Consider the following 461,373-nt stretch of genomic DNA (forward strand, 5'->3'; position numbering starts at 1 on the left):
GCACTGCCAGCACTCGTCGCCGACGGCCTTGAAGTCATCGTAGGTGAGGGCCTCGGCGCCTTCGGCGACGCCGGCCTCGATGTCCCTGTCGACGCGCGCGAAGAGCTCGGGGAACGAGCCGCAATACCCGACGCACATGCGGCACTCGTGACAGATCTGGAACGTCCGCCGCAGCTCGGCCTCGAGATCGCGGGGATCGAGGTATCGCTCGTCGTTCGGCGATGTCGCCGGTGGACGGTCTGGTGCACGCCGGATGACGCTCACTGGTCGGCTCCTCTCAACATCGTCAACGTGGGATACGGCGCGAAGGGGCGGCTCGCCGCGCGGCCCGGCGCCGGACGGCCGTCGGGGCCGCGATGGCGCGCGCGCCCCGGGTCGAGTCGCCGTCGGTCCGGCGCGCCCCGGAGCGCTCGCGCACTCGCGTCGGTCGATCTCAGAAGTCGAGCGACTGCAGCGCCTTCGTGAAGCGCCCGGCGTGAGACTTCTCGGCCTTCGCGAGCGTCTCGAACCACTCCGCGATGTCGTCGAAGCCCTCGTCGCGGGCCTCCTTCGCGAAGCCCGGGTACATCGTCTCGTACTCGTGGGTCTCGCCGGCGACGGCGGCCTTCAGGTTCTTCTCCGTGCTGCCGATCGGCAAGCCGGTCGCCGGATCGCCCGCCTGCTTGAGGTAGTCGAGGTGGCCGTGCGCGTGGCCGGTCTCTCCGTCCGCCGTGTCCTTGAAGAGACCGGCGACATCGGGGCGGCCTTCGACGTCGGCGACCTTTGCGAAGTACAGGTAGCGGCGGTTGGCCTGCGACTCCCCGGCGAACGCGTCCTTCAGGTTCTGGTGCGTCTTCGTGCCCGTCAGCTGCTTGGTTGTCATGGGTTCGCTCTCCTTCGGTTGAACGGCTGGGATGGTGAGTCCCTGGTACCCGCGTAGGTCGGCTCGGCGGCGCGGCGGATCCGCTAGACACGTCCAGGGCGCCGCGCGCCTCGAGCCCCTGGAGGGCGGAGCCGACTGCTCGCCGCGCTTCGCCCGGCGTCTCGCGTCTTGCCCCGCGCGCCTTCGCCACCCCGGGCGCCCTTCGCGCAGGTAGCGCAGAGCCCCCGGTAGATCCGCTCGACGGCGCGGACCTCGAAGCCGGGCGCGGCAGCGAGAGGCGCGGGGACGATCTCGTCCGGGCGCTCGGCGGATGGGCCCACCGGCTCGCACGGCACATCGCGGACGAGCCCGCAGCGATCGCAGACCGCGTGATGATGCGCCCCCATGTTCGGGTCGAAGCGCGAGGCGCCCGGCGACAGCGACAGCGCGACGCACAGCCCCGCGGACGCCAGCGCGTCGAGCGTGTTGTAGACGGTGGCGAAGCTCATGGTCGGCAGCGCCGGCCGGAGCCGCTCGAACAGCTCCTGCGCCGTCGGATGCGTCGGGTCCGCCGCGAGCTCGCGCACGATCGCCAGGCGCTGCGGCGTCAGCTTGAGCCCCGACGCCCGCACGCACGCCAGCATGGAGGCGATCCGCGTATCGTCCTCGACCACGCTGCGCTCGAAGCCGCCCGCGCGACCCCGGACACCGCGGGGCGCGGCCCCCTTTGCCAGAGCTGTCCGCGAGGTGGCCACGGCGAGATGTGTACTTAGAAACATTCTCAGGTGCAAGTCCTAATAATTGCCGACGGGCAGCCGGAGAAATCCGCGCTCTGGTGCGGATTTTGGCGAATTTTGGCGAGCTGGACGAGCTGGACGAGCTGGACGAACCAGACGAGCCTGCCGAATCGACCCGGACGGCGCGCATGCGACGTCATGCTCCGCGTCCGCCGGGAGGTCTTGCGAGGCTAGAAGGCCTCTGCCATAGTGCGCGCCCCGCGATGCCGGCCCCCCGCCGGCTTGCATTCTGCCCGCCAACTGGGCCAGTTTTTTCCCAGCAGAGGACGCTTCGAGACATGCCGACCGACGCCATTCAGTGCAAACCGCTCGAGGTCGCCGTGGGCGACAAGGGTATCGAGCGCGCCATCAAACATCTCAAGAGGAAGATGGCCGCCGAGGGGATCCTCCGCGAGCTGAAGCGCCGCCGGCACTACATGAAGCCGTCCGTGAAGCGACGGAAGAAGGCCTCGGAGGCCGCTCGTCGCCGCCGGAAGCGGTCGAAGATGGACATGGTCGCCTAGAGCGACCGCCCTCGCGCGAGAGCAGCCGGCCAAGACGCAGAAGACGCACACGGACGCTTGATTCGAGCGTCCGGGGCGTGCTCTGCGTGTTGTCATTTTGTTCGTCCAGCGGTTGCCCCGGCAGCGTGATGCAGCCGTGGCTGAGCGGCGCGGAGGCGGTGCCCGCGCCGCGTCCAGCCTGGTGAGGTCCTCGATGCGCGCCGTGGTGCTCACGACGTCCTATCCGGTCAGCGACGAGGATCCCTCCGGCCATTTCGTGCGGTCGTCGGCGGAGGCGCTCGCGCGCAGCGGCGCCGAGGTCCACGTGATCGCCGCCGGGGGCTCGATCCTCGATCCACCTTCGCGGGACGGTCGGCTCGTCGTCCATCGGGCAGGCGGGGGCGCGCTGTTCGCGTGGCCCGGCGCCGTGGCGCGCGCGCGCGAGTCGCCGCTCCGGCTGCTCTCCTTGGCGCCGTTCGCGGCCGGCGTGCTCGAGCGGCTCCGTGAGCTCGGGCCGGTCGATCGCGCGGTGGCGCACTGGATCATCCCGTGCGCGTGGCCGCTCCTGCGCGCGCTTCCGCGCGCGCCGCTCGAGGTGCACGCGCACGGCGCCGACGTCCGGCTCCTGCTCCGCGCGCCGCGCGCCGCGCGCGCCGCGGTGGTGAGCGCGCTCCTCCGGCGCGACGCGCGCTTCGTCTTCGCGGCGCACGCGCTGCGCGACGCGCTCGCAGGCTCGCTCGATCCGGAGCAGGCTCGCGCGCTGGACCTCGCCTCGCGCGTCGAGCCCCCTGTGTTCGATCTGCCGCCGGTGGCCCGGCGCGCTGCCGCGCTCCGTCGCGAGATCGTGAAGGGCCCCGGCGAGCGCCTCGCCGTCGTCGCGTGCCGGCTGATCCCGACGAAGCGGGTCGAGCTCGCGATCGAGGCGGTGCGCTCCGCGGGACCCGGGCTGCGCCTCGTCGTCGTCGGAGACGGTCCAGAGCGCGGCGCGCTCGAGCGCCTCGCGAGCCGCGGCGGCCTCGACGCAGGGAGCTCACGCGGCGCGGGCAGCGCGGGCGTCACGACGACGAGCGAGGGCAGCGCGGCGGTGCGCTTCACGGGCACGCTCCCCCGGAGGGAAGCGCTCGCATGGATCGGCGCAGCCGACGTTCTGCTGCACCCTTCATCGCACGAGGCCGCCCCCACGGTGATCCGAGAGGCGCGCGCGCTCGGCGTGCCCGTCATCGCCTGCGACGCGGGCGACGTGGTCGCATGGGCCAGGAGCGACGGCGGGATCCTCGTCGCGGACAGCACGGCGCAGAGCCTCGCGGCCGCGCTCCGCGGCATCTGACCGCGCCGCTCGGATCGCGCGCCCGCGACGTCGCGCGGAGAGCCCCGGCGTTTTCGTCGGAGGATCCGCGCCCCGCGCCCGGCTGCATCCAGCGCCAAACGCCCCGTCTGGAGCGAGTCTGCGATCCTCGATGCGATGCCCTTGCAATTCCCAAGGCTTCGACTACGGTGCGCCCTCGCTCCGCAGCGAAACGAAGCGGCGGAGTGGCTCGGGGCGTAGCGCAGCCTGGTTAGCGCACTTGACTGGGGGTCAAGGGGTCGGTGGTTCGAATCCACTCGCCCCGACTGGTCCGGCGGAGAGGTTCTCCGGCGGACCTTTCGGCTTTGTAGGGCTTCAGCTTCTTTCGACTGTGGACGCGCCGGACAGCGACCGCGCGGCGGCATCATCGAGCTCCGGTGTCGTCCTGGTCAGCCGGCTCCCGGCGTTCGCCGCGTCATCCGGCGAGCGAGGGCGGTGAGACAGGCGTGACGGGCCGATCGGCCTCGCCGGCGAGCTCGTCCTCGATGGCGATCATGGCGGCCATCACCAGGTGCTCGGTGAAGGGGAAGCCGACCACCTGCACCCCGACGGGCAGGCCAGCGCTCTTCGCATCGACCTCGGCGGCCCGCTTCTCCAGCCGGTCGTGCGGTCGCTCGCGGCGCGCCTCCTCGGGGCGCACGCGGGTCACTGGGACGACGCCGGCCGGGAACTGCGTGAGGTTCCACAGCATCGCGGCGCTGCCCGCGAGGACGAAGTCGCGCGACGCGGCGTGCGGCAGGGCCGGCGTGGCGTACGGCGGGCAGAGCAGCAGGTCGAGCGCTTCGGCGCGCATCGCCGACGCGATCGCGGCGCGCGCCTCGCGCAGGGCGTGCGTGGTGCGCCAGAACTCCGAGACCGACTTCGGCCCGGTGACCTCGAGGAGACGCTGGAGCCGCCGCTCGCCCGCGAGGCCAGCGACGCGCGCGGCGGCGCGGCGCGCGAGCGGCGGGAGCGAGGCCATCGTGCGGAGCGCGCGGAGCGAGACGTCGATGGCCGTCCCCGCGCGGCCGTCCTCGCCGGCGTCGAGGAGCGACAGCGCCGTCGCGCCGCCGTCCGCCGAGAGCGCCGCGAAATACGCATAGACCGCGTCGGGGATCCCGGGCGGCGTGAACGGCACGACCGTCGCGCCCCGCGCGCGCAGGGCCGACGCCGCCTTCGCGACGGCGCGGGCGACGGCGGTCGAGGGAGGCACCAGCCCGTCGTCGCAGTAGAACCCGACGCGCAGGCGCGCCACCTCGACGCTCGCCGGCTCGACGATCGGGAGCGGCGGCACGCGCACGTCGAGCTCCGCCATCGACGCGGGATCGAGCTCGGACATGACGAGCGCGACGTCGCGGGCGCTCCTGGCCATCGGCCCGATCTGCGCGCGGATCGCCTCCTGTCCGAGGAGCGCCGTGTTGCTCCCCTGGTTGGTCCAGCGATCGAGCGTGGGCTTGAGGCCGACGATGCCGCAGCAGTGCGCGGGGACGCGGATGCTGCCGCCGATGTCCGTGCCGATCCCGAGCGGCGACATCCCCGCCGCGATGGCGGCCGCCTCGCCGCCGGACGAGCCGCCCGGGCTGTGATCGAGGCTCCACGGGTTCGCCGTCTGCCCGAAGAGCGGGTTGCGCGCCTCGTTGTACAGGAGCAGCTGCGAGACGTTCGTGCGCCCGAGGATCACGGCCCCCGCGCGCCGGAGCAGCGCGGTCACCGTCGCGTCGCTGGTCGCCCGATGCCCCCTGCGGGACGCGACGCCGAGCGTGGAGGCCATGCCGGCCATGTCGAGCGACTCCTTCACGGTGATCGGGAGCCCGTGGAGCGGGCCGCGGACGTCCCCGCGACGGCGCTCCTCGTCGAGGCCGCGGGCGGCCGCGAGCGCCTCGTCGCGGAGCACCTGGGTGAAGGCGCGGAGCCGCGGCTCGAGCGCGTCGATGCGCGCCAGGTGCGCCCGCGTGAGCTCCTCGGAGCTGATCTCGCGCGCCGCCAGGAGCGCGGCGAGCGCGGTCGCTGAAAGATGGGTCGGATCGGTCGATGCGCTCACGGCGATTCGACGAGTATCACAGGTCCGCGCGCGCCAAGGATTGCTAGGCTCCGCTGCCGCGCGCCCATCGCGCGGAGAGCGCCGAAGCCATGCAGCCGCTGCCGATCGATCCGATCCTCCCCGATCTCTGCGCCGCCCTGCGCGCGCGCCCGAGCGTGGTGCTCGAGGCCCCGCCCGGGGCGGGCAAGACGACGCGCGTGCCGCGCGCGCTGCTCGACGCGGGCTTCGCGGAGCGCGGCGAGATCCTGGTGCTCGAGCCGCGGCGGCTCGCGGCGCGCCTGTCCGCGCGGCGTGTGGCCGAAGAGCTCGGCGAGCGCGTGGGCGAGACCGTGGGCTACACGATGCGCTTCGAGGAGGCGTCCAGCCAGGCCACGCGCGTCCGCTTCGTGACCGAGGGCGTGCTGACGCGGCGGCTCCTCGTCGATCGCGAGCTCCGGGGCGTGAGCGTTGTGGTGCTCGACGAGTTCCACGAGCGGCACCTCGCCGGCGACGTCGCGCTCGCGCTGCTCCGGCGCCTGCAGCGCGGCGCGCGGCCCGATCTCCGCCTCGTGGTGATGTCCGCGACGCTCGACGCCGGGCCGATCGCGGCGTTCCTCGGCGGGCCGGAGGCGCAGCCCGCTCCGGCGGCCGAGGCCGGACGCGGCCACGACACCACAGCGGCGGGAGCCTCGGTGGCGCCGACCCTGCGCGCCGAGGGGCGGATGTTCGACGTCGCGATCGAGTACCTGCCGAGCGCCCGGGTGAGCGCGTCGACCCACGCCGCGGGCGACCGCCGCGCCCCGGCGCACTGGGGCGACAGGACGCTCGAGAGCCTGGTCGCGTCGTCGGTGCGGCAGCTCATCGAGGAGGGGCTCGACGGTGACGTGCTGGTGTTCCTGCCCGGCTCCGCGGAGATCAGGCGGGCGATGGACGCGTGCGCACCCATCGCGAAGAGCGAGGATCTGCTGCTCCTGCCGCTCCACGGCTCGCTGTCCGCGGCGGAGCAGGACCGCGCGGTGCGCCCCGCGGATCGGCGAAAGATCATCCTCTCGACCAACGTGGCCGAGACCTCCGTGACCATCGACGGCGTCGTCGCGGTCGTCGACAGCGGCCTCGCGCGCGTGGCCGCGCACGCGCCGTGGTCGGGGTTGCCGACGCTCCGCGTCGCGCCCATCGCCCGCGCCTCCGCGGCGCAGCGCGCGGGGCGCGCCGGGCGGACGCGGCCCGGCCGCTGCCTCCGGCTCTACACGCGCGGGGATCTCGCCTCGCGGCCGGAGCACGAGGCGCCCGAGATCCGCCGGCTCGACCTCGCGGAGACGGTGCTCGAGCTCTGCGCCGCCGGGGTCACGGATCTCGAGGCGTTCGGGTGGCTGGAGGCGCCGCCCGCCGCCGGGCTCGCCGCGGCCGAGGCGCTGCTCGTGCGGCTCGGCGCGCTCGACGAGGGGCGGCGCGTGACGCCGACCGGACGGCGGATGCTGCGCTTCCCGGCGCACCCGCGCCAGGCGCGGATGATCGTCGAGGCCGAGCGGCGCGGCGTCGCCGGCGACGGGTGCACCCTCGCGGCGCTCGTCGCGGAGCGCGACCTCGGCGCGCCGTCGGGCGGGCGGGAGCCCCATGGTCGGAGGAGCGACGCGCGGCACAGCTCCGACCTGCTCGCCGCGCTCCAGGCCTTCGAGGAGGCGGATCGCGCGCGGTTCGCGGCGGACCGCCTGCGGTGGCTGGGCGTGGACCCGGCGCGCGCGCTCACCGTGGAGCGGACGCGCAAGCAGCTCTCGCGGCTCGCCGATCACCGCAGCGCCGCGCCGCCGGAGACCGTCGAGGCGCGCGAGGTCGCCCAGCGCATCGCGATCCTCTCCGGATACCCCGACCGGGTCGGGCGCCTCCGACGGCCGACCAGCGCGACGGGTCGGACCGGACGGGAGGTCGTGCTCGCCGCCGGCGGGACGGCCGCGCTCTCCGAGGCGAGCGTCATCGACGACGTCGATCTCGTGGTCGCGGTCGACATCGAGGAGCGCAGCGAGGGGCGCTCGGCGCGCACGGTCGTCCGGGCGGCGAGCGAGATCGAGGCCGACTGGCTGCTCGACCTCTTCACGGACGCGATCCGGGACACGACGGAGGCGACGTGGAACGCCGCCGCGGAGCGCGTCGAGGTCGTTCGCCGGCTGTCGTACGACGCCCTCGTGCTCGACGAGGCGCGGCCGGCCGCGGGCGCGGGCGGTCCGCTGTCGGAAGCGGCGGCGCGGGAGCTCGCGGCGCAGGCGAGGGCGAAGGGGTGGCGGGCGTTCGTGAAGGGCGACGCCCTCGATGGCTGGCTCCTGCGGGTCGCGTTCGTGCGCGCGCACTGCCCCGACGCAGCGTTACCGGACGTGGGCGAGGACGCGGTGCTCGCCACGCTCGAGGCGCTCTGCGACGGGCGCAGGAGCTTCGCCGAGCTCCGCGACGCCGATCTCTCGAGCGCCGTGCAGGCCTCGCTGGGCCCCGCGAAGGCGCGAGCGCTCGCCGAGCTCGCCCCCGAGTCGATCGTCCTGCCCGGCGGCCGGCGGGCGCGCCTCGAGTACACGGCGGGCGCGGCGCCGTCGCTCGCGTCCCGGCTGCAGGACTTCTTCGGCATGGCGGAGGGGCCGCGCGTCGCCGGTGGCCGGGTGCCTGTCGTGCTGCACCTGTGCGCGCCGAACCAGCGCCCCGTGCAGGTCACGACCGATCTGTCGGGGTTCTGGGCGCGCCACTATCCCGCCATCGCGAAGGAGCTCCGCCGCCGCTACCCGAAGCACGCGTGGCCGGACGACCCCGCCCACGCCGCGCCGCCCTCGCGCGCGCCGCTCCGCAAGGCTTGAGTCAGCGCACGAGCGCGACGCTCCGCGCCGTCTCGGCGACCGTGCGGAGGAGCATGCGCACGATCCCCTCGCCGAGGGGCAGCGTGAACGCGACGTCGCTCTCGCGCTGCGCGACCTGCATCGGAGGGACCGAGCCGTAGCCGAAGCCCCACGAGGAGAGCAGGGTCGCGATCCTGGCGATCTGCTCGAGGTTGCGGAGCGCGACGGCGCCGTTCGCCGCGCTCTGCGGGTCCGTGTACGTGAGGGCGCCGGCGAAGTTGACCCCGGGCGGCTGGAAGTTGCCGATGACGCGCACGTACTGGAGCCCCGCGAGGAAGGGGAACTGCCCCGCCGCGGACGCGACCGCCGCCTGGCTCGAGAGATCGCCGGCCACGGCGAACGACGCGCCCTTGGTCCCGAGCAGCTCGACCATCCACGAAGGCACGGAGCGCGTCAGCTTGCCGGAGCGGAGCCGATCGAGGGCCCGCCGCATCCCGGTCTCGTTGCCGGTGAGGATCGTGTGCGGCGTGAGCACGACGAAGCCGACGTTGCCGGCCGTGAAGAGATCGTTGTCCGCGTAGCGCGTCTTCACGAGCGGCGCGCCGATCACGGTGATCGACCTGGCGTCGGCGGAGCGGCGGATCGCGTCGACGTCGAAGTTTCCCTGCATCACGGCGCAGAAATCCGCGCCCTGCATGGCATAGAGACCGCCGTAGACCTTCACGATGTCGCGCGACGGGACGAAGTTCGACTCGGGGCCCAGCGGGAGCAGGCTCGTGACGATCTGGTTGACCTCGCCTCCCAGGCCGGACGTGAACATGGCCGCCGCGTCGAGGTACCCGAGCATCACCGCGCCGCTCGGAAGGACCGCCAGCGGGTCGCGATCGATCGCCGTCGCGTCGATCTTCTCTCCGCCGACCAGCGCGAGGCTGTCGTCGGCGCCGCCGCAGCCGCCGAGCGTCTGGAGGGCGAGCGCCGCGATCGCGATCGCGCCCGCCGCGCGGCGCAGGGCGGCAGCGCCTCGGGAATGGAACAGCGTCCGCACCATCGCGCTCGTCATCAAGCTCGCTCGTGCGGGGGGTCGGGGCGCTCCAGCGGGAAGGAGCCGATGATCTTCAGCATCTTCGTCTCTCGCTTCACGCCCTCGAGCGCCGCGACGAGCGCCCGATCGGTCGTGTGTCCGCTGACCTCCACGTAGAACACGTAGTCCCAGCCCTCGCCGGGGACGGGGCGGGAGTGGACCCGCCGGAGGTTGCAGCTGCGCTCCTTGAAGTGCTGGAGGATGTCGTGGAGCGCGCCGGGCCGATCGTGGACGCTGAAGAGGACCGCCGTGGCGTCGTGGCCCGAGCGCGGCGACGGGAGCCGGGACAGCACCGCGTAGCGGATCCGGAGCTCCCCCTCGTCGCCGACGTTCTCGCGGGCGACCCTGAGCTCCTGCCCGCCCGCGAAGCCGCGGGGGACGATGGCGGCGCTGCCCTCGTTCTCCGCCGCGAGATCCCAGGCGGCCTGCGGGCCCCGCACGTCGAGCACCAGCGCGCGCGGGTGCTGGAGCTCGAGGTAGTTCACGCAGGCCACGTGGTCCTGGGGCGAGGAGTACACCCGCTCGACGTCGGCGAGGCTGCCCGTCCGGTTCACGAGGTCGAGCGCTTGCACCAGCTGGCGCTCGCCGACCACCTTGAGATCGGCGCCGCCGATCGCCTGGATCGTCGGGAAGATCGGCCCTTCCTTGAGCGACTCGTACGGGACCACCGCGAAGTCAGCGCGCGAGCGCGCGACCTCCTCGATGGCGGCGAGGGGGCTGTCGGCGCGGACGAACTCGCCTCCGAGCCCGAAGTGATCGTGCGCCGCGGTCCAGCCATAGTCGCCCTCGGCCCCCAGGTACGCCACCCGGGGCGCGACCTCGAACGCGCGCGAGGCCGCGTCGATGGCGACGAAGATCGGCCGCACCGCGCGCTGCGGGAACGGCGGCGTCACGGCGCGCTCGAGCGCCTGCATGTGGGCGGCGTCGGCCGTGGGGGCGAACCGGGCCGTGCCCGTCCTCAGCTTGGCAAGCTCGTGCGCGATGCGAGCCCGCCGCTCGATGCTGCGAAGGATTTCTTGATCCAGCTCCGTGAGCTGCCGGCGGAGCTCCTCAAGTCGCTTTCTCTCATCCATCCAGGGCACCCTAGCACCGCGCCCGGCGCCGGTGGGCACGACGCACTGCCGGCGCACCACGACGGCGCCACTGCGCGCTGCGCCGCGCTGGCCACAACCCCGTCGCTGCTCGCCGAGCTGGCGTCAGGCCGCCGCGGAGGAGGAGGCGGGCGACGCGCTGGAGTCGCTCTTGGTGCTGCCGCTCGCCGGCGAGGCGCTGCTCGACCCGGAGTCCGAGCTCGCCCCTTCCGACCCTGAGGAGCTGCCCGACCCGCCGTCCGACTTCGCGGGCGGCTTGTTCGACCCCGAGGCGTAGAGGTCGGAGTACCAGCCGCTGCCCTTGAGGATGAAGCCCGTGCCGCGCGAGATCTGCCGCCGGGCTGTCGCGTTGAGGCACGACGGGCACTCGGTGAGCGCGGCCTCCTTGATGGACTGCTCGGCCTCCCATTCATGCGCGCAAGATGTGCAGGCGTACTCGTAAGTGGGCATGACGTTTCTACTCCTCGGAACAACCGGAGGAGTATGGCCACGTTAGCCACCTGTCAAGGCGGCTGCCAAAGCACCCCTTGCGCTTCGGACATCGCTGCACCAGCGGGATGCGCAAGACCTGGTCCTCGGTGCGCGTGAGGAGCCAGGATTCCGCTCTTGCCGCGCGGCGCCAGCCCACGTAGACCCCGAGACGCCAGTTGTGACGGTACGTGGCGTGCTGTGACGATACGTTTAAGCCCGCCCGGCCGGTCCCGGGGACGTCATGCGCATTCGTAAGCTCGAGATCAGCGGGTTCAAATCGTTCGTCGACCGGACGGTGGTCCATTTCGACACGGACGTGGTGGGCATCGTCGGTCCCAACGGCTGCGGCAAGTCGAACATCGTCGACGCCATCCGGTGGGCGATCGGGGAGCAGAGCGCGAAGCACCTGCGCGGCAAGTCGATGTCGGACGTCATCTTCAACGGCTCCGAGACCCGCGCCCAGCACGGGATGGCCGAGGTGACGCTCACCTTCGACAACAGCGAGCCGACGGCGGCGTCGCAGCTGCCGCTGGAGTACCGCGACTACGCGGAGATCGCGGTGACGCGCCGGCTCTTCCGCGACGGGACGAGCGAGTACCTCATCAACAAGACCCAGGTCCGGCTCAAGGACGTGACCGACCTCTTCCTCGGCACCGGCGTCGGCACGAAGGCCTACTCCATCGTCGAGCAGGGAAAGATCGGGCTCATCGTCTCGGCGCGCCCCGAGGACCGGCGGATGCTCATCGAGGAGGCCGCCGGCATCACGAAGTACAAGGCCAGGAAGAAGCAGGCCGAGCAGAAGATGGACCAGACGCGGCAGAACCTGCTCCGCGTGGGGGACATCGTCTCCGAGATCCAGCGGAACCTCGCGTCCCTGAAGCGCCAGGCGGCCAAGGCCGAGCGGTACGTCAACTACCGCAAGGAGCTGGAGGACCTCGTGCTCCACGAGGCGTCGCACAAGCTCCTCGAGATCACGGTGCTCACGCAGCACGAGTCGCTCGGCAGGGCCGCGCACGCGGAGCGCGAACAGGCATCGCGCACGGCGCTCTCGGCGCGCGAGGCAGAGATCGAGGTCACCCGGCTCGAGGCCCTCGCCTGCGAGGAGCGGGCCGAGCGCGCGCAGAACGAGGCGTTCGCGGCCGACAACCAGGTGCGCACCCACGAGGCGGAGATCGCGCGGGCGCGCGACCGCCTGCGGCACCTCGAGGAGCGGCTCGTCACCGCGGCCAAGGAGCAGGGAGAGCTCGAGAAGACGGTCGAGGAGCTCACCACCGAGAAGGCGCAGCTCGAGGCGCAGCTCGCCGGCGTCGACGAGGAAGAGGCGCGGGAGAGCGAGCTCGCGCTCGAGCAGCACGAGCGGCTCGAGGAGCTGCGCCACGGAGAGCGGACCGCGGAGCACGAGGTCGCCGCCCTGCGCCGGCGGGCCGCCGAGGCCACCGCGGCGGTCGCGGCCGCCGAGGCGTCGCTCGCCGGCTTCGATCGGCGCATGGCGGAGATGAGCCAGCGGCGGGCGAAGCTCGAGGACGAGCTCGGGCGGCTGATGTACGAGTCGGAGGAGCTCGAGCGGCGGCGCTCGTCGCTGACGCGCAACGTGGCGGAGCTCGCGGACGGGAAGCGGATCTCGGCGGAGGAGCGGTCGCGGCTCGACGTCGAGATGAAGGCGCTGCGCGAGCAGGCGGTCTCGAGCGACCGCGCCGTGGAGCACGCCAAGAACGAGCTCGGGCAGCGGCGCAACCGGCTCCGCGCGCTCGAGGAGCTGCACGCGCGGCTGGAGGGCGTCGGCGCCGGGGTGAAGAACCTCCTCAAGACCAAGGACCCGGCGCTGCTCGGGCTCGTGGCCGACCGGATCGAGGCGCCGGCCGAGCTGACCGCGGCCTTCGCGGGGCTGCTCGGGGACCGGCTGCAGTGCGCCGTCGTGAGCGACGTCGAGCGCGGGATCGCGCTGCTCGCGGATCTGTCGAAGAACAACCGCGGGCGGGCGAGCGTGATCGCGGCGCGGCCCTCGTTCGTGGCCGGCGCGGCGCGGCGGCCGCCGCGCGGGGAGGGCGTGCTCGGGCCGCTCGTGGACCGGCTCGTCTTCGCCCCCGAGGACGAGGCGCTGGCGCGCGCGCTCGTGGGGGACGCGGTGGTCGTCGCCTCCGCCGAGGTCGCGGCGCGGCTCGCGGCGGAGGGCGCGGGGTGCACGCTCGTGACGCTCGACGGCACCGTCCTCCGCGAGGACGGCGTGGTGAGCGGCGGCTCGGGCGACGCGGTCGCGGCCGGCATGATCGAGCAGAAGCGGGAGATGCGCGCGCTGCACGAGTTCGTCGCGACCAAGTCGGAGGAGGTGACGGCCCTGCTCGACGCGCAGCAGAAGCTCCGCCTGCGCATCACCGAGGTGGGGACGGCGCTGGAGCGGGCGCGGAGCGAGGCGCACGAGGGAGAGCTCGCGCTCGTGACGGCCGAGAAGGATCTCCGCCGCGCGGAGGAGCAGCTCGCCGCGGCGCAGAAGCGCGAGGGCGTGGTGCGCTCCGAGCTCGAGGACCTCGCCGACAACCTCGACGCCGGCGGGAGCGAGCAGCAAGCGGCGCGCGACAAGCTCGAGGCGGGGCGAGCGGCACGCGAGGCGTCGGCGGCCGGCCTCGAGCACGCCGAGCAGGTCGCGGCCGAGTGGCGCGAGCGGGTGCTCGGGCAGCAGTCGGTCGTGACCGAGCGCAAGGTGAAGCTCGCGCGCGTGCGCGAGCGCGCCGCGGCGGCGCGGGGCACGGTCGAGCGGCTCACGCGGTCGTGCAACGAGCTCCGGGGCCGGATCGCCCGGCTCGACCAGGAGCGGACGGAGAGCGCCGTGGGCGCGGGGAAGGCCGCGGCGACGATCATGATCGCGCGGGAGGCGCTGGTCCGCGCCGTCGCCGAGGCGCACGCGGCGCAGGCCGCGCTGACCGAGGCGCGGCGCTCGCTGGACGAGGCGCGGCAGGCGCACGGGGTGCGCGAGGCCGACCTGCGCGGGCTGCGCCAGGAGCTGGCCGAGGTGTCGGAGCGGCTCCGCAAGCACGAGCTCGCGCTGGAGCGGCTGCGGGTCGAGCACGACCACCTCATCGAGGGGGTGCGCGAGCGCTTCCGCGGGCTGGAGCTCGCCCGCGTGGTCGGCGACTACCACAAGCGGCCGCCCGCCGACGCCTCGCACCGCGCGCGCATCCAGGAGCTGACGGAGCTGCTCGACCGCATGGGCCCCGTCAACCTCGACGCCGTGCGCGAGCACGCCGAGGCCGAGGAGCGGTACACGTACTACTCGGGCCAGAAGGCCGATCTCGAGAAGGCGCTCGACGACCTCGAGAAGGCGATCGCCCAGATGAACCGCGAGTCGAAGCGGCTCTTCAAGACGACGTACGACGGCATCAACGCGCGCTTCAAGACGCTGTTCCCCAAGATGTTCCGCGGAGGGCAGGCGGAGCTCAGGCTGACGAACCCCGACGACATGCTGGAGACGGGGATCGAGATCCTCGCGCAGCCGCCGGGCAAGAAGCTCGGGAACATCGAGCTCATGAGCGGCGGCGAGAAGGCGCTCACCGCGGTGTCGCTCATCTTCGCGATCTTCCAGTTCAAGCCGTCGCCGTTCTGCATCCTCGACGAGGTCGACGCGCCGCTCGATGAGGCGAACGTGGCCCGCTACAACGAGGCGATCCGGAGCATGACGAGCCACTCGCAGTTCATCCTCATCACGCACATCAAGCGCACGATGCAGTCGGTCGACGTGCTCTACGGCGTGACGATGCAGGAGCCCGGCGTGTCGAAGCTCGTCAGCGTGAAGATCAACGAGACGGCGAAGCGCCCGGAGCGCGAGGCGGCGCCGGCGGCGGCGGTGGCGTGAGCGCGGACGGGGCGGCCGCGCAGCGCCTGTCGCGCGGCGCCTCGGGGCTCCGGCACCTCCGCTGGGCCCGCGAGGTGCTGGCGACGCTCGAGGCCCACGTCGAGCACAACACCGCGCTCTCCGGCGCCGATCACGAGGCGCTCCAGGGCGAGGCGAGCGCGCTCGCGGCGGCGGTGCAGGCGCTCAGCGGGGCGGTGAAGCGGTACCGGGATTTCCTCGAGCGGACGCGGGTCCGCTACCGCGGGCGCGTGCGCGTCGCGGAGTACCTGGTCCGAGAATCCAACGCGGGCGAGGCGGGCGGCACGGCGCACGCGCACCTTGGTGCGTCGCGCGCGCACCTCGAGGAGGCGCTTGTGGAGCTCACCTGGATGGAACAGGCGCAGCGCCAGCCGCTCAAGGCAGCGCTCTCGGCCGAGATCGATCGGCTGCGCGATGCGATGGCGCGGATGGATGCACACCTCGCGGGGCGGCTCTCCGGGAAGTTCGTCGAGAGCCTGTACCCACCGCTCACGGACGGCGCGACGAGGGTCGCCGACGACGGCGATCCGGACGACGACGCGACGTCCAGCCCTCGATAGCCGCGCGAAGCGGGCGAGCCGGCCGGCTGGCGCGCGGCTCGAAGGAGACCGGCGGCGCGGCGAGGCGCCTGGCAGGCGCAGCGGAACGGATCACCATGCCTGCACGCCGGGATGGAGATGCGGTAAAGGATCTTCGAAGGACCCCTGAAACGGGTCTTCGAAGGACAGCTGAGAGGACGTCGATGGGCTGCGCGGAGCCGGCCGCCATCCTGCTCCTCCGCGGGCGCGCCGCGGCGAGCGAGCGATTCGAAGCGCTGATCCGACGCCACGTGCCGGACGTCGGCGTCACCTCCGATCCCGCGCGCGCCCTGGAGCGGTGCCTGGGCGAGGCGCCGCCGGTGCTCGCCGTCGACTGGAGCGATCCCACCAGCGCCGCCGCGTTCTGCGGCCGCGTGCGGGCGCAGCCCGGCGGCGATGCGGTGTTCGTCCTCGCGATCACCGAGCGCGACGGGGACGTCGACGGCATCCTCGCGGCCGGCGCGAGCGATTTCCTGCTCGCGGGCGGCGACGGAGCGGGCCCCCGGGCGCGGCTCTCCGTCGTCCGCGAGCGCGCCGCGCGCGACGCCGCCTCGCGCCAGGCGCTCGCGCAGACGCAGGCCCGCCTCGTCGGCGCAGGCCGCATGGCGAGCGTCGGCACGCTGGCCGCCGGCGTCGCCCACGAGATCAACAACCCCCTCGCGTTCGTCATCACGAACGTCGACGCGGCCATCCGGCGCATCGGCTCGCTCGATCGCCGGAATAGCGCCGCGCGTGGCGGCCCCTGGGCGCGCTCTCACGGCGACGGCCGCGCTCCATCGAGCGAGCTCTCCGACGTGCTGAGCCTGCTGGAGGACGCGCGCGAGGGCGCCGAGCGGGTGCGGCTCATCGTGCGCGATCTCCACCGCTTCTCGCGCGCCGAGGAGGACCGCCGCGGGCTGGTCGACCCCCGGCGGGTGCTCGACTCCTGCGTCCACATGGCGATGAACGAGATCCGGCACCGCGCCCGCGTCGTCCGGAGCTTCCAGGAGGTGCCGCCCGTCCAGGCGAACGAGCCGCGGCTCGCGCAGGTCTTCCTGAACCTCATCGTGAACGCCGCGCAGGCCATCCCCGAGGGGCTCGCCGAGCAGAACGAGATCGAGCTCTCGACGCGCTGTGACGCCGAGGGGTCGGTCGTCGTCGAGGTGCGCGACACGGGCGCCGGGATCGCGCCCGAGTCGCTCGAGCGGATCTTCGAGCCGTTCTACACGAGCAAGGGAGCTGGCGAAGGGCTCGGGTTGGGGCTCGCGATCTGCCACTCCATCGTCACGGCGCTGGGGGGTCGGATCGAGGTGGACAGCCGCCCCGGCAAGGGGAGCACGTTCCGCCTCGTCCTCCCCGCCGCCGCGGCCAGCGAGGCGCACGCCTCCGCCGCGCCCGGCTCGTGCGCGTCGAGGTGGCCGCGCGAGGACGGCAGCCTCGACGCGCTCGCGCCGGAGGCGGCGCAGCGGCAGCGGGTCCTCATCATCGACGATGAGCCGCTGCTCACGCGGGCGATCGCGGGGACGCTCGAGCCACGGCACGAGACGACCGCGACCGCGAGCGCGCGCGACGCGCTCAGCCGGATCCGCGCCGGAGAGCGCTACGACGCCATCCTGTGCGACCTCATGATGCCCGATATGACGGGAATGGATTTTTACACCTCGCTCGCCGAGCACGCGCCCGAGCAGCAGCGCCGTGTCGTGTTCCTGACCGGCGGCGCCTTCACGGAGCGCAGCAAGGCGTTCCTGCAGCAGGTCAACGCCCGGCTGCTCCTGAAGCCGTTCGACGCGGCGACGCTGCTCTCGCTGGTCGACGAGGTCGTCGCCGCCCGCTGACGAGCGCGCTCGCGTCGACGAGGTCGTCGCCGCCGCCCTGACGAGCGCGCGTGCTCCCCTCACGCGCCGCCGATCGCCCCGCGCTCCGGGAGCGCGGCGTCGGCGCGCCCTCACCGGTAGTCGCGCGATTTGAGCGCGATCTCCTCGCCGCTGGGCAGCTCCAGCCGATCGAGCTCGCGCGCGAGCACGTGGACGACCTCACCCTGCCGCTCGATCCGCCCGGCGACGAGCAAGAGCGCCGCGTTCCTCGCCACGTGCTCGTACTCCGCGAAGACCTGCCGCTGGACGATGACGTTGACCACGCCGGTCTCGTCCTCGAGCGTCATGAACGTCACGCCGCTCGCGGTCGCCGGCCGCTGGCGTCCGACCACCATCCCGGCGACCCGCACGCTCTCCCCGTCGCGCGCGGCCTTGATCTCCTCGGCGGTCCGCACGCGCCCGGCCCCGCGCCGCCGCTTGAGCGCCCGCCGCACGTGCCGCATCGGGTGGTCGTGCAGCGACAGACCCACGCGCCCGTAGTCCAGCGCGAGCTGCTCCAGCGGCCTGAGCGGAGGGAGCCCGACGTCCCGGTCCTGCTCGATCGGAACGCCCTCGAACAACCCGTCCACGCGGGGGGCGCGCGCGCGCCAGAGCGCCTCTCTCCGGGCAGGCACCAGCGCGGCGAGCGCGCCCGCTTCTGCGAGCGCCTCCACCTCGTTCTTCTTGAGCTCCGTGCGCCTCACGAGATCCGGGAGGCTCGTGAACGGCGCCTCCTCGCGCGCCGCCACGATCGCCGCCGCGGCCGCCTCGCCGAGCCCCTTCACGAGCCGCATGCCGAGCCGCAGCGCCGGGCCCGCCGAGGGCTCGGCGGAAGGCTCCAGGGTCGCGTCCCACGCGCTCTGCACCACGCACACAGGCCGCACCTCGACGCCGTGCCGCTGCGCGTCCTGCACCAGCGCCGACGGGCTGTAGAACCCCATCGGCTGCGCGTTGAGCAGCGCGCAGGTGAACGCCGCCTGGTGGTGGACCTTGAGCCAGGCCGACGCGTACACGAGGAGCGCGAAGCTCGCCGCGTGCGACTCCGGGAAGCCGTACTCCCCGAAGCCCTGGATCTGCTGGTAGAGCATCTCCCCGAACTTCGCCGAGATCCCCTGCTCGGCGAAGCCCTGGATGAGCCGCCCGCGGTGCCGCTCCAGGCGCCCGTGCTTCTTCCACGCCGCCATGTCGCGGCGCAGCTGGTCGGCCTCGCCCGGCGTGTAGCCCGCGCCGACCATCGCGATCTGCATCACCTGCTCCTGGAAGAGCGGAACGCCGAGCGTGCGCTCCAGGATGGGATCCAGGCACGGGTGCGGGGACACCGGCGGCTCCTGCCCCGTCCGCCGGCGCAGGTAGGGGTGCACCATCCCGCCCTGGATGGGCCCGGGGCGCACGATCGCCACCTCGATCACCAGGTCGTAGAACTTGTTCGGCTTCAGCCGCGGGAGCATCGCCATCTGCGCGCGGCTCTCGATCTGGAACACCCCCACCGTGTCGGCCCGGCCGATCGCCTCGTAGACAGCCGGGTCCTCCGGCGGGATCTGCGCGAGCGCCGCGATCGGATCGAACGCGGCGCCTCGGCCCGCATGGAACGAGATCCCCGCGGGCGCGGGGTCCCGCGCCGTGTGGACCAAGGGACCCGTGAGCCCGGCGTACCGGTCCGAGTGGATCAAGCCGAGCGCCTTGCGGATCGCCGTCAGCATGCCGAGCGCCAGGACGTCGATCTTGAAGAAGCCGAGATCGTCGAGATCGTCCTTGTCCCACGGGATCACCGTGCGGCCCTCCATCCGCGCAGGCTCGACCGGGGCCACCTTGTGCAGCGGCTCGGACGACAGCACGAAGCCGCCCACGTGGATCGAGAGGTGGCGCGGGAAGCCCTCGAGCGCGCTCGCCATCATGACGGCTTGCCGGACGCGCACGTCATCCGGATCGAGGCCCGCCTCGCTGACCCGCTGCTCGGTGATGTCCGCCTCGTGGTGATGCACGAGGCCGCTCAGCCGATCGACCTGATCCGCCGAGAAGCCGAACGCCTTGCCCACCTCGCGGAGCGCGCTCTTGCCGCGGTAGGCGATCACCTCCGAGACCATCGCCGCCCGGTCGCGCCCGTACATCTCGTAGATCGCCTGGATCACCTCCTCCCGGCGCTCGTGCTCGAAATCGACGTCGATGTCCGGGGGCTCGTGGCGCTCCTCCGACAGGAAGCGCTCGAAGAGCAGGCTCGACCGGGCCGGGTCCACCGCCGTCACGCCGAGCACGAAGCACACCGCGCTGTTGGCCGCGCTCCCGCGGCCCTGGCAGAGGATCTGCCGCGCGCGCGCGATCTTCACGACCTGCTGCACGCTGAGGAAATAGGGCGCGACGCCGAGCTTCGCGATCAAGGCGAGCTCCTTCTCGATCTGCGCGCGCACCGGAGGCGGCGCCCCCTCCGGGTAACGGTCGCGGCAGCCCTCCTCGGTGAGGCGGCGCAGCGCCTGATCCGACGTCTCCCCCGGCATGCAGAGGGCGTCGCTCGGGAAGCTGTAGCGGAGCTCGGACAGCGAGAAGCGGCAGCGGGACGCGACCTCCACCGTGCGCGCGACCCAGGCCGGATGATCGCGGAACAGCGCCGCCATCTGCGCGCCGGACCGCACGTACGCCTCCGCGTTCGGCGCGATCCGCGTCCCCGCTTGATCGAGCGTGGTCTTGGTCCGGATGCACGCGAGCACGTCCGCGAGCGGCTTGCGCGACGGGTGATGGTAGAGCGGGCGCGCCGTCGCCACCACGCAGGGGCCATAGCGGCGCTCCGCCGCGAGGGCCGCCGCGACGCGCTCGCCGTCGCGGCGGTCGAGGTGCTTCCAGGTCGCGACGAGCGCGCGCTCGCCGAACGCGTCGCGCAGCGTGCCGAGGAGCGCGCCGGAGACGCCCGCGGGCACGAGAGGATCGAGCGGCACGATCGCGGAGAGGCCCCGCTGCGCCGCCGCGATCGCCTCCGCCGAGATGCTCGCCATCCCCTTCTCGCACTCGGCGTGCGCGATCGTGAGCAGGCGGCAGAGGTTCGCGTAACCCTCGCTGTCCTCGACCAGGAGGACCACCGACGGCCGGACCTCCGGCGCGCGCTCGGCGCCCCCGCGCGGCGCCCCCAGCGTCAGCTCGGCCCCGACGATCACCCGCTGCTCGACCTTCTTCGCCGCCGTGTGCGCGCGCACGCTGCCGTAGATCCCGTCGCGATCGCAGAGCGCGAGCCCCTCGAGGCCGAGCTCCTTGGCGCGGTGCACGAGCTCTTCGGGGTGCGAGGCGCCCTCCAAGAAAGAGAAGCAGGAGCGGCCGCAGAGCTCCACGAACGGGACCGACGCGCCGGCGCTCACTCGCACCACCCCTGCAGGAAGGCCTCGCCCGTCGCGCGGTCGACGTAGATCCACGCTTCGCCGCAGGAGCTCGCGCTCGCGCCGTCTCGAGGAGGGCGCAGCTCGCCGAGGCGCGCCGGGGCGGCCTTGCCGGACGGAGAGCCCGAGACGAGCCAGGCGCGCGCGTAGTCGCGCGACGCCGGCGTGGGCGTCCACCACTCCACCGCGTCGATCCGCATCACGAAGGAGAGCCGCTCGATCGCGTAGAGGTGCCGATCGACGGCCACGATCGCCCCGCGCCCCACCCGGCCGAGCGGGATCGGCTGCGCGAGGAGCCGCGCGGGCTCCAGCGCCGGCGCGTCCGCGCCCCCCGCCTGCTCCGCCGCGCCCCGATCCGCCGCGGCGCGCGCGCGGGCCGCGGCGGACGCGCGCGTCATGGCCGCCTCGCCAGAGGCCGGCACGAGCCGCGAGCGCGCCTCGGGGCGGTGCGCGTCGGCGATCTCCAGGATGCCCACCCGCTCCTGGCCGATCTCCGCCGAGAGCTCGGCCAGGAGCGCCGGCAGGCTGTCGGGATCGGCCGACCGGTCGCGCGACAGATCGAGCTGCACCCGGCGGGCCCGCGCGATGCGCGAGGCGATGACGTGGACCCCCACCGCGGGCGCCGCGAGCTCGATCCGCTCGAGCCTCGCCTTCAGCGGGCGGAGCAGATCGCTTGCGTCCGAGAGGGGCACCGGCATGTCGACGTGGAAGCGCAGCGAAGGGCCGCGCCCGTCGTCTTCCAGTTCCAGGAGCGCCGCGGCGGCGCCGTCGTCCTCGCGCTCGCCGAGGCGGAGCCGCGCGATCGAGCGATCGTAGGCGATCGCCACGTTGAGCCGCCCGCACGCCTCCCCGCGCGCGGCGAGCCGCGACGCGATCCGCGACGTCATGCCGCGCAGCACGAACAGGAGCGACTCGGCGCTCTCGATCGGCTCGTCGAAGAGCACCTCCTCCTCGAGCAGCCGGGGCACCTCGAACGGCAGGAGCGGCACGGGATCGCGGCCGGCGAGGAGCTCCATCACGTCGGCCGTCCGCGGCCCCAGCCGCGCCGCCACCTGCGCCCGCGGCAGGCGCGCGAGATCCTCGACGCGGAGCACGCCGAGCCGGACGAGGAAGCTCGCCACCTCGCGCTCGACCGGGAGCGCCTGCACCGGCAAGGGCCCGATCGCCTGCGCCCCCTTGCCCGGCGGCGCGATCGGGGCCTCCGCCCCTCCCCCGCCGTCCGCGTGCGCGCCGAAGCGCGCGAGCGCCTGCGCGAGCCGCGGCCCGTCGGCGATCGCGAGCCGCGCCCGGTGGCCGAGCGCCGCCACGCGCTCGCCGAGCTCGCCGAGCAGCGCCTCCTCGCCGCCGACGAGGTGCGACGCCCCGGTGATGTCGAGCCACACCGTGTCGTACGGCCCGTCGCCCCAGGGGCTCCGCGCCTCGCTCGCGGCGCGCTCGGGAGCGCGGCTCGCCCGCGCCGCGCCGGCGCGCGGGGCGCCCTGCTCGCCGAGCTGGATCGCCGCCGTCGCCCCGAGCCCGAGCGCCACCTCGGCGACCCGGCCGAGCGCCGCGTCGATCTCGGCGAACGTCACCCGGTGGATCGCGAGGTGGGCGACCAGCGCCGCCGCCTCGACGACCTTCTGCCCCGGCCTCACCCCGTACCGCCTCGCCTCGTCGTCGACCACGTCGATCACCGCCGCCGGCGCCTGCGGCTCGCGCTCGGGCCGCGGCGCGGGCGCCGCGCGGCGGTCCTCCTCGCCCCCGAGGATCACCGCGAGCGGCGCCTTCCCGCTCGGCGAGACCGGCCCGCGCTGCTTCACCAGCTCGCACGCGAGCTGCGGGAGCACGATCGCCACAATGCGCCTCACCGCCATCGCCTCTCTCCTCTCCCTCACGCCCGCGACAGCGCGGGCCGCGGCTCGCCGCCCGCCGTCCGCTCTGCCCTGTCCCCGGGCCGCTCCCCGAGCACCACCGGCGTCGGCGAGGTCACGCGCCCTCGGCGGTCCTTGGCGACGCGGACCATCAGCCGGTTCTCGGCGACCTGCTCGAGCTCCAGCCGCATCGCGACCGGCAAGGGCATCGGCCGCGCCGCCTGGCGATCGGTGAGGAGCAGGATCGTCCCGTCGCTCCCCTCGATCGCCAGGGCGAGCTTGCGCACCACGTTGACCCAGCGCGCGAGGTCCTCCTCGCGGCGCCCCGCCCCGGGCGCGCTCCGCTCCCCCTTCCCCGCGCCCTGGCCGAAGGCCCCCGGGACCCCGGCCACGTCGATCACGAGCACCGCGAACGCCCGGCTCATCGCCATCCGCACCGCGACCTTCGCGAGCACCTCCGGCGGGGGCCGCACCACGAGCAGCCGGCTCAGATCGACCTGCGCGCGCGCGACCGCCGGCGCGAAGAGCGAGCCGCTCGGGTCGACCCACGCGCACCACGCCCCCGCCGTCGCGCTCGTCCCGCGCAGCCGCGCCTCCGCTTGCGCCGACGCGCACGCGGAGAGGGCGAGCGAGGTGGAGCGCCCCAGCCCCCGCGGCGCGGCGAGCTCCACCACCCCCCCGCGCGGCAGCCCCCCTTCCGGGAGCGCGTCGTTGATTTCCCGCAGGCCGAGCGGGAGCGTCTTGGCGCGCGCTTCGAACTCGGGGAGGGTATGGCGCAGGAGGTCCCGGGCAAGCGGAGCGGCAAGAGCGGCGGACGACATACTGAACACGATAACAGTGCCCCCGCGAGGCTGCCAACTTTGCAGGACGAACAACGTCCTACCCGCGCCCGGCGCGTTCTCCTTTTGTCCTTCCAGGGCTCTGGAACGGCCTCTCCGGCAATTTCTGTGCGGATTAGGATGGCAGGACGACGGGGATGAAGCGAATGCCGTCGCGGACTCTTCAATAAGTCCGACCGGGGCAGGTCGACCTCATGGCCGGCGACGACGAGCGCTCCTGCCAGCGGCCTCGCCGCGCACGCGGCGGGCCCGACGCGTCAATGCGGCGGAGCTGCCGCTCCGGGGACGCCCCCGATGTAGCGTGAGCTCGGGCGAATGAGCCGCCCCGCGCGCCGTTGCTCGTCGATGTGCGCGCACCAGCCCGCGACCCTGCCCACCGCGAAGGTCGGCGCGAAGAGCGCGCGTGGCAGCCCGAGCGCGTCGAGCAGCACCGCCGTGTAGAACTCGACGTTCGCGCGCAGCGGGCGATCCGGGTGCCGCGCGCGGAGCGCGGACTCGGCCGCCCGCTCGACCTCACGCGCCAGCGCGAGCCGTGCGCTCCGCGCGCCGCCTGCCGTCCGCCCGAGCCGCTCGATCGCCCGCTCGAGCACCGCCGCCCGCGGATCCCTCACCCGGTAGATCCGGTGGCCCATGCCCATGATCCGCCGGCCCGCCGCGAGCTCGGCCTGGATCCAGCGCTCGGCGCAGCCCGGGGGCGGCGCGCCGCCCTCGCCCGCCTTCGCCGCGACCGCGTCCAGCATGTCGAGGACCGGCCCGGGCGCGCCGCCGTGGAGCGGCCCCTTCAGCGCGCCGATCGCCGCGACCACCGCCGAGATCGCGTCCGACCCCGTCGAGGTGACCACGCGCGCGGTGAAGGTGGACGCGTTCATGCCGTGATCCGAGACCGTCACGAGGTACGTGTCGAGCTCGCGCGCCTCGGCCTCGCTCGCCGCGGCCCCCCGCGCCATGCGCAGGTAGTCGGCCGAGAGCCGGAGCGCCGGATCGGGCGCGACCGGCGCCTCCCCCGCGCAGCGCCGCGCCCACGCCGCCGCGAACGTCGCGACCGCCCCGGCGATCGCCGCGGGCGGGACGTCGCCCGAGAGGTGCGCGACCGCGGCGCGGAGCGCATCCATCCCGTCGCCCGCCTGGAGCGCGTCCCCGAGCTGCCCGAGCAGCGCGAAGGCCCTCGTCCGCCCCTCGGCGATCGCTCGCCGGAGCGACTCCCGCTCCGCCGCCCCGGGCAGCGCGCCGCCCCAGAGCAGCCCGCACGCGTCCTCGAAGGTCACCCCGCCGCCGCCGGCGAGCGCCTCGACGTCGTGGCCCGCGAGGGTGAGCCTCCCCCGCTCTCCGTCCACCTCCGAGAGCCGCGTCTCCGCCACCACCACGCCCTCCAGGCCGCTCGCGAGCGGCGCCGCCACATCCCTCATTCCGATCACCTCCGCTGACGACATCTTGGGCACCGCACGAGGTTGATCAACCTTGATTGTACAATCAACCATGCACGGCCTCGAAGCGCGTCGAGGAAGAATCCCGGAGGAAGCCGAGGAGGGCGGTGCTAGGAGGAATGGATGTCGCCGATGTCGCCGGCGCGCGCGACGCCGGCGCCTCGTGCATCGGAAGACAGGATGGATGCAACGTTGATGGGCGCTCATGGTGGATCTACCTGACTCGGGGCAGCGCCCCTCGGCGTACGTGACCGGCGCCGAGGCGGCGGAGCTGCTCGGCGTGAAGCGGGAGACGCTCTACGCGTACGCGAGCCGGGGCGTGCTCCGGGGGGTGCCCGGCGGGCGAGGGCGCGCGCGGCTCTACCTCCGAGCGGACATCGAGCGGCTCAAGGCGCGGCACGACGCGCGCGCCGGCCACGGCCCGGTCGCCGCCGAGGCGCTCCGGTGGGGCGAGCCGGTGCTCGAGTCGGCGCTCACCGCGATCGGTCCGCGCGGGCCCGTCTACCGGGGCAAGGAGGCGGTCGCGCTGGCGCTCGACGACGTGCCCTTCGAGGCGGTCGCCGAGCTGCTCTGGACCGGCGAGCTGCCGGCGGAGGGCGCGCCGGCGGCGCGGCCAGGCCGGCTGAGCGTCCGCCCGGCCAAGCTCGCGGCGCTCCTGCCGGAGGGCGCGCCGCCGTTCGTCGCGCTCGCGCTCGTGGTGCCCGCGCTCGGCGCGCACGACGCGACCCGCCACGTGGGCGCGCCCTCGGGCGACGGGCGCATCCCCACGGGCGACGCGGAGCGCGCGCGGGCGCGGGCCCTCGTGCGCTCGCTCGCGGCGCTCGTGGGCCTCGGGCGGGACGCGCGCAGGGCGACCGACGCCCTCGAGGCCGACGGGGCGGCGCGGCGGCTGCTCATCGCCCTCGGCGCGAACCCCTCGAAGAAGGCCGAGCGCGCCGTGAACCGCGCGCTCGTGGTCTCGGCCGATCACGAGCTGAACGCCTCGACGTTCGCGGTCCGGGTGGCCGCCTCCACCGGCGCCGACCTCTACGCCTGCGTCAGCGCGGGGCTCGCCGCGCTCTCCGGCCCGAGGCACGGCGGCATGACCGACCGGGTGGAGGCCCTGGTCGCCGAGGCAGGCCGGCCCGAGCGCGCCGCCGCCGCGGTCCACGAGCGGCTGCGCCGCGGCGAGCCCATCGCCGGCGTCGGGCACAGGCTCTACCCCGAGGGCGACCCCCGCGCCCAGCTGCTGCTCGACACGGCTCGCGCGCTCGCCCCGCAGAGCGCGGCCTTGCGCACGGTGCTCGCGCTCGTCGACGCGCTGCGCGACGCCGGCCTCGATCCGCCGTCGCTCGACCTGGGCCTCGTCGCGATCGCGGCCGCGCTCGGCCTGCCGGCCGGCACGGCGGCGGCGCTCTTCGCGGTGGCGCGCGCCGCCGGGTGGATCGCCCACGCCTTCGAGCAGCGGGAAGCGGGGTACATGCTCCGGCCCCGCGCACGGTACACGGGGCCCTGAGCCCCGCGCGCACCCCTAGAAATCGACCTGCATTCCGAGCTCGACCACGCGGTTCGGCGGCAGACCGAAATACGCCGTCGCCGGCCGCGCGTTCCGCGAGATGAAGGCGAACAGCCCCTTGCGCCACCGGGACATCTTCGAGCGCCCGGTCGTCAGCAGCGTCTCCCTGCCGAGGTAGTAGCTCGTCCTCCCGAGATCGATGTCGAGCCCGTGCCGCTTGCACCCCTCGAGCACCGACGGCGCGTTCGGCGTCTGCATGAAGCCGTAACACGCCGTGACCTGGTAGATCCCCTCGCCCCGCGGGATCACGGTCGTGCGCCGCTCCGCCGGCACCTCCGGCACGTTCGTCACCTGGATCGAGAGGAGCACCACCTGCTCGTGCAGCACCTGGTTGTGCTTCACGTGGTGCAGCAGGATCGGCGGCGTGCCCTCCGGGCTCGACGCCATGAAGACCGCCGTCCCGCGCACCCGGTGCGGCTTCACGCGCTTCACGTCCTCGAGGAACATGTCGAGCGGCAAGATCGCCGACTTGATCGCCGCGGCGAGGTGCTTGCGCCCCGTCTTCCAGGTCGTCATCACCGTGAAGATCGCCGCGCCCATCACGATGGGCACCCAGCCCCCGTGGAAGAACTTGGCGCTGTTCGCCGCGAAGAACGCGAGATCGATCACCAGGAAGAGCCCGGCCAGCGGGAGCGATTTCCAGACCGGCCAGCCCCACGTCTCCCGGGTGACCACGTAATAGACCACCGTGGTGATCCCCATCGTCCCCGTGACGGCGATGCCGTAGGCAGCCGCGAGCGCGCTCGAGTTCTTGAAGGTGAGGACCAGCACGATGCACGAGATCAGGAGCCCGCTGTTCACCTCGGGGATGTAGATCTGCCCCGCCTCGTCCTTCGACGTGTGGACCACCGTGACACGCGGGAAATACCCGAGCTGCACCGCCTGCTGGGTCAGCGAGAAGGCCCCGGAGATGAGCGCCTGGGACGCGACGACCGTCGCCGCGGTGGCGATCGCCACCGTGGGGTAGAGCGCCCACGGCGGGACCAGCACATAGAACGGGTTCGCCGCCGCGGTGGGGTCCGCGAGGAGCTTGGCGCCCTGGCCGAAATAATTGATGAGCAGCCCGGGCCAGACGATCGTGTACCAGGTGTATTTGATAGGCACGCGGCCGAAATGCCCCATGTCGGCGTACAGCGCCTCGCCGCCCGTGATGCAGAGGACGACCGCGCCGAGGATCAGGAAGCCATGCAGTTGGTTCTCGGCAAAGAAGCTCACCGCGTAGGTCGGTGAGACGGCCCGGAGCACTCCGGGGCTGCGGATGAGCTCCTTGGCCCCGAGCAGCACGAGCGTGACAAACCACACGAGCGTCACCGGCCCGAAGATCGACCCGACCCCGGCCGTGCCGCGCTTCTGCACGAGGAACACGGCGAGCAGCACACCGCAGGTGATGATCGGCACGACGGCAGGGTCCAGCTTCGGAATCGCGACCTCGAGGCCCTCCACGGCGGAGAGCACCGAGATCGCAGGCGTGATCACGCCGTCGCCATAGAGGAGCGCCGCGCCGACGAGGACGAGGAGCACGAGGAGACCGCGGCCCTCGCCTTTGCGATCGCCGCTCGGGACGAGCGCGAGCAGCGCGAGGATGCCGCCCGCGCCCTCGTTGTCGGCCCGCGTGATGAACGTCACGTACTTGACGGTCACCACCATCATCAACGACCAGAACATCAGCGAGAGCACCCCGAGCACGTTCCCGGGCGTCGGAGCGACGTGGTGCGGGCTGCTGGGGCTGAAGCACTCCTTCATCGCGTAGAGCGGGCTCGTCCCGATATCGCCGTAGACGACCCCGAGCGCCGCCAGCATCAGCGGCCACATCTTCTTCGAGCTCCCCAGGTGGGCGCGCTCGGCCATCGAAGAGGGCGTGGGGCGCTCTGCGGCGGGGACCGGTCGTGGGCTCATCGTCATCGGGGGCGAATCCTACTCCATCGAGAGCGCGCCCCGCGAGGAGGCGGCGCGCGCCGGCTCAGCCGAGCGCGCGCGCCGCCACGGTGAGATCTTCGATGAAGCGGGAGAGCTCGGCTCGCCTCGCCGCTTCGTCCGGCATGCGGAGGATCGACGCGGGGTGCACGGTCGCCAGCACGCGCGGCGCGAGCGGCGAGGCGACGATCCTGCCGCGCTCACGCGTGACCCGGAACGAGCCGCCGAGCAGCGCCTGCGCCGCCGTCGCGCCGAGGCATACCACGATCGCCGGCTGCACCACCGCGATCTCCGCGGCGAGCCACGGCAGGCACGCGCGGATCTCGCGCGCGTCCGGCTTCATGTGCACGCGGCGCTTGCCGCGCGGCTCCCACTTGAAGTGCTTCACCACGTTGGTCACGTACGCCCGGCGCCGCTCGATCCCCGCCGCCTCGAGCGCGCGATCGAGCAGCTGCCCCGCTGGCCCCACGAACGGCTTGCCGGCCAGGTCCTCCTTGTCGCCTGGCTGTTCGCCGACGAGGAGCACGTCCGATCGCGCCGCGCCCTCGCCGAACACCGTCTGCGTCCCCCGCTCCCAGAGCGGACACGCCCGGCACCGCGCCGCAGCCTCACGCAGGCTCGGCAACGAAGGAGGGCTGGGGACGAGAGCCGCCGCCGTCGCCTCGCCGACGCCGCGCCCTGCTGCATTTCGTCTCGCCACGCTGGCCATGACCACCTCCGCAGCATCGCTCGTGCCAGGGCGACGCGGCGCGGTCGAACGCGCCGCGTCGCGAGAAGCGCGGCCGACGAGCGCCTTGACGGCCTCCGGCGGCCTTCCCATAGTGCCCCGGTCCTCCGACGTTGACCGACCAGTCAGAATGCCCCGCCTTGCCGATCGCCGCGCCAGGATCGAGCTGCTCCGCGCCGCCGAGGCTGCCTTCACCGAGCGCGGCTTGGCCGCCGCGAGGGTCGAGGACATCACCGAGCGCGCTGGCGTCTCGAAGGGCGCGTTCTACCTGCACTTCCAGAGCAAGGACGACTGCTTCAAGCAGATCGTCGAGACCTTCATCGCGCGCCTCGCCGACTGCGTGGAGCCGCCGCCCATCGTCTTCGAGGCCGAGCGAGCGTCGGTGAACGAGTACTTCAAGCGGGTCCTCGCCCACGACCTCGATGTGCTCGAGTTCTGCTGGCAGAACCGGGCGCTCCTCAGGATGATGCTGGCGGGAGGCGGTGGGACCCCGTACGCCTACCTGATCGACGAGTTCGCCCAGCGCGTCGCGCGGCAGGTGGAGGGCCGCGTCCGGTACGCGATCGACATCGGCCTTTACCGGTGCGATCTGGAGCCCAGCGTCATCGCCGCGCTCATCTCCGGCGCCTTCGATCGCCTGGTGCGCAAGCTCATCGACGCGCCATCCAGGCCAGACATCGCCGCCTGGGCTGCGCAGGTGCTCCAGCTCTTCACGCACGGCCTGCTCGCCCCGGAGGTGCGCGCCGTCGCTGACCTGTCGGTCATGGAAGCCCCCCCGCGCAGCGTGCGGCAGACCGCCGACCCGCCGCCTGCCTCGGCGTCGAGCAGCGAGCGCCGGCGCTCCAAGGCCAAGGCGACCTAGGCAACCTGGGTGTCGGGCTTTGCCTGAATAGAACGGCCGGAGGCTCGGCGGTGCCAGGACAGCTTACAGGGAATCCCTGACGAGCGATTCCATATCGCCCTAGCGGTCGGCCGGGCAGCAGCTGAGCTACAGCTGGCAGTCAACGGGATTTTCGGCAGGACAGTGAGGGGGTGGAGCGGGGAGCCGGAGGGAGAACCGCTCGGGCAACTCGGGAGGAGCGCAGCCTTGGGGAGCGGTCCTGCTCGTTCAATCGCGCCAGGCTGACCGTCGCGCGCTCTGGCCGGTCGCGGGCGCTCTCTGGACGGCTCTCCGCAGAAGAACGGAACTGTCGAGGGGGGCGGAATGGGCAACCAGACGGGTCGTGATAGACGGTTAATCCAGGAGCTGCTCCGGCAGACCTGCCGCTCGATCCAGTGGCGTGCGGACACCGCAAGGTCGATTGCGGACAGGATCGAGGTCGCCCTCGCCGAGCACGCGCTCCACGTCTCGACGCCGGACGTCGACCTGCGCGTCCGGCTGACCAAGGACTTTGCGCTCGCCATCGCGATACGCGTGCTGTCCTTCGGCGAAGACGCCGAGGAGTCGCTGAGCAAAGCCCTGTGTCAGGACAGGTCGCTCATGGCGGAGCTCGTGAAGGCAGAGTGGCAGCTCGTGCGCACCGCCTGCAGAACAGCCGAGCAGACCGCCGGGAGGCTGGTGCTGCTGACGGCGGTACCGGAGGCGTGAGACCGCAAGCAGGACGCGCGCCGAGAACTCGCGCCCTGGGCTCACGGCGAGAGATCCGTGAGAATCTCATGGAGCGGGGGGCTCGCCCGCCCGGCCCGGCGCCATGGCGAGCTGCACCCCGGAAGCTGCTATCAAGAAGAGCGCAGACACCGTATGACGCGACCGGGCCCACGAGGCGATACAGATGGCGCCCCAGACCAGCTACAGCATTTACGTTCGCTTCCGTGGCAGGCGGCTCGCGCTCACGAAGCACATCCGCTCGCTCGAGACGGCCCGGTCTGCGCTGCAGGCCTTGCGAGCAGAGCGGTTCCACGACGCCGATCAGGTCTTCCTCGTCAACGACGCGACGAAGCAGATCATCGACGAACGGGGGTGGGAGGACGCCGGGGGGCCCGCGGAGGATCAGCAGCTCAGCGTCAACGTCCGCCTTCCGACCGATGGCAAGCGAACGGAGCGCACGCAGGACGCGGGGAACGACGAGGCGGATCGATCGTTGCGAGGGGCGCAGGCTCCCGCACTGCTCGCGGCGCCCGAGGCGCTCGCGGCGCCCGCCGATCACTTGGCGCGAGCCGAGGGCGAGGCGCGGCACGTCTCACCGGAGAGGAGGTGGTCCGGGGTCGAGGACCTGGAGCCACCGCGCGCACGCCTGCGCCGCGCGATGGCGGCAGCCCAGGTCGCCCGGGCGCGCCATGACGCCGCGCTGGAGGCCATGACCAGGCTCCAGCCCGGCGGGAGGATGGATGAAATGACACGGATGAGGCTCAACGATTCTGCCCGAATGGTATCCGAACGATCCGCACACATCATCGAGCGGCTCGAGCAACTCCTGAAGCGCCTGGAAGGCGCACGCTGATAGGGTGAGATGACCGTGAGGCGCCGTGTCCCATGCGCGACATGGACGACGACAGCCATCGTTGACCGACCGCCCGCCGGAACCCTGGCTTAGTCCCTGTCAGGCTCTCGCCGTCGCGAGGCGCCTGAGAGGGCGCCCAACCGTTCAAGCCAACAATGCCCGAACAGAAGAAGTCACGCCGGACGCAACTCGGGGCACCGGGCCCGAGCGACGCCGCGCCCCAGGCCGGCAGGGCATCCGCGCCGGGGCGCGCGCCGGTCCCGCCCGAGGACGCCGGCGAGAGCGCCGCGGCGGGCGAGCCGCGCGTCGACGGTGAGCTGCGCTTTCCCGTCGTCTGTATCGTCGCGTCGGCCGGCGGGCGCGGCGCGATCGCGGAGCTCCTCCGGCGGTTGCCCAGCAGAGACACCAGCCTCTCTCTCGTCCTGATCTACAGCGCAGATCCAGGGGAGCTCCCCCTCCTCGAGCTCGTGGCGCAGAGCAGCCCTCTCCCTGTGGCCGAGCTCCGATCGGGGATGAAGCTCGCGCCGGGTCGCGTCCAGGCCCTGCCCCCGGAGGCGCAGGCGACGCTGGCGGGGCTCCGCGTCGACCTCGCGCCGCGGGGCGAGGGCGGCCCGGGCCCTGGCGATCTCTTCCTGCGCTCGCTCGCGGGCGAGCTGGGGTCGGGCGCGGTGGCCGTCGTGCTGTCCGGCGCCGGGAGCGACGGTGCGCTGGGGCTGAAGGACGTGAAGGCCGAGGGCGGGGTCACCTTCGCGGAGAACCCGCGCGGCGCGGAGCGGCCGGCGCTCCCGCGGAGCGCCATCGCGGCCGGAGGCGTCGACTTCGTCCTCAGCGTCGAGGAGATCGCGGCGGAGCTCGTGCGGATGGGTCGCCCCGGGCACGTGCTCGCTCCATGGCTCAGGCAGGGTACGCCCCTCGGCATGGACGCCGATCTCAGCAAGCTCCTCAGGCTGCTTCACGCCGCGGTGGGCGTCGACTTCAGCCAGTACAAGAAGAGCACCCTGAGGCGGCGCATCCAGCGGCGAATGACGCTCCATCGGCTCGCCACCCTCCAGGATTACCTGGATCATTTGAGAGCGCACCCCGGCGAGATCGAGGATCTCTACCAGGACCTCCTCATCAAGGTCACCACGTTCTTCCGCGACCCGGGCGCCTTCGCCGCGCTGAAGACCCACGTGTTCCCGGTGCTCATGCACAGCAGGCCGCAGGACTCCCCTGTTCGCATCTGGGTGCCGGGCTGCTCGACGGGCGAGGAGGTCTACTCTCTCGCCATCTCGTTGCTCGAGTTCCTCGAAGCCGACGCGACCGATCACGCCATCCAGATCTTCGGCACCGACCTGAGCGAGGCCGCAATCCAGCAGGCGCGGTCCGGGATCTACATCGAGAGCATCTCGATGGACGTCTCTCCCAGCCGGCTGCGCCGCTTCTTCGTCAGGGTGCAAGGCGGCTTTCAGGTCAACAAATCGGTCCGCGATCTGTGCATCTTCTCGCGCCACAACGCCGCGGCCGACGCGCCCCTGCTGAAGCTCGATCTCACGAGCTGCCGCAACCTGATGATCTACCTGGAGCCGAGCCTGCAGCGCCGGCTGCTGCAGACGTTCCACCAGGCCCTCAAGCCCACGGGGTTCCTGCTCCTCGGCGCGTCCGAGAGCCTCACCACGGCGCCCGATCTGTTCGGGGTCGTGGACAGGACCCACAGGATCTTCTGCAAGCGCGCCGCGTCGGAGGCGGCCCACCCGCTCGCCCTCACCGCGCCCGCTCTGCCCGGCGCGCCGGTGGTCGCGCTCGCGTCGGAGAGGCCGCGGGAGCCCGAGGGGCTCGGCATGGATGCGGTGCGCAAGGAGGCCGACGCCATCGTCATGGCGCGCTATGCCCCCGCCGGCGTGGTCGTGGACGAGGAGATGCAGATCGTCCAGTTCCGGGGCAAGACGGGGCCCTACCTCGAGCCGTCACCGGGCGACGCCAGCCTCCACCTCTTCAAGATGGCCCGAGAGGGGCTCGTCCTCGGCATCCGGGCCGCCATCGACGCGTCGATGAGCTCGGGAGCGATGGCCCGCAAGGAGCAGCTCAAGGTCAGGCAGGACGAGAAGATCCGGTACGTCGACGTCGAGGTCTGGCCGCTCAAGGTGCGGCTCCCGCAAGGGCGCTGCTTCCTCGTCACCTTCGCCGAGTCGGGCGCCGCGCGGCTGGACCGGCCGGGTAGCGACCCGGCCCCGAGCGACGCCCAGAAGGATCTGGAGATCGTCCAGCTCCGCAGGGAGCTCGTGACCACGAGGGAGTACCTCCAGTCGCTCATCGAGGAGCTCGAGGCGACGAACGAAGAGCTCCTGTGCACGAACGACGAGCTCCTCGCGAGCAACGACGAGCTGCACAGGGTGAACGACGCGCTCGAGGGCGCCCACGACGAGCTCGAGTCGGCGAACCAGGAGCTGACGACCATCAACGAGGAGCTCCGCAGCAGCACCGTCGCGCTCGGCCTCGCCAACGACGAGCTGCGCAAGCTCCTCGGCGGCATGAACATCCCGATGCTGATGGTCGACGCGGACCTACGGATCCGCCGGGTCGCCGGCGCCGCCGACAAGCTGCTCGGCCTCGCCGCCAGCGACGTGGGCAGGTCCATCCTCGAGGTGAAGTCGAGGAGCGTGGCCGACATCGCGCCGGTCGTCGCCGAGGTGCTCGGCACGATGAGCACCGTCGAACGGCACGTCGAGGACCGCGACGGGCGCTGCTATCTCATGCGGGCGCGCCCTTCCCGGACCACCGACGACGAGGTCGACGGCGCGGTGATCTGCTGGCTGGAGAGCGAGGCGCCGAGGCGCGCCGCGCGCGAGCTCGCGGGCGCGCGCGACGGCCTCTCCGCCGTCTTCGAGGTGCTGCGCCATCCGTTCCTCCTGCTCGACGGGGAGCTCCGGATCCGGGCCGTCACCCGGCGCTACTGCGAGCAGTTCATGGTCCCGCTCGGGGACATCGAGGGACGATCGCTCTCGGCCATCGATGCCGGATGGAACACCCCGCAGCTGGAGCAGCAGCTCCGGGACGTGCTCCACCGCCGCGCCGCGCTCGTCGACTTCCGCCTCGAGGCCGTGCTCGCGCACGCCGGCCGCAGGACGCTCTCGTTCTCAGCCTTCCGGCTCCAGGCCGACGAGGGCGAGCTCCCGGCCCTGCTGCTCGTCGTCGAGGACAGGACGGCGCCCGAGATCGACCCGGCCGGTCCACCCGGGCTGCGGCCAGCGCGCCGCGCGGGCCCCGGCTGACGCGCTCATCGCCGCCGTGCCCGCCAGTCCCCCGAGGCGATCCGAGGCCACCCCAGCGCCTGCCCCGCGGGCATCAGGTAGGCCTCGCAGAGCGCGCCTCCATGGAGCTCGATCGGCTCACGCCGGAAGAGGTCGGGGCAGTCCTCGTAGAGGTCGAGCGAGGGCAGCGCCTCCGGGTCCGGCTCGTACAGCTCCCCGAGGACCGCGACCGAGCCCCCGCGCACGAGCGCCGGGTAGGCGCCGAGATCGGCGAGCTCGAACGACGGGGCCGTGCGGGCGGGCCCGAGGCGCCGCGCGCGCCCGAGCAGCGCGTGCGCGCGCTCGCCGCGCATCAGCGTGCCGTAGACGAACAGGCGCGCCGTCACCGGCAGTGCTGTTCGACCGCGGCGAGCAGCTGCTCGAGGTTGATCGGCTTCTTGAGGAACTGCGCCGCGCCGAGCGAGGACACGAACTCGTCGCGGCCCGTCGCCGAGATGATCACCACCGGGATCGCGGCGAGCTCCGGATCCTTCTTCTGCTCCGCCCTGAACTGCCAGCCATCCATGATCGGCATCATGAGGTCGAGGAGGATGAGCCCGGGTCTCGGATCCGTTTTCAGCGCGCTGAGCGCCTCGCCTCCGTGCGCCGCCGACGCGACGGCGTACCCCTCCTCCTGCAGGAGCTCGGCGAGGGTCTCTCGAATATCCGGATCGTCATCGACAACGAGGATCCTCTTCAAGGGAGTGGCAGGCACGGTGCATCAACCACTATGCGAAAGCCGGACGTCACGGCGAAACAGGGAAAGGCCTGAATCCCTGCTCGGGTTCCGCTTGATGAGGCTCTTTCTGCGAGGAAGGGGGCTCATGAAGGTCTCTCTACGTCTCTCTCCGGCAATCAGCGCCGCGAGGCGCCTCGGAGCCGAGCCTGCACCCGCGTCGCCCGTGCGGCCATACAACCACGCGAGGTCGACGTTGGTTGAGCCGGCAGCTCTGGCAGGCGGGTACGGGCGTACGCATTACGGCGATCGATCGTCGGCGGTCGAGCCCGATGTTACAGCACGGTGGCGCTCCGGCGAAGCCGCTCTGTGCCCGATCTGCGGCCAGCCAGGGTGAGCGCGGCGTGGCCTGGTCGCCATCCACGTCATGAGCGGCGATCCTACCACCGGCGCCGGGGGGCGCAGCAGCCCGGCGTCCGCCGGAACGACGGCCCGAGGCGCTCGCGACGCGGGCCGGACGGGCAGCGTCGACGTTCGATATCTGTTCAGCCGCGCGAGCCGAGCGAGCCGAGCACCACCTTCGAGAGGGTGCCCAGCAGGACGTCGATGTCCACCGGCTTCGGGATGAGCGCGGCCGCATGCAGCCGCTCTGCGATCGCCTGCATCTCGTGGGGGAGGCGGGCGGAGAAGATCATGAGGGGCGAGGGCGTGCCGAGCCCCTCGATCTCGGAGACGAACCGGTCCGTCGTCATGCCCGGCATCGTCAGATCGAGGAGGACCGCGTGGAAGCGCCGCTCCGCGAGCGCATCGAGCACCGCGCGCGCGGTCGCGGTCAGCTCGACCTCGTACCCTTCCAGGGTCAGGAGCTCTTCCAGCATCGTCGCGGTGTCAACGTCGTCCTCCGCAACCAGGATCACGTGCTTGCCACACATGGCTCCCCTCGGCTTTCTTCAGTGGCGGGGGCCGCTCGCCAGGGCAGCGCGCCCTCTCTTCCCATGCTGGGGGAGGACGGGACGGGCGCTCGACGCGCTGCCCGAGCCTCCGCTGGCCAGCGGCCAGCGCAGCGCGAGCAACCTCGGTGATGCCCCCGGTGTGACGAATCGCCCGGACACACCGGAGCGCTCGCCGCGGTGCGCCACACGTACGGCCACGTCACGAAGTGCGCAGCCCGACAGTCCGCCGCTGTCTGCCGATCCGGTACGTTCCGTTCCCCCTCTCCCGCCCAGGGCAATATGAAAGCCCGACTGCGCGCCGGATGCAACTCCGGGCAGAAGGAGCAACTCCGGGCGCAAGGAACCGACCGGGGGGCGGGAAGTGAGAGCAGACAGAGAGCGCGAACGGGCTCCCCGACAGGGGAGACACCCTGGTAGACTCTCATGGATGCCTGGCGAACGCCGCGTCGCGCTACTCGCGATGGAGCCAACCATGCCGGACGGTGGGGGAGCGCCGTCCAGCCATGGAGTCCGTCGTCTCGAGGCCTCCTTGCTCGCCGATCCGGACCTCGCCGGCGTGCCGATCCACGTGATCGACGCGCAGACGAGGGATCTCGACGCGTGGGTCGCGGAGGTCGAGACCGTGGACGCGGACGTGGTCGGCCTCGCCGCGCACGTCTGGTCGTTCCCCACGTTCATCGAGGTCGCGCGCCACCTGCAGCGCAACCGGCCGGGGCGCACGATCGCCCTCTGGGGGCCCCTCGCGCGCCCCGCGATGTTCGCGCTCGCGCCCTGGCGCGACGCCACCGCTTGCATCGACGCGCTCGTGCACGGCAACGAGCTCACGTTCCGGGACATCGTCCGGCTGAGCGAGCGCTCTCCCGATGCGCTGCGCGCCGTGCCGGGGCTGCACGTGTCCACCGCCGGCGGCTGGGTCTCGACGGGCGACCCCCTCTACGTGGCGCCCGACGCGCTCCCCTCGCCGATCCGGATGAAGCTGCTCCCGACCGATCGCACCGTCCCGCTCGAGATCTGCCGCGGGGGCGGCATGAGCTGCGCGACGTGCGGCGTCTCCGCGGGCGACGCTGGCAGCGTCTTCTCCGAGGCCTACCTCGTCGAAGAGCTGAGCGCGCTCCGCGCCGCCGGCGCGCCGGGCGCGCAGATCGTCGACGCCCCGCTCAACCTGAGCGCGGAGGCGTTCCGGAACCTGGTGGCCGCGGAGAAGCAGGTCGGCTTCTTCAAGCAGGCGACGCTGACGGCATCGATCGATCCCGAGCACGTGCACGACGAGCACCTCGAGTTCCTCCGTGGCGTCGCGCGCGTGTCGCTCGACGCGCGGCTACCGCCGCTCAACAAGGAGACGGGCGACGGCACGCAGCGCCCCTTCAGGGAGTCGAAGTTCGCGAAGGTGATCGAGGAGCTCTCGACGTTCACGGACATCGAGGTGGACATCCTCCTCGGCCTCCCGGGCGACGGCCCGATCACGTTCCGGCGCACGCTCGAGCGCGCGCGCGAGCTCCCGTGCAAGGTCCGCATCTTCCACAGCCTCGTCCTTCCGGACGACCTCATGGTCCGCGCGCCCGCCTCGTTCGAGCTCCGCTTCGACCCCTTCACGCTGATGATGCGCTCCTGCCTCGGCTGGTCCGAGGACGCGCTCTCTCGCGAGCGCAGCCGCCTCATCGAGATGGCCTACCGCGAAGGCGGCGAGATCACGCCGGACATGTGGTCGTTCCCCGGGCCTCGGGAGATGCGGCGGCCCGCGATGCCGCTCGGCAGCGGCGTGGTCCCGCCGGGCGCCGAGATCCGGGTCGAAGGCGCGACGACGCTCGCGCCGGCAGGCCAGGACTTGCAGCGCGTGCTCGAGCTCGGGATCAAGGAGGCGACCTCCGGCGGGTGGACGTTCGTGGAGGCCTCGGCGCGCCCGGGCGAGATCGTCGTCATCATGAAGACGCGCGACGGCGCGCTGGTCGTCGAGATGCGCCCCGCCTCACCCACGGAGAACGCCTACAAGGTCGTGGACGGCGTCGCGTTCGGCTACCGCTCGCCGCGCGGCGTGAAGATGAGCGACGGCGCGCTCCGCCTGCTCGATCGCGTCCTCCAGCGCCTCCACGCGCCGGCGCGCACGGCGCTCGGCCTGTCGACGCAGGACGGCGGCCCCGGCTCGGCGCGCGTCCGGCGCTTCCGCGCCACGCCCTCGTGACCCCCTCGCCCCGATCGCGCAGCGCGCCGCGAGCCTCCGGCTACTCCTTGCCGAGCAGGGCGGCCGGCGCCCGCGGCGGCATCGATTCCATGGGACGGGCCCTCGAGAGGAGCTCGCTCCGGAGCTCGCTCAGGCGCGCCGGAGAGAGCTCCATGTGGTCCACGATGTAGGGGTGGACCTGTCGGCTCTTGCCCCGGATGCTCAGCGCGCCGGTCGGCTGCGCCGGGACGCAGTCGTCGAGGGTCGCGTACGTCGTCTGGCAGATGATGATCTTGGAGCCGAGCTCCTTGTTGAACTGCTCGAGGCGCGCGGCCGTGTTTACTGTATCTCCGATGCAGGTGTACTCCATGCGCTGGAGCGAGCCGATGTTGCCGGAGATGACGGTGCCGGTCGCGATCCCGACGCCCATCTGGATCTCGCCGCCGCCGAGGAGCTTCCGCTGGTTCATGCGCTCGAGCGCCCGCACCATCTCGATCGCCGCGATCACGGCGCGCTTCGGCGCGTCCTCGACGGAGAGCGGCGCGCCGAACACCGCCATCAGCCCGTCGCCGATGTACTTGTCGAGGGTGCCCCCGTAGCGGAACACGATCTCGACCATCTCCGTGAAGTACTCGTTCAGGAACGAGACCACGGCCTCCGGCTCGACCGACTCGGTGAGCGGGGTGAAGTTGCGGATGTCGGTGAACATCACCGAGACGTGCCGCCGCGTGCCTCCCAGCTTGAGCCGCCTCGGATCGGACAGGACGAAGTCGACGAGATCCTTCGATAGGTACCGGCCGAGCTCCTGCTTCTCGCGCTCGAGCCGGAGGCGGGCCATGGACTCCACCTCGGCCCGCACGACCAGGTTGCGCGACATCCGCGCGATGATGCCGGCGACGACGCCGGGGAGCGCGATGAAGAGGATCTGCTGGCACTGGTCCGCGATGTTGATGGCGTTCTGTCCGTAGACGGACACCGGGCTGATCGGGACCGCGCCGGAGCTGACCGTGACGGCGAGCACGACGGAGTTGAAGAGGGCCGACAGCCCCGCCGAGTACAGGCACGCCGCGAGGCTGTAGCGGAAGCCCGACATCAGGTTCCAGAGCACGTAGACGGTCGCGAGGTAGCTCGTGAAGTACTCGATGATCCCGGAGTGATTCCTCGCGTTCCCCAGGGCCGTGAGCGTCAGGAGCGCGAGGTCGACGAAGATGCTCACGTACTTGAGCCAGCCCGCGTAGACGCCGGGGCGCAGCCGGAAGAACGCGTAGAGCACGAGCGAGTAGGCGAGGTACCCGCCGGTCAGGATCGCGAAGATCCGGTTGGCAGCCGGCGTGTTGATCGTCCACACGTGCACGAGCGTGGCGGCGCTGAGCAGCGCGAACGCGAGCCGGATGTGGTTCACGATCTGCTCGCCGCGCATCTCCTGCGCCTCCATGATCCGCAGGATCTCGGGCGACTTCTCGATGCTCATGTGCGCCGCTCCCCTCCGCGCCGCAGCCGAGACCGCGCGGCGGCGAGCCCGCGCGCGCAGAGCGCGGTCGTCAGCGCCCTGCCCTGGTGGTGCCCCTCGCGACCGCGCTTCATGGGCACCCGGTAGAGCGGCTCCGCTGGCCAGGAGCCGTCCACGAGCTGGCGCTCGCCGAGGTAGCGCATCCCTCGCACAAGGAGCAGCGGATCGGGCCGCTCCCTCATCGCGGCCCCCTCGAGGCACGCGGCCGTGCAGAGCGGCGTCCCGGAGCCGCCGTCGAGCCGCTGCGATCGGAGCATCCGCGACAGCGTCGCGGCCTCGACCGCCGCGACCTCGTCGGCCCACCGCGCGTCCCCCGCCCTCCCCTGGTAGAGCCGCGCGAAGCGGAGGAACGCGAGGTCCGTGTACGAGGCATCGTAGAAGCAAGCGCCCTCGAAGCCGGCCTCCGAGGCGGCGTCGAGCACGCGCCGCGCGTTCGCGTCGATGAGCCGCGCGAACCGCTCCGCGTCGAACGAGAGCAGGCCCACGAGCAGGTTCAGCCGGACGGTCGCGCAGTCGTCGCCGGCCCACGCCGCGCCCGGCGTCGTCGGCCCCGCGGGCCCGCGGTAGAACCAGGTCGGAACGACGCCGTCCTCACCCACGTTGGCCAGCATGACCTCGATCCACGACTCCGCCCGCTCCTTCGCGGCGCCCGTCTCGGCGACCAGCTCGAGCACGACGCCGAGGAGGTCGGCGTCCGGCGGGACGTCACGGAACGCGCCGAAGTAGCGGAGCTCTCCCGCCGGGATCTCGTCGAGCAACGCCGCGGCGTCAACGCGGACGTCGCGCCCGCCCTCCCCGATCTCGAGCAGCGCCCTCAGGATCGTCGCCCGGACGAACCAATGCCCGACCGGCTGCTCGCTCGACCCGAGCACGCCGAAGCGCTGCACTTCCCAGGACTCGCGCCACGGCGCGGCGTCCAGGAGGAACGCGACCGCCGCCTGCAGATCCGCGCGCGCCTCGTCGGGCGGCGCCGGCTCGCCCTGCGCGCGCGGCGGCCCGAGCGGCGCGCCGGGGCCGAGGAGATCGCGGAAACACATCAGCCCCTCGAAGAAGCGGAGGCGCTCGCCGAGCGCCTCGAGGAATTCGCGCTGCGCCTCGGCGAGGCCGCGCGCGCTCGGGCTCGTTCGAGGAGAGGTGGCCACGACCTCACGGGCGGACGCGAGCGTCTCCTGCATGCGCGCGGCGAGCGCGGCGCGGTACGGGCGGGTCGCGAGCAGGCCGTGGATCTCGCCGCGGCGCACGCGGGACGCGCGCTCGCCCGAGAGCGCGCGGAGCAGCGGAGGAGCGAGCCCCGCGCCGCGCAGCCAGAGCGCGAAGAGCGGCGTGAGCGTCGGCGCTGCGAGGTCAGGCGCCCTCGGATCGAGCCAGAGGCGCACGAGCCCGTCCAGCAGCCAGATCGGCTCGGCCACGGCCTCTCCGAAGCGACGGGCGGGCGCGAGATCGTCGCCTGCGACGAGCGCGGGCGCCGTCCAGAGGGCCACGGCCTCGCGCGCGCTGGCGGCGGTGGGCGCCGCCACGGCGCCGGAGCCGTCGATCTCGATCACCGGGTTCTCGCGCCACGAAGCCTCCGCCTGGTCGGCCAGGCCCAGGAGCCACCCGTGCGCGCGCGCGTCGTCCGCGTGCTGCGCGAGGAGGCGCGCGGCGAGCGCGCCCCGCGCGAGCGCGTCAGGTGCGCCTTCGACGCCCCCGGCGGCCACCGCGGTGACCGCCACGGCGGCGTCCGCGGCTGCGTCGGGCGCGGACACCCGCCCGCAGAGCCGCAGCGCCCAGCTGGCCCACGGGACGCTGTACCCCGGCGGTGTGCCCACGCTGCGCTCGAGCGCGAGCGCTCCCCACGCCGCTTCGCCGCGCTCGAGCGCCCCCTCTGACGACAGATGCGCCGACCAGGCGCGCCCACACACAGCCCGGTCGCCCGGGTCGACCCATGGCCAGGCGGCGGTCACCCCACCAGCAGGGGACAGCGTCACATACCGACTCCGCCCTCACGCGCCGCGGCCGAGATGGCCGCATCGACCGCTTCGGGCGTCGAGGTCGCGGCATCCCGGATGCGCTGGAGCGTCTCCGCGCCGACGTCGTACCCCTCCGCCTGGATGGTGCGCTCGGGATCGGCAAGGAGCTGCTGGCGGAAGCTCGAATCCACGACGGCACGACCGATGAGCTCTGCCTCTGATTTCTTCGACGTCACGACTCCTCGCTTTCTCGCTCGGGAGGCTAGGAGACCTCCAAACGGCGAGCAAGTACAAGCAGGCGCGTGCGCGCGTCGTCGCGGGGGTGTTGCGTCCGCGCACGACACACCGGTTCACCGCGGCGCGACGGCGGGCTCGCCGGCGAGCGCGCTGAAGAACGCGAGGAATACCCGCCGCTGGATCGCGACCATGTACTGCTCGCGCTCCCTGCAGAACCGCGCAGCCTCCGGTAGCCCGAGGGCCCCCGCGGCGACCTCGGCGCGAGCCAGCTCACAACGCGCCTCCTCCAGGATGGCGTCGAAGCCGCCGCGCGCAAACAGCCGCGCGCGCAGGGCCGCCGCGCTGCGCACCTCCCGAGCGCGACGAGGCCCCCCGTCGGAGACGTCGGTCCCGCTCGGGGACACCCCATCCGCCTCGGCAAGCGCCCAGAGCCGGGAGAGCACATACGTCGTGTTGCCGAACGTACGATCCTTCTCCGCGTGCAGCAGGTCCGCGAACAGCTGATGCGCTGCGACAAGGGCGGAAACGAACTCCTCGAGGGCGGCCAGGTGCTCGGCCTGCGACAGCGCGAACAGGGCCGCCGCGGCCGGGAGCACGAGCGGGCGCGAGCGGGCGAGCACCTGCCGGAACGTGGCGCCGTCCCGCGGGCCTGCGCCGCGGTGGAGCCGCCGCTCGAGGAGCATCGCCTCGCCATACCCGAGCCAGACCTCTTCGAAGAGGCCCCAGAACGCGCTCCCGCCGGGCAGCGAGCGGGCGAGCAACGCCTGATGGCGAGCGAACAACGCCCCTGACAGGAGCACCGTCGCTCCAGGCTCACCGACCCCTTCGTCCAGCAGGTCGTCCTCGATCCGGACGTGCAGGTACCCGACCGCTGCCGCCTCGGCGAGGTCGACGGCGAGCGGCGGAAGCGCCGGCGATCCAGCGTCCAGCGCAAGCGCCGGCCCGCCGGGGCGCGTCGCGACCCAGAGCGGCAGCTCGAGCACCGGGAGCGCCGTCGGGTGCGAGAAGTACCCCTCGCCCGGCTCCCCCTCGAACAGCCTGAGGCGCGCGGCGAGCGCATCGAACAGCGCGCCGAGCTCGCGCCCCAGCCGAGCCCGGAACGACGCGAGCCGCCGCAGCACCTCGGCCTCGAGCGCCGCCTCGACGGCGCCTTGCGCGCCCTCGCCTCCCCCTGCGCGGCTGTCCTCGCTCATCCCACCTCCGGACGGCGCTGGCGGCGCCGACTCGGGCGACGCTAGCACGAGCAGCCTCGCCCGAGGGGGCGGGCGCCGCCGACTTTGCCCCGCGCGCCGCCCGTGCGACACTCAGCGACTTCACGAGATCAGAAGCCATGATCGATTCCGAGCGTTTCGCTGGGCGTCACGGGGACATCACGACCGACGCGCGCGCTGACGTCCTCGATTTCCGCGACACCCTCTATCGCCCCACGATGGTGGAAGTGCCTCCGATCATGCCCCCGGAGCGCTTCGTGGAGCACGGCGTGCCGGTGCTCGACCAGGGCAAGAACAACGGCTGCACCGGCTTCGCGGTCGCCACCGTGGCGCACTACCTGCTGCGCAGGCGCCGGGTCTCGCCGGACCGCAGCCTCGTCAGCCAGAACATGGTGTACACGATGGCGCGCCGCTACGACGAGTACCCCGGCGAGGACGACGCGAGGGGATCCAGCCTGAGGGGCGCCATGAAGGGCTGGCACAAACACGGTATCTGCTCCTACGAGCACTGGCCGTGGGACGCGAACGATCTCCACGGCACGCTCACGCCGGAGCGCGCAGTGGACGGGATGCTCCGGCCGCTCGGCCTGTATCAACGGGTGAACCACAGGGACCTCGCGGCGATGCACAGCGCCCTCGCGGAGGTCGGGATCATCGCGGCCTCCGCGCTGATCCCGTTCAACGGCTGGTATTATGGGACCCAGAGGAACGGCATCATCCCGACGGTCGACAAGTCGAACCCCTTCATCGCCCCCTGGGGAGGTCACGCGTTCGCGATCATCGGGTATGACGCGGAGGGCTTCTGGCTCCAGAACTCGTGGGGCGTCGGCTGGGGCAAGGGCGGCTTCGGTCGACTCTGTTACGACGACTGGCTCCAATACGGCTTCGACGCGTGGGTCGGGCGGCTCGGCGTCCCGATCCGCCTGAACCAGGCGCGCTCGCTCCGCCCGCTCACGTCCACCAGCCGGACGTTCGCCGGCCTGCGGCCGCACCTCATCAGCGTCGACATGCACGGCCAGCTCCAGCAGCGCGGCGCCTACGGCACGTCGTCGGAGGACGTCCGTATCATCATGGAAGAGGATTTCCTGAGCGCGACCGCGACCTGGAAGCGCCGCCGGCTCGTCCTGATCGCGGGCGGCGGGCTGCGCCGGCAGATCGACGCGATCAACCGGATGTCGCGCCTCCGGCCGAAGCTGCTCGGGCACGAGATCTACCCCATCGAGCTCCTCTGGGAGACCGACCACTACCCGCGCCTCCTCGAGATCCTCCATCGCGCCACGGAGGGGCGCCGCCACGACGGCTACGATCCCAGGGCGTTCGGGTTCATGATCGATCGGCGCGACGACGCCCTCGAGCCGCTCGTCCGCCGCATGGGCGGCAAGGCCGAGTGGGACCGCATGAAGCTGGCCGCGGGCGACGCGACGATGGACGCCGACCACGGCGGCGTCCGCGAGATGATCGGCCGCCTCGCGTCGCTGATGGACAGCGATCCGAAGATCGAGCTCCACCTGGTCGCCCATTCGAGCGGCACGTTCCTTCTCGCGCCGCTCGTCCAGCTGGTCACCTCGGAGAAGGGCAAGAAGATCGAGGGCGGCCCGATGCGAGGTCAGCTCGGGCTCGGTCTCCCCATCGAGTCGCTCTCCCTGCTCGCGCCGGCGAGCGCCATCGACGCGTTCCGCGACACGTACATGCCGCCTATCAAGAGCGGCATGGTGCGCCGGTTCGCCCTGTTCACGCTCACGGACGAGGCGGAGCTCCAGGACCACTGCGAGGTGTACGGCAGGTCGCTCCTCTACCTGGTGTCGAACGCCCTCGAGCGGCGCCCGCGGGTGCCCGGCACGAGCGGCGTCTCGCTGCTCGGCATGGAGGCGGGGCTCCTCGATCCGGAGAACGCCGACGTCCTTTCGCTGCTCACGGAGACCAAGGACGACCGGCCCGTCGTGTTCCCGAGGGCGGAGTGGATCAAGGGGCCCAACACGAGGCCCCCTCCCCATGGCTCCGAGGCGCGGCGGCATGAGGACTTCGAGAACGACATGACCACGTGGAAGTCCGTCATCGCCCGCATCCTCAACCAGCCGTTCGCCGATCACCTGCCGCCCATGTCGGCGCGGGACCCGTGGTGAACGCGCGCCCCTCACCCCTCCGGGCGGCGCCGCTCCACTGAGCTCAACCCGCGGAGGGCCGGGGCGCCGAGCCGCCCGGACGCGAGCGGCGGCGCGCTCGCGCCGCTCAGGAGGAGCGCGAACGATGCGCGGATCTCCTCGCCGAAGTTGATCCGGAAGAGGCCCATATCGGGGCGGCTGCGGATATCGCGGATCACGTCGCTGGGATCGCAGACCTGGCGCATCCCGATGAGCAGGGCGTACATCCGGATGAGGGTCGGGCCGCCATGGCCGGGAGCGAGCGACGGCATGCACCGCTCGAGCAGCACCCCGGTGCGCTCGACGTGACCCAGGAGAGAGAGCTTGAAGCGGAGCGCGGCCTCGTAGCTGACGTTCTGCTCGAGCACGCTGTGGAGGATGCCGAGCAAGCGTGTCATCGCGTCGCGCGCGGCGAGGGTCGTCGACAGGATCGAGGCGACGCTCGCCGGCGCGTCCTCGGCAGACGCCGCGGGCGCGCCGCGGCGGGCCCGCGAGGGCCGAGGGCGCGCCGCGCTCGCGTCACCGCGGGAGGCGCAGAAATGCGTCAGATGGATATCCACGTCGTGGAACCACTTCGCGAGCTCTTGATCGACGACCGCGAGAAAGAGCTCCTCTTTCGTGGTGAAGTAGAGGTAGAGCGTGCCCTTGGCGAGCCTGGTGCGCTCGGCGACCTGAGCCATGGTGACCTCGGGATAGGGGGTCTCCTGGAACAGCTGCCAGGCTGCGTCGATGATGAACCGCCGCCGCTCCTCCTTCTGCTCCTCCTTCCTCGCTCTCCGCGTCGGGCTCATAGACTCCCCGGTCTACGACGTCTCCAGAAGCGCCGCAATCCAGACTCAGCGGTCACCGCACAGCGCGAATTCGAGCCGACGGGCGCGACCAGCGCTCGCCGCGATCGCTCAGCAGAGCAGCGAAACGCATGTTGCAGCCGCGGTAACCGCGTTCATCACATTTCGCCGGACACGGTCACACCGAACCCGTGCAGACCAAGGAACATCGGGGTGATGCCCGTACGCGCCACCCGCTCGACGGTCCTTGAGAGGGCGCGCGCGACCCGCGCCGGGAGCCAGCCCGACCCCTCGGGTACACCGGGAGGCGCGGCGGCGCGCGAGACGCGCGAGACGCGCGGCGCGGGCAGCGCGAACAGGCCAGCGCCATCGTCGCGAGGCAGCGCGAAGCAGAGAGGAGGAGAGACCAGGGTCGCCACCAGGACGACCACCAATCCCCTCATGATCGTCGAACCAGCGCTCACCCGTGCACCCACATCTAACCTAGCGCTGCCACCGGCGATTGTCGTGAGCGGCAGGGCAGCAAAATAGCGCTGCCACTGTCCAACAATGGAAGGTCGACATGGAGAGTCGCCCTTTCTGCGACATCCCACCTCCGCCACGGCCGCGCCAAGTCGGGCGCTCCCTGGATCGCGCTGTTTCAGCCGGTGGCCGCCATCGCCAGGGCCTTGTGGATCACGCGGAGCGCGACGTCGGTCAGGCCGTAGGCCGGCAGCTCGGGGACGGGCACGAGGGCCACCTCGGAGGCGTCGTCTCCTGGAGAGAGCGCGCCCCCGATCGACTCGCACAGATAATCGAGGATCACATAATGATAGGGAGTCGCCACGATCTCCACGACCTCCACGAGGGGGCCGACGCGGACGTCGAGGCCCGTCTCTTCGCGGATCTCGCGGGCAACGGCGTCCGCGAGCCGCTCTCCGGGCTCCACGCGCCCGCCCGGAAGCGACCACGAGCCCTCGAGCGGAGGACGAGCGCGCTTGACGACGAGCACGCGCGGCGCGTCAGGCGCATCCGGCCGGCGATCGATGACGACGGCGCCCACCGCGACGCGCGGGGGCGAGGGGGCGCATGCCGGCGCGTCGCTCACGGGGCGGCAGCTTCCGTGCGGCCGGCCTTGCAGCGGACGTCGCCCGGCGTCGCGACCGCGAGGTCGTACTCGCCGAGCGCGAAGTCGCCGGGGATCACGACGGCCCCGTCGTACCGGCCGCGGTCGTCGGTCGACAGCGAGCCGACCGTCACGCCCTGCGGCGCCGCGGTCCCCGTCAGGATCACGTCGACGCGGACGTGCCCGCACGGCGCCCCGGCGCTGCTGACCTGTCCCTGGAGGTGGAGGGGAAAGCCGCGGCGGATGTCCTTGTCCAGCGCGGTCACGACGACGTCGGTGCTCTCCGCCGCGCGCCCGGCCGCGTCGCTCGTGGGCGTGGGCGCAGGGGGCGGCGGCGCGGCGGCGCCGCTGCTCCCGGCCCCCGGGCCAGCGGGCCCCTGCTGCGTCTGCTCGGCGCGCGTGCGGTCGGCGAGATCCTGGCCCGAGTCGCGCTGCTCCGGCCAGCTGTAGGGATCCGGCGGCGGAACATGCGGCGGGCGGCTCGGATCGACCTCCTGGTCCATGTTGAGGGCCGCTCCGCCGAGGTCGATGCGGTGCCAAAGCGAGCCATCGAAGACCTCGACCCAGGCGTGCGCCTCGTTGACGACCATCCGCGCGGGGATCCCGATGTGCAGGGCCGTGACGAGGAACGCGAAGGCGCGGTGGCGGCAGACGCCTTTTCGCGAGAGCGCGAGATCCAGGTAGATGTCGCCGTTCCCCTTGGGCGGGTCGTCCGACGGGGCGAACGACCGGAAGTACTCGACCATCTTCTGAACGACGTCGCGCGGCCGCATCGCGGACGAGATGCCGATCGCCTGGGCGACCTGCCTGAACGCCGCCTCGTGGGAGGCCTCCTGCGGCCCGCGGAAGGGCTCGAGCTTGCTCCAGCCGACGTCGGCGAACTCGCTGCCGAAGGTCGCGCGGGCGATGGCGAGCTGCACGATGAGCCGGACGCGCGCGCTCTTCGTGCCGCGCACGAACCAGTTGTCGGCGCCGTCGCGCAGGACGACGACCGGGGTATCGGGGTTCACGTGCATCCGCACGAGCCGCGTGTCCGGCCCGACCGTCGGGATCCGGACCGGCTCGTTGGGCACGAGATCGACCGCGATGTCCCCGTAGAACGCCTCGTCGCCCGCCGAGACGGCGCTGTCCGCCTTGACGGTCTTCAGGCTCCGATCGCGGACGACGAGCGAGTAGTCCGCCCTCACGGCGTCGTACGCTTGCAGCCGCTTGAACGGCGCGGTCGCGGGGGAGAACGGATCGTCGTAGCGCTCGACGTTCGGCCGGCGGGTGTCTCGATCCGGCTCGTAGGACGCGTCGGGGCCGGCGTCGGATCCTACGTTGCTGTAGACCTGCTGCTGGTTCGACGGCGGGCGCTGCGGGTCGGGCGCCGTGGCCAGGCCGCTCGGCGTCTGGATCGCCGCGGGGAGCCCGCCGTCGAGCGTCGTCGTGGCGAGCGACACGTCCTCCGCGGGATCCGGCGCGATGAACTCGTGCAGGAGCGACGCCTGCGCATCGGCGAGCCGCGACACGGCGCAGGCGAGCGCGAACACGAGCAGGCTGCGCGCCGAGCCGCCGAACCGGCGCCTGGACACGGGGACAGCCGGTGAAGCAGCAGGGCGCAGGCGTGCGGCCGGTGAGGACATCAGGGGCCTCTTATGAAACCAGAAACCCCGGTGATGTTCCACGGCGGCCGGTCCGTTGCCGTCAGCTACCTGCCCGACGGCCACCTTCGATCGCGCCGGCGTCGCCCACGGCGCCCACGTCGATCACCGGTCAGCGCCGGAACTGCGCGGCGTCGGCGTGCTGGCGCCGCGGGTGCGGGGCGGAGCGCAGCCGGTCGATCGCTTCCGTCGACTCTCCGCGCGCGGTGAGCTCGGCGGCGAGCACGTCGAGGGCGGGCTGGAAGATGTCCGTCCGCGCGAAGCGGCCAGCGCGACCCCCCGCGAGCCTCGGCAGGACGGCGACGATGCGGCGCATGCCGTCGGCGTAGCGGCGGGAGATGGCCAGCCGGTCGATGAGCGGCTCGAGGAAGTCGGCGACCGCCGCGGCGCGGTCGCGGACCCCGTCGCAGGCCTCCTTCATCGGCTCGAGGAGCAGGAGCGTCCAGAGCACCGTGTCGTCGAGCGGCCGGTCCGCGGCGGTGCGCCGGTCGACGTAGTCGAGCACGCGCCAGACGCGCTGGCCCGGGCCGTCGTCGCCGCGATCGTCGTAGAGCAGCGCCGAGACCTCCGGCAAGAGGACGTCGAGCACCCCCGTCTCCCACGCGAGGTAGATGGTGCGGCGCGCCTGGCCACCGCGCAGCAGGCGCAGGATCTCCTCCGAGAGGCGCGGGCGCGCCGCGAGCGCGAGCGCGTCCCGGCAGTAGACGACCGCATCGTAGACGTCGGGGGTGATCGCGAAGCCCAGCCGACCAGCGAACTTGAGCGCGCGCAGGATGCGGATCGGATCCTCGCGGAAGCGCGTCTCCGGATCGCCGATCGTGTGGACCACCTGGCGGCGCACGTCTTCCATGCCGCCGACCCAGTCGAGGATCTGCCGCGCCTCCACGTCGTAGAAGAGCGCGTTGATCCGGAAGTCGCGGCGGACGGCGTCCTCGTGCGCGACGCCGAACGCGTTGTCGCTCCGGATGAGCAGCTCGCTCCCGTCCTCGGAGTCCTCCTTCGGGTTGCGGCGGAAGGTCGCCACCTCGATGACCTTCCCGCCCTGAAAGAGGACGTGCACCAGGCGAAACCGCCGGCCGATGATGCGCGAGTTGCGGAACAGCTCGCGGACCTCCTCCGGCCGCGCGCTCGTGGCGACGTCGAAGTCCTTCGGGCGCCGATCGAGCAGCAGATCCCGCACACAGCCGCCTACCAGGTACGCCTGGAAGCCGTGGCGGACGAGGCGTCGCACGACTTTCTGGACGTCCGGATCGATCCGCGCCTCGTCGAAGACGACCTGGTAGCGCCGCGGGGTGGGGATGTCTTCGTCGACGAGCTCGACGCGGAACGGATCTTCGTCGAGGGCGCCTGTGTCCGTCGGCATGAGCTCGCCCTCGGGCCCAGCGCGTGGCCCGGAGGCGCTGCGGCTCTCGTACATCGGGAGTTCGGCGTCGTGAAACGCCGCTGTGCCGTTATCAGGTGATGGGGTCGCGCGACCCATAGTCAGCAACCGAAAAAGCGCCAGGCAAAGCCTGGAGGGAGTGGAGGACGACTGGCGCGCGACCCTGGGATTCCAGCGCTCGCTGGAGAACCGACCCGCGCAAACGAGGCCCGCGCCCGCGGACCTCCGAACCGCGCCGGCTCGCTCGCCGCGGCCGGTGTCGGCCTGACGAGCGGATCCGGCTGTCGCCCGGAACAAGAGATGGTAACGGCCGTCTAGCAGGGCTTCGCCGTGAGAGCAAAGCCGAGGCGCAGGGAGGCCGACGGAAGCCTCCGGAGCGAGCGGGCTTCACGGCTTGGTGCCCCAGTGCCCGACGCCGGGGGGCGGCCGCGCGCCGGCGTCGGGCGGGACGGCGGACGACGTCCCGGCGCGGGCCTCGGGCGTCGCGAGCAGCGCATCCCGCAGCTCCGCCATCGAGGCGAACCGGCCGCGGGGGTCCTTCACGAGCGCCTTGCGCACGACGGCGTCGAGCTCGCGCGAGATGAGCAGCCCCGGGTGTACCCGGTGCAGCGGCGGCGGCGGCTCGCGCCCGTGCTTCTCTGCGATGGCCGGGTACGGGCCCTGAAAGGGGACACGGCCCGCGAGCATCTCATAGAGCACGATGCCCAGGGAGTAGACGTCGGCGGCGGGCGCCGCCGGCGCGCCCTGCGCCTGCTCGGGCGCCATGTACTCCGGCGTCCCCACGACCCGGGGGAGCAGCGCGCCTTCGGCGCCCTGGCCCTGGATGCACGAGAAGCCGAAGTCGAGCAGCTTGACGATCTCGCGCCCGTCGGCCGCGTGCACGAGGAACACGTTCTCCGGCTTCACGTCGCGGTGGATCACCCCGGCGCGGTGGGCGGCGTCGACGCCCGAGGCGAGGTCGGCGGCGATCCGGACCGCGCGAGACGGGACGAGCGCTCGGGTGAACGTCAGCGTGTCGGCGAGATCGAGCCCGACGAGCAGCTCCATCGCGAAGCACGGCGCGTCGCCGGCGCGCTCGAGCGCATCGACGCAGAGGACGTTGGGATGACGGACGCGCGACGCCGCGCCGGCCTCTCGCTCGAACCGCGCGACGAGCAGCGGATCGTCGCGGAGCTCTGCCCGGAGGACCTTGACCGCGACGCGCGACGTCGCGGCCTCACGCGGCCTGCCGACGCGATCCGCGAGGTAGACGTGCCCGACCCCGCCGCTGCCGAGCAGCTGCACGACGCGGTACTTGTCGCAGAGGAGCTTGCCCACGAGCGCTTCAGCGGCGACGCGAGCGGGAGGCATGGGATCGATCGTAGCGCAGTCGCGCCTGCCGAAGGGCACGGAGGGCGCACGGACGCGACGGCGGCGCAGAAGAGCGCGCTGGCCAGCTTGCGCGCAGCCAGGAGAGGTTCGCGCCCGTACCATCGGGCGGCCGCATCGCGCGCCCCGATGCAGCGCAGCGCTCCGGCCGCGACCGCTTCCACCGACCGGGCCGGCGCCACAGGAGGACCGTGGCGCAGCGAGATGACGCGCAAAGTCATCGGTGTGCGCGCAGACCTTGTCGCGCCTGCAGCGGGCGGGGATCAAGGGTCCCGGGGCCAGACGAGCAGCACACCGCCGCCGCAGGGCCGCGCGCCGCCCAGCAGCGCGGCGCGCGCTCCTGGAGCGCGGCGAGCTGCCCGCCCTGAGCGCAGGCGCGCGTGGATCGCTTGAGCGGCGACGAGGAGGCGGCCACGCTAGGCGCCGCATGACCGACGACCGTCGATCCCCCACCCCGAGCACGCTCGACCTCGACGCCGAGCTGGCGCCTGCGGCGACGAGCTCCGCAGCGCCGAGCGCAGCGGCCGCTTCGCACCCGCCCCCGCTGCGATGGCAGAAGAACCTCGCGCTCTTCTGCCTGACGGTCGTCTCGGTGTTCGTCGCCGGCACCCTCTGGACCCCGATCACGCCGGACGACGACAGCGCGCTCTCGTTCGTGAAGGCGCTGCCGCAGACGTGGCCGTTCGCGGTGCCGTTCCTGTCGATCCTGCTGGCGCACGAGTTCGGGCACTACTTCGCGGCGCGCGCGCACGGGGTGGAGGCGTCGCTCCCCTACTTCATCCCGCTCCCGTTGGTGAGCCCGCTCGGCACGATGGGCGCGGTGATCTCGATGAAGGGCAGGATCAAGTCGCGGAACGCGCTGCTCGACATCGGCGCCTCCGGCCCGCTGGCCGGCCTCGCGGTGGCGCTCCCGGTCCTCTTCGTGGGCCTCATGTACTCGGACGTGCACGCGAGCTCCGGACCTGCGCTGCAGGAGGGGCGCAGCCTCCTGTATCTCCTGCTGAGGCGGCTCGCGGTCGGCTCGATCCCCGAGACCCATGACGTCTTCCTCGGCCCCACGGCGATGGCGGGGTGGGCCGGGCTGCTCATCACGGCGTTCAACCTCTTTCCCGTCGGCCAGCTCGACGGAGGGCACGTCGCGTACGCGTTGTTCGGCAAAGAGCAGGACCGCTACAGCCGCGCCGCGCACCTCCTGATGCTCGCGCTCTTCGTCGGCAACGTCGCCTATTTCACGCGACACTTCATCGCGGAGGGGCTGTCCGACGCGCTCATCTCGGCGGTCGCGAACGGGATGCCGTGGCTCACGTGGTTCGGCTTGGTCCACCTGATGTTGCGCGTGGGTGGGCGGGAGCACCCTCCCACGGAGGCCGGCGAGCTGTCGCCGGCGCGCAAGGTGATCGCCGTGGTGACGCTGCTCCTGTTCGTGCTGCTGCTGATGCCGACCCCGTTCGGCACCTACTGAGCGCGCGGGCGCTCAGGGCTTCGCGGCGCCGAACTTCGCCCGGAGCGCGTCGCAGACGGCGGCGGGCGCGTAGTGGCTGACGTCGCCGCCGTGGCTCGCGATCTCGCGCACGAGCGACGCGGAGACGAAGCCGTAGTGGGTGCGCGTCGGCAGGAACACGGTATCGACGCCGGGGAGCATGTCCGCGTTCGCGTGGGCGATCTGCAGCTCGTACTCGAAGTCGGTCGCCGCGCGCAGGCCGCGGACGATCACCCGCGCGCCGACGCGCTGGCAGTACTGGATGAGGAGCCCCTCGAACGAATCGATCCGCGCGTTCGTCACCTCGCTCGTGGTCTGGCGCAGCAGCTCCAGCCGCTCCGAGTACGTGAACAGCGGGTGCTTCGTCGGATGCCGGCCGACGGCGATGATCACCTCACCGAACAGCTTCGACGCCCGCTGGATCAGATCGAGGTGACCGAACGTGATCGGGTCGAAGCTCCCCGCGTAAACTGCCAACAGATCCTTGGACATGACGCTCACTGGTCCGGCGTCCGCTTGGGAGCGCCCGCGGGCGGCGCCGACTTCGGAGCGGCCGCAGGTGGAGTCGACTTCGGAGCGGCCGCGGGGGGTGCCGCGGGGGGGGTCAGCGGCGCCTGGAGCGCGGGCCCCAGGGGCGCAGTTGAGCCGGGCGCGCCAGCTGGACCGGCGCCCTCTGCTGGCGGCGCGGCGGGAGCCTGCCCTTCGTCGACGGGCGCCGGCGCGCTGCCCCGGAGCACCTTGTTCACCGCGGTGTCGTCCTCGATCCACATGAGCCGACCGCCGTCGCCGAAGGTGACACGGAAGTAGGCGAGCAGCCCCGCCCCGATCACGCCGTCCAGATCGAGCTGGAGCTGCTTCTCGACCGCCTGGAGCGGCGCCCCGTACACGCCCGGGACCTTGGGGATCTCCAGCGCGCCCAGCCGCAGCATCGGCACGACGCCCTGCTTCAGCTTCTGCTCCGGATCCTGCTCGACCCGCTTCAACCCATCGGCCTCGAAGCCGGCCTTCTTCCAGCCTTCCTTGTCGAGCGCGATCGGGAACGTCATCGACGTGTCGATGAGCAGCGGTCCCTGCACCGACTTGTCGGGGCCGAGGCTGCTCCGCAGCACCATGCCGCCGCCCTTGATGAAGACGACGTCGACGCGCGTCGCGTCGGGCGGCGCCGGCGGGGAGAAGCTGCGCACGACGAACTGCCAGCCGCTGTAGTCGATGGTCGCGTTGAGGCGGCGGAGCAGGTTCACCCCGAGCAGCGCCTTGACCGGCGCGCCGATCTGCTTCGAGACGCCCGACAGGTCCTGCGTGAGGGCGGGCACGTCGTTGATCTCGAGCTTCTTGCCGAAGCGGAGGGAGACCCAGCTCGGCTCCTTGCGCGTGCTGCTGTCGAGGACCACCTCGCCCGTGCCGGTCGACACCATCGCGAGCGCCGACTCGCCGTCGATCTCGAGCGGGACGACAAAGAACGGGGCCGCGGGGCTGACGTGCTGCATCTCGATCGCCGCGAGGAGCGCGCCCGAGACCGTGAACGGCGCGCGCCCCGCGCCGCGCCTCGCCAGCTTGGCGATCGACTTCGCCCACTCGTCGACGACGTCGGGATCGTCGAGCATCGCCTCGAGCTCGTCGGCGGCGGCGTCGAGATCGCCCTTGTACCAGAGCGCGCGCCCGCGGAGCCCTGCGGCCTCGGAGCCGGCGACGCCCTTGAGGAGGCGCAGCGCCTCGGCGTAATCGAGCCGGGCCAGCGCGATGCGCCCCGCGAGCAGCCGGGCCTCGGCGTCGGTCGGGACGATCGTCAGGGCCCTCGAGACCGCATCGCGCGCGTTCTCGACGTCGGCGGACTGGAACTCCTGTCGAGCGCGGGCGAGCCATTTCTCGGCCGCCGGCGGGCGGGCGGACTCCGGGCCGATCATGCTCGAGCACGAGGCGAGGAAGGTCGCGGTCAGGAGGCCGCCGAGGCGGACGGCGAGGGAGCTTCTCGTCGGCGAGGTTCGGTTCGAGTGGGTTCGCACGTGGATCTCAGGCCCTTTGCGGCACACCGTCCGGCCCGAGCTCTCCCGGCGAAATCGGCTCGATCGCCAGGATGCGATCGGCCCGTAGCTCGCGACGGCTGCGCGACGGGAGCAGATAGCCGAGAACCCGGGGTGGGTCGAGGTCCGTTCGCACCCCCGTTACGCACACGACGAGCTCCTCCGGCCCCCGGCGCGCCGGACGGTACCTCACGCGCACGGTGGCGCCATGCTCGGCCGCGCGCACCGCCGCTGCCACCAGCGCCGGGCGGGCGTGGCGCTCGCCGATCCGGACGTGCCACAGGTCGCGCGGCGTCCGCGGCGCGAGGACCTCCACGATCTTGCGGAACACGGCGCGCAGGGCGTGGACGTCGTCTTCGGCGCGGTGGGCGCGCTCGCGGTGCACGCCGAGCTCCCGGCAGAGGGAGGCGAGGCTGTGGCTCGGCAGGGCGAAGGCCCGGCGGGAGAGGACGAGCGTGTCGAGGTAGTGCGGGAGGCGCCTCGCCCTGCCCGCCCGCGCAAGCTCGGCCTCGAGGAACGCGACGTCCCACGCGGCCGCGTGCGCGACGAGCACCGCGCCCTCCGTGACCTGGTCGATGCGATCGCAGAGCTCGGCGAACGTGGGCGCGCCCGCGAGCTCCCGCGGATCGATGCCGTGCACGTGCGCGTTGCCGAACACGCCCGGCTCGGGCCGCACGAGCGACGTGATCGCGTCCTCGCGCGCATCCCCCCGCGTCCGCTCGGCGCAGACCTCGATCACGCGATCGCTCCCGGGGCGGAGGCCCGTCATCTCGAGGTCGAGGAACACGAGCGGCGCGCTCTCGATCGGATCATCCCATGGCGAGCCGGCGGGGGGCTCCGCGCCGGTCGCCCGCTCGGGCCCCACCCCTTCGCGCTGCTGCGTCATCCGACCTGCTTCCCCACCACGGCGGCTCGACCCAGGAGACGACCGTCCCTCGACATGGACGCGTCTTAGCGAATACGGCGCCCGATCGAAAGCGATCCGCGCGGAGCGTCCAGCGCGGGACGCCCGGCCCGTGACGTCCGGGCTCCGGCGCGCAGCCCGAGCTTCGACAGGGCGGGCGCGGGGGGTTCGAGGCGACGCCCTGACGGCGCAGGGCGCGGCGTCGCGCCCGATCCGCCGGGCGGCAACGGCAGAGATCCAGCAGAAACGCCGCCGTGCAGCGCCGGATGTTCACCGGAGCTTTCGTTGCTACACTGCCCAGCGTGCCGGACGGGGTAGCTACAGTCCCGGGGGGCTCTCCTCACGAGGAGCTCGATCTCGGCGACGGTTTTTCAGGGTTCCGCTGCGAGCGTAGGACCGAGCCGCTCGATCTCCCGGTCCTCGTGGTGAACCGCTTCTTCCAACCTGTGCAGATCACGACCGCGCGCCGCGCTTTCCTGCTGCTCTTCGGCGGGGCCGCCCTCGCCGTCGACGAAGTCGGCGATCTCCACGATTTCTCGGCGTGGCGGGGCTTGCCGGTGCGCGAGAAGGACGATGGCCTCCCCGTGGTCGGCGGCTCGCTCCGCGTGCCGCGCGTCCTCCACCTCCGCCGGTACGACCGCATGCGGCGCCCGACGATCCGGCTGACGCGGAAGAACGTGATGCTCCGCGACGCGCACCAGTGCCAGTACTGTGCGCGCCGCCCGCCCGTTCGCGATCTCAACATCGACCACGTGCTCCCCCGATCGCGCGGCGGCGAGGACACCTGGGAGAACCTCGTGACCGCGTGCCGCACGTGCAACCTCCGCAAGGGCTGGCGCACGCCGGACGAGGCCAGCATGCGGCTCATCCGCCAGCCTCTGCCGCCGCGGTGGTCGGCGACGATGCAGATCCTGATCGGCTTGCCGCATTCGTTCGACGAGTGGAGCCCCTTCCTCAGGGCCGGCTGACGGGCCCCCGTAGGTCTCCCCTCGGCGCCGAAGGCAGGCGCCGACGAGCTGATCGTTCACGGCGCCACGGTCACGCGCCCTTGCTCGTCACAGTAGGCGATCGCTCTCCACCCCTCCTCGGTGCAGAGGAAGAAGTCGATGCAGCCGGTCCAGCACGCGGTATCCGCGCAGGTCTCCGCGGCGTCCGCCGGGCAGTCCGGCTGCTGCAGGGCGGGCGAGCAGCCCGCGGCCTCGCCGCTGCGATCGAGCGTCACGACCTCGCACGCGCCGGGGCCGCCGCCCGCCCCCCCGTCCCCGGCGGGCTCACCGGCGGAATCGCAGACCGCGGCCTCCGTCCAGGCCCCCTCGAGGCAGTCGTAGAGCGCACGGCACGCGGCATCGTCGCAGGTGCCTCCCCGACCGATCGGGCACCCTCCCGGGGGGATCTGGCCGCACAGCCGCGGCTCCGCGATGGGATCGCAGCCAGCCGGCGCGAGGACGGCGACGGCGACCGCGAGGAAGCACAGCGGGATCTTCAAGACGGCCGTCGAGGAGAGCTCGGATTGCCGGCGCGAGGGGAGAAAAACGCGAGGCGCCTCGCCTCCGCTCAGCCGAACCGTTTAGTATGCGCGCCATGCGTCCCTGCGCCACTGCCAGCGCCGTGTTCACCGGAGTCCTCCTCGCCGCGGCCCTGTTCGCGGCCTGCTCGAGCGGCGCCGCGCCGCCGCCTTCGCCGCCTGACAGCGCGCCGCTCGGCGCTTCGCCGCCGCCCGCCTCGCAGCCGACGTCCCCGGGCGCCGCGGACCCGGGCGCCACGGCCGCCGGCGCCGCGGACCCGGCCGCCACCGCGCCCGCGCAGCCGGCCCTGCCTGCGAGCCGCAAGAAGGCCCCCGAGACCGTCGAGGACTGCAAGGTCATCGCCTCCGAGATCACGAACGATCCGCCGGACGGCGGGGTCGTGATGAACAACGCGACGACCTCCGCCGACGCCGGATCGAGCGATCGCCTGCAGCCGCTCGTCGACGCGATCAAGGCGAGGCGCGACGGCTTCCGCTGCTGCTTCGATCTCTACGCCCGCAAGCACCCGGGCGCGCAGGGCAGGATCACGTGGCAGCTCAAGCTGAAGCCCGACGGCACGTTCGAGGAGGCGAGCATCGTGCGCGACAAGAGCGACGTGACCGCGCCGCAGGTCGAGTCCTGCATGGAGGAGCTCGCGAAGTCGATCACCTGGGCGCGCTCGCCGAGCGGCAAGGAGACCGTGCTGACCTACCCCTTCGACTTCAAGCGACGCAACTACTAGCAGCGCGCCGCCTGCGAGGAGCACGCCAGTGTCGAGCGACGCTTCGGGGATCCTGCGCGGCTCGGGCCACCCCGGCCGCAATGCCTACGCCGAGCTGCTCCGCGACACGCGCGGCCTGAGGCGGGAGCAGCAGCAAGCGCGCGAGGCGTGGTTCGCGCGCCTCGCGGCCGACAAGAAGGACGAGACGCTCTTCGAGCTCGAGATCCTCCTGAAGGGCGTCGCCTGCTTCGCGAACCCGCGGAACCACCCGGGCGCCGGGCGGCGCCAGACGATCGTCAGCCACGATTTCCGCGAGCACCTCCAGCACGCCCGCGACGGCATGGCGCGCGTGGTCCAGCTGACGCGCACCATGCTCGGCGATCGCGATCGCGCCTTCGTCTTCCAGCGCTACCTGGAGACGGTGCTCCCGGAGGACACGGCGCGCACGCGCCTCCTCCACGCGACGATGGCGCAGGAGTCGCCGGAGTCGAGCCTCTTCGTGCTCCGGCACGGCTTCACGAACCTCATCGAGGTCGCGGGCGGGCTGCTCCGGCTGCCGAGGGTCAGCTTCAGGCTCTTCTACGCCCACCTCGCGACGGCGATGCGCGAGATCGCCCAGAGCACGTTCTTCAACCCGCTCCACGCGCTCGAGTTTCGCCCGGAGTTCGATCGCATCCCGTCGACGCAGGTGCTCGAGCTCATCCACCGCGTGCCCGGCGAGCAGGCGCACCGGCTCGTGGCGCTCACGTTCCTCGCGCTGTTCAGGATGCTCAGGTACCTCCGCCTGCTCGACGCCATCGCGCTCGATCACTCGGATCACCGCGTGGCGGGGCGCGGGTACCTCGTGCTCGCGGTCCTGCGCAGCGACGCCCGCGCGCTCTCGAACTACCTCCGGCGCCGGGCGGGCGCGCTGCTCGCGGACAGCTTCGAGCGCGATCTCCTGCGCGTGCCCGCGAGCGACATCATCGCGCGCCACGACGAGCTCGCCGCCGAGGGGCACCGCCTCCTCTCCACGAAGGCCGCGCTGAGCGGGCTCGCCGCGAACCTGCGGCTCGAGATGCGCCGCGCCTTCGAGCACGACCTCCCGCCCGCCGACGCGCTGGTGAGCGAGTCCGAGTACCGGGTCCGCCTCCGCGCCGTCTCGCACGGCCTCCGCCCCGCCCTGCAGAACGCGATCCTGTTCCTCGGCAGGTCGCTCGGCGCGAAGCTCGAGGAGGGCCGCGTCTTCGACGATCAGGCCGCGCGGCGCGCGACGAGCGATCGCCTCCGACGCGACGTGTGGATGTTCGCGCAGATCGCGCGCGCGTTCGCGAGCAAGGCGCGCCACACCGGCCCGGCGCCCGACCGCTGGACCGGCATCGCGAGCTTCGCGTTCGTGCGCGAGTTTCTCTCGTATTTCCGGGCGATGGGCTACCCGCTGCTCCGGGTGGGCGACTACCCCCACGTCGACGCGTTCGTCTCCGCGATGACGGCGCTCGAGGAGAGCGACTTGCTCGATCCGCAGCGGCTCGACGCCGCCATCCGCGAGTGCGAGGCGTTCTTCGAGTTCCTGATGAAGCTGTTCGAGCAGATCTCGAAGCGCGAGGATCTCGTCGGCGTCCCGTTCGATCGCAAGGGCGCCGCGCGCGCTCTCCGGCTCTACCTCGGCGAGCGCACCTGAGCTCCCCTCGCGGGTCGCGCCGCCGCATCCTCAGAGCGCAGCGAGGGCACGAGCGCCGCTCGTAGATCCTGGAAGCTCCCCCGCGGTCCGCCGTCGCCGAGCGGGGCGCACGCACCCCACCCGCTGCTCCGGCACCCCGGCGAACAGGCGCAGCGCGCCGATGCCGGCCACCTAGGCCGCAGGCGGCGGCGCCGCCGCGGGGACATCGTCCACCCGCGCGCGCCTCCGGCCTGGACCCGCGCGTCCGGATCCGCGGCGTCCTCACCCCCCGATGGTCTTGTAAGACGGATTATCTGATCGCAGCCGGCGGGTCGGCTCGCTGCGCCTCGTTCTGTTGAAAGACCCGAGGCGCTCCCGAGTCACCTTATTCCGACTCGTCGGACGGGCCGGTGCTCGCAGGAGCAGGAGCCGGGGTGCTCTTGCGCGCGCCGCGGGTGCTCGCGCCCTTGGCCGGCGCGCGCTTGGCGGCGGCGCGACCTCGAGGAGCAGCCGCCTTCTTCGGCGCAGCCGCCCGCTTGCCGGCGGCCTTCGCCTTGCGCTTCGGGGCGGCCTTCTTCGCGGCCGGCTTCTTGGCGGCGGCGCGCTTCGGGGTCTTCTTGGCGGCGGCGCGCTTCGGGGCGGCCTTCTTCGCTGCCTTCCGCGCCGGCTTCTTCGCGACCTTCCCGGCCTTCGCGGCGGCCGGCTTCTTGGCCGACTTCGTCACCTTCTTCGCAGGCTTCTTCGCGGTCTTCTTAGCAGCCATTGGAAATCCTCCTGCATTCGCCCCGGCACGGCACGGCGGACATCGCCGAACGTCCTCTCCGCTACAGTTTCCTTACCGAGGCAACAGATGTTGCACGACGTATATTGCCACGCATGGTGATGGTCAAGGAAAATCTTGCAGGCCCTAAACCGATGTATCCCGTGTGTTCCAGGCAAACTGGTCCGCAAGCGTTGCGAGGGTAAACGTCGGAGCAGGCCATGGTGAAGCAACCAGAGCAAACCGTACGATTGATTTTTGTTGACAGTTGACGGGATGTCTGTCTTGGCCCGTTGCGCTCCTTCCTGGCGATCGCGCGCCTGCGCGGCGCCGCAAACGGCGCCGGAGCGCTCATGGTCGCACGGAGCTCCAGCGTTGCGCAGGCTCTAGAGAGCCTTGTGCGGCGCCATTCGCCTCGCTACGGTCGCGCCGCCTGCGCGGCGCCCCTCATGGCCGAGCGCCGCGCTGCTCTAGGCTGCTCTAGGAGGAAAGGTATGTTGGTTCGTCGCTCGACGTCGTGGTTGTTGCTTGGCGCAACGCTCCTTGCGGGCTCGGGGGCGCTCGGGTGCGGCTACTCGGAGGAGGAGATGCAGGCGAAGATCCGCGAGATCGAGGGCCTGAAGACCCAGCTGAGCGCCGAGCAGGCGCAGAACAAGAAGGCCAAGAGCGAGCTCGACGAGGCGGCGGCCCGGATCGAGCAGCTCAAGTCCCAGCTCAAGGCGGCGGGCGTGGACATCTCCAACCTGAACGCGAACCTCGAGCAGCAGGCGCGCGCGCTCGAGGACTTCCGCCGCCGTGCCCAGCAGCTCGAGGACATCAAGAAGCGCTTCGAGGTGCTGCGGGACAAGCTCCAGGCCCTCACCAAGCTCGGGCTCAGCGTGACCGTCCGCAACAACCGCATGGTCATCCAGCTGCCCGGCGACGTCCTCTTCGACTCGGGACGGGAGACGCTCAAGAAGGAGGGTCAGGAGATCCTGCTCAAGGTGGCCGAGGTCATCCGCAACGACTCCGGCCTGTCGTCGCGCTCCTTCCAGGTCGCCGGGCACACGGACAACGCGCCGCTCGCCGGCGGCCGCTTCAAGGACAACTGGGGGCTCAGCGTGATGCGCGCCCGCGAGGTGCTGGCGTTCCTGCTCCAGCCCGAGGACAAGGGCGGCGGCGGCCTCAAGCCCGAGCGGTGGAGCGCCTCCGGCTACGGCGACACCGACCCGGTGAAGGCCAACGACACCCCGGAGAACAAGCAGGCCAACCGGCGCTGCGAGCTCGTGGTGCTGCCGAACGTCGAGGAGATGCTCGACCTGAAGACGCTCACCCAGTAGGGCTCGGGGCATGAGCGTCGCGGCCATCGACATCGGCACGAACTCGGTCCTCCTGCTCATCGCCGAGCGCCGCGCGGGTGAGCTCGTCGCGCTCGTCGAGCGCGCGACCATCACCCGGCTCGGCCAGGGGGTCGACGCGGCGCGCGCGCTCGCGCCCGAGGCCGTGGAGCGCACGCTCGCCTGCCTCGCCCGCTACGGAGAGGAGCTCCGGTCCCGGGGGGTCGAGCGCGTGGACGCCGTCGGGACCAGCGCGATGCGCGACGCCGCCGGCGGCGAGGCGTTCATCGCCCGCGCCCGCGAGCTCATCGGCGTCGCGCCGCGCGTGATCTCCGGGCCGGAGGAGGCGGAGCTCACGTACGCCGGCGCGCTGACGGGGCTCGACCTGCCGGCCCGCGGCCCCACGATCGTGGTCGACGTGGGCGGCGGCAGCACGGAGATCATCGTCGGCAGCGTCGGCGGCGCGGTGGAGCAGGCGGTGAGCCTCGACGTGGGGAGCGTCCGCCTGACCGAGCGCCACGTGCGCACGGACCCGCCGGCCGCCGCGGACCTCGAGGCCGTCCGCGCCGACGTCCGGGCGGCGCTGGCGACGCTTCCAGCCGTGCCCCAGCTCGCGGCGCCCACCCTGGTCGGCGTCGCGGGCACGGTGACGACCCTCGCCGCGCTCGTGCGCGACGTGGCCCCCTACGACGGCGCCCGCGTGCATGGCGCGCGGGTATCCGGGGGAGAGATCGTGGACGCCACGTCCCGCCTCGCTTCCCTGCCGCTCGCCGCGCGCAAGCAGCTGCGCGCGCTGGATCCAGCGCGCGCGGACGTCATCGTGGCGGGCAGCGTGCTCATCGAGGAGATCCTCGCGTGGGCCTCGCGGCTCGCCGGAGCTCCTGTCGATCTCGTCGCTTCGGATCGCGGCGTCCGCTGGGGGCTCGCCGAGCGCCTCAGCGCCGCCTGAGCCCCCCGGCTCGTTTGAAGGCCGGACGTAACGCCCGAGGTCGTCGCGTCCGTCACATTTTCGAGTCATCCCACCCAGGTCAGGTCCGCCACCTCTCCCGGAGAGGCCCGCTCTGCCCTAAACTAGGCGGGTGAGCCGGCGCGCACCCACGCCGATGCTTCCATCGGTACACACTGCCACCCCGCCCGACCCCGAGGAAAAACCAGAGTGATCACGCCACGATGGCCCAACCACGGGGATTTTCGTTGACGTATCTCGGCCGGCTCACTAGAGTGCGCGCGCCTGGCGCAAACCGGCCCTTTTCCAAGAGGGCCGGTCCCCCAACCTCAATCCCTTCCGCCCGCAACCGTCCGCTTCAACCGCCGCTTGTCAAGATTCCGCCGTGCACACCCGAGCACCGACCTCTCGCGGGTCATGGAGGTGCTCGCGTTCCTGCTTCTCGCACAGCGGTCTCGAGCGGCGGCTCATGGCTCTTTTCTCGGAATTTTTCTCGGAATGCGTGACGGTGTGTGTCGGTTCTGCGGGTCCAGGTTCAACCGCATGTGCAGCGTACGCCCCTCGAAGGGATTTCGGGAGGCTGACGAAAAACTAAAAGGACGGCGGGGTGGAAGGCAAAGGAGACGATATGCAGGCTCGTTCGGAGATCCAGTTCAAGGTGGGCGACAAAGCCGTCTACCCGGCCCAAGGCGTGGCCGAGGTGGTCAACATCGAGGAGAAGGACATCGCTGGCAACCGTCAGCGATTCTACGTTCTCCGCATCTTGGACACGGATCGAAAGATCATGGTTCCAGTCAGCAACGCGAGCGCGGTCGGCCTTCGCCAGGTCATCTCTGAACAGGAAATCCGGGAAATTTTCGACATCCTCCGCGAGCGTACCATCGCGTTCGACAACCAGACCTGGAACCGTCGGTACCGCGGCTTCATGGACAAGATCAAGACGGGTTCTATTTACGACGTCGCCGAGGTGCTACGCGACCTCTATCGCTTGAAGACGGACAAGCAGCTCTCGTTCGGTGAGCGCCGCATGCTCGACACCGCCCGGACGCTGATCGTGAAGGAGATCGCGATCGCCCGAGGCCAGACGGAGGAGCAGGTGAAGACCGAGATCGAGGCGATCTTTCTCGCCAACTGAGGCGTTACCTCATGGTTAGCGGCCCTGCGGCCGCTGCCGATGGAGGCCGGCACTGCCGGCCTCCGGGCTTTTGTGGGCCGAGAACGCCGTGCACCATCGATCCGGGCGCGTTCAGAGATCGCTGCCCGGTCGCCTCTGCACGGGGGGGAGCGGGGGCAGCGCCACATCGACGCGCCACCCCGCGTCCTCGTAGACGCAGGGCACCTGGACGCGCTCTCCCGGGAGCAGGCCGGCGATGTCCACGAGGGCGTGGGCGCCGGCGATCTGGGCGGTGTAGCGCTGCGGCTCGAAGCGCAAGAGGAAGCGGGACGGCGTGATCATCGCCTCGGGCGCGATCGCCTTGCCGGTCGCGGCGCTGTAGCGCTGCGCGCGCGACGCGAGGTTGTCCCGAGCGCGCCTCGACAGGAGCTCGAAGGCGGCCTTGGCGTCAGCCGGGTCGCCGTGCAGCTGGCGCAGGCGGGCGACCAGCTCCCGGACGGCGCCGTCGGGCGAGCCGCTCGGAGGCCGCCTGTTGCATCCGGCGGAGGCGAGCGCCGCGACCGAGAGCGCGATCGCCACGCCGGCCCGGACGAGGCGCGCACCCGGCCGTCGGGCGTCCTGTCGCGCGGGTTGCCGGTGCATGACCATGCGGCCCTCTCCTTAGAACGACGCGTCGCCGACGTCCACGGCGCGCGCGGCCGCCGGCCCCGGGGTGACCGTCGCCGCGGATCGCGCTCTTACCGGAGGTTGCGCGCGCCTGCGCGCACGCGCCGTCACCCCGGCGCGGCGCTGGCGAGCGCGCCCACCTGGCGGAGCGCCTCGTACAGGACGATGGACACCGCGTTGGCCAGGTTGAGGGAGCGCACGGGACCCAGCGTGGGAATGCCGAAGACGTCGTCCGGCATCCGCGCGAGGAGCTCGGGGTCGAGGCCTGCGCTCTCCTTGCCGAACACCAGCGCGTCGCCTGGCCGGAAGTCCGCGTCGAGGTAGCTCCGCGGAGCCACCGCGCTGAAGAGGCGGAGCCGAGCGTTCGGGTGATGGTGGCGAAAGTGGGCGATGTCGAGCTGCTGCTCGAGCGTGACCAGGTGCCAGTAGTCAAGCCCCGCGCGGCGGACACTCCGCTCGTCGATGCGGAACCCCAGCCTCCCGAGCAGATGCAAGGGGCTCTGCGTCGCGGCGGCGAGCCGCGCGATGTTGCCTGTGTTCTGCGGGATCTCCGGCTCCACCAGCACGATCCGGAACGGCGGATCGAGCGGCGCCGCACGGAGCCGGGGGCGACCATCGTTGAGCACGCCCTCTCTTTCCGCGACGCGCCCGCGCGCCGCAACCCCCGAGCGGAGGATCGCGCGCGCGGCCTGGCGCGCCGGCGCCGCCTCGACAGATAGCCAGCCCACGCGGTCGCGCGGAAAACGCGAACCGAACGGACGGAGGCCCCTCTGTTCGCTTGACGGCTGTACGAGCGGACACGTAGCCTCCCGCCTCGGAGACACGGAATGCGCGCATCGTGCTGGATCGCTTCGGCTATTGCCCTCGCAGGAGTGGCGTCGTCCTCGCTCGCGGCCGCCGACGCCATGGATCCGGCGCTCGCGCGGCTCGTGCGCGCCCCGGAGCCGAGCCTCGGCGGCGCCGCCGTACCCTGCCGCATCACGGGGCCGGAGGGTGGCCTCTACTACAACCCCGCTTCCCGCTATCAACGCTGCCTGACCGACGACGCTGCGTTCGCCAAGCTCATCGCGCAGTACGGCTTTGCGGTGGCGCCGTCGGCGATGCACTCGGCGCGGACCACGGGCTACGGCGGGTTCGAGATCGGCATCGAGGCCAACTACACGAAGATTGACAGCGACGCCGATTACTGGAAGCAGGGCACGCAGGGGCCGCAGGATCCGATCAGCAAGAACTTCTCCATCGAGAACCGGAGCCCGGACTCCTTCCTGCAGCACTACTCCCTCAAGGTCCGCAAGGGTTTTCCGTTCGGGTTCGAGCTCACCGGCGCCGTCGGATTCCTCGCCAACACCAGCCTCGTGAGCGCGGGCGCCGACGTGCGCTGGTCGCTGTTCGAGGGGTTCCGCCGAGGGCTCCCCGCGATCCTCCCGGAGCTCGCCGTCGGCGGCAGCGTCCGGAGCGTCACCGGGACCGAGGAGTTCCAGCTGACCGTGGCCGGCGTCGACGCAGTGATCTCGAAGCCCCTGCCGATCGCCGGCACGGTCGTGATCACCCCCTACGCCGGCTACCAGTGGCTCCGGATCTTCGGAGACTCGGGGCTCATCGATCTCACCCCGAACACCGACGCCGTGAACTTCTGCAACTTCCGCGGGGTGAACTCGCCTGCCAACCCGGTGCAGGGACAGGACGGCAAGCCGCTCCCCCACGACGGCCAGCCGGTGTGCGCGGGCGGCTCCCAGGCCGACTTCAACAACACCGTGGTGTTCGACGCCGTGCGCATGAACCGCCACCGCCTCCATTTCGGCGCGCAGCTGCGGTTCCAGATGGTCAAGCTCGGCGCGCACTTCATCACCGACGTCGTGAGCCCCGAGGACGCGAACCAGGGCGCCGCGAACGAGATCGACGGCGAGAACAAGTTCGCCGGGCTCGGGTCGCAGTGGACCCTCGGGCTCGATCTCGGCGCGATGTTCTGAGGCCCGCTGCGCCGAGGACGCTCACCACGGGCCCCCCGGCGCAGACCCGCTTCGAGCGGGCGCGGCTCGCCGCGCTCCTCAGCGCTTCGAGCTCAGATCGGGCAGCGCGTAGCCGAGCTCGGCGAGGAGCGCGCGGAATGCGCGGTCCTCGTTCCGCGCCACGGTGAGGTGCTCCATGAACTTCTTGAAGTTGCCCTGAGCCGCCGCGTCGGCGGCGCGCTCGCTGTTCTCGAGCACGAGCAGGAGGTGCGGGTGCGCCTTGGAGACGGAGCTGGGGCACTCCATCTTGCTCGCCACCCGGGCGCGCGCTTCCGCGAGCGCATGCACCACCATGACGAGCTCCTTGTCATGGGTCCGCGGCAGGAGCATGTCGCCCTCCTTGCGCGCCTCGTCGAGCAGCAGGCTCGCCCTGTCCAGGTAGCTCCCGGCCCAGGCCGGCAGCGCGACGAAGAGCGCGCAGAGCGCGAAGGTGAAAGCAAGCATCAGGTGACGGATCATCGACTGGGTCCTCGGTCGTTCACGGTTTGCTCGGAGGACCCCTCGCCGGACGGCGGGCCCCCCCTGCCCTCGGGCGCACCGCGCAGGGCCTCGGCGGCTGCCCGTCCATCGGATGCGGCGGCCGCGGGCTCCGGCGCGGCGCACGAGAGGAGCGCGGCGCGCGCGGCCGCCTGCTCCGCGAGCTTCTTCGACCGGCCCCGGCCGGTGCCGATGACCTGGCCGTCGACCTCGACGGCGACGAGAAACGCGCGGTCGTGGTCGGGCCCCTCCGTGCCCATCAGCCGGTAGCGCGGCGACGCGGCGCCGCGCGCCTGCACGCGCTCCTGCAGCTCGCTCTTCGCGTCGCGCCCGAGCATGCTGCCGCTCGCGAGCTGCGCGAGCGGGCTCGCGGCGATCTTCCGGCTCAGCGCCCGCGCGCTCTCGAAGCCGCGATCGAGGTACAGGGCCGCGACGAGCGCCTCGGTGGCGTCGGCGAGCACGTTCGTCTGGTCGCGCTCCCCGGCGACCTCCGCGCCGCGCCCGACCCGGAGCGCCGCGCCGAGCTCGATCCCTCGCGCCCACGCCGCCAGCGCGTCCGTGTTGACCAGGGCGGAGCGCATCATCGAGAGCTCCCCCTCCCTCGCCCCCGGAAAGCGCTCCATGAGGAGCTCCGTCACGCACAGGCCGAGCACGGCGTCCCCCAGGAACTCGAGGCGCTGGTTGTCCACGCGCCGGCCGCCTCGCTGCTCGTTCGAGAAGCTCGGATGCGTCAGCGCCTCCTCGAGGTGCGGCAGATCCCCCTCCAGCCCCAGATCCAGACGTTGCAGCAGCTCGCTCGGGAGCATCCCCAGCACCTTGCCCACGCGAAGCGTCAGCCCGCGCTCAAGCGGTCGGTCAGCTCGGCCAGCTCCAGGTCGAGCGCGGTCAGACCGCCAGCGTCATGCGTGGACCACGCGACCCGCACCTTGCCCCATGACAGCGCGATCTCCGGGTGATGATCGCGCCGCTCGGCCAGGAGGGCGATCCGCATCACGAAGCCAACGCCGGTGCCATAATCCGGAAACGAGTAGCTCCGCTCGATCTGCTCGCCCGCTCGCACCCAGCCCGGGTGAGCAGCGACGAACCCGGCGATCTCATCGTCCGAGAGCCGATCACGCTTGCCCATGGGACGCAACTATGGGCCAAGCCCCGCCCCGGTGGAACCCCGGAATGCGGCCCCCGCCGCGCGCCGCTCGCCGTGCGCTATCCTCCCGCCTCGATGACCGGGCTTCACGCCTGCCCCTTCTGCCGGGAGATGTTCGAGGCGAAAGAGGCGTCCACGTGCCCCGCCTGCGGCCTCCGGCTGGAGGCGCTCGCGAAGCTTCCCCCCTCGTACGACGCGCTCCAAGAAGAGCCTGACGAGCCGCGCCCGCCGCACATGGAACCGCTCCCGTGGACCTACGCCGGGCGCGGCCGGGGCGCCCTGCTCGCGCTCGCGCTCCTCGGGCTCGCGGCGTTCTTCGCGCCGTGGATCCACGAGACGGCCCCCGAGCTCCGCGACCTCAGCGGCTTCGGGCTCGCGCGACGGCTCGGCTGGATGTGGGCCCCGGCGGTCGCGTTCTTCGTGATGATCCCGCTCGCGCTGACCCGGAGGTCGATCCACAAGATGCGCGGCGCTCGCGTGGCCGTCGCTTTCCTCGCCGCGGTCGCCCTCGTCACCGTCGCGATGCGCCTGCTGTTCACGCCGGGCAGCACGCTGCTCCGTCCCGTCCGCTTCACGTGGGGCTACGGGCTCTACGCGACCGGGGCGATCGCGCTGCTCGCGCTGTTCACCGCGGCGTTCTTCGGGGGAAGGATCGACGACCTCCCCACGGGGCAGCGGCGGCGGGGCGACGAGGTGCTGCACTGACTGACCATGACCAGCGCACGGCCGGTGGCATCTCGGGTCGACAGGCCCGCCCGTGCGACGTAACCTTGATGGGAGTGGCCTTTGTCCGCTGCTCGAAGGTGCGCAATGGCCAAGCGATCTGCCGGCGTACGCCGTGAGCTCTCGCGGGACGACGAGGCGTTCGATGTCCCCGCGGCGGTGCTCTGCGCGTGCTGCGGACAGCCCGACTGCGCCGGGTGCTCCGCGGCGAGCGACGAGGGCTCGGGGGTCGTCGCGATCGTCCCGTGGGAGCGCCCGCTCGGCGGGGTCTGGTCGCGGCTCTGGGCCACATCGAGGGCGACCACGCTGGGAGCCGAGACGTTCTTCGCGACGATCCCCGACGGCGCGCTCCCCGCGGCCATGCGCTTCGCCCTGCTGGCGGAGACGCTCGCGATCCTGTCGATGATCGCCGCGCTCCTGCCCCTCGTCGCGCTGGCGGTGCCGGGCCTTGCGCTGGAGCTGGCCCGCAACCCGGCCGCGCGCGCGAGCGCCCTCCAGTGGCTCGCGATCGGCGTTCCGGCGGTCACCGTGTGGATGGTGCTCGCGCACACCTTGCACGGCGCCGCGCTCGACCTCGGGGCACGGCGCCAGGGCGCGCGGCCAGAGCGCCGGCGCGCGCTCCGCTTCGGGCTCTACGCGTGCGGCTGGGATCTCATGGCCGGCCCGCTCGGCGCGCTGGCCATGCTCATCACGGGCGGCACCAAGGGGGCCGAGCAGGTCCTCTCGGCCTCGCTCCGGGTGCCGGGCAAGGCGTCCATGGCGCTGCTCCTGGGCGTCTACGCGCTCCACCCCGACGCGGCGGAGCGCGCTCGACGCGCCGGCAGCATCGCCGCGCTCGCGCTCACCATCGCCTCCGGCTTCGCCGCCATCGCGCTCGCCATCGCCTTCAGCTGACACGCCGTTCAGCGCCCTCGGGGGTGTCGCGCTCGGCGGCGCTGCCCCCGCGGGCGTCGAGCGCCCGTCCGTGCGCGCCGGCAGCCTCAGCGCATGTCGTGACGCGGCGCGGGCGAGGGCGGAGGCGCGCCCGGACGCCGACCGCTCGCGAGGGTGCCCGGGCGCCTCTTCGGCTGCAGATCGCCCGTCGAGGTGATGTCGATGAGGTCCACGAGCTCGGGGGCGTGACCGGAGACGTCCTGCGCTCGCAGGCGATCGAGGAGCTGCTTCAGCTGCGCCTCCGCCTTGCCGTGCGCGAGGATCTGACGGATGGACGGCGCCTCCTGCTCGAGCGAGCGGCTCACGGGTCTCCTGCTCTGGCGCCGCCACAGCACGGCAAAGCCATCGCCCTCGGGCACGGGCTCGGCCACGAGCTCCGCGTCTTTCACCCCGGCGGCCGCCGAGAGGAGCCCCGGGTCGACCTTCAGCCCCGGCTCGGACGTGGTGCCATCGGACGCCACGAAGCCGAGATCGCCGCCGCGCATGCTCGTCGCCTTGTCGAGCGATCTCTCGCGCGCGATCTCCTTGAAACGCTGGGGTGACGGGTCCTTCTTCAGCTCGGCCAGGATCGCCTCGGCCTCCTCGCGCGTCGCGACGAGGATGCGCCAGAGCGCCACCATCGCCGGGGAGCTGAACCTGTCGCGGTGGGCCTCGTAATAGGCGCGGACCTCCTCGTCCGTCACCGGGGAGCTCCCCGCCGCCTCCGCCTGGATCCGCTGCAGCAGCGCGGAGCGCAGGACGCCGCGCACGCGATCCTGCACGTCGGCGCGCTCGGTGAGCTTCTGCGCGGCGGCCCCCTGGGCGAGGAGCAGCTCGCGCACGAGGACCTGGTTGACGAAGTTCTTCCGGATCTCTTCCGGGGTACGCCCGAAGGTCTGGAGCTGAAACGGCGGGACCTGCGCGAGCCTGCGCTCGACCTCCGACGCCGTGATCGCCGCGTCGCCGACGCGCGCCACCGGGGCGCCCGCGGCGGCCGCCGGCTGGGCCTCAGCGCGGAGCGACAGGCCGGTCGACGCCGCGCACACGACCGCCATGGCGGCCGCGCCGAGGGGGAGCTTCAGCGTTCTCGCGCGCATCGGAGCGGGTTATCCCCGCGCCGGCAGGCAAGGTCAAGCCGCCCCGCGGCGCGCTGCCTCTGGCGGACACGCCGCGCTCGTCCCCGCGTTCACCTCCGCGCTCGCCGCCCCGCAGCACCCCGGCCTTCCGCAGCGCGTGCGCGTCGAGCCCGACAAACCGGTACACGTCCGCAGAGAAACCGTAGGCGCGGTGGAGGTGCCTCAGGCCCTCCACGAGCTCGGCGGTCACCTCGACCGGGGGCGGCGGCGGGTACGCCTCGCGGATCGAGGCCAGCGGCTCGCCCAGCGCCAGGAGCTCCTCGACGCGCGACAGCACGTCGATCGGCTTGAGCGCGCGCTTGCCTCGCCGCGCGACGCCGTCGGCCAGCTCGGCGAGCAGGCGCCGGCGCCGGCGCTCGGTACGGCCGTCTCCGGCGCGGCCGCCGCCGCCCAGGAGAAGCTCGTTGAACCGGCGCGCGGCCCGGCGCTTCTCGACCGCGTCCGGACTCCCCCGGCGGTTCTGCGCACCGCCACCCCGCTTGGCTGGACGTGACGCTTTGGTGGACCCGGCCGTGCGGGCCGGCGAGCTCTTCGTCTTCACGATCCTCGGCAAGAGCACAGCGCGCTCGAGGAGCCGGTATTCCCCGGCACATCTTCTTGCTGTCCCGGCAGTATAGACAGCTCACCCTCCCGCTTCGAAGAAAGCGGCGGGCGCACGGCCGCGCTCGCCGCCCGCGGCGCTGGACGTCAGCGCCCGCCTGCGCACCACGCGAGGGCCGTTCCGACGGCCGCGATCAGCCAGGCCGGCCACGTCGCGCGCACGAAGCCGGCGACGTCCGACAGGGCGCCGCGCCGGGCGCGCCGCACCGCCTCGGCGTGGCCCACCCGGCGCAGCTCCTCGCGCGCGATCTGCTCGCGCTCCTCGTCGTCGAGCGGATCGCTGCCCGCCAGATGGTGCAGGTGATGTGTCACCTCGTGGTCGATCGTCTCCTCGATCTCCGCGTCGATGTCGAAGCCGGGATCCTCGCGGGCTTCCAACCGGAACGTCCTGTAGAAGATCCGGATCTCCGGAGGATGGGCGATCCCGAGCGCATCCGCGGGTGTCCCGGGCGTGTAGCAGCCGAGCAGCGGCTCGCCTCCGTCGTCGCAGGCCGGCACGCCTGCGTCGATGAAGAGATCGATGTTCCGCACGCCGCGGGCCTCGTAGATGCGCCCGGCCGCGGCGCGGACGCGCGCCTCGAAGCCGTCGAGATCCGGAAAGGCGCTCGAGGCGCTGGCCCGAGCCCTCGCCCCTGCCCTCGTCGAGCGGGGCTCCCCGAGCGCGTCCGCGTCCGCTCCGTCCACTCCAGCAGCGCGCAGCGGGGCGCGCGCGAGCTCCCGCTCGAGCGGCACGTCGAGATCGTTGCGGGCGCCGCAGCCCTGGCAGCGGTAAGCGGCGAGGAGCCGCGCCGGGTAGCGCGCCTCGTTGTAGAGGTCGACGATCGCCGCCCACGCCTCGTCGGGAGCGCCGGCGAGCGCGTCGGCGATCACCGGCGCGCGGCGCTCGCGGCCGAGCGCCGCGATCCCCATGGCCACCACCAGCGACGGCGTGACGCGCAGGACGCCGTCGCCGGGCAGGCGGAGGAGCGGCATCGCCTCCTCGACGGTGCGCTCCACGAGCCGCACGGCGCGGCAGACGGCGCGACCCACGCGCAGCGCCGGGATCGGGTGCGACACGCCGAAGTCGAACGGGCGATCGAGCTCGGGATCGTCGAGCTCGCCGTCGGTGAACGGCCCGATCTCCAGCAGGCCCGACGGAGCGACCTCGAACGGAGCGCTGCAGTTCTCGCAGGTGTAGGCGCCTGGCTCCTCGGGCACGATGCCGGCGGACGCGAGGAGCGCGCGCAGGACATGGGCGTCGGTGAGCGGGAGGCCGAGAGGATCCAGCGGCGCGCCGCGCGCGTCGGCCAGGACCGACGGGCCCGCGAGGACCTGCACGTCGAGCGCGCACCTGCCGATGGATGCGCGCTCGGCGCCGCCGCGGCCCGCGGGAGCGCCGAAGACGGACGAAGCGCGAGCGCGCGCGGCGGCGTCCGACAGGCGCGCCACGCCGCCGGAGGGGAGGTGGACCTGAGCGGGGAGCAGGCGTCGCGCGGGCGCAGGCATCGCGGCGGCCTATATAGCGGGTGGCTCGCCTCAGGGGTCGTCGGGACGCGGCGGACCGCCGGCGGCGCCCTCGTCGGTCGGAGCGAGCGATCCCCACGGTTTGCGATCCCTGTCGGCCTCGGACGGCGCGCTCGCCCCGCGGCCGACGTCGAGGCCGGCGGCGCTGGCGAGCTCGGCGGCCACCGCCGCGGAGAGCGAGCCTCCGCTGAGCGGTGACGCGCCGGCGACGGTCGAGATGGGCGACGGCTCCGAGGAAAGGCGATCTCGGCGGCGACGGGGCGCGAGCACCGGCGCGCGCTCCCCGTCGCCGGCCGGATCCGGCGCGGCCGCGCCCACGCGATGGACGGTCGCGCGCAGCTGCACGCGCCCGAGCGACAGGCTCGCCGCGCTGGCGGGCGGCACGCTCGACGAGAGCTCCGCGCCCACGGGCACGCCTGTCCCGAAATCGAGGTAGCGGGTGATCGCCAGGGCGTAGATGAGCTTGCGCACGGTCGGCTCCGGCGCGACCCCGGATCGGAGGAGCGCGGCGAGCGTGGTCGTGGAGCTCTCCAGCGCCTCGATCACCGCGCGCTCGCCCTCGCGGAAGCCGAAGCGGCCGGGCTCGAGGGCGGGGTGCAGGCGGAGGGGCACGGCCCCGATCCGCTCCAGGGTCCGCTGGAGGCGCGTCGAGCGCTCGCCGTGCTCGCGCAGCCCCGCCCAGAGGAGCGCGAGGGGATCGACCTTCGCGGGATCTCCCCCCCACTCGGCCAGCGCGTCGAGGCCGTCGAAGTAGCGGTACTTCGTCTCCGGGGGCAGATCGAACAGGCGCACCATCCGCCGCACGAACTGGACCTGGGCGAGCCAGTCGATGGTCGCGGCGTCGACGCACCCCGACAGCAGCAGCACGTCCCCCAGGAGGCCCCTTGTCGCGAGCGCCTCCGCCAGGATCTCGGCGGTGATCACCCCCTCTTCGAGCAGGATCTCCCCGAGCCGGGCGTACCCGTCGCTCGGGCGGATCTTCACGGGGTTCCCCCGGACGATCCGCAGCGTGTGCTCGGCGCCCGTGGGCTCCACCAGGATGAGCGCGCCGGTCAGCCGATGCTCGACGGCATAGACGAAAAGATGAGCGAACGGCGTCCGCTCCAGATCTCCTTCCGCCGTCGCAAGACCGTCGGGAGACATCCTGGGCCAAGCTACCATAGCGCGCGCAAGCCGGATCCCCCTTTCTCCACGCGCGGCGGCGCGGAAGCAGGGCAGGCGCCGCTGGTCCCGCTTGCGCTTCCGCTTCCGCTTCCGCGGCGCCGCGCTTCCGGCGTCGGCGCGCCCCGCCGGAGCGCGGCGCCGCGGAAGCGGCGGTTCCGCGCTACGGTGGCAGACATGCCGCGCGGACATGTGCTGGTGCTCGACGACGAGCGGGCGATCTTGACGACCCTCCAGAAGGCGCTGACGCTCGAGGGCTACACGGTCGACGTCGCTGGCGGGGTCGGGGTCGCAGAGGAGAAGCTCGCGAAGCGGAGCTACGACATCGCGCTCTTCGACGTCTCGCTGCCCGACGGTGACGGCGTGGAGCTGCTCCAGCGGATACGCGTTGCCGGCTCGGAGCTGCCCGTCGTGATGATGAGCGGCCACGCGACGGTCGACGCCGCCGTCCGCGCGACGCGGCTCGGGGCGATCGATTTCCTGGAGAAGCCGCTCTCGACCGATCGGCTGCTGCTCGTGCTCGAGAACACCCTGCGCCTCGTCCGCGCCGAGGCCGAGGCGAAGGCGCTGCGGACGCAGACCGGCCAGGTCGGCGAGCTCATCGGAGAGAGCCGGGCGATGCTCGACCTGCGCGAGCAGATCGCGCGCGCGGCGAGGGCGACCGCGACGGTCTTCGTGACGGGCGAGCGCGGCACCGGCAAGGAGCTCGTCGCGCGCGCGATCCACGGCGCGTCGAAGCGGGCGCGCGGTCCGCTCGAGAAGATGAACTGCGCCGCGGTCCCGAGCGAGCTCATCGAGAGCGAGATGTTCGGGCACGAGGCCGGCGCGTTCACGGGCGCGACGAAGCAGCGGCGGGGCAAGTTCGAGCGCGCGAGCGGCGGGACGCTGTTCCTCGACGAGGTCGGGGACATGCCGCTCGCGATGCAGGCGAAGCTGCTCAGGGTGCTGCAGGAGCGGGAGATCGAGCGGGTGGGCGGGCACGAGACGATCAAGGTCGACGTGCGCGTGGTGGCGGCGACGAACCGCGACATCGAGGCGGCGTGCCGGGAGGGGCAGTTCCGGCCGGATCTCCACGATCGGCTGAACGTGCTGCCGCTGTCGCTGCCGCCGCTCCGCGCGCGGCGCGAGGACGTGCCGCTGCTCGCGCGGCATTTCCTCGCGCTCGCGACGCAGGCGAACGATCGGCCCGGGATGGCGTTCACGGACGGCGGGATGGGCATGCTGGTCGCCTACAGCTTCCCGGGGAACGTGCGGGAGCTGCGCAACATCATCGAGCGGCTGGTGATCCTGACGCCCGACGAGACGATCGACGAGGGCGACGTGAAGGTCTGCCTCGGAGGGCCGCAGGCCACGACGAAGGGCGGGCTCTTCCGGCCGGGGGTGCCGTTCCGTGTGCTCGCGGAGGAGGCGGAGCGGGCGATCCTGGAGGAGGCGCTCGGCCATCACGGAGGGCAGATGGCCGCGACGGCCCGGGGGCTCGGGCTCGAGCGGAGCCACCTGTACAAGAAGTTCAAGGCGCTCGGGCTGCGGGGGGACAAGGGGGAGGCGGAGGACGAGTAGCCGGAGAGGGGGGCCTTCCGGGAGGCCGCGCCGAGGGGAGGGTCTGCGCGGCGGCCGCGGGTGGGCGCTCGGCCATCAGCCGAGGCGGGAGCGCGGAGCTTGCGCTGAGAACACCGCCCGGCATGTCTCCCTTCGGGCCATGCCACCTGGGACGTTTCGTCGCGCGCCACACAAGGCGCGCCTGAGACGTGGAGCCTGCTGAGACCTTATGGCACCTCGGTCGGTGCTCGTCGCGCCCACCCGCGGCCGCCGCGCAGACCCTCCCCTCGGCGCTACGGGAGTGGACGCGGAGCAAGCAGGCGCCGCATGGATCACGACCGATGCAGCGCAGCGCTCGCCGCGGATGACCGTCGCTGCACGGCGCATCCAGCGGACGCGGGTGCTCGGCCGCAGGGAACCTCGGCGCGTTGACGGGGCGTCCACCGCGCGGTCAACTGCCGCCGTGGACTTCCTGGAGCGCCTCCGCGCTTACCTCGAAAACGTCGCGCGCACGCCCGAAGGTCAGCCGCGCGCGCAGGTCGATGTCGCTGCCCACCGGAGGCACGTCCTCGCCGTCATCGATCAGCTCAGCACGGATCCGGAGCACGCACGCAAGCTCACGAGCAAGTGGCAGCAACCATGGTTTGCGTCGCTCATCGAGAAGCTCGCGGAGAGCATCGAGGGAGACATCCTCGCGCCGGATGCGTCCCGAGCTGAGATTGCCGCGACGATCGATATTGCGCTCAGCCGTCTCATCGGCGTCTCGTCGACCACAGGGTCGCTCGCCCGTGATGCGATGCTCGATCGAGTCGCTCAAAATGCCGCCTACGGGGCGGAAGTTGAAGGGGAATTTGGAGATTTTGCCGCCCGTCCGCCACGCTATGCGTTCGAAATCAGGGCGGTCCGAAAGCGCGGAGAGCGGGTCATGCTGACCCCTCTGGGTGCAACGCTCCTCGATCTCCCCGGCTCTGATGCGGTCCGATGGCTGCTCGCGGTGGAGTCCGCCCAGTCGCTAGGTCCGAACGACGATTGGCGGGTCCACCCGGAGCTCGCGCGCGAGCTGCTTCAAGCACCTGAACGCCATTTCTACGTCATGAATGACCCCGAAGAGCCGACGTTTCCATATTCCCGAAGCTCGGTCCACCGTCTCTCGGCTCTCGGGCTTGTCCGATACAGCGACCTTAAGTACGAGGAGCCGGAGTACGATTGGGGCTACAAGGTCCAGGAGCCCGCCCGTCCTCTCCTGGAAGAGATCGCCGAGCGACGCGCGACCCCCTTCGCCGTCCTGGCCGACGCCTTGCTCCGTGACGAGGCATCGCTCGCCTTGGACCGCGCGCTCCCCGATCCAGGCCTGGCGGCGCACGAGAGCGCCGCCGCTGCCAACGCCCTGCAAGCCCGCATGGTCGTGCACGAGATCCGCAACGCCCTCGTCCCCGCCGAGGTCGCCCTCGCCCGCCTCGTCCGTGATGCGGGCGAGGCCGCCGAGGTCAGCAAGCAGCGCGCGCGCGTCGAGGCGGGCATCCGCCGGGCGCTCCGCTTCGTCGACGAGATGATGAAGGTGGCCAGCCTCGGCGCCGAGCCGCCCGCCCCCTTCGATGTCGTCTCATCGCTCCGCGAGGTCGTTGCAGGCATGACGGACGAGCTGAACGGCCATCTCCGCTTCGCGCCGCCCGCGGAAGGCATCGTCCTCGTCGGCCCTCGTGCGCGCTTCGCCCTCGCCGTCCGCAACCTGCTGAGCAACGCAGGCCGTGCGGTCGCCGGCCGGGACGGCACGGTCGAGATGACGATCGCTCCGGCAGAGGACGCCGTCACCGTCCACATCGATGACAACGGGCCCGGCGTGCCCGAAGAGCAACGCCGGGCCATCTTTGCGCCCGGGGTCGCGCTCGTCTCGGGGGGGAGCGGCCAGGGCCTCGCCCTCGTGCGTCAGGTCATCGAGGACGAAATGGGCGGGGCGGCGGTCTGCTCGCAAAGTCCGCTCGGCGGCGCGCGGTTCACGATCACGGTTCCGGTGAAGAAGTCGAGGACACCATGAAAGGCGACGCGCGGATCCTCATCATCGACGACGACAAGGCGTTCCTCGAGCTCTACGACGAGGTCCTCTCCGCTGATGGCTATCAGGTCGAGACCGCGACGAGCCGCGCCCAGGCCCTCGAGCGCCTCGACACGCCGGGCTTCAGCGTCGTCCTCATCGACCAGAAGCTCCAGGGGCCCGGCGGGCCAGACACCGGGCTCGACCTCGTCGCCGAGACGGCGCGCCGCGCGCCGGGCGCCAAGGCCATCCTCGTGACCGCGTTCGCCTCCAGGGAGGCCATCGAGCGCGCCTTCCGCGAGGGTGCCTACGACTACCTGGAGAAGAGCGCCGTCTTCGAGGCGCTCCTGCGCGTCAAGGTGCGCAACGCGGTCGAGGCCGTGCGCGAGCGACGGATGGCGTCGATGGATGACGACGAGACCGAACGCTCCATCCGGAGCACCTGGGACGCGGTCCGCACCGAGCACGACAGGAACCGGAAAGGCCTGCTGCTCGAGCACCTGACCGCGCTGCTCCTCAAGACGATCCCGGGGTTCGTGCGGCTCGGCAGCCGCCTGTCGAACGAGCTGGAAGAGCTCGATCTGCTCGTCCAGAACGCCTCGCCGGACCCGTTCTGGCAGAAGGAGTCGCCGTACTTCCTGGTCGAGTGCAAGAACTGGTCGAAACACATCGGCACCAAGGAGCTGCGCGACCTCTGGGGCAAGATGGACGGGCGCTACGACCGCTGCCGGCTCGCGCTCCTCGTCGCGCCCGGAGGAATCGCCGAGACGGTGCACCAGCTCCAGCTCCAGAACGCGAAGCAGAGCAAGCTGGTCGTGCTCATCGGCCCCGGCGATCTCGATTGGCTCATCGCTGGACCGGACCGGAGCGCGATCCTGAAGGAGCTCCATCAGCGCGCCGTGAGCGCCGCGTCCTCCGGGGGCGACATGGAGAGCAGCCTCTGAGTGAGGACGTCGCGGCCGCTGGCAACGCAGGCGGCGCGCACGGAGCGAGAAGGGAGCAGACAGAGCGGACGGCGCGGGGCGAAGGGAGCCTCAGGACGGCTCAGCCGCCCTCGGGTTCCGAGGCGGCGCCGCGCTTCCTCGATCCCTTCGACGCGACATCCAGGAAGAAGCCGCCCACGTAGGCGCGCTGGCGCGGGAAGCGGGCGTCGAGCGAGCCCTTGAGGCTCGCGAGCGCGAGCGCCGCCTCGACGACGAGCCGCGTGCCCTCGCTCGCGAGCCGGGTGCGCGTGGTGTAGCCCTCGTCGCGCGCCTTCAGGAACTCCTCCTGCTTGTTCGCGCGCGCGGTGAGGTCCGCCTGGAGGGCCGCTCTTTCGTCGAACGGGGGGAGGTCGTTCATGCGCGCGACGGCGGCGAGCACGGCGGCGGGCTCGCTCGCGATCGGCGCGCCCGTGAGGTCGTCGACCCGCTGGCCGAACGCGTGCGTCGCGTCGAGGCCCGCCTTGCCGCGGAGCGCGAGCTTGGTGCGCGCGTTCGCCGTGCGCACGCCGCGGTCGAGCACCTCGTCGCCGATCTCCACGGTGGCCTGCTGGATCTCGCCCGTGCCGAGGTCGTGCTCGTCGAGCGCGAGGTAGACGGCCTTGAGCTGGGCAGCGAGCGGATCGAGCTTCGCCTGCTCGGCGGCGAAGAACGCGCGATCCTCGTCGCTGCGCTCGATGTCGGCGGCGATGGCCGCGGTGAGGGAGCCGATGGTGTGGCTGAGCGCCCGGCGCATGGTCCGGATCGAAACCGTGGGGCCTGCGAGCATGAATACCTCCCGGTAGATGTTCGCGATCATGGGAACGAGCGAGCTGATACGCTGTCAAGAGGAATCGCGGCTACGGAGGGCGTCAGGCGCCGCCAGGCGGCCGGCGGGCGAGGATCGGGACACCGAGAGCTCGCCGGAGGGCTGTCGGACGAGAATCGGGGGCCCGGAAGGGGCACCGGGCGCCGGGCGGACGGAATCAGGCGCCGCGGAGGGGGCACCGGGCGCCGGGCGGACGGAATCAGGCGCCGCGGAGGGGGCGCCGGGCGCCTGACGGGCGACATCGGAAGGCGCGGGTGCTCCACCGGCGGGCTGGCGAGAGAGAACCGCGACGGGTGTGGGCAATGCCGCTGAACGACGGGTGAAGCGTCGCCGCGGGTATGGGGAGCAACACCGGATGGCCGGCGGCGATGCCCCCGCGCCCCTCGGGCGTCTCCCAGGCTGACCGAAGCCTGCGCACGACACCACACTCGAGGGCCTCGACCGGCGGCTTGTCATCGCGCCTCACGCGACGACAAGATGCGCCATGACGACGGCGCACGTGCTGGACCGGGAGCTCGTTGCCCCCTTCGCGGGTCGGGAGGACGATCTCCTCGAGAAGGAAGAGGAGCCGTCGCCGGACGAGACGCAACCTCGGCAACCCGCCAGCTGGCCGCTTCAGATTTCCAAGGTCGAGCGCTCGATCTTCGAGCTGCACCGGAGCTGGAAGAACGGGGTGCTCCGCCTCGATCCGGACTTCCAGCGGGAGTTCGTCTGGGATTACTGGCGCAAGGTCAAGCTCGTCGAGTCCGTGCTCATGCGCCTCCCGTTGCCGGTGTTCTACCTCTCCGAGGAGAACGAGGAGAATACGCTCGTCATCGACGGCCAGCAGCGCCTCACCACGCTCTTCAGCTTTCTCGACGGAGAGTTCCGCCTGAGCGGGCTCAAGCTGCTCCCGGAGCTCAACCAGAAGCACTTCAAGGATCTCGACGGCAAGGTGCAGCGCCGGTTCGAGAACACGCCGCTCACCTGTTTCATCATCCAACCGGGCACGGATGAGCAGGTGAAGTTCCAGATCTTCGAGCGCGTGAACGAAGGGGCCGTTGCGCTCAACGCCCAGGAGATCCGCAACTGCCTCTACCGAGGACCCGGCCTCGACTTCATCAAGCACCTCGCGAACGACACATCGCCCGGTTCGTTTCGTGACGTCGCAGGCCCGGGCCGGGGCTACAGACGCATGCGGGCGGATGAGATCGTGCTCCGCGCCATCGCCCTGCTCGATCTCGGGGTCGACCACTACCCTGGCGAGCTGAAGAGCTTCCTGAACGACGAGCTCAAGCGACTGAACGCCTCGACGGGAGAAGAACGCGACGCGCTGGAGCGCAGGCTGAAGAACGCCCTCGCTCACACGAAGACTGTCTTCGAGGATCACGCTTTCTGCCGTTACAAGCCCTCGGACGGCTCGTGGACGCGGCAGCTCAACGGCCCGCTCGTCGAGGTCATCGTGGCCGGCTTCGATCGCTTCTTCCCTGCAGGGAAGCCCTTGCCGTCCAGGAAGATCAAGGCCGTTCGAGATCGCTTCCGGACGATCTCCGGCGAGGAAGCGTTCCGCGATTCGATCACCTTCGCCACGCAGTCGACGAACACGGTTCGAACGCGGTTCGACCTCTGGATGAAGGAGCTCGCTCATGTTGCGTAGCGTGCTGCTCGAGGGCTTCCGTTCGTTCGAGCAGCCGACGGCCGTGCGCTTCGCGCCGCTGACGATCCTCGCGGGGCCCAATAACGCAGGGAAGAGCTCCGTCATCCAGGCGCTGCTCGCGCTCGTTCAGTCCGAGCAGGCGTCGAGCAGCGCTTCGCTGCTGCTGAGCGGCGCCTGGTGCGATCTCGGCCGGTTCGACGAAGTGGTGAGCGCGGGCTCGCCGACCAACCAGCGCCGGTTCCGCATTGGCCTCACCGGAGCTACGCCGGAGGGTCTCGCTGTCGATGCGGTTTGGGAATTCGGACCGCGGGACGGCGAAGAGCCCACGCTCACGTCGGTCTCGCTCCTCTCGCTCACCTACGCATTCGAGCGAAGAGCGGGGCGCGTCGAGCGCCGCGTGGCGGGCTTCCAGTGGGAGAGCGACAATCCAGCCGATGGGTACCAGGGCCAAGCCGCTGGCCAGGCCGTGTTCGCCGATCCTGGCGCGTTCCTCATCTTGATCCTCGCGAAACCTGAGCAGGACGAGGTCGGGCGTGCGAGCCAATGGAATCGACCTGTGAGCGAGATCCGCCCCTCACCGCTCGACGCCTCGCGCACGCAGTACGTCGGTCCCTTCCGCTCTCCACCGCAGCCGCTCTACACGCCGCGCACCTCTCTGGCCGGCCCGCCGCTCGGCCGGCACGGAGAGCACACGGCCGAGCTCCTGTTCCGGCATCGCACGCAGCGGACCGACATCGCCGTCCCGGGGCAGCCGCACGACGACGCGGGCGCGCCGATCCTCTCGGCGGTCAACGCGTGGTGGTCCTACCTCTTCGACGGCAGCTTCGCCCTCCAGATCGATGCGCCCGCCCGCCTCGGGTTCACGCTGTCCATCGACACGCCCTCCGCCGAGCGGCTCGGGCTCGGGCAGGTCGGGCTCGGGCTCTCGCAGGCGCTGCCGATCGTCACGGCGTGCCTCGTCTCCCGCCCCGGCGATCTGCTGCTCATCGAGACGCCTGAGGCGCACCTCCATCCCGGCGCGCAGCACCGCCTGACGAGCCTGTTCATCGAGCTCGCCCGCAAGGGGCGGCAGGTCGTCGTCGAGACCCACAGCGAGCACCTCGTCACGGCGGCGCAGATCGCCGTCAAGGAGGGGCTGCCGCCGCAAGACGTCGCCCTCAGCTTCTTCAGCCAGGACGCTGGCCGGACGGTGGTGCAGGAGATCGAGCTGAACCCGCACGGACGCGCGCTGCGCTGGCCGCCCGGCTTCTTCGACCAGGCCGCCGTGGATCTCGCGGAGCTCCTGCGCTGATGCCGGTCGTGCTGCTGAACCACGACTTCGTGGAAGGGATGGCCCACCGCGCTGATCTCGGCCCTGTGGCCGTCGCGCTGCAGGACGTGCAGCGACGCCTCGGAGGCGATCCGATGCACGTGCACCCGGAGCTCGCGCGGCAGGCCACCGGCGGGGGACCGTTCGTCGTGTGGGCCAACCAGCACCGCAACGACGCCGAAGCGGATCGCCGCCCGCTCATCGCGCTGCTGCTCCGGCTGCTGAGCGGCCCGTTCGTGACCGATCTCCCGATCGAGCGGGATGTCTCCCTGCTCTCGGACGATCCCGCGCTTCCTCCCGAGCCTTCCTGGCGGCGCGAGGCGATGCGGCACCTCGCCGCGCGTACGCTCTCGCCGCCCTGCGCGGCGTCGTGGGCCCTGTCGTTCGATCCCTGTTCCGACCTCTCGCAGCCCAGGTACCGGTTCACGCAGGGCGACGCGATCGCCGAGGTCGACAACCTGAGGAGCAGCGCCGAGGCGCTCAGTCGGCTGGGCGAGCTGGCGACCCGCGGGCTCGTCGGCGCCCTCGCGGCGCTCGATGCCGCCGAACGGCAGGAGAACCGGCTCATCGTCCTCCCGCGAGCCCGCGACGCCGCGCGGAAGTGGAACCTCGACTGCCCGGAAGCCACCCTGTTCCGCGCCTTGGTCGATCTCGCGATCTACGCTGCGGCGCTCGACGAAGGGCTCTCCCGCGAGCTGGCCGCCGAGCGTTACCACAAGGCGAGCGGCGTCCCGATGTCCCGCGAGAGCGGTGAGGTTTCCCGCAGCCCCACCTGCAAGCGGCAGCGTACGTTCGTCGTCCCCGACCGGGGCGAACAGTACTTCGACATGCACGCGAAGCCCGGCGCCAGCACGCGCATCCATATCTGGACGGCCGTCGTGGAAGATCGGCACGTCGTGTACGTAGGCCATTGCGGCGAGCACCTGCTCCTACCCGGCGGCAAGCGCTGATTGCGCACGACAGCGAGCGCTCTCTGAAGCGACGATGCGCTCGTCGCGAGGATGACTCCTTCATCCCGAGGAGCTTCGTCGCCACCGCGTGGTAGGCCCAACGTGAGCGCCGGAGGGGGTCTCCGCGCGGCAGGGTGCGGGTGGGCGCGGCGAGCGCCGACCGAGGTGCCATAAGGTCCCAGCGGGCTCCACGTCTCAGGCGCGCCTTGTGTGGTGCGCGACGAAACGTCTCAGGTGGCATGGCCCGAAGGGAGACATGCCGGGTGGTGGTCCATGCGCAAGCCCCGCGCTCCCGCCTCGGCGGATGGCCGAGCGCCCACCCGCACCCTGCCGCGCGGAGACCCCCTCCGGCGCGTGCAGCCGGGATCTCCGCCCTCTCTCGCCCCGAACCCCGAGCCCGGAGCCCCGAGCCTCAATAATCCGGCAGCGCCCGCGGCGCAGGCGGCGGCACGCCCTTCATCGCCTTCTGGTACTCGAGCGCCTGCTTCGCGTAGTCGTCCCGCTTCATCTTCGCGTACGCCTTGGCAAGCTCCCCGTAGATCTCCGCCGCATCCCCCGGCTTCGACCCGGACAGGAGCGCGCTGTTCAGCTCGTAGATCGCCGACACGTGCCGCCCCGTGCGCGCCAGCGCCCGCGCATAGAGCCGGTGGATCTCCGGGTTCGCCACGTCGACGAAGATCGCGCCCTCGCCGACCTTGCGCGCCTCCTCCCACGCGCCGCGCTCCACGAGCAGCCGGAGCAGCCGCCGCCAGACACGGCGATCGTGCTGATCGAGGAGCGCGAGCCGGCGCAGCGCCGAGAGCTCGCCCGCCGCGTCCTTCTGCCGACGCGCGAGGTCGTAGAGCCCCTGGAGCGGCTCGGCCTGCGTGGGATCCAGGCGCGACGCCGCCTCGAGGTTCGCCTTCATCTTCGCCGCGTCCTTCTTCAGCTCGGCGAGATCGGCGAGCTTCATCCGCACGACGTAGCCGTCGTGACCGTCGGCGATCATCTTGCTCAAGAGCCTCGCCGCCTCGTCGGGCTTCTTCTCGGCGAAGGCCGCCCGCACCTTGAGGTAGGTCGCGTCGGGCTGCTTCGGGTCGACCCGGAGCGCCTCGGCGAGCACCGCCTCGCCCTCCTGGCGCTGCCCGTCCTCGAACAGCGCAAGCGCGAGCTCGACGAGCCGCTTCGCGTCCTTCGGGGCGCGCGCCGCCGCCTTGCGCGCCTCGTCGAGCGGCGGCGCATGCAGATCCGGGACGTACTGCTTCTCGTAGCGCTCGAGGCGGGGCTTCAGCCACGCGCGGAAGCGCCGGTCGAGCTCCTCCGCGCCGATCCCGAGCGACTCCTTCACCACCTCCTGCGTCCGCTTGCCCGCGGCCCACCGGGGCAGCATCGAGACCACCTTCGGGAAGCCGAACTCGCCCGCCATGAAGACGACGATCTGGCTCGCCGCGAAGTAAGCCATCGTCACGTCCTCGATGTTGTCGACGTGCGTGAACGCCCGGTTGAACCCGTCGACCGCAGGGATCCTCCCGCCCTTCAGGGCGGCGAACAGCGCCGGATCCTCCTCGCGGTGCCACTCGGGCCGCCGCACGATCGTCTCGTACTCGCTGAGCCCCTCGGTGAACCAGCGCGGGACGTGGTTCTTCGACATCTGGATCGCGAAGACGTGCCCGAGCTCGTGCCACAGCACGTTCCCCCAGTTGAACTCCCCCGCCGCCGGGCTCAACGCCGCGAGCGTCTGGCCGAAGCAGACGCCCTGGATGCCCACGTTGGGCAGGCCGCTCGTCCTGACGCTGAAGTTCTCCGTCGACGCGTAGAGCTCGATCGAGACCGGGACCTTCGGCGTGAAGCCGTACCGCTTCACCATCGAGCCCCAGGCCTCCTCGAGCATGCGCGGCACGTACCGCTCGAGGATCGCGCGCTCCTGCTTGTGGTAGCGGACGCGGAACGTCTGCCCCTCCACGGTCACGTACTGCGCCGCGATGTCCTTCTCGTAGAGGTTCAGCGTGTTGAAGACCCGCACGTTGAAGCGGTCCTTGTCCCACGCCTTCTGCAGCGAGAGCACGCCGCTCTTCTCGTCGCCGGCGCGGATCAGGTTCAGGCCGAGCGTTGCGTGCGCCTTCGCGTCGTCCGGATCGACCTGCGTCGCCTCCCCCATCATCTTGACGATGTCGTCGTAGCGATGCTCCCACTCCGCGAACTCGCCGACGATCTGGAAGAACCGCGAGAACTCGGGGTTCAGGCCGAGCACCTTCGCCTTGATGGCCTCGAAGCCGGCCGCGTCGTCGGCGAGGAAGCGGCCCGCCGCCTTGATCGAGAGCAGCGCGAGGTCGTTTGGGTTCACCTTGAGCCCGCGGTCGGCCGCGGCGTCCGCGGCGTCGATGTCCATGTCACGGAGCGCGAGCCCGGCGCGGACGAAGTAGGCCTCGGCGAGGTTCGGATTCACAGAGAGCGCCTGCGCGACCTCGCTGTCGGCGCCGCCGAAGTCCATCGCGCTCTCGAGCTTGATGCGCGCCATGGCGACGCGGCAAAGCGGATCCTTCGGCGCGAGCTTGAGCGCCTCCTTCACGACCTGCCCGGCGTGGCCGGGGTCGTACTTGTCGAGGAACAGCTCGGCCCGCCAGAGCAACGTCTCGACCCGCTGCTTGCCGCCGACCTTCTCGGCCGCGTTGAACGCGTCGTTCGCGTCGCGCGCGCTCCGGAGCAGGTGCGCCGCGCGCCCGACGAGCGACAGCCCCTCCGCGTCGCTCGCGGTGATCTTGTCGTCGTTGTAGTCGTCGATGATCGTCATCAGCGGCGCGCGCGCCTCGCCCCGCTTGCCCGACGCGATCAGGAGCTCGCCGAGCACGAGCCGCGCGCGGCGGGCCTCGTCCTCCCGCTCCACCTCGCGCACCGCCGCGATCGCCTCGGCCATCTTCCCGCGGCGCGCGAGCGCCTGGGCCCGGAGCGGCGCGGCGGCGATCCGCGCCTCCTTGCCGAGCGCGGCGGCGGCCTTCGCCGTCCTCGCCGCGTCGTCGTAGCGGCCCGTGAGCAGCTCGATCCGCGCCTTCGCGAGCAGCGCCGCGGCGCGCTCCTTCCCGCCCTGGAGGCCGAGGATGACCTTCTCGGCCTCCGCGTAGTCGCCCTGCGCGAGGAGCGCCTCCGCGCGCGAAAGCGAGGGGGGCGGCTCGCCGGAGGCGGGAGCGGGGGCCGCGCAGGCAGCGGCGACGAGGAGAGCGGCAAGAGAGCGGCAGATCGAGTGGCTTCGCATGTCACCCCGTGCGCAACCGTGCGCGACCGTTCGTCAATCGTGCACGACCGCACGCAAACGAACGCAAACCTACGCAATTTTACGCAAAACGAACGCAAACCTACGCCGAGACGCGGCGCCCGGTCGAGCCGGGTCAGGCCATCGTAACCGACGCCGCCGGCGCGACCGAACGGCGAAAGGCCGAGCATGCGCGAGCGCGCCAGGGCGCGCCAGGGCGCGCGCTCCCGCGATCGTGGTATGCGGGCGTCCATGGCAAGCAAGCTCGCCGGGCGGGTCGTTCTCATCACGGGCGCGTCGTCGGGGATCGGCGAGGCCCTGGCCCGGGAGGTCGCCCGGCGCGGCGGCCGGGTCGTCCTCGCGGCGCGGCGGGCCCAGCGGCTCGAGGCGCTCGCGACGGAGATCCGGCGGTCCGGCGGCGAGGCGCTCGCGACCCCGTGCGACGTCACGCGCGACGGCGACGTGGAGCGCGCCGTCGCGCAGGCGAGCGAGGCGTTCGGGCGGCTCGACATCGCCATCGCGAACGCCGGGTTCGGCGTGGCGGGGCGCGTCGAGGAGCTCGCGCTCGACGATTTCCGCCGGCAGTTCGAGACCAACGTGTTCGGCGCGCTGCGCACCGTGAAGGCCGCGCTGCCGGAGCTCAGGCGATCGCGCGGGGGCGTCGCGCTCGTCGGCAGCATCTGCGGCTACCTCGCGATGCCCGCGGTGGGCGCCTACACGATGAGCAAGTTCGCGGTGCGCGCCCTCGCCGAGACGCTGCGCGCGGAGCTCCACGCCGAGGGCGTCGCGGTCACGCACGTCGCGCCGGGGTACGTGGCGAGCGAGATCCGCCAGATCGACAACGCGGGCAACCTGCACGAGGGCACCCCGGATCCCGTGCCGGGCTGGCTCGTCATGCCGGCACAGACGGCGGCGCGACAGATCCTGGACGGCATCGCCGCGCGGCGCGCCGAGGTGATCGTCACCGCCCACGGCAAGCTCGGGGTGTCGCTCTCGAGGCACGCCCCGGGGCTCCTCCGCGCGACGGTGTCGAGGCTCCCGCGCAAGCGCCGCGTCAGCGAGCGCTGAGCCGGCGCGGCGCCGCCTACGGCGCGGCCTGCGCGAGCTCGCGCCGGACGAGCGCCTCCAGGGCGTCGATGAAGCGCGGCCGCGTGTTCACGGCCGGCGCCCGGGAGAGCCGCGCGAGGCCCGCCTCACGGGCGAGGACCTGCGCCTCCACGTCGAGATCGTAGAGGGTCTCGACGTGATCCGCGACGAAGCCGATCGGCGCGATCAGCGCCTCCCGCACGCCGCGCGCGGCGAGGCCGTCGAACGTCGACCGCAGATCCGGACCGAGCCAGGCGTCGCCGGTCATGCCCTGGCTCTGGAAGGCGACGAGCACCGGGTTCCCGCGGGCGGCGATGCGGCGCTCCACCTCGGCGGCCATCGCACGGAACTGGCGCTCGTACGGATCTCCGGCGGCGATGATCCGCTGCGGGAGGCTGTGGGCCGAGAGGATCACCGCCGCCTTCGCCCGGCCCTCCTCGGGGACGCGCGCGAGCGCCTCGTCGATCACCTCGACGAAGGCGTCGATCAGCGCCGGCTCGAGCCCCCACGCGGGCACGCACCGGACCTCCATGCCGCCGTGCTCGGCGGCCGCGTCCCGGACGACGGCGTGGTAGACGTCGACGGACTGCGGCGCGAGCGGCAGCGAGACGACGCGCCTCACGCCGCTGCGATGGAGCGCGCCGAGCACCTCGGCCGGGTACGGGTGCCAGAGGCGCCCGGCGATGGCGACCGGGAGACCGAGCCTCGCGGCGAGCGCGTCCGCCTGGGCCTGCGTGATGCGCATGAGCGGCGAGCCGCCGATCGCCTGGAAGCGGCGGCGGACCTCGTCGATCACCTCCGGCGGGGCCGGCCTGCCGCGGCGGATGTTGGTGACGAATGCGGGCAGATCGTCGAGCCGCTCGACGGTGCCGTGGCAGGTGAGGAGGACGGCGGTGGTCACGTCGCTACTCTACATCGGCGCCGCGCGGGCAGCCCTCGCCGGCGCGTGAGGGCGACGCCGCTCGCTGGCGCTGGCTCAGTCCGCGTCCCAGGCGACGACGACGCGATCGTGGCCGATGAGGCCGTTCTTCTTGCGGGCCAGGTGCTGCGCGACGACCCGATCGCCGGCCACGTAGACGCGCACCTCCGTGTACGCCAGCCCCTCGTCGGTCTCGATTCCGTCCAGGATCTCCATCGAGTCGAGCTGGCGCTCCCAGCCCGAGATCGGATCGCGGAAGAGGTCGTTCTTGAGCCGCTCCAGGATCGCGGGCCTCCCGCTGGTGACGCTGGGGTGGGCCGGCGGATCGCGGCTGCTCACCTCCTCGATCACGGCGTCTTCCGCGTAGATCTGCGAGAGGGCCTCGATGTCCTTGCCCGTCAGGGCACGGCGGATCTCTGGGAGCAGTCCACCGTTCGCCCGCTGGGCCGAGGGTCGCGTCCGCGCCGAGCCTTCCATGCCCGCTTGCATGGGACGCAGCGGCGCAGGCGTCGAGCCCGTGCCAGGGCGGCACGGTAACGGTGATGAAGCGATGAAGCGATGAAGCGATGAAGCGATGAAGCGACGAAGCGCCGCGTCCCGGCGGCGACATCGGGCCGCGACGCGGCCGTGACGGATGGGACAGACGAGCGCTGAGCCCGGTGGGCGGCCCTCCTCCACATGGCCACCAGCCGAGATCGCGTGGCTGGCGGCGAGTTGCAGCGCCCGGACGGACGTGGTGGATAAGGAAGGTTATGACGCAGCGCCGCACGGTCGTGCTCGCCGATCTCCATCTCGTGCGCCAGACGCCGCGCGACGTGACCGCCGATCTTGCCCGGTTCGTGGAGGCCCACCGGGGGGCACGCATCGTGGTCGCGGGCGATCTGTTCGATCTCTCCTCCGAGTCGCCCTGGATGCCCCGGCCGCGTGCGCTGCGCGAGGCGCTGCTCGCGCACCCGACCGCGCGGGCGGCGCTCGCCGAGCACCTCGACCGCGGCGGCGAGCTCTGGCTGGCGGGTGGCAACCACGACGCCGAGGTCGGGGCGCCCGACTTCCCCGTGGCGCTGGCGGAGGCGCTCGAGGTGACCGGCGGGCCCCGGTCGCGGATCCGCACGACGCCCTGGTTCTTCCGCGAGGGGGCGATCCATCTGGAGCACGGCCACCTGTACGATCCGGACAACGCCCCGGCTCACCCGCTCGTGGTCGGCGAGCGCAGCCTCGGCGTTCACTTCGTCGAGGAGTTCATCGCGCCGACCGGCGCGCACCGCTACCTGCAGGCGAACGATCAGACGCCGCTGAGCTTGTTCCTCTCGGCGTTCACCTGGTACGGCCCTCGCGCGCCCTACGTCATCTACCGCTACTTCCACGCGGCGATCGGCGCGATGTTGAAGAGCGGCCCGCTCTACCGCGCGGGAGGCGAAACCACGGTGGGCGCCGCGGCCATGGAGCGCTTCGCGCACGAGCTCGGGGTGCCGCGCGCGATGGCAGACGCGCTCGTCGGGCTCGGGGCCACGCCGACCCTGGAGAGCGCGGCGCGCACGTTCACGCGGCTGTACTTCGATCGCGTGATCGCGACGCTGTCGATGGGCGCCGGGATCGCGGCGCTCGGGCTCGGCGCGCGGGGGACCGGCGCCGCGGCGCTCGGGCTCGGCGCGCTGCTGATGGGCGCGAGCTGGGCGAGCGGACACAACCGCTACGCCGGCACGGTCGCCGAGCGCCTGGCCGAGAGCGCCGGCCGCGTCGCGAGGACGACCGGCGCGAAGCTGGTCGTCTTCGGCCACACGCACCGCGAGGCGCTCGGCGACGGCTACGCGAACACCGGAAGCTTCTCGTTCCCTCGCGCCGCGCCCGGCCGGCCCTACGTGGAGATCGAGGGGCCGCCCGAAGCACCGCGCGCGATGACCCGCTTCTGGCGAGCCGTGGCGTGACCCCGACCCCGAAGCCGCAAGACTGACGGTTTCCCCTTCTCCTTCTTGCCTTGCTCGAAGCGCCGCCGAGCGGCGGTCACCCGCACAGGAGACGGGCCCAGATCGGCGTTTTCGGCGCGCAAGCGCACTCCAGTGCGCTGAGCACCGAAAACGTCGAGATGGGCCCGTATCCGAAGCGGGTGCCCGCCGCTCTAGCTCCCGCTCGCGTGCGCGGTGAGCGCGCCTTCGACGAGGTCGAGCGCGAGCGGGACGTCGTCTTCCGGGATCGGCGCGCCGCCGAGCATCGCTGCCAGCAGCCGCTCCCTCGGCTCCGGCCGCAGCACGACAGGTCCGCCGCCACAGGCCCGGCAGACGAGGCCGCCGCGCGCCGGATCGGCACAGGCCGACTGCGTCGTGTCGCAGGCGCGCCCGCAACGGACGCACTGCGTGAGCTCGAGGCCCCAGCCGAAAGCGACGAGCAGGCGCAGGCCGGTCTCCGCGAGCAGCGCCTGGGGAGGGGCCGTGGACACCTCGTCGAGGCGGTCGAGCAGCTGGTTCAGCTCACGCCACGCCGCCTGCTCGGCGGTGTGCGCCGGCGCGATCTCCCGCACCCAGCGCAGCGCGCGCCCGGCCACCTCGAGGCGCCCGAGCTCCCCCGCGAGGCGCAGCCGCGGGCGCTCGATCGCCGCTTCCGTGAGCTGGGCGAGCTCCGCGCCCGGACGGATCTCCAGGGTCACGCGGAGCAGGTGCATCGGCTCGAGCGCCGGGAAGCGCTTGGTCGAGCGGCGCGCGCCGCGCGCCGTGGCAGAGATGAGCCCCCCCTGCTCGGTGAAGAGCCCGACCAGGAGGTCGGCTTCACCGAAAGGTACACGCCGGACCAGAAGCGCCCCGGTCCGGAGGCGCTCCGTCCGCGGGCGAACCGATCGAGGCATGGCAGGTACCGGCGGTTATGGCGCGAACCACGCGCGAGCGCCCGGCGAAAATTTGGCCCTCAGGACGAGAGGGAGGTACGAGCCCTCGTGAACGTGCCCTCCGACAGCTCCGGCGGCATGTCGTGGCCGCGGGGCCTGAGCACGATGCTGAGCGCCAGCGTGAAGAGGATGAGCAGCAACACGAACGCGATCGCGACCCCGAAGCGCCTGCTCTGGGTGCGGCGCGCGGGCGCCGCGATGGGCAGCGGTGTGACCAGCGCGATCCGGCGGCTCGCCGTGTATCGGGCCAACACCTCCTCCATCGGGAGCGACACCGCGCGAGCGTACGCCTTCAAGAACCCCCGGACGAAGACCTCGCCGGGCAGGTCGTCGAAATGATCTGCCTCGATTCGTTCGATGGAGATCACCGGGATGCGCGTGGCGCGGGCGACTTCCTCCACGCTCATGGCTCGGGCCTCACGCGTGCGTCTCAGGTAGCGTCCGATCGACTCCATCCCATTCCACCCATCGTCATTCGGTCGTCACTCTACTCACCCTGAGAACCGTTGCTCAACCCCCTAGCGCACCCCGCGGTACTTCTCGGAGAGCGGCGCGCCGAGGCCCTATTGCAAGGTCTGTAACTGTGCAGCGCAGCGCTGCCCCACGGGCGTCGTCGCGTTGATCTCCCGGCACCGCTCGAGATCGGCGCGGGCGTCGTCCACGAGCCCTCTCTTCTCGGCGATGCGGGCGCGCGCGTCGAACGCGTCCTGCAGCCGCGTGCACTCCGGCTGGTCGGTCTCGACCGCCCTCGTCAGCGCCTCTCGCGCCAGATCGAGCTCGCCTCGCTTCTCGTAGGCGAGGCCGAGCCGGTACTGCCCCACGCAGAAGAGCGGCTGCGCGGCGACCGCGCGGCGTAGCGCGTCGATCGCCTCGTCGTTCCTGCCCTTGAGCAGGTACGCCCAGCCCAGGTTGCCCCACGACTTCTCCGGCGAGGCATACAGGATGTCCTCGGTCAGCGGCTTGAGCACCGCGATCGCCTCGTCATAGCGCCGCTGATGCACGAGGATGACGCCCAGCGCGTTCTTCGCGTCCCGCATCTCCGGGTTCGCCTCGAGGGCCCGCCGCGCCATCTTCTCGGCGCTGTCGAAGCGGCAGTCGCTGGAGTGAGCATCACCCGCGCAGAAGCCGAGCAGGATCAAGGCGCCGAGATAGGACGCCTCGGCGTTGTCCTCGTCGTGCGAGAGCGCCTGCTCGACGTGCGCCAGCGCCTCGCGCAGGCGGCCGCGCTGGAACGAGTCGCGCGCGAGATCATATTCCGCGAGCGACCGCGCGTCGCTCGTCTGCGCCGAGGGCTGCGCGCCGCCGCACGACGCGAGCGCGACCGGCGCAACGGACATCAACGAGAACAGCGACCCCATCGACATGACAGCAGCCGCGCCGCGGATGCACCCCGCGCGGGTCGCTGCTGTCCTGTGTCGCTGCGAGGTCATGTGCGATCTTGAATCCGCTGCCGAACGATGCCGGGGCGCGGCACATTGTCAGGACGGGACTTCGCCTGCCCTGCGGGGAACCCTGAGTAAACCAGGCCGCTTGTCACGTCAACCAGCGAATCTCCACGGGAAGACGCGGCGCGTTCTCGGGATCCCGATTCGGCTTCCAGCAGGTGTCAGGTCGGCGTAGGATGATGGAGCAGGCGGTTCTTGCTCATCACTGTTCGCCCCGGATCTCGTCCTTGAGACCCAGCAGGCCGAACAGCCTCCGAAGCGCTTCGATATCGGGGATCTCGAGGCGCTCGTCAGCGATGCGCAGGTACTGGCCCTCCCGGAGCTGCTGGACGGCGCGCTTCACCGTGTCGACGTCGAGGCCGACGCGGGTGGACAGCTCCATCGGCGAGATCGCGAACGAGGCGCCGCTCGAGGCGGCGCCGCCGGTGGCGCGCGACTGCTGCGCGAGCTTGAGGAGCGCGTTCACGACCTTCGACTGCGTGTCGGTGAGCATCATGATCTCGATCTGGTCCTCCGCGTCGCGGAGCCGACCGACGAGCTGCTTGATGATGCGCATCGCGACGGCCGGGTTGCGCTCGACGAGGTTCTGCAGCGTGCCCTGATCGAGCGCGAGCGCGACCCCGCGGGAGAGCGCGATCGCCGTCGACGAGCGCGCCGCGCCGCCGAGGAGCGCGGATTCGCCGAACAGATCGCCGGGCTTCAGGACCATCAGGCTGCGCTCGGCGCCGCGGACCTTCTTGATGAGCCGGACGCGCCCTTCCTCGAGGAGGTACGCCTCGGTCCCGGGCTCGCCCTCGCGGAAGATGACGTCGCCGGCCTCGAACGGGCGGCCGAACCGGGCGCGGAGCCGCTCGGGATCGGGCCCCGGCTCGGCCGACTCCACGGGGGCCGACTCCACGGGGACGGACAGGGCGGGCTCGTCGCGCGACGCGGCGGGGACGGACGGAGAGCGAGCAGGCTCCGCTGCCGCGGCGGGCGGCGGAGCGCGCTCCGCGTCGCTGGGGCTCGAGGCCTCGCGCTCCGCGTCGGGTGCGACGCCGTCCCCTTCAGGCGAGCTGATCATCGGGGCGGAGTGTATCCCAGCTCGGCCGGCTTCGCGTCCGGCGCGCGCACATAGAGCGGCTCCAGGAGCGCCGGATCATGCAGAGCCGCCGCTGCCCCGCGCTCGCCGCCCGCGGCGGCCGCCCGGAGCCGATCGATCGCGAGGCGCCCGATCCACGTCGCGTCCGGGAAATCCAGGGCGGCGCCCCGCGCGGCGAGCGGCCGGAGCGCCTCGATCTCCTCGGCGACGGCGCCGACGACGACGATGCGGCGCCCCGCGGCGAGCTCGGCCACGACGTCGAACGCCGCGTCGCGCGGCAGGTGGCGCGGGGGGAGCGAAGGCGCCGCCGCGGGCCCGTCGAAGGCGGCCAGGAAGACCTCGCCCTTCTTGGCGTCGATCAGCGGGACCAGGAGATCGCCGGGGCTCGCCGCGCCGGCGGCGAAGGCGGCGGCGGCCATCGCCTCGAGCGAGGTGACGCCGGCGACCGGGACGTCCAGCGCCAGCGCGACCCCCTTGGCCGCCGCGACCGCCACCCGGACCCCGGTGAACGAGCCGGGCCCCACGTCGCAGCCGAGCGCCTGCACCGCCGCGGCCGGTAGGCCTGCCGCAGCGAGGACCTCGTCGACGGCTCCGAAGATGCGCTCTGCGTGCCCGTGCAGGTCGGCGTAGGTCGTCGCCGCGAGCAGCCGCGCGCCGGCCGCCGGCGCCGCGGCGAGGCCGGCGGTGGAGAGCGCGCCGCCCCGCGACGCCGCCGCCTCGGCGCGCAGGTCCACGTCCGCTGCGTCGAAGAGGGCGGCGCTGCCGCGCGGGGTCGAGGTCGAGAGGGCGAGGAGCTTCAAGGCGCGCTCGGGAACGTTGCAGCCGCGATGCTGTCTGGCAGAACCTCGGGCCAAGGGCAACGAGCTTCGGCGAGGCGCTGGGGCCGCGGCGCGTCCGACTGGACCGAAGGGGGGTGCGAGCCGATGCGCGATCAACGAGCGATGGTGCCGGCGCTCCTCGTATCGGCGATCGTCCATCTGGGCGCGTGGAGCTCGGCGCGGCTCGGGCCGGAGGTGCCCGCCAGCGATCCCGCCGAGCCAGCGGCGCAGCGCGAGCCGATCGATCTCTGGACCGGGCTCACGGCCGCGCTGCCGGGCAGCGGCGGCGCGGCGCGCCCGAGCGACGCTCGCGGCGGGCGCGACGAGGCCGGCGAGCGCGGCGAGCCGACGAGCATGCCAGCGGCGCGCTCTCCGGCCGATGCCAGCCGGCCCACGGCGCCTGCAGAGCACCCTTCGGAGGCCAGCGGCGCGCCGGCGCCGCCCGTGGCGGCCGCGCCGCGCGGCCAGGCAACGCCTCGGCCGAAGGCGACGCCCCGGCCCGCAGCGCGACGCCGGGAGCCCGCGGCGAACGGGGAAGCCGGCGCACCGGCGCGCTCCGCCGCCGCGCGGACGAGCGCCGGCGCCGGAGAGGACGGCGAGGGCGACTTCGGGGCGGCCGGCGTCAGCGCTGTGCGCAACCTCGGGCGCGCCTTCACGAGGGCCATCCCGCCCGCGTGCCAGGCGGATCCGATCTGGGCGACGCTCCCGCCCGGAAGCGCGGGGAAGGCGCGCTTCGTGATCGACATCGACGACGCCGGGCACATCGCGACGTGGCGTCCGGAGCCCGGAGGGGAAGAGCCCGCGCGACACCTGAGCAACCTGGCGAAGCGGACGCTCGCGCTGCTCGGCGGCGGGACGTTCGCGGTGGCGCGGGGCGCCGTGACGGCAGGGAAGCAGACGCTGGAGGTGAGCGCCGTCGTCCGCGTCGGCGAAGGCGCGGGAGAGACAGGCGCCCCTGCCGATCTGGCGTGGCGCTTCGAAGGGGGGCGCGGCAAGGCGTCGTTCGTCCAGCCCGGCGGTCGCCTGGTGGAGGTCGTCGTCCAGGTGGTGCGCACGGAGGCCGCGCGAGGCGCGCCTCCTGGCTGAGCGGCCAGCGGGCCGCGTGCGCCGCCTCGTCCGGCCCACGGAGCAGCTCGGCCGCGGCGCGGAGCGCTCTCCGGCGGCCGGTCCTTGCGCGCTTGCGGTCGCGCCTCGAGGCTCTACGTCCGGCCCGTGGGACGGCTCCGCGCTGCCGCATGGGCGTGTGTCGGGTTCCTCGGGACCGCGCCGCTCGCTGCCTGCGACGACCGGGCAGCCGCGCTCTCGCCCCCTCCATCGCACCGCGGCGCGGCGAGCGCGCCGTGCTCGGTCCTGCGCGCGGAGCCGCCGCCCGAGCCGCCGGCCGCCCGCGGCGCGATGACCCTGCCTGCGCTCATCGAGCAGGTGCGGCCGGCGGTGGTGACCATCACCACCCTGCGCGCGCTCTCGTTTCCAGACGGGCGCGCGGGCCCGGCGCTCCCGTTCGGGGACCGTGTGCAGCGGGTGGAGCGGGCGATCGGATCCGGGTTCGTGATCGCCGAAGAAGGGCTCGTGCTGACGAGCGATCACGTGATCGGCGACGCGTTCGGCATCGAGGTGCAGCTCTCGGACGAGCGCGCCTTCGAGGCGACCGTGGTCGGGCGGGATCCGACGCTCGACGTGGCGCTGTTGAAGCTGCTCGGAGCGGGGTCGCTGCGGGTCGCCTCCCTCGGCTCGAGCGCGCCGGTCCGGCCTGGGGACGGCGTCATCGTGATCGGGAGCCCGTTCGGGCTCGGACCGACGGTGACCCGGGGCATCATCAGCGCGACGTCGAGGCCCATGGGCACGGGGAACCTCGACGGCTTCCTCCAGACCGACGCCGCCATCAACCCGGGAAACAGCGGCGGGCCGCTCTTCGACGCCACGGGGCAGGTGATCGGCATCGCGACGGCGATCCACGCCGATGGCCGCGGCATCAGCTTCGCCCTGCCGATCGACGAGGTGCTCGAGATCCTGCCCGAGCTGCGGGAGACGGGCCGCGTGGACCGGGGGCGCATCGGGATCAGCTTCCAGGAGGTGACCTCGCAGCTCGCGCGGGTGCTCCGGCTGCCGGGGCGGATGGGCGCGCTGATCACGGAGGTCGAGCCGGAGGGCCCCGGATCGCGGCTGGGCTTCAGGCCGGGCGACGTGATCACGTCGGTCGAGGGGCGCCGCGTCGAGCACGCGCGCGAGCTCGCGCGCATGCTCCGGCGAGCCAAGCCGGGAGACGAGGTGGAGCTGATCTACAAGCGCGACGGCGTCGACCGGCGCGCGACGATGAAGCTCGATCCGTCGGCCCCCGGCGAGCCGTCGTCGAGCTGGCGCGCGCAGGAAGATCGCGCGCCGAGGGACGCCCAGCAGCCGCCGTTCGGCGTGCTGGCGAGCGACGCCCTGGGAGGAGCGCGCATCGAGTCGATCGCGCCTCGGAGCCCTGCGGCTGGCCGCCTCGAGGTGGGCGACGTGGTGCTCGACCTGAACGGCGCGCCGGTGCGGGGCGGCGCCGACCTGACCGCGCGCCTGGGGGCGGCACGCCAGGATCTCCTGTTGCGGGTACGGCGCCACGGGGCGCCCCGCTACCTCACGGTCCCGGCGCGCTGAGCGGGCGTCGCTCCAGCGACCTCGGTCCAGCGCGCCGAGCGCGGGCGACACACGCGCCGAGCGCTGGCCACACGCCCGCCGAGCGCTGGCCACACGCCCGCCGAGCGCTGGCCACACGCCCGCCGAGCGCTGGCCACACGCCCGCCGAGCGCGGGCTACATGCCCGCAATGGACGCTGCTACGTTACGCCGCATGGGAGCTTTGGCAGGCGCGAGGTGCCCGATTTGCCGCAAGTCGGCGGGGCCCAGGCCCGAGAACCCGGCCTTTCCGTTCTGCTCGCCCCAGTGCAAGCTGGTGGACCTCGGCCGCTGGCTCGACGGTGGCTACCGGGTGCCTGGCCCGCCCGTTTCATCGACAGGGGACGCCGAGGCCCTGGAATCGAAGGCACGAGCCGACGGGCTCGACGGGAACAGCCAGGAAGAGGACGAATGATCGCTCGTCGCGCGCTTTGCCTGCTCACCGTTCTCACGTCGGCCTCCATCACGTCCGCGGCCCTGGCACAGCAGGGGCAGCCGCTCCCGGGGACCTCGCCGAGCGCCGGCGCCGCGGCCGCGCAGCCGAACCCGTACGATCCATCGATGCAGGCCGGAGGCCTGGCGCCGCCCCCGCCGATGACGACGCCCGAGCCGGAGCCCGCCGCCCCCGACGGCACGGAGCAGCGCCTCGACGAGGCCAAGGAGCGGGACTCGGGGCGCGGCCTCGAGATCGTCTGGCTGAACGTCGAGGGAGGCTACGAGAACGTCGGCCTCCAGACGTTCAACATCGACGAGGACGACTTCACGGCCGGCTTCGTTTCGAGCGCGGCCAACGGGGGCGTCATCGGCGCGGGGGCCGGCGTCCGGCTCCTGTACTTCACGCTGGGCGCCCGCGGACGGGTCGGGTTCTTCAGCGACTGGCAGCTCTTCACCCTGGGCGGCGAGGTCGGCATGCACCTGCCGCTCGGGAAGCTCGATCCGCACGTCGATCTGGGCTTCGGCTACGCCGGCCTCGGCAGCGTCAAGAGCGCGGTGAGCGGCGCGGCCGACGCCATCGCGATCCGCGGCTTCTACGGAAGGGTCTCCGGTGGGCTCGACCTCTACCTGTCGCCGGTCTTCTCGATCGGCGCGAACGCGAGCTGGGAGCTCCTGGCGCTGACCAGGCCGGGGCTCTCCTCGGCCGCGATCGAAGGGATCAAGAGCGGAGCCGCCGCGCCTCAGCAAGCCAAGGCCGATCTGCTCGCGGCCGAGGGCTCCAGCGTGGGCTCGGCGCTCGCCCTGACCGCGGTCGCCGGGCTCCACTTCTAGCCGCAGCGAAGCCAGCTCCGCCGCCCCGCCCCTCGCGCCCATGAACGCCGCCGCCGCGCTCCTCTGGCTCGCCACCGTCGCAGCGCCGCTCGGAGGGCTGGCCGCGCTCCTCGTCTGGTCGCAGCGCCTCTATGGGAGGCGCCGGTTCGCGGTGGGGACGGCGCTGCTCGGCGCGCTCGCGTTCGTGCCGGCGCTGCTCATCGAGACGTTCCTCCAGCGCTGGCAAGGCCTCGACAAATCCGCCAGCGCGCTCGACGCCGTCACGCTCGTCTACATCTTCGTGGTCACGGCGCCGCTGGAGCAGGGCCTCAAGGTGGCGGCCGTCGCGCCGATCGCGCGGCTGCGCGCCGTGGAGGAGCCGTTCGATGGGCTCGTGTACGCGGCCGCCGCGGCGCTCGGGTTCGTGTCGGCCCACAACGCGGTGTACCTGTGGGGCCGGCCGCTGGAGCCGCTCGACATCGCGCGGGCCCTCCTCGCCGTGCCGGCGCACCTCTTCTTCGCCTCGCTCTGGGGCTACGCGCTGGGCCGCGAGCGCACGCGGCCGCTGGGCGGCCGTCGCTTCAACGCCGCGTGGCTCGGCGCGATGGTGCTCAACGGCGCCTACGACTACATCGTCTTTGCGTGCCGCCCGGTCGCGCTCGTCATCGCGGCGCCGGTGCTCCTCGGCGCCGGCCTCGTGACCTTCCTCGCCGCCCGCGACCTGCTCCGCCGAGGCGCGTCGCCGCACGGCTCGCAGCGCAAGGAGCGCCGCTTCCTTCCGCGCATCGCTCCGCCGTCGCTCGGAACGTTGCGTGAGGCGCTCAGGCGCACCGAGCGACCGGTGACGCTCACCTGGATCGCCTTCGGCGCGCTCGTCACGGTCGGGGTGATGACGACCGCGCTCGCGATCGCGATCGCGCTCGGCCACCGCTTCGGCGTCGACTTCGCGGCGGTGGACCGGGGCGACGCCTCGGCCGCCGCGGCGGCGCCGCTCCTCTTGCTCGTCGCAGCGGCGATCGCCGCCTTCCCCTTGGCTGGCTATCTCGTCGCCCGGGCCTCGTCGACGGGCAGCGTCCTCGAGCCGGCCGCCTCGGCGGCGCTCGCCATCCTGGGCTCTCTGGTGCTGCTCGGCCTCGCGGCCCCGGTCGCGGTCGTGTTCGCGGCCGCGCTCGCCCCCATCGCCTTCAGCCTCGCGTGCGCGGGCGCCTGGATCGGCACGACGCGCTGAGCGCGGCGCAGGCTCGCGCCCGGCGCCAGAAACCCTGCCAGCTCGCCGGGCGTCCGCGCCGTTACGCGGTCGCCGCCTTCGCCGCCGGCTGGTGCTTGGCCACCTCGTCCTGGAACCTGCGGAGCAGCTCTTGCGCTGCGGGCGACAGGTTCCGCGGCACCTCGACCTGGATGACCACCTGGAGCGCTCCGCGGCCGCGACCGTCGATCCGGGGCGCGCCCTTGCCCTTGACCGAGATCACCTCGCCGGGCTGCACGCCCGCCGGGACCTCGACGTCGACGACCGTGTCGTCCGGCAGGTCGATCTTGACCGTGCTGCCGAGCGCCGCGTCGGCGAAGGAGATGGGCGCCCGCGTGATGAGGTCGAGCCCGTCGCGCTCGAAGCGCTCGTCCGCGGCGAGATCGACGTCGACGTACAGATCGCCGGGCGGCGCGCCCTGGGCGCCCGGCATGCCCTGGCCCGGCACCCTGAGCCGCTGGCCGCCGTCGATGCCGGCCGGGAAATTGACGACGACCTTCCGCGTCTTCTCGACCGCGCCGAACCCCTTGCAGGTGGCGCAGGGCGTCTTGATGACCGACCCCTCGCCCGAGCATTCAGGGCACGTCTGGGTGAACATCACGAACCCGCGCGAGGTCGAGACCTGCCCGGCGCCGCCGCACGTACCGCACGGCTTGCGTTTCGTCCCTGGCTTCGCCCCCGAGCCGGAGCAGTCGTCGCACGCCACCGGCGTCCGCAGGACGACCTCCCGCTTGCAGCCGAGCAAGGCGTCCCGCAGCGAGAGCCGCTGCTGGACCCGGATGTCCTGGCCGCGCGCGGGCCCGCGCCGCCGGCGCTGCCCGCCGCCGAAGCCGCCGAAGAACTCCGAGAAGATGTCCTGGAAGTGGGAGAAGATGTCGCCGTCGGCCGCGCCGCCGATCCCCTCGAGGCCGGCGTGCCCGAACTGGTCGTACCGGCTGCGCTTCTCCTCATCGGAGAGGACCTGGTACGCCTCGGTGGCCTCTTTGAAGCGGGCCTCCGCCGACGCATCGCCGGGGTTCCGGTCCGGATGGTTCTTCAACGCAGCCTGACGATAGGCCTTGCGAATGTCGTCAGGCGTCGCGTCTCGCGCGAGGCCAAGAACTTCGTAGAAGTCGCGCTTTTCACTCATGAATCGTGGACCGCCGCGTCGATCCTGCCCGACAGCGGGCACAGGCGCCGGCTGACCATAAGTCGTCGTGCGCGCCTGTCAACGCGTAATACAGCGTGAACGCCCGCGGTGGCCGAGCACCGGGAGCTCTGCCGCGCGGGCTGCGGCGCTGCTACTGGCCCCGGCGCTGGAACGCGGGCGTGTCCCAGTCGGAGTCGAGCGGGGGGACGAAGCTCGCGCGGTCGCGCGGGCTGCCGCCTGCCGCCTGGACCTGCGGCGCGGGCCGGCGGGTGGTCGGATACGCGACCTCCTCGTGCCGGTGCGGCTGGCGCTGCGTCATGGGCATGGGAGGAGCGCTCGGGGCGGAGCGGCCCGACATCGGCCCGGCCGCCGCGGCCAGCGACGCTCCGATGGAGTGCGCGGTGGCGCGCGGCTGCGCGGCGCTCGCGAGCTGCTGCGGGACCTCGGCGACGAGGTGGTCGAAGCCGGTCGCGATGACCGTGACCTTGATCATCTCGCCCATGTTCTCGTCGATGGTCGCGCCGAAGATGATGTTCGCGTCCTCGTGCGCCTGCTCCTGCACGAGCGTCGCGGCCTCCTCGATCTCGCGCATCCGCATGTCGGGGCCGCCGACGATGTTGATGAGCACGCCGGTCGCGCCCTCGACGGAGATGTCGTCGAGCAGCGGCGAGCTGACGGCCATCTCGGCGGCGAGGCGAGCGCGGCCCTGCCCCTTCGCGCAGCCGGTGCCCATGAGCGCGCGGCCCATGTTCGACATCACCGTCTTCACGTCCGCGAAGTCGACGTTCACGATCCCGTTCTGCGTGATGAGATCGCTGATGCCCTTGATCGCCTGATAGAGCACCTCGTCCGCCTTGCGGAACGCCTCGACGAACGAGAGGTCCTCGTCGCCCAGCGAGAGGAGCTTCTGGTTCGGGATCGTGATGAGCGTGTCGACGTGCTCCGCGAGCATCGCGAGGCCGAGCTCGGCGCGGCGCGAGCGCTGCTTGCCCTCGAAGAAGAACGGCTTCGTCACGACGCCGACGGTGAGGCAGCCCTCCTCGCGCGCGAGCTGCGCGATGACCGGCGCGGCGCCCGTGCCCGTGCCGCCGCCCATCCCCGCGGTGACGAACACCATGTCGGCGCCCTGGATGCACTCCTTGACGCGCGTCACGTCCTCGAGCGCCGCCTTGCGGCCCTTCTCGGGATCGGCGCCCGCGCCGAGACCGCGCGTGACGCTCGCCCCGATGTGGAGCTTGGTCGGGGCGAGGCTCGATCCGAGCGCCTGGGCGTCGGTGTTGACGACGATGAACTCCACGCCCTCGAGGCCGAAGTTGATCATCGTGTTGACTGCATTGCCGCCAGAACCGCCACAACCGATGACCTTGATCCGGGCGTCGTACCCGGTGTGCTCGTCGGCAAACTCGATGGAGAAACTCATGAACTCCTCCCGGGGAAGTACAGCTAGCCGCTCGGCCCGGCGCCGACCCCTACGGAGGTCGAGCGGCGCGGAACCCTCAGTGCGCGAGGACGTCCTCGCTCCGGACGGCATTCGGAGGGGCGCCTCTTCCCCTTCGAACACCGCGCTTCAAACCCTCTTGACCTCGCGTTCAAGAGGGATCGCCAGTGCGTTATCGGACCCTCTCAAACCCAATTCTCTAACAACTTTCTCTTGCCACGTCATGCCTAGAATGCTGCTCGAAGCCAGTTCCAGAACCTCCCGCTCGACCTCTTTTCAATCGACATTTCTTCGACGACATCTCGACGCGACTCGCGCTCGCGGAGCTTCTCGCGACGGATCTCCGCGCGTCCGGCGTGGCCGGCGTCGAGCGTCACCGGCGTGAGCGCACGCGCCTGCGCGAGTGCGTTGGCGCCGTACTGAACGAGGCCCACGCCCGTCGCGTACTGCGGGCCGGCCACGAGCTGCGTGATGCCTCGCACGCCGACCGGCACGCCGAGGCGCACGGGCATCCCGAGGATCTCCTCGGCGAACTCTGTCATCCCTTCCATGAGGACGCCGCCGCCGGTGACCACCGCGCCGGCCGAGAGCTGCTCGAGCATCCCGGTGTCCTCGATCCGCTTGCGGATGACCGCGAAGATCTCCTCGACGCGCGGCTCGATGATGTCCGACAGGACGCGGCGCGCCGCCTTGCGCGGCATGTGCCCGCCGACGCCGGGGACCTCGATCTCCTCCTCGTCGCCCACCATCCGGCCCAGGGCGCAGCCGGCGTTGCGCTTCAGGCGCTCGGCCTCGCCCATCGGCGTGCGCAGCCCGGCGGCGATGTCGGCCGTCACGTTGTTGCCGCCCGCCGGGATCACGCTGGCATGCGCGATTCCGCCGTCCACGTAGAGGAGCAGGTCCGTCGTACCGCCGCCGATGTCGATGATGGCGACGCCGATCTCCTTCTCGTCCTCGGAGAGCACCGCCTCGGCGCTGGCGAGCGGCTCCAGTACCACGTCGGCCACGGTGAGGCCGCAGCGCTCCGCGCAGCGGACGACGTTCTGCACGCACGAGGTCGCGGCCGTGATCAGGTTCACCTTCACGCCGAGCCGGACGCCGCTCATCCCGACCGGGTCGCGGATGCCGTCCTGGTTGTCGACCGTGAACTCGCGCGGCAGGACGTGCAGGATCTGACGATCGGCGTCGACAGGGATGGCCCGCGCGCCCTCGAGGACGCGCTCGACGTCCAGCCGCGTGACCTCGCCGCCCGAGACCGCGGCGACGCCGTCGGACTGCTGGCAGCGGATGTGGCTGCCCGCGACGCCGGCATACACGGTGCGGATCTCGACGCCCGCCATCGTCTGGGCGGCCTCGATCGCCTCGGAGATCGAGCGCACCGTCCAGTCGATGTTGCTCACCACGCCCTTCCGCAGGCCGCGGCACGGGACGTTGCCCACCCCGAGGATGGTGATCCCATCAGCGTCGATCTCGCCAACGACCGCCGAGACCTTGGTCGTCCCGATGTCGAGTCCGACGACGATCTCAGTAGTCTCCATCCGGCTCTTCATTGCGTGCACCACCTCATGCGGGGACGAGCCCCATGCGCGTGTAAGGCGGGCACGACGCTGCCATGAGCCAGCAGCACCGGCCAAGTTTTGCTCGGCGATCGCCGGCGCGGAGCGCGGGCCCGGCGGCGCTCATCTCATCCTCACCACGACGCGCTCGGGGTGCGCGTCGTTGTCGAGGAAGATGACCGACGCGTTCGCCTTTCGCTGGGCGAGCTCGGTGAGCACCCGCGACGCCTGGGCGGCCTTGTCCCGGTAGGGCGGCTGCCCGAGGTGGAGCGAGATCGCCTCCTTTCCGATGGTGACGACGATCGACCCGTCCCGCTCGACGTGGAGCTCCTGGATCGGATAGCGGCGCGCGACGCCGGCGCGCTCCATGTCCTCGACCACGTCGAGCAGGCGCCGGACCGCGATGACGACGCCGGGGCGATCCCGCGCCACCTGTTCGCCGGTGATCCCGGTGACGATCGGGAGGTCGACGGGGTCGTCGCCGGCGAGCTCCTTGAAGAGCTCGCCGTCGCGCGTCGCGAGGTAGAGATCGCCGCCGATCGCGACCAGGGCCTGCGCCTCCCGCTCGACGATGTCGACGTGGATCGTCGCGGGGAGCCTGCGCGTGACCGTCGCCTTCTCGATCCAGGGGTCGGTGGCGATCGAGGCGCCGGCGAGCTCGAGATCGAGCGTGAAGATGTTCTTGCCCACCTCGATGCCGCCGGAGCTGGCCACCTGCTCGGCGGTCCGGCGCTGGACGCCGTCGACGAGCACCGTGCGCACGGCGAAGCGAGGGCTCGACACGATGTAGCGGCGCGCGCCCCACGCGACGGCGGTCGAGGCGACGAGCACGACGGCGGCGCCCGCGAGCAGCTGCAGGGCGCGGAGGTGGCGCGCGATCGGCCGCCGAGGGCGCGCCGCCGGGGGCGCGCCGTCCTTCGCCGACGGGCGCGGCGGGCGCACGGAGACGCTCGTCGCGGGCGGGGCCGGCGACTCGTGCGACGGCGGGGTCGACGCCCGCACGCGCTCGTTCTTCGGCGGCACCGCCGCCACGGGCTCGGGCTTCGAGGCGCGCGAGGCCGTCCGGACCGGCGGGGCCGCGGGCACCGACGGCAGCGAGCGGCGGCGGTTCGGCGGGGGCGCGCTGGGACGCTCGGTCACGAGCTGCCCTCCTGCGGCGGCGACTTCGCCTCGAGCCGCGCCTTGAGCCCCCGCACGCACGCGTTCACGTCGCCCGCGCCGAGCGCGATGACCACGTCGCCGGGCCGGGCGATCTTCTCGAGGGCCTCCGGGAGGTCGGCCTTGTCGGCGATGAAGCGCGCGTCGTGGTGGCCGTGCTCCCGGATCGACTGGACGAGGCGCTCCGCGGTCACGCCGGGGATCGGCGGCTCGCCCGCGGCGTAGATGTCCGTGACGAGCAGGACGTCGGCCTGGTTGAAGGCGCGCGTGAACTCGTCGAAGAGATCGCGCGTGCGGGTGTGCCGGTGCGGCTGGAAGGCCACGACGACGCGGTGATCCTCGCCGGGGAACGCCCGCCGGGCCGCGTCGATGGTGGCGCGGATCTCGGCCGGGTGGTGGCCGTAGTCGTCGATCATCGTGACGCCGCCGATCGACCCGACGACGGAGAAGCGGCGAGCGACGCCGCCGAACGTGGCCAGCGCCTGCTTGGTGACGTCGAGCGGCACCTCGAGCTCGTCCGCGACCGCGATGGTGGCGAGGCAGTTGAGGACGTTGTGCGCGCCCGGCATCTTCACCGTGAAGCCGCCGAGCGGCTCCCCCCGGCGGTACGCGTTGAAGCTCGTCTCGAGGCCGCGGAACTGGATGCCGCGCGCCGAGTAGTCCGACTGCGGCGAGACGCCGTACGTGACGTGGCGGCGCGGGATGCGCGGGAGCAGATCCTGGACGTGCGGGTGGTCGAGGCAGAGCACGGCGAGCCCGTAGAACGGGACGCGCGCGGCGAACTCGACGAAGGCGTCCTTGATGCGCTCGTGCGTGCCGTAGTGATCGAGGTGCTCGGGGTCGATGTTGGTGACCACCGCGATCGTCGGGGTGAGCCGCAGGAACGATCCGTCGCTCTCGTCGGCCTCGGCGACGAGCAGGTCACCGGCGCCGAGCCGCGCGTTCGTGCCGAGCGCCGCCATCTTGCCGCCGACGACGACGGTGGGATCGAGGCCGGCGGCGCGCAGGACCGTGGCGACGAGGGAGGTCGTGGTGGTCTTGCCGTGCGAGCCCGCGATCGCGACGCCGTACTTCACGCGCATCAGCTCGGCGAGCATCTCCGCGCGCCCGATCACCGGGGTGCCGAGCGCGCGCGCCTCGGTGAGCTCGGGGTTCTCGGGGCGGATGGCGCTCGAGTACACGACGACATCGACGCCGCGGACGTTCTCGGCGCGGTGGCCGATGTCGATCCGGACGCCGAGCGACGTGAGCCGCCGCGTCGTCGAGCTCTCCTTGAGATCCGAGCCGGAGACCTCGAACTCGAGCGAGCGCAAAATCTCGGCGAGGCCGCTCATCCCGACGCCCCCGATGCCGACGAAATGGACGTGGCGAACGCGACCGCGGAACATCAACCTGCCTCCTCCCAGCCGAGGCCAGCGCCGAGCGGCGCGGCGTGGTTCGTCACGGCGCCGCGCTGCGCCTCGCCAGCGCGCGCCGCGCGGCCGCCGAGGGTGGGAAAGCGCAGCGCGCGGTGGCGCGGAGCCCGCGCGAGCTCGAGCAGGTCGGCGGCGACGCGCGCCGCGGCGTCCCGCGTGGCGAAGGCCGCCGCCGCGTCCGCCATGCGGGCCCGGAGCGCCGGCGCGGCCGCGAGCCGGGCGATCTCGTCGGCGAGGCGCAGCTCGGTGGCGTCGCCCTGGGCGATCGCCACCGCGGCGGAGGCCCGCTCAAGGGATTGCGCGTTCCTCAGCTGGTGGTCGTCGGCCGCGAACGGGTACGGAATCAGGATTGAAGGGCGCCCGACAGCGCAGAGCTCGGCGAGCGTCGACGCGCCCGCGCGGGCGATCACGACGTCAGCCGCGGCGAGCGCCTCCGCCACGTCGTCGATGAACGGGACGACGCGCGCGCGCCCTGGCAAGCCGAGCTCGGCGTAGAGCGACCGGACCGCGGCCTCGCGATCCCTGCCCGTCTGGTGCACCACCTCGAGGTCGACGCCGCGCTCGCGGCCTCGCGCGATCGCGCGAGGGACGACGTCGTTCAGCGCGAGCGCGCCCTGGCTGCCGCCGAGGACCAGCAGGCGGAGCGCGCCCTCGCGCGGCGCGTACGGGGCGCGGGCGAAGGCGCGCCGGAGGGGGACGCCGAAGAGGCGCACGGTGCTCGGGCGCAGCGCGCGCGCCGTCTCCGGGAAGGCGACGTACGCGCGATCGACGATCGGCGCGAGCAGCCGGTTCGACAGCCCGAGGACGCTGTTCGGCTCCAGGATCGCGACCGGAACGCCGAGCGAGCGGGCCGCGAGCGAGACCGGTCCGCCGGCGTACCCGCCGAGCGAGAGCGCCACGCGGGCGTCGAGCCGCTCGACGAGCCGCCTCGCCTCCGGGAGGACGCTGCCCGCGCGGGCAGCGCCGCGCACGAAGCCCGAGAGGCCGCCCCCGCGGAGCGGCAGGACGTGGAGCAGCTCGAGGTTGTCGCCGCGCTCGCCCATCACGCGCACCTCGATGCCGCGCGCGGTGCCGACGTACACGACGCGCGCTTCTTCGTCGCGCGCCGCGGCGCGGATGGCGTCGCCCACGGCGATCATCGGGAAGACGTGGCCGCCGGTGCCGCCTCCGGCGATGAGCACGGTCACCATGCGCCGCCCTCCTCGGCCGACGCGGCGACCACGGCCGACGCGCTCGGCGCGTGCGGGACGGGTGAAGCGCCCGCCTCGCCGCGCCTCTCGGGGGCCACGACGGTCCGCGATCGGCTGATGCTGAGCAGGATGCCCGCGGCCGCGGCGTTCACGAGCAACGAGGAGCCGCCATAGCTGAGGAACGGCAGCGTGAGCCCCTTCGTGGGGAGGATCGCCATCGCGACGGCGAGGTTCGTCATCGCCTGCACCCCGAAGAGCGTCGCGATGCCGAACGCCATGAAGCTGCCGTAGTCGTCGGCCGCCTCGAGGGCGATCTTCACGCCCCGCGAGACGATGACGAGGTAGGCCGCGCACAGGCCGACGATGCCGACGAAGCCGAGCTCTTCGCCGACGATCGCGGACACGAAATCGGTGTGCGCCTCCGGCAGGTAGAGCACCTGCAGCCCTCGCCCGAGGCCGAGGCCGAAGAGCCCGCCCGAGCCGAAGCTCATGACCGACTGGAACGGCTGGTAGGCGAGGTCCGCGCGGTTGTTGTCCATGTCGATCCACGCGAGGTAGCGCGCGTAGCGGTACCCGCTGAAGCGAACGAGCGCGGCGCCGGCGAGCGCCAGCAGCATGGAGAACGCGGCGATGTACGGGACGCGCGCGCCCGCCACGAACAGCAGCGTGAAGGTCAGGAAGAGCAGCACGACCGCGCTGCCGAAGTCGGGCTGCTTGAGGCAGAGGAGCATCAAGAGCCCGACGACGAGGAGGTGCGGGAGGAAGCCGACCGAGAACGACTTGATGCGCTCGGCCTTCTTCGACAGCGAGTAGGCGAGCCAGAGGACGATCCCGAGCTTCGCCACCTCGGCCGGCTGCACGTGGACAGGGCCGAGCGAGATCCAGCGGTAGGCGTTGCCGGCCTTGTGGCCGAGCCCCGCCACGCAGGCGACGAGCATCCCGGTGACGGTGATGAGCACCGGGTACGTGAGGACCTTGAGCCGGCGGTGATCGATGCGGCTCGTGATCCACATCGTGGCGATCGAGAGGACCGCGTAGACCGCCTGACGCTTGAGGAAGAACTGCGCGTCCTTGTAGCGGACCGTCGCCTCGACGGCGCTGGCGCTGTAGACCATCACCACGCCGAAGCCGATGAGCGCCGTGACGACGGCCGCGAGGAGGGCGTCGACCGGCCCCGACGGGCTCGATCGCACCTTCCAGAAGGCCTCGGCGGCCGCCGCGATCCCGCCCGGCGCCGCCTTCTCCTGGTCGGGGGGACCGACGTGCCGGTTCTTGGGCGCGTCGGCGCGCGCGCCGAACGCGTTGCTCCACGACGTCACGACGCCACCTCCCCAGCGGCCCCGCCGCGAGCTCTCTGGAGCTCGCGGACCGCGCGGACGAAGGTGTCGCCGCGGTCCTTGTAGTCGCGGAACATATCGAAGCTGGAGCACGCGGGGCTGAGCAGCACCGCGTCGCCCGGCCGAGCGAGGGAGCGCGCGGCGAGGACCGCCTCCGCCATCGAGCCCGCCCGCGCGATCGGCAGGACGCCGGCGGCCGCGGCGGCGATGCGGTCCGCGGCCTCGCCGAGGACGACGAGGGCGCGCCCCCGCTCGCGCAGCGCGGACACGAGCGGGGCGTAGTCGCCGAGCTTGTCGCGCCCGCCCGCGATCAGGACGGCCTTCGCCTCGAGCAGGCCGGAGAGCGCGGCGACGGAGGCGCCGACGTTGGTCCCCTTCGAGTCGTCGTAATACCGGACCCCGTCGACGTCCGCGACGAGCGCGGTCCGGTGCGCGAGCCCCTCGAAGCTGGAGAGCGCGTCGCCTATCGCCGCCGCGGGGGCGCCGAGCGCGGCGGCGAGCGCGACGGAGGCGCAGGCGTTCGCGAGGTTGTGCGCGCCCGCGAGCCGCACGCGAGCCAGCGGGTAGCGGGCGCCGGCGGCGCGATCGACGATCGCGTCCCCCGCGGCGCTCACGTCCGCGCGGGCGTCGCGCGCGCTGAACGTCACGACGCGGGCGCGCCCGCGCGCCGCCTGGCGGGCGACGAGCTCGTCGCCGAAGGGGACGACCGCGACGTCGTCGGGCGTCATGCGCTCGAACGGGTTGCCCTTCGCGTCGGCGTACGCCGCGAAGCTCGCGTAGCGGTCGAGGTGATCGTCCGTGATGTTCAGCAGCGCGTGGGCGCGCGCGTGCAGCGTCGGCACGCGCTCCGCCTGGAAGCTCGAGATCTCGAGGACGAGGACGTCCCACGTCTCGTCGACGACCTCGGCGAGGGGGGTCCCGAAGTTGCCGCCGACGAACGTGCGGAGGCCGGCTCGCTCGAGCATCGCGCCCGTGAGCGCCGTCGTCGTGCTCTTTCCGTTGGTCCCGCCGACGAGCACGACGGGCGCCGACGCGAAGCGCGACGCGAGCTCGAGCTCGCCGATGACCTCGCGCCCGGAGCGAGCGACGGCGTCGAGCGCAGGAAACGACGGCACGCCCGGCGAGACGACCACGAGGTCGGCGCCGTCGAACAGCGCCGGATCGTGCCCTCCCGGCGCGAGGACGACGCCCTCGCCCTCAAGGGCCGCCGCCGCGGCGGAGAGCCGCTCGCGCGGCGCGCCGTCGTTCGCGATCACGCGCGCGCCGCGCGCGTTCAGCAGGCGCGCCGCCGCGACGCCGCTCCGGCCGAGACCCACGACGATCACTGTTCGCCCGCGGACGTCCATCATGCCCTCACCGCAGCTTCATCGACGCCAGGGACACCAGCGCCAGGAGGATGGAGATGATCCAGAAGCGGACGATGATCTTGGGCTCCGCCCACCCCTTCTTCTCGTAGTGGTGGTGGATCGGCGCCATCAAGAAGACGCGCTTGCCGGTGAGCTTGAACGAGAGGACCTGCGTGATGACGCTGACCGTCTCGATGAAGAAGATCCCCCCGAGGATGATCGACAGGAGCTCGTTCTTGGTGAAGACGGCGAGCATCCCGAGCCCGCCTCCGAGGGCGAGCGACCCGACGTCCCCCATGAAGACCTGGGCGGGGTACGTGTTGTACCAGAGGAACCCGATCCCAGCGCCGATGACCGAGCCGCAGTACACCGACAGCTCGCCGGCCGACGCGATCGCCGGGATGTCGAGGTAGGCCGCGAGCGAGAAGCTCGCGATGGAGGCGCCGACGATGTACGCGAGGATGAGGTAGGTCCCCGCGTTGATGATCACCGGGCCGATCGCGAGGCCGTCGAGGCCGTCGGTGAGGTTCACGGCGTTCGACGTGGCGACCACGACGAAGACGGCGAACGGGATGTAGACGTAGAGCGGCAGCTCGATCGGGTACTTCGAGAACGCGACGAACGGGATCGCGAGCCGCGTCCTGATCTCCGCCCAGTCCGGCGGGAGCTTGGACGCGAGCAGGAACGTGTAGGCCACGGCCGCGCCGCCGATCAGCACCTGGCCGATGAGCTTGTAGCGCCCGGGCAGGCCCCCGCTGCTCCGCCGCTTGATCTTGAGGAAGTCGTCCAGGTAGCCGATGACGCCGTAGCCCGCGGTGACGGCCGTCGTCGCGAGGACGAAGGGGTTCCTGAGGTCGGCCCACAGCACGGTGGGGAGCAGCAGGGAGAGCAGGATGAGCGCGCCGCCCATCGTCGGCGTGCCCGCCTTGATCTTGTGCGTCTCCGGCCCCTCGGCGCGGACCACCTGCCCGATCTGCTTGCGCCGGAGCTCGCGGATGAACCACGGCGCGAGCACGAACGTCAGCACCATGGCGGTGATCGTCGCCATGATCGTGCGGAACGGGATGTAGCGGAGGACGTTGAGCCAGCTCAGCCAGCCGTAGTGGAACTTGAGCGGGTAGAAGAGCTCGTAGATCAACCCGCACCTCCGTGGGGCGGCCGCTCGCCGAGGGCGCGCGCGCGGCGCGCGGCGAGCGCGCGCCGCGCCTCGTCGCGATCGTCGAACGGCAGCGTGACGCCGCCGATGATCTGGTACGGCTCGTGGCCCTTGCCGGCGATGAGGACCACGTCCGCCGGCTCGGCGTCGAGCACCGCGCGCTCGATCGCGCGCGCCCGATCGAGCTCGACGACGACGCGCGCGCGCCCGGCGACGAGCCCCGGCAGGATGGCGTCGGCGATCGCGCGCGGGTCCTCGCTCCGCGGGTTGTCGTTGGTGACGATGGCGACGTCGGCGGCGCGGCCGACCGCCTCGCCCATCTGCGGCCGCTTCAGCGGATCGCGGTCGCCGCCGCACCCGAAGACGCAGAGGACGCGCCCGCCGCCGAGGGCACGCACGCTCGCGAGCACGCGGGCCAGCGCGTCCGGCGTGTGCGCGTAGTCGACGAGCACGATCACATCGTCGGCGCCGGGGGTGTCGCAGCGCTCCAGGCGGCCCGCGACCTGGAGCGGAGACGAGAGCGCCGCGGCGGCGTCACCGACGTCGAACCCGAGCAGGTAGGCCACGGCGAGGGCGGCGAGCAGGTTCGACGCGTTGTGCGCGCCGAGCAGGTGGGAGCGGATGGCGACCTCGCCGGCGGGCGTGCGGGCGCGGATGAACGTGCCGCTCGCGCCGTGGGCGAGCTCGACGGGGGCGATCTCCGCGGTGTCCGGGCCCGCGCCCACCTCCGCCGAGAAGCGCACGAGCGTCGCCGCGGTCGGGCGCGAGAGCCCGCCGGGTGCGAGCATCTCGACGAGCTGCCGCCCGAAGGGATCGTCGACGTTGATGACCGCGGCGCCGGGGCCGAGATCCACGAACAGGCGCGCCTTCGCCGCCGCGTACGCCTCCATCGTGCCGTGGTAGTCGAGGTGATCCTGCGTGAGGTTCGTGAAGACGGCGATCCGGAACCGGACCGCGTCGACGCGCTTCGCCGCGAGCGCGATCGATGACACCTCCATCACGAGGTGCGTCGCGCCGCGGGCGACCATCGCGGCGGCGACGCGGGCGAGCTCGTCCGCCTCGGGGCTCGTGTGCGAGGCGTGGACATCGAGATCGCCGAAGCGGTAGCCGAGCGTCCCGACGATCCCGGCCTGGCCGCCGCACCGATCGATGCAGGCCTGGACGAGGTGGGCCGTCGTCGTCTTGCCGTTCGTACCGGTGATGCCGACGACCTCGAGCGTGAAGGTCGGGTGTCCGTAGACCACGGCGGCGGCCTGGGCGAGCGCGAGCGGCACGTCGGGGACCTCGACGCGCGCGGCGCCGAGCGTGTCGGCCGCGCTCCCGCGGGCGACGATCACCGCCCGCGCGCCGCGCGCCACCGCCTCGGGGATGAAGCGCTCGCCGTGAGCGCGCGCGCCCGCGCGCGCGACGAAGATGTCCCCCTGCCCCACCTTGCGCGAGTCGAGGTGCACGCCCGTCACGACCATGTCCGCGGCGCCCGCCGGCGCGAGCGCGGCGCCCGGGATCTCGCGCAGCACGTCGCCGAGGCGGAGCGCGTGCTCGGCCAGGCTGGCTTCCTTGTGATCGTGCTCCGTCATGTGGGGGGCTCGAAGATGAGCTTCAGGGGCGATCCCTTGGGCAGCACGGTCCCGGGCGGAGGCTCCTGGCGCGCGAGCCGCCCCGTGCCCTCGACGCTCGGATCGAGCCCGAGCGCGGCGGCGCTCTTCACGGCCTCGCGCTGCGGCAGCCCCGTCAGATCGGGGACGCGCAGCTCCCCCGACTTGAGCGGCGCGGACGGCGTGACCACCGCCGTCGAGATCGGCGCGGCCGCGGCGCGCGCCTCGCTCAGCACCTGATAGGTGCTCGCCGCGAGGTCCTCCCCGGACTGCTCGCTGATCTCCGACAGCTTCATCGGCACGCTCCCGCGCGGGGTAACGCCCAGGTAGCGCAGCGCCATCTCACCGACCCGACGGAAGACGGGCGCTGCGACCGAGCCGCCGGCGTACGTGCCGCCCATCGGCTCATCGAGCACCACCGCGATGGCGATCCGAGGCCGCTCGGCCGGTACGAACCCGACGAACGACGCCACGTAGTGGGTGTCGGTGTACTTGCCCGTCGCGGGATCGATCTTCTGCGCGGTGGCCGTCTTCCCCGCGACGCGGAACCCCGGGATCGCGGCCTCGACGCCGGTCCCGTTCCCCTCCGTCACCGCGACGAGCATCTCCGACATCATCCGCGCGATCGGCGCCGGCACCGCGTCGCGGCGCACGCGCGGCGACGGCTCCGAGAGCGTGACGCCCGTGCCGTCGGTGACCCGCTTGATCAGGATCGGCTCGAGCAGCCGCCCGTGGTTGGCGATCGCCGCCGAGGCCATCGCGAGCTGGAGCGTGGTGACGCTGATCCCCTGCCCGAACGAGGCCGCCGCCGTCTCGACCTGGACCCACGGGCGGCCGCGCGGCCGCAGCACGCCCACGGACTCGCCCGGCAGCGGCACGCCGGTCAGGTCCCCGAAGCCGAACCGCCGGAAGCCCTCGTAGAGCCGCTGCTCGCCGAGCCCGAGCGCGATCTTCGCCGTGCCGATGTTGGACGACTGGGCGAGGATCTGCGGCACCGTCAGCCACTTGTGAATGTGCGTGTCGTGGATCACGACGTTATCGATCGCCATGTTCCCCTCCTCGCAGTAGATGGTCGCGCTGGGGGAGACGCTCTTCGCCGCGATCGCGCTCGCGATGGCGAACATCTTCATCGTGGAGCCGGGCTCGAAGCGATCGACCACGCAGCGGTTGCGCCGGGACCCCGGATCGCTCTGCGAGTAGTCGTTCGGGTTGAAGCCCGGAGCGCTCGCCATGGCGAGGATCTCGCCGCTCTCCGGATCGACGACCACGATCGATCCGCCGAGCGCCTCGTAGGTCTTCATCGCCGCCTCGAGCTCGCGCTCGGCGGTGAACTGGATGCCCTTGTCGATCGTCAGGTGGACGTTGTGCCCGGCGAGCGCCTGCTCGTCCTCGATCCCCTCCGAGAAGATGAGCCGGCCCGAGCGATCGCGGAGCCCGCGCACCTCGGACGCGTTGCCGCGCAGCTCGTGCTCCAGGCTGAGCTCGATCCCCTCCTTGCCCTCGCCGTCGGTGGCGACGAAGCCGAGCAGCGGCCCGGCGAGCTCGCGGTTCGGGTAGAAGCGGCGCCCCTCGCCCTCGATCACGAGCCCGCGCACCGGGTAGCGCTGCGTCCTGTCCCCGAGCGCGCGGACGTTCTCGACCTCCTGCTCGGAGATGCGGCGCTTGAGCCAGGCGAAGCGGCGCCGCCGGCTGAGCTTCTCCACGACCTCCTCGGCCGGCAGCGAGAGCGCCTGCGCGATGCGCTCGGCGTACTGCTGGATCCGCATCGGGACGTACTTCTCCTCGATGCCGCGGAGCATCTCGACCGCGTCCACGGAGACGCTGGGCACCTCCACGCTCTCCGCAAGCGGCGCGCCGTTCCGGTCGTAGATGGTGCCGCGCTTCGGCGTGATGTGGAGCCGCCGCTGGCGCTGCCGCTCGGCGAGGTCGTACCACGCGTCCCCGTCCTCGACCTCGATGCGGTAGGCGCCGGACACGACGCCGCCCAGGCCGAGCGCCATGAGGCCGCAGAGCAGCCCCATGCGGATGCGGATCCACCGCGCGCGCCGGGGATCGAGGTTCTTCACGGCTGCCCTCCGCTCGGCGGCGCGCTGCCGGACGCCTCGCCGTCGGGCTCGCGCTCGCCGGGCGGCGCCGAGTAGCCCCGCACCGGGATCACGCGCTCGGGCGGGGGCGGCGTCATGCCGAGCAGCGAGCGGGCGACCATCTCCACGCGCTGCGGCGTCTCGTAGCTGGCCGCCTCGAGCGAGAGCACCCGCTTGACCTCACGCAGCCGCGCCTGCTCGGCGCGCGCCCGCCCGAGCTTGTAGCCCAGGTCGACCGTGCGCCCTCGCAGCGCGAGGTGCACGACGAAGGCCGCCACCGTCGCGGCCACCGCGAGCGTCCACAGGATGAGGAACGGACGCTGCTGCGTCACGCGAGCGCCTCCGCCCCGCCCACGCGCCGCGCGGCGCGGAGCTTTGCGCTGCGGGCCCTCGGGTTGCCTTCGACCTCGTCGTCGCCCGCGGTCACCGGCTTCTTCGTCAGCGGCTCCCAGACCTCGGGCTCGCGCAGCGCGCGCTTGACGATGCGGTCCTCCAGCGAATGGAACGAGATCACGGCGAGCACGCCGCCGGGCGCGATGATCCTGGGCGCCGCCTCGAGCAGCGCCTCGAGCTGATCGAGCTCACCGTTCACCGCGATGCGCAGCGCCTGGAACGTGCGCGTCGCCGGATCGACGCCGCCGATGCGCGCCGGCCCGACGGCGCGCACCACGGCGCGCCGCAGGTCGAGCGTCGTCTCGAGCTCGCCGCTGTCGGCCGCCTGCTTGATGCAGCGCGCGACCCTCCGGCTGCGGCGCTCCTCGCCGTAGCGGTAGATGAGGTCCGCGAGCTCCTCGTCGCTGAGCCGCTCGATGAGCTCGAGCGCCGTCTCGCCGCGGCTCGGGTCCATCCGCATGTCGAGCGGCCCCTCCGCGCGGAAGCTCATGCCGCGGCCCGGGTCGTCGAGCTGCATGGAGCTCACGCCGATGTCGGCCACGAGGCCGTCCACCTGCGGCACGCCGAGGGCCGCGAGGTGCCGCTCGATCTCGGAGAACTCGCCGTGAACGTAGGTCACCCGATCCCCCGCGCGGGCGAGCCGGGCGCGCGCGATGGCGAGGGCGCGCTCGTCGCGATCGATCCCGATGACCCGGGCGCCCGGCGTCTCGAGGATCGTCGCGGTGTGGCCGCCGGCGCCGAGCGTGGCGTCGACGTAGACGCCCTCGCTGACCGGCGAGAGCGCGGCGAGCACCTCGCGGCCGAGGACGGAGACGTGCTGCTCGCCGCGCGGGCGCGGCGGCGGAGGAGGCAGGTGCATGGGGACTACATTGACGACGTTCATAGGCGGAACTGCTCCGCGATTGCGTTCTTGAAGCTCTGAAGCTCGACCTCGCTCATCTGCTGAGCGGCCTTCCACCGTTCCTGCGACCAGAGCTCGATCGTCTGGCCCATGCCCGCCCACAGCACGTCCTTCGTGAGGCCCGCGTGCTCGCGGAGGGACGGCGGGATGAGGATCCGGCCCTGTTTGTCAAGGTCGCACTCGACGGCCGCGGACAGGTAGCGGCGCCGGAAGGCGACCACGTTCGACTCAAATTGTGGAAGTGCTGCAATTTTCGCCTCCAGCTCTTCCCAGGCCTTCATCGGATACGCGTGCAGGCAGGGGTCGAAGAGGGCCGGAGTGATGACCATCCGCAGGTCGTTCGCGGCCGCGAGCACGTCGCGAAAGCGCGAAGGGAGGCTCGTGCGCCCCTTCGCGTCGATCGCGTGCTCGAAGTGACCGCGAAACATCGTGCTCATCGACCCCAGCTCCGGCTGGTCCGTCCCGCCGAGGGGTTGGCGACGCGTTGCTCCACCGGGCGCACGCCGCGTCGTGACATTCTCTGCCACTTCTTCCCACGAAGCTCCGCCACGCTACGGAGTGAGGTGCCGAGTGTCAACAGTTTGGGAGATTTCTGGACCTCATCCGCCACCTATGTAGGACATAAACCCTCAAGGTCGCACCCCACAAAACAGCACGATTTATTGATAAATGGCCCTCGGGCGGGGCCGTGGGAGGAAGTGGGGAGCCGCTCGGAGGTGGGCTGGAACCCGTCGGGCGGACGCTGGCAAGACGGAAAGCAAGCAAGACGGATCGCCGCCCCGAGCACGTCGATTCGCGGCCGGGCGAACGGGTGCGTAGCCGGGTTACCGGGCGGGCTCAGCGAGCCTGTGGCTGGGGGGAACCGGGCGGGGGAGACGCGCGGTGGGGGAGAGTGGGGAGGCGCGCCGCGGTGGGGGAGAGTGGGGAGGCGCGCCGCGGCGGCGGTCAGCTGTGGGGGGTCACGTTGGTCTGGATCCACTCCACGATGCTCTTCAGGGTGGTCCCGGGGGTGAAGACGCCCTTCACGCCGGCGTTCTGGAGCCGCGCGATGTCCTCGTCCGGGATGATGCCCCCACCGAACACCACGATGTCCTCGGCCCCGCGGCTCCGGAGCGCTTCGATAACCGCGGGGAAGAGGGTGTTGTGCGCTCCGGACATGATCGACAGCCCCACGGCGTCGACGTCCTCCTGCACGGCGGCGGAGGCGATCATGTCGGGGGTCTGATGCAGGCCCGTGTAGACCACCTCGAAGCCCGCATCGCGGAGTGCCCTGGCGACCACCTTGGCGCCGCGGTCGTGGCCGTCCAGGCCGGGCTTCGCCACGAGGATTCGGACTTTGCGCTCTGCCATGAGCGCGTCGATTACCGCCTGCCTGGGCAGACGTAAAGCGAAGCGCCCGATCGAGCGGCCTTCGCTCGCAGGGGTGTGTCCCCGCTGAGCAGCGGGCTTACTGCGCGGCGAAGACGAACGGAATCGTCACGGGGGTGGAACTCGAGGAAGGAGGGAACCGCCAGGACTTGATCCGGGAGGCGATGCAGCTCGACAGGCCGGGGTAATCCTTCTCCGACCCGCCGGCCGAAACGGACTGGACGGCGCCCGACGCGGCGATGACCACCGAAGCGGAGACCCTGGCGGTGCTGGCCGCGTTGCTGGCGCGCGCGTCGAGGGCGGGCTGCCAGCAGTGGCGCCGGACGCTGGGGCGGTTCGACTCGACGACGCCGGAGATCTCCCCTTGGGAAAGCGGGCTCAAGCTGGCGCTGGTCCCCTGGCTGCCCGGTCCTGGCGAGGGGCCGGGGACCCCAGCGCCGAACCCGGACCGGTCGAGCTGAGCAGAGGCCGATGGAGCGACCGGCTTGTCCGGTGGAGGGCGCTGGCTCGCGGCGCCGCCCGTCTTGCCCGTCGAAGCGACCTCTGGCCGGGCGGAAGCCGTCTCGGCCGGTGCAGGCACGTCCGGCTCGACGCTCGGCGGCGGCGGCGGCGGGGCCGCCGTGGGCAAATCGGCCGGATGGCTCTGCGGCGGGGGGGCGGCCACGACCTGCACGGGCTGCGGCTTCGGGGAGAGCAGGACGAACGCGGAGACGCCACCGAACGCCGCGGCCATGGCGATGAAGGCGTATGCGAGCGGGCTCATGCCCGATCGCCGCCTTGGCGCGACCGTCTCCACCAGGCTGCCAGGCGTGGCCACCAGAGGTGCGGGCTCCGCGGCGGAGAGGGCCCCGGCCGGCGCGGCGGGCGAGCCCCCCGCGGTCAGCCTTCCGCCTGCCGGCGCTGTCGCGGAGCGCACCCCCCCAGCGGCCAGGCCACCCGCGGGCGCCGCCGCGGCGGGCGACCCGCCCGCGGTCAGGCCGCCGGCCCCACGAGCGAGCTCGGTCGAGGCGGACGCGGCCAGCTCGGGTCCTGGCGCGAACGCGACGGGGGCCGTCCGATCGGCCGCGAAGGGATCGGCGAGCACCTCCACCGGCGCGGCGCCCGCGGCGTGGGTCCGCCCGGCGCCTGCCGGCGCGCCCGGCCATGCGGCCGGCGCGCTCGCTGCTGGCGCGACCGGGGTGCCGCGCGCGACGGACGCGACGGACGTAGCCGATGCGACCGGCGCGGGCAGCGGGGCCGACACAGCGGGCGTCCCCGCCGCGGTGAAGGCGGCAACCGCCGGGGCCTGCTCGTTCAGGCCAGGAGGCTCCGGCTCGCGCGTCGCCGGGCGCGCGGGCACGGCCCCCGCGAGCGCAGGGCCCCTCGACGAGGAGGGCGCCTTCGCCGACGGAGACGCCTGCGGCTGAACGACAGAGGAGCCTGTGGTGCTGATGCGGCGCGCGGGCGGGGACAGGCGGGTGGACTGAGCCTGCGTGACGATCTCGATCAGCTCCGGGAAGTTCTTGAGGGGCAGCCACTCGTCGAAGCCCTCGCGCCAGACGAGCGACTCGCCGTCCACCGCGCCGGCGAGCGCCTTGTCGCGAATGACCGAGAGGCGCACCGGGCCGAGCGGGACGCCGCCGACCCCGACGTACCAGTCCTCGCTCGCCGTGGCGCGCACGGCCGGCGCCTTCCCGAGCGGGCGGTCATTGGACATCGCGCGCATGAACGCGCCGGGGGCCCCCGCCGGCGTCGCGGGCTCCGCCGCCCTGGCTGCAGGCCCAGGGGAACGAGCCGGCGCCGCGGGCGCCGGCTGGACAGCCCGGGCCGCCGGAGAGGCCTGCGGTGCGGTCGCCGGACGCGGACTCGACGCCGGTCCGGGGACGGCGCGCGGCGCGACCGGAGGTCGAGGAGCGCCCGCCGGACGGGGCAGGGCGTGGGATGCCGGCCGGGGCGGCGCAGGCGCGGCGCCGTGGCCCAGGGACGAAGCCGGCGGCGGCTTCAAGGGGCTCGCCGCGCCCGCGTCCGGCGCCTCGTCGCTCGGAGGGGCGGCGTGCGCATCGTCGCCTGCCTCGCGCGGCGGCTCGACCGGGAGAGCACGCGCCACGGAGCTCTCGGTGACGCTCGCGCTGACCTGGATGAGGTGCCCGCATCGCCGGCACTGCATCCGCACCATCTTGCCGGCGACCTTCTCGTCACCGATCTGGTACTTGGCCTTGCAGTTATCGCAGATGAATTTCATCCAAGGACGCGCCTGCCGGTGGAATGGCGCAGTCTACGACAGCTTGGCCCCAGACGACATGGGGTAGGCGGTCAGAGCAGCCCGAGCAAGTGCTCCTTGATCGATTGCCGCGTCGGGTCATCGGGGGCGACGCCCAGCGCGCGCTCCCAGGTCTCGATGGCTTTGTTGCGGAACCCCGCCTTCTGATAGAGCACGGCGAGGTTCTTCAGCGCGGGGAAGTGCTTGCCGTTGATGTGCAGCGCCGTCTCCAGCTCCTGGATGGCGTCGTAGAGCTGCCCCTGCTTGCCGTAGAGCAGGCCGAGGTGGAAGTGCAGCCGGTACGCGAGCGGGTCGATCGCCGTGCCCTCGCGCAGGTGCCGCACGGCCTTGTCGAAATCGCCCGCGCGGTACGCCGCGATCCCCGCGGCGAGGAGGCGCTCCGCCTCCGCCGAGATCCGGTCCTGATCGCCGCGGATCGAGCGCGCCTGGAGCGCGTTCTCCACGGCGGCGACGACGTCGGCAACGCGGAAGGGCTTCTCGATGTAGGCCTCCACGCCGTAGCTCGACTTCAGGTCCTCCGCGAACCGCCACCCGCGGTAGACGGCCGAGATCATGATGATCGGGATGTGGCCGTAGCGCTGGGTGCCCTTCATGCGGCGGGCGATGTCGAAGCCGTGCACCTCCGGCAGCATGGCGTCGAGGATCATCACGTCGGGCGGATTCTCCTTGACCATGCGCAGCGCGAGGAGCCCGCGATCGGCCTCCTCCACGCGGTACCCGCGCTCCTCGAAGATGCGGCGGAGCAGCTTCCGGATCTCCGGCTCGTCGTCGACGACCAGGATCGTGGTCTGATCGCCCTGCGGCGCCTTGCCTGCGCCCGGGAGCGACTCGACGACGGACAGGTCGCGGTCTGCGGTGCCGAAATCCGTGTCCGTGAGCTCGTCCGCCGCCGCCGCCCTCCGCATGGCGTCGTCGACGACGAGCGGCGGCCCCGCCGAGGAGAGGCGGGCCGGCGACGGGGCAGCCGGCGGGCTCGGCTCGTCGGTGAGATCGGCGAACGAGATCTCCGCGTCGTCGCGCGGGCGCTCCGGCGCGGGCCGCGGCGGCGGGGCGGCGCTGGGAGCAGGCGCTGCAGGGGCCTGGGCCGCCGTCGCCGGGGGCACGGCGGACGCAGGCCGGCGCGGCGCGGGCTGCGCCGGGGCTGGTGGGGGCGCGGGCGGCGCCTCGGAGGCGGACGACGCCGTGGAGCCGAGCCCGGCCCGCTTCAGCACCTCGGGCGGGCACTTGGCGCCCACGTAGAACGGCTCGCCCTGCTCCTTCATGTCGTAGGCGGCCGCGATGGTCCGCACGAGCGGGCCCGCGAGCGCGATGTACGGGAAGACGCGCTTGCCGGTCACGAACTCGAGCTCGTCGATCACCTTCTTGTCGGCGGGCGCGGCCATGGCCACGAGGATGCGATCCTCGCGCACGAGCACGGGAAGGAGCTTGTGCTTGGCGGCGATCTCGCGGGGGAGGATGGAGAGGTCGCTCAGCTTGATGCAGACCTGGTTGAGATCGATGCCAGGAACGCCGCTCTGCTCGGAGAGGGCCTTCAGCGCAGCGACCTCGGAGACGGTGCCGCTCTCGATGAGGTTCGTGGCGAGGGGCACCCCCTTCGCGCGCGCCTCGAGGAGCGCCTGTTCGAGCTGGGGCTGGGTGACCGCCCGTTGCTGCAGGAGGATGCGTCCGAGCGGCTTCTTGTTGGCGTCTTGCGTCATTCCGCGGGCCGAGTTCGAAGGCTAATGGACGAGGAATGCGCGGGCAAGCACGCGACCCGCGCGCGGAGGCGGCCATCCGACCGACACGACCGGCTCGGGCTCGTGCGCCGACGGCTCGGGCATACGGCCGGATCGAGCGCGGCCAGGACGCCGCCCGATGCGCGCGGATCCGAGCGCGCGTCCCGACGCCAGAGGCGAGAGCTCACCATCCGCCCATGGTACTCCGGAACCCTCCGGGCAGCGCAGGCGATGCGCCGGCGGCGCGGCGGCGCCCGCTGCACCCGCTCCGCGAACGCATCGAAGAGGCCATGGCGACGATGTAGGGTCACTCGGTCGACTCGGTCGACTCGGTCGCGCCCACCGTCTCGTTCGCGTCGTTCGCGTCGTTGGCATTACCGGCGCCGCTCGCGCCGAGCCACTCGCGAGCGAACGCCGCGTACCTCCCCTCGGCGATCGCCGCGCGCGCCTCTCGCATCAGGCGGCCGTAGAGGTGGAGGTTGTGCTCCGTCAGCAGGCGCAGCACCAGGATCTCGCCGGCCATGTAGAGGTGCCTCAGGTACGCGCGGCTGTATCCGCCGGCGCAGGTCGGGCAAGCGCAGGTCGGATCGAGCGGCGAACGATCTTCCTTGTAGCGGGCCTGCTTGATGACGATCTTGCCGTGCTGCGTGAGCGCCTGCCCGTTCCGCGCGTTCCGGGTGGGGAGCACGCAGTCGAACATGTCGACCCCGGCGCCGATGGCGTGCACGAGGTCGAGCGGCGTCCCCACGCCCATGAGGTAGCGGGGGCGCGTCGGGTCGAGGTGCGGCCCGATCTGGGCGACGACCTCGTGCATCATCGCGATCGGCTCGCCCACGGAGAAGCCGCCCAGGGCGAGCCCGTCGAACGGCAAGGCGCCGAGCTCATCGGCGTGCGCCATGCGCAGCGCGACCGAGGTGCCGCCCTGCACGATGCCGAAGAGCGCCTGGCTCGGGCGCTTCGCGGCGAGGCAGCGCTTCCCCCAGCGCGTCGTCAGGCGACACGCCTCCTCGACCTCGGGGCGCGGCGCGCCGCCTGGCGGGCACACGTCGAGCTGCATCGCGATGTCGGCGCCGAGCAGCCCCTGCACCTCCATCGCGACCTCGGGCGTGAGCGCCTTGCGGGCGCCGTCGAGGTGCGATCGGAACACGAAGCCGTCCTCGACCAGGGTGCGCCGCTCCGCGAGCGAGAAGGCCTGGAAGCCCCCGGAGTCCGTGAGCATCGCGTGCGGCCAGCGGGTGAACGCGTGCAGGCCGCCGAGCTGCGCGACGAGCTCGGGGCCGGGGCGGAGCCACAGGTGGTACGTGTTGCCGAGGACGATCCTCGCGCCGGTCGCGGCCACCTCGGCGGGGGTCAACGTCTTCACGCTGCCCTGGGTGCCGACCGGCATGAACGTCGGGGTCAGCACGTCGCCGTGCGGCGTGGAGAGCACGCCCGTCCGGGCATGCCCGTCCCTCGCGAGCTCGGAGAAGGAGAAGCCAGGCGTCCGGCTCATGGCGCGTGCACCCCGCGGATCAGCATGGCGTCACCATACGAGTAGAAACGGTAGCCGGCGTCGATCGCCGCGCGGTACGCGAGGAGCGTGCGCTCGCGGCCGGCGAAGGCGAACACCAGCGCGAGCAGCGTCGAGCGCGGCAGGTGGAAGTTGGTCAGCAGGGCGTCGGCGACGCGGAACCGATAGCCCGGCTGGATGAGGAGGCGCGTCTCCCCGGACTGCGCCCGCACGAGGCCTGCGCGGGCCGGATCGGCGGCCGACTCCAGCGCGCGAACCACGGTGGTGCCGATCGCGATCACCGGCGCGCCGCGCTCGCGCGCCCCCGCGATCGCGCCCGCGGTCGCGTCCGGGATCGAGTAGACCTCCGCGTGCATCGGGTGCAGGTCGAGATCGTCGACCGTGACCGGCTGGAAGGTGCCGAGGCCGACGTGCAGCGTGACGCTCGCGATCTCGACCCCGTTCGCGCGGAGCCGCTCGACGAGGCCGGGCGAGAGGTGGAGGCCCGCCGTGGGCGCGGCGACCGCTCCTGGGACCCGGGCGAAGATGGTCTGGTACCGCTCGCGATCGGACGCGTCGTCGCCGCGGCCGAGGTAGGGCGGGAGCGGGACGTGCCCGTACGCGTCGATCGCAGCGGCGACGGACAGCCCCGCGGGCGAGGAGAGCTGCACCGTGAGCACGCCGTCCTCGGCGCGCTCCAGCACCTCCGCGACCAGCGCGCCGTCGCGCTCGATATCGAGCACCGATCCCGGGCGTATCGGCTTGGAGGCGCGCCCCATCGCCCGCCAGCGCTCGGGCCGCGGCGCGCTCTCCTGCGGCCCTCCGCCGAGGTCCTCCGCGCCGGCCGGCGCCCCGTCGAGCCGGCGCAGCAGGAAGAGCTCGACCTGCCCGCCTGTGCCGCGCTTCCTCCCGAACAGACGAGCGGGGACGACCTTCGTGTCGTTGACGATGACGAGCGCGCCGCGCTCGATGTACCGGTCGAGATCGCGGATCGCCGCGTGCTCCACCTCGCCCGCGCCGCGGCCGCGATCGACCAGGAGGAGCCTCGCCCCGTCGCGCTCCTCGGGGGGCCGCGAAGCGATCAGCGCTTCAGGGAGTTCGTAGTCGAGCAGCTCGCAGCGCACGCCGCGCTACTAGCACGACGCGGGCGCGAGCACGCTCGTCTTGGCGCGGAGGAAGCGACAGATCTCGCCCACCTGGTAAGGCTTCGGGACGAAGGCCACCGCGCCGCAGTCGGCGCGCTCGACCTGGCGCGCGGAGAGGTGATACGCGCTGGAGAGCACGACCCGCACCCTCGGGAACGCATGCCGGATGTGCCGCGCGAGCTCGAGGCCGTTCAGGTCCGGCATCATCAGATCGATCATCGCCACATCGATCGGGGACGAGCCGAGGGTCACCAGCGCATCGTGGAACGAGGCGGCGAACGCGACCTCGAACCCCTCGACGCTTAGCCCTGCCGAAAGAGCGCGACGCTGGGAATTCTCACCGTCCACGATCAGCATGCGGGCCATTAAGCGTCCTCCTGCGGCGATCGCCGCTATCCAATACGCCTACCTGTCTAGCAATCACCGGGCCAAGTTCCCGAATCGACGCGTTGCGGTTGCCGACGCTAAAGTGAAACAGAAGAGCACAGTCTACATCAGGCGCCTCATTGCACTACGGCAAATCCCGACGCTGCATCATTGCAAAAATGCAATCTCGCGTAGGCTAGCTCCCTCGATTTGCTGCTGAGTCAGGTGGTTTGCTTGGATCGAGCGGCCGCATCCATACGACCCGAACGGAGAAATGCAGGCTGAGCTCGATGGGCAGCAGGTCGCTGTGCCGGGGGAGCACGCCCCGTCCAGCGCGGTCCGCCTGAGGTCGCTGTGTGCCGTGGGAGCGAGCTGCTGAGCCCGGCCGGTGAGCGACGGGAAGGCGCTCGGCAGACCGGCGCCGTTTCAGCCCGGGGGATACGTGATCGCCAGGCGGGTCATCTTGCGCCACAGCGTGGTCGCGCTGATCCCGAGCACCTCGGCGGCGCGCTCCCGGCTGCCGTCGCACTCCCGCAGCGCGGCCTCGATCGCCTGGCGCTCGGCGCAGTCGACGACGTCGGCGAGCAGCCTGCCGCCGGCTTCGGGCGCGCGCTTCGGCTGCATCGCGGCGGGCAGCACGTCGTCGACGCTGATGACGCCGCCGCCCGAGAGGGCCACCGCTTGCTCGACCATGTTCTCGAGCTCGCGGATGTTGCCGGGGAAGTCGTATTGCGTCAGCGCCTCGATGACGCCGTCGGCGGCGCGGGCGCGACAGGTCATCTTGCGGTTGTACTTCTCCAGGAAGAACTCCCAGAGGATCGGGATGTCCTCGCGACGCGAGCGGAGCGGCGGGAGCACGAAGCGCGCGACGTTCAGCCGGTAGTAGAGGTCCTGGCGGAACCGCTTCTCCGACACCGCGGTCAGGAGCTCCTGGTTCGTCGCGGCGATGATGCGCACGTCGACGTTGATGGGCTTGTTCTCGCCTACCCTGCGGATCTCGTTCTCCTGGATCGCGCGGAGCAGCTTCGCCTGGAAGGTGAGCGGGGTCTCGGCGATCTCGTCGAAGAAGAACGTGCCCCCGTCGGCCTCCTCGAACAGCCCTTTCCTCGCCGAGATCGCGCCCGTGAACGAGCCTCGCGCGTGGCCGAACAGCTCGCTCTCGAGGAGCGTCTCGCTGATGGCGGCGCAGTTGACCGGCACGAACGGGCGGTCGGCGCGCTTGCTGTTGGCGTGGATGGCCTTGGCGACGAGCTCCTTGCCGGTGCCGCTCTCGCCGGTGATGAGCACCGTCGCGTCGGTCGGCGCGACCTTGACGATCCGGCCGAGCACCTCGCGGACCGCCTGCGAGCGGCCGACGATGTTCTCGAACCGGTAACGCTCCTTGAACTCGCTGGCGAGCAGCTGCACCTCGCCGGTGAGCTTCCGGTTCTGGATCGCGCGCTCGGCCTTCACGAGGAGCTCCTGCTCCGAGAACGGCTTCTGGATGTAGTCGAACGCGCCGAGCCGCATCGCCTCCACCGCGCTCTCGATGGTGCCGTACGCGGTCATCACGATGACCTCCGTGTTCGCGTTCGACTCCTTCACCGCGCGCAGGACGCCGATCCCGTCGAAGCCGCCCATCCGGAGGTCGGTGAGCACGACGTCGTACGCCCCCTTGGCGCCCAGATCGGCGCCCTGGCTGCCGTCCGCGGCTTCATCGACCTCGTACCCGGCGCCACGCAGCATCATCGCGAGCGTGGTCCGCATGTTCCGCTGGTCATCGACGACAAGAATCTTCGACATGGATTTCCCCCGCCGCGCCCATCCTCCTCCGGGAAACGAGCGCGGCGCGACGATCACGACCGACGTGCCGCGCTGGCGCGTGAGCGCGCGAGCACGGTCGTCCGCGGCGCCTTGGACATGCGTCCAGAGCATCGTACGTCAAGCACGACCTCCGCCGCCAGAAGGTGCACGGGGGACGCTCCCTGCGCGAGGGGCGGCCCTCACTCTGCCCTACCCGCGGATCTGCTGGGCGAGGTAGGCGGTCTCGCCAAGCTTCTCGATCAGCCCGATTTGTGTCTCGAGCCAGTCGATGTGCTCCTCCTCGGACTCGAGGATCTTGGCCAGGAGATCCTCGGTGGTGCGATCCCCCCTGTCGCGGCAGAGGGCGATCGCCGAGTTGAGCCGCTTGACCGCGTGGTACTCGAGATCGAGGTCGCTCTTGAGCTGCTCCGGCACGCTCTGCCCGATGTGCAGGGTGTCCAGCCGCTGCAGGTTGGGCAGCCCATCGAGGAAGAGGATGCGCTCGATGATCGCATCGGCGTGCTTCATCTCGTCGATCGACTCGGCGCGCCCGTGCGCAGCGAGCGTGACGAAGCCCCAGTGCGAACACATCTTCGCGTGCAGAAAATACTGGTTGATCGCAACGAGCTCTCCGGCAAGCACCTCGTTCAACGCATCAACGACGTCTTTTGCACCCTTCATCGGACCCCTCTCGCGCTCGTGCCTGTCGTGCGGACCCCGCCCCTGTCAGGCGAGGGACGCTGGCTAGGACGCCAGCGCCCCGCACAAATGCGCGAGGTCCGTGGAGGTGCGCAAGAAGTTTCTAAGGAAACAGGCGCCGACGCCGTCGCCTCCGGCGGAAACCAGGGCATCGAGGCTGTTGCCGGTCAATCCGGAGGATCAAGCTGCGCTGGAGACCGGCGCCATCACCAGGCGACGCGGCGTCGAGGCGCCATCGCGCTCACCGACAAGCTCGGCGATCGTCGACCGACAGGAGCCGCACCGCGTACCGGCGCCCGTGCACTCCATGACCTGCGAAACAGAGCAGGCGCCCTCGCTCATCGCTTCACGAATCTCTCGATCACAGACGCCCATGCAGAGGCAGACGTACATGCAGACCCCCGGCTACGTTACGGGTGGGATTGATATTGAACATAGCTTTCAATATCGAAGCGTCAAGGGGAATGTCGCCTGGGCGGATCGCCGAGGTGGCTCGTGGTCCGAGATCCCCTTGGATCGAGCCAGCAGCGCTCGATCGAACGCGCCGAGCTGCGCTCGGTCGGTCGAGCGCCACAGGAGCGTCGAAGGAAGGGGGATCGGGCAGGGATGCCGCCGGTCAGACCGGCGGAAGATGACGCCGCGCGAGCGCGGCCGGGAGGCGAGGCGCGAACGCACGCCCACCGCGGAGCGGTCGGCCGCGTGACGGCGTCACATCGTGAGGCCGCCGTCGACGTCGATGCAGCGACCGTTGAAGTACTCGCACTCGATCACGAAGCGCACGGCCTGCCAGATGTCCTCGGGCACGCCGATGCGGCCCACAGGGATCATGGCGACCAAGGCGTCGCGCGCCTTCTGGTGCATGCCCTGCGTCATGGGTGTCTCGATCATGCCGGGCGCAACGGCGCCGACGCGGATGCCGAACGGCGCGAACTCGAGCGCCCAGGTCTTCGTGTTCGCCGCGAGCGCGCTCTTCGCAGCGGTGTAGCTCGACTGGCCTCGGTTGCCGTGGCGCGCGATGGAGCTGATGTTGACGATGACGCCCTTCTGCTCGGCCTCGACCATCTTCGCGACGACCTCGCGGACCATGAGCGTGGCCCCCGTCAGGTTGACGTCGATGACGGCCTGCCACTGCGCCGCGCTCAGCTTGACGACCGCGCCCGTCTGGCGGTCCTTCTTGACGAGCAGGCCGTCCCGCAGGATGCCCGCGTTGTTCACGAGGCCGTTCAGGCCGCCCATCGCCTCGTGCGCGAAGCGGACGAACGCCTCCACCTCGGCCTCCACCGCCACGTTGACCGCCCGCGCGTGGACCTTGCCGGCGAGCCCCTTGCTCGCCTCGACGAGCGACGCGAGCCCCTCCTCGTTCATGTCGCCGGCGGCGACCTGGCCCCCGAGCTCCGCGAGCCGCAGCGCATAGTGGCGACCCAGCCCCTGGGCAGCACCTGTGACGACGAACTTCGTGTCCTCGAGTCGCATGATCGCACTCCTCCAGCAGGGATCGCCCCCGATCACCGTGTCGAGCGCGCCGTCTACCACGACGCCGCCGCGAGGCGGCGGACGACGTCGCAGCGCGCCACCGACGCCCGCAACCCCCGCCTGGCCTTGCAGGCCCCCGCGCAACCGGTGCAACCGGTGCAACCGCGCAACCCGCGCGACAACGCGGTCGCCGCTTGCGCCGGGTGGCATCGATGTTATTCAGCGCCCATGAGGTCGATCGCGCTCGCCGCCGTGTGCGCCGGCATCCTGACGCTCGCGCCTGCATGTGACCGCGCCCCCCCGGTGCCCGAGACCTCCGATCCGACGGGCAAGGATCTGGTGATCGGCGCCGTGGTCGCAGCCGCCGAGCAGAGCGGAGGGCTGCGCATCTACAAGATCGTCGAGGTGGAAGAGCTGCCCGCGCCGTTCGGGCCAGATCTGCACATGATCGCCTACGATCCGAAGGCGCAGAGCTTCGAGGAGGCCGCGGAGCTCCGTCGCAAGGGGAAGCTGACCGTCGTGAAGGACCACATGACGGTCCGGCTCGTGTATTTCCTGCCGCGCGACCACCGGGTGATCAGCAACGAGCCGGTCAGCGACGACGAGCGGGCCCCGTATCTCCGCTCGTACCAGAGCCGGCAGCGCTGACCGGCGTCCGCCGGCGGGCGGCGAGGCGCCCGCGCCTCAGCGCGCCGTGCGGAGCAGCTCGCCCAGCCGCTCGATGGCCTGGCTGTGCAGCCGGCTCGCCCAGCTCTTGCTGATCCCGAGATCCTGCGCGATCTGATCGAAGCGCTCGTCGTCGAAGTAGTGGCGCTCCACGAGGGTGCGCTCGCGCTCCGGGAGCTCGCGCACGGCGTGACGCACGGCCTTCGCGAGCTCGGCGCGAGAGGCGTGCTCCTCCGGGTCGTCCGCGGCGTCGGGGACGGCGGCGACGTCCCCGTGACTCGAGAGCAGGCCGAGCGCCATCGCGGCCGCATGCCCGGCGAGCAGATCACCGAGCCGCGCGGCGTAGGCCTCCTGCGTGGCAGGCGCGTCGGCGTCGTCGTCCGCCCCGCGTCCCTCGGCGAAGCGCGCCGACGCAGCGAGCGCGCTCGCCCGCGCGGCCGCGGAACGCCAGCGCGTCTCCCGCCGGACGCCGTCGAAGATGGCCCACCGGAGCTTCCGCTTGGCGTAGGCCTCGAAGGTGGCTCGGCTCGGATCGTGCGTCCGCACGATCTCGAGCAGCGCCGGGTGCCCCAGCGCGACGAGGTCCTCCACCGGGATGCGGCGGCCCAGGCGGCGCGCGATGCGCTTCGCGACCAGCTGAAGCAGGTCGAGCCCCTCGGCGAGGAGCCGGTCTTCCGGAGTGCGCACCGCTATCCCGCCTTGGCGCGCCCCGCTGCGCCGAGCACCCCGAACGCCCGCTCGCCGCTCTCGTCGACCTCGCGCGGATGCGCGCGCCGCAGGAGGCGGCTCGCCTCCTCGTCGTGCAGCAAGACCTCCACGAGCTGCTCGCGCATCCACGCGATCTCGTGCGCGGGCAGGCGCCCCACGTAAGGCGCCACGGCGGCGTCGACCTGAGCGGCGATCCAGGGGTCATCGAGGAGCGAAGCGTCCATGGGAGACGCCCATTATATCTCCACCGAGTTATATCTCCACCGAGCGCGCCGTCATCCGCCGCTCGCCGCGTCGCCGAGGCGTCATGGGGCCGGCGGCGGCGCGTTGAGGCAGGCCTCGAACGCCCTGACGGTCCGCGCGTCGAACGCGCACTTGAGCGACCTCGGATCCACGCTCTTGCCGACGTTCTGCTCGCACGACTGCGCGTACTGCTCCCCCAGCGTGGCCGCGACGGCGTCGATCTTCTTCTCGGTCTCGCCCCGCTGCTCCGCCGTGAGCTTGGCGCTGAGCGCCGCGACCTGCTCCGAGCGCGTGAGCGCCGTGAGCCGCTTGCCCAGATCCACGCAGTCGCCATGCATGAGCGCGTAGTCGTCGGGCACCGAGTCGTCGCGGCGCGGCGGCGCCGGCGCAGCCGCGCCCGGCTCCGCGTCTGCCTCCCGCGTCGCGGCGCCCTGGGCGGCATCGTCCGTGGGCTCGGCCGCCGGCGCCCGCTCCTCCGGCGGCGCTGGCTCGGGCTGCTCGATCGGAGGCGGCGAGGCCCCCCCGCACCCGAGCAGCAACGTCGACAGCGGACCCGTGACCATGATCAAGAAAAGAGCTCTCCCCATGCGGCGAGGGTTGATCGGCTCGCGCCGGGCGTCCATGCCGCGCCGGGCGCGCTCGGCGCTGCGCGGCGGATCGAGCGACGCCTCGGCTCGCCGCGCTTGCCGCGAGGGTGCACGGGCCGCCTTGGCAGGCTCCGTGCAGGGCGCACCGTGACGACAGGTCGGCCTCGCCGGCCGTGTCGCATGTCCGTGCGGAGGCGGGAGCATGCGGTCGCTCTGGATTGTTCTCGTCCTGGTGCTCGGCTCGGCGTTGCTGCTCCAGGTGATGGCGGCGTCCGACGACCGGATCCCTTACGCGCGCTTCCGCTCGCTCGCGGAGCGCGGAGAGCTCGCCGAGATCGAGATCCGGGATGACATGTACATCGGACGCGCGGTGCCCGGCCTGAGCGCGCGCGCGCGGCAGAGTTACCGCACGGGGCGCATCGAGCAGACCGAGAAGGATCTGCTCGCCGATCTCGACCGGCGAGGGATCCCGTACACGCGCGTCGCGGACGAGCTGGGGCTGCCGCCGTACCTATGGCTGCTGCTGCCGCTCGCCGGTCTGGCGGCGATGGGCCACCTCGCGTCGCGCCGCGCGACGACGCCGGGGACCGTCTCGGGCGCCGCGACCGCCTTCGGCAAGCACAAGGCGCGGCTCTACGAGGAGCGGGGCGCGATCGCGACGTTCCGCGATGTCGCCGGCAACGCCGAGGCGAAGACGGAGCTCGGCGAGATCGTCGACTTCCTCAAAGCGCCCGAGCGCTACGAGAAGCTCGGCGGGCGGATGCCCAGAGGGGTGCTCCTCGTGGGGCCGCCCGGCACGGGCAAGACGTTGCTCGCTCGGGCGATCGCGGGAGAGGCGAGCGTCCCCTTCTTCAGCGCAAGCGGGTCGGAGTTCGTGGAGATGTTCGTCGGCGTCGGCGCCGCGCGCGTGCGCGACCTCTTCTCGCAGGCGCGCGAGAAGGGGCCCTGCCTCGTGTTCATCGACGAGCTCGATGCGGTCGGCAAGGTGCGCGGCCTCGGCGGGTCCGTCGGCGGCCACGACGAGCGGGAGCAGACGCTCAACCAGCTCCTGACCGAGATGGATGGGTTCGACGCGCGCACGGCCATGGTCGTGATCGCCGCGACGAACCGCGCCGAGATCCTCGATCCGGCGCTGCTCAGGCCGGGGCGGTTCGACCGCCGGGTGCACATCGATCGGCCCGACCTCGCCGAGCGGAAGGAGATCCTCGCGGTGCACGCGAAGAAGGTGGCGCTCGATCCTGGCGCGGATCTCGACGCCGTGGCCGCGCAGACCGCGGGGCTCGTCGGCGCCGACCTCGCGAACATCGTCAACGAGGCGGCGCTGCTCGCGGCGCGGCGCGGCGCGGAGGCGGTGGGACACGGCGATCTGGAGGCGGCGATCGAGCGCGGGCTCGCGGGGCTCGAGCGCCGTGGCAGGCGGCTCGGAGCGCGCGAGAAGCTCGTCGTCGCCTACCACGAGGTGGGGCATGCGCTGACCGCCTCGCTGCTGCCGACGCAGGATCCTGTGCGCAAGGTGTCCATCGTGCCGCGGGGGCCGGGCGCGCTCGGGTACACGATCCAGCAGCCGCGCGAGGATCGTTACCTGTGGAGCCGGCAGGAGATCCTCGATCGGCTGGTCGTGCTGCTGGGCGGGCGCGTCGCCGAGGAGGAGGCCGTCGGAGACCTCTCGACCGGCGCGCAGGACGATCTGCTGAACGCGACCGAGCTCGCGCGCCGCATGGTCCGCGAGCTCGGGATGGGCCAGGGGCTCGGGCTCTCGGCGCTCGATCCGCGCCGGCCGCTGTCGTTCCTCGGCGAGGCGCAGGGCGCGATGCCGTCCGGCGCAGGGCCGCGGGAGTGCAGCGACGCGACCGCGCGCGCGATCGACGCGGAGGTCGCGCGGATCCTCGCGGACGCGGAGGCGCGGGCGCGCGCTTTGATCCAGGGGCACCGGCCGACGCTCGAGCGCGTCGCCGCCCGGCTCTACGAGGTCGAGACCCTGAGCGGCGAAGAGCTCAGGGAGATGGTGGCAAGAGGGGAAGCCTAGGGCAGCCGCTCAGTCGACGCTCCGCAGCGCGCGGGACAGATCGAAGCCCGCGGCGTCGTGGTGATAGACGACGCGGAGCACGCGGCCGCGCAGCAGCTCCCTCGGCACCGCCCCCATCGCCCGGCTGTCGAGCGAGGCGGCGCGGTTGTCGCCCATCACGAAGAGGTGGTCCGGCGGGACGACGACCGGACCGAACGCGTCGAAGTCGGGCTCGCCGGCCGCGTGTGTGACCTCGCCGAGGTGCTCCACCCTCGTGCCGTCCCCGAGCTGCTCGAGGGCTTGCGCCGCGCCGTCGACGTACAGCACGCCTTGCCGGAGCATCACCGTCTGGCCCGGGAGCGCGATCACCCGCTTGACGAGGAGGGTGGACCCGCCGCGTGGATCCGCGAAGAGCACCACGTCGCCGGCGCTCGGCCCGCTGCGCTCGAACAGGTAGTGATCCGTGAGCGGGACGCGGAGCCCGTAGGCGACCTTGTCGACAAGGATGCGATCGCCCGGGGTGATCGTCGGCCACATCGAGCCGGTGGGCACGTGGTACTGGTCCGCGAGGGTCGAGCGACCCAGCGTGAGGATCGCGAGCGCCGCGAGGACCTTGAGGAGGCTCCGCCCGAGCGGCGCGACCGTCTGGTAGGCGCGCCGCGCGAACGCGCGATCGGATCGAGGCATGAAAAATCCGGCCTTGTCGGGCTGGAGGCACGCCGCCGCGGCCTCCACCGCCGGCCGGGGAACGCTGGGCTCGCTCATCTCTGGCGGGGCTAGCATCCGCGCTCGAGACAAGCCAGCTTCGCTGCATGCACGGCTGCACTTCATCGACTGCACCACTCTCCCGAGCTCTGGGCCGCCTCACACTCTGCGGATCAATGTCGCGTCATCCGGTAACGACAGGGGCCGCCATGCACCTCGCCGGCTACCGCGCGCTGGCGCTCGATTTTACCTATATCCCTTTTGCGGTGACCGATGTTGAAGGCGCGACGCGCGGGATGCGCGCGCTCGGGATCCGCGGCCTCGGCGTGTCGATGCCCTACAAGCAGGCGGTAATTCCATTGCTCGACGAGCTCGATCCCGTCGCCGAGCGGATCGGCGCGGTCAACACCATCGTGAACAACGACGGGCGCCTCAGGGGCTACAATACCGACTGGATCGGCGCGGTGCGGGCGCTCGAGGAGGTGACGCAGCTCGGGGGCGCGCGGGTGCTGCTCCTCGGCGCCAGCGGCGCGGCGCGCGCGGTCGCGTTCGGGCTCGTGGAGCGGGGCGCCAGCGTCACGGTGGCGAACCGCGATCTCGAGAAGGCGCGGCAGCTCGCGGCGGCGGTCGGCGGGGCGGCGGTGCCGCTCGACGCAGCGGCGCTCTCGCCCGACCACGGCGTCCTCGTGAACGCCACGTCGCTCGGCATGGCCGAGGTCGATCCACGAAGCCCTGTCCCGGAGGAGGTGTTGCGGGAAGGTCTCCTGGTGATGGATATCGTGTACAAACCGATGATCACGGAGCTCGTGGCGGCGGCGCGTCGACGCGGAGCGACCGCCGTTCACGGCGGGAGGATGCTCCTCCACCAGGCTGCAGAGCAGTTCCGGCTGTACACCGGGCGGGAGCCGCCGCTCGATGCCATGGACGAAGCGCTGCGCGCTCAGCTCGGCTGACGCGCGGAGCCGCCGCTCGACGCCGCGGACGAGGCGTCGCGCGCTGAGCCCGGCTGACGCGCGCGACGTCCCGCGCCAGGCTCGCGCTGTCCGGCCGCCAGGGCGCGCGGCGATCGCCGCTCTGCGCCGCGCGCACGGCCTCCGGAGCAATGGCCAAGGACGGGCGCCACGCGTAGGCTTCCGGCGATGATCTCGTTCGAGATACGCGCAGCCGTGACCGGCGACGAGGAGCAGCTCCTCTATGTCGCGCGCCACCTGAACTCGGTCAACCTGCCGAACAACCGTGACGCAATCCACGAGATCGTCGCCGAGAGCCACAAGAGCTTCAACGGGGCGATCCAGGATCCCCGCCTCCGCCAATACGTCTTCGTCCTCGTCGACCTGACGAAGGGCGACAAGGGCATGATCGTCGGGACGTCGATGATCATCGCGCAGCTCGGCCGGCGCGGCGTCCCCTACATCTTCTTCGACGTGCTCGACGAGGAGAAGTACTCGGCCACGATCGACAAGCACTTCCATCATACCGTGCTGCGCATCGGCTACTCGTACAACGGCCCCACGGAGATCGGCGGGCTCGTGCTCATGCCGGAGTACCGGCAAGGGCCCGAGCGGCTCGGCACGATGATCTCCTATGTTCGCTTCCTCTACATGGCCGCGCGATCCGCGCTGTTCCAGGACGAGATCCTCGCGGAGCTGATGCCCCCCCTCGAGCCGGACGGGACAAGCCACCTCTGGGAAGCGCTCGGGCGCAAGTTCACCGACATGAGCTATGCCGACGCGGATCTCCTCTCCAAGAAGAACAAGGAGTTCATCAAGGGGCTCTTCCCGGAGGGGACCCTCTACGCCTCGCTGCTGCCCGAGGACGCGCAGCGCGTGATCGGGAAGGTCGGGGCGCAGACCCGGGGGGTGGAGAAGCTGCTCCGCCGCGTCGGCTTCCGCTATGCCCACAGGGTCGATCCGTTCGACGGAGGGCCGCACTTCACCGCCCGCATGGACGAAATCTCGCTCGTGCGCGATACGCGCCGGGCGAAGGCGGGCCGCCCGTTCACCCCGAGCCCGTCGGATCCGAAGGGCATCCTCGCGATCGAGCGCCCAGACGCCCCTTATTTTCGCGCGGTCGCCGCGAGCCTCCGCGATGAGGGAGAGCTCGGCATGGCGATCGCCGAGGACGCCTGGAAGCACCTCGAGCTCCAGCCTCGCTCGCCGATCTGGGTCCTGCCGATGCCGTGACAGGGCGCCTGCGCTCCACGTCCAGCGCGCGTCCAGCGCGCGCAGGAGCGACGGATCAGCCCGCCTGCGCGCCACGTCCAGCACGCGCGAGGCCAGCGGATCGGCCCGCCTGCGCGCCACGTTCACCAGCAGCTCAGGCCGCCTTGCATCGCGATGATTCTATTGCTACAGAATTAACAGAAGATTTCACGAGCGGTTCGGAGGACCATGACCCTTGGATTGGACCTCGATTTCGGGCGCTTGCCCGCGCTGGAGCGGAGGGAACGCAGGCCCGGGACACCGAGGGAGGATGCCGGCGCGGAGAGGGCCCCCGAGGCAAACGGCGGCCCGGAGCCCAGGCTCTCTGGGCGAGAGATGCGTATCGCCGCCGCGCTCGCCGAGGCGGCGATGCCGCCCGGCCGCTTCCTCGACGGCGCGGGCGCCGCGACCGCCAGCCGACTCGCGGCCTGGCTCGGCTCCATCCCGCCGCACCTGGCGCAGGGGGTGCGCGCGGCGCTGTGGGCGATAGAGCTCGCTCCCCTTCCGTTCCGGCTCAGGCCGCTGTCGGCGCTGCCGCTCGAGGAGCGGATGACGGTGCTCCGCGGCTTCGAGCTGAGCCGGGCGCGGACGCTGCGTTCGCTGCTCCGCGCCGCGCTCACGCCGCTCAGGTTCGTCCACTACGACCGGCCCGAGATGTTCAGGCACGTCGGCTGCCGTTACGAGCTGCCCACGGTGCGCGACGAGGCGCCGCGCTGGCTCGCGCAGGTGACGGACGGGCGCGAGGTCGAGGAGGACCTGGAGCTCGAGTGCGAGGTCCTCGTGATCGGCACCGGCGCCGGCGGAGCGGCCGCGGCCTACGAGCTCGCGTCGCGCGGGCACGCGGTGCTCATGCTCGAGGAGGGCGACTTCCACCGCCGCTCGAGCTTCACCGGACGGCCCGCGCGCGCCTACCGGGAGATGTACCGCGACCACGGGCTCGACATGACGCTCGGCAACGTGAGTATCCCGGTGTTCGCGGGGCGCGCCGTCGGCGGGAGCACCGTGATCAACTCCGGTACTTGCTACCGGGCTCCGGAGAGCACCTTCGCGTCGTGGCGAGACGGCATGGGGCTCCCGGCGGAGTTCTCGTCCGGCGGGCTCGCTCCCTACTACGAGCGCGTCGAGCGCATGCTCCAGGTCGCCCCCGCCGACCCGCTGCACCTCGGGGCGATCGGGCCGATCGTCCGGCGCGGGGCGGAGCGGCTCGGGCTGCGGCACGGGCCGCTCCAGCGCAACGCGCCGGACTGCGATGGACAGGGGATCTGCTGCTTCGGCTGCCCCACGGGGGCCAAGCGCTCGACCGACGTGAGCTACGTGCCCGAGGCGCTGAAGCGGGGCGCGCAGCTCATCACCGCGGCGCGGGTCAGGACGATCGACATCGTGGCGGGCCGCGCGCGGGGGGCGACTGCAGTGCTCGGCGGCGACACGAGGGCCGGCGGCCGCGGCGGCCGCGGCGCAGGGCGGCCGCCGCGGCTCGTGGTCCGGGCGGAGGCCGTCGTCGTGGCCGGCGGCGCGCTGATGACGCCGCTGCTCCTGCGCCGGAGCGGAGCGTGCCTGTCGAGCGGCGCGCTGGGAAAGAACCTCTCGATCCACCCGGCGTCGAAGGTGATGGCGCTCTTCGATGAGCGGATCGATCAGTGGCAAGGCATCCCGCAAGGCTACCAGATCGACCACTTCGCCGACGAAGGGCTGATGTTCGAGGGGGGCTCGCTCCCGTTCGACGTCGCCGCGCTGGCCGTGCCCTGGACGGGACGCCGCTACACGGAGCTGATGGAGCGGTACCCGCACCTCGCGACGTTCGGGTTCATGATCAAGGACACGAGCCGCGGCGAGGTGAGGCCCGGGATCGGCGGCACGCCGCTCGTGCTCTACACGATGAACCGGGAGGACGTCGCCAGGATGCAGCGCGGGGTCGAGCTGCTCTGCGAGGTGTTCCTGGCCGCGGGGGCGCGGCGCGTCCTGCCGCTCGTCGCGGGCTGCGACGAGGTGAACGGCCCCGCGGACCTGGAGCGGCTCAAGGCGCGGCAGATCAAGGCCGGGGACCTCGACGTGGCCGCGTTCCACCCGCTCGGGACGTGCCGTATCGGGGTGGATCCGCGGTCATCGTGCCTCGGGCCGGACCACCAGGCGCACGACGTCGCCGGGCTCTACGTGTGCGATGGAAGCGCGATCCCCTCGTCGCTCGGCGTGAACCCGCAGATGACCATCATGGCCATGTCGCTGCGCGCGGCCGAGCTCCTGAGCGAGCGGCTATCCGGCTGAGCCGTCGCGGTACCCGAGGGCCGCGGCGCGCTCGCTGCCGATGCGATCGCTCTCGATCGTCCCGTCGCGCATGGTCACCACGCGCGGCATCGACTCGGCGAAGCTGAGGTTGTGCGTCACCACCACGATCGTGGTGCCGTGCTTTCGGTTCATCTCGAAGAACAGCTGGTGGATCGAGTCGCTCGTCGCGGTGTCGAGGTTGCCGGTCGGCTCGTCGGCGAGGAGGAGCTTCGGCGACAGGACGAGCGCCCGCGCCAGGGCCACGCGCTGCTGCTCGCCGCCCGACAGCTCCCCCGGCCGGTGCGTCGCGCGCGCCGCGAGCCCGACCTCGGCGAGCAGCGAGCGCGCGAGCGGCTCCATCTCGCGGCGGGTCTTCCCCTGGATGAGGCCCGGCATCATCACGTTCTCGACCGCGTTGAACTCGGGGAGCAGGTGATGGAACTGGAAGACGAAGCCGATCGTCCGGTTCCGGATCGCCGCGAGCCGCGAGCCCGGGAGGCCGGTGAGCTCGTCGTTGCCGAGGCGGATGCGGCCGCTCGTCGGGAGATCCAGCGTGCCGATGCAGTGGAGGAACGTGCTCTTGCCGGCGCCGGAGGGGCCCACGAACGCCACGACCTCACCCTGGTTGATGACGATGTCGATGCCGCAGAGCACGTGGAGCTCGCGGCCCATGTGAACGAACGTCTTGCGGAGGTCTTCGACGACGACGAGCGGAGTGGACATGGAGTGATTACTCGTAGCGGAGCCCGTCGACCGGAGAGAGCCTCGAGGCAGCGCGGGCCGGGTAGATGGTGGCGATGGTGCAGATGAGCATCGACGCGACCGCGACCATCGCGTAGTCGGAGAGGTTCACGTTCACGGGCAACCGGTCGATGTAATAGACGTCCGGATCGAGCCGGACACCGAACCAGTGCAGGCCCGTGCAGACCGCGAGCGCGGTGCCGACACCGTAGATCGTGCCGATGGCGCCGATGATCACGCCCTCGAGCATGAACACGCGCATCACCGCGTTGTCCGAGGCGCCCAGCGCCTTCAGGACGGCGATCTCCTTGCCCTTCTCGGTCACCATGAGGAGCAGCGTGCAGACGATGCAGAAGCTCGCGACCGCGATGGCGATGGACAGGATGATGAACGTCGCGATCTTCTCCAGCTTGAGCGCGCTGAAGAGGTTCTTGTTCATCTCCATCCAGTCGCGGACGCGGAGCTGCGGCGGCGGCTTTCCTCCCTCCGGCGCCTCGTCGAGCGCGGCGCTCGCGGCGACGGCCGCCTCCACGGCCGGGCGGACCTCCTGCACCCGCTCGGGATCCGGGACCCGGATGTCGATGTGGGTGATCTTGTCGTCGAGGCTGAAGAACTTCTGCGCCTCTTCCATCAAGACGTACGCGTGCGTGACGTCGTACTCGTACATGCCGCTATAGAAGATCGCCGCGACGCGGAACTTGCGGGAGCGCGGCATCACGCCGGTGGGGCCGAGCTCGCCCATCGGCGACAGCAGGGTCACCTCGTCCCCGACGAGCACGTGGAGCGATTTCGCGAGCTCGCGGCCGATGATGACGCCCGGGTACACGCGCGTCTGCACCTTCAGGTAGTCGCGCACCGACGGGTCGACGTCCGTCGGCTGGCGGAAGTCCGGCCCCTTGAAGTACGGCTCCCCGCCCGGACCTCGACCGATGATCTCCTCGGGAGGCAGGCTCGTCAGCTTCTCGGGCTCGCGCAGGTAATCGAAGCTGCCGACCTCGAGGTTCTTGGCGAGGTCGATGACCTGCCCGATGGTGTCCGGATCGATGCCGCGGACGAGCGCGCCCGCGGTGTTCGAGGCGCTCGAGCCCATCGCCTCGCCGGCCGCGACCGGGGTCGCGGCGCCTCCGTAGGGCGCGAGGGCGACGCGCACCTGGGTGAGCTTGTCGTCCCAGTTGCCGAAGCCGCCAGGCCGGGAGGCGTCGACGACCATGTGCGCGTTGTTGCCGAGGATCTTGCGCTTCAGGTCGGCGCCGAAGCCGCCCATGATGCTCGTCACCGAGCACAGGGCGCACGAGCTGACGGCGACGCCGGCCATCGACAGGACCGAGATGACCGTGAGAAAGCCGCTCTTCGAGGCGCGCACGTGGCGCGCGGCCACGTGGGGCACGAAGCTCCGGCGCTCGAGCGCGTCGAGGGCGAGCGGCAGGAGCGCCGACAGCACGAAGAACAGGAAGACGACGCTCGAGACGAGCGCGGTGAAGCGGATGATCTGATCCGTCGGATTGAACGACGCGCCCTTTCCGGCGGGCATCCTGGCCGTGAGCGTCGCGGTGACGCCGAAGCTCACGCCCACGAGCGCGCCCCACCACCAGCCGAGCGCGCGATAGAGCCCCTTGCGGACAGGGCGGCTCCCGGCGACCAGATAGCCCGCGCCCGCGCCGAACAGCGTGCCTCCAAGGATCCACCTGAAGGTCGGCTGGATGGGCAGGACCGCGACCCAGAGCACGGCGATCGCGAGCGCGGCGAGCAGGGACGTCGCGCCGAGCACGCGGAGCCCCACGCGGGCCCTGGAGCCCCACCTGCCGGAGAGCCACCGGGCGTTGTCCGCAGCCATCCTGGCCCGGAACAGCCGAAGGGCACCCGCCACGACCAGCGCGGCGACGAGCTGGGCGACCCTCTCCGTATTGCTCGCGAAGAAGGCGCCGATGGGCGCGAGGCCCTTCGCGCGCCCGCTGGACCCGATGAGCGTGAGCGCGAGCAGGCTGGCGCCCGTGAGAGCGACCACGACCCCGACGCGCACGACGCCGGGACGCCGCGGCTCCAGCTCGCCCTTCTTGTCGAAGCGGGTGTAGCCCCGCCAGGCGAGCAGGACGATGCCCAGAGCGACGGCGGCGAGGAGCGCGGCCTGCAACGACCTGGAGAGCTCGATCACGCGTCGGTCTCGGGACGGAGGAGCGGGAACAGGATGACGTCGCGGATGGAGGTCGCGCCGGTGAGGAGCATCGTCAGGCGATCGACCCCCATGCCGAAGCCCGCCGTCGGCGGGAGGCCGTGCTCCAGGGCGCGGACGTAGTCGGCGTCGTAATCCATCGTCTCCTCCTCGCCCCGGGACTTCTTCTCGACCTGCGCGCGGAAGCGCGCGTCCTGGTCCTCTGGGTCGTTGAGCTCGCTGAAGGCGTTGCAGAGCTCGCGGCCGTCGATGAAGAGCTCGAAGCGGTCGACCAGCGAAGGATCGCTGTCCTTCTTGCGCGCGAGCGGGGAGACCTCGAAGGGATAGTCGATGATGAAGACAGGGACGCTCTTGTCACCCGCCTCCGTGCGGTAGTCCCTCGTGAGGAACGGCTCGACCACGTACTCGTAGGCGCAGAAGACGAGCTCACCCGGCGACTCGCACTTCTTCGCGCCCGCGCGGAAGTTGGTCCAGTCGATCTCGCGCCCGCTCGCCTTCGCCGCCTTCGCCCACTCCTTGATCGGGGCGTCGTCCGCGGCGACGCGCTGCGGGACGTCGGCCGGCAGGCCCGACTTCGACAGGGCGCGGGCGATCCCCTCGGCCATGGGGACGCGCTCGAAGCGCTCGAGCGAGTACGTGCGCTGCGCGGCCCAGGCCGCGTGCTCGGCCGGGAGCCGCTCGGCGAGGCGGGCGTCGACGTGGCGGAGCATCGCCTCGGTGGCGTCCATCAGCGTCTCGTACGTCGCGTACGCCTGGTAGTACTCGAGCATCGTGAACTCGGGGTTGTGCCGCGTCGACAGCCCCTCGTTCCGGTAGCAGCGCGCGATCTCGTAGACGCGCTCGAAGCCGCCGACAACGAGCCGCTTCAGGAAGAGCTCCGGCGCGATGCGCATGAAGAGCCCGAGGTCGAGCGCGTTGTGGTGGGTCTTGAACGGCTTCGCGGCCGCGCCGCCGACGAGCGTGTGCATCGTCGGGGTCTCGACCTCGAGGAAGCCGCGGGTGTCGAGGAACTCGCGCAGCGCGGCGACGATCGCGGTGCGGGCGCGGAAGACCCCCGCGACGTGCGGGTTGGCCACGAGATCGACGTACCGCATGCGGTAGCGCGACTCGACGTCCTTGAAGCTCGTCTTGGTCGGCAGCGGGCGGTAGGCCTTCGTGAGCAGCCGGAGGCGCTCTGCGCGGATCGAGAGCTCGCCCTTCTGCGTCGCCATCGCGACGCCGCGGGCCTCGACGAAGTCGCCGAGGTCGATGTCCTCCAGCCGCTCGAAATCGGCGAGGCCCCCCTGCTCGCAGTAGAGCTGGAGCTCGCCGGTGCGGTCGCGCAGCCGGACGAAGGTGACGCCGCCGAACGAGCGCACGAAGAGGACCCGGCCCGCGACGCGGAACGGGACCGGCTCGACGCGCGCTGGATCGTAGCGATCCGCCGCGGAGGAGGCGGATCGCTCGGGCGCCGCGCCCTCGGGCCTCGGCTCGGCCGCGGCCCGCGCCCCGTCGAAGCGGGCGCGGACGGCCGCGAGCTCGACGAGCGGCTCGCCCTCCGTGACGTCGTTGGCGAACGGGTTGTCGCCGCGGGCGCGGAGGCGGGCCGCCTTCGCCTTGCGGGTGGCGATCAGCGTCTCCTCGGCGCGCGCGGCCTCGGCGGCCTCCTTCACGAGCCGCTCGGTCTTCTTGTCGTTGGGTCTGTCTTTTTGCTGGCTCACGGAGCGTCGTCCTCCGCGACCGAGCCGCCCTTCCTGAGCGAGCCGCCGGCCGCGGCGAGCAAGTAGGCCTCGATGAAGCCCTCGAGATCGCCGTCGAGGACGGCGTCCACGTCGGTGGCCTCGGTGGAGGTGCGCACGTCCTTGACGAGCCGGTAGGGCGCGAGGACGTAGTTCCTGATCTGGCTGCCGAAGTTGATGGAGCTCTTCGCGGCGTTGTAGGCCTGGACCTCGGCCTCCCGCTTCTGGAGCTCCATCTCGTACAGCTTCGCCTTGAGGACCTTCATCGCCATCGCGCGGTTCTGGTGCTGGCTGCGCTCGGCGCGGCACACGATGTTGAGGCCGGTCGGGATGTGTCGCAGGCGAACGGCGGTCTCGACCTTGTTCACGTTCTGCCCACCCTTGCCGCCGGCGCGCATCGTCGTGATCTCGATGTCCTTCTCGTTGACCTGGATGTTGATCTCGTCGTCGCTGTCCGGGGTGACCTCGACGGCGGCGAACGCGGTCTGGCGCGTGTGATCGGCGTTGAACGGGCTCATCCGGACGAGGCGGTGGACCCCGGCCTCGGAGCGCAGATAGCCGTACGCGGCGTCGCCGGTCACCGTGAGGGTGACGGCGTCGATGCCGGCCTCGTCGCCGTCCTGGTAGTCGATGATCTCCGTCTTGTACCCGCGGCGCTCGCAGAAGCGCAGGTACATGCGGAGGAGCATGGACGCCCAGTCCTTCGCGTCGGTGCCGCCGGCGCCCGGGTGGATGCTGACGATGGCGTTGCCGCGGTCGGCGGGGCCGGACAGCATGCGATCGAGCTCGACCTTGCGCAGGCGCCCGGCGATGGCGTCGGCCTGCGCGTCGGCGTCGGCGATGACGCCCTCGTCGCCCTCGGCAGCGCCGAGCTCGAGGTACTCCGCGAGATCCTCGATCTCGCGGCCGAGCCGCTGCGCCACCTCGAGCTTCGACTCGACCTGGGCGCGCTTGCGGAGGACGGCTTGGGCCTTTTCCTGATCGTTCCAGAACCCCGACGACAGCGTCGTCTGGGTCAGATCCTGGAGCATCCGTTCGAGCTTGGGGACGTCAAAGATGCCCCCTTAGCGCCTCAAAGCGCCGTTTGATGTCGAGGACTTTCTCGCGGGTCTCGGAGAGCATGGCCGGGGATCTATTCGATCTGGGCGGCGATCGCCAGGAGAGACGCCAGGCGGGACCGCCGCGCGCGGGCGGACCGAGGCGGCTCCACGCCGGCTCCACGCCGGGCGCGCCGGCGACGCGCTCGTCAACGCGGCGCGCAGGCGGGAGAGGGTGCGGCGGATGACCCGGCGCCGCGGATTCCCTGGCCGTGGACCGCGTCACGAGCGCCGGGCGCCCCGAGGCGGCGCGAGCTCCGGGCTTCCCGCCCAGCGGGACAGGGCGCCTCAACCAGGAGTCGGCGCAGGGACGGATTCCCGGACGGCGCGGCGGATCCTGAACCGCAACCGCTGAGCGCTCCGCGCTCGCCTTGGGCTCCGCAGGGCATCCCTGATCGCCCTGATGGAGACCGCGGGAGGCGGCGCCTTGCTGCTCAGCGCGGCGTCGAGGTAGCGGCCCAGGAACTCCGTCAAGGCGACGGCGGTGACCGCATTGGAGAAGAGACCGGCGACCGGGACGAGGCCGAGCGTGAAGTTGGCGAAGAGCCTTACGGCCGCACCACCCCAGATGATCTTGCTCACCTGCAGCCACGGAGCCCTGCGGAGCGGCACGCCCCGGCGCCGGATCAGCGACACGGAGAACGAGTAATGAATGGGAACCACGATCAACTCATCTGCGCCGGGAATGGGCTGAGTGACGAAGCTGATCACTGCAGCGATGGCAGAATATTTGTTGGTCAGCCGGCGGATCGTCGGTTCCATGGGTCGTATATACGGCGTGGAACCGGCCGCCGGGAGGCCGAGACAAGCATGTTGACGAGGGCGCGGCGCCCGCAGCCGAGGGCGGATCACGCTCGGCCTGGACGAAGCATGGGAGTCTCCGCGCCCGTCGGTGTCCCGGGGGCCCTGGAGATCTTTGCAGGACAGAGCGAGGGAGATCTCCAAAGCACGGTGGAGCGCCCCGCGAATTGGACCCCGGGCATGGGAAAGACCATTGCCCGCGCTCCGCGGCCCTCGCGAGGCGCCGGCGCTACGGATCGAGCCCTTCCCTGCACGCGACCCGGAGCTCACCGAGCGCGGCGACGAGCGCGCCGCGCTCGCCCTGCCACGCCGGCGACGGGTCCTCGGCGTCGCGCCGGCGGAGGTGCTCGCGGGCCTCGTCCCAGAGCGGACGCGGCGGCACGAGCGGCGGCACCCGCGCGCGCACGTCGTCCGTCAGGCGCAGCACGCGCTCGACGCGGGCCAGCGCCTCGCCGAGCGGCACCTCGCCCGCCTTGCAGCGCCGGAGCAGGCCGCACTCGTAGCTGCTGCACACGGAGAAGCGCATCTCGTAGACGGTGCACTTCCGGTCGAGGTGGCAGGGGCACGGCAGGCTGAAGGCGTCGTGGTACCGATTGCACGCGAGCGGCAGGCGCAGCTTCTCGGCCCGCGGGAGCTCGTGCTCCTCGAGCGGCGCGACGTCGAAGAGCAGCCCCGTGCAGCAGAGGCCGCACGCGGTGCAGAGGTCCGAGCCGTCCTGCCGCGCCTCGGGGGCTTCGTTCGCTGGGGGAGCGCTCACCCGCGTCGATTGGCACGCGCGTGGCCGCGCGTCGAGGCGCGAAGCGGGTGGGCGACGCGCGCGTGCCTGACGAGCGCGTGCCTGACGAGCGCTCAGGGCGCGGCGTCGTCGAGCACGATCTCGCGCAGGTGGTCGAGCCCGACGGACCCGGAGCCGATCACCCTGGCGTGAAACGCCTTCAGATCGAAGGCCTCGCCCTGGCGGCGCCGCAGCGTGTCGCGCAGCTCCAGGACGACGCGCTCGCCGACCTTGTAGGAGATCGCCTGCCCCGGCCAGCCCAGATAGCGCGTCGCCTCGCTGTGCGCGTGATCCAGCGGGAGGAAGGCCCGGCGCTGGAGGTACTCGACGGCGATCTCGTAGCGCCAGGGCTCGCCGGCGTGGAGCGGCGCGTCCCGGGGGATCGGCAGCTCCAGGTGCATGCCGATGTCGAGGACGACGCGGTAGGCGCGCGTCAGCTTGCCCGCGAGCATCCCGAGCACGTAATCGGGGCGCTCGAAATAACCGAGCTCGTACATGAGCTGCTCGGCGTAAAGGGCCCACCCCTCGGCGTGGCCGGAGTTCGTCACAAGGAAGCGGTGGAGCCGGCTCAGCCGGTCATCGAGGTGCACCTGGAGCGCGCACTGCAGGTGATGGCCAGGAAAGCCCTCGTGGTACGCCGTGGTGATCTCCTCGTAGAGCGGGAACGCCTGCTTCGCGCCGGGCGCATACCAGACGGTGCCGGGCCGCTTGAAGCCGTCGCTCGGGGGCACGTAGTAGGCGCCGAGCGCGCCGCCCGGCGGAGCGAGCTTCACCTCGATGTGACGGATGGGCGCCGGGATGTCGAAATGGACGCCGTCGAGATCGGCGAGCGCCTTTCGCTGGCGCTCGGACATGATGCGGAGGAACTCGTCGGCGCCCTGCGCGCACCGGGCGGGGTCGGTCATGAGCAGATCGATCACCTCGGGCAGCGACGCGCCGGGGAGGATCTCGGCGGCGAGGCGCGCCATCTGGGCCTCGATGGCGTGCACCTCGGACCACCCCCAGGCGTAGGTCTCGATCGGGTCGATGCTCGCGCCGAGGAAGCGGCGCGCGAGGCGCAGGTAGCGCTCCTCTCCCACGGCGTCCGCGGCGCGCGCGCTCGGCAGGTACGTCTGCTCCAGGTAGCCGGCGAGCGCGCCGAACGCGGCGCGCGCGCGCTCGACGCCGTCAGCGACGCGCGCGCGGCCGGCGCCCGCGCCGCAACCCGACGCCTCGTAAGCGGCCGGCAGCGTGAGGAAGAACGACGCGTCGCCCGCCTGGTAGCGCGCCTGCTCGATCACGGCGAACACCTGGCGACGCGCGACGACCTGGCCCGTCCGGCGCCCCTCCTCGAGCGAAGCGCGGTAGCTGTCGCACGCGCGCGGCAGGCCCTCCAGACGCGACGCGATGGCCTCCCAGCCGGCGGCGCTGTGGACATCCATGAGGTCGAAGACCATCCGGAGGTGCTGGAACGCCGACTCGATGTTGTTGAGATCGCGCAGGTGCTCGCCGTGACGGAAATCGTCGAGCCGCTCATCCAGGTGATCCGCCATGACACGGCGTGCGAGGCGACCCCACCGCGCCTCCGCCCCGGGGCGCGGCGGCGGCAGCGAGCGGAGCCGCTCCTGGAAAGACGCGACCGTGGAGGCCCAGGACGCGGCGCCGCTCGGGCTCCAGTCGTTCCAGGCGCCTTCGTCGCAGGGGATGCCCGCGAGGGTGGCATGGGCAGGACAGCGGGCAGCGAAGGCTTCGACGAACTCGTCGCTGAGGGCGAAGATAGGATCGCGCGCGTCGTGGTCTTGGCTCACCGCGACAGCATATGCGGCCACGACCGGATTTTCTCCGGGCGCGCGAGACGATCCGTCGGGTCTTCGTTACGCTTGCTGGAGGGAGGTCGCTCACGCGGCGGCCTCGGGGAGCGACATGAACCACCGCAGCCTGCCAGGCGAGCTCCATGACGACGACCGGCCCTCCTGCGCCGCTCCTCCATCGCGCCCCCGACCCCCGCACCAGCCCGGCTGGCCGCTCGTCTCGGCGCTCGTCGCCGCGACGGCGATCGCGGCGCTCGGCTGCACCGCGAGCTCGGCAAGCCAGCCGGCGATCTCCGCGTCACAGCCCGCGGCGATGACGCCAGCGCAGATCGCGGCGCGCGCCACGCCGGCGGTCGTCACGATCCGCGGCGACGGCTCGCTCGGGGCGGGCTTCCTCGTCCGCGAGGACGGCTGGATCGCGACGAATTTCCACGTCGTCGCCGGGATGCCGGACCTCAAGGTGGTCCTCTCCGATCAGAGCGAGCACCCGGTGCTCGAGGTGCTCGCGTTCGACGAGGCTCGGGATCTCGCGATCGTCCGGATCCACGCGCCTCGGAGGCTCCCGCTGCTCTCCCTCGGCAACAGCGGCGCGGTCCGCCCCGGCGATCCGGTCGTCGCGATCGGCCATCCGCTCGGCCTCGCGGACACCGTGTCGAACGGCCTCGTGAGCGCGGTCCGCGTCGTGGATCCGGAGCTGACGCTGCTGCAGATCTCCGCGCCGATCGCGCCAGGCTCCTCGGGCGGCCCGCTGTTCAACGATCACGGCGAGGTGATCGGCGTCGCCGCGGCGGTCTCGACGCAGGGGCAGAACCTCAACTTCGGCGTGCCCGCCGACTACCTCAAGCGGCTGCTCGTGCGCCCCGATCCCGTCCCGCTCTCGACGTTCGCGGCCGAGACGGCCGACGAAGAGCAAGGGCTGCCCGCGGTCAAGCGATCGGTGCCTCACCACGCGCTCGCGATCCTCCGCGGCTGCACCGAGGGGGACCTGCTCGTGCTGGCGCGCACGATGGACGGCGCGATCCAGGTCGGCTCGCCCCTCTACAACCAGGGGGATTTCGCGTCCTGCTATCACGTCTACGCGGGCGCCTCGCTCGACATGGAGCGCCGGCTCGGCCCCGCGTGCAGGGGCCCGCGGAACGCGCTCGTCGAGGGGCGGCGCAAGGCGGCTGGCCTCGACGACGAGGCCGCCCAGGCCTGGGCGATGCGCGACGCGTTCGACGGGCTGCTCGAGGTGATCCTGCGCAAGGTCCACGGCGAAGCGCGGTGAGCGGCGCCTCGCCGCGGTGGCGAAGGGGCCGGGCGCGGCGCGCCGCGGCCCCGGAGCGCGGTCGGGGTGCTGCTAGTCGAGCTGCGCCGGCGCCGGCCGGCCCGCATCGTGCGCGACGGCGGTGCGCGCCGCGGCGCCGCGGTGCCCCGCCGCGACGACCCCATCCCCCGCCGGAGCGACGCCGTCCTCCCCCGCCCCGCGCGCCTCGCCCTGGTCGTCGCTGCCCCGCATGAAGGGCAGGATCCGCTTGAGCCACGAGGAGACGTCGTCGAACAGCGAGTAGGCGACCGGGGTCGCGAGCAGCGTCAGGAGGAGCGCCAGCGTCTGCCCGCCGATGATCACGAAGCCGGTCGCGCGGTTCGTGCCCGAGCCCGCGCCGCTCGAGACGACGAGCGGGATCATGCCGGCGACGAACGCGAGCGTGGTCATCAGGATCGGCCGGAGCCTGTCGCGGTTCGCCTCCAGGATGGCCTGCGCCCGCGGCAAGCCGTGCTCGCGCAGCTTGATCGTGTGATCGATCTGGAGGATCGAGTTCTTCTTCACGACGCCGAACAGCACGACGATGCCGAGCAGCGAGAAGATGTTGAGCGACTGCCGGAAGAGGATGACCGCGATGAACGCGAACGGCACCGTCAGCGGCAACGACAGCAGGATCGTGATCGGGTGCAGCCACGACTCGAACTGCGCCGCGAGCACGAGGTACATGAAGACCAGCGACAGGAGGAGGGCGACGAGGAAGCTCTTCATCATCTTGACGAGCTCCTTCGACGCGCCGACGGGGCCCGCGGAGTAGCCGGACGCGAGGTTCATCTCCGACACGGCTTTGTCGAGCTCCTGGATGACCGTCTGCTGCGAGTACCCCGCCTCGAGGTTGGCGGTCAGCATGACCTGCCGCTGGCGGTTGTACCGCTCGATGCGCGACGGGCCCGTCCCCTCGGAGAACGACACCACGTTGTCGAGCGTCACGGCGCCGAGCTTGGTCGACGGCACCGTGATCTTCGCGAGGCCTTCCTTGTCGGAGCGGAAGCTCGGCAGCGCGCGCGCGCGCACCTCGTACTGCTCCCCGCCTTCGTTGTAGGTCGACACCTTGTACCCGCCGACCAGGAGGCGCAGGGTGCTGGCGACGTCGCCGACCTGCACGCCGAGATCGGCGGCCTTCTTGCGGTCGATAACCACGCGGAGCTCCGGCTTGCCGACGAGCAGCGAGGTGTCCGGATCGACGACGCCCGGGATCGCCTTGAGCTTCTGCAGCAGCGCGTCGGAGTAGAGGCCGATCTTCTGGAGGTCGGGGCCCTGCACCTGGTAGGCGATCTGGGCGCTCTGACCGCCGGAGAAGGCGGGCACGACGCCGATGTTCGCCCGGAGCTTCTCCGCGTCGAACTGCGGCTTGAGCTCGCGACGAGCGCGATCGATGAGGTCCTGCTGCGACAGCGCGCGCTGATCCGCCGGCTTGAGCTTCACGTAGATGGTGGCGAGGTTCGGCGTCTTCTGCGGATCGTCGCCGATCGTCGTCAGCGTGTAGGACACGCCGGGGAGCTTCTCGATCTGCGACGCGATCCGCGTGGCGATGACGCGCGTGCCGTCGAGGCTCACGCCCTCGGGCGCGCGCATGCCGACCTGGAACTGCGACTCGTCCTCGATCGGGAGGAAGTTGAACTTGGCCATTCGCCCCAGCACCGGGATCGAGAACAGCGCCAGGAGCGAGGCGAGCACGATCACCCAGCGGTGCGCCATCGACCAGCGGAGGATCGCCATATAGCCGCGCTCGATCGGCCCGTAGAAGCGCGACTCCTTGGAGCTGGCGGCGTCGTGCTTCTCCGGCTTCTTCAGCCATCGCGCGGACAGCATGGGCGTCAGCGTGAAGCTCACGATCAGCGAGACCAGGATCGAGAACGCCATGGTGAGGCCGAACGAGTTCAGGAAGCGGCCGACGATGCCGCTCATGAACGCGACCGGGAGGAACACGGCGACCAGCGAGAGCGTCGTCGCGAGCACCGCGGGGCCGATCTCCTTCGTGCCCTGGAGCGCCGCCTCCCACGGCCTCGCGCCCTTCTCCTCGATCCAGCGGTAGCAGTTCTCGAGGACGACGATCGCGTCGTCGATCACGATGCCGACCGCGAGCGTCAGCGCGAGGAGCGTGATCCCGTTGAGCGTGAAGCCCGCCACCCTCATCAGGGCGAACGTGGAGATGATGCTCGTCGGGATGGCGATCGCCGAGATGAGCGTGCTGCGGGCGTTCGCGAGGAAGATCGCGACGATGATCGCGGCGAGCAGCGCGCCGAGCACGAGGTGCTCCTTGACGGCGTGGACCGAGTTCTTGATGAACTCCGACTGATCGCGGGCGACGGCGATGGTGTACCCCTCGGGGAGGCGCTTCTCCACCTCGCTGATCCGCGCCTTCAGCCCCTCGATGACCTCGACGGTGTTCGTCCCGCTCTGCTTGCGGATGCTGAGGAGCACGGCAGGATCGAGGCCGCGGAAGCCGGCGGACTCCGGCTCCGCCATGCCGTCCTGGACCTCCGCGACGTCGCCGAGCCGGACGGAGTAGCCGTCGCGGTTCGCGAGCACGATGTCCGCCATCTGCTGGACCGACTGCACGCGGCCGCGCGTCCGCAGGGTGAGCGCCCTGCCCCCTTGCTCGATCCGGCCGGCCGGGATCTCGACGTTCTGGCTCGCCAGCGCCTGGGCCACCACGCCGCCGGTCAGGGCGTACTTCTCGAGCTTCTCCGGATCGATCCAGATGTTGATCTGCCGGCTCCGGCCGCCGATGAGCAGCACCTGTCCGACGCCGGCGAGCGACTCCAGCTCGCGCCGGAGCGTCTTGTCGGCGAACTCCGTCACCGCGCGGACGTCCGCCTTCGGAGACGAGACGGCGAGCGTGAGGATCGGCGCGGCGTCCGGATCCAGCTTGCCGACCACCGGCGGGTCGATCCCTTCCGGCAGATCCGCGAGGATGCCTTCGACCTTGTCGCGCACCTCCTGCGCGGCGACGTCGACGTCCTTCTCGAGCTGGAAGGAGATCATGACCTGGCTGAGCCCCTCGACCGAGGCCGAGCGCAGCTCGTCGATGCCGCTGATCGTGTTGACCGCCGACTCGATCTTGTCGGAGAGCTCCGTCTCGACCTCCTCGGGCGCGGCGCCGGGGAGGACGGTCGTCACGACGATGAACGGGAACTCGACCTTGGGAAACCGGTCCACGCCGAGGCCGAAGTAGGAGAACGCCCCGAGCACCGTCAGGAGCAGGACGATCACCGAGGCGAAAACCGGCCTACGGATGCAGATTGCCGCGAGCCATTGCATGGTCGCTACCTTTCTTCAGTAATGAGGCGCGCGGTGCGCTCGGCTCACTGCGCCGCCGCGACCTCGATGCCGTCCGCCAGCTCGCTCACCTTGTCGATCGCGACGTCCTCCCCCTCGGCGAGGGGACCGACGACCTCGATGAGGCCTTCGATCTTGCGGCCGGGCTTGACGAGCCGCTCCGTCACGCGATCGCCCGACTTCACGAACACGCGCGCGCTCGTCCCGGAGGTGCCGACCGCCGACTCGGGGACGAAGATCGCCGTTCTTGACTCGCCGGTCAGCGTCAGCTGCCCCTGCGCGAAGAGGCCGGGGCGGAGCTTGCCCTCGCTGTTGTCGAACTCGGCCTCCACGGGCAGGGTGCGCGACGTGGCCTTCAGGCTCGCGCCGATCCGCTTCACGACGCCCGGGAACAGGCGATCGGGGAAGGCGGCGACCGAGACGCTGACCGGCTTGCCCACCTCGATGTGCGCGATGTCCGCCTCGGGCACGTCGATGCGCAGCCGCAGCGGGTTGTCGCGGACCACGACCGCCACGACGCGGCCCGGGCTGGCGTACTCGCCGACGCTGATCCGCTTCTCGGCGATCGCGCCGTCGAAGGGCGCCCGCACCGTCGTGTCGGACACCGCCTTCGAGGCGAGCCCCGCCTGCGCCTGCGCGGACGTGAGCGCCGCGACGGTCGCGCGGATGCCGTTGACCGCGGCCTCGTACTGCGCGGTCGCGTTCTGGGCCTGCGTGCGCGCCGCGTCCCAGGTCGACTGGGGGACGGCGCCCTGGTCGTAGAGCTGCTTCACGCGCTCGGCCTCGGACTTCGCGAGCTCCATGCTCTGCTTCGCGGCCCGGACCTCCGGCACCTGGTCGGGATCGATGCCCTTCGGCGACGCGCCGTCCTGCAGCGCGAGCTTGGCCCGCGCCTGCGCGACGGCCGCGGACGCGGCCTGCGACTGGAGCGCGACGTTGCGCGCGTCGAGCACGACGAGCGGATCGCCCTTCTTGACCCGTGAGCCCACGTCGACCGCGACGCTCACGACCAAGCCGCCGATCTGCGTCGCCGCCTCGCTCGTCTCGTCGGCGACCAGGGTGCCGCTGATGTCCAGCGTCTGCGCGAGCGGGCGCGCGGTCACCTTCCCGAAGTGCACCGCGGGCTTCTGGCGTGGCGCGGCGGTGTCGCGCGCCGGCGACGGCTGCGCGTCCGCCTCGGGGCGGCGACACCCGGTCAACGTGGGCGCCGCGAGCGCAGCGAGCAGCGCCGCGACGACGGCGGCGCGGGAGTGATTCGATGTGGCGCTACGAGCGCCGAGAGCCCATCGAGCGAAACGGCGCTCGGGTCCGCAAGGAGGATGTGTCATGGGGAGTCCGACCGGTTCTTTGCCAGCGCCTGCCGGTGCGGTCCAGGAGCAAAGCTGGCGGGCAACACACTAGGGCGCTGACCGGCCGGTCATCAAGGGGGTGTTCGGGACAAGGTCTCCGTCCCTCTCGCACTTCATGCCGCGATGACCGCGAAAAAACGTGCTGGGACATGGGCGCCGGGTCGCGCGGCCGGCGACCGGCGATGAAACGGGCGGGTGAATCGCGGGTCACCTTCCCGAAAAGAAGCGCCGAGGGCACCGCCGCGGGGCGCACACGCCCTCCCGCGGAGTCGACCACCGCGACGCGGAGGGTAGGCGACCATGTGAAATATCGTCGTAGAAATTTTTAACTTAATTTAATACTCCGTTGCCGGAAATTGATCTGCCCCCCTGGAGCACGGGAGATCCGGAGGCGAGGGGCGCGGACGAACGCCGGCTCAGCGCCACGGGTCGAAGGCGCCTCGGAGCGCAGGGCCCGAGAGCTCGACGAGGAACGGGTCGAGCGCGCACAGCGCATCGAGCCACGCCACGTCCGAGGGCGAAGCCGTGGGTTGCTGGGCCAGGGACGCGAGGCGGCGGGCGCGGGTCGCGTGGGCGTGGGCGCGCGCCTCTGCATAGGAAGCCATCTCCCCGGCCGACATCATGAAGGCCCAGTCGCTCGATTGAAGGAGGAGGAGCTCGCGGATCGCCTGGTCCAGCGCGCGGCCGGGCAGGCCGCCCGCGTGGCGGCGACTCGAGAGCGCGCCCAGCACGGCGCGCTCGGCGTGGTGCGCGTGGCGCCACAGGAAGGACGCGCTCGGGCCCGTCCAGAATGCGCCGAACCCGCCTTCGCCCCACGTCGAGGCGGCAGGCTCCACGACCTCGACGGGCGGATGGCGCTCCAGGTACGCGCCGAGCGCGATCGGAACGGCGCGATCCGAGGCCGCGAGGCGGCGCAAGGCGTGCTCGAGGAACTCGGGCCCTTCGAGCCACCAGTGGCCAAAGAGCTCGGCGTCGTAGGGGGCCACCAGGATGGGCGGGGCGCTCACGCCGCGGATCGACGCGAGCGCGGCCTCGCGGCGGGCCACGAAGTCCGCGGCGTGCGCGCGCGCCTGCGCGGCGGCGCGGGCCGGGTCGTACGGGGCCTTGTCGGGGCCGGGCCCGGTCACGCGATGGAGCTTGAGGCCGGTCATGAGCCGGGTGCCGTCGGGACCGACCTCCCCTTCGAGCTCGCGCTCGGGCAGGTCGAGCCCGACGTCGCGGTAGAACTCGCGGTAAACCGGGTGACCCGGATAGCCGGCGTCGCGCGACCAGACCTCGCGCGCGCTGTCGCGATCGCGCCCGAAGCACGCGAGGCCGGCAGGCGAGAGCACCGGGACGGACGCGCCGGCGGACGCGGGCGGCGCGGCGAGCGTGAGCGCGTGGGCGTCGAGGACGGTGAAGCGGACGCCCGCCGCCGCGAGATCGGCGTCGAGGCCGGGCGCGTAAGCGCACTCGGGCAGCCAGAGGCCGCGAGGCTCGGGCGCGCCGGTGAAGGCGGTGAAGGCGCGGCGGCCGAGCCGCAGCTGCGCCCGGATCGACGCCGGCGTGGCGAGCAGCCCGGGCAGGTACGCGTGCGTCGCGGCCGTGGTGAGCAGCTCGACGCGGCCCGCCCCGGCGTGGCGCACCAGGGCGCCCGGGACATCGCCGCCGAGCGCCTCCCACGAGCTCGCCGCGTCCGCGAGCCGCGCGCGGTAGAACGCGGCGGCCTCCGCGAAGCCGCTCCCGGCGAAGCGGGCTTCGACCCGGGCCACCAGCGCGGTGAGCCGGCGGAGGTGGTCCTCGAACCGGCGAAGGAGCAGCTCGTCGCGCAGCATCGCGAGGAGCGACGGCGAGACGGAGAGGGTCAGCGGGGCGACGACGCGGTCGGCGGCGAGGCGATCGAGGACCCCGAGCAGGGGGAGATAACACTCCCAGAGCGCCTCGAAGAGCCAGCGCTCCTCCAGGGAGCGGACGTGCTCGGGGTGACGCACGTACGGCAGGTGAGCGTGGAGGACGAGGGCGACGTAGCCCGGCATGGAGCGCTGGGGGCGGGAAACCGCCGTTCATCCCGGCGTGGTACGGAGAGCCCTTGTCGATTCCATTCTAGATGTTCTGGACGTGGCAGCCTTCCAGTCGAGTTACCCGCCTCAACCCTTCTTGAGCTCCGCCCCGAGGTCCGCCCCGAGGCGCTCGGCTTCACGCGTGTTTCCGGGCCACGACAGGCGCCTTTCCGCCCTTCGCAGCCGGGAGCCGTCGGGCTCGGCGAGGAGCGCCCGAAGCCACAGCGCGCCGCCGTCCCGCACCGCATAGGCGGCCACCGGCGTCCGGCAACTGCCTTCCACCGCGGCCATCACGGCTCGCTCGGCAGAGACGCAGATCGTGATCTCGGCGTCCGCGAGCGTCCCGAGGACGCCACGCACGCTGTCGTCCGCCGTGCGGCACTCGATGCCGAGCGCGCCCTGTCCGATTGCGGGCAACGACACCTCGGGCGACAGCACCTCCGTGGCGCGGCCTTCGAGGCCGAGCCGCTTCAGGCCGGCGAGCGCCAGCACCACGGCGTCGAACACGCCGTCGAACACCTTGCGGAGCCGGGTGTCGACGTTGCCACGGACCGGCTCGATCACGAGATCCGGGCGCGCCTCGCGCAGCGCGACCGCCCGGCGGAGGCTCGAGGTCCCGACCCGGGCGCCCGCCGGCAGCTCCGCGAGCAAGGCGCCGCTCCGGGTGACGAGCGCGTCGCGAGGGTCCTCCCGCGCGGGGATGCAGGCGAGGCACAGCGCCGGGGCGATCTCGGCGGGGACGTCCTTGATCGAGTGGACCGCGAAGTCGGCGCGCCGGTCCAGGAGCGCCTCCTCGAGCTCCTTGATGAACAGCCCTTTGCCGCCGATGTCCTGGAGCGAGCGATCCTGCGTCTTGTCGCCCGAGGTCACCACCTCGAGCTCGCGCAGGGAGAGATCGGGCACCGCCGCTTCGAGGGAACGAGCGAAGGCGCGGGACTGGGCGAGGGCGAGCGCCGAGCGGCGCGTGGCGAGGGTGAGCTCCGTGGGCATCACGCTCCCTTTAGCCCAGCTGCGCTCACGACCGCGGCTGGATTCGCGACGGCCATGACGCCCGCCTCGGCGGGGCGCCCGCTGGGCTGCCGCGCGTAAACGCCGTTGTCCTCTGCAGCCTGGGGGCGCGGCTCGACGTGCCGGGGCGAGGCGCCGCCTCGATTGCCGGAGGCGGGAGGCGCCGCCCCGCGGGCGGAGCGAGGCGTGGGAGGCCCGTCCACCGCGCCGCGCAGCTCCCCCTCGGCGAGCGCCGAGGCGGCAGCGCTTTCGGACGGCGCGCCGTCGATGTCGAACAGCTCCCGGAGCGAGTCGACGTGCTCGGCGACGCGGGGATCGCTGGCCATCGCGCGGAGCCGGGTGGTGGGCACGTGGAGCAGCTTGTTCGTGGCGGCGTCGATCATCATCGCGAGGGCCTGGCGCTCGGCCACGCCGAGGTGCCGGAGCTTGCCAGAGAGGCTGCGCTCGACCTCGGCCACGAGGATGGATCGCGTGCGGGACCGCAGGCCGACGATCGTGGGCGTCAGGGCGCGCTCGAGCGTCCACGCCTCGAAGGCCTGCGCCTCGTCCGCGACGATCGCCTCGGCCCGCGCCGCCTCGGCGGCGCGCCCCTGGACGGACTCCGCCACGATCTGCGAGAGGTCGTCGACATCGTAGAGGTACACGCTGTCGAGCTTGTTGACGGCGGGGTCGATGTCACGCGGGACCGCGATGTCGATGAGAAACAGGCTCCTGCCCTTCCTGGCCTTGCGGGCTCGGCGGACGAGGTCGGGCGTGACCACGTAATTGGGGCTCGAGGTCGACGAGATCACGATGTCGGCGTCGATGACGGAGCGCTCGAGGTCGGCCCAGGGGCGAGGCTCGCCGCCGACATCGCGGGCGAGCGCGGCGGCGCGGTCCGGGCTCCGGTTGACCACGATGAGGCGGGTGCCGGCGCGGACGAGGAGCTTCGAGGCGGCCTCGGCCATGTCGCCGGCGCCGATGAGCAGCGCTGTGTGACCGGCGAGATCCGCGAAGATCTGGCGGGCGAGGTCGATGGCGACGCTGGAGACCGAGACCTGCCCGGCGCCTATCGCCGTCTCCGTGCGCACCCGCTTGCCGACCTTGATGGCGCGGTGGGCCGCGCGGCCGAGCCTCGCGCCGAGGGTCTTCGCCCCGCGGGCCACCTCGATGGCCTCCTTCATCTGTCCGAGGATCTGCGGCTCGCCGACGACCATCGAGTCGAGCGACGCGGCGACGCGGAAGAGGTGGAGGACGGCATCGCTCCCGACGCGGCCCGCGAGGTGGCCCCGGACGGCGTCTCCGCCGAGGCCGACGAGGGTCGCGACGGCGGCGCGCAGCGCCTCGTCCTCGCGCGAGAGCGCCTCGTCCGACGGCGGCGGAGCGCTGCCGGGGCGGTACAGCGCGGGCGCCTGCTGCCGGGGTGAGGCGTAGATCTCGACGCGGTTGCAGGTGGAGAGGACGAGCGCCTCGCCGATGGCAGGGTGGGCCGTGAGGCGCGCGAGGACCTCGGGCAGCCGATCCCGCCCGATCGCGAGCCGCTCGCGCACGTCGATGGGCGCGGTCTTGTGGGAGAGCCCGACGAAGATCACCTGCGCTAGCCTCCGAGCCCCGCGGCGGGACGGACGAGATAGATGATGAGCACCGCCCCGGCGCAGGCGAGCCCCGCGATGGTGCCGTACGCCGCGCGGCGGCCGCGCCAGCCAGCGGCGGCGCGCAAGAGCAGCACGAGCGCGATGAGGAGCCATGTGGCGTAGCCGAAGATGGCGCGCATCACCTCCTCGGCGTTGCCCATCTCGAGCTGGTGCGCCCAGTACGTCCCCGTGACGATGCCGAGCGTCAGCAAGGGGAAGCCGGCGGTCAGGAAGCGATGGACGGCGCGGTCGAGCGTGTCGAGCGCCGGGAGGTTGCCCATACGCTCGAGATGCCGCTTCCGCTTGAGCCGCTTCTCCTGGACGAGGTAGAGCGCGGCAGAGGCGCCGGCGAGCAGAAAGAGGGCGATCCCGAGCAGGTTCGCCATGACGTGCGCCGCGATGAACAGCGGGCTGAGCTTCGGCTCGGGGTGTGGCTTTCCGAGGAAGAACGTTCCGAGCAGGAAGGCGAGCCCGAGCGGCCCGATGAGGAGCCCGAGCGCGTCGATGCGAAAGCGATGGCGGGCGACGAGGTAAACGGCGATCGCGAGGAGGGACGCGACCGAGAGCATGAAATGAACGGAGTGCACCGGGCAGACCCGCGCGACGAAGCTGGCGAGCGTGACGTAGGTCGCGTGCCCGAGGGCGCCCAGGCCGAGCAGCAAGGGCGCGTGCCGCGAGGCGGACGCGGCGACCCCGGCGCTCGGCCGAGCGCCGGGGTCGTGGACGCGCGCCCCCGCGCCGAAGAGGCCCCCGAGGTCGCCCGCGGAGGGGAGCCGGGCGCGGCTGCGGGCGACGTCGAGGAAAAAGAGCGCGCTGGCAGCGCTGTAGAACAGCAGGGCGAGCGCGAAGCTGATCCCGGAGATGACCTCGGGCATGGCCCCGTTATAGCCTGCCTCACCGGGGATGGCCCGCCGGCCGCAGAGGCGGGAGCGTACTCTCGTAGGCCGAGGCCTGACAGCGCGGATGCGCCGGGAGAGGCGGGCGCGAGAGACCGTGTCGGCAGCGCCTCGCCGCCGCGGGTGTGGCGCGCCGGCGGGGGCGTCGAAGCAGCCGGGCGCGGCGCCCAAGCAACCGGGCGCGGCGCGCTACATCTTGCTGGTGAGGAACGCGGCCAGGAGCTCTTCGTCGCTCGTCGGGCTGCTGCTGGTCGCGGTCCCCGCCGGGGCGGCCTTGCGGTGCTCGGCGAACGTGCCCACCGGGGCGCCGATGAACCCCGGGATCACGTCGTAGGCGTTGTCGCCGATGATCATGGACCCCTCGAGGATCTCCGCCCCGAGCTCCCGCAGGAACGCCCGCGTCTTGACCCTGCCGAGGACCTCGTGGATGTCCGCCGAGCCTGTCACCTCGCGGAGCACGCGGATCGCCTCGATGATCTTGTAGCGGCGGCCCTCGGTCTTGATCAGAAGCTCGTCGTTGTTCAGATCGACGCGGTCGCTCGCGATCCAGTCGTCGAGCGCGGCCTGCGGAAAGAACACGCGGTTCTTCATCGCACGCAGTCTACTCAAAAATGAGCCGGAGCGGTTGGGTCGCGATGCCGGGGGGTGAGCCCGAGCCGACGCACCCCAGGCCGCAGGCGCCCCAGGCCGCAGGCGCCCCAGGCCGCAGGCGCCCCAGGCCGCAGGCGCCTCAGGCCGCAGGCGCCTCAGGCCGCAGGGGGCACCGGGGGCGGAGGCACCGAGTCCCGACGCAGGCCGCGGAGCCGCGCAGGCAGGTGCCAGAGCGACTCGAAGATCCCGAGCAGCACGTAGAAGCCGAGCAACCACACGAGCACGAACGCGGGCTGAAGCTGCGTCGAGATCACCGCGCTCGACCCGACAGCGAACGCCACGAAGAGCACCGTCCGGACGTTGAGCCGGAGATCCTTGAAAGAGCGGAACCGGATGGTCGAGACCATCAGCAGCGACAGGAGCGTCGTGGTGGCGAGGATCGCCGACGCGTAGCGCTCGCCGCCGATCTCGCCGGCGGCCGCGTGGTTCGCGACCACGATCGAGACGAGGATGCCCGCCGCGCCCGGGATGGGGAGGCCGACGATGTACTTCGAAGGCTTCGTGGGCTTGCCCGCCTCCCCCATGGAGAGGACGTTGAAGCGCGCCAGCCGGACCGCGCCGCAGGCCGTGAAGATGAACGACACGAGCAGCCCCGCGAGATCGAAGCGGTGCAGCGTCCACTGATACACGAGCATCGACGGCGCCACGCCGAACGAGACGATATCGGCCAGCGAGTCGATCTGCAGGCCGAAGGCGCTCTGGGTCTTCGTCATCCGCGCGACACGCCCGTCGAGGGTGTCGAAGAACATCGCGAAGACGATCAGCAGCGCGGCGCGGTAGAAATCATCTTCCGAGTGCGCGGTCGCGGAGCGCCGGATCGAGTCGAAGCCACAGAAGATCGATGAGAGGGTGATCAGGTTCGGAAGCAGGAACAGCGTCTTCCTGAGCTCGAACCGCCGTCGCTTCCGGATCATGCCGCCTCCCGTTTAGGCAGGCCAGGCTATCGCCGCAGGGACCGCGAACGCAAGCGCCGAAGCGCACACGCGAGTCGCTAGAAGGTTACCGCGAGCCAGGATCCGGGATCGTTTCATCTCACCGTCAGCTTCGTTTCATTCGTCGTTTTTGCTTTTCCTCCGTCGCTCAACGCGCGGGCTGCGCCATGCCAGGCTCACTCCATACCGCCTCCGGGACCTCCGCGCCGGGCGCGAAGCGGCACACCATCGGGCGGAGCTCGACGGCCGGGCCGCTCGATCCGCCCACAGCGACCGCCGGGCCCGCCGCGGCCCGGAACAACCACGCCTGGGCGAGATCGCCGGGGATGATCGCAGTGCGGGGCGCCCGCCCGATCGCTCGCGCCTCCCAGCCCGCAACACACGGCGCGGCAGGCGTACCGTGGAGCACCGTGGTGGAGGTCAGGAGCACCGTGACCTCGGGCGGGCTGGAGGGACCAGCGGCGTCCACGACGAGCACGGGGTGGCGTGTGCCCGGGAACAAGGCCGTGCTGCCGAGGAAGAGCGGCGCCTCCTGGCGCGCGGTCGCCGCGCGTTCGGCGGCAGAGCACGGGCGCGGCGCGTCTCCGAGGTCGAACGGCGTCGGCAGCGGCTGAGCGGGGCCGAGCGTGCCATCCCCGCGGAACGGCTGGAAGATCGACCACGCCGCCGCGTGCCCGGGGTGGGCGACCAGCGTCGCCACGCCGATCGACCGTCCAGCGTAGGTCCAGTCGGTGTGCACGATCCGATCGCGGTCCGCCGGCGGAGCGACCGAGACGGCGTCGATCGCCCACGCGGCGCCCAGGCCCGGCGCGGCGGACGCGCCGGCGGGAGGCGCCGGGCGGTGGGCGAGCAGCATCCCGATCATCGGGCCGTTCGACGCCTGCCGGACCATCCCCACGCCGACGGGCTGGCCGTCCGCCAGGACCGCATCGGCGCGCACGTCGAGGCTGCCGTGAAGGCCCGACGCGGGCCAGGACGGGAAATCGAAGCGCTGGAGCTTCCCCGGCGGCTCGTAGAAGAACGTGAGCGCCGAGTGAGCGCTGCCGGAGTGCGGCCTGATGAAGAGCCCGCGCAGCGAGACCGACAGGAGCGCGGGATCGAAGAAGTCGTCGGGGGGCGGCGCGCGGCGCGAGGCCGCGCCTCCCGGGCCGGCCTGCGGCCGGGCGCCCGCGCGCGGCTTTCGCGCGGCGTCGGGGACGACCTTCACGTCGCCGAGCTCGAACGGGCCGGCGTCGGGGATCGTGCCGCGGCCCGAGGTGCCATCCATCCAGTTCTCCCAGGCGACCTCGACGTTGCGCATCGGGGCCCCCGGCGCCGCCGCGCCGCCCGGGATCCGCAGGCGCGCCACGGCGTAGCCCTCCATCTGGAAGGTGACGTTGGTCGCGACCCGCGCTCGCCCGAGCCCCGCCGGCACCGCGGGCAGCAGCGATCGCGTGACGACCCGCGCCTCCCCGGCGCCGGACTCGGGGAGCATCGCGGAGACGACGTCGACGGCGCCGCTCGGGGCGCGCGTGAGCAACGACCACACCGACCGGCCGCGCAAGAGCTCGTCGCCGTCGGGCAGGCCGAGGCCGCTCGAGTCGACATGGTCGACGCGCGTCCACTTCGAGGACGGCAGCGTCTCGCAGAGGATGGGCGTGCGCGCGGACGGCTGCGCGCGCGGGGCCGGCTCCGGCGCGCGCGGCAGCGCGCCGCCGGCCTGGCCGCCCCAGCCGACGCGGGTCGCCACGTCGCCGAAGAGGCAGCCGCTCCCGCCGCACGCGATGGTGAGCTGGGCCTGGGAGGCCTCGCGCGAGAGCGCCGGCATCTCCGGGAGCTCCGCCCAGCTCACGCCGCCGTCGAGCGACTCCCAGAGCGCCGCGGCGTCATCGCCGCTGTCTCGCGCGCCCGGCGCGAGCGCGAGCACGCGCCGCCCGAAGCCGGCGAGCGCCGTGCTCTCCGCCGGCGGGGTCGTCGCCGTGAGCACCCGGCCGTCCTCGTCGGCGGTCAGGTACGTGAGCGAGCCGCGCTCCGAGAGCAGCAGGCCGACGGCGCCGTCTTCCGCCGGGCGCAGCGCGCTCTCCTCGACGACGTCGAACCCCTCCGGCGAGGGACCGTCGCCCGGCCCGCCTTCCTCGTCCTCGTCCTCGGCGCCGTCAGCCTGCGGGGCGGGCAGCGCGGCGGTCACGTCGAGCGGCCGCGGCGCGAAGGTCTCGCCCCCGTCGTGCGAGACGAACAGCGCGAGGCGGTCGTCCTTGCCGCGGAAGCCGAGGAAATACGCGGAGCGCCCGTCCGCCGAGAACGCGGGCAGCACGGCGGGCGTGCCGAGCGTGGGGGCCGCCGCGAGGGCGACCGCGGCGCGATCCTCGTCGTGGGCGCCGTCGTGGGACAGGAGGAGCGGCGCGGTCAGCTTGCAGCTGTCCGCGCCGCCGCTCGGCTTGCAGACGCCGGTCAGGAGCGCCGCGCCGTCGGGCGCCACCGCGACGCCGACCTGGTCGATGTCGGGCGTCTCCAGCGTGGCGGCCGGCGACCACGCGCCGCCGCCGTCGTCGCTGCGGAGCACCCGCGCGACGACGCGATCGCCGTCCGGCTCGGCGCACACCGCGACGACGCGCCGGCCGTTCGCGCCGAGCTTGATGCTCCCGCAGTCGCCCGTGCCCGGAATGGCCGCCTCCTTGAGCGGCCCCTCGATGGGGCCGCTCGCGAGGAGCCACGGCGCGCCGGCGTCTTCCGGGCGGACCGCCTCGACGTAGCGATCGCCGCTCATCGCGGCCCGTCCAACCGACACGGCGGAGGCGGACGGGGCGCGCGGGGTCGTCACGTCGAGCTCGACGTCGGCCGGCGGGAGCGTCGCCGCGCTGCGGGAGAACGCGGGCGTGCGCCGAGGATCCCAGGTCGCCGACGCGAGGAGCCCCTCGGCGAGGAGCTCGCCCCCGAGGGCGCCGACCCGCGAGAGGCCCATCGTCGGGAGCGGCGCGCGCGACCAGGTGCCCCCGCCGTCCTCGCTGGCGAACAGCGCCTCCGGCAGCGCGAGCACGAGCGCGCGGCCGCCGTCGGCCATGGCGACACCGAAGGCGCGCAGCGGGGCCCCGCCCTGCCCCGCGGCGCCGTCGAGCAGCACCGGCTTCCAGCCGAGCTCCTCGCGCCACCGGAGCACCCCGCCGCCCCGGGTCACCCCGATCAGCGAGCCGCCGGCGCCCGCGACCTGCTGGAGCGGCTCGGGCGGAGAGAGCGCCCGCGTGAGCTGGCCGAGCGGCGAGGAGGCCTCGTAGATCGCGCCGCTCGCGCCGACGAACATCCAGGAGGCCGGCGAGCGCCGCACGATCGCGGTGAGCTCCTCGGGCGCAGGCGAGGCGCTCGTCCTGCCCTGGCCGGCGCAGCGCGCGGCCTGCGCGGCGGGCCCGGCGGCGCTCGGCGGCGGCGCGGACGTCCGTGGATCGGGCGTCACCGTCCATCGCTGCCCTCCCTGGGCGACGACGACGCAGCCGGCGCCGGCGAACGGCGCCCACGCGACCGCCGCGTCGGGCGCCGCTGGATGGTAGCTCCAGCGCGCGGGCGAGGTGTAGGCCGCGCCCGCGACGTCCGCCGCCGGGAGGGTGGCCTCGGCGGGGCGGGGCGGCTGCGCCGGGGCGCCCGAGCAGCCCGCGAGCGCGCACGCCGACGCGAGCGCGATCGGCGCGCGGGTCCGCGACGGCGGCGCGGTCATTCGACCCAGCGGGCGACGAACAGGTTGGTCTCGCCAGGCTTCGCGCCGTACCGGTTCGAGGCGAAGACGACGTGCTCGCCGGTCGGAGAGAACATCGGGAAGCTGTCGAAGCCCTCGTAGAAGGTCACGCGCTCGACGGGCGGCACGCCGTCCGCCGCCAGGGGCGCGTCGGAGTCGACGAGGTAGAGGTCGAAGTTGGGCATGCCGCGGGCGCCCAGCGGGGTGCTGAAATCGGAGGCGAAGAGGATCCGCCGCGAGTCCGGGAGGAAGTAGGGCGCGAAGTTGGCGCGGCCGTTTTTCGTCACCGGGCGCGGGTTCTGCCCGTCGGCGCCCGCGACGAAGATCTCGAGCGCGCTGGGGCGCACGAGCCCCTTGGCGAGCAACGCGCGGTAGTCGTCGAGCGCCGGTCCGGTGGGGCGGCTCGCCCGCCAGACCAGCCTGGTCGCGTCGGGGGAGAAGAAGGCGCCGCCGTCGTAGCCGGGCGTGCTCGTGATGCGCTTGACGTCCGAGCCGTCGAGCTTCGCCGTGTAAAGGTCGATGTCCCCGTCGCGCGTGCTCGTGAACACGAGGCGCGAGCCGTCGAACGCGACGGTCGCCTCGGCGTCGTAGCCCTTGCCCTGGATGAGGGGGCGGAGCTCCGAGCCGTCGGCGTTCGCGGTGTAGATGTCGAACTCGTCGAGCGGCCAGACGTACCCTTGCGCGTGGTCGGGCTTCGGGGGGCACGCCTCGCCGGCGGCGTGCGTGGAGGCGAAGAGGACGCGCGCCTGGGCTGGGGCCGCGGGCGCGGGGAAGAGGAAGTAGCCGCAGGTGGTCTTGCCCTGGCCGTTCGAGACCCGGCGGACCTCGCCGCTCTCCAGGTCCATGATGTACTGCTGGTCGCACTTGTTCTCGTCGCGGGTCGACTGGAACACGAGCTTCCTGCCGTCGGGCGACCAGTAGGCCTCGGCGTTCTCGCCGCCGAAGGTGAGCTGCCGGAGCTCGGCGAAGTGCTTCTCGCGCGGATCGGCGGCGACGCTCTTGCCGGCGCGGATGCGGAAGGGAAGCCACTCTGGCTTCGCCGTGGTCGTCGCCTCCGGGATCTGACCGAGCGGCTCCTTCGGTCGGGGCTCCGAGGAGGCGCAGGCGGCGAGCAGCAGGCAGGCGAGCGGGGCGGGCAGCCTTCGTTTCATGGCGGCGCGACCATAGTACGAAAGCGGCGAGCCGTCGCGGGGAGGCGCACGCGACGGAAACCCGGCCCCGCTACTCCCGGAAGACGGTCACCGTCGTCGGCGTCGTATGGCCACCACCAACGCAGTTCGGGAAGCTGCCGTCCGACGTCGGAGCGCCGCAGATGTCGTCGCAGTCGCCGAGGACGTCGACGATGCAGCCCTGCGTGTCGACGCCTGTCCCGCCGCACACGCGGCTGATGAGCGTCGAGCCGGGCGACTTGCACGCGAACCGGCGCTGCTCCGGCGCGAAGAGGTCGCCGAAATAGGCCGCCTCCCGCCGAGGGAAGGCCTCCTGCTCCGCTTGATCCGAGTCAAGGGCCTTGTGCTTGCCACGCATCGAGAGGGGCACGCTCTCCCCGACATGGTTGATCCTGGCCAGCATGCAGGCGGAGAGCCAACCCTGACAGCGGGCGTTGCACTGACCATGAGCTCGGCCCCACTCGGGGGAAAGACCGATGCTCCCCCCGAAGGTATAGGTCTCGCCGTCCAGCGAGACCTGCACGGATTGCCCCTCCGGGAGCGCGCAGCTCGCCACGTACGTCAAGAACTCGCGCGCCAGAGGATCGCGCAGCGCCCTCATGACATCGCTGCTGCTCGCGACTGCGTCGCTCGTCAGCGGGTTGCCCGTGAGCGCTTCCGTAGCAAGCGGGTCTGTCGCGAACGCACTCTCCACGAGCGCTTCCTTCGTGAACGCATTCCGCGTCACCATCTCTTGCTCCGCCGTGCCGCCGGCTGCCTCCAGGGGGTCAGCCTCGCCGCTACAGGCCGGGAGACCGACGCACGACAGGCCCAGGAACGAGATTGCGAGTTTGAAACGATGCTGCATAGCCCCCTCCTCACAAATGAAACACGCATCAGGAGTTTCCTCAACGACTTTTCCGGAGGAACCCTAAAATTCCGCGCCTGCGGTGACGTCGTGAGAACGGCGAGAAACCGGTCGTTCAGGCGCGCTCGTGGGCAACGCACGGCTCCTGGAAGAGCCGCGAGCAGGGAATCCCACGCGCGACGAAGCGCGAGTTCATGGGGCGTCTCTGTCGCCGAGCCAGCGCGCCGCGAGCGCGAGCGTCTCGCCGTTGTCGAGCGCAGACAGAAACCGATCCCGGTAGCGAGGATTCGAGATCTGCCCGGCACGGGACATCACGCTGCGGCGCGCCCGCGCGAGCGCGTCGAGCGCCTCGGCCTGCCGGCCGCTCGCGAAGAGCGCCTCGGCCCGCACGAGCCGGATCAGCGACTCGCCCTCCTCGACCGCGCCGAGCGACTCCAGGAGGGAGAGCGCGTCGCCGGAGAGGGCGAGCGCCTCCTCGGCGCAGCCCTTCCGGAGCAGGACCCGCGCGGAGAGCGCCCACGCCGCCGCGCGCATCGGCGGCGCACTCCGCAGGAGCTCCGCGGCCGCGCGGGCCTCGGCCTCGGCGGCGCCGAGATCGCCGCCGAGCAGCGCCGCCTTCCCCAGGTAGGCGCGGGCGATCCCCTCGGCCCGCGGATCGCCCAGCCGCTGGAACGTCGCGATCGCCTCGGCCTGGACCCGCCGGGCCTCGTCGAGATTGCCGCGGGCGCTCATCACGTTGCCCAGGTTGGTGCGGGCGACCGCGGCCAGATCCGTGAGCTCCATCTGCTCCGCCGCGCGGAGCGCGGCGCGCAGCGCGGCCTCGGCCCCCTCGTAGTCCCCGAGCTCCATGGTGATGGCGCCCAGGTTCACCCGCAGCGAGCACGCGTTGCGGCGGTCGCCGCTCCGCTCGAACACCGCGAGCGCCTCCTCGATGCCGTCGAGGCAGGCGCCGAGATCGCCGGAGGTCATGGTGCGGATGGCGCGCGCCTCGTAGAGCCTGGCGAGCACCTCGACGTCGAGCGGCCGCTCCTCCTCCCCGCTGCGCTCGAGGGCCTCGATGATCCCGTCCGCCACCGCGTAGCGGCCGCCGAAGGCGAGCCAGTTGGCCCCCTCGACGAGGCAGATGTCCCTCCCGGTCAGCGCGCCCTCGCGGGGTGATGCGCCCCGCGCCGTCGCTACCCAGGACTCCACGCGATCGAAGGCCCCCTGCTTGCCAGCGGCCGTGACCACCCAGGTCACGGCGGAGTACCAGGACGGCGAGCCCGGCTCGAACAGCGCGACGGCGTCGAGCGCGCGCTGCTCGGCGACGGCGAAATCGCCACGCCACACGCGGGCCTCCGCGTCGACGAGGAGCAGCCCGCCCGCCCCTGCCTCGGTCGCGCCGCACGCGAGGCCGCGCTCGGCGTGGCGGATCGCGGCGAGGAGATCGTTGCCGCGCAGCGCCTGCTCCGCCGCGCGCCGGTACCACGCCGCCGCGCGCCCCGGCTCGGCGCCGCGCTCGAAGTGCTCCGCGAGCTCCGCCGCGTCGCCCTTCCCCTCCCCTTCGAGCCACTCGCCCACCAGCCGGTGGCCGAGCCGCCGGTCGTACTCCGTCAGCGCCCCGTACGCCGCCTCCCGCACAAGGCCGTGCCGGAAGCTGTACTCGGCGTCGTCCGCGCCCGCCTCGATCGGCGGGCCAGGCTCGGGCGCCCCGGCACGGCACGCCGGCGGGGCCTCGCGCCCGGGCCCGTCCCCGGGCCCCCCGCGCGCGGACGACGTGGAGGAGAGGCTTTCACCAGGCGCGCCGCCCCGGCCAGGCGGCCGCCTCGGGACGATCACCTCGCGCTCGACGAGCTCGGCGAGCCGGACCGCCACCTCGGCGTCGGCGCCGCCGAGCAGCGCGGCGACGCCGGCGGGCCGGAAGCTCTGGCCGAAGACGCTCGCCGCCCGGAGGACGCGCCGCGCCTCGGGATCGAGCGCCTCGAGCCGCGCCTGCACCATCGCCAGCACCGTCTCCGGCAGCGCGGCCCCTCGCCCCTCGGCGGCAGCGCGGATCTGCTCCTCCAGGAAGAAGGCGTTGCCGTCGGCCCGCTCGACCAGCGTGCCGATGATCTCCTCCGTGACGGCGCCGCCGAGCGCCTGGCGCGCGAGCCGCTCGCTGGCGCGGCGCGAGAGCCCCGTGAGCTCGATCTCCTGGACGCCGCGGCCGGCCCACAGCTTCGGGAACACCTCGCGCACCTCGGGCCGGCCGAGCGCCAGCACCATGAGGGGCGCGTCGCGCAGGTTGCGGAGGGCGCTGTTGATCATGCCGACGGTGGGCAGGTCGCCCCAGTGCATGTCCTCGAGGACGAGCAGCACCGGCTGCGCCGCGCACTCGGCGCGCAGGAACTCCTCCCACGCGAGGTGCAGCTGATCGCCCATGAGCACGGAGCTCCGCCGCGCCGCCCTGAGCGCCTCGCTGGCCTCGTCCGGGAAGGGCGTCCCCACGAGCTCGCCGAGGAAGGGCGCGACGTGGGCGCCGCGCTCGCCGTGGCGATCGACGCGCTCGCGGATCCTGCGCTGCACCGCCGCGGCCGGCGCGCCGTCGGCGACGCCGAGCGCGCGGCGGAGCACCTGCGCCAGGAGGCCGAAGGCAGAGCCGGCGCTCATGGGGTCGCCGCGCGCGACCCAGACCGCCATGGGCTCGTCCCGCGCTCGGAGGCGCCGGAGCAGCTCGACGCGCAAGCGCGACTTGCCCATGCCGGCGGGGGCCGTCACCAGCACCGCGGACGGGGTCTGCTCCTCGATGCACTGGACGAACGTCGCCTCCAGGAGCGACAGCTCGCGGTCACGGCCCACGCATGGCGTCGGCTTGCCGAGGAGGCGCGGCACCGCCTCGAGGTCGTCGCACTCGCCGCGCAGGAGATGGCCCGCGTGATCCGACCCGACATCGAACCGCGCGCCGAGCAGGCCGGCCGTGACCTCGTCGATGCGGACCACGCCGAGCCGCGCCTCGTCGCCGGCGAGCAGCGCGGCGGCCTGATCGATGAGCTTGCCGATGGGAGAGCGGGCGGTGATCTCGGCGCGCCCCGAGACGAGCGCGACGGGCGCGCCGCCGAGCAGCACCTGCATCGCGAGCGCGCACCGCGCCCCCCGGGCGGCGAGATCGGTCGGCGCGACGAGGCCGGACAGCACCACGACGGGAGAGCGCGCCTCGATGATCTCGAGGCGGCCCTGGTGACGCTCGGCCAGGGCGCTGAGCGCGCGCACGCGGAGCGCGTCCTCGCCCTCGGACCGGGTAGCGTCGCTGTCGAGCGCGCCGTCGCGGGCGACGAGGAGGCAGATCATCCGGCGCTCGCCGGTCGTCAGCTCGGGCGTGGGGCCGCCCATGGGCAGGGGGAGGCCGCGCCGCGAGGCCGGCGCGAGATCGCCGAGCGACCCGAGCTCGGCGGCCACGGCCGCGCCGTCGCGGGGGCGGTCGCGCGGGGCCTTGGCGAGCATGCGCGTCACGAGGTCGTCGAGCGCTGCCGGGACCTCGCCGCGGAGCTCCCGGAGCCGCGGCGGATCTTCGAGGAGGACCTTCACGAGCACCGAGAGGCCGTCGTTGCCGACGAACGGGGGCCGGCCGGTGAGGCAGCGGTAGAGGATGCAGCCGAGGGCGAAGACGTCGGCGCGGGCGTCGATGGCGACCTCGCCGCGCGCCTGCTCGGGGGCCATGTAGCCGGGGGTGCCGAGCATCACGCCGGGCATGGTGAGCTCCTGGCCTGCCTCCGCGACGCGCGCGACGCCGAAGTCGAGCAGGGTGACCTCGTCGACGGAGCCGCCGACGAGCAGGAGGTTGCTCGGCTTGAGGTCGCGGTGGACGACGCCGAGCCGGTGGAGGGCGCCGAGCGTGGAGGCGACGCGCACGCCCAGCGAGAGGCTCTCGGGGACGGCGAGCGGCTCGCGGAGCAGGCGCTCGGCGAGGGTCTCGCCGGAGAGCCACTGCATGGCGAGGTAGAGCTCGCCCCCCTCGGTCGTGCCGTGGGCGACGTACCCGACGACCCCGGGGTGGCGGAGCGCGGCGAGCGCGTGAGCCTCCCGGCGGAAGCGGTGCGACTCCTGCGGGCCCGTGCGCTGGAGGATCTTCAGCGCGACCGGCTCGCCCGTGAGCCGATCGCGGGCGCGGAAGATCTGCGCCATGCCGCCGGAGGTCGCGTGCCCTTCGATCTCGAAGCGGTCGGCGACGAGGTCACCAGCGCGCATCAGCGGTACCCCTGAGACGACTCAGAGAGCCGCAGCGCTCGCCTGTGGGGTGCTTCGGACGAGCTCATCGCAGTGACCGAGGATATCCAGAACTGCAGCGCTCCCCGTCAGCAAATTGTGCGGTAAGCAAGGCAACGTCAGGGACCGCGGCCCGATGAGCTCGCGGCGAGGGCGGATCCAAGGTTGTGCGCCTCACCACATACGAACAGCGATGTGCCCGACGTCTGCCCGAGTCGATTGGCCCGACGCGTGTCCTCCGTCCTCGGCGCCGAGTCAACAGCGTCACCTCGTCGAGAAATCCATTCGAGTAACCGGACCGGATGGGGGTGTCCTCGTCGTCGATCAGGAGGACCACCGTGCGGCCGTGATGGCGCGCGACGTGATCGGACGGCTCTCTCGGTGAGCCACGGCAGTCTTCCTCCGAGATCTCTCCGAGGAGCATGTGCTCGTCGTGTCGCCGCTCATCCGGGCAGAGCGGTCGCTCTTCAGCAGCCGTTGATGCTGGCTGTCGAGGCGCTGCACCTCCGAAGCCCCGATCGCGCCCGTTCCCGGCGCCGCCGCAGCTCCGCGTGGCCCGCCGCGCACCGTCGATCTACCCTACCCGGGTGCGATCCCACGTTCTGGCCGGCTGCCTCGCGGTCCTGATCCCCGCGGCCGCGACGCTCGCGATCCCGCGCGCCGAGGCAGCGGACTTCGATCCGTCCGGCCGCGGCAAGCGGCCCAGGCCGAAGGCCCCGAAGCCCGGCGGCGGCAAGCCTGGCCCCGCGCGGCCGAAGCCCGCGAAGCCGCCGCAGGCGAAGCCGGAGCCGGCCGCGACCGGCGACGGGAAGCGGGGCGGCCCGTCGAGCGACGCGCTGATCGCGCGCTACACGGCCATCGTCATGAGCCAGCCGAGCGCGCCCTTCCCGCTCCAGCGCCTCGCCCAGCTCTACCGCGAGCGCGACGGGAACCTGAAGAAGCTCGTCGAGGAGTTCGAGCGCCGCGCCGCGCAGCCCGGGGCCGACGCCTGGGCCTCCAAGGTCGTGCTCGCCGGCGTCTACAAGCAGGACGGGCGCTACGACGACGCGATCAAGACCTACGAGGCCGCCATCGCGGACCGGCCCGGGGACCCGGCGGCGATGATGGCGCTCGCCCAGCTCGAGGCGGATCGCGGCGACAAGGCCCGCGCGCGCGCGCACTACGAGAAGGCGCTGCCGCTGCTCAAGGTCCCCGCGGACGTCGAGCAGACCCGGCGCACGCTGCTCGCGCTCTGCCTCGACCTCTCCGACTTCGAGGCGGCCAAGGCGCAGCACGACGCGCTCGTGAAGAACGCGCAGGGCTCGCTCTTCGTGAAGGCCGAGCTCGGGCGCGAGCTCTCGGCGCGCGGGCACCACGCGCGCGCCGAGGCCGAGTTCCGCGAGCTCGTGAAGGCCGCGGCCGGCGACAACCGGGCGCTCGCGCCGGCGCTGCGCGATCTCGGGCAGGCGCTCGCCAAGCAGAAGAAGATGGACGAGGCGCTCGCCGTGCTGAAGCGAGCGCTCGCCATCGCCGGCAGCGCCGCCGGGGTGCGGGCCGAGATCCTGCTCATCATGACCGACGCGTTCCGCGCCGAGGGCAAGCTCGCGGAGCTCATCGCGATCCTCGAGGCCGAGAAGGGGCAGGACTCCCAGCGGCTCGCGACCCTGGGCGCCCTGTACGAGGAGACCGGCGACGTCGACAAGGCGATCGGGATCTACAGGAAGGCCCTCGCGCTCGACGGCAAGCACATCGACACGCGGCTCCGGCTCGTCCACCTGCTCCAGACGGCCGGCGAGCTCGACGCCGCGATCCGCGAGTACGAGCTCCTGATCAAGGCGGCCCCGGGCAACGCGGACTTCGTCTTCGAGCTGTGCGAGACGCTCATCCAGCGGGGCGACCGGCCCAAGGCGCTCGCGCTGCTCACGCAGCTCGAGGGGCGCGTCGCGGACGAGGCCGAGACGCTCGCGGCCGTCGCCGATTTCTACGAGCGGGTGGAGGAGAAGGACCGGGCCCTCAAGGTGCTCCAGCGGCTCGCCGGGGCCGCGGGCGGCGATCCGAGCCACCTCGTCGACCTGGGGGACCGGTACTTCCAGGCCGGCGACAAGAAGAAGGCGCTGGAGACGTGGGCGCGCATCAAGCAGGTCGTGCCGAGCCGGGCGCGCGCCGCGGCCACGCTCGGGGAGGTGTACCTCGACCACGACATGGTGGCGGAGGCGCTCGCCGCGCTCCGGGAGGCGGCGCAGCTCGAGCCCGCGAACAGCCGCTACAAGAAGGCGCTCGCGATCGCGCTGGAGCGCACCGCGAGCGCGCTCGGCAACGCGGGGCCGCGCTACGCGGAGGCGCGCGAGCTCTGGGAGCAGCTGCTCGCCGGGGCGGGCAACGACAAGCTGCTCGCGCGCGAGGCGCGCACCCACATCGTCAGCCTCTGGTCGCTCACCCACGAGCTGCCGAGCCGCGTCGCGCCGCTCGCCGCGCGCTTCAAGGCGACCCCGCCCGACCTGGAGGCGGGGCGGCTGCTCGCGGAGGTGCAGCGCAAGCTGCACCGGCTGCCCGACGCCGAGGCCACGCTCCGGAGGCTGGTCCAGGCCGCGCCGGGCGACGAGGACTCGCTCCTCGCGCTGGAGCGCGTGCTCGTGCTCCAGCAGAACCTCCTCGGCGCGATCGACGTGCTGGCCAAGCTCGTCGAGGTGAACCCGAAGCGGGCCCGCGAGTTCTACCAGCGCATGGCGCAGTACGCCGCGGAGCTGTACCGCGACGACGACGCGATCCGGTACGCCGCGCGGGCCGTCGAGCTGTCGCCCGAGGACGCGAGCGGCCACCAGAAGCTCGGCGACATGTACCGCCGGCGGCAGGACTTCCCGCGCGCGATCGCCGAGTACCGGCAGGCGCTCGCGAAGAACGACCGGCTGTTCCCCGTGTACTTCGACCTCGCCGAGCTGCTGCTCACCGCGGGGCAGGCCGAGGAGGCCGACCGGCTCTTCCGCCGGGTGGTGCGGGCGTCGAACGACGAGGAGCTCGTCGCGCGCGCGGCGCGGATGTCGATGCAGGTGAACCTCGGCCGGGGCTCGCTCGAGGTGCTCGAGCGCGAGCTCCTGCCGGTCGCGGTCGGCAACCCGCAGAAGCCGCTCTACCGGCGGCTGCTCGTGGAGCTCTACGGCGCGATGACCTTCCCGCTGATGCAGAAGGTCCGCGGCGAGGGCCGCGCGGCGAGCGCGGCGGCGCGCGCGGAGCTCGCGAAGATCGGCGCCCGCGCCGTGAAGCCGCTGCTCGACGCGCTCGCGGACGAGAAGGAGTCGCAGCAGAAGGTCGCGATCGAGGTGCTGGCCTACGTCGAGAACAAGGGCGCCGGGCCGGCGCTCTACAACTTCGCGGTCGGCCAGGCCGACAAGGGCCTGCGCGCCCGCGCGATGATCGCGTGCGGCGCGCTGCGCGACCCGGCCATGCTGGAGCGCTACGAGCAGATGCTCGCGCCGCGCGACGCGGCGGCGAGCGTGCTGCCGAACGACGCGGTCGCGGTCGCCGCGACGTGGGGCGTGGCGCGGCTCGCGGCGGGCGGCGGGCGGCCGGCGGCGAAGGCGGTGGCGCTGCTCGCACGGCTCCTGTCGTCGCCGGCGCCGGAGGTGCGGGCGCTCGCGGCGGTCGGCCTCGGGCTGACGCACGACCGCAAGCACGCCGCGGCCCTGTCCGCGGTCGCGAGGGCGCCCGAGGCCGGCTCCGTGCCGCGCGCCGCCGCGGTCCGCGCGCTGGGCGAGCTCGCGGGCGGCGGCGAGGGGCCCGCGCTGTTCATGTCGCTCGCCGACTCGAGCGAGCCGGAGCTCCGCCGCGCGGCGCTGTTCACGCTCGCGCGGCTCGACGGCGGCGGCAGCGCGGGACCCGGGGGCGCCGGCGAGGCCGAGGCGGTCGCCGCGGGCGGGGCCGCCCAGGCGATCGCGGCCGGCGCGTTCTCGTCGGACGAGGGGCTGCGCGCCGCGGCGGTGTCCGCGGCGGTCGCGCTCACGCGGCGCGCGTACCCGCGCACGCGCGAGCCGCTCCCGGTGCCGGACGGCGCGCTGACGGTGAAGGGCGTGCTCGCGGGGCTCGACCCCGATCCGCCGGGCCCGGAGGATCGCGCGGCCGCGCTCGTGGCGCTCGGCCCGGCGCTGCAGAAGGCCGCGGTCGCCGCGGTCGCGACGTCGCCCGAGCGGGCCCTGGTCGTCGCGGACGCGATCCTGTCGCGCGGCGCGGCCGTGTCGGGCGGGGCAGGCGGCGATCGCGGCGCCGGCGGGGGCGTCGCGGCGCTCGGGCTCGCGCCGTTCACGGACGGGCGCGCGGCGCTCGCACCGGAGCCGAGGCGGCGGGTGGAGGCCGCCGTCGAGGAGATCGCGGCGGCGGTCGTGAGCGGGTTCGTGGCGCTCGTGCGGCACCCGGCGATCGAGGTGCGCACGCGCGCGGTCGAGCTGCTCGCGACCCGGCCCGAGCCGGAGGCACAGGCCGCGGTGGTCGACGCGCTCGGCGATCCCGAAGAGAGCGTGCGGCGCGCGGCGCTCTCGGCGCTCGGCGCGGTCCGGCACGGGCCGACGATCGCGGCCGTCTCGGAGCTCCTGCGGACCTCGTCGAGCTGGCCGCTGCGCGTGCGCGCGGCGGAGGCGCTGGGCCGGCTCGGCGCGCCGGGCGGGGGCGCGGGCGGCGGCAGGCCCGGTCAGGTCGCCGAGACGCTCGGCGAGGCGGCCCGCGCCGACGCGTACGCCCTGGTGCGCGAGGCGGCGGCCCGCGCCCTGGCCTCCGCCGACCGCGCGGCGGCGGCGCCGGTGCTCCGGCAGCTCGCGGCGAGCGATCCCGAGCCGCGCGTCCGCCAGACCGCGGCCGAGCTGATGCGGAGCGCCGCGCCTTGAGCCGCGCCGCTCCGCCCGGGCCGCGGCGCCGCGCGCTGCGGCTCGCGCCGCTCGCCCTCGCCGGCGCGATGAGCGCCGGCGGGGCGGCCGGCTGCGACGACCTGAGCCGGTTCTCGACGGCCGACGGGGAGGCGTACTGCGGCGCGATCACGCTGGGCGGCGCGTTCCGCGCCGGCCTGAGCCCGCGGGTGCAGATGCGGCTCACGCTCGACGCCGACGCGCTCGACGGGGCGGAGCCGCCGGGCGCGCTGTGGACCTACGAGGCGCCCGACGGGGCCACGGCCGAGCGGCGCCTCCTCGACGGCGCGCCGCTGCGGCCGATCGGCGCGCTCGCCCACGATCCGCTGTCGCGGCTGGAGTTCGGGGAGGGCCGGGAGCGCAACGCGATCTACGCGGTCGACGCGTCGGAGCCGGGGGCGGAGCCGCTGCTCGCGGTGCTGTCGCTGCGCACGGACGCGTCGGTCGAGGTCCGCCTGCTCCGGCCTGGCCGGGCGCCGCTCGCGTCGGGCGAGACGGCGGCGGCGGGGCAGCGGCAGGTGTTTGGCAATTTCAGGCTGACGCGACAGACAGGGACATGCGGGTTCTAGGGATCGAGACATCGTGTGATGAGACGGCGGCGGCGGTGGTCACCGAGGGCGGCGACGTCCTCTCCGACGTCGTGCGCAGCCAGGTGGCGCTGCACGCGCCTTACGGGGGCGTCGTGCCCGAGGTCGCGGCGCGCGATCACGCGCGCGCGGTGGTCCCGGTGGTGCGCGAGGCGCTCTCGCGCGCGGGCGTCTCGGCGGCGGATCTCGACGGCATCGCGGTGACGTCGCGGCCGGGGCTCGCCGGGGCGCTGCTCGTCGGCCTGCAGGCCGCGAAGGGGCTCGCGTGGGCCGCGGGCAAGCCGCTCGTGGGCGTCGATCACCTCGTGGGGCACCTGCTCGCGGTGTTCCTGCGGCGGGGCGGCGAGCCGCCCTCCGACGAGCGCGAGCGGCCGTCGTTCCCGTACGTGGCGCTGCTCGCCTCGGGCGGGCACACGGCGATCTACCGGGTGGATGGCCCGGCGGTCGGCGCGATCCGGGAGCTCGGCGCGACGCGCGACGACGCGGCGGGCGAGGCGTTCGACAAGGTGGCGAAGCTGCTCGGCCTCGGGTATCCGGGCGGGCCGGTGGTCGATCGGCTCGCGGCCGGGGGCGACGCGGCGGCCGCGGCGGACGCGGTGCCGGCGCTGATGGCGCGCAAGGAGTCGCTGGAGTTCAGCTTCTCGGGCATCAAGAGCTCGGTCGCGCGGCACGTGGCGAAGCGGGGGCGGCCGGAGGGGCAGGCGCTCCGCGACCTGTGCGCGGCGTTCCAGGGGGCGGTGGTCGACGCGCTCGTGCAGAAGACCGTGCGGGCCGCGCGGGCCGAGGGGATCGGGCGGGTGGTCCTCGGCGGTGGGGTCGCGGCGAACCAGGGGCTCCGCGCGAAGATGGCCGCGGCGTGCGAGCGGCGGGGCCTCGCGCTGTTCGTGCCGCCGCTCGCGAGCTGCACGGACAACGGGGCGATGATCGCGTATGCGGGCGCGCTGCGGCTCGCGGCCGGGGAGCGGGACACGCTGGATCTCGCGCCGGAGACGAGGACGGCGCTGCCGCGGGTGACCCGCAAGGGCGGTGGCGCGAGGTGATCGGGACAGGCCGGTAGCGTGAGCGCTGCGGGGAGCGGAGGGGTCGCGGGGCGCCTGTGTGTGGGGACATGGCGTCCGGCGGCGGACGATGAAGTAATGGCTCGTGCTAGGGATTACCTCGGACTTGTACGCTGCGGCGAGCCGTGGTCTGATGCGTTCTCAGGATTCAGGCCGGCCCGCGCTCGCCGTTCTTCCGGCCGCGCGGGACAGGACAGGGCGGGATAGCCTGCCCGGCGGGGCGCGAGGATTGTAAGCCATGCAGGTTGTTCTACCGATAGTGCTCGGGTTGATCGCGGTGGCGTGCGGCGCGGGCGCCGTGTTCCTGTTGATGCAGGCCACGCAGCTGAAGCGGCAGCTCCAGGACGCGAACCAGCATATCGAGGCGCTCCGGCAGGCCAAGGGCCAGCTGGATCAGCTGCGGGCGCAGTACGGGCAGCTCCAGCAGGCGCTCGAGATCTCGCGGGGCGAGGACCGGCAGAAGGTCGACTGGCTCGACGCCCAGCAGAAGGAGATCGACTGGTACAAGAGCGAGCTCGAGAGCCGGCCGAAGATCACGCAGAAGCGGTACAAGATCCTGACGCTCGGCATCAAGTGGACCGGCAAGACGTCGCTCACGCTCAAGTGGGCGAATCCCCTCGTGGATCTGGGCACGCTGCAGGGGACGAAGATCGAGCGTTACGAGCGGACCGTCAGCCACGTCCTCACGAAAGAGGTGTTGACGGAGCACGTGTTCGAGATCGGCGACTGGGGCGGCGAGCACATCGTGGATGCGCAGCAGGAGCTCATCATGGAGGAGATCCATGGGCTCTTGATGGTCGTGGATCTGGCGGGCAAGGACGGTCAGAAGATCGAGCCGTCGCGGATCCAGGAGCAGCTCCGGGAGTTTCAGCCGCAGTCGCTGCAGTTCTTCTTCAGCCCGAAGACGCTGGCCTCGTGCAAGGCGGTCGTGCTCTTCATCAACAAGTCCGATGTCCTGTCCGGGACGCCGGCCGATGTGGAGCGGGAGGCGCGCGGGTATTACAAGACGCTCATCGACAGCCTGGAGCGCTACAAGAACAACATCGACATTCGCGTGCTCGTCGGGTCGGCGAGCTACGGGCACAGCACGCATCACCTGTTCTCGCACTTCGTGGAGAAGATCCTCCCGAAGAACGCGTATGATCCGCAGCTCCTGCAGCGGATGAAGCAGGACATCAGCGGGCATTCGGCGCTGTCGCGGACCGCGGCGCTCCCTGCCCCGCCGGTGCCGCAGCAGGTCAGGCCCAATGTACGGTAGCGAGGGCGCTTCGGGGTATGTGATCCCGCGGTACCGCGCGCCGGCGGACGCGGCGTGGTATCACGTGCTGCACGGGAACATCCCGGGGCACCAGATCGACTTCATGTACTGCCCGGAGGTGCCGCAAGGGCCCCTCACGACGACGCAGTTCAGCCACCTTGCGCGGCTGATGAAGTACATCGAGCCTGCGACGGGGTCGACGCACGCGTTCGCGATTGGCAATCTGTCGAGGGATGACACGCAGCACGAGCCTGGCCACGGGGCGGTGGGGCTCATCTTCGGCTTCCGGATCGGCGGGGCGGTCGACCACGCCGGGCGGGGGAACCCGCCGTTCGCGCACGGCATCGTCGCGGTGGATCGGGACCTCGGGTATGCGACGCTGCTGGAGGCGTCGGCGACGTTTTACCGGCACGTGATGAACGCGACGGAGCTGAACTCGTCGGCGGGCATGTTCTACCGCGAGTACGTGAGTGCGGTGCGGGAGGCGCCGGAGCGGGTGGCGCACGTGCTGGAGCGGTATGTCGAGGAGTTCGGCGATCTGCCGTATCTCCGGCGGAGCGGCGCGACGTGGGACTGGGTGGCCGACGAGGGGGCGCAGCCGAAGCGGGTGGTGATCGTCCACAAGCCGGATGAGCCCTTCGGGTCGATCGCGCTCGCGGCGGCGAAGATCGCGACGGTGCTGTACCGGTCGAACATCAAGTGGACGTCGATCACGAGCGGGCGGGAGGCGGATATCCCGGGCGGGGTATCGGTGCGGTTCGTGCGGGAGCGGGACGTCACGATGGAGGACCGGCACGGCGTGCTGCTCCGGATCGAGGAGGTCTCGGAGGACGAGGGGGAGATCGCGCGGGGGATGTTCGGGGCGCGGCCGCTGGCCGAGGTGGAGGAGAAGCCGCAGTTCGGCGGCGGATGGCGCGAGCGGTTCGCGGCGCAGCAGGGCGGGACGGGGCCGGTGGGCGTGGCGGGCGCGATGCCGGGGGTGGCGCTGCAGGAGCGGCGGGTGCCGGGGTCGATGCCGCCGTCGCAGAAGGGTGTGGGGGCGGGGCCGGCGGGGCCGGCGTCGCAGCAGGTTGGGCCGAAGGGGACGCTGGTCATCGATTCGGAGAAGCTGCTGGGGAGCGCGGCGCTGGCGGCGGGGGTCGAGGCCGGGGGCACGGGGCCCGTGCGGATGGGACAGGCGGCGGCGGGGAATGCCGTGCCGGCGCAGGCGGCGGGCGGCGTTGCGGGGCGGGCGGCGAGCGGCGGGGCGTGGAGCGCGCCGGCGGGGCCGATGCCGGCCGCCGGCTTGGAAGAGCGCGACGAGATCCCGGTCATCGTGGAGAAGCCGGCGTCGTCGCGGACGTGGATCTGGGCCGTCGCGGGGCTCGGCTTCGTGGCCGTGGCGGGCATGGTCGCGGTGCTGGTATCGCAGGGGACGCCCGGGGGCGGGACGGCGACGCCGGAAGCGACGGGGCCGGGCGTGGCGGCGCCCGCGGGGAGCGCGGCGGCGCCGGGGCCGAGCGCCGAGGCCGGCGCGGCGTCGACGGGGTCGCCCGCCACGACCGCGCTGCCATCGCCGTGGGCGCCGCCGGATGTGACGGCGAAGCCGCAGGCGGATGTGCCTCCGCCGAAGACGCAGCCATCCGGGCGGACAAGGAACACCAAGGCAGGTGGGGCCGCGCCGGGGCGCTTGGACCCGAAGCCCAGAGGGGGTAAGGTGCCGCCGTCGAACGCTGCTGTGCCGCCTCTCCCCGAAGGGAAGCCCGAGTTTTGATGACTCCGACGATGAGGAAGCGACCGCTGCTGTGGAGCTTTGGCGTGGCCGTGGCGTTGATGACGCAGGCGGCGGGCGCGCAGCAGCCAGCCACCGCGGCCGCCGCCGGCGAGACCGACGCGCTGACGGACAAGGCGCGACAGCTCTACGAAGAGGGGAGACAGGCGGCAGCGGCGGGGAAATGGGCCGATGCGCACGCGTCGTTCCTCGCGGCGTGGGCCATCAAGCCGCATTACCAGATCGCGTCGAACCTCGGGGTGACCTGCCTGAAGCTGGGCAGGCATCGTGAGGCCGCGGAGTACCTGGCGCGGTATCTCCGCGAGGCGCCTGCCAGCAAGGTGAAGGAGCGGCAGAGCGCGGAGGCGTCGCTGAGAGAGGCGCTCTCCAAGGTCGCGTCCGTCACGGTGCAGGTGGCGCCGGCAGGGGCGGAGGTGACGGTCGATGGGGCGGCGAGGGGCAAGGCGCCGCTCACGGATCCGATCTTCCTGGAACCGGGCGAGCATGTCATCGGAGCGAGGCTCGACAGCCATGAGCCGGCTACGCAATCGATCGTGGCCATCGCGGGGCGGAAGGAGACAGCGGTTCTCCAGTTGAAGCGCACGCCGGCTGCCGGCGTGGTGGTGCAGCCTGGTCCGGCGGTCCTTCCGCCAGCGTCCGGCGCCGTGGGCTCGGAAAGCCGCACGCGGAAGGCGCTGCTCCTGGGCGGGGGGATCGCGGCAGGTGCCGGCGTGGCGGCGGGGGTGATCCTCACGGTGATGGCCAACGCGCGGGCGAGCGAGGCAGAGGACAAGACTGACGAGTTGCTCGGCAAAGGGTACAGCGAATCTTCCTGTCATGGCATGACCACGCCCGACTGCAAGGATCTCAGGGATACGGTATATGCCAAGGTCGATCTCAGCAACGCGGCGTTCTGGAGCTTCGTGGCGGGCGGGGCGCTCGGGGCTGGCACGCTGGTGTACGGGCTCGTGACGAGGAAGCCTGTGGAGGCGGCGCCGGGTGTGCGGGCAGCACCGCTCCTGGGGCCGAGCGTTGCCGGACTCTCGCTCAGCGGACAGTTCTGAGCTCGCATTCCTGGACTGGAGGAGTTTGCACTATGCGTCGCCGCACTCATGTCGCCTCGGTGCTCTTTCTAGCGACGATGGCCCTGGCCGCCGGCGGGGCCGGGTGCGGCGCAGTCGACTGGCCGTTCTCTCGCCCTCAGGAGGCCGACGAAGCGGGCTCCCAAGAAGTGGAGGACACCGGCTGCGCGGACATCCTTGCCTGCCACAACGAGGGAGAAGGCGGAGGCGGAGGACAGCCGCCACCGCTGGCGCAGTGCGTGCCGGGCGATGGCCAGGGCTGGAACGCAGACGCGACGTGCGGCGTGTTCGTGAGGCCCGACGGAGACGATGAGAACGACGGGACGCCGGGCGCACCGGTTCAGACGTTGGAACGAGCCATCGCCCTCGCAACCGAGCGCACCGATCCCAAGACGAAAAACGTGTATGCATGCGCCGAGAAATTCACCAAGGCGGTCGAGATCGCGGTCGACGTGGCGCTGTTTGGTGGGCTCGACTGCAAGAACGGCTGGCGGTGGATAGGCGAGCAGACTCGGACGACGTTGACGGCCGATGCTGGAACCATCCCCCTCACCATGCATGGGGGAGCAGAAGTCCGGATGGAAGACGTCGATGTCGTTGCGGAGTCTATTCCCCCGGAGGAGCAGGCGATGTTCGGAAAGTCGTCCATCGCGGCCGTGGCCGACGGTATCACGCTCTCGCTTGCGCGCTGCACGATTGCGGCAGGTAATGCCGCGCGAAACGCGAAGAGACGCCCGAACACCGGCGACGACGCGGCCGCCGAGGCCGGGAAGGATGGGAACCCAGGTCGTGAGGCGTGCATGCCCACCATTACCCCCGGCGGTGCTGAGCAATCCAACGACTGCGAAGAGGGGGTCGAGGACTCTCTCAGTGGCGCGGGCGGACCAGGGCTTCCGGCCGCTGGCAACCAGGGCCTCAGGGGCACACCAGGTGGCTCGGACAATGGCGGAGTCGGGCAGGCGTCAACAGCCGATCTCTGCAAGAACGGCCGAGATGGCGTAGATGGCACTGCCGGCGAGCCGGGCGCAGGCGCTGGGACCATGGCCCTCGGGACCCTCTCACGAGAAGATGGCTACACCGGCGTATCCGGCCTGCCCGGCCTGCCCGGGGTCACGGCGCAGGGTGGCGGCGGCGGCGGCGGTGCTCGCGGTATTCCGAACATTCCCAACCCCACGCCGCCGCGGGAATGCCCCAACGGGATCAAAGGAGTCGGTGGCGCCAGCGGCGGCTCGGGCGGCGCGGGAGGCTGCGGTGGTAAAGGCGGCCCCGGGGGTAACGCCGGCGCCTCGAGCATCGCGCTGATCAGCATCTACTCCACCCTCGAGTTCAACGGCGTCACCCTGAAGACAGGACGCGGCGGCGACGGCGACGACGGCTGGCCAGGACAGCCCGGAGGCGACGGTGGCAAAGGCGGCGAAGGCGGCAAGCCGCCGACGGACTCCTCCGGCCTTGACAACGCCTGCAGTGGCGGTCGTGGCGGCCGCGGCGGTCAGGGCGGCACCGGCGGAGGCGGCCGCGGCGGCCACTCCATCGGCATCGCCTTCCTTGGCACGCCACCGCCGATGGCCACGGACCAGATCGTATTCGAGATTGGCGACCCTGGCCTCGGCGGCCAGGGCGAGGGCAACGACACCGTACATAATGGTGCCGACGGAGACGCCGCGCCGACGCTTGATTTCACCCCCCGGTGACATCCACCGTGCCCGGCAGTGGCCAGGTCTCATGTACTTGCCCGCACGCGTTCTTTCCCCGAGGACAAATCGTGAGCAAGAATGCGCCGATGATCCACCGTTCGGCAGCGGCCAGCCTGCTCCTCCTCGGCGTCCTCTGCACGTCGCCAGCGGCGGCGCAGGACGGTCCTGTGCTGGCACAGAACAAAGCAGCCGCCGTCGCGCTCGCCGAGCAGGGATGGGCCCACTACGAGGCGCAGCGATACGCCGAGGCGCTCCTCGCGTTTCGTCAGGCCGAGGCGAAAGCGCACGCGTCCCCGTTCCTGCTCATGGTGGCGCGCTGCTACGTCAAGCTCGGCCGCTTCCTCGAGGCGCGCGATGTGTATCGGCTCGTCGTGGACGAGAAGCTCGCGCCCGGCGCTCCGTCTGCTTTCGCGGAGGCGAAAGCCAGCGCGATGAAGGAGCTCGCCGAGCTGGAAGCACGCACCCCGACCGTGGAAATCATCGTCACGGGGACCGTTCCTGCCGGGCTGAAGTTGACGCTCGATGGCCTCCCCATCCAGCTCGCTACCCCCGTGCAGCGCGATCCCGGCGATCACCCCCTGGTCGTCCGCACGCCCGGGCGCCGTCCCTTGACCAAGACGGTTCACCTGACCGAGGGAGCGAGAGAACGGATCGCGCTCGATCAGGCTGCGATCGATGCGCTGCCGCTCGTTGAACGACCGGAAGACAAGCGGGCGCCTGCCCCGACCGCGAAAGGGCGCCCAGACGCATCTCCGTCTCCGGCAGCGAGGACGCCGCGCAGCAACTTCCAGACGCCAATTGAGCTGCGGACGCCGTTGCTCGTCACGGGCGGGGTCGTGGCGGGCGCCGGCATCGTGACGGGCGTGGTCTTCGCGGTGCTCGCCGGCAATCGAGCCGATCACGCGGAAGAGGTCAGGAACGAGCTGAAAGCCCGATGGGGCGGCGAGAAGAGATGCCCCGAGGGAGACGTTCCCATGTGTAGCGACCTCAAAGACGCAGTGTACGACGAGCTCGATCTGGGCAACGTCGCATTCTGGAGTCTCGTGGCGGGGGGAACGGTCGGGGTGGGCACGCTGGTCTACGGGCTGGTGACGATGAACGCTGAGCCGCAGAAGACGGTCCCGGGCACACACGTGGCGCCGCTCCTCGGACCGGGCACTGCCGGGCTTTCGTTCAGCGGAAGGTTTTGAGCTTACGTACTTCGAAGGGAGAAGGCCGTACTATGCGTCGTCGCGCCCATCTTGCTGCTGCGATCTTCCTGGGGACGATGGCCATGGGAGCGATAGGGCCTCAATGCAACCACCCCCCGTGCACTGACTTGAGTGATGAGCTGCGGGAGGACTGCCAGTTGGACGGAACAGCAGGAGGGCCGCCGGATCCGCCGTCGCAGTGTGTGCCAGGAGAGGGCGAAGGGTGGAAGGCCGACGCGTTGTGTGGTGGGATCTTCGTGAGGCTCGACGGAGACGATGAGAACGCCGGGACGCCGGACGCGTCGGTGAAGTCGTTGGGGAAAGCCATCGCCCTCGCGACTGCCCTCCCCGATGCCACGAAGAGGAACGTGTATGCGTGCGCCGAGACGTTCGAAGAGAAGGTCGAGATCCAGGCAGCTGTGACGCTGTTTGGTGGGCTCGATTGCGCGAACGGCTGGGGATGGATAGGCGATCAGAAGCGGACGACGCTGACGGCCGAGGCTGGGACCATCCCTCTGACGATGCATGGGGGCGGATCAGTTCGGATGGAGGACGTGCATGTCCTTGCTGAGCGCATTCTGACGTCCGGAGCGTCGTCCATCGCGGCCGTAGCCGATGGTGTCACGGTTTCGCTTGCGCGCTGCACGATTGAGGCAGGTGATGCCGCACCTGGCGCCGATCAACGCCAGGACACGAACAGCGCGACGCGCGGGGGCGATGGGAACCCAGGTGAAGCTGGGTGCATGGCCTCTGCTACCGCCGGCGGTGCCGAGCCAGTCAACAACTGCGAAGATGGGGGCGAGGTCTCCGTCGGCGGCGCTGGCGGAGTAGGACAGCCGAACAGCGGTGGCAGCGGCGGCGATGGCACGCCGGGAGGCTCGGTCAATGGAGGAGCCGGACAGACGGCAGGGGGAACGCTCTGCCGCCCCGGCGACGTTGGCGCCAATGGCATGCCCGGCGGGCCAGGCGCCGGGGCCACGACTCTCGGCACCCTCTCACAAGGTGGCTACACCGGCGTATCCGGCGTTTCCGGTATGCCCGGAACCACGGCGCAGGGTGGCGGTGGCGGCGGTGGCGCTCGCGGTGTTCTCAGCAGTGGCTCCCCCGGGCGTTCCTGCCCCGGCGGTGCCAAGGGAGTCGGCGGCCCCAGCGGCGGCTCGGGCGGCGCGGGCGGCTGCGGTGGCAAGGGCGGCCTCGGGGGTTCCGCCGGCGGCGCGAGCATCGCGCTCATCAGCCTCGACGCCACTCTACAGCTCCACGACGTCACCCTGAAGACAGGCAGCGGTGGCAAGGGCGGCAACGGCGCTCCAGGACAGCCCGGCGGCGGCGGCGGCAACGGCGGCGTGGGCGGCGTGGCACCGCCACCGCCTGACTCCTCCGGCCTTAACGACGCCTGCGACGGCGGTCGCGGCGGTCGCGGCGGTCAGGGTGGTCAGGGCGGCCGCGGCGGCGGCGGCCGCGGCGGTCACTCCATCGGCATCGCCTTTCGCGGCACGCCGCCGCCCATGGACGCGAACGACCTCCATTTCGAGCTCGGCGAGCCCGGCCTCGGCGGCGAGGGAGACGGGAGCAACGGCGACGGCGCCCCCGGAGCCAAGGCGCCGACGCTCGATTTCACCTCCCCGTGACGCCATGGCCCCATCGATGGCCCCTCGTGCGTCTCGCGCTCCCCCAATGGCCCCGCGATCGCGCCAGCGGCGTCGCTCGGCGCGGCCCGCTTCCCGAGGTGTCACCGCTCCACCGAGAGGAGCGCAGACACGTCGTCAGCACCCCTGACCTCAGCATCAGCCGCGCACCGGAGCTTCCGTCCGCCATGCACGCATCGGGAGAATCCCGGTCGCCACCGCATCGCCGCCTGCCCCGCGCCTCCCTCCGTCAGCCGCCGCCACCCGATCCTCCCTCGCTCGCCTTCATCCTCTTCCTCCCTCGCGTCCGGATCCGCTACCCTCTTCCCTCCTCACCGAACTCCCGCCCATGCACCTCGGCGCCGGCTCCGTCCTCATCGGCAAGTACCGCCTCGAGCGCCCGCTCTCCCGCGGCGGCATGGGCTCGGTCTGGGTCGCGCACCACCTCCAGCTCGGCACGCCGGTCGCGGTCAAGTTCATGGACCCGGCCTACGCCAACTCGCCCGCGTTCCGCACCCGCTTCGAGCGCGAGGCGCGCGCGGCCGCCCAGCTCAGGACCCCGCACGTCGTGAAGGTGCAGGACTTCGGCATTCACGAGGGCGTCCCGTACCTCGTCATGGAGCTCCTCCAGGGCGAGGACCTCAACGCGCGCCTCTTGCGGCGCGGCCGCCTCCCGCTGCTGGAGGCGCATCGCATCCTCGCCCAGACCGGCAAGGCCCTGCGCAGCGCGCACGACGCCGGCCTCGTCCATCGCGACCTCAAGCCCGCCAACCTCTTCCTCGCGCGCGTCGACGGCGAGGACGAGGACATGGTGAAGCTCCTCGACTTCGGCATCGCCAAGGAGACCACCTCGAAGCTCGTCGCCGACGCCTCCACGACGGGCGAGGTCATGGGCTCGCCCCACTACATGAGCCCGGAGCAGCTCCGCGCCGAGCGCGACGTCGACGCGCGCAGCGATCTCTGGGCGCTCGGGGTCATCCTGTTCCGCATGGTCACGGGATACCTCCCCTTCCCCGGCGATGTGCTCGCGCAGGTCATGACCAGGATCCTCGTCGACCCGATCCCTTCCGCGACCCAGCTCGCCCCCGGCCTGCCCCCGACCATCGACGCCTTCTTCCACCGGGCGCTGGCGCGCGATCGGGCCCACCGGTTCCAGACCGTCCGCGAGCTGGTCGACGAGTTCGCGCGCATCGCGGGCGCGCCGCGGTTCGCGTCGTCCGTGTCCGATGCGCACGGACCGTTCCCCCTGGCCTCCACCGGCTTCGTTCCAGGGGCGGCGACGCCCCTGCCCGGAATGCCTCTGGGGCCGGGCGGCACGACCCCCGGCGGGCCGCTCGCGCCGCCACTGGCGCCGCTGACGGCGGCTGTCTCGGCGGGCACGCTGACCGGCACGATCGATCCCGCCAGACCGTCCGGCGGACGCCGCTCCTTCGCGTGGACGACATGGATCCTCGTCGCGGGAGCAGCGGCCACCGTCAGCGGGATCGGCGTGACCCTCGGATCGCGCTTTGGCCAGCAGGCCGAGCCTCCCTCCGCCGCGGGTGCCCCGGCGACCGCGGAGCTCGCGGCCTCCGGCCTGGGGCAGGCCGCCGCGGAAACGCCGTCCAACAACCCCGCGATGCGTCCCTCGCCGCCGTCGACCGCTGCGCCTCTCGTCGAGCCGTCCGCGCCGGTGACGGACGCTGGCCCGAACGCCGCTGCAGAACTCTCCGCGCAGCCCCCCACACCACCCAGCGCGCCAGCTGCCGAGCCCCACGCTCCAGCCCCCGCCGGCGCCCCGGCTGCCCGTCCTAAGAACACGCCGACGGTCGAGCCCAGCCCGTACCCAGCAGAGACCGGCGAGCAACCTCGGAGCCGCCCGACGGCCGACAACCCCGCCCCTCAGCGACCACCGCCGCCGCCATCACCCCGCAGCCCGCCGCAGCCCCCGAAGGAAACGAAGCCCAAATGGGGGATCCGCTGAGGACGAGCTCAAGGAAGGAAGCCGCCGCCTCCGGTGCTTGGGGCGCGTGCGTCTCCGTGCATGAAGCCGCGCGTCAACACCCCTGCGACGCAGGAACGGCCGCGGGACGCTGCGGAGCTGCTGCACCATCACGCCCTGTATGAAATGGGAGCATCAAATGCTTCCCTGATCGCACAGAAGAGGTACGGTTCGAGCTCCAGGGTAGGCAAGGTGCTGCTGTACCCTTCCCTTGCTCCCGACGCAGCTCCCTGACGCAACGCCGGACTTATCATGACGAGGAACCGCCCGCTGCCGTGGACCCTGAGCGTAGTCATCGCCTTGCTGGCGCCCGCCGCCGAAGCGCAGCCGGCGCCCCCTCGGGCCGAGGCGCAGGAGAGCGACGCGCTGACGGACAGGGCGCGCCAGCTCTTCGCAGACGGGGTGAACGCGGCCAACGCGGGGAAGTGGGCCGAGGCGCACGCGGCGTTCCTCGCGGCGTGGGGGCTCAAGCCGCACTACCAGATCGCCTCGAACCTGGGCGTGGCCTGCCTCCGGGTGGGCAAGCCGCGCGACGCGGCCGAGTACCTCACGCGCTACCTCCGCGAGGCCCCCGCGACGAAGGTCCAGGAGCGGCAGCGCGCGGAGGCGTCGCTGAAGGAGGCGCGGGCGCAGGTCGCGGCCGTCACCGTGGAGGTCGCGCCGGGCGGGGCCGAGGTGACGGTCGACGGGGCGATCGTCGGGCGAGCGCCGCTCGCGGATCCCGTGTTCCTCGATCCGGGGCGGCATGAGATCGGAGCGAAGCTCGACGGGCATGTGTCGCAGACCCGGCCGGTCGACGCGACCGCGGGGGGCACCGAAACGGTGGCCATCAAGCTGCAGCGCCCGCCGGTGCCGGAGGCGAGGCGTGCAGGCATTGAAACGAGCGTCTTGCCGGCGCCCGGGGTGTCGCGAGACAGCGGGAGGACGGCGGTGATCGTCGGGGGCGGCATCGCGACCGGCGTCGGAACGGTCGCGGGCGTCGTGTTCACGCTCGTCGCCAACGGCAAAGCGAGCGAGGCGGAGCGGCAGAAGAGCGTGATCGCCAACATGGATCGCGGACCCGTCCGCATCAACTGCGCGACCCCCGCGGGCAGCAATCAAACGCAGCAGTGCGGCAAGCTGCGCTCGCTGGTCGACGACAAGTATCTTTTCAGCAACCTGGCGCTCTGGAGCTTCATCGGTGCAGGCGCGAGCGCGGCGGGGACGCTCGGCTACACCTTGCTTGCGGGAGCGCCGACCGAGCCCGAGCAGCGGGTGCATCTCTTTCCGCTCGTGATGCCAGGCGGCGGCGGGCTCGTCGCCGGCGGCGTGTTCTGAGCCGAGGAACCATGAACCGACGAACACAGAGGGCGATACGGCTTGCCGCGTGTGGAGCCTCGACGCTGACCCTGGCCTCGATCGCAGCAGTGCTCCCAACGGCGAGCTGCCTCGGCCCCGACTGTAGCGAGCTGTATGAATGCAGCGGCGGGCGCGGGGTGGGTGGAGAGGCAGACGGCGCGGGGGCCGGCGGCGCATCAGGGAGCGGAGGTGCCACCGGGACCGGGGGCGCCGGCGGGACCGGGGGAACCGGTGGGACCGGAGGTGCCGGCGGGACCGGGGGTGCCGGGGGAGGGCCGATGACCATGGGGTGCGTGCCCAGCGAGGTGGCGCGCTGGACCGCGGACCCGACCTGCGGCGTGTTCGTGTCGGCCACGGGGAACGACGATAGTAACGGAAGCCCGGATGCGCCGGTGAAGACGCTCACGAAGGCCATCGAGCGTGCCGCGGAGAGCAAGGACAAGGCGGCGCGGCGCGTGTACGCGTGCGCCCAGACGTTCAGCGAATCGCTCACCGTCACTGTGACGGCGGGGGTCACCCTCTACGGTGGCCTCGATTGCGACGCAAACTGGCAATGGCGGGAGGCGAAGAAAACCATCCTCACGGCGGCGCCCGGCATTGTTCCCCTGGCCATGCGCGCCGAAGGCGAGACGGTGCGCCTGGAGGATCTCCATGTTATCGCTCCGTCGATCAATCCGGACGATGCAGGGACCTCTGCTATTGCGGCGATTGCCGAGCGCTGCACGATCGACCTGGTTCGGTGCACTTTCGAGGCGGGCAATGCGGCGCCCGGTGCGTCAGGAGAGGCCTCTCCTCTGGCGCCCCTGCGCCCCCCCAACGGAACCCGCGGAAACGATGCATGCTCGGCGGACGACGTATTTACCGCTGCGCCGCTGCTCAACGACTGCGGCACAGCGGACACCGCCGACGACTCGATCGGGGGGCGAGGAGGGAATGGCTTCGTCAACCGCGGGTCCGATGGCGGCAGCGGTTCTCCCGGCGCGGAAGGTCACCTAAACGCTGGCACCTACGTTGCCACCGGCGGGACGTGTACGAGCGGCGATCCGGGCAGCGATGGCGATCCCGGCGCGCCAGGCGCAGGGGCACGTGGCATCGGCCAGCTCTCTAGCGATGGCTATACCGGGTCGTCCGGCAGCGATGGCGAACGCGGGAAGACCGCCCAGGGTGGCGGGGGTGGCGGCGGCACCCGCGGGAGCACCGAATGCCCTGGTCCCACCGATGGCGGCGCCAGCGGCGGCAATGGCGGCGCTGGCGGCTGCGGCGGTGCTGGCGGCATGGGTGGCTCTCCCGGGGGGTCGAGCATCGCCCTGGTGAGCATCAACGCAACGCTCACGTTCCGTGGGCTCCGCCTGATCGCCGGGCAGGGCGGCAGGGGCGGCGACGGTGCCGCCGGCCAGGACGGCGGACCTGGCGCGTATGGCGGCCCCGGCGGAACGGGCCGGACTTTTGACGATAATAATTTCGTGCGTAATGCCTGTGACGGCGGGAGGGGAGGCCTGGGAGGCAACGGCGGCCGGGGCGGCGGCGGTCAGGGCGGCCATTCCGTCGGCATCGCCTTCCTGGGCACGCCAGGCACCGCGCCGTCGCTCGAGGACGTGATGTCCCTCCAACTGGGCGCGCCCGGCGAGGGCGGCAGGGGTAGCGACGCCGGGCACAACGGCGACGCGGGGCAGGCCAGCGGCCTGCTGGACTTCTCGCCTCCGCAGCGTGCTCCGGCGCCATGACATCCGCCGGCGTCTCCTCCTCGCTGCTCCGCACCACGCCCGCGCGGCGCTCCGACCGCCATCCGGGAAGACCGCCCGGCGCCGCGGACTCAGGTGGTCAGGAAGTCCCCCTCGACCACGCCAGCGCCAGCTCAGATCGCGAGCCATCCGCTCGATCTCCGCTGCACCACCAGCCGCCCCCATGCACCTGTCCGTCATGAGATCCCGCCGACGGCTCCCCCTGAGTCTGCTCCTCGCGCTCGCGCTCTCGGCCGTGCCGGCCACCGCGATCTCCCGGCCGGCCCAGCCGACCCAAGCGGCCAAGGCCGCGGCCCTGGCTCTCGCCGACAAGGGCTGGGAGCACTTCCAGGCCGGCCGCTACGAGGAGGCGCTCGCTGCCTTCCGCGACGCTTACGACCAAGTCCACGCGCCTCCGATCCTGCTCTACGCGGCGCGATCCAGCGAGCGGCTCGGCCGCCTGATCGAGGCGCGCTCGCTCTTCCAGCGTGTCGTGGACGAGCCGATCGCGGCCAGCGCACCGCCGGAGTTCCATGAGGCCCAGGCGAAAGCCAGGGTCGAGCTCGCCGCGCTCGCGTCCCGCATCCCGACCCTGGAGATCGCGATCACGGGCGTGGCGCCAAGCGCGGTGGAGCTGACGCTGGACGGAGAGCCCGTTTTTCAGACCGGGCCGCTGGAGCGCGACCCCGGCGAGCACACGGTCGTCGCGACCATGCCGGGGCAGGCTCCGGTGACGAGGACGATCCGGCTGAGCGAGGGCGCGAAAGAGCGTGTCGCCCTGGTCCTGGCGCCCGCCCCCGCGGTGGCGACGCGATCGGCGCCCCCCTCGGGTGATGGGATCCACTCCGCCAGGAGCGACATGGACATGCCCGTGCTCGTCGGCGGCGCGGTCGCGACCGGCGTCGGCGCGGTGACGGGCGTGCTCTTCACGGTGCTCGCGAACGACCGGGCCGGAGACGCCGAGGCGCTGAAGACGACGCTGCTCGCGGGCGGTCGGAACCCGTGCACCACCCGGCCCGCACCAGCGGCGTGTACAGCGCAAAGCCAGTCGGTCAACGAGAGCCGACTGTACAGCAATGTGGCGTTCTGGAGCTTCGCGGGGGCGGGGGCGGTCGGCCTCGGGACGCTGCTTTATGCCCTCGTGCACCGCCCTGAGGCCCCCGTTCAGATAACGCCCGCGGTGGGAATCAACGACGTGGGGCTCTCGGTGGGCGGAGCGTTCTGACGACGGTGACCTCCGGATGATGAAGGGTGGCTGATGCCTCGGATTGCTCGTACCCCCGCGCTGTTCGTCCTCGGCACGATGGCATCCAGCCTCGCTGCGGCGGGCTGCTTCCCGTTCCCGCCCCGAGACGATTGCGAGCACAAGGCCATACGCTGTGAAGCGAATCTGGCCGGGGCAGGAGGAGCGGGTGGCGTGGGGGTCGGAGGGACTGGCGGCGCAACAGGGACCGGGGGTGCCACGGGGAATGGCGGCGCTGCCGGGAGCGAAGGCGCTATGGGGACCGGCAGCGCAACAGGGACCGGGGGTGCCGGGGGAGGACCGACGCCCGAGGGGTGCGTGCCCAGCGAGGTGGAGCGCTGGACCGCGGACCCGACCTGCGGCGTGTTCGTGTCGGCCACGGGGAGCGACGAGAGTGACGGGAGCCCGGATGCGCCGGTGAAGACGCTCGCGGAGGCCCTCCGGCGCGCCGCGCTGATCGAGGACAAGGGGGCGCGGCGCGTGTACGCGTGCGCCCAGACGTTCAACGAATCGCTCACCGTGACGGCGGGGGTCACGCTCTACGGTGGCCTCGATTGCGACGCAAACTGGCAATGGCGGGAGGCGAAGAAAACCATCCTCACGGCGGCGCCCGGGATTGTACCCCTGGCCATGCGCGCCCGAGGCGAGACGGTGCGCCTGGCGAATCTTCATGTCATCGCTCCGTCGATCGATTCGGACGACGCGGGGACCTCCGCCATCGCAGCAATCGCCGAGCGCTGCGCCGTCGACCTGGCCCGGTGCACCTTCGAGGCGGGCGATGCGGCGCCCGGCGCCCCGGGGCCCCCCCCTCCTCCGCAACCCGCGCGACTCCCCCAGGGCACCCGAGGGAACCCTGCATGCTCGGCAAACGACGTATCCACTGCGGCACCGCAACCCGATACGTGCGGTACTGCGGACACCTCCGACGACTCGATCGGTGGGCGGGGCGGGAATGGCTTCGTGGACCGCGGGACCGATGGCACCAGCGGTTCTCCCGGGGCGGAGGGGTATCCCAACGGTGGCAACTACGTTGCCGAAAGCAGGGGTTGTACCGCGGGCCAGCCAGGCAGAGCGGGTGACCCCGGCGCACCAGGCGCAGGGGCACACGGCATCGGCCAGCTCTCCAGCGCCGGCTACACCGGGTTGTCCGGCCGCGATGGCCAACGCGGAACCACCGCCCAGGGCGGCGGGGGTGGCGGCGGCACCCGCGGAACCACCGAATGCACAGCTGGCACCCGTGGCGGTGCCAGCGGCGGCAACGGCGGCGCTGGCGGCTGCGGCGGTGCTGGCGGCAGGGGCGGTTATGCTGGTGGGTCGAGCATCGCCCTGGTGAGCATCAACGCAACGCTCACATTCCGTGAAGGCGTCCAGCTGCTCGCGGGTGATGGCGGCAAGGGCGGCGACGGTGCCGCCGGCCAGGATGGCGGACCTGGTGCCTATGGCGGGCCGGGCGGGACGGGTTTGATGAACCTCGTGGCCGACGGCTGTCGCGGCGGGCAGGGAGGCCAGGGAGGCTCCGGCGGCCGCGGCGGCGGCGGTCAGGGCGGCCACTCCCTCGGCATCGCCTTCCTGGGCACGCCGGCCACCGTCCCGTCCCTAGACGCCGTGACGGTCCAATTGGGCCTGGCCGGCGACGGCGGCGCTGGCAGCGATGTCGCGTACGCCGGCGATGCGGGTGAGGCCAGAACGCTGCTGGATTTCTCGTCTCCTCAGCGAGCGCCGGCGCCATGACTCCTGCCGCCGTCTCCTCCTCGCTCCGCACCGCGCGGATGGCACCGGCTTTCGTGATGTAATGGTCCCTCAGAAAGGCCGAGGCGGCGCAGCGCTCTTCTTCTCCGGCGCAGGCGCCTCGCCCGGCGGTGCGCCACGTCCAGCGGGCGTGGTGGAGCGCGCAGCCGGCGCCCCATACACCTCGTCCTCCCGCGGCGGCGCCTTCGCCTGTCCCGCCCTCTCGCCGGACTTCAGCGCCCGTTCTCCCGTCCCCGCCGCGCGCGACGGCACGCTCCCCTGGCCCGCCGTCGCCGCCGGTGCGGGCGGCTTCGCGCCCCCCTTCGGCGCGGCTTGCGGCACCTGCACCGCCTGACCCGGCCCCGCGTCTCTGGCCTCCCCCTCCCCGACCCCAACCGCTTCCACGCCCTTGCGCGCCGTGTCCCCAACCTCGGCGGGAGCCCCTGCAACCGCCGTCGTCGTCTGCTCTGGAGAAGACGACGCACCGAGCGTTGCCGCCGCAGCGGACCGCTCCCCTCCCCGAGCGGACGCTGCCGCCGCGCCCGCCGCCGGGTCGCCGCCGCCGTCCGCTCCCGCAGGTGCGGTCGACAGCTGCTCCCGGCGGCCAATCCACACGGCGACCAGCGCGCCCACGATCAGGCCCACCGCAAGCGTCACGACCACGTCAACGACCCTTGATTTCCCTCTCTCTCGCCTCGCTTCACCATTGCTCGCCACCTTGGCTGCGGGTTGAGCGCTCGCGACGGGCGCGCCGCCCCTCTTCGCCTGCTCTCTCGCCGCATCCATGATCGCAGCCACCGCCCGCTGCTGCGCTACGGCCAGCTGATCTCGCATCACAACGGTTCCGCGATGCGTCACCACCGGCCTGGGATCGGCGACCGGCGCCCCGGTCGGCATCCCGGCGCTCGAGGCCCCACCGACCTGTTCCCCCGCGCCCGGCCCTCCGAAACGCGCCTCCCCGCCGACCGGCCTCCCACCCCAGCCCGACACCGCGCTGGCTGCATGAAGCCCCTGCCTCGTCGCCTCCGCCTCCACCCCCGCCTGCCCGCCCTGCCCAGCCGCAGTCTTCCCCCCGCCGCTCTCCCGCTCCGACCGCGCCACCGGCACCGTCGTCGCGAGCTCATCCACGCTCGCCCCCTGGCTCCGCGTCGGCGCCACCGCCGTCTCCCCGCCCTCCTGCCTCGCAACCGTCTCCGGCAGCGCCTCCCCGCCCTCTCCCGCCGCTCCTCGCTCGTCCCAGCGCTCCGCCGCCGCCGCGGCCCGCTCCACCCACGCGCCTCCTGCGATGCCCGTGCCCCGCGGCACGAACACCGCCAGCTCCCGCGCCACCTCCTCCGCCGACGCGAACCGCTCCTCCCGCGCCCTGCGGAGGCAGCGATCGACGATCCGCACGAGCCGCTCGTCCACGCGCCGCAGGTAGCGCGACACCTTCGGGATCTCCCCCTCCAGGATCTGCGAGATCAGCTGCGTCCCGTCCCCCTGGAACGGCCGCACGCCGGTCAGCATCTCGAACAGCACCACCCCGAGGGCCCAGAGATCCGCCCTCGGATCGATGTCCCGATCGGCGCGGACCTGCTCCGGGCTCATGTAGAACGGCGTGCCCACCGCCGCGTCGAGCGTCGACGTCGCGCCGCTCGCGATCGCCAGGTTCTTCGCCACGCCGAAGTCGAGCACCTTCACCACGAAGTCGCTCGCCTCCGGCGGCCGGTGCAGGAAGAGGTTCGCCGGCTTGAGGTCGCGGTGCACGATCTGCACGGCGTGCGCCGCGGCGAGCGCGCCCGCCACGTCGCGCGCGATCCGCGCCGCCAGCGGCGCGTCCAGCCGCCGCCTCGCCTCGAGCAGCGCCGCCACGCTCTCCCCGGCGAGCATCTCCATGATCAGGCACGGCTCGCCGCTCTCGGTGCGGGCCACGTCGATCACGTCGACGATGTTCGGGTGCTGCAGCGCGCCGCACGACTGCGCCTCGCGCAGGAGCCGCTTCCGCAGCGAGGGATCCGGCCGGGCGATCACCTTGAGCGCCACCTCGCGCCCCGTGGCCTCGTTGGTCGCGGCCCAGACGACCCCCATCGCCCCCTGCCCGATCTTGCGGTGCAAGCGGTACTTGCTGGCGAGCAGCATGCCCGGAAGCAGCTTGTGCGCCTCGATCAGCCCCGACATAGGCCCCCAGGTAGCTCCCCCACCTGCGCAGGCTTACCATCGCGCTCGCGCGGCCGGAACGACGGATGCCTGGCTCCCCCGCGCGCAACACCGCTCAGGGAGCGTAGGGGTCCTTCTTCTTCGCCTGGTCCCGCAGGCAGTTCGTCCGCATGAACCCTGTCTTGCCCGCGCACGGATCGACGGGTTGCCGCCGGACCGCCGGTGGCTGTGCAGAACGCGACGGTGCGGGCGCAGGCTGCGCCGAAGGCTGGATCCTGGGCTGCGCCGCGACCACCGACCGCACCGGCGCGGGCGCCGTAGCAGCCGGCGGCGCCGTGATCACCGGCGCCGCCGCCGGCTGCTGCAGCGCCTCCACCGCCGGTTGACTCCGCTCTGCCGACGCCGGCTCCGTGCCCGCCGGCCCCGCGTCCGGCGCGCTGTTCGCCGCGCCGGCATCCGCCGGCTCCTCCGGCCTGGTCGGCTCAGCCGTCGCCGAAGGCTGCGGTGCAGCGGTCGCCGGCGGGGGCGGCGGGTCCGGCGGCCTTGCAACGCTCACCGCGCTCTCGATCCCGGCCTCCGCCATCGCCTCGGGCCCGGCTGCGTTCTCCGCGGGCGCTGGCGAGCGCAACGCGACGAAGAGCGCTGCGCCGACCAGGCCAGCCGCGCCGGCGGCGAGCGCCACCACGGCCGGGAATGGAAGGCGATTCAAGCCTCCCTGCCGCCGCGGCGGCGTCCGCGGCGCCTGCGGAGGCACCGGCGTTGCGCGCGCTGCCCAGGGCGACGGCTGCGCGCCTCGGCCTGCCTCCGGGCCCGGCACGAGCGGCGCGGTCGTCGATTTCCCCGGCTCACCGTGGCCCCACGCGGGCGACGCGCCCAGCGCCGCCTCGGCGCTTGCCATGGCCTCCGGCTCGAGCCTCTGGGTCAGCTCGGCGTTCCACTCCGGCGCAGACGCCCCGCTCGCCATCGGCGACACCGGCGCCCCGCTCGCCGTCGGCGACACCGGCGCCCCGCTCGCCATCGCCGCCCCGCTCGCCATCGCCGACACCGCCGCCCCGCTCGCCGTCGGCGACACCACCGCCCCGCTCGCCATCGCCGACACCGCCGCCCCGCTCGCCGTCGGCGACACCGCCGCCCCTGCCGGCGCCCCGCCGGGAAACGCGGGCGCCTCCATCGCCGCCACCTGCCCGCCGCCCCCACCGCCCCCGCCCCCGACAGCGAAGCTCGCCCTCGCCCTCGCCCCCGCGGCCGTGTACCCGTCGAGGAGGTCCGCCACCTCCGCCGCCGATCCGATCCGCTCGTCCCTGTGGCGCGCCATGCACCGCGCCACGAGCTCCACGAGCCCCGGATCCACCCGCCGCACGTACCGGGAGACCTTCGGTATCTCGCCCGTCAGGATGCCAGTGAAGACCGCCCTCGCGTCCCCCTGGAACGGCCGCATGCCCGTCAGCATCTCGAACAGCACCACGCCGAGCGACCAGAGATCGGCCCGGTGGTCGACGTTCGGCTCGGCTCTCACCTGCTCCGGGCTCATGTAGAGCGGCGATCCCACCGCGCCGCCCGTCGCCGTGCGGATGCCGTCGTTCACGGCGAGGTTCTTCGCGACCCCGAAATCGAGCACCTTCACCACCGGCTCGTCCATGTCCGGCTCGCGGTGCAGGAAGATGTTCGCCGGCTTCAGATCGCGGTGGACGATGTGCAGCGCGTGCACCGCCGCGAGCCCCCTCGCCACGTCGCGCCCGATCGACGCCGCCACGTCCGCGTCGAGCCGCCGCCTGCGCACGAGCAGGTCCGCGAGCGTCTCTCCGGTGAGCAGCTGCATCACCAGGAAGGGCTCGCCGAACTCGGTCTCCCCCATGTCATACATGTCGATGACGTTGCGGTGCCGCAGCGCCCCGCCGTTGCGCCCTTCGCGCTGCAGCCGCCTCCGGAGCTCGGCATCCGGGCGGTGAATCAGCTTCAGCGCCACCTCGCGCGACGTGGACAGGTTGAGCGCCGCCCACACGACGCCCATGGATCCCTCGCCCAGCCGCCGCACCAGCTTGTATTTCTCGGCGATCACCAGGCCGGCAGCTATCTGCGTGAAGGAGGTCGACATCGAGCTCAGCTAGGGTGGGTCGAGGCGCGTCGCCGCGATGGGCGAGGTCGCTTTACCTATCGCAAACGAGAGGGCGGCGCGGAAGGTAGCACGCTCTCCGCCGGGGTCCCTCGGGCGCTCCACCTCGCCGCGCCGCAAGAGATACCCCGCGGCCATGCCGATCCCCAGGAGGAGCGCCGCCGCGACCACGGCCATCGCAATCCACACGACAGGCGAGCGGGCGGGCACAGGAGGCGGCCTCTTCGGCTCGGGGAGCGGATCGAGCGGTACGGTGCCGCCGTGCGACAGCGCCTGTCCGAGGGGAGCGGCCGGACGCGCCAGCGACGGGCTGGACGCGCTGGCCGCTGATCGATAGGCGGCCGCCTGCTCCGGTGACATCTTGATCGTCCCGCGGTCCCCCAGCAGGGGATGGCTCGCCATCCGCTCCCGATGCCCCGGTGCCGCCGCCCCGCCCGCCGCCGGCTGCCCCGGCCATGCGCCCGCCGCCGGCTGCCCCGGCCATGCGCCCGCCGCCGGCTGCCCCGGCGACGCGACCGCCCCGCGCGGCCCCGACACCGGCGTGTTCGGGTGTCCCTGCGAGGCCTGCAGATGCGCCACGGACGCCGGAAGCGGCGTCCCGGTCGCCGGCGTCGGCCTCCGCCCGGGAGCGGCCCCACCCCATGACCCTCGCCCGAGCTGCTGCGGGATCTCGTGCCGCAGCTCCGGCGACGACCCCGGCCTCGAGGGCACGCGCTGCGGCGCCGGCGGCGTGACGAACGGCTCGAGCGCCGCCGCGACCTCGGCCGCCGAGCGCGGTCGCTTCTCGCGATCGCGCTGGAGACACTGCGTCACCAGGGCATCGAGGCCGGGATCGATCTGCCAGACGGACTGGGACACCGCCGGGATGTCGCCGTGCAGCACGCTTCTCAGGAGCTCATGCGCATTGCCCTGGATCGGCCGCCTGCTCGTGAGCATCTCGAACATCACCACGCCGAGCGCCCAGAGGTCCGCGCGCGTGTCGATATCGCTCTGCGCCAGCACCTGCTCAGGGCTCATGTACGCCGGCGACCCGATGAGGATGCCTGTCGCGGTCTTCACCTGTTGAGGACCCGCGAGGAACTTGCTCACGCCGAAGTCGAGTATCTTGACGATGGCGTCGCCCTCGCCAGGCTCGGTGTGGAGAAAGATGTTGGACGGCTTCAGGTCGCGGTGGATGATGCCCCGCTCGTGCGCGGCGGAGAGGCCGCGCGCGATGTCCCGAGCGATGCGCGAGGCATCGTGGATCTCCAGCTTGCGCTTGCGCTTGAGCAAGGACGCGAGCGTCTCGCCGGAGAGCAGCGGCATGACGAGGAACGGGTCGCCGTTCTCCGCTTCGGCAGCATCGTAGATGTCGACGATGTTCCGGTGGCTCACGGCGCCGCAAGCGCGCGCCTCCCGCAGCAGCCGGACGCGGAGCTCCGGGTCGGGCCGCACCAGCAGCTTGAGCGCGACCTCCCGAGAGGTAGCCTCGTTGTGCGCCGCCCAGACGACGCCCATCGCCCCTTCGCCGATCCGCCGGAGAAGGCGGTATTTGCCGCAAATGAGCGCACCCGGCGGCGGCGCGGCAGGAGCCGAAGGGGACTGCATGGGGTAGTCTCGCTGGAAGACGGACGTGGCAGCAGGTCGACGGTGCTTCGGAGAAGTGTCGCAGGTGAGGCAGCGCACCGTCAAGAAAAGCTGCTGACCGGGCTCGCGGAGCGCGGAGCCGGCTCCGGCGCTCCCGGTGCGGGCACGCTCTCAGCGCGCGTGATCGTCGCCGCCACCTCGCCGCTACCCAGGAGTCGCGTCGCGACCGTGGCGACATCTCGGAAGAGGCGGCGCGGGCCGCGGAGAGGCCGAGTCTATTTCTTGCGCTTCGCCTCGCACTTCTTCCTGTCCAAGAACCTGAGGTGCTCGCACGAGGCGGCGGATGGAGCAGCCTTCGCGGTCTGCAAGGTCGCCGGCTGCGAGGTCGCGGGAGGCGCCGCGAGCGCCGACTTGCCCGGCTTCACGTCGCTCGCCGTCCCCGGCGCCGCGCCCGCGCCGCCGTCAGGCGCCGACGCACCTGCGCCGTCGCCCGCCGGCAACGCCCCCGCCGTGTTGCTCGCCGGAGGGGCGCTCGGCGCAGGCGGCACGGGCGGCGTCAACGCCGAGGAGCCCGGCGGCGCGTCCGCGGACGGCGCCGGGGGCTCCGCGTTCGGCGGCGGCGCTCCCCCGCGCTCCGGCGCGGTGACCGTGTCTCCTCCGGCGCGGTCCACCGACGGCATCGCGCTCCCGGACACTTCCGGCGCGGCCGACGACGTCTCCGGCGACCTCAGCGAGATGAGCATCCCCACGAGGATCAGCGACAGCGCGGCAGCCACGATCGCGAGCGTCGCGGCCGTACGCTTGCGCCTCGGTTCGCCGCCGTGCGGGGCCCGCTCCTGAGCGTCCTGGGCCTGGTGCACCCCGACCTGATGGACCGACGGATGGTTGGAGACGAGCGGGGTCGTCGACGAGCTCCCGGCCTGGCGCGGCGCGCCCGTCGCCGTGGTCGCGCCCGACCTGGAGTCCGAGGCGCTCGCGCCCGCTTCCGGGCCGGGCCACGCGGCCGGCGCCGAGCTCCAGCTCGGCTGCGCGGCGATGCCTCCCGGCGGCAGCGCGCCGGCAGGGCCGAGGCCACCTGGCCCCGCCCCTGCCTCGGGCATCGGCGGCGCGTTCATGCGCACCGTCATCGCCCAGGAGCCCTGCTGCGGCGCCGCCACGGGCGCAGGCTGCGCCGGAGCGGCTTGCACCGCGCTCGCCTGGGACGGCTCCGGCGCTGCAAACGCCGCCACCGACGACGACGGGGGCCGGGGCGCAGCGGCGGCAGGCCCCGCCGCCGGATAGGTCCCCGACCCAGCGCGCGGCCCAGCGGCCCCGGCCGCCTCCGCGTTCCGCCGCGTGAGGGGCAAGGTCGCCACGTCCTCGTCCCGCAGCGCGCGCACCACGGACGCCGCGGCCAGGTGCTGGCCCGAGCTGCCCGGACGCCGAGGAACCGCGCCCGCCGCATGGCCGGCGCCCGACGCTGGCCCCCCATCCGCCGCGCGGCTCATGCCCGACGCCGGCCCCGCAGCCCCCTGTCCCGGCCCCGGCGACCTGTGCGCCTCAGGCGACTCCTGCACCGGCACCGGGGCCCGCGGCCCCCCACCGAGCAGCGCCAGCGGCAGCGCTCCCGCGCCCCCCTCGACGCTCCCCGACCGGTTCGCCACCGACGCGGGGTACGCCACCGACGCAGGCTGCGCCGCGAGCGCCGACCCGGGTTGCGCCATCGACGCAGGCTGCGCCGCGAGCGCCGACCCGGGTTGCGCCGCGAGCGCCACCGTGCCGCCTTGCGACTCCTCCCAGCCACCGTCCACGTCCTCGTCCGGGAGCGCCCCCCGCCCCTCCGGCGACGACTGCCGCAGCGCCGCGTCCCTGCCCGGACCCGCGCCGCGCTCCGCGTACCGATCGAGCAGCGCCGCGACCTCCGCCGCCGATCCGATCCGCTCCGCGCGATCCCTGCGCATGCAGCGGGCGATCAGGTCGACGAGCCCCTGGTCCACCCGCCTCAGGTACTTGGACACGGTGGGGATCTCGCCCGTCAAGATCCCCATGAACACCGCCTGCGCGTCCCCCTGGAACGGGCGCATGCCCGTCAGCATCTCGAACAGCACGACGCCGAGCGCCCAGATGTCGGCCCGGTGATCGACGTTCGGCTCCGCCCTCACCTGCTCCGGGCTCATGTAGAGCGGCGACCCGACCGCGCCGCCCTGCACCGTGTGCAGGCCGTCGTTGACCGAGAGGTTCTTGGCGACCCCGAAATCGAGCACCTTCACCACCGGCTCGTCCATGTCCGGCTCGCGGTGCAGGAAGATGTTCGCAGGCTTCAGATCGCGGTGGATGATGTGCATCGCGTGCGCCGCCGCGAGCCCCCTCGCCACGTCTCGCCCGATCGACGCCGCCATGGGCGGGTCGAGCCGGCGCCGCCGCGCGAGCAGCTCGGCCACGGTCTCCCCCGTGAGCAGCTGCATCACCAGGAACGGCTCCCCGGCCTCGGTCTCCCCCATGTCGTAGATGTCGATGACGTTCCGGTGCCGCAGCGCCCCGCAGTTGCGCGCCTCGCGCTGCAGCCGCAGCCGGAACTCGGTCTCGGGCCGGTGGATCAGCTTCAGCGCCACCTCGCGGGCCGTCGCCACGTTCACCGCCGCCCAGACCACGCCCATCGCCCCCTCGCCGATCTGGCGCAGGAGCCGGTACTTCTTGTCGATCAGCACCCCGGACGCGAGCAGTGTCGAGCTCTTCGGCGAGGGCATCATCGGCTTTCCGGAAGCGCGGCGCGCCCCGCCGCCACGGAGCGCGCACCGACGGCCGCGACCAGCAGAGCGAGGCGAGCCACGGCGCCCCCACGGCGCCCCCGCCGCCCGGCGCTCACGCCGCGCGATCCGTCAACCACCTGCGCCCGCGCGACATGACATCCGGTCCCCAGGTCCACGGGACAGCCTCCTGTGCGGGCATCCTACAGCAGATCTCCCTGGCGCGATACGTTCCCAGCGAGGACGAACGCACGAAGAAAACCGACGAGGAAAGAGGGAGAAGCCCGATTCGCTCCAGCCAGGCGCGGACCCACGCTCGTCGCCAAACCCGGCAAATCACTCGTGAAGGAAAGCGAGGCGCGCATGAGCGACACAACCGTCATGAAGGTCTCCTCCGGCCGCTCTCCGACAGGCCAGATGGGACAAAAATACCTGGCCTCCGGGATCCAGGTCTCGATGCGGCTCTGGGAACGCGAGCCGCCAGGCGACGCCAAACAGCCGACCGCGCGGGATTACGAGACCGTAGGGTTCGTCATCGCTGGACGGGCCGAGCTGCTCATCGAGGGGCAGATGGTGCGCCTCGAGCCGGGCGACTCCTGGACGGTCCCCAGGGGGGCGTCGCACGCCTACAAGATCATCGAGCCGTTCACCGCCGTGGAGGCGACCAGCCCGCCCGCCGGCGTCCACGGGCGGGACGAGACCGGGGCGACGCCCTCTGGCAAGACCTGAGACCACGACGCGGCGGTCTCGCCCCCGGGAAGCCCGAGCTCACCCGGACCTCACAGCGCGGTGCCAGCGCCGGACGCGGACTTCTCCCTGTCCTGCGCCCCCTTGGCGCGCCCCGCCGGCTGCGGCTCGGCGGCGCTGCGCCCCGCGGACTTCTTGTCGTCCGCTCCGCCCGCCGCCGGCTTCTTCTCGCCCTCGGCGGCCTTCTTCTCCTCCCGCCTCGCTCCGGCCAGGTCGCCCGCGCCCGCCTCCCACGCGCCGCCGGGCTTCCCCTCGCCCGCGCCCGCCTCGACGGGCGCCACGGGCGTCAGCAGCACCGCCGGCTTCACCGGCTCGGCCACCGCCTTGTCGCCGTCGTCCACCGCGCCCGCGGCCTGAGCCGACGCCACGCGGACCTCATCCTCGCGCGGCTCGACCGGCGCCGGTTCGTCCGGCCGCGAGGCCGGCACGTACACCACCAGCCGATCCCCGGGCATCAGCGGGCTCCGCCGCGAGCGCTGGTTGATCCGCTCCAGGCTGCCGACGCTGAGGCCGTACCGGCTCGCGATCTTGCTGAACGAATCCCCCTCTCGCACCGCGATCTCGATGCGCTTCCGCCCCTTCAGCCCCTCGAAGTGCGCGAAGAACTCCTCCGAGCCGACCTCGATGACGCGCGCGCCGCCCTCGTCGAGCAAGAACACGCCGTCGTGGCGCTGCGACCTCGGGACGAACAGCTGGAGCGTCATCCCCTCGTGGAGCGACGCCCCAGGCGCCAGCGTGTTCCAGCGGCAGATCTCGTCGGGCGTCACCGAGAGCACCGCCGCCAGATCCCGCAGCGCGTCGCCCGCGACCACCCGATAGAACACCCGCCGGCGCCCCTCGTAGGAGAAGCGCTGCGCCGGGACCACCACGACCGGCTTCCCCTCCGACGACAGCGGCGCGCCGCGCGCGAGCAGGTGCTCGGCCGCCGCCGCCCCGACGCCCTCCGCCGCCGGGACGAACAGCAGCGCCCCGGGGCGCACCGGCTCGCCGGCCCGCAGGCCGTTCAACGTCTGCAGCGTCCACCGCGTCGTCCGCCGGAACGTCGCGATGTCGTCGAGCGACTCGCCCCAGCGGACCAGGTAACGCTCGAGCTTCGGCTCGCGCTCCAGGAGCTTCGGCATCGACTTCGCCGCGCGCGCCCCCGCGCCCGCCGGCACCCGGACCTCCCAGCGCGCCTGCTCCTTCGCGTCCACCGGCGACGGCGGCGTGCGCTTCGCCACGAGCTGCGGGTTGAGCGCCTCGATCTCCGGCGCCGCCGCGCCCGAGGCCGCCGCCACCGCCTGCAGCGACACCCCGGAGCCCAGCGAGATCTTGTCGAACGTCACCGCCGGATCGAGCTCCACGTCGTCGCAGCCGAACACCGCCAGGTTCCGCGCCACGATCGCGATCGCGAGGATCTTCGGCACATAGAGCGCCGTCTCGAGCGGCATCCCCGCCTCGAGCCGCGACAGCTCCCAGAAGTCGTTCGTGTTGTACTTCCGGATCGACGCGAGCAGCCCCCCGTACCCCATGTTGTACGCCGCGAACGCGAGCTCCCAGCCGCCGAAACGCCGCCGCAGATCCGAGAGGTACCGCGCCGCCGCCAAGGTGGATCGTTCTGGATCCAGGCGCTCGTCGACCCAGCGGTCGACGGTGAGGCCATAGATGCGCGCGCCTTCCGGCATGAACTGCCAGAGGCCTGCCGCGCCGGCCGGGGAGTGGATGGTCGGGTCGAAGCCGCTCTCGACGAGCGAGAGCCAGAGCAGATCCTCCGGCAGCCCCTGCTCGCGGAGGACGCGGCGGATGGCGGCGCCGTAGCGGCCGCTCTTCCTGATCCACGTGACCACGGCGGAGCGGCCGCGCGGGTCGTCCTTGTAGTACTCGAGGTAGCGCACCACCCGGCCGTCCCAGCGGACCGGGATCTCGGGCAGCTCGAGCTGGCGCAGCCAGGAGATGTCGCGGGTCTCCTCCGCTTCCGCCGGCGGGGCGGGCAGGCCCGCGGGCGGCAGGCCGGAGACCTCGAGGCGCGGCTCGCCCGCGCCGAGCAGGAGCGTGCCGTCGACAGGCCACGCGGGCCCGGCGCTCGGGGCCGCGCCGGGAAACAGCGCCAGGTCGATCGCGCGCAGCGTGCGGAGCTCGGGCGACTCGCTGGTGCTCGCCCCCGCCGGCGTCGCTGTGCCCGCGATGACCCGCCGCGCCGCCTCGTCCGGCGCGCCGGGCTGCCCCGCCTTGCGCGTGATCTTCGCCGCGCCCTTCTTCGACGGCTTCGATCGCGCAGCGGCCTTCGCCGGCGCCTTGGCCGCGCTCTTCGCGCCGCCCTTCCCGACGGACACGGCCGCCACCCTGACCGGCGCCGGCTTCTCCGCCTTGCCCTCGGCCGACCCGTCCTTCGCCGGCTCCGCCTTCGCGGGCTCAGCCTTCGCCGGCTCCGCCTTCGCGGGCTCCGCCTTCGCCGGCTCCGCCTTCGCGGGCTCAGCCTTCGCCGCGTCGGCCTTCGCTGCATCGGCCTTCGCCGATTCAGCTTTCGCCGGCTCCGCCTTCGCCGCACCGGCCGCAGGCGCCGCTGCCTCCGAAGGAGGCGCCGCAAGGCCGTGGAAAGCGACGCCCGAGAGGGCGGCCAACCAGCCAAGACATACAAGCCTGCGTGCGGCGCGTCGGATCCGCATGTCAGGGACCGACCTGTCTCACGATGCGCCCGAGGGGTCAACTTTGGCAGCCCGCCGGAACCCGGCCCACCGTGGAGCGCCGATCCCGTGGATCAACCGAGAAATGAACCGCCAAGGGCGCCAAGAGCGCCAAGAACGCCAAGATTTTGTGCTCCCTCTTGGCGTGCGCGGCGCCCTTGGCGGCTCAAAATTCTGCCCTGCGCAGGAGGTTTCAATCCGCCTGTTGCTCTGGAGCGGCGGTCACCCGCACAGGAGACGGGCCCAGATCGGCGTTTTCGGCGCGGAAGCGCACTCCTGTGCGCTGAGCACCGAAAACGTCGAGGTGGGCCCGTATCCGACGCGGGTGACTGCCGCTAGGAGAGTAGCGCGATGAAATCGCCGATCGCCGTGAAGGGCAGGCTCTCGTTCACGACCCCGGCCCGCACCGCAGCCCCGGGCATGCCGTAGACCACCGCCGAGTCCTCGCTCTCGGCCACCACCGTGCCCCCGGCCGCGCGGACCGCCCGCGCGCCGTTCACCCCGTCGTCGCCCATCCCCGTCAGGATGATGCCCACCGCGCGGCTCCCGCCCACCTGCGCCACGCTCCGGAGCAGCCGGTCCGCGCTCGGAACGTACCGATCCCCAGGCGCCGGCGCCCCCACCCGGATCCGGATGTCGCCGCTCAACCCGACCCCGCTGCCCGGCGTCACCGCGATCTCCATGCACATCCTACCCGGGCACACATAGGCCTTGCGGGCCACCACCTGCTCGCCGTTCTGCGCCTCGACCACGCGGAGGCCGCCCTTCCGATCGAGCCGCTCCGCGAACGTGCGGGTGAACTTGTCCGGCATGTGCTGCGCGATGAAGATCGCGCCGGGGAAACGATCCGGGATCCGGTTGAAGATCTCGAGGAGCGCCGTGGGCCCGCCCGTCGACGAGCCGACCGCCACGAGGTGGCGCAGCGAGACGCCGAGCCGCGACGACTCCTGCACCACGCGCGGCGACGCAGGCTGCGCCGGCCGCGCCGGGGCCGGCACGGCCGGCATCGGAGACCGGGGGCGGAGGTAGCGCACCAGCAGGACCTTCTGGATGATCTCCCGCCGGATCTGCGCGTCCGCCGTGAACTGCCGGTCCGGCTTCGCCACGAAGTCGACGGCGCCCAGCTCGAGCGCCTTGAAGACGTTCTCCTTGTGGCTGTAGCTCGAGACGATGATGACGGGCGTCGGCTGCCTCGCCATCAGGATGCGGAGGAAGGTGAAGCCGTCCATGCGCGGCATCTCGAGATCCAGCGTGATCGCGTCCGGCCGGAGCTGCGCGGCCTGACGGAGCGCGTCGTCGCCGTCACCGGCCTTGCCCACGACCTCGATCTCGTCGCTTCCGCTCAAGATCTCGGCGATGTTGCGCCGGTTGTACGCGGAGTCGTCGACGACGAGCACGCGCAGGGGAGCGAATGTCATGAGCGCAAAACCTTCCGCCGGAGGTTCATTCTACCCCACCCGGAGCGCCATGGGACCAACCGTCGCCTGCGCAGCCTCGACTTCGTTGGCAACTCATCCGCCCTCCTCCCCGCCGCCCCGCTCCGGGCCGCCCCGATCGGGCGAGATCTCCGGGATCCCCAGACGCAGCGTGGCCGCCGGCTTGCGGTACACGAGATCCTCCCGAAGGTGCACGAGCTCGAACGCGGTCGTGACGTTCAGGAGCGACTCGGAGTGGCCCAGCAGGAGGAACCCGCCGGACGAGAGGCGCTCGTAGAAGATGTCGATCACGCGGCGCCGCGACTCCTCGTCCAGGTAGATGAGGACGTTGCGGCAAAAGATGACGTCCACGCGCCCGACCACCGCCGAGCGAGACGAGTCGAGCAGGTTCAGGTGGCCGAACTGGCAGAGCGCCCGCAGCTCGTCCGACACGTGGAACCCGTCCGGGCGCTCCACGAAGTAGCGCCGCTTGAGCTCGGGCGGCGTCACGCGGAACGACGAGGCGCCGTACACCCCCCTGCGCGCCGCGATCACGCAGCGGCGGGAGATGTCGCTGCCGAAGATGCGGACCTCGCGGCGCTCCGCGGCGCCCGACTCCCGCGCGGCGATCGCGATCGAGTAGACCTCCTCGCCCGTCGAGCAGCCCGCGCTCCAGATGGACAGCCGGCCCCTGGCGCCCCCCGCCTTGACGATCATGGGCACGAGCTCGGTCATGAGCGCGCGCAGCTGGTAGTCCTCGCGGAAGAAATACGTCTCGTTGACGGTGATGAGCTCGAGCGCCTCGTCGAGCTCGGCGCGCCCGCGGCTGTGGAAGCGCAGGTACTCGTGGTACTGCGCGAACGACGAGAGCCCGAGCTCGACGACCCGCTCGCGCAGCCGGCGCTCCATCGACGTGCGCGCCTCGGGCCCGAACTGGAGCCCGCAGTGCTTGTTGAACAGGTCACGCAGCCTCTGGAACTCGTCAGGCAAGAGGCGGATCTCGTCGTCCCGCCGCCGGTTCACAGCACCTTCCCCGACGGCGGCCCCCCGGTCACCCCCGAGGGGGACGCCGGGCCCTCACCGCCGTCGATCGCCACGGGCGCGCTGTGCCGCTCCGCGGCGTCGCTCCAGGGAGGATCCGAGCGGAACGGCGCGCCCCCCTGCGCCGCGGCCGCGATGAGATCGGGCTCCCCCGACGCGCGCACCAGCCCGAGCAGCTCGCGCGCGCGCGCCCGCTCGTCGCTCGCGCGGTCCGAGAGCGACGCGTACAGGCGGCCCAGCGCGCGCGCCGCGGCGAGCCGGACCTCGCGCTCCTCGTCGGCCAGGGACAGGCTCAGCACGTCGAGCGCAGAGACGCCCGCCGCCGCCGCGATCGCGGTCACGGCCGCGCGGCGCGCGCGCACGTCCCCCGCCGACGCGGCGCTCGTGAGGAACGCGATCTCCTCCGGCTCCGCGTCGCCGAGCGCCTCGATCACGATCGCCGCCGCGAGCTGGGTGTCCTCCGCCAGCGCGAGCCCGCGCGCGAGCTCGCGCGCCGTCCCGGGGTAGCGCTCCGTGAGCCCCGCGAGCGCGCTCTCCGCCGCGCGCGCCACCGGCAGCGAGATCGCGCGCGTCTGCGACACGATGAGCGGGAAGTCGACCGCGGCCCCGATCTTCGCGAGCCCGTAGAGCGCGCTGGTCGCCACGAGCGTCGAGGGGCTCCGGACCGACCGCCGCACCGCGCCGAGCAGCTCGGCGAGCGTCGCGTCGATGGCGGGCCGCTCGCCCCCCGGCGCGCTCTCGCGCCCGCCCTGCTCCGCGATCGCCACGGCGCCGTCGAGGAGCGCGGCCGTCGCGTCGTCGACGCCCTCCCAGAGATCCGGGTCGGGATCGATGTGGCGCTCGAGGTAGGACAGCACCGAGGGCAGCGCCTCCGCGCCGAGCAGCCCCAGCGCGCGCTGCGCCGTCTCGACGAGCGCGGGCTCGATCATCGCCTGCACCGCGGCGTCGGCCGCGCCCGGGGCGCGCGCCATCGCCGCGAGCAAGAGCGCCTGGGCGCGCCCGCTCACCGGATCCGCGCCGAAGCCGCGCCACGACGGGGGCTCCGCGCCGCCCGAGCCCGGCGCGGCGGAGGCGGCCTGCACGAGGCGGGCGCCCACCTCGGGCGGCGCCGCCCGGAGCGCGTCCACCGCGTGCGACGCGAGCGGCCCCTCGGCGAGCCGCGCGAGCGCCCGGACGAGCTGCGCGAACGCGCCGCCCCGCGCCGTCGCGAGCGCCGCGCAGAGCGCCCGCGGCGCCTCCGGGCTCTCCGCGAGCGCCGCGGCGACCAGCGCCGCCGGCCGGAGGATCGGGTCGTCGATGAGCGACGAGAGCACCCGCCACGGCACCGGCGCCTCGAGCCCGTTCAGCCCGTTCAGCGAGGTCAGCCGCACGAAGCGATCCCGGTCGGCGAGCCGCTCGTACAGGATGTCCGTCACCCGCTCGCGCGCGATGAGCCCCATCCCGGCGATCGCCTCGATCGCGCTCTGGCGCAGGTTGTCGTCCTGCTCGGCGAGCGCCGCGTAGAGCGGGTCGAGCGCCGCCGGGTCGCGCGTGCGGCCGAGCGCGTCGACGACGAGCTTGCGCTCGTCCCCCGCGAGCGCGCCGAGCGCGTCGACGAGCGCCGGCGTGGCGTCGCGGCCGCAGTAGCCGAGCACCTCGATGGCCGCGTTCCTGAGGCCGACGTCCTCGCTCTTCTGAAGCGCGTCGAGGAGCGCCGCGACGAGGAGCTGCGGGGCGGACGGCCGCTCGCCCTCCGCGCCGGCGCCGGGTGAGGCCGGCCGCTCCCCCTCGCCGGCCTGCGCCGCCGCGGAGGCGGGCGCGGCCTGGATCAGCCGGTGGCAGGCGTAGGTCGCCTCCTTGCGGACGCGCCAGTCGGGATCCCCGAGCGCGCGGAGCAGGAGCGGCAACGCCTCGACGACGTCGGCCCTGCCGAGCCGCGCGGCCGCCTGGCGGCGCTCCTCGGCGTCGTCCGCGGAGAGCGCCGCGGCGATCGCCGCGATCGGCATCGGCGAGCTCCGCACGCTGGGCGAGATGGACTCGGGCTCGGCCGGCCAGGAGCCCGCGTCGCCCGCGCGCGGGGCCTCGAACGGACCCAGATCGTCGAACGCGCGGCTCACGGCGCCTCCAGGAGGGCGCCCGACGCGGCGAGCGCGAGGGCGAGCTCGATGAAGCGCCCGACGTCGAGCACGAAGATCATCCGCTCGTCGTGGGTCGTCACCCCCGTGATGCCGCGCAGATCGCTGCTGCCGCCCACCGGCGGCGTCGGCCGGTAATCGCCGCTCGTCCCGAAGACCTCCGTCACCGCGTCGACCACGAGCCCCACCGTGTGCGTCCCCACGTCGACAAGGATCCACTTGGTGGTGCGGGTCGGATCGACCGGAGGCAGCCCGAAGCGCACGCGGAGCTCGATGACCGGCACCACCTCGCCGCGGTGGTTCGCGACGCCGGCGACCTCGGGGGGCGTGTGCGGCAGCGTGGTCACTTCGAGCGGATTCACGATTTCGCGGACCCGCGTGATGTCGATCGCGTAGTGGACGTCGCCGACCACAAAGCCGACGAGGCTCTTCTGCGGGTCGGGACGGCTGCGCTCTCCAGTCAACGGCATCTGAGCCTCCGAGCGCCCGGGCTCTACGAGCCGCCCGGGCGCGGACGAAATCGTCCGTTAGGACGCGAGTATGGCCTGCAGGTCGAGCAGGATGATGACGCGCGGCTGCGCCTCGCCCTGGGTGCCATCCGACGCGCTCGCCCCGTGCATGGGCCGGGCGATGCCGGCGATGTAGCCCGCCACGTCCCCCCCGAGCGCCGTCGCGGCGTGCTCGATCTCGGCGTCGGCGAGCCGGTAGACCTGCTGGACCTCGTCGACGAAGAGGCCGAGCGTCTCGCCGTTCGCCGCGTCGACGAGCAGGATGCGCGCCCGCCGCTGCGCCGCGCTCTCGTGCAGCCGCATCCGCCGCCGCAGATCGATGACGGTGACGAGCTGCCCGCGCACGCTGACGATGCCCATCGTCGAGTCCGGCGCGCGCGGCACCGGGGTGAGCGGGGGCGGCTTCAGGATCTCGCGCACGAGCGAGACGGGCGCGGCGTAGGTGTCGCCCGCGAGCGTGAACGCGAGGTACTCGGTCCGCGGGCCGCTCGCCTGCGCGCGCGAGTTCCGCTTCGAGACCGGTATCCGGGCGGGCCTTCGGGTGAGGTTAGCCATGGGTGCTCCGCGGATCGCTGCGCTGCCGGTCCCCGCCGTGGAGGATCTCCTCGATGAGCGCGGGGGCGTCGAGGACGAGCGCGATGCGCTGGTCGCCGAGCTCGGTGGCGCCGGAGAAGCCGCGCACCGAGGAGAGCGACGGGCCGAGCGCCTTGATCACGACGTCCTGCTGCCCGATGAGCGTGCTCACGACGAGGCCCAGCCTGCGCGCGCCGACCGACGCCACGACGATGTACTTGCGCTTGCTGCCCCCCTGGAGCCCGAGCGTCGCGCGGCCGTCGCCCCGGCGCCCGCCGCCGACCGCGGCGCGCGCCGCCGAGCCGCCGCGCGCGCCGCCGAGCAGGCCGGCGATGCGCGCGCTGAGCTCCTCCTCCTCGTTCAGGCCGAAGAGCCGCGCCAGGTAGCAGAGCTGGAGCGTGCTGTTGCGCAGCGTGATCATCTCGCGGCCGTCGATCTGGCGCACCGTGGCCTCGTCGAGCGCGACCGCCTCCTGCACGTTGGTCAGCGGGATCGCGAACAGCCGGTCGGCGACCCGGACGATGAGCGCGCTGATGATCGCGAGCGTGATCGGCAGCGTGACCGTCATCTTGGTGCCGATGCCGGGCTCGCTGTGCACGTCGATGACGCCGCCGAGCTTGCTGATGTTCGTCTTCACGACGTCCATCCCGACGCCGCGCCCCGAGATCTCGCTGACGTCGGTCTTGGTCGAGATGCCCGGCTGGAAGATGAGGTTCAGCACCTCGCGGTAGCTCGTGGTCCGCGCGTCCTCCTGGGTCATGACGCCGCGGCGCAGGGCGGCGTCGAGCAGCTTGTCGACGTCGATGCCCTTGCCGTCGTCCTCGATCTCGATGACGACGTGGTTGCCCTTCTGGAAGGCGTTCAGCGCGATCGTGCCGACCGCCGGCTTGCCCACCGCCTCGCGCATGCTCTTCGACTCGATGCCGTGGTCGATGGCGTTGCGCATCATGTGCATGAGCGGGTCGCTGAGCTCCTCGACGATGAGCTTGTCGACCTCGGTCTCGGCGCCCGTGATGACGAGGTTCACGAGCTTGTCGGCGTCGCGGCTGATCTGGCGGACGACGCGCGCGAGCTTGTCGAAGACCTGCCCGAGCGGGACCATCCGGACCTCGAGGATGCCCGCCTGCATCTGGGCGAGGTGCCGGTCGAACGTGCGCTGGAGCCTGTGGAGGTCGAGCGAGAGCTCGCGCTCGGTGGGCGCCGCGCGGAGCCGCTCGACGAGGCGGCCGAGCGCGGAGCGGACGAGGGCGAGCTCGCCGACGATGTTCATCAGCCGGTCGAGCTTGTGGATGTCGACCCGCACCGTCTGCGCGACGGAGCGGATGGAGCTGAGCTCCCCCTTGCGGTTGCCGCGCGCGCTCGACGGCGGGCTCGCCGCCGATATCGAGCCGGTCAGGTCGACGGCCCGCGACACGCCGGTCGGCGCGCCGCCCCGGAGCGCCGCGGACATCGACGGCATGCCCGGCGGGGCGACCCGGCCGTGGCCGTTGTTGTTGCGCCGCGGGATCTCCTCGACGGCGGCGCCGGCCTGGTGCAGCGCGCGCTGGAGCTCCTCGAGCGGCGCGCGCGAGGCCATCAGGATGTCGAGCTCGATCGAGTCCTGGTCCGCGCCCGCGCCGGTCGGCAGGTAGGTGATGATCTCGCCGTACGGCTTCGCGGTGATCTTCAGGTCGTCGAGGGCCTGATCGATCGTGGCGAGGTGGAACTGCACGCGGAGCCGGAACAGGGTCATCCCGCTCGCGATGTTCGTGCGCAGCCGGTGCTCCTCGTACTCGGTGAGCACGGAGAGCAGCCCCGGATCGAGGTCGTAGTTGTCGTCGGGGAGGCCTGCCGCGCTCGGGCCCGCGTCCTGGTGCAGCTGGCGCAGGAGGTCGTCGACCTCGGGCATCGGCGCGTCGCGCCCGTCCTTCTCGTTCTGGAGGATGCGCCCGTAGAGCTCGACGCTGCGGAACAGGAGATCGAGGACCGACGCGCTGACCTCGATGCGCCCGAGGCGGAGGTTGTCGAGCAGCTCCTCGAGCTCGTGCGAGAGGGTGGCCATCCGGGTCGCGCCGAAGAGCCCGGCGAGCCCCTTCAGGGTGTGCACGGCGCGGAAGACGTCGTTGATGACGTCGGGGTCGACCTTGTTGGTCCGCACCGCCTCGTCGAGCGCGAGGAGGTCGCGCCCGAGCCCCTCGACGATCTCCTGCGCCTCCGAGAAGAACTCTTCGCGCGCCCGATCGCCGCTGTCGACCATCAGCCGCCGCCTCCCTCGCCGGAGCCGGGCTGCTTGGTGCGGGCCGCGGGCTCCTCCGCGCGCGGGGAGGCAGCGGAAGCGCGATCGTCGGCGCCGGCGGCGCCGTCAGCGGACGGGGAGGCGCCGGCCTGCGGCGCCTCGGCCCGCGCCTCGAGGCTCGCGACCACCGCGTCGCGCAGGGCCTCGGGCGTGAACGGCTTCGGGAGGAAGCGGTCGGCGCCGAGGCGGAGCCCGCGCTGGATGTCTCGCTCGGTCGCCTGCGTGGAGATGATGAGGATCGCGACGTGCCGGTAGCGGTCGCTCTGCCGGACGAAGCGGATCACCTCGAGCCCGTTGATGTCGGGCATGTTGATGTCGGTGATCACGAGATCGAACGCGCCGCGCGGCAGGAGCCGGAGCGCGTCGAAGCCGTTCACGGCCTCCACGATGTCGACGTCACCCGCGAGCCCCAGCACGCGGTCCTCCAGCGTCGAGCGGATGTACGCTCGCATTGCCGGCGAGTCCTCGACGATCAGGATGCGTGCCATGCGGCGACAGGGTAACGGAAATCGGCCCGGGGAGACCAACTCGCTGAGCGTCCGGAGGCGACGCGCGGGGTCTTCGAGGCGCGCGGGCCTATGTACGGCGGTCTCCCTCCCGGAGTAAACCAGCGCGAGCGCCTCCCTGCACGATCGGCGAGGCGGCCGCGCGGGCGGCGCGTCGTCCGGAGCCGCGCGCGGCGCGGCCAGCCACTAGGTGGGGGGGGCGCCGCCCTCCCCGCCGCGCGGCCGTGCGGCCGTGCCCGCCCGGCGGGGCGGCCGCGGGGAGGGGCCGCCTGCGGCAGCGAATTGACATCGCGGCGTCCGATGCGCGCTAATCGCGCGCGTGAAAATCCTCCTTTGTTCTCCAGCGTTCCGGATCCTGCTCGCTGCCCTGTTCGCTCTGTCGAGCGTGGCGTGCGGCGGCGGGCTGCGGGTGACCCGGATCAACTCCGCCCAGAAGAAGCCGAACAACGTCTGGGTGTTCTTCAGCGTCGACGCCGGCGAGGACGAGCCGGTGGGCGGCCTCACGGCCGAGGACTTCGAGATCTACGAGGACGGCGAGATCGTCTCGAAGTTCGAGAGCAAGCAGACCATCCAGAACCCCGAGGTCGCGGCGGTCATGTACACGATGCTGCTCGTCGACATGAGCGGCAGCATCACCGAGTCGGGTCAGGCCGACGCCCTCGTCGACGCCGCGCAGTCGTTCAGCGATCGGGTGGGCAAGAGCCAGAAGGTCGGCGTCTACGCGTTCGACGGCGAGGTAAAAATCCACTCGGTGGTGCCGTTCACCGAGGCGCAGGGCTCGGTCGAGGGCGGGCTCGAGGGGCTCCGGAGCTACAAGCCGAAGGACACGTCGACGAACCTCCACGGCGGCGTGATGGAGGGCATCCGGGAGCTCAAGAAGCAGCTCGACAAGGACCGTCGTCCCCTCAAGTTCGGCACGCTCGTCGTCTTCTCGGACGGCACCGATCGCGCGAACCGCGTGAGCCGGGAGGACATGCTGAACGAGCTCAAGAAGGAAGAGTACGAGAACTACCAGATCTTCGTCGTCGGCGTCGGCGCCGAGATCGAGAAGGCGCGGCTCGACGAGATCGGGCGCGACGGGACCGAGCTCGCGGCGGACCAGGCGAAGGTCAAGGAGTCGTTCGACAAGATCGCGGCGAAGATCGAGGCGCACATGAAGCGCTTCTACCTGCTCTCGTACTGCACGCCGGCGCGCGCGGGGGAGCACGAGGTGGAGATCAAGGCGATCCGGAAGGATCCGTCGGCCTCGGGGTCGCTCGCGTGGAAGTTCAACGCCGACGGGTTCGGGCCGCCGCCGGAGTGCGATCCCAACACCCCGCCGTCGTTCGAGCTGAAGGCGACCGTGCCCGCGGACGACGACGGCGGCGGAGCGGGCGGGAAGGCGAGCTTCAAGGCGAACGCCAACGTGAAGGTCGAAGCGAAGTGAGGCGCGCCGCGGTCGCACGGGGCGGCCGCGACGCCGTCCCAGCGGCTCGCCGCGCCCCGCGGCGGGCCTGATCCAGCCAGGATCGCGCCTCCTCCCTCCCGTCGACGTTCACGCGTCGACGTTCACGCCTCGACGTTCACCCCTTGGCTCGGCGCCGGCGCTTGCTGCGGCGTGGCGCGCGCCGCCAGCAGGACCCGCCAGGCGGTGGCGCCGAGGAGGACGGCGCCGCCCACGGTCGACCAGATCCCGGGGCGCTCCCCGACGAGGAGGAGCGCCCAGACGGGGTTGAGCACCGGCTCCAGGAGCACCAGCAGCGAGGCCTCGACGGCCGGCGTGTGGCGCATGCCGCGGCTGAACAGGGCGGTCGCCACGCCGATCTGCACCGCGCCGAGGAACACGAGGAGCCCGAGGTCGACGAGCCCCGGGCGGGCCGCGCCGCCCAGGGCCATCGGCAGCGCGCCGAGCCACGCGAGGACGTTGCCCCAGACGAGCACCGCGGGGTTGTCGTCCGGAGCGGCGCGGAACCTCAGGATGCACAGCGCGAACGCGAGCCCGGAGAGGAGCGCCAGGGCGTTGCCGAGGAGCTGCCCCGCCGAGAGCTGGTCCAGAAAGAAGAGCGCGAGGCCCAGGATGAAGATGGGGGCCGCGATCATCTCGCCGCGCGAGGGCCGCTCGCCCAGCAGCCAGGGGCTGAGCAAGAGGACGTACACGGGCGAGGTGGACTGCAGGAAGATCGCGTTCGCCGCCGTCGTCAGCTTGGTGGCCTGCACGAACAGCACCAGGACGGCGGCGTAGATCGCCGCGACGCCGAGCGTGCGCCACGAGGGGAGGCGGCGCGCGCCCGGCATGGCCAGGCCCAGCGCGAGCGCCGCGATGAACGCGCGGGCCGAGGCGACCTGCCACCCGTCGAGGGAGATCAGCTTGATGGCCGCCCCTCCGGTGGACCAGAGGACCGCGGCGGCGAGGATCATCAGTCGAGAGCGGAGCATGGGCGACGAGGGCGGCGAGCCTAGCCGAGCGGTCGACGAGGCGCGCGGGGGCAGATTACGCTGCTCCGCGATGCCACCCCGCCGCCCGGAGCGCGCCGACCGCGACATCGATCCTCGCCCCTGCCGCTCGGAGGAACGCCCCTCGCGCGGGTCACCGTCGTCGCGCGGCGCACGCGGCCGCGCGCGGCTCCTCTCGCTCGCCGTGGCGGCGCTCGTCTCGGCGGCCGGGCCCGCGCCGATCGCGGCGCAGCCGAGCCCCGCCGAGCAGGCGAGCGAGGACCTCTCCGCGGCCCACGAGCGCTGGAGAGCGGCCGTGGAGAGGGACGATCTGGCCGGGGGCGCCGCCCTCGCCGACAGGTACTTTGCGCTGCTGGAGGGCACCTCCGAGGTCGACGACGAGCTCGCGCATTTCTACCTCGGCTACGGCGACTACGCGCGCGCCGAAGCGCTGCTGGTGCGGGGGCTGACGCGCGAGCAGCCCTCCTTCAACGACGAAGGGATGCTCTATACCCGGCTCGCCAACGTCTACCTGGACCTCGGGGACCTCCAGAGCGCCGAGGAGCTCCTGAAGCGGGCCCAGCCGCTCCTCCAGGGCTGGGGCGAGTTCTATGCCGTCGATTCGCTCGCGCGGCTGTACCTGGAGCAACGCGCGCTGCGCTCCTTCGCGGAGACGCTCGACACGATGCGCTCGTTCCTCCGCAAGGCCGGCGACGGCGCGCCGTGGGTCTACTCGCTCCCGGATCTGCGCGCCGCGCAGCTCTGCCTGCGGCGCGGGCAGGTCGAGGAGGCCGAGCGGCGCCTCCTCGACCTGCGCCCGCGGATCGAGCCCGGGCTCCCGGCGCAGAGCGCGGTGCGCGCCGATCTGCTGGAGGAGCTCGGCGTGCTCTTCACGCGCAAAGGCGATCCCGCGGCGGAGGCGCTGCTCCTCCAGGCGCTGGTGATCCGCGAGCGGGTCTTCGCGCCGGATCACCCGGCCATCGTCCGCGTGCTGGGGCACCTCGCGAACCTGTACGTCGCGCAGGGCCGGACCGCCGTCGCCGTGCGGACGCGCGAGCGGGCCGCCGGCCTTCAGGACCGGAGCGCCCGGGCCAACCTGGCGAGGGGCTCCGAGCGGCAGAAGCGCCTGTACATGGGCCTCGTCCAGCGCGACACCGACGCGACCCTCTCGCTGCACCTCCGGGATGCCCCGCGCGACCAGGCCGCGGCGCGGCTCGCCCTGCGGTCGATCCTCCGGCGCAAGGGGCTCGCGCTCGACGCCATCGCCGAGAGCTTCGCGGCGCTGCGGCAGAGCCTCGACGCCGAGGGCCGGGCGCTCCTCGGCGCCCTCACGCAGCTCGACGCCAGGCTGTCCACCGCGATCACCCGCGGCCCGATCGACGTCCCCGCCGAGGAGCACCAGCGCGAGGTGCAGCAGCTCGAGTCCGAGCGCCAGCGGCTCGAGTTCCAGCTCGCCGCGCGGACGCGCGCCGCGCGCCCGGCGGACGCGACGCGGCCGCCGATCACCGTCGAGGGCGTGCAGGCGGCGATCCCCGACGGGGCGGCGCTCGTCGAGATCGTCCAGTACCGGCCCCACGACCCGTTCGGGCCGCCGGTGAGGCCCACGTGGGGCAAGCCTCGCTACGCGGCCTATGTCGTCGGGCGGCGCGGGGACGTCGCGGGGGTCGATCTCGGCGACGCCGCCGCCATCGACGCGGCCGCCGCGGAGCTCTCGCGGGACCTCTCGAACCCGGAGCGAGACCCCCGGGCGCGCGCGCGTCACCTGGATGCGCTCGTGATGCAGCCGATCCGGGGCGCCCTCGGCCCCGCGCGCTGGCTCCTCCTCAGCCCGGACGGCGCGCTGAACCTCGTGCCGTTCGCCGCCCTCGTCGACGAGGAGGGCCGCTATCTCATCGAGGGCGCGTCGTTCACCTACCTGACGAGCGGGCGCGATCTGCTGCGCGCCGCGGGCGCCGCGGCGCCGCGTGGAGGCGTGCTGGTCATCGCCGATCCCGCGTTCGGCAGCCTCTCGGAGCTCGCGCCGGACGACGGCGCCACGCGCGGCCTGCGCTCCGCCGAGCTGGCCGGGGCGCGCTTCCCGCCCCTGCCGGGCACGGAGCGCGAGGCGGAGGCGGTGCGCAGCGCGCTGGCCAGCGCGACGGTCCTGACCGGCCCGTCGGCCACCGAGGAGGCCCTCAAGCGGGCGCAGCGGCCGCGCGTGCTGCACATCGCGACGCACGGCTTCTTCCTGCCGGACCAGGGCTCCCTGGCCGATCCGGCGAACACCCGCGGCGCCGCGCTCGAGGGCCCTGCCTTTCGCGAGAACCCGCTCTTGCGCTCGGGCCTGGCGCTGGCCGGGGCCAACGCGCGGCGGAGCAGCTCGGACGAGGACGACGGCATCCTGACCGCGCTCGAGATCTCCTCGCTGGACCTCCACGGGACCCAGCTCGTCGTGCTCTCGGCCTGCGAGACCGGCCTCGGCGAGGTGCCGCGCGGCGACGGGGTCTACGGGCTCCGCCGCGCGCTGCTCCTCGCCGGGGCGGAGACGCAGGTGATGAGCCTGTGGAAGGTCGGCGACCTGGCGACGCGGGATCTCATGACGTCGTACTACGCGGCGCTCGCGCGCGGCGGAGGGCGCAGCGAGGCGCTGCGGTCGGCGCAGCTCCAGATCCGGCGCGAGCGCCCGCACCCGCACGCGTGGGCCGGCTTCATCACCTCCGGCGAGGGCGCCGCGCTCGACGGCAGGCAGGTCGCGCCCACCTTCCCGCGCGCGGCAGCGAGCCCGCGCGGGTGCGCCTGCGCGGCCGGCGCGGGCGGCCCGGGCGCTCCGCCCGCGCTCGCCGCGCTCGCCGCGCTCGCCGCGGCGCTCGTCCTGGCCGCGCGGAAGCGCTGGCCCCGCAGGGCTGGGAATTGGTAGACGTGTCGGCGCTGGAGCCCACCCATCGCGGGCTCGTGGAGGTCTGCATGCGTCGATCGGCGATCGTTCTGGTGCTCCCCGTCCTGACCTGGATGCTCTCTGCCTGCGGAGGCGCTCAGGCGCCCGAGCAGCCCGCCGCCAAGGAAGGCGAGGCCGAGATCTGCCCCACGGGCGATCCCAGCGCGCAGCCCTGCCCGGAGGGCTGTGTGTGGGACGAGAAGGTCCAGAAGTGCAACAAGGACCGCGGCATCATCGTGCACTACAACCCCGGCGCGGCGGCCCCCAAGCCGTGAAGTGATCACCCCCCGTCGAGCCGCGCCGCCATCTCCGGCAGGAGGCCTCGCAAGAGGCCGATGACGCGCGGGCTCGACGCGCGCACCTCCCCGACGAGCCGCCGGCGCGCCTGCGCGGCTCCGGCGCCCTCCTGCGCGACCCCCGCGGCGCTCCTGCGCCCCCACGGCGACCCTCCTGCGCGGCTCCGGCGCCCTCCTGCACGGCCGCGGCGGCCCTCCTGCGCAACCAAAATTGTTTTTCATCTCACATTTTCGCGGCTCCTGTGCTTCTCCGCCGCCCTCCTGCGCAACCCAATTCGTGTCCCATCGTACAATCGCGCGACTCCTGCTCGATGGGCGGCTGGAGCGAACGCGCGACGGTGATGTCAGAGGCAGACCAGCGCTGGGTGCGGCGCCTCGGATGAGGGCTCGGGCTCGTCTTCCCATCGCACCACGAGCCTGGAGGATCGAGACAGGCTGATCCTTGTCGGGATCGGGCATGCGCGCGCACAAGACGGGATGAGTGACAGGGGGGCGCCCGAGATGACGCATTCTCCTCGGCACCTCGGCTTCGCGTGCGACGAGAGGCGGCTATCGGTGGTGGGCAGAGCTTCTGCGCCGCACGTTCGCGCTCGATGTCCTCGGGTGCCCAGCCTGCAAGGGCAGGACGAAGCTCGTCGCCATGGTGACCGAGCCAAGCAGCATCGTCCGCTTCCTCTCCGCGCTCGGCGAGATCCGCCACTTCGGTGCGCCGCACCACACTTCCTCGCGCTGCGATCCGGCTCCCTTTGCCCACGCGCTCAAGCCGCCTTGACGGAGGCGACCCGTTGTTCTCTTCTTTTGCTGCGTCAGCGAGATCTTCCGCGAGAGTGCATAAATGCAAGAACCGATGACCCGGGGCTCTCTGATTCTCAATGCGGCAGCCTACTCGGACGTGCTGTGTGACGAGGCTGGGGTCCGCCGGGTTCGTCACGGGCTCTCTCAGGAGCTCAGGAGGGCGCTGGCCACGATGTCCAGCAGCGCGTGGTACCCTCGCGCCTACTACGTCGAGGTGCTGCGCGGCATCGTCCAGGTCCACAACGAGCCATCGCAGAGCTACCTGGACGTCGTGAGGTGCGGCCGGACGGTCTTCGAGAAGGAAGCGAACACCTTGATGAAGCTGCTTCTCAGGGTGATGAACGCTCGGCTCTTCCTCCGAAAGTTCCCCGACTTCTGGGCGCAGGATATGGTCGGCGGGACGCTGCGGGTGGATTGCTCGCAGCTCGAGCGAAACGAGGCGACGCTGCTCGTCACCGAGGTCGCAGGGTTCGAGCACCTCGGACCGCTGTGCGTCGGCTTCGCCGGCCGTGCGCTGGAGCAGGTGACCGGCAAGCAGGTCGACGCGACCCAGACGGGCTGGTCGTTCGACGAGCCAGACGCGGATGAGGTCACGTTGCGCTTCTCGTGGTGAGCGCGCCGAGGCGCCGGAATGAGTTGGATGGCGTCGTCCAGCTCTCGTCGGAAGACGGCGCCAAGCCCAGACCGCTGCTCCTCGTATCAGCGGAAGGTCCCGAGGGCTTCGGCGCGGAGGACAACGCGGCTCACGGCTCGTCGGTGGTCATCTCGGCACGGACGTCGTCCCAGGGGACACCGATGGGGCCTTCGAGTTCGAGGCGATCAAGGCGGCGGTCAAGCTCAGCACGGAGCTCGGAGCTCAGAGGCAGGTCGTCCGAAGAAAGGCTTCGCCAGAGGTCATCGATCAAATCCAGCTTCTCGTCTGCGGTGAGCTTGGAGAGGTCGAGCGCGGGCTTGCCCATGGGCGTATCCTGCATCCGAAAGGGCTGGCAACGCCAGCACACGCGAGCATGGGCGGGCGTCGAGGGCTCCGCCGTCCGTCTTCCCGTTCCCGCGCGTGGCGCCGGCCCCTGAGCTCGGCGGGTGCGGGCCGCCGCTGCGGCCCAACGTCTTGGCGCTCACCTGCGGGGCGCCGTGCCGAGCGGAGCGAGGCTGGGCGCACCGTCGGGTGCAGCGCCTTGTTGGGCCGCACCCGGTCGGATGGCCCGCATGGTCCGGTGCCCACGATTTCACAGGAGCCATATCGCAGCCGGGACACGATCAATCACCAGCACTCAAGTGCGGCGGCGCATCGAACGTGATCGCAAGCGCTGCCGCGATTTGAGCGCTTCGCACGGGCTCAGCTATGGGAAAGGTGCCATGCAATCATCTGCGCGACTGCGAACATTGCGAAGAAGACAGGTGATGGCGGTCTCGTGACTCAGCTCAGGAGGAGACCACCTTCGCGACGAAATTCCGGAGGTGGAGGAACGCTGCGCAGCGGCGTGCGCAGAGGTCGATGTTCAGCTTCTCGGCGAGATCGACATTGTCGCCGGTGAAGTAGCGCGGCTTCTTGTTGGCGCTGGCAGAGAGCTTCATCAGCAACTCCTTCGGCTTGGCGATACGGTGCGGTTCCGGGTGAGCGTTTCCGGTGCCGCGTCCGACGATCCGGACGACCTCGGGATCGGACCAGAACCATGCCTCGAGCTCTTCGATCGGAATGCAGATCAGGCGTTCTACCCCTTCGGGCACATCGATCTGGGCCAACCGCTGTCGCAAAGCTTCCTCGTCGTTGAGCACGTTCGTGGGGCTCCGGTCGAGATCGTGCACCAGGATCACCGCCTGACAGTCCTCGCGAGCCAGCTCCTTCATCCATGCCTCGGCCTTCTTCCGGACCTTGGCGCAGCCCTTGCCGGAGCGTCGTCGGATGCTCACCTGCGCGTTGAAGATCTCGCCGGCGATGCGCCTCACGAGCACGCCGATGGCGTCGCAGTCGGTCTGGTCCTCGGCGAGGATCCCAAACTGGCGGGCGCTCATCCCTCGTCTGACCTCGAGTAGATGTAGTCGGCGAAGGTCCCCTCATCGTCGAGGTAGGCACGCACCCGCTGCACGTCGTCAGCGGACAGCGCGCGCACCACCGTCGCTTTGTCCACGCGTTCAACCAGCCGCAGCTCTTCAGGCTTGCACCAATCCACCACAATGGGGGAGTGAGTCGAGACCACGACCTGACGATCGAGTGCGTAGGTGTCGACCAAAGCGAGCAGCTTGCGGAGGAGGCCCGGGTGGATCGCCGTCTCAGGCTCCTCGATGAGGAGCACGGACCCCGGCGCGCGCAGCAGTTTGATGACGATCTCAAAGATACGCAGGGTGCCGTCTGAGAGGAGCCCGACGTTCACCTCGTCGAAGAGCACCGACGCGAAGTCCTGGCGCTCCCCATCGGCTACGTTGGGCTCGGGATCCTTGTAGATCTTGATCTGAACATCTCGGGCGAGGCCGAACTTTTGCACGATCCCGACGAACTCGTCATAGGTATCGCGCCTGCGATCTTGGAGCGTCACCAGCGTGCGGGCTAGCATTCCGGCGCGATCCGCGGGCCGTGGAACCCGCCACCTCGGCCCGCTCGCGCCAGAGACGATTCCGGCGATCAAGATTTCGCGCCGCGCCGAAGCCTCGCTTCGAGGTACACCGGCAGGCACCATACTCACCGCCGAGAGCAGCTCCGAGATCGGCTCCACCTCGGCCGGCATCTCCGCCGCGCCACTCGGAAGGCTCAGGATGCTGCCCGTCGGAGGGATGGGCACAGGTGTGGCACTGCCCATCGAAAGCATCCCCTGTACCGTCCGCCAGAGCTCCACGCCATCAGCGACCTTCCAGCAGCGCTCGCTCCAGAACTGCGTGCGGGAGCGCACGCGAGCGCTGCGGACCGACAGATCGATGTCCTCTTCGGGCTCCTGGGCGTGCAGTTCGTACTCGTAGCCGATCGCGCCGCTCCCGGGGATGTTCACCTCGCAACGGAAAGTGCGAGGGCCCCCAACGGGGGGCGAAAAAATTGCGCCTGCCGCGCGGTAGATGCCCTCCACCACCAGGGACTTGCCCGCACCGTTCTTCCCTACGAGCACGGTGCGGCTACCGGCGAGGTCAACCCGCACGGTCGCGCCGAGCCCCGACCAACCGCCGATCTCGACTGCGCTCAGTCGCGGTAGCTCCTCCATCTCCGGGAAGAGCGCGGTCTGGTTTGCGGTCTCGGCCATCTCGGAATCTTTACCACGGGGGACGAGGAGGGATCCAAAAACCTCGCGTAAGGCGCTTCCCGCATAGGCGTCCGGCTCCTCCGGCGGGGGTTAGGAAACGCCCATGCCACCCGTCACGTTGGACTCAGCGGGCGAGCCCTTCTGCGTCGTTGTGCCCCCGCTGCCCCCCGTTCGCCTCGCCCAGAGCGTACCGCTGCCCGGCGCTCTGAGCAAGCAGCGGGCGATCCCCGCCGACGGTGCGCGGAGCCAGGCCCCATCGACGTCGAACCCGAGCTGCTCCTCAGCCACGACAATCACCACCTCCCCGTCGGAATCGATGATTGTCACCCACGCCGTCGAAGGCGCGGCTACGCGGAACGTGGCAGCGCGCCCCTACACAGAACGCGCCCTCCCGCTTGCTCGCCTCGGCACCAGGCTCGTCGGCCCAACGGCTGGCCAATGTGCTGCCGGGCGCCGTGCCGAGCGGAGCGAGGCACTGCGCACAGTCAGCACCATTGGCTTGTTCGGCGCCGCCCTGCTGCCGCCGTCATCGCGCCCCCGACTGCGATCTCAGCGTGAACGAGTTGAAGAAACGGTCGGCGATCTGACCGTCGCCGCTGCTCTCCGGCATGATCGCCGCCAAGACGTACATATGCCGGTCGACTGCCACGGCACGAAATCGGAACGCCTGTACTTTCGTGGGCGACACGCCTCGAATTTCCCGCGTAGCAACGCTGCCGGATGCGTCGCTGACGCGGTCGGTAAGGCGGCCCGGAAATCGATCGACGACACCCTTCTCCCAAGCGTCGAACGCGGCCGTTGCACCCGCCACGGTCGCCGCCGGGTCATCTATGACCGTCACGCCGTACATCGCTCGGCCGTGGGTAGCCACAAATACGCGAGGGGCTGCAACGCCGGGCGACGCGGTGGGGGGCGCGCTCTCTTCCGGCACACCAGGAAATTGAACCTCGAAGTCCCCTTGGGGTGATGCGAACCTCGTCCAATTGGCAGACGGGCCCGCGGTCGTGGACTGCGCGCGTCCCCGGGAGAAGTGGGAACCTGCGTAGATCGCGAACGGCAGGAGTACCGCGCCTGCAAGGACCAGCGCACCAACGGCTTGCCACGTACCCTGGGAATAGGCCGTCTGACGTCCTTCGGCGCCGGTACGCATGCCTCGTCCGATTTCCCGTAGGCCGAGAATCGCGAGGACGCTGGCGGCAATCGGGCCACCCGTGAAAAGGACTGTCCCGGCGACGAGAAGTTGATTGTCTCCCATATTGCCGCCTGAGGTGGCGGCAACAGTTAGGAGCACCAACCACACGCTCAGCATCGCAGCGAGGGCGTAGACGGCCTTCTTGTTCGCGGTCGGGCGTCGTGCGAGTACGCTGCACTTGTAGAGCCCCCACGCGAACGGTGCGACAAGGATCAAGCCTTCCGGGTTGCTCATCCTAGATTTCGATATTGGCCATCCGTGCTCGCGTCAAGCCGGACGCCGCATTCCGCGGCGGAATCTGGCGGCATGCCTCGGAGTCGAGTCGCCGCCGGAAGCGCGCGCCGAACGGTCTGCCAGTGTGCTGCGGGCAGGGCTGCCGAGCGGAGCGAGGCTGCCCGGACCGTCAGCACCAGCGGCTTGTTCGGTAGTGGCGGCGCAGGAAGTGAACGTGCATACCTCATACCGGGACCTTGGTCTGCCAGTGCAGCAAGAACTTCATCCACGTTCGTTGGGATTTGACCAAAACCCGTAGCGTCTCCTCGAAGTATGAGCCGTCGCGAGCTGTCCATGACTGTCCGGGGCGACGCGCAGCCAATCTTGAGAGTGCGTCCACGGCCATGGGCATACACCTGTTGAGTTCCTCGAATTGCGCGATCAGAACACCTGGACCACGTGATGCGTACAGTCCGAGGGCCTCGTTGCACTCGGCTCCGCATTGGTGAAGGCCCGAGATGATCCAGTCAATCCACCGGACGCCTGGTGCGGCGTCGAGGTCCACGGCGGGCTCCAGCAATCGCGGAGTAATGATGTGCGCCGCCAGTGGCCTCACGATCGATACGTCAGGGTATTGCGAATAAGGGCCTTCGGGGGGTGTGGATAGCATGAGCCGCGAGAGCATGCCGAACGCGTCGGACCCCGCCGTGCGCGCCAGCATGGCCGCCATCGGCGACGTTGCCGCGATGAGGGCATCCCTCATTCGGTGCGCGATCATCTGCTCCAGAGGATCACGGACCAGAGCACTTGCCCCAGCCGACTGGGTGGGGCGGCCCTGGCGCTCCCTCGCATCAGCTTCGGCATACTGCTTCCACTGGCGCAAAAGGGAGACCGGATAGGTCACGACATCGTCGTCGATCTTCTTCGCGCAGATCTGACAGAGCCAGATGCCATTCTCAGCGGAAGTCCGCTCGGCCTCGGAGAGGGTCTCGTCGTAGCGAGGACCTCCAGGCGCCGCGGCGGTAATGTGGGCGGCAACGCCCACGTCTGACCGCGCCTGAACGGACTCGTCGCTCGGCCCCGCCGTCAGGGCTCGACACAGCGGACTCGAACACGCGTAGCCGGCGCGGTGCGCGAGGCTGCCGCGAACAAGAGAAGTGAAGTCATGCCGGCTCGAGGTCATGGCTGTGTTCCGCGTAGTTGTCGCTTACGAAGGGAAAGCTGCCGAACGCCCTGGGCCTCGGCTGCGAGCGCGCGTAGCGCGTTCGTCAGCCGCAGACCCTTGTTAGACGCCTCCACGAGCAGCCTCCAATTTCTTGATCTCGGTGGGAAAGAGAGCCCCGAAAACGGCCTTTAGCTTGAGCAATCGCTCGACGGCCCAAATTCGGATCTCCCGCAGACGAGCGTCGTCTTCTTGGATCGCGCCAGGGCGATATACCGCAATACGACTAGCTCGCCTGTCGTCAAGACGTTCCCACTCCAGCGGCTCGCCAAAGGTGCTCTCGACTTCACTACGCCGTGCGAGAAGAGCGTCAAATAGCGCTTTGTTTCGCTCGACCTCACCGAAGTCGATGTATGTCTCGGCGCGAACTCGACCGCCGAGCGCGAAGCTCGTTCCATAGGTGATCCCGGTGATGCCCGATTGGAACGAATGCCAGTTTTGCGGGAGCGCCGTCTTGATTCCGGTAAATCGGTACTTGTCGCGCATCTCGTCGATGAGCACCTGAAAGTACCGACGATAGGCTTCCCCTTTGCTCGAGGGTTGCCTTTCTGCCTTCTCTCGGGTTATCCGCTGCCATTCGTTCGGAAAAACGACAGGCTTGAACACGACGGCCGGCCTGGATTCATCGATCCGCATGACCTCGACCAGTACCAAAAAAAAGTGAAGCTCCGCGTCGGTTCGCCGGTTCAACCATTCGAGTGCTTGCCGGTGTTCCTCGCGCACGGACTCCGTCACCCATATGATGGCCCCCGCGTCGACGCCGCTCCCATAGGTGATGAGCTTGCCCAGATGGTCATGGTTGGTGTTACCGAACTGGTTCTCGATCACCGCCGAACGACCACTTCCGAGATCCTTGGCCAAGAGGTCGAGCGAAAAGTCGCCAACCTCCGCCTCCGTCGCAACCACCTCCAAGTCCATGCCGAGCGCTTCCCCCAGTCGCGCGATGTTGGCTGCCAACCAAGGCGTGAAGTCGCGTGCCTCGTTGGGCCAGATGTCGCGGATTTCGAGGGCTCTGATTTCACCAAGGTCTGTCATGTGTGCGGTGCTCCGACCTGTGCAAGTGCGGCGCGTCTAACGTTGCGGTAACCCGCGGCGCGAAGCGCCGTCGGGTTCAGCGCTGGGTTGGGCAGGCTCACTTCCGGCGTGCCCTTCTGCCGCTGCGCAATTGTTTGCCGGATTCTGCTGGAGGCCCATCTTTGCGGCGTCAGGCCGGCATCACCCGGAGATACGTTTGCTGCTCGACCGGAAAGTCGAAAACGAGCACGTCGCTGTCGCTCACAAGCGGCTTGACAAAGTCCTTGTACACCTGATGCGCGGGGTCGTAGTAGGCGGGATCCTCCACGACAGGCTGTCCCACGTAGTAGTTGCGATCTCCCTCGGACTTGAACGTCACGATGAAGCCCTGGTTTAGCCACTTGTCGGCACCTTCACCGCTCGACTGGGCGCCCGTCTCAATGCTGAGGATATAGCGGGCGCCGTTTCGCTGGCACGCGTCCTGAAGCGCGAGGAAGCGCTCGACGACCTGCCCACGTTGCTCGGCGGTCACGTCGGGCAGGTACTGGAAGAGGACGATGTGACGGATCAGGCCAGGCTTGTAGTCCTCGGCGGTGAACGCCTTCGGACCGATCTTTTTCAGTGTTTCTTTGGGAGTCTTGGACTGCGGGCTCTGTGGCGTGTTCTCCCACAGGCCGAACGGGCTCCCGATTGGGTCAGCGAGCTCAGCGAAGTAGCCGACACCCGGGACTGGCGTCTTACCAACGACGACCTTGGCACCCAGTTCGACGGCCCTCGACAGGTGCTGGTCGATCGAATCGACGGTGTAGTACTGGAGCGGGGTCTTCGGGGTCCCCGGACCGGTCATGATCGCGAGAAACGCGGTCTGTGGCGTCCGGCCGTCCGGCCCGGTGATCTCCCAGAACTCGTTCGGCGGCTGGTGGCGAAACCTCCAGCTTGGAAACAGTGCGGTGTAGAAAGTCTTTCCCGTCTGACTGTTGTCGTCTGGGATGATGCAGTGAAAGTTGAGCGAACCTACGTCTGTCATGATGGACCTCGGGGTTGGGGATCGACTGCGCATGGTCGGTGAGCGGGCTGTGGCAGGTCAAGGCTTTGGCACGCTGCCGACAAGGCTCCCCAGAGCGGTGTTGCTGTCGAGCGCCACCTTATAGGCCAGAGCGACCAGCGTCAGGGTCGGGTTTGCCGCCGGCAGGGTCGGCATCACGCTGTTGCTGACGATAAAGAGGTTGTCGGTACCGAAGACCTGCAGTTCGGGGGTCACCACGCCGTTGCTGGCATCCTTGGCCATCCGCGTGGTGCACGCGGCGTGATCGCTGCGTTGTGGGTAGGTCCCGGCGTTCACGCTGGAACAGCCCATCGTAGCCAGTACGCGGTTCATGATCCCGAGGTATTCCTGAGCAGAGTCGGGATCGTAGAGCGGAGCAGGTGTATCGATCCGGGTGCGCGGCAGCCCGAAACGATTGGTTCCAGTATCTGGCGTCACTCGGTTGTCATATTGCGGGATCGCCGACAGGTTACCATAGAGCTGGAACGCCGTCGCGGCCACGCGGGCGGCCAGGATCTCCTGCACGCTCTTCCCGGCCGCCATCCACTTCGCGACGTCGAGGTTCGGTGTTTCGTAGTTCATGGAGATGAAGAGCTTGCCCTTCTTCTGGTAAGCAGGGGTGTCGAAGGCGCGCGAGCACAGGCTGGCAAACCCGAGTTCCTCTTGGAAACCCGCCAAGTTAGGCATCTGCCCCGACGAATAGAAGAACTGCGTCGCACTCAGGAAGCGGCCGACCAGATCGTGGTCATTGCCGATGCCGCCCGGCCAGTAGATCGACTTGGAGCCAAGCAGCAGCTTGGGCACCTCAAGGGCGCCGTTGCACAGGATCACCGCCTGCGCGTCCACCTGGACAATGCGCCCGCTGGTCTGGTCGAGGTAGGTGACGCCGGCGACGCGCTGCTTGCTGCTCATGCGGATCGCGATCACCGGCGCCCCCATCCGGACGGTCACGGCCGGGTTGCCACGCAGCAACGTGAGGGGTTGGTCGCCGGTGAAGCGTCCCGCCACTGGGCAGTAATCGCAAGTGCCGGTGGTCCGGCACGGTCCGAAGTCGCCGCTGGCCTGGCCATACCGCGCCATCGGCAGATGCCCGTATCCGATAGAGAGTTTTTCGAACGCCGAGATGAACGGGCCTGCCGAGATCGGATAGGGAGCTGCGTCGTACGGATAAGGCTGGCTGCGGGGCGGGCTGTTGTCCGTCGAGTCGCCGCTGGCTCCGAGGTATTTCTCGGCCATGCAGTAAAACGGTTCGAGGTCGGAATAAGAAAAGGGCCAGTCGATGCCCTGTCCGGTTGCAGAGCACAGCGCGAAGTCCTCGGGCATGAAGCGCGGGATCCATCCGCCCCAATGGAGGGTGGTCCCGCCGCGTCCGAAAATGCGACCACCGACGATGCTCCATGGAGGCTCGGCTTTGGGGCCGGCGCCTCCGGTGGCGGTGATGTCTTGCGCTGCGTCATAGCAAGCGGCGTAAGGTGTGTTGGGCGTGCCGCCGCCACTCGCCACGTGATGGAACCACCATGATGGATCTCCCATGGGGATGTCGGGGCCGGCCTCCAGCACCAGCACGCCGCTGATACCGCGCGCCGCGCACATCCCGGCCAGCAGGCTCCCCGCGAGGCCGGAGCCGACGATCACAATGTTCGCAGACTCGTTGACCACGTTCGCGTCACGCATGCGATCCTCCCTTTCCGCTGCCGGGGACGTCCACGCCCCTCGGCGAGCTCATGGGCAATGCCCGATATGGCGGCGGCTTGTTCAGAAACGAGCCTCCGCCCATCCAGCCGTAGTAATTTTCGTAGTTGAACGCACGGAACCCGCCGAACGCCACGTTCCAGCGCATGAGCTCGAGGAGCACCTTCGCCACGTCGTTGTTCGGCTGTTTGTCGACCGGCACTTGGTTCTCCTTGAACAGCACATCGAGCGCTGCTTGCGGGTTCCCGTATCGCTCCAGCAACACGCGATACTCCGTAGTCGTCTTGAGATAAGACGCCGCATAATTCAAGTCGCGCTGAACCTGCCAGGTGATCGCCTGCTGGAACTGCGACTGAGGCATCGTGCAGAACGGCGCCGTCCCCCAGCTCGTGCCGATGTGGCCAAAAATGAGCCAAAGAATGTTGATATCGACTTCACTCATGATGGGTTTGTCTCTCCTGCCGTGAAAGGTGAATCCTCGTAGATCAATCGCCATTCATATCCGACACCGAGGCTGCTTCGTCGTCGAGCGCGGGCCCGGACTACGGTCATGGAAGAACACCCTCAGGCGCGATTTGCCGACGTGCTGACGTGCGGCTCTGGATGGGACGCACCATCCACCGGTTCTCCTTAGCAGAACACCCGCCTGCCCAACGTCGCAATCAGCTGTGATGCGCGACATATCTACTCATTTCCCCATGTAGGCCGCGAACCCTGGCACCCTATCTCCATATTCCCGAGGATACGTCGCGGCTCGTCATGGCCTATCTCCATGATCCCGTAGATAGGCTGTGACCTTCCGCGGCCTATCCCCGTCATCCCGCAGATCGGCCGCCGCTGCGTAACTACGTATTCCCGTTGCTAGATCTCGGACGGCGACGGCGCGTCGTCGCGCAAGATTCGCGCCGACGGCCGCGTACCCCGGGCGACCAGAGCCCGGTCGACCGTGGCGCGGCGGCACGAGATGGAGCTCGCGGCTGGTCGCGGCGAGGTCGACCTGCCCCACGCTCTCCGAGCGAAAATGCCAGGAGCAGCCACCAGCCTCGCCTGGCGATACCTCTTCCCCGCCTCTCGCCCTTGCACCGATCCAGCGACTGGCCGACAGGTCCTCTACCACCTGCACGAATCGGCCGTGCAAAGGACCGTGCACGATGCCGGACGCGGACCGCCGCCTCAGCGTGGAGCGCCTTGAGCTCCGACCCCGCCCTGTCGTGCCGCCCCCACGCATCGTGGAAAGGTAGCGTACCTGACGGTTGCCCCGCCTTGTCAAGGAGGCCAACGGGAGATCGTGCGAGCTCCGCACCGGACGACGACGCTCGAGATCGCCGCAGCGCTTGCGCTCCCAAGGCCGACGGTGGCCACGCGGATCCCCCTCACCGGCCGCCTCGTCGCCCGCTCCCTCCCCCGCCGGCGGAGGTGGCCGCGATGATCCGCGCCGAGCAGAGCGCCTCCGCGAAGGCGCTCGCGGAGCTCCCCGCCGGGGCGGCGGCGCGCCGCCCCGGGACGACACCACGGGGCTCGCGTCGAATCTGGACTACCGGCCCTCCGGGCCTCCGCGCTCTTCACCGAACGCGGCGAGTTCCTGCAGGGCGGCCGGATCGGCGCCGGACACGAAGAGCACCATCACGACGTCGATCCGGAGGTCCGCGCCGTCCGCCTGGACCGCGACGGCGGCGAGCGCCGCAGGCGGGCCCCTGTCGCACGGGCATGACACCCGGCGTCGCGCCAGCATGACAGCGTGACGGCGCCGTTCCACGTCGCTCGCTCCTGACGGGCTGAAATCCGGGCGATCCGCGCCGTGCGCGCACGGGTACGGCCAATGCACTGCTCGGAATGCGCAGGGACCTCACCAGAGATGGAGGCGAGTATGTCGAACGATAGGCGCGTTCCGGGTGTTTTCGTCGCAGCTACGCTGCTCGCGGCAGGCTGCGCGGTCGAGGCGGGCGATACGGGGCAGGCCTCCGAGGAGGCGTCCGCGAGCCAGGCCTCGCATGGCTTCGGGCGGGAGACGTCCGAGGAGAGCGCCGGCAACCAGCCCGCTCGGGCCATCCAGAGGATCGACAGCAAGGTGCTGAATCGATTCGTGGTTCCGCGTGTCGGGACGGTATCGCTGATCGACGAGGATCCGAGCAGCGCGGCGCCCCAGATCGGCGTCCTCGTCGTCTCTTCGCCCGAGGACGACAAGCTCATGCCGCTCGTCCACGAAGACGGGACCGAGATCACGCCGCTCGAGTACCTGCTGAGCGCGGACGCCTCGGCCGACGTCGCGCCGCGGCTCCTCGAACAGCACGTCTCGATCGCCGGCGGGACACGGATGCTCTCCGTGGTCTACGACGCGGGGCCGGAGGTGACCGCCGGGAACTGCGCAGCGGCGTCGTGGCAGAGCTACTTCGACAATGCGGCGCTCTCGTTCGGCGGCGTGGACGATTCCGAGCACCTCGCGAGCATCACCACGTCGTTGCCGAGCTGGACGGCGAGCGGCTACCTGGGCAAATACTCGCGCATCGTCGCGGGGGCGTGCTTCGTCAGCCAGGGCGACGGCAACGACGACCTGACAGTGAAGATGGAAAGGCGCGTCAGCGGAAGCTGGCAGACCGTGAGTGGAACGCAGGTCACGCTCAATACGACGATCAACGGCGGCAAGGATCGCTATCTTTACCTGAGCGGCTCGTCTTGTTATGACCACGAACGCCGCATCACCGTCGCGGGCCGCCCCCCGGGTGGCATCTACGCGCCGGACAAGTTCCACCTCTCGGGCGCGTGGGGAGGGCAGGCGAACGGCTGCTGGATCGAGTCGGGCGGCTGACGCGCGCCCGCCCCGATGCCTTCCGCGGTCACCTCGCCCAGAGCACCGAGAGGTCGAGCTCGACGGCGTCGAACGGCTCGACGCGGACGCAGGCGGCGTCGCGGTGGACGACCGCAGGTCCAAAGCTGCGATCCGCGCCGAGCACGTACACCTCCAGCGTCCGCTGGATGGGGTCGACCAGCCACGCGTGCCGCACGCCCTCGCGGGCGTAGATCGGCATCTTCTCGTCGCGGTCGACGTCCTCGGTGGAGGCGCTCAGGACCTCGCAGACCCAGTCCGGCGCGAGCGCGAAGTACGCCGTCTCGGGCAGCTCGAGCATGCGCTCGCGGCGCCAGCCGGCGATGTCCGGCACGAGCGCGTCGATCTCACCAGGCGCGTGCGGGTCGGGGAAGTGCAGCTCGGGCTCGTCCAGGATCCACCAGCCGCCGGGGCCCCCTCGCCCGCGCTGGAAGGCGCCGTGCAGGTCGGCCCCCAGCGACGACGCGGCGTTCGCATGTCGCGGCGCCGGCCGGGGCATGACGTGGAGCACGCCCCGGATGAGCTCCGCCACCTTGTTCGTCGGGACGGCCTCGAGGTCGGCGTACGTGGCGCGGCGCGGCTTCTCGGCGGGCTGACCCATGGCGGAAGCCTGCCCGTGCGCGGGCGGCGGGGCAAGGCGTCCAGGTCCGCCCGTCGCTCACCCTCGCCGCGGCCGCAGCGCCCTGATCAGCGCCTCGATCCCGCGGGAGCGCCACCTGTAAGCCGTGCTGACCGGCGCGTCTTGCTGCTCGGCCACGTCCTCGATCGACATCTCGAAGATGTCGTGGGCAATGATCACGTCGCCCTCGTGCACGGGCAGCTGGTGCAGCGCCTCGAGGAAGGCAAGGCGCCGCTCCTCGCGCTCGAGGGCCTGATCAGGAGTCGGCGCCTCGTGCTCGGCGCTCGGCGGGGTCGCGACGATCTCCTCGCGTCGCACCCGCGCACTTTCGAGGTGATGGCGGACGCGGTGATAGGCCAGCGCCCGTATCCAGACACGAAGCGCTTCTGCGGGCTGCACGTCCGGGTCCGGGCGGAAGCGGTCCTCTTCGCTGGCCTCCCACGCGGCGAGGAGCACGTCTTGCGCGAGATCTTTGACGTCCTCGCGTGTCGCCCGGCGACCTCGGAGGTAGCGCGCGACGAGGGCGCTGACGACGCCTGCTTGCGCGACGAGCTCGGCAGACGTGAGGCGCCTTGGCGCGAAGCGCCGGTTGTGAACGACGATCGCGAGAAGGAAAACGACGAGCTGAGCGAGGGTAAACGCTACTGCGTCCGTCGCCATACCGCTACCCCCTGAACAGGAACGATCGTGACGTACAGCGCGATCAGCATCGACTGCGCGAGATCCCAGGCAGTGAAGATGCCGAAGCGGTAGGGGCCCGCGAGCATCGACAGCTCGGTGATGAGGATCAGGCCTGTCGCGACGTGGTGAACCTTCGCCCGCTCCCTCCCGGCGAACCACAGCAGCAGACAGCCGACGGACGTGCAAAGCGCCGCGAGCTGCAAGGCGAGGTAGGCCTTGCCGAGGAGCTCACCCCGGAAGGTGGGGTATCCGGCAGCGAGGCCCGCGACCGCCACGACATACACCGCGAGCACACCCCACGGGCGCCGCCGTCTGAAGATCCACACCGCGAGCGCCGCCACCCCGGCCATCCAGCCGACGAACAAGGCGCTCTCGACGTGCCCGGCGACGCGAACCCAACCCGTGAATGGGGCTCCCCCGAGCTCGGCCCGCGCCGGCTGCAAGACGTAGAGCCGGATGACCCGGCGCACGACGTCGGAGACAACCCCGTACCCGAGGAGCCATGCGATGGGGCGGTGCTCGGGGCGATACCGCGCGACGACCAAGGCCAGGGCCGCCGCCAGGACGGCGAGCCCGTACAGCGAGGGGATCACCCCGCCGACGGTACGCGGGGCTTCGTTTCGGGCCAAAAACGGCGCTCCTCCGGTGCAGGAGCACGGGGGGTGTCCGGGGCGAGCTCGCGCCTCCTACGGCTTCCGGTGGCACCGGCGCGGTCGCTGGAGCGCTCGGGGGAGCACGGCGGTCCCGAGGCCGATGAAAACGAGGAAGTGCTGGAAGAAGCGGGCGAGATTCAGCGGGTCGGGCGGTTCGATCGGCATGGCCGGAAGGCTACCAGCGCCGGCTCGTGGACGTCGTCCGCTTTCTTGGCCCGGCGAGTCGACCTGTGGCACGCGCGTGCGCGCGCGATGAGCCCGTGCAGGGTCAAGAGGAAAGTCGCGCCCGAGCGCCGCCCTCGCCGCACGATCGCCTCGACGTCGCTGCAGGACGAGCAGCGCGCGGGAGGCTACCAGGGCTTCCGGCCGGTGGGTGTCGATTTCGTGAGAGAAGATCCGTGGCATCCGTAAGTGGCATCGGCGCGTCACGCGGCGAGCGCCGCCGCGGCGTGCCAGCAGGAGATTCCAGCTCCGGCGAACACTCACCGCCAGACGGCAGCCGGGGAGGCCTTCCGATTTTTTCTGTAACTCCGGGGCGGGTCCGGCCACATGGGGCTCGTGGCATCGCTCTCGGAGGTCTGGATGGCGGCCCCGGCGCTCGCGGTCCAGGAGGGGGAGGATCCGGTGAGCACGCCGGTGGAGGGGGCGGAGCCCGCCGCGCGGAGGCGCGCGCTGGAGGCGCTGTACGCGGCGCACGCGCGGGCCATCCACCGCTTCCTCTGCGATCTGCTCGGGGACACGGCGGCGGCGGCCGACGCGACGCAGGAGACGTTCGTGCGGGCCATGCACCGGCTGCACACGCTGGAGACGCCAGAGCGGCCCGCGCCGTGGCTGTTCGGCATCGCCCGGCACGTGTCGCTGGAGCACCGGAGGGCGCGGCGGCGGCGGCGGCAGGTGCTCGTCGACGGGCCGCTCGACGCCTGGGAGGAGCGCCCGGCCGCGTGCGCGGCGCGGGCGCCGGGGGCGCCGCGCACGCCGGAGGACGAGCTGATGGGGCGCGAGGCGCTCACGGTGCTGGCCGGGGCGCTGGATCAGCTCGGCGAGGACCGGCGCGCGGCGCTCTTGCTCCGGCTGGATCACGGCCTCAGCTACGAGGAGATCGCGCGGCTCATGGAGTGGAGCCTGCCCAAGGTGAAGGTGGAGATCCACCGCGCGCGGCAGGAGCTGCGCGCGGAGATCGTGCGGTACGACGGAGGTGGGCGATGAGCGGGTGCCGTCCCGAGGTGGTGGAGGCGTACGCCCTCGGCGAGCTTTCGGCGGCGGAGGCGGCCGAGGTGGAGGCGCACCTCGCCGGCTGCAGCGCGTGCGCCGAGGAGCTCGCGTGGGTGCGCCGCGAGCAGGCCCTGTTCGCGGCCCGCGGGGCGGAGATCCCGGAGCCGCCGCCCTTCGAATCCATCCTGGTGCGCGTGCTCGACGAGGGGCGCGAGGCGCGCGCCGAGGAGGCCGCGCCCGCGCGCGCGGCCGCGTCGGCGGTCGACCACACAGCGGCCCCGGCGCCAGCGCGCCGGCGCGCGGCGGGGCCCTCGGGGAGGCGGGGCAGCCGAACGCACGCCATGAGCGCGCCGAGCACCCTGAAGAGGTGGCTCCCGCGCGCCGCGGCCGCCGTCGCGCTGGCGCTCGGGGCCGCGCTGCTCGGGCTGCCGCGCGACGCCGCGACGCCGCTCGCGCCGGAGCCGCGCGTGGCCGCGCCGAGCATCGCCCCGAGCGCGCCGCCTGCCCCGCCGGAGATCGTCTTCGAGGAAGAGCACGGCGCGGCCTGCGGGGAGGTCTGCGATGACACGCCCGGGGGGCACGACGTCGACGTCGATCCGTCCGAGCACCCGGGCAGTGATAGCCCGGGCGCCGGGGAGGCCTGCGACGACGAAATGGCGTGCGCTGATATGTCGTGTGTAACTCCCGAGCCGTAGCGGCAACAGGGGGAGTGAGGCCCGACGAAACGGCGACGCCGCAATGGCGACGCGAATCCCGCGCGCCGCGGGCCGAGGAGGAACAGACCATGCGCACTTCGACCCGCTCCCCGCTCGCCTTCCCTCTCCGCGCTGCCGCCACAGCCCTCGCCCTCGTGCTCACCGCCGCGTGCAGCAATGCGCCGGACGACACGGCCCCGATCGAGGAGGTCGCGCCGGCGGCCGCCGCGCTCCGCGCTGTATCCCAGAAGCCCGAGGCCCGGAAGCCCGAGGCCCGGAAGCCCGAGGCCGCGAAGGCGACGGCACAGAAGCCCGCGGCCGCAAATGCGGCGGAGGTGCCCGCGATCCACGGGCCCGGGGGGGCCTGCGATTCCGATCCGGGCGGCGACTGCGGCTCGTGCGACGGGGCCGGGGATCACGGGCCGGAGCACCTGATCGGCGAGGAGGTCGAGCGGGTCGACATCCGCAATGCGCCGACCCGCGGCCCGGCCAATGCGCCGGTGACGCTGGTGGTCTTCTCCGATTTCCAGTGCCCGTTCTCCAGCAAGTTCGCGGGCGTGCTCGACCAGCTCGAGCAGGAGTACCCCGGCAAGCTCCGCCTCGCCTTCAAGCACCGTCCCCTGCCCATCCACAAGCAGGCGCGCGTCGCGGCGCGGGCGTCCCTGGCGGCGCACGCGCAGGGCAAGTTCTGGGAGTACCAGGCGGCGCTGTTCGACAAGGCGCAGGGCGCGCTCGACCAGGCGGGCCTGGAGGAGCGCGCGGCGGATCTCGGGCTGGACGTGGTGCGGTTCGCGCGGGACATGCGGTCCCCCGGGCTGGAGGCCCAGGTGGCCGCCGACTTCGAGGAGGGCGAGCGGCTCGCGATCGAGGGCACGCCCACGCTGTTCGTGAATGGCCACCGCGTCATGGGTGCGCAGCCCATCGGCGTGCTGCGCACCGCCATCGCCCGCGCCCTGGCGGGGAAGTAGCTTCCTCCCGCCCGGAATAGCTCTGCCAGACCTGGATCTCCGCGCCGTCCCCCGCGGTGGCCGCCCGCGCGGTCACCGCGCGCTCGAAGAGATCACCCCTCGTCGAGCCACGCCGCCATCTCCGGCAGCAGGCCGCGCAACAGGCCGATGACGCGCGGGCTCGACGCGCGCACCTCGCCGACGAGCCGCCGGCGCTCCGCCTCGAGCCTGCCGAGCTGCGCGCGGCGCAGCGCCGCCCAGAGGCGCGCGCCGGCGGCGATGCTGTCGTCGCCGTGCTCCTCGGCCACGCGCCGGGCCTCCACCGCGTCCTCGAGGGCCTCCCCCACCCGCTCCAGCTCCCAGTGAACCTCGGCGCGCCGGAGCAGCGTCAGCGCGTGGTACCGGTCCCCCCGCGCCCGCTGGAGCTGCTCGGCCTGATCCGCGCTCTCCAGCGCGGCGGCGGGGTGGCCCGCCCGCGTGAGCGCCGCCGAAAGGAGCGAGAGCGCCGCCGCGCGGAGCGCGGGGTCCCCGTCCTGCGCCGCGAGCTCCGCGGTCCGCCGCGCGACCTCCGCTGCCTCCGCAAAGCGCCCCTCGCGCATCAGGAAGGCCGAGAGGTTCTGCAGGAGCAGCCGGAGCTGGCCCCGCATCCCCTGCTGCTCGGCCTCGGCGACGAGCCTGCGCAGCCGGTCGATCGCCACGCCGGTCCGCCCCAGCTCGGCCTCGAGCACCGCGAGATCGCCCCCGATGTGGACCCTGTGCCACGCCGAGGCCAGCGGCGCCGCGATGGCGAGCGCGCGCTGGAGATCGCGCTCCAGCAGCGCGTGATCGCGGCGGTTCTGCGCGTAGTTCAGCTCGCACCGGAGCACGCGGGCCGCGAGCTCGGCCGCGGGGCCCGCGCCCGCCGCGAGCTCCACCGCCTCGCCCGCGAGCGCCATCGCGCGATCCCCGGCGGCCACCCCCGCGAGCGCCATCCGCGCCTCGCAGCGGAGCGCGGCCTCGCCGAGCGCGTCCGCGTCGGCGAGCAGCCCCGGATCGTCGACCCCCGCCTCGCTGAGCCCGCGCGCCACCTCGAGCCGCTGGATGCGCCGGCGCACGTCGAGCGGCCCGCCGCGCGCCACGACGGCGTGCTCCGAGAGGCGCGCGAGCCGCCGGCTCGCCTCCTCGAGCTTCCGCCCCTGGATGAGCGCCCGGACCGCGTCGATCTCGAGGCCGGCGCGCGCCTCGGGATCCGCCGCGAGCGCGGCCAGCCGATCCGCGAGCGCCGCCGCCTCCTCGAAGAGCCCCGCGGCGGCCGCCTCGGCCATCGCGCGGCCGAGCCAGCGGCGCGCCTCGGCCGCGGCGCCGAGCCGCTCGTAGCCCGCGCCGAGGAGCCCCGCGTCCACGCGCCCCTGCGCGCCCTCCGCGAGCGCGTCGAGCAGCGCCCGGTGCAGCCGCTGGAACCACGGCCGCCGCTGCGTCAGGCGGAGCGCCGCCTGCCGCAGCATCTCCTGCGGGAAGCTGTACTCCTGCGCGTCGCCGGAGGCCGCCAGCACGCCCGCCCCGCCGAGCGCCTCGAGCGCCGCCTCGGCGCGCTCGTCGTCCCCCACGACACGCAGGAGCACGTCGACGCCGAGCCCGCCGCCGCAGAGCGCCACCGCGGCGAGGGTCCGCAGGGCGCTGCGCTCCGCGGCGCTGTCGGCGGCGAACGAGGCTACCCGGGCCTCGAGCAGATCGGCCACGCCGGGGACCTCCCCTCGCAGGGCCCGGTCGTCCGCGGCGCAGAGGATCCCGTCGCGGAGCGCCAGGGCGCCGCTCTCGTGCCACGCCATGAGCGCGTGCACGATGTAGAAGGGCACGCCTCCGGACGTCGCGACAACGGCCCGCTCCAGCGCGGGCGCGAGCGGGGCGAGCGGGACAACGAGCGCCGCGGCCCCGCCCTGCGCGGCCTCCGGATGCAGGCCGCGGCCCACCGCCTGCGCGAGCTCGGCGGCGGCCTCGGGGTCGAGCGGCGCGAGGCCGAGGTAGGTCACGCCGGGGCACACCCGCGCGCGCACCTCGCCCAGCAGGGCGCGCAGGGGCGCCGGCCGGCTCGGCTCGCTGCGCGCGGCCGCCATCACGAGCAGCCGGCCCTGCCCCTCCGCGGCGGCGCGCCGCAGGAGCAGCTTGATCAGCTCCAGCGTCGCCGCGTCGGCCCACTGCAGATCGTCGACGAGGAGCAGCAGCGGCTCGCGGGCGCTCGCCCGCAGCAGCGCGTCCTCGATGGCCTCGACCGTGTGCGCGACCTCGTCCGCGGAGGGGAACAGCGCCGGAGACAGCGCCCGCTCCAGCACCGCGGGGAGCGCGCGGAGCTCGGGGAGGTCGCTCTCGCCGAGCTCCTCGGCGGCGCGGCGCAGCGGATAGAACGGGCTCCGTCGCTCCGGCAGGCACCGGAGCCGGACGGCGTGGCGCAGGTCCCATCCGGTGCGCTCGACCGCGGCGTCGAGGAGCCGGCTGCGCCCGATCCCCTGGTGGCCGCCCACCACGATCCCGCGCACGCGGCCCTCCTGCGCGGCCTGCGCAGCGCGCGCGATCGCGTCGAGCTCGGCTCGCCGCCCGAAGAGCGGCGGCCGGCCGTCGGGCGGCGGCCGCGCGGGGCGGTCCTCCGGCAGCGGCCGCGCGGGGCGGTCCTCCGGCAGCGGCCGCGCGGGGCGATCCTCAAGCGGCGGCGGCGGCCGCGCGGATCGGTCGGACCCGCGAAGTGGCGGCTGCGACCCTTCCTTGCTCCCTGGCGGGGCGAGCTCGGGATCGAGCGCGGCGAGGATGCGATCGAGCTCGCGCGCGACCTGATCGGCGTGCCGCGGGCGGCTCTGAGGGTCCAGGGCGACCAGCGTTGCCGTGAGGCGAGAGAGGAGGCCGGTCGCCGTCGTCGGATCGGGCACGAGCGCCTCGAGCGGGGGAGCCGGTCGCTGCGGCACGAGGAGCCAGTGCGCGGTCTCCCCGCTGCGTTGCTCGAGCTCGGCGGGGAGGCTGCCGGTCCTCAGGCGGAAGATCAGGACGCCGAGCGCGTAGAGATCGCTGGCCGGCGTGGCGGACTGGCCGGCGACAGCGCACTCCGGCGCGATGTAGCCGGGCGTCCCCGCGAGCACGGAGCCCAGCTCCCGGACGGCGCCGGCGACCGCGGGCACGCTCAAGGTCACGGTCGCGCCCGCCGGCTCCTCGGCCAGCACCGTGCCGGAGTATCCGTCGACCACCACGGTGGGCGGCGCCCCGGCGGGGGCGGCGAGCCCCCGCTCGACCCAGCTCCGCGCGTTTCCCCCGGAGATCCCGAAATCGATCAGCTTGTAGACGCCCGAGCCGCGGACGACGTTGGCGGGCTTGATGTCCCGATGGACGAGCCCGGCGGTGTGCACCGCGGAGAGCGCCCAGGCGACGGCGGACGCCGCTTCGAGGACGGCGCGCTCGGGGAGGCGGCCTGCCTCGCGCGCGAGCTCATCGAGGCTCGTGCCGGCCACGTACTCCATCACGAGGCCGACCACGCCGAGGGCGTCGTCGCGCTGGAACGAATAGAACCGCACGACGTTCGGGTGCTCGACCCGGCAGAGCGCCTGCGCCTCGTCGAGAATCGTGTCTCGCCACGCCGCCGTCGCGTCGGGGGAGCCCGCGAGCTGCTCGGGTACGAAGAAGAGCTTGATGGCGACGTCGCGGAGCTTCCTGCCTTCGTAGATCTCCTCGGCGAGCCAGACCGGCGCGAACCCGCCGCTGCCGAGCTGCCGGACGAGCCGGAAGGGACCGAGGCGGGCGCCCTGCCCGAGCGGGGTTCCGGAGGGATTCGGCGGCGAGCTGGGCATCCGCCGCGGAGCATATCCCAGCCACCCCGGCGCTCCGGCAGGAACCGGTCGCTCGCGCTCTCCATCGCGCGCTCATGCGTTCGTGCGCGGGCGCCGTCAGGGCACGATCTCGCGGACGCTGCCCTTCTTGTACAGGAGCCCGTCGGGGCCTACCCCGTCGCTCCGGAAATAGACGCTGATGTTGGGCTTGCCGGTCTCCGAGCCCTCCCGTGTCGGCTCCCGCGTGAGCCTCATTGCGGGATCGATGCCCGGCCGACAGGGCTCGCCTCCCACGCCGAAATCGGTCCCCTGGTCGACGTGCTCGTGGATCTTCACCCAGGTGCCTCCGCTCGCGCCGTCGGTCTCGTCGATCCAGAGCTCCTGCTTCACATCGCCGTTCGGCAGGTCGTAGACGAGCTGCTTGTACCCGATCCATACCTGCTCCGGCATGCCGCCTTCCCAGTACGTCTTGCCGAGGATGGCCGAGGAGGCGGGGTGATTCGTCTCCTTCTCGAAATCGACCTTGCCGTCGTAGCGCATGCGGGCGGCGATCCCGCGCGTGTCGCATTTGTTGACGTCCTCGTCGCCGATCGTGCCGTGGTTGGTGCGCGTCATGGCGACGAGGCCGCCATAAGGTGTCCCGTCGTCGGCGGCCCGCAGGAAATACATCGTGACCTCGACGTCGCGCCACGGGTCGGCGAGCGCGGGGTCGTGCACGTACATCCGCGGGACGCGGCCGCTGATCTTGAGAATGCCCTGGCCGTCGGTGTCATAGGACGCATCGCCGTGGTCGGCGTCGAACCAAGCGTCGGCCGGGTCGATCCCCGAAAAGGTGCGCGCGACGCCGTTGTCCCAGGTCGAGAACCACGTTTTGCCCGAAGGCAGCGTGGGCCGCAGCATCGCTATCCCGAACCTGTCGAGCCGTCCCTCCTCCCCTCCCCCGGCGCCGGCCGAGCTGGACGCCTCTGCGCTGCTGGCTGCGGACGACGCCTCCGCGCCGCCGCCGGGGCCGTTGCCACCGGGGCCGCCGCCACCGGGGCTGTTGCCGCCGGGGCCGTTGCCGCCGAGACCGTTGCCGCCGCCGGATTGACTTCCTGACGCAGGTACGTGTTTCTCCGCGCAACCGGCGCTGCTCAAGCTGACGGCAGCCGAGGTGACGGACATCGCGATCATGAAGAAGGCGCGCACGCCCATCTTCATAACATGATCTCAACAGTTCTGCGAGGCCCTTGAAGGCGAGATACTGGCGGCGACGCACCGACGAGGCGCATTACGGAAACAGCTCCGTTTCAGCTCGACAATTGGACCTTTCATCGTGCTTCGAGCGGGCAGCCGCTCGACGAGTTCGCCCGCTGGGTGGCGCCACGCCGGCCGCTTGAATGGGTGCTATCCATGCTACAGTACCTGCCCATGTCGACGACGGCCCGTGAGGAGCTCCTGTGGCGGTTCGCCAGGACCGGCGATCCCGAGATCGACGCGCGCCAGGACCGCATCCTGGAAGTCCTGCTCACGGCCAATCCCAAGATGAAGCAGCGTCTGGTCGACGAGGGCCGCCTCGAGGGTCGCCTCGACGAGGCGCGCGCGGCCCTGCGCCGCGTGCTCGCGCACCGGCAGCTCGCGCTCACCCCGGAGGATGCGGCGCGCATCGAGACGTGCACCGACCACGCGACCTTGGAGAGGTGGCTCGGTCAGGCGCTCGCGGCGTCCAGCGCAGAGCAGGCCCTGCGCTGAGCGCCGCCGCCGGCGCTCCTCAGCACCGGAACGGCCGCGGCAGCATCAGCGGCCCCTCCGGAAAGGGCCCGCGCACCATCAGCCGCACCGCCCCCGCACCGCCCCCGGCGTCGTCCCCGTCCATGGAGACGTGCGGCTCCGCCGTCCCCACCATGCCGAGCGCATCCGGGCACGCGAAGAGCTCCACGCGCCGCACCGGCGCCGGCAGCCTGCGGAGGATCTCGTCGAGCGGCGGCAGCTCCGCAGCCACGACATCGTAAAGGCACAGGACGTCGCCGGCGCTCTCCAGGGAGACGATGGCGTCGAGATCCTCGGCGTAGAACAGCGGCCGATCCAGCTCGTTGACCACGAACACCGCGGCCGGACCGGTGACCCCCAGCTTCGTCGAGGCAGGCGCGTGGCGCGACCCTTGCCCCCTTCCATCCATCTCCACAGCGCGGCTCCATGATTCGAGGCAGCTCGACTCTCGCGGAAGACGACAGAGATTGAGCCACAGAGGACACAGAAGACAGAAAACAAAGGTTCGAGAAACACGGGACCGAGAAATACAGCCCTGATTCTCTCCATCCCTCTCTCCCCTCTGTGCCCTCCCCTCTCTCCCCTCTGTGCCCCCTGTGGTCCGATTCTTCTCGTTACATCTCATCCCCTCGGAGTTCCAGCAGGATTGCGCCCCCGGTGTCCCCGCCCCATGACAACAGCAACGCATCGCCCCGCGAGGCGCTGCGCCAACGTGGAGGGAACCATGAAAAGCACGCTCGTTGCGATGATCCTCGGCGCGCTCTCGCTGTCCACCGTGATGTCCAGCAGCGGTCCCGCGCGAGCCCAGCACGGGGACCGGGACCACGCGCCACGCGGCTCCTATCTCAGGACGTGCAGGAACATCCGGATGGATCGCGGCACGCTGTACGCGCGCTGCGAGGACCGAAGGGGAAACTGGCACCCGACGCGCCTGGTGGACGCGAGGCGGTGCCGAGGAGACATCGAGAACAGGAACGGCCAGCTCCGCTGCGACCGCGGCCGCTGACGCGCGCCGCGGCGATGAGCAGGCGCGCATCGGCCTGCTACGTGCCCCAGCGGCGGCGCTCGTCCTCTTCGTCCGCCGCGTGCCGCTCATGGCTGCGCGTCAGGGACTCGATGAGTCGCTCGGCGAAGGCGTGGACGAGCGGGTCGGGGTCGGCGAGCCACGCGCGCGCGCGTTCGAGCTGCTCAGCGTCGTGCTCGGCCAGGCTCGCGACCAATCCATCCGTGCTGTGGGCACGGGCGATGATCTCGTCGGCGACCGAGCTCCGCGGCCCGAACCGCTGCACAAGGGCGCGCCAGATGGGATCGAGCTCGGGCGCGCTGGGGCGCACGATCGCTGCCGCCGTGCGACCACGGCGCGCGTCGTGCCCGACCCATGCGAGGACATCCTCCGCGGGCCAGGCGAACGAGGAGCGATGAAACATGAACGCCATCTGCAGGTGCCCCGCCGCGGCGTCGCGCCGGTCCAGGGTCGTCGCGACGGCCCGCCACGCTGTTCGGGCATCGCGCGCGGCGGCCGCATGCAATGCCTTCCATGCATGGTCCTTGGCGCCGCGAGGCTGCGATAGCGCGACGAGCGCGAGGTCCGCGACGCGCGCCGCCTCCCCCTGCTCGACGAGGAGCCGCGCCCCCAGCTCCCAGAAGTGGTCGGTCATGCCGTGCACGCGGTGGGGCGCCAGGCGTTCCAGCGCCCGGAGCAGGAGTGCTCTCAAGGGCGCCGCGCGCTCGGGTCGGTCCTGGATGCGCTCGACGAGTAGCTCCAGTGCCGCCGCGGCGTGCTCGATCGGCGTCCCTTCGACGAGCGCCCCCGCGAAGGCGGCGAACGCCGCCTCGCTCACCTGGAGCAGCCAGCGCCGGCGCCGGCCCAGCTCCAGCACACAGGCCTCGTCGAGGAGGCCACCCTGCACCGCCCGCTGAACCCAGGCGAGGCGCTCGTCCGTCGCGCCCAGCTCTATGACGGCCAGCGCGAACAGCGGCGCCTCGGCCGCGTCCAGCTTCAGATCGCTCAGGACCGCTTCCGCCGCGGCGCCTCGGCCCGCCTGCGCCCAGCCGCCCAGGTAGCGCGCGAAGACGGCTCGCTTCCTCCACGCCCGCACCCCGTGGCACGCCCTCGCCCGCTCGCGGAGCCCCGCGAGCAGGATCCCACGCTCGTCGCACCGACCTAGCGCGTAAGCGAACACATGCGCGCGTACGGCCTCATCGGACACAAGCAAGTCCACCTCGTTCAGCATGGGGACGTCACCCGCGAGCCCCTCGCGCACGAGCGCATCGTCGAGCGCGTCGTCGTCCTCGCGGAGCGCGGCCGGTCCCCACGCCCCGACGCGCTGGCGAAGGCGCTCCCTGAACGAGGACGGCGCGAGCAGCGCCTCGAGCCGCCCGGGGTACGCGCTGTCGGGCGCGAGCCAGTCCGCGTCGTAGGTTCGCACGGCCTCGAGAATATCGCGGAGCTGGACGCGCTCGGATTCCGTGAAATCGTCCAGGTGCGCGGCGAGGGTCGCCATGGCGTGGTCGCCCATCCCGGCCCGGACTGCGCCGCGCAGCTCATCGGCGACCGCTCGCTTCGCCTTGGCCGCCACGTACGGATGGGGATCACCGAAGCGCGCGCCGAGGAGCGTCCAGGCCTGGGCTCGGGCGAGGCGGGCCTCCTCGCCCGTGGGCGCCGTCCAGGCGCCGTCGGTCGCCTCGTGCGCGACGCGGAGCGCCCTCGTCGCCAGGACCGCCTGGACGCCCTTGAGGGCGACCGTGCGGACGGCGGGCTCGGGATCGTTCAGCCGATGTTCCAGGAGGGCCACGCGCTCGGCGAGCGACCGACGCGAGGCGTTCAGCTCGACGAGGAACAGGCCCGCCCAGGTCGCCGTGGCGTTGTTGGCGTACGACTCGTTCTCGGCCTGAGCGAGGCGGAGCAGCGCGGCCTCCGCATCCTCGAAGGCGTCCGCGCGGGTCGCGAGCTCCTCCAGGGCGAACACGATCCCGCGGCGCTCCTCGACGCGCGCGCGCAATTCGTCGATGCTCGACGCCTCGATCCGCCGGCGGAGCTCGCGCGCGGTCGCGCCGGGCGCATGCCGGGCGACGAACCGGAGGCGCGGCCCGAGCAGGCCGAGCGACCTGAGCTCCCCCCAGTCCGCCGGCGCCCGCTCGAGATCCTCGACGCCGGCCCGAGCCATACCGACCAGGAGCTCGCGGGAGAGCCCGAGCCGCAACAGGGTCTCGAAGAAGTCGTCCAGGTAGAGCTGGCCGTACCGAACCAGCGTCCGGCCTCCCGGATCGTGCCCTCCGTCCGGGTCGAGGAGCCACGCGATCACCTCCCGCTCGAGCACGAGCGGCGTCACGTACTTGTACTTCCAGCCCTGGTTGCGCCGGAGGATGCCGCGCTTCACGCACTGATCCGCGACATCGAACAGGTCCTGGCCACGCTCGAGACCCACGGCGCGGGCCACCTCCTCCCGCTGCGCCGGCGAGAGCTCGCCCCAGTCGATCCGTCGCGTGACGGACGCGGCGAGCAGACAGCGCGCGCGGCGGAGGCGGAGCGCCTCGAGCTCCGGACCTCGATCCGCCTCCCAGGACGCCGCGAGCGCCCACTGCGCCGCCTCGCGCACGTCGCGGGGCGGGCGCTCCTCGGCGAGGGACTCGCGCGCGAGCAGGTCGACGAACCACGGATAGCCCTCGCTCAACCGGGCGACGTCATGGACCCTCTCCGCGTCGGTCGGCCCTCCGAGCACGCGGGCTGCGAGCGTCCGGGTGGCGGTCGGGTCGAGCGGTTCGAGATACCAGCGCGGGGAGAGCCTCGGCTTGTCCAGCACCTGCCTGGGCGCCGGCGTCACGATCAGGAGCCGCGCCGACGTGTGTGTCCTCGTGGCGGCGAGGAAGCGCGCGGCGAGCGACTCCACCTGGTTCGGCGGGCAATCGTCGATGATCAAGACGACCGCGGGGTGGCGAACCAGCAGCCGTCCGCGGTCGAGCGCATCGAGCGCATCCTCGGGGGTCCGGGCGACCCGCACGCGCTGCTCGATGGCCGGGTCGCTCGCGAGCGCCTCCAGCACCAGGCGCGTCTTGCCGACGCCCGGGGGGCCAACGAGCCACGCCGCCAGCTCGCGGGGCGTGGACGGGGCGCATCGGATGAACCCGAGCAACGCGTCGCGCAACGCCCCTCGCGCCGCATCGTCGGTGAACTCCGGCTCGCTCCTGTCTTCCTGGTGGTGAGCGCGCCATGCGTCGAGGCCGTGCAGCAGCGGGACGAGACCAAAGCGGTCGACCCACGCGGCGATGCTCCCGCCCTCGGGTTGGCGCGCGCGCAGGAAACCGGTGAGCGCGTGGGCGTCCAGGATCTCGATGCGCGCGCTTGGATCCTCAGCGTCCGGCCGTTCCCGTTTCATGCGCTCCCAGAGCGCTGCGGCGAGATGCTTGTGGGGGGTTCGCTTGACGCCGCCCCTCTCGACCTCGTAATCACACTTTCCGATGGTGTTGATGAGCAGCTTGAAGTAGCCGCCCTCCAGGAGCACCTGGATCACCCGGCCAGGGCCCTTGCGATCGTTCACGTCCCGAAGCGCGAGGTTGAGCCATTTCTCTCCGCTCTTGCAGCCATAGGCCGTGCGAACCTGCCCGTCCTCCGTGAGCGGGGTCAGGAGGTGCTTTCGCTGATAATCGATCTTGGGGGTGACGGGCGACCGCCTCACGGTAAGCAGGATGTCGCGTCCGCCATCCGCAATGCTCCGTCCCGCTGGACCGTCGAGCTCCGGACCGTCGTGCCGCTCATAGGCCTCGAACCGGATCAGATCGAAGCAAAACTGCTCGAACTGGTCGGGTTCGAGTGCCTCCAGATGGTCGACCTTGAGGTCCGTCCAGCCGAGCGGGTCGCGGGTCACACTGGGACTATGGGCCGGCAGCGCCTCACGGGTCAACGAAGGCCCCCGCCGTCAGGAGGATAGCAACAGCGAACGCCGGACGTCGCCCGCTCAGGCGAGCGAGCCAGGCGGACGTCGGTTCCTCCCCCCATCGAGGCAGTCGCGCTCGGCACGCGCTCATCCGACCTCCCTGGCCCCTGCCTCTCCCAGCAGACGCGATCCGTCGCGCCCCCCCTCCGCCACCCCCTCGCGGCTCACTCGATCCGTCGCGCCACCCCCTCCGCCACCCCCTCGCGGCTCACTCGATCCGTCGCGCCCCCCCCTCCGCCACCCCCTCGCGGCTCACTCGATCCGTCGCGCCCCCCTCCGCCACCCCCTCGCGGCTCACTCGATCCGTCGCGCACCCCCTCCGCCACCCCCTCGCGGCTCACTCGATCCGTCGCGCACCCCCTCCGCCACCCCCCTCGCGACGGTTCGAGTCCGTCGCGCACCCCCTCCGCCACCCCCCTCGCGACGGATCGAGTCCGTCGCGCACCCTCCCGGGGCCGGGCGTCTCGGCACGACCTCTCTCTCGCAGCCAGGGAGGAGCTCCGTCAGGCGACGCGGTACCCGACCAGGTCCGGCGTCCGCGCGTGGATGCGCCTTCGCCGCTACCCCTTCCGCTCCTTCCACGGATCGTCCTGATACAGATAGTTCGGCTTCAGGATCTTGTTCTCCATGTTGGTGTGGAACACCGCCATGGTCGACGCCGACATCGGCGGGACGATCCACGTCCAGTCCGCATACACCGGGCGCTCGCACTGCCGCTCCTGCTGCTCGAACCTCTTGAAGTACTCCGAGAGCGTGTGGTGGTCCATCATCCGCACCTTGGCCTGCCGGAACGAGTGCAGCACCGCGATGTTCAGCTCGACCAGCGCGGCGTCCTGCCACAGCGTGTCGCTGCGCGTCCGGTCCAGCCCGAGGCGATCCGCGATGAGCGGCAGCTGGTCGTACCGCGTCACGTCGCTCAGGTTGCGCGCGCCGATCTCGGTGCCCATGTAAAAGCCGTTGAACGGCGCCGCCGTGTACTGGATCCCGCCGAGATCGAGGGCCAGGTTGGAGACCGCAGGCAGCGCGTGCCACTTCAGCCCGAGCTCGGCGAACCACGCATACCGCGGGTGCTCGATCGGCACCTCGAGCACCTTCTCCCGCGGCAGCTCGAACCACTTCGGCCGGCCGTCGCCGATCTGGAGGATCAACGGCAGCAGATCGAAGCGCGTCCGCTCCCCGCCCGGCCAGCCCAGCGCGAGCGCCTGGTCCGTCAGCTCCACGTTCCCAGGATCGCCGAGGACGCCGCCCTCCGGCAGCCGGTAGCCCGCATAGCGGACCAGCTGGCCGTTCCAGATGCGGATCCGCGGTTCACCCGGCCTGAACACCGTCATGGTCGCCCGGATGTCGCCCCCGTTGGTCGCCAGATCGAGGTGCTCGACGAGCGCCTGGAAGATCTCCTCCTCCGTCTTCAGGTGCCGCAGATCGCGCACGTGGAGCGTCGACCAGAAGAAGCGCCCGATGCAGCGCGAGCTGTTGCGCCACGCGAGCCGGGCGCCGTAGGCGAGCTCGTCGGGCAGGTGCGTGTACGTCCCGTGCTTCTCCAGGCTCGCCCGCACCTCCTGCCAGCGCTCTTCCACCGCCGAGGGCACCCCGAGCTCCGCGTAGCACTGGCGCAGGAACGCCTCGGCCTCGGTCGGCACCGCCTCGGGCGCGGTGGGGGTCACGTGAAACGACCCGTGCTCGACCGGACACACCCCGCCAGCCGCCCGCGCCGCGCCGGCGCGCCGGAGCGGCGTCGGGCGGACCTCGCCGGCGGTGTCGACGTTCGAGCTGAACAGCTCCCGCTGGATGGCGTCCGGCGGCCAGCCCACCGCGCGCAGGTGCTCCTGCGCGTCGCGCATGAAGGCATCGGGACCGCACACGAGCGCCCGCGATCCCGGCCGGTAAGGGTACAGCTCGGCCACCTGCTCCCTGGACAGCCGCCCCTCCGCCTTCGTCGCGCGCAGGCGGAACGCGACGCCGGGCGTACGGCCGGCGATCGCGCGCAGATCCTCCTCGAAATAGGCGAAATCCGCGGCGCGCGACGCCGACCAGTCGAGGAGGAAGGCCCGCGCGTCGGGGGGGCCGGCCCTGCCGTCGAGCGCCCGCAGCATCGCCATCGCCGGCGTGACGCCGATCCCGCCCGCGAGGAACACCACCCGCTCCACGGGCGGCGCCGGAAGGACGAAGCTGCCCTTCGGCGCCGACGCGCGCAGCAGCGAGGCCGCGGCGCGCTCGCACAGCCACCGCGAGAACACCCCGAGCTCCTCGCGCTTCACCGTGATCTCGTAGTCGCCGCCGGCGCGCGCCGGCGCCGAGAGCGTGTACGCGCGCGCCACCCAGCGCCGATCGAGGTAGCCCTGCACGAGCACGTGCTGCCCGGGCACCGACGCCGCCGGCGCGCCGCCGACCGGCGAGAGCGTGATCTGGAAGATCCCGGGGCAGAGCTCCCGCGCGGCCTTCACCTCGGCCTGCTGGAGGCTCGATCCGCCGAACATCTCGGCGAGCGCCGGGGCGCAGCCGCCGCAGATCTGGCCCGCCCGCGTCCGCTCCGCCAGCTCGGCGGGCGTCGCGCACCCGGCCTCAATGAGGCTCGTGATCTGCCCGCGCTTGACCCCGGCGCAGTTGCACACGATCTCGTTCGGCTCGAACAGCGCCGCGGGCTGATCGATCTTCAGCTCGCCGAGCTCCCGGAACGTCGTGAGCTGCCAGCCGGGCAGCGGGCCGCGCGCCATGAGCAGCCGCATCGCCGAGGGGAGGTCGTTCCATTCCCCCTCGACGTGCAGCCCCGCGAGCTGCCCGCTCGACACGAGCAGCGCGCGGCGCTTGTCGCGATCCCCGCACGGCACCCACCGGAGGCCCTCCGTGGGCGCGTCGAGCCACCGCGCCGAGACGCCGCTCCCGTCGAGCGCGCGGGAGAGCGACAGGATGCGGCCGGCGCCGTCCACGATCTTCGAGATCGCGGCCTCCTTGCCGGCCAGCGCGCCCATCGCGGCGCCGCGCTCGACGACCCCCTCGCGCCGGGAGAGCAGCCCCTGCCCGGGCAGCAGATGGACGTTGACGAAATCGAGCGCGTGCCGCTCGGCCCAGGCATCGACGCTCGCGGGCGGCAGCTCGAGCCAGGCCTCGTCGGACCCGCGGACGTCCGCGGGGATCCCCTCCCCGGCCAGGCTCGCCCAGCCCTCGATGAGCGCCTCGGCCGCCGCCTTCCGCAGGCCCGCCTGGACGAGCGCCGCCACGGCCTGCTCGGCCGGCGCGTCCACGTACCTGAGCTCGAACGAGTCCTCGCGCAGCAGCTGCTGGACCAGGTTGCCGAGCCGCCCCTGCAGCCCGGCGGTGAACTCCTCGAAGTCGACGGTCCCGTCCCCGGTCGTGTCCGCGGCCACGAGCAGCGCCTTCGCCTCGTCGGCCCGCATCCCGAGGCCGGTGAGGTACGGCAGGAGCTCGTCCTCGCTGAGCTTGCGGTTGTGGTCGCGATCGATCTCCTCGAACCGGCGCCAGGCGAAGCGCTCGCTCGTCAGGCCGGCGCGGAGGCCGCGGGAGAGCGCGGCCGCCACCTCGGCGCCCGAGCACGCTGCGGGGCCGCAGACGACGGGCGCCGGCGCGCCGGGCTGCTCCAGCGCGCGGATCGCCCTGCGGGCCACGTCCGCGGGCGCCACCCAGGGCAACGCGCCGCCGCCCAGCGGCAGCGGCAGCGTGCGGCGGAGCCGGATGTCCTCGCGCCAGAGGTCGAGCGCGCTCAGCAGAGGTCCGTGCCAGACCGTGGTCACCGCCTGGCCGGAGGCGCGCACGGACGCCTCGGCGTCGCGGATCTGCTGCCCCACCCGGCTCGAGGGAGGGAAGTACGGCGCCACCCAGAGGAGGTGCGACGCGCCCACCTCCCTCGCCGACGCGAGGAAGGTCCGCGCGGCCACGAGCGGATAGGCGAGATCCGCGGTGCCCATCACGAGCGCGATGGCCGGCATTGCGGGCTCGATCGGCAGCGACCGGAGGAAGGAGGCGAGGTCGTTTCTGGGCTCGGAACAGACGATCTTGAGGAAGCTCATGGTGCTCGACACGGGCAGCCGCGGAGGAGCGCAACCGCCCTCGCGGCCGCCAGGCGGCGCCGAGGGCTGCGCGCAGGCGCGGAGCGCCCCGCGCCAGGATACGGCGCATCCCCCGGCCGGCCGAAACCCGAAAACGCCAGCACGACCCGGCACACACCGCCGCACCCGGATGACCAAGGTGTGCACGGCGTCGGGGGATTCCTTGTTTTGCCTCGAGGAGACCCGTCCGCGCGTCACAATCTGCCTCATGGGGCACTTTGGTGCGCCGGCCCGCGCTCTCGTCGCGCCGGGACACGACGTTGACGCGGGCACCGCTCGACGACACCGCTGCTGGCAGCCGCGTGACGCCACCGAAATCTCGCCCGCTCGCTCGGGGTGACGGGCGAGCGCCCTCCGCTTTATCCGCGGGAAATTCGGCGAGATGGGGGACCGGGCGCACGAGCGTGCCCCCCCCGCCGCGCGCGCTCGAGCCCCGCCCTGCGCGCGCTCCGTACAGCCTGTGGCTGTGTACGACTGCGGACCGGACATACGGGCACGATCCTTGAATTCGCTCGCTCAGCGCAGCCATGAAGACCCTTACTTCGGATCAACCCCTGGCGATGAGGAGCAAGCAGACGCGGTCACCGGCTGCGTCCCGTCCCGCGGCGTCCACCGCGCGTCATCCCGTCCTGCAGGGCGTGACGATGACGCCAGCGAGCGTCTCCGAGGCGCTGATCGCGCTGGAGACGGTCGCCGCGCGGCTGCGCGAGAGGAACGACCCGCGGGCGGTGTTCCCCGACGTCTACGCCGTGATCACGCGCCGCGTGAAAGAGGCGGTCGTCGACGGCTCGGACGGACGGTTCCTCGAGCCGGCGTGGATCTCGCGCCTGGCGGGGATCTTCTGCGAGTACTACCTGGCGGCCCTCGCGGCGTCGCTGGAAGCGCGGTCGACGGGCATCGCGGCGTGGGACGTCGCGTTCCAGTGCGCCAGCGCGGGCGGGCCGGCGGCGGCGGTGCACGGGCTGCTCGGCATCAACGCGCACATCAACTACGACCTGGCCCTCGGACTCTACCGGAACATCGTCCAGCACGGCGCGGCGCAGGACGCCCGGCTTCTCGACCGCTACCGTCACGACCACGACCTTGTGAATGAAATTCTCGCGGCGGCGATGCCGGAAATTTTCGCGATCCTGCGCGCTCGTTATCGCTGCCCGCTCGCCCGGATCGCGACCTTCAGCCGGGGCGTCGAGCGCGCCGTCTCGAGCGTCGTGATGTTCCTGCTGAGGTGCTGGCGCGACCGGGTGTGGACCGACCTGCTCTCCTTGCTCGCGACGCTCGGGGACACCGGCGAGGCGGGCAAGCGCGCGGTGCTCGTCCGGATGGACCAGCGCTCGGGCAAGATCGCCCGTACGTTCGCGGCGGGCCATGGGGCGCTCCGGGTCGGGGCCCCGCTCGCCCGCGGCGCCGCCCTCACGCTGGCGCTGGCTGCCTGACGCGGGCCATCCCCGCGAGCTGACCGCAGGCGCCGCCCACGTCGCGCCCCCGCGGCCGTCGCACCAGCGTCGTCACGCCGTGGCCGGACAGCCGCGCCACGAAGGCGTCGAGCCGCGCGGCGGACGGCGGGCGCAGCGCCGGATCCGGCCCGGGGTTGCAGGGGATGACGTTCACCCTGCACCGGAGCCCGGCGACGTAGGCCGCGAGCAGATCCGCGTCCTCCGGGGCGTCGTTGACCTGATCGAAGAGCACGTACTCGAAGAGCACGCGCCGCCCCTGCGGCAGCGCCCGCGCGATCGCGTCCTTCAGCGCCGCCATCGAGAAGCGCGCGTTCACGGGCATGATCGCCTGCCTGCGGGCGTCGTCCGGGGCGTTGAGGCTGACGGCGAGCTCGGCGCGCGCCTCGCGGAAGAACGGCTCGATCTTGTCCGCCACCCCGACGGTGCTCACGGTGACGTGCGACGGCGCGAACCGGAAGGCCCGCGGATCGGTGAGCAGCCGGATGGCCTTCAGCACCTCGCCGAGGTTATCGAACGGCTCCCCCATCCCCATGAAGACGAGGTTCCTGAGGGGCGCGCCGCCGCGCTCGGCCGCGAGCGCCCTGGCGATCCGGACCTGGTCGACGATCTCGCCGGCGGCGAGCTGGCGCTCGAGCCCGAGGCGCCCCGTCTCGCAGAACGAGCAGGCCCGGGCGCAGCCGACCTGGCTCGAGACGCAGAGCGTCGTGCGGGCAGGCCCCGGGATGAGCACCGACTCGATGAGCGCGCCGTCGCACGCGCGCAGGACGAGCCGGAGCGTGTCGTCCTGCGCCGGCGCCCGCTCGGCGATCTCGAGCGACGGCGCCGGATCGAGCGCGAGCAGCGCCTCGTGCGCCCAGGCCCCGACGCCCAGGGCGGCGAGCGCGCGCGCGTCCCAGGCCGGCGCAGGCGCGCCCGGCTCGGCGCCGAAGGCGTGGCGCACCACCTTGCCGGAGACCGCGCGCGCCGCCGACGCCGTGCCGCCGGCCCGGCGGAGCAGCTCCGCGAGCGAGGCCGCGTCGTGGTCGGCGAGCCGCGCGCGCCGGCCCGGGACGCGCGCGCTCCTCCGGATCAGCGGGCGCCCTGCGACCTGCGCCGGCGGGTCGCCGGCGCGCGGGGGCGACGCCATCTCTTCGGGGATCTCCGGAACGCGCATGCGCACCCGCTAGCACGCCGGGCGCGGCGCCGCGCGGCCCAGCGACGCCGCGCGCAGCGAGCCGAGCCGTCCGCCTCGCCCGGACGGCCGCCGGATGGACCGCTCGCCGGGCGCTCCGGCCGAGGCCCCGGCGCCCGCTGCCTCCCCACCCAGGTCATCGCGAGCTTGTCAATCGCATGTCGATCGCCACCCGAAAGACAAGCGAGAACTCGCCCGACGCCCCCCATCCGACACGAAACCTGCGCGCCGTCTGGGGCCATCAGGTGGCCAATCTGTGGACAAGCATGTGGACTGTCAAACCGGGCTCGGGAGCGTGATTTTTGGGTTGCAGATTGGCTTCGAAGGAGGGAGTTTAGCGCCCGGAAGTTGGGAGGCGCGCCGGGGCACGGAGCGCCAGAAATCGCAGAAAAATCAGTTGCATCGGTGTGGGCGGCGCATCCATGCCCGGGCTGGCTTCGGCTGGCACCGGGGCTTGGAGGGGCTGCCGCCCCGCGATCGGCGCAGGACCGGCACCTCCGCGGAGTTGCCAGGGTCCCACGGGGTTTCCACAACCTGGGAACAACCTGTGGATTATTTGTCCCTCCTGCGCGTGGCGTGTTCCAGGATCGGGTGAGCGGGCTTCCCGTCCCCGAGCTTTTCTGGCGCTCGCGGACACACCGGTGGGCTACGTTGCGCGCCGATGTCCGCACGCAACGGCCCTGTTTCCTGCGCGCCGCGCGCGTCCCTCGCGATCGCGGGGGGCCTCGCCGGGTGGCTCGCTGCGGGCGCCGCGGCCGCGCAGGCTCCGCCGCGGAACGCGCAGGCGGAGGCGGCCCTCAAGGAGGCGATGGAGATCGACTACCTCGAGACGCGGTTCGCCGAGGCGGAGCGCAAGCTCCGGGCCGCGCTCGACGCCTGCGGCGAGTCGGGCTGCTCGCCCGCGGTCAAGGCGAGGCTGCTTGTCGCGCTGGGCACCGTGCTCGCTCAGAGCAGAGAGGGGCTGGAGGACGCGCGGAGCGCCTTCGCGGACGCCCTCCGCGCCGACCCCTCGGCGAAGCTGGACCCGGATCTGACGACCCAGGAGGTCTCCTCCGCGTTCGAGCAGGCGCGCGCGGCCACCGGCGCCGGGGCGACCGGGTCGCCCGCGGCGGCCGGAGCGGCCGCGGCGGCTGGAGCGACCGGGTCGCCCGTGGCGGCTGGCGCCGCCGGGTCGCCGGGGTCGCCCGGGGCGCACGAGGGGCCCGAGGCGGCGGAAGCGCAGCTCCAGATCGGGCAGTGCCTCGACGACCGGCAGTGCGACCGCGGGTTCGCCTGTGTCGGCGGCGCGTGCGTCGCGCGAGCCGCAGCGGAGGCTGCGCCGGAGGTCCGGAGGAGCTGGGTCGCCCTCACCTTCTCGCCCGACGTCGCGCTGCTCTCCGGCCGGGACGTGTGCACGGTCGCGTCGCAGCGGAGCGACCATTTCGTGTGCCTGCGCGGCGACGGGACCCGGTACGACGGCACGCCGACGCCGGGCGTCGCGAACGACGTGAACCTCGGCTTCGCGCTCGCGACGTTGCGGGTGGCGATCGCCTACGATCGGCTGGTCCTCGACAACCTCACGGTCGGCGGCCGCGTCGGCTTCGCGGCCGGCGGCACGACGGAGGGCGGCGCCTCGTTCCTCCCGCTCCACCTCGAGGCGCGCGCGCAGTACTTCCTCGGCGCGCGACCCTTCGAGCAGCTCGGCGCGCGCCCGTTCGTGCTCGCCGCGGCCGGGGTCGCGCAGGTCGACGCCGAGGTCGACGTGGAGGTCCTCGAGGACGCGACCGCTTGCGGGGCCGACCTTGCCGACAGGACGAGCCCCTGCACGAGGCCGGGAGCGAGCGGGAGGGTCGAGGCTCGGCGACAGACGCTCACCGCGACCCGGCAAGCGGGCCAGGGGTTCGCGTCGGTCGGCGCGGGCGTTGCGTATGCGCCGATCGAGGCCCTCTCGCTGAACCTCGCGCTCCGCGCGAGCCTCACCTTTCCTGCCATGACCACCGTCCTCTCCCCGGAGGTCGGTCTTTCCCTGGGGTTCTGAATGGCTGACACCTCGGATATGCGCCGGGGGGCGACTCCCCCGGGCGCGCTGCGCAACCCGAAGATCGACGCGGCGATCGAGCGCGCCGTGCAGCTCGGCGATCCGGCCGAGCTGCTCGCGCTGCTCGATCGGAGCTCCGGGCTGCCCGCCCGGCGCGGCGGGGTGCGCGCGCCCGGCCCCGACCTCGGGCCGAACGCCCCCTTGCCGCGCGTGAACCTGGATCTCGCGCGGGCGGTCGGCGCGGCGATCGCGGACCGCGGCGCGCCGGCCGAGCGGCTCGTGCGGGCGCTCTGCGCGACCACGGAGGAGTACGCGCTCATCGTGGCGGCGCAGGCGCTCGCGTCGCTCGCGGTGCAGGGCGCGGCGCGGGCGGGCGGAGCGGGGCAGGCGCCGCGCGCGGGCGGCGCGCGCCGCGGGAAGGGCGGGCTCGATCCGCTCGAGGCGCTCGAGGAGCTGGCCGAGGACCCGCGGCGCGTCGTGCGCGACGGGGTGGTGGCGGCGCTCCGCGCCGTCATCGCGGCGCGCGGCGACGCGGCGGTCGGCGAGCTCTCGTCGTGGACCGACGGCTACCTGCAGGCGTACGTCGCGCTCGAGGCGCTCGCCGAGCGCACGCTGCTCGCCAGGCTCTCGGCGGGCGCGGAGGTGGTCGAGCGCCTCGAGGAGGCGTTCGTGCTGTCGGATCGCTCCCCGCGCGCGGACGAGCGGCTGCAGGGCCTGCGCCTCCTCCGGCAGGGGATGCCCGCGCAGATCGCGGCCCTCGCCGGCCGCTTCCCCGAGGTCGTGCGCTGGCTCGAGGAGAAGACGGGGGCGGAGCGCCCCGAGTCGCGCGACGTCGTGGCGGACGCGATCGCGGCGCTCCGGAAGGCGTCGTTCTCGGACGCGGAGGTCAGCCGCCTGTCCGCGGCGCTCGGCGCGACCGCCCCGACGCCGCGCTACGCGGCGCGCATCGTCCAGGGGACGCGCAAGCGGAGCAAGGGGCGGCGGTAGGGGCCAGGCGCCAGAGGGGACATCCCGGCAGAACGATTCGCGCTTCGCAAGGGCGCTGGACACGCACCATCGAGGCGAGCCCGATGTGGGACCCGCGCCCTACCTCTTCCGCTCCCCCGTCCTCTTGCGCACACCGAAGGCCGGATCCTTGGTCTGAGGACGGGCCTTCGCGGCGAGCTTCTCAGCCAGCATTTTCATCTGGGGCCAGCGCATGCCGAGCCTGGACAGGACGATACTCCGCACCATGCCTGCATGCAGGCGCTCCTCACCACCGAGCGAGACCAGTGCCTCGGCGTGGATCTGTGCACTATCGAGCTTGCCGTCGACGAGCGCCTGTTCGAGCCCTCTCGCGTGCCTGGTCGCGTCCTCTGCGAAGCCCTGCCGGACGTTTCGCAGCGATTCACGGCGGGAAAGCCCGAGCGTGCGGATCGTCGCCTCCCCATACTCGCTCCCGTTGCGGGCGATGATGTCGCCGAGCGCGCTGAACTCCAGGTGCTCGAGGGGATCTTCCACGCCGAACGGGTTCAGGAGCAGCGGCGTGTAGCGCTGGCCCGGCGCCGGCGGGCAAGGGTGCGGATGTTCTCGCACAGGAAAGAGCGATCGTTTCCAGCCCGTATTGCAGCGCTCGCACGCAAGCAGCCAGTTATTCCAGTCATAGGCAAGCCAGTGATACCCGGTCGGGCTCATCTGTCGCATGGCACGATCTCGGACGCCATAGAGCCCGTCCGCCTCGATTCCGTCGCTGGCCAGAGCCTCAACTTCGCCCTTCGGCGCGTAGTGCTCGATGGCCGGGGGGTGGTTCAGCGAGTACGTCTCGCAGTAGCCGCATTTCCCGTACTGTGCGGCCACAAACTTCCGTTTGTACTCGTCCTTGCGCCACAAGGGGAGGAAGTCCGGCGCCTGCCCCGCGGCGCACGCGCTCGCCACGGCGCGGCGGACCGCACCGACCTCCTTCGCAAACCCCCTGGGGCGCTTCGGGCGCCGGAACCCGAGCATGTCCCCGCTCAACCTGCTGATTGCTTGGGTCGTCTCGCCTTTGCCTTGCTCTTCGCGGGCGCCGGCTTCACCGGCCCCGGCTTCTCATCGAGCATCGCTACGACCTTCGCTCGAGCCTGCTTCCGCTCCTCGGGCGTCAGCTCGCGCAGATCCTTCTCGACGTGCTCCGCCATCGCTTCGTGTGCCAGGCGCTCCACCCGCGTATCTGCGAACGACCCGAGCCGCCGCCGCAGCTCCTCCTCGAGCTTCACCGCCTCGGGCGCGTCGAGGCCGCGCTCGCGGATCAGCTGCTGGTGCTTGGCAAGCATGTCCAGCGTCTCGTCGTCAAGCGTCGACGGGAGGCCGAACCACTCGCCGGTGAGGATCCGCTCCGCGCCCGCGCCGGGCGGCAGGTCCCGCTGCAGGATCTCGACGTTGCCCTGCGGATCCCGGCGCAGTACGTAGATCTCTCCCGGCTGCGCGCCGAGGAGCGTCAGCGGGTTGTGCGTGGTGACCACGAAGCTCATCCGCGGGAAGTGTCCGCGTACCATCGAGATCACGTCACGCTGCCATCGCGGGTGGAGGTGCAGATCGATCTCGTCGACCACGGCAACGCCGGTCATCTTCTCGTGGAAATCACCGTTGACCTCGATATTCCGCCGCCTCGCCTCCTCGACCCAGCGCGCCACCATGTCGAGGATCCAGCCCATGGTCGTACGGTAGCCGTCGCTCAGCGCTCCGAGCGGCACCCGGCCGAGGGTGGGGCCCTCGACCTCCACCCCCTTGGCGCTCACGTGGACCGCTTTGACGTCCGGCAGCAGCTCGCATAGCGTGGAGAGGATCGCGTCGAAAAACCGCGCGTCCTGCGAATCCTTGCCGCCTTGCAACGCTGCGAGCTGCCATCGGATGAGCCATGAGTCCGGCTGCATCAGGCTGGCGCCCTCGTCGAAGAGGGTCTCGACGGCTGCGAGGGGCGTGGACTCGGCGCTGCGTCCCGAGTCGAGGAGGCCGGACCCGCGGCGGGAGCCGTAGGCCACGACGAAAGGCATGGCGGCTTCGGTGAATGTCCGCCGCCGGAGGACTTCACCGCCAGGGGAGGGCTCCAGGGTGAGCGTCGTGAGGTCCTCCTCATCGTGTGTGCCTAGACGAATGGCGGCCTTCTCGCTGCCCGCTCGTACGGTTGGAGAGGTGACCCCCATCCTCCCCAGCACAGCATGAACGACATCGCTCGGAGAGAGCGCGAGCGTGAGTGCACGCAAGATGGTGGTTTTGCCGATCCCGTTATCGCCCAGGATGACAGTCCACTGCCCCTGGTTCTTATTGAACGACGGCCTCAGCGAAAGGTCGAGCTGAGGGAATCCTCGGACGGACGAGAGTGATAGACGCTTTATCCGGAATATCCTGGTGAGGTCGACCTCCCTTTCGGAAGATGCCTCGGTGGCTGCCGTGACCTGTGCGGCGCGCACACGTCGCTCGACAGGCAGCGCACTCAAGAAAGACCGCGCGAACGACGCCGCCATTCGACAAGCATAGCGGGTCCAATCTGGGTCACGTTTCAGACCGACGATCTCGCTGACACCCCGAATCGATATGATGGGCAGCTGGTGCGCCCGTGCCGCGTCGTAGGCGCTCATCGAGTTAGCCTCAACAGCAACGATATCCCGCCCCGCATTCCTGAAAAGAGTGCCCAGCTCAGCGGCATCCAGCACACGATCGCTTGCCGCAACAACACCTGCCACGGAACGCGCAGCCCGGCGTTTTTCACCACAATTGAGGGGTGACTGATGATGCATCAAAAAGTGATGCTCAAGCGACGACTGAATCACACCCTTGAGCAGAACGTCCGCCTCGATCTCACGAGGTATGCAGGGGGCCGGTCCAGTGAATTTCTCGTCGTTCCACGAAGGCAAGACCAACGCTGACAGGTGAGATACCCAGTTCAGAACATTCTTGTGCATGGGCTCCGTCGGAAGCGTTGTCCACGAGTAAATCTCGGCCGGACTTGCTCTGGCGATGCTGGTCGCAACAACCACATCTCCGAGCGTGACGTCCTCGGAGGGCATGCCTGCCGCGATGCCCACGATGAGTAACAGGCTCGGCGCCAGGTCCTCGACGAAGCTCTCGACGGCCTCGGCGGCGTCTCCGCCACCAAGGGTTGTAACGCAGCGAGAGATCGCGACCGTATAGCTCGCGCCTTCCGTGAGCGGTAACCGGCTGATGACGTACATCCGCCGCCCTGTGACGATGCCTTGCCGCGGGAAGCGCGCCGCAATGGCCTCGAGCTCGTCCTCTTGGAACGTCAAGATCCCGACATCGGCCCTCGGCAACGCTTTCCGCATGTGCAGGTTCACGTCATACCACATCCAGGGACATACCGCGCGCCTCTCCTTGCTCCTTGCGGACGGACGCACCGTGGACGCCGTTCGCAGCGCCTGGGTCAGGCGGCCTGCTGCGGCCCATCCGGCGCTCCAGCCTCCTCCTGCCGCTCAGTATCGGCCTCGGCGAACAGGAACTGCAGCGCCCCCGGCGCGCGCCGACGCCACGCATCCTCGCAGTGGGTCCCGTCCTCGTCCGGGCAGAAGAGCAGGTCGGCCTCGCCGTAGCCCCGGTGGCGCAGGTGATCCACGAGCCGCGCGGCGTCGCGCAGCACCGACCCGTCGTCCTCCTGAGCGCCGGCGTCGACATACAGCCGCGAGCGCGCCGGGACGGGCTGAGCCGCGACAAAATCGAAGATCTTCCGCTCCGCGAACCAGAGCGACGGCGACATGCAGAGCGCGGCCCCGAGCACGTCGGGGCGGCGGAAATGGGCGTAGAGCGCCGCGAGGCCGCCCATGGACGAGCCGCCGATCGCCGTGCCGGCCAGGTCGCGCCGCACCGCGAAGCGCTCCTGTACGGCCGGCACGATCTCGGAGGTGATCCAGCCGAGGAAGTCGTCGAGCCTCCCGTCGCTGCCGTCGCCCGGGAACGGCGACAGCTCGGTCAGCCGCTCGCTCCCGCCGTGATCGATCCCCACGAGGACGGGCGCCACGAGGCCTCGGCCCGAGAGATCGCGCACCGCTTGGTGCAGGTGCCAGCCGCCGCTGTAGGACGGGTCGTCGTGAAAGACGTTCTGCCCATCGAACAGGAAGAGCACAGGCGACGGCCCGGCGGGCGCCCCCTCGCTGGGCAGGTAGACGCGGACGTTGCGCTCCCCCTGGAAGCCGGGAATTCGATAAGGACCGAGGAGATAGATGATGTGTTCCGCCATGAGAGCTTCGAGACGGATGACCGGCGCAGCTCGTTTGCTCCGAGCACACCACCGTTCCGTCGTCCGAAGCTCAAAGCAATCGCCGGACCGCCCTCGGCTGCCGCTCTCCGGCCGCGGCGCGCGGCGCAGCCCGGGCCATCGCGGATCCCGGGTCGCGCCGCGCCGCCATGGCAGAACGCCTCACGCGTGACACGCTGCTGCGAGCAGGCGGCCGCCGCCGCGGGTGCCTGGCCTAATTGCAGCTCGCCTCGGACTTGCCGCCGAACACCGTGGTCCAGTAGGACCCGTAGGTCCCGCCTCCGGTCGCCCGCCCGATGCCGATGACCTTGTAGGCGGAGCCGAGCATGTTCTTGTTGTGGCCGTCCGAGTTCTTCCACTGGGTGAACGTCGCCTGCGCCGTCGAGTTGCCAGCGGCGATGTTCTCGGCCATGGCCGTGCCCCCGCACCCGAGCTCGTAGCAGGCGTTGCACATGCGGGTCCCGGGCGTCCGGCCGTCGAGGCTCGTGTGCGAGAAATAGTTCTGATCGCGCATGTCCTCGCTGTGCCCCTGAGCAGCGCGGCTCATCGAGGTGCAGGCCGAGAGCGCCCCGAGGCCGTTCTGCGCGCGATACTGGTTGATGATGGTGAGGAACGCCTGCTCCTCGGTGTCGAGCGGAGTCGTGCTGGGCCCGGCGCCGCTGCACATCTGGCATGCGCCGCAGTCGCTCGAGCAGCTCGAGCAGTCCTCGCCCGCGCCGCAAACCCCATTGCCGCAGACCTCACCGCTCGTCGAGCCTCCCTCACCGCTCGTCGAGCCTCCCTCGCCGCCCGCGCCTCCGTTGCCGCTCGTCGAGCCGCCCGCCCCGCCCGCGCCGCTCGTCGAGCCGCCCGCGCCGCTGCCCGGCGCCGCGGGGCCGCACGCCGCCTGCACGTAGAGCCGCTTCGCGGTCCTCCTGCACGGATCGCCGGAGAAGGTCGCGTTGCTCGCCCGCACGGTACAGCTCGCCTTTCCGAGGCACGCGCGCTCCACGACGGCCTTCGACGTCGGCGCGTTGCACGAGGTGGCCGCGTAGCCGCCGCAGACGCCGCGCGGCCTGCCATAACTCGCGAACTGGATCGCCGTGATGACCTCGCCGGCAGGACAGGAGAGCTCCACATCCGAGCCCTCCGACGCGGTATCGCAGACCGCCCCCGCGAGCGGCGAGGACTGGTCCTCCGACAGCTCCGCCGGCGGCTCCTCGCCGACCTCGGTCGAGGCGAGGCAGCCGACTGCAGAACAGCCAGCGATGAAGGCGAGGACAAGCGTCCTGTGCAAAGCGCTCATATGCATGCTCCTTGGTTCTCTGAGCCCGTCCGAGCTCGGCCCGCCCCTGCGTCGCGGCTCGCGCCAGCACGTACGCCGGGGCACACGACACCTCGACGGGCCACCCCAGTACAGCGTTGTTCAGGGGGCGGAGTAGCGCACAGCGCGATCCCACGCAGCGCAGCGCCTCCCTTCGATTCGCTCACGACACGGTGTCACCTGACCGCTGGCATGTCCAGATACGAAACACGCTGGCACGCATGATTTGCCGCCGGATCGCTGGATCTTTCCAAACCCCATGAAACCGAGCTTCCCGGAGCTCGACGACACAGGATTTCTTCACGCAAGGACGGTGTGAGACATGGAGCCACACAGGACACAACACCTCCCCTGGTCCGAAGGGTGGGTGTCCGTTTCCGACGACAGACCGCGATCAGAAGCCCGTGGGGGCGACGACTCCCTGCGAGCCTCCGCCCGCCGTGGATCGCGCGCCGATGCGCGCCGATGCGCGCCGATGCGCGCCGATGCGCGCCACGGGCCGCATGTCAGCAGCAGGTCAGTCGAGCGCCCATGAGATTCCGCGCGACTCCCTCGCTCATCGCCACACCGCCACGCCGCGCAGCTCGCCTGAGGGCCCTCGCCCGCTGACGTCCGCGGCAGAGCTCGCCCCTGCGCCACGCGCGGGGTGGTGGTAGATGTGGCCTCCTGCCGCACGCGCGCGCCATCTCATCCGCGCGGCCCGGCTGCCGCGCTCGTGGAAAGGTGGGAAGGCGGCCCGACGGCCTGACGGCCGACGCCCCGATGACCGCGCCGCGCGGCGGCCCCGCAGCACGGCCGCTCGACGGTGAGCCGCGAGGCCGCCCCCGCGGCGGCTCCTGTGCTATGACCGCCGACCATGCGCCTCAAGGACCGCGTTGTCTTCATCACCGGAGCTTCCCGCGGGATCGGACGGGCCGTCGCCCTCGCCTGCGCGCGAGAAGGCGCGGATATCGTCGTCGCCGCGAAGACGGAGGTCGCCGAGAACCCGCGCCTCCCGGGCACGATCCACGACGTCGCCCGCGAGGTCGAGCAGCTCGGCCGCCGCGCGCTGCCCATCAAGCTCGACGTCCGCGACGACGAGGCCTGCAGGGGCGCCGTCGCCACGGCCGTCGAGCGCCTCGGGCGCATCGACGCGCTCATCAACAACGCGGGCGCGCTCTGGTGGGCCGACGTCGTGGACACACCCATGAAGAAGTTCGACCTCATCATGGGCATCAACGTGCGCGCGTCGTTCGCCCTCTCGCAGGCCGTCCTCCCCCAGATGATCGCGCAAAAATACGGCCACATCATCATGATGTCGCCCCCCGTCGACGCCGAGGCCTGCGCCCACCACGGGGCCTATGCGGTCTCCAAGTTCGGCATGACGATGATCGCCAACGCCATCGCCGGCGAGTACGCGGAGCACAACATCACGGCCCACGCCCTCTGGCCCGCGACCGCGATCGAGAGCTTCGCCACGATCAACTTCGGCCTCGGCGGCCCGGAGCTCTGGCGCAAGGCGGATATCCTCGCCGACGCGACGCTCGCGCTGCTCTCGCGCGAGCCGTCGGCCCGGCGCGGCAAGGCGTGGATCGACGAGGCCCTGCTCCGCGAGGAGGGCGTCACCGACTTCTCGAAGTACCAGTGCGTGCCCGGCGTGGAGCCGCCGCACTTCCCCTTCACCGCGATCCCCAAGGCGACGAGCACCAAACATCCATGAGGCGCGACCCGTGACCCGCGAGGACGACAAGAAGACGCGCCCCGCCGCCGGCGGCGGCGTCGATCCCGGGCCAGAGCTCGCCGCGGTCTTCGACGACCTGGAGACGCTGCTCAAGAACGGCGACGTGATCGAGGCGCTCACGGCGCGCGGGATCAACGCGAGCCTCGCGCTGCTCGCCGCCGACGCGCTCCGCGCCTACCTTGCGGGCCGCAAGGCCGAGGCGGCGGAGGACTTCGCGACCGTCGCGGAGGAGATCCGCGGCCGGCTCGCCGCGAGCGCCGAGGCGCGGGGGCCGGACGACGGATCGCCAGGGGAGCCGTCACGCTCGAACGGGAGGCGCTGAATGGGCACGAGCTTCGAAGCAGAGCAGACACCGAGGCCAGGCGAGGGCGCGCGGCCGGCGCCGCCCTGGGAGCCGGCCGCGGCCCTCTCCGGGGCCGACTACTCGGCCGTCGAGCTGGCGCAGGGCGACGACCGCGTGTTCCTCCTCGAGCAGCGCGAGCTGCCCGAGCGCGAGCGCTACCTCACCGTGACCGACTCCGCCGGCGTCGCCGAGGCCATCCGGACCATGGTGGTCCGCGGCGCCCCGGCCATCGGCATCGCCGCAGCGTACGGGATGGCGCTCGCCGCGCGCGCCGCCCGTGACGAGGGCGCCTCCAGCTACGTCGCCGCCATGCGGGCGGCGGGGGAGCACCTCGCCTCCGCCCGGCCCACCGCCGTGAACCTCGGGTGGGCGGTGCGGCGCGCGATCGCCGCGGCCCTGCAGAACGCCGGGCGCCGCGGCGAGGAGCGCGCGCGGGAGCTCGCCGAGCTCGCCCGCGAGATCCACCGGGAAGACGTCGCCGCCTGCCGCCAGATGGGCCGCGCCGGCGCCGCGCGCCTGCCGGAGTCGGGCACGGTCCTCACCCACTGCAACGCGGGCGCGCTCGCGACCGGCGGCTACGGCACGGCGCTCGGCGTGATCCGCGCCGCCGTCGAGGAGGGCAAGGCGCTCCGCGTGCTCGCGTGCGAGACCCGCCCGTACCTCCAGGGCGCCCGCCTCACCGCCTGGGAGCTCCAGCGGGACGGCATCCCCGTCGAGGTGATCTCCGACTCGATGGCCGCGTGGTTCATGCAGAAGGGCGAGATCGGCGCCGTCGTCGTCGGGGCCGACCGCATCGCGCGGAACGGCGACGTCGCGAACAAGATCGGGACCTACGGCCTCGCCTGCCTCGCGCGCCACCACGGCATCCCGTTCTACGTGGCCGCCCCGTGGAGCACGATCGATCTCGCCACCGACAGCGGCGCGTCGATCCCGATCGAGGAGCGGAGCCGCGACGAGCTCGCCGTCATCGGCGGCCGCCGCGTCGTCCCGCCCGGCGTGCCCGTCCGGCACCCGGCCTTCGACGTCACCCCCGCGGAGCTCGTCACGGCCGTCTTCACCGAGCGCGGCAAGCTGACGACGCGCGAGATCAGCCGCTCCGTGCCGCCGGCCGGCTAGCGCACCTCCCCCCTCGCGCTCCCCCGCCGCATGGGCTAAGGACACCCCTGATGGCGCAGTTCTCGCCCAAACCTGAATGGCTCAAGGTCCGCGCTCCCGGGGGGGACACGTACCACCACCTCAAGGAGACGTTCCGCAAGCTCGATCTCCACACGGTCTGCGAGGAGGCGCGCTGCCCGAACGTCGGCGAGTGCTGGCGCGAGGGGACCGCGACGGTGATGCTCCTCGGCGACGTGTGCACGCGCGGCTGCCGCTTCTGCGCGGTCACGACGGGCGATCCGCGCGGCGCGGTCGACGTCCGCGAGCCGGAGCACGTGGCCCGCGCCATCGCCCGGCTCTCGCTCCAGTACGTCGTGATGACGATGGTCAACCGCGACGACCTGCTCGACGGCGGCGCCGAGCACGTCGCCCGCACGGTGAGCCGCCTGCACGCGCTCCGGCCCGACCTGCTCATCGAGACGCTGGTCGGCGACTTCCAGGGCCACATGAGCGCCGTCGACATGGTGGTCGACGCCGGGCCCGACGTCTTCGCCCACAACGTGGAGGTCGTCCGCCGCATCACGCGCGCCATCCGCGACGTCCGGTCGAGCTACGACCAGTCGCTCGCCGTGCTCCGGCGCGCGAAGGAGCGCCAGCGGCGCCTCGCCGCCGACGCCGCGGAGGCCGGCGCGCCCGCGCCGCGGCGGCTCACCAAGAGCTCGATCATGGTCGGCATCGGCGAGACCGACGACGAGGTCCTGGAGGCGCTCCGCGACCTGCGCGCGGCCGGGGTCGACATCGTGACGCTCGGCCAGTACCTCCGCCCCTCCTCGAAGCACGCGCCCGTGCAGCGCTTCGTCGAGCCCGAGACCTTCGCGGCGTTCGAGCGCGCGGCGCTCGAGATGGGCTTCCTCTACGCCGCCAGCGCGCCGCTCGTGCGGTCGAGCTACAAGGCGGCCGAGGTCTTCGTCCGCAGCCTGATGGACCGGGGCGGCGCGGCGCTGCCCGCCGGCGCCTCCCCGGCCGGCGAGGATCCCGCAGGCGCGGCAGCCATCGAGGCGCTCCTCGAGGAGCGCCTCGCCGTGGCGCGCCGCGAGGCCGCCCGCCTCACCGCAGAGCTCGACCCGGACGAGCCCCAGCCGCTCGACGGCCCGGCGGCCGCGTCGGCCGGCGCCGCGCGGCTCGTCCCGGCCGCCTCCCTCGTTCGCCGCTAGCGCGGCGCCCACCCGAGCGGCTTGACGCTCCCTGGCGTTTGGCCGAGCGTATGGCTCGGCAGGAGGGTCCAACACCACGATGTCCGCTTCCATCAACAGGCGCCCCGGCGGCATCGCGCCAGGCGCCTCGCGCCTCGGCTCGGAGGCGCCCCGCGTGCGCGTGGCGTCGATCCTGGCCCAGGCAGCGAGGGCCTACAGCGCGCGCCCTCCCATCGAAGACATCACGATGCCCACCGGCTTCGATCCCGCCGCGGTGGCGCTCTTCGAGACGATCATCGAGGCCGCGTTCCTCGTCGCGAACGCCGACGGCCACTTCGACGACGAGGAGCGCGGACGCTTCCAGGCGATCGTCGCCGGCGCCTGCCAGAACCTCGTCCACGAGAAGCAGCTCGAGGCGCTCCTCGCCGACCTCGGCGAGATGCTGGCCGAGGACGGGCTGGAGAAGCGCATCAGCATGGTCGCCCGCACGATCGCGCGGACCGAGCACCAGCGCGAGGTGCTCCGCGTGGCGGCGTCCATGGCGCACGCCTCCGGCGGCGTGAGCGCGCATGAGCACGGCGTGCTCGAGCAGCTCGCGCGCGGCTTCAAGCTCGACGTGGCCGCCGTCGACGAGGCCCTCGCGCAGGCAGCCGAGCCCGTGAACGTCTAGCGTGGACATCCGCGCCGCCGCGTACGGCGGGAGACGCGCATCAGGGCGCGCGCGCGGGTTCGAGCTCGCCGCGGCGAGTCAAACCCCGAGCGCGATCGCTGCGACGAGTCAACGTCACGCGTAAAGCGAATGAGCGTACGCCGCGTCTGGGCACTGGTCTCGGGCAGCGCCTTTGGTTAGTGTCCCGCGAACCGATGAGCACCGCGACGTACTCCACCGACCGCCCGCCGAACGTCTCAGGGGCAAGCCTCGAGCCGCAGGCTGCCGTCGCGCGGCACCCGCTCGATACGTGTGCCGACGACGTGATCAAGGTCCTGCGCGACGACGGCTCGCTCGACCCCGCGCACGATCCGAAGCTCGAGCCATCGGAGGTGATCGCCCTCTACAAGGCCATGATGCGCACGCGCCTGCTCGACGAGCGGCTCGTGGCGCTGCAGCGCCAGGGGCGCATCGGGTTCCACATCGGCTCGCTCGGCGAGGAGGCGACGGTCCTCGGCAGCGTGTTTGCGACGCGGCCCCAGGACTGGGTGTTCCCCTGCTACCGCGAGTTCGGGGCGGCGCTCTGGCGAGGGCTGCCGCTCCAGCGGTACATCGACAACATGTTCGGCAACGCGAACGACACGGTGAAGGGGCGGCAGATGCCGGACCACTACACCTACCGCGAGGGCCACTTCGGCTCGGTGAGCTCGCCCATCGGCACGCAGATCACCCAGGCCGTGGGCTTCGCGTGGGCCGCCAGGCTGAAGCGCGACGAGCTCGTCACGCTGGCCTACTTCGGCGACGGCGCGACGAGCTCGTCGGATTTCCACAGCGGCCTGAACTTCGCCGGCGTGTTCAAGGTGCCGGTCATCTTCCTCTGCCGGAACAACGGCTGGGCGATCAGCGTGCCGACCGAGCGCCAGACGTCGAGCAACACGTTTGCGGGCAAGGGCGTCGCGTACGGCGTCCCCGGGGTGCGGGTCGACGGCAACGACGTGTTCGCCGTCGTGAAGGTGACGCGCGACGCGATCGCGCGCGCGTCGCGCGGCGAGGGCGCGACGCTCATCGAGGCGATGACGTACCGCCTGTCGGGCCACTCGACGAGCGACGACCCGAAGGCGTACCGCCCCGACGCATGGCTCGACCCGTGGCGCCGGCTCGATCCGATCGCGCGGCTCCGGCGGCACGTCGAGCGCACCCAGGGCTGGACCGAGGCGCAGGATCGCGAGATCGAGGCGGCGGTCGACGCGGAGGTCAAGGCCTGCATCGCGGTCTCGGAGAAGGTCCCGCCGCCGCCGCTCGACTCGATGTTCGAGGACGTCTATGCGGAGCCGCCCTGGCACCTCGTGGAGCAGCGGGAGCAGCTCAAGGCGGGCCCGAGGCCCAAGGGCCACGGCGGCCACTAGGCCGCGCGGACGGCGGCGTCGGCGTGGCGGCTCGCCGGGCGGCGACGCGGTGGGGGTGGCGCCGCTGCCCGCGATCGGCGGGGACCCCCGGGGGGCCGGGGCGCCGGTGAGGTTGTACCCCCACCTGTTGGCCGAGAGACGGAGACGAAGAGCATGCCTCAGATGAACATGGTCCAGGCGATCAACGACGCGCTACGCCACGAGATGCGGCGGGACTCGCGGGTCGTCGTGCTCGGCGAGGATGTCGGCAAGGTCGGCGGCGTGTTCCGCGTGACCCAGGGCCTGTTCGACGAGTTCGGGGACGACCGGGTGATCGACACGCCGCTCTCGGAGAACGGGATCGTGGGGACGGCCATCGGGATGGCGCTCTACGGGCTCGTGCCGATCCCGGAGATCCAGTTCGCCGATTTCATCTATCCCGCGTACGACCAGATCGTGTCCGAGCTGGCGAAGTACCGCTACCGCTCGGGGGGAGAGTACCCGTCCAAGCTGGTCATCCGGACGCCGTTCGGCGGCGGCATCCGCGGCGGGCACTACCACTCGCAGTCGCCCGAGGCGCAGTTCATCCACGTGGCGGGCCTGAAGGTCGTGTGCCCGTCGAACCCGGCCGACGCGAAGGGGCTCCTGCTCTCGTCGATCCGGGACCCGGATCCGGTGCTGTTCTTCGAGCCGAAGCGCATCTACCGCGCCGCGAAGGGCGACGTCCCCGAGGGCGAGTACACGGTCCCGCTCGGCCAGGCGAAGGTGGTCCGGCCGGGCTGGCACGTGACGCTCGTGGTCTGGGGCGCGATGCTCTACGAGGCGCTCGACGCGGCGAACCAGGCGGCCGCGCAGGGCGTCGAGTGCGAGGTGATCGACCTGCGCACGCTGTGGCCGCTCGACATCGACACGGTGATCGAATCGGTGAAGCGGACGGGCCGGTTCATCGTGGTTCACGAGGCGCCGAAGACCTGCGGCCTCGGGGGCGAGCTCGTCGCGCTGGTCAACGAGAAGGCGTTCCTCCACCTGGAGGCGCCCCCGGTCCGGGTCACGGGCTTCGACACCCCGTTCCCGTACACCCTCGAGAACGAGTATCTCCCTCTGTCCCATCGTATCCTTCCGGCGATCTTGGAGACGGCGAGGTACTGACGCATGGGCAAGTACGAGTTCAGGCTTCCGGACATCGGCGAGGGCGTCACCGAGGGCGAGATCGTGACCTGGCTGGTGTCGCCGGGCGACATGGTCGCCGAGGACCAGCCGATGGTCGAGGTGATGACCGACAAGGCGACGGTGACGATCACGTCGCCGCGCACGGGCCGGATCGTGGAGACGCGGGGCAAGGTGGGCGGGGTCGTCCCGGTCCACTCGGTGCTCGTCGTGTTCGACCTCGACGACCGGCCTGCGGCGGCGCCGCCCGCGTCGGGCGCCGGGGTGCGAAAGGACGCCGCGAAGGCCGGCCCGGCCGAGCCCGCGGCGGCGGCCGCGAAGTCCGGGACCGCGGAGCCCGCGGCGACGGCGGTCGGCGACATCCGGGAGGACCTCCCGGGGATGAACCTGGTGGCGCCGGCGCGGTCGGCGTGGGCGAACGGCAGCATCGGCGCGGGCGCGCGCGCGGCAGCCTACTTCAACGAGAAGCCGCTCGCGACGCCCGCGACGCGCAAGCTGGCGCGCGATCTCGGGGTCGACCTGCGGCGCGTGCCGCCGACCGGCCCGGCGGGCCGCGTGACGAAGGACGACGTGCGGGCGCTCGAGGCGCCCGAGGAGGCGGCCCCGGCGCTGCCCGAGGCGGCGCCCAGGCGGGCGGCCCCGGCGCTGCCCGAGGCGGCGCCGAGGCCGGCGGCGGCGGGGCCCGGCCAGCCGGACGAGGAGCCGGAGCACGCGGCGGCGCGGCCCGAGGGGGAGCGCGGACGGGGGTTGCCCTCGGCGCCGGGCGACGAGCGCATCCCGCTGCGGGGCGTGCGCAAGCGGATCTTCGAGGCGATGTCGCGGTCGAAGCACACGGCGGCGCACTTCACCTTCGTCGAGGAGTGCGACGTCTCCGCGCTGAAGGAGCGCCGCGCGCGCCTGCGCCCGCTGGCCGAGAAGGCGGGCGTGAAGCTCACGTTCCTGCCCTTCTTCGTGAAGGCCGTCGTCGCGGCGCTGAAGAAGCACCCGACGTTGAACAGCGCGTTCGACGAGGCGGCGCAGGAGATCGTCGTCAAGAAGAGCTATCATATCGGCATCGCGTCCGCGACCGAGGCCGGGCTCATCGTGCCAGTCGTGCGCGACGCGGATCGGCGGAGCGTGCTGGAGATCGCGCAGGAGATCGCGCGGCTCGGCGAGGACACGAAGTCGGGGCGGGTGAAGCCGGAGGATCTCGGCGGCTCGACGTTCACGATCACGTCGCTCGGCCAGCAAGGCGGGCTGTTCGCGACGCCGATACTGAACTTCCCGGAGGTCGCGATCCTCGGGATCCATCAGATGAAGCAGAAGCCGGTGGTGCGCGACGGGCAGATCGTGATCGGCGAGGTGATGCTGGTGTCGCTGTCGTTCGACCACCGGATCATCGATGGTCACGTGGGGGCGGCGTTCGCCTACGAGATCATCGGGTATCTGGAGGATCCCGATCGGCTGTTCCTCGAAATGAGCTGAGCGGCGGCTGCGCGCGGCAGTCGCCTCTGTCGAGCCCGCTCCCTCCGAGCGTCAACGGGATCGCTGATCCGCGGGACCGGAGCGGCCCGGGGTCAGGTTGAACGCGGAGCCGACGAGCGCCAGGTGGCTGAACGCCTGGGGGAAGTTGCCGAGCAGCCGCCTGCTCCCTGGGTCGTACTCCTCCGAGAGCAGGCCGACGTCGTTGCGCAGCGCGAGCAGCCGCTCGAACAGCGCCCGCGCCTCGCCGGCGCGGCCCATGAGGGCATAGCAGTCCGCGAGCCAGAAGCTGCACGCGAGGAAGACCCCCTCGGCGCCGGACAGGCCGTCGGGCGTCCTCCCTGGGCCGGTCGAGTAGCGGAGCACGAAGCCCCCGCGCACGAGCTCGCGCTCGACGGCGCGCACCGTGCCCGCGACGCGCGGGTCGCCGGGCGGCAAGAAGCCCACGAGCGGGATGAGCAGCGTGCTCGCGTCGAGCTCCTGGCTGCCATACGATTGCGTGAACGTGCCGCGGCCCGGGTCGAACCCCTTCTCGCAGACCTCCGCGTGCACCGCCTCGCGCAGCGCGCGCCAGCGATCGACCGGGCCGTCCAGCCCGAGCTGCTCCACGGTCTTCACGGCGCGATCGAACGCGACCCAGGCCATCACCCGCGAGTAAGTGAAGGGGCGCGGCCCGCCCCGCACCTCCCAGATGCCCTCGTCGGGCCGGCGCCAGCTCGATTCGAGGAAGTCCATCAGCTTGCGCTGGAGGCGCCAGGCCTCCGGCTCCGGGGCGAGGCCGGATCGGCGCGCCTGGTACATCGTGTCCATCACCTCGCCGTAAACATCGAGCTGGAGCTGCTCGACCGCGGCGTTGCCGGCGCGCACCGGCCGCGAGCCCTCGTAGCCCGGCAGCCAGGGGAGCTCGATCTCGCTGAGCCGCCGCTCGCCCGCGATGCCGTAGAGGATCTGGAGCTTCGAGGGGTCGCCCGCGATGGCGCGCAGGAGCCAGTCGCGCCAGGCCGCGGCCTCCTCGCTGTAGCCGCCGAGCAGCAGCGCGTAGAGCGTCAGGGTCGCGTCGCGCAGCCAGCAGTAGCGGTAGTCCCAGTTGCGCACGCCGCCGATCCACTCGGGGAGCGAGGTCGTCGGCGCCGCGACGAGCCCGCCCGTGGGGGCGTGGGTGAGCGCCTTGAGCGCGACGAGCGACGTGACGACCGCCTCCTTCCAGGGTCCGGCGTGGGCGCAGCGGCTCGACCAGGCGCGCCACCACGCCTCGGCGTGCTCCACCGCGCGCTCGGCGTCGATCGCCTCGGGCGGCGGCTCGTTCGACGGGTGCCACGTGAGCACGAAGGGGATGCGCTGGCCCTCGTGGACGTCGAACTCGGCGACCGTGGTGAGCCCTGCGCCATGGACCGGCACCCCCGCGCGCAGGATCAGCGCGTCGGGCCCGGCCACCGCGCGCAGCGCGCCGCCGCTCGACCGCACCCAGGGCACGATCGAGCCGTAGTCGAAGCGAATGATGAGCTCCAGGGAGACCGGGACCCGGCCGCGCACGCCCTCGACGACGCGCACGACGTCCGGCGCCCTCCCGCGCAGCGGCATGCAGTCCACGAGCCGCACCACGCCCTCGGCCGTGGTGAACTCGGTCTCGAGCACGAGCGTTCCCTCGCGGTAGCGGCGTGCGACGCGGGGCGACGGGTCCTTCGGCCCGATCCGGAAGCGGCCGTGCTCCGGCGTGCCGATCAGGGCGGCGAAGCAGGCGGCCGAGTCGAAGCGCGGCAGGCACAGCCAGTCGATGGAGCCATCGCGCCCGACCAGCGCCGCTGTCTGTGTGTCCCCCAGCAACGCATAGTCCTCGATCCGCAGCGGCATGCGAGCTCCTGGCCGACGCGGCGACGCGCCAGCGCCTCGACGGCGGCGAAAGCACGAAGGATGCCACGCGCCGCGCTGCGGGTTCAGGCCGTGGCCCACGAGGGCGTGGGCCTGCTCCGAGCGGTTGTTTCGAGAGACGAGCGCCGCCGCGCGGGGCCGACTGCGGAAGACCGGCCGGCGGGTGGAGCTCAGCGCACCATGGTGAAGAAGTTGAGCTTGTTGCCGTCCAGGTCGCGGAAATATCCCCCGTAGAAGCTCTGTCCGCGCGGCCCCGGCGCGCCCTCGTCCTTGCCGCCCAGCTCCAGGGCCTTGCTATGGAGCGCGTCCACCTTGGCCGGGCTATCAACGGCGAGCGCGACCATCACCCCGTTGCCGACCGTGGCCGGCTGGCGGTCAAAGGGCAGGGCGACGGCGAGCGCGGGCGCGTTCGGCTTCACCGCCCAGATGATCAACCGCTCGAGCTGCAAGAGCCGCGTCGCGCCCAGCTCGCCCAGCAAGGCATCGTAGAAACGGGCGGCGCGCTCCAGATCGTCCGTGCCCAGCGTGACATATCCGATCATCGAATTCTCCGTTCATTGGAATGGTTCGTCATCGTTGGCCCGCCGTACTCCTCCGCGCTCCAGTGACCGGAGCGGGTCTCGCTTCCAGGCGACCCACGACACTGCGCGCGGGCCGCTCTGGCCGGTGGCAAAGGCCAATCTCCTACGACCACGTCGGGCGGAGACGTCCCGGCCTGGACGCAAACGTAAGAGCACCACGAGCGTATCCTGGCCCAGGCGGCGTGGGAAGGCGTGCCTAGGGGCCAGGGAGCGGCAGGGGAACGGCCGTCCGGGGAGAGGCGGTGGCGGTGCGCCGGGCGGCCGGAGGCGCCTGCGGCGACGCTGCGCTGGGCGGTGCGTCAGGTCGCTCGGCGCCGGCGGCGAGGGCTCCGGCGAGCGCCGGAGCGCCGCCCTCCCGCTGCCCGATCGGGAGCAGGGTAGCGCCGCGCTCCTCAGCGCGCGAGGAAGAGCTGTTCAGGGAGCGCGGTGTTGCAGGGTGCCTGAACGATGTGCGCATAGCCCCCGGTGCTGGCCCCCTCGACGCTCAGGCACTTCTGGCTGTTCACGTTCATGATCGACCGATACGCGCCCACCGGCCGCAGGATGAACTTCTGGTTGGGGTTGCCCGTGCAGGTGTATTGAATGAGCCCGACGCCGTCCTCGAGGCTCGAGTAAGGGATGTCGAAGCAGAGCCCGCTGTGCTTCGGCTTGATGAACACGCTCCCATCGGCGTCTCCCGTCGGGATGAGCTCGAAGCTCTGGTTGGGACCGCCGGTCGCAGGCCACTGAATGATCGGCGAGAGCGGCGTCGTCTCCGAGTAATAGACGTCCATGTTGAGGCCGCTGTTCTGGTTGGTGAAGGTCACCGCCGGGTTGGTGCTGCTCACGCTCCCGAAGTCCACGGTCGTGGCGAGCTCGGCGGCGACAGAGTAGCCTTGAGGATGCGCCTCTGCGTAAAAGAAGTACCAATCGACGTAGATCCCTTGGAGCACCTGGGTGTGCGTGACGGAGAGGGGCACCTTGCCGTTGAACGCGCTCGGCGCGGAATAGACGGTCTGATACGTCGGCTGGAGGGTCGAGACCGCGAGGAACGGCAGCGTGTGGAGCGTTCCGGTCCAATCGTCGACGAGGTCGACGGGGTTCCAGTACGGATAGCCCTGCGCCGAGGTCATCCGGTAGCTCCAGGCGGACGTCCGCCCCGTGCTCTGATCGATCGCGGTGAAGTCGGACAAGGACACGGTGGCGCTGTCCTGGAAGCTGCACGAGAAGCTGGCGCTGGCCGCGTCGGTGCCCCCCTGCGCGCCGACGCTGCAGCCGACGGAGCGCGTGAACGAGTTTTGCCCGTTCGGGGAGTTGGGCACGTGGGCGTACGGGCTCAGCGCCGTGCTGCCAGGCACGACCCGGACGTCCAGCTGCTGCTGGTAATAGCCCCGGTTGAACTGGTCGTTCGTGTTCAGCGGCCCCGGGTTCGCGCCCGCGCCCACGCCGGTGACGACCATGAATTTGTTGTCGGGCGTGGCCGAAGCGACGAGCTCGACCTCGTAGCTCAGATCCAGGGTCGCGCGTTGCGAGGTGCCGGGGACGGTCCACCCCGCGGAGCCGTTGACGATGAACTGGCGGTAGGTGCCCGGGGGGGCCGCGCTCGCGACGGAGAGAGCGAACGGCTGCACGACGGGCGCAGCGGCGAGCGTGCGGATGCGCGCCGCCACCTGCGTCGCGACGTCCTCTCGTGACGGAGCGGCCGTGGGCGCGGCGCCCTCCGCGGCCTCCCCGGCGTGCTCGCGGTCCGACGCGCGCGCCGCCAGCTCCTCGGCGGGCAAGGTAGCAGCCTCGTGGCTCACCTTGATCGTGGCGGAGGGGGACTTCACCGCCGTCGTCTCGATGTTCCCATAGAGCTTGATGTCGAACTTCGTTCCCCCGCGCGATGGCTCCACGATCGCCACGTCGCCCGCGACGCCATAGCCGAACACCGCGGCCATGCGCGCCGAGTCGCGGACATTCTCGAAGACGAACGGGACCCCGGCCTGGCTCGCGGCCTCGACCAGCGACCGGTACGTCGCGAGGTCCGCCTCACCGAGCTCGTCCATGTCGGCGATCACCGCGCCCGTTCGGCGAAGGAGGTCGCTGCGCTCGGCGTCGCCGGAGCGGAGTGAATCCAGAGCGCGCTGCGCCGACGTCGCCTGGAGCTCGCCGGCGAGGTGATGGAGGACCGGTGTCCTGTCCGCGGAGATACGGGTCAGGGCGATGAACCCGGTACGCGCGGCGGGCGCCTCGGACGTCGACGAGACGTCATCGAGCGGCTCGACGTCAGAGCCCCCGCAACCTGTTTGCACAGCTCCGAGGGCGAGCGTCGAGAGCGAGAACACCAGGCCGAATCTGGAACGGATCATGGATTCCTCCCTTGCGGCTTCCTTCGCCCAGGCGAGCGATCGCGCCGTCTGGTCCAGCTACGGCCGACACCGGCATCGGTTTCGCAAATTTGCCTCTGGGCAAAGACCCCCTACTCGCGGCGGCTGCGCCCAGCGCGCGCCGGGTCGGTCGCCGGCAGCTCCCCGAGGAGGTGGTCGATGCATGTCCGGACGGCGGCCGTCAGGGCGCGATGCGCGCGATAGAGGAGACTGACGCCGCCGGCCTCGGCCTCGTAGCCCTTGAGGACGCGGACGAGGCGCTTCGCGGCCACGTCCTCGGCGCAGAACACCTCCGGGAGCATCGCGATGCCGACGCCCGCGAGCGTCGCGCGGTAAGCGGCGGAGGACTCGCTCACATAGAAGCGGGGCTCGAAGGCGACGCGTCGTCTCCGGCGCCCCTGCCCGAGCGTCCATGTGGCCATTCCGTCCGTCGCGTGCACCGCGATGCAATCGTGACGCGCGAGGTCCTCGATTCGCTGGGGAACGCCCCGCGCCTCGAGGTAGCGAGGGCTCGCATACAGCAGCTTCCGCGTCGCCCGCCAGAGCTCTCGCGCCACGAAGTCGGTGGTGTCTTCCACGTGGCCCGGGACGATCGCGATGTCAAAGCCCCCGGCGAGCAGGTCGACCCGCCGTGAATCGATCTCGAGGTCGACCGACACGCGGGGATGCTTCGCGAGATAGGTGCAGATGACGCTCGCCACCGCGGCGCCGAGGGCGATCGGCGCCACGATCCGCACGCGTCCGCGCGGCTCACTCTGGAGCTCGCGGACGTGATGCGTGCCTTGCGTGAGGTCGTCGATCGCCCGTTCGGCGTGGCCGAAGTACGCGCGCCCGGCCTCGGTCAGATCGAGCCTCCGGGTGGTTCGCTCGAGGAGCCGGACACCGAGCGCGGACTCGAGCCGCGCGATGCGCCGGCTCACCGTGGAGACCGGCACACCGCGCTCGCGGGCGGCGGCCGAGAAGCTGCGCGTCCGGACGACGCGCACGAGGAGCGCGGCGTCGTTCAGATCCAGATCGATTCGTGCGTCCACGGCAACAGTCCCTTCCCTCCAGGCACACTAATGCGCTCCGGCGGCCGCCGCTAGGCTCGACGACGTGAAGAAGCCCATCGTCACCGGGCCACGCGGGGCACGGAGCGCCGCGCCCGCGTGATCTTCGGGATGACCGCGCAGGGTCGCTGCGCCGAACGCAGGAGGAGATTGTCATGATCATCGTCACTGGAGCCAACGGTCACCTCGGCCGAGCCGTCATGGAGCGGCTCCTTCAGCGCGCGCCCGCCGCTCGGCTCGGCGTCAGCGTCCGCGACCCGGAGCAGGCCAGCGCGCTCGCCGAGCGCGGCGTCCGCGTGCGCCGGGGCGCCTTCGACGACGCCGCGAGCCTGCGCCATGCCTTCGAGGGCGCCTCGCATGTCCTGATCGTCTCCATCGACAGCGCAGGCGAGGCCGCGGTGCGCCAGCACGAAGCCGCGCTCGAGGCGGCTCGTGCGGCGGGCGCCCGCCGCGTGCTCTACACGAGCCACATGGGCTCGAGCCCGGCGTCCCGCTTCGAACCCATGCGCGACCACGCGGCCACCGAGGCCTCGCTGCACAGGTCGGGGGTCGCTTTCACCTCGCTCCGCAACGGGTTCTATGCGGCGTCCGCGCTCATGCTCCTCGAGCGGGCGCTCGAGACGGGCAAGCTCGTCGCGCCAGAAGACGGCCCGGTCTCGTGGACAGAGCACGGTGACCTGGCCGACGCGGCGGTGATCGCGCTGACCGACGAGGCGCGCCTCGACGGGGTGACACCGCCGCTCACCGCCTCCGCGGCCCTCGATCTCGCGGACATCGCGGCGATCGCCTCGGAGCTCATCGGGCGCTCGATCACGCGGGTGACCGTCAGCGATCAAGCGTTCAGGGCAGAGATGGTGTCTCACGGCGCCCCCGAACACCGGGCGGACCTCTTCCTGGGCATGTTCGCCGCGAGCCGAGAGCGCGAGTTCGCCGCGGTGGATCCGACCCTGGAGCGCCTGCTCGGCCGAGCGCCGATGTCCATGCGTCACTACCTGGCGGCGCGCCTGTCACGCTGAGGCAGGGGGGCGCAATGCAGCGGGGCGCTCACGACCGCAATGGGTCCGGCGGATGGGGGAACACCGAGCACCGGCTCGCACACAGGGCTCCATCGGTCACCCGTAGATCACGGCGATCTTCGCCGGGAGATCTTTTGGTACCGTGGTCGCAGGCGCCTCGCCTGCTCGATGCGCGTTCGCTCGATCGAGCAGGGCGCACCGTGTCGGGCTTCGCGCGCCGGATGGGGTTCGAGGGAGGGGCATGCGAACAAAGGCCTTCATCGAGAGAGCGATCCTCCGTGCTGTCGCGCTGCTGGCGCTCCCGGCGCTCGGCGCGTGCGGCGCGGAGACACCGCCGTACGACGACCTGCCGCTGCGCGACGCGCTGAGCGCCGCGCCGGAGGTCCTCGCCGCCTTGCCGGACGAGGTCCTGCACGACCTCGCGGTGCGGCTGGAGGAGGCGCACGGCGAGCCGGGGGACGAGACGGCGATCGACGGCGCGGAGATCGCGAGCGTCCCCGCGCTGGTCCGCAGCGCGGACGCGGCGCGGGACGAGGCGGGGAAGGACGCGATCGTCCTCGGCGCGCTCGAGCCGTCCGAGGACGGGTTCGTGCTCCGCGCGGTGACGTCCGTTGCGGGAGGGCGCGGGCCCCAGGGGGCGCTCGATCGACCTGTGCCCACCCTCGCGGGGCCACCGGCGTCGCCGGAGTCCGCGCCGCTGGAGGACGCGGCGCTCGGCGGCCGGGCGGGCGAGATCCTGGCGGAGCTCGCGCGGCGCGCGGACGCGCAGGACCTCGTCCGCGTCACCGGCCTGCCCGCGGGCGTCATCGCCCAGGATCACACGGTGTACGTCAACGCCGCGTGGCTCGTCGCGCTGAGCGCCCTCTCGCCCAAGGACGCGCCCGCGCTCCCCACCCCGTCGGATGGCGCCGCGATGCCCGCGTGGCCCCGGAGCGAGCCACGATCCGTGCGCTTCAACCCCTATCACCTCCCCTCGTCCGTCGCGGAGTGCGCCGCCGAGGTGCGGGACGTCTGCACCTGCGCCGTGGCCGGGCAGTGCGAGCACGACCGCACCGACCCGACGTTCGCGGACGCCCAGGCGGAGTGTTCCTGGGTCAACGGCGGGGCGCTGAACGCCGAGGCGCTCTGCGTCCTCGCGCTGCTGAGCATCAACGGGGTCAAGGAGTGCGTCCTCTCCGCGGGCAGCGGCGCGTGCGCCGCGCTGCCGATCGCGGGGCGCGACGGCGCGCTGGCGTTCGCCGGGGACGAGGGCTGCATGGCCGTGCTCGACCGCTGCCTCCAGTACGGCAGCCCGACGGTCCCGGCCGCCACCCCGAGCGCGCCGAGCGGCACGTCGGGCGGGGACGACTGCGGCAGCTGCGGAGGCGGCTGCGACAGCTGCAACGAGGACGTCGCGGGTTGCAACCAGAACTGCAGCGAGTGCAACCAGAACTGCCACGACTGCAACCAGAACTGCCGCGACTGCGACCAGAACTGCAAGGACGGCGATCCCTCCACCGGCAGCAACTCGAGCTGCAAGCTGAGCGCCGGCCGGCGCGATCCCGGAGGAGGCCGCCCGGGCGCGCCCGTGCCCCTCGGCGCCGCGTTCTGGCTGCTCCTGCCCGCGGGTTACATGCTGCTGCACATCCGGAGGCGGCCGTGAACCGGGCGGTGATGCTCTGGCTCGAGCGCCACGGCCTGCCGCCGTGGCTCGCGCCGTCCTACGCGGTGATGGTCGCCCTCGCGGGGCTCCTCGGCGCGACGGCGTTCTTCTGGCTCGTGCGCCGGGATCGGGGCGACGTGGCCGTGGAGGGCCGGGCGCTCCTCTCGGGCTACGTCGCGGCGCTCCTCGGCGGCTACGTCTTCGAGGCGCTGCGCGCCGCGCCCGAGGCGCTGGCGAGGGGCTCGTGGGGTCCGATGCTCCACGCCGGCCGCGCCGCCTACGGGGGCCTCATCGCCGGCGTCGCCGTGGCCGGCCTGGTCCTCTGCCGCCGCGGCGCGGCCGTGCTCCCGTTCCTCGACCGGCTCGTGCCGGGGCTCGGGATCACCTACGCCTGCGTGCGCACCGGGTGCTTCCTCGCGGGGTGCGACTACGGCCGCGTCACCGGGGGCGCGCTGGGCGTCCGGTTCCCCGCCGGCAGCCCCGCGGCGGCGGACCACGCGGCGGCCGGCTGGGTGCCCCTCGGCGCGCCGAGCCTGCCCGTGCACCCCACGCAGCTCTACGAGGCGGCGCTCGGGGCGATGGCGAGCGCGATCGCCGCCCTCTGGCTCGTCCGGGGGCACCGGGACGGGCGCGCGTTCGGGACATGGCTCGCGCTCTACGCGGCGGGCCGGTTCTTCATCGAGCTCCTCCGCGGGGACGCCGGGCGCGGGGTGTACGGGGGGCTCAGCACCGGCCAGCTCGTCTCGCTGGCGCTCCTGCCGGGGCTCGCGGCGGCCGTCGTGCTGGCGCGCCGGGCGCGCAGCGCGCGGCGCGCCGCCGCCGTCGCGCCCGCGCTGGTGGCGCTCGTCTTCCTGAGCCTCGCCGCGGGTGAGGCCGCGGCCCAGCCGGCTCGCCCCGCGCCGTCCGCGCCAGCAAGGCCCGAGGCAGCGACGCCCGCGGCCACGAGCTCCGCGCCGGCTCCGGCGCCCCACCCGTACGCGCCGCCCCCCGCGGGCGGGCCCCCCGCGCCCTACCCGTACCCGCCGCCTTCGGGCGGGTATCCCGCGCCCTACCCTTACCCGCCGCCCGCAGGCGGATACCCCGCGCCCTACCCTTACCCGCCGCCTTCGGGCGGATACCCCGCGCCCTACCCGTACCCGCCGCCTTCGGGCGGATACCCCGCACCCTACCCGTACCCGCCGCCGCCCGCAGGAGGCCCTCCCCCGGCCTACCCCTACCCGCCGCCGGCGGACGGATACTCCGCGGCCCCCCCTCCCTCGCCCGCGGCTGCCGCACAGCCGCAGAGGCGCACCCCGGAGACGTCGCCGGGGCCCGCCGCGGAGCAGGGTCATCAGGCGGAGGCCAACGCGCGGCGGATGGCGCTCTCGCTCGGGATCTCCGGCTACTTCGTGCCGGGGCGCTTCGCGGTGAAGGACGGGACGTCCGTGGATCTCGACGTCCTCGCGCGCCTCCGCCTGAGCGAGACGCGCCGCTTCGAGGTCGGCGTCGAGCTCCGGACCGTCTCGACCACCGACGTCAACCAGCTCGCCGTCGGCGTGCCCATCCGGCTCGTGATGGGGGTCGGGTCGCACGTCGAGATGTCGGTCGGGATCACGCCGGGCTACCACCGCATCTTCTTCGACTCCCCCTACTTCGAGAGCGCGGGCGCCTTCGGCGCTCGCTTCGGGTGGGGGATCCAGCTCCCGATCACCTCGCACCTGTTCCTCGGCTTCTCTCCGCTGAGCTTCCTCGTGCTCGCCTCGGACGACGTGGACGCGCTCGTGGCGTACGAGCCCGGGCTCTGGGCCGGCGCAGGATTGCTGTGACAGCCGTCGGAGCTGCCGGCAGCTAGACGCGACCGATCCTGGTCGCGATGATGAGCCCTGACGACCAGCAGAGCTTGGTCAGCACGAGATCCTGGCGTCGCTCGAGCGCGGCGATCAGCTCTGCCACCTTGGGGGCGTGGTCATCAGGCCAGTTGGGCTGAGGGAGCATGTCGTCGATGACATAGAGTCCGCCGGGCTTGATCAGGCTCAGCGCCTCGTCGAGGGCGTAGTACTTGCCCGGCCATGTATCGGCAAAAATGAGCTCGAATTGCCGACCCCGGGCAGAGCGCAAGAAGGCTTCGCCATCCATGTTCTCGAGCGTGAGGCGGGGGTCGCCTCCGAGGTGCTGGCGTGCCACGGCCTGGACCTTCTCGTCGTGCTCCACGGAGACGAGCGTGGAGCTGGCATTCATGCCATCGAGGATCCAGCACGTAGAAATGCCCGTGCCGGTCCCGAGCTCGAGGAGAGCGCCCGATTTGGCGGCGGCGAGCGTGCGCAGCATCGAGCCCGTCTGCCTGTCGCTCGCCATGGCAAACCCGATCTCCGCGGTGGCCCGCTCGATCTCCGCGAGCACCGCGGGCGGTCTCAAATTCTCCAGATCCTTCATGACCCGATCCCTCTTCACGCGGCCAGTCGCGCGTCACTCTACAGCACCTCGATCTGGCGGCCTCCCTGGAAAGAGCCAGCGGTGGAGGGCGTGCTGCGCGGGGGGGCGGCGGGACAGGCCCCCACAAACCCCGAGCGCCGGCCCGCAGCGCAGCCGGTCGCCCCCCGATCTCGCCTCCCGCACACAAGGCAATAGCCCCCCAAAAGGCGCGAGTTTGTGGGACAGCCCCGCCGCCCCCCCGCGCAGCACGCCCTCCACCGCTGGCTCCGCTGCAGCCGGCTGAGCTCACTCCCCGAGCAACGCCCGCGCGAGCGTCAGCGTCCGGGCGTTCGCCGAGACGTTCTCGAGAAAGCTCCTCCGGAACGCGGGATCCTCGATCCTGGCGGCACGAGCGAGCAGCGCGCCGCGCTCCTCGCGGACGACCGCGCGCGCGGCCTCCGCGTCGCCCTTCGCGTGCAGCGCCTCGGCGTACAGCGCAGGGATCACCTCCTGCCGCAGCAGGAAGACCGTGCCGGCCTGCCGCTGGAGCGCGAGCGCCTCGCCGGCCATCGCGCAGGCCTCCTCCGTCCGCCCTTGCCGCAGCCGGATCTCGGCGAACAACGAGAGATGCACGGCCCCGGCGAAGGGCGCCATCACCGCCGGATCCCCCGCCGCGCAGAGCTCCTCCTCCGCCTGGGCGAGCTCGCCGAGGAGCAGCCGCCCCTCGGCGAGGAGCTGCCGCGGGATCACGCTCCGGCTGCGATGGCCGCGCGCGAGCATGTGCTGGAGCAGGCCGCTGGACATCTCCACCGCCTCGGTGAGCCTGCGCCGCTCGAGGAGCGAGAGGATCCGGCACGTCACCGAGGTCGTGAACACGTAGTCGAGCAGGCCCTCGGTCGCGAGCACGCGATCGAGGCACCCATCGGCGGCGGCCACGTCGCCGAGCCTCGTGTAATCGATCGCCACCAGCATCCACGCCCAGGCGACGAACAGCCCGCTGCCGAGGGACTCGGCGCGCCGCGCCGCGGCGAGGTTCGCCTGGAGCGCTCCCCACAGGTCCCGCGCCGCATGGCAGCGCCAGAAGCCGCGGGCGAGCTCGATCCAGAGGGCGGCATGGAGATCGCCCTCGACGGCCGGCGCGATGACGTGCTCGAGCCGGCGCACGATCCGCTCCGCCAGCGCCGTCCTCCCGTCCCAGAGCAGGCTGAAGACGATCCGGGTCGCGAGCTCCGGGCTCAGGACGTCGACGGGGAGCTCCTCGGCCAGGAGGCGCGGGATCAACACCTCCACGGCCCGCCGGTCGTCGCAGAGCGCGACGCAGTACATCGCGCCGCTCAGGGCACGCCAGGAAGCGAGGCTCCCGGGCGCGGCGATCTCGAGCGCCTGGAGCGCGCTCGCGTGGGCGCGCGCGGCGTCGTCGGTCCAGATGAAGGCGTTCATCCGGAGCAGGTGGAGCTCGGCCAGCCGCTCGCCCTCGGCCCCGCAGGCGATCCCCTTCTCCACCCGCGCGAGCGCCGCCTGCACGTCCGCCCCGTGGAGCGCCAGGGTGGCGGCGCGCAGGTAGAACCCCCCCGCGCGCGGCCCATCCCCGCCCCGCGCGAAGTGCTCGGCCAGCACCATCGGATCCTGCTCGCCGGCCGAGAGCAGCCACTCCCCGGCGAGCCTGTGCCCGACCGCCCGGTCGCGCTCGGTGAGCATCGCGTAAGCCCCCTCCCGCAGGAGCGCGTGACGGAACGCGATCTCCTCCTGCCCCGCGAAGCGCGAGCTCGGGCGGCGCTCGAGGATCTCGCGATCGAAGAGCTCCGCCCAGGCGTCCGCGTCGCTCGGCCCCGACGCCAGGGTGCGCGCGCCGACGAGCGCGCTCACGCCGCCGATCCACGACACATCCCCGAAGACGCTCGCCGCCCGGAGCAGCCGCCGCACCTCGGGATCGAGCGCCGCGAGGCGCGCCTCGACCATGCCCAGCACCGTCTCCGGCAACGCACCGCCGCGCCCCTCGGCCACGGCCCGGACGAGCTCCTCCAGGTAGAAGGCGTTTCCCGCCGCCCGATCGACGATCGCCGCCACGGTCTCCGGCGCGACCGACGCGCCCAGCGCGCCGCGCACGAGCTGCTCGGCCGCCCGCGCGGACAGCTCGCGCAGCCGGACCTGCGTGAGCCCTCGCTCGATCCAGAGCCGGGGGAAGAGCTCGTGGACCTCGGGCCTCGCGAACGCGAGCACCGCATAGGGGCGCTCGCAGAGGGCCCGCAACGCGTGATCGAAAATTTTCACCGAAGGCGCATCTCCCCAGTGCAGATCCTCGAGGACGACGAGCATGGGCCGCGCGCTCGTCACGGCGCGCGCGTAGTCCACGTAGGCTTCCTGGATCCGGTCGGCCATGTGCGCCGGGTCCTGCCGCGCGGCCCGCACCATCGGCCCGCCGTCGGCGAGAGGAACGCCGAGCAGCTCGCCGAGGAAGCAGGCCACGCGCTGCTGCTGCTCCCCCGCGAACAGCTGGCCCACGGCCCGCGCGAGCTTCTCCCGCTGCGCCTCGGGGGCCTCGCCGGCCGCGATCCCGAGCGCGCCCCGGAGCGACCCGGCCAGCACCGCGAACGCAGAGCCCGCGCCGATGGAGTCCCCGCTGCCGACGCCCAGCACGAGCTCGGGATGGCGCGGCCGCAGCGCCTGGACCAGCTCGTGACGCAGGCGCGATTTGCCTACCCCCGCGGCCGCCGTCACGAGCGCCACCGCGGCGCGCCGCTCGGTGAAGCTCTCCTCGACGAGATCGAGCAGGCTGCGCAGCTCCCGGGCGCGCCCGACATAGGGGCTCGGCTTGCCCAGCAGCCTGCGCGCGCCGTCGGCGACCTCGCGCTCCGCCTCCACCCAGGAGAGCCCGTCCTGCTCCGCGACCTCGAAGCGCGCGTCGAGCAGGGCCCGCGTCACCGCGTCGACCGCGACGCGGAGGCGGCCCGGGCGGCCCCGGGCGGCCGCGTCGTCGAGCAGCACGGCCGCCCTGTCCAGGACCTCGCCGAGCAGCGATCGTCCCGTCGAGTCGCCGCGCCCCGTCACCAGCACGACGTTGGCTCCGGGGACCGACGCGCGGATCCGCAGCGCGCAGCGGGCCGCGATCGCCGCCTGGTCGGTCGCGCTGCCCGCGCCCGCCACCGCCGCCAGGATCGCCACGACCGCCCCGCTGGCCAGCTCCTGCACGGCCGCGCCGAGGGCCGAGGTCTCGCGCCGGACGGCGGCGACAGCGCTCCGCTGCGATCGGCCGGCGGGCACGATCTCCGTCGACGCCGGCGCGCTGACGTCCGCCGGCCCGACGGCCACGATCGAGCAGAGCCACACCTCCGCGGCGGTCACGAGCTCGACGGCGGCCAGGCTGGAGCGAGCGCCGCCCGCCGTCGAGGCGCCGAGCGCGTCCAGGCAGCGCACCACGGCCGCGCCGTCGGCCGGGCGCCCCTCCGGGCGCTTGGCCAGCATCTGCGCCAGGAGCTCGTCGAGCGCCTGCGGCACCTCGGGCCGCAGCGCGCTCGCCCGCGGCGGCTCCTCCTGGAGGAGCTTGGTCAGGATGGTCATGAAGTGCCGCCCGTGAAACGCCGGGCGACCCGTCAGGCACTCGAAGAGCACGCACCCGAGCGAGAAGACGTCCGCGCGCGCGTCGAGCTGCGCGCGCTCCCCGCTGGCCTGCTCGGGGGCCATGTAGCCGATGGTGCCCACGAGGGCCCCCGTCCGCGTCAGCCGCGCCGAGGCGCCCGAGAGCCGGGCGATGCCGAAGTCGAGCACCTTCACCCGGTCGGCGGCCCCGCCCGGAAGGAACAGGTTGCTCGGCTTGATGTCGCGGTGGACGATCCCGCGCGCGTGCGCCGCGCCGAGCGCGTCCGCCACCGCGCGCACGAGCGCGACGCTCTCCTCCACGTCCAGCGGTCGCCGCGACAGCCGGGCCGAGAGGCTCTCCCCGGAGAGCCACTCCATCGCCAGATAAGGCTCCCCGGTGGGCGCCACCCCGTGCGTCACGTAACGCACGACGTGCGGGTGATCGAGCGAGGCGAGCGCCCGCGCCTCGTGACCGAAGCGCGCCGCTGCCTGCGCGTCGAGATCGCCGAGCAGCTTCACGGCGACGACATCGCCGCTCGCGCGATCCACGGTCCGGTAGACAGTGCCCATCCCTCCCGTTCCCGCGAGCTCGACCAACTCGAACCGGCCGGCGAGCAGTCTGCCGTGAAGCATGCGCGCCAAGGATGTCAGGGCGGTCACTCACGCGCCAAGCGGAACGAGCCGCCGCCGGGCGAGCTACGGCGCGATGTCGTCGAAGCGCTCCGCGACGGCGTGGCGGCTCTCCGCGTCCCGCGCCGTCCCCGGCCTGAGCAGCTGCACCGTGCGCATCCCCGCCGCCGCCGCCGCGTCGAGCTCGGCCACGATGTCGGACAGGAACAGCACCTCTCCCGGCTGCAGCCCGAGCGCCTCCGCGATCCGCTGGTAAGCGCCCGCCTCTCGCTTCGGCCCGGTCGTCGTATCGAAGAACGCCGTGAACAGGCCGGTGAGATCGCCGGCCGTCGTGTGCCGGAAGAGGAGCTGCTGCGCCTCGACGGACCCGGAGCTGAACACGGCGAGCGTCAGGCCGAGGTCGCGCCATCTCCGCAGCGCCGGCTCCACGTCTGCGTAGATGTGGCTCCGGAGCCCCCCCGACTCGTAGGCGCTGCGCCAGATCTTGCCCTGGAGCGCCTTCAGCGTCGTCTCCTTGCGATCCTGGTCGATCCACGCGAGCAGCGCCGCCGCGAGCTCGCCGTCGCTCACGGCCTGCTCGCTCTCGCCCCGCTCGCGCGCGACCGCGCGCCGGGCGGCCTCGACCTCCGGGCCCCCGGCGTGCGCCGAGACGTACGCGGCCAGATCCCGGCGCGCTACGGAGAACAGCGTGTCGTGCACGAAGCGCACGTCGGTCGTCGTCCCCTCGATGTCGACGAGCACCGCGCGGGCAGGGAGGGCCGCCACGCTCACGCCTCGAGCCGCGGGAAGCGCGATGCGATGTCCGACCCGGTGTGCTCGGCGACCCACCCCTTCGGGTCGGAGAACCACCGGATGCAGGTGAACGAGGGCTCCGGCCCCATGTCGAACCAGTGCCGCGTCCCGGCCGGTACGCTGATGAGATCGCCCTTCTCGACGAGGAACGAGAGCACGCGCTCGCCGTGATGAATGCAGAACAGCCCTCGCCCCTCGACGAAGAAGCGCGCCTCGTCCTCGGTGTGGATGTGCTCGTCCAGGAACTTCCGCCTGAGCTCGGCGTGGTTGGGCGTGCCCGGCGACACCGACACGACATCCGCCGTCACGAACCCGCACGCCTCGGAGAGCTGCTTCACCGGCCCCGCGTACGCCTCGAGCACCTGCTCCTGCGCCGTCCCCGGCGGCAGCGGGCGCTCGGCGGACCAGCGCTCGAAGCGGATCTGCGCCTCGGCGGCGACGCGGGCGATGTCCTCGAGCGTCGTGTATTCGTCGGCCCTCGTCGGGTCGCTCTCCCGGTAAACCCGCAATCGACTCATGATAGCCCCCCTTCCAGCAGCGCGCAGTCCAGCATGAACTCGATGGCCTCGATGTGGCGGATGGTGCTCGCGATGTCCGATCCCCACGTGTACAGCCCGTGACCTGCGATGAGGTAGCCGTACACGGGCGGATGCGCCGACATGAACGCATCGACGTCCTCCGCCAGCTTCCGGATGTCCTGCGTGTTGACGAAGACCGGGAGCAGCACCGTGGCGGAGTGCGTCGACATCCCGGAGAGCGCCTTCGCCACCTCGTAGCCCGAGAGGGTCACGTACCCCTCCTGCGCGCACCGGCGCGACAGCACCGTCGCCGCCCGCGAGTGGGTGTGCGCGACGGCGCCGATCTCGCTGGAGTGCCGGTAAAGCTGGCAGTGCAGCGCCGTCTCGGCCGACGGGCGGGCCGGCGAGGGCCCGGTCAGGCGGCCGTCCGCATTGACGACGACGATGTCCGACACGCCGAGCGCGCCCTTGGGCCGCCCGGACGCCGTGATCGCGAGGGTGCCGTCGCCGAGCCGGGCGGAGAAATTGCCGCTCGTGGCCGGCGTCCAGCCGCGCTCATGACAAAAGCGGGACAGCTCGACGAGCTCGGCCGCGACCGAGGAGAACGATGCAAACGACGTCCCGCGTACGCTCACGGCGCAAACATACCAAAGCGAGCGCGGGCGATCAACGCGCCGCGCCGCCGTTCGCGCCGCGCCCGAGCCGCTGAACCCGGGGATCACCCGCGCGGCTGGCGCTCACGGCGCCGGAAGGCGCTCGGCCTCGCGCCGGCCAGCGCCGTCCCGCGCGCCGCGGAGCAGGCCGGCCCAGAACCCGAGCCCGTGCGCGGCGTGCACCGCGGGGAAGATGGCGCAGAGCAGGGGGAAATCGCGCGGCGAGGCGCGCCGCGCGAGCCGGAGCGACTCCGCGATCACGAGCGCGGCATAGGCGAGCGAGGCGAGCGCCAGCGCCGGGCGGACCGCCGGCGCGAGCGCTGACGCGAGCGCGAGCAGCGCTCCGGCCGTCACCATGCAGAACGGCAGCGCCGGCCGGAGCGACAGGAACCTGCGGCGGCACAGCAGCGTGCGCGCGCGCCCCTTGCCGTACGCGAAATACTGCCGGAAGAGCGCGGCGAACGACGACCGGGGGTAGTAATAGGCGACGATCTCCCGGGACAGGTAGACCGCGCCGCCAGCCTCGATGATGCGCTGGTTCAGCTCGGCGTCCTCGTTGGTGACGGCGGCCGGGTCGTAGAGGCCGGCGATCTCGAACGCCTCGCGCCGGAAAGCCCCGTTGAACACCGACTCGACGAACCCCTCGCGCGACGGATCCCGGTACGCCGAGCCGCCCACGCCGAGGGGGCTCGAGAGCGCGGCGCAGAGCGCCCGCTGAAAGCCGTTCCGGTGGCGCGGCCGCGCCGCGCCGCCCGCGTTGAGGGCGCCGGTCCTCCGGAGCGCCGCGACCGACGCAGCCACGTAGTCGCCGGCGTAGTCGGCGTGGGCGTCCATCCGGACGATCACCTCACCTCGCGCCCGGCGAATGCCGATGTTCATCGCGGCGGCCTGGATCCGGTCGGGGTTGTGGAGGAGCACCACCCGTGGGTCCTCCGCCGCGACGCGGCCGACGAGCTCCCGTGTGCTGTCGGTCGAGCCGCCGTCGACCACGAAGATCTCGAGGAGCTCTGGAGGATAACGCTGCTCGAGGGCGCAGCGGAGGACGTCCTCGATGTAGCGCTCCTCGTTGTAACAGGGAATGACGATGCTGCACCGCGGCCGCTCGGCGAGCGGGCGCAGAGAGAGACGCCCGCCTCGAGGCGCGCTCGCTGTTCGATCCATGGACTCCCCCGGTCTCTCGCGGGTCGAGTCGACCCGCAGCAGGACTGCGACAGCCGCGGATACAATCGCGGGGCCAGGCGATCTCGCGGGGTCGCCCGGAGCGAACTGCACTGCGCGACGCGGCCTGGACCCGGCCGGGGCGGGCCGCTGGGCTCGGGCTGCACACTGGCGGGCTCATGCGAGGCGAGCGCGCGAGCGGACGAGCGGATGAGCGCGCGAGCGCTCGGCCTCGTGCTGGCAGGGCAGCGGCTCGAAGGGCGCGGAGCTCATGCTCCGCACCACGGCCATGCCCCGGTTCGGCGGGCTTCCCACGGCCCCGCGTGGCCGGCAAAAGAGCTTCTCGAGGAGGCGTGCAGATGGACTTCGATCTCGTGATCTCGCGGGGGACGATCCTCGACGGCAGCGGCCAGCCTCGCTACGTGGCGGACCTGGGGATCCAGAACGGCAAGATCGCCGCGATCGCCGGGCCAGGCGCGCTCGCGGGAGGGCGGGCGCTCGACGCCAGCGGGCTCGCCGTCGCGCCCGGCTTCATCGACATCCACTCGCACGTCGACTGGCTCCTCGCGCTGCCCGACCACGAGGACGTCCTCGCGCCGATGGTCGCCCAGGGCCATCACGACCGTGGTCGCGGGCAATTGCGGTCATTCCCCTGCCCCGGTCACCGAGGCGTCGATTCCGCTGGTGGAGCACTCCGCGGAGATCCTGAAGGACGGAGCGCTCGCCTACCGGTGGCGCTCGATGGGCGAGCTGCTGGCGGCCCTCGAGGCCGGCGGGCTGCTCGTCAATGCGGCGCTCCTGGTCGGCCACGGCACGCTCCGGCAGGCGGTCATGGGCAACAGCGCCGCTCCCCCGAGCCGCGTGAGCGACGGCAAGGCGCGCATCCTCCTGAACACGTACTCGGGCGTCGATGCGCACGACGAGCCGCTCCGGGCCGTGCTCTCGCACCCGCTCTGCGCGTTCGAGACCGACGCGATCCTCACCCGGCGCGGCCAGCACAACCCGGCGTCGTTCGGCACGTTCCCGCGGGTGCTCGGCCACTACAGCCGCGACGTCGGCCTGTTCCGGCTCGAGGAGGCCGTGCGCCGGATGACCTCGCTGCCCGCCGAGCGGATCGGGCTCCGCGACGTGGGGCGCATCGTGCCCGGGCACTGGGCGGATCTCGTCGTGTTCGATCCGGCCACGGTGGCGGACAACACGACGCCGCGGCGGGCCGACGCGCCGCCGTCGGGGATCCGCGCCGTCCTGATCACCGGCGAGGTGGTGGCGCAGGACGGCGCGCTGACGAGCAAGACCCGGCAGGGGCGCCTCCTGCGCAGGTAGGCGGGGCCGCGGTGTCCTTCGCTGACGCTCAGGGACGTTCGGTTCCGACCGCTTCAACAGGATCGCGCCGGAGCGCGAGATGAGCGATGGCTCCATCGTTCCGCATGTCAGAAATCCCGCCAGAGAAACGGGTCGATAGCGAGTGGTCGCTGGAAACAGCAGCGATTTTCGTAGTTTCCGCCTGCTTCGCCGCCGAGGTCGGCTCCGGTGTGGCCGAGCGGGGCGCCCTCTTCCGCCGCATCGCCCGCGGTGAAGGGCCCGCGGCATCACCGGTCCCACCGTACGGCCACGCTGCACGCGTTGGTTGACATAGAGAACCCTATGCGATCCGGCCTCCTGGGAAAACGACGCTATATCAATAATTTATCTATGCATCTAAGGGGCCGCTTTCACTCCACAGCCTGCGGGGCGCTGGCCATGGCGTATCTCTATGGCGAGCTCGGGCTCGATCCCGACGAGGCCGAGAACCGCCGGTATACGATGGCGGCCGAGCACGCCATCCAGCACCGGCAGGCTCCCCCGTGAGCGCCCGGGCGCCCACGCGGTCGCGACGTGTCAGCGCATCGCCCGAGGACCGAGGACCGAGGGTGAGCTGGTCCCTCGCCGGCAGCCAGCCGGGCGCGGCGCGTGCTAAAACGTCCGCATGGAGGCGATGAGGATCGAGGGAAGCGAGCGCGATCTCGAGACGTTCGCGGCGGGGATCCTCCAGGGCGCCGCACCCATCGAGACGCCCACCCCGTTCGAGCGCCAGGTGCGCTGGGACCTGCAGGGCAACACGGGCCTCATCAGCGCCTCCACGCTGCGCTCCGGCATCTCCCTCTCCGCCACCCGGTACCGGTGGGCGTGGGCGTCGGGGATGGTCATCGACCACGCGCCGACGGGGCTGGAGTTCGTCCTGTCGCGGGGACCGCACATGCGGGTGAGGAGCAGCGAGGGAGACGGCTTTCTCCTCGGGGGCGGGACATTCCGCATCGGCCAGGTGAAGAGGCCGCTGAAGCTCGTGTGCGAATGGGACGAGTCGACCCTCGGTCAGGATCAGGACAGCCTCTGCCTCACCATCGACGCATGGCGGCTCCGCGAGCTCCTGGGCTCGCAGGTCCTGCCTGCGCCCCTCGAGCGGATCGTGGCCCACACCGGGGGTTACCCGCGCGCGACGCACGCCATGTCGCCGACCCTGTACCGGCTGCTCGACGAGATCCTGGCCTGCGACGCCAGGGGTCTCTCCCGGCAACTCTACCTGGAGGCCAAGGGGCTCGAGCTGATGGCGGCCATGGTCGATCAGCTGGAGGAGAGCGAGAGCGCAGCGTCGCCGCTCCTCTCGCAGCACGACATCGCGCGGCTCGAGCGGGCGCGGCACGCCCTGCTGGCGCGCATGGTGGACCCGCCGACGCTCCCGGAGCTCGCCCGGCACGCCGGCCTGAACGAGGTGAAGCTCAAGGCGGGGTTCCGCGCGCTCTTCGGCGCGCCGGTCTTCGCGTACCTCCGGAACCACCGGCTGGAAGAGGCCCATCGCCTGTTGCGCCAGCGGGCGTGCAACGTGACCGAGGTGGCGCAGCGGGTGGGGTACGAGAACCCGAGCAAGTTCGCGGCCGCGTTCCGCAAGCGGTTCGGCGTGCCCCCGTCGACGGTGGGCTGAGCGCCCTGGGGGCGACGCTCGCTGCCGCGGACGGCGAGGGGCGCGCGGGGAGCATCGCCGCGAGGGGTAGGCGCTGCCAGGGGCCGGCTCGAGGCACGGTCCTCCCGCTGGGAGCTGAAAGGCTCCTGCGTGGAGCGGCGGCGTGCGGCGTCCGGAACCACCATCGCAGCGGGCGGCGAAGGGGCTCGCCCCGGGAGAATGCGATGAAGGCGATTGTTCAGTACGAATACGGTTCGGCGGACAACCTGCGGCTTGAGGAGATCCCCATGCCCGCGCTCAAGGACGACGGTGTGCTCGTGCGGATCGAGGCCGCGTCGGTGAACGCGGCCGACTGGCACATGATGCGGGCGGATCCGTTCTTCCTTCGGTTTCTCGGCTTCGGGCTCTTCGCGCCGAAGCACCGGGTGCCCGGCGCCGACATCGCCGGTCGGGTGGAGGCGGTGGGGAAGAACGTGACCCGGTTCCGGGTGGGCGACGAGGTGTTCGGGGATCTGTCCGCTCACGGGTGGGGAGGCTTTGCGGAATACGTCTGCACGTCGGAGCAGGCGCTGGCCCCGAAGCCGTCGAACGTGAGCTTCGAGGAAGCTGCGGCCGTCCCCTTGGCGGCGTTGGCTGCGCTCCAGGCGCTCCGCGACTGCGGGCGGGCTCGGGCCGGGCAGCGGGTGCTCGTCAACGGCGCTTCCGGAGGGGTGGGGACGTTCGCTGTCCAGATCGCGAAGGCCCTGAACGCGGAGGTGACAGGGGTGTGCAGCACCAGGAACCTCGATCTGGTGCGGTCGCTGGGCGCCGATCACGTCGTCGACTACACGCGCGCGGACGTCACCCGGAGCGGGCACGAGTACGACCTGATCGTGGACGCGGCGGCTTACCGATCCGTCTCGGACTACCGGCGCGTGCTCCGCGATGGCGGCACGTACGTGCTCGTCGGAGGAACCACCGGGGCGTTTCTGCGGGTCGCGCTCCTGGGGCGATGGTCCGGGTCGAAGGCGATGAAGGCGCACGCGTCGCGTCCGAGCGCCGCCGATCTCATCGCCCTGACGAAGCTGATCGAAGCGGGCACGGTCAGGCCGGTGCTCGATCGGCGTTATCCCTTGAGCGGGGTACCGGAGGCGGTCCGCTATCTGGAGAGCCGTCGCGCGCGGGGGAAGGTGGTGGTTACGCCCGCCACCGCCGTCGTCCCGCCGTCGTGACGCGGGGCCTCCCGCGTCACGTCTCCAGATCGCGCTTCAGCCGATCGAGGAGATCGACCGCGGCGGTGGCGTAGGGGCTGATCCACCGGTCGTGGATCCGCTTGATGAGGAGCACGTTCAGGTAGTTCCAGCGATGGCGTCCCTCCCGCTTGATGATCACGAGCTCGGCCTTCTCCAGCACGCCGAGGTGCTGCAGGCCGCGCCCGTACCCCGTGCGGCTCTTCGGCGATCGCCCCGCGTCAGACCCCCGTCGCCAGCACGGTGACGGGGGTGGTCGGGAAGACGCGCTTGCGAGCGCCATCGAAGCGCACGCGGACGACGTTGCCCGGCGAGAGCTTCCGGAGAGACTCCTCGCCGGCGAGGAGGGTCTCCTGGTCGACGAAGGCCGGACTGCCGTCGTCGGGGACGACCTCGAAGACGACCACGACGAGGAAGCCATTTTGTTTCACGAACTCCCGCACCACCGAGCAACGGAGGACGCGCCCGCGGCCGAGGGAGCCGAACGATGCGACCAGGGTGGAGGCGAGGTGCCGCAGGAACCGCGCGAGCTGTAGAATCGCGAAGAGGCCCCCCGCCGCGACGAGCGCCAGGTACGCCGGCGACTCGACTGCCTGTGTTGCGGCCCAGGCGGCGATCCCGGCGCCCCCGAAGACGAAGACCGCGTGGAGGAAGAAGCCGAAGCCGTTGATCGGCATGTGACGGACGAGCGTCCAGTAGGCCGAGAGGAACACGCTCTCCACGGCCCGCTCGGCTTCGTCTCTGGACACGGACGCTGCCCGCGCATAGTGGGCAATGGCCTCGTCGCGCTTGCCGTCGACGAGCAGCTGCTTGACGCGCTCGATGTCGTCCTTCGAGACGCTCTGCGCCCTGATTTGCGCGACGGCGGCGTCGGTGGCGGGCCGCTCGACGAAGAGACTCGTGTTGCAGAAGATGCAGATGACGTTGCGCAGCCCCGGCTCGACGGAGAGCGGCGCGCCGCAGTTGGGGCAAGAGGTCATCGAGAGCAGCAGGCTCATGAGCGGGGAAGCCTACCTCAGACCTCGCCTGGGCTCGAGGATCGCATCGTCGAGCCCGGGCACCTCGACCGGCTCGGCGTGCGAGGAGGAGCCATCGCTGCCCCAGCAGACGACCTTGCCCGTCGCGAGGCGGGCGCAGTCGTTGAGCTGCCACCCGAGGTGCCGTACGGGGCGATCTCGACGTAGCCGCAGGCGGCAAGGGCGGCGGGGAGAGCGACGACATAGAGGAAAGGAGCGACAATGGAGCGGGGCATGAGGTCCTCCGTTCGGCGGGCGCTTTCGCCGTACGGAGGAACTATGGGAGCGGCGTGCGGGGGCGCTCCTTAAACAGATCTCAAAGCGATGCCGGTCAGCCAGCTTGGGCGACGCGGTGGTGGCGCAGGACGGCGCGCTGACGAGCAAGACCCGGCAGGGACGCATCCTGCGCAGGTAAACGGCGCGGCGGTGCCCTTCGCTCACCAGGCGCGTCGAGCGAACGTCCGCGCAGTTGCGCAGCCCCGCGCGCAACTGCGCGCCACGCCCCGGGTCAGGGGCACGTCGCCGAGTCGTCGTTGTTGATCACGGACGCTCGTGGAACGCCGGTCCGCTCACAAAGCTCTTCCGCTTCACAGGTGGGGAGCCTCGGGTTCGTCGTGATCTCGAGACCGTAGTGGATCCGCTCGAGCGAAGAAAGTCCATCGAGGCTCGTGAGCTCCCGGTTGTTCGAGATGGTGAGATTCTGCTCGATCGCCCGGAGCGCAGAGAGTCCATCGATGGACGTGAGGACGTCGTTGCTCCCGATGGTGAGATCTTGGTAGATCGTCTCGAGCGCCGAGAGCCCCTCGAGGCTCTCGAGCTTCGCGTTGCCGATGACGAGCAGGTTGGCGAGCTCACTCACGCCGTCGAGGCCCTGCAAGTTCCTGAGAGCCGGGTTGGATTTGAGCGCCACCGCGCCCGTGCCGGTCAGGTTGCGCAGCCCGGCGAGGCTCGCCAGGACGGGGTTGTTCTCGATCTGGATGCCATGGCGCACCGTCGTCAGACTCTCGAGTCCGCCCAGGTCAGCGAGGCGGAGGTTCGAATGGATGTTCAATGAGCCATCCACCACCTTCAGGCCTTCAAGCCCCGCCATGCTCGCGAGCGTATCGTTGTTCACGATCGTCAACCCCGCCGCGATGGACTCGAGCCGCTCGAGCCCCTCGAGCGTGGGCAGGTTACGCGTGTACCGGATGGTGAGCGTGCCCGTGACGTGCCGTAGACAGCCAAGGCGGTGCAGCCGGTTCACCCCTTCGCTGAGCGTCAGGTCCCCCTGGACCTCCGAGATGAGCGGCAATTCGTCGACGTCGACCTGGTACTTCAGATCGAGCGAGCTCGTGATGGGCCGCGCCGTGGCGCAGTCCAGCTCCGCGGGCGCCCCCGCGCTCCCGCCGGTTCCCTCCGGAGCCCCGCCGCCCATGCCGCCCATGCCGCCCGAGCTCGCTGCCGCGCCGCTGTCGCTCGACCCGGTCGAGCCGAACGGGCCACCCGTGCCGGAGCCGTTGCCCGTGGTCCCGCCCGCGCCACTCGCTCCAACACCTCCTCCTGACGCCGTGTTCCCGGCCTCCCCGGAACCGCCGACCTCGGAGGAGCTTCCCCCTTCCCTGCCGCCCGCGGCGCCTGGATCGTCCAGAAGCACCCTACCGCAAGCCAATGGACCGCCTGCCGCGACGAGCGCTGCCGCCGTTATCGGCGCCAAGTACCAAACCCGCGTGCCACGCACCGGCATGACCGAACCTCCGCCACCCAGTATATGCCCAGGTGACGCCCTGCGGCGAGGGTTGGCGCCCGGCGAAGCCGCGCCGCTCGAGTCCACACCGTCACGCGCACAGAGGTTTGCGCCACCATTGATGTAAATGTGCCACGAGCGCGAAGCGCCGACCCGCCCGGCCCGACGTGGAGCTCCCGTCGTACCGCGCCTCCGCTCAGGCGGAAGGCACGACGGTGATCTCTCCGGTCGTGTACAGCGCGGAGGTATCCCAGGCGAGCCCGGGGGCGAGCGGCAGGGCGATGTGCACGTCAGCGAAGGTCCCTGTGAGCTCTCCGCTCCAGCCGAGCAGGGCGACGGTGTCCCCGGCCTGGAACGGCGCCGTGTCGTCCGCCGGGACCACCTCCAGCACACCATCGAGGCTCACGTCCCCGTCCACGACCAGGAGCGGCGCGGCGCCCGGGCCCGCGACGGTGGCGCTCAGCGTGGCGCTCGGGCCCTGGCTGTAATCGCCGGCCACGTCCGTCGAGGCATAGACCTCTCCCACGGAGAGCGCGCCGGCCTGCGTATTGGCGAGATCGCCGACGAAGCTGCCAGTGCTCAGGCGGCCGCCGGCGAAGTCGAAGTCACGTGCCTGGATCTCGATCGCACCCGCGGCGAGCGCCCCGCGCGTGAGGCGCACGATGGGCTCCGGGCCAGGCGTTCCGCCTTCGAACAAGGGCGTGATCCGGAGGAGGCCGCCAATGCTGACCTCGCCTCGCCCGTCGACGAGGAGCGACGGGGAAATCGAGAAGGTCGCGTAGATCGTCACATCACCGCTGTTGCGCCATGACGCGTAGGGCTCGTTCACCCGGACGAACCCGTAGCCGTACGTGGAGCGGATCTCCGTGTCTTCCGTCACGAGGGTTCCATAAGCGCCGACCGTGAGCTCGCCATGGCCGGCGGCCCCGACGCGCAGCAACCCCTCGTTGGTCCAGGTGGCGTCCCAGCCCCTCACGATCGCCGAGCTCGCGAAGTTGTAGGGCCCGCCGGGACGGGTCTCGATCTGCGCGTTCGCGGTGAAGAGCTGGGCCCCCTGCTCGATGCGCAGCCTCGCGCCGCCGTTCGCGCCCACGACGAACTCGCCCGTGTTGACCCACCTCGTCGCGGAGCCCGTGACGTTCACGTCGCCCTGGCAGATCTGGCACGTCGCGATGAATACGTTGTTCGAGAAGAAGCTCCCTCCCTGCTTGATCTCGAGGACGCTGAGCTCCTCCGAGCGGCCGATGTACGCGTTCGTCCGGCTCGTCAGGGAGGCGTCGTACCCCTCGACGAGCACGTATCCGAAGGCCGAATAGCCGCGCACGCCGAGCACGAGGTCGTCGGTGGTCACCTGGGCGCCCCGTTTCACGAGGAGCGAGCCGGACGCCCCGGTGCGAAGCCCGAGCGCGAGCTGCCCATGGTTGATCCACCGCGAACCGTATCCGATGACCTGGACCCTGCCGCTCGAGTAGGGGACCGCCGCCACCGATGCGCCGGCGCTGATCAACGTCCCCTGGTGGCTGACGATCACCTCTCCCATGGGCTCCTCAGCGTTGAGCGCGCTGCCGACCAGCAGCGCATTCGCCCCGAGATCCCACGGGTCGCCCGGGTCAGCGACAGCGGGCGTCACACTCCCCGAGACGGACACGCCGGCATAGGCCGGCCCGGCCGCGCCCATCGAAGCTGCCACGAACACTACCGAGAAAACGGTTCGAGCTTGTTGGTTCATGCACTGTACCTCTCCACGAGAAAACTCTCATTGCACTGGAACATCCCTCGCCACCAGTGTGCCCCCGAAACGGGAATTTTGTGAATTTCATTACACATCCCCGTATCAGAGACGTTATCGCCCGTTCTGATCCGCTTGCAGGGGATCAGGTCATCGTTTTCGAGGTGCGAAGGCAGGTTTTGAGGTGAGAGAGTACACAGGATCATTCAAAAGAAAAATCCTCCCGAGGCACCTCGCTTCAGGAGGACCGACCGCCCCGACGTTGGAGGCGAGAGCCCCAGGATGGGCCGCCCCCTCTGGACGAGCTGGAGAGGGATTTCGGCGGCCCTGACGGCGTGATGGATCTTCTTTGAGAGCGGCAGCGAGGACGAGGCTGCCACCTCGCCGGAGCGAGCATGGCAGCGCGGCGCTCATGGCTTGAAGAACGAGGGGTCAAACACCTGCCCCAGCACCGATTCGTGGAGGCCGGATGAATACGTGGCTCATGTCGAGCAACGAAGCGGCCATGGCCGAACACATTGCGCGTCGTTGGCGCCTCACGGGTCGCACCCGAGCAGCATCCGCACTGACCATCACGGCCCTGGTTGGCCTCGCCGCGTGCAAGCCCATCGGACGCGGCGGGGGTAGCGGCGGTGCAGGAGGCACAGGCGGCAGCGGCGGCTCTCCGGAGGCGAGCAGCAGCAGCGTCACAGAGGGTGCGGGCGGATCAAACGACGGCGGCGCGCCTGGCACCGGCGGCGACGACGACACACCCGGCACCGGCGGCGACGGCGGCGCACCCGGCACCGGCGGCGCACCCGGCACAGGCGGCGCGCCTGGCACCGGCGGCGCGCCCGGCACCGGCGGCGACGACGACACACCCGGCACCGGCGGCGACGGCGGCGCGCCTGGCACCGGCGGCGACGGCGGCTCGACCGGTGGCGGCGGCTCGCCGGGCACCTGTGTGCCGGGCTCGGTCGTCGCCTGCTACACCGGTCCTGCTGGGACGAAGGGCGTCGGGCGCTGCGCTTCCGGGACGCAGACCTGCCGCCCCGACGGCTTCGGCTACGGCGCGTGCGCAGGCGAGGTGACACCCGCTCGAGAGCGCTGCGCCACGCCGGCGGACGAGAGCTGCGACGGCGAGCCCCACTGCGCTCAGCCGCCGGCATGGGCGCGGGGCTTCGGCGGCCCTGGCGTCGACGAGGGCTTCTCCGTCGCGAGCGACGCCTCGGGCAACTACTACGTCTCGGGCACCTTCAGTGGAACCGTCGACTTCGGCACCGGCCCCGTGACCAGCGCCGGAGAGGCGGACATCATCTTTATCAAGTTCGATCCCTCGGGCGCGGTGCTCTGGAGCAAGCACATCGGGACCGAGCGCAACGAGCGGGGGGGCGCCGTGACCGTCGACGAGAACGGCAACGTCTTCCTCACCGGCGTGTACATGGACGCGTACGGGCACTCGAGCATCGATCTGGGCGGGTGTGCCCTCCCCATCTCAGACATCGCCCCGTTGATATCCTTCTTCGTGGCCCAATTCGATCCCGACGGCAATCACATCTGGAGCAATGGTCCCTACGATTTTCCGGCGGTGCACTCCGTCGAGCAGATCGCCGTCGATGCTCGCGGCGACATGTACGTCTTGTACCTCCAGTGGGAGCACGCCCAGCTCATCAAGATCGACGCCGCGAGCAAGGCCACCCTCTGGAGGGAGAGGTTGCCAGGAGAATATGTTCGCGACGCGCGGCTCGCGCTCGACAGCGCCGGCAACCCCGTGGCGGTGGTGACCCACGGCGTGAGCTTCGAGGGCATTGCAACCAGGTTCGTGGTCTCCAAGTACACGCCGACCGGCGAGCCGCTCTGGGTGCAACAGTTCGAATCCAGCGCGGACCCTGTGTTCGGCGGCGGCGTGACGGCGCACGCCGTGGCGATTGACGCGGCGGACGAGATCCTCGTGACGGGCACGACGGATGGATCCATCGACTTCGGCAGCGGGACCCTCCCCGCCGGCTCCGTCCTCCTCAAGCTGGGTGCCGCGGGCGAGCCCATCTTCAGCCGCTCGGTCCACTTCGGCGACAGGATCGCGCTGGATCGCGCCGGCGACATCGTCGTCGCCGGACGCGGCCTTGCGAAGCTCGACGCGAGCGGGGCGGAGCTCTGGTCGATCGACTTCGATGCAGATGCGAAGGATATCTCCCTGTCCCCGAACGGCGCGATCGCCGTCACCGGTCTCGCGCGTGGCCCCGTGGACTTCGGGACCGGCCCGATTCCCTCTGAAGGTTCCAACGACGCCTACGTCGCCGTCTTCAATCCGCCGGCAAGCGGCGGCGATGACGACAGCAGCGGCGGAGCAGGATCGAGCGGTGACGGCGGCGGCTCCGCCGGCGGCGACCCGCCAGCGACGTGCGTGCCAGGCTCGGTCGTCGCATGTTACACCGGCTCCGCCGGGACCCGGGGCGTCGGGCGCTGCGCTCCTGGCACGCAGACATGCCTCCCCGAGGGTGCTGGGTATGGGCCCTGCATCGGCGAGGTGACGCCCGCCGCAGAGGTCTGCGTGACACCGGAGGACGAGAGCTGCGACGGCGAGCCCCATTGCCCTCCGCAGCCGCCATGGCCGCGGGGATACGGCGGCGCCGGCGCCGACGTCGGCTGGTCCATCGCGAGCGACGCCGCAGGCAACTACTACGTCATCGGCACCTTCGAAGGTACCGTCGACTTCGGCGCCGGCCCGCTGACCAGCGCAGGCGAGACGGACGTGTTCCTCCTCAAGCTCGATCCCGCCGGCGCGTTGCTCTGGAGCAAGCGCTTCGGCAGCGACTTGCCGGAGACCGGCCGCACCCTCGCCGTCGATGGAAGTGGCAATGTGTTGCTAGCCGGCAACTACTGGCAAGGGATGTCGGCCGTGAGCTTCGGCGGCTGCGCGCTCCAGGCGTCGGGCTGGGAAGAAGCGATCTTCGTCGCCAAGCTCGACCCCGAGGGGAATCACATCTGGAGCCAGAGATCCGTCGCGTCGGACTGGTTCGGTTACAAGCTCTTCGGGCGGCTCGCCGTCGACGCCCTCGGGAGTGCCTATGTGGCGTTTGCCCCGCTCTTGCCCCCGTCGACTCCCTCCCTGGCGAAGCTGGATCCCGCAGGAAATATCCTCTGGAGTCAACCGCTCGCGACGGCGATCCCGTCCCACAACGACTACCAGCACCAAAGCGACAACGTTCTTGTCGCGGTCGACAGCGCCGGCAATGTGATCACGACGAGCGCGTTCATCTCCGGGCAGCCGTCCTGCCCCTGCCCTCACGGGTTCACCGTCCAGAAGCGCACCCCGGCCGGCGGCGAGGTCTGGAGCCGCCAGTTCGGCCCCTCGGATCCCTCCGAGGCGGAACTCGGAGCGTCGGCCCTCGCGCTGGCGGTCACCGCCGAAGGCGAGATCCTCCTGACGGCCTACACCGACGGGACCGTCGACGTCGGCGGCGGCGTGCTCCCCGAGGGCCCGGTGCTCATCAAGCTGGACGCCGCGGGCGAGCATGTCTTCAGCCGCTCGATCCCGTTCGGCGACGCGATCGCCCTGGATGGCTCCGGCGGCATCGTCATCGCCGGCGACGGGCTCTCCAGGCTCGACGCGGGCGGGACGGCGCTCTGGACGAGCAGCTTCGACGCGAGCGCGAACGACGTCGCCGTCTCCCCGAACGGCACGATCGCCATCACCGGCGCTGCCGAGGGACCGACGGACTTCGGGACCGGGCCGATCCCCCACGCGGCCGGCGCCGATGTCTTCGTCGCCACGATGAGCCCCTGAGCGCCTCGGCGGCGTCGCCGGCGCTGGCCGTCGTCGTCCCGGCGGTGGCGGGCGCGGCGACAGCACCCAAGGAGACAACGGCTCCGGTGCACCGTCACGACGCCCACGGCTTCATCGATGTCCTCGAGGGCTCGATCGTGATGGGCGTGAAAGGCGGCAAGGAGATGACGCTCACCCCGGGCCAGACCTTCTACGAGGGGCCCAACGATATCCACACCGTCGGCCGGAACGCGAGCACCAAGAAGCCCGCGAAGTTCCTGGTCGTGCTCGTGAAGGACCGGGGCGTGGCCCCGTTGCTGCCCATCCCGTGATGCATCTCGTGGAGCGCCGGCAGCAAGCGGCCGGTCGAGTCCCGTCGGATCCGGTCAAACGCGATCACACGGGAGAGCTCACCGCCCCCGCGCCCGCCGCGAAGCGACCGCCTTCTCCAACGCGGGAGGTCAGCGGCGAGTGCTCGCCACGGGCTTGCCGCATCCGGACGAACGACCCATGGGACCCGGCGCCGGCGTGCCCTGCCTGGCACGCACGACGACGAGCGAGCAGGTGCTCGCAGGAAGAGGGGACGCGTGAAGTCGGTCGCTGCCTTGATGGCCGAGAGGGTGGTGTGTCTCGTCGAGGAGGAAGACCGACCGGAGGCTCGGCGGCCGGCGAACGGGCACGCGCTGCTCCGCACCCTCGCGGTCGGACTGTGCGGGACCGACCGCGAGATCGCCGCGTTCACGTACGGGTCCGCCCCGGCAGGGACCGACCGGCTCGTGCTGGGACACGAGGCGCTCGCCGAGGTCGTGCAGACGGGTGAGGGCATGATTCGCCTTCGTCCCGGAGATCTCGTGGTCCCGACCGTGCGTCGGCCCTGCACGAGAATCGAGTGCCCGGCCTGCCGCGTCGGGCACCAGGACTTCTGCGCGACGGGCGAGTTCATCGAGCGCGGTATTTCCGGGGCGGGCGGCTTCATGACCGAGCTCTTCGTCGAGGAGGAGCGCTACCTCGTCCCCGTCCCTCCGGGGGTCGGCGAGCTCGGCGTCCTCGTCGAGCCGCTGAGCGTCGTGGCCAAAGCGTTCGCCCAGCTGGACGCCGCCCTGACACGCCTGCCCTGGGAGGACGACGCACCGCGGGGCCTGGTCCTCGGCGCCGGACCGATCGGCGTGCTCACGGCGATGGGGCTGGTCGCGAACGGTTATCGAGCGGTCGTGTATTCGAGGGAGCCGACGGACGGCGATCGGGCGCTCTTCGTGCGCAGCATCGGCGCCGACTACGTATCGAGCGAGTCCACCGACGTCGCGGGGCTGGTGAGGCGCCACGGGCGGTTCGACGTGATCATCGAAGCGGTCGGCGTGCCGGCGTTCGCCTTCAAGACCCTCCCCGCGCTGGCGGCGAACGGCGCGTTCATCCTCACCGGCATCCCTGCGCCGGGGCCCGCGATGGACTTCGACACATCCGGTCTGATGCGCGATTTCGTCCTCCAGAACCAGCTGATGTTCGGGACCGTGAACGCCGGCCGCAAGTCCTACGAGGCAGCCGTCCGGATGCTCGAGCAGTTCCTGATCCTGTTTCCCGACGCCGTGCGCCGGGTGATCGCGCGGCGGATCTCGCTCGACGAGGCGCCGGCCTGGCTGCGCGCAGGGGGGGGTGGAGCGAAGACGGTGATCCACATCGCGGAGGCCGGAACGGCGGCGCGCGATGAAGGGCTTCGGGCTGCCGGGTAGGCCGTGGCGCCCCCTCGCCCAGGAACCGGGAACCGGGAAGGACAGCGATGAACCAGAAGCGAAAGCTGAGGAGCCAGGCGTGGTGGGACGACGCGACCAATCCGGAGATGACGGCGCTGTACCTCGAGCGCTACCTGAACTTCGGGCTGACCCGTGAAGAGCTCCAGTCCGGCCGCCCCGTCATCGGGATCGCCCAGACGGGGAGCGACCTCGTGCCATGCAATCGCCATCATCTGAGCCTCGCCGTCCGGGTCAAGGAGGGCGTGCGTGATGCCGGCGGGATCCCGCTGGAATTCCCGGCGCACCCCCTCCAGGAGACAGGCAAGAGGCCCACCGCAGCCCTCGACCGGAACCTCGCGTACCTCGGGTTGGTGGAGGTGCTCCACGGATACCCGCTCGACGGCGTCGTCCTCACGACGGGCTGCGACAAGACCACGCCGTCCTGCCTGATGGCGGCGGCGACCGTCGACCTGCCCGCGATCGTGCTCTCGGGCGGGCCGATGTTGAACGGATATTACCGCGGGAGGCTCGCCGGCTCGGGGCTCGTGATCTGGGAGGCTCGCCGGCTCCTGGCGGCCGGCAGCATCGACTACACGGAGTTCATGGACATGGTCGCCGCGGCGGCGCCCAGCGTGGGACACTGCAACACGATGGGAACGGCCCTGTCGATGAACGTCCTCGCCGAGGCCGTCGGGATGTCGCTGCCCGGATGCGCGGCGATCCCGGCGCCCTACCGGGAGCGGGCGCAGATGGCCTACGCGACCGGGCGCCGGATCGTGGAGATGGTGCACGAGGACCTGACGCCGAGCGCGATCATGACCAAGGTGGCGTTCGAGAACGCGATCGCCGTCGCCTCGGCGATCGGCGCGTCGACCAACTGCCCCATCCACATGAACGCCATCGCGCGCCACGTCGGGGTCGACTTGACGAACGACGACTGGCAGAGGGTCGGGCAAGACGTCCACTTGCTCGTCGACTGCCAGCCCGCCGGGCGCTTCCTGGGAGAGGACTTCTATCGCGCGGGGGGGGCGCCCGCCGTCATGAACGAGCTGCTCCGCGCAGGCCGTCTCCACGGGGATGCGCTCACCGTGTCCGGACGAACCGTGGGTGAGAACGTGGCGAGCGCCGCCGTCGCCAACCGCGACGTGATCCGACCGTACGAAGATCCTCTGCTCCGCGCCGCCGGCCTGCTCGTCATGAGCGGGAACCTCTTCGACTCGGCCGTCATGAAGAGCAGCGTCATCGGAGAGATCTTCCGCGACCGCTACCTGTCGGACCCCGCGAATCCCGGTGTCTTCGTGGCGCGGGCCATCGTCTTCGAGGGGCCGGAGGATTACCACGCTCGCATCAACGATCCGTCGCTCGGGATCGACGAGCGCTGCATCCTCGTCATGCGCAACACGGGGCCCATCGCCTATCCGGGCTCCGCGGAGGTCGTGAACATGGATCCGCCCGACGCGCTGGTCCGAGAGGGAATATCCCTGCCGACGCTCGGCGATGGCCGCCAGAGCGGCACCTCGGACAGCCCCTCGATCCTGAACGCGTCGCCCGAGTCCGCGGTGGGCGGCGGCCTCGCGCTGATCCGGACGGGGGATCGCATCCAGGTCGATCTGCGCCGACGTCGCGTGGACGTGTTGCTCTCCGACGACGAGATCGAGCAGCGCCGCAGGTCCCTGAAGCTGCCGGAGCTCGAGAGCCAGACGCCATGGCAGGAGATCTACCGGAACACGGTCGGTCCCCTGTCCACCGGCGCGTGCTTCGAGCCGGCCGTCCGGTACCAGCACCTCGTTCAGCTTCGCGGGCTGCCTCGTCATTCACACTGAACGGCACGGGAACGGAGGTAAACACCATGAGCATGGAACGAACGGGCCAGGTCGTCGTGCTGGACTACGATTTCGGCGACGTCGACATCGAGCGCTCTCTCGTGGAGCCGGCCGGCTTCGAGCTGGTCGCCGCGCAGTGCAAGACCGAAGAAGACGTCGTGGCCGTCGCGCGCGACGCCGTCGGCGTGCTCACGCAGTACGCCGAGGTCAAGGGGCGAGCCATCTCGGGGCTCCGGCGCTGCCAGGTCATCGCTCGGTACGGCACCGGGGTCGACACCGTCGACGTCGCGGCGGCGACCCGCCGTGGGATCCGCGTCACCAACGCGCCGAACGACTGGTGCGCCGACGAGGTCGCCGACCATGCCGTGGCGCTCTTGCTCACGCTCGCCCGCAAGCTGCCCGCGTACGATCGTGCCACGCGCGGCGGATCCTGGTCCTGGCAGGATGGCCGGCCGATCCACCGGATGCGGGGCGCGACCCTGGGGCTCCTGTCGTTCGGCGCGATCGCCCGAAACGTCGCCGCGAGGATGGCGGGCTTCGGTGTGCGCGTCACGGCGCACGACCCCTTTCTCGACACGGACGAGATCCGCGCCGCCGGCGCTGACCCCGTGTCCTTCGACGAGCTCCTGGAGCGCTCCGACTACCTCGTCATCCAGGCGCCGCTGACCCAGGGGACCCGTGGTCTCTTCGGGGAACGCGAGCTCCGGCGCATGAAGCCGACAGCGATCCTCGTCAACACCGCCCGTGGTCCGATCATCGACGACGGCGCTCTGTACCGGGCGCTCGAGGAGGGATGGATCGCGGGGGCCGGGCTCGACGACCTCGCCGAGGAGCCGGCGAAGCGCCGGGACTGGAGGCCGACGAGCCCGCTCTTCTCGCTCGAGAACGTCGTCATCTCTCCCCACGCTGCCTATTACTCGGAAGAGTCGATCGAGTTCGTCCGACGATTCGCGGCGAGCGAGGTCGTTCGCGTCCTGTCCGGACAGGAGCCGATGTCGCCCGTGAACCTCATGGCCGCTTGAGGCCGCCGCCTCGCCGGCGTCGGCGGGTACGGCGGATGCCTTGGAGCGGATGCCTTGGAGCGGATGCCTTGGAATGGAGTGGTGGGACGCGTCCGTGCGACAATCAGCCCCGAACCAGGCCGGGGAGCCGTGGGTCGACGTGAGCGTGCCGGCCACGAGCTGGCCGTCGCCATGGCGACTCACGCCGCCCTGAGCCCCGACTCCGGGCGCGCTCGACCGAAGGCGTCGCACCTGCCCCAGCGCCCGGGGATGTCGAGCAGCCGGATCTCTCCGAGCTCGGCGGGGACCGCCGGATCGACGAACAGGCGATTGCCCATCGGCTCCAGCCCGAGCACGACGCGCAGAAAGAGCAAGGGAGCCGCGGTGGCCCAGGCCTGGGGGCTGCACGCGGTCGGATACTCGACAGGGAAGCTGGTGAGCTCTCGCGGGTACCCGGCGAACGCCTCCGGCAAGCGGTAGTGGAAGAAGGGCGCCGCGGCCAGGTTGCCCGTCGCGACGCGCCCGGCCTCCACGCTGAAGCCGTAACGCCGGAGCCCGAGCGCGATCAGCGAGTTCTCGTGCGGCCAGACCGTGCCCACGTGATATCCGATGGGGTTGTACCCGCCCTCGTCGTCGGCCATGGTGCGCACCCCCCAGCCGCTGAACAGATGCGGTCCGAGGAGGTGCTCCACCACGCGTTCGGCCTTGGATGTCTCGACGATACCGCTCCAGAGCAAGTGGCCGATGTTCGAGGTCAAGGAGTCGACCCGGCGCTTCTGGCCGTCCAGCGCGAGCGCGAAGAACCCGCGATCGTCGAGCCAGAAGTCCTGATTGAATCGACGCTTCAGCTCGGCCGCGTCTCGCTCCAGGCGCGCCGAAAGCTCGGGGTCCCGCCAGAACTCGCGCGCGAGCCGGGCGCCGCGCACCTTCGCGTCGTAGACGTAGCCCTGGATCTCGCAGCACGCGAGAGGCCGCCGCGCGAGCGATCCGTCATGAAAGACGATGGAGTCCCACGAGTCTTTCCAGCACTGGTTCTCCAGGCCGGTCTCGGGGTTGCGCGTGTCGTACTCGACATACCCGTCCCCGTCGCGGTCGCCCCACTCGTCGATCCATCGAAGCGCGGCGCGCGCGGTGTGCTCCATCGACAGGACGAGCTCCGCGTCGCCGGTCCAGCGCTCGTACTCGTCGAGCAGGATCAGGAAGAGCGGCGTCGCGTCGGCAGAGCCGAAGTAGGGGGAGTGCGGCCGCTCCTCGAAGGCGGTCAGCTCGCCCCAGCGAACCTCGTGGAGGATCTTTCCCGGCTCCTCGTCGCGGAAGTCGTCCCGGCGGCTGCCCTGGCGGCGCGCGAGATAGCGGAGCGTGGAGCGCGAGAGCTCGGGGACGAACGGCAGCGCTTGCAGGCTCGTGATGATGCTGTCGCGGCCGAAGGCCGCCATGAACCACGGTAGACCGGCGGCCGGAATGGCGGCGTCCGGCATCAGCTTGGAGAAGAAGCGCAGCGCGGCCAGGTCGATGAGGCTCCGCTCGTACGTCCGGGCGAGCGTCTCGTTCGCGGTGAGGAGCCGCGGCGCGTGGTCGATCCAGCTCTCGAGGCTGATGCCGATGTTCGGGCGCGCGTGGCTCTCGCCGTGGGCGTACTTCACCCGGGTGTGCCGCTCCTCGAGGCCGTCGATCGCCGCCACGACGTCGAGGCACGTGCTCCAGCGGCCGTGCGGCGCGATGCTCACCCGAAACGTCAAGCCGCTCGGATCGATCTGCGCGGGCTGCGAGGCGGAGATCCACGTCTCGCGCACGAAGCGCTCGCGTCGATAGCCGAGGACGAGCCGATTGTCCTCGATGCGCTGATAGCGCTCCCCTTTCTTCGGGAGCATGTCCTTGACCTCGAACAGGTCGGCGAAATCGGCGCCGGCCTGGATGCGGACCTCGAGCTCGACGGGAACCTTCCCGTGGTTCATGAGCAGGAGGTCCTCGTGGAAGCCGTCGCCCGCGAACCGGCTCCGGACGATCGAGAGGGTCGATTCGACGTACATCGCGGCGGGCCTCGGGACGAGGAAGAACTGGGCCTGGAAGTACTGCACGTCGTCGGTGGACAGCGCGGCCGGGACGACGCCGTCGATCGTCAGGATCCATTCGGAGAGAAAGCGCGTATCGAGGTGAAAGAGGCCGAGCGGCCGGCTGACGGAGTGCTCGATGTTGCCGCGCAGATCGCTGACGACGAACGTGCCGCCGTCCAGAATGCTCACTTGCCGTTCCATGGGCCCTCCGATGACGGTGGCTCAGCGCGTCGCTTCCGGAGCCTGTTGATCTCCCGGGGAGAAGACGCTCTGAAACATCTGGGCGACGCCCAGGTCTCCTCGCACGCCGACGCGGCCCTGCATGATCGCCGTGATCAGGTTCTGTTCACCGCGAAAGATCCGCAGGAAATCGTCGAGCGAGCAGGAGAGCTGGCAGTCCTCGATCGCGCCTTCGGGCGCGATTCCGAAGGACCCGTCGGCGATCTCCACGACGACGCGCTCGTCGTCGCTGAGCTGCACGGCGCACACCTTCCGTGTTCCTCGCAGGCGGGCGTCGTAGCGTCCTGCCGCGAGATCCTTGATGAGCTTCCTTGCTTGCGACATGATCAAAGAGTGTGTCCGGTTTGCCAACCTGGCCTTCGCGCTCGCCGCGCACCCCACCCCGAGCAAGGGGTGTGCCCTTCTGCACGGCGCGGAGGTCGCCTCTTCACGGTCGCGTGTGGAGCACGCGATCGCCGCCCAGCGCGATCAGGATCATCGACATACCGCCGGTCAGGAGGCTGATTCCGACGAGCAAGCCGAGCACCCTCACGGCCGTGGTGGCGCCACCCGTGAGGATCAGCATCCCGAGCCCCAGCGCCAGGAGGCCGTCGAACACGAGCCATCCCGAGCCCCGCAGCCCGCGGTGCTGATAGGCGCGGATGAGCTTGAGCGCGCCCTCGGAGACGAAGTACGCCGCGGCGATCACCATCAGCGCGAGCTTGCCGGTCATCGGGGCGAGCACAAGGAGAAGCCCGAACGCCACCTGCACCAGGGCGCTCACGAACTCCCAGCTGGCGCCGGCCCAGCCGCGGCTCTGGATGGCGTGGCAGCCCTCGGCCACGCCGGCGAGCACGATCAACCAGCCGAGGGCGATGGCGGTGACCCGGGAGGCGACGAAGGGCATGACGAACGCGAGCACCCCGAGCACCATCGAGGCCACGCCGATCGCGAGGAACCAACCCCGGTTCTCCCGCACGGTGTGAAAGTCGACCTGCGCAAAGCGAAGCGACCTCGGGGACTCTCCGAGCGGAGCAACCATGGGCGACCTCTCTGGTTCGTGGAGCACGCGTGTCCCGTCGGTCACCCGCCGCGCGAGGACCAGGTGGCCGGGACCGCGTCCGCCTCGAGCATCGCCCGTGCCAGCGCGCCGGCGAGAACATTGTGCCTGGCGCTCGCGGGAGGCTTCACGGCCGAGGGCGGCCAGCAGCGCACCGCCCGATCAGCGGGCGGCGGCCTTCGCGGCCCGGGTGCTCGGGCTGGTCGCCTGCCGGACCGCGCGCCGCTGGAGCTTCGAGCCCTGCTTCGCGCGATTGGCGCTCTTGCGCGTCGACTTGCGCGACGGGCGGTCCTGCGCCGAGTCTTCGAGCGTCGCGGTGGCCTTTCGTGTCCTCCGCATCGTGTTGCGCCGCGCCGTCGAGCCGCCGCCCGCCTTCCGGTCGGTCGCGCTCTGCCCCGGAGCGGCCGTGTCGACGGGAACGTCGCGCCGCGACTTCTCCGGCCGCTCCAGCGCGCGCTCGAGGTTCTCCTTGCTGCGCCCCACGCGCCGCCCGACGAAGCTGCCCTCGGGCGATGGATGACCGAGCCGCGCCGGGGCCGCCGCGCTGCGCTTCGCCGCTCGCGCCGTGGGCTTCGGGCCGCGCGCCGGCGCGCGCGATGCGGCGCGCGGCGCGCGCGCGAGGGCGCTCTGCACGGCCCGTACGATCCCCGGGACGGCTCTGTCGATCGTCTCGCGCGGCTCTCGACCTCGCATCTGGTAGACGACGCTGGGGTGCCCGCTCAGGACGACCTTCACGTCGCACGCGACGTCGACGCCGCCGCGCGGACCGTTCACGTCCGTGAAGCGCACCGTGAGCCGCTCGATGTCGGTCGCGAACCGCCCGAGCTTCGCCCCGAGGGTCTGGCGCACGTGCGCCCTCGTCGCCTCGTCGACGCCGACGCCGAAGGTCCGCAGCGCCAACGGGGTCCGCTCCGTCGGCGTGCGCCCGGCGCGCGCCCGGACCGGTCGTGGCACGGTGGAAGGGAACTGCGGACGTCGCCCGGTGGATGGTCGCCCCATGCGCGCAATATCGAGACCGGCCCCCCGTCGTCAAGCGTCGCGGCCGCCGGCGAGATCGTGTTCCTGTTCCCTCCTCCGCACCTCGGTCGGCTGCCAATCCCCGCCCGCCCGGTCACCCGCGCGTCCGCCGTCGGCGTCGGAGTCCGTCGGCCAGGAGCTCGCGCTCGTGGAGCTCGAACACCGCGAACCTCGGCCGAGGCGGTCAGTCGGCGGGCGGGATGAAGAGGCCCGGACAGGGCTCGTCGCCGAAGACCCTGGAGCCGAGCCGGTACATCGTGATCTTCGGGTTCGGCGCCCAGTTCCAGCTGCCCCCGGCGTGGGAGTAATCGTTCGACTGGTTGAACGCCTGCCAGCTCGACGCGTGGAACGCGATGTTGAACCGGTCGGTGGAGGATGAGGGATCGACCGAGAGGAACGGCAAGCGCACGTCGAGGTAATGCGTCGCGCCCGCGCAGCCGCCGCCGGGCACCTCGTGGAAGCTCATCTCGAGCTCGCTCGAGCAACCCCAGCAGGTCGCCTCGAGCGGGCCGGGCGGCTCCTGGCTGAAGTAGTACCGCACGGTCGAGCCCGCGAGGTACACGCTCTCGCTTCCCGTGTTGCGCACCTGGATCCCGGGCGTCACCCAGCTCGGCTGCGGCGCGTGGGAGTCGTACAGCACCTCCAGCTGGCAGTCCGCCGGGCACGACGTGGTGCTCTCGCCGCTGCTGCAGACGCCGTCGCCGCAGGAGCAGTCGCTCGCGCACGAGGCCGGGCTCTCGAGCGGGCCACAGGCGTTGTCGCCGCAGGAGCACAGGTCCGAGGCCGTGCGCTCGCACATGGCCTGGATGGCCCGGAAGGCATAGGTCACGTCCTCGCCGCGGCACGCGTCGTCGGCGCAGGTGAACGGACGCACGCAGTCGCCGTCCTGCGCGAAGTCGCGCTCGCCGCGCACCAGGATGCCCACGAGCTCCTTCGTGTTCAGGTCGAACACCCCGGACCCGGAGTTGCCCACGAACGTGTCCAGGTTGCCGACGAAGAAGTCGAGGCTCGGCGCGTTGCTCCGGATCGCGGCCCCGTCGGCCAGCTTGAGCGGCAACCCGCGGGGGAAGCCGTGCACGACGAGCGGCGTGCCGACGGCCAGGGGATCGCTCGACACACGCACCGCGGCGGGCGTCCGCCCCACGACCGGCCGGTCGAGCCGCACGACCGTGTAGTCCGCTCCCCGCCGGTCCTGGTAATAGCTGACGAAATCCACGCAGCTGTAGACGTCATCGCTGGTGATCTGGCCGAGCTGGCCGGACGGCGTCATCGCATAATCGAAGACGAAGCGGCTATTGTTGCAGTTGTTGATGCAGTGCGCGGCCGTGAGCACCAGGTCGTCGTCGATCAGCGTCCCGCTGCAGTCGGCGAGCGCCGGCTGGGACGCGAAGCGCTCGTCGAGGCACACGCCGTCGCGCCCCGCCCACGTGGGCCCGGCGATCTGGATGTCGTTCGGGTCCGAGTCGTCGACGGCCGACGCGGGGACGAGCGCCACGGTGAAGTCGAGCGCCCGCGCGGCCCAGGCGGGATCCGCGTACGTGAAGGGCTCCTCTCGGTCGTCCTGGCCATAGATGACCTCGGAGCGGGCCTCGCCGGCGGCCTCCTCCCCGGCGGGCGCGGGCGCCGCGCACCCCGCGGCGGCCCCCACGGACAAAAAGCCAGCAGCAATGATGAAGTGGTTCGCTCTCATGACAAGCTCCCAAATGTTCGAGGCAGAGCGAGGATCACCGGGCGGGCCCGATGACGACGTGTCAATGCCTGGCCGGCGTCGAGCAAGGTTCTGACGCCCGACAAGCAAGGACCTCCGAGTGGCACGCTCGTCCTGTTCTCAGCGAGGGGGATCTACTTCCTCGTGAGGCGCGCACCAATTCATATGCGCCATGGACCTCATGCACACGCTGCATCGAGCCGGCGCGGCCCGGGGCGCGAGCGCCCGCGGGGGCGCGCCCCTGACGACGGATTGACCATTGTCCAATGGATTGGCGCCGCCTCCAGCAGGCGGACATCCCGGGCTTACCCTCGTCCCATCGGGAGAACGTCCTCCCGGGGAGCACCACCATGAAGGTAGCCATCTTGACCGGCAGCGTGAGGAGCGGGAGACAGTCGCACAAGATCGCCCATCACCTGGAGCGGAAGCTCCGGGAGCGGGGCGCCGAGGCCGATCTCATCGATCTGGCGGAGACGCCGTTGCCGATCCTGGAGGACCGGTCGGGTCGCCCCCCGCAGCTCCAGGCGACGGTTCAGGGGCTGAGCGCGCGCCTCCGCGGGGCGGACGCGCTCGTGTTCGTGACGCCGGAATACCACGGGAGCTTCTCGGGCGTGCTGAAGAACGCCCTCGACCATTTCTGGGAGGAGTTCGACAAGAAGCCGATCGGCGTGGTCGCGGTCTCCGCGGGGAAGCTCGGGGGCATCAACGCCTCGACGCAGCTCCAGCACGTGATCCTGAGCCTGGGAGCATTCCCGCTGCCCCTCAAGCTGCTCGTCCCGGAGGTCCAGAACGTCTTTGACGAGTCGCTCCAGCTCAGGAGCGAGCAGGTCGCGAAGGCGGCCGACAGGTTCCTCGACGAGTACCTGTGGTTCGCTCGGGCCATCGTCCAGGCGAAGCAGGCCGGCGAGATCTCCCGGCCCCTGGTCGCATGAGACCCCGCGCCGGAGATCGTCCTCGCCGGCAGCGAGGGTCGGCGGGGTCGTCCTCCTACATCGACCTCCACGCCCACGCCGACGACAGGAGCGCGAACGCGCGTGCGGGCAAGCCGGCGAGGAGCGGGGCGTCTTGCGGTGTCGCGCGATGTTCGATATCGTCGGTCATCGGCGGAAGGAGCGCCTCAACCACCATCGGATATGGTTCAATACGTTTCTCCTCATCCCGGGCTCGAGGGCACCGGGACCACCTTCGCGTCGGTCGCCACGGCTCTCGGGGCGCACGGAGACATCGGGAAGAAGGTGCTCTCGACGATGGGCGCGTCCGACCTGGTCGCGGGCGAGTGGTACCCTCTCCAGATGCTCCTCGACATGCTGAAGGGCGTGGCCCGGGCGACCGGGGACCATACGCTGCTCGCCATCGGGAAAGCGACCGTGGATCACGCCGTGTGGCCGGCCATGCCGCCGACCATGGTGGATGCCCTCCAGAGCATCGACGTGGCATACCACATGAATCACAGGCTCGACGGAGAGGTGATGTTCGATCCGGCGACCGGCGTCATGCGGGAGGGGATCGGCCACTACCGCTGTCATCCGGAGAAGCACCAGATCATCATGGTCTGCGATACGCCTTATCCCTCGGAGCTCGATCGTGGGATCCTGCTCGGCACGGCGCGGCGAGCGGCGTCGCGCGGGGTCAGGCCGCGCGTCGACGTCGTGCTCGACGAGTCCCGCCCGTCGCGGAAGCGCGGCGCCGACTCGTGTACCTACCGCGTCACATGGTGAACCTGGGATGTTGATCATCGGCGGGCAGCGCACCTCGACCCTTCGCTGATCATCGAGGCCCGCACGAGCAGCGTGCGTCTCCTTCGTGGCTCCGCGCGCAGCGGGCAGCAGAGCCTCCGCCTCGTCGCGTCGTCGCGTCGCCTCGTTGGCCGGGCGCGGTCGACCTCGAGACCTCCGGCGGGCAGGAAGTCCAAGCGCCTTTGCGGATGTCAAGAAATTTTAGCCTCTCCCGCCTCCGGGTCGGTCGAGTGGACATGATCTGCCCTGTGAATCTCGCCCGTGTAATAATCCAATAAAATTAACATGTCAGCTGACTTGCTGTGAGCGAAATCACCACCGTGAGCTACCGTCGAGATGTCCCCGCGCGCCAGCTGCGCCGCACGCCCTCCGAACGCGGCGCTCCGAACGAGCCCTGACCCGGCGCGGCGCCTCGAGGGAGGCCCGCCCGCCTCGTCCTCCCTCGGCATCGAGCACAGCCGCGGCCGGTCGATTGGAATTGACATCGGGAATGTGAACGTTCACTTTCCCTCCTCGAGGGGCATCCTTCTGCTTCGACGATCGACGGCGTGCCGCCTTGGTCCGTGGGCGCCTGAAGACCCGTGTACACGTGCCCCGTCAGCACCGCCGGGCCGGGCGCTGCCGCATCCGAGCTGCGATAAAGATTTATAGCGTGGGTCGAGTCGAGGGCGACGCCTCGGAGGCACACCAGGCTACCAGCGATTCGAATCGCGGAGAGACGCGAGTGGAGTCCATTTCTTCGATCGCTCGAGGGAATACGGTGTTGTTATGAAGAACAAATCGACTTTGGCTTTCACCTTGGCTGCGCTGGGCATGATCGTCGGCGCTTGCGGCGGCTTGAACGACGACGGCGACCTCGAGGGGAGCGGCGGAGCCCCTGCGGGCGCTGGAGGGAGCGTGAGCGGCTCGGGCGGCGCGCAGGCGAGCACCACCGGAGGGCCTCTGCCTTCGGGCTCGAGTAGCTCGCAGAGCACGGCCGGAGGGTCTGACGCCTCCGGCTCGGCCACGAGCGGAGGAGCGCCTGCCAGCGGCGGCGGGGAGACGTCTGGCGGGAACGGAGGCTCGGGCGGCGACGGCGGCGGCGGCGGCCAGGTCAATCGGCCCGAAGTGGTGCTGGCGGGTGACAATGTGAACGCTAACGGACCGCTCGAGACGACGGTTCAGGACCTCTCGTTCAGCGGCGGTGGCCACATTCTCGTCAGGCCGACGACGCTCACCACCGAGCCCAACAAGAAGCACCCGGTGGCCATTTGGGGTCCGGGCGGAGGTACCCCTCCTCGCGACTACCTACAGCTGCTGACGCGCATGGCCTCGCACGGCTTCGTCGTCGTCGGTATTCGAGAGTCGACGGGCAACGCCGTGCTCATGTCGGCGGCGATCGATTGGCTGGAGGCTCAGGACGCCGATCAGAACAGCCCCATGTACGGCCGCTTGATCCTCGACCGCGTTGGTGTGTTCGGGCACTCGATGGGCGGGCTGTCGTCGGAAGCGGCTGCTCAAACCGATAAGCGCGTCTCCACCGCGTTGCTCAACAACAGCGGCTCCTTCGAGCACAACGCCCTCGTCAATCTCAAGATCCCTGTCGGCATCATCTACGGTGAAACGGGTCAAGAGGCGCCCAACGCCGAGGGTGACTTCAACAACGCCGGCAACAAGGGGCCAGTCTGGCTCGGCAAGATGAAGGGCGGTGGTCACGGCTCGGGGCCTTGGGACGGCGCCGGAGCGAACGTTGCTTGGATGCGTTGGCACCTCGGCGGGGAGAACTCCCGCAAGGACGCGTTCCTCAAAGACGGTGGCGACTACAACAACAAGGGCGTGTGGCAGACTCAGTCCAAGAATTGGAACGAGTGGAAGAACTGGAACGAGTGACAGGCGGTACACCGAGCAGACCTTCGTGCTCGGCAGCATCACGTTTCAGGACGGGCTCGTGACATGAGCCCGGCTGGCTGCGTCTGGCGCGCCCTGTTCTTCGAGGATGTCGCAACCTAGGACGACAAACATGTTGAAGATCGTCTAGTTTCGATAGGTTATGCCGCCTCCTGGATGAGCCGCTGGGCGGCCTCGAGATTCTGGATGGCGGCTGCGCGCCGGAGGTCGAATAGGTTTCTCCTGGCGCCGATGTAGCGCGCGCTGTGTCCTTTCCGCGCCGCGATATGGGCGAGCGCATGCTCCACAGCCGTGCGCTGCCGGAGCACGGCGCGTCCTGGCCCGGTCTGCTGCAGCTTCCGGAACTTGCGCTGCAGCGCCTCGTCCTCGGCGATGGACACGGTTCGGCCTCGTCCCGACGCGGCTTGAGTGCATTTGGCTCGGAGAGGGCACGCGCCGCACTCCTCAGGATCGAACTCGACCGTGTCGCCCGGTTCGAACACTTCGACCTGCCCTGCCGGACACGTAATCGTCTTGGTACGCAGGTCAATCTTGAAGTCGCGCTTGCTGAACAAGTCGGGGCTGCGAGCCCGCTGCCCCCAAGGCTTCGAGAACACCCGGCCCTTCGCGCGGAGCACGTCATCAACGACGGGACTGTTCACGTAGGCGCGATCGATGTGGAGTTCGACGATGCGCAGCCGCTGACGCTGAATGTCCTTGGCGATCGGCGAGGCTCCCTCTTCTTCGGGCCGATTCGCGAGCGTGACCGCGCAGGCGACAATGATGGGAAGGTCAAGGTCGCGTGCGATGTGCTCCTTGTAGCCGTCGAACCGCTTCGAGCGGCTCTTGCGGCCGTGGCGCATTTCAGCGTCTTCAATAGAGACACGGCGGTCAGGCGCAACGCCTTGCCGGATGCGTACGGTCCCATCCTCGACTGTTTCCAGGTCTTGGTCTCGAACCTGGGTGACCGCATCCAGATAGATGCGAAGCGGCTGCTCGACGACGTCGTCCATGTGGCGGTCGACCCACTGCTGCAACGACGAGACCTGCCGCTCCAGGATCTGAATCGCCGCCGCCTTCTGTTTCGAGTCGCTCCAGTCCAGGTCGAGCCCGGCCTTGATGCTGGGAGCCAGAAGCAGCGGGATGCCCGCCTTGCGGCAGATCTCCTCGGGCGGACGCTCCGTGATCTTCGACACGACGCGGACGATGCTGCGTGCAGCGTGGCCGAGCAGGTTGATCGTGTCCTCAACCCGCCCGGCCCCCGCTAAAGAGCGGCTATCGATGGCCACGCGCAGCGCCTTGGACACCGCACGCCTCTCGCCCTCCGTCATCGCGCCGGACCGAACAAGCGCCACGGTCCGCTCCAGCAGCATCCGGTCCATCTCGTGCGCGACCATCCGCTCTCGGAACGCCTGCAGCGCGCCCTGCGAGAACGGCGGCGTCACCGCGCCCAGGCAGCCGAGCACCATCTGCCAGCGCAGGTCCACGACACACAACTCCACCGCCTCGGCATCCGATGCGCCGACGTAGCCTTGGAGCAGCGTGACCATGCACATCAGCGCCGGTGGATGCGGCGCCTCGCCTGCCCCCGTCGTCCGGTACATGCCCTCCAGCTGCTCCTGGAACGTCTCATCGAACAGCTCGTGCCGGTGCAGCCTGAGAAAGCCGAACAGTGCTCTCACGCGCGTCAGCCGCTTCATCAGCGCCTGCTCTTGCCGCGACAGCTCCACCGGCGGCAACCATCGTTCCATCCGTGCACCTCCGGACGCGGACGAGATCATGGCCCGACGAAACCGTCGAGCCTTGCATCGAAGCGACCGGAATTATCGCAAAATCAACCTGATCGGTCCTCTAGGGGTACGTGCCGAACGCCCACCATTCGGTCGCCATGTTGTCGTCGGTGATGATCGGGTCATCCTGCGTCCGCAGCAGGATCGACTCCCGGCCTTCCCAGGTGGGCCCGCCGCGCCAGTCCTGTTCTTTCAGCAGATCGAGCTGCGCGGCGCCGACTCGTGTACCTACCGCGTCACCTGGTGAACCGACGCTGCCGCCCCTCTCCTGCTGAACGCCACCGGCGGGCCGAGCAGGCGGCGTCTCCTCCGGGGCTCCGCGCGCAGCGCGCAGCGGGCAGCAGAGCCTCCGCCTCGTCGCGTCGCCTCGTTGGCCGGGCGCGGTCGACATCGAGACCTCCGGCGGGTAGGACGCCCCAGCGCATTCGTGGATGTCAAGAGATTTTAGCCTCTCCAGCCTCCAGCGCATTCCGTCCCGTTACACATTTGTGAACGCACACACATGCGGGCATGGCCACGTCGCCTCGGCGCCTGCCGAGCGGACCAGCGAAGATCGCGATCCTGCACCCACCCCTCCGAACGCGGCGCTCCGAAAGGGCCCTGACTCGACGCGGCGCTCCGAAGGAGCGCCCGCCAGCCTCGTCCTCCCCTCGGGATCGAGGACAGCCGCAGGCCGGTCGATTGGAATTGACATCGGGAATGTGAACGTTCACTTTCCTCCTCGAGGGGCATCCTTTTGCTTCGACGATCGACGGCGTGCCGCCAGGGTCCGTGGGGCGCCTGAAGACCCGTGTACACGTGCCCCGCCAGCACCACGGGAGGATGGCAAGGTCAGGTAAACATCGAATGTTCCATGACACCGGCCGATGGCGTGCACGACCTTTGCCTGCGGTTCGCGGGGAGCCGGTCCGATCGGCGGTTCAACCTGGACCATTTCGACTTCAAGCCGGGTATTCTGCCGTCGGCTCAGGCAGCCCCGCGCTCGCCCCGCGTCGTGATTGCATATCGCGACCTCGCCCGGCCGGCGCCGGGCCGGGCGCTGCCTCATCCGAGCTGCGATAAAGATTCATGGCGTGGGTCGAGTCGAGGGCGACGCCTCGGGGGCACACCAGGCCACCAGCGACTCGAATCGCGGAGAGACGCGAGTGGAGTCCATTTCTTCGATCGCTCGAGGGAATACGGTGTTGTTATGAAGAACAAATCTAGTTTGGCTTTCACCTTGGCCGCGCTGGGCATGATCGTCGGCGCTTGCGGCGGCTCCGACGGCGACGGCGACATCGGGGGGAGCGGCGGAGCCCCGGCGGGCGCAGGAGGGAGCGTGAGCGGCTCGGGCGGCGAGCAGGCGAGCACCACCGGGGGGCCTCTGCCTTCGGGCTCGAGCAGCTCGCAGAGCACGGCCGGAGGGTCCGACCCCTCCGGCTCGGGCGCGGGCACGGGCGGAGGAGCGTCTGCCGGCGGCGGGGAGATGGCGGGCGGGAGCGGGGGCTCGGGCGGCGACGGCGGCGACGGCGGCGGCTTCACCGGCACGTGCACCGGGTCACGACCGGCCGGTGGAAGCCGGTCGGGGAGCGGCCCTCACAAGGTGGTCGTCGAGACGAATTCAGACCCGGGCATCAACCAGGGCACCATCTTTCGCCCGGAGGATCTCGGTGGGAACGCCAAGTATCCGATCTTCGTCTGGGGGGAGGGCGCATGTTCGCGAGACGGGCTCGCGACCGAAGCGGCCATGGCCGAGATCGCCTCGCATGGCTACTTCGTGGTGGCGGACGGGACGCCGGGAGGCAAGGAGCCCAACCGCGAGCTCGGGGGCGGCGGCGACGTGCTGCTCGCCTACGTCGACTGGGTGATCGCCGAGAACGAGAAGCCTTGCAGCGCCTACTACCGGAAGATCGAGACCACGAAGGTCGCCGCGAACGGCTTCTCCTGCGGCGGCTTGATGGCGGCGGGGACGGCCGCAGATCCCAGGATGACGACCTGGGGACACACGAGCAGCGGCTCTTTCTCGGTGAATCAGGCCTTCTACAAGTCGATTCACACCCCAGTGTTGATCGTCACCGGCACCGCGGACAGCCTGGGCGCGAACGAGAACGGCGCGAGAGACTTCGAGAACATCGCCGCCCGGGGTGACATCCCGGTCATGATGTTCGCCAAGGTCGGCGCGGACCATGGGGGCGACCTGTGGGCGCGCAACGGCGGCGAGTTCACTCAGGTCAACCTGGCGTGGCTCAACTGGTGGCTCAAGGGCGACGAATCGGCCACCGGCAAGGGCATGCTCGTGGGCGCGAGCTGCCGCTTCTGCACCGACAGGAGCTGGCAGATCTCTTCCGCCAATCTGCCCTAGCGCGGATCGCTCTCCAACCGAACGCAAGCGCGGGCGCTCCGCCCGCGTGTTCGCTGAGCCGCAGGGGATCAGCGCAGGCGCTCTCTGCTCCTGGAGCCGCCGGCGGCCGGGCGCATTCCCGGGTGAGGCGCGGAAGCGCGTCGCCACCAGGTAGTCGCACCAGCGCTCCACGCTGGCATGGATCGGCGGCATCACCAGACCGACCGCGCAGGCGTGGGCGTCGGCCGCGCTGGTGTCATACGCATTCTCGGCGAGGAACGACAGGCTCTCTCGCGTCACCCCGGTGAGCGCCTCCGGCAACAGGCGCACCAGGGTAGCCGCCGAGGTAGACGAAGCGCCGCAGGTGGGGCCGCCCGAGCGCCCACTCGGCCGCGTGCAGCGAGCCCTCGACATTGCAGCGCCGCGCCTCCTGCACGCCGAGCCCGAAGGCGAAGCGCGCCGCCAGGTGATAGACGTCGCGCACCTGCTCGAAGCGCTCCGACAGACCGAGCGACGTCGCCTCGACATCGCCCTCGACCACCAGGAGCCGCCGCGAACCGCCGCCGTGCGCGTCGACGAACGCGGCAAGCTCGGCGGCCCGCTGCCGCGCCCGGCGCACCGGCGCTGCCACGGCCTTCGTCCGGGTCAGCTCGGCCAGCAGCCAGCGCCCGATGAATCCCGTACCCCCCGTCACCATGACCTCGACATCGCACGCTCTCATAGGCCGCCCAGCATGCGTCGCTGAACCCATGAGGAAAATGGGATGTATCTCATGCCAGGCATGAGCGAGATCGATGTCCGGAGCATCAACCTGAACCTCCTCCCCGCCCTCGAGGCGCTGCTCGTCGAGGGCAGCGTCAGCGCCGCGGCGCGCCGCGCCCACATCAGCCAGTCGGCGATGAGCCACTCCCTCGCGCGCCTGCGCGAGCTCTTCGGCGATCCCCTCCTCGTCCCCCTCGGCTGCGGTCTCACCCCCACGCCACGCGCGCTCCAGCTCCGCGCGGCCCTGCCCGCCGCCTTCGAGCACCTCCGCCGCGCCCTCGCTTCCCCCGAGCCCTTCGATCCGCGCACCTCGGCGCGCACCTTCCGCGTCGCCACCGTCGACTACTTCGAGCTCACGACGCTGCCCGACGTGCTCGACCACCTGGGCGAACACGCCCCCTTCGTCCGCCTGGAGATCGAGCGCTTCTCCCCTGACGTCACCCCCGCGCTGGTCCTCGGCGACATCGATCTGGCCCTGTTCGGCGCCTCGCAGCCGGTGCCGGCCGCCGGCCTCCGCCGCGCCCCGCTCTACCAGGATCCCTCGCAACCGAGCCACATCGATAGCATTCCGCACAAAATTTCAAAAATCCGACAAATTTCTCGCCCCGCGTGCCCCGAATCGAGAAGGATCGTTCGCCAATCGATTCTCCAGGACCCGTTGCATCCACCCCATACTATCCAATGTGTCTGCTGCCAGGTAGTCTGCGTGAGAAGGACCGCGGGCCTCCGACATCAACAGCCTGGCGACAGCTCCAGCTTCAGTAGCAGGATCCGGCAACTCTATCGCGACGTCAACCGCAACGCTCAGTGTCGCCTGGATTCCGGACCGTGTCGCCGCGGTCACCGTTACAGCGCCACCACCTGACGTTGTAGCAAGCGCGCCGAGGTAAAACGAAAATTACCAACGGCGCGTACGCGAGGTATGCCATCGACGCCAACCACATCAGGATCACTGCTCGTTATTCTGGGAAAACCATCCGAGCGTGGAACATCGGCGAGCTCGATGCTGGCCGAAGAGTTCCATTCGGCGCTCGACATGTGAATAGTCACCGCCGTAACATCTGTTCCGTGTCGCCGAAAACGCATATATCACCTTCATATGGCGCGAGGCCCAGATCGATGCTTTACTCCTGCATCACTCTCCAGACCTGTGCAAGACCAGGGTCTCTCCCAGCGACTCGCAATCCCGCGGCAGCGAGTCGACCCACTTCTTCGTCACGAGACAACTGCTGCCTCTCAAAGCGGCTTCGTCGGGTGAGCGAATCTGGGATTCTGTGTGACGCAAAGAGAGATCCCATCGAGGCTCGCCCCTCCTCGACCGCCGGATTGCCCCCTGGCAGCATCTCCCTGCAGCGCTGCGATCGCGCCTCTCCGGGGAGACGTCGCCGGCTTCGCAGCCTCATGTCCCCGAACGAGCTCGACGTCGCCCCAGTATTCCCCGCCGCCATCCAACGCCCCCTGTCGCGAACGGATACGCGAGCCTATCGCAGGACAGCGGCAGGGGGAAGGCAGGAGCTCCGACGGTCTCGATGCTGGCGGATCATTGGAAACATGACCGTCCGTAGCGCAGGCGCCCGATCAACGCCAGCGTGATCCTCGGCGCAGCGCCGGTTGCCTGTCCCCCTTCGCGACGAAGGAGAAAGCGATGGCAACGAGGGTGGAGGGGGTCGAGCGATGGAAGCGCAGCGGGCTGATTGCCGAGGAGCTCGCGCGGCACGAGGGGTACAAGCTTTACCAGCTGTACTGGTGCCGCTGGAAGCCGCGGGCCTGCGGACCTTCGCAGCCCCTGTCGTGGTCCTCAACGGAGGCGCCGCGCTTCCTGCCGGTGCAGCGGTGGCCGGCGCCTCGCCGGTCGTGGCGGAGCCGCTCGAGATCGCGCTGTCCAAGGGGCGGGTGGCTCGCGTTCGGCCTGGCTTCGATCTCGCCACGCTCGAGCGCCGCGTCGGGAGGTGGACGAGTTCGCCCTCGAATGAGGCGACCTCGTCGCTCCACGGGCGCTGCATGGCGAGGATTTGCTCGCGCACCAGCGCCCGGCGGCGGCGGAGGTCGACGCCGTGGTGGGTCGCCTCGTCCTCGTTCCAGCCGACGCCGATGCCGAAGTCGAAGCGACCGCCCGCGACGAGATCGAGCGTGGCGACCTCCTTCGCCGTGACGATCGGGTCGCGCTGGGCGACGAGGCAGATGCCGATGCCGAGGCGGATGCGCGAGGTCACGGCGGCCGCCGCCGAGAGCGCGACGAAGGGCTCGAGCGTGCGCCTGGAGTCGTCGGGGAGCCCGCCGCCGGCGGGGTAAGGCGTGCGTCGGCTCACCGGGATGTGGGTGTGCTCGGGGGCTCGAGCATCGTGAAGTCGAGCATGCACGCGATGGTGCCGCCGAAGATAACGTCGGCCATCGAGAGCTCCTTGCCGAGGACGAAGTCACGGCAAGAGATGGCCGATTCCATCGTCGCGATCATGTCGTCGTCACGGGTCAAAGGCCCCGATCAGAGAAGAGAAATGAGGAATGGGGATGGGAATTCGAAAACTCCCCGCCTCCCCGTTCAATCCTTGCTTAAACCGCGGTATGGCTTTCACCCCACCTCGACGGTGAACGACCGTCCCACCATCGCCGATCCCGCCGTCCCGTCGCTCCTCGCGGCCCCACGCGCACGCTCAAGAGCCCCTGGCCTGCCCGCTCCGCGCGCACCCGGAGCGCGATCACGATCGCCGGTTGCGGAGGGAGCGCCGCGGAGGCGCCTTCTGACGCCGCGGGCATGAAGCCCGCTTCCAGAACAGCCTCCGGCAGCTCGGCGCGCGCCACCGCTTCCTTCCGCGTGAACGCGACGACCGCGCCCCCCTCGATCGCCACCGCCAGCGCGCGCACCATCCCATCGGCGAGCGCGGCTCCGCCGATCTCCACGTAGAGCCCGCGCGCCGGTCCGCCGCAATTCTCGACGCGCACCCGCAGCACCGCTTCGGCGCCGACGCGCGCTTTGCCCCGCCGCACGACGGCGGAGCATTTTCTTGATGTCAACCATGATCAGCTCTCGGTAGAGCATCGGCCTCCTTCCGGCGGCGACCCGCGCCGTCATCGGAAGGAGCCCGTCTCAGATCCCGACCGCGGCGTCCCGAGCTGGCCCCATAACCCTGCGAAAAACCTCGGAAGCTGGCCCCATGATTCTGCGAAAAACTGGGTCACGCCCCCGCGCGGGTGGCCCCATCCTCCTGCGATTGGGGTGGCCCCATGACCCTGCGAACTGGCAGCCCCGCCTTCGGCGCGCTTTGCGCCGGGTGCGCTGCGATGGGGCGCATCGATGATCTCGCCCGGAAGGCTGGTAAACGGGCGTACCTCGGCGTAGATTCGCCTGGTATTGGCGTTGCTTGGCGGTTGCTGCGCGACGTGCCGGCGTTCGGCTGGTCACGTTGGGCCGTGATGCGGGCGGCGCACAGTACGGCTGCATGCCGAGGAGAAGGCATGTGGTCATCCATCTGATGCCGTCTCGCCGAGGGACGGCGGTGAGGCGCTGGGAATGAAGAAGATCGCAAGGTTTCCTTTCGCAATGATCGCAGCGGCGTTCGTTGGCTGTGTCGCCGATGCTCCGGAGAGCGCGGTATCGGACGCCGTAGGCGGGGAGGAGCTTCGGACGGCGGAGTCGGCGCTGACGAGCGCCACCGCTGGGACTGTCACGGGCCTCGTCGGTCGCTGGAGGAGAAGCGGCTCGTCCATTTGCTCCGCCGTGTTCCTACCGGACGCCCTGGGCTCGGGGGGCGATTCAACCTGGGTCCTGACGAACCAGCACTGCGTCTCGAACACGGATCCGACCGTCTACTCGGTGGTATCAACCACCGGCCTCACCGCGAGCGTGGACAAGATCTACTGGCACCCGATCGCCGAATCGAACCTCGGCAGCGTCGGGAACCACGGGAAGGTCGATATCGTGCTCGCTCACCTCTCGAGCACCGTGGACCTGAACGGCCCTCCGATGAGCCTCTCATCCACCAGGGGAACCCGGGACGTGTTCCAGGAGAGCGCGAGGATGAACGGGGGCTGGACGTTCGCGGTCGCCGCGGGGGGGGCGGCCGTGCCGGATCCTACCTATTCCACGCGGATTACGGTGGATATCGATACGGAAGGCGGTGACTCTGGCAGCCCCATCTGGCGGGATGCTCAATCCGGCGGCACGTGGGTGCTCGAGGGGATTCACTCGATTAGCAACGGCAGCGCGAATCACCCCTCTGGCTTCAATGCATGGCTCATGGACGCGTTCGCGTGTGGGGCGTTCGACACCAGCGAGCCTGACCCCGCCTTCTGCACCCCCGGGTGCAAGTGCGGCGCCGGAGAGGGCGACTGCGATTCGGACAGCGATTGCCAAACCGGGCTTGTCTGCGGCAACAACAACGGAGCCCTCGTGGGCCTGCCTAACGACTACGACCTGTGCGTCGAGTCGACCAGCCGCCAGTCGAGCAGCACGAGCGGATACTGCAATTCGATCGGCGGCTGTCAGATTTACGAAGGGGACTGCGACACCCATGCCGATTGCCAGGGCGATCTCGTGTGTCGTCCGAACGTCGGGTACGCGATCGGCGAGAGCGACTCGACCGACGTGTGCGATCTGCCGCGGATGCCTGGGACGATGGTGTTCAACAACAACAAGGATGATACCTCCGGCCGGTGCACGGTGGACGAGCCTTGCGGGCTCGGGGACGGCGACTGCGATTCCAGCAATCACGCGACCTGCCGCGGCTTCCTGAAGTGCAAGGCGAACGTCGGCTCTCACTTCGGCTATGCGACCAACGCCGTCGACGTCTGCGTCCACCCGGACTTCTACTAGACAGCGCGGCGCTCGGCCGTACCGGACACAGCGAAAGTGAACAGAAAGGACGCCAAGAGACACGTAAAAATCGCTCCTCTTGGCGTCCTTGGCGCCTCGACTGTCCAATCCTCTACGACGCCGAGCGCGGCGCGGCCTTCACGTGGCCGAAGGCGCGGGGGGAGCGGCGCGCGGGGCGCGCGTCGACCGCCGGGGCAATCTGTGCGAATGCCGGGTGAGACAGGCTTCCGTTTGTGCCAACGTCCGGTGAGACAGGCGTTTGCGGGACTGCGCCGTGATCTGGGGGCGGACCGCCATCCTCATCCGTCGCTACCCCGTTGTGCTCGTCGGACATGAAGCAGAAGGGATGGGCTCTGTGCGAGGATTTCCCGCGCAAGGCCATTCCGATCTCTCAAGAATTTTCCACCAACGACCGGCGGTTGACACGACGTACAAAAAGTACGATCCACTGATCCGCCTATAAAAACCAACAGATCCAACGAGTTCACTCGGCCGCGTAATACTCCTCACATCGCGTTGAGAATGATTCCCGGCCGACCGAACCAGGAAAGGATTGCTGCGATGAGCGACCTGACCATCTGGACCTACGACTGGGTGCCTGAAGGCCCTCGTGGTTTTGTGCGTGATCTCAGGCTGAGATGGGCGTGTGAGGAAGCCGACCTCATCTACGCGGTCAAGACAATCCCATTCGATGACCGCGAGACCAATCATCGCGCACGCCAGCCATTCGGCCAGGTTCCGTTCCTGAACGACGGAGGGCTGGAGATATTCGAAAGTGGTGCGGGGCTGCTGCATCTGGCCCGGAAAAGCGACAAGCTGATGCCGCCTGATCCGGCTGGAGAAGCGGAGACATTGCAATGGACGATCGCCGCGCTCAACTCGATCGAGATGGTCACCGTACCGTGGTGGTTCCTGAAAATATGCGGCGATGAGGACAATCAACTCACCGGATGGATGGGCAAGCGCCTCGACCAGCTCGAAAAGGTACTGAGCGAGCGAGAGTGGCTCGCGGCCGGCCGATTCACCGTCGCAGACCTGCTGATGGCGGATGTACTACGGGTCCCGAAGGTCCGCGCTTTCGGCGATCGGCCGGCGACCGAGGCCTATGTAACCCGTGTGACGGATCGCCCCTCATTCAAGAAAGCCCAGGCCGACCAGATTCGTCTTTTCGAAGCCGCCGACGAGAAGAGAACAGAAAAAAGGGCAAACTGACGAGCTGTTTGGCCTCCGTCATTCGCGCACCGCGCTCGATCCGTTCGCGCTCGTTCGTGTGAACGAGCTGAGCTCCCGGGTCGCCGCGTCTCCGACCGGCGACAGAGCGCGGGGTCGACGAAGGTGCCAAGGAAAGCGGCGCGGCGAGGGTGACTAGCGCCCCCGGCGCACCACGCGCGCGATCTTGCGAGACAGCGCGTCCGGCGCGACCGGATAACGCGCCACGTCCGCGGCGCCCGCCGCCACGAGCGCGTTCATCCGGTCCGAGGAGAGCCCGGACGCGCACACGACGGCGCGCACGCCGGGTGCCGCGCGGCCGAGCGCCTCGAGCAGCGCGCACGCGGCCTCCACGTCGGCGCCGGCGTCGATCACCGCCACGCCGAGCCCCGCCTCGAGCAGCGCGGCGGCGTCCGGCACCTCGGCGAGGTGGATCCCCTGCGCGTCGAGCCCGATCTCGCACGCCTCGCTGAGCCCCTGCCCCGCCGGCGCGAGCCGGAGCAGCGCGACGGTGCGCTCCGGCACGGGCGCGAGCTGCGCGGTCTCGCCGTCCGGCCAGGCCTGCGCCCGCTCCGCCCGGTCGCCGGGCGGCGCGTCCGCCTTGCGCGCGGGCAGCCGCCGCGCCTCGGCCTCCCGCGACATCGCCTCGTCGAGCCGCGACCGCGCCGCCGCGGCGCTCTCCGGGCGCTTCTCGGGCAGCTTCGCCAAGAGATCCAGCCGGAGCCGCTCCAGGAGCGGCGGGACCGGCGGAGCCCCCGGCGGCCGGCGCAGCGGCGGCGGGATCGAGAACATGTGCATCGCCATGAGCTCCACCGCAGGGAGGCCGACGAACGGCGGCGTCCCTTGCAACAGCGCCGTGAGGATGCAGCCGCACGCGTACAGATCGGTGCTCGGGCCCACCGCGAGCGAGCGGCACTGCTCCGGGCTCATGTACTCCGGCGTGCCCGCGACCATGTCCTTCGAGGTGAGCGTCGGTCCGGCGTCGAGCGGGTCGTCGAGGTGCGCCAGGCCGAAGTCGACGACCTTGGCGACCCGCCCCCCGTCCTGCTCGGCGAGCAGCACGTTCTCCGGCTTGAGGTCGCGGTGGACGATGCCGCTCGCGTGCGCGGCGCCCACGCCGTCGAGGATGTCCGCGAACAGGGCCGCGACCTCGGCGAGCGGCAGCAGCTCGCGCGACGCCCGGAGCAGCGCGCCGAGCGACTGCCCCTTGAGCAGCTCCATCACGAGGTAGATCGAGCCGTCGCCGTCGTCCTCGTCGCCCCCGAGGTCGAGCACCTTGACCACGTTCCGGTGCACGAGCCGCGACGCGGCGCGCGCCTCGCGGAAGAACCTCCGCCGGCTCTCCGGGAGGATCGCGACGTGCGGGTGCATCGTCTTCACCGCGACCGGAACGCCGAGGAGCACGTGCTCCGCCTCGTAGACCTCCCCCATCCCGCCCGCGCCGAGCAGCCGCACGAGGTTGTACTTCCCGCCGAGGACCCGCCCGGCGCGCGCCCGCTGCGCCGCGCCCGCGCCGGGCTCTTCCGAGGGGAGCGTCTCCGCGGCCGCGAAGCGGTCGGCGCGCGGTCGAGGCGCGGGCGCCCGCCCGTCCGGCGCCCGCTGGCCCTTCAGCACGGTGCGGTCGGGGTCCCCGTCCGGCGGCGGGCGCTCGCCGTCGCCCGCGCTCACGGCGACGCCGCGCGGAAGCCCACCGCGATCTGCGCCGTCACCGGGCCCTCGCCCTCGTCGCGCCACGGGCTCACCCGCACCGACAGCGCCCCGAAGAGCGCGCCGCCCGCCTCCACGCCCGCCGACAGCCCGCCGAGCACGTCGTCCGCCCTCACCTCCCGGTGGACGAGGTGCAGATCCAGCGCGCCGTGCAGCCGGAGCCACGGCGCCGGATCCGCCGTCGCCCCCGCCAGCAGGAAGCCCTGCACTGCCGGCGTGGCCGGCTCGCCGCCCGCCGCCGCACCCTCGCCGCCCGCCGCGCCCTCGCCCTCGCCCACCGCCGCGCCGTCGCCCGAGGCGCGGATGCGGGCCCCGACATCGGCCACCCACGTGAGCCGGCCCGAGGCGCCGCCGAGCGCGATCCCGGGCTCGATGCGGAGAGGCGGGCTCCCGTCGGCCATGGGCACGCCCAGGCGGAGCGTGGGGCCGAGCTCGATCTCCGAGCGCCCGAGGCGCAGAACGCGCGCGCGCGCGCCGAACCAGCCGGTGCTGCCCGCGCCCGCGCCATCCCCCTCACCGGCCGGGTTCGAGCGGAGCGCGACGTCGAGGCCCAGCGGGCCGATCGCGCCGCTCGCGCGCACCTGCCCCGCGGCGACCCAGCCGCCCCCGGAGCGCGCCGCGGCCGCGCCGACGGCGACGACCGAGGGCGGCGTCGGCGCGAGCCAGAGCCCATCGGCCACCCCGGACATCGGGAGGAGCGGGAGGTACGCGCCCAGCACGGGCGCGGCCGGGGGCGCAGGCGGCGGCGCGGCGCTCGGCGCCTCCGGCGCGGCGGGCAGCTCGACGTCGCTCGTCCCGATCACGCCGCCGCGGCCGTCGGCGACGTCGAGCCGGACGCGCAGCGGCGCGCCGGGGCGCAGCGCCTCCCGGGGCAGCGGGATCCGCGCCGTCAGGGCGCCGCCGCGATCGCCGCCGGCGAGCGCGACGGAGCGCACCCCCCCCGGCAGGTGGGCGAAGAGCCGCGGCGCCACCCGCCGCGCGACGTCGACCCCGGCGAGCCCTTCGAGCTCGACCCGGGCCTCGAGCGCCGGCCCGCCCGGCGCCGTCGCCGCCGCGCGCGCGACTGAGACCGAGACCACCGCGCCCACCTTCGTGTACCGGACCGGAAGCGACGTCGCCGCGCCCGGAACCGCGCTGCCGCGCTCGCGCAGGCGGAGCGCGCGCGGGGCGCGCTGGAGCAGATCGATGCGCTCGGGGACGGGGCCGAACGGGCCGTCGTCGAGCGAGAGCTCAAGCGCGGGAGACGGCGTGAGCTCGACGATCCCGTAGGGGTTCGCGGTGATCTCCTGCGCCGCCGGGGCGACGCCCCCGGCGGCCCGCGCGGCGACGAGGTGGAACCTGCGCACCGCGCCCACCCCGAGGTACTCCTCGCGATCGACGACCCGGACCCGGAGGAAATAGGCGCCTGCCGGCATCTTCTCCGCGCGGAACGACAGGACGTCCGGCTTCACCTCCTCGCGGGCGATGAGATCGTTGAACTCCGGGTCGCGCGCGATCTCGACGCGGTAGCCGGCCGCGGCGGGCGCCGGCTTCCACGACGCCGACAGGACGCCGAGCCCCTCCGGGGCGAGCGCGATCTGCGCGGCGTCCGCGGTCGTCCACTCGACCGGCGCCGGCAGCGGGCGCGGGCGCGCGGGCGGCGCTTTGCCCACGAACCGGGTGCCGTGGTCCTTCGGGACCACGACGGAGAGGCCGCCCGACGTGACGCCCGCCTTGCCGTCGAACACCGCGACCGTCGTCCGCTCCCCGCGCCGCTGCACCACCGTGTCCCGCGACGACGCGCTCACGCGGCCGCCCCCGCTCGCGGCGACCTCGACCGACTGGCCCCGCAGCGCGGCGAGCGCGGCCTTCACCTCGCCGTCCGCGAGCTCGACGGCCGCGGGCGGCGTCTTCGATACCCGCGCTCGGCTCGCCGTGCCGTAGATGACGACGAGCGTATTCGGCGCGAGGAGCACCCGAGTCCGATCCACAAACTCGATATCTGCCCTCCCCTCATCCAGCGTGTTGACGCTCGAGTTCGTGAGCAGGGGCATCCCCTGGGCCGCGGGCGACCAGGCGCCGCCGGACGTGCGCGCGCGCACGTCCGGGTGCATCGACCGGAGCTTCGCGTCGGGGATCGACGTCACCTCGGCCGGGAGGACCAGCGTGAGCCCCTCGGCGAGCGTCGTGCCCGGGCCGCACGCGACGCGGTTGTACCGCTGGATCAGCCCTGCATGCTTGGATGAGCCGTAGAGGACCGCCGCGATGTCGTCGCAGGTCTCTCCCGCCTGCACGCCCCATTGAATGACCGCCTCCGGATATCCGGGCGTCGGCTCTCCGGCGCTCGCCAAGCCGGCGTATCCGACGTGGATCGCAGCATGGGTGGCGCAGCCGAGGAGCACCGCGATAGCGACGGACTGGCCATTTGACGGTGCCACGGCAGCGGCACGCTACCGGATCGAGATCGGCGTTGCAAGGGACCAGGCAATAGGATACGAGCAGACCGATGGCGTATTGGTCGGCGCGCGTCATCGCGCCCCTCCTGGCCTCCCCGCTGCTCGTCGCCGCGGCCACGGCCTCCATGCCGGCCGCAGCGCAGGAGGCCACAGCGCTCGACAGGCTCGCTCCCGCGCCCGCGGGCGACGGGCTATCCACTGTCCCTTCTGCCGGCGTATCGGGGGAGCTCCGGCCCGCGGTCGGACTTCTGTTCTCCTATTCTCATCAACCCCTCAGCCTGCGCGGGACTTCGCCTGCCGGGTCGGTCACGTGGGTGGGCCGGCAGGCGCTCCTCCACGCGCTCGCGAGCGTCGAGCTCCTGCGCCGGATCAAGCTCGATCTCGACGCGCCGCTCGTGCTGGATCAGGGCGGCGCGTCCGGCGCGCTCGGGGGCATCCGGGTCACGGCGCCCGCCGGCGGCGCCACGCTCGGCGATCTCCAGGCGGGAGGGAGGGTGACGCTCCTGCCCCAGGAGGGGCTCCGGCCGGCGGCGGCGCTCGGGCTCTCCGTCTGGCTGCCGACGGGAGACGAGGCGGCGTTCGCCGGCGCCGGCGCCGTGCGCTACGCGCCGCGGGTGATCGTGGGGGCCGAGCACCCGGGCTTCCGCTGGTCGGCCTCGGCGGGGGGCCGGTTCCAGAAGGCCTCGGCGGACAGCCTGACGGGCAGCGAGGTCCTCTTCTCCGCGGGCGCGGGCGTCCGCAAAGGCCCGCTGCAGCTCGGGTCGGAGCTCTCCGTCTGGGCCGCCGCCGGCGAGGGGTCGGCGCTCGCGGTCCCGGGCCGCGCGGGGGGCGAGCTCCTGCTCACCGCGCGCTGGTCGCTCGGCCCCCTCACGCTCGACGCGGGCGCGGGCCCTGGCTTCGGGCGGCTGCCCGGCACACCCAAGGCGCGCTTCTTCGCGGCGCTCGGCGTCGCCGCGGACGTCGTTCCGCCGGCGCCCCCTGCCGCCGCCCCCTCGGCCATCGCCGGCGCGTCCACCGGGACGACGGGCGCCCGCGGCGCGGCGCTGGCCGCGCCTCCTGCCGCCGACTTCGACGGGGACTCGGTCCCCGACGCGGAGGACGCCTGCCCCCGGGTCATCGGCGAGGCGCGCCCGCCGGCCGCGGCGGCGGGCGCCCGATCGGCGTTCCGCCGTGGCTGCCCGCCGGACCGGGACGACGACGGGATCTACGATGTCGACGATCGCTGCCCGGACGTGCCGGGGGTCAGCAGCGCGGCCGCCGGCGCGGGACCGGGCGGCGCGGGGTCCGGGGTCACGTCCGAGCCCTCCGCAAGCGCGGGGTCCCAACCCACGCCCGAGGGACCCGCGAACGCGGGGTCCCAACCTGCGTCGAGGCACGGGTGCCCCGCGGACACGGACGGCGACGGCATCCCCAACGCCGCGGACGCCTGCCCCTACGAGCGCGGCAGGCCGAGCGAGGATCGCGCGACGCACGGCTGCCCGTTCGCCGTGCGCATCGAGGGCTCGCAGATCGTGATCCTGCAGCAGGTCCAGTTCCGGACCGGCCGGGCCGAGATCGAGCCGGAGAGCTTCGAGCTGCTCTCCGAGGTCGCGGCCGTCCTCGAGGAGCACCCCGAGATCGCCCGGGTCGCGGTCGACGGCCACACGGACAACCAGGGCGCCGCCCAGGCGAACCTGAGCCTCTCGCAGCGCCGCGCGCTCGCCGTCGTCGCGTGGCTGACCGCGCACGGCATCGACGCCCGCCGCCTCGAAGCGCGCGGCTTCGGCGCGCGCCGCCCCCTCGCCGACAACCGCACCCCGGACGGCCGGGCCAAGAACCGCAGGGTGGAGTTCCAGATCCGCAAGCGCACCGACGAGGGCGCGGCCGGCTGGAAGGACGGCCCTCTTGAGTGACGCGTCGCCCGCGGAGGCCTCCACGTGAGGGCGTTCTCGCTCAAGACGAAGGCGATCGCGCTCTTCACGGCGATCGCGCTCGTCCCCGTGGCCGTCGCCGTGACGCTCCTCATCGACGTGAACCAGCGCGCCGTGCGGACCTCCGAGGAGAGGATGCAGACGGCGATCCTCTCCGAGGTGGCCTCGACCTCGATGCAGCTCGTCCGGGACGTCGAGAGCGATGCCGTCGCGGCGGCGGCCATCTTCGGCCACGCCGCGGGCGGCGCCATCCGGGACGAGGACGCGGTCGCGTCGGTGCGCGCCCTCGTCGCGACGCGCGGGCTCGTCGGCGCGGTGCGGCTCGAGGTGCCCGGCGCGGGGATCAGCACCGTGATCCGCAAGGCGTCGTCCGACGCGGACGTCCCCGCCGCGCCGGCCGCGCTGCGCCAGCTCGCTGACGAGCGAGGCGTCGGCTTCGGCGTGATCGGCCCGGCCCGCGGCCTCCTCGTCGCCCGCGTGCGGCCCGCCGGCGACGCTGGCGCCGCGCCGGGCGCCGGCGCCGGCGCCGCGGCGCCGCCTCCCCCGGGCGGCCCGGCCGGCTACGTCGTCGCCGAGGTGCCGCTCGACATGCTCGGGCTCGACCTCGAGGTGATCGCCGGGCGCCGCCTCGGGAGCCGCTCGGTGCGCCTGCTCATCGCGGGCCACGATCGCCAGGCGATCGCGGCGTTCGGGGTGCCGGGCGTCGCGCCGGGCAGCGACGTCTCGTCCTTGCCGATCTGGCGCAACCTCCCCCCGGGCGCGGGGTTGAACGACAGGATCGGCGTGCTCGCCCCGCACGACGAGGCCGGCCAGCGGATGATCGGCGCCATCGAGACGGTGCCCGATCTCGGCTGGGCGGTCGCGATCTGGCGCCCCGAGCCGGAGGCCTTCGCCGCGCTCGACGAGATGCGGCGCCGCGGCGTCGCCGTCGCCGCGGGCGCGCTCGTCCTCGCGCTCGCCCTCGCGCTCGTCACCGCCCGCCACGTGACGCGCCCGATCCTGCACCTCGTCGCGCAGGCGCGGCTCATCGGCGCCCGGCGCTGGCGCGAGATCGCGCTCGGCGACGCGCTGAGGGGGCGGCGCGACGAGATCGGCGAGCTCACGACCTCCCTCGGCCGCATGGCCCAGGACCTCGAGCAGGGCGAGGCGGACATCGCCCGGGAGGCCAAGCTCCGCGGCGATCTCGGCCGGTTCATGGACAAGGCCGTCGTCGACGCGATCGTGCGGGGCGAGCACCCGCTCGCCCTCGGCGGCAAGCGGGCGGCCGTGTCGGTGCTCTTCGCCGACGTCGTCGGCTTCACGCCGCTCGCCGAGTCGCGCGACGCCGAGCGGATGGTCGCCCTCCTCAACGAGCTCTTCTCGATGCTCACCGAGATCGTGTTCCGGCACGGGGGCACGGTCGACAAGTTCATCGGCGATTGCGTCATGGCCGTCTGGGGCGCCCCGATCGCGCAGGAGGATCACGCGCGGCGCGCGCTCGCGGCCGCGGAGGACATGATGCGCTTCCTCGAGACGGCGAACGAGGAGTGGCGCGAGCGGTACGACGTCGAGGTCCGCCTCGGCGTGGGCGTGAACTCCGGCGAGGCGATCGTCGGCAACATCGGCTCCGACAAGCGGATGGAGTACACGGTGATCGGCGACGTGGTGAACGTCGCCTCGCGGCTCGAGGCGATCGCGGCGCCGAACCAGGTGCTGGTCTCCGCGGCGACGAGGGACCTCACCGGCGACGCCTTCCCCCTGCGCGCGCTGGGCGAGCGCAACCTCACGGGGCGAAAGACGACGACGGCCGTGTACGCGCTCGATCCGGACTGAAGCGGGCACAGCGCGCCCGCGTCCGCCAGCGGATGGTGGGAATCCCCCCGCCCTGCCGGAAGGATGCCACCGCCAAGACCCCATGAAACGCCGAGATTTCTGTGTTTGTAGCGTCTCATGACGCCTTGGCGGCTCAAAAAGCCCCGTCTTCAGCCAAAGTACCCACCCATCGGTGTCAACCAAGCTCGTAATGACAGCACTACCCGCGCTTGGATAACGCCGATGCCCCCTTCGTCGAGCGCACCAGCGGAGGGGATGTCGCTCATCCGGACACTCGAACGACGTGCACACTCCATCCAGGTCGAAGCAAAAGGACATCGTTCCGCCATTTGTGAACGTTCACAATACGAGCATCAGCTCCGATCGACCAGCCCGAGGGAGGCCACGCCCCGGGAGATCTCCGGGCCGGCGGCGACGTCCCTCGCAGAGGGAGCGCCCCCGCTCCATGGCGAGAACGCCGGCGTAACGTGGCTCGCGACCCGGGGCATGGGCATGGGCGAGGACGACGGGGATCCGGGCGAGGACAGCGACGCCGCGCAGCAAGGCGCACCTCGCGCGATCGCGGCGGCCGGCGCCCGCCCTCTTGACGCAGCGATCCGGAGGAGCTCGCCAGCCCTGCTTTCCCTCGGCCTCGCGGAGTTGCGCGGACCGGTCGATTGGCGTTGACCTCGGCAATGTGATCGTTCACATTTGGTTGAAGGGGTATCCTTCAGCTTCGTGCATGGGCGGGTCGCCCTGCGCACCGCGCCCTTCGTCATCCGATCGATTTCTTGTCGATTCCAGCGCGCCGTTCGCCCGACCGCCGCGAGAGCGATGGCCGAGCGATGGTGCTTGGTGTTCTTGCCGAGGGTGAGCCACCGGAGGACACCACAGACCTCGTCGTTTCGACGGAGGTCGAGAAATCCCGGACACGGTCCGCCGTGTCACCGCGTTGCATCATCGGAGAGCAAGATGAAGAAGCCGTCGTGGCACGAGCTCCATTTCTCGAGAGAAGTCGCCGCCGTTTGCGCGCTCGCGTTCGTGGCCGCGTGCACGGGCGCGCTGGGTGACACGACGGAGGGCGCTGGGTCATCCTCTGTCGGAGGCGATGTCGGAGGCGATGTCGGAGGCGGTGTCGGAGGTGACGGATCACCGACGGGCTCGGACCCGCCGGCGTTCCAACCCGCGGCCGGGATGCTGCGCCGCCTGACGAGGACGCAGTTCCGCAACGCCGTGCGCGACATGTTGGGCGTCGAGGTCGATATCCATCAGCTCGACGCCGACAGCTGGAACGGGAACTTTGCGGTCATCGGCGCCGCGACCGTCGTGACCTCGGAGCGAGGCGTCGAGCAGTACCACGCGGCGATCGAGGGGGCCGTCGACGCGGTGTTCGCGGATCCCGCGAGGCGAGACCGGTTCATCGGCTGCGCGCCCAGCGGAGCGGAGGACGACGCTTGCGTGCGCGGCTTCATCGAGGCGCAGGGGCGCCGTGCGTGGCGGCGCCCGCTCGAGGCCGCCGAGGTCGACCGGCTGGCGGCCGTCGCCGCGAAGGCCGCGGCCGAGCTCGAGAGCGCCGTCGAGGGGGCCCGCTGGGCGACGGTGGCCCTCTTCACGTCTCCGAACTTCCTGTATCGCCCGGAGCTCGGCGCTCCGAGCGCCGACGGCTCGCTCCGCTTGACGGGCTACGAGACGGCGTCCCGGCTCGCGTTCCTGTTGTGGAACAGCCTGCCGGACCAGGAGCTGCTCGACGAGGCCGCGAGCGGGGCGCTCGGAACGGTGGAGGGGATCCGCGCGGCGGCGACACGGCTGCTCGAGGCGCCTGCCGGGCGCGAGGCGGTCGGCGCCTTCGCCGAGGAGTACATGCGGCTCGATCGGATCAGCACGCAGGCAAAAGACGCGGCGCTCTTTCCGGAGTACAGCCCCGCGCTGCAAGCGGCGATGGTCCGCGACATGCGCGGCACCTGGGAGGTCCTCGCGTTCGACGATCGAGCGAGCGCGCTCGACCTGTTCTCGACCACGAAGGTCGTCGTCAATAGCGAGCTCGCCCAGGTCTACGGTCTCGACACGGCCGGCCTCGGCTCGAGCGCCTTCGAGGTCCGCTCGCTGCCCGCGGACGGCCCGCGCGTCGGGATCCTCAGCAAAGCGGGCTTCCTCTCGCAGTTCGCGAACCAGAAGGAGGGCTCTCCCACCTTGCGCGGCAAGTTCATGCGCGACGCCCTCATGTGCACGCCCATCCCGCCGCCCCCCGGCAACGTCGCCCTCGAGCTGCCGGAGCCGCCCGCGGACAGGCCCCTGACGAAGCGTCAGCGCCTCGAGATCCACCGGACCGAGCCCGCCTGCGCCGGCTGCCACTCGTTCATGGACCCGCTGGGCCTGCCGCTCGAGAGCTTCGACGCGATTGGCCGCTTCCGCACGACCGACCACGGCCTGCCGATCGACCCGAGCGGCGAGTTCGACGGGGTACCGGTCGCCGACGCGCGCGCGCTCGGTATGACCCTCAGCGCGGATGCCTCGGTCGCGGAGTGCCTCGTCCGCAAGTACTACATGTACGCAGCGGGTCACGAGGAGAGAAAGGTGGACAAGCGCGTGCTGAACGCGCTGACCGCCTCGTTCGAAGGGTCGGGGTACCAGCTGCGCGAGCTGGTCCTCGACGTCGTGACCAACGACGCGTTCTCGTCCGTCGCCCCCCAACCCTGATCGCAGGTCCCCCCAATGACGAACAAAGCTTTGAGCCGACGAACTGTTCTCCGGGGCATTCTGGCGACGGGCGCCGCCGTCACCATCCCGCTCCCGCTGCTCGAGATCATGCTGAACGAGAGCGGCACGGCGCACGCTCAGACGAAGACCCCGGTGTCGCCGCTCTACGTCACGTGGTTCTTCGGGAACGGCACGCTGCCCGGTCTCTGGAAGCCGACGCGCACGGGCTCCGGTCAGGCCTGGGACCTCAGCCCCCAGCTCCAGCCGCTCGCGGACCTCAAGTCGTATCTCACGGTGATCAGCGGCCTCGAGAACAAGACCGTGGTCTCGGGCGTCGAGCACCCCACGGGGTCGGCGGGGGCCACGACCGGCGCGGCAATCAGCGGGAACGCCGTGCGGGCCGCGTCCATCGACCAGGTCGTCGCGAACGCCATCTCGGAGGGGGCGCCGTACCGCTCTCTCGAGGTGGGGGTGACGCCGGCGACGCCGAACGGCCCTCAGGACTCGCTGCATACGGTCTCGCACAGGGGGCCGAACGCGCGCAACAACCCGGAGTTCGATCCGAAGGCCGTGTTCAATCGACTGTTCATGGGCGGCCTGCCCGAGCCCAGCGACGACGGCGCGGATCAGGCCACGAAGCTCGCGAACGTCCGGAAGAGCGTGCTCGACTCCGTCCTGCAGGACGGCGCGAGCCTGAAGCAGCGGCTCGGGGCGGCCGACAGGCATCGTATCGAGCAGCACCTCGAGTCGATCCGCGCCATCGAGCAGCGCCTCGAGACCATGCCGTCCGGCGGCGGTCCGACGGCGGCGTGCAAGAGCCCGACGGCCCCCACTGCCGGCAAGGATGCGCAGAGCGAGGCGCCCCCTGCGGTGAACGCCGCCATGGTCGAGCTCTCGGCGCTCGCGCTCGCCTGCGAGAGGACCCGCGTGCTCTCGTTCATGTTCTCGCTGCCCGCCGCGCACATCTACTACCGGCACCTGGCGCAGGACATGAACGACGACTTCCACGACACCATCTGCCACGGAGATGCCGGGGATCAATCGAGCCAGCCTCGCGTCGACAAGGGCGTGATGTACACGATGCGCTGCCTGAACGAGTTCTTGACGAAGCTCAAGAACACGCCGCACGGCAGCTCGAACCTGCTCGACAGCTCGCTCGTGTACGTCACCTCCGACACCGCGTGGGGCAAGGTGCACACGAGGACGGAATGGCCGGTGCTCTTCGCCGGGAAGGCCGGAGGGCGGCTGCGCGGCGACGAGCACCGCAACTTCCCCGGCGACAACCTGAGCAAGGCGCTCCTGACGGTCGCCCAGATCATGGGCGTCAACGTGACGGAGATCGGCGTCGACGCGGGGCGGGTCACCTCGCCGCTCGCGGGCATCCAGGTCTGACCGCGCCAGCACGCGCCGCGATCCCGCGGCGGATGGAGTCCCATGCACCGCATGCTTTCTCGACACGCTCCCTTCTTGCACGCCACCCTGGTCCTCCTCGCATCTGCCACCTTCCTCGCCTGCGGCGGCGGCACCTCCTCTGCTGACAGCGGCGGCGCCGGCCCTTCCGGCAGCGGCGCTGGCGCCTCTGGCGGCGGCGCCGGCACGGCCAGCAGCGGCTCTGGCGGCAGCGCCAGCGCCTCTAGCAGCGGCGCCGGCGCTTCTGGCGGCGGCACCGGCACGGCCAGCAGCGGTCAGGGCGGGTCCGGCGGCCATCCTCCCGCGAACCTCGTCGAGCCCGGCGATCCCGGGGCGGGTGATGTCACCTTCGCCGTGCACGCCGATCGGGACGTGCGCCCCATCAGCCGGCTCATCTACGGCGCCAACTGGGCCGAAGACCTGGACGGCGAGCAGCGCGGCACCACCGTCGTGCGCATGGGGGGCAACCGCATGACCGCGTACAACTGGGAGAACAACGCCTCCAACGCCGGCTCGGACTACATGCACCAGAACGACGCGTACCTCGTCGGGAACAGCGCCCGCGGCGACGTCCCCGGCGAGGCGGTGCGCGTGCACACCGAGGCCGCGCTGTCGCACGGCGCCGCCTTCATCGCGACCACCCCGATCTGCGGGTATGTCGCGGCCGACAAGAAAGGCGACGGCGACGTCAACAAGACACCGAATTACCTCCAGACCCGCTTCCACCCCACGATCGCGCGCAAGAACGCCCCCTTCTCGTCGTCTCCCGATCTCAACGATCGCGCCGTGTACCAGGACGAGTTCGTCGCTTGGATGAAGCAGACCTTCCCCGACGCGTTCAAGGGCGATGTCGCGCGCGTCCTGTTCTCCCTCGACAACGAGCCCGATCTCTGGAACCACAGCCACGAGCGCATCCACCCGGAGCCGGTGCGCTACGCCGAGCTCGTCGACAAGAACATCGAGTTCGCGTCCGCGATCAAGGACGTCGCGCCGAACGCGCTCGTCACCGGCTTCGTCTCGTACGGGTATTCGGGCTATGTCAGCCTGCAGGGCGCGCCCGACGCGGACGGAAACTTCATCGAGTACTGGCTCGACGCCATGAAGGACGCGGAGATGAGCGAGGGGCGCCGCCTGGTCGACGTGCTCGATCTGCACTGGTACACGGAGATCTACGCGAACGGCGAGCGCATCATCGGCGCCGATGCGTCCCCCCAGTCGGTCGAGGCCCGCGTCCAGGCGCCGCGCTCGCTCTGGGATCCCTCCTTCGTCGAGGACAGCTGGATCGCGAAGGACGTCGTGAAGGGCCCGATCAAGCTCATCCCCTGGGTCCAGGGCCTCATCGACGCCCATTACCCGGGCACCGCCATCGGTATCACCGAGTACAATTACGGCGGCGGCAACCACATCTCCGGCGCGATCGCGCAGGCCGACGCCCTGGGCGTCTTCGGCCGCGAGGGCGTGTTCCTCGCGACGATCTGGGATCCGGGCGAAGAGGTCTCGATGCTCCGGGCCGGCGTGCGCGCCTTCACGAGCTACGACGGGCAGGGCGCGCGCTTCGGCGATACGTCCGTCCGCGCCGAGACGAGCGACGTCGCCAAGGCCACCGTGTACGCGAGCATCGACGAGGCCGATCCGAGCCGCATGGTCCTCGTCGCCATCAACAAGACCACGGCCCCGCTCACGGCCGCGGTGACCCTCGCCGCCTACGAGAGCTACACGGCCATCGACGTGTGGCGACTCACGTCCACCAAGGCCGATCTCGTGCCTGCGGATCCCATCGCGCCGCGCGCCACGAACGCCTTCACCTACGCGATGCCGGCCCACAGCGTGTCGGTGCTGGTCCCCCGGTAGTCGCGTCCCCCCTCGTCCGGAGCGTCGTCGAGATAAGCCCCGTCGAGAAATGCGGAGACCCGACACGGGTTGGGCTGGGGCCCGCGGAGGCCCCCCGGACCGACAAGGCAGAACGGACCGAGCTCCCGTCAGATCATCGGCGCTCTGTAGCCGCCGAGCTCCCGCTCGATGTGGCCGGCAAGGGCGAGGACGACATCCTCGCGGAAGGGGCGGCCGATGATCTGGACGCCGACCGGCGTTCCTCGCGACGAGGTGCCCGCGCGCACGACGACCGCCGGCCACCCTGTCATGTTGTAAGCGAACGAGTAGCTGAATCCTGCGTAGACCCCGTGCTCGACCCACGCATCGTGGGGCAGCGCCTCTAGGACACACGGCGGGCAGACGATGGCGTCGACATCCTTCATGAAGCCGAGCATCCGCCCCCGCCAGGCGTCCAGGCGCTCGACCGCCGCGGTCAGCTCCCCGCTCGACAGCGGCTCGCTCGCGAGCGCGGCGTCCACCTCGGCGCCGGGGTCCGTGGTCCCGGCCAGGTCCAGGAGCCGCTTCAGCCAGGCGCTGCCGTCCGCCCGGAAGATATCCGCGTCGATCGTGAGCACGTCGCTCAGCGCGTCCGGCTTCTTCGACTCCACCCGCGCGCCGCCCGCCTCCAGCGCCGCCGCCGCGTCCACCACCGCCTGGCGCACCGCCGCGTCCGGCGCCGCGATCCCGTTGTCGGTGTGCATCGCGATCCGCAGCTCCCTGAGCCGCACGTGCTTCGGATCGCCGAGCGGCGCCGGGATCAGCGCCGCGTCGCGCCAGTCGGGCCCCGCCAGGACGCTGAAGAGCAGCCAGAGATCGTCGACCGAGCGGGCCATCGGCCCGAGCACGGTGAACGATTGGAGCAGCCCCTCCGCCGGAACGATATGGCCCGTCCGCGGGATGCGGCCGGAGGTCGGCTTGAGCCCGGCGATCCCGCAAAAATGCGACGGCACGCGGATGCTCCCGCCGGTGTCGCTGCCCACGTCGAACGGCGAGCCGCCCGCGGCCACGATCGCGCCCGCCCCCCCGCTGGAGCCGCCCGGCGACAGGTCGAGGCCATACGGATTGTTGGTGCGCCCGTACACTGCATTGTTCGTCTCGTAAGACCACGTCATCTCGGGCGTATTGCTCTTGCCCAGCAGGATCGCGCCCGCTTCCTTGAGGCGCCGGACCACGGTGGCGTCCTCCGCCGGAACGAAATTCGTGCGCCCGGTCGTCCCGCCGGTCGTCACCACGCCGGCGGTATCGATGGAATCCTTGATCGTCATCGGCACGCCGTGCAGCGGGCCGAGGTGCTTGCCTCTCGCCAGGGCCTTGTCCGCCGCCCGCGCCTCGGCTCTCGCCTCGTCGGCGCGGAGCTTCACCACGGCGTTCAGCCGCGGATTGATCTGCGCGATGCGCGCGAGATGGGCCTCCACGACCTCGAGCGACGACACCCGCTTCCGGCGGATGAGATCCGCCAGCTGCCCCCCGGTCGCCCGCGTGAGCTCCGACAGCGCCTCCGCCGCAGGCGCATCGACGGGCGTCATCCCATCGCATGCGCCCGACAGGGCCGCCACGCCCCCGGCGAACGCCCGCAAGAAGAAGCGGCGCGAGATCTCCCCTGTGTGCGCGGCAGCGCCCGGGTCATCGATGTTTGCTGATTCGCTCATGCTCTCCTCCCCACGGGAGCGTCGTGAGCCAGCGTCGCACGGCTCGCGAAACGCACACCGTGATTCTTCGGGTTCAGATGATGCCTTTACAGGAAACGAGCCATTGCACAGCAGGATACCGGTAATATCGAAGGGCCGCCATCGCCCCGCGGCCGACGACCCATCTACGGCGCTCGCCGCGCGCGGTTGCGGCGCCGACCACAGGTTCGACCGGAGGCGCGAACGGCGCCGCAGGCGCCGACGAGGCGCACGTCTCATCACCAGGCTGGAGGTGAAGCTGCCGCAGCCACACGCACATTTCGCCGCTCGGTAGGACGGTGTAAAGCGTCCGCGGGAGGTCTACACACGTCGTCAGACGTCCGAGAAGGGACGAGGCGCGCTCAGGCGCGCGGCGACAGGCGCATGCCGCCGTGAAGGTCGCTCGGGCCGGCTGCAGCGGAAGGAGTAGCGTCGTTCGTGCCGCCTCGACAGGGCGGGGCTCTCTGTCGCGCCCCCGGCCTTCGGGCAGCCCGGCGCAGGTCCCGCGGTCGAGGCTTGACATTTTGAGTCGGCTTGGATTTCCTTCTCCCTCGGGAAACTTTGACGTGCAACTTTTTATCCGGACGTCGCCGCGCCTCGCTCGCGCCGGCGCGCGTCCGTCTGTAAGCCTGGGAGCATGGATCTATTCCAAGTCTCGGCAGCGCTGCTCTCGCTCGCTGCGATCTTCAGCTTCTTCAACCATCGGGTCCTCAAGCTGCCGACCACGATCGGGTTGATGCTGATCGCGATGACGACGTCCCTCGTCATGGTGGCCGTCGGAGAGCTGTTTCCGCGGGTGGAGGCCGAGGCGAAGGAGCACCTCCATGGCATCGACTTCAACAAGACGTTGATGCAGGGGATGCTCGGCTTTCTCCTGTTTGCCGCCGCGCTGCACGTCAACCTGGCGGATCTGAAGAAGCAGCGGGTCGTCATCGGCATCCTGGCCACCGGGGGTGTGCTCATGTCCACCGTGCTGGTGGGCGGCATGACCTACGCCCTGATGACGCTGATGGGCGTGCACATCCGGCCGGTCTACTGCTTGCTCTTCGGCGCGCTCATCTCCCCCACCGATCCCATCGCGGTGCTCGGGGTCCTCAAGCACGTGGGGGCGCCCAAGGAGCTTGAGATGAAGATCGCCGGAGAGTCGCTCTTCAACGACGGCGTGGCGGTGGTGGCGTTCATCGGGCTCCTGGAGATCGCGTCGGGGACGTCGGGCCTCGATCTGCAGCGGCTCTCGCTGCTGTTCGTCCAGGAGGCGATCGGCGGCGTGCTGTACGGCCTCGCGCTCGGCTTCGTGACGCTCGCCATGCTCCGGCAGGTCGACGACTACAAGGTCGAGGTCTTGCTCTCGCTGGCGACCGCGGCGGGCGGCTATGCCCTGGCGTACGCGATCCATGTCTCCGGCCCCATCGCCATGGTGGTGGCCGGGCTCTTCATCGGGAACGAGGCGCGCGCCGGCGCCATGAGCGAGAAGACCCGCGAGCACCTGGACGACTTCTGGGAGCTGATGGACGAGATCCTGAACGCGGTGCTGTTCGTCTTGATCGGCCTCGAGCTCTTGATCGTCGCCTTCGACGCCCAGTCGCTGCTCGCAGGGCTCCTCGCGTTTCCGGTCGTGCTGCTCGCGCGGTTCATCGCGGTCGCGCTGCCGGTGAGCCTCATGAAGAGGCGCAGGGTCTTCACCCCGGGGGCGATCCGCATCCTCACCTGGGGCGGCCTGCGCGGCGGCGTCTCGGTGGCCCTCGCGCTCTCCATCCCCGGAAAGCTCGCGGACGGTACGCTCGTTCCGGAGCGCGAGATGGTGCTGACCATCACCTATGTCGTGGTGGTCGTCTCCATCGTGGTGCAGGGCCTGACCATCGGCCCCTTGCTGCGCCGGACGCTCGCCGCCGCCGCCGCCGTCGAGCCGGAGGAGCCGCTCCCCGTGGAAGCCGCCTGAGCGACCTGAAGAGGTGACATTCGCCCGGGATCCTCGTCCCTCGCGGCGCCGCTCGCCCGCGACGACGCTCAGCGGTGCACGGCGTTGATGATGCCGTCGAAGAACTCGGTGCAACCGACGTCGTCGAGCATGCGGTTCCAGCCGAGCTCGTCGAACGGCTGCGGCAGCCCGTGGTTGGTCAGGAGGACGCCGATGATCTCGAGATCCGGATCGACCCACATGAACGTGCCGGCGCCGCCCGCCTTGCCGAAGGCGCGCGGCGACAGGCGCATGCCGCTGTTCGAGAAGCGCCGCGTCCGCAGCTCCCACCCGAGGCCCTTCGGCGCGAGGAGCAGGTTGTTGATGGGCGATGTGTCGGTCTCCGCCTCCGTCACGTAAGGCGTGTTGTTCTTCTTCATCTGCCGGACCAGATCGGGCCGCAGGACCTCGGCGCCGCCATAGGCGCCGCCGTTCAAGATCATCTGGCAGAAGACCGCGACGTCGAGCGCCGTGGTGAACACGCCGTCACAGCCGGCGATGCCGCCCAGCGCGAAGTCCTGCTCGTCCTGCACCTGCCCCCGCACAAGGCAGCCCCGGCGGGCGGAGTACCCCGTGGCCGCGACGCGCTCGACGAGCTCCGGGGGCGGGTTGTACATCGTGTCGCTCATGCCGAGAGGACGCCAGATGCACTCTCTCGCGATGGCGTCGAGATCTTCCCCCGCGGCGGCCTCGATCATGCGGCCGAGGAGGCGGTAGGTGAGATCGCTGTACAGCACCGATCTGCCCGTCGCGTATTCGAGCGGCGTCTCGGCCATGATGCTCCAGGCCGTCTCGACGTCCTCATCCAAGCACTGGTTGTCCAGCGGCAGACCGGACGAGTAACGGAGCATGTCGTAGACGGTGACGGCCGCCTTTCCGTTGGCGGCGAACTCCGGCAGGTACCTGGCGACCGGCGCGTCCAGCCGAATCACGCGCTCCTGCGCGAGCGCGAGGGCCGCCGCCGCCGTCGAGAGCACCTTGCTCATCGACTCGACGTCGAAGATCGTGTCGAGCGTCACCGGCTCGTCGGCGCCGGCGACCTTGCTGCCGAAGGCCCGGTGACCCACGATGACACTGCGCCGCGCGACCAGCGCGGTGGCGCCGGGAAACAGGCCATCGTTCACGCGGCGCTGGATCCGCGCGAAGACGTCCTCCAGCCGCTCCGAGCTCATGCCCACGTCCTCGGGCCGCCCCGCGGTGAGCGTCGTCGAGCAGGCGCCTCTCCATGGGTCCGAACCGAGCGCGGGCGCCGCGGCGGCCACCGAGGCGAACTGGGTCATCCCTTGCAAGAACATCCTGCGGTTGACCGCTCGTCGTTGATCGATCATGGCTCTTCCCAACCTTGCTTTCGTGAAGAACGAATCCTTCCACGGCGTTTGCCCCCCGGAGGGCCCGAGGCGCATTCAGCGTGGGCGTCTGGCGTGAAGGCTCGCAATTTGTACGCCAGCGTGACCTGCCGTCTCCTCTTCGAGCTGCACCGCCAAAAAGAGCTGCTACCTGCCCGCTGGTCTCAGCCGAGAGGTCCGGCGCGTCCCCTCCAATGGAGTTGGCACGACTGGAATGGATGCGCAATCGATTGCGGGATGACGCAAGCAGATGACATCCTGGACGACCGTGGACGACCGCGGACGAATGAACGCGCTGCTCCCGAGAGGCCACGGGCCCTCATGGCCTGACGTCTCCCCCGCTGCCTCTCTCGCCGTCTCTCCCCCCGTCACCCGCGCTCTTGCGCGCCAGCGGACGAGACGGTGAGCGTTCCGCGCATGGCCGAGCTCGTGAGCTCAACCTGCGCGCGGGCCGGAACGCCCAGGCTGCGACCCGCCACGCCGCTGCCATCGGGTTCTTCCCTCGCGCGACGTCAACCCACCCGCGAGCGGCCGGGGGCCGGGAGGCGCGGCGGCGGCGGCAGCGCATCGAGCGGCGACGAGCGCGTTGACAGCGGGCGCGCCGGCGCTACCCTGGGCATACCGGTCAGGAACAGGATCCGTCATTCCACCGACCGACGAGTCATGACGGGCCGCGCTCGCGCCTGGCGACGATGGACCTGAGAGTGTCCCTGATCCCACATGGGGTCTCGGGTGATGAGGTCGCGCCATGCGAAAGGCGGAGATTGAGGCCCTGGTGCGCGCGCACCGGGGCCGTGCCCGTCCCGTCGCGTTCTTTCATGTGCTCCGTCAGCCGTCGCTGGAGCCAGACGATCATGCCTTCCTGTCCGAGCACATCGACGAGCTCGGGACATCCGATCTCCTGCGCTGGAGGGCGCGCTGCGAGAGCGGCTTCAGCGGGCCGGTGATCCGGCAGCTCGCGCGGCTCGCGATCCAGGATCCCGCGCACTTCCAGCACGAGGTGCTGGGCGTGCCGCGCCTCGTGCTCGACGAGGAGGAGTGGATCGAGCTCTCGGATCTCGTGCGCGGCAAGGTCCCGGCGGGGATCTACGAGCGCGTGCTCGAGCGTTGCCGGCGCGAGCCTGTCCAGTGGCCCTCGGGGTTCATCCTCGCGCCCAAGGTCCACAAGGCGCTGCCGCCGCTGCTCGACGGGGACGAGCTCGACGGCCTGAACGGGGAGCGCCCCGCGCTGCGCGATCTGCCGGTCCCGAAGATCCTCGCGGCGAGGCGGGCCGGGGCGCTCTCGCTCGACGACGACGCGCTGGCCGCGCTGGCGATGGCGCGCGCGCGCGGCTCGGACGAGGACTGGAGCGTCGATATCCCCCATTTTCCCCCGGCGCTCCGGGACGCGATCCTCGAGAAGGCGCGCCGGACGCCGCGGGGCGCGGAGCGGGCGAACCTGCTCGGCTGGCTCGAGGCGCACGGCGTGGCGCGGGCCGCGCTGATGGACATCGCGCTCGGCGCGATCCGGGCGGGGGGCGACGCGTATGCCATGCTCTCCTGGCTCGCGCGCCAGCTGACGACGCGGGCGGCGTGGGACAAACACGGCCTGGAGACGCTCTCCACGCTGATGTCGGCGCGCGCCTTCTCGGAGATAGGCGAGCTCGTGACGCTCGCGTGGAGCGAGGCCAGCCAGGGCGGCAAGGAGGTCTCCCGCGGCTTCCTGGAGGCGATCCAGGTCGCCTTCGCGCTGGTGCTGCTCGGGATGGCGCGGGAGGCGCTCGCGGCGGGCCGCGAGGCGGGCGCGACGGCGGCGCTGTCGGCGCTCGCGTGCCTCGACCCGCCGTCGCGGGTGAGCCGCGCTGTGCACGAGCTCCGGCGGGTCCCGGGCGCGAGCCCGGACGTGGTGGAGCTCATCGCCGTGAACGAGCGGCTGGTGAAGCACAGCGACGCGCGCGACGCCTCCCTGGAGGGCTTCGTGGCGGCCCTCCACGCGATCGCCGACGCGTCCTCGTGATCGCCGCCGGCGCGGCGCCGCTCGCGGCGGCAGCAGCGGCGCGTCCGCTCGCCGCCGGCCGCGCGTGACGTAGCGCCGGGGAGCAGCGAGCGGGGCGCGCCGCGCGGCGCGCCGTGGGCGAGCCGCGGCGCTCCCAGCGCGGCGCATGAAATCGTGGGGAGAGCGGCCGCCGCCTCCCCTCCCAGCGCAGGAGTCGACACCGGCCGCCGCGTCGAGCGGCGGCCGGTGATCGCCTTCGTTTCCAATGCGCTTCACGGCGGTCTCCATCGCTTCCAAGGCGATGAACGACGGTCGCCTTCTTTTTCAATGCGGGGACGGGCCTTGCCTCCCCTCGAACGTCGACTCTGGAGGAGCACGCCGATGGCGTTCATCAACTATGCGAGCCGGGAGATCTACTGCAAGATCGTCTATTACGGGCCCGGTCTCTGCGGCAAGACGACGAACCTTCAGTACGTGTACGACCGGACGGTGCCGGCCGCCAAGGGGCGGCTCATCTCGCTCAAGACCGAGAGCGATCGCACGCTGTTCTTCGATTTCCTGCCGCTCGATCTCGGGGGCCTGTCGGGCTTCCGGACGCGCCTTCAGCTCTACACGGTGCCGGGCCAGATCTTCTACAGGGCGAGCCGGAAGCTGATCCTGAAGGGGCTGGATGGCGTCGTGTTCGTGGCGGACTCGCAGCGCGCCCGGCTCGACGCGAACATCGAGTCGATGGCGGACCTCTGGGACAACCTCGCCGAGGAGGGCCGTTCGCCCGGCCGGCTGCCGTTCGTCATCCAGTACAACAAGCGGGATCTCGACGGGATCGCCGATGTCGCAGAGCTCCGGGAGCTCCTCAACCCGGACGGGGCGCCCGAGTTCGAGGCCGCGGCGGCGAGCGGCCGCGGCGTGTTCGACACCCTGAGGGCGATCGCGAAGCTCGCCCTCAAGGAGATGCAGCGCCGGCACGGGTAGGGCCTTCGCGAGCGAAGGCCTCTTGCTGCTCGCGCGCGCCGAGCTCACCCTCCCGGAGGGAGGACACACCATGACACAGAGGCTCACATACCACGTCATGCCGGACCCCGACGGCTGGGGCTGGGTGGTCGCGGCCGAGGGATACGTCACCCGCTCGCTCCCGTACGGCACGATGCAGGAAGCGATCGAATCCACGGAGGACCTCGTCCGCCAGCACCCGGGGAGCACGCTCGTCGTCGACGAGCAGCCGCCGCCGCTCACGCCGATCGAGATCGAGCATCGGCTGGCGGCGTGACCGCGGCCAGCGCCGCCGCGGAGGCGTGCGGCCCGTGAGGGGACGGCCGGCGCGCCCGGGCGCGTCCCCGCGGCGGCGCGAAAAAAAATGCTCCCCCGTGTCGATCCGGCGTGCCTCCGTTCGTCGCCCTGCTGAACGCCGGGCTTCCTCCCGGCAACGACCCCGTGGGAAGAGTGTACGAGCAGACAGCGCCAGGGACCGGAGCGAGGGCACGAACGAGCACGGCCGCAGCGAGCACGCCGGCGCGTGAGGGCCACCGCTCCGGGAGACCTCGAGAGAAGAGCGTCGAGCTGGACGGCGGCGGCTCATGAGCTCCCTGTCGGCCCATACCAAGGAGAATGTGGACATGCGTTTCATGATCATGCACAGGACCAACGCACAGACTGAAGCCGGCGCGATGCCGAGCCCCGAGTTCATCGCGCGTGTGGGGCAGATGATGGGGGACCTGGTGAAGACGGGGGTGCTGCGCGGCGGCGATGGGCTCCGCCCCAGCTCCGAGGGCGTTCGCCTCCAGTTCGCCGGCGGCCGGCGCACCGTCACCCGAGGGCCCTTCGGCGGCGCAAAGGCGGTACCCGCCGGCTTCGCGGTCCTCCGCGTCACGTCGCTCGACGAGGCGATCGGCTGGGTGTCGCGGTTCGCGGCCCTGATCGGCGACGTCGACATCGACATCCGGCCTGTGACGGAGATGTGGGATCTCGGCATGGGGCCGAAGCCCGAGGGGCTCACGACGACGCGGTACATGGCGGTCCACTGCCACGACGAGGCGGGAGGCGACGCGCCGCCCGCGCCGGAGCTGATGGCGGCGATGGGTCGCCTCATCGAGGAGATGACCCGGGCGGGCGTGCTGCTCGCGACCGAGGGAATGCAGCCGAGCGCGAAGGGCGCTCGGATCGTGTCGACCGGCGGCAAGCACAAGGTGACCGACGGGCCGTTCGCCGAAGCCAAGGAGCTGATCGGCGGGTACGTCATCGTCGATGTGCCGTCTCTGGACGACGCCAAGGACATCGCGCTCCGTTACGCGGACGTCATGGGCGACATCACGATGGATATCCGCGCGCTGTCCTGACGTAGGTCGGATGCCCAGATCGGCGTCGCCCAGGCGCCGTCGCGCGTGACGCTCGCTTGCAAAAACTCCAACCCACCGGAGAATACGCGGCGCCCGTCGCTTTCGTGATTGGGTCCGAGCGGCTCGGGCAATCATGGAGGTCATTCATTGATCCTCGGTCTCCGAGCGTCACCGGCCGCTGGGCCGCCGGCGATGGAGTCCGAGGACCTTTCGCAGATCGCCTCGCGCTCCGCGTGCTCTGAAAGGAACTTTCCATGCGAACTTGCTTGTGCAGGCGCGTCGGTCCCGTCACTTCCGGTACCGCGCGAGCGTCAGGCCGGCGTCCTCGGTGCCCTCGGCCACCAGGCCCGCCATGACCCGGGCGCCGGTCTCGTTGAAATGGGTGCCGTCGACCGAGCCGTCCGCCCGGACGAGGAAGAAGTCCTCGCCCGCCGCCACGCATCCGATCGAGTTCAAGTGGGCGAGCGTCTTCGCGTTGAGATCGATGACGGCCACGTCCAGCTCGTCTCCGAGCTCCCGCATCGCCTTCGCATAGGCGCTCAGGCCGTTGCCGAATTCGTGGCTGTCCCCGGAGCACGATCGCCGCGGGGGCGGGGTGACCAGCACCGGCGTCGCGGCGCGCCTCTGCGCGCCCGCGATGTACTGTTCGAGGTACGATTTGAAGTCCGTCGCGGGGTCCAGGTAATAGGGAATGGTCTCGCCGCCGTGCTCGTACGTCGCGGTCTTGTTGCTGTCGTTCGTGCCGAACTGCACAAGGAAGTAGTCTCCGCTCTGGATGTCCTCGAGGACGTCGTCGAGGCGGCCCTCGTCGATGTACCGGCGCGCGGTCCGGCCGCCGATGGCCCGGTTGTCGACGCGCACCCGCTCGTCGAAGAACTCTCCCAGCATCTGGCCCCAGCCCGCCTGGTGAAGGGCGCTGTTCACGTAGGTCTGAACGGTCGAGTCGCCGGCGATGTACACCGTGACATCCGGCAGCTCGGCGCTCCCGCCGCCGCCTTCCGAGCCGCCTGAAGCGCTCGTCGTCGCTCCGGCCGCACCGCCGCCGCCACCGCCCCCCTCGCCCGCGCCGCCCACACCCGTGGCGCCGGGGCCGGAAGCGCTGCTCGCGCCGCCCGCGCCGCTGCCGGCGCTCGCGCTGGTGCTGCCACCGCCACCGCCGCCACCGCCGCTGCCTGTGGTCTGCGTGGCAGGGTGATCGTCGGGGTCTCCCGAGCTGCACCCCCCGGACGCGAGGCCGATGCCGGCGACGAAAGAATGAAGCACGACGGTCATGAAGATAGGCCGAATTCGCATGACGAGCTCCTGAAGGAAAACAGTGTGTGACGAGCACGCGTCGGGTGCGTGCCCGGAGGGACGTACGTGGCCAACGAAGTTCAGCGCGAGCGCCCGGCTCATCCGGCACGACGCGCAGGTGCCGAGGTGGGCGTCGAGGGCGAGCCGATCCGGCTTTGTCGCGACGCCGCGGCGCACCCGCGTGAGGAGCTCGCTCCGACAGTCGGCGGCCACGTCTCCCTCCCCCGGAAGAGCTCGGCCAGCTTCGCGTTGTTGGCGAGCGCGCGCCGCAGCGCCTCCTTGCCGAGCCGGAGCCGACTCCAGACCGTGTTCGGAGAGACGCGGGCGAGCGCGGCGATCTCGTCGACCGTGTAGCCAAGCACGAAATGGAGCGCCAGCGCCTCCGCGGTCGCCTCGGGCATCCTGTCGAGCACCTCGAGCACCATCTTGCGCCGCCGGCTCGAGACCGCCTCGGCGAACGGCGACGCGCCGCGCTCGTCCGGGGCCACGTCGATCGGCGCGCCCGGCTCGTCGAAGCGCGCGCGCACGCTGAGGCGCCGGCGCGCGCCGAGCGCTGTCATCACGGCGATCCGGTTGGCGAAGTGGAGCACGGTGCACTCCGCGCGAAAGGACGGCAGCGCCTGGAGCAGGGCGAGCACGGCCTCCTGGGTCACGTCCTCGACATCGGGGTGATGCGAGCCGAGCACCTTCCGCACGCTCCGCAGCATGGCGCCGCCGAGCTCGGTGATGAGCGTGCGGATCGCCGCCGGATCGCGCGCCGCGGCGGCGCGCGCGAGCCCGAGCAGCTCGTCCGCCCGCGGAGGCGCTCCCTCCGGCGGCGCATGGAGGTCAGTCACGGGCTTTCGCATTCTGGCGACGAGGGTGGAGTCCATGAGTCCCGATCATCAGGGCGCGCAGCGCGGAGCCCGGCGACGGCGGCGCGACCAGCACGACTGCGGGAGGTCGGAGGGGGAAGCGAACCGCCATGACGCCAAGGGCGCCAAGAAACCAGGGAAATGGGAGGGGAAAATGCCGGGACGGCGCTTCTCCTTCTCCCTTGCGACCTTGGCGCCATGGCGGCTTTTCTGCCGATCCGGGGCAACTTCCCGCCGTCGTGCTAGGGCCCTCCGGAGCGCGGAAAGCCGTCGGTGTCCCACGCCAGCTCGGAGATCCGCAGCGTGGGGGCGCCGTTCGATTGCGCGTCGTAGGCGTGATAGACGTTGTAAGAGCGATCGCCGGAGAACAGCACGGCGTTGTGCCCGGGCCCTCGCCAGCGGGAGCCTCCTTCCACGACGATGCTGCCGCCGCCGGACATCATCGGTGTCCCCTCCTTGTCGACGTACGGGCCTGTGATGCTCTTCGAACGACCGACGGCGATCTTGTAGGTGCTGTCGGTCCCGCGGCAGCAGGCGTCGAACGAGACGAACAGGTAATAGAAGCCGCAGCGCCGGACGATGAAGGGCGCCTCGAGCGCCCCACGGGCGTCGGGGCGGGCGGCGAGGGCGTGGAGCTCCGCGTCGGCCCGCTCCCCCGACGCGGCGAGCTTCACCATCTTGATACCGCTCCAGAAGCTCCCGAACACGAGCCACGGCGTCCCCTCCTCATCCATCGCGACGTTGGGATCGATCGCGTTCCAGTCGTCCCGCGCCACGCCGTCGTTGGAGCAGATGGCGGCGCCGCGGTCCGTCCAGGGACCTGCCGAGTCGAGCGATGCCTTCGTCGCGTGCCCGATGCACGACCGGTTGCTGCCGAAGGTGGAGGCGGAGTAGTAGAGATGGTAGGTGTCCCCGAAGCGCGAGATATCGGGCGCCCACAGGTCGCCCACGCCCGGGACCTTCTCTTCCAGCCAGGCGGGCTTCGCGTCGAACACCCGACCGGCGGCCTGCCACGCGGTGAGGTTCGACGAGCTCTTCATCGGGAGCCTGTCCCCCGTCTGGAACAGGTAGTAGCGGTCGCCGGCCTGGAGGATGGCCGGGTCGTGGGTCCCCAGGTTCCCGGACAGGGGCAGCGCCTCTGGCGGGCTCGCCGGGTCGTAGAGGGCATCGGCGCACCTGTCCGCGGCCCCTCCCGCGCCGCCGCTGCTGCCCGCGCCGCCGCTGCTGCCCGCGCCGCCGCTCCCGCCCGCGCCGCCGCTCCCGCCAGCGCCGCCGCTGCCGTCCGCGCCGCCCACCCCGACCGTCGCGCTCGGATGGCCTCCCGCGCCGCTGCTCGCCGTGGTGGAGGAAGCGGTGCTCGTGCCGCCGGCCCCGGCGGCGCCGCTGTCCTGGCCGCCTGAGCCGGAGCCTTGCACCGAGGAGAGGTCCGTGCTGCAGCCCGCGAGCGTTGCGACGACGCCGATCAGGAGGCTCCACGTGGGCGCGGACACCTGTCGTCGCCGCGACCGGCAAAGCGTGAGACGCATCTTGAACTCCTGAGGATCCATGGGCGGATCATCCGTCGAGGTGCTGGCCATGGGGTCGGCTCGATGTCCTCCGGGACGAGTCGTCCCGCTCTCCCACGTGGGCCGGAGCGCCCACGATCCACCATCGGTAGCCCGAGCTTCTCGTGGAGCGCCAAAAACCGTCTTCGAAGAAATTTTACACCGGGACGGCGATGCAACGAATCATCGCGCGCTGTGCGCTGGATCGAGCCTCGCCCCTGGCGACGCGGGCAGGTCGCCTCACCCGATGCCGGCCTCGCCCGGCGGCGCGACGTCGGCGTCGCCCCCGGCGGCCTGGAGCGGCACGCGGGGGAACCACAGCGCCGCGATGAAGCCGGTGACCCCCATCGCCGCGATGATCCAGAACACCGTCGTGAGGCCGGACGTGAGCGCCTCCCCGAGGTGCTGGAGGATCGACGGATCGAGGTCGCGCGCCCCCTCCGCCGTCAGGAGCCGGCTCGCTGCGTCCGCGGGGATCGACGGGTCCTTCGCGAGCTGGGCCGTCAGCACGCCGCCCATGATGCCCACCGCCACGACGCCGCCGAGCAGCCGGGAGAACATCGTGCTCGCGGTGGCGATCCCCCGCTGCTCCCACGCGACGCTGCTCTGCACCGCGATGAGCAGCGCGACGTTGGACAGCCCCATGCCCACGCCGAAGAACAGCGTCGTCGCGCGGAGCAGCAGCGGCGTGTCGTGCGCCCCGCCGAGCGCGAGCGCGAGCCCCGCCGCCGCCGTGACGCCGAGGCCGATCCAGATGAGCGGGCGGAACCCGACCCGGGGGATGAGCCGCCCGCCGATCGCGCTCGCGACCGGCCAGCCGATGAGCATCGGCGCGATGGCGCTGCCGGCGTCGGTGGGGGTGCCGCGGAGCACGCCCTGCACGAAGAGCGGCACGAACGTGATCGTGCCCACCATCGCGCCGCCGAGGATCGCGCCGGCCACGTTGGAGATGAGCATCACCGGCCGCCGGAAGAGCGGCAGCGGGATCATCGGCTCGGGGGCCCGGCGCTCGACCGCGAAGAACACGGCGAACAGCGCCGCCGACGCGACCGCCGCGAGCAGCGTCGTCCCCCCGCCAAGCCTCCCCGTGGCGAGCAGCAGCGCGACCACCCCGGCGGACAGGAGCGCCGCGCCGAGGAAATCGAGCTCGTGAGGCCGCCTGTCGATGCGCTCGTGGAACGAGGTCGCCACGAGCGCGACGGACGCCGCGCCGAACGGGATATTGACGTAGAAGACCCAGCGCCAGGAGAAGTAGTGCACGATGAGCCCGCCCACCATCGGGCCGATGATGCCGAACAGCCCCCAGGCGGCCCCGAAGACGCCCTGGATCCGCGCGCGCTCGTTGAGATCGAAGATGTCGCCCGAGATGGTCATCGCCATCGGCTGCATCGCCCCGGCGCCGGCCCCCTGGAGGGCGCGGAAGGCGATGAGCTGCGGCATCGTTTGCGCCGCGCCGCTCGCGATCGAGCCGAGCAGGAAGACGGCGATGCCGAAGAGCATGATCGGCTTGCGGCCGTAGATGTCCGAGAGCTTGCCGCAGATGGGCACCAGCACCGACGACGTGAGCAGGTAGGCGGTGGTGACCCAGGCGTACTGTTGAATCCCGCCGAGATCGCCGATCACGGTGGGCATGGCGGTGGCGACGACGGTCGATTCGAGGGCGGCCATGGCGAGGGCCAGGATCAGCCCGGCGACGGTGAGGGCGCGGTGCGTCTTGCGTTCGGAGGCCATGCGGGTCGTGGGGATGTGGTGTGGATGAAGCGGCGCGGCAAGCGGGATGCCGCGCCGCGCGTCGGGGCGCAAGGCGCGGCGCGCGCGCCGTGAGCCCGCCCGCCGCCGGGAGGTGACCTTCGCGGATCCGCACCGCGTTGGCCGATGGCCGAGCGCGAGACGAGAACAGGTGGGGATACCGCCGCTCGCGCGGTCGGCGACCGCGCTCGGGGCAAGATGCGCGTCAACGTCTTGTGAGCAGAGATCGTCGCATGACGAGCGCCCGGGGGTGGGTCCCGCAGAGGGGGCGGTGCGACCGGAGAGGCTTCAACCGCGCTGCTTCACGCGGCGAGCACCGACGACCGGGTCATCACCTGGCTCACGCCGTCCGTCTCGGGGTCGGCCACGGGGGCGCTCACGGGGTGCGCGAGGGCATAGCGCAAGAGCTCGTGTGTCCACGGCTCGAATATCGTGAACACCTCGTCCGCGAGCGCGATGTACCGCGCGCGCGTCTCGGCGTCGAGCGGGATGCGCGCGAGCTCGGCGTGGTCGGCGTTCACCGCGTGGCCCGACTCGCGCTCGAAATGGAACGAGCCGCAGTAGCGCAGCTGCGTGTCGAGGCGCTTCTCCAGGGCCTCCGCCAGGGGAAGCATCGCCCCGAAGAGCACGTTGCCGGTCTCTTCGATCGCCTCGATGATGACGAGCCGCTCGAGGCCCGTCGTGCCCTTGATGAGCGCGGTGAGCCGCGCGGTGAGGATCCGATTCTGTATCGTCTCCTCACCCCAGAGGAAGTTCAGCAGGTCCGTGCTCCGGCCCTCGACGTCGTAGCCGAGCTTGGACAGATCCTCCAGGTACCACGGCCAGTGATGGTCGTCCTCGCGGGTGTGGGCGTTGACCATCTCTTGGTATTTGTCCGCGGCGTGCTCCTCCCGTAATACGAATTTGTTCAGATCACCGAAGCTCAGGATGAAGTACGCCATGCATGGATAGAACGCGAGCCGCTCGCTCGGATCGAGCAGTTCGTTACGCATGTGCTCGAACAGGGGTAGACGAGCGTATGCCTGCTTCTTCTCGAAGATGTGCCGCAAGACCTGCCGCATGAGCGATCTCCTTTTCGGCCGTGGGGTGTCAGTTGGTTGAACAATCCCTCTGTTTGCATGAACCAAGCGCCGCGAGCGCCTCGAGAGGCCTCAAGACGAGATCACGGCGCACCGAACATGGACGCTGCTGATGGACCTCACCTCGGTTGAAATCCTGCGCTCTCCCCTTGCGCTGCATTCCGAGCTTGATTACTGGAATTTTCCACCAACCACCTCAGGCGTTTCTGCAACGCTGCGGGGTGCGTCCAGCCGGTGCATCCACTGTAGCGCAAGCCCAACGTAAGTTGCACCCACAATCTTGAGATCACCATTCAAATTTGAAACGGCGGCCGGTGGGCGAACCGGCGCTGGGGTGCGACATGGCGTGCGACGTTCGAGATTGGCTGACGGTTGATCCTGCGGGACGCCCGAGAGCACGTGGCGACTCGATGGACCGAATGTGGAAGCGGGCCGCGGTCATTGCCTCGTCCCATGTCTCCCCGTCCTTCCCATGGGGCGCATGTCGCGGCTCCCAGTGTTCTGGTGAGGTGCTGGCTGGTCCCACACGCGCGTACCTGTAACGATGGCGCGCCGGTGTCGACGGCGCCGACCGAGGACGGCCGCCGCGAAGGTGCAGCCAAACAGCTTGAATGCCGGCGGTCGAGGCATGTAGCTTGCCGGTTGTGCCGTGAAAGACCAAATCGACTCAGCTCTGATCGTGGAACCCGAGAGCCGCGCGCTCCCGAAGAGCGGCCCCATGCGGGCGGAGATCGTGCGGCTGGTCCGTGAGAAGCGCTACGAGGAGGCGCTGGCGGTGCTGTACCGGGCGCGCGCGGAGTCGCCCGGCGATCGCGAGCTGCAGGCGAGCATCGAGCGGATCAAGGAGTTCCTCGCGGGCGCCTACGCCAAGCGGCTCGGCGGCCTGGATCAGGTGGCGGGGCCCATCCCCGTCTCGGCGGGTCGCTCGCCCGACGCGCTCCTGGTGGCGCGGTACATCGACGGCTCCTCGACGTTCGACGACGTCATTCATATGTGCCCGCTCGGGCGGCTCCGCACGCTGCAGGTGCTGGTCGGCCTCTACACGGGGAGCGAGGTGGCGTCGCCGTTCAGCGACCGGCCGTCGGTCTCCTTCCGGCCGCAGCTGGACACGCTGCCCTCCGAGGCCGGCGCCGATCCGGGGCCGCCGACCATGCCGGAGCGCGGCCTGGCGCGGCGATCGCCGGAAGCTCCCCCCGCGAGCGGGCCGATGCCCCCCGCGAGCGCGCCGTTCACGCCACGGGTGTACGAGACCGAGGAGGATCGGCTCTACCGCGAAGCGTTCGCCCGCGGCACCGCCGCGTTCGTGCAGCGCCGCTACGACGCTGCGATCGAGGCGTTCGAGGCGTGCGCGCGCATGCGCCCGGGTGATACGGCGTCGTCCGTCATGCTGCGCCGGGTGCGGCGCGACACCGGAGGCTGATGGCCATCGTCGTGATCGCCGTTCCTGATCTGCGCGAGCGCATGCGGTGCATCCGCGTCATCGCCGGGCAAGCGCCGGTGAGCGCCCTCGGCGCCGCGACCTGGGAGGAGCTCGAGCAAGCCCTCGATGGCGTGCAGAGCGCGGAGCTGATCATCTATGCGCCGTCGCTCCCGGGCGGGCCGGAGGACGCCGTCGCGCAGCTCCTCCGCCGCACGGCGCGGCTGGTGCTCGCCGTCAACGATGGCGTGGAGGTCCCGGGCGCGGCGAGCACCACGCGGGTGACGTGGCCCATCGCCGAGGAGACGCTCATCCTCATGGCGCACGCCGCGGGCGCCCAGTCGGCGCCGATCGGGATGAACTTCGTGCCCGTCGACTTCTTGCAGATGATCTGCATGTCCGGCGAGTCGCACGTCCTCGTGGTCAGCAACGCGAGCGCCGACGTGGGTCTGATCGAGGTGCGGCGCGGCCAGGTGTGGACGGCGTTCGACGGCCTCGGCGTGGGCGAGGAGGCGTTCGCGCGGCTCATCCGCCCCGAGATGCGGGTGCGCGTCACCCCGGCCGTCGGCTCGACGAAGGAGCGCACCATCTTCAAGGACCTGTCGGAGCTGGTGCTCGACTCGCTGCGCCGGATCGACGAAGGCAGCGTGGAGGCGCCGCCGCCGATCTCGTCGAGGCGGATCGAGATCGCGCTCATCTCGCCGGAGCAGCGCGCGGCCCGCATCAAGCAGCTCAACGCCGACGCGCGGCGCCTCTTGATGGAACGCAGCTACAGCGAGGCGGCCTGCGTCCTCATCGACCTCTCGACGCTCGACCCCGCGTCCAGCCTCGTGCGCGCTAACCTGGAACAGCTACGCAAGCTCGGATACCCAAGATGACCCGATCCATCGCATTCGCCAGCCTCAAGGGCGGAGTCGGAAAGACCACCGTGGCGCTCAACTGCGCCTTCGCCTTCGCGCGCCGAGGCGCGCGTACCTTGCTCGTCGACACGGATCTGCAGGGCGCCATCGGCATGTCGCTCGACGGCGTCAGCGACCGGCCCGGCCTGGCCGCGAACCTCGCGCGAGGCGGCCCCCCGCTCGAGGGTCTGGTGAAGACCCGGCTCCCGGAGCTCTGCCTCTTGCCCATGGGCCCCGTCGACGCGCTCGACGAGGATCGCTTCGCCATCAACGCGCGCGAGGCCAACATCGTGGGGCGCATCCTGGAGCACAGCCAGCGCGACTTCGACCTCGTCCTCTTCGACACGCCGGCCGGGCTCGGCGGGATGTCGCGCATCGCGCTGGAAGAGGTGGACAGCGTCATCGCCGTCGCGCAGTGCGAGCCGCTCGCGCTGCGGGCCATGCCCCGGCTGCTCGAGCTCCTGGCGCGGCTCCGCGACATCGGCTCCGCCTGCTCCCTGCTCGGCGTGGTCGGCACCATGAGCTCGTTCCGCGATCCGGTGCTCTTGGCCTCGCTGGAGGAGCTGTGGTCCCTCTACCGCGACCAGGTCTTCGACACCGCGGTCCCGCGCGACGGCACGTTCCTCCAGGCGAGCCGCGCGGGCGTGCCGCTCGGCCTGCTCAGCCGCCGCCCTCCGGCGGTCTCCGCGGTGTTCGACAAGCTGGTGGCCGAGATCGAGGAGCGCCTGGGCTCCAGTGCAGGAGGCGAGGATGACGGTCCGATCCGTCTCGTGGACTGACGCGCAGCGGGTGACCTCGCTCCTCGCGCGGGTGACCGCGACGCGGTCGCGGGAGCCCGCGACGCTCGTGACCGCCATGGGGGCAGCGCGCGCCGGCGCGCCGGGGAAGGCGGCGCCCGTGCCGGCGAAGGCGGCGCCCAAGGAGGTGAAGCAGGTGAAGGAGGTGCCGCGCCTCGTTCAGACCTCCGACAACCCGGCCGATCGGCTCGACACGCTCGTCGCCTGGACGCTCGATCACCATCCGTGCGTGGGCGCCTTCGTGGCCGACGACAACGGCCTCACGCTGGCGGCGCACGGCATCTCCGAGGCGCACGTGTCCCTCGTGGGGCCGCTGCTCTCGGCGCTGGTCGGCGTCCGCTCCATCCCCGGCGTCGACGCCACGGCGGGCGCGCTCTGGCTGGGCGCGCAGATGATGTCCTGGGTCGAGGCGCGCACGGCGCGCGGCGGCTTCTGCCTCGGCACCGTGGGCGACGAGGCTCTCTCCACGCGGTCGTTCGAGCAGCTGAAGGAGGCGCTCGCGACGACCTTGCGCGGGCTGTAGTACATCCGGGTTTTCAATGCGGGCGCGCGCGCCCAGGAGCGACGGAAGCACGATGATTGACACCAAAGTCCTCGAGGCCGCAGTCCATGATCTCCGCAGCATCCTCCGCGACGGGCTGCTGGCCACCGACATCTGGGAACGTACGGCGGGCCTGTCGCTCGCCGGCTTCAACCAGCAACCGGTGGCGGTGGCCCTCTTCACGCGCATCACCGAGGAGCTGGACAGCTCGCTGCGCGACTCGAACTTCCCTCCGCTAGGGCGGTATTACCTGCTCGACATGGCGGGCAACCACACCGTGGTGGTGCTCAACCACGGGAACCTGCTCCAGGGCATGCTGGTGGACAACAAGCGGGCGAACCTGGGGATCCTCATCTCCGTCGCCATCCCGCGCATGATCGAGACCATCGCGCACGCGAGCGAGCGCTGAGCTGCGCGGCACCCCTCACCGGCCACGATGGTCATTGCGGCCCCATTCTTCGGGCGAAGTCCTCCATGGTTTCCCGAGATCCGATGACGTCGCGCAGCGCGTCGATCGCCTTGGTGCGCCGCTTGTAAATCGCCGAGAGAGGTAGCCCTGCGTCTTCGGCGATCTGGGCCATCGAGACTCCGTCCAGATCGTGTGCCACGAGGACGAATCGCAGCTTCGGATCGAGCTCGTTCACCGCGTCGAGGGTGCCCGTCCTGATGCTGTCGGATTCCATCGTAGCAGCGGCATCCGGCGCTGGATCGGCCACCTCGATCAAGTCGACGAGCTCCTCCCTGCGGTGCTGCAACCGCTCGTGGTAGTGCGCGGCGACGTGTACGGCGATCGCGTTCAACCAGCGTTCCGGCCTGCCGCGCTTCGGATCGAACCTGGGCCAGCTCTCCCAGGCGTTGAGCCAGACTTCGCCTGCGACGTCGGCACGGTGCGACAGCGGGACCCCCAGCCTCGCCAGCCAGCGCGGTACGGCACGAACCAGCGCCGGGCAAAACAAGCGCGCGTGCGCGGCGGCACGCTCGTCTTCATCCGACGGACGACCCATGGCTTCACCCTCCCTCGCGGAAAATCGCCCTTCATCCGATGATGCCGCGTGCCCGCACTCCTGCGGCACCGATCCGCGGCCTTCCCCGCAGGCGTCTGCGCCCCAAGGAAGACGCCAGCCGTCATCGCGAGCCCGAGCGGCGAAATGAGCCACATCGCGCCAAGTAAATCCTCCATCCCATCCATCGCGTTTCGTCTCCTGGACGTGAACGTCCTTGTCAGAATGCCAGACAGATCTCGGCCTTGCGCTGTCCGAAGACAGCACCGGCATCACCGCCTGCCAGCTGTCGGCGGGGTGCCGGGGACTCAGCGAATTTGCATGAGGAGCGCTTCACGCTCTGCGGCGAGCTGCCCTTGCGGGAACTCCCGCGCGTGCGTCTCAAGCGATCGGCGCGCCTCTGCATCCGCGAACGCGTTATGGTCCGCGATGGCCCTTCGGGCCTCATCGATGAGGCTCTGCTCGCGCTCGCCGACGGCTGGGACCTCGGCGCGAACCGGGAGCGAGGGCCGACCGAGGCGCGCGGCTGCCGGAGCAGGCAACCGCGCGCCTCGGTCCTGCGCCGCCTGCGCGATCTCCGGCGCGACCGTCGCGCGCACGGGGAGGTGCGCCGGCGGCGGCGCGATCTCCTCCACCGCCGGTGCGGGTGCAGGAGCGCGCACCACCGCCGCCCGCAACCACGAACCCGGGCTGAACGCGTCCGGCAACGTCGCGATGACCGCGCCGGTCAGCACGACGACCGCTCCCTGCACCAGGATCTTGATACCCAGGCGGCCTAGCTTGCTCAGCCACCCCTCCCGGCCACGCAGATCGAAGGCGAACGGGACGCACGCAGCGTCGTCCCATCCGCGCGAGCGTTGCCGCGCCTTCCGGCGTTCCACGGCCGCGGAGAGGTCCTCGAGCGCTCGGAGGTAGTGTGTGCTCACCGTCTTCGGGTTGAGCCCCAGCTCGGCGGCGATCTCGATGAGCGGCACCTCCTCGAGCGCGTGCTTGATCAAGACGTCGCGGTACTTGGGCTCGACCTGGTTGATCAGGTCACGGAGGAGCGCCTCCCGCTGCTGGCGGCGCAGCATCTCTTCCGGGGTCGGGCACTCCGCCTGAAGCTCGTGATCGTCGAACGACGTCAGGACCTCCCCCCGACGGCGTGCGTTCCGGAGGTGGTTCCGCGCCTGATTCAGGACGATGGTGGCGCCGTAGGCCGCCCGAGCCTCCCCGAGCTCGACCCGCTGATTCGCTTCCAGCTCCCGCAGCAAGGCGTCCTGCGCGAGGTCCTCTGCGTGTCGCGCGGGGACACCGAGGCGCCGCGCGAGGCGCCGGAAGAACTCGAAGCCGGTAGGGGTGCTGCCTGGCTCTCCCATCACCGGTAGAACACCTGAGTCCCCTCCAGGGCTTCAAAAAAGCGCAGGGCTGCCCCAATGTCGGTCGGACAATGTGCGACATGCGACCTTCGGGTCACCTGGCTGCATGATCAGTGATCAGGGGTCGCCGCATTCCCCGATCGGGCAGGAATTTCTCATCCGATCATTCAGGTCATGACACTTTCCTTGGTCGTTGACGCGTCACGGCTGGCGTCAGTACTGTCCACGCATGCGTTTATTGGCGCGGTCGCTGTGGAGTTGCCTGATGCTTGGCGTCGCGATCGGCACTGCGCATTCGGTCCGTGCGGAAGACCGGAATCCAGCCTCCGCACGAAGCGACGGTGCGATCGTAAAGGACCATCTTCGCCGCGCCCGGCGAGCTCGGGCATCTGGCCAGCGGGCCGAGGCACACGCCGCTTACATGGCGGCGTTCGAGGCGATCGACGCGACGTCTGTCACAGAGAGAGAGTCCGCCGAGATCGCCGGCGAGCTGGGCCTCTACGAGCTCGAGCTGCGCAAGCCCCGTGACGCGGCGGAGCACCTGGCCTGGAGCCTTGAGCGGCGGAAGGCGCTCTCTCCTGCGCAGCTAAGAAGATTCACGGACGGACTGGTCACGGCGATGTCCTTCGTCCACACGCTCCATCTGTCGGTGGACCCGCCGGATGCCGAGGTGCTCATCGACGGTACGCCCATCGGCGCGCCGAGACGGACCTACACGCTGTACTTCGAGCCTGGCAAGCACCTGGTGCGGGCCCGAGCGCGGGGCCGCGCGGAAGGATCGCAGGGGCTGGACGCGATGGCGAAAGCGGAGACGACCATGACCCTCAATCTGTCGAACGTGGCGGCGACCAGCGCCGAGGAGGGCGCGGTGGCGAGCCCGCCGAAGGAGGCAGCCAAGGGGTCAGCGGCGGTGGCGAGCGCCGCGCGAGCGCCGGGGCCGCCGGCTTCCTGGCCGGGAACGGTGCGGATCGGCGGCATCGCCGTGGCGACGGCGACGGCGGCGGCAGGCGCGATCTTTCTCCTGCGGGCCCATGTCGTGCACGGCGATCTTCGCGAGGGGGACGTCCGGCGCCGCGCGCAGGGCTGGACGTCGTCGACGTGCCGGGACGCGAACGCGCCCGCGGCCTGCGCGGACATCCATGGCCAGATCGAGGAGCGGAATCTGTTCGCCACCCTCGGCAAGGGTTCGCTGGCGACGAGCGCCCTGTTCGGGGTGGCGACGGCCGCCTCGTTCTTCACCGAGGCCGCGCTCTTCGGGACCGCGCCGGCCGCCGGGGGCCTCCGCGCCGCGCCGGTGGCGACCGCCGAGCAAGCGGGGCTGATCGTTTCGGGCGCATGGTGAGGCGGAGGGAGGGAGAGCGGCTCATGGGTCGTGGTCTTGAGGATCGAGCTCGCGGGATGGCTCGTTGCCTCGCGCTCCTTGCGCTGGGCTCGACGGGCGCCGCCGGCGTCTCCGGCTGCTATTCCGACAGCTGTGCAGAGGGCTACCTGTGCGAGAGTCCTCCTGCCCAGCCGGGGCCCTGCGACGGCGGCCCGGCGAGGGCGCCGGCCCTGGATGAATGCGGGGTGTTCGTCAACGAGCAAGGCGACGACAACAGCCCCGGTACCCAGGGAGCGCCGGTGAAGACGCTCCAGCACGCGATCGGACTCGCCGCGCACGGGCGAGGCCACGGCGAGGAGCCGACCCGGCGCGTGTACGCGTGCGGCGGGGAGTTCGCGGAGACGATCACGCTGCCCTCGGGGGTCGACCTCTGGGGCGGGCGCCTGTGTGACGGCGGGGATTGGTCGTATGACGGGTCGTTCGGCGGGCCTGATCACCCGACGATCATCGCTCCGCCGGGGGGGATCCCGCTGCGGGTCCTCCGGGAGGAGGGGAAGGCGGTCGCGGGGGACGACACGACGTCGGTGATCGCCGGCGTGCGCGTCGTGGCGGCGGACGCCTCGGCGCCGGATGGCAAGTCGTCGATCGCGGTGATCTTGAGCACGGGGGCCACGGCGATCGTGCAGGACAGCGTGATCGTCGCGGGCAACGGCAAGGACGGGGAGCCGGGAGAGGACGCAGACACCGAGCGGGCGCCGGACGGCGTCGTAGGGAACAACGGCACGAACGCATGTACTGTAGACGCTGCGGTGGGCGCCCTTCCGGTGGTCACCGTGTGCGGCGACGGCATCGAGTCGACGGGCGGCTACGGCGGTGACGGCGGACTCGACGTGGGCGGCGATGGCGCACCGGGACAGCCGGCGCTCGCGGAGATTTCGGAGCGCGATGGCCGCGGAGGGCTCGGCGCAGATCTCACGAGATGCGAGGACGGGAACGATGGCGCAGACGGCGCCGACGCCGGTCGCGCCGATGGCGCCTTCGGCCCAGGCATTCTCAGCGACGATGGATGGATCGGTGTCCGTGGTGAGGACGGGACGAAGGGCGGCGTTGGCTACGGCGGCGGCGGTGGTGGCGGCAGCAAATCGCGCGGCCCCATGTTTGCGTGTCCGACAAGCCGCCCCCAAAGTGGCGCGGCCGGCGGCTCGGGAGGAAGCGGCGGCTGTGGCGGCGAGGGCGGCAAAGGCGGCGCCTATGGCGGCGCGAGCATCGGTATCGTCGCGCTGGAAGGCACGGATCTGACCGTCGCCAACACCGACGTATTCACGGGCAAAGGCGGCAACGGCGGGGTGGGCGGAACGGGCCAACCGGGCGGCGCAGGTTATCTTGGCGCTGCAGGTGGCACAACTCTTGTGAACGGTATGTGGAGTGCATGCAAGGGCGGCAAAGGGGGCAACGGCGGTCGCGGAGGTGATGCCGGCGGCGGGCTCGGCGGCGCATCCGTCGGCATCGCCTACGTGGTGCCCAACTTCGCCATTCGACCCGGCACCACGGTGAGTGTCGGAGGCGCCGGTGACGGCGGTTTCGCGGGGAACGCCGGCACGGAGGACGAGGTGGGCAAAGGGGAAAGCGGCCCACGAGGTCAAATGGTCGCCTTCCCCGCGGCAGGCGAGCCGATCCATTGAATCGCGCCGCGCGACACGCGGCCATCGAGGGATGCCCATGAACCTGAATTCCGCGATCCTCCTCGTCGTTGCGCTGCCGCTCGCCTCGGCCGGCTGCGGGACCGCACCGGGGGTGGACGACCCGAACGGTGCGCCGCCGTGCGACGGACCCTCGACGTGTGGAGGCGATCCGGTCCCCGAGTCCGTCTGCCTGGAGCAGCTTGCGAAGGGTCAGCTGGTCGACGGCTGCGGCGTGTTCGTCAACCATCCGTTTTTCGGCGGTGACGACGCGAACCCCGGCACGAAGGACAGGCCGGTTCGTTCCCTCCAGCGCGGCATCGAGCTTGCGCGCACCGAACGCGGTCGCGTGTTCGCCGCGAGCGATAGCTTCGAGGAGTCCATCACGCTCCCCTCCGGGGTGGATATCTACGGAGGCTTCAATGTCGTCGATTGGGAACCCCTGAAGGACACGCCACTCCCGTCGCAGGGCATGAGCCATATCCTTCCCTCGGTCGGGCAGATCGCGCTGATCGTCGAGCCGGCCCGCGCCGGCGACACGGGGGCAGCGGACGGGGTCTCGATCATCGATCACATGTTCATCCGCAGCCAAATACATATCGGGATGATCGTTCGGTCGGGCGCCGCGGTGGAGATCGTCGGAAGCTGGATCGACGCCGACTACGGATTGGGGGGCCACGATGGGGACAAGTGGCCGGGCCGGGCAGCGGACGGACCGGACGGGCAGTATGGGGGAGACGCGTGCTCCGCAGCGACGGTCCCGGGTGGGGCTCGGGCGGTGAACTCCTGCGAGGGAGGGATCCCGAGCGCCGGTGGCAAGGGGGGCGACGGGCTCGCCGACGGCGCCGGAGATGGGGAGGACGGCGAGCCCGTACCCGAGCCGAACCCACGGCACCAGGGAAGTGGAGGACGTGGCAGCCGGGCAGACGGTGGTTGTTACAGCGGCGCCACCGGAAGAAGCGGCATGTGGGGCGCCGTCGGCGCACCGGGCAAGGGCCGCGGGCGGCTCGATGAGACCGGATGGCACGGCGATTGGGCCGGCGACGGCGCCCGGGGGATGCCGGGCCAAGGCGGCGGCGGGGGCGGCGGGCGTCGCGGTGGGCTCGCGGTGTGCGGCGTGGCCACCCAGGGCGGCGCCGGCGGCGGCTCCGGAGGCGCGGGCGGTTGCGGGGGGCGGGGCGGCCGAGCAGGCGGGAACGCCCAACCGAGCATCGGGATCCTGGCGCTCCACGCGAAGGTGACGGTGCGCGATAGCTTCATCATCAGCGACGACGGGGGCCAAGGCGGCGACGGCGGGGAGCCGGAGGAGGGCGGCAAGGCCGGCCGAGGCGCTCCAGGAGGCGCCTTGGGGGACGGCATGTGGTCCTGCCAGGGGGGCAGCGGCGGCCCCGGAGGCGACGGCGGCTACGGCGGCCCCGGGCGCGGTGGGGACTCGATCGGCATCGCCTACCTCGACGAGGGCCAGCTCACGCTGGAGGACGTCACCTTCGAGATCGGGCTGCCGGGCCCGGGCGGCACGAGCTGGGATTGGTCCGGCGACGTGCTCACCGGGGAGGACGGCATCGCCGTCGAGACGCAGCGCTTCCCTGAATAGGATCACGACACCTCAGGCGAACTCTGTAAACGGTGTGACCGGCGTACGCCTCGGGCGATCCGCCATAGCGTGATCGCGGGAACCATCGCCGCGCTCCAGCCGATTGCGGCGACGGCACTGCCGACCGGAAGGACGAGGGAGCGGGCCCCCTCCGGGGTGCGGGCGGTCTACCGCTTCAGCGACGGCGCCTGAAGCCGAGGACGAGCGCGGCGCCCATGCCGACGAGCACGAGCAGGGCCACGGCGACCCACACCCAATCCCGGGGATCCGAGCTGAAGGAGACAGCCACCACGCCGCACCCGGGAGAACACGCTCGTTTCATCAGGCACCCATCCTTTTCATCAACCACCGCCGCCGGTCCGCCGGAAGGTGCGGACCACGCCGCGGTATTCCTTGACGCCGCGGCCCCGCTATCTGCTCCGGCGCCATGTGCGACGCCAGCGTCATCGCGCGCCCGCGGGCGTCGACCTCGACGCGCGCAGCCGCTCCGCAAACCGTGGCGCTGAACCCGGCCACGGGACGGCTGTCGCCAGGGAATGGCTACGGATCCACCCAAGTCCAGACGCGCGAGAAGAGGCACACGTAGAACGTCGCCTCGCCCATCATCAACCCGTCCATGTCCACATCCGGCACCACCTCGTTCCCGAGCTCCGGCGGGATCGGTCGGTAGCCGGGGTACGTGGCCTCGATCTCCCGGGCGACCTCGTGCGCCACCGGCTCCTCCTCGCGGATGCCGGGGAGGTGGATCCCGTAGTATGGGCCGAGCAGGGACACGTGGAAGCTGAGCGCCGATTCTTCAGTGAGCCAGATGCGGGCCGAGTACGCCGGGTCGCTCCCCCCTGCCACAAGGCTGAGCGACTCGTTCTGAAGGCCGTATCGATCCCCTAGGCGGTGGATCATCGCTTCCCACGCTGGGTACTCCGCTCGCCCACGGTTTGCGGCTTCCACCAGGCGGCGGTGCTCCTCCGTGTCCTCCCAGACGGGCTCGCCCGGAGGCACATAGATGCGCTGGATTTTATGCACGCCCCGCGGGTAGAAGCGGTAGACCACGTCGAGCAGCTCGGAGCGAGTCGTCTTCATGGATTCGTCACCTTGGCGCCGAGCCCCTTGTACTTGGACTTAAACGCAGCGTCCGCCTGGATAGCAAACCTCTTGCAAAAGATCCCCGGCGGCAGGTCATAGTCCATGACGTTGGCGACATCCTCCATGATCTCTTCACTGAGGCTGGCCGCACGACCCGGATCGATTAGCCCCATCTTCTCAGTCCGGATCGGCATGTTGATGGTGAAATCACAGTTCCAGCTTCTGACCGGATGCGGGACAGTGAGTCTCCTAAAATTCAGGGTTGGCTTGGCCTCTTGCCAACCTCCGCCCTTGCCCCGACCGTCGTCCGCAACAATGGTGACAAAATTGAAATCCGACGGATCGAAACCTCCGAATACCCATGGGGCCATTCCAGGTGGACACTTCGATCTACATTCATCGCTACAGCTCAAGAAGGTCGCTCCGTCTCCGGCGATGTCGCCGATTTCGGGGCACGGGCCTGGCGGGCTCGTCGGGCTAGCTGTCGGCCTCTCCGAGCTGTCGCTCGGGCTTTCCTCTTCTTCGTCTTCGCTGTCCGTTTTGTTGCACTGGATCTTGCGCTCGCCGCCCCCCTGCGGGTCGGCCCCGAAGTCCCCCGACGCGACGGAGGAGAAGACAGGAACGGGCGGCCCGACGGGTCCGCCTGCACCTGCGCCCCCCTCCCACTCCTCGAGGGGATAGCAGTCTCCTACCGTCAAGTTGCAGGCCGGCAGCGTGCAGATGGCGACAGCCAGGATCGGAAACAGAATTCCTTTTGCGTTCATTTTATATTCCATCGAAGCACGGGACCGGCGACGACAAGCACCGACACGTAACCTGGAAGCACGAGGCTGCTCCCGCCGACCCAATCCACGTTGGCGGTCACCGACACGCCCAGCGCTCCGGCGACGTACACGTTGGTTTGCGCATGCGCGCCTGCCGCCAGCCCGGCGACCTGCCCACATAGCGCGCTCCCGCAGGCTGGCATGAAGTACATCGCGACCGATGGACCGGCACTGAAATCGCCACTCTTCCAACCAACTCCGAGGGCGACGGCGGTGCTGTTGTACACGCCGGCTCCACCGATCTGGATTGGGGGCACGACGCTGAGCAGATCGTGAACCTTGAGCGTGATATCGCTCTTGATGCGCCACGAGATTCCAGCATGCGGGCCCACCGCGAGACGCGTCGCGGTACCAGCCCGGATCCCCCCGAGGCTCATCCCGGCGCTCAGCTCGGATGCGTCTGCCTGCGTCGGGACGATACTGAGAACGAGAGCGATCCCTGTCGCCGGGCAGATCTGCCGGCCTGTCGTCCTCATCCTCTCTCTCCCTGTCTTCCGAAACATCCGAGCAACGTGGCGACGCGGGCCATTCTTCTGATCACAGGGTCGACGTCAAACGGAATCGAGACGAGAACACGACACGGACCAGGGCTCGTACCGTCCAGAGCGTGCGCCAGTGCGTAGCTGCCTGCACGGCTCGCGTGTTCGTCAACCTGCCGGCACCGGAAGCCCGTCCACGTCGCGTCAGAGCGCACGGACGGCCTTGCGCCCCGGGGTTGCACGACGTCGCGACGCCGCCCGCGCGCCACGGCCACGACCCACCGCGACAGCCCGGGCAGGCCGCCGCCGCGGTTGGCGGTGCGATGCGGCGGCCGCGGCGAGATGTGGCCCAGCCTGAATCAGGCACCCGACGGGGCGCACGGCAAGTACGGCGGGGACGCGTGCTCGGCAGCCACCGTCGCCGGCGGCCCCGCGGTGGTGAACCCGTGCTAGCGCGGCGGGCGTCGCGGGGGGCTCGCGGTGTGCGGCGTGGAGCCGGAGGAGGGCGGCAAGGCCGGCCGAGGAGCTCCAGGAGCACGACTCCAGGCCGCGGCGAGCTCGAGCACGGCCCGAACAGGTTGGAGCCCCACGCGGCCTGCCTGCCTCGACCAGAAAAGTGGGCTCGCCATGGGTCTGGGCCGACGTACGCCTCAGCGCGCCACGCCACGCCCTACGTGGCGCGCTTTTCAAGTAGCTTCATGCGCCTGTGATCTGTGTCGTCGTCCACCACGACCCAAGGATCCAGCGGATCGTACGCCGTGACACCCCACACCGGCACCGGCGGTCCTTGAGCGATTTCAGCAAGACCGTGTCGCTTTATTTCATCGCCGGCAGCCGTCAACCTGTAGCGAGCCTCCAGCATGGGTCGTCTGTCCGTCCTATAGGGCACACTCTCCAGCGCCGCCTCGGCCCCACGGTGATCTGCCCACTGGCGCAGCCGCATGGCGATAAAGACGTCGCCGATGCGTTCCCCCCAACCACTGCGCAGCTCTTCGCCAGCCGATGAGCGGTGCATGAATACGTCAGCGGGCGTCAACCAGTCTTTTCCTAGACACGCGAACAAGAGCTGGTCAACCCAAGACAGGGTGAGCGCGTTGCCGTCCACCCGAGGAAAGAATGCAGCTTGGTGGGTGCCCAGCTCTACGAGTTCCTTCCGTGCTCGATCTGCGCGCCCACCCTCGGTGGACAGGATCGGAGACCGACCGGATAGCTTTCGCCAAGAGCGCGCCATGTGCTGGACGCGCGTCCGAGATTGAGCGCGCGCGTCGTCCTGACCGCGGCGTGCGTCGGCCGGCTTCACGCGGACGAATCCACGGCTAAACCCATCCTCCGGCGCATCTCCCAGGACGACCATGTCGAGATCAGGGTGCTCGGGCCGATAGCGGAGCCTCCACGCGCAGAGCGCCCACAGCATCAGCCTATCCCTCCACAACCCGGACGTCCACACGACGATTCTATGCCGCGATCTCAACGCATCGATAACATCGTGAAACCGCGAACGAAATTGTGCCCTTTCCCGCCCTTGGAGGCTCCAATAATCGCACCGCTGCTCACAATGGTCTTCGGGATCGGACGCGCACGGCCCCTCCAGCACGTTATCGCGCATGAACCGCACAGGAAGGCGAGACCCGCGTCGGACCGCGCTCCGAATGTCCTCATTTGTAGTGACGTGAATAGCCATTGGAACCTCAGAACAAACACTTTTTGCACTCCGGCGATGTAGGATCCCCAGACTTGCACCGTCCATAGCAGGTTCGACACATCGTCTGGCCTGCGTCTCCAGAATTTGGCCTTGCACAAGACCGCCATGGAGCGCGGTCCATGCAATCCTGATACTTCTCGTCACAGCTCTTATTGCTTGTCAGCTCGCAACCTTCTCGACAGCTCTTATATCTAGCGTATGCGCCATCCCGACACGCTGTCCGCTGCGCTTCGTCCTCGATCTTTCCACACTGTACCGGCATCGAGTAGAGCGACAGGGATGGACCAAGGCTGACGTTGCCCGTCTTCGTGACGTATCCAACGGTAACCGCCGTTCGATCGTAGACCCCTACGCGTGCCCCCGGAATGATGCTGAGCATGTTGTGGACTTCGATCCGGAAGTCCCTCTCTTTTCGCCAGAGCCAGCCGGCGAAGGGGCTCACGGCCAGCTTGGGTTCAGTCCCGACCTGGATCCCGCCCACGCTCACGCCACTGCTGAACTCGAGTGCCTGCGCCGACGCCGGAACAAGGACGAGCGCACATGCGCAAAGCAGGCAGACGTTGCCTTGTGAGCGCATCGACATGGTGGTGACGGTCCCCCGACCGAACCCCGACACGCGCAGTGTGGGGACGCGAACAGTTTTTCCGGGTGTGATTCGGGCGTCAATGAAAACTTGAGAATTTTAGCTAGTCGATGGAAGGGCGGTTCGACCGTCCCAGGCGCATCTTGTGCGCACGCGGCTGTGCGGCTGGAGTGTTAGTCAACCAACTGGCCGACGAACGGCCAGTCACCAGCGCCCGGCGTCGCCTTCGACCTGCGTGGCCCGCCGCACGCCCGGCCAGGGCACCGACGGCCCCGAGCTCGCCGGCGCCGGCGGCCGCTCCGCGATCGACCAAGGGGCCGCGGCGCCAAGCGCTCGAGGAGCTCGCCGGCAATGTGGCCGAGCTCGACCATCGACCTGGACGACCCGGCAGACGCGACGCTCTTCATTGAGGGCGTTCGCGCCGCCGACATCGCGATCGCGGCGCAGGCGCGCTGGGAGCGCGCACAGCGCTGACAAGACCTCTGCTGAGAGACACGGCATACGCCACGTCGGAGGCGTCGGCCGGCCGAGCCAGCGAGCGACGTCGCGGCCCCTGCTGCTCCGCGCTCGCCGCTCCGGCCCGTTCACCCCCTCACTCGCTCACCATCTCCGCCGCGGCCCCGGCGCCGTCGGCCTGCGGCGCCGGCGCGCCGGCCGTCGCCGGAGCGCCCAGCGCGACCGCCGAGCGGAGCGCGGGCAGGAGCTCGTCCGCCTTGCGCTTGCCGAGCGCGACGGCCGCGAGCACCTGCAGCCGGTCGTAGCGGTCGGCGACGAGCGACGCGAGCTGGTCGCGCAGGATCGACTCGGAGGTGCGCTTCGCCACCGTCGCGGCGGCGTTGCCGGGGCGCACCTGCTGCACGAGCGCGCCACCCAGCGTGGCGAGCAGATCGAGCTTGTCGGCGGGGAACGGGTGCTTGCCGGCGAGCGCCTCGGAGAACTCGGCGAAGAGCCCTGGAAGGGCGACGAAATCGCGCGCCTTGTCGAGCTTGCCGGAGCCCGCGCGCACCGCCGCGACGCGCTCCCGCGGCAGGAAGCCGAGCAGAGGATGCGACGCGACCTCGAGGAAGGTCAGCATCAGCTCGCGCCACGGGGCCCCCTCCGCGAGCATCTTCTCGATATCCCCCGCGCTGAGCTTCGCGACAGGCACGCGCGCCGCGGCGAAATCCAACGCCATGACCAGCGACGGCAGCTCGAAGACCTCTTTGAGCCTCGGCTCGCGGAGCGCGCTCACCGCCGCGGGCAGGTGCGGCTCCACGGCGTCGAGCGCAGCCTTGACGTTCGCGCGCATGAGGAGCGGCTGGCCCGTGAAGATGGGTAGGTCCGCCGCGGGCACCTGCTCCGCGAGCGCCCGGAAGTGCGCGAAGGCGCGCGCGGGCGCCTCGTCGGCGAAGGCGTCCGCCCGCGCAGCCGCGATGAGCGCCGCCGGATCGGCGCCGCTGGACTTGCCATCGCGCGAGCGCCGCGCCCCCTTCTTTTCGGCCTTGTCCGACTTCTTTCCCTTGTTGCCGCCCATGGGTCTCCCTTCCCTCACGTCACATCGATACGACGCGTTCCGCGGACCCTGCCATGAAAGCAGCGGCTGGTTCAATTCGCTCGGCCGGCCGGCCAGCCGTCGGCCGGCGGATCAGCACCGGCGAGATCGTGCCGCCAGGGCCGCGGCGGCGATGCGGGCGGGTCGCTCACGTCATCGGACCGAGGTGGGAGGTCAACCCGTTACAGGTCTTACAACCCCCTGGTCCGCTCAACGGGGGCCTCGTTGCGGGGCTTACAAAACAGCCTCTGTCATGGCGGGTGCCCCGTCGATGGGCGGGGAGATCCGCATCCCATCCGGCGGTGGGACCGCTCGGCCCGAGCAGGTCGCCCTCGATGTCGAGCGGTGGCGGGCGCCTCCGGCTCGGCTACACCGCGCGGGATGCTCCGCCGGCTCCGCGCATGGCTCGACCGCGCGCTCTCGCCCCGCGCGCCCGCGCCCCCCGGTCTCGCCGGGCTCGACGCGCCCGGGGCAGGGCCGCCCGAGGAGGCGCCCGAGCCGCCCGGCGACGACGACGTCGTGGTCATGCCGATCGAGGACGCGATCGACCTGCACACGTTCGCGCCGCGCGACGTCGCCTCCGTGGTCGAGGAGTACCTCCACGAGGCGCAGCTGCGCGGGTTCCGCGAGGTGCGCGTCATCCACGGCCGCGGCAAGGGCGTGCAGCGCCGCGTCGTCCGGGCCGTCCTCTCGCGCCACCCGGCCGTCGACGGCTTCCGCGACGCCCCGGCCTCCCGCGGCGGGTGGGGGGCCACCGTCGTGTGGCTCAAGCCGGCGGGCGGCGGCCTCTCGCCCTGAGCCGCCGGCAGGGCCGCCTCTGGACGAGCACAGGCTCGCGCGTAAGATGGCGCGCATGCCGCGCCCCCCCGCCACGCCCGACGACCCCGGCCCGCCGAGCCTCGCGGCCTCCACGGAGCCCCGCATGGCGAAGGGCGAGGTGCTCGCGGTGCCCCGGCTCGAGCTGTGCGTCGAGCGCGAGGCGGGCAAGCCCGCGAGCCGGGTCATGGTGCTCGACGGCGACTTCATCCGCATCGGCTCCCACCAGAGCAACGACCTGGTGCTCGCCGACCGCGCCGTGTCCCGCTTCCACTGCATCCTCGAGCGCGTGAAGTCCACGTTCCGGCTGACGGACGTCGGCTCGCTCAACGGGACGACCATCGCCGGCGTCCGCGTGCGGGACGCCGACGCCATCCTGCCGGAGTGCCGCATCGAGCTCGGCGAGTCGGTCGTGCGCATCCGCGACGCCGACGCCGTCGCCGAGACCGAGCTCGCGCGCGCGGTCAGCTTCGGGGCGCTCCAGGGCGTGTCGGTCCCCATGCGGCGCCTCTTCCCCGTCCTCGATCGCGTGGCGAAGAGCGCGCCCGACGTGCTGATCGAGGGCGAGAACGGCACGGGCAAGGAGGTCATCGCCACCGAGCTCGTCCAGCGCGGCGCCCGCGCCGACAAGCCGCTCGTCATCGTCGACTGCGGCGCCATCTCGCCGAGCCTCATCGAGAGCGAGCTGTTCGGCCACGTGCGCGGCTCGTTCACGGGCGCCACGCGCGACCGCGCCGGCGCGTTCGAGGAGGCCGACGGCGGCACCGTCTTCCTCGACGAGATCGGCGAGCTGCCGCTGGAGATGCAGCCGAAGCTCCTCCGCGCCCTCGCCTCGCGCGAGGTGCGCAGGCTCGGCGAGAGCCGGGTGCGCAAGGTCGATATCCGGGTGATCGCCGCCACGAACCGGCGCCTGGAGCGCGAGGTGAACAGCGGCAGGTTCCGCGAGGACCTCTACTACCGCCTCTCGGTGCTCACCGTGCGCGTCCCGCCGCTCCGGGAGCGCAAGGAGGACATCGGCCTCCTCGTCCACTGCTTCCTGAACGAGCTCGGCGCCGTCGACAAGGTGCACCTCTTCCCCCCCGAGGTCGTCGAGGACATGAAGCGTTACGACTGGCCCGGCAACGTGCGAGAGCTGAGGAACTACGTCGAGCGCCGCGTCGTGCTCGGCGAGGGCGCCGCCATGGGGGCGGCGCCGCCCGAGCGCAGCGCAGCGCCGCCGGGCGCCGCGCCCGAGGAGCCCGCCGCGAACCTCGAGATGCCCTTCAAGGAGGCGAAGGACGCGATCATCGACCAGTTCGAGCGGCGCTACCTCGCCGCCCTGCTGGCGTGGTCGAACGGCAACGTGAGCCGCGCCGCGCGCAAAGCAGGGCTCGACCGGATGTACCTCCACCGCCTCCTCCAGCGCCACGGGCTGCGCCGCGCCGCCGCCCTCGACTGAGCCGCGCGCGAACGGGCAACCGCCCGCGCCGGGCCGCATCGGTGCAAGAGACCACCATCCCCTGCGATAGAAAAGGGCGCAGCGGTGCTGCACATGTCACAGTCGCGTCGCAATGGCGCGATCCGTCCGTGTGCGCAACCTCGCAAAATCTCTGAATATTTCAGAAACCGATCTGCTCCTCTGGCTCGCGGAGCATGCGCCAGCGACGGAGCTCCGCCACCCCGCGGACTTCCTCCCGGCGGAGCTCGCGGGCCAGGCGCAGCAGGCGCTCGGTCGCCCCCCGCCGCCGGCGCCGGCGGAGGAGCGGGTCGAGCGCCGCTGCGCCGAGTGCGCGAAGCTGCCGCCGAAGGCCGGGCTCCGCGTGGTCGAGGTCGGCGCCGACGCCATTTGCGACCTCTGCGGCAGCTCCGCGAACAAGCGGGCAGCGCTCGCGATGATCGGCGCGTTCCACGCGCGCGGGCTGCGGAGGCTGCTCGTGGTCGGCGGCGGGCCAGGCACGTCCGAGGACCTGCGGCAGCTGCTCGCGGGCGAGGTCGAGATCCGCATCGTGGACGGAGAGGGTCACCGCAATGCGACGAAGGCCGACGCCGATCTCCGCTGGGCCGACGTGGTCGCGGTCTGGAGCTCGACGATCCTCTCGCACAAGGTGTCGAAGCTCTACACCGATCAGCGCGCCAGCTTCCGCGACAAGCTCGTCACCGTCCCGCGGCGCGGCGTGGCCGCGCTGTGCATGGCCGTCACCGAGAAGGTGAGCGCGCCCGCGGGATGAGACGACCGGCGCCCCGCCCGCCCTCCGCGGGGCGGCGCTTCACCCTTGCTCGAGGCGGTCGATCAGCGAGCGCTCACGCGGGGCGGCTGCTCAGCCGCACCCGGCGGAAGGTGCGCCGCGCGTGGGGCACCCAGCCGTGGAAGTGCCAGCGCGCGGCCATGACCAGCCCGCGGACCCACTCGTCGGCGGCGTAGGCGACCCAGATGCCGACGAGCCCCCAGCCGAAGTGGACGCCGAGCAGCCAGGACAGCCCGACGGCCACGGCGAACATCGAGAAGACGCCGAACCCGACCGGGAAGCGGGCGTCGCCGGTGGCGCGGAGCCCGTTGATGACGACCAGGTTGAGCGTGCGGCCCGGCTCGACCAGAAGGGTCAGCCACAGCAGCCGGGAGCCGGTGGCGATCACCTCGGGATCGCGCGAGAAGAGGCCGAGCAGGCGGGGGCCGAGCAGCGCGGTGGCGATCACCAGGCTCACGCACACGCAGAGCCCGATCGCCAGGCCGCCGCGCACCAGGCGATCGGCGCCCTGCAGATCGCCGGCGCCGATGTGGTGCCCGACCACGATCTCGGTCCCGAAGCCGATCGCCATGCCGAACAGGAGCAGGAAGTGCATGATCTGCATCGTGTACGTATGGGTGGTGAGCGCCGTCTGCCCCATGTTGGCGACCATCGCGAGGATGATCATGAAGCTGATGCGATAGACCACGTTCTCGCCCGCCCCCGGCAGGCCGATGTGCAGCATCTCGCGGAGGCGATCGGGGCGAATGCGCCAGAAATCCTCGAAGGTCGGGCGGATGCCGAGGCGCGAGATCCAGAGCTGCCGGTGCATCCAGAACGAGAGCGCGCGCCCGACCACCGCGGCGAGCGCGAGCCCCATCATGCCGAGCGCCGGCGCCCCGCCGACACCGAACATGAGCGGCAGGCTGAGCGCGAGCTGCACGGCGTACATGACGATGATGACGCGCAGCGTGTCGCGGGTGTAGGTGTGCGCGCGCAGCACAGCGCCCATCGAGAAATTCACCGCGTCGAACGCCAGCATCACGCCGACCGCGATCAGGTAAGGCTCCGCGATCGGGAACAGGGAAGGCGGCAGGCGCATCAGCTCGAGCAGCGGCCTCGCGCCGACCGCGATGACGGCGAAGCTGAAGAGGCCGAGCCACAGATTGGCCGCGAGCGACGCCCGCGCGACCTGCTCCGCCCCGGCGCGGTCCCGCGCGCCGAGAACCTGGGTGACCACCACGCTCGCGCCGACGCTGACGAAGCGAAAGGTGATCATGAAGGTCAACATGATCTGGTTGGACAGCCCGTACGCGGCGGCGGCCTCGTCCGAGAGGCGGCTGACCAGCCATACGCCGAACATGCCGACGAGCATGTGCAGCAGGTTCTCGCTGAAGATGGGCCAGGTGATCTCCAGCAAACGAGGGCGAGGGAGAGCGGGGGCAGGGTTGACCGATTGCAAAGCGCCGCATCCTACTCTGCCGAAGGGCATCTCGCCATGAAGGAGCACGGCCGCGCGGGCAGGGTTGTCCCTTCCCGTATCCCCGCGTATCGATGCCTCTTGGAGAAGCGCAGTGCGGCAGGTTCGTGTACACGGACATCCACGTGGCGGCGAGCGACGTCGCCGGGGCGCTCGCTCGCGATTTCCTGAGCGATAGTGACGCCCTGCGCATGGATGGGCGGTTGCCCAGGGGGGGCACCCGACCCCCGAGGGGAACAACGTGGCCTGGAGACCACCGGCCGCACGTGGGACCTGCGCGCACCGACACTGTATTTTTCCATACACACAGCGTGAATTTTATCCCTTGATCAGAGGCGCGCAGAGGGCTTGCCACGGCGCTGAACTGCCCTTTTAATGCCGCGCCATCCGGATACTTCTCTTGGAGGACATGATGAAAAGCGTTTTACTTCGCGGTGTGCTTGGCAGGTCGAGGTGGTCATTCGGCCTTGCAGTGGTTGCGTTGCAAGCCACCGTGCTGATCGGCTGCGGTGACGCGGGGACGGAGGACGGCGCGGGCGGCGCGGGCGGCGGGGCGACCTCCGCGAGCGCGACGACCTCGAGCGCCGGGGCGACCTCCGCGAGCGCGACGACCTCGAGCGCCGGGGCGACCTCCGCGAGCGCGACGACCTCGAGCGCCTCGACGACCTCCGCGAGCGCGACGACATCGGCCTCGTCCACGACGAGCGCGAGCACCGGGGGGGTGCCCACGGACGGCACGCCGGTCGAGCGCCATGGCCGGCTCCGGGTCATGAACGGCAACATCGTCGGCGAGCACGGGTCCCCGGTCCAGCTCAAAGGCATGAGCCTGTTCTGGAGCCAGTGGAGCAACTACTACAACGGCAATGTCGTCAACTCGCTCGCGGACAACTGGGAGTCGACCGTCGTCCGCGCCGCCATGGGCATCGAGGGCGAAGACGGGTACCTCCAGGACGCGGGCGCCCAGAAGGCCAAGGCGAAGACCATCGCCGACGCGGCGATCGCGAAGGGCATCTACGTCATCCTCGACTGGCACGATCACAACGCGCATCAGCACATGGACCAGGCGAGGAGCTACTTCCGCGAGGTGGCGCAGGCCTACAAGAACACGCCCAACGTCATCTTCGAGGTCTTCAACGAGCCCCTCAACACGAACACCTGGCCCGCGGTGAAGTCCTACGCCGAGGCGGTGATCTCCGAGATCCGCGGCCAGGGCGCGAACAACCTGATCATCGTCGGCTCGCCGAACTGGTCGCAGGACGTCGACATCGCCGCGGACAATCCCCTCAGCGATCAGAACGTGGCGTACACCCTCCACTTCTACGCCAACACGCACAAGGCGTCGCTGCGCGAGAAGGCCCAGAAGGCCATCAACAAGAAGCTGGCGCTCTTCGTGACCGAGTGGGGGACCTGCTCCGCCGACGGCAACGGCCAGCTCAACCTCGGCGAGTCGCAGACCTGGCTCGACTTCCTGGACTCGCACAACATCAGCTGGGCCAACTGGTCGCTGGGCGACAAGGCCGAGGCGTGCTCCGCGCTCAGGCCCAACGCAAACCAGATGGGCAACTGGAACGACAACGACCTCACCGAGTCGGGCAAGTGGGTGAAGGGGAAGATCGCAGAGTGATCCCCGTGCGGGTCACCGGCCGCTCGCGCCGGTGACCCGACCCCGACCGAGGGCGCCGCTCACCCGCGCGCTCGTTTGCTCTCCACGGACAGGGGCCGCCCGGCACAGAAGGGGCATTGATCGTCCGAGCACCAGTCGTCGTCCTCGAGGCCGAGCGCCCGGAGCTGCTCCAGCTCCCACGCGCGCGCCTCGGGCGAAAGCGGGGCGGGACAGGTGGACTTGAGGTCTCGCAGGCTGCTCAACATGGACGGTCCCGTTCGGTTGTGCTCCGGAGAGCGATTCCGGGATCTATCGCGCACAGCCCTGCAGCGCCCGCGAAATCGGCCGAGCCGCGCCGCGTCTGTCCATGGTCGAGACGAACGGAAAAGACCTCCGGAGGACGGTGCCCTGGCCAACGGCAGCTCCGTCAGTTCACCCGAAACCACGTCTCTGCGCTGTCGCAGCGTCCAACCGTAGCTCCGTGGAGGGAGCTCGTCGCGCGCTTCAGCGAAGCACCCCCGCGCGCAGCCGCTCGGCGACCTCCCGGCGTCGCAGCTTGCCGCTCGTCGTCTTGGGCAGCTCGCCCGGCGGGACCAGGACGACCTGGTCGACCGTGACGCCGTTCGCCCGCAGCGCCGCGCGCACGCGCTCCGCGAGGCCGGCGTGCTCGGACGCCTCGGCGCGCGTCTCGGCCACCACATAGACCGACTCGGTCTGGCGCTCCTCGACGAACAGCCCGACCGCGACCACGCACCCGGCCCGGATCCCGTCGACCCGGGCGGCGATCTCCTCGATCACGGCGGGGATCATCGTGTGACCGCCCTTGATGATCACCTCCTTCTTCCGGCCGGTGACGAACAGCGTCCCGCGATCGATGAACCCGAGATCGCCCGTGCGCAGCCACCCGCCCACGAGCGCCTCGGCGGTCGCCTCGGGCTCGTTGAAATAGCCCTCCATCACCGTCTCCGAGCGCACCTCGATCTCCCCCACCGCGCGCTCCGGGACGGGGCTGCGCTGGGCGTCCACGATCCGGATCTCCGTGCGCGGGATCGGCCTGCCGACGCCGGTGAGCTCCAGCGAGAGGGGGCCGGGCGCGGCCTCCTCGACGCGGCCCTCGCGCTCCAGGAGGCCGCGATCCACCGTGAGGGCGCGCGGCTCGGCGTAGAGGTCGGGGAAGGTCACGGCGACCGTCGCCTCGGCCAGGCCGTAGACGGGGAAGAACGCCTCGACGCGGAAGCCGCAGGGCGCGAACGCCTCGGCGAAGCGGCGGAGCAAGGCGGGGGAGATCGGCTCGGCGCCGATCATCGCGCACCGCCACGCGCCGAGGTCGAGGCCCGCCTCGGCGGCGCGGCGGGCGAGGCCGATGCAGATGGCATAGGCGCTCGGCGGCCCGAGCGAGATGACGCCCCGGATGCTCGACATCTCCGCGAGCCACGAGAACGGCCGCGTCCGGAACTCGAGCGGCGAGAGCATGTGAACGGGGAAGTCGTTGAAGAGCGGGAAGAGCAGCCCGCCGACGAGGCCCATGTCGTGGTGGAGCGGCAGCCACGAGACGCCCCCCGCGCCCTCGCCGCGCACCGGGAGCCGCTGGCTCATCGCGTCGAGGTGCAGCATCAGCCGCTCGTGCGGGATCACCACGCCGCGCGGGTGCCCGGTGCTGCCGCTCGTGAGCTGGATGAGCGCGGGCCCGGGCGCGCGCTCCGGATCGGGCAGCGAGCCCGCGAGGGGCGCGTCGAGCAGCGGCTCGGCGGCGAGCTGGACGAGGCCGTCCGCCCCCCCTTCGCCCTGCGCGAAGCCGAGCAGCGCGGACGAGACCACGAGCGCGCGCGCGCCGACGCGGGCGGCCGTCCTCCGGAGCTCGCCGAGGAACGCCGGCACGTCCGTGAGCCGATAGGGCACCCCGACCTGGATCGGCACCGCGCCGAGCACCCAGACGCCGAAGAGGCACGGCACCGCCACCTCCACGTCCGTCACGAGCAGGAGCACGCGATCGCCCGGGCGCACCCCCGCCGCGAGCAGGCCCGACGCCGCCGCGCACGCGCGGCGCCAGTACTCCGCCCACGACCAGCCGACGAACTCGCCTTGCTGCTTGTGATAGAACCCGAATCGATCCGGCGTCGCCTCGGCGCGCGCCCTGAGCAGGCCCGCGACCGTGCGCGCAGAGGGCCCGCGGCTCACGGCGCGCGCCCCGGCTCGGGCGAGGGCGCGACGCCGAGGCGCTCGCGGCCGCCGCCCTTCGTCGCCACGATCATGTACTCGAGCGCGGTGCGGCGCGCGAAGGAGAGCCGGCCCACGGTCATGTACGTCTGGAGCAGCCGCGAGAAGCCGGGCGCGCGGGCGTCGATCCGGGCGCGGTTCGCGCGCACGTTGTCGATCCACCGGGCGACCGTGTGCACGTACGAGCTCGTGAGATCCTCGACGCGCCGGACATCGAGGCCGGCCTGCTCGATCATCCCGAGCTCCTCGGCCAGCGAGATCAGGCGGCAATAGCCGAGCGCCTCGACGAAGATGTACTGGGTCGCGGAGCTCTCCCGGTCCCCGCGGGCGCGCGCCGGGAAATAGCAGTCGGAGATGAGCAGCCTGCCGCCCGGGCGCAGCGCGGCGGCGATCTTCTGGTGGATCCGCTCGCGGTTGTGCATGTGCACGATGCTGCCCACGAAGAGCACGGCGTCGAGCGACTCGGGCGCGAGGTCGATGTCCTCGATATGAGCGAGGTCGATGCGGACGCGCGAGGCGACGCCCGCCCTGTCGGCACGGCGGAGCGCCTCCTGCCGCTGCTTGTCGCTCAGCGTGACGCCCTGGAAGCTCCCGCCGGTGCGCTCGGCGAGATAGAGGAGGTTCGAGCCCCAGCCGCACCCGACGTCGAGGACGCGCTCTCCGGGGTGGATGTCGAGCTCGCGGCGGACCCAGTCGTACTTGCGCTCTTGCGCCGCCTCCAGGCTCTCGGCAGGATCGAGGAAGATGCCTGTCGCGTAGGCCAGGCGGCTGTCGAGGACCATGGAGAATATCTCCGGGTCGTTCTGGTAATGAGCGGCGACCTCCCGCCGCTCGTGCTCCCGCTGCTCCTCGGGCGTCCGGACGGCGGCCTCGCGCTCGGCGCGCGTGCGCGGGGCGGTCAAGGCGCCCCTCCCCGGCCGCCCCGCGCCGCGAGCTGCGCCTCGACAAAGGCGATGACGTCGCCGACCGTGCTGATCTGCGCCTGATCGGGCGCCGCGAAGTCGGGCGCCACGATCTGGAATCGCTCCTCGAGCGCGACGTTGACCTCGATGAGCGCCAGTGAATCCACGCCGAGGCCGCCCTCGAGCGACAGGTCGGGAGTCACCGCATCGACGCTCATCCCACATCGCTCTGCAATGATGGTACGGACCTCTCTGGCGATCTCCGGATCTCCGCCGCCCGCCGCCTGCGGCTGCTTCCGAAGCGCCGCCTCGCTCTTGTTCATCGCGCTCTCCAGTCCAGGGTTCGGCGCGCGACCATCAGCACGCCAGCGCGATAGATGCTCATGCCAGCGCCGGTCACGGCCGTAGCGCGACGTACCATGATCGCCAGTCGTCGTCCATGGCCGGACGAGCCCGCTCGGCCGCGAGGTCAGCGCGTCGCGGGCGCGCTCGCGCGCTGCGCGCCGGAGCCCACGCGCGACAGGCGCGCGAGGCCCGGCCGCGGCGCCTCGCCGCGGCCCGGCGCGCCGGGGCGAGCGGCTCAGTCGTCGAAATCGCCGTCGAACCCGCCGCCGTCATCGAACCCGCCGCCGTCATCGACCCCGCCGCCGTCATCACCCCACGGATCGCCGTCATCCGCCCCGTCCCCCTCGCCGCCCGCCGAGAGGTCGTCGCCGCCGCCGCGATCCGCGCCGTTCAAGAGGTCAGGATTCTCGGCGGCCTCCTGCGCTGTGCCGAGCATCGTGCCCGCCGGGTTCACGAAGAGGACGTGTGGAGGCGTGAGCATGTGCATGAACGAGGTGATGAGCATCACGTCCAGCACCATCCCCAGCGGGCTGGGTGGGTAATAGACGACGAACGGGTCATAGCCCGGGTGCGTGGGGCCCACGGGAGGCCGCTCGGCGCCCGCGCCGTCACCCGCGCCGTCACCCGCGCCGTCACCCGCCGGAGCGTGCACGAGGCGCGCGTCGGCGTGGTGATGCTCCACGCGCGCCTCCGGCATCGTGGCCTTGAGGGCGCCCTCGACCCGCCCGACGAAGGACTCGAACTGCAGCCGCGCCGCCTCGAACAGCGCCGGATCCTTCGCCAGGGGCTCGACGCGGCGGCGGTAGTCCTCGGCGGACTCGCCGGCTCGCGGCTCGAGATCCCGCAGGCGCCCGCCGATGGAGACGAGCCCCGCCGGCTCGTCGTCGGCGTGCTCGGTGCGCGCCCGCGTCTCGATGACCAGGTGCAGCCCCGCCTCCTCGTGCTCGGCGGCGAACCTGAGCTCGCTGAACCCGCGCCCGAACACGGCGGAATGCTCGGACAGCGCGAGCACGAGGTCGGGAAGGTCGTCCGGCTTCCCGTCGGTGTCCTGGAAGATGACCGTGTCGTCGATCACGAGCGAGAGGGCGTTCGTGACCCCGAGCTGGACGAGCGCCCCCCGCACCTGATCGACCACGGCGGTGGCCTCGAGCTCGACGCGCACGCGATCGGTGTCGAGATCCACCGTGGCGCCGAAGCTGCGCTTCAGCTTCTCCCAGACGGTGGGGTTGCGCTGGATGATGCTGCCCTTGAGCGAAACGTGGATCTGTCCGATGAGCCGCATACGCGCTACTTAGCACCGCGGCGGCGCGCCATCGTCGACGATGCTCGCTAGCCGAACGTGAAGCGCTGCGCCACGCGCTTGTACGCCTGCTCGACGACGCGGCGGGCGTGGTGGATCGCGCTGGAGTGGGGGAACTGCAGCGAGGGCGGCGCGCCCTCGTCGACGACGCCGTGCGCGGAAGACGCCGCGTCCGAGAGCCGGCGCGCGAGGGCGCCCACGGTGTCGACCTCGAAGTCCTTCGAGTTCTCGTCGAGGAAGCGGCAGAGCCCGCGGAGCCGCTCGACGTTGAGCCGGTTCGGGAAGCCGCGGCGCGCCTCCGCCGAGTCGAGGAAATAGAACTCGAACGAGTGGGTCACCAGCGTGACCTCCTTCACCCCGAGGGCGCGGTAGCGGAGGAGACAGTGCTTGATCTCGTCGAGCGTCACCGCCGTGATCTGAAGGTGCCTGAAGCGCTTCGTGGGCTCGATGAAGTTCGTGACCGGCAGCTCGTACACCCCCGGCTCGGGCGTCTCGAAGAGGCCGAGCCGCGCGCCCGGATACTGCATCTTGCAGTTCTTGCTGAAGTAGCAGGGGTTGTAGTTGCTGCTCAGCACGAGCCCCGCCCGCTTCATCGCCCGCCAGGTGTCGTTGCTCGCGCCGAAATTGCCGGCGCGGTAGCCGAGCAGCTCGCTCGCCGGGACGCCCGCGCGCACGAGCAGGTCGCGCCCCTCGAGGAGGAGCCGCGTCTGCTCCTCGACCGGGTAGTCGGCGATGTCGTCGGAGACGCGGGGCTCGCCCCGGGTGTGCCAGTCCGCGCGCCGCTGCACGGGGTGCACGTGCAGCTGCACGTCGTGGCCGCGGCTGTGGAGCGCCTGGCACACGCTCGTCAGCCCATCCATGCCGAAGCTGTACGAGCCGATGGCCTCGACGAAGAACGTCCCGCGCTGGCCGTACGCCTCGAGCTCGCGCATGATGAGCTCGATGCCGAGGGGCTCGCGCTGGTTGACGAAGCGGCCCCAGATCCGGAGATCGTAGCCCATCGCGGGAGACTTGGTATCGCCCAGGATGCGCTCCTCGGCGCACTCGACGTCCACGGTGATGTATACCCGCGTCCTCCCGTCAGCCATCGCCAGCTCCTCCCTCTCCGCGCTTCTGAAGAACCATCGTGATCGTCGGGGACACGAAGCCCACGTGCATCCCGAGCGGGCCGAGCAGCCGGTTCGCCGCCGAGAAGGCCATGAGCCGCGGCCCGGACAGCCCCATCTTGGCCTTCAGGTCGACGATCAGCCGGCCCCGATCCTGCTGCGAGATGTCGACATAGTCGCCGAACCCGCGCCGGAGCTCCCAGGGGAATACGCTGTAGATCGACCTGCCCGGAAACAGCGGGCGCAGCAGCCGAGGCACGTAGTTCATCAGGATACGGCGGCTGTGGCACTCGACCGGCCAGAGGCGGTTGCTCGTGCCCAGGATGACGATGAACCCCCACGGCGCGAGCACCCGATCGATCTCGCGCTGGACGGCCGGCAGGCGCTCGGGCGGGACGTACTCGAGCACGCTGTTGCAGGAGACGAGCTCGAACTCCCGGTCTCCGAACGGCATCGCGGTCGTGTCGGGGACGTGATGAACGCGGATCCGGTCCGACAGCCCGTGGCGCTCGGCGTTCAGCTGCGCCAGCTCGACGTACATGGGGTCGACGTCGAGCGCGGTCACCTCGGCGCCCAGGGTCGCGAGCACGACCGACGTCCCGCCGAAGTGGCAGCCGAACTCGAGCACCTTCTTGCCGCGGACCGACGTGAAGAGGTCGTCGTAGGCGTGGCGGCTGCGCCGCCACTCCAGCGCGGCATACCCCCCGACCCACGGGTCGTCGGGATCCCAGCCGTGGCGCCGCGCGCTCTCGCGGAAGCGGCGATCGGCGTCTGCGTCGCGGACAGCCGGCGGGGTGGCGGCGCTCTGGCTCGGCTCGCTCATCGGGGAAAGGCTCAAGCGTCCGCTGTCCCGGCGGGCAGCAGGGGCGCCCGGTAGATGGCGAACAGGAAGGGCGAGAACCAGGGGTTCGTCTCGCCGGGGACCACCCGGCGCGCGATCGCCTTGAGGGGCGGGACGACCTTCCAGACGACACGCCGCGCCAGGAGCGGCGCCTCGTCGTCCAGCCAGAAATCGAAATGGCCGCCCGTGTAGCGGGCCTGGACGATCTCGGCGCCGTTGCGGCGGGCAGCGGCCTCCAGGAACGGCAGGTTCATGATGCGGGTGTTGTGGCCTTTCAGGTTCTTGCGATCGAGCAGCCAGTGGAGCGCCTTCTGCCCGCCGGCGAAGTTCGGCATGCCCACGACCACGGTGCCACCCGGCTTCACCAGCTCGAAGTGCCGATCCATCACCGCCCCGGCGTCATCGAAGTGCTCGATGAACCCGAAGGAAGCGACGATATCGAACTTCTGCTGGGGCCTCCAGCTGAAGAAGTCCCCCTTCTCGATCTTGCCGACCTTGATGCCGCGCTTCCGGATCTCCTGCTCGACGACCTCCGGGTCGCAGGCGTAATCCAGGCCGTACGCCGTGAACCCCAGGCGCCCGCAGAAGTCGACGAGGATGCGGCCTGGTGCGCAGCCGATCTCGAAGAACGACAACCCCTCCCCGCGCGGCAGGAAGGGCGCGACGTCGTCGTAGATCTCGCAGCCGCCCCCCAGATCGTCGGTGCCGACGTAGCCCTTCCAGTGGTTCTCCCAGTACTCCTGTGACGTGAGCTTCAACGTCGCCTCCTCGATGCCATCGCGAAAAGGGCGGCTCCATGAGGAGCCTCCCGGAGAACCGCAGTCGACCACGCGCGGCGCGGACGATCGAATGCTGCCCGAGACTCGTTTAGTTTGACGAATCCTAGAGGACGGGGAGGCTCACATGCAAGCCGGCCCTCCGCCTTCTTCCCGCGCCTCCGTTCCTCAACGCAAGCGCATCCTCCTCCTCATCCTCAACGCTGGCGCGGCGCGCGGCGCGCGGCGCGCCCGGGCCCCTCCCCGGAGCGCCGCCGCGCGCGCGTCGCGGTCGCGGTCGCGCGTCGCCAGCGCTAGGAGGCGGCCCCCTGCTGGAGGCGCTCGCGGAGCAGGACCTCGAGCGTGGCGAGCGCCTTCGCGAAGCCGTCGATGCCCTCGCTCAGCTTGTCGCTCGCCATCCGGTCGGCGGCGTGCATCGCGCGGAACGCCGCCTCATCCATCGGGATCTTCGCGATCTGCAGGGCGCGCGCCGCGTCGGGGTCGAGCTTCCTCGGCAGGTCGCCGCGCGCGGAGGCGAGCTCCGAGAGCAGCTTCGGCGAGATCGTCAGGAGGTCGCAGCCGGCGAGCTCCTTGATCTCGTCGATGTTGCGGAAGCTCGCGCCCATCACCTCGGTCTTGTAGCCGTGCTTCTTGTAGTAGTTGTAGATCTTCGTGACCGAGACGACGCCGGGGTCCTCGGCGGGCGCGTAGCTCGTGCGGCCGGTGTCCTTCAGGTACCAGTCGAGGATGCGCCCGACGAACGGCGAGATGAGCGTCACGCCTGCCTCGGCGCACGCGATCGCCTGGTGCAGCCCGAAGAGCAGCGTGAGGTTGCAGTGGATGCCCTCCTTCTCGAGGACCTCCGCCGCGCGGATGCCCTCCCACGTCGAGGCGATCTTGATGAGGACGCGCTTGCGCGAGACGCCGGCCTCCTCGTAGAGGCGCACGATGCTCCGGCCCTTCTCGATGGTCGCCTGGGTGTCGAAGGAGAGGCGCGCGTCGACCTCGGTCGAGACGCGGCCGGGGATGATCTTCAGGATGCGCAGGCCGAAGTCGACGGCGAGCCGGTCGAACGCGAGGCTCACGACGTCGCCCGGCTCCTTGCCCCGGCCCGCCTCCTTCTGGCCCCAGGCGAGCGCGCCGCTCACGATGTCGGCGTACTCGGGCATCTGGGCCGCCGCCGTGATGAGCGACGGGTTCGTCGTCGCGTCCTGGGGGCGGAATTTCTCGATCGAGTTGATGTCGCCGGTGTCCGCGACGACGACGGTGTACGCCTTGAGGCGCTCCAGCAGGTTCTGGTCCATGGGCGGCATTGTACGAGCAGCCGGCCAGGACGCTTCAAAGCTTTCGTGGCCTTCGTGTGAGGACCCCCCTCCGGCTGGATGCACGGCCGGCGGTGGCCTATGGAGAGGGCCCCGTGGAGCCGCCCCCCAACGCCGTCGCGCAGCGCGTCCTGTCCGCCTACGATGATCGCCTCTCGGTCCTGCGCGCCGAGGCCGGCGCGCTCGAGCGCCGCTCGAAGACGTTCTCGCTGCTGCGCGGCGTCTCGTTCCTGGCGGCGGTCGTGGCCGGGGGGTACGCGCTCTTCGGCGACGTACCGCGGTGGGTCACGTACGCCGCCGGGGCGGTGACCGCGGTGTTCCTCGGGCTGCTCGTCGCGCACGCGCGCCTCGTCACCCGGATGACGGAGCTCGAGCAGCGCATCGGCCTCTACGTGCGCGGCAAGCGGCGGGTCGCCGGCGATTTCGCCGATTTCCCGGAGCGCGGCGACCGGTTCGCCGCGCCGGACCACGATTACGCGGGCGATCTCGACGTGTTCGGGCAGGCGTCGCTGTTCCAGCTGCTCAACGTGGCGCAGACGGGCGAGGGCGAGGCCACGCTCGCGGCCTTCCTCGCGGAGCCCGCCCCGGCGCCCGCCGTGGCGGCGCGGCAGGAGGCGGTGCGGGAGCTCGCCGGCCTCGGGGCGTTCCGGGAGGATCTCGCGGTGGTGGGCATGCAGGCGGGGGCGCGCGGGCGCGAGGCCGGCCCGCTCATCGCGTGGGCCGAGGCGCCCCCGGCGCTGCTCGGCCCGGAGGCCCGCGCCGGCGGCCTGCCGGTGAGCGCGCTCCTGACCGCTGCGAAGGTGCTCGTGCCGCTGACGCTGGCGCTGCTCGTGGCGCCGCGGTTCATCCCGGCGGAGCAGCTCGGGCTGCTCCGCCACGCGTACCTCCTGCCGCTGGCCGCCCAGATCCTCGTGCTGGTCCTGCTGCGGCCCGCGGTCGAGCCGATCGTCGCCGCGGCCTCGTCGCGCGAGGCGCCGTTCGCCCGGTACCGGCCGATCCTCGCCCGCGTCGAGGAGCAGGCGTTCTCGTCGGCGCTGCTCCGCGAGCTCAAGGCCGAGCTCGCGGGGCCCTCGGGCGCGCTCGCCTCGCGGGAGATGACGGCGCTCGAGAGCCGGGTCGGCTACTCGGACCTGCGCCACAGCGGGCTCGTCCACATCGTCGCCAACCTCTTCCTGCTCTGGGACGTGTGTTGCGCGCTCGCGCTGGAGCGGTGGAAGCTCCGCGCGGGCCGGCACGTGAAGGCGTGGATGCGGACGCTCGGGCACATGGAGGCGCTCGCGAGCCTCGCGACGTTCGCGCACGAGAACCCCGACTACGCGTACCCCGACGTGAAGGACGGCGAGCCGCGCTTCGCGGCGGCGGGGCTCGGCCACCCGCTCCTGCCGCGCGACCGGCGGGTGACGAACGACGTCTCGCTGGAGGGCGCGGGCGCCACGCTGCTCGTCACGGGGTCCAACATGTCCGGCAAGAGCACGCTGCTGCGCGCCGTCGGCGTGAACGCCGCCCTCGCCCTCGCGGGCGCGCCGGTCTGCGCGTCGTCGCTGTCGCTCTCGCCGGTCCGCGTGCGGACGAGCATGCGGATCAAGGACTCGCTCGAGCACGGCGTCTCGCACTTCTACGCCGAGCTGACCCGCCTGAAGCGCGTCGTCGACGGCGCGAACGGGGGCGAGCGGGTGCTGTTCCTGCTCGACGAGATCCTCCACGGCACGAACGCGCGGGAGCGCCAGATCGGGGCGAGGGCGGTGGTGCGGCACCTCGTCGCGCGGGGGGCCATCGGCGCGGTGTCGTCCCACGACATGGGGCTCGCCGTGCTGGAGCAGGAGACCTCGGGACGGGTGCGCAACATGCACTTCGAGGAGCTCGTGGTCGAGGACAGGATGACCTTCGACTACAAGCTGAAGCCCGGCGTGGTGACGAGCGCGAACGCGCTGCGGCTCATGAAGATCATCGGGATCGACCTCGACTTCTCGGAGGGGGAGCGGACGGCGCCGGCGACGACCGCGGCGGCGACGACCGCGGCGGCGGCGCGGGAATGAGCGGCGGCGACCGCGGCGATGGCTCGGGAATGCGCGCGACCCCCGGCGGCGTTGAGGGCGCCATGCTTTCTCCGCTCCCCGGGTGTCTCTCGCGCCGCGCCCTGGCCTCGGCGCGTCCCCTGCTCTCCTGCGCGCTCCTCGCGATCGTGACGACAGCGAGCGCCTGCGCCACGGCGCCGCCGCCGCCGTCAGCTCCCCCGGCGGCGAGCGGCGGGGCGGCCCCGCCGGGCGCGAGCGCGCCGGGCGAAACCGCGCCGGCCGCGGCGCGGACCGAGATCGACGAGGGCGGGGCGGCGCTCCTCCGCGCGGAGGGCGTGGACGGCGCGTTCGTCCTGTTCGACGCCGCGCGAGGCGTCACCCGCGTCGTGAACCCCGACCGCGCGGCGGCGCGGTACGTGCCCGCCTCGACCTTCAAGATCCCGAACACGATCATCGGCCTGGAGACCGGGGTCATCCCGGACGAGCGCTTCACGCTGCGCTGGGACGGGACGCAGCGCAGCGTGCCCGACTGGAACCGCGATCACGATCTCGCGTCGGCGATGAAGCACTCGGTCGTCTGGTTCTACCAGGAGGTCGCGCGCCGGATCGGGCCCGAGCGCATGCAGGCGCACCTCGACGCGCTCGGCTACGGCAACCGCGACATCTCGGGGGGCATCGACCAGTTCTGGCTGAGCGGGGGGCTCCGCATCTCCCCGCACGAGCAGATCGATTTCCTGCGGCGGCTCCGCGCCGGCGCGCTGCCCTGCTCCGCGCGGAGCGTGGACATCGTGAAGCGGATCCTCGTGCTGGAGCAGACGCCGGCCTACACGCTGCGCGGCAAGACGGGGATGGAGATGGACGAGCGCTCGAGCACCGGCTGGCTGGTCGGCTACGTCGAGCGCGGGGCAGACACCTACTTCTTCGCGACCGTGCTCCTCGGGGCAGGCAGCGACGGTGAGCGCATCATGCCGCTGCGCCGCAGCCTGACCCGCGCCCTGCTCAAGCGGCACGGCGCGCTCCCCGAGGACGCCTGACACCGGCGCCTCTCCCGGCGACGGCGCCGCCCCCTACGCCGCCGGCGCCGCGCTCGCGGGCGACGGCGCCGCGCCCGGCGACGCCGTCGAGCGCGCCGCCCACGCGAACGCGGCGATCCGCTCGGCGAAGCGGCGCGGGTCGTCGACCTGCGGGCAGTGCCCGATGCCTTCTGGCTCCTCGATCTCCGCGTGCGGAGGGAGGTGCCGCCGGTAGTACTCGAGGTTGGCGCTCGGCATCAGGCGGTCCGAGCGGCCCCAGATCAGCAGGATCGGCATCGAGAGCGCGCCCAGCTGCTCGGGCGTGAACGCGTGGTCGCACCGGGCCGAGCGCCTGAAGGAGAGGATGGTCTCGCGCGAGAACGTCCGCACGACGTCGCCGGCGATGAGCGGGGTGAACCACGGGACGCGGTGGTAGAGGCGCGCGAAGAACGCGTGGGCGTCGGCCCGCGACCGCAGGTTGAACACCGCGAGCAGCTCGGCGAGCTCGGCCTGCTCCATGCCGGCGCCGGCCGGCGACGCGAGCACCAGCGCGCGCACGCGGCCCGGCGAGCTCAGCGCGTAGCTCACCGCGACCGCGCCGCCGAGGGAGTTGCCGACGACGATCGCCGGCTCGTCGAGCTCGCGGTCGAGCAGCTCGTGCATGGCGGTGGCGAGGCACTCCGGCGTGAACGCCGACGCCGGCGCCGCGCTCCACCCGTGCCCCGGCGACTCCGCGGCGATGACGCGGCGGGCGCGCCGCCGGAGTCGCTGCAGCACCGGCGCGTACGGGAGCGCCGAGGAGCCGATGCCGTGGAGCAGGACCACCGTCGGGAGCGGGCCCGTGCCCGGAGCATCGTAGAGGTGCAGCCGGCAGACCGACGTGTCGACCCAGCGGCTCTGCACCCCGGACCTGTTCAGCGCCTTCCTGGCGAGGCGTTCGGCGAGCGGGAGGATGCCCATGCGCCGGGCATAGCAGATCGAAAGGGTCCCCGCGGGGGCGGAGGCGCCGGGGCGCGCGGGGCTGCCGAGCGATCGGCGGGCCTCGGACGAGGCGCGGCGGCGCGGTGGCGCGCCCGATTTCCGTTGAGCTCCATGGAGATCCGCGCCAGATCTCCCGCCGTGCGATCGCCTCTCCTCGCCGCCGCCGTCACCCTGGTCGCGTGCTCGCGCCCCGAGCCGCCGACGCTCAAGCCCGAGCTCGCGACGGTGACCGCCGTCACCGTCCAGGGCATCGATCTGCGGGTCCAGATCCAGGCGTACAACCCGAACAGCATCGATCTCTCGACGCGCTCGATGAAGGCGAGCGTGCTGCTCGACGGCAAGTACGACGTCGGCACGGTCACCGCGCTCACGCCGCTCGAGCTGCCCGCGAAGAAGTGGACGCGGATCGAGGCGCCGATCTCGGTGAAGTGGCAGGACCTCACGAGCATCGCCGCGCTGGCGACGCAGAGCCGCGGTATCCCGTACCAGGTGAGCGGCACCGTCGCGATCGGCGGAGAGACGCTCAACGTGGATGTGCCGTTCCGCCTCGCGGGGACGATCACGCACGAGCAGCTCGTCACGGCGATCGGCAACTCGCTCCCGGCCCTGCCCCTCCCCGGCCTGCGCTGAGGAGGGCCGCCGTGGCCTGCCCTGAGCGAGGCCCCGCGTGAGCCCCGAAGCCGCCTGATCGGACCGACCTCGCGTGAGTGGGCCTCACGTGAGCGGTCCGAAGCGCTTCTCGTACGCCGCAAGCTTCTCCGCGAGCGCCTGGGACCGCTCCTCCGCCGCTCGGGCCTGCTCCTCCGCCGCTCGGGCCTGCTCCTCCGCCGCTCGGGCCTGCTCCTCCGCCGTCGGAAGCACGCGTCCCTCGGCGTCGAGCCACCGGAGCCATCTCCCTCTGCTGGCCAGGTACAAGCCATCCCGCACACCGAGGCGCAGACCGAGCTGCTGACTTGCCAGCTCACCCTCCGCGTTCAAGGCCATCGGCTCGTAGGCGCGAGAGGCCATGTCGAGCAGATATCCTTCCAGGGTGTTCTTCATCGGATCGAACAGAAAGTACTCCGGCACGCGCAGCACCTTCGCGTAGATGCGCATCTTCTCGCCGCGGTCGATCGCCTCCGTGCTCTCCGAGAGGAGCTCGATCACCACATCCGGCGTCCTGCCGTTCTCTTGCCACACGACCCAGGACTTCCTGTCTCGGCGTACCGTGTCGAGCACCACGAAGACGTCCGGCCCGCGGAAGTCGTTCTTCATGGTCTGGAGCTCGCTGAAATAGATCGCCATGTTGCCGCTGACGTAAACGTCGTCGCGATCCTTCCAGAAGAGGTCCAGCGACTCGATCAGCAGCAGCATTTGTTTGCGGTGGCGATCGCTCTCCATGGGCTCACCGTCGTCGTGGGGGAGTTCGTCCTCTCCGGGCGGCGGGATCGGGACGAGCGAGGTCTCGCTGGCGTACGGCATGGGCTTCCTCGGCGCAATCTTACCAGGTTCCTGGGAGGCCGCAGCCGTGAAGGCGGACAGCGCGCTCGCGCGCGGCGGGCCGCAGCAGAGGAGCGCGCTCGGCTCGCGCGGCTCGCTCGGTTTACGCGGTTTGCGCGGGTTACGCGGGTTACGCGGGACGACGCGCCGCCGTGCCGGGATCGTGACGAGGGCCCGGCCCGCCCTGCGGTCTCCAGCGTTGTCTCGAGCCCACAAAGCTTGCAGAATCGCGGCGGAGAAGACGCCCGTGCCCGTCCACGAGGAGCCCCCCGTTCGCGCGCGCCCGCGGTCCGTTCGCGCGCGCCCGCGGTCATCGACGCGCTCGTCTCCGCCGCCGGAGGGCGCAGCTCCATGTCCGGCGGCCTGATCTTCCACGACGGCGGCGGCGGGGCCGTCGCGCGCTGCACGCGCTGCGGCGCCGAGGCGGCGGGGCCGTGCGCGCGCTGCGGCGCGCCCGTGTGCGGCGACTGCTGCGTGCTCACGGAGGGCGGCGCGCGCGTCTGGGCGATATGCCTCGCGTGCGAGGATCGCGGCGGCCGCTCCCTCCGCCGCGGCTGGGCGGCGGTCCTCGGGTGGATCGCGCTGCCCATCGCGGCGCTCGCGCTGGTCGTCGGGCTGCTCGCGTGGCTGCAAGGCAACTGAAGAGACCGGAGGAGTCATGTTCAGCGTGAAGGAAGTCGAAGGCGCGATTCCCACCATCGAGCTCGCCGACAGCGACGCCGCGAGCCGCGCGGTGCTGGCCCCGGCCCGCGGCGGCATCCTGACCGAGCTGACCGTCGGCGGCCGCGCGCTGCTCTACCTCGATCGCGGCACGCTCGACGATCGCACCGCCAACGTGCGCGGCGGCAACCCGGTGCTCTTCCCCTCGCCCGGCAAGCTCGCCGGCGACGCCTGGTCCGCCGCCGGCGCGGCGGGCCAGATGCGCCAGCACGGCTTCGCCCGCACCCTGCCGTGGTCGCTCGACGACCAGGGCGCCCTCGAGTCGGGCGGCGCGTACGCGCGCCTCGTCCTCCGGTCGAGCGAGGCGACGCGCGCGCAGTACCCCTGGGATTTCCGCGCCGAGCTCACCTACACGCTGCGCGGCAGGGCGCTCCGCATCGATCTGCGCGTCACCAGCGAGGCCGGCGACGGCGCGCCGCCGATGCCGTTCGGGGCCGGGTTTCACCCCTACTTCGCCGTCTCCCAGGCGGACAAGGCCCGCGCCTCGATCGAGACGCGGGCGACGCGCGCGTTCGACAACACCACGAAGCGGGAAGCGCCGTTCTCCGGCTTCGACCTGACCCGGCCCGAGGTCGACCTCCACCTGCTCGACCACGGCTCCACCGAGAGCGCGCTCTCGATCGAGGGCGCGCCGGGGGTGCGCATCGCCGTCCGCGGCTCGCCCGAGTTCACCCACTGGGTCGTGTGGACCTTGCAGGGCAAGGACTTCGTGTGCCTCGAGCCCTGGACCTGCCCCGGCAACGCCCTCAACACCGGAGAGCGCCTCATCCACCTCCGGCCGCGCGAGACTCGGGCGCTCTGGATCGAGCTCTCCGCCTGAAGCGACGACGGCCGCGCGCGCGACGCGCCGGAGAGCCCGAGGAGCCGCGCCGCGTCGGCGGCGACGCGCGGCTTCTCGGTTGACTGCCGGCCGGAAAACGCGTCGAATCCCGCCATGACTTCTACCGATCTCCTTACCGCACGTCGATCCCTGGTCGCCCCCTCCCGAGCGCTCCTCGCGCGGCGACCTCGCCGCTCGCTCTCCACCCTGGCCGCAGCCGCGCTGGCGACGACGCTCACCGCGGGCGCCTCCGCGGCGCCGGTCTGGACCGGAGACTTCGAGACGGGCAATCTGAACCAGTGGAACACGACCCTGAACGGCGAGCACATCTCCGTGGTGACGTCGCCTGTCCTTCAGGGCACGAGGGCCGGGAAGGTCCAGCTCACCAACGACGCGAGGTGGTCGAACGGCATCAAGCGCGTCGAGCTGAACCACAAGCCGGCCGCCGGGCGCACGGCCGAGGGCGCCCAGACCTACTTTGCCTGGAGCTTCTATCTCCCCGAGGCGCTCGCGGCCGACCCGCCGACGCAGATCGGATACTGGGAGTCCGAAAATAGCTATAGCCAGATGATGTCGTTCGAGGTCGTCGGACAGCACATCAGCTTCGCCACCCGCAAGCCCGACAACAAGGTGCACTGGGAGGCGGACGGCGCGGTGACGCCCGGCGTGTGGCACCGCATCGCGCTGCACATCCGGTGGTCGACGAACCCGAACCAGGGCTCCGTCGACGTGTGGTTCGACGGCAAGCAGGTCGTCACCGGCGGGAAGGCGCAGACGCTCGCCGACAACAACGCGCACTTCACGCAGATCGGCCTGCTGCGCAACCCGTCCGAGTTCACGGACAGCCCCGTCATCGTCCTCGATGACGCCGTGGAGGGGGACACCATCGAGGACGTCCGCCCCGCGCTGCCCTCCTCCGGGGAAGGCGGCGCCGGTGGCGCGGGCGGCTCCGGCGGCGCGGGCGGCTCCGGCGGCGCGGACGGCTCCGGCGGGAGCAGGAGCACCGGGACCGCCGGCGGCGGCGCCACAGGCGGCAGCGACGGCGCGGGCGGCGACGTGGCGCCCGGCCCCGGCGCCTCGAGCTCCTCCTCCGCCGCTTCCGGCGCCGGCTCCACCGGCGCGGGGACCGGCGGCACCGACGAGGTGGAGGTGGCCGAGGGCGACGACGGCGGCTGCAGCTGCCGCGCCGCCGGCTCGCCCGCGGCCCCCGCGCCCATGGCCCTCGCCGGCCTCGGCCTCATCGCGGCGCTCGCGTCCGCGCGGCGTCGCCAGCGGCGCTGAGCCGTCGCGAGCGGCGCGAGCCGCAGCGCCCCGGGCGGGCAGGAGCCGCGCCGAACACATGGTGAGCGCGGCTCTTAAACAAAATTGATTTTCGGATCAATTTTCATCACGTCGACATTGACAATATTGACCTCGGTGAGGACAATCCACTCATCCCGTGGCAAGATTTGTCGTCCGATGCCCTAGCTGTGATGGGGAGCTGCGCGCGACGCGGCTCGGTTGCCAGAGCTGCGGAACCAACCTGGACGGTCAGTTCGAGATCCCCGCGCTGCTCCAGCTGTCGCCGGACGATCTCGCCTTCGTGACCGCGTTCGTGCGCTCTTCAGGCAGCCTGAAGGCGATGGCTCAGGTCCTTCAGATCAGCTACCCGACGGTGCGAAATCGCCTCGACGAGATCATTGGCCGGCTCGACGCACTGGAGCAGGGCATCGCGCGGCGCCGGCACGAGATCCTGGACGCGCTCGAGAAGGGGAGGCTCTCCGCGAAGGAGGCCGAGGAGGCTCTGCGCAAGGTGGGATTATGATGATGACCACGCCCGACGAGAGAGTGCGCGCGCTCGTGCGCGACAACGTCATCAAGCCCGCGGAAGGCGAGCGGCTGCTCGCCACGATGTCGCCGCGGCCTCCCGGGCACGGATGGCGGCTCGCGCTGAATCCATTCGAGCGCTTCGGCGGGGGGCTCGCCGCCTCGGCGGGGCTCGCCGTCGCCGCGCTGAGCGTCGCCGTCACGAGGCTCGGCGTTCGCTTCGACGGCTTCCTCGACCTGCACGCGACGCCCGCCGTCATCCCGTACCGGACGGCGCTCCTCGAGCAGGTCGTCGCGTGGCCGTTGCCCGCCCTGCTCTTCTGGACGTATGCGCGGCTCCTGCGGCGCCGCGTGCGGCTCATCGACTTTCTCGGTGTGATCGGGCTGTCGCGCGCGCCGCTCGCGCTCGCCGCCGTCGCGCTCGGCCTGCTCGCCCCGCGGCTGCCGGTGGGCGCGCCCGCGTTCACCCCCGAGCTGGCCGTCATCGCCGTCCTCGGAACGGTGTGCCTCGTGTGGTCCTTGACGCTCCTCGTCCGGGGCTTCAGGAACGCCTCTGGCCTGCGGGGCGCGCCTCTGATCGCGGGGCTCATCGGCCTCTCGCTCCTGTCGGAGATCCTCTCGAAGGTCGCGCTCGCGCACCTCGGCTGAGCCATCGATCTCCCCGGCGCGCCGCCCGGCTCGCGCGGCGCGCTCTGCGGTGCTCGCGCGACCGCGAGGGCGCACCGGTGCGCCCTGGGCGGCACTGCATCTCTCTCTCATGCTCGGAGGGCTCGTCATGTCATTGCGATCGGTTCTCGTGGTCCCGGCGCGCCGCGCCGCGCTCGCCGTCTCGTGTGCAGCCGCGCTCGCGTCGTCGCCCCTCTGCGCGGGCTGCGGCGCCGGAGAGCGCGCGTCGTCCGCTGGCGGGAGCGGCGCGCCCCCTGACGACACGGACGTGCCTGACAAGGAGACGCCGGCAACGCCGGACGTGCCGGAGTGTCCGGCGGCGTCCAGCGCCAGGACCACCGTCGAGAACGCGCGAGGCACGCTGGTTGGAACGCTGGTGGTGCCGGCCGGGTGCGGGCCGTTCCCTGCGGTCGTGATCATCCCCGGCTCGGGGCCGACCGACCGGGACGGCAATCAGGTCGCCGCGGGCGTCGAGCCGGACACGTACAGGCTCCTCGCGGAAGGGCTCCGGGACAGGGGCATCGCGTCGATTCGCTACGACAAGGCCGGCATCGGCGCGAGCGTCTCCGCGGCCCCCCGGACGGAGCAGGAGCTGCTCTTCGAGATGGGCGCCGACGACGCCGGCCTGTGGGTGAAGAAGCTCCGGGCGGACGGGCGCTTCGCGACGATCACGGTGGTGGGGCACAGCGAGGGCTCGCTGCTCGGTATGCTGGTCGCCCGGGAGACCGAGATCGACGGGTTCGTCTCGATCGCCGGCGCGGGCCGGCCCATCGGCGATGTCCTGCGCGATCAGCTCGAAGGCCTCCCGGACGAGGATCGCGAGAAGGCAAACGCGATCCTCGACCAGCTCGAGGCCGGGGAGCTCGTCACGGACATCCCGCAAAGCCAGCTGTTCATGAGCCTGTTTCGGCCGGGCGTGCAGCCGTTCGTGATCTCCTGGATGAAGCACGACCCCGCGGCGGAGCTCGCGGCCGTGACGGCGCCGATCCTCCTCCTGCAAGGGACGACCGATCTCCAGACCAAGGTCGAGGACGCGGAGCGGCTCGCCGGCGCGCGGCCGGACGCGACGCTCGTCATCGTCGAGGGCATGAGCCACACGCTCAAGGAGGCGACGCTGTCGAACGCGTCGCAGGCCGACGCGTACACCGATCCGAGCCTGCCTGTCGTGCCGCGCGTGTTCGAGGCGATCGAGGCGCTGATCCGGGAGGAGTGACGCAGGCCCCGAGGCAGCGCTAGGGGACCGGCGCCGCTGCGGCGATGATCGCCTTGACCTCCCGCAGCATCTCGGTCGTCTCGGCGCGCTGCGCCCCCTCGGCGAAATACGCCGACAGCTTCTCCGAGCCCGCCCGGATCGCGTCGCTCTCCTCGCGCACCACGACGCGGAAGATCGGCCGCTCGGCGGCGCCCGCGAGGTCGACGCTGCCGTCGGTGGGCAGCGCGTCGCTCCGGTAGATCGCGAGCCGCTCGTCCCGGAACAGCTCTCGAAGACCCGAGATCTGCTCGGCGCTGAGCTCTCCGCGGAGCGCCGTCGTCCCCCGGTGCCCCTCGAACGTGCCGCTCAGCTCGATCCAGACGACGGTCTCCTCGCCTGCGCCGCGGTTCACCTCGAGCTGCGCCCAGGGCGCCGGCGGGATGTCCGAGCCGGGGTGCCCGGCGCACCCCGCGAGGCACAGCGCGCCCCACAGGAGGCCGCCGAGCACCGCCCTCCTAACACGTGATGATCTTGCTGCCATTGCTCGTGATGTTGAAGCAGGGGTTGACGTCGAACATCGTGTTCAGGATCCGGTTCGCCTCGTCCCTCGCGAAGGCCTTCATCGTCGACGAGCTGTGCTGGGCGTCGGCCTCGAAAGCGTACCACCACAGCCACAGGACCTGGTAGCCGGCCGCGCCCCGCCCGCTGGGCGACCCGATCCCGGAGCACCCGTCCAGGTACTTCTCGTCGCACGACGCGCTCTTCGCAGGGCACTTGTTGCTGCCGTCGTTGCCGCTGTGGCCGCACCAGTCCGCGTGCCGCGCCTCGTGGATCAGCGTCCCGGCGCGCTCCACGACGTTCTCGTTGTAGAAGAACGGGATGTAGAGCTCCGTATAGTCGTCGAACCCGCCCCAGGTCGTGTACGCCCGCTTCGACCCGTCCCCGCACCGCGCGTCGAGCTCGTCGAACTCACGGATCGTGTAGTTGCCGCCCCAGCGCAGGATGTTGCCGTTGAAGTCGTTCGTCTTGAGCGCCTCGTTCGGCGACGCATAGTTGAGGAGCTGGATCGCCTGGAACGTGCGCGCCAGCGGCCGCCTCCGGTCGCACGCGGCCTCCCAGCCGAAGCCGTCGTCCCAGTCCCCCTTGTCGAAGTCGTACGCATCCCAATAGAAGTCGATCCACGGCTGCGTGCACCAGAAGCTCGTCATCACCCCGGGATCGGTCCCCCGCACGGTGTCGCAGGTGGCGGCGCGGGCCTCGGAGGCGACGCCGAGGAGCAAACAAGACGCAAGAACGGCGCTGATCGTGCTTTTCATGATCGATCCCTCAACGAGCGATGACAGGCGTGTCGGTCCGAGGAGCCACCTTGAACAACCGCGATCCGGGCTTCTCCGGCTGCGCCGGTCGACCGTTGTTCGGGTTGTAATCCTTGACGTCGGCGACGTCCTCCGCGAGCGCCTTGCGCGCGTCGATCAGCTGGATCCCGCCGACGTCGATCCCGAGGGCGTAGAGGCTCGCCGCCGCCGGGTTGCGCAGCAGGTCGCCGGCGGAGAAGATGGCCTTCAGCTCCGCCGCGGCGCCGAGCGCCTCGAGCCCGGCGATCGCGCGCAGGCGAACGCGGTATTCATCCGCGAAGAGCTGCTCGTCGGCCTCGGGATCGGGGAGCTTCGTCGTGGCGATCTCGTTCAGCGGCTTGATGCCGTCGCGCGAGCCGAGCAGGCCGAGGAGGTGAGCCGCCCGCCAGCGCATCTCGCCAGGCCTCGCCGATTCGGCCTTGTCCGGCGAGACGGAGACCGACCACGCCTTATAGACCTCGGCGACCACGGGGACGGCCGCCGGGCCGATGGCCACGAGCTCCCGGAGCGCCCGCGTGAACTCCTCCTCGTTCCCGAACTCGCCCATCAGCGAGAGCTGCCTGTTCACCATCGCCAGGATGCACTCCTTGCTGCACTCGATGGCCTGCGACTCGACCGCCGTTTCCTCCGGCGCGTCCTTCTCGGCGGGCACGGCGCAGCCCGCGGCCGCGCCGATGAGAATGAAGATCATCGTTGTTTTGATGGAGACCGACGACATGGTTCACCTCGGGTTCGGTTCGTGTCGGGGCGCTCTCGCCCCCTCGACGGGTCGCGCGGCCGCAGCGCCTCCGCGCCGGCAGGCCCGCGCGCTCGTCTCACGCGAGCGGGATATCGATGCTGGGCAGGCGCTCTTCCCACCCCTCGACGTCATGGTGGGAATCGGCTGACCGACCGTGCGACCGACGGAACAACGGATCAACGTAATTGCAATCGTCAGGCCATGCGCTGAAGGCACGGCTGGGCGGCCCGGCGCGGCGCCGCCGGAGGCCGCGCGCTGGGCGGAATATCCCCGAGCTCGCAGCGCTCGTGCGTGGAGCGAGCGCCGGCTTCGCGTGATTCCCGGGCGCCTGCTGGGATGGTCCGGGCCCCGCTCGGAGGTCATGCGCTGGAGGCCGGGGCCTCCATGTGTGGAGGCTGGCCCCTCCAGCGCGACGCGCCGGGGCCCTTCATGGCCGGCTCCGGCGCGGCCCCGCCATTTCGGTCCTCCCGTCGACGAGGCGTGCTAGAAGGCGACGATCATGAGCAGGCTCTCCGAACGTGCGTTTGCCGAGATGGTCGAGGCGGGGTGCCCCGCGTGCGGGGGACAGAAGCTCAACCTGCGTTCGTATGTCGACGGGCTCGTGCCGCTCATGGAGGGCGAGCCCGTCGGGCCGGTGAAGTGGGTCTACAAGGGCGAGATGTTCGTCGACGGGCTGTACGAGATCACGTGCGGCGCGTGCCAGCACCTCGTGTTCACGGACGACCGCTGCCCGCGGTGCCACGCTGAAGGCGGCCTCGCGCGCGGACTCACGACGACCAACGCGTACGCGGTGCCGGAGCGGTGCTCGCGGTGCGAGCACATCGAGGTGCGTTATATCGCGTTCGTGCCGATGCGCGTGAAATACGAGGGAAGGCGCGCGGACAGGGCCCAGACGAGCGTCGAGCTGCACGACCCCGGCTTCCACGGCTATCGCGTCGACTGCAAGGACTGCGGCAAGATCGCCGAGCGCGCGGACGCGTGCCCGATCTGCGAGAGCCCGGCGCCGGTCCGGGCGCGCTTCAGCTGATCGTCAGGCGTGGCTCGCGATGAAGCTGGCGGTCGCCTCGGGCGACGAGAGGATCGCCCACTGGCGATCCGGGTACGAGAAGTTCGTGGTGAACGCGTCGGCCACCTTCTGGCTGCGCGCGGCCGCGACGAGGAGGGCCAGCGCGTGGTCCGGCGGCGGCAGGAGGAAGGCGTTCGTCCACTCCGTGGCCGCCCGGAGCCCGTTCCAGAGGCGATCCTCCAGGTCCGCGCAGAACGCCTCGTCGAACGCGGCGCCGGCGGCCGCCTGCCCGGCGATCTGCTCGGCGGCGAGCGACGCCGCGAGCGTGGCCATGTTCGCGCCCTGGCCCGTGATCGGATCGTGGGTGATGTGGAGATCGCCCAGCGCGAGCGCGAACCTCTCGCCGCCGAGGGGCACGTACGCGCGGCGCACCACCGGCGTCACGGCGCCCGTCAGGTAGTCGCGCGGGCCGGCCACGCCGAAGCTCGCCCGATCGACGCGCTCGGCCGTGAGCGGCGCGTGCGCGAGCACCGCGTCGAGCAGCGCCGCGTCGAAGCGCGCCGGATCGTCCTCGTAGCGCATCCGCGTGATCGGCTCGAGCGCGCCGCCGGGGATCGCCTCGATGAGCAGCGAGGGCACGATCCCGCCGAGCGTGATGTACTGGTTCTCGAAGATCTCGCCGTGCCCCGGGGAGAGCTGGAACATGAACTCCATCGGCCCGGGCGGCATGCGGAGCCCGCGGACGATGCCCGCGAAGAGCCGCCGCATCGGCGCGGCGTGCGGGCTTCGCTCGGGGACCCTCGGGAAGAGGTCCGTGAGGCCCGCCCGGCCCGTGGCGACGACCACGAGGTCGTGCGCCGCGGCGAGGCCGCGGACGCCGGCCGCGTCGAGCGAGGCCCTCACCACGCGGCCGCCCCGCGCGACGAAGTCCTCGAGCAGCTGGGGCAGATAGACCCGCATGTCGATGAAGAGCGCTTGATCCACGAGGCGGCCGACGAAGTCGATCGGCGGCGCGGCCGCCACGCGGATCCGGATGGTCCTCGTGGCATGCTCGGGCCCCTCCCAGTGCGCGACGCCGAGCGCCCGCTGGCGCTCCCGGGTCAGCAGGGAGAGCCCGACGGTGCTGGGCAGGCGCCCCGTCCGGATCTCGTCCGGCGTGCGCTCCTCGTAGAGGCTCACGTCGAGGCCCTCCTTCTGGAGGTGCAGCGCGAGATGCAGGCCGGCCACGCCGGCGCCGACGATCGCAATGGTGGGCATCCTTGTCCTCATCTCCTCTCAGCTGTGCGTGCGAGCTTCACGGCATGTGAGGTCCGCCGGGCTCTCGGCGCCCCCGACCACGGCGACGTCACGGGAGCGGATCGCGGCGGCGAAGGCCCCTCTCGCGGCAGCTCCGTCCGGCGGATCCATTGTCGCTACCGTCACCCCTCCGTGGCTCCGACCAGCGTAGTGGAAGAACGAGGACGAGTCGTGGCTTCCGTGGCGAAGTACGAGGGCGAGTCGCGGCTTCCGTGGCGGAAGTACGAGGAAGTACGAGGACGAGTCGCGGCTTCGAACGCAGCACCGCGGCTGGCTTCAGCGCGCGTCGACAGGCTTCACCCCAGGTCCCCCGCCGCCGGCAGGTACGCAGCGCCCAGCGTCACGCCCTGCGCCGCGCGGATGGCGCGCACCACCGCCAGCGTGCAGACCTCGGCCGCCATGACGCACAGGGTCATCATGCCGAGCGTCGCGCCGGACGCGCCCGTGCCCAGCGCGAAGAGGGCGTCGCCGTCGGAGAGCGTGTGCAGCGGGTTGATCGCGCGCGCCAGGCCGTCGTGCCCCACGGTGGCGAGGCGGCAGGCCTGGCTCTTGGTGAGCACGGCGTCCGTGGCGATCACGCCGATGGTGGTGTTGCTGCCCGCGAGCACGGGCCTGGGCGTACTACCGCCCGATCTGGACGTTCTCAAGGACGCCGAGAGCGTCGGGCACCAGCACCGCGGCGGAGTAATAGGTGCTCACAAGGTACGAGGTAATGGCCTTCCCGTCGGTCTCCATCCTGCGGGCCGAGACACCGGGCTCGATCTCCTCGGGGAGGCCCGTGCGGTGGAGGCCGATGACGCCCTGATGCTCCTGCCCCGTGCGCATGACGAGGATGGAGCTCGTCTTGTCCTCGTTGATCGGGATCTTGTCGCAAGGGAGGATCGGGACGCCGCGCCACGCCGCGACCTGCGTGCCGGAGAGCTCGACGGTGGTCGGGTAGATGCCGCGGCGACTGCACTCCCGGTGGAAGGCGGCGATCGTGCGCGGGTGCGCCAGGAAAAACTGCGACTTGCGGCGCCGGGAGAGGATCTCGTCCATGTCGTCGGGCGTCGGGGGGCCGCTCCGGGAATGGAGGCGCTGCTTCAGGTCGGCGTTGTGCAGGAGGCCGAAATCACGGTTGTTGATGAGCTCGTGCTCCTGCCGCTCGCGCAGGGCCTGGACGGTCAGGCGGAGCTGCTCCTGGAGCTGATCCATCGGATCGTTGAAGAGATCCGAGGCGCGCGTGTGGAGCCGGAGGACCGTCTGCGCGACGCTGAGCTCGTATTCACGCGGCGCGGTCTCATAATCGACGAACGTCCCCGGGAGCGCGCGCTCGCCCTTGTGACCGGCGGTGAGGGCGATCGCCGCCTGTCCGAGCTTGTCCTGCGGCCTCCTCCGCCGCTCCTTGAGCGACTCGACGTGCGCGTGGAGCGCCGGAGATCGCGAGATCAGCTCCTCGAAGACCCGCTGCGGGAGCTCGAGCACGATGCACGGCGTGACGGCCCTGACCGAATAGGTCCATGCGTCGTTCGATTCGATGACGGACTGGTCCCCGAAATGGTCCCCATCCGCGAGGACGTCGAGGATCGTGTCGGCGCCGTACTTGCCGACGCCGAGCTTCTGGGCCTTTCCATGCGCGAGCAGGAAAATCGTCTCCGCGGGCTTTCCGCGCTCGGCGATCAGCGCGCCGGGCTTGTACTCCCGCTGGACGAACCGGCTCGCCAGGGTGTCGAGCACGGCGTCGTCCGAGAAGCCTTGCAAGAGCGGCAATTCGCAGAGCTCCTGCGGGATCACCTCCACCTTCGCCCCGACGTTGCCGAAGCTGAGCCGCCCGTCGCCGACGGCATAACTCAGGCGGCGGTTCACGCGATACGTGCCGCCCGTGACCTCGATCCAGGGCAGGACCCGCAAGAGCCACCGGGACGTGATCCCCTGCATCTGCGGGTGCGACTTGGTCGTCGTCGCGAGCTTTCGCGCCCCCAGCGTCCCGAGGCTCGAACGCTCCACATCGTTCCCGATCCCAGGGTTTTCGGCGTTTGCCATGATGTACCTTTCCTTCTGCGCGCTTCGGAGAGCAGAGCGCTCCGCGTATCCCCCGCGCTTGCACGGGGCACACGCGGAGCGGCTACCGCTCGCGGTTCATTCGTGGGCGCGTCCGATCTCGACGCTCTCCAGGACGCCGAGCGCGTCGGGGACCAGCACGGCCGTCGAGTAATAGAGGCTGACGAGGTACGACATGATGGCCTTGTCGTTGATCCCCATGAAGCGCACGTTGAGGCTCGGCTCGACCTCGTCCGGAATGCCTGCGTGGTGCAGGCCGATGACGCCCTGGTTCTTCTCGCCCGCGCGCACGAGCAGGATCGAGGTCGTCCGCGTCTCCGAGACCGGGATCTTGTTGCACGGGAAGATCGGCACGCCGCGCCACGCCGGGACGCGATGGCCGTTCACCTCGATGCTCTGCGGGTAGATGCCGACGCGGCTGCACTCCTGGCCGAACGCCGCGATGGCCCGCGGGGGCGCGAGGAAGAACGACGGCTCCCTCCAGACCGTGGCGAGGAGCTCGTCCATGTCGTCCGGCGTCGGGGGGCCGCTGTGGGTGTGGATGCGCTGCTTCAGGTCGGCGTTGTGCAGGAGACCGAACTCGCGGTTGTTGATGAGCTCGTGCTCCTGGGTCTCCTTCAGGGCCTCGATGGTCAGGCGCAGCTGCTGCTCGGTCTGGTTCATCGGCTCGTTGAACAGATCCGCGACGCGCGTGTGGATCTGGAGCACGGTCTGCGCCACGCTGAGCTCGTACTCGCGGGGCGAGGTCTCGTAATCGACGAACGTGCCGGGGAGGACGGGCTCGCCGGAGTGGCCCGCCGCGATCTCGATCGCCGCCTCGCCCGTGTTGTCCTGCTTCTTCGCGGCGAGCGCCTTGAAGTTGTCGAGTTGCTGCTTCAGCGACGGGTGCTGGGCGACGAGCTCCTCGAAGACGTTCTGCTGGAGCGTCAGCACCGTAACCGCCGTGACGGCCTTGGCCGTGAACGTCCAGTAATCCTGCGTCTCCAGGAGCGCCTGGTAGCTGTAATGGTCGCCGTCCGCGAGAACCTCGAGCACCGTCTCATCGCCGTACTTGCCCGCGCCGATCTTGTTGACCTTGCCGTGCGCGATGAGGCAGATGTGATCGGCCTCCTTGCCGCGCTCGGTGATGACGTCGCCGGGCTTGTACTCACGCTGCACGAAGCGGTTCGCCAGCGCGGTGAGGACCTCGACGTCCTCGTAACCGCGGAGGAGCGGCAGCTCGCAGAGCTCCTGCGGGATGACCTGGATCTTCGCGCCGGTGTTCGTGAACGTCACCCGCCCGTCGCCCACCGCATAGCTCAGGCGGCGGTTCACGCGGTAGACACCGTTGACGTGCACCCACGGCAGGAGCTTCACCAGCCACCGCGACGAGATGCCCTGCATCTGCGGCGCCGACTTGGTCGTCGTCGCGAGCTGCCTCGCGGCCGCCGTCGCGAGGCTGGTCTGGTGCTGATCGATCGAACCCAGATTACCTGTGATAGACATGAGTCCCTCTTTCCCGGACGGCTAGGGCCGCCCGTGCTTCACCGGCACGGACCGCGCCGTACCCATCGAAAGATCCGCCTTCGCAGCAGGAGCCGCGGCGCCGGCTCTTCCGGCGCCGAAGAAGCTGCTGATACGCGCCGCAGAGGCGCCAAACCCACGCGCGCCCCCGATCGCCCGTTCGATCGGGTGGCGCTCGAGCTCCGCGTCCACGTACCGGCTCGTCACGACGTGCCAGTTGAGGACGCCAGCCATGTACAATCGCTGCTTCTCGACGTATCCGAGCAAGGCCTCGCGTGCCGCCTCGCCGAGGTCGAACTCGTCGAGGATGCGGGGCAGCTCGGTCGCGACGATGTGCTCGAACTCCAGCACGCGCGCCGTGAGCAGGTCGTTGACGACCTCCTTGGCCCGCTGCGCGTCGCATTCGAGGAACCGCTCGACGACCAGCACGAGGTTGCTGAGCTCGCCGTCGAACTCGATCTCCTTGCGGTACGAATAGAGATCGTTGATCCACCCGCCCACGTCGGCGGTGGTGTTGTCGAGCCCTCGCATCGTCCGCGTGCGGAAGACCTCGGCCGGAACCACATCGCCCAGCGTGAGCTTGGATAGGCTCATCGTGAGGTCGGCGCCGAACGTCTTGCGGCGCATCTCGACGTAATCGACCGGATCCGGGATCCGGTTCTGGGTCTGGTTCAGGAGCTCCCAGAGCCAGCTCCCGGTCATGGTCTCGACGCTGCGGCGGAGCGATTGCCGCGAGCTCATCGACATGGGGGAGGCTGTACGGATCCAGAGATCCAGCAGGCCGCTCTCCACCGGGTTCTCGGGCACCGGGGCGCCCGCGCAGTCGAGGGGCATGAACATCGAGAGCCGGGCAGAGAACCGCTTCGCGCCCGCGATGTCCCGCGTCGCGCCGAACAAGAGCGGGAAATAATCGTCGCCGTACGTCCCCCAAGTCAGCCAGCCCGAGCTCAGGTCGAGCTCGTGCGGGGACGCGTCCGGGTGAATGCCCGCGGCGTAGATGGGGAAATCGAAGCCGATGAACCTGCGCTCGTCCCAGATCCCGGACCCGAAGACGCCCGGCACCACGTCGAGCATCGCGAACTTGCGGGCCCACTCGAGGGTGCTCCGGCGCGCCGCGGCCAGATGCGGGCTCAGGCGGAGCTTGAACGGCATGGTGATCTTCGGGAGCGGCGTCCTGCCCACGGGCCGGAACGGGGCGTGGGTGAGGGTCTTGATCCGCTGCAAACCCAGGGCGCCGGGCGTGAGCCTGATCCGGAACGCCGAGGTGCCGAGCCCCGTCGGCGTCCCGAGGACATCGGGGACGCTCGCGGATTTGTCCGCGTTTTCGTTCATGTAGCGGCTCGACCGCATGTGCCATTCGTGGCCGCCGGACTGCCAATCCTGCAGCCCCTTCACGTACCTGGCGACGTCGAGGGCTTGCGCCGGCGTCAGCCCGTGCTCCACGCAGAGCGCCGGCACCTCGACGAGCGCCGTGTTCTCGAATTGCTGGAGCCGCGACGTCAGGATCTCGTTCGTCAGATCGGCCGCCTTTTGCGTGGGGACACCGAGGAAACGCTCGAGGACGAGCACGCAGTTGGCGTTTTCCCCTTCGTCCTCGACCTCCCGCTGGTACGAGAACAGGTCATTGCGCAGGTGGACGCCGTCCGAGAACGTGTCGCGCAGGACCTCGAGGGGGCGCGTCGCGGCGACGGCGGCCGGGACCTCGGCGCCCACGGCGATCTCGACGAGGCCCGCGGACCAGGGCGCGCCGCCGACCTTGCGGCGCATCTCGATGTATTCGACCGGGTTCGCGACGCGGTTCTCCTGGATATTGGCGAGCTCCCACATGCATTCGAGCAGCAGGTTCTTCGTCGCCTCGAGGAAGCGCTCGCGCCAGTGCACCGAGGTGAGCGGGACGGTCCGCGCCCAGAGGTCCGCGAGCGCGCGCTCGACCACGTTCGTCGGCTCCGGCGGCGTCCCCGTGGGCACGACGGGCATGAAGAGCGGCAGGCGGTCGAGGTACGCCTTGGCGCCGCGCATGTCCTTGGTGCGCTTGTAGATCTCGAGGAAATGGTCGTCGAAGAAGAACACCCAGACATACCAGTCCGTGATCAGATTGAGCTCGGGCGCGGGCGCGTCGGGGTGGGTGTACGCGCAGAGCAGCGCGTAGTCGTGCGCGTCGAGGTCGCGCTCGGTCCAGATGGGTTTTTCCTGCGGGTTCTCCTCCAGGATACCCATCTCGTAGGACCAGGCTTTGGTATGCGCGCGCGCGCCTTCGAGGTGCGGATTGATGCGCGCCGGATACGGCATGTAGAAGTCGGGCAGCGTGAAAGGTTGCATGTTCGCTGACTTCTCTCGCGCGACGTCGATAGGGGCGACGCGGGCGACCTGAATGTCTTGGCGGTCTGTATTCCGGACGCACCTCGGCCGCTCGCACGCAGACGTGCGACGACGCGTTGGTGGGGCTCCTCCGTACAGACCGTTCGGGATCGTTCGGACGGGGCGGATCTAGACCAGACCAGCGCTCCGACCAAATTAATGATGACGAGCTCCGGACCGCAGGAACTCGAGGACTGCTGCTTGGCGGTTCAAAAGACCCCACCTTCGGCCAGAGTCCCCCCCCACCACCCACCGCCGCGTCCAGCTGCTCGGAGCGCTGCGTCCGCTTCGCGGCCGCCCTCGTTTCGTGTCAGCGATCCCTGGCCGGATTTCTGACAGACGGCGCTGGGCTATACCCGCGCCGTCTCCTCGAGCTCCTTGCCGCGCGTCTCCGGGAGGAGCCACAGGATGAGCGCGAGCGCGACCAGCGGGAAGAGCGCCGTCGCGGACACCGCCGGTCCCCAGCCGATCTGCTCCGCGGCGAAGCCGACGGCGATCGGAGAGAGCATGTAGCCGATCCGGCCGAGCAGGTTGTTCGACCAGGCGATCGCGTCGCTCCGGAGGTGCGTGGGGAAGAGCTCGGTCATGTAGGCGTTCAGCACGGGGAGCACCCCGCTCGCGCCGAAGATGGCGAAGACCAGCGCGGCCGTGAGCCCGCCCCGCGAGCCCAGCGAGTAAGCGCCGAGCACGCCGGCCGCCGCCAGCACATAGATGATCACAGCGCCCTTGCGGCGGCCCACCACGTCGATCAGCTTGCCCGAGGCGAAGATGAGCGGCATCGAGACGAGCGCGGCGAACGTGATGCTGCCGCCCACCTCGCCGTCGCTGAGCCCGCGCTCCCGGAGCGCGAACGTCTTCCAGAACGTCACCGCGTTCTGGGTGCAAACGTACGTGAGCCCCCAGATCAAGGCGAGCTGCAGCATCCGCCCGCGGTACGGCGTGCGCAGGATGCGCGTGAACGACGGCGTCCCCTCCCCCGCCCGCTCGGCCGCGGCCTGCTCGAACCGCGCCGTCTCGCGCAGGCCGCGCCGCGCGACCGCGATGAGCACGAGCGGGATGCCGCCGACGAGGTACACGCTGCGCCACCCGTACGGCGTCGCGAGGAGCAGCGGCACGACGCCTGCGCACACGATGGATCCCAGGCTCGAGAACGCCTGGATGACGCCGATCACCATCCCGCGCCGATCGCTCGGGTACTCCTCGGCCGCATACACCATGCTGACCGCCCACTCCCCGAGGAGGAAGATGCGCGCGAGGAGCTGCAAGATGGCAAAGACATAGACGTTCGGCGCGAACGCCGTCAGCACGGAGAAGATCGTGTACCCCGCGATGGTGACCGAGAGCACCCGCCGCCGCCCCCACTGGTCGGCCTTGCGCACGAGGAGATACGCGATCATCGTGCCCGAGTTGATGACCCCGACGAGGAGCCCCTCGTGGCGGGGCAAGAGGCCCATCTGCGCGCCGAAGTTGGGCAATATCTGCGTGAGCGCCAGGAAGTCGTAGCCCTCGAAGAACGAGGCCACGCTCAGGAACCAGAACAGCCGCCGCTGGTACGGCGTGAACGGCGTCTTCTGGTGCGGGGCAGCTGTCGTCATATCACCTGTTCCTTCCGAGCGGGCGCTCGTAGACGCGATAACGCCGGTAAGGCGCGCCCTCGGCCGACGCCGAGCTCGAAACCCGGCAGCCGGATACGGTGGTTCGCCGGAGGCAGGCCGGCGCTCGCGGGCGTGGCGGCGGCTGGGTGCGTGTCGCGCGGGGCGGTCACATGACGTCTCCTGGCCAGCTCCCTAGCGCAGACGGGCCGCCGCGGGAACAGCGGCCGCAGGGAGCGCCCGCCAGCGCGGAATCTGCGCCGATGCGCACGCCTTGCGGCCGAGCGCGCCGGCCCGCCGCGGCGTCCCGCGGTCGCCCTGCGCGCCGAGTCGGCTCGTCCCCGCCGCCGGGCCGTCGGATCGCCGCTCCGGCCGAGACGTAGCGGCACCTGCCTTGCAAAGCGGCGGTCGATGATCGAGGATCGATGAACCGGTCCGGCGATAGATGACCCACGAGCAAGATCCCATGACGGAAGCGCAACGGCGAGATGAACCGCCGGCGCCGCCGGCGCGCGAGCGAGCGCGCCGCGGGCGCGGCTCCACAGGAGCCTTGCTCCTCGCGCTCTGCGTCGCGCTCGGCGTGGCCGCCGGGCTCGGCGGGTACACCTTCGTTTATGCGAAGGGCGCCTCGTACCTGGGGAGCGATCCGTCGGCGTGCGCCAACTGCCACATCATGAACGAGCAGTTCGCCGGGTGGCAGCGCTCCAGCCACCGGGCCGTGGCAGGGTGCAACGACTGTCACGCGCCGCACACGTTCCTGGGGAAATATGCCACGAAGGCGTCGAACGGGTTCTGGCACTCGTTCGCCTTCACCTCGGGCCGCTTCCCGGACCCGATCCGGATCAAGCCCAGCAATCTACGCATCACGGAGGAGGCCTGTCGCGGGTGCCACGGCGACGTCGTGGACGCGATCGACAGCGAGCACCACGGCGCCGCGGGGCTCTCGTGCGTGCGCTGCCATGAATCGGTGGGCCACCTGCACTGAGGGGCGCCCGCTGCACGAGGGATGGAATCGATGACGGAGCCGAAGGACGAACGATCCACGCAGGAGAGCGCGCGCACCGGGAGGCCGCCGGCGCGCTGGCGCTACCTGCCGCTCGCGGCGCTCGCCGCGGCGGCGGCGACCGCCGGGATCGCCGCGCTGCTGGTGAACATCTTCGAGCACAAGCAGGAGGCGAAGAGCCCGTTCTATCGCGTCGTCGAGCTTGACGATACGATAGACGACCCGGCCGTCTGGGGGAGGAACTTCCCCCTCCAGTACGACGGCTACCGGCGAACGGTCGACCAGAAGCGCACGCGCTTCGGCGGGAGCGAGGCGGTGCCGCGCACGCCGACGGAGGCCGATCCGCGCAGCGTGGTCGCGCAATCGAAGCTCGAGGAGGACGGCCGGCTGAAGACGATGTGGGCCGGCTACGCCTTCGCGCGCGACTTCCGGGAGGAGCGCGGGCACGCTCACATGCTCGAGGATCAGGTGTACACCGAGCGGCAGATCGCGGCGAAGCAGCCGGGCACCTGCATTCACTGCCATGCGTCCGTGTATGTGCCGTACAAGAAGCTCGGCGGCGGCGACCTGATGCGCGGGTGGGAGGCGATGAACCAGATGCCCTTCCCCGAGGCGCGCAAGCTGGTGACGCACCCCGTCTCGTGCATCGATTGCCACGACCCCGAGTCGATGCAGCTCCGGGTGACGCGGCCCGGGTTCATCGAGGGGATCCGCGCGCTCAAGGCGTCGATGGGCCAGGCCGATTACGACGTCAACACGATGGCCACGCGCCAGGAGATGCGCTCGTACGTCTGCGGCCAGTGCCACGTGGAGTATTACTTCAAGGGCCCGGAGAAGCGCCTCGTGTACCCGTGGGCGAAGGGCCTCAAGGTCGACGAGATCTACGCCTACTACGAGGAGAACGGCCACTCGGACTGGACGCACGCGGAGTCGGGCGCGAAGGTGCTGAAGGCGCAGCACCCGGAGTTCGAGATGTGGAATCAGGGCGTCCACGCGCGCTCCGGCGTGGCCTGCGCCGACTGCCACATGCCCTACCAGCGGGTCGGCGCGACGAAGATCAGCGATCACCACGTGCAGAGCCCGCTCCTCAACGTGAACCGCGCGTGCCAGACGTGCCACAAGTGGCCCGAGGACGAGCTCCGGCAGCGCGTCGAGACGATCCAGTCGCGCCATTTCGAGGCGCGAAACCGGGCGATGGACGCCGTGACCGCGCTCATCAGCGACATCCGCCGCGCGAAGGAGGCCGGGATGGCCGAGGAGGCGCTCGCGGGCCCGCGCGCGGCGCAGCGGAAATGTCAGTTCTTCGTCGACTTCGCCGAGGCGGAGAACTCGTCCGGCTTCCACGCGCCGCAGGAGGCGATGCGCATCCTCGCGTCCGCCATCGATATCTGCCGCCGAGGGCAGCTCTCGCTGCGCGACGGAACCCCGCCCGAAGAGTGACCGAACCAACGCGAACGCTCACGCGGACTGACGAGCTGGACCATGACTCCAGAGCTCCGGTGAAGCGTGAGTGTGTCCCTCATCGCATTTGACGCGATTCGGCCCAAAGCTCGACGCATCGCGAGATAGTGCTTGGATAATTCGTTTGAGATCCGTACGGTGTCGCCGAAAGGGGAAGACGCCATGACAGTTTGCCGCAATCGTTCGAGCGCCGTCGCCGCGCTGTGTGCCGCCTTTGCGCTCGTCTCGACGTCGTGCGCGTCCGGCGATCCGGGCGCGCCGGCGGCCGGAGTGATCCACGTCTCGCACGTGGGCAAGGATACGGTCAGCACGTTCCTGAACCGGCTCGCGACGGAGACTGGCCAGGTCGTCGTGACCCGCGCCAGCGTCGATGACGCCTGGCAGAGCGTCGCTCTGAAAGAAGAGCCCGGGGCCTCGCTCCACCTCGTGGAGGGGCCGCTGCCCAGCGCGGCGCTCCCGGGCGAGCGCGCGCGCGTCGGCGGGATCGCCGCCGTCGCCGTCCCGACGGGCCGCGACCCCCATGACTGGCTCGGCTCGCACCGCCTTCACGCGGAGCCGATCGGGGCGCACGAGGTGGTCCTGTCGCGCGCTCCGGGAGGGCTGGGGACCCGCGCTCCGGCCGGGGCGCGCGCGCGGCTCGACGGCGACGCTGCCGAGGTCCCCGAGCTCCACATCGACGCCGCGTTCCTCGAGGCGCGGCTCAAGGAGCTCTCCGGCGCGGCGCCCGTGACCGTCGGCGGCCGCTCGGCGGTCATCCGCGAGCGCGGCTCCAAGGACGGACGCGCGCTCGCCCGCGCCTGGATGCGCCAGCAATACGAGGCGATCGGGTTCACCGTCGAGGAGCACGCTTATCAAAGCGGCTGGAGCCAGGGCGTCAACCTGACGGCGGACAGGCCCGGCGCCGACCCGTCGCGCGTCCTCATCCTCTCGGCGCACTACGACACCATGAGCAACGCGGGCGCCGACGACGACGGCTCAGGCATCGTGTCGTCGCTCGCCATCGCCCACGCGCTGAAGGACGCGAAGCTGAGCATCGGGCTCCGCGTCGTCGCCTTCGATCAAGAGGAGGACGGCCTCCTCGGCTCGCGGGCCTACGCGAGCAAGCTCTACCGGAGCGGGCAGATGGATCAGGTGGTCGGCGTCCTGGATCTGGAGATGACAGGCTACGACTCCAACGACGACGGGCACTATCACGTCATCCACTGCAACGAGAACACGTCGTCCGATCTGGCCGCGCTTGTCGAGGAGGCCGCGTCGCACGGCGAGCTCGGCCTGACCCGGGTGGACGCCTGCACGAACCGCAGCGATCACGCGGCGTTCTGGCGCTACGGGGCGCCGGCCGTGGCCATCTCGCAGGACTTCTTCGGTGATGACGGCAACCCCTGTTACCACCAGCGCTGCGACCGGGTCGATCGGCTCAACTGGGACTACATGCGGCGGCTGACCGAGGCCGCCGGGCGCGCGGCGGCCAGGCTCCTGATGAAGTAGCTCGAGCGATCCCGGCGCGCCTGAGGCGCTACTCTGCCCGCCTCGCCTTGGTCTTCTTTTCTGGCCTGGTCAGCTCGCTGATGGCGGCGGCCAGCGACTGGAAGATCGAGATGTCGTGCAGCTCGATCCCGAGGCCGACCATGCCCTGCGCCATCCTGGGCCCGACGCCGACGAGGCTCACGCGCGCGCCGAGCAGCCGGGTCGCCTGCGCCGTCTGCACCAGCGCCGCCGCGATCGCCTCGTCGACATACGGCACGCCGGTGACGTCGAGCAGCACCCACCGGGCCCCCTCTCGCGCGACGCCGGAGAGCGCGGCCTCCATGATCTGCTGCGCCCTCGCGGCGTCGATCGCGCCTATCAGCGAGATGAGCAGCACCCCGGGCAGCAGCGGGATGACGGGACAGCCGAGCTCCCGCACCGTGCTCGCCAGCGCGCGCTCGCGCTCGTAAGCGGCGGCCAGCATGTCGCGCTCCGCGTGCAGCGTGGCCTCCATGTCGTGGTGCTCGAACGCGGCGATCAGGAGCGACACCCACATGGCCAGCGGATGGAGGTTGTTTACGAAGCTCTCCAGGTGCAGCCCTCCCAGCACCAGAGTCCCCCAGTCGCGCGTCGCGCTCACGAGCGGGATCAGCAGGAGATAGCCGCCCGGCTCGTCCGGCAAGGCAGCCGCGCGCAGGGCGGGCGGCGGAAAGTCGCCGGCCGGGTACCTGTGCCCCACGAGGGCGGTCAAGTCCGTATCGTACGGGTACACGGAGTGGACGAGGAACTCCGGCTCGGCCTTGTCCGACGCATCCGCCCAGAGCGCGATGCACCCGACGCCGACGGAGGTCTGCGCCAGCCACTCCAGGCGTTCCTGGGTCCATGCGTGCTTCGAGGCGAGGAGCCTGCTCATGTGCACCTTGGCGCGGACCAGCCGCTCGAGGCTCTTCACGTTCCGCCTGTCCCACGCTGCGAGGGCCCGCTGCTGCGCGAGCCGCACGCGGTCGAGGAACGTCTCCAGCCGGCGGGCGGCCTCCGGCTCCGGCGCGCCGGCGAGGCGCCGCGCGGCGGTCTGCTCGACGAGCTTCACCACCGCGAGCAGGACCTCGATCTTGTCATTTTGCGCGACCCCGGCGGCGAAAGCGCGCTGGAGCGTCCCCACGTCCAGCGGCTCCTCCCCGGCGAGCGCCGCGCCGAGGCCCTGCGCGATCACCTCCGCCTCGGGCCAGTCGAGGGGCGCGTCGTCGGACGGCGAGCGCCCAGACCCGTCCAGGAGGAGGCTCATCTGCCGGGACAGCGCGCGCTGCCAGCCGTCCTCCGGCGCCTCGATCGCTGGCGCGACCGGCGCGGCGTTCCACGCGGCGCGGCCGCTCCCGCACGAGCGACGCACCACCAGCTTGGCCGGGCCGCGGGTCACGAGCTCACGAGGGGGGAGGCCGTCGAGCAAATCGATGAGCCGCTCGACGGCCGTGCTCCCGAGGAGCGCCGGGTCCTGCCGAACCGTGGTGAGCGGCGGATCGCAGTGCTGGGCGGCGTTGATGTCGTCGAACCCCACCACGGCGATGTCCTCGGGCACGCGGTGGCCGTGCGCCCGGATCGCGTTGATGGCGCCAATCGCCATCTCGTCGTTGCCCGCCACGAGCGCGGTACAGAACTTGCCGTTGCGCGCGAGCAGCTCGTGGAAGCGCTGCTCGGTATACAAGATCGTACACTCGTGAAACTCGGAGAGCAGGTTGAGGTCCGCCTCGAGCCCGCGCGCGCGCATCGCCTGTTCGAATGCCCGGCTCCGCTCGTGGAAATCGTCCGATCCCGTCATGCCGATGTAAGCGATCCGACGATGTCCGAGCTGGATGAGGTGATCGACGAGCACGTGAATCGAATCGTGGTTCTCCGCGCGGACGACCGGGCAGCGCGTCCCGAGCGGGGGCGCGCAGAAGATGACACCCGGCTTCCCGTCGGCGAGCAGATCCTCCAGGCCGTCGATGTTGTACATCGCGATCCAGCCGGCCACCTGGCGAAGCGCCACGCCGCGCTCGAAGACGTGCCGAGGCGTCGCGTAGATGAGGAGTAGCTCGTAGCCCCGGGCTCGCGCGGCGCGGTGCATGCCTCGAAAGGCCGCGGCGTTGAAGGCATTGTCGAGGAAGATCGACGCGACGCCGATCACCTTCGATGTGCGCTGATCGACAGGCCCCGTCTTCATCCCGGTCGCGCTCGCCCCCTGATCCCCAGACGAGCCTACCACCGTCCTCGATGAAACGACTCAAGAACTTCCGCGCGTCGACCGGCCGCCGCACGATCCTGCGTGATGCGATGGGTGCGCGCATGTAAACAATCCTGAGCGGCCGCTTCCGCCGAGGTTCACGCGCGGCGCCGGCTGCGCAGGGCGGCCGCGCGAGCACCTTTCTCAGGGCGGCAGACCGCGGGCGCGGTCACTTGCCTTGAGTGCGCCCGACAGGGAGCGCCGGGCCGACGCAGCCGCAGCCGCACGCGTCGGAGAAGAGCTCCTCTCCCGGCGCGCAGATGAAGTCGACGAGGTGGCAGTACTCCGGATCGTGAGAGACGTAGCGGACGGCCGGATCCGCGGCGTCAGGGCAGGCCTCCGGCGCGGGGCCGACGCAGCCACAGCCGCACTCGCTGGAGAAGAGCTTCTCGGGCGGTGAGCAATCGAAGTCGATGAGGGCGCACTCGTTCGGATCGTGAGAGACGTAACGGACGCCTGGATCACCCGGGTCCGGGCACACGGGGGGAGGCGGCTCCTCGTCGATGCAGCCGCAGCCGCACCCGGGCTCGGTCATCAGCCGCTGTCCCTCCGCGCAGACGAAGTCGATGAGCGCGCACTCGTCCGGATCCTGAGAGACGTAGTGGACGCCCGGATCGCTCGGATCCGGGCACGCCCCGCCGCCGCCGCCCGTGGGAGGGTCACAGCCGAGCAGTCCGACGATCGAAGAGGCCGCAAGAAGCAACAAGGCACAGGCTCGCATGTTGGTCTCCGTATCTTTCTCGTGTGGGTTGGGAGATGCACCTCCCCCTCGAGGCCCGTCCCGAGCCTCCCGGAGGAGCGGAGAGATGGAATCGACTCAGGGAGCGCCGGGCACGAAGAGCGTCACCGCCCGCCGGAAGACCTCCGGTGAAGACACCTCGATCAGCGCCACTTCCTCGCGCGCGGCGGCGCCGGTCGGCCGGTACACAACGCGGAGCTCTCCGGCGCTACCCGCCTCGAGGACGACGGGAGCCGCCGTTCCCTCGAGGCTGTACTCGGGCGCCGGGGCGCGCAGCGCGATCCTGTCGATCGCGAGCGGCGCGCCGCAGGCGTGCGCGAGCGCGACGGCGCTGCTGGACGTCGCGCCGGCGGCCGCCTCGGGCAGGGCGAGCTCCCGCTCGACCTCGAAGCAGCCTGCGAGCGGGCGAGGCGACGGCGCGAGGGCGCCGGCGGCGGCGATGAGGTCCACCGGCTCGGAGCGCAGCGCGCCGCGCCGCGCCTGGAGGCGCAGCTCGTTCCCCCGGACGCCGTCGACGTCGAGCGCGAAGCTGCCGTCGCCCGCGACCGGCGCGACGACCGGGGGCGCGGTCCCATCGAGGTTCACCGCCCAGACCACGTCGGCGTCGGTCACGCTCCCGGGCGCGCCGGTGAGCTCCAGCGGGGCGCCGTCGCACTCGTCGCACACCGCGCCGACGACGTCGCCGGCGAGCGCCGGCGGCCGCTCGAAGGGCGGCTCCGGGATGGGGTTCACCCCGCACCCGGCGGCGCAAGCGACGAGAAGGACGGCAAGCCAGCGCATCACGCCGCCCCTCTGTTCAAGAGTCGCGCCAATGCGATCCGCGGTGTTCCGCGGAGATCGCGGCCCCATTTTGTACCATTCTGTACCATATTGTACCGATGGTACACCGCGGCATTGCGCCAGGGGCCGTGGTCGATGGCCGTTACGAGGTCGTGCGCGCGCTCGGGCGCGGCGGGCTCGCCTCGGTCTACGAGGCGCGCGACCGGCTCTTCGATCGCGACGTCGCGATGAAATCGCTGAGCTTCGGCTCCGCGGGCGCGCTGGAGGCGTTCCGGCGGGAGTTCTCGCTGCTCTCGGCCTGCGCTCACCCGCGCCTCCCGCGCGCGTACGACTTCGCCCGGACGACGTCCGGCGGCGCGCCGGGCCAGCCGCTCACGTACGCCACGACGGAGCTCATCCGGGGCCGGACGCTGGCCGAGCACGCGCGGGGGCGGGCCTTCCGCGCGGCCCTGCCCGTCCTGCTCGACGCGCTCGACGCGCTCGGGTGGCTCCACGGCGCCGGCATCGTCCACGGCGACTTCAAGCCCGAGAACGTCCTCGTGCGGGACGACGGCGCGGGCGTGCTCATCGACCTCAGCGCGGCGCGGCGGATGCGCGCGGGCGCGGGGGACCTCTCGGGGACGGCGCGGTTCTTCGCGCCAGAGCTCCTCCGGGGGGCCCCGCCGAGCGCGCGCTCCGATCTCTTCGCGGTGGGGCGGACGCTCGAGGCCCTGTTCCCGCTGCTCTCCGGGGCGCCGCCCGCCGCCGTTCGCCGCCTCGCCGAGCGGCTCACCGCCGAGGATCCGGCGAGCCGCCCCTCCGGGGTCGAGGAGGTCCTCGAGGCCCTCTCCGCCGGCGGCCTGCCGCGGCGCGCGCCCGCCGTCGTGAGCGAGCCGGGCGAGATCGTGGGCCGGGAGCGCGAGGTCGAGGCGTTCGGCGCGGCGCTCGAGGCGCTGCTCCGCGGCGAGCGCGGGCCGCGCGCGGTGATCGTCACGGGCGAGGAAGGCGCGGGCAAATCGCGGCTCTTCCGCGAGCTCAAGTGGCGCGCGCAGCTCCGCGCGCAGGTCGTCGAGGGCGCGCCCCGCGGCGACGATCCGCTGCGCGCGCTGCTGGTCCGGGCGCTCGGCGGCGCGCCGCTCCCGGCCGGCGTCGACGCGCTGCTCGGGGCCCGCGGCGAGCTCGCGGGGGCGCGAGGGCGCGAGGGCGAGGCGGGGCGCGCCCCGCGGGATCCGCGCGATCTGCGGGATCCGTGCGGATCGCCCGCGCCGCGCCGGCCGCGCGTGCTCGCGATCGACGACGCCCACAGGCTGGGCGCGCACGACAGGGCGCTGCTCGAGGCGCTCGTGCGATCGACCGAGCCGACCGACGCGGTCCTCTGGCTGATCGCCTCCGCGGAGCGGCTCGGCGTGGGCAACGGCGCGGTCGTCGAGCTCCCGCTGGGCCCGCTCGGCGAGGACGCGGTCCGGGTCTGGACCGCGCCCCTCGCCACGGCGGCGCGCACGTCGGACCTCCTGCGCGCGAGCGGCGGCCGGCCGCGCGCGCTCAAGGAGCTCTGCGCCGCGCTGGCGCAGCGCAGCCTGAGCGAGGCGGAGCTCGACAGGTTCGTCCACACGACGGGCACCCCGGAGCTCTGGCGACGGCGCGTGGCGGCGCTCGACCGCGGCGAGGCGCGCGCCCTCGCGGCGCTCGCGGTCGCGGATCCGCTCGGGCCCGAGGACGCCGCCGCGCTCGGCGTGGGGCGCGCGACGCTCGACGCGCTCGAGGCCGCGGGGCTCGCGCGGCTCGACGGCGAGGGGTTCCGCCTCGGCCAGCCCGGGCAAGCGAGGGCGCTCCTGCCCTGGCTCGACGCGGGCGTCGTGCGCGAGGTCGCGGCCGCGATGGCGGCCCAGCTCGCCGGCGCCGACGAGGCGGCCTTCGCGCCGGCGGTCCGCAGCCAGCGCGCGGCGGACCGGGCGAGGGCGCTCGTGCTCGCGGGCGACCACGAGGCGGCGCGGCGGGCGCTCGCCGCGTCCGGGCCGATGCTCGAGTGGGCGCCGCGCGCCTGGGTGCGCGCGGCGGACGCCGCCTGCGAGGTCCTGCCGGCGCCGCGGACGCTCGTGGCCGCGGCGTCCGCGATCGAGGCGGCCGGCGACCCGCGGCGCGCGCTCTCGCTGCTCGCGCGGGCGAGGCGCGCGCGGCCGCCCGCCGACGCCGGCGCGGAGCTCTCGTACCGGGCGGCGCGCTGCTACGAGAAGCTCGGCAAGGTCGAGCGGGCGCTCTGGCAGCTCGGGCGCGCGCGGGCCCTCTCGCCCGGGCCCTGGGGCGGGCGGCTCGCGGGCCTCTCCGCGCGCTGCCTGCTGCGCCTCGGCCGCTACGACGAGGCCCGGCGCGAAGCGGAGGGGGCGCTCGCGGCGCTCGGATCACGCGAGGTCGAGGGCGCGCCCGCGCGCGGAGAGGCGCGCGAGGACGAGGGCGCGCCCGCGCGCGGCGAGGCGCGCGAGGCCGCCGCGGAGCTCGCCGAGACGCTGGGCCTCGCGCTCGGGTACCTGAGCGACCAGGCCGGGGCGCTCCAGAGCCTGGCGCGCGCCGTCGCGCTGCGGCCGGCGTCGGGCTCGCCCCGCGCCCGCGCCCGCACGCTCAGCTACCACGCGCTCCACGCCTACCGCGCCGGCGACGCGGCCCTGGCGGCGCGCGGGTTCCAGGAGGCGCTCGACCTGGCCGAGGCGGAGGGCCTCGGCGATCTGCTCGCGACGGCCGCGCTCAACCTGGGGACGGCGAGGCACCAGCTCGGCGACTGGGGCGCGGCGCTGCGCTGCTACGAGCGCGGGCTCCGGGCGGCGGTCGCCTTCGCCAAGGAGCGGACCGAGGCGACCCTGCGCTTCAACCTCGCCAAGATCCACGCGGACGTCGGCCTGCTCGAGCGCGCCGAGCTCGCCGTCGCGCGGATGCGAGCGCCCGAGGGCCCGAGGGCCCCCGAGGAGATCGCCGTGGCGGCGCTCGGGCTCGCGGCGGAGATCGCCGCCGCGCGCGGCGCGCTCGGCGAGGCGGCGCGGCTGCTCGAGGAGGCCCGCGCCGGCCACGCGGCGCGCGGGTCGAAGCGCGAGGCGTGCGAGGCGGTGATCCACGCCGCGGAGGTCGCGCTCGCGGCGCGGGACAGGGCCGCGGCGGGCGCGCGGCTGGCCGAGGCCGCGGCGCTGCTCCGGGAGGCGGACGCGGCGGATCTCGCGCTGCGCCACGCGACGGCGGGCGCGGAGCTCGCGCTGGCCCGCGGCGACACGGGCGCGGCCCTCGCGGAGGTGCAGCGCGGCGCGGGCCTCGTGGCGAGGGTCTCGCAGCTCGAGCTCCACGCGAAGCACGAGGAGGTGTCCGCCGAGGTGCTCCGCCTCCGGTCGGCGACGGCGCTGGCGGAGCGGCACCGCACGGCCGCGCTCGAGTGCTGGGAGCGCATCGGGAGCACGCTCCCCGCCGAGCTCGCCGAGGTCTTCTGGCGGCACCCCCGGCGGGCCGCGCTCCGCGGCGGGCCCGCGCCGCCGGGGGCCCGGATGGAGCTCGTGCTCAAGCTGCTCGAGGTGAACCGGCGCCTGAGCTCGACGCTCGACGCGGAGGAGGTGCTCCGCCTCGCCATGGACGCGGCCATCGAGCTGACCGGCGCCGAGCGGGGGTTCGTGATCCTCGCATCGCCGTCGCCGTCGCCGGAACCGGGAGGCCACGCGAAGGGCAGGCTCGAGGTCGCGGTCGCGCGGAACCTCGATCGCGAGCGCGTCGGCAAGAGCCAGCTCAAGTTCAGCCACGGGATCGCGAAGCGGGTGGTCGAGCGCGGGGAGGCGGTGCTCACCGTCGACGCGCTGGCCGACGAGCGGTTCCACGGGAACGCGTCCGTGCACGGCCTGCGGCTCCGGTCGATCGTGTGCGTGCCGATCCGCGCGCACGGCGCGGTGCTCGGCGCCGTCTACCTCGACAACCGGTTCCAGCGCGGCAAGTTCGCGGAGGGCGACGCGGATCTGCTCGGCGCGTTCGCGGACCAGATCGCGGTCGCGCTGCACAACGGCCGGCTGATGGCCGAGCTCCGGGACCGCACGCGGGCGCTCGAGGAGGAGCAGCGGCGGGTCGCGGAGCTCATGCGCTCGCAGGCCGACGAGATCGAGCGGCTCTCGCACGCGCTCGAGCGGACCCGGGCGGACGCGCGCCGCGACTTCCCGGAGATCGCCGGGAGGAGCGCGCCGATGCGCGCGGTGCTCGCGCTCTGCGAGCGCGTCGCGGAGAGCGACGTGACCGTGACGGTGACCGGCGAGAGCGGCACGGGCAAGGAGCTCGCCGCGCGCGCGATCCACGCGGGCGGGCCCCGGCGGGACGGGCCGTTCGTGGCGGTCAACTGCGCCGCGCTGCCCGAGGCGCTGCTCGAGTCGGAGCTCTTCGGCCACGTGAAGGGCGCGTTCACCGGCGCGGTCCGCGATCACGGCGGCCTGTTCCTGTCGGCGCGGGGCGGGACGCTGTTCCTCGACGAGCTCGGGGAGGTGCCGCTCGGCGTGCAGGCGAAGCTGCTCCGCGCGCTCCAGGAGCGATCGATCCGGCCGGTGGGGTCGGACCGGAGCGTCTCGGTGGCCGACGTGCGGGTCGTCTGCGCGACGAACCGGGATCTGCGGGAGGAGGTCGCCCGGGGGCGCTTTCGCGAGGATCTCTACTACCGGGTCAGCGTCATCGAGATCCGCTTGCCGCCGCTGCGCGACCGGCCGGACGACATCCCGGCGATCGCGCAGGCGATCGTCGAGAAGCTCGCGGCGCGCCAGGGCCGCCCGGCGTTCCGGCTGTCCCGGGGCGCGCTCCGGCGGCTCTCGTCGTACGGCTGGCCCGGCAACGTGAGGCAGCTGGAGAACGTGCTCTCGCGCGCGTGCGTGCTCTCGCCGGGCCCGGAGATCGGCGCGGCCGACATCCAGCTGCCGGCGGCGGCGCCCGCGCCGCGGGGCCGGTCGCGCGCCGAGCACCAGGGCGCCGAGGAGGAGCGGATCCGCGCCGCGCTCGAGCTCTCCCGCTGGAACGTGAGCGAGGTGTCGAGGAGCCTCGGGATCCCGAGGATGACGCTCTACCGGAAGCTCGCCCGCTACGGGCTCTTGCGGAAGGAGTGAGGGTCAGGCCAGCGTGAGCAGGGCGCCCGCGACCAGCCGCCCCACGCCGAGCGAGGGGGCTAATCCCACACGCGCACCACCATGAGCCCCAGGCTCGACCGCTTCCCCGCGGCCACGATACGGCCGTCGCGCTGGACGGTGACGGCGTAGAGGTAGTTCTGGTCCGGATGGTCGTCGAGCACCACGGCGCCCGAGGCGCCGAACCCGGCGTCCCTGGAGCCGTCCGGCAGGAGCCGGAGGATCGAGGCCGTGATGCCCGAGGCCACGGTGCCCCCCGCGACCGCGGCGAGGATCTTGCCGTCGGCCTGGAGGGCGACACCGTAGCCCCGCACATAGGGCTTCTCTTCGCCGCTCGCGTTCACCATGCCAGTCCCGCCGAACGTCGTGTCCGCCGAGCCGTCCGCGTTGAGGCGCGCAAAGGCATAGTGGTTCACGCCGTCGAGCGCGTATCCGACGAGGATCGGCTTGCCGTCGCTCCCGAGGACGAGGTCGTTATCGTTGTAGGGCGTCTGCGAGAGATAGGCGATGCCGCCCGTTCCGAAGCCGGGATCGAGCGCCCCGTCGCGATCGAGCCGCACCGCAAGGAACGTGGGGCCCGCGTCCCGCTCGGTTCCTCCGGCGACGATCTGCCCGCCCTCTCCGAGCGCGACCGAGTGCAGCGGGCGGTTCTCGAACGAGACGACGCCCGAGCCGCCGAAGTCGCGATCGACATCGCCCATGGAAGAGAACCGCACGACGATGCCGCGGTTGCCCGGCTTCCCGACGCCGGCGGCGATGATCCAGCCGTCGCTCTGGACGGCGGCGTCGAAGCCCTCCGAGCCGCTGATCAGCGCAGGCTCGAGCCTCGCGACCCCGCTGGCGCCAAAGGCCTGATCGATCCCGCCGCTCGCGTTGAACCGGACCACCGCGAGCTGGTCGTTCCGCGTCCCCACGGCCAGGATGCGCCCGTCCGGCTGGAGGGCCAGCGACTTGACCGTTCCCTCCTGGCCGACGACGAGGCCCGCTGTGCCGAACTCCGGATCGAGCACGCCGCTCGGCAGGAAGCGAGCAAGACCCCAGGTCGCTCCGTCGACGCCGGCGACGAGGATCTTGCCGTCTTCCTGGACGACGATGGCGCGCGCCTCGTGGGGCGTTCCGCTGGTCGCGATTCCATCGCCATCAAACGACTGATCGAGCGTCCCCGGCGGATCGGCGACGAGCAGCGAGACCGGCAGCACCCGATCCTCCAGCCCGGGCGCGCTGGCCACGAGCGAGGGTGCGGCGCCGCCGACCGCCGCGAACGGCTCCGCGGTCAGCGTGAGCACGCCGGTAACCTCGCCGCCCGGGACCACGACCGGGCTCGCCGTGACGCCGCTCGGCAGCCCCGACAGCGAGAGCTCGACGTCGCCCGCGAAGTCGTCCGAGCGGGTGACGGCGACGGTGAGCGACGTCGAGCCGCCGCGCACCACGCGCGCCGCCGCCGGGTCGAGCGCGATCGAGAAGCCCGCCTGCGGCGCCCCGCCGCCACTGCCGTGTGCGGAAAGGTCGCCGCCTCCGCCGCCCCCTCCGCCCGACGCGGCGCCGCCGCCGACCCCAGCGCCGCCGTCACCGCCGGCCCCGTCGCGCGAGACGTCGTGAATGCCGAGGATGTTCTGGCAGCCGAGCGCGAGACAGGCCGCGGCCGCCCCGGCGAGGAAGGCCACGCGCGCGAGCCGGGCGCCGCGGGCTGGCCGGGGCAGCGCGCTCCTCTGCGCGAGCGGCGCGAGCGGGAGGATCATGCCGGCAGGCTACCACGTCGGCCCCCCGCCGGACGCAGCGCCACGACGGCGCCCGGGGTCACGCGCTCGGAGACGAGGCGCTCTCCACCTGCTGCGCGAGCTCATTCCACTCGGGGTACCCGAACCGGTATGGCTCGACAGAAAGGCCCTTCAGGAACCGGAGAACCGACCGCGCCACGACGTCCACCTCGTGACACGGCGCCATCGGGTGAGAGCGCCATGCATGGAACCGCTCGACCACCTCCCGAGGCTCGAACGGAAGACAGCGCGAGCTCGGGCTCGGATCGGGATCCGGATAGGAGGTCAGCACCTCGATCTCCTGCCGCAGGAGGTCGAGCGCCCCGCGAGGATCGGCCTGCTGCAGGAGGCGCGCGTACTCCCGGTACGGCGTGTGGTGCGACGGGCTCAGCCGCAGGGCCTCCTCGTAGTAGAACCGCGCCCGATCCGGATTGCCCAGCCGATCGCGGTACAGGTTCCCGAGCCTGCCGTACGCCTCGACCGTCCCCGGATAGAACCGCTTCACGTCGTAGTAATCCGGGTGGGAGGAGTACGAGTTCCTCGGGGAGAAATCGGGCTCGAGCTCGGCGAAGCGCGCGTAGTGCCGCGCGGCCTGCTCATGAGCGCCCCGGCGCTCGTGGAGCTCTCCCAGGTAGAAATGATTGACCGTGTAGAGGCGCGGGTCGTGGTACGCCCGCGACACGTTGTCCAGATACCGCTCCTTCAGAGGCGCGCGCGGCATGACCTGAGCCGCTCCGCCCCGCCCCCTCGTCATGAGCGTCTCCGCCAGGTGGAAGGAGCGGAGGAGATGGCGCTCCGCCTCGTCCGACTCGTGATAATGCCACAGGAACTGGCTGCTGATGATGTAGGCCCCCAGCGGGTGGATGCCGTCCTCGTCCATGAACGGATCCGCGTGTCGATAGGGGGCCTCGGACTGGAACGACGGCGCGATCTCGTCCCACCAGCGCTCGAGCTGGCGAAGCGCCGCGAGCGCGCGCTCCAGCGACATGTTCAGGCTCCGCTCGGAGTACCAAGGGTGGATATCGTACGGCATGCGCAGGAAGTCGACGGCCTGCTCGAGCGACGTGAGCTCCTCGCTGGACAGCGCTCGCCGCCTGGTCACGTCGTACTCGACGCGAGCGAGGCCCGGGTGCGCCCACCGGATCTGCTCCTCTTCCTCCTCCCGGAGCTCGGTCTGCAGAAGGTCGAGCACGGTATCGATGTTCTCCCGGTTCGGCTCGTCGTCCTCCGCCTCGCGGGCGGCCTGCAGGACGGGGATGAACCGGGCCCAGCAAGCTCTGGTGTCGTGGACGCACCAGGCCGCATGGAACCTGACCAGCGGAGACGGAGACCGCAGCGCGCGCTCGTAGAGCGACGCGATCCGGTCGTCGAGCGCGGCTTCACGGCGCGACGCCTCCGCGAGGAACACGAGCGGCTCCGCCGTGCGGGCCAGCTCGCGGTCAGCCAGGTCGATCAGCGCATCGCGGGTGTACTGCGAGAGCGCCTCCCTGCCGAGCGGCGTGACCGCATCCCGAGCCATGAACCAGGGATTCAATCACAATGGACACGGCAGACACAGGCGTTTCCTTGGTCCGCCATGCCCGGGCGTCCGCCAACCCCGGAGGGTCCACGCGCCACGAGCGCCAGGCACAACTGTACATCCGTTCAATGATCTGCTAGCCGATCGGCATGCGCTCCCGCAAGGCCGCCGCCGCCGTCGTCGTCGAAGAGCTGCCGCCCGCCGAGGAACCCATCGACGCGATCCCGCCCGACGACACCGCGGCGGACGAGCCGAGCTCCGCCGTCCGGGAGCCGCTCGCGCTCGATCTCATCTGCATCGACTGCGGCAGCAGCGGCCGCGGTCATGACGGCTGCGCGCACCGCGAGCGCGCCCGCTTCCACGCGCCGCCGCGGGCAGCGCTGGAGCTCGTCGCGCGCCTGCGCCGTGCCGCCGCCGAGCACCGCGCCGCCGCCCGCGCCCTCCGCGCCCTGGTCACCGCCGAGCACGCGCGCGGTCGCGCCGAGATCGAGCGGGCGGATCCGGTCGAACCGCCGCAGCCCGAGGCCGCGCCGGACCCCCCCTCGCCGCCCCGGCTCGAGATCGCGGCGCCGGAGCCGCCCGCGCCGCCCGCCGTTTGCCCGCGCTGCGCCGAGCAGACCGAGGGCGAGCCGGCGGAGTCCGGGGCGCCGCCGCGCCGGCCGAAGCGCAAGGGGCGGGTGGCCCTCGAGCAGCAGGCGTTTCTCTTTTCGAGCGATTCCGAGCAACGCTCGCCGCACGGGACCTGAGCCGCGACCCAATCGCTGCCGAAGGAATCGGAGACCCGGGATCGGCGTTAGGCTGCGCCGATGTCCCCGAGCCCATCCAGAGCTCCTCGCTTGCGCGCCGGAGGCGGCGCTCTGGCCGCCGCGCTGCTCTGGCAGCTCGCCTGCACGGCAGGATCTCCACCCGGAACTCTGCCCGTGAGCGGAGCGCGCCGGTCACCCGCGCCGGCTCGGCAGGAAGACGCGACACCACCGCGCCCGCTGCCCGCGGAGGGCCAGAGGACGCCGGCGCCCCCGCCAGGGCCAGCCCCGGGCGAAGCGCCGCTTCCACCCGATGTCGTGGCCGCGATGCAGGCGCTCGCCGCGCTCGACACCAGCGCGGAAGGCATCGGGCTGAGCGCGCCCCCCGCGGGAGCTCCCGCGCTGCTCCGCGCCTTGAAGGCCGAGCTCCGAGGCGTCGTCGGGCGCGCGCTCGACGCGGTCAAGGGCGCGCCCGACGACGCACGCGCGCACGCGATGGCGGAGCTCGGGCGGCTCGGCGTCCGCCCCGCCGGCGAGGAACGGCGGTGGGGCAGCCTCCTCGACCTCCGCGTCGAGCAGCCCGCGGCGCACCCCGAGCTCCGGGTCGCGCTCCTGACGCTCGCGGTCCCGTGCGGCGAGGACTCGTCTCTCTACGTCTTCGAGCGGGGCCAGGCGGGCTTTCGCCTCGCGCTCGCCCACGAGAGCGATCCGTCGGAGCGGACGTCGGAGGGAAACCGGCTGTCGTACGGCTTCCTCACGGGCCAACCGAAGGGGCGCTGGGCGCTGGCCGTCTCGAGCGCGGAGTCGTCCTGCGTCTCGCTCTGGAGGACGCTGACCACGAGGGTGCTGCTGGAGGGAACAGACCCGCTGCACCCGCGCGCGGCCTTCGCGAACAGCCTCCGATTCCACATGCCGGCCGGCTACACCCTCGCTGCGTCGGCCAGCGGCTTCACGCTGCGCTGGACAGGCGACCCGACTTTCCTCCCATGGTACCCGCGCTGGGACGCCCTCGCCGCGCGCTACACGGTGGAAGGCGACAGCGTGCGTCGAGCGCCGCCCCTCGCGCCTGACGCGGAGTCGTTCGTGTACGCCTGGCTCGGGCTCGAGTGGACAGAGGCCGAGCGCTGGCTCTGCTCAGCGGCATCGCCGCCCGCGGGCGAGCGCTGGCACCGGGAGCTGCGCGCAGCGCTGCCAGGGCTCGCGTCGACACCGCAGCTCGGCGCGTGCGAGGGCCCCGACGGGGAGGATCCCACGAAGTGCGAGGACGTGGAGCTGTGGCTGGCGCGCCCGGGCTCCGCCCGGTCCACCGCGACCACCCACGTCCTCCTGGCGAAGCAGGGCGCGGACCGCTGCGTCGAGCGCGTGTTCTCGAGGGGGAAGCCATGAGAGGTCCGGGCAGCGGCTCGGTCGAGAGCAGGATGCTCGCCGCGGCGATCGCGCGGCCGGCGTGGCGGCGCCTGCGCGGACTGGCCCTCTCTTGCGCGGCCTGCCTGTCGCTCGCGCTCACGGCGTGCGCGGCACCCGCGCCCGAGGCGAGAGGACCTCTGGCACCTCGGCCGGCAGCGCGGCCAGCGACGCACGGCCCCCGCCACAGCCCTCCCGGCGGACGACGCCACGGACCTCGCGAGAGAGGCGCTCGCCCCGTTCTTCGCCGCCCCGAGAGCGAGCGCGGCCGACGGTCAGGACACGTGGCTGACGCCGCGGGTGAGCGTGGAGAAGCTGCCGGCGGAGTGCTGGGAGCTGGCGCCGGAGCAGGACGCAGCCGGGCTGGCGATCGTCGCGCTGCACCGGCGCGAGCGCGGCCCCGTCCAGTGCGCTCCGTTCAGCGCGCGCCTCGCGCCGTTCGCCACGTTCGCCGTCGACAGGCGCGCTGGCACCGTGCGCTGGTGGGACGAAGCTACGCCCCGGCCGATGCGCGAGTTCTTCGCCGCGCGCGAGGAGTTTCTGAGAGCAGCCGTCTCGGCGCTGGAGAAGCGCTTCATCGACGACGCCATCGCCTGGGGAGGCACGACCGCGCTGCACGTCGAGGGCGAGACGGCCATGCACCTCCACGTGTCCGTGCTCTCGCCCGACGGCCGCAAGCGGCTCGCGCGCTTCCGCGTCGACAGGCGCACGCGCGAGCTCTCGTGGGACGACAACGGCGAGCTCCGCGGCTACGAGGCGTTCAAGGCGAGCTGGTACCGGGACCATCACCCGGCGGTCACCGCGCTCGGCCAGCTGCTCGAATGGAAATGGTCCGGGGTCGATTCGCTCACGCTGGAGGCATCCCACGGCCACGCCTTCGATCTCGTCGCCCGGGCCGGGGGGACGTGCTCACCGGCGAGCCGCATCTGCGCCACGGAGCGATTCCGCGTCGATATGCGGCGCGGCGCGGCGATGTGGCACGACGGCAAGGCCTACGTGCCCATCGAGCGATTTCTTCAGGACCTGGAGCGGAAGGGGCAAAGGGCCGTCCTCCTGGCCAGGGCCTGGGCGCTCAAGCAACGAGGGCCCGCCGGCGCCTCCTGCATCGCCTTCCGGCCCGAGAGCGTCGACAGGGCGAGCGCGCACGTCCGGATGCACCTCGCCCCGCCGTGCAACACCTCCCCGATGCTGATGACGCTCGCGTGGTACTTCGTGGACCTGCGCACAGGCAAGGTGTGCTCTTCCGAGGACGACACGTGCGGTTCGAAGTCCGGGCAGGGGAGACCATGACATGGGCCAGCGGGGCGCGGGCCCCATGAGGTCGCCCGCCGCGGCGCGCGACAATCGGAGCTGACAAGCACCGCCGTCCATCCGATACTCGCGCCGCTTGCCGCACAGCACGGCCATCAGCAGGCGACCGGGCGCCGGACGTGGGGACGCGGGAACGCGGGAGCTCGAGACGACGAGCGCTCGCTCCCGCCGCGAGCGCGCCGCAGAGCGGCATGGCCACACAGGTGTCGCGTGCTACCAGGTTTCGTTTGTAATCGCGTCACGACGGAACGCGGGCGCTGAGGACCACCGAGGATGCTGCCACCATGTCGCTCGATAGAGCCATCGGCATCATGTGCCCCGACATCTGGGGCAGCTATGTTTGCGAGCTTCTCGGCGGTATCCAGCCGGCCGCCGCGCGCGCCGGATATCGGGTGATCGCCATCAGGGCGTCCCCGCGAGACGTCCACAGGCTGCGGCTCGCGCGAGACCAGGTCGACGGGTGGATCGCGCTCATCGACGCGGCGGAACTCGAGCCCTTCCTCGACGACGGCCGGCCCGTCGTGACCCTCAGCGCGCGCGCAAACGACGACGCGCGCTGTCCCTACATCCTGCCCGACAACCACGGTGGCGCCCTCTCGGCCGTACGCCACCTGCTCGACCACGGCCACGAGCGGATCGTCTTCGCGGGCCACATGGCGCACGAGGACATCCGGCAGCGCTTCCAGGCCTACCGGGACGCGCTCGAGGAGCGCGGCATCTCGTTCGACCCCGAGCTCGTCTTCGATCTTCCGAACAACGAGCGGGCGAGCGGCCGGCTCGCCGTGCGGCGCCTGCTGGAGGAGGGCGTCACCTGCACCGCGATGTTCATGTCGGCCGACAAGGAGGCGCTCGGGGTCCTCGACGCGTTCGCCGAGGCAGGCATCCGCGTCCCCGAGGACATCGCGCTCGTCGGGTTCGACGACATCGAGGCGGCCCGGTACGCCTCGCCGCCGCTGACGACGGTCCGCCAGCGGTTCGACCGGCTCGGCGGGACGGCCGCCGAGCTGCTCATCGACCTCCTCGCCGGGCGGGAGCTCCCCTGCGCGGGGCACATCGCGCCGACGACCCTGGTCCTGCGCCGCTCCTGCGGCTGCTCACCCGCCCCGGCGCAACGCGACGCGCCCCCGTCGTCCCGCAGCGCCGCGGCGAGCTCCCGCGTGCCCGCGTCGGCCCGCAGCGCCGCTGCGCAGGCCGGCGCGCTCGCGCGGGAGCTCGCGGCGCTCGCGAGCGCCGCGACGGCCCTCGATCCGAGCTCGCCGCCGGAAGAGGCCTGGCCCGGCGCGACGGAGGTGGTCCTCGGGCTCGAGGCGGCCGTCTGGGGCAGGCCCGGCCCCGCTGCCGCGGCGCTGGAGCGGGCCTGGCGAGAGGCCGCGGAGCAGATGCCCGACATCGACCAGCTCCTCGAGATGGTCGACCGGCTGGAGCGGGCCGGCCAGGCGATGCTCCGCGGCGCGGCGGACGCCGGTGCCGAGCGGCGCGTGGCGACGTACATCCGGGGGGCCCGGCGCGCCATGATGGAGGGCCGGGTCGCGATCGAGGCGGCCCGCGCCGACTACCTGAACGGCCTGCTCGACATCAACCTCGTCATCCGGGAGACGCTCCTCGCGGACGTGGGCAGCGGCGGGAGCAAGCTGAGCTGGCTCTCCGCGGTGCAGATGAGCTGGGGCTGCCTCGCCGTGTGGGAGGCGCCCGGGGCCACGGGTCCCCTGCTGCGGGTCGTCGAGAGCTGCTCCCCCGGAGCGGCGGCCGCCATGCCGGAAGCGGGCGCGCGCGTCGCGGCCGAGGCGTTCCCGCGCGGCGACTGGCTGCCTGCCGCCGCCCAGCGGAGCGACCACGTCCTCCGGCTCATCCCGCTCCGCAGCGAGGGCGAGGATCGCGGCATCCTCGCCGTCTGCGCCCCGGTGAGCAGCCCGCTCGGGCTGGATCACCGGGACATGGAGATGTGGGTGGCGATGCTCACCGCGGCGCTCGAGCGCGCGTCGCTGATCGAGTCGCTGATCGAGCAGGAGCAGCAGGCGCGCGCCGCCTACGAGCGCGAGCGCGCCCTCGCGGACGACGTGCGCCGGCTCGGGTGCCCGGTCATCCCGCTCGACCAGGGCGTGCTGCTCGTGCCGCTCGTCGGCGCCATCGACCCGGAGCGCGCGCGCCACGTGCTCGAGGTGGTGCTCGAGGAGCTCAGCCAGAAGGAAGCCGAGGTGCTGCTGATGGATATCACCGGCGTGCCCTTCGCCGACATGCAGGTCGCGGCGTCGCTGATGAAGACGACCCGCGCCGCCCTCCTGCTCGGCGCCGAGGTCATCGTCGTGGGGATGCGGCCGCAGGTCGCGCAGGGGTTCATCCGCCTCGGCATCGACCTCCAGGGGATGACGCTCCACCAGACCCTCGGCAGCGCGCTCTCGGCGCTGCGCCGCAGGCGGCAGCCGCTCGACGCGCCGCCGGGCCCCCGGGCCTGAGCCCCCGGCGCGCGCCGCGCCTCGGCGCCGCTATTCCGCTGCGTCCGGCCTCGCCGCCGCGGCCCCGCGGGCACGGCGGCCGCGCTTGCCTTCCCCGGGTTCCCCCGGCGCGCCGCGCGCCGCGCGCGGCTTGCCCTTGCTGACGCCGACCCGCCGCACGAACGACAGGAACCGCCGGAGCGCGGGGGAGGCGTCGTCGGCGCGCCACGCGACGAGCAGATCGGTCGACGGCGCCCCCACGATCGGCCGCAGCGCGAGCCCCTTGCGACCGACATTCTTGATGGATTCCGGCAAGATAGAGACGCCGAAGCCCGCCGCCACCAGGCTCAGGATGTCGAGGTGCAGCGCCTCCTGCGCGATGCGCGGGGAGAAGCCCGCGGCGCGGCAGAGCCCCATCACCAGGTCGAAGAAGGCCGACCCGCGCTGGCGCGGGAACACGACGAACGGCTCGCGCGACAGGAGCTCGAGCGGGATGCGCTTCCGCGCCGCGAGCGGGTGATCGGCCGGCAGGGCGACCAGGAGCGGCTCGCGCCGGACGCACTCGGACGCGAGCCGGGCGTCGTGGAGCGGCGCCCTCACGAAGCCGACGTCGATGCGCCCGTCCTTGAGCGCCTCGATCTGCTCCTGCGGCGGCATCTCGCGGAGCGCGAGCTCCACCGCGGGCAGCTCCCCGCGAAAGGAGCGGACCAGCTCGGTGATGCCGCTGTAGGCGAGCGACGACAGGTACCCGACCACGAGGCGCCCGGTCTCGCCCACGCTCGCGCGCCGGGCCTCGTGCACCGCGAGCTCGAGCGCGTCGAAGACCCGCCGGACATGGGCGAGGAGCACCGCGCCCGCGGGCGTCAGCTCGACGCGCCGCCGCGAGCGATCGAAGAGCGAGAACCCGAGCTCGGACTCGAGATCCTGGATCTGCCGGCTCAGCGGCGGCTGGGCGATGCCGAGCCGCTGCGCCGCGCGGCCGAAGTGCCGCTCCTCGGCGACGGCCGTGAAGTACCGGAGGTGGCGTAGATCCATACCTTGAAGGTATCGTGTGATACGAAAGAATAGATTGGACGAACGTCAAGGGCACCCTAAATGCGGAGCCTGCCCTCAGGCGCCACCCCCGGCCGGGGCGCTCCGGAGGGGGACGGGAATTGGCCCATGTGGCTCGTCCGGATCGCGCTTCAACGCACGTACACGTTCATCGTGATGTCGATGCTGATCGTCATCCTGGGCGTGTTCACCGTCGCCCGGATGCCGACGGACATCTTCCCGGACATCGACATCCCGGTCCTGTCCGTAATTTTCAACTACGGCGGCCTCCCCCCCGAGGAGATGGAGAAGCGCATCGTCAACAACTACGAGCGCTTCCTCACCACGACCGTCAACGACATCGATCATATCGAGAGCCAGTCGCTCACCGGCATCTCGATCATCAAGATCTTCCTCCAGCCCGGCGCCAGCATCGAGGCCGCGACGGCGCAGGTCACGGCGATCTCGCAGACCGCGATCCGCCAGATGCCGCCCGGGATCAGCCCGCCGCTCATCATCCGTTACAGCGCCTCGAACGTGCCGATCCTCCAGGCCGCGCTGGAGAGCGAGTCGCTGAGCGAGCAGCAGCTCTTCGACTACGCGGTCAACTTCATCCGCGCCGACATCGCCACGATCCGGGGCACGCAGATCCCGTACCCGTACGGCGGGAAGCAGCGCCAGATCATGGTCGACATCGACCCGCAGCGCCTCTTCGCCTGGGGGCTGTCGCCGCGCGACGTGAACGCGGCGCTCGGGCTGCAGAACATCACCCTGCCCTCCGGCACGGCGAAGATGGGGGAGAACGAGTACCCCGTCATCCTGAACAGCAGCCCCGCGGCCTTCGAGGAGCTCGGCAAGCTGCCGCTCAAGACGGTGAACGGCAGGACGATCACCCTCCGCGACGTCGCGAGCGTGCGCGACGGGAACGCGCCGCAGACGAACATGGTGCACGTGGAGGGCAAGCGCAGCGTGCTCCTGAGCGTCCTCAAGAACGGGAGCGCGAGCACGCTCGACGTCGCCTCGCGCATCCACGCGATGCTGCCGGCCACGCTGGAGAAGCTCCCGAAGGAGCTCAAGGTCTCGCTGCTCTTCGATCAGTCGGTGTTCGTCCGCGCCGCGGTCTCCGGGGTCGTGCACGAGGCGCTGATCGCCGCGGGGCTCACGGCGCTCATGATCGTGCTGTTCCTCGGGAGCTGGCGCAGCACGCTCATCGTCGTCATCAGCATCCCGCTCTCGATCCTCGTCTCGATCATCGCCCTCAACGCCCTCGGCCACACGCTCAACGTGATGACGCTCGGCGGGATGGCGCTCGCCGTCGGCATCCTGGTCGACGACGCGACCGTGGCCATCGAGAACATCCACAGGAACCTCGGGCAGCGGAAGCCGTTCCTGCGCGCCATCGTCGACGGGGCGCAGGAGATCGCCGTCCCGGCGCTCGTCTCCACGCTCTGCATCTGCATCGTCTTCGTGCCGGTCGCCTTCATCACCGGCGCCGCGCGGTCGCTCTTCGTGCCGATGGCCATGGCGGTCGTCTTCGCCATGCTCACGTCGTACTTCCTGTCGCGGACGCTCGTCCCGACGCTCGTGCGCCTCCTGCTCGAGCGCGAGGCGGCGGAGCACGCGCACGGCCACGCCGCTCCCCGAGGCCTCTTCGGGCGCGTCTTCGCCGCGTTCAACCGCGCCTTCGACCGGCTGCGGGCGGCGTACGGCGGGTGGCTCGCGTGGGCGCTCGCGCACCGCGCCCGGTTCGTCGGGGCGTTCCTTGCGCTCGTCGCCGCCTCGGTCGCGCTGATCCCGCTGCTCGGCCGCGACTTCTTCCCGACCGTCGACGCGGGGCTCATCAAGCTCCACGTGCGCGGCCCGCCCGGCACCCGCCTCGAGGAGAGCGAGCGGCGCTTCGCTCGGATCGAGGAGACCATCCGCGGGGCGCTCCCGCCGGGCGAGATCCGCACGATGCTCGACAGCATCGGGATCCCGGCGAGCGGCATCAACCTGTCGCTCAGCGAGGGCGCGCAGATCTCGTCGGCCGACGGGCAGATCTTCATCGCGCTCGCGGAGCACCACCGGCCCACCGCGGACCACGTCCGGACGCTCCGCGCGAGGCTCAACGCGGCGTACCCCGACACGACGTTCTTCTTCCTCGCCCCCGACATCTCGACGCAGGTGCTGAACTTCGGCCTCGCGGCGCCCATCAACGTCCAGGTGGTCGGCCCGATCGGCAAGGAGGACGAGACCTACGCCGTCGCGCTGAAGATCGCCGATCGCATGGAGAGGATCCCCGGCGCCGTCGACGTCCACCTCGCGCAGGTGCCGGCGCGGCCGCAGCTCCGCATCGACGTCGACCGCACCATGGCCGACCAGCTGGGGCTCAGCCAGCGCGACGTGGCGAGCGACGTGCTCGTCTCGCTCTCGTCGAGCGGGCAGACGTCGCCGACCTACTGGCTGGACAAGCGCGGCGTGCAGTACCTCGTCGCCGTGCAGACGCCCCAGTACGCGATGGCGTCCATCGACGACGTGAACGCCACGCCGCTGTCGACCGGCGACGGCCGCCCCCAGCTCCTGTCCAACGTCGCGTCGATGTCGCGCGCGACCGGGCCGGCGAACATCACCCATTACAACATCGCGAGGACGTTCGACGTCCAGGCGAACGTCGACGGCACCGACCTCGGCTCGGTCGCGGGCGCCGTCGCGCGGGTTGTCGACGAGCTCAGGCCCGAGCTGCCGCGCGGGACGAGGGTGACCATCAAGGGGCAGGCGGAGAGCATGGACACCTCGTTCACGGGGCTCGGCTACGGGCTCCTCTTCGCGGTCGTGCTCGTCTACCTGCTGATGGTCGTGAACTTCCAGTCGTGGCTCGACCCGCTCATCATCCTGATGGCGCTCCCGGGCGCGGTGGCGGGCATCGCGTGGGTGCTCTTCGTGACGCACACGACGCTGAGCGTGCCCGCGCTCATGGGCTCGATCATGTGCGTCGGCGTCGCCACGGCGAACAGCATCCTCGTCGTGACGTTCGCGAACGACCAGCGCAAGCTGGGCCGCGACGCGGGCACCGCGGCCCTCGCCGCGGGCATGACGCGCCTCAGGCCGGTGCTCATGACGGCGCTCGCGATGATCTTCGGCATGCTGCCCATGTCGCTCGGCCTGGGCGAGGGCGGCGAGCAGAACGCCCCGCTGGGGCGCGCGGTCATCGGCGGCCTGCTCGTCGCGACGCTGAGCACGCTCTTCTTCGTGCCCGTGATGTACAGCCTCCTCCGGAACAAGGCCCCGGCCAGAGACCTGCTCGCAGAGGACCTATGAGCTCCCCCGCCCGCCGCGCCCCTGCCTCCCCGACGTCCGCTCCCCCGTCCCCGGGCAGCCCCGCCGACGACCTCGGGTTCGATCTGCCGCCGCCCGCCGCGCTGACGAGGACCCGCGGCCTCGCCCTCGGCGTGGGCCTCGTCGTCGTGCTCGGGGCGGCGTTCGCCGCGGCCTACCTGCCCCGCCGGAACGCCCGCGCCGCGCTCGAGCAGGGCGCCCGGGCCGCCGAGGGCGCGGCCCCGCGCGTGGGGGTCGTCGCGCCGCAGCCGGTGTCGAGCGACCGCGCGCTCGTCCTGCCCGGGAGCATCCAGCCCCTCGCGGAGACGATCGTCTACCCGCGCGTGAGCGGCTACGTGCGGCGGTGGACCGCGGACATCGGCGACAAGGTCGAGGAGGGGCAGATCCTCGCCGAGATCGACACGCCCGAGCTCGATCAGCAGCTCGCGCAGGCCCGCGCGCAGCTCGTGCAGGCGAGCGCCGGCCTCGTGCAGGCCGAGGCCAACCGCGACCTGTCGAGGTCGAGCGTGAAGCGCTACGAGCAGCTCGTCCCCGCGGGCGTGGCGCCGCAGGAGGAGCTCGAGCAGCGGCAGGGGCAGGCGCACGTCGCCGAGGCGAGCGTCACCGTGGCGCGCGCGGCGATCACCGCGCAGCAGGCGAACGTCCAGCGCATCCTGGATCAGAAGAAGTTCGCGAAGGTCGTCGCGCCGTTCGCGGGGACGGTCACCTCGCGCACGACCGAGCGCGGGGCGCTGGTCACGGCGGGCAACGGGACGCCGCTCTTCACCATCGCGGCGACCGACCCCGTGCGCGTCTTCGTGGGCGTCCCGCAGGGCGTGGCGCCCAGCGTGCGGGTCGACGCGCCCGCGAAGGTCACGGTGCGCGAGTTCGCGGGCCAGCCGTTCCAGGGCACGATCGCGCGCACGGCCGGCGCGCTCGACCCGGCGACCCGGACGATGAACACGGAGGTGCGGGTGCCGAACCCCGACGGCCGGCTCCTCGCGGGCATGTACGCGGAGGTCGCGCTGACCTTGCCCACGCCGCACCGCGTGCTCGAGATCCCGGCGACGGCGCTCTACAACGACGCCAAGGGGCTCCGCGTGGCCGTCATCGACCCCGCGAGCAGGATCCGCTTCGCGCCGATCGTCGTCGAGCGCGACACGGGCGCGACGATCCAGGTGTCGACCGGGCTCGACGGGAGCGAGCGGGTCGTGAAGCTCGCGAGCGCGGAGCTGAGCGAGGGGATGGCGGTCGAGATCCTCCCTGAAGGGCCGCCGCCCCCGCCTCCGGGCGGGCCTAACCGCTGAAGCCAGCCTCGTTCGCGTCGAGCTCCTACGTGAGCAGCGCCCTGGAGAACGCCGGGGGGTGAGGTACTTACCCAATCCTGCCGGAATGACGGAGCCGCCAAGACGCCGTAAGACGCCAAGATTCTGATGTCACGCTGTGACAATGTCACGATGTCACGCCGTGACAACGTCACGATGTCACGCTCCGCGAGCGTGCCTTCGTGCGGCGCAGCAGCGCGCCGAGCCTCTCCCCTCCTCCTCGCGAGCGGCGCGGCGCCAGGCGGGGGCGGCGCCCGGCGCGGCGCTACCGGGGGCGTCATGAGCCTCGCAAATAGCTGATATACAACGCATTTCCTCGGACTGCAGGCGGCGCCACGGCCGCTCCTGAGGGGCGCGCGGCCGTCGTCGCGGCCACCACGGCGCGCGCACCGCACGGGGTGCGCTGCTCGCCGGAGCGCCGTGCGGCCCGCTGGCACGAAGGGTGGATGAGCCCATGACGGGGCGCGGGCGAAGAGGCGCTCCGAGACCGCAGCCGATGATCCCGACGGCCCTTCGCCCCGCCCCGCGCTGAGGCTGCAGCACCATTCAAAAAAGGAATCGCGAACATGAGAGCCAGTAGCTTGATCTTCTGTGGAGCCGCGGCCGCCGCCTTCGTCGGCATGGCGCCGTCGGCCCACGCCCAGGACACGTATCCTCAGCAGCCGGCGGTCTTCTACTCCGTCCGCACGGGCACACCGGAATCGGTGGGTCTGTCCAGCGCCCTCCTCGACCAGGCGGTCAACGAGCTGGAGGATACGGTGGACGACGGGGATATCAATGGCGCGGTCCTCCTGGTCGCCCGCCGGGGCCGGGTCGTGCTCCACACCGCCGTGGGGACGAGAGACGGCCTGAACGAGGACGATCCGAGCATGCCCTCGGTGCCGATGCCGCTCGATGGGATCTTCGATCTCGAGTCCATGACCAAGCCGTTCACCGTCTTTCTCGCGATGAGAATGCAAGAGTCCGGGGATTACCCGGGGTTCAACATCAACAACACGGTCGCGACGTATTTCTCGGAGTTCGCCGTCTCCTCGGTCAACAACAAGAGCTCTGTCACGATCAGGGACCTGATGAGCTATATATCGGGGGAGGATGTCGACTACTTCGACGACACCAACCCGAACGGCCTCTTCGACGACGTCGACCCCTGGCACTCGATGCTCGACGCGCCGCTGGCCCACCCGCGGGGGACGAAGGTCGTCTACAGCGATCTCGGCTTTCGGATCCTGGGCCACGTGCTGGAGACGGTCGGCGGCGACTCGCTCCAGAACCTGATGAAGACCTACATCTTCGACCCGCTGCAAATGAATGACACGGGCTTTCAGCCGTGGCTCAACATGCCGGAGAAGGAGGACCGCTTCGTCGGCACGGCGTGGTCCGCGGCGCGCGAGCGCTATCTCCGGGGCGAGGTGCAGGACGAGACCGACTACTTCCTCGAAGGGGACGGCCCGGACCCGGCCGAGCACCTCACCGGGTGCGACGGCCTGTTCTCGACCGCGAGCGATCTGGCGAAGTTCGCCCAGATGTTGTTGAACCGGGGCAAGCACGTCTACAGCTGCAACCAGTGGCCTCTCAACATCTGCGTACGCAACATGCTCCCCGCCCAGGCCGTGCTCGACATGACCACGACCCAGACAGGCTCGCTCCACCTCAACAGGTCGGCCTGGACGTACTCCGAGAACCTGCTCTACTCGCGCAAGGGGTACGGCTGGGAGATGTGGGACGCAGGCATGTGGCCCGGTGGGGAGTCGACATCGACCGTCGCCTACAGCAAGACAGGCGCCGCAGGGACGCTCATCGTGGTCGATCCCGAGCCGAGCCGCGAGATGTTCACGATCCTGCTCACGAACCACGGGCTGCCGGGCTTCGACCACTTCACCGTCGACCCGTCGACGGGCAAGATGTCCTGGGAGGACTTCGACTGGATGCTCGGTGACATCCGGGCCAACGAGGTCATGACCAAGGTCCACGGGTCCCTCGCCTGGTGACCCGGCCCGCGGAGACGACGCGCGGGCCGGACCATTGCCAGGTGGGGCAGGAACGTTTGCCCTCATCGCGTCTCTGACCGTGCGGTACCACCTCCATACCCGATCACGGTGCTCGTACGAGCTCCGCAACGCGACGGCCACCCCGCTGGAGCGACGGACACCGACCAACCCCGGGACGGACGTGCGCGGATCAGGGGACGGAGCGGCCGACCGTCTCGGCCTTCGCCCACATCTGCGCGAAGCCTTCGGCTCCGCCGTAGAGCCGGTCGATGAGCTGCTCTCCGCCCGGAAGCGCCTCGACGTGCTTGAGGAAATCCGGGAAGAGCCCGATGTGAACGACCCCCTCCTCGTTGTAATCCCACGAGCGGCTCCCCATCCTGGCCCTGGGGAAGCTGGAGTAATCGACGCACGCACTGGCCGCCGGATCGACGCATCGGTACACGATCTCCATGGCCTGCGTACAGAATGCGCGCGTCGCGGCCTGGACACCGGCGCGGCGGTATTCGTCGGGAGTCGGCGCCTTGTAAGAGCAGGACGTCCTGTCGTTGCACGCGCGGCCGACGAGGCCCGTCAGGTTTCCGCTGGTCTGGATGTCGAGGCAGCCGATGCGCGCGGAGCGCACGTCGATCTCGGCCCCTGTGCACCGGAGCTGCGCGGGCGGGTGGCCCCAGGCGTCGCCTGGCACCGTCACCACCCGGTCCCGGGGCGCCTGGCACTCGGGAGAGCGCGGCATGACGACCATCCCGTTGATGTCCGAGCCGAGGGTGATCTGGAGCGCCTTGCCGCCGGACGTGATCGCCGCCACGGCGGCCGCGTTCCGCAGGAAGGTCCGTGCATCGGAGTCGCCGAAGCCGACGCCCGCGAGCCCGCCGCGCGCGGCGAGCTCCGTGTACTGGGCGTTGGTCCGGCCGTTCTCGTTGCCGCTCGAGCCGCGGAGCCCGTTGTGCCCCGAGACGAGCGGATACGCGCCGCCGGGCGTCGCTCGGGTGAGCGCGAGCACGTCGCTCACCATCCTCTGCGACATGTGATCGATGTCGATGACCATCCCGAGCCTCATCATCTCGTTGAGGGCGACTCGGCCCATGGGCAGGAGCCCCAGCCGGTTTTTGTGGCCTTCCCCCGGCTGGCAGCTCGGGAGCGGGATGTGACCGCCGGCGTCGCCGAGCTTCATCAGCTTGAAGAGGTCGTTCCCCGACTGGATCTGCTTCGTGATGCCCTCTCCGCGGGAGCACTCGAGGTCCCACCATTTCCCGGTCTGGAAGCGGTTGGCGCGCGCCACCTCGTCCTCGTAAGCGGCGGTGCCGCCGAAGAGGTTGTCGGTGAGGTGGACCGGGAACACGTAGCGCACGCCGAGGACGTGGAGGCGCTTGATCTCCGCGCGGATCTGGGCCTCCGTGGGCGACGCTTTGTTCCACACGAAGTTGCCGATGTCGTCCAGCTCGACACCGACGATCACCGCGAGCTTGTTCTTCTCCACGATGCGCCGGAGATCGGCGGATGAACGCGCGATCTCCATCCACGTGTCGTGCTTGCCGACGAAGCGGACGAGCTCTTCGATCTGGAGATTGCCCGACGCCCTGTCGTCGACGGGCGGGTTTGCCTCGATGCCGTGGGCGAGCGTGCGGCTGTTGACCGCCAGCGCGACCATCACCCGGAGGCCGCCCTCCTTCGCGCGGCGGATCCAGTCGACCCACATCTGCTGGTGCAGAATATCGTTGTGCGCCGGGAAGTGCGCGAACGTCGGATAGCCCACGGGGCGCTCGACCTCGAACGAGCGGATGCCGTGGGATTTCGCCATCTCCCCGAGCACGAGCTGGCGGACGTGATTCCCGCACTTGTTCGTTAGAAAATCGTGACCCCGGTGGGTGCTGTAGCTGGTCCCCAGCGCCTCCGCGATGCTGGCGGCGCGCCGCGCCGACGCATTGCACGTGGCGCCTGACACGCCTTGACCGCTGGGGTCGTAGATGGTCCCCGGCGCCATGAGCACGTCGACGTCGGGAGCGCCGTGGAGCGCGCGCCCGCCGAAGCCGAGGTGCGCCATCGGGTGGGTGTGGAGATCGGCGAACCCGCGCAGCGGCCGGCCGGGAGCGTTCAGCGCAGGATCGAAGATCGGCGAACGCCGCGCCTGCGCGCTCGCGGGGCCGGAGGCCGCGAACGTCACCGCGGCCGCGGCGATCGCAATCCAGGTTGGAGCCGACGCAGGGCCTGTCATTGGGCTGGTTTTCTTCATGCCGAGTCATCCTTCCGAGGTTTGCGAGAGACGGAGCCCATGCTTGTCTGCGCGCCGCGCGCTCCGTCGTCACACAGGCGCTTCGAGCAGCTCGATGGTGACCTTGGCGCCGCCTTCCGGGAGGTTGGCGCGCAGGACGAGCCCACCGCTCGATTCCACCATGCCGGCCACGAAGCCGAGCCCCAGTCCGGACCCACCCGGCTTCGGGCTCGGCGTGTCGTGGAACCCGGGGCCGTCGTCCTTCACCTCGATGGCCACCCGCCCGCCGCCCAGCGGGCGCGCGTCCAGCGTCACGCTGGACGCCCCGCGCTCGCCCGTCCCCTCGCACGCGTTGACGAGGAGGTTGAGGAGCACTCGCTCCAGCACGTCGTGCCCACCCGCGAACAGGACCGCGGTGCGCTCCGCGCGATCCGTGACGTCGACGTTCACCGCCTGGTAGCGCCGCCGGACGACCCGGAGCGCGCCGCGGGTCGCCTCGCCGATCTCGGCGGGGGCCGTCGCGCGCAGCGCGTCGAGCTCGCGCACCGTCCGATCGCGGATGTGCCCCATGGTCGAGGCGACATCCTCGATGCTCTCGCGGAGCTGCTCCAGCTTTCGCAACATGCGCTCGGCGCTCGCGGACTCGACCCGAAGGAGCTCGCGCCGGAGGAGATCGGTGTCGATGAGGGCGGCCGAGAGCGAGGTCTTCACGTCGTGGTGCTCGTGCAGCATGACGCTCAGGTTCCGCTGCGCGCGCTCGGCGCGCAGCGCGGAGCGCGCCCCGAGCTCGACGACGCGGACCGTGCGCGTCGTGGCGAGGAGCGCCGCGCTGGCGGCCGTCAGGAGCAGGAGGAAGAGCAGCGACGCCGGCGCCCAGAAGTCGTCGTGGTGGCCGCCGTTCAGCGCGCGGTCGAGCACGATGAGCACGAGCGCGGAGAGCGCGTTCGCCGCCGTCGCGAGGAGCACCGCCCGGCGGACGAGCCGGAACGCGCTCACGGACACCGTGATCAGGAGCGCGGCCATATCAAGCAGGTGCAAAATTCCAGGGTAGCCGTCCCAGGGCCAGAGCACGTTCGGCAGCAGCGCCAGAAAGCACAGGAGCGCGTCGAGGCCGACCGAGACGAGGATCAGGTGAGAAGGGGCATCGGCCGTCCGGCTCCGCCACCAGACGTACAGCGAGGCGACAACCGCGCCGAGGAGCAGCGGAACCTCGATGATCGCGCGCGCGTGAGAGCCTGACGGCGCCAACCCCCCGACGGCGAGGAACCGCGCGAGGAGGGCCGCGCAGAAGACGCTCCGCGCGATCGAGGCGGTGCGCTCACCCCGCAGCGCCTCGCGCGTGATGAGGGCGTCGAGCTGCGCGCCAGTCGACACGGCCGACACGGCCGACACGGCCGACACGGCCGACAGCGCCGGGACGCTGGCCAGCTCGGCCCTCTTGAGACTATGCGCCCCCATGAACCGGGAGCATGCTACCATATGATGTTACGCTGGCTGGTCGTGGAGGATGACGCGAGGCTCAGGCGCGCGCTGCGCGAGGCGCTCGAGGCGCGCGGCGCCGAGGTCGTCGCGTGCGCGTCGGTGGCCGAGGCGCATCGCGCGCTCGCAGACGGGGCGTTTCAAGGCATCATCGCCGACGTGATGCTCCCGGACGGGAACGCCGTCGACGTCGTGGAGCGGGCCATGACCTGCGCTGTCGCGCCGACGATCGTGGCCATCAGCGGCTCGGCGAGCCCGGCGGTCTCGTTCCGGCTCGCCCAGATGGGCGTGCGCTCGTTCCTGGCGAAGCCGCTGCGCCTCGAGGAGCTGGAGCGCACGATCGACGACGCGCTGGCCCGGCCGCCCGATCTCCGGCCTCAGGTGCGCGCGGCGGTGGGGCGGGCGTCGATCCAGGACGTCGAGGAGCAGGTGCGCACCGTCATGGTCGACGAGGCGCTCGCGCGCGCCGGAGGAAACCGCCGGAAGGCGGCGAAGCTCCTGAACGTCTCGCGCCAGCTGCTCCAGCACATCCTCCGGCGGCGATCGTAGGAGAGGCCGGCGCCGCCGCGCGCGGGCCGTGAACCACGGCCAGTTCCTCCTCTACCGCGAGCGGTGGCGAGCGAGGCGCGCCGCGGCCGGCGCCGTCACTGCCCCTGTGTCGCCGCGAACGGGTTGAGCTCGTTCGTGAGATGGCTTATCGAGCTCTCGCATGGTGGTTGTCTCTCCTCGGCCGTTACTCGGCGGCCGCGGGCTCGGCGGGCGCGGGGCTCGCCGCCGCCGCCGCGCTGGACGTCCTGCGCGCCGCGGCGAGCCCCGCGCCGGCGAACGCCCGCGGTCAGCAACCCCCATGCCGCGCCGGACCGGGCCGGAACGCGGGGCCGAGCGCTTCCGGGCTGCTGCCGTGGCAGCAGCGGGTGGTGATCCGGTGCCCCGGCGCGAGCAGGCGCGCGCCCGAGCGACCACGCAACGCTGGACCGCCACGACGACGCGACGCGCTCAACCGGCCAGCCGGCCAACCGGCCAACCGGCCAACCGGCCAACCGGCCAACCGACCAGGCGCGCGCGCGCGCGCCGCCGATAGCAGGTTTCGCGCGGAACCGCCCGCGCTTTGTTGTTGCCCTCGTCATTTCGAGGGTGGTACTGGTGCAAGGCATGAAATTCTCTGCGATTCATGCATTGATCGCCGCGTGTGCGCTCTGTTCCACGGCCGCGTGCTCGTGGCAGCCGTATGGCGAGGTCCGCGTCGTGAGGCGGACGAAGGTCGGCGGCGAGCTCGCGATCCTTGGCGATCGCGAGGTGGCCATGCAGAAGGCGAGCCAGACGATGGCCACGACCTGCGGCGGACCCGAGAGCTACGAGATCGTCGAAGAGGGCGAGACCGTGGTCGGGGAAGAGTCCGTGTCGGAGTCCAACGAGCGCCGCGAGAAGGATTTCTTCGGGCCGAAGAAGCGGAAGCAGGAGAGCACGCACACGGTGCAGAAGACCGAGTGGCGCGTGAAGTACGAGTGCAAGACGGACGAGCCGGCGCCCGCCGCGGAGACGTCGCCCGCGGAGGCCACCGAGGGCAAGACCGAGGGGCGCCGCGTCCACGAGGTGATCATCCGGTTCTGACGCGCGCCGCGGCCTGTCCGTCGTGGAGCAGCAACGCCGGCCACCGGGTCGCTCCCGGTCGCGCCGGCTTTGCCATCGTGCTCTTGGCCTGCCCAGTGGTAGATCTGGTGCAGCATGGACGTTCTTGAATTGGTCGAGCGCGCGGCGGCAGCGCCGTCATTGCTGCTCGCGACGGACTTCGACGGGACCATCTCCGAGATCACGGCGGGCGTGGCGGTGGCGGCGCCGCTCGCCCTCGGGGCGCTGGGGGCGCTCTCGCGGGCGCCGGGCACGACCGTGGCGATCGTCACGGGAAGGACGATCCACGACGTCTCGGCGCGCACGGCGGCGGTCGGCGCGGCGTGGCGCGTGGGCGAGCACGGGGCGGAGATCGCGACGCCGGGCGGGGAGTTCGTGTACCAGGCGGAGGCGCCGACCGAGGCGCTGGACGCGCTGGAGCGCGAGGCGGACGAGGCGGTGCGGCGGGTCCCGGCGCTGTGGGTCGAGCGCAAGCGCTGGTCGATCGCGCTCAACTGGCGGCGCGTCCCGGCGGAGGCTCGGCCGGCGGCGTTCGACGCGCTCGGGGCGTGGGCGGACGCGGCGGCGCGGCGCGGGTTCGTGGTCATGCGGGGGCGCAGCATCCACGAGGCCCGGGACGCCGCGCACGACAAGGGCCGCGCCCTCGCGTTCCTGCTGGCGCGGCTGCCGCCGGGGACGCTGGTGGTCTACGCGGGCGACGACACGACCGACGAGCCGGCGATCGCCCATGCCCGGGCGATCGGCGGCGTGGGCGTCTACATCGCCTCGTCCGAGCGGCCGGACACCGCGGTCGAGCCCGACCTGACGCTCGATGGCCCCGGGGCGTGGATCGCGTTCCTCGAGGCGCTCGCGGCGAGGCGCGGCGGCGTGCTCGGCGAGGCGCCGCGCCTCGTCTGAGGGTCGTACTCAAGTTCTCCGTTCCTGCACGTCAGAGAGAAGATCAGGAGAAGCGGTGTTGCGCGCGCGGCGCGCGCGACACGGGTGTACGGCGGGCAGATGCGGTGGGGTGGTGAGCCGGACGGCGGCGGCGCGCCTCGAACGGAGCGCGAGCTCCGCCGCCAGCAAACCGAGCGCGCCGTTCGTCCATCGCCGCTCGAAAGAAGAAGTCTGATTAGCGGGTGAGCTGGACCGACAGTAGAGTTCGGCGCATGTGGACATTTCACATCTCAGCACTTCCGCTCCGCCGCACGGGCCGCGTGCAGGCGACATCGGTGCCGCTGTGCCTCGTCGTCGCGCTGGCGGGCTGTTCGCCCAAGGCCCGCAGCTTCCAGGGCTCCGGCGGCTCGGGCGCCGGCAGCGACGGAGATCACGGGGTCGGGGCGGGTGACCCGGGCGCTGGCTGGGACGGAGAGGCCCCTGCGTGCGCGGCCGAGACGCAGGCGGCCGACTGCGACGATGACAATCCATGCACCGCGGACGCGTGCACGGCAGGCGCGTGCGTCAACGTCCCGCTCGACGGCGTCCCGGCCCTGCCGTCCGGGCAGATCGCGGGCGACTGCCAGATCCTCACCTGCGCTGCGGGGCAGCCGTATCCTGCGCCGGACGGCGCCGACGCCGAGGACGACGGCGACCCATGCACGAGCGACGGGTGTCAACGCGGGGTCGCCACGCACGTCGTGGCTGCAGGCGCGCCGTGCGGCCAGGGCCGCGTCTGCGACGCAGCGGGCGCGTGCAGGGGCGCGAACGGCCGGGCGTGCGGCGGGCCGAGGGACTGCGCGAGCGGGAAATGCGTCGACGGCGTCTGCTGCGACACCGCTTGCGACGAGGCCTGCATGGCCTGCAACGTCGAGCGGTCGGTCGGCACGTGCTCGCCCCTCGGCCCCGGAGTCGAGGACGATCCGGACTGCGTGCTGGACGACAAGGTCTGCAATGGCGCGGGCGCTTGCAAGCTGGCGCCCGGCCGGCGGTGTCATCGACACGAGAGCTGCGCGAGCGGCGTCTGCCGCGGGAACGGCCGCTGCGGCGAGTTCCTGGCGGAATGAATCACCATCGTTCCCGTCGATCGCGACCCCGACACCGCGTGGTCGCTCATCTGGCCCCAGCCAGCGCCACCGCGTCGGGGCCGGCAGGGAAACGGAGCTGCCCTGACGCGTCGTTCGCCGCGCGCCACACCCCTTCGGCCACGTCGGACTCGCTCGTCACCAGCGCCGGCTGCCCGAAGGAGGCGAAGATGCGCTGTGCGAGAGGCGCGTAGGCGTCGGGGATCAGGCCTTCCATGCGGGGTCCCCCGTTGCTCGTGAAGCGCGTCGTCGGGCCGTAGCCCGGCTCGACGAGCTTCACGCGCACGCCGAAGGCCTCGAGCTCGAACGCGAGCGACGCGGTGAACCCCTCGATGGCCATCTTGCTCGCGGTGTACACGGCGACCAGCGGCATCGGCGCGAGCGTCGCGCTCGACGTCACGTTCACCACCACGCCTGATCGCCGCGCGCGGAGCTGGGGCAGCACGGCCTGCGTCATCGCCATCACGCCGAACGTGTTGGTCTCGAACACCTCGCGCACCGTGGTCATCGGCGTGGCCTCGAAGGCGCCCATGAGCCCGATGCCGGCGTTGTTGACGAGAACGTCGATGGGCCCGCTCGCCTCCAGCGCAGCCGCGATGCTCTCGGGCTTCGTCACGTCGAGCGCGATCACGCGCAGCCGGTCCGACCGAGGCAGCACGTCCTCGCGCGGCGTTCTCATGGTGGCGACGACGTTCCAGCCCTGCGCGTGGAAGCGGCGCGCGGTTTCGAGTCCATATCCCGAGGAGCAACCCGTGATGAGCACAGTGTTCATGAAGGGAAGATAGCGACGGCGCGCTGGACTATCTATCATTGGTAGTCCACGTTTCGTTTGCTAGAGTCCGGACATGAACGACCCTCTCTCGGAGGTCATCGCGCTGCTCCAGCCGCGCGCGGTGTTCTCGAAGCGCATCAGCGGCGCCGGTCGCTGGGGGGTCCGCTACGCGGACTTCGGCCAGCCGAGCTTCTGCGCCGTGCTGGAGGGCAGCTGTCGTCTCGCCGTCGACGGCGAGCGCGCCCTGACGCTCGAGGCGGGCGACTTCGTGCTCCTGCCGGCGACGCCGGGGTTCACCCTGTCGGGCTTCGAGCCGGTGAGGCCAGAGCGCATCGACCCGAAGGTGACGCCCGCGCCGACGGGCGAGGTCCGCCACGGCACGCGCGGTGGACGCCCGGACGTGCGGCTGCTCGGCGGCTACTTCCTCTTCGACTCGCCCGACGCGGCGCTGTTCGTGTCGCTGCTGCCAGCGGTGCTGCACGTGCGCGGCGTCGAGCGCCTCTCGGTGCTTGTGCGGCTCGTGGGCGACGAATCCAACGAGCAGCGATCGGGGCGCGACCTCGTGCTCACGCGGCTCGTGGAGGTGCTGCTCATCGAAGCGCTGCGGTCGGCTCCGGCCGAGGACGCGCCTCCGGGGCTCCTGCGCGGGCTGGCCGATCCGCGGCTCGCGCCGGCGATACGGCAGATGCACGCCCAGCTCGCGCGCGCGTGGACGGTCGCCCAGCTCGCCAAGACGGCGGCCCTCTCACGCTCGGCGTTCTTCGAGCGCTTCAGCCGCACCGTGGGCCTGCCGCCGATGGAATACCTGCTCGCCTGGCGCATGGCCGTCGCGAGGGATCTGCTCCGCCGCCACGATCTCGGGATCGCCGAGGTCGCCGAGCGCGTCGGCTACGGCTCGGCGAGCACGTTCAGCACCGCGTTCAGCCGCCACGTGGGCCAGCCTCCGGGTCGCTACGCACATGAGGCCGTTTCGCGCTCCGGGGTGGCAAGCTCCGGTCCGCAGCGAGGCTCGAGCCTTCCGTCGCAACGCTGAACCACCGCGAGGCCCTGATGACAGGCAGCGCGGGCGCGACCTGCTCAGCGGGTGGGTTTACTACGACGCAAAGGGGACTACCAAACTGCTGTGGGAACCCTGCCCTCGAAGACCAGCGCCGCACCTGATCGTCGGGCGGCGAAACGCGCGCAACGCGCGCGAGCCCATCAAGCGACGCTTGACCTCCCGGAGCCGCTGAGACCACATGGGAAGCCATGATCAACGCCCCGGTCCGGCCCGGCGACGTCTTGGCGGGCAAGTACCGCGTGGAGCGTCTGCTCGGCACGGGGGCCGTGGGGATCGTCGTCGCGGCGCTCCACGTCGAGCTCGACCAGCGCGTCGCCGTGAAGTTCATGCGCTCGGCCCACCACGTCACCGCCGACGTGCGCGCGCGCTTCTTGCGCGAGGCGCGCGCGGCGGTGCGGCTGCGCAGCCAGCACGTCGCCCGCGTGTTCGACGTCGGCACCCTCGAAAGCGGCGCGCCATACATCGTCATGGAATTCCTCGAAGGGCGTGATCTCGCCGCGTTGCTCAGGGAGAGCGGGTCGCTCTCTCTCGACGACGCCGTGGAGTACGTTCTCCAAACGTGTGAAGCCGTCGGCGAGGCGCACGCCGTCGGGATCGTTCACCGCGATCTGAAGCCGGCGAACCTGTTCGTCACCCAGGACGTCAGCGGCGCGTCGTGCATCAAGGTCCTCGACTTCGGGATCTCGAAGATCAGCGGCGCGGAGCTCGCCCTCACCGAAGACGACCAGCAGCTCGGCACCCCCTACTACATGTCGCCGGAGCAGATGAGCTCGCCGAAGGATGTCGACGCGCGCAGCGACCTCTGGGCGCTCGGCGTCCTCTTGTATGAGCTCATCGCCGGGCAGACGCCGTTTCACGCGGAGACCTTGGCGGAGTTCTACGGGCGCATGCTCGCGGCGAAGCCTACGCCGCTCCACCAGCGCCGGAGCGGCGTGCCCCCGGAGCTCGACGCGGTGATCCTGCGGTGTTTGATGCACGATCGCGAGCAGCGCTGGAGCGACGTGGCAGCGTTCGCCGGCGCCCTTGCGCCTCACGCGCCCATGCGAGCGCGGGGTTATCCGGAGCGGGTCTCTCGGGTGCTCAACATGCGGCGGTCGTCTCTGTCGGGAGCCACGGACGCGCCGGGGTCGCGCCGCGCGGAGGCCTCCCCGCCGTCGCCCAGCGCCGGGGCGGAGCGGTCGCTCGAACCGCGCCCGTCGGATTCCGTGGCGAAGACAGCGCTCACCACGTCCTGGCCCGGCGGCGCCCTACCGCCCTTCGGGGTGCTGCTGTCGAAGCCGCGCTATTGGGCTCCCCTTCTCCTCGGCGGTGCGTTCGTCGCGGGCGCTGCGCTGGCGGTGGTCGCCTGGGGAGGGCAGGAGGGGGCGCGATCCCCGGCGCCGACAGAGCCGCCGGCGGCCTCCGTCGGCGCGCCGAACGCGGCCCCATCCGCGCCCGTTGAACCCCAGGCTCCCCCCTCCGCGCCCGCCTCCCACGACGCGAGCGCGAAAGCGCAGCCGGAGCCCACCTCGCCGTCGCCGTCGCCATCGCCGTCGGCCACGCTGAAGCTGAAGACGACAACGCCCCCCCTGCGGGCGAAGCCCCCGGCCAAGGCCCCTCCCACCCCGAGGCGTGAGCCGACGTTCTCGTACGACGAGCGGCGCTAACTTTGGGACAACGGCGACCGGCGTCGATATAATGGAATCGGTGCGTGGCCCAGGACCAGTGCGTGTCAAGCGCAGTGTCATCGCCGCGAGCGCGCTGATCCTATCGTTATCGCTCGCGCCGCGCGCCCTCGCGGACCCGACCGCCGAGGACCGGGCGGCCGCCGATGTGCTCTTCCGCGAGGGACGCGCGCTCGTCAAGCAGGGCAGCTACGCCCTGGGGTGCTCGAAGCTTGTCGCAAGCCAGAAGCTGGATCCAACGGCCGGGACGCTGCTCGCCCTGGCGGATTGCTACGAGCTCAATGGCGAGACGGCGAGCGCTTGGGCGACCTTCAACGACGCCGAGGCAATGGCGCGCAGAGCGGGCGATCGGCGGCGCTCGAAGGAAGCCGGGCGGCGGGCGAGCCTCCTCGAGCCGCAGCTCTCGAGGCTCGTCATCGAGGTGGCGCCGGAGGCCCGGGTCGAGGGGCTCGAGGTGCGGCGCAACGCGAAGCCGCTCGATGCGGCGATGTTCGGCTCGGCGATCCCGGTCGATCCGGGCGAGCATACGATTGAGGTGGTGGCGCCTGGCAAAAAGGCATGGAGCACGGAGGTGGTCGTCGAGCCGAAGCCAGGGCAGAGAACGGTACACGTCCCTCTGCTCGAAGACGCGCCCGCGCCACGGCGGGAAGCGCGCGTGCCAGCGGCCACGAGCGCCGCGCCCACGGCGAGCTCGTGGAGCGCGCAGCGGACCGTCGGGCTCGTGCTGGGCGGGGTGAGCTTGGCCGGGATCGCGGTAGGCGCGGTGTTCGGTGTCGAGACGCTCTCGAAGATGAGCGAAGCGCGCAACCGGCACGGGTGTACCAACGACGATCCTCCCCGTTGTGGCGCCGAGGGGGTCAAGATCCATCAGGACGCCAACACGACCGCCAACATCTCCAACGTGGCGTTCGCGGCGGGAGGCGCGGCGCTCATCACAGGCCTGGTCGTGTTCCTGACCGCGCCGTCGAGCGAGGCCGTGCCGTCGACGGCGCTGGAGGTGCGCCTGGGGCCTCCGGCCGAGCTCGGAACAGCGGGGCTGTCGTTGCGAGGTAGCTTTTGAGATGCGCCAGATGCGACCATGCGGGCTCGTCGTCGTCGGGGGCGCATTGCTCGTCGCCGGCTGCCAGATCATCGCGGGCGTGCGCACCGACGCGGAGCTGAACCAAGGAGGCGACGGCGGCGACGCGTGCAGCGTTTCTCCCGGGTGCCCGAGCGGCGTCTGTCAGGACGGCGTCTGCAAGCCGGCCGAGGCGAAGTGCGCGCTCGACCTCGAGCCCTTCGACATCCTCACGTCCGAAGACCTCGGCGGCCACGAGGTCGACACCTCCTCGCTCGTGCTGGCAAGCGGCCCCGGTCGCGTATTTGTCTCGATCATCGACAAGACTGCCAGCCGGCTCGTGATCGGGACGGTGCACGAGCTCGGGGAGCCAGCCGGGTCGAAGACGGAGTTCCCGTTCACCGACGGCGCGGCTTTCGTCACCGGCCGCGAATCCGGAGGGCGAGTGATCCTTCAGGGCAGGGTGGGGTATGAGATCGGGCAGCTCGCCTTCCCCACGACCGCCGACGGCGTCTCGTCCGAGGGGACGTTCCAGCGGTTTCCCGCGCTCGCACTGGAGTGCTCGAGCCCCAACGTGGCAACGTCGATGGCGTTCGTCCCGGCGGGCGATAACACCCTTTACGCCGCGACCTGCGCGGCGCCGGGCGGCTCGACGCGAGCGCTCGTCGTCGGTGGATCGTCCGAGCCTGCGCCGACCCTGGTGGCGCAGGGCGCACGTACCGATGCCTCGCTCAACGTTCGCTACTACACCGTCACGAACGGCCAGCACCTCCTCTTGTTGGACGACAACGCGACCGGAGAGGCGTTCTTCAGAACGGGCGCCTCGCGCGCCGATCTCGGCGTGGCGCGCCAGATCCAGTTCAGCCCATCTCCTGACGAGGTGGAGTCCTTCTTTGGGGCGTTCCCGCTGCCCGAGGGCGATGGCGTCACGCTCTTGATCGTGCACCTCGTCCCTCCGCCGAGGCTCGCCCTCTCGGCGGAGGTAGGCGTCGTGAAGGACTTTCTGTCGCTCGGACAGGTTCCCCCGCCCGGCTTTACCCCTGTCTTCAAGCTCCAGAATGTAAACCAGTACAACCCCCCAGGCCCCGTCGCGAGCGACGGCGAGAACGTGTATTTGACGTTGGTGCCGCCGCCTGGAAAGAGCGTGAACCTGGGCTGGTTCACGCGAACAGGTGAGAACGTGCTCCCCAACCAGCTTATCTTCTCCCTTCCGGACGGCAGCAGCGCGCAGATCCTCGGCTCGACCGTCGCGCAGCTCGGCGTCAAGCTGCTCGTCGCCTGGATCGAGCAGCGCGACGGCGCCTACTCCGTGCGCGGCCAGCGGCTCATCTGCACGCTGCAATGACGCGCCAACCGGCGCGGCCAGCTTGAGCGACCCGTTGTTCGGCGGGAGCTCCTCGGGACCGCACGTCCTTTCGCGACCCGTCCACGATTCTCACCTGGCTCGCCATCGTCACAGCACGTAAAGGTGCCCGAGCCGAGGCTCAGAGCGCGCAGCGCGGATCCAGCCCGCCGCAGGCGCCCGCGCTGCGGGGCGAAGCGCCTGGAGGCGCGGGGCGCTGTGCTGTCACGTTCGATTCAGCGCATACGCGATGCCGCTCCGCAGCGTCCCCGCCGTGACCAGGCCCCGCAGGTCGGCGTCGAGCTCGATGAGCGTCCGCGCGATCGCCGGCTGGATGCCGGTGAGCACCACCTGCGCGCCGAGCAGCCCGACCGCGCGCGCGGCGTGCACGAGCATCTCGGCCACCTGGACGTCCACCGCCTTGACCCCGGTGATGTCGATGATCGCGATGCGGGCCGCGTGCCTCTCCACCCCCTCCAGCAGCGTCTCGATGATCCGGCTCGCCCGCGCGCCGTCGAAGAACCCGATGAGCGGCATCACCAGCACCCCCTCGGCGATCGGCAACAGCGGCGTCACGAGCTCCCGTATCGTGTCCTGCTGCGCCGCGAGCAGCTCGTCCCGCGCGGCCTCCCGCTCGCGCTCCGCCGCCTTGACCCGCGTGATGTCCACCGAGATGCCGGCGACCGCGCCCTCCGGGATGCCCTCACCCCGGACAGGGAACTTGATCGAGTAGAACGTCTTCTCGCCTCGGGCGTCAGGGACGGGCTCCTCGGCCTCGAGCGGGGCGCCGCTCCTGCGCACCAGGTCATCGACGTCTTTGTAAATAGCCGCAACTTCCGGTGGAAAGAAGTCGCTGTCGGTCTTTCCAAGCATGCTGCCCGGGGCCGCCCCGACGAGCTCCTCCACCGAGCGGCTCACCAGGAGAAAGGCGCCTTCCCGATCCTTTGCAACCATGAGGACCGGCGCGTGATCACAGAACGTCGCGAGCAGCGCCTCGCTCCTGAGGAGGCGCTGCTCACGGCGCTTTCGCGCTGTCACGTCCTCGGCCGACAGAAAAATCTCTCGCGCCGATCCATCCTCGCTCCGCGCGAAGACCTCCGCGCGCACCGCGAAGATGCGGTCGTCTCCCTCGCGGCCTCGCGCCCGGAGCTCGCCCTCGATCACCTCGCCGTCCCGCGCCCGCTTCAGCCGCTCCGCGCTCGCGGCGAGGCCGGCCATGTCGTCCGGGCATATCCGATCCAGGAGCGCCTCGACGCCGCGTGTCGAGAGCTCGTCGTCCGTACAGCCGAGCGAGCGGGCGAGGGCGGTGTTGTGCGCGATGAGCCGCCGCTCGTCGAGGCCCACGACACACAGGATCGTCGGCAAAGCGTCGAGCATCCTCCGGGCTCGCGCGCTGAGCGCGTCCTGCTGCTCCTTGGCCCTGGTCTCCTTCATCGCGGCAGGCCTCTCCTCATGGTGGCTCCTTCCAGGCCTGGGCGACGGACGCTCCGGCCAGAGCTCGACCCATGATAGCCACGGCGCGCGCGCGGCGAAATCGAAGACGCGCCGTCGTCACCCGTCGCGGCCGCCTGGCGCGGCGCCGCAATCTGGCTTACCCGCGCAAGCGACGATCGCGGCGCGCGTCACGCAATGCAGCCCACCGTGCTGAGCAACGGCGGGCTCAGGGGAGCAAGCTGCACTTCGACAGGGGCGTTCGGTAGTCCATCGCCTGGGTGTTGCGCTCGAACTCCTCCAGGTTGTTCGGACAGACGACGTACCAGCCAGCGTCGGTGAAGGCGCTCACTTGCCTGTCGGTGGTGACCAGATCGTACGCCAGCATGACGGTATCGTAGCCCCAGCCGAACAGCTTCTGGCCGAGGAGCACGTCCACGTACCCCGCGCGCATGCGATCCATGTACTCCGGCAGCGTATCGAAGGCCACCGAGTGAATGCTCTTCTCCTTCGCTCTCGCGGTGAGCATCGGCGCGTTCCGCGCGAGGTCGGGCTCGCCGAGGAGCTTGCTGTAGGAGAAGAAGAAGCCCGTGATCTCGGGGTCCTCCACCAGGGCGTCCTCCGCGGTCTTCGCGCAGAAAGGGTTCGCGTAGTCGCAGCACACGCAAGGGAGGCTCACGGCGTTCGTCATGTCCGGGTACTTCTTCAGCGCCTCGGAGAAGCCGGCGAGCCGGTCGATGAACGTCCCCGCGGGGGTGGGGGTGTAGCCTCCGTCACCGTCCTCATCCATCATCGTCTGATAGGCGATCTTGCCGGTCTTCCCGTTGATGGTCGCGAGCGCATCCATGAGGAACGCGGCGGCGGCCTTGTTGTCCATGCCGTAGTAGGTGTGGCGCTTGCTGGCCGGAGCGTCGCCGCCGTACGTGACGACCTTGATGCCGGCGTCCACCGCCTTGTTGATGAGGGCGTCCTCGCATTCCCCGCTGAAGGCATCGACGGAGATCGCATCCACCTTCATGTCGATGACCTCTTGCAGCACGTCCATCTGCGGCCGGGCGAGGTAACAGGCGTCGTCGGGGTCCAGCGGCTTGCCGTCGTCCGTGAGCTCCGGACATTCAGGGTCCAGGATCATCACGTTGACCGGCCGCGCGCTCGTCGTCGACAGCTCGCTCTGCGCCTGCGCGGCGCCCGCGCGACCCAGATCGTGGAACCGATTGCACTTGCTGTGGGTGATGTAAGCGATGGTCAGCGGCGCTTCCGCAGTGCTCTCGCTCGAGCGGCAGGCAAGCGCGCTGGTCGCCAGAAGGATGCCCCCGATGATGGCGCGATCGACCATGAATCCCCTCCTCTTCTCGAACTAGCTCGACCCATTTCACCGGCCCTGACGGTCCAGCGCGGCTGTGCGCGCGCCGACATCCGGGCCCCCTGCGATGGCGCGCGCTCGGCGCGCCTCGCCCTCATTCACGGCGCACGTGGCGCGGCTCCTGTCCGCCGCGGGCTTGCCCGACAGGAACCGCATACGCGATGCCGCTCCGCAGCGTCCCCGCCGTGACCAGGCCCCGCAGGTCGGCGTCGAGCTCGATGAGCGTCCGCGCGATCGCCGGCTGGATGCCGGTGAGCACCACCTGCGCGCCGAGCAGCCCGACCGCGCGCGCGGCGTGCACGAGCATCTCGGCCACCTGGACGTCCACCGCCTTGACCCCGGTGATGTCGATGATCGCGATGCGGGCCGCGTGCCTCTCCACCCCCTCCAGCAGCGTCTCGATGATCCGGCTCGCCCGCGCGCCGTCGAAGAACCCGATGAGCGGCATCACCAGCACCCCCTCGGCGATCGGCAACAGCGGCGTCACGAGCTCCCGTATCGTGTCCTGCTGCGCCGCGAGCAGCTCGTCCCGCGCGGCCTCCCGCTCGCGCTCCGCCGCCTTGACCCGCGTGATGTCCACCGAGATGCCGGCGACCGCGCCCTCCGGGACGCCGTCGCCGCGGAGGGGGAACTTGATCGTGTACAGGGTCCGATCGCCCTGGGCCTGCGGGACGATCTCCTCGGCCTCGAACGGGGCGCCGCTCCTCCGCACCAGGTCATCGACGTCTTTGTAAATGGACGCAACTTCCGCCGGACAGAAGTCGCCATCGGTCTTTCCGAGCATGCTGCCTGGGCTCGCCCCGACGAGCTCCTCCGTCGAGCGGCTCGCCAGGAGGAAGGCGCCGTCACGGTCCTTCGCGTACATGAAGACAGGGGCGCGGTCGCAGAGCGCCGCGAGAAGCGCGTCTCTCCTGCGGCCGCCCTGCTCGCGGCGCTTTCGCGCCGTCACGTCCTCGGCGAAGACGACGACCTCGCGCACGGCGCCGTCGTCCCCTCGCGTGAAGACCTCCGCGCGCACGGCGAAGAGCCGCTCCTCTCGCCCTCCCTCGATGGTCCGCGCCCGCAGCTCGCCTTCGACGACCCCGCCCTCGCGCGCCGCGGCGAGCTCGGCCGCGCGCGCGGCGAGGCCCGCGAGATCGTCGGGGTGAATGCGCGCCGAGAGCGCCTCGACGCCCCGCGAGAGGAGCTCTTCTTCCGTGCAGCCGAGCGCCCGGACGAGCGCGGCGTTGTGCCCGGTGAGCCGCGGTCCCGCGAGGTCCAGGACACACACGATCGCCGGCAAAGCGTCGAGCATCCGCTGGGCCCGCGAGGTCGTCGCGCTCTGCGTCCGGCTGGCCTCGGTCTCATTCATCGCGGGCATCACAGGAACTTCCATCGAGCGTTTTCTGCCCGGTCAGGGCAAGAGGTCGCACTTCGTCAGAGGCGTCCGGTCGTCCTGAATGCCGTCAGACAGATCTCGATAGCGCACGATCCCCCTCCATGATGGCGCTACAACGGTACTGAGCGACAAACGGGTTGAAACCGCATGCAAAACGGCGAGAAGTTGAACCGCCAAGGCGCCAAGAGACGCCAAGAAAAGCATAAAATCTTGGCGTGTCTTGGCGCCTTGGCGCCTTGGCGGTTCACTTCTCTGGTTCCAGCCTGATCAACGCTCCAACTCAGCTTCATTATTACAACTAAGTGAAACAAGATCGGCTGTCAATGCCTTTTCCGTCCTCGTTCATGACGATGCCGACCGTGGCAGTTGCAGCAGGAGAGCATGCCAGTCACCCGTAGGGTACCGTCGGAGATGACTCCACGGTGGACCATTCGGCCCCTCATCTGGCGGACAGGCTGACGCAATCGAGCGTCATGGAGCGAGAGAGCGCCCGCGATCACAGCCCTACGCCGCCCGCGCCGCCTGCGCCCGCCGAGCCGCCGTCACCGCCTGCGCCGTCACCGCCTGCGCCGCCCCCGCCATCGGCGCTCGCGCCTGCGCCGCCTCCGCCATCGGCGCTCGCGCCGCCTCCGCCGGCCCCGCCGGCCCCGGTGGTCCCGCTCGCCTGAGAAGAGCTCGCGGAGACGCCCGTGTCGAAGCAGTTCGGGTTGTCGTCCTCGACGAAGCAGCCCACCTCGATGGGGTGGCCGACCTCGACGCAGCCCCCCGAAAGGAGGCCTGTCGTGGCCGACAAGCGGAGGAGGAGCGCGGGAAAACGTGTGCTCTTCACCGTGAAGCTCCGTGGCTCGCGCGCCCGACGGTCGCGATGGAGGAGGGCCTGGCCGCCGCGGCCGGGCTGCCCGCGGCGGCGTCGTCGTCGAGGTGAAGCTCGATCCCGGCGAAGAGCGTGAGGCGGTTCTTCAGCGCGAAATCCGCGGTGGGGCCGCTCTCGACGAGGTAGCGCGGCTGCCCCTGGTTGGGCCCGACGACGTAGGGCTCATGGGCGGAGAACGCGTACTGCCCGCCGAGCATGTACCCGGCGCCCTTCACCCCGGGTATCGCGCCCGTCACCGCCGCGCGGAGCTCGAGCTGCGGCGGCACCTCGGGGCGAGGGGCGATGTTCGACGGATCGCCGCCATAGTACGCCTGGTCGGCGATCCGCCGGCCCATGTAGGCGGCCGCCAGGGACACGGCGCCAGAGCCGACCTCGTACGATACGCGGGCGTTGCCGTACACCTGCGGCGCGACCGTGATGGGGACGTCGTCGCCGGTGCCGAACCGCGCGTTCCGGTTGACCTGCTCGGCGGACATGCGGCGTCGCGTCGCGGCGAACGTGGAGTTCACGCCGACGCGCAGCTTCCGCTCGAGGAAGCTCGTCTCGAAGCCGAGGTTCGCGCCGTAGTTCTCGATGCCTGGCACGTTGTTGTACCTCGAGACGCTGGGCGCCTTCGCCCTCAGGAGCTGGAGCTCGATGACGTCCCGCCAGTCCGAGTAGAAGCCGCCGGCCGTGAAGGAGTACGCGCCGCTCCGGAACGACGAGACCGCCTCCAGGGAGGAGACCTTCTCCGGCTTGAGGCCGTCCGGGTTCGGCAGGAGCCTGCCGCTCACGGTGTAGAGCTCGACGAAGCTGGGCGCGCGGAACGCGCTCGAATAGATGAGCTTGAGCGACACGCGCTCGTCCGGCGTGAGGATCAGCGCGGCGCGCGGCGAGATCGCGTTCGCCACGTACTCGAGCGGGATACGCGAGTCGAGGTCGACCCGGATCCCGGCGTTGAGCGAGAGGGGCCGGAACAGGCGGAGCGTCTGCTGCACGTAGGCCCCGAGCGCGGCCTCGTCCTCGAGACGGTGCCCGCCGCCGTGCCATCGCGTGCGCGCCGGGTCGGAGCCATAACTCTTCCCCGTGAGCTCGTCGAACGCGACGAACTCGAAGGCCGAGGTGCGGAGGCGCCCGTCGACGCCCGCCATGGTCGTGGAGGCGCCGTCGCCTGCCCAGTCGTACCGGGCCTGGAGCTCCAGCCCGACCCAGCGGGAGAGGAACAGCGCGTCCTTCCGGCAGGGGCCGGACGGGCCGCGCGGGCACTGCTCTGGATCGAGCACGTCG

The 461,373-nt window shown here is 71.6% G+C and carries 361 protein-coding genes, 1 tRNA gene and 1 pseudogene (2 of these 363 only partly in view); 152 read left to right on the plus strand and 211 right to left on the minus strand.

Features of this window, described 5'->3' with window-relative positions; translation table 11 throughout:
• The 3 genes from ACSRUE_RS39570 to ACSRUE_RS39580 form a co-directional block, all read right to left on the minus strand.
• Nucleotides 1-264: the 5' end (the start) of a hypothetical protein gene (locus ACSRUE_RS39570; RefSeq protein ID WP_441288078.1), read on the minus strand. It extends 1,095 nt beyond the left edge of the window; only the first 264 of its 1,359 coding nucleotides appear in the window; its start codon is at nt 262-264; its stop codon lies beyond the left edge, outside the window.
• A 169-nt stretch (nt 265-433) separates the two neighbouring features.
• Complete coding sequence (locus tag ACSRUE_RS39575; RefSeq protein WP_437591927.1) at nt 434-862, minus strand: rubrerythrin family protein; 429 nt, start codon at nt 860-862, stop codon at nt 434-436.
• 83 nt (nt 863-945) lie between these two features.
• The gene (locus ACSRUE_RS39580) at nt 946-1,515 is read right to left on the minus strand and encodes a Fur family transcriptional regulator (RefSeq protein ID WP_441288079.1); all 570 of its coding nucleotides are present in this window, start codon (nt 1,513-1,515) and stop codon (nt 946-948) included.
• A gap of 401 nt (nt 1,516-1,916) precedes the next feature.
• Between ACSRUE_RS39580 and rpsU the strand changes: the two genes are divergently transcribed.
• The 3 genes from rpsU to ACSRUE_RS39595 all read left to right on the plus strand — a co-directional run bounded on the left by rpsU (nt 1,917) and on the right by ACSRUE_RS39595 (nt 3,731).
• Nucleotides 1,917-2,141 carry a 30S ribosomal protein S21 gene (rpsU, locus tag ACSRUE_RS39585; RefSeq protein ID WP_012234386.1) on the plus strand — a complete coding sequence of 75 codons (225 nt, stop codon included), beginning with the start codon at nt 1,917-1,919 and terminating at the stop codon, nt 2,139-2,141.
• A gap of 193 nt (nt 2,142-2,334) precedes the next feature.
• The gene (locus ACSRUE_RS39590; protein ID WP_441288080.1) at nt 2,335-3,447 is read left to right on the plus strand and encodes a glycosyltransferase; all 1,113 of its coding nucleotides are present in this window, start codon (nt 2,335-2,337) and stop codon (nt 3,445-3,447) included.
• 209 nt (nt 3,448-3,656) lie between these two features.
• A tRNA-Pro gene (locus ACSRUE_RS39595) sits at nt 3,657-3,731 on the plus strand.
• A 149-nt stretch (nt 3,732-3,880) separates the two neighbouring features.
• Here ACSRUE_RS39595 and ACSRUE_RS39600 read toward each other — a convergent pair.
• The gene (locus ACSRUE_RS39600; protein ID WP_441288081.1) at nt 3,881-5,485 is read right to left on the minus strand and encodes an amidase family protein; all 1,605 of its coding nucleotides are present in this window, start codon (nt 5,483-5,485) and stop codon (nt 3,881-3,883) included.
• A gap of 89 nt (nt 5,486-5,574) precedes the next feature.
• On the opposite strand from ACSRUE_RS39600, the gene hrpB reads away from it, so the two are divergent.
• Nucleotides 5,575-8,298, plus strand: coding sequence for an ATP-dependent helicase HrpB (gene hrpB, locus ACSRUE_RS39605; protein WP_441288082.1), 2,724 nt, complete (start codon nt 5,575-5,577; stop codon nt 8,296-8,298).
• Nucleotide 8,299: 1 nt separating this feature from the next.
• Here the strand turns inward: hrpB and ACSRUE_RS39610 are convergent, their stop codons facing one another.
• The 3 genes from ACSRUE_RS39610 to ACSRUE_RS39620 form a co-directional block, all read right to left on the minus strand.
• Nucleotides 8,300-9,337, minus strand: a complete 1,038-nt coding sequence (locus tag ACSRUE_RS39610) for a hypothetical protein (RefSeq protein WP_441288083.1) — start codon at nt 9,335-9,337, stop codon at nt 8,300-8,302.
• Nucleotides 9,337-10,431, minus strand: a complete 1,095-nt coding sequence (locus ACSRUE_RS39615) for a bifunctional chorismate mutase/prephenate dehydratase (RefSeq protein WP_441288084.1) — start codon at nt 10,429-10,431, stop codon at nt 9,337-9,339. The genes ACSRUE_RS39610 and ACSRUE_RS39615 overlap by 1 nt, the downstream gene beginning before the upstream one ends.
• A gap of 123 nt (nt 10,432-10,554) precedes the next feature.
• Nucleotides 10,555-10,899: an FmdB family zinc ribbon protein gene (locus tag ACSRUE_RS39620; RefSeq protein WP_437769363.1), complete on the minus strand. Its 345-nt coding sequence runs from the start codon at nt 10,897-10,899 to the stop codon at nt 10,555-10,557.
• A gap of 262 nt (nt 10,900-11,161) precedes the next feature.
• Here ACSRUE_RS39620 and smc point away from each other — a divergent pair, with 262 nt between their 5' ends.
• The 3 genes from smc (at nt 11,162) to ACSRUE_RS39635 (ending at nt 17,177) form a co-directional block, all read left to right on the plus strand.
• Complete coding sequence (gene smc, locus ACSRUE_RS39625) at nt 11,162-14,767, plus strand: chromosome segregation protein SMC (protein ID WP_441288085.1); 3,606 nt, start codon at nt 11,162-11,164, stop codon at nt 14,765-14,767.
• Complete coding sequence (locus ACSRUE_RS39630; RefSeq protein WP_441288086.1) at nt 14,764-15,345, plus strand: hypothetical protein; 582 nt, start codon at nt 14,764-14,766, stop codon at nt 15,343-15,345. Before smc ends, ACSRUE_RS39630 begins: the two co-directional genes overlap by 4 nt.
• A 182-nt stretch (nt 15,346-15,527) precedes the next feature.
• Nucleotides 15,528-17,177 (plus strand): hybrid sensor histidine kinase/response regulator, encoded by a 1,650-nt coding sequence (locus ACSRUE_RS39635; RefSeq protein ID WP_441288087.1) that lies wholly within the window; start codon nt 15,528-15,530, stop codon nt 17,175-17,177.
• 110 nt (nt 17,178-17,287) lie between these two features.
• On the opposite strand, the gene ACSRUE_RS39640 is transcribed toward ACSRUE_RS39635, so the two are convergent.
• The 4 genes from ACSRUE_RS39640 to ACSRUE_RS39655 form a co-directional block, all read right to left on the minus strand.
• Nucleotides 17,288-20,536: an error-prone DNA polymerase gene (locus ACSRUE_RS39640; RefSeq protein WP_441288088.1), complete on the minus strand. Its 3,249-nt coding sequence runs from the start codon at nt 20,534-20,536 to the stop codon at nt 17,288-17,290.
• A complete protein-coding gene (locus ACSRUE_RS39645; RefSeq protein WP_441288089.1) occupies nt 20,533-22,407 on the minus strand; it encodes a DinB/UmuC family translesion DNA polymerase in 1,875 nt (624 codons plus the stop codon). Before ACSRUE_RS39645 ends, ACSRUE_RS39640 begins: the two co-directional genes overlap by 4 nt.
• A gap of 17 nt (nt 22,408-22,424) precedes the next feature.
• A complete protein-coding gene (locus tag ACSRUE_RS39650; RefSeq protein ID WP_441288090.1) occupies nt 22,425-23,225 on the minus strand; it encodes a recombinase A in 801 nt (266 codons plus the stop codon).
• Between the two features lie 275 nt (nt 23,226-23,500).
• The gene (locus ACSRUE_RS39655) at nt 23,501-24,649 is read right to left on the minus strand and encodes a citrate synthase (protein ID WP_441288091.1); all 1,149 of its coding nucleotides are present in this window, start codon (nt 24,647-24,649) and stop codon (nt 23,501-23,503) included.
• Nucleotides 24,650-24,872: 223 nt separating this feature from the next.
• Here ACSRUE_RS39655 and ACSRUE_RS39660 point away from each other — a divergent pair, with 223 nt between their 5' ends.
• Nucleotides 24,873-26,162: a citrate synthase family protein gene (locus tag ACSRUE_RS39660; RefSeq protein WP_441288092.1), complete on the plus strand. Its 1,290-nt coding sequence runs from the start codon at nt 24,873-24,875 to the stop codon at nt 26,160-26,162.
• 15 nt (nt 26,163-26,177) lie between these two features.
• On the opposite strand, the gene ACSRUE_RS39665 is transcribed toward ACSRUE_RS39660, so the two are convergent.
• Both ACSRUE_RS39665 and ACSRUE_RS39670 read right to left on the minus strand, forming a co-directional pair.
• Nucleotides 26,178-28,124, minus strand: coding sequence for a potassium transporter Kup (locus ACSRUE_RS39665; protein ID WP_441288093.1), 1,947 nt, complete (start codon nt 28,122-28,124; stop codon nt 26,178-26,180).
• A 58-nt stretch (nt 28,125-28,182) separates the two neighbouring features.
• Complete coding sequence (locus ACSRUE_RS39670; RefSeq protein WP_437769373.1) at nt 28,183-28,845, minus strand: UdgX family uracil-DNA binding protein; 663 nt, start codon at nt 28,843-28,845, stop codon at nt 28,183-28,185.
• A 148-nt stretch (nt 28,846-28,993) separates the two neighbouring features.
• Between ACSRUE_RS39670 and ACSRUE_RS39675 the strand changes: the two genes are divergently transcribed.
• The 4 genes from ACSRUE_RS39675 (at nt 28,994) to ACSRUE_RS39690 (ending at nt 34,555) form a co-directional block, all read left to right on the plus strand.
• Nucleotides 28,994-29,725 (plus strand): TetR/AcrR family transcriptional regulator, encoded by a 732-nt coding sequence (locus tag ACSRUE_RS39675; protein WP_437769374.1) that lies wholly within the window; start codon nt 28,994-28,996, stop codon nt 29,723-29,725.
• A 342-nt stretch (nt 29,726-30,067) separates the two neighbouring features.
• Nucleotides 30,068-30,451, plus strand: coding sequence for a hypothetical protein (locus tag ACSRUE_RS39680; RefSeq protein ID WP_437745186.1), 384 nt, complete (start codon nt 30,068-30,070; stop codon nt 30,449-30,451).
• A gap of 184 nt (nt 30,452-30,635) precedes the next feature.
• Nucleotides 30,636-31,304 carry a hypothetical protein gene (locus ACSRUE_RS39685; RefSeq protein WP_437769375.1) on the plus strand — a complete coding sequence of 223 codons (669 nt, stop codon included), beginning with the start codon at nt 30,636-30,638 and terminating at the stop codon, nt 31,302-31,304.
• Between the two features lie 155 nt (nt 31,305-31,459).
• Nucleotides 31,460-34,555 carry a CheR family methyltransferase gene (locus ACSRUE_RS39690; protein ID WP_441288094.1) on the plus strand — a complete coding sequence of 1,032 codons (3,096 nt, stop codon included), beginning with the start codon at nt 31,460-31,462 and terminating at the stop codon, nt 34,553-34,555.
• A gap of 5 nt (nt 34,556-34,560) precedes the next feature.
• On the opposite strand, the gene ACSRUE_RS39695 is transcribed toward ACSRUE_RS39690, so the two are convergent.
• From ACSRUE_RS39695 to ACSRUE_RS39705, 3 genes are all read right to left on the minus strand, one after another.
• Nucleotides 34,561-34,920: a gamma-glutamylcyclotransferase family protein gene (locus tag ACSRUE_RS39695; protein WP_441288095.1), complete on the minus strand. Its 360-nt coding sequence runs from the start codon at nt 34,918-34,920 to the stop codon at nt 34,561-34,563.
• Nucleotides 34,917-35,288, minus strand: coding sequence for a response regulator (locus tag ACSRUE_RS39700; RefSeq protein WP_441288096.1), 372 nt, complete (start codon nt 35,286-35,288; stop codon nt 34,917-34,919). Before ACSRUE_RS39700 ends, ACSRUE_RS39695 begins: the two co-directional genes overlap by 4 nt.
• Before the next feature lie 506 nt (nt 35,289-35,794).
• On the minus strand, nt 35,795-36,181 hold the full coding sequence (locus ACSRUE_RS39705; RefSeq protein WP_437769379.1) for a response regulator: 387 nt from the start codon (nt 36,179-36,181) through the stop codon (nt 35,795-35,797).
• A gap of 493 nt (nt 36,182-36,674) precedes the next feature.
• On the opposite strand from ACSRUE_RS39705, the gene ACSRUE_RS39710 reads away from it, so the two are divergent.
• Nucleotides 36,675-38,381 carry an oxidoreductase gene (locus ACSRUE_RS39710; RefSeq protein WP_441288097.1) on the plus strand — a complete coding sequence of 569 codons (1,707 nt, stop codon included), beginning with the start codon at nt 36,675-36,677 and terminating at the stop codon, nt 38,379-38,381.
• A 40-nt stretch (nt 38,382-38,421) separates the two neighbouring features.
• Here the strand turns inward: ACSRUE_RS39710 and ACSRUE_RS39715 are convergent, their stop codons facing one another.
• The 4 genes from ACSRUE_RS39715 to ACSRUE_RS39730 form a co-directional block, all read right to left on the minus strand.
• On the minus strand, nt 38,422-39,831 hold the full coding sequence (locus ACSRUE_RS39715; protein WP_437769381.1) for an adenylate/guanylate cyclase domain-containing protein: 1,410 nt from the start codon (nt 39,829-39,831) through the stop codon (nt 38,422-38,424).
• Complete coding sequence (locus ACSRUE_RS39720) at nt 39,828-41,837, minus strand: hypothetical protein (protein WP_441288098.1); 2,010 nt, start codon at nt 41,835-41,837, stop codon at nt 39,828-39,830. The genes ACSRUE_RS39715 and ACSRUE_RS39720 overlap by 4 nt, the downstream gene beginning before the upstream one ends.
• Nucleotides 41,834-42,055, minus strand: coding sequence for a Franean1_4349 family RiPP (locus tag ACSRUE_RS39725; protein WP_437534351.1), 222 nt, complete (start codon nt 42,053-42,055; stop codon nt 41,834-41,836). Before ACSRUE_RS39725 ends, ACSRUE_RS39720 begins: the two co-directional genes overlap by 4 nt.
• 114 nt (nt 42,056-42,169) lie before the next feature.
• Entirely contained in the window at nt 42,170-43,249 is a 1,080-nt protein-coding gene (locus tag ACSRUE_RS39730) for a geranylgeranyl pyrophosphate synthase (RefSeq protein WP_441288099.1), read from the minus strand.
• 137 nt (nt 43,250-43,386) lie between these two features.
• Here ACSRUE_RS39730 and ACSRUE_RS39735 point away from each other — a divergent pair, with 137 nt between their 5' ends.
• A complete protein-coding gene (locus ACSRUE_RS39735) occupies nt 43,387-45,390 on the plus strand; it encodes a C1 family peptidase (protein ID WP_441288100.1) in 2,004 nt (667 codons plus the stop codon).
• Nucleotides 45,391-45,401: 11 nt separating this feature from the next.
• Here ACSRUE_RS39735 and ACSRUE_RS39740 read toward each other — a convergent pair whose 3' ends face one another.
• From ACSRUE_RS39740 to ACSRUE_RS39765, 6 genes are all read right to left on the minus strand, one after another.
• On the minus strand, nt 45,402-46,199 hold the full coding sequence (locus tag ACSRUE_RS39740) for a TetR/AcrR family transcriptional regulator (protein WP_437769385.1): 798 nt from the start codon (nt 46,197-46,199) through the stop codon (nt 45,402-45,404).
• Between the two features lie 155 nt (nt 46,200-46,354).
• Nucleotides 46,355-46,639 carry a hypothetical protein gene (locus ACSRUE_RS39745; protein ID WP_441288101.1) on the minus strand — a complete coding sequence of 95 codons (285 nt, stop codon included), beginning with the start codon at nt 46,637-46,639 and terminating at the stop codon, nt 46,355-46,357.
• A 197-nt stretch (nt 46,640-46,836) separates the two neighbouring features.
• On the minus strand, nt 46,837-47,283 hold the full coding sequence (locus ACSRUE_RS39750; protein WP_441288102.1) for an NUDIX hydrolase: 447 nt from the start codon (nt 47,281-47,283) through the stop codon (nt 46,837-46,839).
• Nucleotides 47,280-48,875 (minus strand): transglutaminase-like domain-containing protein, encoded by a 1,596-nt coding sequence (locus ACSRUE_RS39755; RefSeq protein WP_441288103.1) that lies wholly within the window; start codon nt 48,873-48,875, stop codon nt 47,280-47,282. The genes ACSRUE_RS39750 and ACSRUE_RS39755 overlap by 4 nt, the downstream gene beginning before the upstream one ends.
• A gap of 181 nt (nt 48,876-49,056) precedes the next feature.
• Nucleotides 49,057-50,307 carry a polynucleotide adenylyltransferase PcnB gene (gene pcnB / locus ACSRUE_RS39760; RefSeq protein WP_441288104.1) on the minus strand — a complete coding sequence of 417 codons (1,251 nt, stop codon included), beginning with the start codon at nt 50,305-50,307 and terminating at the stop codon, nt 49,057-49,059.
• Nucleotides 50,308-50,712: 405 nt separating this feature from the next.
• Nucleotides 50,713-51,675, minus strand: a complete 963-nt coding sequence (locus tag ACSRUE_RS39765) for a serine/threonine-protein kinase (protein ID WP_437769390.1) — start codon at nt 51,673-51,675, stop codon at nt 50,713-50,715.
• 445 nt (nt 51,676-52,120) lie between these two features.
• Between ACSRUE_RS39765 and ACSRUE_RS39770 the strand changes: the two genes are divergently transcribed.
• Nucleotides 52,121-53,155 carry a site-2 protease family protein gene (locus ACSRUE_RS39770; protein ID WP_441288105.1) on the plus strand — a complete coding sequence of 345 codons (1,035 nt, stop codon included), beginning with the start codon at nt 52,121-52,123 and terminating at the stop codon, nt 53,153-53,155.
• A gap of 12 nt (nt 53,156-53,167) precedes the next feature.
• Here the strand turns inward: ACSRUE_RS39770 and coaD are convergent, their stop codons facing one another.
• Genes coaD through ACSRUE_RS39785 form a run of 3 tightly spaced genes read right to left on the minus strand, consistent with a single transcriptional unit; the run spans nt 53,168 to nt 56,080 of the window.
• Nucleotides 53,168-53,665 carry a pantetheine-phosphate adenylyltransferase gene (gene coaD, locus ACSRUE_RS39775; protein ID WP_012234349.1) on the minus strand — a complete coding sequence of 166 codons (498 nt, stop codon included), beginning with the start codon at nt 53,663-53,665 and terminating at the stop codon, nt 53,168-53,170.
• 5 nt (nt 53,666-53,670) lie between these two features.
• The gene (locus ACSRUE_RS39780) at nt 53,671-55,176 is read right to left on the minus strand and encodes a tetratricopeptide repeat protein (protein ID WP_441288106.1); all 1,506 of its coding nucleotides are present in this window, start codon (nt 55,174-55,176) and stop codon (nt 53,671-53,673) included.
• A 7-nt stretch (nt 55,177-55,183) separates the two neighbouring features.
• The gene (locus ACSRUE_RS39785) at nt 55,184-56,080 is read right to left on the minus strand and encodes a 3'-5' exonuclease (RefSeq protein WP_441288107.1); all 897 of its coding nucleotides are present in this window, start codon (nt 56,078-56,080) and stop codon (nt 55,184-55,186) included.
• 284 nt (nt 56,081-56,364) lie between these two features.
• On the opposite strand from ACSRUE_RS39785, the gene ACSRUE_RS39790 reads away from it, so the two are divergent.
• Entirely contained in the window at nt 56,365-57,066 is a 702-nt protein-coding gene (locus ACSRUE_RS39790) for an HNH endonuclease (RefSeq protein ID WP_441288108.1), read from the plus strand.
• A gap of 56 nt (nt 57,067-57,122) precedes the next feature.
• Here the strand turns inward: ACSRUE_RS39790 and ACSRUE_RS39795 are convergent, their stop codons facing one another.
• A complete protein-coding gene (locus tag ACSRUE_RS39795; protein ID WP_441288109.1) occupies nt 57,123-57,584 on the minus strand; it encodes a hypothetical protein in 462 nt (153 codons plus the stop codon).
• Between the two features lie 95 nt (nt 57,585-57,679).
• Between ACSRUE_RS39795 and ACSRUE_RS39800 the strand changes: the two genes are divergently transcribed.
• Both ACSRUE_RS39800 and ACSRUE_RS39805 read left to right on the plus strand, forming a co-directional pair.
• Nucleotides 57,680-58,345 carry an AgmX/PglI C-terminal domain-containing protein gene (locus ACSRUE_RS39800; RefSeq protein ID WP_441288110.1) on the plus strand — a complete coding sequence of 222 codons (666 nt, stop codon included), beginning with the start codon at nt 57,680-57,682 and terminating at the stop codon, nt 58,343-58,345.
• Nucleotides 58,346-58,373: 28 nt separating this feature from the next.
• Nucleotides 58,374-59,984 carry a hypothetical protein gene (locus ACSRUE_RS39805; protein WP_441288111.1) on the plus strand — a complete coding sequence of 537 codons (1,611 nt, stop codon included), beginning with the start codon at nt 58,374-58,376 and terminating at the stop codon, nt 59,982-59,984.
• A gap of 364 nt (nt 59,985-60,348) precedes the next feature.
• On the opposite strand, the gene ACSRUE_RS39810 is transcribed toward ACSRUE_RS39805, so the two are convergent.
• On the minus strand, nt 60,349-60,726 hold the full coding sequence (locus ACSRUE_RS39810; protein WP_012234342.1) for a hypothetical protein: 378 nt from the start codon (nt 60,724-60,726) through the stop codon (nt 60,349-60,351).
• 491 nt (nt 60,727-61,217) lie between these two features.
• Between ACSRUE_RS39810 and ACSRUE_RS39815 the strand changes: the two genes are divergently transcribed.
• The 3 genes from ACSRUE_RS39815 to ACSRUE_RS39825 all read left to right on the plus strand — a co-directional run bounded on the left by ACSRUE_RS39815 (nt 61,218) and on the right by ACSRUE_RS39825 (nt 64,120).
• The gene (locus ACSRUE_RS39815; protein ID WP_441288112.1) at nt 61,218-62,042 is read left to right on the plus strand and encodes an OmpA family protein; all 825 of its coding nucleotides are present in this window, start codon (nt 61,218-61,220) and stop codon (nt 62,040-62,042) included.
• Between the two features lie 10 nt (nt 62,043-62,052).
• On the plus strand, nt 62,053-62,988 hold the full coding sequence (locus ACSRUE_RS39820) for a Ppx/GppA phosphatase family protein (protein WP_441288113.1): 936 nt from the start codon (nt 62,053-62,055) through the stop codon (nt 62,986-62,988).
• Between the two features lie 625 nt (nt 62,989-63,613).
• Nucleotides 63,614-64,120 carry a CarD family transcriptional regulator gene (locus ACSRUE_RS39825; RefSeq protein WP_012234339.1) on the plus strand — a complete coding sequence of 169 codons (507 nt, stop codon included), beginning with the start codon at nt 63,614-63,616 and terminating at the stop codon, nt 64,118-64,120.
• A 111-nt stretch (nt 64,121-64,231) separates the two neighbouring features.
• Here ACSRUE_RS39825 and ACSRUE_RS39830 read toward each other — a convergent pair whose 3' ends face one another.
• Both ACSRUE_RS39830 and ACSRUE_RS39835 read right to left on the minus strand, forming a co-directional pair.
• Nucleotides 64,232-64,747, minus strand: a complete 516-nt coding sequence (locus tag ACSRUE_RS39830; RefSeq protein ID WP_441288114.1) for a hypothetical protein — start codon at nt 64,745-64,747, stop codon at nt 64,232-64,234.
• 125 nt (nt 64,748-64,872) lie between these two features.
• Complete coding sequence (locus tag ACSRUE_RS39835; RefSeq protein ID WP_437769402.1) at nt 64,873-65,391, minus strand: tRNA (cytidine(34)-2'-O)-methyltransferase; 519 nt, start codon at nt 65,389-65,391, stop codon at nt 64,873-64,875.
• Nucleotides 65,392-65,637: 246 nt separating this feature from the next.
• Between ACSRUE_RS39835 and ACSRUE_RS39840 the strand changes: the two genes are divergently transcribed.
• Nucleotides 65,638-66,735: a hypothetical protein gene (locus ACSRUE_RS39840; RefSeq protein WP_437769403.1), complete on the plus strand. Its 1,098-nt coding sequence runs from the start codon at nt 65,638-65,640 to the stop codon at nt 66,733-66,735.
• 78 nt (nt 66,736-66,813) lie between these two features.
• Here ACSRUE_RS39840 and ACSRUE_RS39845 read toward each other — a convergent pair whose 3' ends face one another.
• Genes ACSRUE_RS39845 through ACSRUE_RS39855 form a run of 3 tightly spaced genes read right to left on the minus strand, consistent with a single transcriptional unit; the run spans nt 66,814 to nt 68,377 of the window.
• Entirely contained in the window at nt 66,814-67,218 is a 405-nt protein-coding gene (locus ACSRUE_RS39845) for a hypothetical protein (RefSeq protein ID WP_441288115.1), read from the minus strand.
• Nucleotides 67,219-67,229: 11 nt separating this feature from the next.
• Entirely contained in the window at nt 67,230-68,075 is an 846-nt protein-coding gene (rnc, locus tag ACSRUE_RS39850) for a ribonuclease III (RefSeq protein WP_441288116.1), read from the minus strand.
• 8 nt (nt 68,076-68,083) lie between these two features.
• Entirely contained in the window at nt 68,084-68,377 is a 294-nt protein-coding gene (locus ACSRUE_RS39855; RefSeq protein WP_437769406.1) for a 4a-hydroxytetrahydrobiopterin dehydratase, read from the minus strand.
• Between the two features lie 93 nt (nt 68,378-68,470).
• On the opposite strand from ACSRUE_RS39855, the gene ACSRUE_RS39860 reads away from it, so the two are divergent.
• Together ACSRUE_RS39860 and ACSRUE_RS39865 are read left to right on the plus strand one after the other, a co-directional pair.
• Nucleotides 68,471-69,100: a hypothetical protein gene (locus ACSRUE_RS39860; RefSeq protein ID WP_437769407.1), complete on the plus strand. Its 630-nt coding sequence runs from the start codon at nt 68,471-68,473 to the stop codon at nt 69,098-69,100.
• A 105-nt stretch (nt 69,101-69,205) separates the two neighbouring features.
• Entirely contained in the window at nt 69,206-70,012 is an 807-nt protein-coding gene (locus ACSRUE_RS39865; protein WP_441288117.1) for a hypothetical protein, read from the plus strand.
• Nucleotides 70,013-70,098: 86 nt separating this feature from the next.
• Here the strand turns inward: ACSRUE_RS39865 and ACSRUE_RS39870 are convergent, their stop codons facing one another.
• The 4 genes from ACSRUE_RS39870 to ACSRUE_RS39885 form a co-directional block, all read right to left on the minus strand.
• Nucleotides 70,099-71,127 (minus strand): peptidyl-prolyl cis-trans isomerase, encoded by a 1,029-nt coding sequence (locus tag ACSRUE_RS39870; protein ID WP_441288118.1) that lies wholly within the window; start codon nt 71,125-71,127, stop codon nt 70,099-70,101.
• Nucleotides 71,039-71,707, minus strand: a complete 669-nt coding sequence (locus tag ACSRUE_RS39875) for a hypothetical protein (RefSeq protein WP_441288119.1) — start codon at nt 71,705-71,707, stop codon at nt 71,039-71,041. The genes ACSRUE_RS39870 and ACSRUE_RS39875 overlap by 89 nt, the downstream gene beginning before the upstream one ends.
• 146 nt (nt 71,708-71,853) lie before the next feature.
• Nucleotides 71,854-73,251, minus strand: coding sequence for a metallopeptidase family protein (locus tag ACSRUE_RS39880; RefSeq protein ID WP_441288120.1), 1,398 nt, complete (start codon nt 73,249-73,251; stop codon nt 71,854-71,856).
• A gap of 30 nt (nt 73,252-73,281) precedes the next feature.
• On the minus strand, nt 73,282-74,412 hold the full coding sequence (locus ACSRUE_RS39885; protein WP_441288121.1) for a hypothetical protein: 1,131 nt from the start codon (nt 74,410-74,412) through the stop codon (nt 73,282-73,284).
• Nucleotides 74,413-74,607: 195 nt separating this feature from the next.
• Between ACSRUE_RS39885 and ACSRUE_RS39890 the strand changes: the two genes are divergently transcribed.
• The 3 genes from ACSRUE_RS39890 (at nt 74,608) to ACSRUE_RS39900 (ending at nt 78,945) form a co-directional block, all read left to right on the plus strand.
• Nucleotides 74,608-75,990: a sigma-54-dependent transcriptional regulator gene (locus tag ACSRUE_RS39890; protein WP_441288122.1), complete on the plus strand. Its 1,383-nt coding sequence runs from the start codon at nt 74,608-74,610 to the stop codon at nt 75,988-75,990.
• Between the two features lie 442 nt (nt 75,991-76,432).
• Nucleotides 76,433-78,004 carry a sensor histidine kinase gene (locus tag ACSRUE_RS39895; protein ID WP_441288123.1) on the plus strand — a complete coding sequence of 524 codons (1,572 nt, stop codon included), beginning with the start codon at nt 76,433-76,435 and terminating at the stop codon, nt 78,002-78,004.
• Nucleotides 78,001-78,945 carry a response regulator gene (locus tag ACSRUE_RS39900; protein ID WP_441288124.1) on the plus strand — a complete coding sequence of 315 codons (945 nt, stop codon included), beginning with the start codon at nt 78,001-78,003 and terminating at the stop codon, nt 78,943-78,945. The genes ACSRUE_RS39895 and ACSRUE_RS39900 overlap by 4 nt, the downstream gene beginning before the upstream one ends.
• Before the next feature lie 100 nt (nt 78,946-79,045).
• Here ACSRUE_RS39900 and ACSRUE_RS39905 read toward each other — a convergent pair whose 3' ends face one another.
• The gene (locus ACSRUE_RS39905) at nt 79,046-79,780 is read right to left on the minus strand and encodes a hypothetical protein (protein WP_441288125.1); all 735 of its coding nucleotides are present in this window, start codon (nt 79,778-79,780) and stop codon (nt 79,046-79,048) included.
• Between the two features lie 493 nt (nt 79,781-80,273).
• Here ACSRUE_RS39905 and ACSRUE_RS39910 point away from each other — a divergent pair, with 493 nt between their 5' ends.
• From ACSRUE_RS39910 to ACSRUE_RS39920, 3 genes are read left to right on the plus strand one after another with little or no spacing between them, the layout of a single operon-like run.
• Complete coding sequence (locus ACSRUE_RS39910) at nt 80,274-81,425, plus strand: DUF262 domain-containing protein (RefSeq protein WP_441288126.1); 1,152 nt, start codon at nt 80,274-80,276, stop codon at nt 81,423-81,425.
• Nucleotides 81,415-82,716, plus strand: a complete 1,302-nt coding sequence (locus tag ACSRUE_RS39915) for a DUF3696 domain-containing protein (protein ID WP_441288127.1) — start codon at nt 81,415-81,417, stop codon at nt 82,714-82,716. Before ACSRUE_RS39910 ends, ACSRUE_RS39915 begins: the two co-directional genes overlap by 11 nt.
• Nucleotides 82,716-83,684: a hypothetical protein gene (locus ACSRUE_RS39920; RefSeq protein ID WP_441288128.1), complete on the plus strand. Its 969-nt coding sequence runs from the start codon at nt 82,716-82,718 to the stop codon at nt 83,682-83,684. Before ACSRUE_RS39915 ends, ACSRUE_RS39920 begins: the two co-directional genes overlap by 1 nt.
• A 412-nt stretch (nt 83,685-84,096) precedes the next feature.
• Here the strand turns inward: ACSRUE_RS39920 and ACSRUE_RS39925 are convergent, their stop codons facing one another.
• Complete coding sequence (locus ACSRUE_RS39925; protein WP_441288129.1) at nt 84,097-86,913, minus strand: tetratricopeptide repeat protein; 2,817 nt, start codon at nt 86,911-86,913, stop codon at nt 84,097-84,099.
• A gap of 249 nt (nt 86,914-87,162) precedes the next feature.
• On the opposite strand from ACSRUE_RS39925, the gene ACSRUE_RS39930 reads away from it, so the two are divergent.
• Nucleotides 87,163-87,978 carry an SDR family oxidoreductase gene (locus ACSRUE_RS39930; RefSeq protein ID WP_441288130.1) on the plus strand — a complete coding sequence of 272 codons (816 nt, stop codon included), beginning with the start codon at nt 87,163-87,165 and terminating at the stop codon, nt 87,976-87,978.
• 16 nt (nt 87,979-87,994) lie between these two features.
• Here ACSRUE_RS39930 and hemH read toward each other — a convergent pair whose 3' ends face one another.
• Together hemH and ACSRUE_RS39940 are read right to left on the minus strand one after the other, a co-directional pair.
• A complete protein-coding gene (hemH, locus tag ACSRUE_RS39935; protein WP_441288131.1) occupies nt 87,995-88,897 on the minus strand; it encodes a ferrochelatase in 903 nt (300 codons plus the stop codon).
• Nucleotides 88,898-88,972: 75 nt separating this feature from the next.
• On the minus strand, nt 88,973-89,392 hold the full coding sequence (locus tag ACSRUE_RS39940; protein ID WP_441288132.1) for a hypothetical protein: 420 nt from the start codon (nt 89,390-89,392) through the stop codon (nt 88,973-88,975).
• Between the two features lie 275 nt (nt 89,393-89,667).
• On the opposite strand from ACSRUE_RS39940, the gene ACSRUE_RS39945 reads away from it, so the two are divergent.
• Nucleotides 89,668-90,840: a hypothetical protein gene (locus tag ACSRUE_RS39945; RefSeq protein ID WP_441288133.1), complete on the plus strand. Its 1,173-nt coding sequence runs from the start codon at nt 89,668-89,670 to the stop codon at nt 90,838-90,840.
• 191 nt (nt 90,841-91,031) lie between these two features.
• On the opposite strand, the gene recO is transcribed toward ACSRUE_RS39945, so the two are convergent.
• From recO to tsaB, 5 genes are all read right to left on the minus strand, one after another.
• Complete coding sequence (gene recO, locus ACSRUE_RS39950) at nt 91,032-91,751, minus strand: DNA repair protein RecO (protein WP_437769419.1); 720 nt, start codon at nt 91,749-91,751, stop codon at nt 91,032-91,034.
• A gap of 59 nt (nt 91,752-91,810) precedes the next feature.
• Nucleotides 91,811-92,197, minus strand: a complete 387-nt coding sequence (locus ACSRUE_RS39955; protein WP_441288134.1) for a helix-turn-helix domain-containing protein — start codon at nt 92,195-92,197, stop codon at nt 91,811-91,813.
• Nucleotides 92,198-92,353: 156 nt separating this feature from the next.
• Entirely contained in the window at nt 92,354-93,220 is an 867-nt protein-coding gene (locus tag ACSRUE_RS39960) for a tetratricopeptide repeat protein (RefSeq protein ID WP_441288135.1), read from the minus strand.
• Between the two features lie 217 nt (nt 93,221-93,437).
• Nucleotides 93,438-94,298: a Crp/Fnr family transcriptional regulator gene (locus tag ACSRUE_RS39965; RefSeq protein ID WP_441288136.1), complete on the minus strand. Its 861-nt coding sequence runs from the start codon at nt 94,296-94,298 to the stop codon at nt 93,438-93,440.
• Nucleotides 94,295-95,116: a tRNA (adenosine(37)-N6)-threonylcarbamoyltransferase complex dimerization subunit type 1 TsaB gene (gene tsaB / locus ACSRUE_RS39970; protein WP_441288137.1), complete on the minus strand. Its 822-nt coding sequence runs from the start codon at nt 95,114-95,116 to the stop codon at nt 94,295-94,297. The genes ACSRUE_RS39965 and tsaB overlap by 4 nt, the downstream gene beginning before the upstream one ends.
• A 123-nt stretch (nt 95,117-95,239) precedes the next feature.
• Here tsaB and ACSRUE_RS39975 point away from each other — a divergent pair, with 123 nt between their 5' ends.
• From ACSRUE_RS39975 to ACSRUE_RS39995, 5 genes are all read left to right on the plus strand, one after another.
• The gene (locus ACSRUE_RS39975) at nt 95,240-96,220 is read left to right on the plus strand and encodes a hypothetical protein (RefSeq protein ID WP_441288138.1); all 981 of its coding nucleotides are present in this window, start codon (nt 95,240-95,242) and stop codon (nt 96,218-96,220) included.
• 126 nt (nt 96,221-96,346) lie between these two features.
• Complete coding sequence (locus tag ACSRUE_RS39980; protein ID WP_441288139.1) at nt 96,347-97,768, plus strand: trypsin-like peptidase domain-containing protein; 1,422 nt, start codon at nt 96,347-96,349, stop codon at nt 97,766-97,768.
• A gap of 192 nt (nt 97,769-97,960) precedes the next feature.
• Nucleotides 97,961-98,200: a DNA gyrase inhibitor YacG gene (locus tag ACSRUE_RS39985; RefSeq protein WP_441288140.1), complete on the plus strand. Its 240-nt coding sequence runs from the start codon at nt 97,961-97,963 to the stop codon at nt 98,198-98,200.
• Nucleotides 98,197-99,051 (plus strand): hypothetical protein, encoded by an 855-nt coding sequence (locus ACSRUE_RS39990; protein WP_441288141.1) that lies wholly within the window; start codon nt 98,197-98,199, stop codon nt 99,049-99,051. Before ACSRUE_RS39985 ends, ACSRUE_RS39990 begins: the two co-directional genes overlap by 4 nt.
• A 40-nt stretch (nt 99,052-99,091) precedes the next feature.
• Nucleotides 99,092-100,258: a PrsW family intramembrane metalloprotease gene (locus ACSRUE_RS39995; protein WP_441288142.1), complete on the plus strand. Its 1,167-nt coding sequence runs from the start codon at nt 99,092-99,094 to the stop codon at nt 100,256-100,258.
• A 61-nt stretch (nt 100,259-100,319) separates the two neighbouring features.
• Here ACSRUE_RS39995 and dnaJ read toward each other — a convergent pair whose 3' ends face one another.
• From dnaJ to ACSRUE_RS40115, 24 genes are all read right to left on the minus strand, one after another.
• Entirely contained in the window at nt 100,320-101,405 is a 1,086-nt protein-coding gene (gene dnaJ, locus ACSRUE_RS40000) for a molecular chaperone DnaJ (RefSeq protein WP_437769429.1), read from the minus strand.
• Between the two features lie 151 nt (nt 101,406-101,556).
• On the minus strand, nt 101,557-102,825 hold the full coding sequence (gene ftsZ, locus ACSRUE_RS40005; protein ID WP_012234303.1) for a cell division protein FtsZ: 1,269 nt from the start codon (nt 102,823-102,825) through the stop codon (nt 101,557-101,559).
• A 245-nt stretch (nt 102,826-103,070) separates the two neighbouring features.
• Nucleotides 103,071-104,393 (minus strand): cell division protein FtsA, encoded by a 1,323-nt coding sequence (gene ftsA, locus ACSRUE_RS40010; RefSeq protein ID WP_441288143.1) that lies wholly within the window; start codon nt 104,391-104,393, stop codon nt 103,071-103,073.
• A gap of 129 nt (nt 104,394-104,522) precedes the next feature.
• A complete protein-coding gene (locus ACSRUE_RS40015; protein WP_441288144.1) occupies nt 104,523-105,539 on the minus strand; it encodes an FtsQ-type POTRA domain-containing protein in 1,017 nt (338 codons plus the stop codon).
• On the minus strand, nt 105,536-106,945 hold the full coding sequence (murC, locus tag ACSRUE_RS40020; protein ID WP_437769433.1) for a UDP-N-acetylmuramate--L-alanine ligase: 1,410 nt from the start codon (nt 106,943-106,945) through the stop codon (nt 105,536-105,538). The genes ACSRUE_RS40015 and murC overlap by 4 nt, the downstream gene beginning before the upstream one ends.
• Complete coding sequence (gene murG, locus ACSRUE_RS40025) at nt 106,945-108,162, minus strand: undecaprenyldiphospho-muramoylpentapeptide beta-N-acetylglucosaminyltransferase (protein WP_441288145.1); 1,218 nt, start codon at nt 108,160-108,162, stop codon at nt 106,945-106,947. The genes murC and murG overlap by 1 nt, the downstream gene beginning before the upstream one ends.
• Complete coding sequence (gene ftsW, locus ACSRUE_RS40030) at nt 108,156-109,481, minus strand: putative lipid II flippase FtsW (RefSeq protein ID WP_441288146.1); 1,326 nt, start codon at nt 109,479-109,481, stop codon at nt 108,156-108,158. Before ftsW ends, murG begins: the two co-directional genes overlap by 7 nt.
• Nucleotides 109,478-110,848 (minus strand): UDP-N-acetylmuramoyl-L-alanine--D-glutamate ligase, encoded by a 1,371-nt coding sequence (murD, locus tag ACSRUE_RS40035; protein ID WP_441288147.1) that lies wholly within the window; start codon nt 110,846-110,848, stop codon nt 109,478-109,480. Before murD ends, ftsW begins: the two co-directional genes overlap by 4 nt.
• A 4-nt stretch (nt 110,849-110,852) precedes the next feature.
• Nucleotides 110,853-111,983, minus strand: coding sequence for a phospho-N-acetylmuramoyl-pentapeptide-transferase (gene mraY, locus ACSRUE_RS40040; RefSeq protein WP_437745131.1), 1,131 nt, complete (start codon nt 111,981-111,983; stop codon nt 110,853-110,855).
• A complete protein-coding gene (locus ACSRUE_RS40045) occupies nt 111,980-113,578 on the minus strand; it encodes a UDP-N-acetylmuramoyl-L-alanyl-D-glutamate--2,6-diaminopimelate ligase (protein ID WP_441288148.1) in 1,599 nt (532 codons plus the stop codon). Before ACSRUE_RS40045 ends, mraY begins: the two co-directional genes overlap by 4 nt.
• On the minus strand, nt 113,575-115,662 hold the full coding sequence (locus ACSRUE_RS40050) for a penicillin-binding protein (protein ID WP_441288149.1): 2,088 nt from the start codon (nt 115,660-115,662) through the stop codon (nt 113,575-113,577). Before ACSRUE_RS40050 ends, ACSRUE_RS40045 begins: the two co-directional genes overlap by 4 nt.
• A complete protein-coding gene (locus tag ACSRUE_RS40055; protein WP_441288150.1) occupies nt 115,659-116,012 on the minus strand; it encodes a hypothetical protein in 354 nt (117 codons plus the stop codon). The genes ACSRUE_RS40050 and ACSRUE_RS40055 overlap by 4 nt, the downstream gene beginning before the upstream one ends.
• Entirely contained in the window at nt 116,009-116,932 is a 924-nt protein-coding gene (gene rsmH, locus ACSRUE_RS40060; RefSeq protein ID WP_441293181.1) for a 16S rRNA (cytosine(1402)-N(4))-methyltransferase RsmH, read from the minus strand. Before rsmH ends, ACSRUE_RS40055 begins: the two co-directional genes overlap by 4 nt.
• 20 nt (nt 116,933-116,952) lie before the next feature.
• A complete protein-coding gene (gene mraZ / locus ACSRUE_RS40065) occupies nt 116,953-117,411 on the minus strand; it encodes a division/cell wall cluster transcriptional repressor MraZ (protein ID WP_437769441.1) in 459 nt (152 codons plus the stop codon).
• A 508-nt stretch (nt 117,412-117,919) separates the two neighbouring features.
• Nucleotides 117,920-118,324, minus strand: coding sequence for a cobalamin B12-binding domain-containing protein (locus ACSRUE_RS40070; RefSeq protein ID WP_437745126.1), 405 nt, complete (start codon nt 118,322-118,324; stop codon nt 117,920-117,922).
• A gap of 97 nt (nt 118,325-118,421) precedes the next feature.
• A complete protein-coding gene (locus ACSRUE_RS40075) occupies nt 118,422-120,563 on the minus strand; it encodes a GYF domain-containing protein (protein ID WP_441288151.1) in 2,142 nt (713 codons plus the stop codon).
• A gap of 71 nt (nt 120,564-120,634) precedes the next feature.
• Nucleotides 120,635-122,299, minus strand: a complete 1,665-nt coding sequence (locus ACSRUE_RS40080; RefSeq protein WP_437769443.1) for a response regulator — start codon at nt 122,297-122,299, stop codon at nt 120,635-120,637.
• A gap of 325 nt (nt 122,300-122,624) precedes the next feature.
• Nucleotides 122,625-123,809, minus strand: coding sequence for a tRNA guanosine(34) transglycosylase Tgt (gene tgt, locus ACSRUE_RS40085; protein WP_441288152.1), 1,185 nt, complete (start codon nt 123,807-123,809; stop codon nt 122,625-122,627).
• The gene (gene queA, locus ACSRUE_RS40090) at nt 123,806-124,930 is read right to left on the minus strand and encodes a tRNA preQ1(34) S-adenosylmethionine ribosyltransferase-isomerase QueA (protein WP_441288153.1); all 1,125 of its coding nucleotides are present in this window, start codon (nt 124,928-124,930) and stop codon (nt 123,806-123,808) included. Before queA ends, tgt begins: the two co-directional genes overlap by 4 nt.
• Before the next feature lie 9 nt (nt 124,931-124,939).
• Nucleotides 124,940-125,317: a response regulator gene (locus tag ACSRUE_RS40095; protein WP_441288154.1), complete on the minus strand. Its 378-nt coding sequence runs from the start codon at nt 125,315-125,317 to the stop codon at nt 124,940-124,942.
• Between the two features lie 426 nt (nt 125,318-125,743).
• A complete protein-coding gene (locus ACSRUE_RS40100) occupies nt 125,744-127,099 on the minus strand; it encodes a sigma-54-dependent transcriptional regulator (RefSeq protein ID WP_437769447.1) in 1,356 nt (451 codons plus the stop codon).
• A gap of 210 nt (nt 127,100-127,309) precedes the next feature.
• Nucleotides 127,310-127,780 carry a bacterioferritin gene (bfr, locus tag ACSRUE_RS40105; protein WP_441288155.1) on the minus strand — a complete coding sequence of 157 codons (471 nt, stop codon included), beginning with the start codon at nt 127,778-127,780 and terminating at the stop codon, nt 127,310-127,312.
• A 198-nt stretch (nt 127,781-127,978) separates the two neighbouring features.
• Nucleotides 127,979-128,191 carry a (2Fe-2S)-binding protein gene (locus ACSRUE_RS40110; RefSeq protein WP_437328430.1) on the minus strand — a complete coding sequence of 71 codons (213 nt, stop codon included), beginning with the start codon at nt 128,189-128,191 and terminating at the stop codon, nt 127,979-127,981.
• A 315-nt stretch (nt 128,192-128,506) separates the two neighbouring features.
• Complete coding sequence (locus ACSRUE_RS40115; RefSeq protein ID WP_437769449.1) at nt 128,507-129,271, minus strand: SDR family oxidoreductase; 765 nt, start codon at nt 129,269-129,271, stop codon at nt 128,507-128,509.
• 228 nt (nt 129,272-129,499) lie between these two features.
• On the opposite strand from ACSRUE_RS40115, the gene ACSRUE_RS40120 reads away from it, so the two are divergent.
• Complete coding sequence (locus ACSRUE_RS40120) at nt 129,500-129,919, plus strand: hypothetical protein (RefSeq protein ID WP_437769450.1); 420 nt, start codon at nt 129,500-129,502, stop codon at nt 129,917-129,919.
• 36 nt (nt 129,920-129,955) lie between these two features.
• Here the strand turns inward: ACSRUE_RS40120 and ACSRUE_RS40125 are convergent, their stop codons facing one another.
• From ACSRUE_RS40125 to ACSRUE_RS40135, 3 genes are all read right to left on the minus strand, one after another.
• Complete coding sequence (locus tag ACSRUE_RS40125) at nt 129,956-130,624, minus strand: sigma-70 family RNA polymerase sigma factor (protein ID WP_441288156.1); 669 nt, start codon at nt 130,622-130,624, stop codon at nt 129,956-129,958.
• A 2-nt stretch (nt 130,625-130,626) separates the two neighbouring features.
• The gene (locus ACSRUE_RS40130) at nt 130,627-130,869 is read right to left on the minus strand and encodes a hypothetical protein (RefSeq protein ID WP_012234278.1); all 243 of its coding nucleotides are present in this window, start codon (nt 130,867-130,869) and stop codon (nt 130,627-130,629) included.
• 81 nt (nt 130,870-130,950) lie between these two features.
• Complete coding sequence (locus ACSRUE_RS40135; protein WP_437944062.1) at nt 130,951-131,475, minus strand: hypothetical protein; 525 nt, start codon at nt 131,473-131,475, stop codon at nt 130,951-130,953.
• A gap of 202 nt (nt 131,476-131,677) precedes the next feature.
• Between ACSRUE_RS40135 and ftsH the strand changes: the two genes are divergently transcribed.
• On the plus strand, nt 131,678-133,501 hold the full coding sequence (gene ftsH, locus ACSRUE_RS40140; RefSeq protein WP_441288157.1) for an ATP-dependent zinc metalloprotease FtsH: 1,824 nt from the start codon (nt 131,678-131,680) through the stop codon (nt 133,499-133,501).
• 9 nt (nt 133,502-133,510) lie between these two features.
• On the opposite strand, the gene lepB is transcribed toward ftsH, so the two are convergent.
• Nucleotides 133,511-134,167 carry a signal peptidase I gene (gene lepB / locus ACSRUE_RS40145; RefSeq protein WP_437944061.1) on the minus strand — a complete coding sequence of 219 codons (657 nt, stop codon included), beginning with the start codon at nt 134,165-134,167 and terminating at the stop codon, nt 133,511-133,513.
• Nucleotides 134,168-134,394: 227 nt separating this feature from the next.
• Here lepB and ACSRUE_RS40150 point away from each other — a divergent pair, with 227 nt between their 5' ends.
• The 3 genes from ACSRUE_RS40150 (at nt 134,395) to ACSRUE_RS40160 (ending at nt 138,648) form a co-directional block, all read left to right on the plus strand.
• Nucleotides 134,395-135,138, plus strand: coding sequence for a shikimate dehydrogenase (locus ACSRUE_RS40150; RefSeq protein ID WP_441288158.1), 744 nt, complete (start codon nt 134,395-134,397; stop codon nt 135,136-135,138).
• A gap of 186 nt (nt 135,139-135,324) precedes the next feature.
• Nucleotides 135,325-136,368 carry an arginine N-succinyltransferase gene (locus tag ACSRUE_RS40155; RefSeq protein WP_441288159.1) on the plus strand — a complete coding sequence of 348 codons (1,044 nt, stop codon included), beginning with the start codon at nt 135,325-135,327 and terminating at the stop codon, nt 136,366-136,368.
• A 207-nt stretch (nt 136,369-136,575) separates the two neighbouring features.
• Nucleotides 136,576-138,648 carry an FAD-dependent oxidoreductase gene (locus ACSRUE_RS40160; protein ID WP_441288160.1) on the plus strand — a complete coding sequence of 691 codons (2,073 nt, stop codon included), beginning with the start codon at nt 136,576-136,578 and terminating at the stop codon, nt 138,646-138,648.
• On the opposite strand, the gene ACSRUE_RS40165 is transcribed toward ACSRUE_RS40160, so the two are convergent.
• The 7 genes from ACSRUE_RS40165 to ACSRUE_RS40195 form a co-directional block, all read right to left on the minus strand.
• Nucleotides 138,637-139,371 carry an ABC transporter ATP-binding protein gene (locus tag ACSRUE_RS40165; protein WP_272101325.1) on the minus strand — a complete coding sequence of 245 codons (735 nt, stop codon included), beginning with the start codon at nt 139,369-139,371 and terminating at the stop codon, nt 138,637-138,639. The genes ACSRUE_RS40160 and ACSRUE_RS40165 overlap by 12 nt on opposite strands.
• A gap of 7 nt (nt 139,372-139,378) precedes the next feature.
• Complete coding sequence (locus ACSRUE_RS40170; RefSeq protein WP_441288161.1) at nt 139,379-141,541, minus strand: FtsX-like permease family protein; 2,163 nt, start codon at nt 141,539-141,541, stop codon at nt 139,379-139,381.
• Entirely contained in the window at nt 141,538-143,259 is a 1,722-nt protein-coding gene (gene lysS, locus ACSRUE_RS40175; protein ID WP_441288162.1) for a lysine--tRNA ligase, read from the minus strand. The genes ACSRUE_RS40170 and lysS overlap by 4 nt, the downstream gene beginning before the upstream one ends.
• Nucleotides 143,256-144,399 (minus strand): peptide chain release factor 2 gene (gene prfB / locus ACSRUE_RS40180; protein ID WP_441288163.1). Its coding sequence is split into 2 segments (ribosomal slippage): nt 143,256-144,329 and nt 144,331-144,399, totalling 1,143 coding nucleotides; the frame shifts between segments, so codons are not numbered across the junction. Before prfB ends, lysS begins: the two co-directional genes overlap by 4 nt.
• Nucleotides 144,400-144,662: 263 nt before the next feature.
• On the minus strand, nt 144,663-145,136 hold the full coding sequence (locus ACSRUE_RS40185) for a hypothetical protein (RefSeq protein WP_441288164.1): 474 nt from the start codon (nt 145,134-145,136) through the stop codon (nt 144,663-144,665).
• A 268-nt stretch (nt 145,137-145,404) separates the two neighbouring features.
• Complete coding sequence (locus ACSRUE_RS40190; RefSeq protein ID WP_441288165.1) at nt 145,405-145,932, minus strand: hypothetical protein; 528 nt, start codon at nt 145,930-145,932, stop codon at nt 145,405-145,407.
• 92 nt (nt 145,933-146,024) lie between these two features.
• Complete coding sequence (locus ACSRUE_RS40195) at nt 146,025-147,737, minus strand: DUF885 domain-containing protein (RefSeq protein WP_441288166.1); 1,713 nt, start codon at nt 147,735-147,737, stop codon at nt 146,025-146,027.
• A gap of 115 nt (nt 147,738-147,852) precedes the next feature.
• On the opposite strand from ACSRUE_RS40195, the gene ACSRUE_RS40200 reads away from it, so the two are divergent.
• Nucleotides 147,853-149,007 (plus strand): S1C family serine protease, encoded by a 1,155-nt coding sequence (locus ACSRUE_RS40200; protein ID WP_441288167.1) that lies wholly within the window; start codon nt 147,853-147,855, stop codon nt 149,005-149,007.
• Between the two features lie 72 nt (nt 149,008-149,079).
• Here ACSRUE_RS40200 and ACSRUE_RS40205 read toward each other — a convergent pair whose 3' ends face one another.
• The 12 genes from ACSRUE_RS40205 to ACSRUE_RS40260 form a co-directional block, all read right to left on the minus strand.
• Nucleotides 149,080-152,259 carry an efflux RND transporter permease subunit gene (locus ACSRUE_RS40205; protein ID WP_441288168.1) on the minus strand — a complete coding sequence of 1,060 codons (3,180 nt, stop codon included), beginning with the start codon at nt 152,257-152,259 and terminating at the stop codon, nt 149,080-149,082.
• A gap of 92 nt (nt 152,260-152,351) precedes the next feature.
• On the minus strand, nt 152,352-153,524 hold the full coding sequence (locus ACSRUE_RS40210; RefSeq protein ID WP_441288169.1) for an efflux RND transporter periplasmic adaptor subunit: 1,173 nt from the start codon (nt 153,522-153,524) through the stop codon (nt 152,352-152,354).
• Between the two features lie 566 nt (nt 153,525-154,090).
• Complete coding sequence (locus tag ACSRUE_RS40215; RefSeq protein WP_441288170.1) at nt 154,091-155,689, minus strand: glycoside hydrolase family 57 protein; 1,599 nt, start codon at nt 155,687-155,689, stop codon at nt 154,091-154,093.
• 111 nt (nt 155,690-155,800) lie between these two features.
• On the minus strand, nt 155,801-156,706 hold the full coding sequence (gene hemC, locus ACSRUE_RS40220) for a hydroxymethylbilane synthase (protein WP_441288171.1): 906 nt from the start codon (nt 156,704-156,706) through the stop codon (nt 155,801-155,803).
• Nucleotides 156,703-158,292 carry a glutamyl-tRNA reductase gene (gene hemA / locus ACSRUE_RS40225; protein WP_441288172.1) on the minus strand — a complete coding sequence of 530 codons (1,590 nt, stop codon included), beginning with the start codon at nt 158,290-158,292 and terminating at the stop codon, nt 156,703-156,705. Before hemA ends, hemC begins: the two co-directional genes overlap by 4 nt.
• A 5-nt stretch (nt 158,293-158,297) precedes the next feature.
• Nucleotides 158,298-159,209 (minus strand): cytochrome C assembly family protein, encoded by a 912-nt coding sequence (locus ACSRUE_RS40230; RefSeq protein ID WP_441288173.1) that lies wholly within the window; start codon nt 159,207-159,209, stop codon nt 158,298-158,300.
• A gap of 210 nt (nt 159,210-159,419) precedes the next feature.
• On the minus strand, nt 159,420-159,821 hold the full coding sequence (locus tag ACSRUE_RS40235; RefSeq protein ID WP_012234257.1) for a hypothetical protein: 402 nt from the start codon (nt 159,819-159,821) through the stop codon (nt 159,420-159,422).
• Nucleotides 159,822-159,976: 155 nt separating this feature from the next.
• Nucleotides 159,977-160,795, minus strand: coding sequence for a CDP-diacylglycerol--serine O-phosphatidyltransferase (pssA, locus tag ACSRUE_RS40240; RefSeq protein ID WP_441288174.1), 819 nt, complete (start codon nt 160,793-160,795; stop codon nt 159,977-159,979).
• A gap of 166 nt (nt 160,796-160,961) precedes the next feature.
• Nucleotides 160,962-164,498, minus strand: coding sequence for a hypothetical protein (locus ACSRUE_RS40245; RefSeq protein WP_441288175.1), 3,537 nt, complete (start codon nt 164,496-164,498; stop codon nt 160,962-160,964).
• Nucleotides 164,495-165,667: a hypothetical protein gene (locus ACSRUE_RS40250; protein WP_441288176.1), complete on the minus strand. Its 1,173-nt coding sequence runs from the start codon at nt 165,665-165,667 to the stop codon at nt 164,495-164,497. The genes ACSRUE_RS40245 and ACSRUE_RS40250 overlap by 4 nt, the downstream gene beginning before the upstream one ends.
• Before the next feature lie 70 nt (nt 165,668-165,737).
• Nucleotides 165,738-166,415 carry a hypothetical protein gene (locus tag ACSRUE_RS40255; protein WP_441288177.1) on the minus strand — a complete coding sequence of 226 codons (678 nt, stop codon included), beginning with the start codon at nt 166,413-166,415 and terminating at the stop codon, nt 165,738-165,740.
• Between the two features lie 309 nt (nt 166,416-166,724).
• Nucleotides 166,725-170,735, minus strand: coding sequence for a protein kinase domain-containing protein (locus ACSRUE_RS40260; RefSeq protein ID WP_441288178.1), 4,011 nt, complete (start codon nt 170,733-170,735; stop codon nt 166,725-166,727).
• A gap of 605 nt (nt 170,736-171,340) precedes the next feature.
• Between ACSRUE_RS40260 and ACSRUE_RS40265 the strand changes: the two genes are divergently transcribed.
• From ACSRUE_RS40265 to ACSRUE_RS40330, 14 genes are all read left to right on the plus strand, one after another.
• The gene (locus ACSRUE_RS40265) at nt 171,341-175,603 is read left to right on the plus strand and encodes a HEAT repeat domain-containing protein (protein WP_441288179.1); all 4,263 of its coding nucleotides are present in this window, start codon (nt 171,341-171,343) and stop codon (nt 175,601-175,603) included.
• Nucleotides 175,600-176,190 (plus strand): hypothetical protein, encoded by a 591-nt coding sequence (locus tag ACSRUE_RS40270; RefSeq protein WP_441288180.1) that lies wholly within the window; start codon nt 175,600-175,602, stop codon nt 176,188-176,190. The genes ACSRUE_RS40265 and ACSRUE_RS40270 overlap by 4 nt, the downstream gene beginning before the upstream one ends.
• A complete protein-coding gene (tsaD, locus tag ACSRUE_RS40275) occupies nt 176,178-177,248 on the plus strand; it encodes a tRNA (adenosine(37)-N6)-threonylcarbamoyltransferase complex transferase subunit TsaD (RefSeq protein ID WP_441288181.1) in 1,071 nt (356 codons plus the stop codon). The genes ACSRUE_RS40270 and tsaD overlap by 13 nt, the downstream gene beginning before the upstream one ends.
• A gap of 256 nt (nt 177,249-177,504) precedes the next feature.
• A complete protein-coding gene (locus ACSRUE_RS40280; protein ID WP_437769478.1) occupies nt 177,505-178,524 on the plus strand; it encodes a hypothetical protein in 1,020 nt (339 codons plus the stop codon).
• Nucleotides 178,514-180,277 (plus strand): hypothetical protein, encoded by a 1,764-nt coding sequence (locus tag ACSRUE_RS40285; protein ID WP_441288182.1) that lies wholly within the window; start codon nt 178,514-178,516, stop codon nt 180,275-180,277. Before ACSRUE_RS40280 ends, ACSRUE_RS40285 begins: the two co-directional genes overlap by 11 nt.
• An 11-nt stretch (nt 180,278-180,288) precedes the next feature.
• Nucleotides 180,289-181,338 carry a tetratricopeptide repeat protein gene (locus ACSRUE_RS40290; RefSeq protein ID WP_441288183.1) on the plus strand — a complete coding sequence of 350 codons (1,050 nt, stop codon included), beginning with the start codon at nt 180,289-180,291 and terminating at the stop codon, nt 181,336-181,338.
• A gap of 32 nt (nt 181,339-181,370) precedes the next feature.
• Entirely contained in the window at nt 181,371-183,047 is a 1,677-nt protein-coding gene (locus tag ACSRUE_RS40295) for a hypothetical protein (RefSeq protein WP_441288184.1), read from the plus strand.
• Complete coding sequence (locus tag ACSRUE_RS40300; protein ID WP_441288185.1) at nt 183,044-184,240, plus strand: hypothetical protein; 1,197 nt, start codon at nt 183,044-183,046, stop codon at nt 184,238-184,240. Before ACSRUE_RS40295 ends, ACSRUE_RS40300 begins: the two co-directional genes overlap by 4 nt.
• Nucleotides 184,241-184,497: 257 nt before the next feature.
• A complete protein-coding gene (locus ACSRUE_RS40305; RefSeq protein WP_441288186.1) occupies nt 184,498-185,868 on the plus strand; it encodes a PGRS family protein in 1,371 nt (456 codons plus the stop codon).
• A gap of 346 nt (nt 185,869-186,214) precedes the next feature.
• Complete coding sequence (locus tag ACSRUE_RS40310) at nt 186,215-187,828, plus strand: protein kinase domain-containing protein (RefSeq protein ID WP_441288187.1); 1,614 nt, start codon at nt 186,215-186,217, stop codon at nt 187,826-187,828.
• Nucleotides 187,829-188,098: 270 nt separating this feature from the next.
• Complete coding sequence (locus ACSRUE_RS40315; protein WP_441288188.1) at nt 188,099-189,163, plus strand: PEGA domain-containing protein; 1,065 nt, start codon at nt 188,099-188,101, stop codon at nt 189,161-189,163.
• A 305-nt stretch (nt 189,164-189,468) separates the two neighbouring features.
• Nucleotides 189,469-190,908 (plus strand): hypothetical protein, encoded by a 1,440-nt coding sequence (locus ACSRUE_RS40320; protein ID WP_441293182.1) that lies wholly within the window; start codon nt 189,469-189,471, stop codon nt 190,906-190,908.
• A gap of 196 nt (nt 190,909-191,104) precedes the next feature.
• A complete protein-coding gene (locus ACSRUE_RS40325; RefSeq protein WP_441288189.1) occupies nt 191,105-192,130 on the plus strand; it encodes a tetratricopeptide repeat protein in 1,026 nt (341 codons plus the stop codon).
• Nucleotides 192,131-192,466: 336 nt separating this feature from the next.
• A complete protein-coding gene (locus ACSRUE_RS40330; RefSeq protein ID WP_441288190.1) occupies nt 192,467-193,879 on the plus strand; it encodes a hypothetical protein in 1,413 nt (470 codons plus the stop codon).
• A gap of 69 nt (nt 193,880-193,948) precedes the next feature.
• Here the strand turns inward: ACSRUE_RS40330 and ACSRUE_RS40335 are convergent, their stop codons facing one another.
• From ACSRUE_RS40335 to ACSRUE_RS40350, 4 genes are all read right to left on the minus strand, one after another.
• A complete protein-coding gene (locus ACSRUE_RS40335) occupies nt 193,949-196,033 on the minus strand; it encodes a protein kinase domain-containing protein (RefSeq protein WP_441288191.1) in 2,085 nt (694 codons plus the stop codon).
• Nucleotides 196,034-196,127: 94 nt separating this feature from the next.
• A complete protein-coding gene (locus ACSRUE_RS40340; protein WP_441288192.1) occupies nt 196,128-198,107 on the minus strand; it encodes a protein kinase domain-containing protein in 1,980 nt (659 codons plus the stop codon).
• Nucleotides 198,108-198,116: 9 nt separating this feature from the next.
• Nucleotides 198,117-199,712 (minus strand): protein kinase domain-containing protein, encoded by a 1,596-nt coding sequence (locus tag ACSRUE_RS40345; RefSeq protein WP_441288193.1) that lies wholly within the window; start codon nt 199,710-199,712, stop codon nt 198,117-198,119.
• Nucleotides 199,713-199,966: 254 nt separating this feature from the next.
• Nucleotides 199,967-202,420, minus strand: a complete 2,454-nt coding sequence (locus ACSRUE_RS40350; protein WP_441288194.1) for a protein kinase domain-containing protein — start codon at nt 202,418-202,420, stop codon at nt 199,967-199,969.
• A gap of 360 nt (nt 202,421-202,780) precedes the next feature.
• On the opposite strand from ACSRUE_RS40350, the gene ACSRUE_RS40355 reads away from it, so the two are divergent.
• A complete protein-coding gene (locus tag ACSRUE_RS40355; RefSeq protein WP_437769492.1) occupies nt 202,781-203,146 on the plus strand; it encodes a cupin domain-containing protein in 366 nt (121 codons plus the stop codon).
• Nucleotides 203,147-203,196: 50 nt separating this feature from the next.
• Here the strand turns inward: ACSRUE_RS40355 and ACSRUE_RS40360 are convergent, their stop codons facing one another.
• From ACSRUE_RS40360 to ACSRUE_RS40395, 8 genes are all read right to left on the minus strand, one after another.
• On the minus strand, nt 203,197-205,764 hold the full coding sequence (locus ACSRUE_RS40360) for a transglycosylase SLT domain-containing protein (RefSeq protein ID WP_441288195.1): 2,568 nt from the start codon (nt 205,762-205,764) through the stop codon (nt 203,197-203,199).
• Nucleotides 205,765-206,162: 398 nt separating this feature from the next.
• Entirely contained in the window at nt 206,163-207,245 is a 1,083-nt protein-coding gene (cheB, locus tag ACSRUE_RS40365; RefSeq protein ID WP_441288196.1) for a chemotaxis-specific protein-glutamate methyltransferase CheB, read from the minus strand.
• A gap of 93 nt (nt 207,246-207,338) precedes the next feature.
• Nucleotides 207,339-208,265 (minus strand): CheR family methyltransferase, encoded by a 927-nt coding sequence (locus ACSRUE_RS40370; RefSeq protein ID WP_441288197.1) that lies wholly within the window; start codon nt 208,263-208,265, stop codon nt 207,339-207,341.
• On the minus strand, nt 208,262-210,379 hold the full coding sequence (locus ACSRUE_RS40375) for a HEAT repeat domain-containing protein (protein WP_441288198.1): 2,118 nt from the start codon (nt 210,377-210,379) through the stop codon (nt 208,262-208,264). The genes ACSRUE_RS40370 and ACSRUE_RS40375 overlap by 4 nt, the downstream gene beginning before the upstream one ends.
• The gene (locus tag ACSRUE_RS40380; protein WP_437985216.1) at nt 210,376-210,867 is read right to left on the minus strand and encodes a chemotaxis protein CheW; all 492 of its coding nucleotides are present in this window, start codon (nt 210,865-210,867) and stop codon (nt 210,376-210,378) included. The genes ACSRUE_RS40375 and ACSRUE_RS40380 overlap by 4 nt, the downstream gene beginning before the upstream one ends.
• A 57-nt stretch (nt 210,868-210,924) precedes the next feature.
• Nucleotides 210,925-211,461 (minus strand): chemotaxis protein CheW, encoded by a 537-nt coding sequence (locus ACSRUE_RS40385; protein WP_012234230.1) that lies wholly within the window; start codon nt 211,459-211,461, stop codon nt 210,925-210,927.
• The gene (locus ACSRUE_RS40390; protein WP_437769498.1) at nt 211,454-213,715 is read right to left on the minus strand and encodes a chemotaxis protein CheA; all 2,262 of its coding nucleotides are present in this window, start codon (nt 213,713-213,715) and stop codon (nt 211,454-211,456) included. The genes ACSRUE_RS40385 and ACSRUE_RS40390 overlap by 8 nt, the downstream gene beginning before the upstream one ends.
• The gene (locus ACSRUE_RS40395; RefSeq protein ID WP_441288199.1) at nt 213,715-214,242 is read right to left on the minus strand and encodes a response regulator; all 528 of its coding nucleotides are present in this window, start codon (nt 214,240-214,242) and stop codon (nt 213,715-213,717) included. Before ACSRUE_RS40395 ends, ACSRUE_RS40390 begins: the two co-directional genes overlap by 1 nt.
• Before the next feature lie 337 nt (nt 214,243-214,579).
• Here ACSRUE_RS40395 and ACSRUE_RS40400 point away from each other — a divergent pair, with 337 nt between their 5' ends.
• Nucleotides 214,580-215,686 (plus strand): VWA domain-containing protein, encoded by a 1,107-nt coding sequence (locus ACSRUE_RS40400; protein ID WP_441288200.1) that lies wholly within the window; start codon nt 214,580-214,582, stop codon nt 215,684-215,686.
• 122 nt (nt 215,687-215,808) lie between these two features.
• Here the strand turns inward: ACSRUE_RS40400 and ACSRUE_RS40405 are convergent, their stop codons facing one another.
• Nucleotides 215,809-216,675 (minus strand): DMT family transporter, encoded by an 867-nt coding sequence (locus tag ACSRUE_RS40405; RefSeq protein ID WP_441288201.1) that lies wholly within the window; start codon nt 216,673-216,675, stop codon nt 215,809-215,811.
• 70 nt (nt 216,676-216,745) lie between these two features.
• Here ACSRUE_RS40405 and ACSRUE_RS40410 point away from each other — a divergent pair, with 70 nt between their 5' ends.
• The 4 genes from ACSRUE_RS40410 (at nt 216,746) to ACSRUE_RS40425 (ending at nt 221,290) form a co-directional block, all read left to right on the plus strand.
• Complete coding sequence (locus ACSRUE_RS40410) at nt 216,746-219,568, plus strand: CHAT domain-containing protein (protein ID WP_441288202.1); 2,823 nt, start codon at nt 216,746-216,748, stop codon at nt 219,566-219,568.
• Between the two features lie 47 nt (nt 219,569-219,615).
• The gene (locus tag ACSRUE_RS40415; protein ID WP_441288203.1) at nt 219,616-219,861 is read left to right on the plus strand and encodes a hypothetical protein; all 246 of its coding nucleotides are present in this window, start codon (nt 219,616-219,618) and stop codon (nt 219,859-219,861) included.
• 661 nt (nt 219,862-220,522) lie between these two features.
• Nucleotides 220,523-220,654, plus strand: a complete 132-nt coding sequence (locus tag ACSRUE_RS40420) for a hypothetical protein (protein ID WP_441288204.1) — start codon at nt 220,523-220,525, stop codon at nt 220,652-220,654.
• Nucleotides 220,655-220,849: 195 nt separating this feature from the next.
• Nucleotides 220,850-221,290, plus strand: coding sequence for a hypothetical protein (locus ACSRUE_RS40425; RefSeq protein ID WP_437769503.1), 441 nt, complete (start codon nt 220,850-220,852; stop codon nt 221,288-221,290).
• Between the two features lie 130 nt (nt 221,291-221,420).
• On the opposite strand, the gene ACSRUE_RS40430 is transcribed toward ACSRUE_RS40425, so the two are convergent.
• From ACSRUE_RS40430 to ACSRUE_RS40475, 10 genes are all read right to left on the minus strand, one after another.
• A complete protein-coding gene (locus ACSRUE_RS40430; RefSeq protein ID WP_441288205.1) occupies nt 221,421-221,636 on the minus strand; it encodes an addiction module protein in 216 nt (71 codons plus the stop codon).
• Between the two features lie 463 nt (nt 221,637-222,099).
• Nucleotides 222,100-222,690, minus strand: a complete 591-nt coding sequence (locus ACSRUE_RS40435; RefSeq protein ID WP_441288206.1) for a DUF4276 family protein — start codon at nt 222,688-222,690, stop codon at nt 222,100-222,102.
• Entirely contained in the window at nt 222,687-223,904 is a 1,218-nt protein-coding gene (locus ACSRUE_RS40440; RefSeq protein ID WP_441288207.1) for an AAA family ATPase, read from the minus strand. The genes ACSRUE_RS40435 and ACSRUE_RS40440 overlap by 4 nt, the downstream gene beginning before the upstream one ends.
• A gap of 526 nt (nt 223,905-224,430) precedes the next feature.
• Entirely contained in the window at nt 224,431-225,330 is a 900-nt protein-coding gene (locus ACSRUE_RS40445) for a hypothetical protein (protein WP_441288208.1), read from the minus strand.
• Nucleotides 225,331-225,553: 223 nt separating this feature from the next.
• A complete protein-coding gene (locus ACSRUE_RS40450) occupies nt 225,554-226,492 on the minus strand; it encodes a hypothetical protein (RefSeq protein WP_441288209.1) in 939 nt (312 codons plus the stop codon).
• A gap of 102 nt (nt 226,493-226,594) precedes the next feature.
• Nucleotides 226,595-227,566 (minus strand): DUF4268 domain-containing protein, encoded by a 972-nt coding sequence (locus ACSRUE_RS40455; RefSeq protein WP_437765667.1) that lies wholly within the window; start codon nt 227,564-227,566, stop codon nt 226,595-226,597.
• A gap of 169 nt (nt 227,567-227,735) precedes the next feature.
• On the minus strand, nt 227,736-228,572 hold the full coding sequence (locus tag ACSRUE_RS40460; RefSeq protein WP_441288210.1) for a Dabb family protein: 837 nt from the start codon (nt 228,570-228,572) through the stop codon (nt 227,736-227,738).
• Nucleotides 228,573-228,629: 57 nt separating this feature from the next.
• A complete protein-coding gene (locus ACSRUE_RS40465; protein WP_441288211.1) occupies nt 228,630-230,264 on the minus strand; it encodes a GMC oxidoreductase in 1,635 nt (544 codons plus the stop codon).
• Nucleotides 230,257-230,724, minus strand: coding sequence for a hypothetical protein (locus ACSRUE_RS40470; protein ID WP_441288212.1), 468 nt, complete (start codon nt 230,722-230,724; stop codon nt 230,257-230,259). Before ACSRUE_RS40470 ends, ACSRUE_RS40465 begins: the two co-directional genes overlap by 8 nt.
• 1,092 nt (nt 230,725-231,816) lie before the next feature.
• Nucleotides 231,817-232,014: a hypothetical protein gene (locus ACSRUE_RS40475; RefSeq protein WP_441288213.1), complete on the minus strand. Its 198-nt coding sequence runs from the start codon at nt 232,012-232,014 to the stop codon at nt 231,817-231,819.
• 135 nt (nt 232,015-232,149) lie between these two features.
• On the opposite strand from ACSRUE_RS40475, the gene ACSRUE_RS40480 reads away from it, so the two are divergent.
• On the plus strand, nt 232,150-233,088 hold the full coding sequence (locus ACSRUE_RS40480; RefSeq protein WP_441288214.1) for a hypothetical protein: 939 nt from the start codon (nt 232,150-232,152) through the stop codon (nt 233,086-233,088).
• A 28-nt stretch (nt 233,089-233,116) separates the two neighbouring features.
• Here the strand turns inward: ACSRUE_RS40480 and ACSRUE_RS40485 are convergent, their stop codons facing one another.
• Together ACSRUE_RS40485 and ACSRUE_RS40490 are read right to left on the minus strand one after the other, a co-directional pair.
• Entirely contained in the window at nt 233,117-233,707 is a 591-nt protein-coding gene (locus tag ACSRUE_RS40485) for a Uma2 family endonuclease (RefSeq protein WP_441288215.1), read from the minus strand.
• A gap of 57 nt (nt 233,708-233,764) precedes the next feature.
• A pseudogene (locus ACSRUE_RS40490) lies at nt 233,765-234,187 on the minus strand (RNA polymerase sigma factor); the annotation flags it as partial.
• Between ACSRUE_RS40490 and ACSRUE_RS40495 the strand changes: the two are divergent.
• Complete coding sequence (locus tag ACSRUE_RS40495) at nt 234,185-234,400, plus strand: hypothetical protein (protein ID WP_441293205.1); 216 nt, start codon at nt 234,185-234,187, stop codon at nt 234,398-234,400. The pseudogene ACSRUE_RS40490 and the gene ACSRUE_RS40495 sit on opposite strands and share 3 nt — an antisense overlap.
• Here ACSRUE_RS40495 and ACSRUE_RS40500 read toward each other — a convergent pair.
• Entirely contained in the window at nt 234,367-235,035 is a 669-nt protein-coding gene (locus ACSRUE_RS40500) for a hypothetical protein (protein WP_441288216.1), read from the minus strand. The two genes, ACSRUE_RS40495 and ACSRUE_RS40500, sit on opposite strands and share 34 nt — an antisense overlap.
• A 69-nt stretch (nt 235,036-235,104) precedes the next feature.
• Here ACSRUE_RS40500 and ACSRUE_RS40505 point away from each other — a divergent pair, with 69 nt between their 5' ends.
• The 4 genes from ACSRUE_RS40505 to ACSRUE_RS40520 all read left to right on the plus strand — a co-directional run bounded on the left by ACSRUE_RS40505 (nt 235,105) and on the right by ACSRUE_RS40520 (nt 237,934).
• Entirely contained in the window at nt 235,105-235,470 is a 366-nt protein-coding gene (locus ACSRUE_RS40505; protein ID WP_441288217.1) for a hypothetical protein, read from the plus strand.
• A 138-nt stretch (nt 235,471-235,608) separates the two neighbouring features.
• The gene (locus ACSRUE_RS40510) at nt 235,609-236,265 is read left to right on the plus strand and encodes an RNA polymerase sigma factor (RefSeq protein WP_441288218.1); all 657 of its coding nucleotides are present in this window, start codon (nt 235,609-235,611) and stop codon (nt 236,263-236,265) included.
• On the plus strand, nt 236,262-236,966 hold the full coding sequence (locus ACSRUE_RS40515) for a zf-HC2 domain-containing protein (RefSeq protein ID WP_441288219.1): 705 nt from the start codon (nt 236,262-236,264) through the stop codon (nt 236,964-236,966). Before ACSRUE_RS40510 ends, ACSRUE_RS40515 begins: the two co-directional genes overlap by 4 nt.
• An 89-nt stretch (nt 236,967-237,055) precedes the next feature.
• Nucleotides 237,056-237,934 (plus strand): DsbA family protein, encoded by an 879-nt coding sequence (locus ACSRUE_RS40520; protein WP_441288220.1) that lies wholly within the window; start codon nt 237,056-237,058, stop codon nt 237,932-237,934.
• A 92-nt stretch (nt 237,935-238,026) separates the two neighbouring features.
• Here ACSRUE_RS40520 and ACSRUE_RS40525 read toward each other — a convergent pair whose 3' ends face one another.
• Nucleotides 238,027-241,719: a serine/threonine-protein kinase gene (locus ACSRUE_RS40525; protein ID WP_441288221.1), complete on the minus strand. Its 3,693-nt coding sequence runs from the start codon at nt 241,717-241,719 to the stop codon at nt 238,027-238,029.
• A 96-nt stretch (nt 241,720-241,815) separates the two neighbouring features.
• Nucleotides 241,816-242,898 (minus strand): hypothetical protein, encoded by a 1,083-nt coding sequence (locus ACSRUE_RS40530; protein ID WP_441288222.1) that lies wholly within the window; start codon nt 242,896-242,898, stop codon nt 241,816-241,818.
• Nucleotides 242,899-243,090: 192 nt separating this feature from the next.
• Between ACSRUE_RS40530 and ACSRUE_RS40535 the strand changes: the two genes are divergently transcribed.
• Complete coding sequence (locus ACSRUE_RS40535; protein ID WP_441288223.1) at nt 243,091-243,429, plus strand: hypothetical protein; 339 nt, start codon at nt 243,091-243,093, stop codon at nt 243,427-243,429.
• A gap of 19 nt (nt 243,430-243,448) precedes the next feature.
• On the opposite strand, the gene ACSRUE_RS40540 is transcribed toward ACSRUE_RS40535, so the two are convergent.
• Nucleotides 243,449-243,862, minus strand: a complete 414-nt coding sequence (locus tag ACSRUE_RS40540) for a hypothetical protein (protein WP_441288224.1) — start codon at nt 243,860-243,862, stop codon at nt 243,449-243,451.
• Between the two features lie 309 nt (nt 243,863-244,171).
• Between ACSRUE_RS40540 and ACSRUE_RS40545 the strand changes: the two genes are divergently transcribed.
• The gene (locus ACSRUE_RS40545) at nt 244,172-244,453 is read left to right on the plus strand and encodes a hypothetical protein (RefSeq protein WP_437769521.1); all 282 of its coding nucleotides are present in this window, start codon (nt 244,172-244,174) and stop codon (nt 244,451-244,453) included.
• 37 nt (nt 244,454-244,490) lie between these two features.
• On the opposite strand, the gene ACSRUE_RS40550 is transcribed toward ACSRUE_RS40545, so the two are convergent.
• Nucleotides 244,491-248,348: a hypothetical protein gene (locus ACSRUE_RS40550; RefSeq protein WP_441288225.1), complete on the minus strand. Its 3,858-nt coding sequence runs from the start codon at nt 248,346-248,348 to the stop codon at nt 244,491-244,493.
• Nucleotides 248,349-248,941: 593 nt separating this feature from the next.
• Nucleotides 248,942-252,406 (minus strand): nitric oxide synthase oxygenase, encoded by a 3,465-nt coding sequence (locus ACSRUE_RS40555; protein ID WP_441288226.1) that lies wholly within the window; start codon nt 252,404-252,406, stop codon nt 248,942-248,944.
• 683 nt (nt 252,407-253,089) lie between these two features.
• On the opposite strand from ACSRUE_RS40555, the gene ACSRUE_RS40560 reads away from it, so the two are divergent.
• Nucleotides 253,090-253,878 (plus strand): DUF5995 family protein, encoded by a 789-nt coding sequence (locus tag ACSRUE_RS40560; protein ID WP_441288227.1) that lies wholly within the window; start codon nt 253,090-253,092, stop codon nt 253,876-253,878.
• Here the strand turns inward: ACSRUE_RS40560 and rlmN are convergent.
• Nucleotides 253,856-255,052 carry a 23S rRNA (adenine(2503)-C(2))-methyltransferase RlmN gene (gene rlmN / locus ACSRUE_RS40565; protein ID WP_441288228.1) on the minus strand — a complete coding sequence of 399 codons (1,197 nt, stop codon included), beginning with the start codon at nt 255,050-255,052 and terminating at the stop codon, nt 253,856-253,858. The two genes, ACSRUE_RS40560 and rlmN, sit on opposite strands and share 23 nt — an antisense overlap.
• A 679-nt stretch (nt 255,053-255,731) precedes the next feature.
• On the opposite strand from rlmN, the gene ACSRUE_RS40570 reads away from it, so the two are divergent.
• Together ACSRUE_RS40570 and ACSRUE_RS40575 are read left to right on the plus strand one after the other, a co-directional pair.
• Entirely contained in the window at nt 255,732-257,087 is a 1,356-nt protein-coding gene (locus ACSRUE_RS40570; protein WP_441288229.1) for a hypothetical protein, read from the plus strand.
• Nucleotides 257,088-258,074, plus strand: coding sequence for a hypothetical protein (locus tag ACSRUE_RS40575; RefSeq protein WP_441288230.1), 987 nt, complete (start codon nt 257,088-257,090; stop codon nt 258,072-258,074).
• A 99-nt stretch (nt 258,075-258,173) separates the two neighbouring features.
• Here the strand turns inward: ACSRUE_RS40575 and ACSRUE_RS40580 are convergent, their stop codons facing one another.
• The 4 genes from ACSRUE_RS40580 to ACSRUE_RS40595 form a co-directional block, all read right to left on the minus strand.
• Nucleotides 258,174-259,070: a hypothetical protein gene (locus tag ACSRUE_RS40580; protein WP_441288231.1), complete on the minus strand. Its 897-nt coding sequence runs from the start codon at nt 259,068-259,070 to the stop codon at nt 258,174-258,176.
• An 8-nt stretch (nt 259,071-259,078) separates the two neighbouring features.
• Nucleotides 259,079-261,400 (minus strand): phosphorylase family protein, encoded by a 2,322-nt coding sequence (locus ACSRUE_RS40585; RefSeq protein WP_441288232.1) that lies wholly within the window; start codon nt 261,398-261,400, stop codon nt 259,079-259,081.
• Nucleotides 261,401-261,486: 86 nt separating this feature from the next.
• Nucleotides 261,487-262,296, minus strand: coding sequence for an alpha/beta hydrolase (locus ACSRUE_RS40590; protein WP_441288233.1), 810 nt, complete (start codon nt 262,294-262,296; stop codon nt 261,487-261,489).
• A 232-nt stretch (nt 262,297-262,528) separates the two neighbouring features.
• Entirely contained in the window at nt 262,529-263,599 is a 1,071-nt protein-coding gene (locus ACSRUE_RS40595; protein ID WP_441288234.1) for a CAP domain-containing protein, read from the minus strand.
• Between the two features lie 874 nt (nt 263,600-264,473).
• Between ACSRUE_RS40595 and ACSRUE_RS40600 the strand changes: the two genes are divergently transcribed.
• The 8 genes from ACSRUE_RS40600 to ACSRUE_RS40635 all read left to right on the plus strand — a co-directional run bounded on the left by ACSRUE_RS40600 (nt 264,474) and on the right by ACSRUE_RS40635 (nt 272,633).
• Nucleotides 264,474-265,316 carry an SDR family oxidoreductase gene (locus ACSRUE_RS40600; protein WP_441288235.1) on the plus strand — a complete coding sequence of 281 codons (843 nt, stop codon included), beginning with the start codon at nt 264,474-264,476 and terminating at the stop codon, nt 265,314-265,316.
• Between the two features lie 10 nt (nt 265,317-265,326).
• Nucleotides 265,327-265,659 (plus strand): hypothetical protein, encoded by a 333-nt coding sequence (locus ACSRUE_RS40605; RefSeq protein WP_437769531.1) that lies wholly within the window; start codon nt 265,327-265,329, stop codon nt 265,657-265,659.
• Nucleotides 265,660-266,796: an S-methyl-5-thioribose-1-phosphate isomerase gene (gene mtnA, locus ACSRUE_RS40610; protein WP_441288236.1), complete on the plus strand. Its 1,137-nt coding sequence runs from the start codon at nt 265,660-265,662 to the stop codon at nt 266,794-266,796. It begins immediately after the preceding gene.
• Nucleotides 266,797-266,846: 50 nt separating this feature from the next.
• Nucleotides 266,847-267,989: a lipoyl synthase gene (gene lipA / locus ACSRUE_RS40615; protein WP_441288237.1), complete on the plus strand. Its 1,143-nt coding sequence runs from the start codon at nt 266,847-266,849 to the stop codon at nt 267,987-267,989.
• A 79-nt stretch (nt 267,990-268,068) separates the two neighbouring features.
• A complete protein-coding gene (locus ACSRUE_RS40620; RefSeq protein ID WP_441288238.1) occupies nt 268,069-268,638 on the plus strand; it encodes a tellurite resistance TerB family protein in 570 nt (189 codons plus the stop codon).
• A gap of 194 nt (nt 268,639-268,832) precedes the next feature.
• Nucleotides 268,833-270,023, plus strand: coding sequence for a thiamine pyrophosphate-dependent dehydrogenase E1 component subunit alpha (locus ACSRUE_RS40625; protein ID WP_437769535.1), 1,191 nt, complete (start codon nt 268,833-268,835; stop codon nt 270,021-270,023).
• A gap of 153 nt (nt 270,024-270,176) precedes the next feature.
• Entirely contained in the window at nt 270,177-271,151 is a 975-nt protein-coding gene (locus tag ACSRUE_RS40630) for an alpha-ketoacid dehydrogenase subunit beta (RefSeq protein ID WP_441288239.1), read from the plus strand.
• Nucleotides 271,152-271,154: 3 nt separating this feature from the next.
• On the plus strand, nt 271,155-272,633 hold the full coding sequence (locus ACSRUE_RS40635; protein WP_441288240.1) for a dihydrolipoamide acetyltransferase family protein: 1,479 nt from the start codon (nt 271,155-271,157) through the stop codon (nt 272,631-272,633).
• A gap of 51 nt (nt 272,634-272,684) precedes the next feature.
• On the opposite strand, the gene ACSRUE_RS40640 is transcribed toward ACSRUE_RS40635, so the two are convergent.
• The 4 genes from ACSRUE_RS40640 to ACSRUE_RS40655 all read right to left on the minus strand — a co-directional run bounded on the left by ACSRUE_RS40640 (nt 272,685) and on the right by ACSRUE_RS40655 (nt 278,459).
• Complete coding sequence (locus ACSRUE_RS40640; protein ID WP_441288241.1) at nt 272,685-274,481, minus strand: glycoside hydrolase family 15 protein; 1,797 nt, start codon at nt 274,479-274,481, stop codon at nt 272,685-272,687.
• A 188-nt stretch (nt 274,482-274,669) separates the two neighbouring features.
• Complete coding sequence (locus ACSRUE_RS40645; protein WP_441288242.1) at nt 274,670-275,041, minus strand: VOC family protein; 372 nt, start codon at nt 275,039-275,041, stop codon at nt 274,670-274,672.
• A gap of 431 nt (nt 275,042-275,472) precedes the next feature.
• Nucleotides 275,473-277,410, minus strand: a complete 1,938-nt coding sequence (locus ACSRUE_RS40650; protein ID WP_441288243.1) for an RICIN domain-containing protein — start codon at nt 277,408-277,410, stop codon at nt 275,473-275,475.
• A gap of 110 nt (nt 277,411-277,520) precedes the next feature.
• Nucleotides 277,521-278,459, minus strand: a complete 939-nt coding sequence (locus ACSRUE_RS40655; protein WP_441288244.1) for a LysR substrate-binding domain-containing protein — start codon at nt 278,457-278,459, stop codon at nt 277,521-277,523.
• 173 nt (nt 278,460-278,632) lie between these two features.
• Between ACSRUE_RS40655 and ACSRUE_RS40660 the strand changes: the two genes are divergently transcribed.
• The 3 genes from ACSRUE_RS40660 (at nt 278,633) to ACSRUE_RS40670 (ending at nt 282,940) form a co-directional block, all read left to right on the plus strand.
• Entirely contained in the window at nt 278,633-279,493 is an 861-nt protein-coding gene (locus ACSRUE_RS40660; protein WP_441288245.1) for an NAD(P)H-binding protein, read from the plus strand.
• 241 nt (nt 279,494-279,734) lie between these two features.
• On the plus strand, nt 279,735-281,135 hold the full coding sequence (locus ACSRUE_RS40665; RefSeq protein WP_441288246.1) for a hypothetical protein: 1,401 nt from the start codon (nt 279,735-279,737) through the stop codon (nt 281,133-281,135).
• Nucleotides 281,132-282,940, plus strand: coding sequence for a prolipoprotein diacylglyceryl transferase (locus ACSRUE_RS40670; protein ID WP_441288247.1), 1,809 nt, complete (start codon nt 281,132-281,134; stop codon nt 282,938-282,940). Before ACSRUE_RS40665 ends, ACSRUE_RS40670 begins: the two co-directional genes overlap by 4 nt.
• Nucleotides 282,941-282,962: 22 nt before the next feature.
• Here the strand turns inward: ACSRUE_RS40670 and ACSRUE_RS40675 are convergent, their stop codons facing one another.
• The 7 genes from ACSRUE_RS40675 to ACSRUE_RS40705 form a co-directional block, all read right to left on the minus strand.
• The gene (locus tag ACSRUE_RS40675; RefSeq protein ID WP_441288248.1) at nt 282,963-283,547 is read right to left on the minus strand and encodes an O-methyltransferase; all 585 of its coding nucleotides are present in this window, start codon (nt 283,545-283,547) and stop codon (nt 282,963-282,965) included.
• Between the two features lie 285 nt (nt 283,548-283,832).
• Entirely contained in the window at nt 283,833-287,735 is a 3,903-nt protein-coding gene (locus tag ACSRUE_RS40680) for a protein kinase domain-containing protein (RefSeq protein ID WP_441288249.1), read from the minus strand.
• Between the two features lie 63 nt (nt 287,736-287,798).
• Nucleotides 287,799-288,497, minus strand: a complete 699-nt coding sequence (gene mtnC, locus ACSRUE_RS40685) for an acireductone synthase (protein WP_441288250.1) — start codon at nt 288,495-288,497, stop codon at nt 287,799-287,801.
• Nucleotides 288,498-288,499: 2 nt separating this feature from the next.
• A complete protein-coding gene (locus ACSRUE_RS40690) occupies nt 288,500-289,042 on the minus strand; it encodes a 1,2-dihydroxy-3-keto-5-methylthiopentene dioxygenase (protein ID WP_437769548.1) in 543 nt (180 codons plus the stop codon).
• On the minus strand, nt 289,039-289,677 hold the full coding sequence (locus ACSRUE_RS40695; RefSeq protein ID WP_441288251.1) for a methylthioribulose 1-phosphate dehydratase: 639 nt from the start codon (nt 289,675-289,677) through the stop codon (nt 289,039-289,041). The genes ACSRUE_RS40690 and ACSRUE_RS40695 overlap by 4 nt, the downstream gene beginning before the upstream one ends.
• A 102-nt stretch (nt 289,678-289,779) precedes the next feature.
• Nucleotides 289,780-290,856, minus strand: coding sequence for a glycosyltransferase family 2 protein (locus ACSRUE_RS40700; RefSeq protein ID WP_441288252.1), 1,077 nt, complete (start codon nt 290,854-290,856; stop codon nt 289,780-289,782).
• A gap of 266 nt (nt 290,857-291,122) precedes the next feature.
• Nucleotides 291,123-291,491 (minus strand): hypothetical protein, encoded by a 369-nt coding sequence (locus ACSRUE_RS40705; protein ID WP_441288253.1) that lies wholly within the window; start codon nt 291,489-291,491, stop codon nt 291,123-291,125.
• A 46-nt stretch (nt 291,492-291,537) separates the two neighbouring features.
• Between ACSRUE_RS40705 and ACSRUE_RS40710 the strand changes: the two genes are divergently transcribed.
• The 3 genes from ACSRUE_RS40710 to ACSRUE_RS40720 all read left to right on the plus strand — a co-directional run bounded on the left by ACSRUE_RS40710 (nt 291,538) and on the right by ACSRUE_RS40720 (nt 295,002).
• Nucleotides 291,538-292,176 (plus strand): amidohydrolase family protein, encoded by a 639-nt coding sequence (locus ACSRUE_RS40710; protein ID WP_441288254.1) that lies wholly within the window; start codon nt 291,538-291,540, stop codon nt 292,174-292,176.
• Nucleotides 292,177-292,828: 652 nt separating this feature from the next.
• Nucleotides 292,829-293,812, plus strand: a complete 984-nt coding sequence (locus ACSRUE_RS40715; RefSeq protein ID WP_441288255.1) for a helix-turn-helix transcriptional regulator — start codon at nt 292,829-292,831, stop codon at nt 293,810-293,812.
• A gap of 203 nt (nt 293,813-294,015) precedes the next feature.
• Nucleotides 294,016-295,002 carry an NAD(P)-dependent alcohol dehydrogenase gene (locus ACSRUE_RS40720; RefSeq protein WP_441288256.1) on the plus strand — a complete coding sequence of 329 codons (987 nt, stop codon included), beginning with the start codon at nt 294,016-294,018 and terminating at the stop codon, nt 295,000-295,002.
• Between the two features lie 16 nt (nt 295,003-295,018).
• On the opposite strand, the gene ACSRUE_RS40725 is transcribed toward ACSRUE_RS40720, so the two are convergent.
• The 4 genes from ACSRUE_RS40725 to ACSRUE_RS40740 form a co-directional block, all read right to left on the minus strand.
• The gene (locus ACSRUE_RS40725) at nt 295,019-295,183 is read right to left on the minus strand and encodes an ArsR family transcriptional regulator (RefSeq protein ID WP_441288257.1); all 165 of its coding nucleotides are present in this window, start codon (nt 295,181-295,183) and stop codon (nt 295,019-295,021) included.
• Between the two features lie 58 nt (nt 295,184-295,241).
• Entirely contained in the window at nt 295,242-296,018 is a 777-nt protein-coding gene (locus tag ACSRUE_RS40730) for a hypothetical protein (RefSeq protein ID WP_437944057.1), read from the minus strand.
• Between the two features lie 526 nt (nt 296,019-296,544).
• On the minus strand, nt 296,545-297,669 hold the full coding sequence (locus ACSRUE_RS40735) for a hypothetical protein (protein WP_441288258.1): 1,125 nt from the start codon (nt 297,667-297,669) through the stop codon (nt 296,545-296,547).
• A gap of 286 nt (nt 297,670-297,955) precedes the next feature.
• Nucleotides 297,956-299,449, minus strand: coding sequence for a hypothetical protein (locus tag ACSRUE_RS40740; RefSeq protein ID WP_441288259.1), 1,494 nt, complete (start codon nt 299,447-299,449; stop codon nt 297,956-297,958).
• A gap of 523 nt (nt 299,450-299,972) precedes the next feature.
• On the opposite strand from ACSRUE_RS40740, the gene ACSRUE_RS40745 reads away from it, so the two are divergent.
• The 5 genes from ACSRUE_RS40745 (at nt 299,973) to ACSRUE_RS40765 (ending at nt 307,805) form a co-directional block, all read left to right on the plus strand.
• Complete coding sequence (locus ACSRUE_RS40745; RefSeq protein ID WP_441288260.1) at nt 299,973-303,254, plus strand: outer membrane protein assembly factor BamB family protein; 3,282 nt, start codon at nt 299,973-299,975, stop codon at nt 303,252-303,254.
• On the plus strand, nt 303,251-303,565 hold the full coding sequence (locus ACSRUE_RS40750; RefSeq protein WP_441293183.1) for a cupin domain-containing protein: 315 nt from the start codon (nt 303,251-303,253) through the stop codon (nt 303,563-303,565). Before ACSRUE_RS40745 ends, ACSRUE_RS40750 begins: the two co-directional genes overlap by 4 nt.
• A gap of 255 nt (nt 303,566-303,820) precedes the next feature.
• The gene (locus ACSRUE_RS40755; protein ID WP_441288261.1) at nt 303,821-304,960 is read left to right on the plus strand and encodes a glucose 1-dehydrogenase; all 1,140 of its coding nucleotides are present in this window, start codon (nt 303,821-303,823) and stop codon (nt 304,958-304,960) included.
• Between the two features lie 47 nt (nt 304,961-305,007).
• Entirely contained in the window at nt 305,008-306,783 is a 1,776-nt protein-coding gene (locus ACSRUE_RS40760) for an IlvD/Edd family dehydratase (RefSeq protein WP_441288262.1), read from the plus strand.
• A 26-nt stretch (nt 306,784-306,809) separates the two neighbouring features.
• Nucleotides 306,810-307,805, plus strand: coding sequence for a C-terminal binding protein (locus tag ACSRUE_RS40765; protein ID WP_441288263.1), 996 nt, complete (start codon nt 306,810-306,812; stop codon nt 307,803-307,805).
• Nucleotides 307,806-307,984: 179 nt separating this feature from the next.
• Here ACSRUE_RS40765 and ACSRUE_RS40770 read toward each other — a convergent pair whose 3' ends face one another.
• The 5 genes from ACSRUE_RS40770 to ACSRUE_RS40790 all read right to left on the minus strand — a co-directional run bounded on the left by ACSRUE_RS40770 (nt 307,985) and on the right by ACSRUE_RS40790 (nt 313,824).
• Nucleotides 307,985-310,039, minus strand: coding sequence for an amylo-alpha-1,6-glucosidase (locus ACSRUE_RS40770; RefSeq protein ID WP_441288264.1), 2,055 nt, complete (start codon nt 310,037-310,039; stop codon nt 307,985-307,987).
• Between the two features lie 21 nt (nt 310,040-310,060).
• A complete protein-coding gene (locus ACSRUE_RS40775) occupies nt 310,061-310,402 on the minus strand; it encodes an SCP2 sterol-binding domain-containing protein (RefSeq protein ID WP_437769563.1) in 342 nt (113 codons plus the stop codon).
• A 103-nt stretch (nt 310,403-310,505) separates the two neighbouring features.
• Nucleotides 310,506-311,099, minus strand: coding sequence for an HdeD family acid-resistance protein (locus tag ACSRUE_RS40780; RefSeq protein WP_441288265.1), 594 nt, complete (start codon nt 311,097-311,099; stop codon nt 310,506-310,508).
• A gap of 180 nt (nt 311,100-311,279) precedes the next feature.
• A complete protein-coding gene (locus tag ACSRUE_RS40785) occupies nt 311,280-312,017 on the minus strand; it encodes a hypothetical protein (protein ID WP_441288266.1) in 738 nt (245 codons plus the stop codon).
• A 301-nt stretch (nt 312,018-312,318) separates the two neighbouring features.
• Nucleotides 312,319-313,824, minus strand: a complete 1,506-nt coding sequence (locus tag ACSRUE_RS40790; protein WP_441288267.1) for a trypsin-like peptidase domain-containing protein — start codon at nt 313,822-313,824, stop codon at nt 312,319-312,321.
• A gap of 368 nt (nt 313,825-314,192) precedes the next feature.
• On the opposite strand from ACSRUE_RS40790, the gene ACSRUE_RS40795 reads away from it, so the two are divergent.
• The 3 genes from ACSRUE_RS40795 to ACSRUE_RS40805 all read left to right on the plus strand — a co-directional run bounded on the left by ACSRUE_RS40795 (nt 314,193) and on the right by ACSRUE_RS40805 (nt 317,447).
• Nucleotides 314,193-314,774 (plus strand): NADPH-dependent FMN reductase, encoded by a 582-nt coding sequence (locus ACSRUE_RS40795; protein WP_441288268.1) that lies wholly within the window; start codon nt 314,193-314,195, stop codon nt 314,772-314,774.
• 201 nt (nt 314,775-314,975) lie between these two features.
• Nucleotides 314,976-315,560, plus strand: coding sequence for a hypothetical protein (locus tag ACSRUE_RS40800; protein ID WP_441288269.1), 585 nt, complete (start codon nt 314,976-314,978; stop codon nt 315,558-315,560).
• Nucleotides 315,561-316,346: 786 nt separating this feature from the next.
• Nucleotides 316,347-317,447, plus strand: a complete 1,101-nt coding sequence (locus tag ACSRUE_RS40805; RefSeq protein ID WP_437769569.1) for a poly(ethylene terephthalate) hydrolase family protein — start codon at nt 316,347-316,349, stop codon at nt 317,445-317,447.
• Between the two features lie 158 nt (nt 317,448-317,605).
• Here the strand turns inward: ACSRUE_RS40805 and ACSRUE_RS40810 are convergent, their stop codons facing one another.
• Complete coding sequence (locus ACSRUE_RS40810; protein ID WP_441288270.1) at nt 317,606-319,195, minus strand: IS1182 family transposase; 1,590 nt, start codon at nt 319,193-319,195, stop codon at nt 317,606-317,608.
• A 100-nt stretch (nt 319,196-319,295) separates the two neighbouring features.
• Nucleotides 319,296-319,625 (minus strand): hypothetical protein, encoded by a 330-nt coding sequence (locus ACSRUE_RS40815; protein WP_437769570.1) that lies wholly within the window; start codon nt 319,623-319,625, stop codon nt 319,296-319,298.
• Nucleotides 319,626-320,441: 816 nt separating this feature from the next.
• Here ACSRUE_RS40815 and ACSRUE_RS40820 point away from each other — a divergent pair.
• Nucleotides 320,442-321,575 (plus strand): alpha/beta hydrolase family protein, encoded by a 1,134-nt coding sequence (locus ACSRUE_RS40820; RefSeq protein WP_441288271.1) that lies wholly within the window; start codon nt 320,442-320,444, stop codon nt 321,573-321,575.
• Nucleotides 321,576-321,810: 235 nt separating this feature from the next.
• On the opposite strand, the gene ACSRUE_RS40825 is transcribed toward ACSRUE_RS40820, so the two are convergent.
• Nucleotides 321,811-322,275, minus strand: a complete 465-nt coding sequence (locus tag ACSRUE_RS40825; RefSeq protein ID WP_441288272.1) for an SDR family oxidoreductase — start codon at nt 322,273-322,275, stop codon at nt 321,811-321,813.
• 42 nt (nt 322,276-322,317) lie between these two features.
• On the opposite strand from ACSRUE_RS40825, the gene ACSRUE_RS40830 reads away from it, so the two are divergent.
• Complete coding sequence (locus ACSRUE_RS40830; RefSeq protein WP_441288273.1) at nt 322,318-323,181, plus strand: LysR family transcriptional regulator; 864 nt, start codon at nt 322,318-322,320, stop codon at nt 323,179-323,181.
• Nucleotides 323,182-323,797: 616 nt separating this feature from the next.
• On the opposite strand, the gene ACSRUE_RS40835 is transcribed toward ACSRUE_RS40830, so the two are convergent.
• The 3 genes from ACSRUE_RS40835 to ACSRUE_RS40845 form a co-directional block, all read right to left on the minus strand.
• Nucleotides 323,798-324,676, minus strand: a complete 879-nt coding sequence (locus ACSRUE_RS40835; RefSeq protein ID WP_441288274.1) for an LLM class flavin-dependent oxidoreductase — start codon at nt 324,674-324,676, stop codon at nt 323,798-323,800.
• Entirely contained in the window at nt 324,622-324,789 is a 168-nt protein-coding gene (locus ACSRUE_RS40840; protein ID WP_441288275.1) for a hypothetical protein, read from the minus strand. Before ACSRUE_RS40840 ends, ACSRUE_RS40835 begins: the two co-directional genes overlap by 55 nt.
• A gap of 77 nt (nt 324,790-324,866) precedes the next feature.
• Entirely contained in the window at nt 324,867-325,301 is a 435-nt protein-coding gene (locus ACSRUE_RS40845) for a hypothetical protein (protein WP_441288276.1), read from the minus strand.
• 730 nt (nt 325,302-326,031) lie between these two features.
• Between ACSRUE_RS40845 and ACSRUE_RS40850 the strand changes: the two genes are divergently transcribed.
• The gene (locus ACSRUE_RS40850; RefSeq protein ID WP_441288277.1) at nt 326,032-327,126 is read left to right on the plus strand and encodes a trypsin-like serine protease; all 1,095 of its coding nucleotides are present in this window, start codon (nt 326,032-326,034) and stop codon (nt 327,124-327,126) included.
• Nucleotides 327,127-327,687: 561 nt separating this feature from the next.
• Nucleotides 327,688-328,338 (plus strand): glutathione S-transferase family protein, encoded by a 651-nt coding sequence (locus tag ACSRUE_RS40855; protein WP_441288278.1) that lies wholly within the window; start codon nt 327,688-327,690, stop codon nt 328,336-328,338.
• Between the two features lie 153 nt (nt 328,339-328,491).
• Here ACSRUE_RS40855 and ACSRUE_RS40860 read toward each other — a convergent pair whose 3' ends face one another.
• Nucleotides 328,492-330,003 (minus strand): serine/threonine-protein kinase, encoded by a 1,512-nt coding sequence (locus tag ACSRUE_RS40860; protein WP_441288279.1) that lies wholly within the window; start codon nt 330,001-330,003, stop codon nt 328,492-328,494.
• Nucleotides 330,000-332,459, minus strand: a complete 2,460-nt coding sequence (locus ACSRUE_RS40865) for a FecR domain-containing protein (RefSeq protein ID WP_441288280.1) — start codon at nt 332,457-332,459, stop codon at nt 330,000-330,002. Before ACSRUE_RS40865 ends, ACSRUE_RS40860 begins: the two co-directional genes overlap by 4 nt.
• Nucleotides 332,460-332,527: 68 nt before the next feature.
• Between ACSRUE_RS40865 and ACSRUE_RS40870 the strand changes: the two genes are divergently transcribed.
• The 5 genes from ACSRUE_RS40870 to ACSRUE_RS40890 all read left to right on the plus strand — a co-directional run bounded on the left by ACSRUE_RS40870 (nt 332,528) and on the right by ACSRUE_RS40890 (nt 342,136).
• Complete coding sequence (locus ACSRUE_RS40870; protein WP_441288281.1) at nt 332,528-334,369, plus strand: OmpA family protein; 1,842 nt, start codon at nt 332,528-332,530, stop codon at nt 334,367-334,369.
• 24 nt (nt 334,370-334,393) lie between these two features.
• Nucleotides 334,394-336,199, plus strand: a complete 1,806-nt coding sequence (locus ACSRUE_RS40875; RefSeq protein ID WP_441288282.1) for an adenylate/guanylate cyclase domain-containing protein — start codon at nt 334,394-334,396, stop codon at nt 336,197-336,199.
• 951 nt (nt 336,200-337,150) lie between these two features.
• The gene (locus tag ACSRUE_RS40880) at nt 337,151-338,875 is read left to right on the plus strand and encodes a DUF1592 domain-containing protein (RefSeq protein WP_441288283.1); all 1,725 of its coding nucleotides are present in this window, start codon (nt 337,151-337,153) and stop codon (nt 338,873-338,875) included.
• A gap of 30 nt (nt 338,876-338,905) precedes the next feature.
• The gene (locus ACSRUE_RS40885; protein ID WP_441288284.1) at nt 338,906-340,267 is read left to right on the plus strand and encodes a DUF1552 domain-containing protein; all 1,362 of its coding nucleotides are present in this window, start codon (nt 338,906-338,908) and stop codon (nt 340,265-340,267) included.
• Nucleotides 340,268-340,318: 51 nt separating this feature from the next.
• The gene (locus tag ACSRUE_RS40890; RefSeq protein ID WP_441288285.1) at nt 340,319-342,136 is read left to right on the plus strand and encodes a glycoside hydrolase family 44 protein; all 1,818 of its coding nucleotides are present in this window, start codon (nt 340,319-340,321) and stop codon (nt 342,134-342,136) included.
• 128 nt (nt 342,137-342,264) lie between these two features.
• Here ACSRUE_RS40890 and ACSRUE_RS40895 read toward each other — a convergent pair whose 3' ends face one another.
• The gene (locus ACSRUE_RS40895; RefSeq protein ID WP_441288286.1) at nt 342,265-343,806 is read right to left on the minus strand and encodes an amidase; all 1,542 of its coding nucleotides are present in this window, start codon (nt 343,804-343,806) and stop codon (nt 342,265-342,267) included.
• Nucleotides 343,807-344,461: 655 nt separating this feature from the next.
• On the opposite strand from ACSRUE_RS40895, the gene ACSRUE_RS40900 reads away from it, so the two are divergent.
• The gene (locus ACSRUE_RS40900) at nt 344,462-345,763 is read left to right on the plus strand and encodes a cation:proton antiporter (protein ID WP_441288287.1); all 1,302 of its coding nucleotides are present in this window, start codon (nt 344,462-344,464) and stop codon (nt 345,761-345,763) included.
• A 68-nt stretch (nt 345,764-345,831) separates the two neighbouring features.
• On the opposite strand, the gene ACSRUE_RS40905 is transcribed toward ACSRUE_RS40900, so the two are convergent.
• On the minus strand, nt 345,832-347,109 hold the full coding sequence (locus ACSRUE_RS40905; RefSeq protein WP_437769581.1) for a serine hydrolase domain-containing protein: 1,278 nt from the start codon (nt 347,107-347,109) through the stop codon (nt 345,832-345,834).
• Nucleotides 347,110-347,875: 766 nt separating this feature from the next.
• On the opposite strand from ACSRUE_RS40905, the gene ACSRUE_RS40910 reads away from it, so the two are divergent.
• The 4 genes from ACSRUE_RS40910 (at nt 347,876) to ACSRUE_RS40925 (ending at nt 351,435) form a co-directional block, all read left to right on the plus strand.
• A complete protein-coding gene (locus ACSRUE_RS40910) occupies nt 347,876-349,123 on the plus strand; it encodes a hypothetical protein (protein WP_441288288.1) in 1,248 nt (415 codons plus the stop codon).
• 360 nt (nt 349,124-349,483) lie between these two features.
• Entirely contained in the window at nt 349,484-350,074 is a 591-nt protein-coding gene (locus ACSRUE_RS40915) for a GTP-binding protein (RefSeq protein ID WP_441288289.1), read from the plus strand.
• A gap of 70 nt (nt 350,075-350,144) precedes the next feature.
• Nucleotides 350,145-350,369, plus strand: a complete 225-nt coding sequence (locus tag ACSRUE_RS40920) for a DUF2188 domain-containing protein (RefSeq protein WP_441288290.1) — start codon at nt 350,145-350,147, stop codon at nt 350,367-350,369.
• Nucleotides 350,370-350,715: 346 nt separating this feature from the next.
• Entirely contained in the window at nt 350,716-351,435 is a 720-nt protein-coding gene (locus ACSRUE_RS40925) for a YciI family protein (protein ID WP_441288291.1), read from the plus strand.
• Nucleotides 351,436-351,723: 288 nt separating this feature from the next.
• Here the strand turns inward: ACSRUE_RS40925 and ACSRUE_RS40930 are convergent, their stop codons facing one another.
• The 5 genes from ACSRUE_RS40930 to ACSRUE_RS40950 all read right to left on the minus strand — a co-directional run bounded on the left by ACSRUE_RS40930 (nt 351,724) and on the right by ACSRUE_RS40950 (nt 357,936).
• Entirely contained in the window at nt 351,724-352,728 is a 1,005-nt protein-coding gene (locus tag ACSRUE_RS40930; RefSeq protein WP_441288292.1) for a rhamnogalacturonan acetylesterase, read from the minus strand.
• Between the two features lie 98 nt (nt 352,729-352,826).
• Nucleotides 352,827-353,564, minus strand: coding sequence for an RNA polymerase sigma factor (locus tag ACSRUE_RS40935; RefSeq protein WP_441288293.1), 738 nt, complete (start codon nt 353,562-353,564; stop codon nt 352,827-352,829).
• A 260-nt stretch (nt 353,565-353,824) separates the two neighbouring features.
• A complete protein-coding gene (locus ACSRUE_RS40940; protein WP_441288294.1) occupies nt 353,825-355,129 on the minus strand; it encodes an arabinan endo-1,5-alpha-L-arabinosidase in 1,305 nt (434 codons plus the stop codon).
• A 237-nt stretch (nt 355,130-355,366) separates the two neighbouring features.
• Complete coding sequence (locus ACSRUE_RS40945; protein WP_441288295.1) at nt 355,367-356,857, minus strand: MDR family MFS transporter; 1,491 nt, start codon at nt 356,855-356,857, stop codon at nt 355,367-355,369.
• A 320-nt stretch (nt 356,858-357,177) separates the two neighbouring features.
• Complete coding sequence (locus ACSRUE_RS40950) at nt 357,178-357,936, minus strand: hypothetical protein (protein ID WP_437550773.1); 759 nt, start codon at nt 357,934-357,936, stop codon at nt 357,178-357,180.
• A 697-nt stretch (nt 357,937-358,633) separates the two neighbouring features.
• On the opposite strand from ACSRUE_RS40950, the gene ACSRUE_RS40955 reads away from it, so the two are divergent.
• The 5 genes from ACSRUE_RS40955 to ACSRUE_RS40975 are packed head-to-tail and all read left to right on the plus strand — an operon-like array spanning nt 358,634 to nt 362,017.
• Nucleotides 358,634-359,374, plus strand: a complete 741-nt coding sequence (locus ACSRUE_RS40955) for a TRP-like protein (RefSeq protein ID WP_437769589.1) — start codon at nt 358,634-358,636, stop codon at nt 359,372-359,374.
• The gene (locus tag ACSRUE_RS40960) at nt 359,374-360,249 is read left to right on the plus strand and encodes a DUF4388 domain-containing protein (RefSeq protein WP_437944047.1); all 876 of its coding nucleotides are present in this window, start codon (nt 359,374-359,376) and stop codon (nt 360,247-360,249) included. The genes ACSRUE_RS40955 and ACSRUE_RS40960 overlap by 1 nt, the downstream gene beginning before the upstream one ends.
• A complete protein-coding gene (locus ACSRUE_RS40965) occupies nt 360,246-361,049 on the plus strand; it encodes a ParA family protein (protein ID WP_437944046.1) in 804 nt (267 codons plus the stop codon). Before ACSRUE_RS40960 ends, ACSRUE_RS40965 begins: the two co-directional genes overlap by 4 nt.
• The gene (locus ACSRUE_RS40970) at nt 361,021-361,590 is read left to right on the plus strand and encodes a hypothetical protein (protein ID WP_437769592.1); all 570 of its coding nucleotides are present in this window, start codon (nt 361,021-361,023) and stop codon (nt 361,588-361,590) included. The genes ACSRUE_RS40965 and ACSRUE_RS40970 overlap by 29 nt, the downstream gene beginning before the upstream one ends.
• 52 nt (nt 361,591-361,642) lie before the next feature.
• Nucleotides 361,643-362,017: a hypothetical protein gene (locus ACSRUE_RS40975; RefSeq protein WP_437769593.1), complete on the plus strand. Its 375-nt coding sequence runs from the start codon at nt 361,643-361,645 to the stop codon at nt 362,015-362,017.
• A 31-nt stretch (nt 362,018-362,048) separates the two neighbouring features.
• Here ACSRUE_RS40975 and ACSRUE_RS40980 read toward each other — a convergent pair whose 3' ends face one another.
• Entirely contained in the window at nt 362,049-362,612 is a 564-nt protein-coding gene (locus ACSRUE_RS40980) for a sigma-70 family RNA polymerase sigma factor (RefSeq protein WP_441288296.1), read from the minus strand.
• Between the two features lie 305 nt (nt 362,613-362,917).
• On the minus strand, nt 362,918-363,967 hold the full coding sequence (locus ACSRUE_RS40985; RefSeq protein WP_441293184.1) for an RNA polymerase sigma factor: 1,050 nt from the start codon (nt 363,965-363,967) through the stop codon (nt 362,918-362,920).
• 421 nt (nt 363,968-364,388) lie between these two features.
• Here ACSRUE_RS40985 and ACSRUE_RS40990 point away from each other — a divergent pair, with 421 nt between their 5' ends.
• Genes ACSRUE_RS40990 through ACSRUE_RS41000 form a run of 3 tightly spaced genes read left to right on the plus strand, consistent with a single transcriptional unit; the run spans nt 364,389 to nt 368,561 of the window.
• Nucleotides 364,389-365,309 (plus strand): hypothetical protein, encoded by a 921-nt coding sequence (locus ACSRUE_RS40990; RefSeq protein ID WP_437769595.1) that lies wholly within the window; start codon nt 364,389-364,391, stop codon nt 365,307-365,309.
• Nucleotides 365,310-365,365: 56 nt separating this feature from the next.
• Nucleotides 365,366-366,970 carry a hypothetical protein gene (locus ACSRUE_RS40995; protein ID WP_441288297.1) on the plus strand — a complete coding sequence of 535 codons (1,605 nt, stop codon included), beginning with the start codon at nt 365,366-365,368 and terminating at the stop codon, nt 366,968-366,970.
• Between the two features lie 37 nt (nt 366,971-367,007).
• Nucleotides 367,008-368,561, plus strand: a complete 1,554-nt coding sequence (locus ACSRUE_RS41000; RefSeq protein WP_441288298.1) for a hypothetical protein — start codon at nt 367,008-367,010, stop codon at nt 368,559-368,561.
• Between the two features lie 175 nt (nt 368,562-368,736).
• On the opposite strand, the gene ACSRUE_RS41005 is transcribed toward ACSRUE_RS41000, so the two are convergent.
• From ACSRUE_RS41005 to ACSRUE_RS41025, 5 genes are all read right to left on the minus strand, one after another.
• A complete protein-coding gene (locus tag ACSRUE_RS41005; protein ID WP_272098690.1) occupies nt 368,737-368,883 on the minus strand; it encodes a hypothetical protein in 147 nt (48 codons plus the stop codon).
• A gap of 218 nt (nt 368,884-369,101) precedes the next feature.
• The gene (locus ACSRUE_RS41010; RefSeq protein WP_437944041.1) at nt 369,102-369,641 is read right to left on the minus strand and encodes a hypothetical protein; all 540 of its coding nucleotides are present in this window, start codon (nt 369,639-369,641) and stop codon (nt 369,102-369,104) included.
• Nucleotides 369,638-370,408, minus strand: coding sequence for a hypothetical protein (locus tag ACSRUE_RS41015; protein ID WP_437944040.1), 771 nt, complete (start codon nt 370,406-370,408; stop codon nt 369,638-369,640). The genes ACSRUE_RS41010 and ACSRUE_RS41015 overlap by 4 nt, the downstream gene beginning before the upstream one ends.
• Complete coding sequence (locus tag ACSRUE_RS41020) at nt 370,405-370,944, minus strand: hypothetical protein (RefSeq protein WP_441288299.1); 540 nt, start codon at nt 370,942-370,944, stop codon at nt 370,405-370,407. The genes ACSRUE_RS41015 and ACSRUE_RS41020 overlap by 4 nt, the downstream gene beginning before the upstream one ends.
• A gap of 673 nt (nt 370,945-371,617) precedes the next feature.
• Entirely contained in the window at nt 371,618-372,361 is a 744-nt protein-coding gene (locus ACSRUE_RS41025; protein WP_441288300.1) for a hypothetical protein, read from the minus strand.
• A 1,222-nt stretch (nt 372,362-373,583) separates the two neighbouring features.
• On the opposite strand from ACSRUE_RS41025, the gene ACSRUE_RS41030 reads away from it, so the two are divergent.
• Nucleotides 373,584-373,706, plus strand: coding sequence for a hypothetical protein (locus tag ACSRUE_RS41030; protein ID WP_441288301.1), 123 nt, complete (start codon nt 373,584-373,586; stop codon nt 373,704-373,706).
• 118 nt (nt 373,707-373,824) lie between these two features.
• Here ACSRUE_RS41030 and ACSRUE_RS41035 read toward each other — a convergent pair whose 3' ends face one another.
• On the minus strand, nt 373,825-374,745 hold the full coding sequence (locus ACSRUE_RS41035) for a hypothetical protein (protein WP_437944037.1): 921 nt from the start codon (nt 374,743-374,745) through the stop codon (nt 373,825-373,827).
• A gap of 399 nt (nt 374,746-375,144) precedes the next feature.
• Between ACSRUE_RS41035 and ACSRUE_RS41040 the strand changes: the two genes are divergently transcribed.
• From ACSRUE_RS41040 to ACSRUE_RS41050, 3 genes are all read left to right on the plus strand, one after another.
• The gene (locus tag ACSRUE_RS41040; protein ID WP_441288302.1) at nt 375,145-375,561 is read left to right on the plus strand and encodes a Smr/MutS family protein; all 417 of its coding nucleotides are present in this window, start codon (nt 375,145-375,147) and stop codon (nt 375,559-375,561) included.
• A 55-nt stretch (nt 375,562-375,616) separates the two neighbouring features.
• Complete coding sequence (locus tag ACSRUE_RS41045) at nt 375,617-377,017, plus strand: sigma 54-interacting transcriptional regulator (protein WP_441288303.1); 1,401 nt, start codon at nt 375,617-375,619, stop codon at nt 377,015-377,017.
• A 130-nt stretch (nt 377,018-377,147) separates the two neighbouring features.
• A complete protein-coding gene (locus ACSRUE_RS41050) occupies nt 377,148-377,786 on the plus strand; it encodes a hypothetical protein (protein WP_441288304.1) in 639 nt (212 codons plus the stop codon).
• A 73-nt stretch (nt 377,787-377,859) separates the two neighbouring features.
• Here ACSRUE_RS41050 and ACSRUE_RS41055 read toward each other — a convergent pair whose 3' ends face one another.
• Together ACSRUE_RS41055 and ACSRUE_RS41060 are read right to left on the minus strand one after the other, a co-directional pair.
• On the minus strand, nt 377,860-379,293 hold the full coding sequence (locus tag ACSRUE_RS41055; protein WP_441288305.1) for an MATE family efflux transporter: 1,434 nt from the start codon (nt 379,291-379,293) through the stop codon (nt 377,860-377,862).
• A gap of 342 nt (nt 379,294-379,635) precedes the next feature.
• The gene (locus ACSRUE_RS41060; RefSeq protein ID WP_441288306.1) at nt 379,636-379,977 is read right to left on the minus strand and encodes a hypothetical protein; all 342 of its coding nucleotides are present in this window, start codon (nt 379,975-379,977) and stop codon (nt 379,636-379,638) included.
• Between the two features lie 7 nt (nt 379,978-379,984).
• Between ACSRUE_RS41060 and ACSRUE_RS41065 the strand changes: the two genes are divergently transcribed.
• Nucleotides 379,985-380,887 carry a glycoside hydrolase family 5 protein gene (locus tag ACSRUE_RS41065; protein WP_437769605.1) on the plus strand — a complete coding sequence of 301 codons (903 nt, stop codon included), beginning with the start codon at nt 379,985-379,987 and terminating at the stop codon, nt 380,885-380,887.
• A gap of 59 nt (nt 380,888-380,946) precedes the next feature.
• Here the strand turns inward: ACSRUE_RS41065 and ACSRUE_RS41070 are convergent, their stop codons facing one another.
• The 9 genes from ACSRUE_RS41070 to ACSRUE_RS41110 all read right to left on the minus strand — a co-directional run bounded on the left by ACSRUE_RS41070 (nt 380,947) and on the right by ACSRUE_RS41110 (nt 389,636).
• Nucleotides 380,947-381,132 carry a hypothetical protein gene (locus ACSRUE_RS41070; RefSeq protein WP_437769606.1) on the minus strand — a complete coding sequence of 62 codons (186 nt, stop codon included), beginning with the start codon at nt 381,130-381,132 and terminating at the stop codon, nt 380,947-380,949.
• Nucleotides 381,133-381,370: 238 nt separating this feature from the next.
• Entirely contained in the window at nt 381,371-383,044 is a 1,674-nt protein-coding gene (locus tag ACSRUE_RS41075) for an AMP-binding protein (protein WP_441288307.1), read from the minus strand.
• A complete protein-coding gene (locus ACSRUE_RS41080) occupies nt 383,041-383,985 on the minus strand; it encodes an SAM-dependent methyltransferase (protein WP_437769608.1) in 945 nt (314 codons plus the stop codon). The genes ACSRUE_RS41075 and ACSRUE_RS41080 overlap by 4 nt, the downstream gene beginning before the upstream one ends.
• Nucleotides 383,982-384,308, minus strand: a complete 327-nt coding sequence (locus ACSRUE_RS41085) for an acyl carrier protein (protein WP_437944031.1) — start codon at nt 384,306-384,308, stop codon at nt 383,982-383,984. The genes ACSRUE_RS41080 and ACSRUE_RS41085 overlap by 4 nt, the downstream gene beginning before the upstream one ends.
• A gap of 257 nt (nt 384,309-384,565) precedes the next feature.
• Nucleotides 384,566-385,612, minus strand: a complete 1,047-nt coding sequence (locus ACSRUE_RS41090) for a hypothetical protein (protein WP_441288308.1) — start codon at nt 385,610-385,612, stop codon at nt 384,566-384,568.
• A 47-nt stretch (nt 385,613-385,659) separates the two neighbouring features.
• The gene (locus ACSRUE_RS41095) at nt 385,660-386,718 is read right to left on the minus strand and encodes a polysaccharide deacetylase family protein (protein WP_441288309.1); all 1,059 of its coding nucleotides are present in this window, start codon (nt 386,716-386,718) and stop codon (nt 385,660-385,662) included.
• Nucleotides 386,711-387,559, minus strand: a complete 849-nt coding sequence (locus ACSRUE_RS41100) for a methyltransferase domain-containing protein (RefSeq protein ID WP_441288310.1) — start codon at nt 387,557-387,559, stop codon at nt 386,711-386,713. Before ACSRUE_RS41100 ends, ACSRUE_RS41095 begins: the two co-directional genes overlap by 8 nt.
• Before the next feature lie 11 nt (nt 387,560-387,570).
• Nucleotides 387,571-388,335, minus strand: coding sequence for a class I SAM-dependent methyltransferase (locus ACSRUE_RS41105; RefSeq protein WP_441288311.1), 765 nt, complete (start codon nt 388,333-388,335; stop codon nt 387,571-387,573).
• A gap of 311 nt (nt 388,336-388,646) precedes the next feature.
• The gene (locus ACSRUE_RS41110) at nt 388,647-389,636 is read right to left on the minus strand and encodes a transaldolase (protein ID WP_441288312.1); all 990 of its coding nucleotides are present in this window, start codon (nt 389,634-389,636) and stop codon (nt 388,647-388,649) included.
• Between the two features lie 113 nt (nt 389,637-389,749).
• Between ACSRUE_RS41110 and ACSRUE_RS41115 the strand changes: the two genes are divergently transcribed.
• Nucleotides 389,750-391,690 carry a MutS family DNA mismatch repair protein gene (locus ACSRUE_RS41115; RefSeq protein ID WP_441288313.1) on the plus strand — a complete coding sequence of 647 codons (1,941 nt, stop codon included), beginning with the start codon at nt 389,750-389,752 and terminating at the stop codon, nt 391,688-391,690.
• Between the two features lie 62 nt (nt 391,691-391,752).
• The gene (gene blaOXA, locus ACSRUE_RS41120; RefSeq protein WP_441288314.1) at nt 391,753-392,703 is read left to right on the plus strand and encodes a class D beta-lactamase; all 951 of its coding nucleotides are present in this window, start codon (nt 391,753-391,755) and stop codon (nt 392,701-392,703) included.
• 33 nt (nt 392,704-392,736) lie between these two features.
• Here the strand turns inward: blaOXA and ACSRUE_RS41125 are convergent, their stop codons facing one another.
• Nucleotides 392,737-393,642 (minus strand): alpha/beta fold hydrolase, encoded by a 906-nt coding sequence (locus ACSRUE_RS41125; protein ID WP_437769617.1) that lies wholly within the window; start codon nt 393,640-393,642, stop codon nt 392,737-392,739.
• A gap of 159 nt (nt 393,643-393,801) precedes the next feature.
• On the opposite strand from ACSRUE_RS41125, the gene ACSRUE_RS41130 reads away from it, so the two are divergent.
• Complete coding sequence (locus ACSRUE_RS41130; protein ID WP_441288315.1) at nt 393,802-394,293, plus strand: LEA type 2 family protein; 492 nt, start codon at nt 393,802-393,804, stop codon at nt 394,291-394,293.
• A gap of 84 nt (nt 394,294-394,377) precedes the next feature.
• Here the strand turns inward: ACSRUE_RS41130 and ACSRUE_RS41135 are convergent, their stop codons facing one another.
• Nucleotides 394,378-395,124 carry a Uma2 family endonuclease gene (locus ACSRUE_RS41135; protein WP_441288316.1) on the minus strand — a complete coding sequence of 249 codons (747 nt, stop codon included), beginning with the start codon at nt 395,122-395,124 and terminating at the stop codon, nt 394,378-394,380.
• 369 nt (nt 395,125-395,493) lie between these two features.
• On the opposite strand from ACSRUE_RS41135, the gene ACSRUE_RS41140 reads away from it, so the two are divergent.
• The 6 genes from ACSRUE_RS41140 to ACSRUE_RS41165 all read left to right on the plus strand — a co-directional run bounded on the left by ACSRUE_RS41140 (nt 395,494) and on the right by ACSRUE_RS41165 (nt 400,367).
• Nucleotides 395,494-395,784 (plus strand): hypothetical protein, encoded by a 291-nt coding sequence (locus ACSRUE_RS41140; protein WP_441288317.1) that lies wholly within the window; start codon nt 395,494-395,496, stop codon nt 395,782-395,784.
• A 16-nt stretch (nt 395,785-395,800) separates the two neighbouring features.
• Nucleotides 395,801-396,682, plus strand: a complete 882-nt coding sequence (locus tag ACSRUE_RS41145) for an aldose epimerase family protein (RefSeq protein ID WP_441288318.1) — start codon at nt 395,801-395,803, stop codon at nt 396,680-396,682.
• 114 nt (nt 396,683-396,796) lie between these two features.
• Nucleotides 396,797-397,963, plus strand: coding sequence for a polysaccharide lyase (locus ACSRUE_RS41150; protein ID WP_441288319.1), 1,167 nt, complete (start codon nt 396,797-396,799; stop codon nt 397,961-397,963).
• A 157-nt stretch (nt 397,964-398,120) separates the two neighbouring features.
• A complete protein-coding gene (locus ACSRUE_RS41155; RefSeq protein WP_012234087.1) occupies nt 398,121-398,486 on the plus strand; it encodes a DUF2089 domain-containing protein in 366 nt (121 codons plus the stop codon).
• Nucleotides 398,483-399,136, plus strand: a complete 654-nt coding sequence (locus tag ACSRUE_RS41160) for a YIP1 family protein (protein WP_441288320.1) — start codon at nt 398,483-398,485, stop codon at nt 399,134-399,136. Before ACSRUE_RS41155 ends, ACSRUE_RS41160 begins: the two co-directional genes overlap by 4 nt.
• A 127-nt stretch (nt 399,137-399,263) precedes the next feature.
• A complete protein-coding gene (locus ACSRUE_RS41165) occupies nt 399,264-400,367 on the plus strand; it encodes an alpha/beta hydrolase (protein ID WP_437769623.1) in 1,104 nt (367 codons plus the stop codon).
• 19 nt (nt 400,368-400,386) lie between these two features.
• Here ACSRUE_RS41165 and ACSRUE_RS41170 read toward each other — a convergent pair whose 3' ends face one another.
• The 3 genes from ACSRUE_RS41170 to ACSRUE_RS41180 are packed head-to-tail and all read right to left on the minus strand — an operon-like array spanning nt 400,387 to nt 402,392.
• Nucleotides 400,387-400,854 (minus strand): hypothetical protein, encoded by a 468-nt coding sequence (locus ACSRUE_RS41170; RefSeq protein WP_441288321.1) that lies wholly within the window; start codon nt 400,852-400,854, stop codon nt 400,387-400,389.
• A 7-nt stretch (nt 400,855-400,861) separates the two neighbouring features.
• Complete coding sequence (locus tag ACSRUE_RS41175; protein WP_437769625.1) at nt 400,862-401,662, minus strand: hypothetical protein; 801 nt, start codon at nt 401,660-401,662, stop codon at nt 400,862-400,864.
• 10 nt (nt 401,663-401,672) lie between these two features.
• Nucleotides 401,673-402,392, minus strand: coding sequence for a hypothetical protein (locus ACSRUE_RS41180; RefSeq protein WP_441288322.1), 720 nt, complete (start codon nt 402,390-402,392; stop codon nt 401,673-401,675).
• 547 nt (nt 402,393-402,939) lie between these two features.
• Between ACSRUE_RS41180 and ACSRUE_RS41185 the strand changes: the two genes are divergently transcribed.
• The gene (locus ACSRUE_RS41185) at nt 402,940-403,467 is read left to right on the plus strand and encodes a hypothetical protein (RefSeq protein ID WP_441288323.1); all 528 of its coding nucleotides are present in this window, start codon (nt 402,940-402,942) and stop codon (nt 403,465-403,467) included.
• A gap of 3 nt (nt 403,468-403,470) precedes the next feature.
• On the opposite strand, the gene ACSRUE_RS41190 is transcribed toward ACSRUE_RS41185, so the two are convergent.
• The 6 genes from ACSRUE_RS41190 to ACSRUE_RS41215 form a co-directional block, all read right to left on the minus strand.
• On the minus strand, nt 403,471-404,703 hold the full coding sequence (locus tag ACSRUE_RS41190; RefSeq protein ID WP_441288324.1) for a styrene monooxygenase/indole monooxygenase family protein: 1,233 nt from the start codon (nt 404,701-404,703) through the stop codon (nt 403,471-403,473).
• 335 nt (nt 404,704-405,038) lie between these two features.
• Nucleotides 405,039-405,389 carry a P1 family peptidase gene (locus ACSRUE_RS41195; protein ID WP_441288325.1) on the minus strand — a complete coding sequence of 117 codons (351 nt, stop codon included), beginning with the start codon at nt 405,387-405,389 and terminating at the stop codon, nt 405,039-405,041.
• Nucleotides 405,364-406,764: a family 2B encapsulin nanocompartment shell protein gene (locus ACSRUE_RS41200; protein WP_441288326.1), complete on the minus strand. Its 1,401-nt coding sequence runs from the start codon at nt 406,762-406,764 to the stop codon at nt 405,364-405,366. Before ACSRUE_RS41200 ends, ACSRUE_RS41195 begins: the two co-directional genes overlap by 26 nt.
• Before the next feature lie 96 nt (nt 406,765-406,860).
• Nucleotides 406,861-408,267, minus strand: coding sequence for a family 2B encapsulin nanocompartment shell protein (locus ACSRUE_RS41205; protein ID WP_441288327.1), 1,407 nt, complete (start codon nt 408,265-408,267; stop codon nt 406,861-406,863).
• Nucleotides 408,268-408,288: 21 nt separating this feature from the next.
• Nucleotides 408,289-410,604 (minus strand): family 2 encapsulin nanocompartment cargo protein terpene cyclase, encoded by a 2,316-nt coding sequence (locus tag ACSRUE_RS41210; protein WP_441288328.1) that lies wholly within the window; start codon nt 410,602-410,604, stop codon nt 408,289-408,291.
• 389 nt (nt 410,605-410,993) lie between these two features.
• Complete coding sequence (locus tag ACSRUE_RS41215; protein WP_441288329.1) at nt 410,994-412,238, minus strand: MFS transporter; 1,245 nt, start codon at nt 412,236-412,238, stop codon at nt 410,994-410,996.
• Between the two features lie 463 nt (nt 412,239-412,701).
• Here ACSRUE_RS41215 and nrfH point away from each other — a divergent pair, with 463 nt between their 5' ends.
• The 3 genes from nrfH to ACSRUE_RS41230 all read left to right on the plus strand — a co-directional run bounded on the left by nrfH (nt 412,702) and on the right by ACSRUE_RS41230 (nt 416,187).
• The gene (gene nrfH / locus ACSRUE_RS41220) at nt 412,702-413,220 is read left to right on the plus strand and encodes a cytochrome c nitrite reductase small subunit (protein ID WP_441288330.1); all 519 of its coding nucleotides are present in this window, start codon (nt 412,702-412,704) and stop codon (nt 413,218-413,220) included.
• A 30-nt stretch (nt 413,221-413,250) separates the two neighbouring features.
• Nucleotides 413,251-414,678: an ammonia-forming cytochrome c nitrite reductase subunit c552 gene (locus tag ACSRUE_RS41225; RefSeq protein ID WP_441288331.1), complete on the plus strand. Its 1,428-nt coding sequence runs from the start codon at nt 413,251-413,253 to the stop codon at nt 414,676-414,678.
• A 183-nt stretch (nt 414,679-414,861) separates the two neighbouring features.
• Nucleotides 414,862-416,187, plus strand: coding sequence for a M28 family metallopeptidase (locus tag ACSRUE_RS41230; RefSeq protein ID WP_441288332.1), 1,326 nt, complete (start codon nt 414,862-414,864; stop codon nt 416,185-416,187).
• 28 nt (nt 416,188-416,215) lie between these two features.
• On the opposite strand, the gene ACSRUE_RS41235 is transcribed toward ACSRUE_RS41230, so the two are convergent.
• The 3 genes from ACSRUE_RS41235 to ACSRUE_RS41245 form a co-directional block, all read right to left on the minus strand.
• Entirely contained in the window at nt 416,216-418,366 is a 2,151-nt protein-coding gene (locus tag ACSRUE_RS41235; RefSeq protein WP_441288333.1) for a substrate-binding domain-containing protein, read from the minus strand.
• 229 nt (nt 418,367-418,595) lie between these two features.
• Nucleotides 418,596-419,132, minus strand: a complete 537-nt coding sequence (locus ACSRUE_RS41240; RefSeq protein ID WP_441288334.1) for a hypothetical protein — start codon at nt 419,130-419,132, stop codon at nt 418,596-418,598.
• Nucleotides 419,133-419,243: 111 nt separating this feature from the next.
• Complete coding sequence (locus ACSRUE_RS41245) at nt 419,244-419,945, minus strand: hypothetical protein (protein WP_441288335.1); 702 nt, start codon at nt 419,943-419,945, stop codon at nt 419,244-419,246.
• Nucleotides 419,946-420,043: 98 nt separating this feature from the next.
• Here ACSRUE_RS41245 and ACSRUE_RS41250 point away from each other — a divergent pair, with 98 nt between their 5' ends.
• Nucleotides 420,044-425,026, plus strand: coding sequence for a sigma 54-interacting transcriptional regulator (locus ACSRUE_RS41250; RefSeq protein WP_441288336.1), 4,983 nt, complete (start codon nt 420,044-420,046; stop codon nt 425,024-425,026).
• A 59-nt stretch (nt 425,027-425,085) separates the two neighbouring features.
• Here the strand turns inward: ACSRUE_RS41250 and ACSRUE_RS41255 are convergent, their stop codons facing one another.
• Together ACSRUE_RS41255 and ACSRUE_RS41260 are read right to left on the minus strand one after the other, a co-directional pair.
• A complete protein-coding gene (locus tag ACSRUE_RS41255) occupies nt 425,086-426,783 on the minus strand; it encodes a hypothetical protein (RefSeq protein WP_441288337.1) in 1,698 nt (565 codons plus the stop codon).
• Between the two features lie 58 nt (nt 426,784-426,841).
• Nucleotides 426,842-428,320: a hypothetical protein gene (locus ACSRUE_RS41260; protein WP_441288338.1), complete on the minus strand. Its 1,479-nt coding sequence runs from the start codon at nt 428,318-428,320 to the stop codon at nt 426,842-426,844.
• Between the two features lie 149 nt (nt 428,321-428,469).
• Between ACSRUE_RS41260 and ACSRUE_RS41265 the strand changes: the two genes are divergently transcribed.
• From ACSRUE_RS41265 to ACSRUE_RS41280, 4 genes are all read left to right on the plus strand, one after another.
• Nucleotides 428,470-429,066: a hypothetical protein gene (locus ACSRUE_RS41265; protein WP_441288339.1), complete on the plus strand. Its 597-nt coding sequence runs from the start codon at nt 428,470-428,472 to the stop codon at nt 429,064-429,066.
• A 324-nt stretch (nt 429,067-429,390) separates the two neighbouring features.
• Complete coding sequence (locus ACSRUE_RS41270; protein ID WP_441288340.1) at nt 429,391-430,449, plus strand: hypothetical protein; 1,059 nt, start codon at nt 429,391-429,393, stop codon at nt 430,447-430,449.
• A gap of 318 nt (nt 430,450-430,767) precedes the next feature.
• Nucleotides 430,768-431,757 (plus strand): hypothetical protein, encoded by a 990-nt coding sequence (locus ACSRUE_RS41275; RefSeq protein WP_441288341.1) that lies wholly within the window; start codon nt 430,768-430,770, stop codon nt 431,755-431,757.
• A 305-nt stretch (nt 431,758-432,062) separates the two neighbouring features.
• Nucleotides 432,063-434,231, plus strand: a complete 2,169-nt coding sequence (locus tag ACSRUE_RS41280; RefSeq protein ID WP_441288342.1) for a substrate-binding domain-containing protein — start codon at nt 432,063-432,065, stop codon at nt 434,229-434,231.
• Between the two features lie 30 nt (nt 434,232-434,261).
• Here ACSRUE_RS41280 and ACSRUE_RS41285 read toward each other — a convergent pair whose 3' ends face one another.
• On the minus strand, nt 434,262-435,245 hold the full coding sequence (locus tag ACSRUE_RS41285; protein WP_441288343.1) for a LysR substrate-binding domain-containing protein: 984 nt from the start codon (nt 435,243-435,245) through the stop codon (nt 434,262-434,264).
• Nucleotides 435,246-435,371: 126 nt separating this feature from the next.
• Between ACSRUE_RS41285 and ACSRUE_RS41290 the strand changes: the two genes are divergently transcribed.
• The 3 genes from ACSRUE_RS41290 (at nt 435,372) to ACSRUE_RS41300 (ending at nt 441,849) form a co-directional block, all read left to right on the plus strand.
• Nucleotides 435,372-438,539, plus strand: coding sequence for an efflux RND transporter permease subunit (locus ACSRUE_RS41290; RefSeq protein ID WP_441288344.1), 3,168 nt, complete (start codon nt 435,372-435,374; stop codon nt 438,537-438,539).
• On the plus strand, nt 438,536-439,843 hold the full coding sequence (locus ACSRUE_RS41295) for an efflux RND transporter periplasmic adaptor subunit (RefSeq protein WP_441288345.1): 1,308 nt from the start codon (nt 438,536-438,538) through the stop codon (nt 439,841-439,843). Before ACSRUE_RS41290 ends, ACSRUE_RS41295 begins: the two co-directional genes overlap by 4 nt.
• A 584-nt stretch (nt 439,844-440,427) precedes the next feature.
• Nucleotides 440,428-441,849: a serine hydrolase domain-containing protein gene (locus ACSRUE_RS41300; protein WP_441288346.1), complete on the plus strand. Its 1,422-nt coding sequence runs from the start codon at nt 440,428-440,430 to the stop codon at nt 441,847-441,849.
• 190 nt (nt 441,850-442,039) lie between these two features.
• Here ACSRUE_RS41300 and ACSRUE_RS41305 read toward each other — a convergent pair whose 3' ends face one another.
• Together ACSRUE_RS41305 and ACSRUE_RS41310 are read right to left on the minus strand one after the other, a co-directional pair.
• Entirely contained in the window at nt 442,040-444,079 is a 2,040-nt protein-coding gene (locus ACSRUE_RS41305; RefSeq protein ID WP_441288347.1) for a membrane dipeptidase, read from the minus strand.
• A 69-nt stretch (nt 444,080-444,148) separates the two neighbouring features.
• Nucleotides 444,149-445,516, minus strand: a complete 1,368-nt coding sequence (locus tag ACSRUE_RS41310; protein WP_441288348.1) for a sensor histidine kinase — start codon at nt 445,514-445,516, stop codon at nt 444,149-444,151.
• Between the two features lie 21 nt (nt 445,517-445,537).
• On the opposite strand from ACSRUE_RS41310, the gene ACSRUE_RS41315 reads away from it, so the two are divergent.
• The 4 genes from ACSRUE_RS41315 (at nt 445,538) to ACSRUE_RS41330 (ending at nt 449,148) form a co-directional block, all read left to right on the plus strand.
• Nucleotides 445,538-446,086: a response regulator gene (locus tag ACSRUE_RS41315; RefSeq protein WP_437769654.1), complete on the plus strand. Its 549-nt coding sequence runs from the start codon at nt 445,538-445,540 to the stop codon at nt 446,084-446,086.
• Nucleotides 446,087-446,689: 603 nt separating this feature from the next.
• Nucleotides 446,690-447,148: a hypothetical protein gene (locus ACSRUE_RS41320; RefSeq protein WP_437769655.1), complete on the plus strand. Its 459-nt coding sequence runs from the start codon at nt 446,690-446,692 to the stop codon at nt 447,146-447,148.
• Between the two features lie 114 nt (nt 447,149-447,262).
• Nucleotides 447,263-448,063 (plus strand): trehalose-phosphatase, encoded by an 801-nt coding sequence (gene otsB, locus ACSRUE_RS41325; protein ID WP_441288349.1) that lies wholly within the window; start codon nt 447,263-447,265, stop codon nt 448,061-448,063.
• A gap of 251 nt (nt 448,064-448,314) precedes the next feature.
• A complete protein-coding gene (locus ACSRUE_RS41330; protein WP_441288350.1) occupies nt 448,315-449,148 on the plus strand; it encodes a hypothetical protein in 834 nt (277 codons plus the stop codon).
• A gap of 46 nt (nt 449,149-449,194) precedes the next feature.
• Here the strand turns inward: ACSRUE_RS41330 and ACSRUE_RS41335 are convergent, their stop codons facing one another.
• On the minus strand, nt 449,195-449,938 hold the full coding sequence (locus ACSRUE_RS41335) for an SDR family oxidoreductase (RefSeq protein WP_441288351.1): 744 nt from the start codon (nt 449,936-449,938) through the stop codon (nt 449,195-449,197).
• 73 nt (nt 449,939-450,011) lie between these two features.
• Between ACSRUE_RS41335 and ACSRUE_RS41340 the strand changes: the two genes are divergently transcribed.
• The 4 genes from ACSRUE_RS41340 (at nt 450,012) to ACSRUE_RS41355 (ending at nt 455,064) form a co-directional block, all read left to right on the plus strand.
• A complete protein-coding gene (locus ACSRUE_RS41340) occupies nt 450,012-450,971 on the plus strand; it encodes an AraC family transcriptional regulator (RefSeq protein WP_441288352.1) in 960 nt (319 codons plus the stop codon).
• A gap of 215 nt (nt 450,972-451,186) precedes the next feature.
• A complete protein-coding gene (locus ACSRUE_RS41345; protein ID WP_441288353.1) occupies nt 451,187-452,644 on the plus strand; it encodes a serine/threonine protein kinase in 1,458 nt (485 codons plus the stop codon).
• A complete protein-coding gene (locus ACSRUE_RS41350) occupies nt 452,610-453,722 on the plus strand; it encodes a hypothetical protein (RefSeq protein ID WP_441288354.1) in 1,113 nt (370 codons plus the stop codon). Before ACSRUE_RS41345 ends, ACSRUE_RS41350 begins: the two co-directional genes overlap by 35 nt.
• A gap of 10 nt (nt 453,723-453,732) precedes the next feature.
• Nucleotides 453,733-455,064, plus strand: a complete 1,332-nt coding sequence (locus tag ACSRUE_RS41355) for a hypothetical protein (protein WP_441288355.1) — start codon at nt 453,733-453,735, stop codon at nt 455,062-455,064.
• A 222-nt stretch (nt 455,065-455,286) separates the two neighbouring features.
• On the opposite strand, the gene ACSRUE_RS41360 is transcribed toward ACSRUE_RS41355, so the two are convergent.
• The 5 genes from ACSRUE_RS41360 to ACSRUE_RS41380 form a co-directional block, all read right to left on the minus strand.
• Nucleotides 455,287-456,495 carry a PAS domain-containing protein gene (locus tag ACSRUE_RS41360; RefSeq protein WP_441288356.1) on the minus strand — a complete coding sequence of 403 codons (1,209 nt, stop codon included), beginning with the start codon at nt 456,493-456,495 and terminating at the stop codon, nt 455,287-455,289.
• 226 nt (nt 456,496-456,721) lie between these two features.
• Complete coding sequence (locus tag ACSRUE_RS41365) at nt 456,722-457,828, minus strand: substrate-binding domain-containing protein (protein ID WP_441288357.1); 1,107 nt, start codon at nt 457,826-457,828, stop codon at nt 456,722-456,724.
• A 121-nt stretch (nt 457,829-457,949) separates the two neighbouring features.
• The gene (locus tag ACSRUE_RS41370) at nt 457,950-459,215 is read right to left on the minus strand and encodes a PAS domain-containing protein (protein ID WP_441288358.1); all 1,266 of its coding nucleotides are present in this window, start codon (nt 459,213-459,215) and stop codon (nt 457,950-457,952) included.
• Nucleotides 459,216-459,729: 514 nt separating this feature from the next.
• Entirely contained in the window at nt 459,730-460,062 is a 333-nt protein-coding gene (locus ACSRUE_RS41375) for a hypothetical protein (RefSeq protein WP_441288359.1), read from the minus strand.
• Nucleotides 460,059-461,373, minus strand: partial view of a TonB-dependent receptor plug domain-containing protein gene (locus ACSRUE_RS41380; protein ID WP_441288360.1) — the 3' portion only. 1,115 nt of this gene lie beyond the right edge of the window; only the last 1,315 of its 2,430 coding nucleotides appear in the window; its start codon lies off the right edge, out of view; the stop codon is at nt 460,059-460,061. Before ACSRUE_RS41380 ends, ACSRUE_RS41375 begins: the two co-directional genes overlap by 4 nt.

It is taken from the genome of Sorangium sp. KYC3313 (genome assembly GCF_052075895.1).
GTDB lineage: Bacteria > Myxococcota_A > Polyangia > Polyangiales > Polyangiaceae > Sorangium > Sorangium cellulosum_B.

Excerpts from the sequence above, each read along its gene's own strand:
- ACSRUE_RS39575 (WP_437591927.1), bottom strand. The coding sequence starts at position 862 with ATGACAACCAAGCAGCTGACGGGCACGAAGACGCACCAGAACCTGAAG.
- rpsU (WP_012234386.1), top strand. The coding sequence starts at position 1,917 with ATGCCGACCGACGCCATTCAGTGCAAACCGCTCGAGGTCGCCGTGGGC.
- ACSRUE_RS39590 (WP_441288080.1), top strand. The coding sequence starts at position 2,335 with ATGCGCGCCGTGGTGCTCACGACGTCCTATCCGGTCAGCGACGAGGAT.
- hrpB (WP_441288082.1), top strand. The coding sequence starts at position 5,575 with ATGCAGCCGCTGCCGATCGATCCGATCCTCCCCGATCTCTGCGCCGCC.
- ACSRUE_RS39610 (WP_441288083.1), bottom strand. The coding sequence starts at position 9,337 with ATGACGAGCGCGATGGTGCGGACGCTGTTCCATTCCCGAGGCGCTGCC.
- ACSRUE_RS39615 (WP_441288084.1), bottom strand. The coding sequence starts at position 10,431 with ATGGATGAGAGAAAGCGACTTGAGGAGCTCCGCCGGCAGCTCACGGAG.
- ACSRUE_RS39620 (WP_437769363.1), bottom strand. The coding sequence starts at position 10,899 with ATGCCCACTTACGAGTACGCCTGCACATCTTGCGCGCATGAATGGGAG.
- smc (WP_441288085.1), top strand. The coding sequence starts at position 11,162 with ATGCGCATTCGTAAGCTCGAGATCAGCGGGTTCAAATCGTTCGTCGAC.
- ACSRUE_RS39635 (WP_441288087.1), top strand. The coding sequence starts at position 15,528 with ATGGGCTGCGCGGAGCCGGCCGCCATCCTGCTCCTCCGCGGGCGCGCC.
- ACSRUE_RS39645 (WP_441288089.1), bottom strand. The coding sequence starts at position 22,407 with ATGGCGGTGAGGCGCATTGTGGCGATCGTGCTCCCGCAGCTCGCGTGC.
- ACSRUE_RS39650 (WP_441288090.1), bottom strand. The coding sequence starts at position 23,225 with ATGTCGTCCGCCGCTCTTGCCGCTCCGCTTGCCCGGGACCTCCTGCGC.
- ACSRUE_RS39655 (WP_441288091.1), bottom strand. The coding sequence starts at position 24,649 with ATGAGGGATGTGGCGGCGCCGCTCGCGAGCGGCCTGGAGGGCGTGGTG.
- ACSRUE_RS39660 (WP_441288092.1), top strand. The coding sequence starts at position 24,873 with ATGGTGGATCTACCTGACTCGGGGCAGCGCCCCTCGGCGTACGTGACC.
- ACSRUE_RS39665 (WP_441288093.1), bottom strand. The coding sequence starts at position 28,124 with ATGACGATGAGCCCACGACCGGTCCCCGCCGCAGAGCGCCCCACGCCC.
- ACSRUE_RS39670 (WP_437769373.1), bottom strand. The coding sequence starts at position 28,845 with ATGGCCAGCGTGGCGAGACGAAATGCAGCAGGGCGCGGCGTCGGCGAG.
- ACSRUE_RS39675 (WP_437769374.1), top strand. The coding sequence starts at position 28,994 with ATGCCCCGCCTTGCCGATCGCCGCGCCAGGATCGAGCTGCTCCGCGCC.
- ACSRUE_RS39680 (WP_437745186.1), top strand. The coding sequence starts at position 30,068 with ATGGGCAACCAGACGGGTCGTGATAGACGGTTAATCCAGGAGCTGCTC.
- ACSRUE_RS39685 (WP_437769375.1), top strand. The coding sequence starts at position 30,636 with ATGGCGCCCCAGACCAGCTACAGCATTTACGTTCGCTTCCGTGGCAGG.
- ACSRUE_RS39690 (WP_441288094.1), top strand. The coding sequence starts at position 31,460 with ATGCCCGAACAGAAGAAGTCACGCCGGACGCAACTCGGGGCACCGGGC.
- ACSRUE_RS39705 (WP_437769379.1), bottom strand. The coding sequence starts at position 36,181 with ATGTGTGGCAAGCACGTGATCCTGGTTGCGGAGGACGACGTTGACACC.
- ACSRUE_RS39710 (WP_441288097.1), top strand. The coding sequence starts at position 36,675 with ATGCCGGACGGTGGGGGAGCGCCGTCCAGCCATGGAGTCCGTCGTCTC.
- ACSRUE_RS39715 (WP_437769381.1), bottom strand. The coding sequence starts at position 39,831 with ATGAGCATCGAGAAGTCGCCCGAGATCCTGCGGATCATGGAGGCGCAG.
- ACSRUE_RS39730 (WP_441288099.1), bottom strand. The coding sequence starts at position 43,249 with ATGAGCGAGGACAGCCGCGCAGGGGGAGGCGAGGGCGCGCAAGGCGCC.
- ACSRUE_RS39735 (WP_441288100.1), top strand. The coding sequence starts at position 43,387 with ATGATCGATTCCGAGCGTTTCGCTGGGCGTCACGGGGACATCACGACC.
- ACSRUE_RS39740 (WP_437769385.1), bottom strand. The coding sequence starts at position 46,199 with ATGAGCCCGACGCGGAGAGCGAGGAAGGAGGAGCAGAAGGAGGAGCGG.
- ACSRUE_RS39745 (WP_441288101.1), bottom strand. The coding sequence starts at position 46,639 with ATGAGGGGATTGGTGGTCGTCCTGGTGGCGACCCTGGTCTCTCCTCCT.
- pcnB (WP_441288104.1), bottom strand. The coding sequence starts at position 50,307 with ATGCCGACGGACACAGGCGCCCTCGACGAAGATCCGTTCCGCGTCGAG.
- ACSRUE_RS39765 (WP_437769390.1), bottom strand. The coding sequence starts at position 51,675 with ATGCCTCCCGCTCGCGTCGCCGCTGAAGCGCTCGTGGGCAAGCTCCTC.
- ACSRUE_RS39770 (WP_441288105.1), top strand. The coding sequence starts at position 52,121 with ATGACCGACGACCGTCGATCCCCCACCCCGAGCACGCTCGACCTCGAC.
- coaD (WP_012234349.1), bottom strand. The coding sequence starts at position 53,665 with ATGTCCAAGGATCTGTTGGCAGTTTACGCGGGGAGCTTCGACCCGATC.
- ACSRUE_RS39785 (WP_441288107.1), bottom strand. The coding sequence starts at position 56,080 with ATGACGCAGCAGCGCGAAGGGGTGGGGCCCGAGCGGGCGACCGGCGCG.
- ACSRUE_RS39790 (WP_441288108.1), top strand. The coding sequence starts at position 56,365 with ATGTTCACCGGAGCTTTCGTTGCTACACTGCCCAGCGTGCCGGACGGG.
- ACSRUE_RS39800 (WP_441288110.1), top strand. The coding sequence starts at position 57,680 with ATGCGTCCCTGCGCCACTGCCAGCGCCGTGTTCACCGGAGTCCTCCTC.
- ACSRUE_RS39810 (WP_012234342.1), bottom strand. The coding sequence starts at position 60,726 with ATGGCTGCTAAGAAGACCGCGAAGAAGCCTGCGAAGAAGGTGACGAAG.
- ACSRUE_RS39815 (WP_441288112.1), top strand. The coding sequence starts at position 61,218 with ATGTTGGTTCGTCGCTCGACGTCGTGGTTGTTGCTTGGCGCAACGCTC.
- ACSRUE_RS39820 (WP_441288113.1), top strand. The coding sequence starts at position 62,053 with ATGAGCGTCGCGGCCATCGACATCGGCACGAACTCGGTCCTCCTGCTC.
- ACSRUE_RS39825 (WP_012234339.1), top strand. The coding sequence starts at position 63,614 with ATGCAGGCTCGTTCGGAGATCCAGTTCAAGGTGGGCGACAAAGCCGTC.
- ACSRUE_RS39830 (WP_441288114.1), bottom strand. The coding sequence starts at position 64,747 with ATGGTCATGCACCGGCAACCCGCGCGACAGGACGCCCGACGGCCGGGT.
- ACSRUE_RS39845 (WP_441288115.1), bottom strand. The coding sequence starts at position 67,218 with ATGCTTGCTTTCACCTTCGCGCTCTGCGCGCTCTTCGTCGCGCTGCCG.
- ACSRUE_RS39855 (WP_437769406.1), bottom strand. The coding sequence starts at position 68,377 with ATGGGCAAGCGTGATCGGCTCTCGGACGATGAGATCGCCGGGTTCGTC.
- ACSRUE_RS39860 (WP_437769407.1), top strand. The coding sequence starts at position 68,471 with ATGACCGGGCTTCACGCCTGCCCCTTCTGCCGGGAGATGTTCGAGGCG.
- ACSRUE_RS39865 (WP_441288117.1), top strand. The coding sequence starts at position 69,206 with ATGGCCAAGCGATCTGCCGGCGTACGCCGTGAGCTCTCGCGGGACGAC.
- ACSRUE_RS39870 (WP_441288118.1), bottom strand. The coding sequence starts at position 71,127 with ATGCGCGCGAGAACGCTGAAGCTCCCCCTCGGCGCGGCCGCCATGGCG.
- ACSRUE_RS39880 (WP_441288120.1), bottom strand. The coding sequence starts at position 73,251 with ATGCCTGCGCCCGCGCGACGCCTGCTCCCCGCTCAGGTCCACCTCCCC.
- ACSRUE_RS39885 (WP_441288121.1), bottom strand. The coding sequence starts at position 74,412 with ATGTCTCCCGACGGTCTTGCGACGGCGGAAGGAGATCTGGAGCGGACG.
- ACSRUE_RS39890 (WP_441288122.1), top strand. The coding sequence starts at position 74,608 with ATGCCGCGCGGACATGTGCTGGTGCTCGACGACGAGCGGGCGATCTTG.
- ACSRUE_RS39900 (WP_441288124.1), top strand. The coding sequence starts at position 78,001 with ATGAAAGGCGACGCGCGGATCCTCATCATCGACGACGACAAGGCGTTC.
- ACSRUE_RS39905 (WP_441288125.1), bottom strand. The coding sequence starts at position 79,780 with ATGATCGCGAACATCTACCGGGAGGTATTCATGCTCGCAGGCCCCACG.
- ACSRUE_RS39910 (WP_441288126.1), top strand. The coding sequence starts at position 80,274 with ATGACGACGGCGCACGTGCTGGACCGGGAGCTCGTTGCCCCCTTCGCG.
- ACSRUE_RS39915 (WP_441288127.1), top strand. The coding sequence starts at position 81,415 with ATGTTGCGTAGCGTGCTGCTCGAGGGCTTCCGTTCGTTCGAGCAGCCG.
- ACSRUE_RS39920 (WP_441288128.1), top strand. The coding sequence starts at position 82,716 with ATGCCGGTCGTGCTGCTGAACCACGACTTCGTGGAAGGGATGGCCCAC.
- ACSRUE_RS39925 (WP_441288129.1), bottom strand. The coding sequence starts at position 86,913 with ATGCGAAGCCACTCGATCTGCCGCTCTCTTGCCGCTCTCCTCGTCGCC.
- ACSRUE_RS39930 (WP_441288130.1), top strand. The coding sequence starts at position 87,163 with ATGGCAAGCAAGCTCGCCGGGCGGGTCGTTCTCATCACGGGCGCGTCG.
- ACSRUE_RS39940 (WP_441288132.1), bottom strand. The coding sequence starts at position 89,392 with ATGGAAGGCTCGGCGCGGACGCGACCCTCGGCCCAGCGGGCGAACGGT.
- ACSRUE_RS39945 (WP_441288133.1), top strand. The coding sequence starts at position 89,668 with ATGACGCAGCGCCGCACGGTCGTGCTCGCCGATCTCCATCTCGTGCGC.
- recO (WP_437769419.1), bottom strand. The coding sequence starts at position 91,751 with ATGCCTCGATCGGTTCGCCCGCGGACGGAGCGCCTCCGGACCGGGGCG.
- ACSRUE_RS39955 (WP_441288134.1), bottom strand. The coding sequence starts at position 92,197 with ATGAGCGTGGAGGAAGTCGCCCGCGCCACGCGCATCCCGGTGATCTCC.
- ACSRUE_RS39960 (WP_441288135.1), bottom strand. The coding sequence starts at position 93,220 with ATGACCTCGCAGCGACACAGGACAGCAGCGACCCGCGCGGGGTGCATC.
- ACSRUE_RS39965 (WP_441288136.1), bottom strand. The coding sequence starts at position 94,298 with ATGATCAGCTCGCCTGAAGGGGACGGCGTCGCACCCGACGCGGAGCGC.
- ACSRUE_RS39975 (WP_441288138.1), top strand. The coding sequence starts at position 95,240 with ATGCGCGATCAACGAGCGATGGTGCCGGCGCTCCTCGTATCGGCGATC.
- ACSRUE_RS39985 (WP_441288140.1), top strand. The coding sequence starts at position 97,961 with ATGGGAGCTTTGGCAGGCGCGAGGTGCCCGATTTGCCGCAAGTCGGCG.
- ACSRUE_RS39990 (WP_441288141.1), top strand. The coding sequence starts at position 98,197 with ATGATCGCTCGTCGCGCGCTTTGCCTGCTCACCGTTCTCACGTCGGCC.
- ACSRUE_RS39995 (WP_441288142.1), top strand. The coding sequence starts at position 99,092 with ATGAACGCCGCCGCCGCGCTCCTCTGGCTCGCCACCGTCGCAGCGCCG.
- dnaJ (WP_437769429.1), bottom strand. The coding sequence starts at position 101,405 with ATGAGTGAAAAGCGCGACTTCTACGAAGTTCTTGGCCTCGCGCGAGAC.
- ftsZ (WP_012234303.1), bottom strand. The coding sequence starts at position 102,825 with ATGAGTTTCTCCATCGAGTTTGCCGACGAGCACACCGGGTACGACGCC.
- ftsA (WP_441288143.1), bottom strand. The coding sequence starts at position 104,393 with ATGAAGAGCCGGATGGAGACTACTGAGATCGTCGTCGGACTCGACATC.
- murC (WP_437769433.1), bottom strand. The coding sequence starts at position 106,945 with ATGTTCCGCGGTCGCGTTCGCCACGTCCATTTCGTCGGCATCGGGGGC.
- murG (WP_441288145.1), bottom strand. The coding sequence starts at position 108,162 with ATGGTGACCGTGCTCATCGCCGGAGGCGGCACCGGCGGCCACGTCTTC.
- murD (WP_441288147.1), bottom strand. The coding sequence starts at position 110,848 with ATGATGGACGTCCGCGGGCGAACAGTGATCGTCGTGGGTCTCGGCCGG.
- ACSRUE_RS40045 (WP_441288148.1), bottom strand. The coding sequence starts at position 113,578 with ATGACGGAGCACGATCACAAGGAAGCCAGCCTGGCCGAGCACGCGCTC.
- rsmH (WP_441293181.1), bottom strand. The coding sequence starts at position 116,932 with ATGCACCTGCCTCCTCCGCCGCCGCGCCCGCGCGGCGAGCAGCACGTC.
- mraZ (WP_437769441.1), bottom strand. The coding sequence starts at position 117,411 with ATGAGCACGATGTTTCGCGGTCACTTCGAGCACGCGATCGACGCGAAG.
- ACSRUE_RS40070 (WP_437745126.1), bottom strand. The coding sequence starts at position 118,324 with ATGGCAGAGCGCAAAGTCCGAATCCTCGTGGCGAAGCCCGGCCTGGAC.
- ACSRUE_RS40075 (WP_441288151.1), bottom strand. The coding sequence starts at position 120,563 with ATGAAATTCATCTGCGATAACTGCAAGGCCAAGTACCAGATCGGTGAC.
- ACSRUE_RS40080 (WP_437769443.1), bottom strand. The coding sequence starts at position 122,299 with ATGACGCAAGACGCCAACAAGAAGCCGCTCGGACGCATCCTCCTGCAG.
- tgt (WP_441288152.1), bottom strand. The coding sequence starts at position 123,809 with ATGAGCCGGACGCCTGGCTTCTCCTTCTCCGAGCTCGCGAGGGACGGG.
- ACSRUE_RS40095 (WP_441288154.1), bottom strand. The coding sequence starts at position 125,317 with ATGGCCCGCATGCTGATCGTGGACGGTGAGAATTCCCAGCGTCGCGCT.
- ACSRUE_RS40100 (WP_437769447.1), bottom strand. The coding sequence starts at position 127,099 with ATGTCGAAGATTCTTGTCGTCGATGACCAGCGGAACATGCGGACCACG.
- bfr (WP_441288155.1), bottom strand. The coding sequence starts at position 127,780 with ATGAAGGGTGCAAAAGACGTCGTTGATGCGTTGAACGAGGTGCTTGCC.
- ACSRUE_RS40110 (WP_437328430.1), bottom strand. The coding sequence starts at position 128,191 with ATGTACGTCTGCCTCTGCATGGGCGTCTGTGATCGAGAGATTCGTGAA.
- ACSRUE_RS40115 (WP_437769449.1), bottom strand. The coding sequence starts at position 129,271 with ATGCGACTCGAGGACACGAAGTTCGTCGTCACAGGTGCTGCCCAGGGG.
- ACSRUE_RS40120 (WP_437769450.1), top strand. The coding sequence starts at position 129,500 with ATGAGGTCGATCGCGCTCGCCGCCGTGTGCGCCGGCATCCTGACGCTC.
- ACSRUE_RS40130 (WP_012234278.1), bottom strand. The coding sequence starts at position 130,869 with ATGGACGCTTCGCTCCTCGATGACCCCTGGATCGCCGCTCAGGTCGAC.
- ACSRUE_RS40135 (WP_437944062.1), bottom strand. The coding sequence starts at position 131,475 with ATGGGGAGAGCTCTTTTCTTGATCATGGTCACGGGTCCGCTGTCGACG.
- ftsH (WP_441288157.1), top strand. The coding sequence starts at position 131,678 with ATGCGGTCGCTCTGGATTGTTCTCGTCCTGGTGCTCGGCTCGGCGTTG.
- lepB (WP_437944061.1), bottom strand. The coding sequence starts at position 134,167 with ATGCCTCGATCCGATCGCGCGTTCGCGCGGCGCGCCTACCAGACGGTC.
- ACSRUE_RS40150 (WP_441288158.1), top strand. The coding sequence starts at position 134,395 with ATGCACCTCGCCGGCTACCGCGCGCTGGCGCTCGATTTTACCTATATC.
- ACSRUE_RS40155 (WP_441288159.1), top strand. The coding sequence starts at position 135,325 with ATGATCTCGTTCGAGATACGCGCAGCCGTGACCGGCGACGAGGAGCAG.
- ACSRUE_RS40160 (WP_441288160.1), top strand. The coding sequence starts at position 136,576 with ATGACCCTTGGATTGGACCTCGATTTCGGGCGCTTGCCCGCGCTGGAG.
- ACSRUE_RS40165 (WP_272101325.1), bottom strand. The coding sequence starts at position 139,371 with ATGTCCACTCCGCTCGTCGTCGTCGAAGACCTCCGCAAGACGTTCGTT.
- ACSRUE_RS40185 (WP_441288164.1), bottom strand. The coding sequence starts at position 145,136 with ATGGAACCGACGATCCGCCGGCTGACCAACAAATATTCTGCCATCGCT.
- ACSRUE_RS40200 (WP_441288167.1), top strand. The coding sequence starts at position 147,853 with ATGAACCACCGCAGCCTGCCAGGCGAGCTCCATGACGACGACCGGCCC.
- ACSRUE_RS40215 (WP_441288170.1), bottom strand. The coding sequence starts at position 155,689 with ATGCCGGGCTACGTCGCCCTCGTCCTCCACGCTCACCTGCCGTACGTG.
- ACSRUE_RS40230 (WP_441288173.1), bottom strand. The coding sequence starts at position 159,209 with ATGCCCGAGGTCATCTCCGGGATCAGCTTCGCGCTCGCCCTGCTGTTC.
- ACSRUE_RS40235 (WP_012234257.1), bottom strand. The coding sequence starts at position 159,821 with ATGAAGAACCGCGTGTTCTTTCCGCAGGCCGCGCTCGACGACTGGATC.
- pssA (WP_441288174.1), bottom strand. The coding sequence starts at position 160,795 with ATGATCCGGAAGCGACGGCGGTTCGAGCTCAGGAAGACGCTGTTCCTG.
- ACSRUE_RS40245 (WP_441288175.1), bottom strand. The coding sequence starts at position 164,498 with ATGACCGCGCCGCCGTCGCGGACCCGCGCGCCGATCGCGCTCGCGTCG.
- ACSRUE_RS40250 (WP_441288176.1), bottom strand. The coding sequence starts at position 165,667 with ATGAAACGAAGGCTGCCCGCCCCGCTCGCCTGCCTGCTGCTCGCCGCC.
- ACSRUE_RS40255 (WP_441288177.1), bottom strand. The coding sequence starts at position 166,415 with ATGGTGACGCGGAATGCGTTCACGAAGGAAGCGCTCGTGGAGAGTGCG.
- ACSRUE_RS40260 (WP_441288178.1), bottom strand. The coding sequence starts at position 170,735 with ATGCGCGCTGGTGACCTCGTCGCCGACCGCTTCGAGATCGAAGGGCAC.
- tsaD (WP_441288181.1), top strand. The coding sequence starts at position 176,178 with ATGCGGGTTCTAGGGATCGAGACATCGTGTGATGAGACGGCGGCGGCG.
- ACSRUE_RS40280 (WP_437769478.1), top strand. The coding sequence starts at position 177,505 with ATGCAGGTTGTTCTACCGATAGTGCTCGGGTTGATCGCGGTGGCGTGC.
- ACSRUE_RS40285 (WP_441288182.1), top strand. The coding sequence starts at position 178,514 with ATGTACGGTAGCGAGGGCGCTTCGGGGTATGTGATCCCGCGGTACCGC.
- ACSRUE_RS40290 (WP_441288183.1), top strand. The coding sequence starts at position 180,289 with ATGAGGAAGCGACCGCTGCTGTGGAGCTTTGGCGTGGCCGTGGCGTTG.
- ACSRUE_RS40295 (WP_441288184.1), top strand. The coding sequence starts at position 181,371 with ATGCGTCGCCGCACTCATGTCGCCTCGGTGCTCTTTCTAGCGACGATG.
- ACSRUE_RS40310 (WP_441288187.1), top strand. The coding sequence starts at position 186,215 with ATGCACCTCGGCGCCGGCTCCGTCCTCATCGGCAAGTACCGCCTCGAG.
- ACSRUE_RS40315 (WP_441288188.1), top strand. The coding sequence starts at position 188,099 with ATGACGAGGAACCGCCCGCTGCCGTGGACCCTGAGCGTAGTCATCGCC.
- ACSRUE_RS40320 (WP_441293182.1), top strand. The coding sequence starts at position 189,469 with ATGGGGTGCGTGCCCAGCGAGGTGGCGCGCTGGACCGCGGACCCGACC.
- ACSRUE_RS40325 (WP_441288189.1), top strand. The coding sequence starts at position 191,105 with ATGAGATCCCGCCGACGGCTCCCCCTGAGTCTGCTCCTCGCGCTCGCG.
- ACSRUE_RS40335 (WP_441288191.1), bottom strand. The coding sequence starts at position 196,033 with ATGTCGGGGCTGATCGAGGCGCACAAGCTGCTTCCGGGCATGCTGCTC.
- ACSRUE_RS40340 (WP_441288192.1), bottom strand. The coding sequence starts at position 198,107 with ATGTCGACCTCCTTCACGCAGATAGCTGCCGGCCTGGTGATCGCCGAG.
- ACSRUE_RS40345 (WP_441288193.1), bottom strand. The coding sequence starts at position 199,712 with ATGCAGTCCCCTTCGGCTCCTGCCGCGCCGCCGCCGGGTGCGCTCATT.
- ACSRUE_RS40350 (WP_441288194.1), bottom strand. The coding sequence starts at position 202,420 with ATGATGCCCTCGCCGAAGAGCTCGACACTGCTCGCGTCCGGGGTGCTG.
- ACSRUE_RS40355 (WP_437769492.1), top strand. The coding sequence starts at position 202,781 with ATGAGCGACACAACCGTCATGAAGGTCTCCTCCGGCCGCTCTCCGACA.
- cheB (WP_441288196.1), bottom strand. The coding sequence starts at position 207,245 with ATGACATTCGCTCCCCTGCGCGTGCTCGTCGTCGACGACTCCGCGTAC.
- ACSRUE_RS40380 (WP_437985216.1), bottom strand. The coding sequence starts at position 210,867 with ATGCCGTTGACTGGAGAGCGCAGCCGTCCCGACCCGCAGAAGAGCCTC.
- ACSRUE_RS40385 (WP_012234230.1), bottom strand. The coding sequence starts at position 211,461 with ATGGCTAACCTCACCCGAAGGCCCGCCCGGATACCGGTCTCGAAGCGG.
- ACSRUE_RS40390 (WP_437769498.1), bottom strand. The coding sequence starts at position 213,715 with ATGGTCGACAGCGGCGATCGGGCGCGCGAAGAGTTCTTCTCGGAGGCG.
- ACSRUE_RS40395 (WP_441288199.1), bottom strand. The coding sequence starts at position 214,242 with ATGGCACGCATCCTGATCGTCGAGGACTCGCCGGCAATGCGAGCGTAC.
- ACSRUE_RS40405 (WP_441288201.1), bottom strand. The coding sequence starts at position 216,675 with ATGCTCCGCTCTCGACTGATGATCCTCGCCGCCGCGGTCCTCTGGTCC.
- ACSRUE_RS40410 (WP_441288202.1), top strand. The coding sequence starts at position 216,746 with ATGCCACCCCGCCGCCCGGAGCGCGCCGACCGCGACATCGATCCTCGC.
- ACSRUE_RS40415 (WP_441288203.1), top strand. The coding sequence starts at position 219,616 with ATGCGTCGATCGGCGATCGTTCTGGTGCTCCCCGTCCTGACCTGGATG.
- ACSRUE_RS40420 (WP_441288204.1), top strand. The coding sequence starts at position 220,523 with ATGGTGACCGAGCCAAGCAGCATCGTCCGCTTCCTCTCCGCGCTCGGC.
- ACSRUE_RS40425 (WP_437769503.1), top strand. The coding sequence starts at position 220,850 with ATGTCCAGCAGCGCGTGGTACCCTCGCGCCTACTACGTCGAGGTGCTG.
- ACSRUE_RS40430 (WP_441288205.1), bottom strand. The coding sequence starts at position 221,636 with ATGGGCAAGCCCGCGCTCGACCTCTCCAAGCTCACCGCAGACGAGAAG.
- ACSRUE_RS40435 (WP_441288206.1), bottom strand. The coding sequence starts at position 222,690 with ATGAGCGCCCGCCAGTTTGGGATCCTCGCCGAGGACCAGACCGACTGC.
- ACSRUE_RS40440 (WP_441288207.1), bottom strand. The coding sequence starts at position 223,904 with ATGGCCGAGACCGCAAACCAGACCGCGCTCTTCCCGGAGATGGAGGAG.
- ACSRUE_RS40445 (WP_441288208.1), bottom strand. The coding sequence starts at position 225,330 with ATGAGCAACCCGGAAGGCTTGATCCTTGTCGCACCGTTCGCGTGGGGG.
- ACSRUE_RS40450 (WP_441288209.1), bottom strand. The coding sequence starts at position 226,492 with ATGACCTCGAGCCGGCATGACTTCACTTCTCTTGTTCGCGGCAGCCTC.
- ACSRUE_RS40455 (WP_437765667.1), bottom strand. The coding sequence starts at position 227,566 with ATGACAGACCTTGGTGAAATCAGAGCCCTCGAAATCCGCGACATCTGG.
- ACSRUE_RS40460 (WP_441288210.1), bottom strand. The coding sequence starts at position 228,572 with ATGACAGACGTAGGTTCGCTCAACTTTCACTGCATCATCCCAGACGAC.
- ACSRUE_RS40465 (WP_441288211.1), bottom strand. The coding sequence starts at position 230,264 with ATGCGTGACGCGAACGTGGTCAACGAGTCTGCGAACATTGTGATCGTC.
- ACSRUE_RS40470 (WP_441288212.1), bottom strand. The coding sequence starts at position 230,724 with ATGAGTGAAGTCGATATCAACATTCTTTGGCTCATTTTTGGCCACATC.
- ACSRUE_RS40475 (WP_441288213.1), bottom strand. The coding sequence starts at position 232,014 with ATGCTGGCGCGACGCCGGGTGTCATGCCCGTGCGACAGGGGCCCGCCT.
- ACSRUE_RS40480 (WP_441288214.1), top strand. The coding sequence starts at position 232,150 with ATGTCGAACGATAGGCGCGTTCCGGGTGTTTTCGTCGCAGCTACGCTG.
- ACSRUE_RS40485 (WP_441288215.1), bottom strand. The coding sequence starts at position 233,707 with ATGGGTCAGCCCGCCGAGAAGCCGCGCCGCGCCACGTACGCCGACCTC.
- ACSRUE_RS40510 (WP_441288218.1), top strand. The coding sequence starts at position 235,609 with ATGGGGCTCGTGGCATCGCTCTCGGAGGTCTGGATGGCGGCCCCGGCG.
- ACSRUE_RS40515 (WP_441288219.1), top strand. The coding sequence starts at position 236,262 with ATGAGCGGGTGCCGTCCCGAGGTGGTGGAGGCGTACGCCCTCGGCGAG.
- ACSRUE_RS40520 (WP_441288220.1), top strand. The coding sequence starts at position 237,056 with ATGCGCACTTCGACCCGCTCCCCGCTCGCCTTCCCTCTCCGCGCTGCC.
- ACSRUE_RS40525 (WP_441288221.1), bottom strand. The coding sequence starts at position 241,719 with ATGCCCAGCTCGCCGCCGAATCCCTCCGGAACCCCGCTCGGGCAGGGC.
- ACSRUE_RS40530 (WP_441288222.1), bottom strand. The coding sequence starts at position 242,898 with ATGAAGATGGGCGTGCGCGCCTTCTTCATGATCGCGATGTCCGTCACC.
- ACSRUE_RS40535 (WP_441288223.1), top strand. The coding sequence starts at position 243,091 with ATGCTACAGTACCTGCCCATGTCGACGACGGCCCGTGAGGAGCTCCTG.
- ACSRUE_RS40545 (WP_437769521.1), top strand. The coding sequence starts at position 244,172 with ATGAAAAGCACGCTCGTTGCGATGATCCTCGGCGCGCTCTCGCTGTCC.
- ACSRUE_RS40555 (WP_441288226.1), bottom strand. The coding sequence starts at position 252,406 with ATGAGCTTCCTCAAGATCGTCTGTTCCGAGCCCAGAAACGACCTCGCC.
- ACSRUE_RS40560 (WP_441288227.1), top strand. The coding sequence starts at position 253,090 with ATGACGCCAGCGAGCGTCTCCGAGGCGCTGATCGCGCTGGAGACGGTC.
- rlmN (WP_441288228.1), bottom strand. The coding sequence starts at position 255,052 with ATGCGCGTTCCGGAGATCCCCGAAGAGATGGCGTCGCCCCCGCGCGCC.
- ACSRUE_RS40570 (WP_441288229.1), top strand. The coding sequence starts at position 255,732 with ATGTCCGCACGCAACGGCCCTGTTTCCTGCGCGCCGCGCGCGTCCCTC.
- ACSRUE_RS40575 (WP_441288230.1), top strand. The coding sequence starts at position 257,088 with ATGGCTGACACCTCGGATATGCGCCGGGGGGCGACTCCCCCGGGCGCG.
- ACSRUE_RS40580 (WP_441288231.1), bottom strand. The coding sequence starts at position 259,070 with ATGCTCGGGTTCCGGCGCCCGAAGCGCCCCAGGGGGTTTGCGAAGGAG.
- ACSRUE_RS40590 (WP_441288233.1), bottom strand. The coding sequence starts at position 262,296 with ATGGCGGAACACATCATCTATCTCCTCGGTCCTTATCGAATTCCCGGC.
- ACSRUE_RS40595 (WP_441288234.1), bottom strand. The coding sequence starts at position 263,599 with ATGAGCGCTTTGCACAGGACGCTTGTCCTCGCCTTCATCGCTGGCTGT.
- ACSRUE_RS40600 (WP_441288235.1), top strand. The coding sequence starts at position 264,474 with ATGCGCCTCAAGGACCGCGTTGTCTTCATCACCGGAGCTTCCCGCGGG.
- mtnA (WP_441288236.1), top strand. The coding sequence starts at position 265,660 with ATGGGCACGAGCTTCGAAGCAGAGCAGACACCGAGGCCAGGCGAGGGC.
- lipA (WP_441288237.1), top strand. The coding sequence starts at position 266,847 with ATGGCGCAGTTCTCGCCCAAACCTGAATGGCTCAAGGTCCGCGCTCCC.
- ACSRUE_RS40620 (WP_441288238.1), top strand. The coding sequence starts at position 268,069 with ATGTCCGCTTCCATCAACAGGCGCCCCGGCGGCATCGCGCCAGGCGCC.
- ACSRUE_RS40625 (WP_437769535.1), top strand. The coding sequence starts at position 268,833 with ATGAGCACCGCGACGTACTCCACCGACCGCCCGCCGAACGTCTCAGGG.
- ACSRUE_RS40630 (WP_441288239.1), top strand. The coding sequence starts at position 270,177 with ATGCCTCAGATGAACATGGTCCAGGCGATCAACGACGCGCTACGCCAC.
- ACSRUE_RS40635 (WP_441288240.1), top strand. The coding sequence starts at position 271,155 with ATGGGCAAGTACGAGTTCAGGCTTCCGGACATCGGCGAGGGCGTCACC.
- ACSRUE_RS40640 (WP_441288241.1), bottom strand. The coding sequence starts at position 274,481 with ATGCCGCTGCGGATCGAGGACTATGCGTTGCTGGGGGACACACAGACA.
- ACSRUE_RS40645 (WP_441288242.1), bottom strand. The coding sequence starts at position 275,041 with ATGATCGGATATGTCACGCTGGGCACGGACGATCTGGAGCGCGCCGCC.
- ACSRUE_RS40650 (WP_441288243.1), bottom strand. The coding sequence starts at position 277,410 with ATGATCCGTTCCAGATTCGGCCTGGTGTTCTCGCTCTCGACGCTCGCC.
- ACSRUE_RS40660 (WP_441288245.1), top strand. The coding sequence starts at position 278,633 with ATGATCATCGTCACTGGAGCCAACGGTCACCTCGGCCGAGCCGTCATG.
- ACSRUE_RS40665 (WP_441288246.1), top strand. The coding sequence starts at position 279,735 with ATGCGAACAAAGGCCTTCATCGAGAGAGCGATCCTCCGTGCTGTCGCG.
- ACSRUE_RS40675 (WP_441288248.1), bottom strand. The coding sequence starts at position 283,547 with ATGAAGGATCTGGAGAATTTGAGACCGCCCGCGGTGCTCGCGGAGATC.
- ACSRUE_RS40680 (WP_441288249.1), bottom strand. The coding sequence starts at position 287,735 with ATGCTTCACGGCAGACTGCTCGCCGGCCGGTTCGAGTTGGTCGAGCTC.
- ACSRUE_RS40690 (WP_437769548.1), bottom strand. The coding sequence starts at position 289,042 with ATGAGTCGATTGCGGGTTTACCGGGAGAGCGACCCGACGAGGGCCGAC.
- ACSRUE_RS40700 (WP_441288252.1), bottom strand. The coding sequence starts at position 290,856 with ATGGATCGAACAGCGAGCGCGCCTCGAGGCGGGCGTCTCTCTCTGCGC.
- ACSRUE_RS40715 (WP_441288255.1), top strand. The coding sequence starts at position 292,829 with ATGAGGATCGAGGGAAGCGAGCGCGATCTCGAGACGTTCGCGGCGGGG.
- ACSRUE_RS40720 (WP_441288256.1), top strand. The coding sequence starts at position 294,016 with ATGAAGGCGATTGTTCAGTACGAATACGGTTCGGCGGACAACCTGCGG.
- ACSRUE_RS40730 (WP_437944057.1), bottom strand. The coding sequence starts at position 296,018 with ATGAGCCTGCTGCTCTCGATGACCTCTTGCCCCAACTGCGGCGCGCCG.
- ACSRUE_RS40745 (WP_441288260.1), top strand. The coding sequence starts at position 299,973 with ATGTCGAGCAACGAAGCGGCCATGGCCGAACACATTGCGCGTCGTTGG.
- ACSRUE_RS40760 (WP_441288262.1), top strand. The coding sequence starts at position 305,008 with ATGAACCAGAAGCGAAAGCTGAGGAGCCAGGCGTGGTGGGACGACGCG.
- ACSRUE_RS40765 (WP_441288263.1), top strand. The coding sequence starts at position 306,810 with ATGAGCATGGAACGAACGGGCCAGGTCGTCGTGCTGGACTACGATTTC.
- ACSRUE_RS40770 (WP_441288264.1), bottom strand. The coding sequence starts at position 310,039 with ATGGAACGGCAAGTGAGCATTCTGGACGGCGGCACGTTCGTCGTCAGC.
- ACSRUE_RS40775 (WP_437769563.1), bottom strand. The coding sequence starts at position 310,402 with ATGTCGCAAGCAAGGAAGCTCATCAAGGATCTCGCGGCAGGACGCTAC.
- ACSRUE_RS40780 (WP_441288265.1), bottom strand. The coding sequence starts at position 311,099 with ATGGTTGCTCCGCTCGGAGAGTCCCCGAGGTCGCTTCGCTTTGCGCAG.
- ACSRUE_RS40790 (WP_441288267.1), bottom strand. The coding sequence starts at position 313,824 with ATGAGAGCGAACCACTTCATCATTGCTGCTGGCTTTTTGTCCGTGGGG.
- ACSRUE_RS40795 (WP_441288268.1), top strand. The coding sequence starts at position 314,193 with ATGAAGGTAGCCATCTTGACCGGCAGCGTGAGGAGCGGGAGACAGTCG.
- ACSRUE_RS40800 (WP_441288269.1), top strand. The coding sequence starts at position 314,976 with ATGGTTCAATACGTTTCTCCTCATCCCGGGCTCGAGGGCACCGGGACC.
- ACSRUE_RS40805 (WP_437769569.1), top strand. The coding sequence starts at position 316,347 with ATGAAGAACAAATCGACTTTGGCTTTCACCTTGGCTGCGCTGGGCATG.
- ACSRUE_RS40810 (WP_441288270.1), bottom strand. The coding sequence starts at position 319,195 with ATGGAACGATGGTTGCCGCCGGTGGAGCTGTCGCGGCAAGAGCAGGCG.
- ACSRUE_RS40815 (WP_437769570.1), bottom strand. The coding sequence starts at position 319,625 with ATGTCGACCGCGCCCGGCCAACGAGGCGACGCGACGAGGCGGAGGCTC.
- ACSRUE_RS40825 (WP_441288272.1), bottom strand. The coding sequence starts at position 322,275 with ATGAGAGCGTGCGATGTCGAGGTCATGGTGACGGGGGGTACGGGATTC.
- ACSRUE_RS40830 (WP_441288273.1), top strand. The coding sequence starts at position 322,318 with ATGTATCTCATGCCAGGCATGAGCGAGATCGATGTCCGGAGCATCAAC.
- ACSRUE_RS40855 (WP_441288278.1), top strand. The coding sequence starts at position 327,688 with ATGAGCGACCTGACCATCTGGACCTACGACTGGGTGCCTGAAGGCCCT.
- ACSRUE_RS40870 (WP_441288281.1), top strand. The coding sequence starts at position 332,528 with ATGGCGTATTGGTCGGCGCGCGTCATCGCGCCCCTCCTGGCCTCCCCG.
- ACSRUE_RS40880 (WP_441288283.1), top strand. The coding sequence starts at position 337,151 with ATGAAGAAGCCGTCGTGGCACGAGCTCCATTTCTCGAGAGAAGTCGCC.
- ACSRUE_RS40890 (WP_441288285.1), top strand. The coding sequence starts at position 340,319 with ATGCTTTCTCGACACGCTCCCTTCTTGCACGCCACCCTGGTCCTCCTC.
- ACSRUE_RS40895 (WP_441288286.1), bottom strand. The coding sequence starts at position 343,806 with ATGAGCGAATCAGCAAACATCGATGACCCGGGCGCTGCCGCGCACACA.
- ACSRUE_RS40900 (WP_441288287.1), top strand. The coding sequence starts at position 344,462 with ATGGATCTATTCCAAGTCTCGGCAGCGCTGCTCTCGCTCGCTGCGATC.
- ACSRUE_RS40905 (WP_437769581.1), bottom strand. The coding sequence starts at position 347,109 with ATGATCGATCAACGACGAGCGGTCAACCGCAGGATGTTCTTGCAAGGG.
- ACSRUE_RS40910 (WP_441288288.1), top strand. The coding sequence starts at position 347,876 with ATGCGAAAGGCGGAGATTGAGGCCCTGGTGCGCGCGCACCGGGGCCGT.
- ACSRUE_RS40915 (WP_441288289.1), top strand. The coding sequence starts at position 349,484 with ATGGCGTTCATCAACTATGCGAGCCGGGAGATCTACTGCAAGATCGTC.
- ACSRUE_RS40920 (WP_441288290.1), top strand. The coding sequence starts at position 350,145 with ATGACACAGAGGCTCACATACCACGTCATGCCGGACCCCGACGGCTGG.
- ACSRUE_RS40925 (WP_441288291.1), top strand. The coding sequence starts at position 350,716 with ATGCGTTTCATGATCATGCACAGGACCAACGCACAGACTGAAGCCGGC.
- ACSRUE_RS40930 (WP_441288292.1), bottom strand. The coding sequence starts at position 352,728 with ATGCGAATTCGGCCTATCTTCATGACCGTCGTGCTTCATTCTTTCGTC.
- ACSRUE_RS40940 (WP_441288294.1), bottom strand. The coding sequence starts at position 355,129 with ATGGATCCTCAGGAGTTCAAGATGCGTCTCACGCTTTGCCGGTCGCGG.
- ACSRUE_RS40945 (WP_441288295.1), bottom strand. The coding sequence starts at position 356,857 with ATGGCCTCCGAACGCAAGACGCACCGCGCCCTCACCGTCGCCGGGCTG.
- ACSRUE_RS40950 (WP_437550773.1), bottom strand. The coding sequence starts at position 357,936 with ATGCGGCAGGTCTTGCGGCACATCTTCGAGAAGAAGCAGGCATACGCT.
- ACSRUE_RS40960 (WP_437944047.1), top strand. The coding sequence starts at position 359,374 with ATGGCCATCGTCGTGATCGCCGTTCCTGATCTGCGCGAGCGCATGCGG.
- ACSRUE_RS40965 (WP_437944046.1), top strand. The coding sequence starts at position 360,246 with ATGACCCGATCCATCGCATTCGCCAGCCTCAAGGGCGGAGTCGGAAAG.
- ACSRUE_RS40970 (WP_437769592.1), top strand. The coding sequence starts at position 361,021 with ATGACGGTCCGATCCGTCTCGTGGACTGACGCGCAGCGGGTGACCTCG.
- ACSRUE_RS40975 (WP_437769593.1), top strand. The coding sequence starts at position 361,643 with ATGATTGACACCAAAGTCCTCGAGGCCGCAGTCCATGATCTCCGCAGC.
- ACSRUE_RS40980 (WP_441288296.1), bottom strand. The coding sequence starts at position 362,612 with ATGGGTCGTCCGTCGGATGAAGACGAGCGTGCCGCCGCGCACGCGCGC.
- ACSRUE_RS40985 (WP_441293184.1), bottom strand. The coding sequence starts at position 363,967 with ATGGGAGAGCCAGGCAGCACCCCTACCGGCTTCGAGTTCTTCCGGCGC.
- ACSRUE_RS40990 (WP_437769595.1), top strand. The coding sequence starts at position 364,389 with ATGGCGGCGTTCGAGGCGATCGACGCGACGTCTGTCACAGAGAGAGAG.
- ACSRUE_RS40995 (WP_441288297.1), top strand. The coding sequence starts at position 365,366 with ATGGCTCGTTGCCTCGCGCTCCTTGCGCTGGGCTCGACGGGCGCCGCC.
- ACSRUE_RS41000 (WP_441288298.1), top strand. The coding sequence starts at position 367,008 with ATGAACCTGAATTCCGCGATCCTCCTCGTCGTTGCGCTGCCGCTCGCC.
- ACSRUE_RS41005 (WP_272098690.1), bottom strand. The coding sequence starts at position 368,883 with ATGAAACGAGCGTGTTCTCCCGGGTGCGGCGTGGTGGCTGTCTCCTTC.
- ACSRUE_RS41010 (WP_437944041.1), bottom strand. The coding sequence starts at position 369,641 with ATGAAGACGACTCGCTCCGAGCTGCTCGACGTGGTCTACCGCTTCTAC.
- ACSRUE_RS41015 (WP_437944040.1), bottom strand. The coding sequence starts at position 370,408 with ATGAACGCAAAAGGAATTCTGTTTCCGATCCTGGCTGTCGCCATCTGC.
- ACSRUE_RS41020 (WP_441288299.1), bottom strand. The coding sequence starts at position 370,944 with ATGAGGACGACAGGCCGGCAGATCTGCCCGGCGACAGGGATCGCTCTC.
- ACSRUE_RS41025 (WP_441288300.1), bottom strand. The coding sequence starts at position 372,361 with ATGCTGTGGGCGCTCTGCGCGTGGAGGCTCCGCTATCGGCCCGAGCAC.
- ACSRUE_RS41030 (WP_441288301.1), top strand. The coding sequence starts at position 373,584 with ATGTGGCCGAGCTCGACCATCGACCTGGACGACCCGGCAGACGCGACG.
- ACSRUE_RS41035 (WP_437944037.1), bottom strand. The coding sequence starts at position 374,745 with ATGGGCGGCAACAAGGGAAAGAAGTCGGACAAGGCCGAAAAGAAGGGG.
- ACSRUE_RS41040 (WP_441288302.1), top strand. The coding sequence starts at position 375,145 with ATGCTCCGCCGGCTCCGCGCATGGCTCGACCGCGCGCTCTCGCCCCGC.
- ACSRUE_RS41045 (WP_441288303.1), top strand. The coding sequence starts at position 375,617 with ATGCCGCGCCCCCCCGCCACGCCCGACGACCCCGGCCCGCCGAGCCTC.
- ACSRUE_RS41070 (WP_437769606.1), bottom strand. The coding sequence starts at position 381,132 with ATGTTGAGCAGCCTGCGAGACCTCAAGTCCACCTGTCCCGCCCCGCTT.
- ACSRUE_RS41085 (WP_437944031.1), bottom strand. The coding sequence starts at position 384,308 with ATGAACAAGAGCGAGGCGGCGCTTCGGAAGCAGCCGCAGGCGGCGGGC.
- ACSRUE_RS41090 (WP_441288308.1), bottom strand. The coding sequence starts at position 385,612 with ATGCGGCTCATCGGACAGATCCACGTTTCGCTCAAGGGCAGCATCATC.
- ACSRUE_RS41095 (WP_441288309.1), bottom strand. The coding sequence starts at position 386,718 with ATGGCTGACGGGAGGACGCGGGTATACATCACCGTGGACGTCGAGTGC.
- ACSRUE_RS41100 (WP_441288310.1), bottom strand. The coding sequence starts at position 387,559 with ATGAGCGAGCCGAGCCAGAGCGCCGCCACCCCGCCGGCTGTCCGCGAC.
- ACSRUE_RS41110 (WP_441288312.1), bottom strand. The coding sequence starts at position 389,636 with ATGGACCAGAACCTGCTGGAGCGCCTCAAGGCGTACACCGTCGTCGTC.
- blaOXA (WP_441288314.1), top strand. The coding sequence starts at position 391,753 with ATGCTTTCTCCGCTCCCCGGGTGTCTCTCGCGCCGCGCCCTGGCCTCG.
- ACSRUE_RS41125 (WP_437769617.1), bottom strand. The coding sequence starts at position 393,642 with ATGGGCATCCTCCCGCTCGCCGAACGCCTCGCCAGGAAGGCGCTGAAC.
- ACSRUE_RS41135 (WP_441288316.1), bottom strand. The coding sequence starts at position 395,124 with ATGCCGTACGCCAGCGAGACCTCGCTCGTCCCGATCCCGCCGCCCGGA.
- ACSRUE_RS41140 (WP_441288317.1), top strand. The coding sequence starts at position 395,494 with ATGTCCGGCGGCCTGATCTTCCACGACGGCGGCGGCGGGGCCGTCGCG.
- ACSRUE_RS41145 (WP_441288318.1), top strand. The coding sequence starts at position 395,801 with ATGTTCAGCGTGAAGGAAGTCGAAGGCGCGATTCCCACCATCGAGCTC.
- ACSRUE_RS41150 (WP_441288319.1), top strand. The coding sequence starts at position 396,797 with ATGACTTCTACCGATCTCCTTACCGCACGTCGATCCCTGGTCGCCCCC.
- ACSRUE_RS41160 (WP_441288320.1), top strand. The coding sequence starts at position 398,483 with ATGATGATGACCACGCCCGACGAGAGAGTGCGCGCGCTCGTGCGCGAC.
- ACSRUE_RS41165 (WP_437769623.1), top strand. The coding sequence starts at position 399,264 with ATGTCATTGCGATCGGTTCTCGTGGTCCCGGCGCGCCGCGCCGCGCTC.
- ACSRUE_RS41175 (WP_437769625.1), bottom strand. The coding sequence starts at position 401,662 with ATGAAAAGCACGATCAGCGCCGTTCTTGCGTCTTGTTTGCTCCTCGGC.
- ACSRUE_RS41180 (WP_441288322.1), bottom strand. The coding sequence starts at position 402,392 with ATGATCTTCATTCTCATCGGCGCGGCCGCGGGCTGCGCCGTGCCCGCC.
- ACSRUE_RS41185 (WP_441288323.1), top strand. The coding sequence starts at position 402,940 with ATGAGCAGGCTCTCCGAACGTGCGTTTGCCGAGATGGTCGAGGCGGGG.
- ACSRUE_RS41190 (WP_441288324.1), bottom strand. The coding sequence starts at position 404,703 with ATGCCCACCATTGCGATCGTCGGCGCCGGCGTGGCCGGCCTGCATCTC.
- ACSRUE_RS41200 (WP_441288326.1), bottom strand. The coding sequence starts at position 406,764 with ATGGCAAACGCCGAAAACCCTGGGATCGGGAACGATGTGGAGCGTTCG.
- ACSRUE_RS41205 (WP_441288327.1), bottom strand. The coding sequence starts at position 408,267 with ATGTCTATCACAGGTAATCTGGGTTCGATCGATCAGCACCAGACCAGC.
- ACSRUE_RS41210 (WP_441288328.1), bottom strand. The coding sequence starts at position 410,604 with ATGCAACCTTTCACGCTGCCCGACTTCTACATGCCGTATCCGGCGCGC.
- ACSRUE_RS41215 (WP_441288329.1), bottom strand. The coding sequence starts at position 412,238 with ATGACGACAGCTGCCCCGCACCAGAAGACGCCGTTCACGCCGTACCAG.
- nrfH (WP_441288330.1), top strand. The coding sequence starts at position 412,702 with ATGACGGAAGCGCAACGGCGAGATGAACCGCCGGCGCCGCCGGCGCGC.
- ACSRUE_RS41225 (WP_441288331.1), top strand. The coding sequence starts at position 413,251 with ATGACGGAGCCGAAGGACGAACGATCCACGCAGGAGAGCGCGCGCACC.
- ACSRUE_RS41230 (WP_441288332.1), top strand. The coding sequence starts at position 414,862 with ATGACAGTTTGCCGCAATCGTTCGAGCGCCGTCGCCGCGCTGTGTGCC.
- ACSRUE_RS41235 (WP_441288333.1), bottom strand. The coding sequence starts at position 418,366 with ATGAAGACGGGGCCTGTCGATCAGCGCACATCGAAGGTGATCGGCGTC.
- ACSRUE_RS41245 (WP_441288335.1), bottom strand. The coding sequence starts at position 419,945 with ATGCGCTGGCTTGCCGTCCTTCTCGTCGCTTGCGCCGCCGGGTGCGGG.
- ACSRUE_RS41250 (WP_441288336.1), top strand. The coding sequence starts at position 420,044 with ATGGTACACCGCGGCATTGCGCCAGGGGCCGTGGTCGATGGCCGTTAC.
- ACSRUE_RS41255 (WP_441288337.1), bottom strand. The coding sequence starts at position 426,783 with ATGATCCTCCCGCTCGCGCCGCTCGCGCAGAGGAGCGCGCTGCCCCGG.
- ACSRUE_RS41260 (WP_441288338.1), bottom strand. The coding sequence starts at position 428,320 with ATGGCTCGGGATGCGGTCACGCCGCTCGGCAGGGAGGCGCTCTCGCAG.
- ACSRUE_RS41265 (WP_441288339.1), top strand. The coding sequence starts at position 428,470 with ATGCGCTCCCGCAAGGCCGCCGCCGCCGTCGTCGTCGAAGAGCTGCCG.
- ACSRUE_RS41270 (WP_441288340.1), top strand. The coding sequence starts at position 429,391 with ATGCAGGCGCTCGCCGCGCTCGACACCAGCGCGGAAGGCATCGGGCTG.
- ACSRUE_RS41280 (WP_441288342.1), top strand. The coding sequence starts at position 432,063 with ATGTCGCTCGATAGAGCCATCGGCATCATGTGCCCCGACATCTGGGGC.
- ACSRUE_RS41285 (WP_441288343.1), bottom strand. The coding sequence starts at position 435,245 with ATGGATCTACGCCACCTCCGGTACTTCACGGCCGTCGCCGAGGAGCGG.
- ACSRUE_RS41290 (WP_441288344.1), top strand. The coding sequence starts at position 435,372 with ATGTGGCTCGTCCGGATCGCGCTTCAACGCACGTACACGTTCATCGTG.
- ACSRUE_RS41295 (WP_441288345.1), top strand. The coding sequence starts at position 438,536 with ATGAGCTCCCCCGCCCGCCGCGCCCCTGCCTCCCCGACGTCCGCTCCC.
- ACSRUE_RS41300 (WP_441288346.1), top strand. The coding sequence starts at position 440,428 with ATGAGAGCCAGTAGCTTGATCTTCTGTGGAGCCGCGGCCGCCGCCTTC.
- ACSRUE_RS41305 (WP_441288347.1), bottom strand. The coding sequence starts at position 444,079 with ATGAAGAAAACCAGCCCAATGACAGGCCCTGCGTCGGCTCCAACCTGG.
- ACSRUE_RS41310 (WP_441288348.1), bottom strand. The coding sequence starts at position 445,516 with ATGGGGGCGCATAGTCTCAAGAGGGCCGAGCTGGCCAGCGTCCCGGCG.
- ACSRUE_RS41315 (WP_437769654.1), top strand. The coding sequence starts at position 445,538 with ATGATGTTACGCTGGCTGGTCGTGGAGGATGACGCGAGGCTCAGGCGC.
- ACSRUE_RS41320 (WP_437769655.1), top strand. The coding sequence starts at position 446,690 with ATGAAATTCTCTGCGATTCATGCATTGATCGCCGCGTGTGCGCTCTGT.
- otsB (WP_441288349.1), top strand. The coding sequence starts at position 447,263 with ATGGACGTTCTTGAATTGGTCGAGCGCGCGGCGGCAGCGCCGTCATTG.
- ACSRUE_RS41330 (WP_441288350.1), top strand. The coding sequence starts at position 448,315 with ATGTGGACATTTCACATCTCAGCACTTCCGCTCCGCCGCACGGGCCGC.
- ACSRUE_RS41335 (WP_441288351.1), bottom strand. The coding sequence starts at position 449,938 with ATGAACACTGTGCTCATCACGGGTTGCTCCTCGGGATATGGACTCGAA.
- ACSRUE_RS41340 (WP_441288352.1), top strand. The coding sequence starts at position 450,012 with ATGAACGACCCTCTCTCGGAGGTCATCGCGCTGCTCCAGCCGCGCGCG.
- ACSRUE_RS41345 (WP_441288353.1), top strand. The coding sequence starts at position 451,187 with ATGATCAACGCCCCGGTCCGGCCCGGCGACGTCTTGGCGGGCAAGTAC.
- ACSRUE_RS41355 (WP_441288355.1), top strand. The coding sequence starts at position 453,733 with ATGCGACCATGCGGGCTCGTCGTCGTCGGGGGCGCATTGCTCGTCGCC.
- ACSRUE_RS41360 (WP_441288356.1), bottom strand. The coding sequence starts at position 456,495 with ATGAAGGAGACCAGGGCCAAGGAGCAGCAGGACGCGCTCAGCGCGCGA.
- ACSRUE_RS41365 (WP_441288357.1), bottom strand. The coding sequence starts at position 457,828 with ATGGTCGATCGCGCCATCATCGGGGGCATCCTTCTGGCGACCAGCGCG.
- ACSRUE_RS41370 (WP_441288358.1), bottom strand. The coding sequence starts at position 459,215 with ATGCCCGCGATGAATGAGACCGAGGCCAGCCGGACGCAGAGCGCGACG.